Annotated in this window: 483 protein-coding genes, 1 tRNA gene, 14 pseudogenes, 6 riboswitches and 6 other annotated features (1 of these 510 cut by a window edge); of the genes and pseudogenes, 354 read left to right on the top strand and 144 right to left on the bottom strand. The window is 35.6% G+C overall.

The genetic code is table 11. The annotated features are described in order from the left end of the window. Positions 1 to 33: 33 nt before the first annotated feature. From MKX66_RS14805 to MKX66_RS14790, 4 genes are all read left to right on the top strand, one after another. The gene (locus MKX66_RS14805) at positions 34 to 348 is read left to right on the top strand and encodes a PadR family transcriptional regulator (protein ID WP_001078065.1); all 315 of its coding nucleotides are present in this window, start codon (positions 34 to 36) and stop codon (positions 346 to 348) included. Positions 349 to 364: 16 nt separating this feature from the next. Further along, a complete protein-coding gene (locus tag MKX66_RS14800; protein WP_341086514.1) occupies positions 365 to 976 on the top strand; it encodes a DUF2812 domain-containing protein in 612 nt (203 codons plus the stop codon). A 476-nt stretch (positions 977 to 1,452) separates the two neighbouring features. After that, complete coding sequence (locus MKX66_RS14795) at positions 1,453 to 2,361, top strand: alpha/beta fold hydrolase (protein ID WP_215590844.1); 909 nt, start codon at positions 1,453 to 1,455, stop codon at positions 2,359 to 2,361. A 377-nt stretch (positions 2,362 to 2,738) separates the two neighbouring features. Then, entirely contained in the window at positions 2,739 to 3,638 is a 900-nt protein-coding gene (locus MKX66_RS14790) for a collagen-like protein (RefSeq protein ID WP_341086513.1), read from the top strand. Between the two features lie 272 nt (positions 3,639 to 3,910). Here MKX66_RS14790 and MKX66_RS14785 read toward each other — a convergent pair whose 3' ends face one another. The 4 genes and pseudogenes from MKX66_RS14785 to MKX66_RS14770 form a co-directional block, all read right to left on the bottom strand. Continuing rightward, positions 3,911 to 4,135, bottom strand: a complete 225-nt coding sequence (locus MKX66_RS14785) for a hypothetical protein (protein WP_002035172.1) — start codon at positions 4,133 to 4,135, stop codon at positions 3,911 to 3,913. Between the two features lie 419 nt (positions 4,136 to 4,554). Beyond that, the gene (locus MKX66_RS14780) at positions 4,555 to 4,764 is read right to left on the bottom strand and encodes a glycine zipper domain-containing protein (protein WP_000764047.1); all 210 of its coding nucleotides are present in this window, start codon (positions 4,762 to 4,764) and stop codon (positions 4,555 to 4,557) included. 92 nt (positions 4,765 to 4,856) lie between these two features. Next, a pseudogene (locus MKX66_RS14775) lies at positions 4,857 to 5,090 on the bottom strand (DDE-type integrase/transposase/recombinase); the annotation flags it as partial. A gap of 114 nt (positions 5,091 to 5,204) precedes the next feature. After that, positions 5,205 to 5,405 carry a DUF1657 domain-containing protein gene (locus MKX66_RS14770; RefSeq protein WP_000218933.1) on the bottom strand — a complete coding sequence of 67 codons (201 nt, stop codon included), beginning with the start codon at positions 5,403 to 5,405 and terminating at the stop codon, positions 5,205 to 5,207. Between the two features lie 210 nt (positions 5,406 to 5,615). Between MKX66_RS14770 and MKX66_RS14765 the strand changes: the two genes are divergently transcribed. Together MKX66_RS14765 and MKX66_RS14760 are read left to right on the top strand one after the other, a co-directional pair. Continuing rightward, on the top strand, positions 5,616 to 6,842 hold the full coding sequence (locus MKX66_RS14765) for a phospholipase D-like domain-containing protein (RefSeq protein WP_341086511.1): 1,227 nt from the start codon (positions 5,616 to 5,618) through the stop codon (positions 6,840 to 6,842). A gap of 524 nt (positions 6,843 to 7,366) precedes the next feature. Next, the gene (locus MKX66_RS14760) at positions 7,367 to 7,567 is read left to right on the top strand and encodes a cold-shock protein (RefSeq protein ID WP_060750964.1); all 201 of its coding nucleotides are present in this window, start codon (positions 7,367 to 7,369) and stop codon (positions 7,565 to 7,567) included. Between the two features lie 845 nt (positions 7,568 to 8,412). On the opposite strand, the gene MKX66_RS14755 is transcribed toward MKX66_RS14760, so the two are convergent. After that, on the bottom strand, positions 8,413 to 8,955 hold the full coding sequence (locus MKX66_RS14755; RefSeq protein WP_215590847.1) for a uridine kinase: 543 nt from the start codon (positions 8,953 to 8,955) through the stop codon (positions 8,413 to 8,415). A gap of 353 nt (positions 8,956 to 9,308) precedes the next feature. Between MKX66_RS14755 and MKX66_RS14750 the strand changes: the two genes are divergently transcribed. The 5 genes from MKX66_RS14750 (at position 9,309) to MKX66_RS14730 (ending at position 16,079) form a co-directional block, all read left to right on the top strand. Next, positions 9,309 to 9,995 carry a response regulator transcription factor gene (locus tag MKX66_RS14750; RefSeq protein WP_215590848.1) on the top strand — a complete coding sequence of 229 codons (687 nt, stop codon included), beginning with the start codon at positions 9,309 to 9,311 and terminating at the stop codon, positions 9,993 to 9,995. Further along, positions 9,992 to 11,068 (top strand): sensor histidine kinase, encoded by a 1,077-nt coding sequence (locus MKX66_RS14745; RefSeq protein WP_341086510.1) that lies wholly within the window; start codon positions 9,992 to 9,994, stop codon positions 11,066 to 11,068. The genes MKX66_RS14750 and MKX66_RS14745 overlap by 4 nt, the downstream gene beginning before the upstream one ends. 283 nt (positions 11,069 to 11,351) lie before the next feature. Next, positions 11,352 to 12,113, top strand: coding sequence for an ABC transporter ATP-binding protein (locus tag MKX66_RS14740; RefSeq protein WP_097890028.1), 762 nt, complete (start codon positions 11,352 to 11,354; stop codon positions 12,111 to 12,113). Positions 12,114 to 12,129: 16 nt separating this feature from the next. Next, complete coding sequence (locus tag MKX66_RS14735) at positions 12,130 to 13,959, top strand: FtsX-like permease family protein (protein WP_215590850.1); 1,830 nt, start codon at positions 12,130 to 12,132, stop codon at positions 13,957 to 13,959. An 800-nt stretch (positions 13,960 to 14,759) separates the two neighbouring features. After that, entirely contained in the window at positions 14,760 to 16,079 is a 1,320-nt protein-coding gene (locus tag MKX66_RS14730; protein WP_341086506.1) for a peptidase G2 autoproteolytic cleavage domain-containing protein, read from the top strand. Positions 16,080 to 16,417: 338 nt separating this feature from the next. Here MKX66_RS14730 and MKX66_RS14725 read toward each other — a convergent pair whose 3' ends face one another. Beyond that, on the bottom strand, positions 16,418 to 16,888 hold the full coding sequence (locus MKX66_RS14725; RefSeq protein ID WP_215590852.1) for a hypothetical protein: 471 nt from the start codon (positions 16,886 to 16,888) through the stop codon (positions 16,418 to 16,420). A gap of 273 nt (positions 16,889 to 17,161) precedes the next feature. Between MKX66_RS14725 and MKX66_RS14720 the strand changes: the two genes are divergently transcribed. The 3 genes from MKX66_RS14720 to MKX66_RS14710 all read left to right on the top strand — a co-directional run bounded on the left by MKX66_RS14720 (position 17,162) and on the right by MKX66_RS14710 (position 18,129). Continuing rightward, entirely contained in the window at positions 17,162 to 17,551 is a 390-nt protein-coding gene (locus MKX66_RS14720) for a general stress protein (RefSeq protein WP_000448809.1), read from the top strand. 50 nt (positions 17,552 to 17,601) lie between these two features. Continuing rightward, positions 17,602 to 17,802: a CsbD family protein gene (locus MKX66_RS14715; protein WP_000004264.1), complete on the top strand. Its 201-nt coding sequence runs from the start codon at positions 17,602 to 17,604 to the stop codon at positions 17,800 to 17,802. Positions 17,803 to 17,877: 75 nt separating this feature from the next. Then, complete coding sequence (locus tag MKX66_RS14710; protein ID WP_000522906.1) at positions 17,878 to 18,129, top strand: GlsB/YeaQ/YmgE family stress response membrane protein; 252 nt, start codon at positions 17,878 to 17,880, stop codon at positions 18,127 to 18,129. A gap of 163 nt (positions 18,130 to 18,292) precedes the next feature. On the opposite strand, the gene MKX66_RS14705 is transcribed toward MKX66_RS14710, so the two are convergent. Further along, positions 18,293 to 18,493 (bottom strand): methyltransferase, encoded by a 201-nt coding sequence (locus tag MKX66_RS14705; RefSeq protein WP_002140674.1) that lies wholly within the window; start codon positions 18,491 to 18,493, stop codon positions 18,293 to 18,295. A 197-nt stretch (positions 18,494 to 18,690) separates the two neighbouring features. Here MKX66_RS14705 and rsbV point away from each other — a divergent pair, with 197 nt between their 5' ends. The 5 genes from rsbV (at position 18,691) to MKX66_RS14680 (ending at position 22,236) form a co-directional block, all read left to right on the top strand. Further along, positions 18,691 to 19,029, top strand: coding sequence for an anti sigma b factor antagonist RsbV (gene rsbV, locus MKX66_RS14700; RefSeq protein WP_002011067.1), 339 nt, complete (start codon positions 18,691 to 18,693; stop codon positions 19,027 to 19,029). A 6-nt stretch (positions 19,030 to 19,035) separates the two neighbouring features. Beyond that, a complete protein-coding gene (gene rsbW / locus MKX66_RS14695) occupies positions 19,036 to 19,518 on the top strand; it encodes an anti-sigma B factor RsbW (RefSeq protein WP_341086504.1) in 483 nt (160 codons plus the stop codon). Beyond that, positions 19,481 to 20,257, top strand: coding sequence for an RNA polymerase sigma factor SigB (sigB, locus tag MKX66_RS14690; RefSeq protein WP_215590853.1), 777 nt, complete (start codon positions 19,481 to 19,483; stop codon positions 20,255 to 20,257). The genes rsbW and sigB overlap by 38 nt, the downstream gene beginning before the upstream one ends. Before the next feature lie 70 nt (positions 20,258 to 20,327). Next, positions 20,328 to 20,768 carry a ferritin-like domain-containing protein gene (locus MKX66_RS14685; protein WP_000017756.1) on the top strand — a complete coding sequence of 147 codons (441 nt, stop codon included), beginning with the start codon at positions 20,328 to 20,330 and terminating at the stop codon, positions 20,766 to 20,768. A 325-nt stretch (positions 20,769 to 21,093) separates the two neighbouring features. Continuing rightward, positions 21,094 to 22,236 carry a fused response regulator/phosphatase gene (locus MKX66_RS14680; protein ID WP_137076248.1) on the top strand — a complete coding sequence of 381 codons (1,143 nt, stop codon included), beginning with the start codon at positions 21,094 to 21,096 and terminating at the stop codon, positions 22,234 to 22,236. Between the two features lie 39 nt (positions 22,237 to 22,275). Here the strand turns inward: MKX66_RS14680 and MKX66_RS14675 are convergent, their stop codons facing one another. The 3 genes from MKX66_RS14675 to MKX66_RS14665 all read right to left on the bottom strand — a co-directional run bounded on the left by MKX66_RS14675 (position 22,276) and on the right by MKX66_RS14665 (position 26,298). Then, entirely contained in the window at positions 22,276 to 23,133 is an 858-nt protein-coding gene (locus tag MKX66_RS14675; RefSeq protein ID WP_341086500.1) for a CheR family methyltransferase, read from the bottom strand. Positions 23,134 to 23,149: 16 nt separating this feature from the next. After that, a complete protein-coding gene (locus MKX66_RS14670; protein ID WP_341086499.1) occupies positions 23,150 to 25,840 on the bottom strand; it encodes a response regulator in 2,691 nt (896 codons plus the stop codon). A gap of 206 nt (positions 25,841 to 26,046) precedes the next feature. Beyond that, complete coding sequence (locus MKX66_RS14665; protein WP_002011075.1) at positions 26,047 to 26,298, bottom strand: hypothetical protein; 252 nt, start codon at positions 26,296 to 26,298, stop codon at positions 26,047 to 26,049. Positions 26,299 to 26,520: 222 nt separating this feature from the next. Here MKX66_RS14665 and MKX66_RS14660 point away from each other — a divergent pair, with 222 nt between their 5' ends. The 4 genes from MKX66_RS14660 to MKX66_RS14645 all read left to right on the top strand — a co-directional run bounded on the left by MKX66_RS14660 (position 26,521) and on the right by MKX66_RS14645 (position 28,049). Then, on the top strand, positions 26,521 to 26,661 hold the full coding sequence (locus MKX66_RS14660; protein ID WP_001004564.1) for a hypothetical protein: 141 nt from the start codon (positions 26,521 to 26,523) through the stop codon (positions 26,659 to 26,661). A 36-nt stretch (positions 26,662 to 26,697) separates the two neighbouring features. Beyond that, the gene (locus MKX66_RS14655; protein ID WP_215590855.1) at positions 26,698 to 27,228 is read left to right on the top strand and encodes a general stress protein; all 531 of its coding nucleotides are present in this window, start codon (positions 26,698 to 26,700) and stop codon (positions 27,226 to 27,228) included. A gap of 167 nt (positions 27,229 to 27,395) precedes the next feature. Then, positions 27,396 to 27,599, top strand: coding sequence for a DUF4028 family protein (locus MKX66_RS14650; protein WP_215590856.1), 204 nt, complete (start codon positions 27,396 to 27,398; stop codon positions 27,597 to 27,599). 138 nt (positions 27,600 to 27,737) lie between these two features. Further along, entirely contained in the window at positions 27,738 to 28,049 is a 312-nt protein-coding gene (locus tag MKX66_RS14645) for a YbjQ family protein (RefSeq protein ID WP_000637510.1), read from the top strand. 759 nt (positions 28,050 to 28,808) lie between these two features. On the opposite strand, the gene MKX66_RS14640 is transcribed toward MKX66_RS14645, so the two are convergent. From MKX66_RS14640 to MKX66_RS14625, 4 genes are all read right to left on the bottom strand, one after another. Beyond that, complete coding sequence (locus MKX66_RS14640; RefSeq protein WP_341086497.1) at positions 28,809 to 29,114, bottom strand: hypothetical protein; 306 nt, start codon at positions 29,112 to 29,114, stop codon at positions 28,809 to 28,811. A 55-nt stretch (positions 29,115 to 29,169) separates the two neighbouring features. Further along, positions 29,170 to 30,360, bottom strand: a complete 1,191-nt coding sequence (locus MKX66_RS14635) for an MFS transporter (RefSeq protein ID WP_215590858.1) — start codon at positions 30,358 to 30,360, stop codon at positions 29,170 to 29,172. Between the two features lie 70 nt (positions 30,361 to 30,430). Next, positions 30,431 to 31,111, bottom strand: a complete 681-nt coding sequence (locus MKX66_RS14630; RefSeq protein ID WP_215590859.1) for a FadR/GntR family transcriptional regulator — start codon at positions 31,109 to 31,111, stop codon at positions 30,431 to 30,433. A 164-nt stretch (positions 31,112 to 31,275) separates the two neighbouring features. Continuing rightward, positions 31,276 to 32,265, bottom strand: a complete 990-nt coding sequence (locus MKX66_RS14625) for a zinc-dependent alcohol dehydrogenase family protein (RefSeq protein ID WP_341086496.1) — start codon at positions 32,263 to 32,265, stop codon at positions 31,276 to 31,278. Positions 32,266 to 32,626: 361 nt separating this feature from the next. Here MKX66_RS14625 and MKX66_RS14620 point away from each other — a divergent pair, with 361 nt between their 5' ends. From MKX66_RS14620 to MKX66_RS14605, 4 genes are all read left to right on the top strand, one after another. Then, positions 32,627 to 33,844 carry a sensor histidine kinase gene (locus tag MKX66_RS14620; RefSeq protein ID WP_341086495.1) on the top strand — a complete coding sequence of 406 codons (1,218 nt, stop codon included), beginning with the start codon at positions 32,627 to 32,629 and terminating at the stop codon, positions 33,842 to 33,844. After that, positions 33,834 to 34,478: a response regulator gene (locus tag MKX66_RS14615; protein ID WP_002134771.1), complete on the top strand. Its 645-nt coding sequence runs from the start codon at positions 33,834 to 33,836 to the stop codon at positions 34,476 to 34,478. The genes MKX66_RS14620 and MKX66_RS14615 overlap by 11 nt, the downstream gene beginning before the upstream one ends. A 163-nt stretch (positions 34,479 to 34,641) precedes the next feature. Then, on the top strand, positions 34,642 to 35,076 hold the full coding sequence (locus MKX66_RS14610; protein WP_341086493.1) for a hypothetical protein: 435 nt from the start codon (positions 34,642 to 34,644) through the stop codon (positions 35,074 to 35,076). 122 nt (positions 35,077 to 35,198) lie between these two features. After that, positions 35,199 to 35,615 carry a hypothetical protein gene (locus tag MKX66_RS14605; protein WP_002140696.1) on the top strand — a complete coding sequence of 139 codons (417 nt, stop codon included), beginning with the start codon at positions 35,199 to 35,201 and terminating at the stop codon, positions 35,613 to 35,615. A gap of 40 nt (positions 35,616 to 35,655) precedes the next feature. Here MKX66_RS14605 and MKX66_RS14600 read toward each other — a convergent pair whose 3' ends face one another. Then, on the bottom strand, positions 35,656 to 35,796 hold the full coding sequence (locus tag MKX66_RS14600) for a YflJ family protein (RefSeq protein ID WP_000273535.1): 141 nt from the start codon (positions 35,794 to 35,796) through the stop codon (positions 35,656 to 35,658). Positions 35,797 to 35,948: 152 nt separating this feature from the next. Between MKX66_RS14600 and MKX66_RS14595 the strand changes: the two genes are divergently transcribed. Then, positions 35,949 to 36,311 carry a hypothetical protein gene (locus MKX66_RS14595; RefSeq protein ID WP_341086492.1) on the top strand — a complete coding sequence of 121 codons (363 nt, stop codon included), beginning with the start codon at positions 35,949 to 35,951 and terminating at the stop codon, positions 36,309 to 36,311. A gap of 26 nt (positions 36,312 to 36,337) precedes the next feature. Here MKX66_RS14595 and MKX66_RS14590 read toward each other — a convergent pair whose 3' ends face one another. Further along, positions 36,338 to 36,523: a YhzD family protein gene (locus MKX66_RS14590; protein WP_000539550.1), complete on the bottom strand. Its 186-nt coding sequence runs from the start codon at positions 36,521 to 36,523 to the stop codon at positions 36,338 to 36,340. A gap of 168 nt (positions 36,524 to 36,691) precedes the next feature. On the opposite strand from MKX66_RS14590, the gene MKX66_RS14585 reads away from it, so the two are divergent. From MKX66_RS14585 to MKX66_RS14445, 31 genes and pseudogenes are all read left to right on the top strand, one after another. Continuing rightward, complete coding sequence (locus tag MKX66_RS14585) at positions 36,692 to 37,933, top strand: metallophosphoesterase family protein (RefSeq protein WP_341087650.1); 1,242 nt, start codon at positions 36,692 to 36,694, stop codon at positions 37,931 to 37,933. Next, the gene (locus MKX66_RS14580; RefSeq protein WP_341086491.1) at positions 37,930 to 40,854 is read left to right on the top strand and encodes an ATP-binding protein; all 2,925 of its coding nucleotides are present in this window, start codon (positions 37,930 to 37,932) and stop codon (positions 40,852 to 40,854) included. Before MKX66_RS14585 ends, MKX66_RS14580 begins: the two co-directional genes overlap by 4 nt. Before the next feature lie 41 nt (positions 40,855 to 40,895). Further along, positions 40,896 to 41,840 (top strand): 3'-5' exoribonuclease YhaM, encoded by a 945-nt coding sequence (gene yhaM / locus MKX66_RS14575; RefSeq protein ID WP_002159025.1) that lies wholly within the window; start codon positions 40,896 to 40,898, stop codon positions 41,838 to 41,840. A 123-nt stretch (positions 41,841 to 41,963) separates the two neighbouring features. Next, positions 41,964 to 42,206, top strand: coding sequence for a hypothetical protein (locus tag MKX66_RS14570; protein ID WP_215590863.1), 243 nt, complete (start codon positions 41,964 to 41,966; stop codon positions 42,204 to 42,206). 136 nt (positions 42,207 to 42,342) lie between these two features. Continuing rightward, positions 42,343 to 42,450, top strand: a pseudogene (locus tag MKX66_RS30860) (WXG100 family type VII secretion target); the annotation flags it as partial. Next, positions 42,424 to 42,702, top strand: a complete 279-nt coding sequence (locus MKX66_RS14565; RefSeq protein WP_326998434.1) for a GH-E family nuclease — start codon at positions 42,424 to 42,426, stop codon at positions 42,700 to 42,702. The pseudogene MKX66_RS30860 and the gene MKX66_RS14565, both read left to right, overlap by 27 nt. Before the next feature lie 16 nt (positions 42,703 to 42,718). Next, the gene (locus MKX66_RS14560) at positions 42,719 to 43,246 is read left to right on the top strand and encodes an ankyrin repeat domain-containing protein (RefSeq protein ID WP_012260492.1); all 528 of its coding nucleotides are present in this window, start codon (positions 42,719 to 42,721) and stop codon (positions 43,244 to 43,246) included. 1 nt (position 43,247) lies between these two features. Then, entirely contained in the window at positions 43,248 to 43,592 is a 345-nt protein-coding gene (locus tag MKX66_RS14555) for a DUF2185 domain-containing protein (protein ID WP_012260493.1), read from the top strand. Positions 43,593 to 43,718: 126 nt separating this feature from the next. Beyond that, positions 43,719 to 43,997 (top strand): annotated as a pseudogene (locus MKX66_RS14550) (MerR family transcriptional regulator); the annotation flags it as partial. Further along, entirely contained in the window at positions 43,980 to 44,135 is a 156-nt protein-coding gene (locus tag MKX66_RS30855; protein ID WP_412097849.1) for a hypothetical protein, read from the top strand. The pseudogene MKX66_RS14550 and the gene MKX66_RS30855, both read left to right, overlap by 18 nt. Further along, positions 44,128 to 44,460, top strand: a complete 333-nt coding sequence (locus MKX66_RS14545) for a DUF2185 domain-containing protein (RefSeq protein WP_012260495.1) — start codon at positions 44,128 to 44,130, stop codon at positions 44,458 to 44,460. Before MKX66_RS30855 ends, MKX66_RS14545 begins: the two co-directional genes overlap by 8 nt. A gap of 373 nt (positions 44,461 to 44,833) precedes the next feature. Further along, entirely contained in the window at positions 44,834 to 45,022 is a 189-nt protein-coding gene (locus tag MKX66_RS14540) for a hypothetical protein (protein ID WP_012260497.1), read from the top strand. 300 nt (positions 45,023 to 45,322) lie between these two features. Then, positions 45,323 to 46,267, top strand: coding sequence for a ring-cleaving dioxygenase (locus MKX66_RS14535; protein ID WP_012260498.1), 945 nt, complete (start codon positions 45,323 to 45,325; stop codon positions 46,265 to 46,267). 44 nt (positions 46,268 to 46,311) lie between these two features. Then, entirely contained in the window at positions 46,312 to 47,289 is a 978-nt protein-coding gene (locus MKX66_RS14530; RefSeq protein WP_201051403.1) for a ring-cleaving dioxygenase, read from the top strand. A 256-nt stretch (positions 47,290 to 47,545) separates the two neighbouring features. Then, on the top strand, positions 47,546 to 48,640 hold the full coding sequence (locus MKX66_RS14525) for a response regulator aspartate phosphatase (protein ID WP_044444080.1): 1,095 nt from the start codon (positions 47,546 to 47,548) through the stop codon (positions 48,638 to 48,640). Continuing rightward, entirely contained in the window at positions 48,640 to 48,879 is a 240-nt protein-coding gene (locus MKX66_RS14520; RefSeq protein WP_044444079.1) for a Phr family secreted Rap phosphatase inhibitor, read from the top strand. Before MKX66_RS14525 ends, MKX66_RS14520 begins: the two co-directional genes overlap by 1 nt. A 239-nt stretch (positions 48,880 to 49,118) precedes the next feature. Continuing rightward, positions 49,119 to 49,991: an alpha/beta fold hydrolase gene (locus MKX66_RS14515; protein ID WP_113769064.1), complete on the top strand. Its 873-nt coding sequence runs from the start codon at positions 49,119 to 49,121 to the stop codon at positions 49,989 to 49,991. Between the two features lie 77 nt (positions 49,992 to 50,068). Then, on the top strand, positions 50,069 to 50,269 hold the full coding sequence (locus MKX66_RS14510) for a sporulation YhaL family protein (protein ID WP_002087191.1): 201 nt from the start codon (positions 50,069 to 50,071) through the stop codon (positions 50,267 to 50,269). Between the two features lie 213 nt (positions 50,270 to 50,482). Continuing rightward, positions 50,483 to 51,334 carry a DUF2935 domain-containing protein gene (locus MKX66_RS14505; RefSeq protein WP_113769065.1) on the top strand — a complete coding sequence of 284 codons (852 nt, stop codon included), beginning with the start codon at positions 50,483 to 50,485 and terminating at the stop codon, positions 51,332 to 51,334. 291 nt (positions 51,335 to 51,625) lie between these two features. Further along, positions 51,626 to 52,291, top strand: coding sequence for a DUF7018 domain-containing (lipo)protein (locus tag MKX66_RS14500; RefSeq protein ID WP_000644839.1), 666 nt, complete (start codon positions 51,626 to 51,628; stop codon positions 52,289 to 52,291). A 28-nt stretch (positions 52,292 to 52,319) separates the two neighbouring features. Further along, a complete protein-coding gene (locus MKX66_RS14495; RefSeq protein WP_215590867.1) occupies positions 52,320 to 53,393 on the top strand; it encodes a DUF3994 domain-containing protein in 1,074 nt (357 codons plus the stop codon). Positions 53,394 to 53,837: 444 nt separating this feature from the next. Beyond that, positions 53,838 to 54,286, top strand: a pseudogene (locus tag MKX66_RS14490) (helix-turn-helix domain-containing protein). 90 nt (positions 54,287 to 54,376) lie between these two features. Beyond that, complete coding sequence (gene glpP / locus MKX66_RS14485; RefSeq protein WP_000394293.1) at positions 54,377 to 54,937, top strand: glycerol uptake operon antiterminator GlpP; 561 nt, start codon at positions 54,377 to 54,379, stop codon at positions 54,935 to 54,937. A 228-nt stretch (positions 54,938 to 55,165) separates the two neighbouring features. Continuing rightward, a complete protein-coding gene (gene glpF, locus MKX66_RS14480) occupies positions 55,166 to 55,987 on the top strand; it encodes a glycerol uptake facilitator protein GlpF (RefSeq protein WP_002134791.1) in 822 nt (273 codons plus the stop codon). Positions 55,988 to 55,999: 12 nt separating this feature from the next. Further along, entirely contained in the window at positions 56,000 to 57,490 is a 1,491-nt protein-coding gene (gene glpK, locus MKX66_RS14475) for a glycerol kinase GlpK (RefSeq protein ID WP_002011107.1), read from the top strand. Between the two features lie 133 nt (positions 57,491 to 57,623). Then, on the top strand, positions 57,624 to 59,306 hold the full coding sequence (gene glpD / locus MKX66_RS14470; RefSeq protein ID WP_341086484.1) for an aerobic glycerol-3-phosphate dehydrogenase: 1,683 nt from the start codon (positions 57,624 to 57,626) through the stop codon (positions 59,304 to 59,306). Between the two features lie 255 nt (positions 59,307 to 59,561). Further along, positions 59,562 to 59,897: a nucleotidyltransferase domain-containing protein gene (locus tag MKX66_RS14465; RefSeq protein ID WP_002087180.1), complete on the top strand. Its 336-nt coding sequence runs from the start codon at positions 59,562 to 59,564 to the stop codon at positions 59,895 to 59,897. Further along, the gene (locus tag MKX66_RS14460) at positions 59,881 to 60,264 is read left to right on the top strand and encodes a HEPN domain-containing protein (protein ID WP_002188619.1); all 384 of its coding nucleotides are present in this window, start codon (positions 59,881 to 59,883) and stop codon (positions 60,262 to 60,264) included. Before MKX66_RS14465 ends, MKX66_RS14460 begins: the two co-directional genes overlap by 17 nt. A 105-nt stretch (positions 60,265 to 60,369) precedes the next feature. Beyond that, positions 60,370 to 60,903 (top strand): sigma-70 family RNA polymerase sigma factor, encoded by a 534-nt coding sequence (locus MKX66_RS14455; RefSeq protein WP_341086482.1) that lies wholly within the window; start codon positions 60,370 to 60,372, stop codon positions 60,901 to 60,903. Between the two features lie 4 nt (positions 60,904 to 60,907). Then, positions 60,908 to 61,315, top strand: coding sequence for a PadR family transcriptional regulator (locus MKX66_RS14450; RefSeq protein ID WP_341086479.1), 408 nt, complete (start codon positions 60,908 to 60,910; stop codon positions 61,313 to 61,315). A gap of 7 nt (positions 61,316 to 61,322) precedes the next feature. Further along, positions 61,323 to 62,594: an FtsW/RodA/SpoVE family cell cycle protein gene (locus MKX66_RS14445; protein ID WP_341086476.1), complete on the top strand. Its 1,272-nt coding sequence runs from the start codon at positions 61,323 to 61,325 to the stop codon at positions 62,592 to 62,594. Between the two features lie 6 nt (positions 62,595 to 62,600). Here the strand turns inward: MKX66_RS14445 and helD are convergent, their stop codons facing one another. The 3 genes from helD to MKX66_RS14430 form a co-directional block, all read right to left on the bottom strand. Beyond that, positions 62,601 to 64,937 carry an RNA polymerase recycling motor HelD gene (gene helD, locus MKX66_RS14440; protein ID WP_341086475.1) on the bottom strand — a complete coding sequence of 779 codons (2,337 nt, stop codon included), beginning with the start codon at positions 64,935 to 64,937 and terminating at the stop codon, positions 62,601 to 62,603. A 293-nt stretch (positions 64,938 to 65,230) separates the two neighbouring features. Beyond that, positions 65,231 to 66,100 (bottom strand): peptidylprolyl isomerase PrsA, encoded by an 870-nt coding sequence (prsA, locus tag MKX66_RS14435; RefSeq protein ID WP_061689386.1) that lies wholly within the window; start codon positions 66,098 to 66,100, stop codon positions 65,231 to 65,233. A gap of 447 nt (positions 66,101 to 66,547) precedes the next feature. After that, positions 66,548 to 66,742, bottom strand: a complete 195-nt coding sequence (locus MKX66_RS14430; RefSeq protein WP_000172693.1) for a hypothetical protein — start codon at positions 66,740 to 66,742, stop codon at positions 66,548 to 66,550. Positions 66,743 to 66,860: 118 nt separating this feature from the next. Between MKX66_RS14430 and MKX66_RS14425 the strand changes: the two genes are divergently transcribed. Next, positions 66,861 to 67,196: a DUF1878 family protein gene (locus MKX66_RS14425; protein ID WP_341086473.1), complete on the top strand. Its 336-nt coding sequence runs from the start codon at positions 66,861 to 66,863 to the stop codon at positions 67,194 to 67,196. A gap of 5 nt (positions 67,197 to 67,201) precedes the next feature. Here MKX66_RS14425 and MKX66_RS14420 read toward each other — a convergent pair whose 3' ends face one another. The 3 genes from MKX66_RS14420 to MKX66_RS14410 form a co-directional block, all read right to left on the bottom strand. Beyond that, the gene (locus tag MKX66_RS14420; RefSeq protein ID WP_002150075.1) at positions 67,202 to 67,759 is read right to left on the bottom strand and encodes an HTH-type transcriptional regulator Hpr; all 558 of its coding nucleotides are present in this window, start codon (positions 67,757 to 67,759) and stop codon (positions 67,202 to 67,204) included. Positions 67,760 to 68,058: 299 nt separating this feature from the next. Continuing rightward, on the bottom strand, positions 68,059 to 68,421 hold the full coding sequence (locus tag MKX66_RS14415; RefSeq protein ID WP_002011120.1) for a YtxH domain-containing protein: 363 nt from the start codon (positions 68,419 to 68,421) through the stop codon (positions 68,059 to 68,061). Positions 68,422 to 68,629: 208 nt separating this feature from the next. Next, the gene (locus MKX66_RS14410) at positions 68,630 to 69,064 is read right to left on the bottom strand and encodes an HIT family protein (RefSeq protein ID WP_001016832.1); all 435 of its coding nucleotides are present in this window, start codon (positions 69,062 to 69,064) and stop codon (positions 68,630 to 68,632) included. A gap of 582 nt (positions 69,065 to 69,646) precedes the next feature. Between MKX66_RS14410 and ecsA the strand changes: the two genes are divergently transcribed. From ecsA to MKX66_RS14380, 6 genes are all read left to right on the top strand, one after another. Beyond that, positions 69,647 to 70,390 carry an ABC transporter ATP-binding protein EcsA gene (ecsA, locus tag MKX66_RS14405; RefSeq protein WP_001292616.1) on the top strand — a complete coding sequence of 248 codons (744 nt, stop codon included), beginning with the start codon at positions 69,647 to 69,649 and terminating at the stop codon, positions 70,388 to 70,390. Then, positions 70,383 to 71,594: an ABC transporter permease gene (locus tag MKX66_RS14400; protein ID WP_033708868.1), complete on the top strand. Its 1,212-nt coding sequence runs from the start codon at positions 70,383 to 70,385 to the stop codon at positions 71,592 to 71,594. The genes ecsA and MKX66_RS14400 overlap by 8 nt, the downstream gene beginning before the upstream one ends. 13 nt (positions 71,595 to 71,607) lie before the next feature. Then, entirely contained in the window at positions 71,608 to 72,315 is a 708-nt protein-coding gene (gene ecsC, locus MKX66_RS14395; protein ID WP_002030211.1) for an ecs operon protein EcsC, read from the top strand. A gap of 137 nt (positions 72,316 to 72,452) precedes the next feature. Next, positions 72,453 to 73,190, top strand: coding sequence for a (Fe-S)-binding protein (locus MKX66_RS14390; protein WP_341086472.1), 738 nt, complete (start codon positions 72,453 to 72,455; stop codon positions 73,188 to 73,190). A 2-nt stretch (positions 73,191 to 73,192) separates the two neighbouring features. Beyond that, positions 73,193 to 74,623, top strand: a complete 1,431-nt coding sequence (locus tag MKX66_RS14385) for a LutB/LldF family L-lactate oxidation iron-sulfur protein (RefSeq protein WP_016119766.1) — start codon at positions 73,193 to 73,195, stop codon at positions 74,621 to 74,623. Next, entirely contained in the window at positions 74,604 to 75,305 is a 702-nt protein-coding gene (locus tag MKX66_RS14380) for a LutC/YkgG family protein (protein ID WP_341086470.1), read from the top strand. Before MKX66_RS14385 ends, MKX66_RS14380 begins: the two co-directional genes overlap by 20 nt. Before the next feature lie 193 nt (positions 75,306 to 75,498). Here the strand turns inward: MKX66_RS14380 and MKX66_RS14375 are convergent, their stop codons facing one another. Next, the gene (locus MKX66_RS14375; protein WP_100248471.1) at positions 75,499 to 75,642 is read right to left on the bottom strand and encodes a sporulation protein YjcZ; all 144 of its coding nucleotides are present in this window, start codon (positions 75,640 to 75,642) and stop codon (positions 75,499 to 75,501) included. 156 nt (positions 75,643 to 75,798) lie between these two features. On the opposite strand from MKX66_RS14375, the gene MKX66_RS14370 reads away from it, so the two are divergent. From MKX66_RS14370 to MKX66_RS14310, 13 genes are all read left to right on the top strand, one after another. Then, positions 75,799 to 76,383 (top strand): TetR/AcrR family transcriptional regulator, encoded by a 585-nt coding sequence (locus MKX66_RS14370; protein WP_341086468.1) that lies wholly within the window; start codon positions 75,799 to 75,801, stop codon positions 76,381 to 76,383. Between the two features lie 2 nt (positions 76,384 to 76,385). Further along, the gene (locus MKX66_RS14365) at positions 76,386 to 76,556 is read left to right on the top strand and encodes a hypothetical protein (protein ID WP_002188645.1); all 171 of its coding nucleotides are present in this window, start codon (positions 76,386 to 76,388) and stop codon (positions 76,554 to 76,556) included. 83 nt (positions 76,557 to 76,639) lie between these two features. Further along, on the top strand, positions 76,640 to 77,116 hold the full coding sequence (locus tag MKX66_RS14360) for a PH domain-containing protein (protein ID WP_215590876.1): 477 nt from the start codon (positions 76,640 to 76,642) through the stop codon (positions 77,114 to 77,116). Continuing rightward, complete coding sequence (locus MKX66_RS14355) at positions 77,109 to 78,548, top strand: PH domain-containing protein (protein ID WP_341086465.1); 1,440 nt, start codon at positions 77,109 to 77,111, stop codon at positions 78,546 to 78,548. The genes MKX66_RS14360 and MKX66_RS14355 overlap by 8 nt, the downstream gene beginning before the upstream one ends. 201 nt (positions 78,549 to 78,749) lie before the next feature. Continuing rightward, the gene (locus MKX66_RS14350; protein WP_002030230.1) at positions 78,750 to 79,403 is read left to right on the top strand and encodes a DUF975 family protein; all 654 of its coding nucleotides are present in this window, start codon (positions 78,750 to 78,752) and stop codon (positions 79,401 to 79,403) included. A gap of 218 nt (positions 79,404 to 79,621) precedes the next feature. Beyond that, positions 79,622 to 80,056: a hypothetical protein gene (locus MKX66_RS14345; protein WP_002087154.1), complete on the top strand. Its 435-nt coding sequence runs from the start codon at positions 79,622 to 79,624 to the stop codon at positions 80,054 to 80,056. Positions 80,057 to 80,065: 9 nt separating this feature from the next. After that, positions 80,066 to 80,329, top strand: a complete 264-nt coding sequence (locus MKX66_RS14340) for a CPCC family cysteine-rich protein (RefSeq protein ID WP_341086464.1) — start codon at positions 80,066 to 80,068, stop codon at positions 80,327 to 80,329. A gap of 417 nt (positions 80,330 to 80,746) precedes the next feature. Further along, the gene (locus MKX66_RS14335) at positions 80,747 to 81,283 is read left to right on the top strand and encodes a TetR/AcrR family transcriptional regulator (RefSeq protein ID WP_215590879.1); all 537 of its coding nucleotides are present in this window, start codon (positions 80,747 to 80,749) and stop codon (positions 81,281 to 81,283) included. 172 nt (positions 81,284 to 81,455) lie between these two features. Then, positions 81,456 to 81,546, top strand: a riboswitch (cyclic di-GMP riboswitch). A 60-nt stretch (positions 81,547 to 81,606) separates the two neighbouring features. Beyond that, positions 81,607 to 88,146: a SpaA isopeptide-forming pilin-related protein gene (locus MKX66_RS14330; protein WP_341086462.1), complete on the top strand. Its 6,540-nt coding sequence runs from the start codon at positions 81,607 to 81,609 to the stop codon at positions 88,144 to 88,146. A gap of 801 nt (positions 88,147 to 88,947) precedes the next feature. Then, positions 88,948 to 89,943 (top strand): hypothetical protein, encoded by a 996-nt coding sequence (locus MKX66_RS14325; protein ID WP_341086460.1) that lies wholly within the window; start codon positions 88,948 to 88,950, stop codon positions 89,941 to 89,943. Between the two features lie 247 nt (positions 89,944 to 90,190). After that, positions 90,191 to 90,487, top strand: a complete 297-nt coding sequence (locus MKX66_RS14320; protein WP_003187801.1) for a hypothetical protein — start codon at positions 90,191 to 90,193, stop codon at positions 90,485 to 90,487. A 74-nt stretch (positions 90,488 to 90,561) separates the two neighbouring features. Continuing rightward, complete coding sequence (locus MKX66_RS14315; protein WP_002168951.1) at positions 90,562 to 91,038, top strand: PH domain-containing protein; 477 nt, start codon at positions 90,562 to 90,564, stop codon at positions 91,036 to 91,038. Next, positions 91,031 to 92,446, top strand: a complete 1,416-nt coding sequence (locus MKX66_RS14310) for a PH domain-containing protein (RefSeq protein ID WP_341086459.1) — start codon at positions 91,031 to 91,033, stop codon at positions 92,444 to 92,446. The genes MKX66_RS14315 and MKX66_RS14310 overlap by 8 nt, the downstream gene beginning before the upstream one ends. A 99-nt stretch (positions 92,447 to 92,545) precedes the next feature. Here the strand turns inward: MKX66_RS14310 and hmoB are convergent, their stop codons facing one another. Beyond that, positions 92,546 to 93,049: a heme-degrading monooxygenase HmoB gene (gene hmoB / locus MKX66_RS14305; RefSeq protein ID WP_002011151.1), complete on the bottom strand. Its 504-nt coding sequence runs from the start codon at positions 93,047 to 93,049 to the stop codon at positions 92,546 to 92,548. A gap of 127 nt (positions 93,050 to 93,176) precedes the next feature. On the opposite strand from hmoB, the gene MKX66_RS14300 reads away from it, so the two are divergent. The 6 genes from MKX66_RS14300 to MKX66_RS14275 all read left to right on the top strand — a co-directional run bounded on the left by MKX66_RS14300 (position 93,177) and on the right by MKX66_RS14275 (position 101,917). Further along, positions 93,177 to 95,294 (top strand): transglycosylase domain-containing protein, encoded by a 2,118-nt coding sequence (locus tag MKX66_RS14300; RefSeq protein WP_341086458.1) that lies wholly within the window; start codon positions 93,177 to 93,179, stop codon positions 95,292 to 95,294. A 189-nt stretch (positions 95,295 to 95,483) separates the two neighbouring features. Further along, a complete protein-coding gene (gene hemE / locus MKX66_RS14295) occupies positions 95,484 to 96,530 on the top strand; it encodes a uroporphyrinogen decarboxylase (protein WP_002011155.1) in 1,047 nt (348 codons plus the stop codon). A 14-nt stretch (positions 96,531 to 96,544) separates the two neighbouring features. Further along, complete coding sequence (gene hemH / locus MKX66_RS14290; RefSeq protein ID WP_002030249.1) at positions 96,545 to 97,480, top strand: ferrochelatase; 936 nt, start codon at positions 96,545 to 96,547, stop codon at positions 97,478 to 97,480. Positions 97,481 to 97,499: 19 nt separating this feature from the next. Further along, a complete protein-coding gene (hemY, locus tag MKX66_RS14285) occupies positions 97,500 to 98,921 on the top strand; it encodes a protoporphyrinogen oxidase (protein WP_002166194.1) in 1,422 nt (473 codons plus the stop codon). A gap of 217 nt (positions 98,922 to 99,138) precedes the next feature. After that, positions 99,139 to 101,505: a DUF6359 domain-containing protein gene (locus MKX66_RS14280; protein ID WP_341086455.1), complete on the top strand. Its 2,367-nt coding sequence runs from the start codon at positions 99,139 to 99,141 to the stop codon at positions 101,503 to 101,505. A gap of 112 nt (positions 101,506 to 101,617) precedes the next feature. Then, positions 101,618 to 101,917 (top strand): hypothetical protein, encoded by a 300-nt coding sequence (locus MKX66_RS14275; RefSeq protein ID WP_033708875.1) that lies wholly within the window; start codon positions 101,618 to 101,620, stop codon positions 101,915 to 101,917. 113 nt (positions 101,918 to 102,030) lie between these two features. Here MKX66_RS14275 and MKX66_RS14270 read toward each other — a convergent pair whose 3' ends face one another. Beyond that, entirely contained in the window at positions 102,031 to 102,885 is an 855-nt protein-coding gene (locus MKX66_RS14270) for a hypothetical protein (protein WP_002125815.1), read from the bottom strand. Between the two features lie 326 nt (positions 102,886 to 103,211). On the opposite strand from MKX66_RS14270, the gene MKX66_RS14265 reads away from it, so the two are divergent. Then, complete coding sequence (locus tag MKX66_RS14265; protein WP_000963368.1) at positions 103,212 to 103,784, top strand: TetR/AcrR family transcriptional regulator; 573 nt, start codon at positions 103,212 to 103,214, stop codon at positions 103,782 to 103,784. 206 nt (positions 103,785 to 103,990) lie between these two features. Further along, positions 103,991 to 107,032 (top strand): YhgE/Pip family protein, encoded by a 3,042-nt coding sequence (locus MKX66_RS14260; RefSeq protein WP_341086454.1) that lies wholly within the window; start codon positions 103,991 to 103,993, stop codon positions 107,030 to 107,032. Between the two features lie 38 nt (positions 107,033 to 107,070). Here the strand turns inward: MKX66_RS14260 and MKX66_RS14255 are convergent, their stop codons facing one another. Next, a complete protein-coding gene (locus tag MKX66_RS14255; protein ID WP_341086451.1) occupies positions 107,071 to 107,793 on the bottom strand; it encodes a hypothetical protein in 723 nt (240 codons plus the stop codon). Positions 107,794 to 107,978: 185 nt separating this feature from the next. Between MKX66_RS14255 and MKX66_RS14250 the strand changes: the two genes are divergently transcribed. Genes MKX66_RS14250 through MKX66_RS14240 form a run of 3 tightly spaced genes read left to right on the top strand, consistent with a single transcriptional unit; the run spans position 107,979 to position 109,231 of the window. Next, positions 107,979 to 108,179, top strand: a complete 201-nt coding sequence (locus MKX66_RS14250) for a hypothetical protein (protein WP_002030238.1) — start codon at positions 107,979 to 107,981, stop codon at positions 108,177 to 108,179. Positions 108,180 to 108,226: 47 nt separating this feature from the next. Next, on the top strand, positions 108,227 to 108,529 hold the full coding sequence (locus MKX66_RS14245; RefSeq protein WP_033708874.1) for a DUF2087 domain-containing protein: 303 nt from the start codon (positions 108,227 to 108,229) through the stop codon (positions 108,527 to 108,529). A 24-nt stretch (positions 108,530 to 108,553) separates the two neighbouring features. After that, positions 108,554 to 109,231, top strand: coding sequence for a Yip1 family protein (locus MKX66_RS14240; protein ID WP_085309639.1), 678 nt, complete (start codon positions 108,554 to 108,556; stop codon positions 109,229 to 109,231). Positions 109,232 to 109,406: 175 nt separating this feature from the next. On the opposite strand, the gene MKX66_RS14235 is transcribed toward MKX66_RS14240, so the two are convergent. Then, positions 109,407 to 109,760 carry a PH domain-containing protein gene (locus tag MKX66_RS14235; RefSeq protein WP_445662207.1) on the bottom strand — a complete coding sequence of 118 codons (354 nt, stop codon included), beginning with the start codon at positions 109,758 to 109,760 and terminating at the stop codon, positions 109,407 to 109,409. Positions 109,761 to 109,900: 140 nt separating this feature from the next. Here MKX66_RS14235 and MKX66_RS14230 point away from each other — a divergent pair, with 140 nt between their 5' ends. Both MKX66_RS14230 and MKX66_RS14225 read left to right on the top strand, forming a co-directional pair. Next, positions 109,901 to 110,410: a GNAT family N-acetyltransferase gene (locus MKX66_RS14230; protein WP_002140756.1), complete on the top strand. Its 510-nt coding sequence runs from the start codon at positions 109,901 to 109,903 to the stop codon at positions 110,408 to 110,410. A 224-nt stretch (positions 110,411 to 110,634) separates the two neighbouring features. After that, positions 110,635 to 111,648: a LacI family DNA-binding transcriptional regulator gene (locus tag MKX66_RS14225; RefSeq protein ID WP_002087115.1), complete on the top strand. Its 1,014-nt coding sequence runs from the start codon at positions 110,635 to 110,637 to the stop codon at positions 111,646 to 111,648. Between the two features lie 39 nt (positions 111,649 to 111,687). Here MKX66_RS14225 and yhfH read toward each other — a convergent pair whose 3' ends face one another. After that, complete coding sequence (yhfH, locus tag MKX66_RS14220) at positions 111,688 to 111,816, bottom strand: protein YhfH (RefSeq protein WP_000567010.1); 129 nt, start codon at positions 111,814 to 111,816, stop codon at positions 111,688 to 111,690. A 203-nt stretch (positions 111,817 to 112,019) separates the two neighbouring features. On the opposite strand from yhfH, the gene MKX66_RS14215 reads away from it, so the two are divergent. The 13 genes and pseudogenes from MKX66_RS14215 (at position 112,020) to MKX66_RS14155 (ending at position 126,825) form a co-directional block, all read left to right on the top strand. Beyond that, positions 112,020 to 112,754: an MBL fold metallo-hydrolase gene (locus tag MKX66_RS14215; RefSeq protein WP_215590889.1), complete on the top strand. Its 735-nt coding sequence runs from the start codon at positions 112,020 to 112,022 to the stop codon at positions 112,752 to 112,754. A 9-nt stretch (positions 112,755 to 112,763) separates the two neighbouring features. Continuing rightward, positions 112,764 to 113,753: a lipoate--protein ligase gene (locus tag MKX66_RS14210; RefSeq protein WP_002030357.1), complete on the top strand. Its 990-nt coding sequence runs from the start codon at positions 112,764 to 112,766 to the stop codon at positions 113,751 to 113,753. Positions 113,754 to 113,899: 146 nt separating this feature from the next. After that, a complete protein-coding gene (locus MKX66_RS14205) occupies positions 113,900 to 114,325 on the top strand; it encodes a hypothetical protein (protein ID WP_149190227.1) in 426 nt (141 codons plus the stop codon). Positions 114,326 to 114,502: 177 nt separating this feature from the next. Further along, a complete protein-coding gene (locus tag MKX66_RS14200; protein WP_061688990.1) occupies positions 114,503 to 116,035 on the top strand; it encodes a fatty acid--CoA ligase family protein in 1,533 nt (510 codons plus the stop codon). Between the two features lie 185 nt (positions 116,036 to 116,220). Beyond that, positions 116,221 to 116,472, top strand: a complete 252-nt coding sequence (locus tag MKX66_RS14195) for a hypothetical protein (RefSeq protein WP_002064161.1) — start codon at positions 116,221 to 116,223, stop codon at positions 116,470 to 116,472. 485 nt (positions 116,473 to 116,957) lie between these two features. Next, positions 116,958 to 118,115, top strand: coding sequence for an RNA-guided endonuclease InsQ/TnpB family protein (locus MKX66_RS14190; protein WP_341086447.1), 1,158 nt, complete (start codon positions 116,958 to 116,960; stop codon positions 118,113 to 118,115). A 163-nt stretch (positions 118,116 to 118,278) separates the two neighbouring features. Next, on the top strand, positions 118,279 to 119,301 hold the full coding sequence (locus MKX66_RS14185) for an S-layer homology domain-containing protein (protein WP_133116653.1): 1,023 nt from the start codon (positions 118,279 to 118,281) through the stop codon (positions 119,299 to 119,301). Between the two features lie 233 nt (positions 119,302 to 119,534). Continuing rightward, positions 119,535 to 120,590, top strand: coding sequence for a sulfate ABC transporter substrate-binding protein (locus tag MKX66_RS14180; RefSeq protein ID WP_341086443.1), 1,056 nt, complete (start codon positions 119,535 to 119,537; stop codon positions 120,588 to 120,590). A 21-nt stretch (positions 120,591 to 120,611) separates the two neighbouring features. Beyond that, a complete protein-coding gene (gene cysT, locus MKX66_RS14175) occupies positions 120,612 to 121,439 on the top strand; it encodes a sulfate ABC transporter permease subunit CysT (protein WP_341086442.1) in 828 nt (275 codons plus the stop codon). 11 nt (positions 121,440 to 121,450) lie between these two features. Beyond that, positions 121,451 to 122,308 (top strand): sulfate ABC transporter permease subunit CysW, encoded by an 858-nt coding sequence (gene cysW, locus MKX66_RS14170; protein WP_341086441.1) that lies wholly within the window; start codon positions 121,451 to 121,453, stop codon positions 122,306 to 122,308. 12 nt (positions 122,309 to 122,320) lie between these two features. Beyond that, positions 122,321 to 123,394: a sulfate/molybdate ABC transporter ATP-binding protein gene (locus MKX66_RS14165; RefSeq protein ID WP_341086439.1), complete on the top strand. Its 1,074-nt coding sequence runs from the start codon at positions 122,321 to 122,323 to the stop codon at positions 123,392 to 123,394. 119 nt (positions 123,395 to 123,513) lie between these two features. Further along, positions 123,514 to 126,556 (top strand): annotated as a pseudogene (locus MKX66_RS14160) (RHS repeat domain-containing protein); the annotation flags it as partial. A gap of 23 nt (positions 126,557 to 126,579) precedes the next feature. Next, the gene (locus tag MKX66_RS14155; protein ID WP_098167239.1) at positions 126,580 to 126,825 is read left to right on the top strand and encodes a hypothetical protein; all 246 of its coding nucleotides are present in this window, start codon (positions 126,580 to 126,582) and stop codon (positions 126,823 to 126,825) included. A 17-nt stretch (positions 126,826 to 126,842) separates the two neighbouring features. Here the strand turns inward: MKX66_RS14155 and MKX66_RS14150 are convergent. After that, positions 126,843 to 126,974, bottom strand: a pseudogene (locus MKX66_RS14150) (IS6 family transposase); the annotation flags it as partial. A 102-nt stretch (positions 126,975 to 127,076) separates the two neighbouring features. On the opposite strand from MKX66_RS14150, the pseudogene MKX66_RS14145 reads away from it, so the two are divergent. From MKX66_RS14145 to MKX66_RS14105, 9 genes and pseudogenes are all read left to right on the top strand, one after another. Then, positions 127,077 to 127,634: pseudogene (locus tag MKX66_RS14145) on the top strand (RHS repeat-associated core domain-containing protein); the annotation flags it as partial. Positions 127,635 to 128,075: 441 nt separating this feature from the next. Beyond that, complete coding sequence (locus tag MKX66_RS14140) at positions 128,076 to 128,222, top strand: hypothetical protein (protein ID WP_207192694.1); 147 nt, start codon at positions 128,076 to 128,078, stop codon at positions 128,220 to 128,222. A gap of 94 nt (positions 128,223 to 128,316) precedes the next feature. Next, positions 128,317 to 128,781, top strand: a complete 465-nt coding sequence (locus MKX66_RS14135; RefSeq protein ID WP_326996816.1) for a DUF6882 domain-containing protein — start codon at positions 128,317 to 128,319, stop codon at positions 128,779 to 128,781. 111 nt (positions 128,782 to 128,892) lie between these two features. Then, a complete protein-coding gene (locus MKX66_RS14130) occupies positions 128,893 to 129,822 on the top strand; it encodes a hypothetical protein (protein WP_326996817.1) in 930 nt (309 codons plus the stop codon). Between the two features lie 600 nt (positions 129,823 to 130,422). Next, on the top strand, positions 130,423 to 131,271 hold the full coding sequence (locus tag MKX66_RS14125; RefSeq protein WP_215590894.1) for a hypothetical protein: 849 nt from the start codon (positions 130,423 to 130,425) through the stop codon (positions 131,269 to 131,271). A 7-nt stretch (positions 131,272 to 131,278) separates the two neighbouring features. Next, positions 131,279 to 131,446 (top strand): hypothetical protein, encoded by a 168-nt coding sequence (locus MKX66_RS14120; protein ID WP_252188907.1) that lies wholly within the window; start codon positions 131,279 to 131,281, stop codon positions 131,444 to 131,446. Between the two features lie 403 nt (positions 131,447 to 131,849). Further along, positions 131,850 to 132,956: a metallophosphoesterase gene (locus tag MKX66_RS14115; RefSeq protein ID WP_341086433.1), complete on the top strand. Its 1,107-nt coding sequence runs from the start codon at positions 131,850 to 131,852 to the stop codon at positions 132,954 to 132,956. A 133-nt stretch (positions 132,957 to 133,089) separates the two neighbouring features. Then, positions 133,090 to 134,067: an HD domain-containing protein gene (locus MKX66_RS14110; protein ID WP_326996818.1), complete on the top strand. Its 978-nt coding sequence runs from the start codon at positions 133,090 to 133,092 to the stop codon at positions 134,065 to 134,067. 484 nt (positions 134,068 to 134,551) lie between these two features. Further along, positions 134,552 to 135,163: a hypothetical protein gene (locus tag MKX66_RS14105; RefSeq protein WP_341086431.1), complete on the top strand. Its 612-nt coding sequence runs from the start codon at positions 134,552 to 134,554 to the stop codon at positions 135,161 to 135,163. A 67-nt stretch (positions 135,164 to 135,230) separates the two neighbouring features. Here the strand turns inward: MKX66_RS14105 and MKX66_RS14100 are convergent, their stop codons facing one another. After that, complete coding sequence (locus MKX66_RS14100) at positions 135,231 to 136,352, bottom strand: anti-sigma factor (protein ID WP_341086429.1); 1,122 nt, start codon at positions 136,350 to 136,352, stop codon at positions 135,231 to 135,233. 5 nt (positions 136,353 to 136,357) lie between these two features. After that, positions 136,358 to 136,843, bottom strand: a complete 486-nt coding sequence (locus MKX66_RS14095; protein ID WP_002125854.1) for an RNA polymerase sigma factor — start codon at positions 136,841 to 136,843, stop codon at positions 136,358 to 136,360. 136 nt (positions 136,844 to 136,979) lie between these two features. On the opposite strand from MKX66_RS14095, the gene MKX66_RS14090 reads away from it, so the two are divergent. After that, a complete protein-coding gene (locus tag MKX66_RS14090) occupies positions 136,980 to 137,882 on the top strand; it encodes an AraC family transcriptional regulator (protein ID WP_215590898.1) in 903 nt (300 codons plus the stop codon). 153 nt (positions 137,883 to 138,035) lie between these two features. Here the strand turns inward: MKX66_RS14090 and MKX66_RS14085 are convergent, their stop codons facing one another. After that, positions 138,036 to 139,778 (bottom strand): ATP-binding response regulator, encoded by a 1,743-nt coding sequence (locus MKX66_RS14085; RefSeq protein WP_341086427.1) that lies wholly within the window; start codon positions 139,776 to 139,778, stop codon positions 138,036 to 138,038. A 9-nt stretch (positions 139,779 to 139,787) separates the two neighbouring features. Then, positions 139,788 to 140,489, bottom strand: coding sequence for a response regulator transcription factor (locus MKX66_RS14080; RefSeq protein ID WP_002064182.1), 702 nt, complete (start codon positions 140,487 to 140,489; stop codon positions 139,788 to 139,790). Between the two features lie 139 nt (positions 140,490 to 140,628). Here MKX66_RS14080 and MKX66_RS14075 point away from each other — a divergent pair, with 139 nt between their 5' ends. The 10 genes from MKX66_RS14075 (at position 140,629) to aceA (ending at position 151,709) form a co-directional block, all read left to right on the top strand. Beyond that, on the top strand, positions 140,629 to 141,477 hold the full coding sequence (locus tag MKX66_RS14075) for a CPBP family intramembrane glutamic endopeptidase (RefSeq protein WP_002140783.1): 849 nt from the start codon (positions 140,629 to 140,631) through the stop codon (positions 141,475 to 141,477). Between the two features lie 34 nt (positions 141,478 to 141,511). Continuing rightward, positions 141,512 to 141,676, top strand: coding sequence for a hypothetical protein (locus MKX66_RS14070; RefSeq protein ID WP_445662206.1), 165 nt, complete (start codon positions 141,512 to 141,514; stop codon positions 141,674 to 141,676). 105 nt (positions 141,677 to 141,781) lie between these two features. Continuing rightward, on the top strand, positions 141,782 to 142,081 hold the full coding sequence (locus MKX66_RS14065) for a hypothetical protein (protein WP_215590899.1): 300 nt from the start codon (positions 141,782 to 141,784) through the stop codon (positions 142,079 to 142,081). A 222-nt stretch (positions 142,082 to 142,303) separates the two neighbouring features. Then, on the top strand, positions 142,304 to 143,572 hold the full coding sequence (locus tag MKX66_RS14060) for a M48 family metallopeptidase (protein ID WP_088038842.1): 1,269 nt from the start codon (positions 142,304 to 142,306) through the stop codon (positions 143,570 to 143,572). Positions 143,573 to 143,707: 135 nt separating this feature from the next. After that, on the top strand, positions 143,708 to 145,435 hold the full coding sequence (locus tag MKX66_RS14055) for a methyl-accepting chemotaxis protein (protein WP_215590900.1): 1,728 nt from the start codon (positions 143,708 to 143,710) through the stop codon (positions 145,433 to 145,435). A gap of 221 nt (positions 145,436 to 145,656) precedes the next feature. Next, positions 145,657 to 146,553 carry a DMT family transporter gene (locus tag MKX66_RS14050; RefSeq protein ID WP_078184071.1) on the top strand — a complete coding sequence of 299 codons (897 nt, stop codon included), beginning with the start codon at positions 145,657 to 145,659 and terminating at the stop codon, positions 146,551 to 146,553. A gap of 401 nt (positions 146,554 to 146,954) precedes the next feature. Then, entirely contained in the window at positions 146,955 to 147,611 is a 657-nt protein-coding gene (locus tag MKX66_RS14045) for an S-layer homology domain-containing protein (protein ID WP_215590901.1), read from the top strand. Positions 147,612 to 147,958: 347 nt separating this feature from the next. Continuing rightward, a complete protein-coding gene (locus MKX66_RS14040; RefSeq protein ID WP_088030985.1) occupies positions 147,959 to 148,636 on the top strand; it encodes an S-layer homology domain-containing protein in 678 nt (225 codons plus the stop codon). A 180-nt stretch (positions 148,637 to 148,816) separates the two neighbouring features. Beyond that, positions 148,817 to 150,406 carry a malate synthase A gene (gene aceB, locus MKX66_RS14035; RefSeq protein WP_012260535.1) on the top strand — a complete coding sequence of 530 codons (1,590 nt, stop codon included), beginning with the start codon at positions 148,817 to 148,819 and terminating at the stop codon, positions 150,404 to 150,406. A gap of 25 nt (positions 150,407 to 150,431) precedes the next feature. After that, the gene (gene aceA / locus MKX66_RS14030) at positions 150,432 to 151,709 is read left to right on the top strand and encodes an isocitrate lyase (protein ID WP_002125874.1); all 1,278 of its coding nucleotides are present in this window, start codon (positions 150,432 to 150,434) and stop codon (positions 151,707 to 151,709) included. 136 nt (positions 151,710 to 151,845) lie between these two features. On the opposite strand, the gene MKX66_RS14025 is transcribed toward aceA, so the two are convergent. Further along, positions 151,846 to 152,340 (bottom strand): DUF6584 family protein, encoded by a 495-nt coding sequence (locus MKX66_RS14025; protein ID WP_215590902.1) that lies wholly within the window; start codon positions 152,338 to 152,340, stop codon positions 151,846 to 151,848. A 275-nt stretch (positions 152,341 to 152,615) separates the two neighbouring features. Here MKX66_RS14025 and cspA point away from each other — a divergent pair, with 275 nt between their 5' ends. Both cspA and MKX66_RS14015 read left to right on the top strand, forming a co-directional pair. Next, positions 152,616 to 152,819, top strand: a complete 204-nt coding sequence (gene cspA / locus MKX66_RS14020) for an RNA chaperone/antiterminator CspA (protein WP_002011282.1) — start codon at positions 152,616 to 152,618, stop codon at positions 152,817 to 152,819. 26 nt (positions 152,820 to 152,845) lie between these two features. Further along, positions 152,846 to 153,107, top strand: a pseudogene (locus MKX66_RS14015) (hypothetical protein). Between the two features lie 50 nt (positions 153,108 to 153,157). Here MKX66_RS14015 and MKX66_RS14010 read toward each other — a convergent pair. Then, complete coding sequence (locus MKX66_RS14010) at positions 153,158 to 153,343, bottom strand: hypothetical protein (RefSeq protein WP_002011281.1); 186 nt, start codon at positions 153,341 to 153,343, stop codon at positions 153,158 to 153,160. 293 nt (positions 153,344 to 153,636) lie between these two features. Between MKX66_RS14010 and MKX66_RS30850 the strand changes: the two are divergent. The 8 genes and pseudogenes from MKX66_RS30850 to MKX66_RS13975 form a co-directional block, all read left to right on the top strand. Beyond that, positions 153,637 to 153,723: pseudogene (locus MKX66_RS30850) on the top strand (RNA-guided endonuclease TnpB family protein); the annotation flags it as partial. Positions 153,724 to 153,772: 49 nt separating this feature from the next. Further along, the gene (locus MKX66_RS14005; RefSeq protein ID WP_078177026.1) at positions 153,773 to 154,354 is read left to right on the top strand and encodes a competence protein ComK; all 582 of its coding nucleotides are present in this window, start codon (positions 153,773 to 153,775) and stop codon (positions 154,352 to 154,354) included. A 334-nt stretch (positions 154,355 to 154,688) separates the two neighbouring features. Continuing rightward, positions 154,689 to 155,282 carry a TVP38/TMEM64 family protein gene (locus MKX66_RS14000; protein WP_002011278.1) on the top strand — a complete coding sequence of 198 codons (594 nt, stop codon included), beginning with the start codon at positions 154,689 to 154,691 and terminating at the stop codon, positions 155,280 to 155,282. Between the two features lie 56 nt (positions 155,283 to 155,338). Further along, positions 155,339 to 155,902: a signal peptidase I gene (lepB, locus tag MKX66_RS13995; protein WP_341086423.1), complete on the top strand. Its 564-nt coding sequence runs from the start codon at positions 155,339 to 155,341 to the stop codon at positions 155,900 to 155,902. A 117-nt stretch (positions 155,903 to 156,019) separates the two neighbouring features. After that, positions 156,020 to 159,535, top strand: coding sequence for a helicase-exonuclease AddAB subunit AddB (gene addB, locus MKX66_RS13990; RefSeq protein ID WP_215590905.1), 3,516 nt, complete (start codon positions 156,020 to 156,022; stop codon positions 159,533 to 159,535). After that, complete coding sequence (gene addA, locus MKX66_RS13985; protein WP_326996820.1) at positions 159,532 to 163,257, top strand: helicase-exonuclease AddAB subunit AddA; 3,726 nt, start codon at positions 159,532 to 159,534, stop codon at positions 163,255 to 163,257. Before addB ends, addA begins: the two co-directional genes overlap by 4 nt. A 23-nt stretch (positions 163,258 to 163,280) precedes the next feature. Further along, positions 163,281 to 163,559, top strand: coding sequence for an RNA polymerase alpha subunit C-terminal domain-containing protein (locus MKX66_RS13980; protein WP_341086422.1), 279 nt, complete (start codon positions 163,281 to 163,283; stop codon positions 163,557 to 163,559). Positions 163,560 to 163,774: 215 nt separating this feature from the next. Further along, complete coding sequence (locus tag MKX66_RS13975; RefSeq protein WP_002030297.1) at positions 163,775 to 164,482, top strand: DNA alkylation repair protein; 708 nt, start codon at positions 163,775 to 163,777, stop codon at positions 164,480 to 164,482. Positions 164,483 to 164,532: 50 nt separating this feature from the next. Here MKX66_RS13975 and gerPF read toward each other — a convergent pair whose 3' ends face one another. From gerPF to MKX66_RS13940, 7 genes are all read right to left on the bottom strand, one after another. Further along, positions 164,533 to 164,748: a spore germination protein GerPF gene (gene gerPF, locus MKX66_RS13970; protein WP_001141570.1), complete on the bottom strand. Its 216-nt coding sequence runs from the start codon at positions 164,746 to 164,748 to the stop codon at positions 164,533 to 164,535. 42 nt (positions 164,749 to 164,790) lie between these two features. Beyond that, positions 164,791 to 165,177 (bottom strand): spore germination protein GerPE, encoded by a 387-nt coding sequence (locus MKX66_RS13965; RefSeq protein WP_002125894.1) that lies wholly within the window; start codon positions 165,175 to 165,177, stop codon positions 164,791 to 164,793. Positions 165,178 to 165,191: 14 nt separating this feature from the next. After that, positions 165,192 to 165,386 carry a spore germination protein GerPD gene (gene gerPD, locus MKX66_RS13960; RefSeq protein ID WP_001052805.1) on the bottom strand — a complete coding sequence of 65 codons (195 nt, stop codon included), beginning with the start codon at positions 165,384 to 165,386 and terminating at the stop codon, positions 165,192 to 165,194. Between the two features lie 6 nt (positions 165,387 to 165,392). Further along, positions 165,393 to 166,007 (bottom strand): spore germination protein GerPC, encoded by a 615-nt coding sequence (gerPC, locus tag MKX66_RS13955; protein WP_001070757.1) that lies wholly within the window; start codon positions 166,005 to 166,007, stop codon positions 165,393 to 165,395. 67 nt (positions 166,008 to 166,074) lie between these two features. Further along, the gene (gene gerPB / locus MKX66_RS13950) at positions 166,075 to 166,281 is read right to left on the bottom strand and encodes a spore germination protein GerPB (RefSeq protein WP_001012505.1); all 207 of its coding nucleotides are present in this window, start codon (positions 166,279 to 166,281) and stop codon (positions 166,075 to 166,077) included. A 14-nt stretch (positions 166,282 to 166,295) separates the two neighbouring features. Further along, complete coding sequence (gene gerPA / locus MKX66_RS13945) at positions 166,296 to 166,517, bottom strand: spore germination protein GerPA (RefSeq protein WP_001111190.1); 222 nt, start codon at positions 166,515 to 166,517, stop codon at positions 166,296 to 166,298. Between the two features lie 96 nt (positions 166,518 to 166,613). Further along, positions 166,614 to 166,793 carry an aspartyl-phosphate phosphatase Spo0E family protein gene (locus MKX66_RS13940; protein ID WP_002087032.1) on the bottom strand — a complete coding sequence of 60 codons (180 nt, stop codon included), beginning with the start codon at positions 166,791 to 166,793 and terminating at the stop codon, positions 166,614 to 166,616. A gap of 246 nt (positions 166,794 to 167,039) precedes the next feature. Here MKX66_RS13940 and MKX66_RS13935 point away from each other — a divergent pair, with 246 nt between their 5' ends. Continuing rightward, positions 167,040 to 167,939: a fumarylacetoacetate hydrolase family protein gene (locus MKX66_RS13935; protein WP_044438097.1), complete on the top strand. Its 900-nt coding sequence runs from the start codon at positions 167,040 to 167,042 to the stop codon at positions 167,937 to 167,939. Between the two features lie 34 nt (positions 167,940 to 167,973). Here the strand turns inward: MKX66_RS13935 and MKX66_RS13930 are convergent, their stop codons facing one another. Together MKX66_RS13930 and rocD are read right to left on the bottom strand one after the other, a co-directional pair. Next, positions 167,974 to 168,258 carry a hypothetical protein gene (locus tag MKX66_RS13930; RefSeq protein WP_193652771.1) on the bottom strand — a complete coding sequence of 95 codons (285 nt, stop codon included), beginning with the start codon at positions 168,256 to 168,258 and terminating at the stop codon, positions 167,974 to 167,976. Positions 168,259 to 168,364: 106 nt separating this feature from the next. Beyond that, complete coding sequence (rocD, locus tag MKX66_RS13925; protein WP_000616665.1) at positions 168,365 to 169,555, bottom strand: ornithine aminotransferase; 1,191 nt, start codon at positions 169,553 to 169,555, stop codon at positions 168,365 to 168,367. A 150-nt stretch (positions 169,556 to 169,705) separates the two neighbouring features. Here rocD and MKX66_RS13920 point away from each other — a divergent pair, with 150 nt between their 5' ends. Next, complete coding sequence (locus MKX66_RS13920; RefSeq protein ID WP_002186436.1) at positions 169,706 to 170,068, top strand: YisL family protein; 363 nt, start codon at positions 169,706 to 169,708, stop codon at positions 170,066 to 170,068. Between the two features lie 57 nt (positions 170,069 to 170,125). Here MKX66_RS13920 and MKX66_RS13915 read toward each other — a convergent pair whose 3' ends face one another. After that, on the bottom strand, positions 170,126 to 170,680 hold the full coding sequence (locus tag MKX66_RS13915; protein ID WP_341086417.1) for a DUF2777 domain-containing protein: 555 nt from the start codon (positions 170,678 to 170,680) through the stop codon (positions 170,126 to 170,128). A 242-nt stretch (positions 170,681 to 170,922) separates the two neighbouring features. Here MKX66_RS13915 and asnB point away from each other — a divergent pair, with 242 nt between their 5' ends. The 3 genes and pseudogenes from asnB (at position 170,923) to katB (ending at position 174,939) form a co-directional block, all read left to right on the top strand. Next, entirely contained in the window at positions 170,923 to 172,770 is a 1,848-nt protein-coding gene (asnB, locus tag MKX66_RS13910; RefSeq protein ID WP_061675293.1) for an asparagine synthase (glutamine-hydrolyzing), read from the top strand. Between the two features lie 189 nt (positions 172,771 to 172,959). Continuing rightward, a pseudogene (locus MKX66_RS13905) lies at positions 172,960 to 173,437 on the top strand (ferrochelatase). Between the two features lie 35 nt (positions 173,438 to 173,472). Then, positions 173,473 to 174,939: a catalase KatB gene (katB, locus tag MKX66_RS13900; protein WP_215590909.1), complete on the top strand. Its 1,467-nt coding sequence runs from the start codon at positions 173,473 to 173,475 to the stop codon at positions 174,937 to 174,939. A 181-nt stretch (positions 174,940 to 175,120) separates the two neighbouring features. Here the strand turns inward: katB and MKX66_RS13895 are convergent, their stop codons facing one another. Continuing rightward, a complete protein-coding gene (locus MKX66_RS13895) occupies positions 175,121 to 176,353 on the bottom strand; it encodes an ammonium transporter (RefSeq protein WP_002011245.1) in 1,233 nt (410 codons plus the stop codon). Positions 176,354 to 176,511: 158 nt separating this feature from the next. Here MKX66_RS13895 and MKX66_RS13890 point away from each other — a divergent pair, with 158 nt between their 5' ends. After that, the gene (locus MKX66_RS13890; protein WP_215552764.1) at positions 176,512 to 177,873 is read left to right on the top strand and encodes an alpha-amylase family glycosyl hydrolase; all 1,362 of its coding nucleotides are present in this window, start codon (positions 176,512 to 176,514) and stop codon (positions 177,871 to 177,873) included. Positions 177,874 to 177,891: 18 nt separating this feature from the next. Here the strand turns inward: MKX66_RS13890 and MKX66_RS13885 are convergent, their stop codons facing one another. Continuing rightward, complete coding sequence (locus MKX66_RS13885) at positions 177,892 to 178,383, bottom strand: YajQ family cyclic di-GMP-binding protein (protein WP_002011241.1); 492 nt, start codon at positions 178,381 to 178,383, stop codon at positions 177,892 to 177,894. A gap of 284 nt (positions 178,384 to 178,667) precedes the next feature. Here MKX66_RS13885 and MKX66_RS13880 point away from each other — a divergent pair, with 284 nt between their 5' ends. Further along, positions 178,668 to 179,522, top strand: a complete 855-nt coding sequence (locus tag MKX66_RS13880) for a CvfB family protein (RefSeq protein ID WP_002011240.1) — start codon at positions 178,668 to 178,670, stop codon at positions 179,520 to 179,522. A 266-nt stretch (positions 179,523 to 179,788) separates the two neighbouring features. On the opposite strand, the gene MKX66_RS13875 is transcribed toward MKX66_RS13880, so the two are convergent. Continuing rightward, positions 179,789 to 180,088, bottom strand: a complete 300-nt coding sequence (locus tag MKX66_RS13875; RefSeq protein ID WP_002030282.1) for a hypothetical protein — start codon at positions 180,086 to 180,088, stop codon at positions 179,789 to 179,791. A gap of 631 nt (positions 180,089 to 180,719) precedes the next feature. On the opposite strand from MKX66_RS13875, the gene MKX66_RS13870 reads away from it, so the two are divergent. The 5 genes and pseudogenes from MKX66_RS13870 to MKX66_RS13850 all read left to right on the top strand — a co-directional run bounded on the left by MKX66_RS13870 (position 180,720) and on the right by MKX66_RS13850 (position 183,798). Further along, positions 180,720 to 181,628, top strand: a complete 909-nt coding sequence (locus MKX66_RS13870) for an acyl-ACP desaturase (protein WP_215590911.1) — start codon at positions 180,720 to 180,722, stop codon at positions 181,626 to 181,628. 195 nt (positions 181,629 to 181,823) lie between these two features. Further along, positions 181,824 to 182,285, top strand: a complete 462-nt coding sequence (locus MKX66_RS13865; protein WP_002166152.1) for a CarD family transcriptional regulator — start codon at positions 181,824 to 181,826, stop codon at positions 182,283 to 182,285. A 545-nt stretch (positions 182,286 to 182,830) separates the two neighbouring features. Continuing rightward, positions 182,831 to 182,977 carry a BC1881 family protein gene (locus MKX66_RS13860; protein ID WP_002011296.1) on the top strand — a complete coding sequence of 49 codons (147 nt, stop codon included), beginning with the start codon at positions 182,831 to 182,833 and terminating at the stop codon, positions 182,975 to 182,977. A 297-nt stretch (positions 182,978 to 183,274) separates the two neighbouring features. Continuing rightward, a complete protein-coding gene (locus MKX66_RS13855) occupies positions 183,275 to 183,508 on the top strand; it encodes a hypothetical protein (RefSeq protein ID WP_044437760.1) in 234 nt (77 codons plus the stop codon). A 68-nt stretch (positions 183,509 to 183,576) separates the two neighbouring features. Beyond that, a pseudogene (locus MKX66_RS13850) lies at positions 183,577 to 183,798 on the top strand (DUF2642 domain-containing protein). 67 nt (positions 183,799 to 183,865) lie between these two features. Here MKX66_RS13850 and MKX66_RS13845 read toward each other — a convergent pair. Beyond that, positions 183,866 to 184,141 (bottom strand): hypothetical protein, encoded by a 276-nt coding sequence (locus tag MKX66_RS13845; RefSeq protein ID WP_002166150.1) that lies wholly within the window; start codon positions 184,139 to 184,141, stop codon positions 183,866 to 183,868. Between the two features lie 277 nt (positions 184,142 to 184,418). On the opposite strand from MKX66_RS13845, the gene MKX66_RS13840 reads away from it, so the two are divergent. Continuing rightward, on the top strand, positions 184,419 to 184,682 hold the full coding sequence (locus tag MKX66_RS13840) for a hypothetical protein (RefSeq protein WP_341086409.1): 264 nt from the start codon (positions 184,419 to 184,421) through the stop codon (positions 184,680 to 184,682). A 135-nt stretch (positions 184,683 to 184,817) separates the two neighbouring features. Here the strand turns inward: MKX66_RS13840 and prsA (MKX66_RS13835) are convergent, their stop codons facing one another. Beyond that, positions 184,818 to 185,675 (bottom strand): peptidylprolyl isomerase PrsA, encoded by an 858-nt coding sequence (gene prsA, locus MKX66_RS13835; protein WP_215590912.1) that lies wholly within the window; start codon positions 185,673 to 185,675, stop codon positions 184,818 to 184,820. A gap of 130 nt (positions 185,676 to 185,805) precedes the next feature. Continuing rightward, positions 185,806 to 185,937: a DUF3941 domain-containing protein gene (locus MKX66_RS13830; RefSeq protein WP_001120851.1), complete on the bottom strand. Its 132-nt coding sequence runs from the start codon at positions 185,935 to 185,937 to the stop codon at positions 185,806 to 185,808. Between the two features lie 100 nt (positions 185,938 to 186,037). On the opposite strand from MKX66_RS13830, the gene MKX66_RS13825 reads away from it, so the two are divergent. Next, the gene (locus MKX66_RS13825) at positions 186,038 to 186,895 is read left to right on the top strand and encodes a YitT family protein (RefSeq protein WP_341086408.1); all 858 of its coding nucleotides are present in this window, start codon (positions 186,038 to 186,040) and stop codon (positions 186,893 to 186,895) included. Between the two features lie 26 nt (positions 186,896 to 186,921). On the opposite strand, the gene MKX66_RS13820 is transcribed toward MKX66_RS13825, so the two are convergent. The 3 genes from MKX66_RS13820 to MKX66_RS13810 all read right to left on the bottom strand — a co-directional run bounded on the left by MKX66_RS13820 (position 186,922) and on the right by MKX66_RS13810 (position 188,175). Further along, positions 186,922 to 187,119 (bottom strand): DUF3813 domain-containing protein, encoded by a 198-nt coding sequence (locus MKX66_RS13820; protein WP_341086406.1) that lies wholly within the window; start codon positions 187,117 to 187,119, stop codon positions 186,922 to 186,924. Continuing rightward, on the bottom strand, positions 187,120 to 187,260 hold the full coding sequence (locus MKX66_RS13815) for a competence protein (protein ID WP_215590913.1): 141 nt from the start codon (positions 187,258 to 187,260) through the stop codon (positions 187,120 to 187,122). Between the two features lie 105 nt (positions 187,261 to 187,365). After that, positions 187,366 to 188,175, bottom strand: a complete 810-nt coding sequence (locus tag MKX66_RS13810; protein WP_002030271.1) for a Cof-type HAD-IIB family hydrolase — start codon at positions 188,173 to 188,175, stop codon at positions 187,366 to 187,368. Between the two features lie 491 nt (positions 188,176 to 188,666). On the opposite strand from MKX66_RS13810, the gene MKX66_RS13805 reads away from it, so the two are divergent. Both MKX66_RS13805 and clpB read left to right on the top strand, forming a co-directional pair. After that, positions 188,667 to 188,846, top strand: a complete 180-nt coding sequence (locus MKX66_RS13805) for a YjzC family protein (protein ID WP_002086997.1) — start codon at positions 188,667 to 188,669, stop codon at positions 188,844 to 188,846. Positions 188,847 to 189,019: 173 nt separating this feature from the next. Beyond that, positions 189,020 to 191,620, top strand: coding sequence for an ATP-dependent chaperone ClpB (gene clpB, locus MKX66_RS13800; RefSeq protein ID WP_341086402.1), 2,601 nt, complete (start codon positions 189,020 to 189,022; stop codon positions 191,618 to 191,620). Positions 191,621 to 191,653: 33 nt separating this feature from the next. Here the strand turns inward: clpB and MKX66_RS13795 are convergent, their stop codons facing one another. Then, positions 191,654 to 191,836 (bottom strand): YjzD family protein, encoded by a 183-nt coding sequence (locus MKX66_RS13795; protein ID WP_001211111.1) that lies wholly within the window; start codon positions 191,834 to 191,836, stop codon positions 191,654 to 191,656. Between the two features lie 155 nt (positions 191,837 to 191,991). Here MKX66_RS13795 and MKX66_RS13790 point away from each other — a divergent pair, with 155 nt between their 5' ends. From MKX66_RS13790 to MKX66_RS13760, 7 genes are all read left to right on the top strand, one after another. Next, a complete protein-coding gene (locus MKX66_RS13790; RefSeq protein WP_215590915.1) occupies positions 191,992 to 192,726 on the top strand; it encodes an alpha/beta hydrolase in 735 nt (244 codons plus the stop codon). A 29-nt stretch (positions 192,727 to 192,755) separates the two neighbouring features. Beyond that, positions 192,756 to 193,628: an NAD(P)-dependent oxidoreductase gene (locus MKX66_RS13785; protein WP_341086399.1), complete on the top strand. Its 873-nt coding sequence runs from the start codon at positions 192,756 to 192,758 to the stop codon at positions 193,626 to 193,628. Between the two features lie 64 nt (positions 193,629 to 193,692). Next, positions 193,693 to 193,869, top strand: coding sequence for a ComZ family protein (locus MKX66_RS13780; RefSeq protein ID WP_002011319.1), 177 nt, complete (start codon positions 193,693 to 193,695; stop codon positions 193,867 to 193,869). A 435-nt stretch (positions 193,870 to 194,304) separates the two neighbouring features. Continuing rightward, positions 194,305 to 195,237, top strand: a complete 933-nt coding sequence (gene fabH / locus MKX66_RS13775; protein ID WP_001100550.1) for a beta-ketoacyl-ACP synthase III — start codon at positions 194,305 to 194,307, stop codon at positions 195,235 to 195,237. A gap of 31 nt (positions 195,238 to 195,268) precedes the next feature. Continuing rightward, positions 195,269 to 196,510: a beta-ketoacyl-ACP synthase II gene (gene fabF, locus MKX66_RS13770; protein ID WP_341086397.1), complete on the top strand. Its 1,242-nt coding sequence runs from the start codon at positions 195,269 to 195,271 to the stop codon at positions 196,508 to 196,510. Positions 196,511 to 196,617: 107 nt separating this feature from the next. Beyond that, a complete protein-coding gene (locus MKX66_RS13765; RefSeq protein ID WP_002030365.1) occupies positions 196,618 to 197,409 on the top strand; it encodes a DUF2268 domain-containing protein in 792 nt (263 codons plus the stop codon). A gap of 140 nt (positions 197,410 to 197,549) precedes the next feature. Beyond that, the gene (locus MKX66_RS13760) at positions 197,550 to 198,296 is read left to right on the top strand and encodes a YjbA family protein (RefSeq protein WP_002030367.1); all 747 of its coding nucleotides are present in this window, start codon (positions 197,550 to 197,552) and stop codon (positions 198,294 to 198,296) included. 511 nt (positions 198,297 to 198,807) lie between these two features. Here the strand turns inward: MKX66_RS13760 and trpS are convergent. After that, entirely contained in the window at positions 198,808 to 199,797 is a 990-nt protein-coding gene (trpS, locus tag MKX66_RS13755) for a tryptophan--tRNA ligase (RefSeq protein ID WP_000110999.1), read from the bottom strand. 74 nt (positions 199,798 to 199,871) lie between these two features. After that, positions 199,872 to 200,089 (bottom strand) — a binding site (T-box leader). Between the two features lie 105 nt (positions 200,090 to 200,194). After that, entirely contained in the window at positions 200,195 to 200,575 is a 381-nt protein-coding gene (locus MKX66_RS13750; protein WP_033708890.1) for a DUF3899 domain-containing protein, read from the bottom strand. 319 nt (positions 200,576 to 200,894) lie between these two features. On the opposite strand from MKX66_RS13750, the gene MKX66_RS13745 reads away from it, so the two are divergent. The 5 genes from MKX66_RS13745 (at position 200,895) to MKX66_RS13725 (ending at position 206,610) form a co-directional block, all read left to right on the top strand. After that, a complete protein-coding gene (locus MKX66_RS13745) occupies positions 200,895 to 202,550 on the top strand; it encodes a peptide ABC transporter substrate-binding protein (protein WP_002064243.1) in 1,656 nt (551 codons plus the stop codon). Between the two features lie 127 nt (positions 202,551 to 202,677). Further along, positions 202,678 to 203,607 (top strand): oligopeptide ABC transporter permease, encoded by a 930-nt coding sequence (gene opp3b, locus MKX66_RS13740; protein WP_000534165.1) that lies wholly within the window; start codon positions 202,678 to 202,680, stop codon positions 203,605 to 203,607. Beyond that, positions 203,604 to 204,620, top strand: a complete 1,017-nt coding sequence (opp3C, locus tag MKX66_RS13735; protein WP_215590919.1) for an oligopeptide ABC transporter permease — start codon at positions 203,604 to 203,606, stop codon at positions 204,618 to 204,620. The genes opp3b and opp3C overlap by 4 nt, the downstream gene beginning before the upstream one ends. An 18-nt stretch (positions 204,621 to 204,638) precedes the next feature. Further along, positions 204,639 to 205,682, top strand: coding sequence for an ABC transporter ATP-binding protein (locus MKX66_RS13730; protein ID WP_002011337.1), 1,044 nt, complete (start codon positions 204,639 to 204,641; stop codon positions 205,680 to 205,682). Continuing rightward, on the top strand, positions 205,675 to 206,610 hold the full coding sequence (locus MKX66_RS13725) for an ABC transporter ATP-binding protein (protein WP_002086978.1): 936 nt from the start codon (positions 205,675 to 205,677) through the stop codon (positions 206,608 to 206,610). The genes MKX66_RS13730 and MKX66_RS13725 overlap by 8 nt, the downstream gene beginning before the upstream one ends. 190 nt (positions 206,611 to 206,800) lie before the next feature. Here MKX66_RS13725 and MKX66_RS13720 read toward each other — a convergent pair whose 3' ends face one another. Continuing rightward, positions 206,801 to 208,246 (bottom strand): MATE family efflux transporter, encoded by a 1,446-nt coding sequence (locus MKX66_RS13720; RefSeq protein ID WP_002166144.1) that lies wholly within the window; start codon positions 208,244 to 208,246, stop codon positions 206,801 to 206,803. A 354-nt stretch (positions 208,247 to 208,600) separates the two neighbouring features. Here MKX66_RS13720 and MKX66_RS13715 point away from each other — a divergent pair, with 354 nt between their 5' ends. Beyond that, positions 208,601 to 210,247, top strand: coding sequence for a peptide ABC transporter substrate-binding protein (locus tag MKX66_RS13715; protein WP_341086395.1), 1,647 nt, complete (start codon positions 208,601 to 208,603; stop codon positions 210,245 to 210,247). 29 nt (positions 210,248 to 210,276) lie between these two features. Here MKX66_RS13715 and MKX66_RS13710 read toward each other — a convergent pair whose 3' ends face one another. Further along, on the bottom strand, positions 210,277 to 210,480 hold the full coding sequence (locus MKX66_RS13710) for a hypothetical protein (RefSeq protein ID WP_000559981.1): 204 nt from the start codon (positions 210,478 to 210,480) through the stop codon (positions 210,277 to 210,279). A 580-nt stretch (positions 210,481 to 211,060) separates the two neighbouring features. Here MKX66_RS13710 and spx point away from each other — a divergent pair. Next, on the top strand, positions 211,061 to 211,456 hold the full coding sequence (gene spx / locus MKX66_RS13705) for a transcriptional regulator Spx (RefSeq protein WP_002011348.1): 396 nt from the start codon (positions 211,061 to 211,063) through the stop codon (positions 211,454 to 211,456). 50 nt (positions 211,457 to 211,506) lie between these two features. Here the strand turns inward: spx and MKX66_RS13700 are convergent, their stop codons facing one another. Further along, positions 211,507 to 212,181, bottom strand: a complete 675-nt coding sequence (locus MKX66_RS13700; protein ID WP_002030376.1) for a TerC family protein — start codon at positions 212,179 to 212,181, stop codon at positions 211,507 to 211,509. Positions 212,182 to 212,617: 436 nt separating this feature from the next. Here MKX66_RS13700 and mecA point away from each other — a divergent pair, with 436 nt between their 5' ends. From mecA to pepF, 4 genes are all read left to right on the top strand, one after another. Continuing rightward, entirely contained in the window at positions 212,618 to 213,301 is a 684-nt protein-coding gene (gene mecA / locus MKX66_RS13695) for an adaptor protein MecA (RefSeq protein ID WP_002030378.1), read from the top strand. 72 nt (positions 213,302 to 213,373) lie between these two features. Then, on the top strand, positions 213,374 to 214,918 hold the full coding sequence (locus MKX66_RS13690; protein ID WP_002064255.1) for a cardiolipin synthase: 1,545 nt from the start codon (positions 213,374 to 213,376) through the stop codon (positions 214,916 to 214,918). A 91-nt stretch (positions 214,919 to 215,009) separates the two neighbouring features. Then, positions 215,010 to 216,245: a competence protein CoiA gene (locus tag MKX66_RS13685; RefSeq protein ID WP_193652787.1), complete on the top strand. Its 1,236-nt coding sequence runs from the start codon at positions 215,010 to 215,012 to the stop codon at positions 216,243 to 216,245. A gap of 50 nt (positions 216,246 to 216,295) precedes the next feature. Beyond that, positions 216,296 to 218,122 (top strand): oligoendopeptidase F, encoded by a 1,827-nt coding sequence (gene pepF / locus MKX66_RS13680; protein ID WP_061674937.1) that lies wholly within the window; start codon positions 216,296 to 216,298, stop codon positions 218,120 to 218,122. Between the two features lie 132 nt (positions 218,123 to 218,254). Here the strand turns inward: pepF and MKX66_RS13675 are convergent, their stop codons facing one another. The 4 genes from MKX66_RS13675 to MKX66_RS13660 all read right to left on the bottom strand — a co-directional run bounded on the left by MKX66_RS13675 (position 218,255) and on the right by MKX66_RS13660 (position 220,714). Next, complete coding sequence (locus MKX66_RS13675; RefSeq protein ID WP_002086970.1) at positions 218,255 to 218,428, bottom strand: hypothetical protein; 174 nt, start codon at positions 218,426 to 218,428, stop codon at positions 218,255 to 218,257. 230 nt (positions 218,429 to 218,658) lie between these two features. Continuing rightward, entirely contained in the window at positions 218,659 to 219,552 is an 894-nt protein-coding gene (locus MKX66_RS13670) for a ClpXP adapter SpxH family protein (protein WP_002030386.1), read from the bottom strand. Continuing rightward, the gene (locus MKX66_RS13665; protein ID WP_000043388.1) at positions 219,552 to 219,950 is read right to left on the bottom strand and encodes a globin domain-containing protein; all 399 of its coding nucleotides are present in this window, start codon (positions 219,948 to 219,950) and stop codon (positions 219,552 to 219,554) included. The genes MKX66_RS13670 and MKX66_RS13665 overlap by 1 nt, the downstream gene beginning before the upstream one ends. 185 nt (positions 219,951 to 220,135) lie before the next feature. After that, positions 220,136 to 220,714, bottom strand: coding sequence for a CYTH domain-containing protein (locus tag MKX66_RS13660; protein WP_002030388.1), 579 nt, complete (start codon positions 220,712 to 220,714; stop codon positions 220,136 to 220,138). 144 nt (positions 220,715 to 220,858) lie between these two features. Here MKX66_RS13660 and MKX66_RS13655 point away from each other — a divergent pair, with 144 nt between their 5' ends. Genes MKX66_RS13655 through MKX66_RS13640 form a run of 4 tightly spaced genes read left to right on the top strand, consistent with a single transcriptional unit; the run spans position 220,859 to position 223,624 of the window. Further along, on the top strand, positions 220,859 to 221,230 hold the full coding sequence (locus tag MKX66_RS13655) for a UPF0738 family protein (RefSeq protein ID WP_002030390.1): 372 nt from the start codon (positions 220,859 to 220,861) through the stop codon (positions 221,228 to 221,230). A gap of 30 nt (positions 221,231 to 221,260) precedes the next feature. Beyond that, on the top strand, positions 221,261 to 221,899 hold the full coding sequence (locus MKX66_RS13650; protein ID WP_002125951.1) for a GTP pyrophosphokinase: 639 nt from the start codon (positions 221,261 to 221,263) through the stop codon (positions 221,897 to 221,899). Positions 221,900 to 221,917: 18 nt separating this feature from the next. After that, complete coding sequence (locus MKX66_RS13645; RefSeq protein ID WP_002011365.1) at positions 221,918 to 222,715, top strand: NAD kinase; 798 nt, start codon at positions 221,918 to 221,920, stop codon at positions 222,713 to 222,715. 15 nt (positions 222,716 to 222,730) lie between these two features. Continuing rightward, complete coding sequence (locus MKX66_RS13640) at positions 222,731 to 223,624, top strand: RluA family pseudouridine synthase (RefSeq protein WP_341086388.1); 894 nt, start codon at positions 222,731 to 222,733, stop codon at positions 223,622 to 223,624. Positions 223,625 to 223,669: 45 nt separating this feature from the next. Here MKX66_RS13640 and MKX66_RS13635 read toward each other — a convergent pair whose 3' ends face one another. The 7 genes from MKX66_RS13635 to MKX66_RS13605 form a co-directional block, all read right to left on the bottom strand. Further along, positions 223,670 to 225,064 (bottom strand): peptidase G2 autoproteolytic cleavage domain-containing protein, encoded by a 1,395-nt coding sequence (locus MKX66_RS13635; protein WP_113769129.1) that lies wholly within the window; start codon positions 225,062 to 225,064, stop codon positions 223,670 to 223,672. Between the two features lie 223 nt (positions 225,065 to 225,287). Beyond that, the gene (gene prpE / locus MKX66_RS13630) at positions 225,288 to 226,028 is read right to left on the bottom strand and encodes a bis(5'-nucleosyl)-tetraphosphatase PrpE (protein ID WP_002086958.1); all 741 of its coding nucleotides are present in this window, start codon (positions 226,026 to 226,028) and stop codon (positions 225,288 to 225,290) included. Positions 226,029 to 226,107: 79 nt separating this feature from the next. After that, the gene (locus tag MKX66_RS13625; protein ID WP_002030401.1) at positions 226,108 to 227,268 is read right to left on the bottom strand and encodes an FtsW/RodA/SpoVE family cell cycle protein; all 1,161 of its coding nucleotides are present in this window, start codon (positions 227,266 to 227,268) and stop codon (positions 226,108 to 226,110) included. Between the two features lie 130 nt (positions 227,269 to 227,398). After that, a complete protein-coding gene (locus MKX66_RS13620; RefSeq protein ID WP_326997642.1) occupies positions 227,399 to 228,325 on the bottom strand; it encodes a glycosyltransferase family 2 protein in 927 nt (308 codons plus the stop codon). 6 nt (positions 228,326 to 228,331) lie between these two features. Beyond that, the gene (locus MKX66_RS13615) at positions 228,332 to 229,090 is read right to left on the bottom strand and encodes a class I SAM-dependent methyltransferase (protein ID WP_002030399.1); all 759 of its coding nucleotides are present in this window, start codon (positions 229,088 to 229,090) and stop codon (positions 228,332 to 228,334) included. Between the two features lie 224 nt (positions 229,091 to 229,314). Then, on the bottom strand, positions 229,315 to 230,160 hold the full coding sequence (locus tag MKX66_RS13610) for a TylF/MycF family methyltransferase (RefSeq protein ID WP_002186420.1): 846 nt from the start codon (positions 230,158 to 230,160) through the stop codon (positions 229,315 to 229,317). A gap of 123 nt (positions 230,161 to 230,283) precedes the next feature. Further along, positions 230,284 to 231,207, bottom strand: a complete 924-nt coding sequence (locus MKX66_RS13605; protein ID WP_341086383.1) for a BclA C-terminal domain-containing protein — start codon at positions 231,205 to 231,207, stop codon at positions 230,284 to 230,286. A 165-nt stretch (positions 231,208 to 231,372) separates the two neighbouring features. Between MKX66_RS13605 and MKX66_RS13600 the strand changes: the two genes are divergently transcribed. The 10 genes from MKX66_RS13600 to MKX66_RS13555 all read left to right on the top strand — a co-directional run bounded on the left by MKX66_RS13600 (position 231,373) and on the right by MKX66_RS13555 (position 239,394). Then, on the top strand, positions 231,373 to 232,470 hold the full coding sequence (locus tag MKX66_RS13600; RefSeq protein ID WP_002030419.1) for a tetratricopeptide repeat-containing glycosyltransferase family 2 protein: 1,098 nt from the start codon (positions 231,373 to 231,375) through the stop codon (positions 232,468 to 232,470). Between the two features lie 155 nt (positions 232,471 to 232,625). Further along, positions 232,626 to 233,315, top strand: a complete 690-nt coding sequence (locus tag MKX66_RS13595; RefSeq protein WP_002125965.1) for a class I SAM-dependent methyltransferase — start codon at positions 232,626 to 232,628, stop codon at positions 233,313 to 233,315. Continuing rightward, positions 233,312 to 233,998 carry a glycosyltransferase family protein gene (locus MKX66_RS13590; RefSeq protein ID WP_002140852.1) on the top strand — a complete coding sequence of 229 codons (687 nt, stop codon included), beginning with the start codon at positions 233,312 to 233,314 and terminating at the stop codon, positions 233,996 to 233,998. The genes MKX66_RS13595 and MKX66_RS13590 overlap by 4 nt, the downstream gene beginning before the upstream one ends. Positions 233,999 to 234,009: 11 nt before the next feature. Beyond that, positions 234,010 to 234,690 carry a glycosyltransferase family protein gene (locus MKX66_RS13585; protein ID WP_002030417.1) on the top strand — a complete coding sequence of 227 codons (681 nt, stop codon included), beginning with the start codon at positions 234,010 to 234,012 and terminating at the stop codon, positions 234,688 to 234,690. A 14-nt stretch (positions 234,691 to 234,704) separates the two neighbouring features. After that, a complete protein-coding gene (locus MKX66_RS13580; protein WP_002086946.1) occupies positions 234,705 to 235,442 on the top strand; it encodes a sugar phosphate nucleotidyltransferase in 738 nt (245 codons plus the stop codon). Positions 235,443 to 235,450: 8 nt separating this feature from the next. After that, positions 235,451 to 235,996, top strand: coding sequence for a dTDP-4-dehydrorhamnose 3,5-epimerase (rfbC, locus tag MKX66_RS13575; protein ID WP_002011381.1), 546 nt, complete (start codon positions 235,451 to 235,453; stop codon positions 235,994 to 235,996). Positions 235,997 to 236,011: 15 nt separating this feature from the next. Next, positions 236,012 to 236,983 (top strand): dTDP-glucose 4,6-dehydratase, encoded by a 972-nt coding sequence (gene rfbB / locus MKX66_RS13570; protein ID WP_002030413.1) that lies wholly within the window; start codon positions 236,012 to 236,014, stop codon positions 236,981 to 236,983. A gap of 11 nt (positions 236,984 to 236,994) precedes the next feature. Beyond that, on the top strand, positions 236,995 to 237,849 hold the full coding sequence (gene rfbD, locus MKX66_RS13565; protein ID WP_012260557.1) for a dTDP-4-dehydrorhamnose reductase: 855 nt from the start codon (positions 236,995 to 236,997) through the stop codon (positions 237,847 to 237,849). Between the two features lie 108 nt (positions 237,850 to 237,957). Then, positions 237,958 to 238,728: an enoyl-ACP reductase FabI gene (gene fabI / locus MKX66_RS13560; RefSeq protein ID WP_002011384.1), complete on the top strand. Its 771-nt coding sequence runs from the start codon at positions 237,958 to 237,960 to the stop codon at positions 238,726 to 238,728. A gap of 147 nt (positions 238,729 to 238,875) precedes the next feature. Continuing rightward, complete coding sequence (locus MKX66_RS13555; RefSeq protein ID WP_002030408.1) at positions 238,876 to 239,394, top strand: CotO family spore coat protein; 519 nt, start codon at positions 238,876 to 238,878, stop codon at positions 239,392 to 239,394. Between the two features lie 48 nt (positions 239,395 to 239,442). Here the strand turns inward: MKX66_RS13555 and exsY are convergent, their stop codons facing one another. Then, positions 239,443 to 239,907 carry an exosporium assembly protein ExsY gene (gene exsY, locus MKX66_RS13550; RefSeq protein WP_002125979.1) on the bottom strand — a complete coding sequence of 155 codons (465 nt, stop codon included), beginning with the start codon at positions 239,905 to 239,907 and terminating at the stop codon, positions 239,443 to 239,445. A 124-nt stretch (positions 239,908 to 240,031) separates the two neighbouring features. Between exsY and MKX66_RS13545 the strand changes: the two genes are divergently transcribed. Further along, the gene (locus MKX66_RS13545) at positions 240,032 to 240,391 is read left to right on the top strand and encodes a DUF1360 domain-containing protein (protein WP_000899658.1); all 360 of its coding nucleotides are present in this window, start codon (positions 240,032 to 240,034) and stop codon (positions 240,389 to 240,391) included. Positions 240,392 to 240,555: 164 nt separating this feature from the next. Then, positions 240,556 to 240,741: a hypothetical protein gene (locus MKX66_RS13540; protein WP_033708144.1), complete on the top strand. Its 186-nt coding sequence runs from the start codon at positions 240,556 to 240,558 to the stop codon at positions 240,739 to 240,741. Between the two features lie 76 nt (positions 240,742 to 240,817). On the opposite strand, the gene exsF is transcribed toward MKX66_RS13540, so the two are convergent. From exsF to MKX66_RS13510, 6 genes are all read right to left on the bottom strand, one after another. Continuing rightward, positions 240,818 to 241,321: an exosporium protein ExsF gene (gene exsF / locus MKX66_RS13535; RefSeq protein ID WP_002011391.1), complete on the bottom strand. Its 504-nt coding sequence runs from the start codon at positions 241,319 to 241,321 to the stop codon at positions 240,818 to 240,820. A gap of 167 nt (positions 241,322 to 241,488) precedes the next feature. Continuing rightward, on the bottom strand, positions 241,489 to 241,959 hold the full coding sequence (gene cotY / locus MKX66_RS13530) for a spore coat protein CotY (RefSeq protein WP_002011392.1): 471 nt from the start codon (positions 241,957 to 241,959) through the stop codon (positions 241,489 to 241,491). Positions 241,960 to 242,102: 143 nt separating this feature from the next. Beyond that, positions 242,103 to 244,169, bottom strand: a complete 2,067-nt coding sequence (locus MKX66_RS13525; protein WP_002140859.1) for an ATP-dependent helicase — start codon at positions 244,167 to 244,169, stop codon at positions 242,103 to 242,105. Positions 244,170 to 244,268: 99 nt separating this feature from the next. Next, positions 244,269 to 244,691 (bottom strand): GNAT family N-acetyltransferase, encoded by a 423-nt coding sequence (locus MKX66_RS13520; RefSeq protein ID WP_193652805.1) that lies wholly within the window; start codon positions 244,689 to 244,691, stop codon positions 244,269 to 244,271. A 1-nt stretch (position 244,692) separates the two neighbouring features. After that, positions 244,693 to 245,211: a YjcG family protein gene (locus tag MKX66_RS13515; RefSeq protein ID WP_002011397.1), complete on the bottom strand. Its 519-nt coding sequence runs from the start codon at positions 245,209 to 245,211 to the stop codon at positions 244,693 to 244,695. 90 nt (positions 245,212 to 245,301) lie between these two features. Beyond that, the gene (locus MKX66_RS13510; protein WP_215590926.1) at positions 245,302 to 246,033 is read right to left on the bottom strand and encodes an alpha/beta hydrolase; all 732 of its coding nucleotides are present in this window, start codon (positions 246,031 to 246,033) and stop codon (positions 245,302 to 245,304) included. A gap of 203 nt (positions 246,034 to 246,236) precedes the next feature. Here MKX66_RS13510 and MKX66_RS13505 point away from each other — a divergent pair, with 203 nt between their 5' ends. Together MKX66_RS13505 and MKX66_RS13500 are read left to right on the top strand one after the other, a co-directional pair. After that, positions 246,237 to 247,148 carry a DMT family transporter gene (locus MKX66_RS13505; protein ID WP_088294060.1) on the top strand — a complete coding sequence of 304 codons (912 nt, stop codon included), beginning with the start codon at positions 246,237 to 246,239 and terminating at the stop codon, positions 247,146 to 247,148. A 181-nt stretch (positions 247,149 to 247,329) separates the two neighbouring features. Next, positions 247,330 to 247,905 (top strand): Crp/Fnr family transcriptional regulator, encoded by a 576-nt coding sequence (locus MKX66_RS13500; RefSeq protein ID WP_002030491.1) that lies wholly within the window; start codon positions 247,330 to 247,332, stop codon positions 247,903 to 247,905. Here MKX66_RS13500 and MKX66_RS13495 read toward each other — a convergent pair. After that, the gene (locus tag MKX66_RS13495; protein ID WP_016119823.1) at positions 247,895 to 248,566 is read right to left on the bottom strand and encodes a DUF4386 domain-containing protein; all 672 of its coding nucleotides are present in this window, start codon (positions 248,564 to 248,566) and stop codon (positions 247,895 to 247,897) included. The genes MKX66_RS13500 and MKX66_RS13495 overlap by 11 nt on opposite strands. An 87-nt stretch (positions 248,567 to 248,653) precedes the next feature. On the opposite strand from MKX66_RS13495, the gene MKX66_RS13490 reads away from it, so the two are divergent. Then, positions 248,654 to 249,049, top strand: a complete 396-nt coding sequence (locus tag MKX66_RS13490) for a PH domain-containing protein (protein ID WP_002140864.1) — start codon at positions 248,654 to 248,656, stop codon at positions 249,047 to 249,049. Positions 249,050 to 249,079: 30 nt separating this feature from the next. Here MKX66_RS13490 and MKX66_RS13485 read toward each other — a convergent pair whose 3' ends face one another. Together MKX66_RS13485 and putP are read right to left on the bottom strand one after the other, a co-directional pair. Next, positions 249,080 to 249,478 carry an Ig-like domain-containing protein gene (locus MKX66_RS13485; RefSeq protein ID WP_002011406.1) on the bottom strand — a complete coding sequence of 133 codons (399 nt, stop codon included), beginning with the start codon at positions 249,476 to 249,478 and terminating at the stop codon, positions 249,080 to 249,082. 163 nt (positions 249,479 to 249,641) lie between these two features. After that, positions 249,642 to 251,120, bottom strand: coding sequence for a sodium/proline symporter PutP (gene putP, locus MKX66_RS13480; RefSeq protein WP_341086376.1), 1,479 nt, complete (start codon positions 251,118 to 251,120; stop codon positions 249,642 to 249,644). Between the two features lie 307 nt (positions 251,121 to 251,427). Further along, positions 251,428 to 251,666, top strand: a binding site (T-box leader). A gap of 42 nt (positions 251,667 to 251,708) precedes the next feature. Continuing rightward, positions 251,709 to 251,953: a binding site (T-box leader), on the top strand. Between the two features lie 51 nt (positions 251,954 to 252,004). Between putP and trpE the strand changes: the two genes are divergently transcribed. The 12 genes from trpE to MKX66_RS13420 all read left to right on the top strand — a co-directional run bounded on the left by trpE (position 252,005) and on the right by MKX66_RS13420 (position 262,873). Next, entirely contained in the window at positions 252,005 to 253,423 is a 1,419-nt protein-coding gene (trpE, locus tag MKX66_RS13475; protein WP_078175503.1) for an anthranilate synthase component I, read from the top strand. Then, positions 253,420 to 254,007: an anthranilate synthase component II gene (locus tag MKX66_RS13470; RefSeq protein WP_201066440.1), complete on the top strand. Its 588-nt coding sequence runs from the start codon at positions 253,420 to 253,422 to the stop codon at positions 254,005 to 254,007. Before trpE ends, MKX66_RS13470 begins: the two co-directional genes overlap by 4 nt. Beyond that, positions 254,004 to 255,029: an anthranilate phosphoribosyltransferase gene (trpD, locus tag MKX66_RS13465; RefSeq protein ID WP_044437821.1), complete on the top strand. Its 1,026-nt coding sequence runs from the start codon at positions 254,004 to 254,006 to the stop codon at positions 255,027 to 255,029. The genes MKX66_RS13470 and trpD overlap by 4 nt, the downstream gene beginning before the upstream one ends. Before the next feature lies 1 nt (position 255,030). Further along, complete coding sequence (trpC, locus tag MKX66_RS13460; RefSeq protein WP_078175505.1) at positions 255,031 to 255,792, top strand: indole-3-glycerol phosphate synthase TrpC; 762 nt, start codon at positions 255,031 to 255,033, stop codon at positions 255,790 to 255,792. Then, positions 255,789 to 256,403 carry a phosphoribosylanthranilate isomerase gene (locus tag MKX66_RS13455; RefSeq protein ID WP_016119827.1) on the top strand — a complete coding sequence of 205 codons (615 nt, stop codon included), beginning with the start codon at positions 255,789 to 255,791 and terminating at the stop codon, positions 256,401 to 256,403. Before trpC ends, MKX66_RS13455 begins: the two co-directional genes overlap by 4 nt. Continuing rightward, positions 256,400 to 257,593 (top strand): tryptophan synthase subunit beta, encoded by a 1,194-nt coding sequence (gene trpB / locus MKX66_RS13450; protein WP_002086917.1) that lies wholly within the window; start codon positions 256,400 to 256,402, stop codon positions 257,591 to 257,593. Before MKX66_RS13455 ends, trpB begins: the two co-directional genes overlap by 4 nt. A 3-nt stretch (positions 257,594 to 257,596) precedes the next feature. Further along, positions 257,597 to 258,373, top strand: a complete 777-nt coding sequence (trpA, locus tag MKX66_RS13445) for a tryptophan synthase subunit alpha (RefSeq protein WP_341086371.1) — start codon at positions 257,597 to 257,599, stop codon at positions 258,371 to 258,373. Between the two features lie 74 nt (positions 258,374 to 258,447). Then, complete coding sequence (locus MKX66_RS13440; RefSeq protein WP_002149751.1) at positions 258,448 to 258,807, top strand: DUF4029 domain-containing protein; 360 nt, start codon at positions 258,448 to 258,450, stop codon at positions 258,805 to 258,807. Between the two features lie 115 nt (positions 258,808 to 258,922). After that, a complete protein-coding gene (locus MKX66_RS13435) occupies positions 258,923 to 260,422 on the top strand; it encodes an L-lactate permease (RefSeq protein WP_341086370.1) in 1,500 nt (499 codons plus the stop codon). 92 nt (positions 260,423 to 260,514) lie between these two features. Beyond that, a complete protein-coding gene (locus MKX66_RS13430; protein ID WP_341086369.1) occupies positions 260,515 to 261,198 on the top strand; it encodes a YukJ family protein in 684 nt (227 codons plus the stop codon). A gap of 159 nt (positions 261,199 to 261,357) precedes the next feature. Continuing rightward, positions 261,358 to 261,897 carry a sigma-70 family RNA polymerase sigma factor gene (locus MKX66_RS13425; protein WP_002158839.1) on the top strand — a complete coding sequence of 180 codons (540 nt, stop codon included), beginning with the start codon at positions 261,358 to 261,360 and terminating at the stop codon, positions 261,895 to 261,897. A 4-nt stretch (positions 261,898 to 261,901) separates the two neighbouring features. Next, entirely contained in the window at positions 261,902 to 262,873 is a 972-nt protein-coding gene (locus tag MKX66_RS13420) for a DUF4179 domain-containing protein (protein WP_088035060.1), read from the top strand. 45 nt (positions 262,874 to 262,918) lie between these two features. On the opposite strand, the gene MKX66_RS13415 is transcribed toward MKX66_RS13420, so the two are convergent. Then, positions 262,919 to 263,752, bottom strand: coding sequence for a hypothetical protein (locus MKX66_RS13415; protein WP_341087649.1), 834 nt, complete (start codon positions 263,750 to 263,752; stop codon positions 262,919 to 262,921). 200 nt (positions 263,753 to 263,952) lie between these two features. Here MKX66_RS13415 and MKX66_RS13410 point away from each other — a divergent pair, with 200 nt between their 5' ends. Beyond that, complete coding sequence (locus MKX66_RS13410) at positions 263,953 to 264,735, top strand: zinc ribbon domain-containing protein (RefSeq protein WP_002086912.1); 783 nt, start codon at positions 263,953 to 263,955, stop codon at positions 264,733 to 264,735. A 19-nt stretch (positions 264,736 to 264,754) separates the two neighbouring features. Further along, entirely contained in the window at positions 264,755 to 265,990 is a 1,236-nt protein-coding gene (locus tag MKX66_RS13405) for a TcaA 3rd/4th domain-containing protein (RefSeq protein ID WP_341086368.1), read from the top strand. A 43-nt stretch (positions 265,991 to 266,033) separates the two neighbouring features. Here MKX66_RS13405 and MKX66_RS13400 read toward each other — a convergent pair whose 3' ends face one another. Next, positions 266,034 to 266,456 carry a hypothetical protein gene (locus tag MKX66_RS13400; RefSeq protein WP_341087648.1) on the bottom strand — a complete coding sequence of 141 codons (423 nt, stop codon included), beginning with the start codon at positions 266,454 to 266,456 and terminating at the stop codon, positions 266,034 to 266,036. A 199-nt stretch (positions 266,457 to 266,655) separates the two neighbouring features. Here MKX66_RS13400 and MKX66_RS13395 point away from each other — a divergent pair, with 199 nt between their 5' ends. After that, on the top strand, positions 266,656 to 267,990 hold the full coding sequence (locus MKX66_RS13395; protein ID WP_341086366.1) for a CoA-disulfide reductase: 1,335 nt from the start codon (positions 266,656 to 266,658) through the stop codon (positions 267,988 to 267,990). Positions 267,991 to 268,148: 158 nt separating this feature from the next. Continuing rightward, the gene (locus tag MKX66_RS13390; protein ID WP_060751881.1) at positions 268,149 to 268,559 is read left to right on the top strand and encodes a DUF3908 family protein; all 411 of its coding nucleotides are present in this window, start codon (positions 268,149 to 268,151) and stop codon (positions 268,557 to 268,559) included. A 32-nt stretch (positions 268,560 to 268,591) separates the two neighbouring features. Here MKX66_RS13390 and MKX66_RS13385 read toward each other — a convergent pair. From MKX66_RS13385 to odhA, 6 genes and pseudogenes are all read right to left on the bottom strand, one after another. After that, positions 268,592 to 268,795, bottom strand: a pseudogene (locus MKX66_RS13385) (SAM-dependent methyltransferase); the annotation flags it as partial. A 74-nt stretch (positions 268,796 to 268,869) separates the two neighbouring features. Further along, positions 268,870 to 270,432, bottom strand: a complete 1,563-nt coding sequence (locus tag MKX66_RS13380; protein ID WP_341086365.1) for a SagB family peptide dehydrogenase — start codon at positions 270,430 to 270,432, stop codon at positions 268,870 to 268,872. A 22-nt stretch (positions 270,433 to 270,454) separates the two neighbouring features. Continuing rightward, a complete protein-coding gene (locus MKX66_RS13375; RefSeq protein WP_215590940.1) occupies positions 270,455 to 272,404 on the bottom strand; it encodes a TOMM precursor leader peptide-binding protein in 1,950 nt (649 codons plus the stop codon). Next, the gene (locus tag MKX66_RS13370) at positions 272,401 to 274,320 is read right to left on the bottom strand and encodes a putative thiazole-containing bacteriocin maturation protein (protein ID WP_341086362.1); all 1,920 of its coding nucleotides are present in this window, start codon (positions 274,318 to 274,320) and stop codon (positions 272,401 to 272,403) included. The genes MKX66_RS13375 and MKX66_RS13370 overlap by 4 nt, the downstream gene beginning before the upstream one ends. A 125-nt stretch (positions 274,321 to 274,445) precedes the next feature. Beyond that, entirely contained in the window at positions 274,446 to 275,702 is a 1,257-nt protein-coding gene (gene odhB / locus MKX66_RS13365) for a 2-oxoglutarate dehydrogenase complex dihydrolipoyllysine-residue succinyltransferase (protein WP_002030451.1), read from the bottom strand. Positions 275,703 to 275,831: 129 nt separating this feature from the next. Next, positions 275,832 to 278,699, bottom strand: a complete 2,868-nt coding sequence (gene odhA / locus MKX66_RS13360) for a 2-oxoglutarate dehydrogenase E1 component (protein ID WP_002011454.1) — start codon at positions 278,697 to 278,699, stop codon at positions 275,832 to 275,834. A gap of 826 nt (positions 278,700 to 279,525) precedes the next feature. Here odhA and MKX66_RS13355 point away from each other — a divergent pair. The 12 genes from MKX66_RS13355 (at position 279,526) to MKX66_RS13300 (ending at position 285,788) form a co-directional block, all read left to right on the top strand. Beyond that, positions 279,526 to 279,741: a helix-turn-helix transcriptional regulator gene (locus MKX66_RS13355; protein ID WP_002140896.1), complete on the top strand. Its 216-nt coding sequence runs from the start codon at positions 279,526 to 279,528 to the stop codon at positions 279,739 to 279,741. Further along, positions 279,738 to 280,115, top strand: a complete 378-nt coding sequence (locus MKX66_RS13350) for a hypothetical protein (RefSeq protein ID WP_002140897.1) — start codon at positions 279,738 to 279,740, stop codon at positions 280,113 to 280,115. The genes MKX66_RS13355 and MKX66_RS13350 overlap by 4 nt, the downstream gene beginning before the upstream one ends. Before the next feature lie 28 nt (positions 280,116 to 280,143). Then, positions 280,144 to 280,326 carry a DUF3976 domain-containing protein gene (locus tag MKX66_RS13345; protein ID WP_002011459.1) on the top strand — a complete coding sequence of 61 codons (183 nt, stop codon included), beginning with the start codon at positions 280,144 to 280,146 and terminating at the stop codon, positions 280,324 to 280,326. Between the two features lie 129 nt (positions 280,327 to 280,455). After that, positions 280,456 to 280,824 carry a hypothetical protein gene (locus MKX66_RS13340; RefSeq protein ID WP_341087647.1) on the top strand — a complete coding sequence of 123 codons (369 nt, stop codon included), beginning with the start codon at positions 280,456 to 280,458 and terminating at the stop codon, positions 280,822 to 280,824. A gap of 16 nt (positions 280,825 to 280,840) precedes the next feature. Next, on the top strand, positions 280,841 to 281,110 hold the full coding sequence (locus MKX66_RS13335) for a hypothetical protein (RefSeq protein ID WP_341086358.1): 270 nt from the start codon (positions 280,841 to 280,843) through the stop codon (positions 281,108 to 281,110). An 80-nt stretch (positions 281,111 to 281,190) separates the two neighbouring features. Beyond that, positions 281,191 to 281,736 carry a hypothetical protein gene (locus MKX66_RS13330; RefSeq protein WP_341086357.1) on the top strand — a complete coding sequence of 182 codons (546 nt, stop codon included), beginning with the start codon at positions 281,191 to 281,193 and terminating at the stop codon, positions 281,734 to 281,736. Positions 281,737 to 281,895: 159 nt separating this feature from the next. Beyond that, positions 281,896 to 282,492, top strand: coding sequence for a hypothetical protein (locus MKX66_RS13325; RefSeq protein ID WP_002126039.1), 597 nt, complete (start codon positions 281,896 to 281,898; stop codon positions 282,490 to 282,492). Between the two features lie 341 nt (positions 282,493 to 282,833). Beyond that, positions 282,834 to 283,145 carry a hypothetical protein gene (locus tag MKX66_RS13320; RefSeq protein WP_187770545.1) on the top strand — a complete coding sequence of 104 codons (312 nt, stop codon included), beginning with the start codon at positions 282,834 to 282,836 and terminating at the stop codon, positions 283,143 to 283,145. Between the two features lie 876 nt (positions 283,146 to 284,021). Further along, positions 284,022 to 284,918: a WXG100 family type VII secretion target gene (locus tag MKX66_RS13315; RefSeq protein WP_341086355.1), complete on the top strand. Its 897-nt coding sequence runs from the start codon at positions 284,022 to 284,024 to the stop codon at positions 284,916 to 284,918. A 1-nt stretch (position 284,919) separates the two neighbouring features. Further along, on the top strand, positions 284,920 to 285,111 hold the full coding sequence (locus tag MKX66_RS13310; protein ID WP_016512960.1) for a hypothetical protein: 192 nt from the start codon (positions 284,920 to 284,922) through the stop codon (positions 285,109 to 285,111). Positions 285,112 to 285,300: 189 nt separating this feature from the next. Further along, positions 285,301 to 285,549, top strand: a complete 249-nt coding sequence (locus tag MKX66_RS13305; protein WP_002158114.1) for a DUF4176 domain-containing protein — start codon at positions 285,301 to 285,303, stop codon at positions 285,547 to 285,549. Positions 285,550 to 285,599: 50 nt separating this feature from the next. Next, positions 285,600 to 285,788 carry a hypothetical protein gene (locus tag MKX66_RS13300; RefSeq protein ID WP_002158113.1) on the top strand — a complete coding sequence of 63 codons (189 nt, stop codon included), beginning with the start codon at positions 285,600 to 285,602 and terminating at the stop codon, positions 285,786 to 285,788. A 486-nt stretch (positions 285,789 to 286,274) separates the two neighbouring features. Here the strand turns inward: MKX66_RS13300 and MKX66_RS13295 are convergent, their stop codons facing one another. The 3 genes from MKX66_RS13295 to MKX66_RS13285 all read right to left on the bottom strand — a co-directional run bounded on the left by MKX66_RS13295 (position 286,275) and on the right by MKX66_RS13285 (position 287,848). Further along, positions 286,275 to 287,195, bottom strand: coding sequence for a tyrosine-type recombinase/integrase (locus MKX66_RS13295; protein ID WP_341086350.1), 921 nt, complete (start codon positions 287,193 to 287,195; stop codon positions 286,275 to 286,277). Positions 287,196 to 287,366: 171 nt separating this feature from the next. Continuing rightward, positions 287,367 to 287,439: transfer RNA gene (locus tag MKX66_RS13290), tRNA-Val, on the bottom strand. Between the two features lie 193 nt (positions 287,440 to 287,632). Then, the gene (locus MKX66_RS13285; protein ID WP_061689075.1) at positions 287,633 to 287,848 is read right to left on the bottom strand and encodes a hypothetical protein; all 216 of its coding nucleotides are present in this window, start codon (positions 287,846 to 287,848) and stop codon (positions 287,633 to 287,635) included. 283 nt (positions 287,849 to 288,131) lie between these two features. Here MKX66_RS13285 and MKX66_RS13280 point away from each other — a divergent pair, with 283 nt between their 5' ends. From MKX66_RS13280 to calY, 6 genes are all read left to right on the top strand, one after another. Then, positions 288,132 to 288,359 (top strand): hypothetical protein, encoded by a 228-nt coding sequence (locus tag MKX66_RS13280; RefSeq protein WP_000251865.1) that lies wholly within the window; start codon positions 288,132 to 288,134, stop codon positions 288,357 to 288,359. A 154-nt stretch (positions 288,360 to 288,513) separates the two neighbouring features. After that, positions 288,514 to 289,800 (top strand): D-alanyl-D-alanine carboxypeptidase family protein, encoded by a 1,287-nt coding sequence (locus tag MKX66_RS13275; protein WP_341086348.1) that lies wholly within the window; start codon positions 288,514 to 288,516, stop codon positions 289,798 to 289,800. A 197-nt stretch (positions 289,801 to 289,997) separates the two neighbouring features. Continuing rightward, on the top strand, positions 289,998 to 290,567 hold the full coding sequence (gene sipW, locus MKX66_RS13270; RefSeq protein WP_002064334.1) for a signal peptidase I SipW: 570 nt from the start codon (positions 289,998 to 290,000) through the stop codon (positions 290,565 to 290,567). A gap of 64 nt (positions 290,568 to 290,631) precedes the next feature. Next, on the top strand, positions 290,632 to 291,219 hold the full coding sequence (locus MKX66_RS13265) for a CalY family protein (RefSeq protein WP_193652820.1): 588 nt from the start codon (positions 290,632 to 290,634) through the stop codon (positions 291,217 to 291,219). A gap of 161 nt (positions 291,220 to 291,380) precedes the next feature. Further along, the gene (locus tag MKX66_RS13260; protein WP_341086346.1) at positions 291,381 to 292,250 is read left to right on the top strand and encodes a DUF4047 domain-containing protein; all 870 of its coding nucleotides are present in this window, start codon (positions 291,381 to 291,383) and stop codon (positions 292,248 to 292,250) included. Positions 292,251 to 292,691: 441 nt separating this feature from the next. Next, positions 292,692 to 293,285, top strand: coding sequence for a biofilm matrix protein CalY (gene calY / locus MKX66_RS13255; protein ID WP_002030430.1), 594 nt, complete (start codon positions 292,692 to 292,694; stop codon positions 293,283 to 293,285). A gap of 82 nt (positions 293,286 to 293,367) precedes the next feature. On the opposite strand, the gene MKX66_RS13250 is transcribed toward calY, so the two are convergent. Together MKX66_RS13250 and MKX66_RS13245 are read right to left on the bottom strand one after the other, a co-directional pair. Beyond that, positions 293,368 to 293,691 (bottom strand): helix-turn-helix domain-containing protein, encoded by a 324-nt coding sequence (locus MKX66_RS13250; RefSeq protein WP_002030429.1) that lies wholly within the window; start codon positions 293,689 to 293,691, stop codon positions 293,368 to 293,370. A 79-nt stretch (positions 293,692 to 293,770) separates the two neighbouring features. Continuing rightward, positions 293,771 to 293,905, bottom strand: a complete 135-nt coding sequence (locus MKX66_RS13245) for an anti-repressor SinI family protein (protein WP_002011474.1) — start codon at positions 293,903 to 293,905, stop codon at positions 293,771 to 293,773. A gap of 342 nt (positions 293,906 to 294,247) precedes the next feature. Between MKX66_RS13245 and inhA1 the strand changes: the two genes are divergently transcribed. The 11 genes from inhA1 to MKX66_RS13190 all read left to right on the top strand — a co-directional run bounded on the left by inhA1 (position 294,248) and on the right by MKX66_RS13190 (position 307,382). After that, complete coding sequence (inhA1, locus tag MKX66_RS13240) at positions 294,248 to 296,635, top strand: M6 family metalloprotease immune inhibitor InhA1 (protein ID WP_088292732.1); 2,388 nt, start codon at positions 294,248 to 294,250, stop codon at positions 296,633 to 296,635. A gap of 170 nt (positions 296,636 to 296,805) precedes the next feature. After that, positions 296,806 to 298,173, top strand: a complete 1,368-nt coding sequence (locus MKX66_RS13235; RefSeq protein ID WP_098635423.1) for an aldehyde dehydrogenase — start codon at positions 296,806 to 296,808, stop codon at positions 298,171 to 298,173. A gap of 237 nt (positions 298,174 to 298,410) precedes the next feature. Beyond that, a complete protein-coding gene (gene potA / locus MKX66_RS13230) occupies positions 298,411 to 299,394 on the top strand; it encodes a spermidine/putrescine ABC transporter ATP-binding protein PotA (RefSeq protein WP_002030425.1) in 984 nt (327 codons plus the stop codon). Then, entirely contained in the window at positions 299,391 to 300,239 is an 849-nt protein-coding gene (potB, locus tag MKX66_RS13225; protein ID WP_002126118.1) for a spermidine/putrescine ABC transporter permease PotB, read from the top strand. The genes potA and potB overlap by 4 nt, the downstream gene beginning before the upstream one ends. Before the next feature lie 6 nt (positions 300,240 to 300,245). After that, the gene (gene potC, locus MKX66_RS13220; RefSeq protein ID WP_002011483.1) at positions 300,246 to 301,046 is read left to right on the top strand and encodes a spermidine/putrescine ABC transporter permease PotC; all 801 of its coding nucleotides are present in this window, start codon (positions 300,246 to 300,248) and stop codon (positions 301,044 to 301,046) included. A 38-nt stretch (positions 301,047 to 301,084) separates the two neighbouring features. Continuing rightward, entirely contained in the window at positions 301,085 to 302,134 is a 1,050-nt protein-coding gene (gene potD / locus MKX66_RS13215; protein WP_002011485.1) for a spermidine/putrescine ABC transporter substrate-binding protein PotD, read from the top strand. 59 nt (positions 302,135 to 302,193) lie between these two features. Further along, on the top strand, positions 302,194 to 302,841 hold the full coding sequence (locus MKX66_RS13210) for a phosphatase PAP2 family protein (RefSeq protein WP_341086343.1): 648 nt from the start codon (positions 302,194 to 302,196) through the stop codon (positions 302,839 to 302,841). A 110-nt stretch (positions 302,842 to 302,951) separates the two neighbouring features. Beyond that, positions 302,952 to 305,144, top strand: a complete 2,193-nt coding sequence (locus tag MKX66_RS13205; protein WP_002166118.1) for an MMPL family transporter — start codon at positions 302,952 to 302,954, stop codon at positions 305,142 to 305,144. A 100-nt stretch (positions 305,145 to 305,244) separates the two neighbouring features. Beyond that, positions 305,245 to 305,661: a hypothetical protein gene (locus MKX66_RS13200; protein ID WP_012260583.1), complete on the top strand. Its 417-nt coding sequence runs from the start codon at positions 305,245 to 305,247 to the stop codon at positions 305,659 to 305,661. 100 nt (positions 305,662 to 305,761) lie between these two features. After that, the gene (locus tag MKX66_RS13195; RefSeq protein ID WP_088035023.1) at positions 305,762 to 306,685 is read left to right on the top strand and encodes an RluA family pseudouridine synthase; all 924 of its coding nucleotides are present in this window, start codon (positions 305,762 to 305,764) and stop codon (positions 306,683 to 306,685) included. Between the two features lie 91 nt (positions 306,686 to 306,776). Further along, a complete protein-coding gene (locus MKX66_RS13190; protein ID WP_002126129.1) occupies positions 306,777 to 307,382 on the top strand; it encodes a DUF1648 domain-containing protein in 606 nt (201 codons plus the stop codon). Between the two features lie 35 nt (positions 307,383 to 307,417). Here the strand turns inward: MKX66_RS13190 and MKX66_RS13185 are convergent, their stop codons facing one another. The 4 genes from MKX66_RS13185 to MKX66_RS13170 all read right to left on the bottom strand — a co-directional run bounded on the left by MKX66_RS13185 (position 307,418) and on the right by MKX66_RS13170 (position 312,684). After that, the gene (locus MKX66_RS13185) at positions 307,418 to 308,248 is read right to left on the bottom strand and encodes a CAP domain-containing protein (RefSeq protein ID WP_002030537.1); all 831 of its coding nucleotides are present in this window, start codon (positions 308,246 to 308,248) and stop codon (positions 307,418 to 307,420) included. A 465-nt stretch (positions 308,249 to 308,713) separates the two neighbouring features. Next, positions 308,714 to 310,042 (bottom strand): (Fe-S)-binding protein, encoded by a 1,329-nt coding sequence (locus tag MKX66_RS13180; protein ID WP_215590959.1) that lies wholly within the window; start codon positions 310,040 to 310,042, stop codon positions 308,714 to 308,716. Beyond that, positions 310,039 to 311,451, bottom strand: coding sequence for a glycolate oxidase subunit GlcD (gene glcD / locus MKX66_RS13175; protein WP_215590960.1), 1,413 nt, complete (start codon positions 311,449 to 311,451; stop codon positions 310,039 to 310,041). The genes MKX66_RS13180 and glcD overlap by 4 nt, the downstream gene beginning before the upstream one ends. Before the next feature lie 117 nt (positions 311,452 to 311,568). Next, the gene (locus tag MKX66_RS13170) at positions 311,569 to 312,684 is read right to left on the bottom strand and encodes a CdaR family transcriptional regulator (protein WP_002011596.1); all 1,116 of its coding nucleotides are present in this window, start codon (positions 312,682 to 312,684) and stop codon (positions 311,569 to 311,571) included. Positions 312,685 to 312,820: 136 nt separating this feature from the next. Between MKX66_RS13170 and MKX66_RS13165 the strand changes: the two genes are divergently transcribed. From MKX66_RS13165 to MKX66_RS13125, 9 genes are all read left to right on the top strand, one after another. Beyond that, positions 312,821 to 313,792: a YncE family protein gene (locus tag MKX66_RS13165; protein WP_341086340.1), complete on the top strand. Its 972-nt coding sequence runs from the start codon at positions 312,821 to 312,823 to the stop codon at positions 313,790 to 313,792. Further along, entirely contained in the window at positions 313,789 to 314,460 is a 672-nt protein-coding gene (locus tag MKX66_RS13160) for a response regulator transcription factor (RefSeq protein ID WP_326997658.1), read from the top strand. Before MKX66_RS13165 ends, MKX66_RS13160 begins: the two co-directional genes overlap by 4 nt. Positions 314,461 to 314,463: 3 nt before the next feature. Further along, positions 314,464 to 315,864 (top strand): sensor histidine kinase, encoded by a 1,401-nt coding sequence (locus MKX66_RS13155; protein WP_002011591.1) that lies wholly within the window; start codon positions 314,464 to 314,466, stop codon positions 315,862 to 315,864. Between the two features lie 229 nt (positions 315,865 to 316,093). Next, the gene (locus MKX66_RS13150; RefSeq protein ID WP_201053587.1) at positions 316,094 to 316,783 is read left to right on the top strand and encodes a FadR/GntR family transcriptional regulator; all 690 of its coding nucleotides are present in this window, start codon (positions 316,094 to 316,096) and stop codon (positions 316,781 to 316,783) included. 168 nt (positions 316,784 to 316,951) lie between these two features. Next, complete coding sequence (locus tag MKX66_RS13145) at positions 316,952 to 317,671, top strand: (Fe-S)-binding protein (RefSeq protein ID WP_002011587.1); 720 nt, start codon at positions 316,952 to 316,954, stop codon at positions 317,669 to 317,671. A gap of 16 nt (positions 317,672 to 317,687) precedes the next feature. Beyond that, on the top strand, positions 317,688 to 319,109 hold the full coding sequence (locus MKX66_RS13140) for a LutB/LldF family L-lactate oxidation iron-sulfur protein (RefSeq protein WP_002011586.1): 1,422 nt from the start codon (positions 317,688 to 317,690) through the stop codon (positions 319,107 to 319,109). Further along, the gene (locus MKX66_RS13135) at positions 319,109 to 319,819 is read left to right on the top strand and encodes a LutC/YkgG family protein (protein ID WP_002030525.1); all 711 of its coding nucleotides are present in this window, start codon (positions 319,109 to 319,111) and stop codon (positions 319,817 to 319,819) included. The genes MKX66_RS13140 and MKX66_RS13135 overlap by 1 nt, the downstream gene beginning before the upstream one ends. 112 nt (positions 319,820 to 319,931) lie before the next feature. Further along, positions 319,932 to 320,654 carry a prepilin peptidase gene (locus MKX66_RS13130; RefSeq protein WP_033708915.1) on the top strand — a complete coding sequence of 241 codons (723 nt, stop codon included), beginning with the start codon at positions 319,932 to 319,934 and terminating at the stop codon, positions 320,652 to 320,654. Between the two features lie 14 nt (positions 320,655 to 320,668). After that, positions 320,669 to 320,980 (top strand): cyclic-phosphate processing receiver domain-containing protein, encoded by a 312-nt coding sequence (locus MKX66_RS13125; protein ID WP_002140920.1) that lies wholly within the window; start codon positions 320,669 to 320,671, stop codon positions 320,978 to 320,980. Positions 320,981 to 321,007: 27 nt separating this feature from the next. Here MKX66_RS13125 and MKX66_RS13120 read toward each other — a convergent pair whose 3' ends face one another. The 7 genes from MKX66_RS13120 to phaQ all read right to left on the bottom strand — a co-directional run bounded on the left by MKX66_RS13120 (position 321,008) and on the right by phaQ (position 326,479). Next, complete coding sequence (locus MKX66_RS13120; protein ID WP_002011581.1) at positions 321,008 to 321,859, bottom strand: formate/nitrite transporter family protein; 852 nt, start codon at positions 321,857 to 321,859, stop codon at positions 321,008 to 321,010. Between the two features lie 209 nt (positions 321,860 to 322,068). Further along, positions 322,069 to 322,863 carry a TerC family protein gene (locus tag MKX66_RS13115; RefSeq protein ID WP_002011580.1) on the bottom strand — a complete coding sequence of 265 codons (795 nt, stop codon included), beginning with the start codon at positions 322,861 to 322,863 and terminating at the stop codon, positions 322,069 to 322,071. A 79-nt stretch (positions 322,864 to 322,942) separates the two neighbouring features. After that, positions 322,943 to 323,115, bottom strand: a riboswitch (yybP-ykoY riboswitch). A gap of 38 nt (positions 323,116 to 323,153) precedes the next feature. Beyond that, complete coding sequence (locus tag MKX66_RS13110) at positions 323,154 to 324,473, bottom strand: TrkH family potassium uptake protein (RefSeq protein ID WP_033708914.1); 1,320 nt, start codon at positions 324,471 to 324,473, stop codon at positions 323,154 to 323,156. Between the two features lie 113 nt (positions 324,474 to 324,586). Beyond that, positions 324,587 to 324,772 (bottom strand): alpha/beta-type small acid-soluble spore protein, encoded by a 186-nt coding sequence (locus tag MKX66_RS13105; protein ID WP_000241212.1) that lies wholly within the window; start codon positions 324,770 to 324,772, stop codon positions 324,587 to 324,589. A 142-nt stretch (positions 324,773 to 324,914) separates the two neighbouring features. After that, on the bottom strand, positions 324,915 to 325,358 hold the full coding sequence (locus MKX66_RS13100) for a MaoC family dehydratase (RefSeq protein ID WP_001067911.1): 444 nt from the start codon (positions 325,356 to 325,358) through the stop codon (positions 324,915 to 324,917). Between the two features lie 101 nt (positions 325,359 to 325,459). After that, entirely contained in the window at positions 325,460 to 325,984 is a 525-nt protein-coding gene (phaP, locus tag MKX66_RS13095; RefSeq protein ID WP_002011575.1) for a polyhydroxyalkanoic acid inclusion protein PhaP, read from the bottom strand. A gap of 42 nt (positions 325,985 to 326,026) precedes the next feature. Next, positions 326,027 to 326,479 (bottom strand): poly-beta-hydroxybutyrate-responsive repressor, encoded by a 453-nt coding sequence (gene phaQ / locus MKX66_RS13090; protein WP_000903018.1) that lies wholly within the window; start codon positions 326,477 to 326,479, stop codon positions 326,027 to 326,029. Positions 326,480 to 326,677: 198 nt separating this feature from the next. Here phaQ and phaR point away from each other — a divergent pair, with 198 nt between their 5' ends. The 5 genes from phaR to MKX66_RS13065 all read left to right on the top strand — a co-directional run bounded on the left by phaR (position 326,678) and on the right by MKX66_RS13065 (position 331,886). After that, complete coding sequence (phaR, locus tag MKX66_RS13085; RefSeq protein WP_000566956.1) at positions 326,678 to 327,160, top strand: polyhydroxyalkanoic acid synthase subunit PhaR; 483 nt, start codon at positions 326,678 to 326,680, stop codon at positions 327,158 to 327,160. 152 nt (positions 327,161 to 327,312) lie between these two features. Next, positions 327,313 to 328,056 carry an acetoacetyl-CoA reductase gene (locus tag MKX66_RS13080; protein WP_002030515.1) on the top strand — a complete coding sequence of 248 codons (744 nt, stop codon included), beginning with the start codon at positions 327,313 to 327,315 and terminating at the stop codon, positions 328,054 to 328,056. 83 nt (positions 328,057 to 328,139) lie between these two features. Next, positions 328,140 to 329,225 (top strand): class III poly(R)-hydroxyalkanoic acid synthase subunit PhaC, encoded by a 1,086-nt coding sequence (phaC, locus tag MKX66_RS13075; protein WP_000206840.1) that lies wholly within the window; start codon positions 328,140 to 328,142, stop codon positions 329,223 to 329,225. A gap of 94 nt (positions 329,226 to 329,319) precedes the next feature. Then, on the top strand, positions 329,320 to 330,513 hold the full coding sequence (locus MKX66_RS13070; protein WP_002030511.1) for an NAD(P)/FAD-dependent oxidoreductase: 1,194 nt from the start codon (positions 329,320 to 329,322) through the stop codon (positions 330,511 to 330,513). Between the two features lie 23 nt (positions 330,514 to 330,536). Then, entirely contained in the window at positions 330,537 to 331,886 is a 1,350-nt protein-coding gene (locus MKX66_RS13065) for a TrkH family potassium uptake protein (protein WP_002126155.1), read from the top strand. A gap of 38 nt (positions 331,887 to 331,924) precedes the next feature. Here MKX66_RS13065 and MKX66_RS13060 read toward each other — a convergent pair whose 3' ends face one another. Beyond that, positions 331,925 to 332,308 (bottom strand): DUF3905 domain-containing protein, encoded by a 384-nt coding sequence (locus MKX66_RS13060; protein WP_002011568.1) that lies wholly within the window; start codon positions 332,306 to 332,308, stop codon positions 331,925 to 331,927. 100 nt (positions 332,309 to 332,408) lie between these two features. Here MKX66_RS13060 and MKX66_RS13055 point away from each other — a divergent pair, with 100 nt between their 5' ends. The 11 genes from MKX66_RS13055 to cbpA all read left to right on the top strand — a co-directional run bounded on the left by MKX66_RS13055 (position 332,409) and on the right by cbpA (position 344,947). Beyond that, positions 332,409 to 332,561: a hypothetical protein gene (locus MKX66_RS13055; RefSeq protein WP_000240799.1), complete on the top strand. Its 153-nt coding sequence runs from the start codon at positions 332,409 to 332,411 to the stop codon at positions 332,559 to 332,561. Positions 332,562 to 332,789: 228 nt separating this feature from the next. Beyond that, complete coding sequence (locus tag MKX66_RS13050) at positions 332,790 to 333,866, top strand: putative 2-aminoethylphosphonate ABC transporter substrate-binding protein (protein WP_002030507.1); 1,077 nt, start codon at positions 332,790 to 332,792, stop codon at positions 333,864 to 333,866. A 19-nt stretch (positions 333,867 to 333,885) separates the two neighbouring features. Beyond that, positions 333,886 to 334,887 carry a putative 2-aminoethylphosphonate ABC transporter ATP-binding protein gene (locus MKX66_RS13045; RefSeq protein WP_212935314.1) on the top strand — a complete coding sequence of 334 codons (1,002 nt, stop codon included), beginning with the start codon at positions 333,886 to 333,888 and terminating at the stop codon, positions 334,885 to 334,887. Further along, positions 334,888 to 336,645 (top strand): putative 2-aminoethylphosphonate ABC transporter permease subunit, encoded by a 1,758-nt coding sequence (locus tag MKX66_RS13040; protein ID WP_341086333.1) that lies wholly within the window; start codon positions 334,888 to 334,890, stop codon positions 336,643 to 336,645. 21 nt (positions 336,646 to 336,666) lie between these two features. Next, complete coding sequence (phnX, locus tag MKX66_RS13035; protein WP_002140928.1) at positions 336,667 to 337,461, top strand: phosphonoacetaldehyde hydrolase; 795 nt, start codon at positions 336,667 to 336,669, stop codon at positions 337,459 to 337,461. Positions 337,462 to 337,477: 16 nt separating this feature from the next. Further along, positions 337,478 to 338,575, top strand: coding sequence for a 2-aminoethylphosphonate--pyruvate transaminase (gene phnW / locus MKX66_RS13030; RefSeq protein WP_341086330.1), 1,098 nt, complete (start codon positions 337,478 to 337,480; stop codon positions 338,573 to 338,575). Then, the gene (locus MKX66_RS13025) at positions 338,572 to 339,756 is read left to right on the top strand and encodes a saccharopine dehydrogenase family protein (protein ID WP_215588853.1); all 1,185 of its coding nucleotides are present in this window, start codon (positions 338,572 to 338,574) and stop codon (positions 339,754 to 339,756) included. Before phnW ends, MKX66_RS13025 begins: the two co-directional genes overlap by 4 nt. 40 nt (positions 339,757 to 339,796) lie before the next feature. Further along, positions 339,797 to 340,579, top strand: coding sequence for a DeoR/GlpR family DNA-binding transcription regulator (locus MKX66_RS13020; RefSeq protein ID WP_002030497.1), 783 nt, complete (start codon positions 339,797 to 339,799; stop codon positions 340,577 to 340,579). A 439-nt stretch (positions 340,580 to 341,018) separates the two neighbouring features. Then, a complete protein-coding gene (locus MKX66_RS13015; protein WP_341086328.1) occupies positions 341,019 to 343,319 on the top strand; it encodes an NEAT domain-containing leucine-rich repeat protein in 2,301 nt (766 codons plus the stop codon). A gap of 249 nt (positions 343,320 to 343,568) precedes the next feature. Beyond that, positions 343,569 to 344,198, top strand: a complete 630-nt coding sequence (locus MKX66_RS13010; protein WP_002011549.1) for a class II aldolase/adducin family protein — start codon at positions 343,569 to 343,571, stop codon at positions 344,196 to 344,198. A gap of 125 nt (positions 344,199 to 344,323) precedes the next feature. Next, the gene (gene cbpA / locus MKX66_RS13005; protein ID WP_002140932.1) at positions 344,324 to 344,947 is read left to right on the top strand and encodes a cyclic di-AMP binding protein CbpA; all 624 of its coding nucleotides are present in this window, start codon (positions 344,324 to 344,326) and stop codon (positions 344,945 to 344,947) included. Positions 344,948 to 345,014: 67 nt separating this feature from the next. On the opposite strand, the gene MKX66_RS13000 is transcribed toward cbpA, so the two are convergent. Next, complete coding sequence (locus tag MKX66_RS13000; RefSeq protein ID WP_002011545.1) at positions 345,015 to 345,785, bottom strand: divergent polysaccharide deacetylase family protein; 771 nt, start codon at positions 345,783 to 345,785, stop codon at positions 345,015 to 345,017. Positions 345,786 to 346,274: 489 nt separating this feature from the next. Here MKX66_RS13000 and MKX66_RS12995 point away from each other — a divergent pair, with 489 nt between their 5' ends. Continuing rightward, positions 346,275 to 346,556, top strand: coding sequence for an aspartyl-phosphate phosphatase Spo0E family protein (locus tag MKX66_RS12995; RefSeq protein WP_002030543.1), 282 nt, complete (start codon positions 346,275 to 346,277; stop codon positions 346,554 to 346,556). 29 nt (positions 346,557 to 346,585) lie between these two features. Here MKX66_RS12995 and MKX66_RS12990 read toward each other — a convergent pair whose 3' ends face one another. After that, positions 346,586 to 348,082, bottom strand: a complete 1,497-nt coding sequence (locus MKX66_RS12990; protein ID WP_341086326.1) for a DUF3149 domain-containing protein — start codon at positions 348,080 to 348,082, stop codon at positions 346,586 to 346,588. Positions 348,083 to 348,276: 194 nt separating this feature from the next. Between MKX66_RS12990 and MKX66_RS12985 the strand changes: the two genes are divergently transcribed. The 4 genes from MKX66_RS12985 to MKX66_RS12970 all read left to right on the top strand — a co-directional run bounded on the left by MKX66_RS12985 (position 348,277) and on the right by MKX66_RS12970 (position 351,472). Then, positions 348,277 to 348,723 carry a MarR family winged helix-turn-helix transcriptional regulator gene (locus tag MKX66_RS12985; RefSeq protein ID WP_002011538.1) on the top strand — a complete coding sequence of 149 codons (447 nt, stop codon included), beginning with the start codon at positions 348,277 to 348,279 and terminating at the stop codon, positions 348,721 to 348,723. Between the two features lie 160 nt (positions 348,724 to 348,883). After that, positions 348,884 to 350,578 carry a M3 family oligoendopeptidase gene (locus MKX66_RS12980; RefSeq protein ID WP_002011536.1) on the top strand — a complete coding sequence of 565 codons (1,695 nt, stop codon included), beginning with the start codon at positions 348,884 to 348,886 and terminating at the stop codon, positions 350,576 to 350,578. A 138-nt stretch (positions 350,579 to 350,716) separates the two neighbouring features. Further along, positions 350,717 to 351,250, top strand: a complete 534-nt coding sequence (locus tag MKX66_RS12975; RefSeq protein ID WP_002030551.1) for a DinB family protein — start codon at positions 350,717 to 350,719, stop codon at positions 351,248 to 351,250. 105 nt (positions 351,251 to 351,355) lie between these two features. Next, positions 351,356 to 351,472 carry a DUF6254 family protein gene (locus tag MKX66_RS12970; protein ID WP_000038354.1) on the top strand — a complete coding sequence of 39 codons (117 nt, stop codon included), beginning with the start codon at positions 351,356 to 351,358 and terminating at the stop codon, positions 351,470 to 351,472. A gap of 9 nt (positions 351,473 to 351,481) precedes the next feature. On the opposite strand, the gene MKX66_RS12965 is transcribed toward MKX66_RS12970, so the two are convergent. Beyond that, positions 351,482 to 352,690 (bottom strand): ATP-binding protein, encoded by a 1,209-nt coding sequence (locus MKX66_RS12965; protein ID WP_002140936.1) that lies wholly within the window; start codon positions 352,688 to 352,690, stop codon positions 351,482 to 351,484. 208 nt (positions 352,691 to 352,898) lie between these two features. Beyond that, positions 352,899 to 352,942, top strand: a riboswitch (PreQ1 riboswitch). 93 nt (positions 352,943 to 353,035) lie between these two features. Here MKX66_RS12965 and queC point away from each other — a divergent pair. Genes queC through queF form a run of 4 tightly spaced genes read left to right on the top strand, consistent with a single transcriptional unit; the run spans position 353,036 to position 355,414 of the window. Further along, positions 353,036 to 353,698, top strand: coding sequence for a 7-cyano-7-deazaguanine synthase QueC (queC, locus tag MKX66_RS12960; RefSeq protein WP_002086813.1), 663 nt, complete (start codon positions 353,036 to 353,038; stop codon positions 353,696 to 353,698). Further along, on the top strand, positions 353,698 to 354,189 hold the full coding sequence (gene queD / locus MKX66_RS12955) for a 6-carboxytetrahydropterin synthase QueD (protein ID WP_002011526.1): 492 nt from the start codon (positions 353,698 to 353,700) through the stop codon (positions 354,187 to 354,189). Before queC ends, queD begins: the two co-directional genes overlap by 1 nt. Next, the gene (queE, locus tag MKX66_RS12950) at positions 354,182 to 354,898 is read left to right on the top strand and encodes a 7-carboxy-7-deazaguanine synthase QueE (RefSeq protein ID WP_002086811.1); all 717 of its coding nucleotides are present in this window, start codon (positions 354,182 to 354,184) and stop codon (positions 354,896 to 354,898) included. The genes queD and queE overlap by 8 nt, the downstream gene beginning before the upstream one ends. Before the next feature lie 18 nt (positions 354,899 to 354,916). Next, positions 354,917 to 355,414, top strand: a complete 498-nt coding sequence (gene queF, locus MKX66_RS12945) for a preQ(1) synthase (protein ID WP_002140938.1) — start codon at positions 354,917 to 354,919, stop codon at positions 355,412 to 355,414. A 50-nt stretch (positions 355,415 to 355,464) separates the two neighbouring features. Here the strand turns inward: queF and MKX66_RS12940 are convergent, their stop codons facing one another. Beyond that, a complete protein-coding gene (locus MKX66_RS12940) occupies positions 355,465 to 355,650 on the bottom strand; it encodes a YkvS family protein (protein WP_002064385.1) in 186 nt (61 codons plus the stop codon). A gap of 256 nt (positions 355,651 to 355,906) precedes the next feature. On the opposite strand from MKX66_RS12940, the gene MKX66_RS12935 reads away from it, so the two are divergent. Together MKX66_RS12935 and MKX66_RS12930 are read left to right on the top strand one after the other, a co-directional pair. Continuing rightward, positions 355,907 to 356,062 (top strand): hypothetical protein, encoded by a 156-nt coding sequence (locus tag MKX66_RS12935; protein ID WP_162531637.1) that lies wholly within the window; start codon positions 355,907 to 355,909, stop codon positions 356,060 to 356,062. 80 nt (positions 356,063 to 356,142) lie between these two features. Then, positions 356,143 to 356,745, top strand: a complete 603-nt coding sequence (locus tag MKX66_RS12930; RefSeq protein WP_002188882.1) for a histidine phosphatase family protein — start codon at positions 356,143 to 356,145, stop codon at positions 356,743 to 356,745. Between the two features lie 60 nt (positions 356,746 to 356,805). Here MKX66_RS12930 and MKX66_RS12925 read toward each other — a convergent pair whose 3' ends face one another. Beyond that, entirely contained in the window at positions 356,806 to 357,384 is a 579-nt protein-coding gene (locus MKX66_RS12925; protein ID WP_341086322.1) for an N-acetyltransferase, read from the bottom strand. Between the two features lie 261 nt (positions 357,385 to 357,645). On the opposite strand from MKX66_RS12925, the gene MKX66_RS12920 reads away from it, so the two are divergent. The 20 genes and pseudogenes from MKX66_RS12920 to MKX66_RS12825 all read left to right on the top strand — a co-directional run bounded on the left by MKX66_RS12920 (position 357,646) and on the right by MKX66_RS12825 (position 376,988). Further along, a complete protein-coding gene (locus MKX66_RS12920; protein ID WP_002030563.1) occupies positions 357,646 to 357,840 on the top strand; it encodes a hypothetical protein in 195 nt (64 codons plus the stop codon). A gap of 25 nt (positions 357,841 to 357,865) precedes the next feature. Then, the gene (locus MKX66_RS12915; RefSeq protein WP_002030565.1) at positions 357,866 to 358,183 is read left to right on the top strand and encodes a hypothetical protein; all 318 of its coding nucleotides are present in this window, start codon (positions 357,866 to 357,868) and stop codon (positions 358,181 to 358,183) included. Between the two features lie 477 nt (positions 358,184 to 358,660). Beyond that, a complete protein-coding gene (nrdI, locus tag MKX66_RS12910; RefSeq protein ID WP_000959445.1) occupies positions 358,661 to 359,020 on the top strand; it encodes a class Ib ribonucleoside-diphosphate reductase assembly flavoprotein NrdI in 360 nt (119 codons plus the stop codon). Next, positions 359,007 to 359,705 (top strand): annotated as a pseudogene (locus MKX66_RS12905) (ribonucleotide reductase N-terminal alpha domain-containing protein); the annotation flags it as partial. The gene nrdI and the pseudogene MKX66_RS12905, both read left to right, overlap by 14 nt. Before the next feature lie 401 nt (positions 359,706 to 360,106). Further along, positions 360,107 to 361,492, top strand: a pseudogene (locus MKX66_RS12900) (ribonucleoside-diphosphate reductase subunit alpha); the annotation flags it as partial. A 94-nt stretch (positions 361,493 to 361,586) separates the two neighbouring features. Next, on the top strand, positions 361,587 to 362,555 hold the full coding sequence (gene nrdF, locus MKX66_RS12895) for a class 1b ribonucleoside-diphosphate reductase subunit beta (protein ID WP_002011508.1): 969 nt from the start codon (positions 361,587 to 361,589) through the stop codon (positions 362,553 to 362,555). Between the two features lie 422 nt (positions 362,556 to 362,977). Next, positions 362,978 to 364,327, top strand: a complete 1,350-nt coding sequence (locus tag MKX66_RS12890; RefSeq protein ID WP_002140942.1) for an APC family permease — start codon at positions 362,978 to 362,980, stop codon at positions 364,325 to 364,327. Between the two features lie 186 nt (positions 364,328 to 364,513). Continuing rightward, positions 364,514 to 365,794: a Glu/Leu/Phe/Val family dehydrogenase gene (locus tag MKX66_RS12885; RefSeq protein ID WP_002030573.1), complete on the top strand. Its 1,281-nt coding sequence runs from the start codon at positions 364,514 to 364,516 to the stop codon at positions 365,792 to 365,794. An 18-nt stretch (positions 365,795 to 365,812) separates the two neighbouring features. Beyond that, positions 365,813 to 366,103: an SAV0927 family protein gene (locus MKX66_RS12880; protein ID WP_000762559.1), complete on the top strand. Its 291-nt coding sequence runs from the start codon at positions 365,813 to 365,815 to the stop codon at positions 366,101 to 366,103. Between the two features lie 27 nt (positions 366,104 to 366,130). Further along, positions 366,131 to 366,379, top strand: a complete 249-nt coding sequence (locus MKX66_RS12875; protein ID WP_002011502.1) for a hypothetical protein — start codon at positions 366,131 to 366,133, stop codon at positions 366,377 to 366,379. A 144-nt stretch (positions 366,380 to 366,523) separates the two neighbouring features. Beyond that, positions 366,524 to 368,653, top strand: coding sequence for a sigma 54-interacting transcriptional regulator (locus MKX66_RS12870; protein WP_002030578.1), 2,130 nt, complete (start codon positions 366,524 to 366,526; stop codon positions 368,651 to 368,653). A gap of 117 nt (positions 368,654 to 368,770) precedes the next feature. Continuing rightward, positions 368,771 to 368,944: a hypothetical protein gene (locus MKX66_RS12865; RefSeq protein ID WP_002011500.1), complete on the top strand. Its 174-nt coding sequence runs from the start codon at positions 368,771 to 368,773 to the stop codon at positions 368,942 to 368,944. Between the two features lie 99 nt (positions 368,945 to 369,043). Next, the gene (locus MKX66_RS12860) at positions 369,044 to 370,537 is read left to right on the top strand and encodes an aldehyde dehydrogenase family protein (RefSeq protein ID WP_033708916.1); all 1,494 of its coding nucleotides are present in this window, start codon (positions 369,044 to 369,046) and stop codon (positions 370,535 to 370,537) included. Then, on the top strand, positions 370,538 to 371,911 hold the full coding sequence (locus MKX66_RS12855) for a putrescine aminotransferase (protein ID WP_341086320.1): 1,374 nt from the start codon (positions 370,538 to 370,540) through the stop codon (positions 371,909 to 371,911). A gap of 193 nt (positions 371,912 to 372,104) precedes the next feature. Beyond that, entirely contained in the window at positions 372,105 to 372,485 is a 381-nt protein-coding gene (locus MKX66_RS12850; protein WP_341086318.1) for a GntR family transcriptional regulator, read from the top strand. Continuing rightward, on the top strand, positions 372,482 to 373,180 hold the full coding sequence (locus MKX66_RS12845) for an ABC transporter ATP-binding protein (RefSeq protein WP_326997667.1): 699 nt from the start codon (positions 372,482 to 372,484) through the stop codon (positions 373,178 to 373,180). The genes MKX66_RS12850 and MKX66_RS12845 overlap by 4 nt, the downstream gene beginning before the upstream one ends. After that, on the top strand, positions 373,177 to 373,968 hold the full coding sequence (locus MKX66_RS12840) for an ABC transporter permease (protein ID WP_341086315.1): 792 nt from the start codon (positions 373,177 to 373,179) through the stop codon (positions 373,966 to 373,968). The genes MKX66_RS12845 and MKX66_RS12840 overlap by 4 nt, the downstream gene beginning before the upstream one ends. 14 nt (positions 373,969 to 373,982) lie before the next feature. Beyond that, on the top strand, positions 373,983 to 374,885 hold the full coding sequence (locus tag MKX66_RS12835; RefSeq protein ID WP_002030591.1) for an ABC transporter ATP-binding protein: 903 nt from the start codon (positions 373,983 to 373,985) through the stop codon (positions 374,883 to 374,885). Beyond that, a complete protein-coding gene (locus tag MKX66_RS12830; protein WP_193652736.1) occupies positions 374,885 to 375,661 on the top strand; it encodes an ABC transporter permease in 777 nt (258 codons plus the stop codon). The genes MKX66_RS12835 and MKX66_RS12830 overlap by 1 nt, the downstream gene beginning before the upstream one ends. Positions 375,662 to 375,974: 313 nt before the next feature. Beyond that, a complete protein-coding gene (locus MKX66_RS12825; RefSeq protein WP_002140948.1) occupies positions 375,975 to 376,988 on the top strand; it encodes a CPBP family intramembrane glutamic endopeptidase in 1,014 nt (337 codons plus the stop codon). A 29-nt stretch (positions 376,989 to 377,017) separates the two neighbouring features. Here MKX66_RS12825 and MKX66_RS12820 read toward each other — a convergent pair whose 3' ends face one another. Together MKX66_RS12820 and MKX66_RS12815 are read right to left on the bottom strand one after the other, a co-directional pair. Further along, positions 377,018 to 377,200: a DUF3913 family protein gene (locus tag MKX66_RS12820; RefSeq protein WP_000707108.1), complete on the bottom strand. Its 183-nt coding sequence runs from the start codon at positions 377,198 to 377,200 to the stop codon at positions 377,018 to 377,020. A gap of 100 nt (positions 377,201 to 377,300) precedes the next feature. Beyond that, entirely contained in the window at positions 377,301 to 377,753 is a 453-nt protein-coding gene (locus MKX66_RS12815; protein WP_002030598.1) for an Lrp/AsnC family transcriptional regulator, read from the bottom strand. 123 nt (positions 377,754 to 377,876) lie between these two features. Here MKX66_RS12815 and MKX66_RS12810 point away from each other — a divergent pair, with 123 nt between their 5' ends. From MKX66_RS12810 to MKX66_RS12800, 3 genes are all read left to right on the top strand, one after another. Next, positions 377,877 to 378,290 (top strand): carboxymuconolactone decarboxylase family protein, encoded by a 414-nt coding sequence (locus MKX66_RS12810; protein WP_170935223.1) that lies wholly within the window; start codon positions 377,877 to 377,879, stop codon positions 378,288 to 378,290. A gap of 13 nt (positions 378,291 to 378,303) precedes the next feature. After that, positions 378,304 to 378,858 (top strand): cysteine hydrolase family protein, encoded by a 555-nt coding sequence (locus tag MKX66_RS12805; RefSeq protein ID WP_016101497.1) that lies wholly within the window; start codon positions 378,304 to 378,306, stop codon positions 378,856 to 378,858. An 87-nt stretch (positions 378,859 to 378,945) separates the two neighbouring features. Then, positions 378,946 to 379,344: an SseB family protein gene (locus MKX66_RS12800; RefSeq protein WP_002011614.1), complete on the top strand. Its 399-nt coding sequence runs from the start codon at positions 378,946 to 378,948 to the stop codon at positions 379,342 to 379,344. A gap of 27 nt (positions 379,345 to 379,371) precedes the next feature. Here the strand turns inward: MKX66_RS12800 and MKX66_RS12795 are convergent, their stop codons facing one another. Continuing rightward, on the bottom strand, positions 379,372 to 380,292 hold the full coding sequence (locus MKX66_RS12795) for a S66 peptidase family protein (protein ID WP_002011617.1): 921 nt from the start codon (positions 380,290 to 380,292) through the stop codon (positions 379,372 to 379,374). 73 nt (positions 380,293 to 380,365) lie between these two features. Here MKX66_RS12795 and MKX66_RS12790 point away from each other — a divergent pair, with 73 nt between their 5' ends. Next, entirely contained in the window at positions 380,366 to 381,502 is a 1,137-nt protein-coding gene (locus MKX66_RS12790) for an NAD(P)H-dependent flavin oxidoreductase (RefSeq protein ID WP_193652738.1), read from the top strand. 17 nt (positions 381,503 to 381,519) lie between these two features. Here MKX66_RS12790 and dltD read toward each other — a convergent pair whose 3' ends face one another. The 5 genes from dltD to MKX66_RS12765 form a co-directional block, all read right to left on the bottom strand. Beyond that, on the bottom strand, positions 381,520 to 382,695 hold the full coding sequence (gene dltD / locus MKX66_RS12785; RefSeq protein ID WP_002126231.1) for a D-alanyl-lipoteichoic acid biosynthesis protein DltD: 1,176 nt from the start codon (positions 382,693 to 382,695) through the stop codon (positions 381,520 to 381,522). After that, positions 382,692 to 382,931 (bottom strand): D-alanine--poly(phosphoribitol) ligase subunit DltC, encoded by a 240-nt coding sequence (gene dltC / locus MKX66_RS12780; protein WP_002011622.1) that lies wholly within the window; start codon positions 382,929 to 382,931, stop codon positions 382,692 to 382,694. The genes dltD and dltC overlap by 4 nt, the downstream gene beginning before the upstream one ends. 68 nt (positions 382,932 to 382,999) lie before the next feature. Beyond that, positions 383,000 to 384,166 carry a D-alanyl-lipoteichoic acid biosynthesis protein DltB gene (gene dltB / locus MKX66_RS12775; protein WP_002126234.1) on the bottom strand — a complete coding sequence of 389 codons (1,167 nt, stop codon included), beginning with the start codon at positions 384,164 to 384,166 and terminating at the stop codon, positions 383,000 to 383,002. Continuing rightward, entirely contained in the window at positions 384,163 to 385,677 is a 1,515-nt protein-coding gene (dltA, locus tag MKX66_RS12770; RefSeq protein WP_002140951.1) for a D-alanine--poly(phosphoribitol) ligase subunit DltA, read from the bottom strand. Before dltA ends, dltB begins: the two co-directional genes overlap by 4 nt. 12 nt (positions 385,678 to 385,689) lie before the next feature. Beyond that, positions 385,690 to 385,836: a teichoic acid D-Ala incorporation-associated protein DltX gene (locus MKX66_RS12765; protein ID WP_002011626.1), complete on the bottom strand. Its 147-nt coding sequence runs from the start codon at positions 385,834 to 385,836 to the stop codon at positions 385,690 to 385,692. Between the two features lie 359 nt (positions 385,837 to 386,195). On the opposite strand from MKX66_RS12765, the gene MKX66_RS12760 reads away from it, so the two are divergent. The 5 genes from MKX66_RS12760 (at position 386,196) to MKX66_RS12740 (ending at position 389,258) form a co-directional block, all read left to right on the top strand. Further along, entirely contained in the window at positions 386,196 to 387,374 is a 1,179-nt protein-coding gene (locus tag MKX66_RS12760) for an amidohydrolase (RefSeq protein WP_002030615.1), read from the top strand. Between the two features lie 223 nt (positions 387,375 to 387,597). Beyond that, a complete protein-coding gene (locus MKX66_RS12755; RefSeq protein WP_002011628.1) occupies positions 387,598 to 387,762 on the top strand; it encodes a hypothetical protein in 165 nt (54 codons plus the stop codon). Further along, positions 387,755 to 388,201, top strand: a complete 447-nt coding sequence (locus MKX66_RS12750; protein ID WP_326997670.1) for a flavodoxin — start codon at positions 387,755 to 387,757, stop codon at positions 388,199 to 388,201. Before MKX66_RS12755 ends, MKX66_RS12750 begins: the two co-directional genes overlap by 8 nt. Positions 388,202 to 388,225: 24 nt before the next feature. After that, positions 388,226 to 388,999 carry a hypothetical protein gene (locus MKX66_RS12745; protein ID WP_215590975.1) on the top strand — a complete coding sequence of 258 codons (774 nt, stop codon included), beginning with the start codon at positions 388,226 to 388,228 and terminating at the stop codon, positions 388,997 to 388,999. A gap of 97 nt (positions 389,000 to 389,096) precedes the next feature. After that, positions 389,097 to 389,258, top strand: coding sequence for a hypothetical protein (locus tag MKX66_RS12740; protein ID WP_088034946.1), 162 nt, complete (start codon positions 389,097 to 389,099; stop codon positions 389,256 to 389,258). Here MKX66_RS12740 and MKX66_RS12735 read toward each other — a convergent pair. Next, complete coding sequence (locus tag MKX66_RS12735; RefSeq protein ID WP_002030620.1) at positions 389,255 to 390,163, bottom strand: aminoglycoside phosphotransferase family protein; 909 nt, start codon at positions 390,161 to 390,163, stop codon at positions 389,255 to 389,257. The two genes, MKX66_RS12740 and MKX66_RS12735, sit on opposite strands and share 4 nt — an antisense overlap. A 99-nt stretch (positions 390,164 to 390,262) precedes the next feature. On the opposite strand from MKX66_RS12735, the gene MKX66_RS12730 reads away from it, so the two are divergent. Continuing rightward, the gene (locus MKX66_RS12730) at positions 390,263 to 390,772 is read left to right on the top strand and encodes a biotin transporter BioY (protein ID WP_215590976.1); all 510 of its coding nucleotides are present in this window, start codon (positions 390,263 to 390,265) and stop codon (positions 390,770 to 390,772) included. Positions 390,773 to 390,797: 25 nt separating this feature from the next. On the opposite strand, the gene MKX66_RS12725 is transcribed toward MKX66_RS12730, so the two are convergent. The 3 genes from MKX66_RS12725 to MKX66_RS12715 all read right to left on the bottom strand — a co-directional run bounded on the left by MKX66_RS12725 (position 390,798) and on the right by MKX66_RS12715 (position 392,574). Next, positions 390,798 to 390,947, bottom strand: a complete 150-nt coding sequence (locus tag MKX66_RS12725) for a hypothetical protein (protein ID WP_000743737.1) — start codon at positions 390,945 to 390,947, stop codon at positions 390,798 to 390,800. Between the two features lie 18 nt (positions 390,948 to 390,965). Next, positions 390,966 to 391,139, bottom strand: a complete 174-nt coding sequence (locus tag MKX66_RS12720; RefSeq protein ID WP_000343684.1) for a hypothetical protein — start codon at positions 391,137 to 391,139, stop codon at positions 390,966 to 390,968. A gap of 76 nt (positions 391,140 to 391,215) precedes the next feature. Continuing rightward, on the bottom strand, positions 391,216 to 392,574 hold the full coding sequence (locus MKX66_RS12715; protein WP_002140955.1) for an MATE family efflux transporter: 1,359 nt from the start codon (positions 392,572 to 392,574) through the stop codon (positions 391,216 to 391,218). A gap of 182 nt (positions 392,575 to 392,756) precedes the next feature. Between MKX66_RS12715 and uppP the strand changes: the two genes are divergently transcribed. Then, the gene (gene uppP / locus MKX66_RS12710; RefSeq protein WP_088292763.1) at positions 392,757 to 393,548 is read left to right on the top strand and encodes a bacitracin resistance undecaprenyl-diphosphatase; all 792 of its coding nucleotides are present in this window, start codon (positions 392,757 to 392,759) and stop codon (positions 393,546 to 393,548) included. A gap of 30 nt (positions 393,549 to 393,578) precedes the next feature. Here uppP and MKX66_RS12705 read toward each other — a convergent pair whose 3' ends face one another. Then, a complete protein-coding gene (locus MKX66_RS12705; RefSeq protein WP_078175613.1) occupies positions 393,579 to 394,166 on the bottom strand; it encodes a thioredoxin family protein in 588 nt (195 codons plus the stop codon). A gap of 33 nt (positions 394,167 to 394,199) precedes the next feature. Continuing rightward, positions 394,200 to 394,631, bottom strand: a complete 432-nt coding sequence (locus MKX66_RS12700) for a regulatory YrvL family protein (protein WP_002140959.1) — start codon at positions 394,629 to 394,631, stop codon at positions 394,200 to 394,202. Positions 394,632 to 394,793: 162 nt separating this feature from the next. Here MKX66_RS12700 and MKX66_RS12695 point away from each other — a divergent pair, with 162 nt between their 5' ends. Beyond that, complete coding sequence (locus tag MKX66_RS12695; RefSeq protein ID WP_002064429.1) at positions 394,794 to 395,213, top strand: MarR family winged helix-turn-helix transcriptional regulator; 420 nt, start codon at positions 394,794 to 394,796, stop codon at positions 395,211 to 395,213. A 153-nt stretch (positions 395,214 to 395,366) separates the two neighbouring features. Next, entirely contained in the window at positions 395,367 to 395,522 is a 156-nt protein-coding gene (locus MKX66_RS12690; protein WP_002011733.1) for a hypothetical protein, read from the top strand. A 22-nt stretch (positions 395,523 to 395,544) separates the two neighbouring features. Here MKX66_RS12690 and MKX66_RS12685 read toward each other — a convergent pair whose 3' ends face one another. Then, positions 395,545 to 396,780 (bottom strand): dicarboxylate/amino acid:cation symporter, encoded by a 1,236-nt coding sequence (locus MKX66_RS12685; RefSeq protein ID WP_002030637.1) that lies wholly within the window; start codon positions 396,778 to 396,780, stop codon positions 395,545 to 395,547. 1,431 nt (positions 396,781 to 398,211) lie between these two features. On the opposite strand from MKX66_RS12685, the gene MKX66_RS12680 reads away from it, so the two are divergent. After that, positions 398,212 to 399,555, top strand: coding sequence for a TrkH family potassium uptake protein (locus MKX66_RS12680; protein ID WP_002140965.1), 1,344 nt, complete (start codon positions 398,212 to 398,214; stop codon positions 399,553 to 399,555). A 34-nt stretch (positions 399,556 to 399,589) separates the two neighbouring features. On the opposite strand, the gene MKX66_RS12675 is transcribed toward MKX66_RS12680, so the two are convergent. Further along, the gene (locus tag MKX66_RS12675) at positions 399,590 to 399,964 is read right to left on the bottom strand and encodes an imidazole glycerol phosphate synthase (protein WP_080118818.1); all 375 of its coding nucleotides are present in this window, start codon (positions 399,962 to 399,964) and stop codon (positions 399,590 to 399,592) included. Positions 399,965 to 400,136: 172 nt separating this feature from the next. On the opposite strand from MKX66_RS12675, the gene ytfJ reads away from it, so the two are divergent. Then, positions 400,137 to 400,544, top strand: coding sequence for a GerW family sporulation protein (gene ytfJ / locus MKX66_RS12670; RefSeq protein WP_044437940.1), 408 nt, complete (start codon positions 400,137 to 400,139; stop codon positions 400,542 to 400,544). 108 nt (positions 400,545 to 400,652) lie between these two features. Beyond that, positions 400,653 to 400,742, top strand: coding sequence for a hypothetical protein (locus MKX66_RS12665; protein WP_000608225.1), 90 nt, complete (start codon positions 400,653 to 400,655; stop codon positions 400,740 to 400,742). Between the two features lie 428 nt (positions 400,743 to 401,170). On the opposite strand, the gene MKX66_RS12660 is transcribed toward MKX66_RS12665, so the two are convergent. After that, complete coding sequence (locus tag MKX66_RS12660; RefSeq protein ID WP_002011725.1) at positions 401,171 to 401,410, bottom strand: YkuS family protein; 240 nt, start codon at positions 401,408 to 401,410, stop codon at positions 401,171 to 401,173. Positions 401,411 to 401,496: 86 nt separating this feature from the next. Further along, on the bottom strand, positions 401,497 to 401,736 hold the full coding sequence (locus MKX66_RS12655) for a DUF3911 family protein (RefSeq protein WP_016119885.1): 240 nt from the start codon (positions 401,734 to 401,736) through the stop codon (positions 401,497 to 401,499). Positions 401,737 to 401,795: 59 nt separating this feature from the next. Here MKX66_RS12655 and MKX66_RS12650 point away from each other — a divergent pair, with 59 nt between their 5' ends. The 21 genes from MKX66_RS12650 (at position 401,796) to MKX66_RS12550 (ending at position 420,388) form a co-directional block, all read left to right on the top strand. Continuing rightward, positions 401,796 to 402,011 (top strand): hypothetical protein, encoded by a 216-nt coding sequence (locus MKX66_RS12650; RefSeq protein ID WP_113770100.1) that lies wholly within the window; start codon positions 401,796 to 401,798, stop codon positions 402,009 to 402,011. A gap of 141 nt (positions 402,012 to 402,152) precedes the next feature. Further along, positions 402,153 to 403,049, top strand: coding sequence for a branched-chain-amino-acid transaminase (ilvE, locus tag MKX66_RS12645; protein ID WP_341086312.1), 897 nt, complete (start codon positions 402,153 to 402,155; stop codon positions 403,047 to 403,049). Between the two features lie 15 nt (positions 403,050 to 403,064). Next, positions 403,065 to 403,293: a binding site (T-box leader), on the top strand. A gap of 73 nt (positions 403,294 to 403,366) precedes the next feature. Beyond that, on the top strand, positions 403,367 to 405,067 hold the full coding sequence (gene ilvB / locus MKX66_RS12640) for an acetolactate synthase large subunit (RefSeq protein ID WP_341086310.1): 1,701 nt from the start codon (positions 403,367 to 403,369) through the stop codon (positions 405,065 to 405,067). After that, positions 405,064 to 405,573, top strand: coding sequence for an acetolactate synthase small subunit (gene ilvN / locus MKX66_RS12635; RefSeq protein ID WP_000822948.1), 510 nt, complete (start codon positions 405,064 to 405,066; stop codon positions 405,571 to 405,573). The genes ilvB and ilvN overlap by 4 nt, the downstream gene beginning before the upstream one ends. A gap of 21 nt (positions 405,574 to 405,594) precedes the next feature. Next, positions 405,595 to 406,611 (top strand): ketol-acid reductoisomerase, encoded by a 1,017-nt coding sequence (gene ilvC, locus MKX66_RS12630; RefSeq protein WP_003188179.1) that lies wholly within the window; start codon positions 405,595 to 405,597, stop codon positions 406,609 to 406,611. 1 nt (position 406,612) lies between these two features. After that, positions 406,613 to 408,133, top strand: coding sequence for a 2-isopropylmalate synthase (leuA, locus tag MKX66_RS12625; protein WP_002064438.1), 1,521 nt, complete (start codon positions 406,613 to 406,615; stop codon positions 408,131 to 408,133). Positions 408,134 to 408,211: 78 nt separating this feature from the next. After that, on the top strand, positions 408,212 to 409,276 hold the full coding sequence (gene leuB, locus MKX66_RS12620; RefSeq protein WP_002011718.1) for a 3-isopropylmalate dehydrogenase: 1,065 nt from the start codon (positions 408,212 to 408,214) through the stop codon (positions 409,274 to 409,276). Next, the gene (leuC, locus tag MKX66_RS12615; protein WP_002011716.1) at positions 409,276 to 410,670 is read left to right on the top strand and encodes a 3-isopropylmalate dehydratase large subunit; all 1,395 of its coding nucleotides are present in this window, start codon (positions 409,276 to 409,278) and stop codon (positions 410,668 to 410,670) included. Before leuB ends, leuC begins: the two co-directional genes overlap by 1 nt. After that, positions 410,648 to 411,229: a 3-isopropylmalate dehydratase small subunit gene (leuD, locus tag MKX66_RS12610; RefSeq protein WP_002126281.1), complete on the top strand. Its 582-nt coding sequence runs from the start codon at positions 410,648 to 410,650 to the stop codon at positions 411,227 to 411,229. Before leuC ends, leuD begins: the two co-directional genes overlap by 23 nt. A 309-nt stretch (positions 411,230 to 411,538) precedes the next feature. Further along, complete coding sequence (locus tag MKX66_RS12605) at positions 411,539 to 412,801, top strand: ATP phosphoribosyltransferase regulatory subunit (RefSeq protein WP_341086307.1); 1,263 nt, start codon at positions 411,539 to 411,541, stop codon at positions 412,799 to 412,801. Then, positions 412,777 to 413,412 (top strand): ATP phosphoribosyltransferase, encoded by a 636-nt coding sequence (gene hisG / locus MKX66_RS12600; protein ID WP_033708301.1) that lies wholly within the window; start codon positions 412,777 to 412,779, stop codon positions 413,410 to 413,412. The genes MKX66_RS12605 and hisG overlap by 25 nt, the downstream gene beginning before the upstream one ends. Positions 413,413 to 413,423: 11 nt before the next feature. Beyond that, positions 413,424 to 414,713 (top strand): histidinol dehydrogenase, encoded by a 1,290-nt coding sequence (hisD, locus tag MKX66_RS12595; protein WP_341086305.1) that lies wholly within the window; start codon positions 413,424 to 413,426, stop codon positions 414,711 to 414,713. Then, entirely contained in the window at positions 414,713 to 415,297 is a 585-nt protein-coding gene (hisB, locus tag MKX66_RS12590) for an imidazoleglycerol-phosphate dehydratase HisB (protein ID WP_002030662.1), read from the top strand. The genes hisD and hisB overlap by 1 nt, the downstream gene beginning before the upstream one ends. Next, entirely contained in the window at positions 415,298 to 415,927 is a 630-nt protein-coding gene (gene hisH / locus MKX66_RS12585; RefSeq protein ID WP_002011707.1) for an imidazole glycerol phosphate synthase subunit HisH, read from the top strand. It begins immediately after the preceding gene. After that, entirely contained in the window at positions 415,900 to 416,619 is a 720-nt protein-coding gene (gene hisA / locus MKX66_RS12580) for a 1-(5-phosphoribosyl)-5-[(5-phosphoribosylamino)methylideneamino]imidazole-4-carboxamide isomerase (protein ID WP_215590982.1), read from the top strand. Before hisH ends, hisA begins: the two co-directional genes overlap by 28 nt. Beyond that, positions 416,613 to 417,371: an imidazole glycerol phosphate synthase subunit HisF gene (gene hisF / locus MKX66_RS12575; RefSeq protein WP_215587512.1), complete on the top strand. Its 759-nt coding sequence runs from the start codon at positions 416,613 to 416,615 to the stop codon at positions 417,369 to 417,371. Before hisA ends, hisF begins: the two co-directional genes overlap by 7 nt. Continuing rightward, positions 417,368 to 417,673, top strand: coding sequence for a phosphoribosyl-AMP cyclohydrolase (gene hisI, locus MKX66_RS12570; RefSeq protein WP_002086731.1), 306 nt, complete (start codon positions 417,368 to 417,370; stop codon positions 417,671 to 417,673). Before hisF ends, hisI begins: the two co-directional genes overlap by 4 nt. A gap of 10 nt (positions 417,674 to 417,683) precedes the next feature. Further along, the gene (gene hisE / locus MKX66_RS12565) at positions 417,684 to 418,007 is read left to right on the top strand and encodes a phosphoribosyl-ATP diphosphatase (RefSeq protein ID WP_002011702.1); all 324 of its coding nucleotides are present in this window, start codon (positions 417,684 to 417,686) and stop codon (positions 418,005 to 418,007) included. A 12-nt stretch (positions 418,008 to 418,019) separates the two neighbouring features. Next, positions 418,020 to 419,039 carry a histidinol phosphate phosphatase domain-containing protein gene (locus MKX66_RS12560; protein WP_002011701.1) on the top strand — a complete coding sequence of 340 codons (1,020 nt, stop codon included), beginning with the start codon at positions 418,020 to 418,022 and terminating at the stop codon, positions 419,037 to 419,039. A gap of 68 nt (positions 419,040 to 419,107) precedes the next feature. Beyond that, positions 419,108 to 419,272: a YozQ family protein gene (locus tag MKX66_RS12555; protein WP_341086302.1), complete on the top strand. Its 165-nt coding sequence runs from the start codon at positions 419,108 to 419,110 to the stop codon at positions 419,270 to 419,272. A gap of 135 nt (positions 419,273 to 419,407) precedes the next feature. Then, positions 419,408 to 420,388 carry a 2-hydroxyacid dehydrogenase family protein gene (locus tag MKX66_RS12550; protein WP_080448125.1) on the top strand — a complete coding sequence of 327 codons (981 nt, stop codon included), beginning with the start codon at positions 419,408 to 419,410 and terminating at the stop codon, positions 420,386 to 420,388. Positions 420,389 to 420,420: 32 nt separating this feature from the next. On the opposite strand, the gene pssA is transcribed toward MKX66_RS12550, so the two are convergent. Then, positions 420,421 to 421,122 (bottom strand): CDP-diacylglycerol--serine O-phosphatidyltransferase, encoded by a 702-nt coding sequence (gene pssA, locus MKX66_RS12545; protein WP_002011698.1) that lies wholly within the window; start codon positions 421,120 to 421,122, stop codon positions 420,421 to 420,423. Positions 421,123 to 421,304: 182 nt separating this feature from the next. After that, positions 421,305 to 423,191 (bottom strand): LTA synthase family protein, encoded by a 1,887-nt coding sequence (locus tag MKX66_RS12540; protein ID WP_002086724.1) that lies wholly within the window; start codon positions 423,189 to 423,191, stop codon positions 421,305 to 421,307. Between the two features lie 253 nt (positions 423,192 to 423,444). Between MKX66_RS12540 and MKX66_RS12535 the strand changes: the two genes are divergently transcribed. The 12 genes from MKX66_RS12535 to MKX66_RS12480 all read left to right on the top strand — a co-directional run bounded on the left by MKX66_RS12535 (position 423,445) and on the right by MKX66_RS12480 (position 434,451). After that, on the top strand, positions 423,445 to 423,840 hold the full coding sequence (locus MKX66_RS12535; RefSeq protein WP_185949916.1) for a DUF3888 domain-containing protein: 396 nt from the start codon (positions 423,445 to 423,447) through the stop codon (positions 423,838 to 423,840). Positions 423,841 to 423,929: 89 nt separating this feature from the next. Continuing rightward, a riboswitch (Lysine riboswitch) is annotated at positions 423,930 to 424,111 on the top strand. A gap of 180 nt (positions 424,112 to 424,291) precedes the next feature. Then, a complete protein-coding gene (gene lysA, locus MKX66_RS12530; protein ID WP_002011695.1) occupies positions 424,292 to 425,608 on the top strand; it encodes a diaminopimelate decarboxylase in 1,317 nt (438 codons plus the stop codon). 117 nt (positions 425,609 to 425,725) lie between these two features. Next, a riboswitch (SAM riboswitch) is annotated at positions 425,726 to 425,834 on the top strand. Positions 425,835 to 425,906: 72 nt separating this feature from the next. After that, the gene (locus MKX66_RS12525; protein ID WP_000116159.1) at positions 425,907 to 426,050 is read left to right on the top strand and encodes a YezD family protein; all 144 of its coding nucleotides are present in this window, start codon (positions 425,907 to 425,909) and stop codon (positions 426,048 to 426,050) included. A gap of 87 nt (positions 426,051 to 426,137) precedes the next feature. Continuing rightward, the gene (locus MKX66_RS12520) at positions 426,138 to 426,842 is read left to right on the top strand and encodes a phosphoadenylyl-sulfate reductase (RefSeq protein WP_341086297.1); all 705 of its coding nucleotides are present in this window, start codon (positions 426,138 to 426,140) and stop codon (positions 426,840 to 426,842) included. A gap of 39 nt (positions 426,843 to 426,881) precedes the next feature. Beyond that, positions 426,882 to 428,018, top strand: coding sequence for a sulfate adenylyltransferase (sat, locus tag MKX66_RS12515; RefSeq protein ID WP_341086296.1), 1,137 nt, complete (start codon positions 426,882 to 426,884; stop codon positions 428,016 to 428,018). Between the two features lie 12 nt (positions 428,019 to 428,030). Next, entirely contained in the window at positions 428,031 to 428,624 is a 594-nt protein-coding gene (cysC, locus tag MKX66_RS12510) for an adenylyl-sulfate kinase (RefSeq protein ID WP_061675107.1), read from the top strand. 11 nt (positions 428,625 to 428,635) lie between these two features. Continuing rightward, positions 428,636 to 430,258: a nitrite/sulfite reductase gene (locus MKX66_RS12505; protein WP_341086295.1), complete on the top strand. Its 1,623-nt coding sequence runs from the start codon at positions 428,636 to 428,638 to the stop codon at positions 430,256 to 430,258. Positions 430,259 to 430,268: 10 nt separating this feature from the next. Further along, the gene (locus MKX66_RS12500; protein WP_000366913.1) at positions 430,269 to 430,469 is read left to right on the top strand and encodes a DUF3906 family protein; all 201 of its coding nucleotides are present in this window, start codon (positions 430,269 to 430,271) and stop codon (positions 430,467 to 430,469) included. A gap of 84 nt (positions 430,470 to 430,553) precedes the next feature. Next, positions 430,554 to 431,330: a uroporphyrinogen-III C-methyltransferase gene (gene cobA, locus MKX66_RS12495; RefSeq protein ID WP_002030683.1), complete on the top strand. Its 777-nt coding sequence runs from the start codon at positions 430,554 to 430,556 to the stop codon at positions 431,328 to 431,330. Position 431,331: 1 nt separating this feature from the next. After that, on the top strand, positions 431,332 to 432,084 hold the full coding sequence (locus MKX66_RS12490; protein WP_341086294.1) for a sirohydrochlorin chelatase: 753 nt from the start codon (positions 431,332 to 431,334) through the stop codon (positions 432,082 to 432,084). Further along, positions 432,059 to 432,676 (top strand): NAD(P)-binding protein, encoded by a 618-nt coding sequence (locus MKX66_RS12485; RefSeq protein WP_002166092.1) that lies wholly within the window; start codon positions 432,059 to 432,061, stop codon positions 432,674 to 432,676. The genes MKX66_RS12490 and MKX66_RS12485 overlap by 26 nt, the downstream gene beginning before the upstream one ends. Before the next feature lie 61 nt (positions 432,677 to 432,737). Further along, positions 432,738 to 432,984: a binding site (T-box leader), on the top strand. Positions 432,985 to 433,095: 111 nt separating this feature from the next. Then, positions 433,096 to 434,451 (top strand): sodium-dependent transporter, encoded by a 1,356-nt coding sequence (locus MKX66_RS12480; RefSeq protein WP_002140989.1) that lies wholly within the window; start codon positions 433,096 to 433,098, stop codon positions 434,449 to 434,451. A 32-nt stretch (positions 434,452 to 434,483) separates the two neighbouring features. Here the strand turns inward: MKX66_RS12480 and MKX66_RS12475 are convergent, their stop codons facing one another. Both MKX66_RS12475 and MKX66_RS12470 read right to left on the bottom strand, forming a co-directional pair. After that, a complete protein-coding gene (locus MKX66_RS12475; protein WP_003188170.1) occupies positions 434,484 to 434,648 on the bottom strand; it encodes a hypothetical protein in 165 nt (54 codons plus the stop codon). A gap of 98 nt (positions 434,649 to 434,746) precedes the next feature. Beyond that, on the bottom strand, positions 434,747 to 436,021 hold the full coding sequence (locus MKX66_RS12470; RefSeq protein WP_341086291.1) for a murein hydrolase activator EnvC family protein: 1,275 nt from the start codon (positions 436,019 to 436,021) through the stop codon (positions 434,747 to 434,749). 493 nt (positions 436,022 to 436,514) lie between these two features. Here MKX66_RS12470 and gltP point away from each other — a divergent pair, with 493 nt between their 5' ends. From gltP to MKX66_RS12455, 3 genes are all read left to right on the top strand, one after another. Further along, the gene (gene gltP, locus MKX66_RS12465; RefSeq protein WP_002030692.1) at positions 436,515 to 437,789 is read left to right on the top strand and encodes a glutamate/aspartate:proton symporter GltP; all 1,275 of its coding nucleotides are present in this window, start codon (positions 436,515 to 436,517) and stop codon (positions 437,787 to 437,789) included. 68 nt (positions 437,790 to 437,857) lie between these two features. Further along, on the top strand, positions 437,858 to 438,376 hold the full coding sequence (locus MKX66_RS12460) for a DUF402 domain-containing protein (RefSeq protein WP_341086290.1): 519 nt from the start codon (positions 437,858 to 437,860) through the stop codon (positions 438,374 to 438,376). Positions 438,377 to 438,496: 120 nt separating this feature from the next. After that, a riboswitch (SAM riboswitch) is annotated at positions 438,497 to 438,602 on the top strand. 94 nt (positions 438,603 to 438,696) lie between these two features. Further along, on the top strand, positions 438,697 to 440,013 hold the full coding sequence (locus MKX66_RS12455) for a Na+/H+ antiporter NhaC family protein (RefSeq protein WP_341086289.1): 1,317 nt from the start codon (positions 438,697 to 438,699) through the stop codon (positions 440,011 to 440,013). Positions 440,014 to 440,081: 68 nt separating this feature from the next. Here MKX66_RS12455 and MKX66_RS12450 read toward each other — a convergent pair whose 3' ends face one another. Next, positions 440,082 to 440,504, bottom strand: coding sequence for a GNAT family N-acetyltransferase (locus MKX66_RS12450; RefSeq protein ID WP_078175633.1), 423 nt, complete (start codon positions 440,502 to 440,504; stop codon positions 440,082 to 440,084). 310 nt (positions 440,505 to 440,814) lie between these two features. Between MKX66_RS12450 and MKX66_RS12445 the strand changes: the two genes are divergently transcribed. The 6 genes from MKX66_RS12445 (at position 440,815) to MKX66_RS12420 (ending at position 444,776) form a co-directional block, all read left to right on the top strand. Then, a complete protein-coding gene (locus MKX66_RS12445; RefSeq protein WP_002011676.1) occupies positions 440,815 to 441,171 on the top strand; it encodes a lmo0954 family membrane protein in 357 nt (118 codons plus the stop codon). A gap of 44 nt (positions 441,172 to 441,215) precedes the next feature. Continuing rightward, positions 441,216 to 441,878 carry a PspA/IM30 family protein gene (locus MKX66_RS12440; protein ID WP_326997680.1) on the top strand — a complete coding sequence of 221 codons (663 nt, stop codon included), beginning with the start codon at positions 441,216 to 441,218 and terminating at the stop codon, positions 441,876 to 441,878. 106 nt (positions 441,879 to 441,984) lie between these two features. Continuing rightward, positions 441,985 to 442,725, top strand: coding sequence for a cell wall-active antibiotics response protein LiaF (liaF, locus tag MKX66_RS12435; RefSeq protein WP_002126337.1), 741 nt, complete (start codon positions 441,985 to 441,987; stop codon positions 442,723 to 442,725). Further along, positions 442,725 to 443,780, top strand: a complete 1,056-nt coding sequence (locus MKX66_RS12430; RefSeq protein ID WP_002011673.1) for a sensor histidine kinase — start codon at positions 442,725 to 442,727, stop codon at positions 443,778 to 443,780. Before liaF ends, MKX66_RS12430 begins: the two co-directional genes overlap by 1 nt. Beyond that, positions 443,777 to 444,409, top strand: coding sequence for a response regulator (locus MKX66_RS12425; protein ID WP_000598709.1), 633 nt, complete (start codon positions 443,777 to 443,779; stop codon positions 444,407 to 444,409). The genes MKX66_RS12430 and MKX66_RS12425 overlap by 4 nt, the downstream gene beginning before the upstream one ends. 10 nt (positions 444,410 to 444,419) lie before the next feature. Then, complete coding sequence (locus MKX66_RS12420; protein ID WP_140152433.1) at positions 444,420 to 444,776, top strand: DUF3992 domain-containing protein; 357 nt, start codon at positions 444,420 to 444,422, stop codon at positions 444,774 to 444,776. Between the two features lie 24 nt (positions 444,777 to 444,800). Here MKX66_RS12420 and brnQ3 read toward each other — a convergent pair whose 3' ends face one another. Beyond that, the gene (gene brnQ3 / locus MKX66_RS12415; RefSeq protein WP_060750571.1) at positions 444,801 to 446,156 is read right to left on the bottom strand and encodes a branched-chain amino acid transport system II carrier protein BrnQ3; all 1,356 of its coding nucleotides are present in this window, start codon (positions 446,154 to 446,156) and stop codon (positions 444,801 to 444,803) included. Positions 446,157 to 446,215: 59 nt separating this feature from the next. After that, positions 446,216 to 446,474, bottom strand: a binding site (T-box leader). Positions 446,475 to 446,736: 262 nt separating this feature from the next. On the opposite strand from brnQ3, the gene MKX66_RS12410 reads away from it, so the two are divergent. Further along, the gene (locus MKX66_RS12410) at positions 446,737 to 446,946 is read left to right on the top strand and encodes a hypothetical protein (protein ID WP_000880630.1); all 210 of its coding nucleotides are present in this window, start codon (positions 446,737 to 446,739) and stop codon (positions 446,944 to 446,946) included. 39 nt (positions 446,947 to 446,985) lie between these two features. Here the strand turns inward: MKX66_RS12410 and MKX66_RS12405 are convergent, their stop codons facing one another. Beyond that, a complete protein-coding gene (locus tag MKX66_RS12405) occupies positions 446,986 to 447,762 on the bottom strand; it encodes a class I SAM-dependent methyltransferase (RefSeq protein ID WP_341086284.1) in 777 nt (258 codons plus the stop codon). Positions 447,763 to 447,870: 108 nt separating this feature from the next. Here MKX66_RS12405 and MKX66_RS12400 point away from each other — a divergent pair, with 108 nt between their 5' ends. Beyond that, complete coding sequence (locus MKX66_RS12400) at positions 447,871 to 448,722, top strand: hypothetical protein (RefSeq protein ID WP_002011668.1); 852 nt, start codon at positions 447,871 to 447,873, stop codon at positions 448,720 to 448,722. Between the two features lie 172 nt (positions 448,723 to 448,894). Here the strand turns inward: MKX66_RS12400 and MKX66_RS12395 are convergent, their stop codons facing one another. Next, the gene (locus MKX66_RS12395; protein WP_000776287.1) at positions 448,895 to 449,092 is read right to left on the bottom strand and encodes a hypothetical protein; all 198 of its coding nucleotides are present in this window, start codon (positions 449,090 to 449,092) and stop codon (positions 448,895 to 448,897) included. Between the two features lie 152 nt (positions 449,093 to 449,244). Between MKX66_RS12395 and MKX66_RS12390 the strand changes: the two genes are divergently transcribed. The 3 genes from MKX66_RS12390 to hmpA all read left to right on the top strand — a co-directional run bounded on the left by MKX66_RS12390 (position 449,245) and on the right by hmpA (position 452,375). Further along, complete coding sequence (locus MKX66_RS12390; RefSeq protein WP_341086280.1) at positions 449,245 to 450,342, top strand: site-2 protease family protein; 1,098 nt, start codon at positions 449,245 to 449,247, stop codon at positions 450,340 to 450,342. A gap of 114 nt (positions 450,343 to 450,456) precedes the next feature. Beyond that, positions 450,457 to 450,975, top strand: a complete 519-nt coding sequence (locus tag MKX66_RS12385) for a hypothetical protein (protein ID WP_341086279.1) — start codon at positions 450,457 to 450,459, stop codon at positions 450,973 to 450,975. A gap of 191 nt (positions 450,976 to 451,166) precedes the next feature. Beyond that, the gene (gene hmpA / locus MKX66_RS12380) at positions 451,167 to 452,375 is read left to right on the top strand and encodes an NO-inducible flavohemoprotein (protein ID WP_002193219.1); all 1,209 of its coding nucleotides are present in this window, start codon (positions 451,167 to 451,169) and stop codon (positions 452,373 to 452,375) included. Between the two features lie 29 nt (positions 452,376 to 452,404). Here hmpA and MKX66_RS12375 read toward each other — a convergent pair whose 3' ends face one another. Further along, on the bottom strand, positions 452,405 to 452,917 hold the full coding sequence (locus tag MKX66_RS12375; protein WP_002149445.1) for a Crp/Fnr family transcriptional regulator: 513 nt from the start codon (positions 452,915 to 452,917) through the stop codon (positions 452,405 to 452,407). A gap of 170 nt (positions 452,918 to 453,087) precedes the next feature. On the opposite strand from MKX66_RS12375, the gene MKX66_RS12370 reads away from it, so the two are divergent. After that, positions 453,088 to 453,315 carry a hypothetical protein gene (locus MKX66_RS12370; protein ID WP_000883004.1) on the top strand — a complete coding sequence of 76 codons (228 nt, stop codon included), beginning with the start codon at positions 453,088 to 453,090 and terminating at the stop codon, positions 453,313 to 453,315. 293 nt (positions 453,316 to 453,608) lie between these two features. Here the strand turns inward: MKX66_RS12370 and MKX66_RS12365 are convergent, their stop codons facing one another. The 3 genes from MKX66_RS12365 to MKX66_RS12355 all read right to left on the bottom strand — a co-directional run bounded on the left by MKX66_RS12365 (position 453,609) and on the right by MKX66_RS12355 (position 456,157). Then, on the bottom strand, positions 453,609 to 454,409 hold the full coding sequence (locus tag MKX66_RS12365) for a sulfite exporter TauE/SafE family protein (protein WP_326997683.1): 801 nt from the start codon (positions 454,407 to 454,409) through the stop codon (positions 453,609 to 453,611). Positions 454,410 to 454,526: 117 nt separating this feature from the next. Continuing rightward, the gene (locus MKX66_RS12360) at positions 454,527 to 455,525 is read right to left on the bottom strand and encodes an inorganic phosphate transporter (RefSeq protein ID WP_002126356.1); all 999 of its coding nucleotides are present in this window, start codon (positions 455,523 to 455,525) and stop codon (positions 454,527 to 454,529) included. An 11-nt stretch (positions 455,526 to 455,536) separates the two neighbouring features. Continuing rightward, on the bottom strand, positions 455,537 to 456,157 hold the full coding sequence (locus tag MKX66_RS12355; protein WP_002086688.1) for a DUF47 domain-containing protein: 621 nt from the start codon (positions 456,155 to 456,157) through the stop codon (positions 455,537 to 455,539). 311 nt (positions 456,158 to 456,468) lie between these two features. Between MKX66_RS12355 and MKX66_RS12350 the strand changes: the two genes are divergently transcribed. After that, positions 456,469 to 458,508 carry a transglycosylase domain-containing protein gene (locus MKX66_RS12350; RefSeq protein WP_002141000.1) on the top strand — a complete coding sequence of 680 codons (2,040 nt, stop codon included), beginning with the start codon at positions 456,469 to 456,471 and terminating at the stop codon, positions 458,506 to 458,508. Positions 458,509 to 458,686: 178 nt separating this feature from the next. Here MKX66_RS12350 and MKX66_RS12345 read toward each other — a convergent pair whose 3' ends face one another. The 3 genes from MKX66_RS12345 to MKX66_RS12335 form a co-directional block, all read right to left on the bottom strand. Next, positions 458,687 to 459,115, bottom strand: a complete 429-nt coding sequence (locus MKX66_RS12345; RefSeq protein ID WP_341086274.1) for a hypothetical protein — start codon at positions 459,113 to 459,115, stop codon at positions 458,687 to 458,689. A 219-nt stretch (positions 459,116 to 459,334) separates the two neighbouring features. Further along, positions 459,335 to 460,894, bottom strand: a complete 1,560-nt coding sequence (locus tag MKX66_RS12340) for a Gly-Xaa-Xaa repeat protein (RefSeq protein WP_341087645.1) — start codon at positions 460,892 to 460,894, stop codon at positions 459,335 to 459,337. A gap of 309 nt (positions 460,895 to 461,203) precedes the next feature. Next, positions 461,204 to 461,373, bottom strand: the final stretch of a protein-coding gene (locus MKX66_RS12335; protein ID WP_002030719.1) for an ATP-binding protein. Its footprint extends 1,081 nt past the window's final position; only the last 170 of its 1,251 coding nucleotides appear in the window; the start codon falls outside the window, past its right edge — the gene reads right to left on this strand; its stop codon occupies positions 461,204 to 461,206.

Genomic DNA, 461,373 nt, shown 5'->3' with positions numbered 1-461,373 from the left:
GACTATATATTTAACGTTACATTGGAGGTCTTTATGAATAGAGATAAAAATTTACCATTAACGGAAACAACGTATTACGTTCTTTTAGCTTTATTAGAGCCAGCACACGGATATTTAATTATGCAAAAGGTGGAGGAACTTAGTAATCATCAAGTGAAAATCGCAGCGGGTACATTGTATGGTGCGGTTGAAAATTTATTAAAACAAGGGTTAATAGAATCGGTAAAAAGTGAAGATAAACGAAGAAAAGTGTATGTCATTACTGAACGCGGGAAAGAAGTATTACATTTAGACTTTATGAGAATGCAGCACATTATTGAGGTTACAAAAGGTTTATTACACGTATAGTTAGGGGGAAACGATGATGTGGAGATTGAAATTCTTTTTAGACTTTGAGAAAGAGGAAAAATGGTTAGAAGAGATGGCTTGGAAAGGCTATCAACTAAAAAGTAATACATTCGGTTATAAATTTAAAATCGCAAAACCGGAAGATGCGACAATTAAAATAGATCATAGAATATTTAATAGAAGAAAAGATTTTATTAATTACTGTACATTATTTGAAGATAGTGGCTGGAAGCATATAGCCGGTAATTGGTGGTCAGGCACGCAATATTTTAAAAAGGTAGATGAGGAAAGTGAAGATGACATTTTTTCAGATCAAATGTCACGAGCAGGGAAGTACAAGCGTCTATCTAAGACATTTTTAGAATTGGCGATATGTTATTTGCCGCTGTTAATCCTATTTATGTTTAATAATACAATTGATCTAGGAGCGATTTTAAATCCGAAAGACTTATACTATACACCAGGATTATGGGATATGCACGGTGCAGCATTTGTAGGATCATTCTTATTTGAAACACCATTTGCATTAATGAGAGGCATTTCATGGTTGTTTATCCCAGCTGCGATTGGTATGTTTTTCTTTTTCTCATATAAAGCAAATCGATTGTATGAAGAGAGAAAATACTAAGAGGGCCCCCTTAAAGCTGATGCTTTGAGGGGGATTCTTTTGAATTTGTAAATGGTGTACTTGGTTGTGATTAACATTAATTCCCTTTATTGGTGTTTGAATGTGATGTGATTTTGATAATAATATTCCTTAGGAGGATGATTATCATTAATATACTTTTAGGTGTCATCACTGCTATTGTCCTCTTATTAATCGCTGCATGGACTACAAAAAGACCTAATACAGACGACCAGCATAAATAAACTATTGTATTTCTCAATGAACAAAACAACTTAACATGGTAAAATAATATTTGGATGGGAGTCCAATATATATTATTAAAATTAAGATGGTTCAAGTCAAAGAAAGGCACCTTAGGGTGCCTTTCTTTTTTCTAAATGAGAGTTTTGGTTTAAAGAAGATAAATTTTCAACGGATTATTGTCATGAATATATTGATAAAGTTCATCAATATATTTGTAGAAAGGAGGAATTCAAGTGAAGAGAGATGATAATAGGATTGGTCACTTTACATCTGAAAAAGGAAAGGAAGACTTTCAAATTACCTACGATGAATCAATGGCACTTCTTCCAAAACCTAACGATACGAAAGATATAAAAACTAAATACGGCACAATTCGTGCTTATTACTTTACTAAAGAGGAAAACAAACATAAGGAGCCAATACTCTTACTCCCTGGACGTGGTGCATCTACTCCAATGTGGGTACCCAATTTAGAAGGGCTAAGGGAGAAAAGGCCTGTTTACACGATAGATTTACTCGGTGAACCTGGAATGAGTGTGCAAACGAAGGTGATTGAAAACCAAAAACAACAAGCAGAATGGTTAAATGAAGTAATTGAAGGATTAAGTTTAGAAAAAGTGCATATCGTGGGTGTCTCCATTGGAGGTTGGACAACAATGAATTTGGCCAGATATAATCCAGAGCATATTGCTACGGCTAGTTTATTGGACCCAGTCTTTGTATTTGCGCAAATGCCCATAAAGATGATTCTTGCATCTATTCCAGCTGCCGTCCCTATTGTACCTAAGTTTATAAGACAAAAGATGTTAAGCTATGTATCTGGAGGAGCAGAAACAAATGACGATGAGCCTATCGCTAAGTTAATCGAGTCGGGTATGCGTAACTATAAACTTAAAACACCAGCACCGGATCTATTTAGTAAAGAAGACTTGAAAAATATCAATGTTCCAGTGCTTGCATTAATGGCTGAAAAAAGTACAATGCACAATTCCGTAAAAGCAGTTGAAACTGGGAAAAAATACGTTAAAGATATAGATATAGTTAACTGGAAAAATGCATCTCACGCAATCAATGGTGAGTTCTCTAACGAAGTTAATGCCAGAATCCTTGATTTTATAGAAAAACATTCTAATGATAACTAAGTTGAAAGTGGAAAATATGTTGTAATAACAACTTTATCTCTATATAGCTATTTAGGAGGATGTAGCTCATTTTTTGTTTTGGGGTATTTTAAAATCTTAGCTTGATGGCAATGTGGCGGTACCCAATTTAGAAGACTAGTATATGCTGCTAGTCTTTTTTTATTAATTTACAAAATGAAATAATAAAAAAGACACCCTAAGGTGCTTTCCTCCGACTTGATGAACACATTTTATGTAGTGAAGTATCATGTTAACTTTTTATGAATATGATGTACGTCCTGACTATTTATTGAATAAGTAGAGATAAACATACAAGAAAAGAAGCTCACTTTGCATTATATGTAATAAATATGATAAGTAAAAGGGGGTGGTTGTTTATGTCATCCAATTATAGAAAACACTTCAACCCTTGTAATATGCCTTGTGCATTTCCAGTTCCTATTCCAGGAGATCAAGGAATTACAGGACCAACGGGGGCAACTGGATTACAAGGGATCCCCGGAGCAACAGGAGCAACAGGAGCAACAGGAGCAACAGGAGCAACAGGAGCAACTGGGACAACAGGAGCAACTGGGACAACTGGGACAACAGGAGCAACTGGGACAACAGGGACAACAGGGACAACTGGGACAACTGGAGCAACAGGAGCAACAGGAGCAACAGGAGCAACAGGAGCAACTGGAGCAACAGGAGCAACAGGAGCAACTGGAGCAACTGGGACAACTGGAGCAACAGGAGCAACAGGAGCAACTGGGACAACAGGAGCAACAGGAGCAACTGGGACAACTGGAGCAACTGGGACAACTGGGGAAACAGGAGCAACAGGAGCAACTGGGGAAACAGGAGCAACTGGAACACTCTCAACTGCTAGTGCTAGTGCTAGTGTTATAACAATTACATCACAAACTCTTACTAATCTTGCTCTAGTCAATTTTAGCACTGGAGCTGTTATATTAAACAATGTTTTATTTGATGGAATTTCCACATTTACAATTCAAGTGCCTGGTATTTATTATTTTATTGGTGCACTAATGACTTCTGCAAATCAAGCAGGACCTGTTGGAGTAACTATATCTCTTAATAATCTTCCTCCAGGATTGGATGGAGTAAATTATGGAACTGCAGCAGGCCAAGAAGTTGTTGCTTTTGGATTTCTTCAAGTCGTTGCTGGGGATACAATTACTCTTAATAATGTTAGTGGGCAGTCAATTACGATAGGAGGTAATACAGGTAGTAATCAACCAGCCGCTCGATTGTCTTTTTTCAAAATCTCATAAGACTTAATTTTGTATAGGTTTAGAGATACATTGACTGCTGATAATGAGAATTATGTAAATGAGCTGTCCATATGGGCAGCTTATTTTATTTTTTGTTTAGCCTGGTTTTTTTCGGAAATGCTGGCGGTACCCCATTGCCATCAAGCTAAGATTTTAAAGTACCCCCTAAATGGAATTTTTTTATAGCACCGAAGTTCATTTTTATGATTTTTGGGGAAGAATGTGCTTCTTAACTTGATACCGCAAAAAAACAAACAGGAATGACTATTAAGTCATTCCTGTTCCTTAAAGAAACCTTCTATGGTACTAGTAACTTCCTTGAATGCTTCACCTTGGACACTAGAAATTGATAATCCTCCAATTATATTTTTCCACTGTGAATTTACACTATCCCAGTTATCATCCCAGTTTTCAGTAATATGCTTATAAGCTTTAAAAGGTTTATCACGACTTGGTGAAACATATTTTAAAGCATCTATCAACTCTACAAACTCCAAAACACTTCAGGCCCTTCTTTTAGAATTGGAGTTACCTCTTCGTTTCGAGATAAAACTTCCATTTAGGTGGTGCTATTAAATTTAAAAAGCTAAAACAAGCATAACCCCGTTCTAAATTTAGGACGGGGTTAAAATATAGTTGTTTAATTTCCGATATAAGATACTTCACTGTACTCAAAAATATAACAATAAAGTCGATTGATAATCTAAGGTTTATTCAGCAATAGCGCCCGATTGCGGAAGACCAAGAAAATGATTATGATTGCTGCTTATAGCTTGTTGAACTAACGCACACGTTACTTTAAGTGAATTGATTCACAATCTTACTGGGAATTTACCTAAAAAAGCTGAATTAACTTAATAAAAAAAAGGACTCCCTTTTGGGAATCCAATTCATTCAGTGTCACTTTGGTTAAAGTCTAATCTTCTCGGTTCGCAACACTGTCATTAGCCTCATCGGCACCTTCGCCGACTTTGTTACCCATCGCTCCTCCTGCAACAGCTCCTGCAACGGTACCAAGTGGACCAAGAACAGAACCCAAAGCAGCTCCAGCGACAGCACCGACACCAGTTCCTACCGCTTCGCCAGTATCATTATCAACACGGTTACGTTCGTTTTTATCAGCCATTCATCTCACTCCTTATTTAGAATAGGCAAGTGCATTCCAGCACAATACCTTACATATTTTGACCTATAAGGACAGATTTATGCGAAGTGTTAGAATCCTGAGGATTTAGCAAACCGGCGCTTTACATAGCGATGATCTTGTTCTATGTAATTATTGAAATGTTTGATTGTAGAATGAGTAGTACTTTTATAAAAGTCATTCACCTTTAATTTTTTGAGTGAACAAAGTAAAGAAAGGGCCTTATCTGTTGTCAGAACCGTTGGTTCTCCAAAAGTTTGAACGAGTCGTTTCATAAAAGCATACGCAGATTGTGTATTCCGTTTCTTAAGTTGATGGGCATATGGCGATATCCTTTAATCGTAATCAGCATTATGATAATCGTTATTTAAGCTGGGCACTCTTCCATGGGGACGATATTCTATGTGAAAGGTATTATGTTATTACTTGTACTGAGGCTCTTCATGTTCAATTTGTTGAAGACGAGGATTTAAAGATTCAATAATTTCTTGAGTTTGTTGTGCTGCACCTTTATATAATTGTTTTGCTTGCTTGTTATCAGTATCAAGAACAAATCCTTCTAGGCATGCTTGAGCACTCTTTAATCCAGCGATAGTTTGTTTAAGTTTAGTACTTACTGTCATGTAGTATTCCTCCTTGTAAATGTACTTCAAAATATAGAATGCCTATTTTGTTATCATAGTACGATTTCCAATTTTAGGGATATGTGAATGAGAAATTTTATAGTTAATCATTCAAAGGAGAATTTTTTAGCTAATAGATGTATGGAATAGTTTTGTCCCAATAACAAAAACTAACAGAAATAAAACGATAATATATAAAGGAGATTAAATATGCTGAAAAAGATAGGAAGAATTTTCCGAGTATTCCTCTTTTTATTTATCGGTGGATGTTTAGTTCTGTTTGTTTGGGGGGAAATTGACAGAACAATAGCCGAAAAAAATGGGATATTTAGCCAGAATTCTAGTCAATACCCTATGCGTCAAAGTGATATTACTATGTATACAGATGGGAAACAGTTAAACAATCAATTATTCTCAGATATAGAGAAAGCAAAGCATTACGTGCATATTAACTTTTTTTCTATTGCTGATGATAAAGTAAGTCATCAGTTTCTAGAGCTATTGCGGAAAAAAAGTCAGGAAGGTGTAGAAGTATACTATGCAGTGGACAGGTTAGGTGGAATTTTACTAAAGAAAAAGGAAAGAGAATTATTAGTTAAAAAAGGAGTTCATTTTACATATTACAATAAACCTGTTTTCCCTTATCTTTTTTCTTCTTTGGATCATCGGAATCATCGTCGTATTTCAGTTATTGATGGAAAGGTTGGTTACATTGGCGGATTCAACATCGGAAAGAAGTATTTGGGGGAAAAAGAAAAACTTGGTTATTGGAGAGATTATCATCTTCAAATACGAGGAGAAGGAGTTCAAGATTTAGAACACCAATTTGTATTAGACTGGAATAAAAACTCAGAGAAACCGATTCCGATACACAATGCGGTAAAGGAAAAGGGAGCAACCTCGCAACGATTTACTGCATATTATAGTGGAAAAAAACTTGGGCAAGATTATGCAATGTTGTTTCAACAAGCAAAAGAATCCATCATTATATTAACACCTTATTTTATACCAAAAGACAGAACTATTTGGAACGCATTAGTAGATGCAAGAAAGAGGGGAGTCCGTGTCAAAATTCTATTCTCACCTCATTCGGATGCACTATTAGTTAAAGAAGCAGCATATCCATATATCCGAAAAGCATTAAAACAGGGGATGGAAGTATATGGTTATAAAAATGGGGTGTTACACGGTAAAGTATTTTTGATTGATGAAAAAGTATTGATGGTTGGGACCGTGAATTTTGATTCACGCTCGTTTCATTTAAATGAAGAAATGAACTGTTATATTCATGACCCTATCTATATTTCGAGAATAAAACCAGTGATTAATGCAGACTTACAAAATTCAAAGCAAGTAACATCCTCTGATGTAAATCAATTATCTATAAAAGAAAAAATGAAAGAAAAGGTTGCAAAAATGTTTGAGTATTATTTGTAAAGACAAAGTATTTTTATATTAGGGATAGTTTCACATTGCCATCAAGATAAGAAATGCAAATACCCCATATCCATCAAGCTAACAAGGACGAGTTACTCCAAAACGATAAAAACGATCAACATGCATCAAAAAAACCACGCTAAGCAAAAATACAATAAGCTGTCCATATGGACAGCTCATTTACATAATTACCGTTATCAGAAGTAAAATTTAACTCGAAAATAGCTAATTTTATCAGTTGTTGAATGTCTGAAGAAAATCAAACCAATGATATTGTTGAGATCCTTTGGCAATTTCTTGCTGTGATGACTATCATGGTGACTTTTTCTCCAGCAACAACTATTAGTAGCTAATTACCATAAGGACTTATTTTTGAAATTTGCTATTTTTTAGAAAGTATGTTAATTTAAGAAAGACCTATTTTTGTTCGGTTTGAGATTAAGAATAAATTTTGTTTTTTGTCTAAGGTATTTGAGCAAGGGTAGTAACATATGTGTGGGTATCCACACTAGGAGGCAACAATTATGGAACAAGGTAAAGTAAAATGGTTTAATGCAGAAAAAGGTTTTGGATTCATCGAGCGTGAAGGTGGAGAAGACGTATTCGTACATTTCTCAGCTATCCAAATCGACGGTTTCAAATCTTTAGACGAAGGACAAAGTGTAACATTTGAAGTAGAAAAAGGACAACGTGGCCTACAAGCTACTAATGTTCAAAAAGCTTAATATTAGCTGATGAAAGACCCTCTTGCAGGGTCTTTTTTTTATTTTTTTTACAATATTCCGAATACAACTTTTTTAAGGGGATTTGGGGTGCTTAACTTTTAATGAAAAAGAAGATGTTAGAAATCATAGTTTTAGCATAATGGGCTTTTTCTTTTAGTTATCTTGCAATTATATTAGGAATACCAAAAAACGGATTATATATAGTCGTAGGATTTTCAATCTTATTTGTTGGTGGAATTTTGATTGTGCATCTATTTTAAAATAAGAATAAAAATGGAAAAAAATTTTGTTTGATTGTATATCTCATACACGTCTAGTTAACATAACGTCTCATTATCAGTAGCAAGAATAAGGAGGAACCCTAATCTCATAAGTAAATCTCCTTTTTTTGTTCTATGGATCTATGCATTTTTTTATACATTCCTATCCTGGCATGGTTTTTAGGTTACTGGATTAGCAGAAAAACTGTATAAAATCTTGCATACTCTTAGCCTGGTTTTTTTCCGAAATGCTGGCGGTACCCCATCGCTATCAAGCTAAAAAAATAGGTCACCCCCAAAACGCAAAAAACGAGCTGAATTCACATAAATAACTGTAGAGAGAGAAAAATTTCGTTATGGGGGTACTTTAAAATCTTAGCTTGATAGACATGCGATAAGACCCCCAATTAAATATAAAAAAGAGCACTGATTTTTAGTTCTCTTTTTGTAAGCATTAAATAATGAAATTTGAATACGCTTATTCTTTAGAATAGCGAATAATTATTAATTAGCCCCCTCTAGTTGTTGAACGTAATGAGCAAATTCTAAAGGCTGTTGCTTTTTTAAATAATAATCTTCTGCTACTCAATATCTATTTTGGTATTTCTTTAATCGCTCTTCCAAATCCCCTATGTATGTATCACGATGAAGTACACGCTCGTATCTTATATCCCTAGGACAATCTAAGAATACTGCGTAATCATGAAATGTTTTCCATTCTTCCCTCAAAAGAAAAATGCCTTCAATGATTACAATACTTTTAGGTGTTATCTTTATCGTTCTCTGTGTAAATGTATCTTTTTCCTTGTTGTAAAATGGCAAAGATAGATACTTTTCATTTTGATACAATTTGTCGTATAAGTGTTCTTTTAGATAATTAGTATCCCATTGTAACTGATAATATTCAAACCATTCATCGTGCCCTGTATTATACCTCTTAGCTTTCTCAACAATATGATCATCTATATGGATAATTACTATATTATCTAAGATATTTTTTAGTTGATGTACTAGTGTCGTTTTCCTAGCACCACTTAAACCATCTATCGCAAGAACAAAGGACCTATCTACATAATGCTTTTTATACTTTTCTTTTATTTGTTGCTTTAAACATTCCCATTTATCCATTCAATTCATTATCCTTTCTGCCTTTTTTAAACTAAGACAACTTAATTTCCCTTTCACCATATATTCTTATGACAAAATGCTATAGAAAGCTTAAGAATTCTTAAGAACTTTTTCCCCTTTTTCTTAAGATTTGGATGCTAGTGTATGATTATGAATTCAAACCTGTGAGGAGTTAAGTATGAAAATAGTTAACTTTCTTATTTCATGTATATAATGAACTAGAAATCAGTTGTTGCAGCCCTTTCAAATTCAAGGTTTATTGGAGACGAAATAATTGAAGAAAGTAAGATAGAAATGTCTCCCCTGCTTATGTCTTTAGTTGTTCAATACGAGAAAAAATATGGAGGAATAATATGGATTCAAGAATTCTTATTGTTGATGATGATAAAGAGATTAGAAATCTTATCTCTGTTTACTTGGAAAATGAAGGACTGAAAACTCAAAAGACAGAAGATGCTATGGAAGCTTTACAACTGTTAGAAGAAAAGGAGTTTGATCTTATTATTTTAGATATTATGATGCCAGATATGGATGGTATTGAAGCTTGCATGAAGATTAGAGAAGACCGCAATATGCCTATCATTATGCTATCTGCAAAATCAGAGGATATAGACAAAATTCAGGGTCTAGCCTCTGGTGCCGACGATTATTTATCAAAACCGTTTAACCCATTGGAATTAATCGCTAGGGTAAAATCCCAATTAAGAAGGTTTAAAAAATACAATACGTCAATAGATCATAATAAAAGTATCCTAGAAATTGGTGATTTAGCCGTGAATACAGATACACGTCAAGTATGGGTAAGGGGAAAGGAAACAAGGCTAACTCCAAAAGAGTTTGATATACTCGAACTACTTGCCCGTAACAAAGGGATTGTCCTGAGTGTAGCAAAAATATATGAAGCAGTTTGGAAAGATGCTTTTTATAAATCGGATAATACCGTCATGGTGCATATTACAAAAATAAGAGACAAAATTGAAGAGGATTCTAAACATCCTATTTATATTAAAACTGTTTGGGGAATTGGATATAAAATATGAAGAATGTTAGTTTTAGAAATAAGATCATTATAAAACTTCTTGGTGCTGTTGCAGTTAGTTTTTTTATTTCATTTGGTTTAACAATCCTCATTTTGGTATACGTCATAGATCCATTTTTTGTAAAATACGAAGAATTTGGTATGTTTGAATTCAATTTGGCATTGTTGTTCTTATTCGCGTTCGCAATCTTTAACTTTATAATAATTTTCTTGATATTGGTTCGAAAGAAAATAGTATATTTGAAGCTCATTTCGGATAATGTAAATGATATTGCAAATGGAAGACTAGGTTTGACAATTGGGATTAAGGGGAAGGACGAATTGACCCAACTTGCTCAAAATATCAACTATATGTCCAAGGAATTGGAAAATACATTTGAACAAGAAAGACGATTAGAACGTACAAAAAATGAACTTATAACCAATGTATCTCATGACTTACGCACACCGTTAACATCTATTATTGGCTATATAGATTTATTAAAAAGAGGGCAATACAACAGTAAAACACAATTACAGGAATACCTTGAAACCACTTATTCAAAGTCACAGAGACTGAAATGTTTAATTGATGAGCTGTTTGAATATACTCGTTTATCAGGCATAGATGCTAAGTTAAACTTTAATGAAGTTGATTTATCAGGTTTGTTGGAGCAAATAGTTGGAGAATACATTCCCATATTTGAAAAGGAAAGTTTAATCGTTCAAAAATCAATAACGGAAGAAACAATACCTATTTTCATGGATGTAGAAAAAATGGTACGTGTATATGAAAATCTGTTTATGAATGCGATAAAGTACAGCATGAAACCATCCGAATTATCCGTATGTCTTGAACTAATAGGTAACAAAGCAATTTTGAAAGTATCAAATAAAGTCGAGAAGCCGCCTGTTAGCGAACCAAATAAATTGTTTGAAAGATTTTTCAGGGGTGATAAGGCAAGAAAAGGTGATCAAGGAAATGGACTGGGACTTGCTATCTCAAAAAGAATTGTTGAACTTCATCAAGGTAATATATATGCAGAATATAAAGAAGGTTGGATATCCTTTATTGTTGAACATCCAATCAAATAGATTGGCTTATGGAATTACAGGTTCCATAAGCTTTTTTTTATAAAACTTAAGAATTCTTAAGGATTCTTCAGGGTGTTTCCTAATTTTTATAGTTTATCATGTATGTATTCAAAGCGATGAGGTGAGTGGAGAAATTAAAATAAAATTTTCTTTACAGCTTTCAATTGGATACATCGTGACAGCCTTATGGAAAAGGTAGATGCAACATGACTATTTTGTTAGTAGCAAATATGAATAGCAGCTTATTTTAAAGAAATGAAAAAACAAACATAGGAGGATATATATGATAAAACCAGTTGTAGATGTAAAAAACATTCAAAAATTGTACGGTAAAAAAGGTGAGAATCAATCGCATGCGTTAAAAGGTGTATCATTCTCAATTCAAGAGGGGGAGTTTGTCGGTATTATGGGGCCATCTGGTTCTGGTAAAACAACATTATTAAATGTAATTTCAACGTTAGATAAAGCGACAGGCGGCGTTGTTGAAATTGCAGGAACGGATATTACGAAAATGAAGCAAGGTGAGCTTTCTGATTTCCGTTCGCAAAAATTAGGATTCATTTTCCAAGACTTTAACTTATTAGAGAATTTATCTATTTACGAAAATATTGCACTTCCACTTTCACTTCAAGGTGTCCCATCACGAAATATTGGACAGAAAGTAGAAAAGGTAGCTGATATGTTAGGGATCTCAGCAATCCTTCAAAAGTATCCATCTGAAGTATCTGGTGGACAAAAGCAGCGTTCAGCAGCAGCTCGTGCGTTAGTGCATGAGCCAGCAATTATTTTAGGGGATGAGCCAACAGGAGCGCTTGATTCTAAAAATGCAACAAGTTTACTGGATGCGATGACAAACTTAAATAAAGAACAAGGTGTATCTATCATGATGGTTACGCATGATCCGTACAGTGCAAGTTACTGTCAGCGTATTTTATTCATTCAAGATGGTGAGCTATATAAAGAAATTTATCGCGGTGGTACACGTGAAGAGTTCTATAAAGAAATTTTAGACGTGCTTGCAAACATTGGCACACAAAAAGCGTAAGGAAGGAAGTTCAATCATGCTATTTAAGCTTTCCATGTCAGGCCTAAAAAGTAAGTTCCAAGATTACATTGTCTTACTTGTTGGCCTTATTGTCTCTATTTCAACTTTTTATATGTTTCAAACGCTAGCATCCAATAAAACGTTCCTTGAATCTAACTCTTCTATTAGGGATATTGTGTCTGTATTTAAAATTGGTTCCTTTTTGTTAGCGGTTATCACATTTTTCTATATTTTATATGCAAACTCTTTCTTATCAGCTCTTCGCCAAAAAGAATTTGGTATGTATATGATGTTAGGAGCAAAAAAGCATAAAGTTACCTTACTTATGTTTATCGAAACAATCATATTAGGTGCCACATCTCTTTTGATTGGAATTACAATTGGTGTAGGACTTGCAGAAGGTATCGGTCAGTTATTAATGAAACAACTCGAGTTTGCTGGTGAAGGTTATAAAGCATTTTATCTGCCATCTATGACTATTACTTGTGCCTTCTTCTTTGCACTATTTGTATTATCAGCAATTATGAATAGTATTAAATTATCGCGTATTTCTGTATTACAACTTGTACATGCAGATGCACAAACAGAACGTGTCGCCGTAAAAGGAAAAATGACAGTTGTAGTTGCATTCCTTGGTATTCTTTTATTAGGTATTGGTTATGCATCACTGATTTATATTTCTCATGCAAATTCGCTAATTGTTTTGGGATTAATGGCCCTTGGATTAATCACAGCAACCGTTGGTACTTACCTTATATTTGGATCACTTCTCCCAGTTATGATAAACAAGTTAAAGAGTAATAAAAAACGTAGTGAAAAGGGCCTCAATGCTTTTACTTTTGCACAATTAAATTTCCGCATTAATGGTCTAACAAATGTGCTTGCAACAGTAGCAATCTTAGTGGCTCTTGGTGCTGGTGGAATTGCTTGTGGTATGGCATTTAAAAACAACATCCTAAAAATGACAGATCAAATGCGAATTTACGATTCAGTCATTCATAATCCAACAGCGGAAGAAAAGAAAATTTTGGGTGGTATCTTATTTCAAGAAAAACTTGAATATCATTACAAAGTTGATGATAGGTATGTTTATTATCTTAAAGAAGATTTAGAAAAAAATCGCCCTTTCTTGCAAGGTATGAAAATAGAAAAAGTTTCAGAGAGATTACCCATTGGTGCATTTTCAATAAAATGGGTTAAAGGAGAGACCGACACAAAACAATGGATCCAGGCTTTCAGAACGATCCAGCCAAATTATTTATATCCTGATTATGAAATGAAAATTGTAGATCAAAACATATACGATGGGTTGAAGGGTAAAGAAAGTACTGTGTTTATGGGGAAAACAGATGATTTTGGATCATACATAAAAGAATGGAAAAAACTTGATGAATTACAGATATCAAAATATAAAAATGTGAAGGCGGAAGAATTGGATAGTAAGTATCAAGCGTATATTGTGAGTCATGATTTTTCCAGCGGACTAATGTTTATGGGTTTTTTCGTTGGGGTTGCATTTTTAGCAATGATGGCAAGCTGCTTAATGTTTAAAATTCTATCCGGTGCATCCAAAGATAGTACACGTTATCAAATGCTTCGTAAAATCGGTGTTCGCCGGGAGTTATTAATAAAATCGATTTATAAGGAGTTATTCTTTATATTTTTAGTCCCAGCAATTGTGGGTATTGTTCACGTATTAATTGGTATGAACATGTTCAGCGTTCTTTTGGCTGATCCGTACTTTCGTATTTGGCTACCAATTATTATTTTCGTAGTGATTTACTCGATTTACTATTTGATTACAGTTCAATTGTACAAAGGAATTGTACTTCCGAAAGAAAATTAATGTAATGATATTATTTATACGGAATATCAACATAATCTGCCCCCATTTATTGAACATTCTAAATGGATTTGGAAATAATAAATGGGGTACCACCACATGCCCATCAATCTAATATTTTGAAGTGCACCAAAAAAAATTCCATCTCACTTTTTTGTTTTATAGATGAGAGCTGTGTAGCAATGATTTAGGTATCTACAAATCAAGAGTTTTTAACTATTCTCTCTATAGCGATGTTTTGCCATAGTATAATAAGATTCAGGATTTTGAGAAATGACAGAAATAAAAATTTCTTATATAAAAATGTAAAAATCCACAATATTTAATTTAGTTGTTATGATAATTCATATATCCTCTTAGCACCCTTAACTTGCTGGCGATGGGGTACCGCCAGCATTTTGGAAAAAACCCACGCTAAGAGCATGCAAGGTTTTATACAGCTTTGCGGCTAATCCAGTAACAAATGAAAAACTTATAACCATGCCAGGATAGGAATATATATAATCAATAGAGTCATAGAAAAAGAAAAAGGAGTTTCCTTGTGAGAGTAGGGGATATCCTTTTTCTTTGCTACCGATAGTGGGACGTTATGTTAACTTCATATGAATAAAGTATACAAATCCCAAAATAGAAATATTTTTTATATTGTATAAAAAGCGATATAAAATATGAAATTAGTTTATTAAAGAAAAATTGTTTATATATATCATTCTTCATAAAAATGATTTAACGTATTTTTATTGATGTCATTTTTTCCCCTAATACATTTACTAATTATGATAAAAGTTTTTTAGGGGTGAAATATGTTAAATGAAAAAAAATGGAAAGATCTAATGCCGGATGATTTTTTGAGTGGTGCTGCATTAGATCCAAATTTAATTGGTCCTACATTACCACCAATTCCTTCTTTTACATTTCCAACAGGACCAACAGGATCAACAGGAGAAACGGGACCAACAGGAGAAACGGGGCCAACAGGATTAACAGGACCAATAGGAGCAACGGGACCAACAGGAGAAACAGGATTAACAGGATCAACAGGAGAAACGGGGCCAACAGGACCAACAGCAACAAGCTGTATTAGAACTGACTCCGATAACGGATGTTCTGTGGCAGAAGGAAATAGTACTGTTGCAAATGGATTTGCCTCCCATGCCGAAGGAAGTGGCACAACAGCAAGTGGAGATTTCTCCCATGCCGAAGGAAGTGGCACAATAGCAAGTGGAGATTTCTCCCATGCCGAAGGAGTTGGCACAACAGCAAGCGGAAGTGCCTCCCATGCCGAAGGAAGTGGCACAACAGCAAGCGGAAGTGCCTCCCATGCCGAAGGAAGTGGCACAATAGCAAGTGCAACTACCTCCCATGCCGAAGGATTTAGCACAACAGCAAATGGACTTTTTTCCCACGCTGAAGGTCTAAATACCATTGTAAATATAATTCATCCAGGTTCTCATATTATGGGACACGATGGAACTACACGATTCCCTTTTTCTTGGCATTTAGCAAATGGTGTTGGTATTGGACCATCATTAAATTCCGCTGTAATTGAAGGAGCAACAGGAAATCTTTACCTTAACGGTGTTGTATTATCTCCTGCTGCTGCGGATTATGCAGAAATGTTTGAAACCGTTGATGGAAACTCGATTGATGTTGGATACTTTGTAACTTTAGATGGAGATGGTGACAAAATACGAAAAGCGAATGCAAATGATGATTATATTCTAGGGGTAGTGAGTGCAACTCCAGCAATGATTGCAGATTCAAGTGATTTACGTTGGCATAATCTCTTCGTAAAAGATGAATGGGGAAGAACTCAATATCATGAAGTTATTGTACCAGAAAAAAAAGATGACGATGGAAAAGTGATTCACCCCTCCTTTACAAAACTCGAACCTATATTAAATCCTGAATGGGACTCCTCACAAGAGTATATCCCACGTTTGCAAAGACCTGAATGGGTACCTGTTGGTCTTGTTGGAAAACTTCTGGTTCGAGATGATGGAACATGTCAGCCAAAGAAATATTGTAAACCTAATAGTGAAGGTATCGCAACTGCGTCAAGTGAAGGATATCGAGTAATGAAGCGCACAGGACCAAATCAAATTATGATTTTAGTTCGCTAAAAGACAAACGACCATATAACATATTGAGTTCTAATGTAACCCAATCAACATTAGTGACATTAGAACAATGATAACTGGATTTGAATTGAGGCTTTTCACTTCCAATAATGATAATTATGTAAATGCGCTGTCCATATGGACAGCTTATTTTATTTTTTGTTTAGCACGGGGATTCTTTCATGAAGAAAAGACACCTTATAAGGTGTCTTCCTTCGATTTGAAACATTTCAAGTTTAATAATATACGGTCTCGCCACTGACCTATTAGGCTGGAATTTTATAGTGTTTCTGAACAAAATTTTGTGCTAATTTTGAATCCTTAAGTTGATGGGGATTCTTTTACCTTTTGTCATTTTTAAAGAAATCCTTCATCATTTTAGCGTCTTCAATGTTCAATGTCACACCTTCTACTTTATCTTTCTTCTCATCTTTAACAATCGTAATTTGTTCCTTATTATCAACCCACACAAGAAACTCTTCTTTTGAGTCATCTTTATATGTAACGGTTATAGTAGAATGCGCAGATTGTTTCTTTTTTTGATCTAGTTTGATTGTTTTAGGAGTGCCTTTTTGAACTGCTGAAACGATAGATTTTATCATTTCCTCGTTATCTGTTTGAGATTTGGAACTAGTATTACTTGTTGTTCTAAGCATCTCAATGTTGGTAATGTCTGCAGAGTTTAATTGAATGGTATTTTTCGTATTTTCTTGCTTAGTTGTTGGAGTATTATTTGTAGTAGAAGTGCTTGTACAACCTATTAAAGTGAAAGATAGAGCGGTTAGAGCGCATATAGATATGATTTTTTTCATAGTATCCCTCCTTACGTTTAATTATAACAATTTTCTGTTATTTTAGGTAGTTATTGTAAGGAGATCATTTTGTAAGTCGTAGGGAGACATGTTTACTAGTTTTAATGATGTTCGTATGAATAATATGAAGCGTATATATGAAAAATATGCGGTTCATTCTCTATCAAAATCAAAATTCACATAATTTTTTTCATATTTTATGTTTAACATTTCGAAAATGGGTGTATTACATATAATATAACAAATAATTCATTTTAGAGGAGGAAGTTAAAGATGGAAACGAAGTATAGTAAACCTTTTGTATATGAATTTATTACGGAGAAAGAGGTCATGAATGCGGCGAATGATCTAGTGAAGAAAGGAATCGACCAAAAAGATATTTACGTATTAACACATGAGAAAGAAAGGACAGATAGAATCGCAGACAATGCAGACGTGAATACAATTGGAATAAAAGAAGAGGGACTTGGGACAAGTATTATTAATGTCTTTCAAAAAACGGGAGATCAGTTAAGAAATAAGATGCAAGAGTTAGGACTTAATGAGGAAGAAGCTAACTTTTATGAAGAAAAACTGGATGAAGGGAAAATCTTATTATTCGTTAAGGATTTAGAAAGAGTCGGTGAATGGTTACAAGAAAGAAGATGCACGTATTCTATTTAAATTCATACTCTTTAAATCTACAAATCTATTACGAAAAGGAGATTGGAAATATGAGTGAGAGCGGGCTAAAAGAACAAATTACTGGTAAAGTTGAAAAGAAAAAGGGGCAAGTAAAAGAAGGAATTGGTGAAGTTACAGAAGATAGAGAGTTGAAAAATGAAGGGAAGTGGGAGAAGACGAAGGGAACTGTAAAAGAAAAAGTCGGAAAAGTGAAACAAAAGATAAGTGATGGATTGGATAACAAAGAGTAATACATGTTTATCAAGCTTTGGTTAAACGCCAAAGCTTGATAAATCCATTATAAAAATAATATAGGAGGTCTAATTGTGGGACTTATTATTACGTGTATTGTAGGTGGACTTATTGGTATGTTAGCTGGAATGATTACGGGAAAAGATTTTCCTTTAGGTATAGTTGGTAATGTTATTGCCGGATTAATCGGATCTTGGGTAGGTAGTGCGTTATTTGGTCACTGGGGCCCTGAATGGGGAGGCATCTTTATTCTTCCAGCTTTATTAGGTGCAATCGTCTTTATTTTAATCGTTACATTCTTTTCTAGAATGCTACGGAAAGCGTAAGTATGATAATGAATAGTAATCTTAAGTTTATTATATATAGCTATAAAGTTAAAAAACTAATAAATATACATAAAAAAGCATCCAATTAAAATGATTTGGATGCTTTTTTAATGTATTTTACATAGGAATCAGTGAGGATGGCCCCACTGATTGAGATTACATATTAAGCTATCGTTACTTTTTTACAATTATTTATTCTTACGACCTGCCTCGGTTCTATATGAGATAAGTCCTCGCTATTACCTATATCAACTACAATTGTATTCGTTAGTATGTTAATAATGGAACCAATTAATTTTGTAGCATGATCGTGTCGATAAGAAAATTGAACAAAATCTCCCTTTTTAAAGCTGTGCTCTTCCATAGATAGATCCCCCTAAAAATAATGTTTATACATTATACATACACAAATTTATAAGGTTTAAACATTTGGTAGTATTTTTTTTAGTGTTAAGCTGAGAAAGGTGTAGAAAATTTATTTATAATTAAAATGAAAAAATATGTTTAAAACTAATTTTTATGGGTAATTAAATAGTAGTAGTTTGAGATAAGGGGGCGGAAATGATGAATTTGGCAATAAATATTTTGCAAAATGATTTAGGTTATACAGTACAACTTAATGGTGAGATTGATGCGTATACGGCATCAGATTTAAAAAATAAGGTAATGCCTATTGCAAGTGAGAAAGAGGTTTATATAGTAGTAGATTTTAATAAGGTAGATTATATGGATAGTACAGGTTTAGGCGTTTTTATAGCGCTATTAAAAGCAATTAAGAAAAATGATGGGAAACTAGAGTTTATTGGTGTATCTAAAAGGTTAAAAAGATTATTCGATATTACAGGACTAACAGAAATATTAAATTTGAATTCAGATTTTGAAAAAGTAGAAAGAAGGTGACTAGGGATGATGGAGAAATTTGAAAAGATAGAAATGAAAATTCCTGCAAAAGCAGAATATGTGGCTATTATTCGTTTAACAATGGCTGGTGTTGCGAATCGAATGGGCTTTGCTTATGACGATATAGAAGATATGAAAATTGCTATTAGTGAAGCATGTACAAATATTGTACAACATGCATATAAAGAAGACGTTGGAGAAATTACAATTGTCTTTGGTCTATATGAAAATCGATTAGAAATTATGGTTGCGGATAATGGGGTTAGCTTTGATTTTAGCACCTTAAAAAGTAAAGTTGGTCCGTATGATATTAATAAACCAGTAGAACATTTGCCGGAAAATGGTTTAGGTTTATATTTAATAAATACGTTAATGGATGATATACAAATTATGCATGATGAGGGCATGACAGTTTTAATGACAAAATATATACAAAGAGAGCAGGTGGAGAATGATGGAAATTCAATCTCAACCTACAAATCTTACTAAAGAAGACGTTATTAAACTAATTGCAGAATTCCAACAAAACCAATGTGATGAAGCGCAGGAAAGGTTGGTTAATCACTATAAAAATCTCGTATATTCCATTGCATATCGTTATTCAAAAGGTGGGCCGATGCATGAAGATATTGTACAAGTAGGGATGTTAGGGCTCTTAGGCGCAATAAGAAGATATGATTATTCGATAGGGAATGCTTTTGAGCCGTTTGCAATACCTACGATAGTAGGGGAAATAAAGAAGTATTTACGTGATAAAACTTGGGGCGTTCATGTTCCAAGGCGAATTAAAGATTTAGGCGGGAAAATTAAACTTGCGATAGAGGAGCTAACAGATCACCTACAACGTTCACCGAAGATTATAGAGATTGCGAATCATTTAGGACTATCCGAAGAGGAAGTTCTAGAAATTATGGATGCTAAAAATAATTATCAAGTATCTTCCTTAGATGATGTAGTTGAAAATTCATCTGATGGAAGTTCGGTAGCGAGAATTGAATCTGTAGGTGAAGTAGAGCAAGGATATGAACAGACAGAAAGACGTCTCGTTTTAGATGATATTTTTAACGTATTAAATGATACGGAAAAGAGTGTTATTCATTATATATTTGGAGAAAATTTAAATCAAAAGGATACAGGAGAACGGTTAGGTATTTCACAAATGCACGTTTCTCGTATTAAAAGACAAGCGATAAGTAAATTGAAGCAAGCGGCGTTTTTAGATACATAAAAAATTTAAAATAATTATGTTTAAAACATGAGAAAAGGGGTAGTTATTAAGTATAGGAGGAGATATTAAAATGTCACACGATGTGAAAGAACTAATCGAAGGATTGAATGAAGATTTAGCAGGAGAATACTCGGCAATTATTATGTATAACCATAATGCAGCTACGGTTTCTGGTATATATAGACAAGTGTTAAAACCTTTCTTTGAATCTGAAATTAGTGATGAACAAGGACATGCCCTATATTTAGCGGAGAAAATTAAGACGCTAGGTGGTACACCTACTACGATCCCTTTACCAGTGAAACAAGTAGAAGATGTTAGAGAAATGTTAGAATACGCTAGACAATCAGAATATGAAACAATTAAGCGTTATGAAACGAGAAAAGAACAGGCAGCGAAATTAAATATGACAGAGTTAGTTGTAAAGTTAGAAGATATGATCGCAGATGAAACAAATCATATGGAAGAATTAGATCGCCTTTTAAATGACAAAGCAATGGTGTTAAATTAAAAGTGGAAATTTACCCCACTTTAATGGGCAGTAAGACCCCCACCTCAAAATGCAGCGAAAGCAAAGAATTTAGGTGGGGGATCAACTGCCCATAAAAGTCCGATTGGTTCAACTAATAATCAGTGGGGGATGAAGAAAACCCCCACTGATTAAAGTTTCACTTTATAGAGTGAAAGAACAAACTCTCATTTCTAGAGGGTTTGTTCTTTTGCTGTATAAATACGTATGAGTAGGAAATTTTTATTTTATAACTGAGTATGCAATACTAGAAAAATAGAGAATGATAATAGATTTACATTTTAAATAAGAAAAGGGGAAATAACTTGTGTCCATTTTAATTGTCGATGATAATCCGGTTAACATCTTTGTAATTGAAAAAATTTTAAAACAAGCCGGATATCAGGATCTTGTATCGCTTAATTCTGCACAAGAGCTTTTCGAATACACCCATTTTGGAAAAGATTCTTCCAGGCATAATGAAATTGATTTAATACTATTAGATATCATGATGCCTGAGATTGATGGACTTGAAGTTTGTAGGCGATTACAAAACGAGGAGAAGTTTAAAGATATTCCTATTATTTTTGTAACAGCTTTAGAAGATGCGAATAAACTAGCTGAAGCGCTTGATATAGGCGCAATGGATTATATTACGAAACCTATAAATAAAGTTGAATTGTTAGCTCGTATGCGTGTGGCATTACGCTTGAAATCGGAATTGAATTGGCATAAAGAACAAGAGGAAAATCTTCGTAATGAATTAGATTTAGCTACACAAGTACAAAGAAACTTATTAAGTAGCCCATTAAGAGAAGATCATATAAAAATTGAAGCAAGTTACTTACCTTCATTCAAACTAGCTGGAGATATGTATTATTGGTATAAAATCGATGAAAACCGCTACGGTATTATATTATTAGATGTGATGGGACATGGTGTATCTGCTTCATTAGTTTGTATGTTTATTTCGTCTGTATTACGTGAATCGATTAAATGTTTAATCGATCCGGAACTTGTCATTAAAGACTTAAATAAATATATGACTCTTTTACATAATGAGAATGACAATATTCCATATTATTTTACAGCGATATACTTAGTAGTTGATACAGAAAAGAGAACAATTGAATATGTAAATGCAGGACATCCTTCTGGATACGTTTTAGTTGATGAAGAGAATGTAGTGGAACTAAATCGCGGGAGTTGTGCGGTAGGATTTTTTGATGAAATAAAAGTCGAGAAGACAGTCATACCTTTTGAGAAGAACGCTCAAATTGTATTATTTACAGATGGTGTTCTTGAATCAATTGCAAATGATGAATTTGAGTCTGAAGAGAAGTTGCGTACTTTTACAGGAAGAAAATGGGGAGATTTAGAAGGAGAGATAGAAGGATTTTATAAGGAAGAACAGAAGAAAATACAATCAGATGATATGTGTCTAATTATGATACAAACGAATGCGAAATAAAAAGCGTATGAAATCCAAACATAGGATTTCATACGCTTTTTATTGTATTTTTTGATAGATTTGTTCGTTAGGATTAAATTGGATATAATGCGGCATTATATCAGAAAAACGAAGAGTTTCTTTATTTCCTAAACATAGGAATCCATTGTGGCCTAAACTTTCATAAAATAGTTGCTGTACTTGGTTTTGAAGTTTACTCGTAAAGTAAATTAAAACGTTACGGCCAAGTATAATATGAAATTCGTTAAAAGACTGATCAGTTACTAAATTATGTTGCGCAAAAATAATGTTTTGTAACAGGGATGGATTAAAATAAGCAAAACGACTATCTGTTGAATAATAGTTAGAAAATGCTTGTGTACCGCCAGCTTGTAAATAGTTTTTCGTATAAGTTTGCATTTTATTTAACGGAAGGATGCCTTGTTTTGCTTTTTCTAACACATTTGTATTCATATCTGTTGCGTAAATAACAGCTTTTTCACTTAATCCTTCTTCGTGAAGTAAGATGGACATTGATAACACTTCTTCACCAGTTGCGCATCCAGCATGCCAAATTCTAATTTCAGGATACTTTCTTAATTCAGGAATAACATGCTCTCTTAACGCTTTAAAAAAAGTAGGGTTACGGAACATTTCAGTTACATTAATGGAGAAATCATTTAATAACTGTTCTAAAAACCCTTCCTCATGAATTACTTTTTCAATTAATTTTGAAATGGTTGGGATATTAGAGAGCTGCATTCGATTACAAATTCTTCTATAAATAGATGTGCGAGCATATTGGCGAAAATCAAATCCTGACAGTTTAAATACCGCTTCCAATAGTAATTCAATTTCTAAGTTCGTACGCTTATCCATATCTACGGATGGATCAAAATTATAATACTTATTTTCCACTTAAACTAAACCTCACTTATTTTATTAACCATACACTCATTACCGAATAGAGTTGATGTAAATTTAATGGTTTACTTATATAATCTGAAGCGCCAGCAGATAAACATTTTTCTTTATCATTTGGCATTGCTTTAGCAGTTAATGCGATAATAGGTATTTCATGTAACCCTAAATTCATTCGGATATGTTCCATCGTTTCATAACCGTCCATATTCGGCATCATAATATCCATTAAAATAAGGTCAATATTTGTATTGCTTTTTAGTATTTCTAAACACTCTATGCCGTTTTGTGCAGTAATAATGTTGGCATGTTGTTTTTCTAATGCGTTTTGTAATGCAAATATATTTCGATGATCATCATCGACAATTAAAATAGTTTTCTCTTGGAAGACGTTATTTGTTTCTGGCGTCACGATAGTTTCCTCAATAACTTCAGCGGGAATAACATCTTCTATCGTTGCTGCGACTTCTAAATTGGATAACTGTATATCAGTTAACCCATTTGGAAGGTTAGGGATATATACTGTGAAAGTACTGCCTTCTCCTACATTACTCTCTAACGTAATCCAACCACCTAATAATCTAGCAAACTCTTTACAAATAGATAATCCTAAGCCTGTACCACCATATTTCCGAATCGTTGCTCCATCTGCCTGTTGAAAAGCTTCGAAAATAAGTTGATGCTGTTCTGTAGCGATACCAATACCAGTATCTTTTACTGAAATTGTAATCCAATCATTACTTATAGACTGCATTTCATTACTCAAATTGGTTGTTTCTATCGGATCGAAATGTAAAGAGACGGATCCTTTTTCCGTGAATTTAAATGCATTGGATAATAAATTTTTAATAATTTGCTCAATCCGCTTTGCATCTGTATAAAATAAATCAGGAATAATATCACTGTCTTCAATAGTAAATTCGACATTTTTTTGTGCAGCTATATGTAAAAAGTTTTGATGCATATTTGCTGCCATGTCACTTATGTTCGTTGCTTCAAAAATAACATCTAGTTTCCCAGCTTCTACTTTAGATAAATCTAGTATGTCATTAATTAAAGTAAGTAAATCTTTCCCTGATGAATGAATGACGGTTGCTAATTCAATTTCATCATCGGATAAATGATTATCATGATTTTCTCTTAACATTTCAGATAATAGTAAAATACTATTTAACGGTGTTCGTAATTCATGGGACATATTTGCTAGGAATTCTGATTTGTATTTTGAACTACGTAATATTTCGCTTGCTTTTTCTTCTAATTCTGATTTAGTAATTTCTAAATCAGTTGTCTTTTGTTCAGCCTCTTCAGTTCTAGACTCTAGTTGTTCATTCGTTGTTCGTAATTCTTCGGCTTGCATTTGTAGTTCTTCAGCTTGCGTTTGCAATTCTTCTGATTGAACTTGTAACTCCTCCGTCATTGCTTGTGATTCATGTAAAAGCGTTTGAATTCGCATACGTCCCATAATACTATGGATTGTTAGACCTAGGTTATCAACAGTTTGTTGAATTAAATCTTGATGTAAGTCTGAAATCTCAGTTACACTTACTAACTCCATTACTGCAATCACTTCATCTTCAAATAAGATAGGGATGACTAGTAGGTTTTGAGGGCGTATTTCTAATAAGCCACTAGTGACATAACGAAATTCTTCTGGTATTTCTCGAAGAATAAAGCTTTGTTTTTCTAAAGCACATTGCCCAATTAAACCTTCACCCATTTTAATGGATTGTTTTCCAATATCAGCACCTTGATCGGCGAAAGAAGCTTTCTTCACATAGTAGACAGTTTCTTCAATTTCTTCACGTACATAGAATGCACCGCAAGAGGTTTGCGTTTTTTGTATAACTCCACTAAGAATTTTTTTACCTAACATCTCAATAGAAGGTACACCTTGATACATTAAAATTAATTCTGCAAGCTCGGTTTGTAACCACTCTCTTTTAGATATTTCGTCTAGTAGGTGGTTCGTTGTATGAGCAAGATCTTTTATTTCATCCCGCGTGTTTACATGAATTCTTTCAGTAATTTTTTCTTTAGAAGAAATGGATTTAATAGCTTGAATTACGTTTTTAATCGTTTTTGTAATGGAATTCGAAATATAGAGTGAAATGATAATAGAAATACAAGAAAGTAAGAACAATAAACTGTATAACCAAATTTCTAATTTATTATTTTCAGTATCTAATTGTGCAGCTCTTTTTTTCGTTAGTTGCTCCTCTACACCACGGAAGTTAGTTATCTGCGATTGTAATGACTGAATTTGAGTCGTGTCGATTGCTTGTATGTTATTACTATTGTGATTTGTAATTAATGGGTGAATCTCTTTATTAATCCAACTATTGATGTTTTCATTAATCTGTTTTAATTTTTCTTGCTGAGAGGGGTTATCCTCTAATAGAGCAAAAAGATCTTGATAATGTTTTTCGTAATCCTTTTCCGCAGTGTTCAGGGATTGCACGTAATTTGCATTATTAGAAGTAATAAATCCTTTCGCTTTATTTTCAATTGTTAGCAATTCTTTCTCCACTTGATTCGTTAAATTAAGAACTTTAAAATCGTGATCAATAATAAAATTACGAGATTTTTGTAAATTGGAAATCTCATTGTTTAACATAATGAAAGAAATAAGTAAGAACAAAATCATAATTAAATAACCAGCCATAATTTTGTAGCGAATACTAAATTTTGCTTTCGATTTCATTAAAAATTCCTACCTTCAAGATTATTAAAAGTTTTCTATTGTAAAGAATGAAAAACGTAATATATATTATATCAGTTTTCATAAGGCCAAACTAGAAATCCCCCTATTGTATTAGGGGGTCTCGTTTTGAATAGAGGAAATCATTTTGAAATATAAAAACATATATGAAAAGTAACAATCGAGGGAATTGGGGGATAATAAAACTTTTAAGAAGGAAAGAGTGTGCTTAAAGCTTTTTTTGCATCTATTCCTTCAAAGATAAATAATACAAGCTCTCTCTTTTTTACAGTAAGGAAAAAGGATATTAATGTGCTTAAGCTTTTAATAGAAGTAAGTGTTCCGTGTTTACTTATAAATAGATTAGTTTGAAATGTTGTCATTAAAGCATAAAAATGATGAATCTGCGTTATTGTAGGTGTTTCATTATAAAGAATAGTAGTAGATTGGATTGCATTCATCGAAATATTCCTTTCCATATAGTAAGCATAACAATATAAACATACCCGTTTTAAAAAATGTTAAACATATAAATAAGAAAAAATATAATTATAGTTTTTTAGGTTTAGAAAGGGTTACGAAGGGTATACATATACTACAAAGAGATTGACTGAAGATGAATTATAAGATTTCTAGTCTATAAAAATATACTTTTACTTTAAATAAAAAGGAGTCTGGTATACATGAATGAAATGATGATTGATATTACATTTGATTTAATTTACTTGTTAAGTAGTTCGCTTGTAATCCTTTTATTATTCGCTTTTTTCGTAAATGGTTATGTTAATAAGAAGATTAGTGTATACAGAAATGAAGAAAGATAAAGATACATTATATAAAACTTTAGGAGGTTAATAGTTATGAATGCAGATAGAAAAATAGTAGGTATTTTTAGAACAATTGATGATGCGGCATTCGTTATTAATGAATTAAAAGATAAAGGATACTCGGCGGGTAACATTTCAGCTATTGCGAAGGATCAAAAGGAAATTGAACATCTGGAAGAAAAATCGGGTGAAAAAGTGAATAGTGAAACGGCACATAAAGCGGATATCTTTTCAGCGACAGGGCTTGTGGCAGGAGGAGTAGCAGGCGGACTCGGTGGTTTATTAACAGGTCTTGGTATACTTGCCGTTTCTGGAATGGGTCCAATCGTAGCAGCGGGACCTATCGCAGCAGCTATTGGAGGAGCCGGTATTGGCGGAGGAGCTGGAAGTTTAATAGGAGCATTTATCGGATTAGGAATTCCCGAAGAACATGCTAAAAAATATGAAGAATACATTTACGATGGAAATATATTAATTTTAGTAGATGCAAAATTAGATGATAAGTTAGAAATCTATAAAATATTTGATAAGCATAATGCCTATAACTCTGATTTCTTTAAATAATATTTACTTCACATATCAATTATGCAAAATGTAAACATAGTGAATATCGTTTTTTTGATCTTACAACTTTGGCGCGGCCGAGGAGTCGTATGACTATAAGAGAGGAAGGGCTTATAGTAAAAGATCAAGTTCTATTATGATATTAAAAAGGGAAGAGGTGTCTTTTCGTGATTGTAAAAATATTAAAGGATAGTAGTAATAGTTTTCTTTGTACGGTTCAAAATAAAAATGGGGAGAAGTATGTGAAGAAATGGTTTCGTAAACAGGAAAACAAGGAAGAGTTAGGGCGACCAACTTTTAAAGAAGTAGAAAAGGATTGGAAAGAAAATAGAGAATCGTTTATATATCCGAATGTTAAAGCGCTTTATTAAAAATAATAGGCGTTTCATTCTTACAAAATTGTCACATTCATGTAAGGTAATTCAATAGATTAGATACTTTTTCCATGTCATAATAAAGACATAAGAAAGCTAATCAAAAAACTATAAGTTATTAGGAGAGTGTCAGTCATGATTGTAACAACAACGTCTGGAATTCAAGGTAAAGAAATTATTGAGTATATTGATATTGTAAATGGTGAAGCTATTATGGGTGCAAATATTGTTCGTGATTTATTTGCGTCAGTTCGTGATGTTGTCGGTGGCCGTGCTGGTTCTTATGAAAGCAAGCTAAAAGAAGCTCGTGATATTGCAATGGATGAAATGAAAGAACTTGCAAAACAAAAAGGTGCGAACGCTATCGTTGGTATTGACGTAGATTATGAAGTTGTTCGTGATGGAATGTTAATGGTTGCTGTAAGTGGTACAGCTGTACGTATATAAGTAAGTGAAAATACAGGCTCACCCCTTGAAGCTTATGCTTTGAGGGGATTTTTTTGTTTCGTGATTAAAGTTAAAATGAAGAAGAGTGGACGGATTTTTATAAGTGGAAAAAATAAGATGAGGGCGGATGTACTAACTCGCTAAAATGATAAGTTGAAAAGTTATATTGTATATATGTTTAAAATGAGCAAAACGTTATTGTAAAAAATGCTAGGATTGCTCCTAGCATTTCGTGAGGGGGTATTGCACGGGAATTTAGATAATAAGCAGACGTACCCGCTTATTTCAAATGTAGTATATATTGTTTTCAAGGAGAAAAGTAAGAAATACAACAATCTTTATATATGTTTAACGAGAGTGTTAACTTTATGATAAATAATAAAATTGTTATTTGAGGTAAGGGGAGAAATAATGGTATGAATAACTTTAGAGAGTGTATAGTTTATAGAAATAAACGATTGAGCATGTAAGGCGTTGTATTACATAAAATTTATAAAGCATTGGAGGCAGTCACATTATGTTTTGGTTAGGATGTTTTTTAGGATATATTGTAGGTTCAGTTATTACATGTGCTCTACTTTACTATGGGTATAGATCCAATGAAAATAAAAAAGTAGATATACAAAAGAGGGAGGAGAGGAAAATCAATAAAAAAGGTGTATAGGATGTGGAAGGTAAGGTGATAACGTTGATGCAAAAATAAAGGACAGTACATATTTTATATGACGACTATGTACTGTCCCGCTTATTCTTTTTGGATTAGGAAAAGTTGTTTCCTGTCTTGCAATAAGTTTCATAGGCAAAAAAACCAAATAAATAGCCTATTCCAGATCCTAAACTAATGGAAAGCAGTGAGAAATCCGGAAAAAACATACCGGAAATCAAACCGATCATACAGCCAACAAGCATTCCCATAGGTATTAAACTATCTAATAACAGTTGAGCTTTTTGAGGTTTTTTCTTACCTAATTTTCCGTTCTTATATTTATGTTCCAATCTTTTAATTACAAATACTACAATTCCACCAACTATTACAACAGGCGCGATTGCCGAAATGAACCACATGTTAGAAGCTCCTTTCGTTTTTAATTAAATTATACCATATATTAACATTTTGAATTTAAGCGGAGACAAGATCTTCTGCATTTCTTTTCCTTTTCTTCATGACTAAAGTTAATAGGAATAAAATTAAGCTTAAAAGTGCCATTATAATAAAAACTTGCGTATAACTATTAAAATAGTCACGAGCGATTCCCGCTAGGACAGGAATGAATCCGCCCATAATGTATCCTCCGGACTGCATCATAGCAGTCCATGCACTCGCATCTTCTGAAGTTTTTGTTTCATATAGCGGTAGCATAAGAGCGAGTGGAAATACGCCGCCGAGCCCGATACCTAGTAAAATAGAAGGGATCCATGGTGTAGTTAGTGGATAAATCATAAGCGATAAACCTGCGAGTACGAAGCATATACTCCCTAATAACCAAAGTGCGCGGTTTTTATAAATATCCGCTAATGTTGGAATTAAAAAGCTGCATATCATTTGAATCACTGTAAAAACAGTTATAAGAGTACCCGCTTGTTCGCTACTCACACCCATACTTTGATTTGCCGGCGCAAGCCAAGTCGTAATGGAATAAAAGATTCCTGATTGTAGTCCGAAAAAGATTGTGAACAACCATGCTTTTTTATTTCTTAAAGGTAAACTATTATTCTTTTTATTTTGTGTACTCGTATTCTTTTTTCGTTTCATAACCGGATACCAAAACATAATAGCGATAATAGTAAGTACACCCCAAAAAGCGAGTGCCATATTCCAATCGTCTTTTAATACATGTTGTAAAGGAATCGTTAACCCTGCACTTAAAGAAGCGCCAGTTCCCATGCCTACTGAATATATTCCAATCATTAAGCCGATTTTCGTAGGGAATTTTTCTTTAATAAAACCTGATAGTAACGGACCTGCAAGTGCAATTCCAATGCCGATAAATAAAGAGCTCGCGAATAATGTGGAAATGGAAGAGGTAAAAGCCCTCATACATGTAGCAAAGCCAATTAAAATAAGACAAGCCATAATTGATTTTTCTGCCCCGTATTTCCTAATTACCTTCCCAGTCAGTAAGGCGAATGTCCCCATACAAAAAACAGGAATAGCTGTTAAAAAACTAACGGAAAAATTGCTTATATTTAAGTCTTGTCGGATTGTTTCTAATAAAGGTGAAATAGATGTAATTCCGATACGTAAATTAATGGAAACAAAAAATAGTGCTAGTATATACAAATAAGTTCGTCCTTGATGTTTCAATTTCATTTTCTCCTCTCATAAACATCAGACGTTATTGAGTATATCATCTGATGTTTAAGTGTAATATATAAGGAGCTTATTTCAGCTCCAAATTTTGAACGGCGTATGTTCGTGCCTCTTCGGCATTTTGTTTTAAAATAGCTTGGAATAATTTTTCATGAATTTCAGAGTTATCTTCATAGTTCACTGTATTTAATATTAATTGGCTTAAAATGTGGCGAAGGGCAGGTACGAAAGATTGATACAAATCAAGTAGAACTTCGTTTTTGCTCGCCTTTGCAATTGCTAGATGAAACTGAATGTCTGCATCTATGTATGCTACATAATTTCCTTCTTGAAGGGCATTTTTTCGTTTATTCAAATGTCCTTTTAAGTATAAAAGATCCTCTTCACTTCGGCGCTGTGCCGCTAACATAGCTACTTCTTTATCTAACATATTTCTTGCTTCATACACATGATTAATATTAGCTGCTTGCAATCGTTTTTCAAATGAATCTTGCGCTGTATTTAGTGAGACAATACGAGTACCTTGTCCTTGTCGAACTTCTAAGATGCCGGCATGTACTAATATCTTTATGCTTTCTCGCAGCGTCGAACGCCCTACACCTAACTCTTCCATTAATTGCGGCTCTGTAGGGAGGCGATCACCAACTTCATACTCGCCAGAAAAGATTTTTTCTTGTAGACGTTCCAACACTTCATCGACTAATTTCCGCCGAGAAACTTTTGAAAAAGATTTCTTTTCGTTTATATTCATCTGCTCATCTCCTGTTATGTTCGCTTTTATGATAACCAATTTAAGTTCTGTTGACAATGTTATTTTTTAGGTAGTTGAAGCCGGGATACTAAAATAGGGTTTATAAGACATAAAAAAATCTATTTTGAAAAAATCAATCAAAATAGATCTTTCAATAGCATTTACTAACTCGTCAAAAACACTTTCCCTTTCGTTTTCTCAGCAGATTGCACGACATCAACCGCTGTTTTCACATCCGCTAAGTCATATGTAGAATGTACCGTCATAAAACGTAATTGCTTGTTTTCCACTAAGCGAATTAAGTGACGAAACGTTTCTTGCCATTTATATGGTGATACTTCTTTATTCCAATGTCGTAAATGAAATATGTTCGCGTGCACTTTTGCTTTCGTGACAATCTCTGCCCAGTTAACTTGTATTCCTGATAGAAGGCCGATCGTTAAAAAGCGCCCGTTTGGACGTAAGGAGAAAGCTAATTCATTTCCATCCGGTCCTCCGATAGAATCAATCGCTGCATCTGCACCGATCCCGTTTGTTAATTCCATAACTGTTTCATAAAGCGGGGCAGTGGAAGTATCTATTACATATTCAGCACCGAGTCGAAGTAATTCTTCTGTATGTTTACTATTTCTCGTAACTGCAATTAATCGGAAGTTTAAAATTTGTGATAACTGAGCAAAAAGATGACCAATAGCGGATCCACAAGCATTTACTAATAAAATATCATTCTGTTTTAAGTTTAACGTTTCTGTACATGTAACCCATGCCGTAAGGGGATTAATATACATTTGTGCCGCTGTAAAATCATCAATGGAATCAGGAATAGGGACTACAAAATCAGCTGATGTCTTCACATATTCTTGCCAAGTACCTTCCCCGCGTAACGGTAAAACACGTTTACCGATAAGGTCTCTAGTAACGCCCGCGCCTACATCTTCTACAATGCCAACACCTTCATAACCAGGGATGTTAGGTAAAGGGATTCTATGTGCATATGCTCCGGTTACTGGAATTAAGTCAGATGGATTAATCGGCCTAACTAACATACGAACGAAAACTTCATTATCTATTAATGGTTCTATATTTTTATATTCAATTTGTAATACATCTTTTGGGTTACCAAACTCATGAAATTGAATGTGTTTTCCGTGCAAGATAGTTGTTCCCCCTTAGTTTGATTGGGTTAATTATAGCATTTTTGGTTTAAATGATTATTTCATTAGCACTAAATAAAAGGGAACAGAAAGTCGTCGTTTATACTTTGAGGAGATTTTGATTGTGCAAACTTTTAAAATATACATTAATTATGTAGCATTGTATGGATTGCTGAATAATAATCTTACATAAACATCAATGCATTTCGATATACAATATTTTATATTTGTATTTGGTAATGAGGATGAAGAGGAATCAGTGACTTATCCCGCTATTTGTGGGAGTCGGGCTGTATGTAAAAGCCTTCACTTTATCAAAATGTAAGTTGCATCTTGTATAATGTAATAGTGGAGGTCAGATATGAAAAAAATAAGTTTAAATATAGATTTGGATACAAATGTATTGGAAGTGGTATTTATTCCAAGAAGGTTTATTATTTTATGGATTACACTCGTATATATAGCTTCAGTACTTTTAGAATTTCGTAATAATATTTTCTCTATGGATAGTTTTTTCTTTACAATAGTCATTGTTATTCATACTATTTTTCATTGGTATGCGAGTTCATTAAAAAATAGGCAATTGTTGTACTTCTTTTTTGTACAACTTTTCATTGTGTTTTTGGCTGCGTTTATTGCAACAAATGCTTCGATAGCGATTTTTGTTGGATTAACTCCTATTTTAATCGCCCAAAGTTTATATGTTTATAACAATATATTTAAAGTAATGGCAGTTTTTACTCTTATGTATGCAATATTTTGTGCTGCAATTAGTATCAATTATGGTGTGAATAAATTAGCTATTCTTATCTCTATGTTTCTTTTAGTGTTAGCAATTATTATTCCTTTTTCTTACATTAATAAGCAGCAATTTGATGCGCGTAATCGTATACAGAGCTATATTCAAGAGTTAGAGTCTGCATATATGAGAGTGGAAGAATTGACATTAGCTAATGAAAGGCAGCGTATGGCAAGAGATTTACATGATACGTTAGCGCAAGGTTTAGCAAGCTTAATTATGCAATTGGAAGCAATAGATGCCCATATGCAAAAGGGGAATACAGGACGCTCTCAAGAGATTATGAAACAAACTATGATAAGAGCGAGACAAACTCTACATGATGCAAGGTTGGTTATTGATGATTTGCGTCATACTACTAATTCATTTAATGGAGCAGTAAAAGAAGAGGTTCAACGTTTTTCTGAAGCTACGTCTATACATGTGAGATTTACTATCCAAAGTCCACCGTATATTTCAAGCGTAGTAAAAGAGCACTGCTTATATGTAATTAGTGAATGTTTAACGAATATCGCAAAACATTCACAGGCAACAGATGTTCATTTAAAAGTTGAATATATCGATAACATTGAAAAACTTACTATAGAAGTTGAAGATAATGGAATTGGGTTTGACACTGGATATATCGGTAAGAATCCTGGACATTATGGTTTAATTGGCTTAAATGAGCGTGTTCGATTGATTAAGGGAGAAATAAATATATTGAGTGAAAAGATGAAAGGTACGAAAGTGTATATTCAAGTGCCTATAAATAAAGAAGGAGATAGCCATGAAGCATAACGTATTAATTGTAGATGATCATTTCGTTGTAAGAGAAGGTCTGAAATTAATAATAGAAACGAGTGATTCATTTCAAATTATAGGTGAGGCCGCAAATGGAGAAGAAGCCCTTTCTTTCATAGAGAAAAAGGAACCCGATGTCATTTTAATGGATTTAAATATGCCTAAAATGAGTGGTTTAGAAACAATTGAGGCTTTGAATAAAAAACAAAACCATACGCCGATTATTATATTAACTACTTATAACGAAGATGAATTAATGTTAAAGGGAATTGAGTTAGGGGCAAAAGGATATTTGCTAAAAGATACGGATCGTGAGAATTTGTTTCGAACATTGGAAGCGGCTATTCGAGGTGAGATTTTACTACAACCAAATATTATGGAAAAGATAGTGAAGTATAAAAGGAAAGAAGTACATGCTGATAAGGTTGCAGAAAATAACTTAACGGTTAAAGAATTGTTTGTGCTGAAAGCTATTGCGCGCGGATATAAGAATAAAGAAATTGCATTTGATATGGGAATAGCTGAGCGAACGGTAAAAGCATATTTAACAAATATATACAATAAATTAGGTGTTAATTCACGGTCAGAAGCAGTAGCTGTATCTATTGAAAGGAAGCTAATTCATTTTTAAAACATTATATATGCCCAATCGTACACTATAGGCTTGCCCTTTTGTACGATTTTTTTATTTCTTTCTCATGCTATGCTTCAGAGAGTATGAAAGATTTAAGAACAATCTAATTGCATTACAATTATAGACGTTTCTAATGTAGGAAAGGAAGAAGAATAATTAAATGGAAACTTTGCTTTTAATTCCTGTATTAATTTTCTTTATTTGGCTGCAAAGCAAACAAAGAAAATTAAACTGGATAGATATTATAACTTTTCTCATGATGATAGGGATTATTACTTATACGGCGCCGCAACAAATGACTAGGGATTTACAAGCAGAGTTACTGGCAGTTACGCTTATTTCTTTCGCTATTGGTGTTTGGCAAGGTGGGGGAATTACAGTCTGTTATGAGGATGAAATTTTATATATTACAAATGGAAAACAGTATTCCATTTCATGGATTCTCTTAATAATTGGCAACGTAATTATTATTAATATATTTGAAGGTGGATTTACATTTAATGGATCGTGGTTTCTTTTGTGTGGTGTTGTCATTACATCTGGGGTGAAAAACAGTATTCTATGTGTTCTGTACAAATTAACAGTGCGAAATTGAATGGAAAACCAAAGCTATTTTCTTTTACCCCAACATAAAACGTATTGCTGTAAGTTCATTAAAAGACCGTAGTTGATAAAAAATGAGATGGAAGTATTGGAAGAATGGGGGAGTTAACGTAGATGTTTCTACCTATTACTACATTTGATAGGTTTAGTTGGCTGGGGAATGTTGCTTTCTCTTCAGAAAAGACTAGTAGGAATCGAGCGCTATCGAGGGCTGAAGAAAGAGATGTTAATTTGTGTAATAAGAACTGTATAGGTTCAGTTAATAATATGCATCAAAAAATAACGATAGATTCTGTGGAATATGGTGATAATTGTGTATTGGGCCGTGCAGAACCTCATTCAACAATTGTCATAACGAGTGGCGATATGTATGTTGGAAGCGGACCGGTTAATAAGTATGGAGAATTTAAAATATATACAAATGATTATCTGGAAGAGTATTCGGTAATAGAGATTCAGTTGATAATGGGCGGTTTCTATCAAGGAAGTATAACGGTAAAGTTAAGGTATGATGATTTCCTTTTTATTTAGTAAATAAAAAGGAAGCAACCGTAGTCGCTTCCTACATCTATTAAGCCGAAGCTTTTTTCATTCTCTCAAGTAAACTAGATAAAATATGTGTACGATAAGATTCTAGTTTTTTACCTTCGTAAGTACGAATCCCTAATTTTTTAAGTTCTTTTACATACCAACCTTTGCTTCCGAAATACATGTGATCGCTCCCCTTCAACTTTGTTTATTTGTCCTGATTGTACTTGGAGGTACGGGTAATATAATGAAGGAAATGAATTTCGCGCGAAAATGGTTAACTTTGTTGCAAAAGACATATATACTAAGGGTAGTATATAACGAGGTGGGCAAGACGTGATTATAGAGAAGCACGAAATTCAAATTGACCAAATTACGAGCGGTAAAGTGAATATCTTTACTTTCTATAGAAATAGAAAGCAAGTTGATGATCATTTTTTACGATTGCAAGAACCATCGCTTACAGCAAACTACTTCTTCCATTTTCATTTTGATGCAGAGAGCTTGCATCTTCTGCAGGAAGAATTTCCAGGCGTATATCCGTACGACCGTAGTGACACGATTCACGACTGGACGGAAAAGATGAAAGTGGAATTGCAACATCAGATCCAAACAGGAAAATGGAATAAGCGCGTACGTATCGGTAATCGTATTCTAGATGTGGCGTTTACGTGGTGTGACGAAGATATAGTAGAGTGAAAAAGAAGCGGATGACGCTTCTTTTTTTAGCGCTGGAATAAAACGAGCTTACCTGCAGAAGATGTGCAGCGATGTGTTTTTTCATGCAATCCTTTTTCTTGTAAAATAGATTCACCTTTTGCTTTCGCTTCTTTTTCAGTTGCTGCCTCGAATGATTCGTCTAATGCTTTTGAGCCATCTTTTTCAAAGACTGTTAGAACGTATACTCCCATGAAAATTCCCTCCAATAATTAAAATCAGAATCTTATAACTATTTTATCATAAATCACTAGAATATGCAAAGAAATATATGACATTGCGTGGTAAAATAAAAGGAAAGTTTTATGAGCACTAGATTTACTATTCGTAGTAAAGTACGGAAAAGGAAAGGATCGTTATTTGTGAAACAAGTGAAGTTTATACATGCGGCTGATTTGCATTTGGATAGTCCGTTTAAAGGGATGGAGATGAATGTACCACAGTCTGTTTGGGAGAGAATGAAGCAAAGTACGTTTGAATCGTTCGAGCGTATTGTTGATAAAGCGATTCAAGAGCGCGTTGATTTCGTATTACTAGCCGGGGATTTGTATGATGCGGAGACGAGAAGTTTGAGAGCGCAAGTGTTTGTGCGTGAGCAAATGAAGAGACTTTCGCAGTACGATATTCCCGTTTTTATTATTCACGGTAACCACGATCATTTAGGGGGAAGCTGGGCAGCGATTGAGTTTCCGGAAAATGTTCACGTGTTTACGGAGCCTTATGTGGAAGAGAAGTCATTTTATAAAAATGGTGAGCTTGTAGCTTCTATTTACGGGTTTAGTTATTTGCAGCAAGCGGTAACGGATAATATGACAGCGCAGTATACGAAAATGAGTGATGCGCCTTTCCATATTGGAATGCTTCACGGAAGTGTGGAAGGGGATGCAGAGCATAATCGTTATGCACCGTTTCAAATTCGTGAGCTGAAGGAAAAGCAGTTTGATTATTGGGCTCTTGGCCATATACATAAACGTGAAATTTTAGCAGAAGAGCCGTACATTATTTATCCGGGTAATATACAAGGTCGTCATCGTAAGGAAACAGGGGAGAAAGGTGCGTACCTTATTGAACTTACGAAACAAGGAACGCATTGTTCATTTTTCCATACGGCGGATGTTGTGTGGGATGAGATTGAAGTTAGTATCGATGGACTTGAAACTGTTGATGATCTTATGACGAGCGCGTCAAGTGCGATGAATGAATGCAGAAGAGAAGAGGAAGGCACGCTTTTAACTGTCGTATTTACAGGGCAGGGGCCACTTTCTCCTTATTTGCGTGAAGACAAGCGCGTGGAAGAGATTTTTCATATTTTAGCAGCTGGCGAAGAGCGAAAAGACTTTGTGTATGCGATGAAGTGGAAAAATGAGACGGTTTCTTTTGCGGAAATTGAACGTTTGAAAGAAGAAAATCATTTCGTCGGTAGTGTGCTGAAAGAGTTAGAAGCTTTCACAAATATGGACGGAGTATTGCGCACCATTTGGACATCTCCTGTAGCACGTAATAGCATTGAAGCTTTTACGGAAGAAGAGAAGAAAGAGATTCAAAAGGAAGCGGAAAATATTATTTTAGAGCAATTATTCCAGCAAGAGAGGGATAAAAAATGAGAATTGAAAAACTCCATATTTATGGCTATGGAAAACTAGAAAATGTGGAAATGGATCTGTCAATGCTGACGGTGTTGTACGGTGAAAATGAAGCGGGAAAATCGACAATTCGCTCGTTTATGAAAAGTATTTTATTCGGTTTTCCGACGAGAGGACAGCGCCGTTATGAACCGAAAGAAGGCGGGAAGTATGGCGGAGCGGTCACTGTTCAAACAGAAAAGTACGGCCGTTTGAAAATTGAACGATTGCCAAAGACGGCAGTAGGCGCGGTGACCGTTTATTTTGAGGACGGGAAAACTGGCAGCGAAGATATTTTAAACGATATATTAAGCGGTGTGAATGAAAGCTTATTTGATTCTGTTTTTTCATTTGATATGCATGGTCTTCAAAATATTCATCAGCTCGGCGAAGCGGATATCGGCAATTATTTATTTTCGGCCAGCGCAGTCGGAAGTGATGCGTTATTGCAGTTAGATAAAAAATTAGAAAAAGAAATGAATCAGCGCTTTAAGCCGAGTGGTCGTAATCCTGAAATTAACGTGTCACTGCAAGAGATGAAGAAAATTGAGGAAAAGATGAAAGAGTGGCAAGGGAAGATTGGCACGTATGAAAAACAGGTCGAGCAGTTAAAAGAAAGTGAAGAGAAACTTGCTTCTGTTCGTGCGGAAAAAGAGTCAGCCGAAAGACGAAAGCAAGATTATGAAATATTAGCGGCGCTTGAGCCTCTCGTTATTGAAAAGAGTGCGCACGAGAAAGTGTTGAAAAGCGAGAACGGGCAGTTTCCTGTAAACGGAATGGCGCGCTATGAGGCGGTAAAGGCAAAGATAGAACCGCTGCAAGTACAAGTAGATTCGCTTCAAAAAAAGATAGAAACAGTGCAATCAGAAATTGATTCCACAGAAATAGATGAAGTATTTTTACAAAAAGAAAGTTACGTAGAAGAACTTCGTATGCAACATATGTCTTATGAAAATGCACGCCAAGAAATGCGTGATATGACGGGAAGTATTGCGAATATAAAAGAAGAAATCGCAGAACTACAGCAACAAATTGGCGCTACTTTTGAACAAGAGACTGTTCTTTCATTTGATATAAGTTTAGCGACGAAAGAATTAATTACACAAACGGTGCAAAAAGCGAGAGAGTTAGAAACGCAAAAAACGCAGCTTGATGAACGTTTCAAAACGGCTCAGGAGCAATTAGAAGAGCAAGAAGAAAATATAAGACAAATAAGTCAGCAAATGTTAGCTGATGAAAAACGAAATACGTTAGTTGAGAGAGAAAAATCATTTCAAGATGCGGCGTTTATCGGTATGGGCGCAGAGAGAATGAAGCGTAAGTATGAGGAAAAAACAGGGGCGGCTATGCAAAAGAAAAAACAGTGGCAAAGAATTTGTCTTCTGTTACTTCTTATTAACACGCTTGTTTTATTCACGAGTCTATTTATAGATAACCGCGCGCTATTATTTATTAGTGTCATTGTTTTTGTAGGGATTGTTTTAGCACTCGTTTTATATAAAGATCCTTCGGGTGGATTACAAGAAGAGCTCCTTACTCTTCAGCAAAGTGCTGGCGGGCGTCAAAGTGAAGAGGCGATGTCTGTGCGTTATCAGCTAGAAAAAGATGAAGAGATTCGTAAGCTATTTGAGCGTGAGTCATATAAGTTACAGCAAATGGAACGAGCTTATGATAAAGTCGTTTCATCGTATGAAGAATGGGAGAGAGAAACTTTTCAAATAGGAGAACAAGTAGATGCGTATAAAACGCGCTATATGTTCCCAGAATTTTATACGTATGCGCACATATTGCCGGCGTTTGAGCGTATTGAAAAAATGCGGCAATTATATCGTGATTTAGAGAAGCAAAGTAAGCGGAAATCTTCATTGTATGAAATGATTTCGCACTTTGAGCATAAACTAGAAACTGTTATCGGTAGCACGGAGTATAGCAATTTGCATGAGGCGCAAAGTCGTATGCAAAACGAGAAAGAGAAGCGCCAAACTTGTAAGCAGCTGAAAGAGAAGCTGGCGGAATGGCAAGAAGAATATGAGTTCATGCAAGAGCAATTAAAACAACTACTAGTAGAGCGAGATGGGTTATGGCATATCGCAGAATCTACAGATGAAGAGATGTTTTTAGAAGCTGGAAAATTGGCAGAGAAACGTGAAGACGCGGATAAGCAAGTGGGGCGTTTATTACCTCAAATTGATTTGTTAGAACAGCGCTTAACGAGTTTGTCATTAGCTGAGCATTATGAGGCTGACGGTTATGATGAAAAATTAAAGCAAGAAATTACAGCCGCGCAAAGCTGTCTGGCGCAAGAGAAAGAACTGACAGAGCGTATTGCGAAGCATCGAATAGAAATTGCGAATTTAGAAGAAGGCAGTACGTATGGTGATTTACTACATGAGTGGGAAATGAAAAAAGCGCAAGTGCGTGAACAAGTGAAGAAGTGGGCTGCATATGCGGCCGCAAAGACAGTATTAACGAAAACGAAGCAATATTATCATGAAGTGCATTTGCCGCGTATTTTACAAAAATCCGAAGAGTATTTCGTGTATTTAACAGGCGGGAGATATAGTAAAATATTCTCACCGTCAGAAGCGGAACCTTTCATTGTCGAACGTAACGATGGTATGCGTTTTTACAGTCATGAACTAAGCCAAGCGACAGCGGAGCAGTTATATTTATCGTTACGATTTGCGCTAGCGAAAACGTTTGAGCATGACTATCCATTTATTATTGATGATAGCTTCGTACATTTTGACGCGGTAAGGACGAATCGAACGATTGAACTTATAAAAGAAATTGCGAAAGATAGACAAGTTATCTTCTTTACATGCCATGCGCATTTATTAACGTATTTTACAGAAAATGAGATTATAAAATTAACACGTAAGCGTAAAGAAAATGAGTTGTAGTATGCTATACTAAAAGTAACTGATTTGGTGGAGGAATTCGAATGAAAAAGAAAATTGTAGAATATGAAGTTGGTGAACAAGTCGATGTTTTCTTGTTAATTAAAACAGCGACAAAAGGTCTCGCAAGCAATGGTAAGCCGTTTTTAACAGTAATCTTACAAGATCCAAGTGGAGATATTGAAGCAAAGCTATGGGACGTATCGCCAGAAGTTGAGAAACAATATGTAGCGGAAACAATCGTTAAAGTAGCTGGAGATATTCTAAACTATAAAGGACGTATTCAATTACGTGTGAAACAAATTCGTGTTGCGAATGAGAATGAAGTAACAGACATCTCAGACTTTGTAGAAAAAGCTCCAATAAAAAAAGAAGATATGGTTGAGAAAATTACGCAATACATATTTGAAATGAGAAACCCGAACATACAGCGTCTAACAAGACATTTGTTAAATAAGCATCAAAATGAATTTTTAGAATATCCAGCAGCGACAAAGAACCATCACGAGTTCGTATCTGGACTAGCTTATCATGTTGTATCAATGTTAGATTTAGCGAAAGCTATATCAGCTCTATACCCATCGTTAGATAAAGACTTACTATATGCGGGCGTTATTTTACACGACCTTGGTAAAGTATTCGAACTATCTGGCCCAATTTCCACAACGTATACGTTAGAAGGGAATTTACTTGGCCACATTTCAATTATGGTGAACGAAATTGGTAAAGCAGCAGACGAGCTGAACATCGATGCAGAAGAAGTATTAATCCTTCAGCACATCGTCCTTTCCCATCACGGAAAAGCAGAATGGGGTAGCCCAAAACCACCATTAGTGAAAGAAGCAGAAATTCTGCACTACATCGATAACTTAGATGCAAAAATGAACATGATGGACCGCGCATTAGGACGCACAAAACCAGGCGAATACACAGAACGTGTCTTTGCGCTTGATAATCGTTCGTTCTATAAGCCAACTTTCCATAATTAAGATTGTGAATAGAATGGCCTCATTAAGTGTTAAAAGCTTAGTGGGGCTGTTTTCTTTATTAAAAATGAAATAGTTAAAATGAAATAATTGAAGAAGAAGCATTGAAAAGGGTAGGTTCTAAAAATGCGAAAAAATGAGTTAGAACAGAAATTATTACAAGAAGAGGTGCCAAAGGATTTATATAGTTTAAAGGGTGGATTACCAAACGAATCGTATTGTTTTAATGAACAGAATGGAGTATGGAAAGTATATTATAGTGAGCGAGGAACAAAGAGTAACCTTAAGACATTTAATTCTGAGACAGAAGCATGTGAATATTTCTATACTAGTTTAATTGAGATGTTAAAAGGAATGGGTGTAATTTAAAACTGAAATAAAAGGGCATTTCCGTTTGGGGGTGCTCTTTTATTTTATATACACATTATTATACTAATCTAAAGTTTCTGTATTTACATTTTTTCTTTTTATCTCATAATTTTAATTGGGGAAAGGGAGGAAAGAAATGGTTCAAATCACAGTGACACCTGAAATGCTAGAAGAAGTTGCTAATCGTGCAAGTAATACCAGAATCGCATTAGAATCTATACATAATAATTTATGTATAGATGTTTTTGATAAACAGATAGACCCAGATGGGATTTTACGGGATCCTAATACTAGTGAGGTACTTGACTGGAAACCTGGACAGGCACGAAAAAATAAAGTAGATTTTGGTCATACAGAAGGAAATACTTATAAGAATATGTTTGAGAAATATAAAAATCGTGAGATTACTCTTAAAGAGTTAAAAGAATTTCAGTTTAATTCGGATAATTTCAGATTAGAAAAGCCCTCTGTAAATAGAAGTCATAAATATGAGTAGTTAGGAAGATGATGGAATGAAAATATTAAATGTTTTTGATGCAGTTAGAGAAGGAACTTTTGAAGATTTCAAAAAATTTTATGATGGTGATATTAATCAAATTGATAGTGATTTAGATATTAATTTATTGTGCATGGCTATGACTAATAATAAAAATTCTAGTGAAAAACTTAAAATTATAAAATTTTTACTAGAAGAGGGTATTGATATTAATTACACTACAGCTAAAGATAAAAGGAATGCATTGCATATGTTTTATTTTTGTGTTTTACGCCCAACAATAGAATATGAATTAGAGATAACAAGATTACTTATTGATAATGAAATTAATATAAATGCTTTGGATAAATATAATGCTATTCCTTTGAAGTATGCTATTACGATAAATAAATTGTCTACAGAAGACAATAAAGACATGTATAAATTACTTATTAAAAATGGTTCAAACTATAATTTGAAAGATCAATCTGGAAAATCATGTGTAGATTATGCTAAAGAGTATTCTTGGAGAAATGATTTATTAACTATTATTGAGGAGTGTTAATATGAAAGTAAATAATTCTGATTACGGGGGCTTTATTGTTTCTAAAAATGTTGTAGCTGGAAAATCAATACGTTATACATTTAGGGAAAAATCAGAAATTCCTCAATTAAATGGGTGGACTATTTATTCTTCGGAAGATGATGATGAATATGTAAATGATTCTAGTAATTTTCAAGTATTAGGAGCAAGCTCTATATTAGAAATAGCTCCAGTTATGTTAGAAATTTTTGATGCTCCTTATGGTACTGATTTATGTTGGCTGTATGAAGAAGATATTCATGTAGGATTTTATGATTTAATAAGTGAAAATGAGAAAGAGATTGATCAAATTTTAAAAGGAAATTGATATTATTTTTTAAGTTGAGAGGGCAATTCCGAAAGGGATATGCTCTTTTTGTTTTATCTAGATGTATAGAAGACATATAGGGTGTTTTATGAAGATTTATGTTTGAGAACAGGGGTGAAATGAAAATTGGAACTAAAATCGGAAATGTATACACCGAAAATTATTGCGGATCATTTAGGGGTGACTCTCGATTTGCTTAAAGTATGGTCAAACAGAGCGAAGTCAGGAAGGATATCCGAGATACTCGAAGGAAAATATAGAAGAATTAAAAGCTATAAGAGAAAAAATACAGGTGCAAAAATGGTCTTATGATCAAGTTCGAGATGGTGTAATAGAGAAATTGATTCGTTTCTTTCAAAAGAAGAAAAATCGCAAATAGAAAAGAAATTGGATGAAGTATTAGAAAAGTTATATAATTTGTGGTTTGCTCAACCAAACTTAGATTTAACTTCTAAAGATAGTACAGGATTTTCAGCTATTGAATACGCTAGAAAATTCCCATATGGAGCAAGTTTAATTGAAAGGATGGAAAAATATGAATAAAAAAGAGCCTATTGAATTTATTGAAAAAGCTGGGGCCTGTATTGTTTCAAAAAATATAATAAATGAAACAGGAAAATTGAAATGGATATTGAGAGAGCAATCAATAGATGCGGTAGATAATGGTTGGAGATTCTTTTCAGAAATTGATGATGATGATTATATTAATAATCCTGATAATTTAGTAGTATGTGATTTTAATACTGTAGCAAATATTGAACCGGCCATTCTGGGAATATACGAACTACCAATAGGTAGTGATTTACAATTAGTTTCTGAAAATGGAAAAATAAGATTTGTTGATAATTTAACTGGTAAAGAAGTTTGATGAGAATACGAAAATCTAAAGACAACAAGGTAAAATGGTTCGAGGAGATGTAAATTTACCAAGTGTGAATTCATTAAATATCTTCGAAAAGAATGTAAAATGTTATAGTAAGCGAGTAATAAAGAGTAATATTAAGATATTTAATTCTGAGACAGAAGCATGTGAATACTTCTATACTAGTTTAATTGATATGTTAAAAGAAATGGGTGTAATTTAAACCTGAAATAAAAGGGCATTTCCGTTTGGGGATGCTCTTTTATTTTACTAACTTTATTTCACATATAAATTGGCTTCATTTTCTGTTAGACAAGTTTTATTTTATATGTTTACATTTTTTATCTCATAATTTCAATTAGGAAAGGGAGGAAGAAACATGAAATATATGGCGTATGTAGAAAAAGCCAATAAGTTAATCGAAGAGGAAGTTACAATAAATATTAACGGTGTAGTGTTTACGGGATTCTCCACTGTTTGTTCATATAAAATTGAAGAAGGAAAAAGTTATCCTGCTATTCTCGACATTACAGTTTTCGATAATATTGAAGTTTCTTTTCTCCACTAATGTTTTTAATATTTACCAAACCATTCTCCAGTTCAAAATGTTATGCAATAAAAAAAAATCTCGAATTTGAGATAAATCACTTGCTTTTTAATCACTTGAGTTGTAAAGTGATAGTAACGAAAGCGATTGAGTCATATGAAAAACATACACTCACTTGCTTTCGATTAAAAAGCAAAGTAACTTATTCAGTAAAAACTAAGATGAATTTACAAAAATATAATGAGAATAAATTAAAAAGCTAAGAAGCATATTATTTTTTAGTTATCACTTGACTAGTAAAATGAAACGGAGGAATTATCAATGTATGAAATTAAAGGGCATCATCACATTTCAATGGTTACAAAAAACGGAAGTGAGAATAACCATTTTTATAAAAACGTGCTTGGTTTACGCCGTGTGAAAATGACGGTAAACCAAGATGATCCATCCATGTATCATTTATTTTACGGAGATAAAACAGGAAGTCCAGGTACTGAACTATCATTTTTTGAAATGCCTTTAGTAGGAAAAACGTACCGTGGTACGAATGCAATTACGCGAATCGGATTACTCGTTCCTTCAGAGGAAAGCTTACATTACTGGAAAGAACGATTTGAGAAATTTGATGTGAAACATAGTGAAATGACAACATATGCAAATCGTCCTGCTTTGCAATTTGAGGATGCGGAAGGTCTTCGTCTCGTGCTACTCGTTTCAAACGGAGAAAAAGTGGAGCACTGGGAAACTTGGGAGAAATCCGAAGTTCCAGCTGAACATCAAATTCAAGGAATGGGTTCTGTAGAAATGACAGTGCGTAGACTTGATAAACTGGCAAGTACACTAACAGATATATTTGGTTATAAAGAAGTTAGCCGAAGCGACGAAGAAGCGATTTTCCAGTCTATTAAAGGAGAAGCCTTCGGAGAAATCGTTGTGAAATATTTAGATGGTCCTACTGAAAAGCCAGGCCGCGGTAGCATTCACCATTTAGCGATTCGCGTGAAAAACAGTGAAGAGCTAGCTTATTGGGAAGAACAGGTGATACAAAAAGGTTTCCATTCTTCAGGCATTATCGACCGTTTCTACTTTAAAAGCTTATACTTCCGTGAATCAAATGGAATCCTATTTGAAATTGCGACAGATGGACCAGGATTTACAGTTGATGGAGATGTAGAGCATTTAGGAGAAAAACTTGATTTACCGCCGTTCTTAGAAGAACAGCGAGCAGAAATTGAAGCGAAATTAGCACCTATTGAAGAGAAATAATAGAAGAGAAAATATAAAATTTAAAACCATTGGAGGAATATAAAATGAACCAATTAAAAGGAATTCACCACGTTACAGCAATTACAAGTAGTGCAGAAAAGAACTATGAATTTTTCACTCACGTTTTAGGAATGCGTTTAGTTAAAAAAACAGTAAACCAAGATGATATTCAAACGTATCATTTATTCTTTGCAGATGATAAAGGTAGTGCAGGAACAGATATGACATTCTTTGACTTCCCAGGTGTTCCAAAAGGAGTACACGGTACAAATGAAATTTCAAAAACTTCATTCCGCGTTCCGACTGACGCAGCACTAGAGTATTGGGTGAAACGTTTTGACCGTCTTGAAGTAGAACATACAGAAATTAAAGAGCAATTCGGTAAGAAAACTCTTTCATTCGTTGACTTTGATGATCAACACTATCAATTGATATCAGATGAATTTGATAAAGGCGTGGAATCAGGTACACCTTGGCAAGACGGCCCAGTGCCATTAGAATATGCAATTACTGGCTTAGGACCTGTATTTGTCCGTATCGCGAATTTCAGTTATTTCAAAGAAGTACTAGAAAAAGTTCTATTATTTAAAGAGATTGCTCAAGAAGGAGAATTCTACTTATTTGAAGTAGGTGAAGGTGGAAACGGTGCATCTGTCATTGTAGAACATAATACGGTTCTTCCTGAAGCACAACAAGGTTTTGGTACAGTGCATCATGCAGCATTCCGCGTAGAGGATCGCGCTGTATTAGAAGAGTGGATTGAGCGACTAAGTCGAGTTGGACTCCCTTCATCTGGTTATGTAAATCGTCACTTCTTTGAGTCATTATACGCAAGAGTTGCGCCGCAAATTTTATTCGAGTTTGCAACAGACGGCCCAGGGTTTATGGGAGATGAGCCATACGAAACACTTGGAGAAAAATTATCTTTACCTCCATTCCTAGAGCCAAAACGTGAAGAAATCGAAAAATTAGTACGTCCAATTGATACAGTGAGAAGTACGAAGGAATTTATTAAAGAGTAAAAATAGAAATAATAAGTAGAAGAGCAAGTAGTTTTAGCGAATCGCTGGAATTGCTTGCTTTTTTATTTGGTCTATAAAATTTTCTGAAAAATGTTTCTCAAGTTTTTAAAATAGAAATATTTGGTATAATTAATTTAAATTATAAATTTTCTGACAATTATTTTTCAATACATAGAAAAGGGGTGATAATATACAATTTGAATAATTGTATAAATATCCTAATTTTGTAAGTTTGGAGAAAAGGGGATGCGAAGGTATGGGAACAGATGTAGTAACGAAGGAGCAAATGAAACATTCTTTAGATGATTGGTATCGTGTAATGTTGCAGCAACATATAGAGAAAGCTACGGAAATGAAAGAAGAGATTGATAGTAAGATTAGTGGTTTGGAAATGGATCAGGAATTATCTTTGTATTTTACATTATTAGATTTTAGATATAAGATGCTGACGGATTGGTTGAATATAAAAGAAAATAGTTTTGAGAGAATAGAATCTTTTGAAATCCCAACTGAAGGATTTTTAGCATATTATTATCATTTCTTTAAAGGGATATATTGTACTTCAATGTCTAAATATGGAGATGCAAAGGAAAATTATGAAAAGGCAAATGAATTACTGAAATATGTCTCGCACCCTTTAGAGAATGCTGAATTTGATTATCGTATGGGTAATTTTTACTATCAGACGTACCAACAAGTTAATGCAATTGAGTATTTGAGAAAAGCGAAAGAGGAATTTAAAAAACATATAGGTTGTGAAATAAATATAGCGCTAGATGAAAATGTTTTTGGCCTGTGTTGTGTAGATTTAAAAAATTACGAACTCGCTGAAGAAAGCTTTAATACTGCTATGGATATTTTCCAAAAAGTAAATTATGAAAAATATATTTTAATGGTGCGTCATAATTTAGCTTTTTTATATGCTAGCCAAGATTTATCGGAACTCGCAATTCGTCATGCATCCGAAGTTACAAAAAAACAGCCGAAATTTTTTAAAGCGCTATTTGTTGAAGCGGGTGAATATTATAAATTAGGACAATATCAATTGGCGGCAGATTTGATAGAAAAAGGTTTGGATATTTGTAAAGAATTAAATAAGGAAGAGTTTCAATACCGTTTTATGATTTTGAAAAGTGTAAACGAAAAATCACCTACATTAAGCTTAGAGGAAGTAGTTTTAGAAGGTATTTCTTATTTTGAGAAAGAAGAGTTATGGGAGTGTATACAAGAATACGCTGGAATGTTAGCTTTAAGGTTTTATGAAGAAGAGAATCACAATAAGGCAAGTCATTATTTTTACATGAGTCATAAAGCTCAAAAAAAATTATTGAAAAAAGGGGCGCTGAAATAATGAAAAAGATTCACTTTGGAATGTTGGGGATTGCGTTAGTAGGTGCGTTATCGATTGGAGCTAATAGTTTATTTACAAATCAAGCATTAAATATAGGAGAGACAGGAGGAGCACCAGCAAGACCAGACTACGTTAGTTTTAATAAAGGCGATGGTGGCGGAGCGCCAGCCAACTTCAATAAAGGCGATGGCGGAGCACCAGCAGATAATAGAGGCGACGGCGGAGTAAGCCAACTCTAATAACAAAGAAAGGGACTTCAACATGAAGTCCCTTTCTTTGTTATTAGGACATGTAGAGAAAAGAATTGACTTACTTTAAATGTGTAACTATAATAGTTACAAAGTAACCATCACTAATGGCAGTGAGTAATATTTTTTTAGTATAATTGTAACTGTCTTGGTTACAATTAAAAACAATCATAAAACAACCAAATAATGTAAAAACTTTAAATAGCAACAAGAGAAAGGAGACGGGAATTTTGAAACGGTTTAAATTTTATTTTATTAGCGGTATTGTTCTTGTTTTATTAATAGTATGTAACTTCGTTGATAAGCCGATTGCGAAGGTTGAAGAAGTGAAAGATACTGTGATGATGAGGCTGAATACGAAAGAGAGTATGGCGCAGATTGATGGGCAGACGATTTATTTTAAGCAAATTGGTGAGGGGAAACCGCCTTTACTTATGCTTCACGGGTTCGGTGGTTCTTCAGATGGGTTTAATGATATTTATCCGGAACTTGTAAAGGACCATACGATTATTGCGGTTGATATTTTAGGGTTTGGGCGTTCTTCTAAACCAATTGATTTTCAGTATTCGTTTCCCACGCAAGTGAATTTATATTATAAGTTAATGAAGAAACTCGGATACGATCAATTCGCAGTACTTGGTCATTCGATGGGCGGAGAGATGTCTCTAAATTTAGCGTATTTATATCCGGATGCAGTAACGCATCTCGTTTTAGCGGATTCTACAGGGATAGAGTCTTTCCAGCAAAAAGAAAGTTATGAAGTGCCGCCACTATCGACAGACTTACAAACTGTAACAGAGATTACGGATTATAATAAAAATGAAGTGAAAAATAGTCGCGATGATAAAGAGCATTATGATCAGCTTACGAAAATGAGAGAGCGCCGCATTGCGATGGAAGCAGATAAAATTAAGGTACCGACTTTAATTATATGGGGACGACACGATAAGAGTGTTTCTTGGAAAAATGGTGAACTGTATCATGAACTATTTGCAAATAGTACGTTCCATATCATTGAAAAAGGATACCACGCACCGTTTCGCCAGGAACCAATAGAGTTTATGGAATATGTACAAGCGTTCTTCGCGAAGAATCCACAATAAAATTTTAAGCATAAATCCACTTCTTTCCTCATAAAGTGAAACTAATAAGGCTTGTCTAAGGAAAGGGATGAACGAAAGTGGAAACTTTACCATGGTGGATTTATCTTGTAATCATTGGGATCGTATTGAGTGGCTACATGGTTTTATATACTTCGAAAAAAGAGCAAGAGATGGATAATGATTTTATCGAAAAAGAAGGCGAAGTATATATGAAGCGTTTAGAAGAAGAGCGAGAGAAACGGAATCAGGATAGTGATAAAGATTCGGTATTGCTTTAATAGAAATTTTGAAAGGCTACCAACTAGTAGAACTTTACATCTAGCTGGTAGCCTTTTTTGCTGGAGGAGCAGTATATGTTCATCAAGCTAAGCTTATACAAGTTGAATTTTACATGTATACAATATTCATCATGAACTTTTATTGATGGTATTTATATATATTTTTACTCATAAGAATGGAACTAGCGCAGTATTTACTGGGGGGGATTAACAATGCATAGGGATGAAACATCATTACATCCTGATACAGGTGTTACATCTGTAATGTTTGTTGAGCGTTCATTAAATGAAATTCGTTTTTGGTCTAGAATCATGAAGGAGCATTCTTTTTTTCTTCGCTTAGGGTTTAGATGTGAGGATACTCAACTAATTGAAGAGGCTAATCAATTTTATCGATTGTTTGAACATATCGAACAAATAGCGCATTCCTATACAAATGAAACAGATCCTGAGCAAATAAAAAGATTTAATTCAGAAGTACAACAAGCCGCAACTAATATTTGGGGATTTAAACGAAAAATTTTAGGATTAATTCTCACATGTAAATTGCCAGGACAAAATAACTTTCCGCTTTTAGTTGACCATACAAGTAGGGAAGCTGATTATTTTAGAAAACGTTTAATACAATTAAATGAAGGTAAATTAGATGCTCTTCCTGATGCAATTATTAAAGAAAATGTTTTCTTTTTAAGGATTATGGCAGACCATGCTAAATTTATTGGTCATCTTCTTGATCCATCGGAAAGAAAGCTTGTAGACACAGCACGGAATTTTAGCAATGATTTTGATGAATTGATGTATCAAGCAATTGACTTAGAATCTATGAAACCACAATCCCAAACAGTCCCTCTTTTAGATCAATTTTTAGATCAAAATCGTGTGTCGGTTACATCTCTTCGGGATTTTAAGAAAACAGCACGTGATTTAATTGAGCAATGTAAAATAAAGAGTATCATTCATCCGTTATTAGCAGACCATGTTTTCCGTGAAGCTGATAGATTTCTTGAAATAATTGATATGTTTGATGTTCATCTTACAAATATTAAATCCCAACCTAGATATTAGAAGATAAGGAAAGATAATATTTTACTTTCAGCTGAGAAGTTAACAATTTATTGTTAGCTTCTTTTCTTTGTGAATAAAATTTCTTTTCATTTAGTAAATTTCCCTTCAAAGACTACATAAATCCCTTTGACCAAATATGTAATTCTCTGTAAAATGATATATATGGAAAGATTATGAATATACAGGAAATCTATGGATAGTAGATTCTAATAAATTATTCGGGGGGATTTATTAGTTAAGTATATTAACTTGTTTGCACTGAATTTTACACATAAAGGGGTATTAGTAATCATGAAAGCAAAGAAATTAGTAAGTTTAGCGTTACCAGTTATGTTATTGAGTGGTTGTATTACAATTGAAACTGATGGTAAGAAAGCTGAACCAAAGAAAGAAGAAACGCAAAAGGTAGAGAAAGAGAGTAAGGCTGCTGAAAAAGAGAGTAAGTCAACGGATAGCAAGAAAGAGGATAGCTTATCTGTAGCGAAAGGTGAAGATACAAACAGTAGTTCATCAAGTAGTCAACAAAGTTCTTCTTCAAATAATTCTACTTCTTCTAATTCTTCAACTGGTAAGGTAACTGGTTCAGATGTTGAAAGGTACAAGGCAGATATTATAAACAGTGCCACTCAAATTGAAGATACAATGAAATTAATTGAAGGAATAGCAGATTCAGACGTAAAATCATACAAACAAAAGAAAAGTGAAGTACAACTGAGTTTAGGTGGAGCAAAGGCAACCGCAACGAAATTGAAGAATCTACAAGCACCTCCTGAGTTACAAGGAGAACAGGCGAAGATAAAGCAGTCGATGGAACTGTATGCGGATTGTTTTCAACTTCTCTTTGATGCATTAGACCAAGAAGACGAGAGTAAAATGCATCAATCATTAAGTAAAGCACAAGAAGGCTCAAAACTGTTTGAAGAAGCAGCGAAGAGTATCGGTAGCAAAACTAACTAAGAATAAATTACTTAAAGGGGTATGAGGTATGAAAGTGAAAAAACTAATAGCTGCTGCAGTTCCAGTTGCCATATTATTAAGTGGTTGTGTTACAGTAAAAGATTCGGAAAATAAAGAAGAAAAGACAGAAGAAACAAGTAAATCTAAGGCTGCTGAAACGAAAGAAAAATCAACTAATTCGAAAGAAGAAAGTAAAGATGTTCAAAAGGTTCGAGTTTTAGATGAAGATTATGCACAATATTTATTAGATATTGAACAGGATATGTTAAGACGATTTGATTACTATGATGCTTCTGTAAGAGATTTGAGAAATGGAAGTAAATCAAAAGCTGAGGTATTAGATAGTATTAAAGACATCTATAAAGTATTTGATAAGATAGAGAAGATTTACGCACCGCAAAAACATAAAGAAGAACAAAAAGAGATTGAAAAAGCGACAGGTAAACTAAGAGAAACATTCGGTGAAATAGAGAAGTTATTCAACGATAAAGGCTTCAGCTTAGAGACCGATAAGGAAATCTTAAATAAAGCAAATGCAAAACTAGAGGAAGCAAAACGTATTTGGAAACCTACATTCGATAAGTTAAGATCCGAAATAAAAGGTGATACAGCCACAGAAAAATCTACTAGTACAACAAGTAGTTCTATATCGACAAACCCAACTACTGATAGTCAGGCTCAAACAGATAAAAGCCAAGCTAAAACGGGGGTATTTGTAGGTACAGTTGGTACAAGTGAAGAGTTAGGAATTAGTTATGGAAACATGGAGAAGAACATCAAAGATGGGACTGAGATTATTGGTAACTGGGGTATTGATTACGGTAGTGGCATAAAAACTACGTTAGTACTAAAAGGTGATAAAACATTTGAGTCCTATGCGAACGGTTCTTATCCGAATAAAGATAACTACTTAACAGGAACATATGCGGTAGATGTTCCATCATTCCAGTTATCTTTAAAAGTAACAAAAGCAGTTAAAGACGGTCAAGAAGTAAAGCTAACAAATGATAGTATGATGTATAAATTACAAAACTATGATGGAAACACATTACAAATTTATCATATGGACGATAACGTTCGTATTCGTTATGCAAAACAATAAATAGTTGGCAAAAAACTCTGTAATAAATTTTACAGGGTTTTTTGTTAGTTCTAATTGTATTTCTTCATTAATTTCCCTGGCGCTATCCATATTAGTATAAGTTGAGAAATCAACAAAACGATTTTCTTTTTGGAGAATGATAAGGATTCGGTTTTATTATAATTAGGGGAGAGTGGATAACGTATTGTTATCCACTTTTTTTATTTCCTAAAATATATCAACGATTTTTTCAATATATCGACTTACTGACACAAAGCGACAATGTTAAGAAGCACGATTATTGTTCGGGAAATTATTATAGAAGAAAAGCATATGAAATCGACATGATGCATAGCGTCATTTTTAGATGTAACGCACAAGTTGCACAACCTATGCAACGATAACTAGCTTTACTCTTCATCATTTATTTGACCATACTAGACATAGAGAGGTGATAAACACAGTATGATTTTTAGTGAACGTTTAAAAGAAGAAAGGGAAAAAGAAATTGGTCGCAAAATGATTTGGCTGAAAAAATTCATGTAAGTAGGCAGTCTGTTTCGAAATGGGAGACGGGAAAGAACTATCCGAGCATTGAAATTATTATTCATTTAAGTGATCTGTTCGGTATTACAATTGATGAGTTATTGAGGAGTGATGAAGAGTTGACGCAGAAAGTAATTGAAGATAGTAAACAATTAGCGCATCCAAAATGGAAGGTGTTCTTTGATGGTCTATTCATGCTGGGTGTATTTTTGTTTATTACAAAAATCGTTGTATGGGCGTTAAATAAGTTTGCCGGAGCAAGCATTACAATTGTCGCAGATGCACCATATGTAATGAATTTTTTACCGCTCCTATTAATGATTATAGGTGGTACGGTTTCTGATAAGTTGAAGAAAATATATAGATAAGAGAAAGATTTGTAAGAAATCCCCTACACTAGCTGTTCTTTTCACCCAAATTGTGTACTATAAAGGATAGATAGGAAGGGGACGTTTAGAATGGAATTTCATGAGCAAAAGATTTTGCCGGCAGTGAGGCAAATTAAAGATTTGGAGAAGCTATTACATAGTTCGTATGAGTATATTGTTATTTTAGATATTCATGTCGGTCAATTGAAGAGTGTTGTGTCGCTCGCGAAGCAGCATAATAAAAAAGTATTTTTACATGTGGATTTGATCCATGGATTACAAAGTGATGGGCATGCGACGGAGTTTTTATGCCAAGAATATAAACCGTACGGGTTATTGTCGACAAAGGCGAGCGTAATTATGAAGGCGAAGCAAAAAGGTGTCGTCTCCATTCAACGCATCTTTTTAATTGATTCTAGCGCAATGGAAAAGAGCTGTAATTTGCTAGAAAAGACGAAGCCGGATTATATAGAGGTGCTTCCTGGTGCGTTAACGGGTGTCATTGCTGAGGTGAAAGAGCGTACAGGTGTACCAATTTTAGCAGGTGGTTTTATTCGAACGGTAGAAGACGTTGAAAGAGCGTTAAATGCTGGTGCGACAGCAATTACGACATCGAAAAAAGAACTATGGAAACATTACCAAAAAAAGTGACGAAAATGTGAAAAAATTCTGTTGACACCGCTTTCATTAAAGGTTAACATTATAGACAAGTTAATAAACGTGACGGAGAAAAGAAGAGATCCACATTTTATTGTTTCTATATATATTATATAGAAGCATGTAAGCTGTGGATCTTTTTCTTTTGAAAAAAAACGAATGGCCATTCATTTTACCTCTATCACTTTTCGAAAGCATTTAAATTGATTGTGGAGGGATTTTATGTCAGCATTTTTAGGGGAATTAATAGGGACTGCATTGTTAATCTTACTTGGTGGCGGCGTTTGCGCTGGTGTAAGTTTAAAGAAATCGTTTGCGAAAGATTCTGGTTGGATTGTAATTACAATGGGTTGGGGTCTAGCGGTTGCTATGGCAGCGTATGCAGTTGGATCAATTAGTGGGGCACATTTGAATCCGGCTTTAACGATAGGACTTGCGTTTAAGGGAGCGTTCCCATGGAGTGATGTACCTATGTATATCGCAGCACAAATGATTGGGGCAATTATCGGGGCAGTTCTTGTATATTTACATTACTTACCACACTGGAAAGAAACAGAAGATCCAGGAACAAAGTTAGGTGTATTTGCAACAGGTCCAGCAATTCCGAACACATTTACAAACCTTTTAAGTGAAATGATTGGAACATTCGTTTTAGTATTTGGTATATTAGCAATTGGAGCAAATAAATTTGCAGATGGTTTAAATCCATTTATCGTTGGTTTCTTAATTGTAAGTATTGGTTTATCATTAGGTGGAACAACAGGATACGCAATCAACCCAGCTCGTGATTTAGGTCCGCGTATTGCACACTTCTTCCTTCCGATTGCAGGAAAGGGCGGTTCAAACTGGAAGTATGCATGGATCCCAGTAGTTGGTCCAATTCTAGGTGGATCACTTGCAGGATTATTCCATCAAGTTGTATTTGAAGGAAAACAAAATTCAGCACTTATTTATGTGATTATTACAACTGTGATTGTACTAGCAATCTCTTATATGACAAGTAAAAAAAGTGAAGCTACTACAAATAGTAGAAAAGTAGCATAGGGGGAAACTGATATGAAAAAATATATTCTTTCATTAGACCAAGGAACAACAAGCTCACGCGCAATTCTTTTCAATAAAGAAGGAAAAATCGTTCATTCAGCTCAAAAAGAGTTTACACAACATTTTCCAAAGCCAGGCTGGGTTGAGCATAATGCACAAGAAATTTGGGGATCTATTTTAGCAGTTATCGCAACTTGCTTAAGCGAAGCAGATGTGAAGCCAGAACAAATCGCTGGTATCGGTATTACGAACCAACGTGAAACAGCGGTTGTATGGGATAAAACGACTGGAAAACCAATTTATAACGCAATCGTATGGCAATCTCGTCAAACAGTTGAAATTTGTGATGAGTTAAAAGAAAAAGGTTATAGCGAGATGGTTCGCGAAAAAACAGGTCTTTTAATTGATGCATACTTCTCTGGTACGAAAGTAAAATGGATTTTAGATAACGTTGAAGGTGCAAGAGAAAAAGCAGAAAACGGCGAGTTATTATTCGGAACAATTGATACATGGCTTGTATGGAAATTGTCTGGCGGTAAAGCGCACATAACAGATTACTCGAATGCATCACGTACATTAATGTTTAACATTCACGACTTACAGTGGGATGATGAGCTTCTAGACATGTTAACAGTACCAAAGAGCATGCTTCCAGAAGTACGTCAATCATCTGAAATATATGGAGAAACAATTGATTATCACTTCTTCGGTCAGAATGTACCGATCGCAGGTGTAGCTGGTGACCAGCAAGCAGCATTATTTGGACAAGCTTGTTTCGGTGAAGGTATGGCGAAGAACACTTACGGAACTGGTTGTTTCATGTTAATGAACACAGGCGAAAAAGCAGTAGCTTCTGAGCATGGCCTATTAACAACAATTGCATGGGGTTTAGATGGTAAAGTGAATTACGCATTAGAAGGAAGTATTTTCGTAGCTGGTTCTGCAATTCAGTGGTTACGTGACGGACTGCGTATGTTTAAAGATGCGAGCGAGAGCGAAGTGTACGCTAGCCGTGTTGAATCAACTGAAGGTGTATACATAGTACCGGCATTCGTAGGACTAGGTACACCGTATTGGGATAGTGAAGTACGCGGCGCTATGTTTGGTGTAACACGCGGTACGACGAAAGAGCATTTCATTCGTGCAACGCTAGAATCTTTAGCATACCAAACGAAAGATGTACTATGCGCAATGGAAGCAGATTCAGGTATTGAACTAAATACATTACGCGTTGATGGCGGAGCAGTTAAAAATAACTTCTTAATGAAGTTCCAAAGTGATATTTTAGACGTTCCTGTAGAGCGTCCAGTGATCAATGAAACGACAGCTTTAGGTGCAGCATACTTAGCTGGTCTTGCGGTTGGATACTGGAAAAACCAAGATGAAATTAAAGCACAGTGGCATATGGACAAACGCTTTGAACCAACGATGGAAGCGGAAACAAGCGAAGAGCTATATGCTGGATGGAAAAAAGCAATTGAAGCAACTAAAGCTTTCAAATAATCATAAACAGTGTTATAATGATGACAAGTTAATAATTCGGTAGGAGATTTGGAGAGACCACAACACGCTATAGAGGCGAAATCTATAGCGGAGCTTGTGGTCTCTTTTTTCGTTATCAAAGGGAGGAATTACCATGAAATTTTCAAGTAAACAACGTAAAGACGTATTAAACGGAGTAAATAAACAAGAGTTAGATGTGATCGTAATTGGTGGAGGTATTACTGGTTCTGGTATTGCATTAGATGGGGCAACACGCGGTTTATCAACAATTGTGTTTGAAATGCAGGACTTTGCAGCAGGTACATCAAGTCGTTCAACGAAACTTGTACACGGCGGTTTACGTTATTTAAAACAACTTGAAGTGAAAATGGTAGCAGAGGTGGGGAAAGAGCGTGCGATCGTATATGAGAACGGTCCCCATGTAACAACACCGGAGTGGATGTTACTTCCGTTCCATACAGGCGGCACGTTCGGGTCATTCAGTACATCAATTGGTCTTCGTGTATACGACTTCTTAGCAGGTGTAAAACGAAGCGAGCGCAGAAAGATGTTTAACCGTGAAGAAACGCTAAATAAAGAGCCTCTTGTAAAACAAGAAGGATTAAAAGGCGGCGGTTACTACGTAGAATATCGTACAGACGATGCGCGTCTTACAATTGAAGTAATGAAAGAAGCGATTGAACATGGTGCGAAAGCTGTTAACTACGCAAAAGTAGACAGTTTCTTATATAAAGATGGAAAAGTATGCGGTGTACGTGTAATCGATTTACTAGACGGAGAAGTGTACGAAGTTTACGGTAAGAAAATTGTAAACGCAGCTGGTCCTTGGGTAGATACACTTCGTGAAAAAGATAACTCTAAAAAAGGGAAAGTACTTCAGTTATCAAAAGGTGTGCATTTAGTAATTGACCAAAAACGTTTCCCATTAGGGCAAGCAATTTACTTTGATACACCAGATAAACGTATGGTGTTCGCGATTCCTCGTGAAGGAAAAACGTACGTAGGTACAACAGATACGTTCTATGATAAAGACGCAGCTGTACCGCACATGACAACAGAAGATCGCACGTATATCATTAATGCGATTAATTACATGTTCCCAAGCGTGAAAATTACAGAAAAAGATGTGGAATCAAGCTGGGCGGGTGTACGTCCGCTAATTTATGAAGAAGGTAAGAATGCATCTGAAATTTCTCGTAAAGATGAAATTTGGACTTCTGAATCTGGTTTAATTACAATCGCGGGCGGTAAATTAACAGGATACCGCAAAATGGCTGAAATGGTAGTAGACTACGTAACGAATCTATTACAAAAAGAAGGCCATAGCGCATATAAGAAGAGCGATACGAAACATATGCCAATCTCTGGTGGTCATGTAAGTGGTTCACACGGATTCCCGGCATTTGTTGCGAAAAAAGCAGGCGAAGGTACGAAATATGGTTTAACGACAGCACAAGCGGAAAAATTCGCGAAATTCTACGGCTCTAACGTTGACGTACTGTTTGACTTAGCGAAAAAACATAAAGACGAAGCGAAAGAATACAACATGCCGCTAGACGTTCTAATCCCGCTTGTATACGCAATGGATTACGAAATGACAGCGAAACCAGTTGACTTCTTCGTACGCCGCAGAGGCGCTGTATTCTTCAACATCCACTGGGTATACGAGTGGAAAGAAGCAGTAATCGACTACATGGCTGCGAAACTAGGCTGGAGCAAAGAAGAGCAAATGAAATACACAGCTGAATTAGAAAAAGCATTAACAGACGCTGTAATTCCTGTAGATCAACAAGAGCAGGCAGCTGCGTTAGCTTAAAAATAAACCGCGTGAGGGAGAGCCCTCGTGCGGTTTTTTGTTTTATTATATTTGTATAGAGTGTACTGAAATTAACTGAGTGTAGATTTTTGTTGCTTAACAGGATATGAATACGAAAGGTATAATAAGTATTATTATACCGTTTGAATAACTTAACAATTGTAGTAGTGTATTGGAGTTGAAATGAATCAATTTATTAATTTGCTTCTACAGTTAGGATTTATTGAGCAGGATTAATTTAAAGAGGTGAATGGAATGAATACTAATGTTCAAAAAGAGTTAAATCAATTAGTAGATAAAATGACTTCCTCTCTTTCTGATGTTAATAAAATTATTTTATTTGGGTCTCATGCTTACGGTATGCCTAATGAGGATAGTGATTTTGATTTGTGTGTAGTTGTTGATGGTATTGGTAAGAGGAAAAGAGAAGCCTTAAAGAAATTGAATTTAAGTATATTCGATGTAATGAAAACACCAGTCGATTTACTTGTTTACGGTTCTGAAGAATTTAATGAGCGTTCTGGTAATCCTGTAACAATGGAATACAAGATTGCTGAAGAAGGTAAGGTATTGTATGAAAAATTTCAGTGAGGCAAATTTATGGTTTGAAATTGCAGATTCAGATCTTAGAGCTTCTAATCATTTATTGTCTTTAATGCCTATTCCTTTTGCAATTATCTGTTATCATTGTCAACAGTGTGCTGAGAAATATCTAAAGGGGTATTTAACGTTTAAAGGAACTCATCCGCCTAAAACGCATAATTTATTGCTGTTAGTAAAGGGATGTGCTGAATTTAATATGGAGTTCAATGATTTAATAGATGATTGTGCAGAGTTAAATAGTTATGCGATTGAAGTCAGATATCCTTATTTTGAAGAACTTAATAAAACAGACGTATCGCAAGCTATAAAAAGTGCGGGGAATATTAAAAGTTTTGTTTTAGAAAAAATTAAATAGTAGAGGATGAGCAAAACGGTATGGACATTTCCAACCGTTTTTTTATGAATTTATAAAACTTTTCCATACAGTGCGTCGTCTAATAAATGGGAAGGAGGAAATGATGTGGATGAATTAACGGTAGAAGCGTTTGAAATAGAAGATAAGGAACTCCTTATCGATGAAATAATGAACAAGTATGGACAAGAAGTCTTACAGCTTGTGTATTCATATGTGAATAATAAAGAGGTCACTGAGGATTTAACGCAGGATATATTTGTGAAATGTTATAAATCTCTTCATACATACAAAGGGAAGTCGAATGTGAAAACGTGGTTGTGGAGAATTGCCATTAATCATTGTAAGGACTATATAAAAAGTTGGTATAACAAAAAGGTAATCGTGACAGAGGATGAAGCTGCTTATATTGGGGTTCCAAATGATAGTGTCGAACAAACTGTTATTCAAAATGCGAAGGACCGTGAATTGGCTTCTGCAGTAATGAATTTACCGATAAAATATCGAGAAGTCATTTATCTATTTTATTATGAAGAACTATCAATTAAAGAGATTGCTATTGTAATAGAAGTGAAAGAAAACACGATAAAAACGAGACTGAAAAAAGCGAAGGAGCTTTTGAAGAAAGGATTGGAGGAATAATCAAATGGAAGATCGATTAAAAGGCCTGCGAAAATCAATGAAGAATACAACGTTTAAACATTTGAGTTTTTCTGATCAACACCGAAAGCGGGTGCGCGAAAAAATCAATGCATCACACGAAAAGGAAGAGGACATCTCGTTAGCCATTTTACAACTCCTCAGTAATGAAAAAACAGGATACGAATTGTCACAGCTACTACGAGGGAGAGGGATTCAAAAATTCGAAGGAAATGAAGGGTTTTTATATACTGTATTACATCGTCTAGAACAGAATCGTTTTATCCAATCAAGTTGGGATCATTCAGGAGCTAAATATTATCAATTAAATGATAAGGGAAGAAAGATGCTGCGAAAGGCAGAAAAAGATTCTACGAAGGCACGGTTTATATTAAAAGGATTAGTACAGGAGTGAGATAAAATTGAACAAAAAAGGGGAGCGTTTTTTAAGTGAAGTTACCAATCATATTAAATCAAAAGAAGTAAAGAGCTTTGTAGCAACTGAACTAGATTTTCACTTAAAACAGGCGAAGAACACGTGGATAGAAAAAGGTTTAGGTGAGGAAATTGCTGAAAATAAAGCTGTGGAACAAATGGGAAGTCCAATTAAACTAGGGCAGGAACTTAACAAACTTCATAAGCCGAAGGTAGATTGGTTCTTAATTATTTTGTTAGTGGCTGCTATGGGGTTAGGGTTTTTGCCAGTTTTAGCTTTTGGATATACGAATGATGTAATAATGAATAAGTTGATATTTGTTATTCTCGGTGTTGTAGCAGCTCTTGGGATGATGCTGATTGATTATCGGAAGTTAGAAAGACTCGGATGGCTGTTTTATACAATCGGAGTACTTATCCTGTTAATGCTATACTGTTTTCCAAACGCTTCGATGGCTGGCGAACCGTTAATAAAAATTGGTCCCATTGCAATTGACTGTTTAATGGCAGTGCCGTTCTTTTTTCTAGCTTGGGCTTCCATTTTCAATGGTAGTAGGATAAAGGTTATGCATCTTGTGGTTTTATATTTATTTTCTTTGTGTTTATTCTTAACTGTAGCAACTCTTTCAACGGTTTTTATCTATATCACGATGGTATTCGTTATGCTTTGGTGGAGTAATTTAGGAAAGAAAAAGGCATTGATTATTACAATTGTACCGATTTGTTTATTGATTATAAGGGTATCCTTTTCCTGGTCCTCAGTAAAAGGATATCATTTGGATAGATTTTTAGGATATTTAAACCCAGAGCGTGATGCAGGGGGCGCAGGGTTTATGTATGTACGTTTAAAAGAGGTAATGTCGTCAGCAGGTTGGTTTGGTACATCTGGAGATACAAAGTTCATCCCTGCTCCAGATACTGATTTTGTGTTTGCAAGTTTGACTTACTATTACGGGTATTTCCTTGCCTTGGTCCTTGTTTTAATTCTTTCTCTTTTTGTAGCAAGATTAGTAATCATATCTTATAAAATAAATGATCGGTATGGTAAATTGCTTCTCGTTGGAGGAATGACTCTTTTTGTAGTTCAGTTTATTTATAACGTGGGCATGATCCTAGGCTTATTACCGATTGCTGCTATATCATTGCCTTTTATTAGTTATGGATTAACACCAACTTTATTTCATGCGCTTTTAATGGGGATCGTGTTAAGTGTATATCGACGTAAAGATATGTCGTTTAGAATGAAAAAAACACCTTGATAAAAATCAAGGTGTTTTCGTTATACATTCAAAACTCTCCGAAGCAGCCCCTGTTACAAAAGGACTAACCTCACCAACGCTATAAAGCTGCAATTCATGCATTGCGCGTGTACAAGCAGTGTAGAACAATCTACGTAGGCTTTCATCACTGTACACATCTTTAGAAGCATCGTAAATAATGACAGCATCAAATTCGATACCCTTCGCTAAATAAGCAGGGATAACGACGATGCCTTGCTCATACTCGGCTGAGTTACTTTTCACAAGTTTAATATTCTCGATATGACTGAGTGCCTCGTATGCAGCGGCACTTTCAGCCGCGGATTTACATATAATTGCGATCGTATTGTGCTGTTGTTTTTGTAGTTCAGCAACTTTGGAAGTGATACGCTCATGCAGCTCACTGTAATCCGAAACTTTAGTTACTGTAGGCTTTTCACCGTCACGTTCAAATGCATTAATGTTCTTTCCTTCAGGTACGAGGTCCCGTGTAAATTCAATTATCGGTTTTGTTGAACGATAGCTACGAGTTAGGTTAATGCCGTTCGTTTCATCTGGTCCGTATAAGCTAGTAAGTGTATTGAAATTCACTGCTTCACTCGCATGGGCAAATATTGCTTGGTTAAAGTCTCCGAGCACTGTCATTTTTGCGGCAGGGAAGAGACGTTTTAAAAACTCGAACTGAAACGGAGAATAATCTTGTGCTTCGTCTACGAGTACGTGTTTAATTGATCTGTTCGTTTGGAAGCCTTCAATTAATTCTTTTAAAAGTAAAAATGGAGTCGCATCCTCGTAATGTAGCTTTCCTTCATCAAGCATGTTCACAGTTAATGAGCAAATTTTGTCCCATTCTTTAGGCTTTTCTCCAGTAACCCATGATGCATCTGTGAAGAGTTGTTTATATATGCCTGTAAAATTGATAAAACGTAGTGTTTGAACGCCTTTACGTAACGGTTTTAATTTTTTACGGACAATCATACGACCGAGTACTTTCGTTTCTTTTTCATAATCATTAAAGGAGTTGTCATCAAACTCGCCTTTTTTCTGTAAGTATTTATAAGCTTTTTGATACTCATCTTTACTAAGTAGTTCAATTTCTTCTTCTACCCAAGGCTTTTTCAGTTCTGTTTTTTCAATTGTGTCTATTTGTTTGTTTAGCCAATCCGTTAACTTCTCAATTCGATTATGGAAGCGGAGGGAGGAATCAGTATTATAAAATTGCTCTGTAATTTCTTTAGCAGAGGCAATCAGTTTTCCTCTAAATTTCATTCCTCTAAATAGCATGCCTGAAGATTCAAGAGATTGTCTGTACGCTCTAATCATCTCGAAAAATTGAGTAGATGCTTTAAATCGAATGCTCGCATTTCGAGTTTTATAATTTGCGCTATTCGTTTCAGTTAGCATATATTCTAATTGCTCGTAAGGATCCTCAACGTCAAATGACTTACTTAGTCTATGGTTTAAATATTCTTGGAATGTAACTTGCTGCATATTCTCTTCACCGAGTTCTGGCAGTACGTTAGATACGTAGCTGTTGAACATGGAGTTAGGGGAGAAGAGAATGATTTGATCTGCTTTTAGCCATTCGCGATATTTATATAGTAAGTAGGCGATTCGCTGCAGGGCAGCTGACGTTTTACCGCTACCAGCAGCTCCTTGAACGATAAGTAGTCGCCCTTCATCGTGACGGATAATTTCATTTTGCTCGCGCTGAATAGTAGCAACGATACTTTGCATATGTTTGTTTGTTCCTTTTCCGAGCGCTTGTTGCAGAATTTCATCGCCAATTGTGAGGCTCGTATCGAACATTGAATCAATCTCGCCATTCTGAATTATATATTGTAATTTCTTCTCCACATTACCGCAGATTACGCCTCCTGGTGTGCTGTATTCAGCCGGTCCTGGTGGATAATCGTAGTAAACACTTGAAATTGGTGCGCGCCAATCGTATATAAGAAAGTTTTCTCCGCTTGCATCGGTAAGTGTAGCAACGCCGATATAAATTTGTTCTGCACCAATTTCTCCTTCTTCTTTGAAATCAATTCGTCCGAAGTAAGGTGCTTTATGCATACGGCGTAGTGCGGCAAGTCGATTAAAGGTGTGCTTATGGGTAATTTGTGTTACGGCTAGTGATTGAGCTTGTTGTCTTAAGTTGATAACTGTTTCAAGATAATCGTCAAAAGTATCAGTATTAACTTTTACATCATCCCAAAAGTGTTTACGAATGTTGATTACTTCTGCCCGGCGTCTGCCAGTTTCGCTTTCCAGTTTATCAATTTGCTCCGTAATCGTTTCTATTACGTTATCCAATCGTTTTTGCTCTTGATCAAGTTTTTTGTTCATACGTAAGCACTCCTTTAAAAGTGAAAAATAGAGGTTGACTGAAGATGTGTTTTGGTGTACAATTAAGATACGGATAAATACATTCTTTTATTTTTAGTGAATGCGTTTCTGTACTAATTTAACATAGTTTTTTAATTTAATCAATGATAATAAGATAAACCTTGGTTTCGTGCTGTACGAAATCAAGGTTTTTTTGTGTTGAATGGAGTAAGATGGGGGAGTATATCGATTTATCGGTAAAAAACTACTACAAAATAAAAAAGCTTGGGGCTACCCAAGCTTTTTTCACTTCATTATTTCTGTGCGTCTTTTTTAGCGTCAGCTTTTGGTTCTTCGAAAAGATCTTTCAAATCTTTGTCGTCAACTTTTACGTCAGCTTTTTTGATTTCTTTCATCATAAGATCGTTCATAAATTGAGCATCTTGTGTTTTTTCTTGAACTGCTTCTTTTTTGATGTCAGCTTTTGCTTTATCGAAAGTTGCGTCAGCATGAGTCTCAGTTACTTTAATGATATGGTAACCATGCTGTGTTTTTACTGGTTCACTTACTTCATCTTTTTTCAGCTTACGAGCAGCTTCATCGAATTCTTTTACCATTTTATCTGGTCCGAAGAATCCTAAGTCGCCACCTTTTTCTTTTGAACCTGGATCTTCAGAGTACTTTTTCGCTAACTCTTCGAAAGATTTACCTTGTGCAAGTTCTTCTTTCACTTTTTTAGCAGTCTCTTCATCTTTTACAAGAATATGGCTTGCTTTAATTTCTTGCTTATAGTCCTCAAATTTTGCTTTTAAGTCTTTATCAGTAATTGCTTTTTCAATCGCTTGTTCTTGAGCTAATGAAGCGCGAACGCCATTTTTAACTGTTTCTTCTTTAAGGCCTTGTTGTTTCATTAGTGTATCGAATTGGTCACCGACTTGCTTTTTCATTTCATCGAACTTTTTGTCTACTTCTTTTTCATCGACTTTGTAGTTTTTAATAAGTACTTTTTCCATAACCATGTTATTTAGTACTTGTTTACCAGCTTGTGTCTTCATTTGATTGTAGAACTCTTCTTTAGTGATGTCACCAGCTTTAGATGTAACAATTTTGTCTGATGATGATGTTCCACATGCTGATAATGCGATTACACTTGTTGCGGCTAAGGCAAGCATAGCTTTCTTCATTCAATAAACACTCCTACTATTATGTATTTTTAATTTATCCCATACGAATGAAGAAACGCCTTATGATAGGTTATTTTCGTTCATAAGAACCTGATTAAGTCTCACTGATGTCTTTGCTTTTTTTATATGTAAAAGCACGCTTAACAGGGCTTACCGAGGCTTTAGGATAAAGTTTAGATGCGTGTCGTTTATTTCATAGTATAAGCAATATGTACAAAATTTAATATATCATATTTCGACGGGTTTTCCTATTGATAAAGAAATTTTAACCAGTTTGTGTCAGATTTTGAAAGGGTACCATATTGGGCGCATGTCGCATATACAGAAAAGAGGAGGGGATGGGGGATGAATTCAAAACTTATTTTATTACTTGTACTGTTTATTTTATTAGTTATAGTAGGTATAATTTGCTTATAGAGGAAAAAAATGAGGAAGGGGCTTCCTTCCTCACTTTCCATGAAATATAATTTCTACATAACTAGAAATTAATAGAATGGTAATACATACATTAATAACTCGAAAGACACCGGGCTGGCGGCTCGCAGATATTTGTTTTCGCTCACACAGTGTATGTGTCATGAAATTCGTGTAAAATATAACAAGAAGTGCGAATGCAACAAAAACAACGGTTATAAGAGTCATGAGGCGAGACCTCCTTTTGGCTAAAATACATATACTTTATATATTGTATCATACGATATTTTGTTCGTGTTACAAAATTCAGAAATAGAAGACTTTGTGTTAGGAAGCGAGGGAGAAAATGGACGTTGTAAGAAGACTAGAACAAGCTGAATACTACGTAGACCTACTATTTAAAATGATTGATGAAGAAAAGTGTCCATTTTATTCTTTAATCATAAAGAAAAAAGCTCGTAAAAAAGACATTGAACGTATACTAAAACTTTGTGAAAAGCTGAACGAACAATATGTAGTGGAGAAAGCAGAAGGCCTTCTATTGTTTGGTGCGCTATTAGATCAATTTGAAAAAGCGCTTCCACATCAGCTCGAAGTACACGAAACTGCGGAAGCGCTAGCAAAACAAGGTTTATTTAAGCCACTTATGAATGAATTCTTAAGCATGATTGCGAAAAAATAAATAGATTATTTCTTAACTAACTTTTGATCGGATTCCGTAAAGTTCTCCTCGATATCTTCTAATGATTTCTCAAAAATATCGATGAAGTCTTGTCCGTAAATATTACGCAGGATTGCAATCAGTTCGATATTTTCTGGGAACTTACCGTAAAAATTACGAAGTTCAAGTGCCCCATTAAAAACAGAATTATTTTCAGGATCATACTCCTCCATTAAGCGAAGTAGTAATTCTTCCCCTTTGTCTGTAATTTCAATGTACGTATTTCGTTTATCATCTTCTTTTTTAGAGAATACAAGATAGCCGCGTTCTTCAAGCTTTTTAGAGAAGTTAAACGCCGTTGATACGTGCATAACTCCAAACTTAGCAATCTCAGAAATAGAAGCCCCTTTTAAATGATAAGCGATGGTTAAAATGTGATGCTCGTTAATGTTTAAATCGTAAGGTTTAATCCATTGTTGCCAATCTTTCTCTACGCATTTCCATAACGCTTTCGATAATTGAGCAATACGTTGGCTGAAAATCATCGCTTCTTTTACCGAGTAATTTTTTTCTCCACTTTTCATTTACTCACCCACTTTAACATTCTTTTTTCATTATTATCTATTATGCCAGTAAAATAAAAATTAATAAAGTCTTTTTGTGAGAATTGTGAAAATTTTTCGGAAAAATAACATTCTATACAAATCATGCATAACTATGGAAGCGTTTTATGAGTCGAGAATACATGTGTTGTCTTTACATGTTAAGGGATAACATATATTGTAAATGCATAAAAACACGGCATATCTATGTGATATGCCGTGTTAAGGTCAATTCGTATGAAAAATATTTGTTATATGCAAAAAACTAAGCAGGAATATGTTTACGCTTTTTCTGGAACGGCTTCTTGTAGTTTCTCAATTGACTTTTGAATGTCTAAAATTTCTTTTTCGATATGTCGTTTGTTTTGAGAAATATCTTGTTTCCAGTTAGAAAGCGTGTCATGCATATCGTCTTTTAGTTCTTGGAATACTTCTTTACCTTCTGAAGCAGTTTCAACGATTTGACGCTTTAATAACTTCGTATCAGCTGTAATATCAGCTAATGTTTTTTTAATATCAGTTCCTTTTTCTTTCAGCTTACCGCGCATAGCTTTACCAGAAGAAGGAGTTGAGAAAAGAACGGCTAGTCCAGCAACTGCTCCGCCGCAAAGTACACCTGTAATAAAGGATTTAGCTTTTGACATAAAAGGAAACCTCCTTATTTTTCGTTCGTATTCATGATGTATAAAAGTGTGCATATCTTTAAGACAAGGGGAAGAAAAGTGAGCTTTTCTCTCTTGTACATGCTATGCACAAAAAATCATACCCCCGGCATTTTTTGTGAAGAAAGAAGCCATACAATAAATGCCAGAGGAATCGGCTTATTATGTATTACTTCTTATTATAGTGGCACTATTTCACACTATTTGCAATTGTACTTGCGATGTTTTGTAAATTTTCCATTGTGTATTCATTTTGGTGTGATTTCCAAACAGCACCGAAACCATCGTTTTCACCGTAGCGTGGAATTAAATGAAGGTGGAAGTGGAATACAGTTTGTCCAGCTTTCTCGCCGTTATTGTTAAGTAGGTTGAAACCAACTGGATTAAATTCTGCTTTCATTGCATTTGCGATTTTTGGAACGACCGCAAAAATATGTGATGCGATTTCTGGCGTTAACGCAAAAATGTCTTGTTTGTGAACTTTCGGAATAACAAGAGTATGTCCTTTTGTTACTTGACTAATATCTAAAAATGCAAGTACATGTTCATCTTCGTATACTTTTGAGCAAGGGATTTGCCCGTCAATGATTTTACAAAAAATACAATTGTCCGCTGTATGATTCATCGATCTCATCCTTTCAAATAGTCTTAGCCGTATTTTACCATAATTACATAGGAGAACAAACACGAAAAACAGGAAGCTGACTCAGCTTCCTGTTTTCTGAAGAGGGATTGAAAAAGCATTTTTTATAATTTACGGTTCGCAGACACCTCATTTATTTAAGAAATGCACGGTAAATCGGCTAAAGTTTCTGCCGTAGACACCCCATTTTCAAGTGAAATGAATTGCAATCTTTTTTTAAAATGAAATTGTTTATTTTTTAAAACAGTATATGCTCTTTCGGAGACACCCCGTTTCGAAAATGAAACAAATTATCTGGTTATGTGTAAATTTCATTGTCCAACTTGGACACCCCATTTCATGATGACTTCACTATGTTGTTGTACTCATCAATTGGTGGTTGCTTTTTCAATGTGTTCCTTCTTCACTAATTATGATGTCCGCTTTCGTAAAAATATATGCCAAGAAATTTAAATTTTTTTTTTGAAGGCATCGATACTATGTAGTGCACCATGATTTTTGGTAAGATGAATATATACATTTCTTACAAAAGTGAATGAATATAAATGAAGAAAGTGGTGTCGTATGAGCGAGTTATTGCGTGTAGAAAATGTTACAGGAGGATATACGAAACGACCTGTACTGCAAAATGTTTCGTTCTCTGTTAATAAAGGCGAACTTGTTGGCTTGATCGGTTTAAATGGAGCCGGGAAAAGTACGACAATTAAACATATCATCGGTTTAATGGAGCCGAAAAAAGGAACTGTCACAATTAATGGGAAAACAATTCGTGATGATATGACAGCGTACCGTTCTAGTTTCTCCTTCATTCCAGAAACGCCAGTATTATATGATGAGTTAACGTTAGAAGAGCATTTGAAATTAACAGCGATGGCGTACGGTGTAGATGAAAAACAATATGAAGAACGCGTAGGACAACTATTACAAGAGTTTCGGATGAAAAATCGTTTGAAATGGTTTCCGTCTCATTTCTCAAAAGGGATGAAACAAAAAGTGATGATTATGAGTGCATTTTTAGTTGAACCATCACTTTACATTGTGGACGAACCTTTCGTTGGGCTTGATCCGTTAGCGATTCAATCACTTCTTCAAATGATGGATCAAATGAAAAAGAGTGGTGCGGGCATCTTAATGAGTACACATATTTTAGCGACAGCAGAGCGCTATTGTGATTCATTCATTATTTTGCATCAAGGTGAAGTGAGAGCGATGGGAACATTATCAGAACTTCAATCCGGGTTTAATATGCCTGGTGCAACGCTTGATGATATTTATATTGCGTTAACGAAGGAAGAAGATTATGAATAGCACAGCGTTATGGAAAGAACGATTTCGCCACTTTCTAAAAGAAGTTCGTACATATAGTAAATACGTATTTAATGATCATTTGAAATTTATTTTCGTATTTATCATCGGCGCAGGAGCGTATTATTACCAGCAATGGTTACAAACGTTAACACCTTCGTTTCCGACAGCGTTTGTTATGGCAGTCTTACTTGGCCTCGTATTAACAGCTGGGTCCATCCAAACGTTATTAAAAGAAGCGGATCTCGTGTATTTGCTTCCAGTTGAAGAAAAGTTAAAGCCTTACTTTACGAAGGCATTTCTCTTTACGTTTATGATTCAGTTATACATAATCGCAATGGTAGCAGCTGCGCTTGCCCCGTTATATTTCCAGCAAATGAAACAAACAGGTGCCAATTACATATGGATTGTAATCGCGTTTGTCATTGTAAAAGCGTGGAATTTATTCGTAGCGTGGGAAAAATCCTTTTTAACAGATCAAAGCATTCAAAAAGCAGATTGGTTCATTCGCTTTATCTTAAACGGCTTATTTGTGTACTTCCTTGTAGAACGTACTTCATTCATTTTTACCGGTGTAATTGTCTTTCTTATGGCACTATACCTTGCTGTTATGCATCAAAAGGTGAAAGGAAAGCCGCTAAACTGGGAGTATTTAATTTCTGAAGAAGGTAAAAAAATGATGCTGCTGTACCGCATTGCGAATATGTTCGTTGATGTACCAGCGTTAAAAGAGAGAGTATCACGTAGGAAATGGCTTGATTTCATTCTTTCGATGATCGGTGAGAAACGTACATATTTATACTTATATACGAGAACATTTTTAAGATCGGGTAACTATTTCGGATTATATATGCGTTTACTCGTTCTTGGGGGAATTATTCTTTACTTTATCCCATTTTTATATGGACGTTTTATCGTAAGCCTTGTTTTCTTATACTTAATCGGCTACCAGCTCTTAACCCTTTGGAAACATCACCGTATGAAAGTTTGGCTTGATTTATATCCGGTAGGGGGAGACGAGAAGAAGAGAGATTTCCTTACTTTATTAAATGCGATTCTTATTATCGGCAGCGTTGTATTTACAGTTATATTTGCACTTGCGACGAAAGATTTCATAATGACCGGCATTTTATTTGTAGTAAGCATATTATTTAGTATTGGTTTCGTTTATCAATACGGTGCAAAGCGCATTGAGCGTTTAAACTGAAAGGAATGAACCTATGATTACATATGAAGAGAAGGTTATAAAAGAATTGGAGCAGTGGAAAGCTACATTCATGAAAGATTCTTCTATGATGACACGGTTCTCTAAAAAAGTGCAGGTGAAAGTGCAACAACTAGTGCCCGCGAAAGTGCAAAAGGTACTAACAGAAACGATTCGGATGATGGTGCAAACAATTAGTGCTGGATCAAACTTCATAAAACCGAAGCTAAAAGAAACGAACTGGTCACTGCAAAGACGAGACGATGAAGTACGTAAAAAAATGGATGAGTACAAAAAAGTCGCAGCGGCAGAAGGGGCAGGAACAGGAGCAGGTGGTATTCTCCTTGGCCTTGCCGATTTCCCGTTATTACTTACTATTAAAATAAAATTTTTATTTGATGCAGCAACATTGTACGGATTTGATACGAGTAAAAAAGAAGAGCGCCTTTTTATTCTTCACGTTTTCCAACTTGCTTTTTCAAGTGACGATCACCGAAAAGAAGTATGGAAAGCGATTGAAACGTGGGATACAGAAGAAGAAAATCATATGGACTGGGAAAAGTTCCAAACAGAATACCGAGACTATATCGATTTAGCAAAAATGCTCCAGCTCGTCCCGATCATCGGTGCCCCGGTCGGCGCATATGCGAATTATCAATTATTGCAAAGGCTTGGGGAAGTGACGATGAATTGTTATCGTATGCGCTTGCTTAATAGAAATTAATTTGTTTTACAAAAAGTATCCTAAATTACACATTTAGGATACTTTTTTTTATTTTTATTCATATTTTTAATTTTTTTACCAATAATATACAGATAAAGTTACTTGAGCTTACTTTACTGTATTTAGGGGTGCAAAATATGAAAGTATCAATATTTATTACTTGTGTTGCAGATATTTTTTATCCAGAAGTAGGGAAAGATGTTGTGGAAATTCTTGAAGATTTAGAGTGTGAAGTTGATTTTCCAAAAACTCAAACTTGCTGCGGACAACCTGCTTATAATAGCGGGTATGTGAAAGAAACAAAAACAGCTGCAAAACATATGATTGAAGCCTTTGCCAGTTCAGAATATGTTGTGGCACCATCGGGGTCTTGCGCTATGATGGTTCACGAGTTTTCTAGCTTATTTTCTGAAAGCGAAGCAGATTGGAAGAAAAAAGCTACTGAACTTGGAAATAAAACATATGAATTCACACAATTTCTTGTGGAAGTATTAGGGAAAGAAGACTTAGGTGCAGAGCTTCATAAAAAAGCAACGGTTCATACATCTTGTCATATGAGCCGATTAATGGGGATTAAGGAACCACCGCAAAAACTATTAAAGTGTGTAAAGGGACTGGAGGTTGTTTCATTGCCGCATAATTATGATTGTTGCGGATTTGGAGGGACATTCTCGGTGAAAATGCCAGAAATCTCTGAGCAAATGGTTGAAGAAAAAGTAAAGCATATTATGGAAACCGGTGCGGAAGTGTTAATTGGGATGGATTGTAGCTGCTTAATGAATATAAAAGGACGTTTAACACGTAATGGTTATCCAATTGATGTAAAACATATTGCTCAAGTATTAAATGAAGATCGAAAACAAGGGGGGATATAGAGATGGGAATGAAAATTGGGAACGATCCCTTTCATAAGCGTACTGCAACAGGTATTGGGGATCAATTTATGCGACAGGCTGTCAGGAAAGCGCAAGATGGTCTGAGAGTCAAGAAATTAAAAGCTACTGAGAGTCTTGGGAACTGGGAAGAATGGCGAGCTTTAGGAGAAGAAATTCGAAAGCATACATTAGAAAACCTTGATTATTATTTATATGAGCTGAGTGAAAATATTGAGAAAAACGGTGGTTTCGTTTATTTCGCAAAGACTGCAGAAGACGCAAGGGAATATGTAAAAGAGATTGTAAAAAAGAAAAACGCGAAAAAAATTGTGAAATCAAAATCGATGGTAACGGAAGAGATTAGTTTAAATGAAGCGATTGAAGAAGCTGGAGCGGAAGTGTTAGAAACAGATCTTGCTGAATTTATTCTACAAGTGAACGACCACGATCCTCCATCACATATTGTTGTTCCGTGTCTTCACAAAGATAAAGAACACATTTGTGAAATATTTAAAACAAAGTTAAATTACACTGGAACATCTGATCCTACGGAAATGGCGAGGTTTGTAAGATCGTATTTACGTGATGATTTTTTTGCAGCGGATATAGGGGTGACTGGATGTAACTTTGCTGTTGCAGAGTCTGGGTCAATTTCTATCGTAGCAAACGAAGGAAATGCAAGACTTACTACGACACTTCCAAAAACGTTGATTACAGTTATGGGGATGGAACGTATTGTTCCAACATGGGAAGAGCTTGATGTTTTAGTAACACTTCTATGCCGAAGTTCTGTAGGACAAAAGTTAACAAGTTATATTACAGGGTTAACTGAGCCTGGCGGAACAGATGGACCTGAGGAATTTCATTTAGTCATTGTTGATAATGGCCGTTCCGATATTGTAGGAACAGAATTCCAAAGTGTCCTCCAGTGCATTCGTTGCGCGGCATGTATTAATGTGTGTCCTGTATACAGGCATATTGGTGGGCATGCATATGGCTCTATTTATCCAGGACCAATTGGAGCTGTGTTGACACCGCTTTTAGGGGGATATGATGAATATAAGGATTTACCTTACGCATCTAGCCTTTGTGGTGCTTGTACAGAAGCGTGTCCAGTGAAAATCCCGTTACACGACTTATTAATTAAACACCGCAGCCGCATTGTAGAAGAAAAACAATCACCCGTAGCTTGGAACGTGGCTATGAAAGGTTTTGAAAAAGCGGTTAAGAGTCCTAGACTATTTTCTTTTGCAGCGAAGAGCGCTCCGTATGCATTAAAACCTCTTGCAAAAGGGGATAAGATCGAGCGTGGAATTGGACCGTTAAAAGCTTGGACGGATGCGAGAGATTTTCCAGTTCCGAAAAAACAACCGTTTCGAGAGTGGTTTGAAAAACACGAAAAGGAGAACAATGATGGCCATCCAAAATCGTGAGGAATTTTTACTCCAGTTATCAGAAAAGCTTGGTAGGAAACGTCCAGAAGCAGTGAAAAAACCGAACTGGTCTTTTTCCCCGCAGTGGGATGTTTTTGACGGACTGGCGCAAGATGAACTTGTATTAAAGTTAATAGAGCACTGCGAAGTGATTCATACAGAAGTAAAGCGAACAACAAAGGAAAACCTTGTTGAAACATTGGGGTCTTTTATAACAGATTGGAATATCAAATCTGTTATATGTTCGAATGATGAGCGCTTTAATGAGTATGGTCTTACGCCATGTTTCAGCAATGAAGGAACAACACATTTTCGTACATGGGGATTAGATCATAAAGAAGAGGACGTAAAATTTGCGAAAGCTGCTGACCTTGGCATTACGTTCAGTGATATGACTTTGACAGAATCAGGAACCGTTGTGCTATTTAATGATGGGTTAAAAGGAAGACATGTGAGTCTTCTTCCAGAGTCATATATTGCAATCGTTCCTAAAAGTACGATTGTACCAAGATTAACCCAAGCTACAAAACTGATTCATGATCAAAGTAAAGCGGGAGAAAACTTGCCGGCTTGTGTGAACTTCGTTTCTGGTCCGTCAAATAGCGCGGATATTGAAATGAACCTTGTCGTAGGTGTGCATGGGCCAATTAGAACAGCGTATATTATTGTGGATGATCAATAATGATTTACGTGTGCGAGTTGGAAATATAGATGAAGCATTATAAGAATACTGAAAATAGAAAGCGCTGGCTGTTAAATATAACCGGGGCTTTCTATTTTGTGTGCCCTTACTGGTGAAGAAACCTTAAGAAGGAAAATTTTAATCTCTGTTTCAGTTTTCTACGCTACTATAACTAACTGAATTGTGTCTTTTCTTAGAAGCTAAACACACTATAACTAGCTCCAATTATAATGAATACGATAAAGAGCAGAATGAGTAATAAAAGCCCACTACTACCGCTCTTACCATCTTTGCCATCTTCACCGCCGCCGCTACCACCTTTACCGCCAGATCCCATATGAAAATCCTCCTTATCGTTATACATTGTTTTTACTTTATATTTTTCTAGGTTCATCAAGAAGTTCCTTTTAAAACTCTAATTAACTTGCAAATCATTCATTTTCATTTTACAATTTACTTACCGACCGGTAAGTAAAAATAAGTGAGGTACAGTATGACAAAGAATTTACAAACATCGCAAAACATTGTAGAGGCATCATTTAAACTCATGGCAGAGCATGGCATTGAGAAGATGAGTCTTTCAATGATTGCGAAAGAAGTAGGTATATCAAAGCCAGCTATTTATTATCATTTTCCGTCTAAAGAAGCGCTAGTTGATTTTTTATTTGAAGAGATTTTTTCTGGATATTATTTCGTGGGTTACTTCGATAAAGAACAATATACGAAAGAAAACTTTGCAGAAAAGTTAATCGCAGATGGTTTACATATGTTGTCTGAGTATAGAGGCCAAGAAGGCATATTACGCGTTATAAATGAATTCATCGTAACTGCGACGCGAAATGAAAAGTATCAGAAACGCTTATTTGAAATACAAGAAGATTTTTTAAATGGATTCCACGATTTATTAAAGAAAGGTGTGGAACTTGGTGTTGTGTCACAACATGCAACTGAAGAAAACGCGCATACGTTAGCGCTCGTTATTGATAATATGAGTAATTACATATTAATAGGATTCCAGTTAAAGTATAAAGAAATTTGGATTCAAAATGTGAAAAACGTAATGAAGGAGAGGGAATAAAAATGAAAATGCAGAAAAACTGGTGGCTCGGTTTTCTGGGGTTAATTGGAATTTATAAAATCCCAGGTATGATTGAAGCTTTTCAAGCGGATAAAGGTTGGTTTGCGTTAATTAGTTTAGTTTGGCTGCTTTGGTTCGGGTATTTTATTCCTGAGAAAAAAGAGGATAAATAATAAATTTTCAATTTTATGTAAAGTTATGTAAAATATAGATTGAGACAATTCGTATATTAGATTAATAGATTTGGAGTGGTTACATGGATCCATTGAAAAATGAAATTCATCCTGACATGGTCAAGGTGTGGAAAGTTCGTGCTGTAATTGAAGAAGGGATCGGTATTCTCGTCATTTTAACTTACCTGTTCCTTATGATAAAGTTTGATTGGTGGGCGTGGATTTTGTATGTGATGGTTGGGCTAACAGTTGCGCTAGCACCATTTTCGTACTTTGTATTCCCGAAACTGCGTCAGCGTTATTATAGCTACCAACTAAATGAAGAAGAACTTGAAATTCAGCACGGTCTTTTCGTTGTAAAGCGCGTATTAGTACCGATGATTCGTGTACAGCACGTTACAATTGAACAAGGACCAATTATGAGAAAATATGGATTAGCAGAATTACATATTTCAACAGCGGCAACTTCTCACAGCATTCCAGGCTTAACGATATATGAAGCAGAAATGTTAAAAACGAGAATCGCAGAATTAGCGAAAGTGAGTGATGAGGATGTATAAGAGGCAGCATCCCATTACGATGTTATTAGAATTAAAAATAACAGACTTTATACCATTATTTATTTTCATGTTTAGTTTAAATGGAAAGTTTCCATTTTGGTATTTAATTCCCGCTGGATTCGGTTTACTCACCGTCTTTTCAGCGTTTGAAAAATGGTATTACACAACATACTGGGTTGAAAATAACGTATTACATGTGAAACAAGGGCTCTTTGTGAAGAAGGAGAGCTACTTAAATAAAGAACGTGTTCAAACGATTAATACAAGTTCAAACGTGTTATATCAAATGCTCGGTTTAAAGAAAATTCAAATCGAAACAGCTGGCGGAGGCGATGATGCCGAAGTAAGCCTAGCTGGTATTACAGAAGATGAGGCGAAGGAGCTTATTTCCTTACTAAATGAGCCAACTCCAGAAGTAAAAGCAGAAGAAACATCAGAAGAAGTAGTAGAAAAAGAAGTTATGACAGAGGAAAAGCAAGCGACAGAGTACAAATTAACTTTGAAAGAAATTTTATTAGCATCTGTTACATCTGGTCAGTTTGGATTATTATTCTCATTAATCTTTTTCGTGTATCACCAAGTAGATGAGTACATTCCGAAATGGATAAAAAATAGCGTAGAGTCGTATGTAATGGATCATGATATATACGGCTGGATTTACATGGTAGCTATTTTACTCGTCCTTTCGTGGATTATATCTACAATTGGTTACGCGTTAAAACATGGTAATTTCACAGTAAATCGAAAAAACGATGAAGTGCGTATTTCTCAAGGATTACTTGAAAGGAAAGAACTAGTACTAAAGTTACACCGCATTCAAGGAATTACGATAAAAGAAGGTATTTTCCGTCAGATGTTCGGTTATTGTGCTGTGCAAGTCGAAGTCATTCAAAGTAAGGGATTGGGAGAAGAGAAAGACAAAGTTACGCTGCATCCGATTATTCGAAAAGATCGTGTGCAAGAGTTACTCGCTCATTTACAATTGCCATATGAACTGAATACAAATATTACTGCATTACCAAAAGCAGCCTTGCGCCGTTATTTAATTGATAGTTTCATTTTCTTCCCAATGCTAGCAGTCCCGCTTACTGGGATAAGTATATACTTTGAAAAGTATTTCATCATGTGGGCGTTGTTACCGCTAGCTATCCTCATCTTTACACTTGGATACGCAACATTTAAAACAAATGGTTACGGTGTAAATGGAGAACAAATTACGATTATAAATCGTAGTATTGGGAAACATACAGGACTTGTAAGAAGAAGACACGTCCAATCAATTGAAAAAACACAATCATATTTCCAGCGCCGAGCGGATTTATGTACGTATACGTTTTCTAGTGCATCATCGAATTATAAACTAGAGCATACGAGAGTAGAAGATGCGGAGAGAATGCAGGATTGGTATAAGAAGAGAATAAGTGAGAATTAATTTGAAAAGGCTTGCCTAGTATGAAAGGCAGGCTTTTTTGTTATGGAGAAATGAGTAATTTGATTCATATATGGGTGCAAATACAGCTCACATTTCTCAATGCGTATCAGAAAAAAGTAGTACCTTTCTATTTCAGGGAAATTCGTGAAATTTTTGATATAAATGGTATACTAATATAGAAATAATATTAGGAGGTTATATATGATAAGTCAGTTGAAAAGAGAAGCACTTGATGCATTAAAAGGAAAATGGGGATTAGCGGTAGGGGCAACCTTATTACTTGGAATCCTTATTGGAGCTGTTGAACTTCTAATTACAGGTGTTTTCTCGATGTTTTGGGGTTGGGAAGAAGCAAGTGATTCGCTTACAGTAAGTATTATTGCAATGCTTGTTATTGGTCCGTTAACAATAGGCGCCTACTATCTTGTTTTAAATGTAATCCGTGAGACTAGTGCTCGCATTGGTGATTTATTTAGATGGTTTAGCGATGGAAGTAAGCTTATGAAGTCGTTTTTAACATATTTACTAATGTATGTATACTTGATGCTATGGACATTACTTCTTATTATTCCGGGTATTATTAAATCATTTTCTTATTCTATGACGTATTTTATTTTGAATGATCGTCCAGAATACACAGCGAATCAAGCAATTACCGAAAGTCGCCGTATGATGAATGGACATAAAATGGATTACTTTTTACTATGCTTAAGTTTCCTTGGCTGGTTCATTTTAAGTATTCTTACTTTAGGAATCGGTTTCTTATGGTCTGCACCTTATTTCTACGCGACATCGGCAGCGTTTTATGAAGAGATTTCAAAAGAATATTATAAAAAAGAAGGTACTACCTTCTAATAAAACACCTAAACCACTTATCCCCTAAAGAATATAGGGAACAGACGGTTTAGGTGTTTTGATATGTGTTCTGTTTTCGGGTTCACTTCAGGATAAGGTATAGGTTTTTATATAGAAATTATTCCCTCTATGTTTTATCATAGAGGGTTATTTTTTTATGTAAAAATGATAGGAAATAGTGAATAATATATGTGAAGGGAAAAGTGAGGTGAGCATGATTGAGGAAATTTTTAATTCCGTATTCCCATTCTTTATTAAGCTTATTTATTTCAATGACGATAGTTCAAATATACGATGAGAAGGGGATTTTCGAAGGAGGGCTATTTTCTATTTTTACGAATCTTTTTATTGCTATGGCCAACATGTTGGCTGCTACTTTGATAATTGGAATCCCTGTTGTTTTAGTTGGCTGTCTTCTTGGGGAGATATTGTTTAGGTGTGTTATTTTACCTGTAAAGCTACATTTTATTCCATCCTTAATTTTATATATTCTCTTAGCTATAAGTATTGTTTTTGGTTATGAAGTTATATCTGACGGGTTCCCTACAATATATGAAAATACGCGTATTGTTGTAATGATGTACTTTATGGGACTAACTGTCATTTGCTCTATTACATTTTTAGTAAGCAGGACTACATATGAAGAGAAATAAGGTGATTATATGAAATACACTTGTCCATGCTGCAGATATAAAACGTTAGAAGAACCACCAGGTACATATGAAATCTGTAACATATGTTATTGGGAAGATGATTCTGTTCGGTTTAACGATCATGACTTTGAAGGCGGAGCAAATGAGCCCTCGTTAAGACAAGCGCAGAGAAATTTCATTGCGTTTGGTGCTTGCGAGGAATGCTTTGTTGAATCAGTTAGAAAGGCGACTAGTGAAGATGTGAGGGACGCTAGTTGGAGAGAAATTTGTTAAGTGGTTTATAGGTAGAAAATGTTATTACTTATAGAAAGAGAAGTAATAACATTTTTTATTTAGTGATTAAAGGATTGGCACCGTCTTATAAAATAAAACAATAAAGCTGATAGGGTGGTAGGAAGACCAGCGTCGAAAAATGCTTGAAAACTAAAGGATAGGAAATCGACTCGTTAAAATTGTATTTCACATTTATGGGGATATTAGGAATTTATATAAATGTATAGATGTATAGTCTGCGGAGTGTATTTAATGTTATCATATTGGATGATATGGAAATTTTTAATAGAAGAAGCAACTAACAATTCAAATGTAATGAAGCCTATATTGAATAAAAAATATCTAGTAGTATTCAACAATATTAAAAATAAAATACGTATTTAGATAGAATTAGTAGAAATGAGGGTTTAAAAAGGAATGAACACGAGCATAACACGGCAAAAAATTTTAGCCGCCGCTTCTCAAATTGTTCAATTTAAAGGAGTAGCTAAGTTAACTTTAGAAGCAGTAGCAAAAGAGGCAGGTGTAAGTAAAGGTGGGTTATTGTATCACTTTTCAAATAAAGAAGCTTTAATAGAAGGCATGATACTTAAAGGGACAGAGGAGTATCATGGTGCTATTCATAATAAGGTAACGGAAGACACAGAGAAGAAAGGAAGGTGGGTTCGTTCTTTTGTAGAGGAAAGATTAAGTAATGAGAAAAGAACAGAAGAGTTGTGTAGTAGTATGATGGCAGCATTAATGCTAAAACCGGAATTACTTGAGCCATTACAACAAGCATTTCAGCAATTGCAAACTAAAATAGAAAATGATGAAATGGATTCTGTTTGTGCCACAATTATTAGATTAGCAGCTGATGGATTATGGTATTCGGAATATTTAGGGATTGGAAGACTAAGTTCTGAATTAAGAGAAAAAGTGATTCAAGCTCTTATCAATGCTTCCTATAAATAGAATATACAAACTATAGAATAAAAAATAATTCCCCATTGGTTTATTTAATCCGATGGGGAATTATTTTTTTATTAGAATAATAGAACAATTTTGCAGGGTGTTGAATTATAACCGTCCAGACGGTATAGTAATATTTGGTTCAAAAGGAAAATGAAACAAAAAAAGAATAAAAAAATATTTTTAGCACACTATTCGAAAGGATAGGCCGCAAAGCTTAGAGTCTACGGTAATATATTGGTTACTAAGATCGTCTGGTTGCACATTTTTGATGCAACCGGACGGTCTTTTTTTGTTATATAAATATAAAAAATTAGGAGGAAATTATGCAAACGCAAAGTACTAAAAGGCACATTTCAATGGTTTCATTAGTTTTTCTAGTATTATTTTCAGTGCTGAATGTATGGGCTCCAGTTATTCAAGCCGCTGTGATAAAAAATCCAGTGGACGAGATTAATATTTCTCGTACTGATGGCACAACATCTGAACCATATCAGGCTTCAGATGGTATGAAAGTAGAAGTGAAGTGGTCAGCTAAAGAGCAAATAAAAAGTGGAGATCAATTCACAATTGATATGCCAAAAGAATTTAGAAAAGATCTTATGAATATGAGTTTTCCTTTAAAAGATGCTGAAGGCAAAACAGTTGGTACATGTGAGATGAAAAAGGGTCTATTAACGTGTACTATGGGTGATTATGTAGAAGGAAAGAATAACGTTAAAGGTTCTTTATTCGTAGAATTTTACTTTGGTCTAGAAGCATATGATGGTGTCCAAAAAATCCCATTAGAATTTAACGTTGATGGTCAAATCGTAAATAAAGAAGTAAGTGTAAGTAATACGACAGAGAGACCGAAGCCGCAGCCCAATACAGATAACCTATTGAAATGGGGTTCTTATAATCAAGAAGATCCGTCCATTGCTGATTGGCTTGTATATGTAAATGCAACTGGAACAGAAATGCAAGATCTTAAATTAACAGATACATTAGGACCTGGGCATGAGTTAATTACAGACAGTGTAGTATTAGAAGAGGCTGTATTTGAAGATGGTTATGCACCAACAAATATTAAGCCAGCAGATTTATCTAAAATTAAAATCAATGCAACGAAGACTGGATTTACAATTGAATTTCCAGACAGTTCAAAAGGTTATATTTTAAGATATAAAACAAAGATTACCAATCCCGCTGCAAAGCCTCATAAAAATACAGTGAAATTAGAAGGCAAAAATATTAAAACTGAAGAAAAAGTAGGAGAAGTATTCGTAAGTGGTGGGGGAGGAACCGGTTCAGGCGACGATAATCCACCTAGTATTGAAAAGAATATAGTTGATGAGAATGGTAAGCTTGTAGAGAATCAGCAGTTAGCGCAAATGGATCAACCTATTCAATATCAAGTTGGTACACATATACCAAACGATCCTCCTAAATACACATCTATGGTAATTAGTGATGATTTAGAAGATGTATTAGAAGTATTAGAGGCAAAAGTGTATGATCAAAATGGCCAAGATATTACTTCTAAAGGAACACTAAAGATAGATAAACAAAAAAGTGAAGTAATATTTACGTTCGGTGAGAGTTTTGACTATAAGTCATATGAGGACCAGATAATTAACTTGAATATTAAGGCGAAAATTAAAGCTGATGCAGACTTATCTTCTTACGTAGATAAGAAGATTCCTAATAAAGCAGAATTACATTTTGATGATAAGAAATTAACATCGAATGAAGTAACGGTTACGCCGCCGGAACTTCCAAAAGAAGGTACAGTAGCTATTCATAAAATAGATGCTGAGGATCCGAATAAAGAGTTAACAGGTGCCGAATTTGAAGTTCGAAATAGTGAGGATAAGGTTGTTGCAGTACTGAAAACAGGCGAAAAAGGTTTTTCAGCCCCTCAAACTTTAGCACCTGGAACGTATAAAATTTATGAAAAAGTAGCACCTGAAGGATATCAAAAATTAACAAGTCCGGTAGAGGTTACACTTCAAGCTGGAGAAACAAAAACAATTGAAATTAAAAATACCATGCAAAAGGGTCAAATTGAATTAAAGAAAATTGATTCGGAAAATGGTGGTAAAGCATTAGCAAATGCAGAGTTTGATATAGTAAAAGACGGTGTAGTAGTTGAGCATATTATTACAGATAAAGACGGTAAGGCAATTTCTAAACCGTTAGCACCAGGAAAATATATTTTAAAAGAAACGAAAGCGCCCGAAGGATACCAATTAAAAGAAAAAGAGTTCGAAGTAAATGTAACAGGGGACGGCATATTCCCAATAACAGTAGAAAATGCAATGGTAGACAAAGGTAATGTAGAAATTACAAAAGTGGACAAAGAAAGCGGCGCAGTATTAGCGGGTGTCGAATTTGAAGTCCAAGATGAGAAAGATAAAGTGGTAAGAAAAGTAGTAACAGATAAAGATGGAAAAGCAAACGTTTCAGATCTATCAGTAGGAAAGTACAAATTAGTAGAGACGAAAAGCTTACCAGGTTACAAGAAACTAACAGAATCAGTATCATTTGAAATTAAAAAAGGTATGACGACAGTCCTATCATTGAAAGTAGAAAATGAGCAGTTAGACAAAGGCTCATTAGAAATTACAAAAGTAGATAAAGACAGTCAAAAAGTATTAGAAGGCGTAGTCTTCGAAGTGCAAGATGAAAAAGGAAAAGTGGTAAAAAAAGTAACGACAGATAAAGATGGAAAAGCGAATGTCTCAGACTTATCAGTAGGAAAATACAAATTAGTAGAGACGGAAAGCTTACCAGGTTACAAAAAATTAACAGAGCCAGTATCATTCGAAATTAAAAAAGGTATGACAGAAGTCTTATCACTGAAAGTAGAAAATGAGCAGTTAGATAAAGGCTCAGTAGAAATTATAAAAGTAGATAAAGACAGCCAAAAAGCATTAGAAGGTGTAGTCTTCGAAGTGCAAGATGAAGCTGGAAAAGTAATAAAGAAAGTAACAACAGATAAAAATGGGAAAGCAAAAATTGCAGACCTATCAGTAGGGAAATACAAACTAGTAGAAGTTGAAAGTTTACCAGACTATAAGAAACTAACAGAGCCAGTATCATTTGAAATCAAAAAAGGCATGACCGAGGTACTATCATTAAAAGTAGAAAATGAAATGGTAGATACGGGAAACGTAGAGATAACGAAGATAGATAAAGATAATAAGGCGCCGTTAGCGGGAGTAACGTTTGTTGTCCAAGATGAGAAGGGCAATGAGGTGAAAAAAGTAACGACAGATAAAGATGGAAAAGCAAATGTTTCAGATTTACCTGTAGGAAAGTATGAATTAGTAGAGGTAGAAAGTTTACCTGGTTATAAAAAGTTAGAAAAACCAGTATCATTTGAAATTAAAAAAGGTATGACGAAGTCTTTAACATTTACTGTAGAAAACGAAATGGTGGATACGGGGAATGTTGAAATCACGAAAATAGACAAAGATAGTAAAGCACCATTAGAAGGTGTTGTGTTTGAAGTACGTGATTCAAAAGGTAAAGTAGTTACTAAAGTAACAACGGATAAAGATGGAAAAGCAAATGTTTCAGATTTATCTATTGGAAAGTATGAGTTGGTAGAAGTAGAAACACCAGCCGGATACAAACCACTAGAAAAACCAATTTCATTCGAAATTGAAAAAGGTAGAGTTACAGCATTACAATTAACTGTCGAAAATGAATTAGTGGATACAGGAAATGTAGAAATTACAAAAGTAGACAAAGAAAATAAAGATGCTTTAGCTGATGCCGTATTTGAGATTCAAGACGAAGCAGGACAAGTAGTCGCTAAAATAACGACAGATAAAAAAGGGCACGCACAGGTTACTAATTTATCAGTTGGAACATACAAGTTGGTAGAGGTAAATGCACCAAAAGGATATAAGCAATTAGTAGATCCTATTACTTTCCAAATTGAAAAAGGTATGACAAAATCTCTTGCTTTAACAGTAGAAAACGAAATGTTAGACAAGGGTAATGTAGAAATTACAAAAGTAGATAAAGAAGGCCAAAAAGCATTAGCGGGCGTAGTCTTTGAAGTACAAGATGAGCAAGGAAAAGTAGTAACAGAAGTAACGACAGATAAAGAAGGAAAAGCAAAAATCTCAGACTTATCTGTAGGCAAGTACAAATTAGTAGAAAAAGCAGGCTTACCGGGATACAAAAAACTAACAGAGCCAGTATCGTTCGAAATTAAAAAAGGTATGACGAAAGTTTTATCATTGAAAGTAGAGAACGAAAAGTTAGATAAAGGTTCAGTAGAAATTACAAAAGTAGATAAAGACAGTCAAAAAGTATTAGAAGGCGTAGTCTTCGAAGTACAAAATGAGCAAGGAAAAGTAGTAACAGAAGTAACGACAGATAAAGAAGGAAAAGCAAAAATCTCAGACTTATCTGTAGGCAAGTACAAATTAGTAGAAAAAGCAGGCTTACCAGGATACAAAAAATTAACAGAACCAGTATCATTCGAAATTAAAAAAGGTATGACGACAGTCCTATCAATGAAAGTAGAAAATGAGCAGTTAGATAAAGGCTCAGTAGAAATTACAAAAGTAGATAAAGACAGCCAAAAAGTATTAGCGGGCGTAGTCTTTGAAGTACAAGACGAAATTGGCAAAGTAGTAACAAAAGTAACAACAGATAAGGAAGGAAAAGCAAACGTTTCAGACTTATCTGTAGGCAAGTACAAATTAGTAGAGAAAGAAAGCTTACCAGGTTACAAAAAGTTAGCAGAACCAGTATCATTTGAAATTACAAAAGGTATGACAGAAGTTCTATCATTAAAAATAGAAAATGAAATGGTAGATACGGGAAATGTAGAGATAACGAAGATAGATAAAGATAATAAGGTATCGTTAGCAGGTGTAGTCTTCGAAGTTCAAGACGAAACTGGCAAAGTAGTAACAAGAGTAACAACAGATAAGGAAGGAAAAGCAAACGTTTCAGACTTATCTGTAGGAAAGTACAAGCTGGTAGAAGTAGAGAGCTTACCAGGATACAAAAAATTAGAAAAGCCGGTACCATTTGAAATTAAAAAAGGTATGACAAAATCTCTAGGGTTCACTGTAGAAAACGAAATGGTGGATACGGGGAATGTTGAAATCACAAAAATAGACAAAGATAGTAAAGCACCATTAGAAGGTATCGTATTTGAAGTACGTGATTCAAAAGGTAAAGTAGTTACTAAAGTAACAACGGATAAAGATGGAAAAGCAAATGTTTCAGATTTATCTATTGGAAAGTATGAGTTGGTAGAAGTAGAAACACCAGCAGGATACAAACCGCTAGAAAAACCAATTTCATTCGAAATTGAAAAAGGTAGAGTTACAGCATTACAATTAACTGTCGAAAATGAATTAGTGGATACAGGAAATGTAGAAATTACAAAAGTAGACAAAGAAAATAAAGATGCTTTAGCTGATGCCGTATTTGAGATTCAAGACGAAGCAGGACAAGTAGTCGCTAAAATAACGACAGATAAAAAAGGGCACGCACAGGTTACTAATTTATCAGTTGGAACATACAAGTTGGTAGAGGTAAATGCACCAAAAGGATATAAGCAATTAGTAGATCCTATTACTTTCCAAATTGAAAAAGGTATGACAAAATCTCTTACTTTAACAGTAGAAAACGAAATGTTAGACAAGGGAAATGTAGAAATTACAAAAGTAGATAAAGAGAGCCAAAAAGCATTAGCAGGCGTAGTTTTTGAAGTGCAAGATGAGCAAGGCAAAGTAGTAACAGAAGTAACGACAGATAAAGAAGGAAAAGCGACAATTTCAGATTTATCTGTAGGAAAGTACAAATTAGTAGAGAAAGAAAGCTTACCAGGTTACAAGAAGTTAACAGAACCAGTATCATTTGAAATTACAAAAGGTATGACAGAAGTCCTATCGTTGAAAGTGGAGAATGAGCAGTTAGATAAAGGTTCAGTAGAAATTACAAAAGTAGATAAAGACAGTCAAAAAGCATTAGTAGGCGTAGTCTTCGAAGTGCAAGATGAGCAAGGCAAAGTAGTAACAGAAGTAACGACAGATAAAGAAGGAAAAGCAACAATTTCAGATTTATCTGTAGGAAAGTACAAATTAGTAGAGAAGGAAAACTTACCAGGATACAAAAAATTAACAGAACCAGTATCATTCGAAATTACAAAAGGTATGACGAAAGTTTTATCATTGAAAGTAGAGAATGAACAGTTAGATAAAGGTTCAGTGGAAATTACAAAAATGGCTGCTGAAAGCAAGAATATATTATCAGGAGCTGTGTTTGAAGTTCATGATGAAAAAGGTAAAGTAGTAGCGAGAGTAACAACAGATAAAGAAGGAAAAGCAAAAGTCTCAGATCTATCTGTAGGTAACTATACACTTGTAGAAGTAGAAGCACCAAAAGGATATGAAAAATTAACTAATCCAATTCCATTTGAAATCACAAAAGGAATGATAAATTCAGTTCAATTAGAAGTATTAAACGAATTGAGTCATTTAGCACCACCAGGTCCAGAAAAACCAGATCCAGAGAAACCGGAAAAACCAGATCCAGAAAAACCGGAAACAACAGATCCAGAGAAGCCTGGAACAACAGATCCAGAAAAACCGGAAACAACAGATCCAGAGAAGCCTGGAACAACAGATCCAGAGAAACCTGGAACAACGAATCCAGAGAAGCCTGGAACAACGAACCCAGAGAAGCCTGGAACAACGAATCCAGAGAAACCTGGAACAACGAATCCAGAGAAACCTGAAAAAGAATTACCGAAGACAGGGCAGAAAATGCCTGTGGAACCATATATGGGAGCACTTCTTGTAATGATGAGTTTTGGATTACTCGTATTAGGTAGAAAACAGCAAAGATAATAAAAGTGAAAAGGTATCCTCAAAGTATTTGAGGATACCTTTTTTATCTTTATTTGGCATAAAAAAAGCATCTAGCAAAAGAATTAGCTGCAAATAAAAAACACAAGGGAAGATAAATGTCTTCCCGCTTCACGAATGTGCTTATTTCAAAAAAAGTATAAAAACTAGCTTTATTATATATATTTGATGTGTAAAGGTATGGAAGGAAAAGTTTATACGTTTTCGTAGTGTTTTGTTGAAAAAAGAGCAATCTATGTAATTAATTTTAATGATTTAGGAAATAAGTCCCGTTCTTAAAGCGTTTGAAGAGCGATAGTCCAATAGTAGGTGGGAGATGAAATTAGGGTTGGAATCTTATTGGATCTTAAAATGTAGAGGGGGAAAATAATGTGAAAAAAACTATTGTATGTTTAAAAACCTTATGTTACATTTGTGTTACAAGAGAGTTACGAATCGTGACTTTTGTTACGGTTTGTTTTCTGTTGCTTTTCGGTATGTTACAGATTATAGTTCGTATTCCAATTAGCTGAGAATGTTTAAAGCTGAAGAAATAGCAAACTATAAACGAAAAATGATTTTTCTATGTGTATAAGAGTGTGTGTAGTAAAGATTCTGAGTAAGGGCTTTATTAAAATTCCTTTCTGTCTTAAAAGAAGAAGAAAACCAACTACCAACTATTTAGGAGTTTTAAGTAATGATAGTAAATGAAATGTACAGTACATATTTACTTTCAGTCTAATTACTACACAGACTTTTATACATATGATGTTATTGTTTTAGTTATATATAGGGGGAGAGAAAATGAGAAAGTTATTAGCGGTAATTGGACTTACGTTTTTAATGCTAGCTGGATGTAGTAATGGGGATTTTGACAAAGCAATGGATGAAGGGAAGACCGCGTTAACGAATAAAGAATATAAAAATGCTTTATCATCATTTGAACGAGCACTAGATGAGAAAAAAGATGATTCAGATGCAAAAGTGCTTGTAGAACAAACGAAAGTAATGATTGAAGCAGTGAAGTTAAAAGAAGAAACAAAGGTAGAAGAATCGATCAAGTCATTTGAAAAAGTAGAGAGCGTGAAGAATGGAAGTAATGCGCTTATAAAACAAGCAAAGGAAGAACGAACAGCATTAGTAGCGATCTTAGAACAAAAAAAGAATTATAGCGAGCAACTGGCAAAAAGTGAAGAGTTAATAAGTAAGAAAAATTATACAGAAGCGAAAGAGATATTAAATAAGCTAGTTTCAGAAACAAAAGATAACAAGAACCTTGAAGAATATAATAAAAAGGCTTTAGGATTAATCACTAAAATTGGTGAAGAGGAAAAAACTGCAAAGAGTGTAACGACAGCAGCGAAGGCACAAAAAAATGATGCAGTAACGAGTCAAAAGGTAGCGACAGAAAAGAACCAAAAAGCAGAGACAGAAAAAAATCAAAAGGCAGTAACAGAAAAGAACCAAAAAACAGAGACAGAAAAAAATCAAAAGGTAGTAACAGAAAAGAACCAAAAAACAGAGACAGAAAAGAATCAGAAGGTAGTAACAGAAAAGAACCAAAAAGTAGAGACAGGGAAGAATCAAGATGCATTTACTTTTGAGAAAGCTAAAGAATATATCAAAAATGAATATAAAGAAGAATATAATTACACGCTAGAGGATACGCAAGTAGAAAATGGAAAGAAATATTATCAAATTAGAGTGCGTACGACATATAAAATAGAAGGTGCAGCTGGAGCAGGATTTACTGGAGTATTCAAGGTGTTCGAAGATGGTACAATTGTTGAAATGCACTAAATTGATGAAAAAGGTATCCTCAAAGTATTTGAGGGTACCTTTTTAGCATAAAAAAAAGCATCTAGCAAAAGTACTAGATGCAAATAAAAACACAAGGGAAGATAAATGTCTTCCCGTTTCCCGTAAGTAATTATATCAAAAAAATTATAAAAAACTAGCTTTATTTTTAATATAATGAATGTGTGAGGCTATGAAAGTAAAAGATTAAACTATTTTCATAGTGTTTTATTAAAAAGGAGTTGTATAAATGATTAATTTCAAGCCAGAAAATTTAAACCAACTATTAAAAGTGACGCTTATAAGTGCGAATAAGTCTTATGATGCGATTAAAGAGTATGAATTTACGGGAGAAGCAGTAGTATTCCGTGTAGACTTCGAATATATTGACGTTTCTCTAATGATTATAGATATGTTAGGAAGAACTGCTTCTAAATTTAACATTTTGCCATACGCTCGCCCTAATACGAATGAGATAGATTACATTCAGTTTCAGGTGTATTCCATTAATGAAGGGAATTTTAAAGAAATGCTCGACACAATGTAAGGAACTATAATTTTACAAAACTGTATATAACAACTAATATATAATTAATAAATTCATATAATTGGAGTGATGAGATGCAGCCGTTAGAGAGGGAGATTCATTCTAATATGCTAAAAGTGTGGAGAATTCATGCTTTAATTGGGGCGGCAGTTATACTAGCAGTCGTAATTGCGTATTTCTTTTTTATGATTAACTTTAACTGGTGGGGCTGGTTGTTTGGATTGTTAGTGACAGGAGCAGTTCTATACATACCACTCGACTATTTTGTATTTCCAAATTTACGTCAACGTTATTATAGTTACAGATTAAATGAAGAAGAGATTGAGATTCAAAAGGGAATGTTCGTTGTAAAACGCGTACTTATTCCGATGATCCGCGTGCAGCACGTAACGATTGAGCAAGGGCCAATTATGAGAAAGTATAATTTAGCAGAATTACATATTTCAACAGCGGCAACTTCTCATAGTATTCCAGGTTTAACGAAAGAAGAAGCAGAACAGTTGAAAAGACAAATTGGAGAGCTTGCGAAAGTGAGTGATGAGGGTGTATAAGAGGCAACATCCGATCACGATATTGTTAGGTATTCGAATTGCGACTTTGTTGCCTTTTATTTTTCTTGTTTTATTTCGTTCAGATGGTGAAGTAAAACCTTGGTATTTCTTACATCTTGTTCTTTTGGCCATATTATTTATTATGGCAATTTTCTCAGCTATAAAATGGTATTTCAAAGTGTACTGGGTTGAAAATAATATTGTACATATTAAACACGGTGTTTTTGTGAAGAAGGAAAGTTATTTAAATAAAGATCGTGTGCAAAACATTAGTACATCTTCTAATGTCATTTATCAAATGCTTGGGCTTACGAAATTAAATATAGAAGTAGCGGGCGGCGGTAGTGAGCCGGAAGTGATGTTAGCTGGTATTAAAGAAGATGAAGCGAAGGAACTGATTGCCTTATTAAATAAAAAAAGAAGCGCTGCGAGTGAAGAAGTACCCATAGCAGAAGAAAGTAAGACGATTTATCAGTTAACGATGAAAGAGATTTTAGTAGCTTCCATTACGTCTGGTAGATTTGGATTAGTGTTTTCTGGATTACTTCTTATTTACACAGAGTTTAATCAATTTCTTCCAGAATGGCTCATAAATAAAGTGGAAGCGTATGTGATGGATAACGGTGTATATGAATTAATCGTTATGGCCGCGATTTTAATGGCGGTTTCGTGGGTCGTTTCGACAGCTGGTTATGCGCTAAAATATGCGAACTTTAAAATAGAGCGAAACGGAAATGAAATTCGTATTGTGCAAGGGTTATTTGATAAGAAAGAGTTTGTCTTAAAGCTCCACCGCATTCAAGCAATTACTGTGAAAGAAGGAATTCTCCGCCAGCCTTTCGGTTATTGCTCTGTCGAAGTGGAAGTCATTCAAAGTATAGAAGCGGCAGGGAATGAAGTGATGTTACATCCTTTTATGAAGAAAAAAGATGTACAGCAGCTACTTGCCTATTTACAGTTGCCATATGAAATAGAAGAGGAAATCGTTCATTTACCGAAGGCTGCATTACGCCGTTACGTCGTAATGGGCTGGATTACAAGTGCTGTGCTCGCTGTGCCAATCGCTGGTGCGAGTATATATTTTAAACAACATACTGCGTTGTTCGTTCTTATACCGCTATTTATTGTATTTACAATACTTGCATACGCTAGATATAAAAGTGGTGGATATATGATACGAGACAATCAGTTAGTAATGGTGCACCGAGGTCTCGCGAAATATACAGGGATCATGCGAAGAAGGCATGTTCAAGTAGTAGGATATAATCAGTCGCATTTTCAAAAGAAAGATGAGTTATGTACAGCTGCTGTAGCGGTGGCGGGACATGGTTATGAAGTGAAGCATATGCGAAAAGAAGACGCGCTTCGCATATATAATTGGTACAAAGAAAAAGGAAACACCGTGTAATGGTGTTTCCTTTTTGTGTGTCGTCATTTGTCGATAAGTCGATATATTCGAAAAATCGCTAATATAATTTCATGTACCGAGGTCTCTAAACTCAGAAACTTAAACTAACACATCAAAAGTAGTCACGAACGACGGGCGCGAGAAAATGCTTTTTTGTTGTTCTGCATGTGGATGCGCCTGAGCCTGAGCTTGTCCCTCTGCTTGTGCAGGGCGTTTTTTATGAGCGTTTTCGAATGAACGTGATTCTGTCCAGTCTTTAAAGTTTTGCTCAGTTTCCCACATCGTTAAGATGACATATGTATCATTACTTAATGGGCGAAGAACACGGATTGCTTGGAAGCCAGGCTCATTTTCGATTAGACCAGCACGGTTTTTAAAACGGTTTTCAAATACAGGGCGACCTTCGTCTGTTACAGAAATGTTGTTACAAACGATGTAGCCAGATTGTCCTTTAAATTCTCCAACAGCGTCTAATACGTCATACTGAAGTGTCGATTCTACAGATTCTTCAGTATTTTCTTTATAAAACATATCTTTTTCGTTATTTTTTGCAGTGAAATGTGCTTGTTCTAGAGGTGTTTCGTATGAAATAATAGCCTTCATTTTAATGCCCCCTTTATGGTTTGTCTCTATTATATCAATTCTCTTAAAAAACTTCGAAGATTATATACATAAAGATACTTCTTTTTCAAATAATAAATGTACCATCATTTGGAAAGAAGGCCGATGTATGAAGAAAGCAAAGTGGACTTTATTAGGCGGGGTAGCAACGTTCGTAGTAGCGATTGTACTCTATAAACTTATTGTGTTAACTGGTGGCTATATGATGGATGAAAAGCAGCTTGTTTTCCACTCTTCATCACGTATCGTTGACCAGAAAGGAAAAGAAATTACGAAGTTATATGTAGAAAATAGAGAGCTCGTGCCGATTGAAGAAATTCCAAAGTACGTGCAGCAAGCATTTATTGCTGTGGAAGATTCTCGTTTTTATGAGCATCAAGGAATTGATTACCCTTCTATATTTCGGGCGCTTTATAAAGACGCGTTAGCTGGAGAGAAGGTAGAAGGCGGTAGTACGATTACGCAGCAACTAGCTAAAAATGTCTTTTTAACTCGCGAAAAAACATTTACGCGTAAATTGAAAGAGGTCGCAATTTCTCTTCAATTAGAGCAAAAATATACGAAGCAGCAAATTCTTGAAATGTATATGAACCATATTTATTTCGGTCATGGGGCATATGGTATTCAAGCGGCAGCAAAGTTGTATTTTAATAAAAATGTAGAAGATTTAACAGTGGAAGAGGGAGCTATGCTTGCAGGGCTTCCGAAAGCGCCAAATGGCTATTCACCGTACTTATCCCTAGAAAAGAGTAAAGGGCGCCGTGATCTTGTTTTGTCACTTATGCATAAACAAGGCTATTTAACAGCGGAAGATAGTGTTCGTTACCAAGGGAAAACAATCGCTCTTTATAAAAATCCAGATGAACGTGAACTCGCATATATGCCGTATATCGATATGGTTATAGATGAAGCGGCGCGTTTATATGGTTTATCGCATCAAGAAGTACTGCGCGGAGGATATACGTTTGTCGTACCGATGGATGAAAAAGTTCAAAAGGTAGCATATAACCAGTTTCAAGATGCGAGAAATTTCCCTGGTAAAGAAAGCGGGGCGCAAGGTGCATTTTTATTAATGGATAATCAGACTGGCGGAATTAAAGCCGCGATTGGCGGAAGAGAGTATGTTCCGAGAGGGCTTAATCGCGTTTTTGCAAAGCGGCAGCCTGGTTCTGTTTTAAAGCCGCTTATCGTATATGGACCTGCACTTGAGACGAAGAAATATAATCCATATTCTTTATTAACGAATGAAAAAAGTTCGTTTGAAGATTATGAACCTCGAAATTATAATCATGAGTATACGAAAGAGATGACGATGTACGATGCGGTATTAGAATCAGCAAATGTGCCAGCTGTATCTTTATTAAATGAATTAGGGGTAGATGAGGGAAAGCAATATTTAGAGAAAGGGAATGTTCATATTGCAGACTCAGGTTTAAGCACAGCACTTGGCGGGCTGAAAAATGGTGTGTCTCCATTTGATCTTGTCAAAATGTACCGATCTTTTTTAGCAAACGGGAATATTATCGAACCGCACGTTATCGATAAAGTATTAAATAGACACGGGGCGGTCATTGGAGAATCATCAAAAGCTGAAACGAAAGTCTTTTCGAAGCAAACGGCATGGTATATGACAAAGATGCTTGAAGGAGTTGTGAAAGAAGGTACGGCGAAAGCTGGCGTATATAATGGAGCTTTAGCTGGAAAAACAGGCACAACTTCATTGCCGAATGATGACAATGGTGCGCGTGATATGTGGTTCGTTGGATATACACCGAATTTAGTAGGTGCAGTTTGGATTGGCTATGACCGCACCGATAAAGAGCATCAATTACAAGATGGAAATGCATCTGCAACGATGTTATTTAAAAAGATTTTAACGAAAGCAAACATACAAGATAAAGCGAGTTTTCATAGGCCAAAAGGTGTTGAAACAATTGGACTGCCAATTCGTTTAGATAAGATTCAAAACGTGGAAGCAAAACTAGCATTTAGTCCTTTCGGTTTATTTGCAATGAAACTAAGCTGGACGCCGCTTCCTGATGAGCGAATTATGTATCGGATTTATAAAGTTGAAAAAGGAATTCATACTCACGTTGGAACGGCAAAAGGAACGGGGAAATATGAGGAGAAGTTTATTAATATATTCTCAAAACCAAGTTTTTACGTTGTACCATATAACACACAAACGAACCGTGAAGGAGAAAAGTCAAAAGTAGCTAAACCGTAGTTTTTCTCTGTGCTATAATAAGAATGTTGTGAAAATAGTAAACGTTTTTACGAACGTTTGTGTCAATTTAATGAACAACGTACATAATGTTATGCATTTTGTTTTTACAAGCTGTATAGTAAAAAAAGATAAATATCGGAATAGAGCATATTTAAAGAAAAAGCATTGGTAAGGAAGGGAGCTAGGGTCTTGGTAAGAACTATAAATGAGACATTTTTAAAAGCATGTAGGGGGGAACGTACAGAGTATGTACCAGCATGGTATATGCGTCAAGCAGGTCGTTCACAGCCGGAATATAGAAAGATAAAAGAGAAATATTCTTTATTTGAAATTACACATAATCCAGAGTTGTGCGCTTACGTTACAAAGTTGCCAGTTGATCAATATAACGTAGACGCAGCAATTCTTTATAAAGATATTATGTCACCACTACCTGCAATTGGTGTTGATGTGGAAATTAAATCTGGCATTGGTCCAGTTATCGATAGTCCAATCCGTTCTTTACAAGATGTAGAAAAATTAGGGGAAATCAATCCAGAAGATGACGTACCTTACATACTAGATACAATTCGTTTATTAACGACAGAAATGTTAGATGTACCGTTAATCGGTTTTTCAGGAGCTCCATTTACGTTAGCGAGCTATATGATTGAAGGCGGTCCTTCTCGTAACTATCATAATACGAAAGCGTTTATGTATGCAGAGCCGAAAGCTTGGTTCGCTTTAATGGATAAGCTTGCAGATATGGTTATTACATATTTAAAAGCGCAAATTAACGCAGGAGTAAAAGCGGTTCAAATTTTCGATTCTTGGGTTGGAGCAGTAAATGTAGCGGATTACCGTATATTTATTAAACCAGCGATGGAGCGTATTTTTGCAGAAGTTCGCCCGATGGGTGTTCCAATGATTATGCACGGCGTAGGTGCTGCACATTTAGTGAATGAATGGCACGACTTACCGCTTGATGTAGTAGGTTTAGATTGGCGCTTACCGATTGAAGAAGCACGCGCACGTGGTGTTCACAAGGCGGTACAAGGAAATATGGATCCTTCATTCTTATTAGCACCTTGGCCTGTTATTGAAGAACATGTAAAAGGTATTTTAGATCAAGGGATGAAGCAGCCAGGTTATATCTTTAACTTAGGTCACGGCGTATTCCCAGAAGTAAATCCAGATACATTAAAACGCTTAACTACATTTATTCATGAGTACTCTAAAGAACAGTTAGCGAAGTAAAGGAGATTGTCTGTATGAAAAAGAAAATTGGTTTGCTTGTAATGGCATACGGAACGCCATATAAAGAAGAAGATATTGAACGTTACTATACACATATTCGCAGAGGAAGAAAGCCAAGTCCTGAAATGCTAGAAGATTTAACAGAGCGTTACCGTGCAATTGGTGGTATTTCTCCTTTAGCTACTATTACATTAGAGCAAGCTAAAAAGTTAGAGACACGTTTAAATGAAATACAAGATGAAGTAGAGTACCACATGTATCTTGGTTTAAAACATATTGAACCGTTCATTGAAGATGCAGTACAAGCTATGCATAAAGATGGAATAGAAGATGCAATTGCACTCGTTCTTGCCCCTCACTATTCTACTTTTAGCGTGAAGTCTTATGTAGGACGAGCGCAAGAAGAAGCAGAAAAACTTGGAAACTTAACAATTCACGGCATCGATAGCTGGTATAAAGAACCGAAATTTATTCAGTATTGGGTCGATGCAGTGAAAGGTATATATAACGGTATGTCAGAAGCAGAACGTGAAAAAGCAGTGTTAATCGTATCTGCACATAGCTTACCAGAAAAAATTATCGCACTCGGCGATCCATACCCGGATCAATTAAACGAAACAGCTGACTATATTGCACGTGGTGCTGAAGTAGCAAATTATGCAGTTGGCTGGCAAAGTGCCGGAAATACACCAGATCCTTGGATTGGTCCAGATGTACAAGATTTAACGAGAGAATTAAATGAAAAGTACGGCTACAATTCATTCGTATATGCACCAGTTGGATTTGTTGCGGAACATTTAGAAGTTTTATATGACAATGACTTTGAGTGTAAAGTTGTAACGGATGAAATTGGCGCGAAATATTATCGTCCAGAAATGCCAAACGCATCGGACGCATTTATCGACTGTTTAGCAGATGTTGTATTAAAGAAAAAAGAATCTGTAATGTAAGTAGAAAGGGGGAGCTTACTTGAGGAAAAAAGTTGTGATCATCGGCGGTGGCATCACAGGATTGACAACAATGTATAACTTACAAAAAGAAATTCGTGAAAAAAACTTGCCGATAGATGCATTGCTTATAGAAGCGTCTGGTAAACTTGGCGGGAAAATTCAAACCGTTCAAAAAGATGGATTTACAATTGAACGCGGTCCTGATTCTTTCTTAGCAAGAAAAGAGAGCGCAGCTAAATTAGTGAAAGAATTAGGACTTGATGCTGAACTTGTAAATAATAAGGCTGGTCAATCGTTCGTTCTCGTAAACAATCGGTTACATAAAATGCCGAGCGGTTCAATGATGGGAATTCCAACGCAAATTACGCCGTTTCTATTTTCCGGATTGTTCTCCCCAATTGGTAAACTAAGAGCTGGTTTTGACTTATTAATGCCTAGATCAAAACCAGTTTCTGATCAATCACTCGGGCAGTTTTTCAGGCATCGCCTTGGAAATGAAGTCGTTGAAAATTTAATTGAGCCATTATTATCTGGTATTTATGCAGGGGATATTGATGAAATGAGTTTAATGTCAACATTCCCTCAAATTTATCAAATTGAACAGGAGCACCGTAGTATTTCACTCGGTATGCGTACGCTAGCTCCAAAGCAAGAGAAGGCTGAATTGAAAAAAGGAATATTTAAAACTGTGAAAACCGGTTTAGAATCTATAGTAGAATCTCTTGAAACGAAGATTCCTAATGATATGGTAATGAAGGGAACTCGTATCGAAAAGGTTGCAAAACTTGGTGATAGTTATACGATTACGCTTAGTAACGGAAAAGAAATGGAAGTAGACGCGATTGTAGTTGCGACGCCGCATAAAGTATTGCCATCTATGTTTGCGCAGTATAAGCAGTTTCGTTTCTTCCGTAACATTCCGTCTACATCAGTTGCAAACGTGGCACTTGCTTTCCCAAAGTCTGCAATTCAGCGTGATATTGATGGTACCGGATTTGTCGTATCAAGAAATAGTGATTATACAATTACAGCGTGTACGTGGACACATAAAAAATGGCCACATACAACGCCAGAAGGAAAAACGCTTCTTCGCTGTTACGTCGGACGCCCAGGTGATGAAGCGATTGTTGAACAAACTGACGAAGAAATTGTGCAGCTCGTACTCGAAGACTTACAAAAGACAATGGATATTACAGAGGATCCAGAGTTTACAATTGTAAGCCGCTGGAAAGAAGCGATGCCTCAATATACAGTAGGCCATAAAGAGCGAATGAAAAAGCTCACAACATTTATGGAGGAAGAATTGCCAGGTGTGTATTTGGCAGGTAGTTCTTACGCTGGTTCTGGTCTTCCAGCTTGTATTGAGCAAGGTGAGTTAGCGGCGAAACGTGTGTTATTTCATTTAGAGAAAGTAATGGAGACTAAATTAGTCGCACATTAAAATATTTCAAACAAAACGCCTTCAATTATATTGAAGGCGTTTTGTTTATTGGATAAAATACCTTTAGTCAATAAAGCTATATAAGTTATTTTGTATTATAGTTTGAAAACTTGTAAATTAAATAAATTTTGTGTAAAACTTGTCGAAATATAGTTCTATATAACGAATCATTTGATATGATAGAAATGTTGAGAAAATATGAAATAGGGAGAGGGAAATGGCTGTGAAGAAATTATTAAGTGTCTTTTTATCATTATTGCTATTGCTTTCATTTACTGGAACTTTAGCGCAGGCGGAAGAAACTACTTCTATGTCAGTAGAGAAAGCAATTCAAGTATTTAAGCAGCAAGGGAAAACGAAGGGGATAGTGGAAGGATATATCGTTGGGTATACGCAAAGTCCTTCTAAATACACGAAAGATCCGGCTAAGTTTGACGACACAAACGTGGCAATTGCCGATTCGCCAAACGAAACAAATCCAGACAAGATCATGCCTGTTCAATTGCCAAAAGGTGATGTGAGGACGGCTGTAAACGTGAAAGATCATCCTGAAAATATCGGGAAGAAAGTTAGGTTGACAGGGACGCTTGAGTTATATTTCGGTAGCCCAGGTTTAAAATCAGTAACAGCTCATAAGTTTCAAGGAGAAGAACAAAACCGCGTTAGCGATGTAGTGGCATCACCAAATGGTGGGGAAGTTGCAAAAGGAACAGCAGTAACATTAACAACGAATACAGAAGGAGCAACAATCTACTATACGTTAGATGGCTCTAATCCTACAAACAAGAGTGTTCGTTATAACAGACAAATTGTAGTGAATGAAAATAGTGTGATTAAAGCAATTGCAGAGAAAGAAGGGCTTACTTCTTCAGCGATTTCAACATTTTCATTTATTATCGTAAATAATGAACCAGTTCGTATTCATGATATTCAAGGGAAATCACATATTTCTCCTTACAATGGGAAGAAATTAAACAATGTGGAGGGCGTTGTCACAGCGCTTGATAAAAATGGTTTTTATATAGAAGATAATCAGTCGGATAATGATCCAGCTACTTCTGAAGGTATTTACGTATACAAAAAAGATGCGAATGTAGCAGTAGGAGATCTTGTCCAAGTTGATGGAGAAGTAGAAGAATATGTTGGACCTGGATATGCAGAGCGATTTGAAACAGACTTAACGACGACGGAAATTAAGGCGAGTCGCGTTGCTGTAATCGCAAAAGATCAACCTTTACCAGCGCCGATTGTATTAGGAGAAAACGGTGTGAAAATCCCTGATCAAATTATCGATAATGATGCATTCGGTCTATTTGATCCAAATGAAGATGCAATCGACTTTTATGAAAGTGTAGAAGGTATGCGCGTTACGATGCCAACACCAAAAATTATCGCTCCGCAGAAAAACGGTAATTTATATGTAACAGTAAAAAATGGCGGAGATAAAGTAGTAACGAAGTATGGTACACCTTTATTAGATAAAGAGCAATTAAATCCAGAGCGCCTTTCTGTAAAAGTACCTCGTGATTATGTCGCGAAAGTAGGCGATACGTTCACTGGAGATATAACAGGCGTAGTAGGATATGACTACGGTTCGTTCCGCATTTCGCCAGTAACGGAATTACCATCTGTAGTGGACGGCGGATTTAAGCAAGTAGGGGCAAATATTCAGCCGCGTCTTGATAAGTTAACAGTTGCTACATATAACATTGAAAACTTCTCAGCGAACAAAAAAGAAACAACAGATGAAAAAGTGAAAGCGTTAGCTTATTCTATTAAATATAATTTAAAAATGCCTGATATTATCGGTGTACAAGAGATGCAAGATAATAATGGAGCAATCAATGACGGTACGACTGATGCATCTTTAAGCGCAAAACGTATCATTGATGCTGTATTAGAAATTCGTGGACCGAAGTATGAGTATGTAGAAATTGCGCCGAACAACAATCAAGACGGCGGGGCACCTGGAGCGAATATTCGCGTCGGTTTCTTCTATAACCCATCTCGTGTGAAATTAGCGACAGTACCGAAGTTACTAGATAAAAATGTAGTTCGTATTGGAGACGAAAATCCTTTATTTGAAAGTACACGTAAACCGTTAGCGGCAGAATTTACATTCCAAGGACAAAACGTTGTTGTCATTTCAAATCACTTAAACTCAAAACTAGGAGATGCAACGCCATTTGGAAAAGTGCAGCCGCTCGTATTAAAGAGTGAAGAAAAACGAGTTCAATTAGCACAAGAAGTGAATCATTTCGTACAAGGTATTCAAGAAAAGAATACAAATGCACCAGTTGTTGTATTAGGTGATATGAATGACTTTGAATTCTCTAAACCTTTAGAAGCACTAGAGGGAACGATATTAAAAGATATGTTAAACACAGTGCCGAAAGAGAACCGCTACACGTACATTCATGAAGGTAACGCACAAGTGCTAGATCATATTTTAGTAACAAACAACATCGCACCGCACACAATTGTAGACCCTGTACACTTAAACTCAAACATTATGAAAGAACATGGACGTGTAAGTGACCACGATCCAGTACTTGTTCAAATTGATTTGAAGAAGGCTTCTTAAATAGTCGAGAAAGAACGCTTAGAAATATACTAAGCGTTCTTTTACATTATTAGGAATTCTTATGATAAAATAGATTGAATATTCATTCTTCAATACAGGGAGGTGTAGACATATGGTAGCCCGAATAAACGGGAAATTAATGAATCAGCTTGCAATTTTTTTTAGCATAATCGTCATGCTTCAATTTGTAGCCGATATAACAGGGCTTACACAGAATCTAGATAGTATGTATTACTTAATAAATACCGCAACTTCCTATATAACGTTTAGTTTGGCGGTTATTTTTACTTTAATCGGTGCAAGAAGAGAATTAAGTAAATATGCAATTATTTTATTATGTTCAGTTGTAGGTATTAAAGCGATTTATTTTGCGGCGATCGTTATTTTATGGGGATTGGCAGGTACGCCGTAAAGGGGAGAGGATTATATGAGTATTGAAAATATAAGATTGATAAATGTAAATGATAATAAGAGCGTAATTCTCTAAGCTAACTTAGGGAATTACGCTCTTATTCGTTCAATTATTTAGTCCGAAATTGCTTGAAACGCTTTTCTACACCGATCTCTTTTTTGCAGTCTTCTTCTATATTTTTTTCTATCCCGCTTTACTCCTTGTATATACATAAATAAGCTAACGAGAAGGAAGAAAGCACATTGCATCGTTAAAATGTACGGTGACATGCCTTGCAATGGTTGTTTCGGATCATATAAATGAATAGGTGCTCCGCCTATTGAAGGAAATATTGTATTTAGCAGGACGTAAGGAATGGAGGCAACTGCAAATGGAAAGAGAATTGCCATATAGTCCTTTTGTGACCATACAGATGCAGCAAGTCCTAAAAGAGCCATTAAACCTGCAAATAAAAAATTAATTCCGATATATACAGTAATGTAAGTGAGAGGCGCATCGAAATATAGGTTTGCGAACATTCCATCAGCATTTATGATGCCTGAACCAATCGTAGGTGTTCCGTCTGGAATGGTTAATTTGCAAAATAATAACGATAAGATGAATGGAAATGTATAAAGAAATCCTCCGCAAAAAAACGTAACGATATATTTCATTAATGAATAAGGAAATAAAGAAATCCCCTTACTCACAAACGGTTTAAAACCATCTGACTTATCCGAATTGTAACTTGTACTAAAGGGGAAACTCGCAATAACTGGCATTAATAATAAATAAACATCCATTTCATTGTCGCGAAATCCGATCCATTTTATATCTGTTGAAATAGGTCCACTCGCTGCGTCTCCTAAATAACGAATTACATAGTAATAGTGATAAATACAAATAAGAACGAATCCACTAAACATAATAATTAAAGAAATACGACTACAAAAAGCTTGCTTTATATTTAAACGAAGCGCACGCATCATGACTGAAAAAGCCTCCACTATTTTGATAAACTTGTCTATTTTCTATATTACTATTAAATGTAAAGATTTTCTTGTTTTTTTATTTGATTATTTGAAAAAAGGGAATTTTGTTGTCGTTAAGTAAGGTTTAATCATATATCTTAAGAACACCTTTTATTTTTCTCTTTTCTTCTGATACACTATGACAGTATTATATAACTTGACTGGAATTTTTTTATACTGGAAATAATAAAAAAGAGAACTTGTCTAGAATGTAAGCGTGTGGTAATATCAAAGATGTACTAATTGACTATATTATCCAATTGGTCATTTTTGGAGGTGAAGATGTGGCGATAGATCGAAAGCGTTCTATTATTGAAGCTGCAACAAAGTCTTTTTCAGCGTTCGGTTATAAAGCAACAACGATGGATCAAGTAGCGAAGTTAGCGAATGTAGGAAAAGGAACGATTTATACTTTTTTCAAAAATAAAGAAGAGCTATTTGGTGAAATTATTTCTAATTTAATTACAGAAATGAAGCAAGTTGCAGAAAATGCAATTCGTTCAGATATTTCATTTTTTGAAAATGTACATAGAGCATTATATAGCATATTAGAATTTAGAAAAGAACATCAGCTCATGATTAAATTAATTCAAGAAGAGCGCGATATGGGAACGAAAGAAGTACAAGAAGTGATGCAACAAGTAGATGTGGAAATCGTTTCTGTTATTCAATCGTATTTAGAAATTGCGATTGAAAAGGGTGAAATCAGCAAATGTGATCCAGAAATTACAGCGTTTATTATGCTTCGCCTATACGTATCGCTTATTTTTGATTGGGAAAAAAATCATGAACCGTTAGAAAAAGAAAAAATATCGGAATTATTCGAACTTTATTTACTAAAAGGATTGTCAAATTAAGATAATCCTTTTAATATTATAAAAAATGACTAATTGAACAAATTGGTCAATCGTATAAGGAGGATGGTTAAATATAATCATGTAGATGAAAATGTGCATAGTATAAATTCGGGGATAAGGCATATGTATGAACAGATATAGCCTTTTTATTTGGGTGAGAATGACTAAAAATACATTTTGGTCATTTTTGAAAAGGGGGATAAATTATGAAATGGCATAAGTTGCTTAGTAAAGAATTTGCAGAGATTATAAAAAGTAAAAAAATATTAATCCCAATCATTGCGGTTTTATTTGTACCGATTTTATATGCGGGTATGTTTTTATGGGCCTTTTGGGATCCGTATGAGCAGCTAGATGACTTGCCAGTTGCGGTAGTCAATTTAGATAAAGGTGCAGAACTTGATGGGAAACCAATTGAGGTCGGGAAAGGGCTCGTTGATAACTTAAAAGATAATAAAAGTTTTAAATGGGAATTTGTAAGTGAAAAAGAAGCGAAAGAGGGAATGGAAGGCAGAAAGTATTACATGTTAGTACGTATTCCAGATGACTTCTCAAGTAACGCTACAACGTTATTAAAAGACGATCCGAAACCATTAAACTTAGAATACATTCCAAATGAAAGTTTAAACTTCTTATCTTCACAAATTGGCGGAACAGCCATTGAAAAAATTAAAGGTGAAGTATCAAGTACGTTAACGAAAACATATGCAGAGAAAATGTTTGATTCCATTAAAGACGTCTCAAAAGGATTAGCAGATGGAGCGGAAGGAGCAAATAAGTTACATGATGGAGCTAGTGAGTTGCATGAAGGTTCCGGAAAAGTGACGGATGGCTTGTACACACTGCAAGGGAAATCTGGAGAGATGAAGGATGGGGTTCAGAAATTAGCAGATGGATCTAATAAATTACAAGATGGGTCCGGAAAAGTAACAGATGGTTTAAATACGTTAAATAGCAAAACAGGTGAAATGCAGACTGGTATAGGGAAATTACAAGATGGGTCTGGAAAAGTAACAGATGGTTTACATGTATTAAATAGCAATGCAGGTATCGGGAAATTGCAAGATGGATCAGGAAAAGTAACAGATGGTTTACATGTATTAAATAGCAATGCAGGTATCGGGAAATTGGTGGATGGATCAGGAAAAGTAACAGATGGTTTACATGCACTAAATAGCAATGCAGGTATAGGGAAATTATTAGATGGGTCCGGAAAAGTAACAGACGGTTTAAATACGCTAAATAGCAAAACGGGTGAAATGCAAAAAGGAATTGGCGAATTGCGTGATGGATCTGAGAAAGTAACCGATGGCTTGAACAAATTAGTAAGTAAATCCGGTGAATTAAAAACAGGAACAACTGATCTATCAAATGGTATGGAACAACTGTTTGGGGGACAAAGCCAATTAGAGGAAGTTTCTCAAAAAATTGAAAAGGGTTTGGAAGATTTAAATCGTACAGTGAAAAATTCTGCTGCAGGTTTAGAGGAAATGCAGTCGAAAGGCCCTTCTATATTGAATACAGTAAATGAGAAAATAGATGGAGCTGGGGCGAATGTAAATCAGTTAAATGAACTTACGCAATCAACAGCAGGAGATGCAAAAACTGCAGCACAAGATGTAGCGAATTTACAAAAGCAAATTGAGAGTTTACCGAAAGAATATCAAGAGCAGTTACAACCATTCATAACAAGTGCTGTAAAAAGTACAGCGACAGTTCAGCAAAAAGCTGCCGGAGTAGCAAGTGGAACAAATAAATTAAATGAAGAAGTAAAACAATTAAAAGGCGAAATAGATCAAAAAACAAGTGATGCGCAAAACAAACTACCGAATACAGCGAAATTGCACTCTTTAACAGATGGTATTGAGAAATTAGCCAGTGCACAAAAAGGATTTGTTGAAAATTTCCAAGGGTTTGGTAAGAATTTAAATGCAGCAAAAGAAGGCGCAAATAAATTTAAAAACGAATCCGGTCAATTAATTGATGCGATAAATCAATTAGCAGATGGCTCGGGTCAAGTAACAGGTGGCTTAGACACATTATCTGCAGGAGCAAATCAAATGGCAGGTGGAGTAACGAAATTAGCGGACGGATCAAGCCAAGTAACAGGCGGTTTAGGTACATTATCTGTAGGAGTATCCAAATTAGCAGATGGTTCGGGTAAAGTAACAGGCGGTTTAGGTACATTATCTGTAGGTATAACGAAATTAGCGGATGGATCAAACCAAGTAACAGGCGGTTTAGGCACATTATCTGTAGGAGTATCCAAATTAACAGACGGCTCAAGCCAAGTGACAGGCGGTTTAGGTACATTATCTGTAGGAACAAACCAAATGATAGGTGGCGTAAATCAATTAGCAGATGGCTCGGGTCAAGTAACAACTGGCTTAGGTACTCTAAATGGTGGTCTAAATAAAATGTCAACTGGCTCAACCCAGCTAATCGACGGAGTAAATAAACTAGCAGACGGATCCGGAAAAGTGACAGATGGGCTCGTAAAGGTAAATGATGGATCAGGTACACTGGCTGAGAAACTTGGTGAAGGTGCAGAAAAAACAGGAGAAGTAAAAGGAACGGATAAAACGTATGATATGTTTGCAAGCCCTGTAAAAGTGAAGACGGAGAAAATGGCGGAAGTTCCAAACTACGGAACAGGATTCACACCGTATTTCTTATCACTCGGTTTATTCGTTGGGGCATTACTATTATCTATCGTATACCCATTACGCGATACAGTCGGCGTTCCGAAATCAGGATTCAACTGGTTTATTAGTAAGTTTGGTGTTTTACTATCAGTCGGTATTATTCAAGCAATAGTAGCAGATGTCATATTACTGTTCTGGTTAGGTGTAGAAGTACAAAGTATTCCATACTTTATACTCTTTAGTATTGTTACGAGCTTAGCGTTTATTTCATTAATTCAATGTTTAGTAACAGCATTCGGTGATGCAGGGCGTTTCATCGCAATCATCACATTAATTATTCAGCTTACAACAAGTGCTGGAACATTCCCGCTAGAGTTGATTCCGAAGTATTTACAACCATTTAATGCTTGGTTACCGATGACATATTCTGTATCAGGATTGAAAGCAGTCGTATCAAGCGGAGACTTTAACTTCATGTGGCAAAATATTGGGATACTCATGATCTTTATCGTTGTATTATCACTTGGAACAATTGCTTCATTAACGTGGATGCACAAACGACAATTTAAAAATATTGCTGAAAATCAATCGATTGAAGCGTAAATAAGAAATATAAAAAAGGCACCGAAATGGTGCCTTTTTTATTGGTCTTGTTTTATTGGATGAGAAATTTTATTTGTTTTTCTATTTTTACGGAACAAGTATATAACAATACTTATAAGGATAATAGTAGTTACAATCCAAACAAATGGACCATATCTTTCAGCAAAAGTATATAGTTTCATGTTACTGGCAATGTCCTCTTTTGTTTTTCCTATTAGAATTTCTGAGCCACTATACCCTTCAAGTGTATCTCCTTTTTTTATACCAAAAATAAGAGTATCTGATTTGTTTTCTATTCCTGTATATCGGTATCCCTTACCTTTAATTGTTAATTGAGTATCATCCTTTTTTAGTGAGTAATCTTCGGTGGAAATATCTTTTCCTAACAGTGTAATTGGCTCCATTGAAAAACGGATTTCTTTTAATGCAGGAAGAGCCTCATTGTTTAGTAAGAGCTGCTTTGCAATATGCTGCTCGGTATCAATGTTTTTCCAATTTGCCTTTCGTCGTTTATATGTATTAATTTCAAGAAGTGCAAATTCTTTATTTTGAAGTTTTTCCTCTGTAATAGGTTGTGTAGTAGTTAATGTTCCTTTTAATAAAATCACACCGTCTTTTGCAGATTGAAATGAAGAGACTTCCTTCGTTTCTTTTAATGTATTGATAGCACCTCTATAATCTTCTTTTCCTAAAAGAACAGCTCCTGTATGTACAGTTAAAATAAGATATAGGATGCTTAATACTATAATAGCTTTTTTCACTATGTACCCTCCAAAGTATGTATAAATGGATTATAACATAATTTACCATATGAAATTGTTAATTTGAATAATAAGTTACAAATATAAGGGTGATAAATAAATTAAAAAAGTGTGGATGAGAGGAGTAAAAGTGAAAAGGAATTACAACAATTTGCAGAGAAACATAGAATAGAGGAGTTGATACGATGAAAGGAAATCTTACTTATTATTTTATCTTAAATCCGCTAATCATCTTTCTTGTTTACGCCCTTTCACCTATCTTGTTTCATAAAGAAAAATATATAAATATGAAAGATGCACTAGGAATACTTTTATTCTACTATGTGCTAATTAGCGGGTATTACCTTATGGATGTTATAAGTAAAAGAATGAAGAAGAATAGTTAAGACAAACGATAAATTTTATTGCATAAAAACCGATGGAGGACAACAAAATGACTGAAAGTGAAATGAAATTCAGGGATACGACGATTCGTAACTTTTTCGATAAAGAGGACCGCCTAAAATCGATTCCAGGTCAAAAGAAGAAAAAACTAGTATTGTTAGAGCATTTGATTAGCAAATTTAACGCTGAAAATCAGTATACGGAAAAAGAAATTAATACATTCATAAAACAATATCATGATGATTTTTGTACGATTAGACGAGAGTTTATCGTGCACGGATTTATGGATCGAGAGGATAATATGTACCATATAAATGGGAGAGAAGTATGGACGAAGTGGGAGGAGTTATAAATGTAATGAGGAAGGGGGATTCTCTTGCAAGTTAGTAGTCTTATGCATGAAGAACTTTCGGAAAAACCATCGATTTTTGGGATATTCACTTCGCCAACACTGCAATTCAAAAGGATGAAGAATCAAAGAAATATATTCTTTCCACTAGTCCTTTTAATTGTGCTTATTATAATTTCAAGTGCCTTAATGTCTTGGAATTCTTTAAATAATCCTGCACTCAGTATGTTTCATGATAAAACGGGATTTACTGTTCCGAAATACATAACTTTCTTTACTACATTTGGATTTTCAGCAGTCAGTGGAATCGTAGCTATACTTTTTGCACCTATATTCTATAAGAACATTATGATTTTCTTTGGAGTTGATATTAACTATAAAGAAACATTCCCGATAATCATTTATGCTTCGTTTGTATTAAGATTAGGGATGATTTTAAACGGATTAATTGCATTTTCTCTAAGTGGGTATGAGATATCTTATACAGGTTTAGGTGCAATAGCGACAGATAATATGATCTTGCATACAATTGCTCAAAGAATAGATATATTTAATATTTGGTATTACGTTTTATTAGGAATAGGTTTAAAAACGATAACGAATTTAAATAAAGACAAACTTATCCCTCTTATTATTGTACTTTTCGTTTTCACTAGTTTATTAGCGAGCATGGCTGGGTTTATGCAGGAAATATCTAAAGCGTAAGGATAGGTGGGAAGTATAATTATAAGCTTGTATGAAAAAGGTGGTTTGAATATGGACAAACCACCTTTTATCCCGCTATTTGCCGGGCAGTAAAACTCCCACCTCAAAATGCGGCTGGAGCAAAGAAGCTAGGTGGGAGATCAACAGCCCGTAAATGCCCGATTAGTAGCCCGCGCTAGTCTTGCATTTTTCTTTGTAGTAAGTCTATGAACTCTTCAATATTTGAACTTGTAATGTATCCCACCGTTATATATTCATCTTCATAATAAAATATTATTTTTTTGTCAAAAATTCTTCTCTTCGTTTCTATAGATAAAATTTTTTCATACTCAAATTCGGAAATTAATGTATTTTTATATTGGCTAAAAAAGAGAATTCTTCTATTAGTAGCAAGTAGCATGCCTGGATATGGGACTTTATGCGTATTTACATAGTTAGTAAGTGAACATTTTAAAGTAGATAAAATCTTTTCTTCTTTATGTAGTAGTAGTTGTTTTGCGGCTGTTAAAATTGGATTCATTGTATACATTCCTTTTATATAGATGTAAGGATATTGTATCAAAAGTGAAAAGATGCTCAATATGCAATGTTGCATATTGAGCGTTTTAGAGATTCTTAGTTTGATAGTTCCAATATTATTTTTAAAAGAAAAAGGTACGAGGTGATTCGGTGATACGATTAGCAAAAGAGGTTGATGCGGAATCAATTATGGATATTAGAAAAGAAATTATATTATCAGAAACTACTACAAAGTTTTTTATATCATCTCCAAATAAATTACCAAATGATATTGATTCAGAAAGAGAAAAGATACAGACAAGTAGTGAAAAAGGAAACCTTTATATAGTTTACGAGGTAGATAGTAAGGTGGTTGGCTTTCTGGTTTTTAAACGATATGAACTAGAACGGTTACGACATGCAGGCACAATGGGAATGGGGATTAGGGAGGCGTATTGTAATCAGGGCATTGGTACGAAGCTAATTGAATTTCTTATTAGCTGGGCTAAAGGGCAGAAAGGTTTAGAGAAAATTTGCTTAGGTGTAGTTTCTATTAATGATAGGGCAATTAAAGTGTATAAAAGAACTGGCTTTGTAGAAGAAGGAAGGCAAAGAAAGCAAATTAAATATGAAGATGGATCATATGGAGACGACGTATTGATGGGTTTTTATATTGAATAGAATTCTTGTTAATTAAGAAGGTGTATATGCGTTATGGTATGTACATCTTTTTTCATATACATATTGTGAAATTCTAAAAGTAGTGTGTAATTCCCTGCCATTAACAGACTTTTCCCTATGTATAATATTAATATAGTAAAATCATAAGAACCTATATTGCAGTTTCCAATAATATACTATATAATCAGGATAAGAAAACGTTTTCATGCAAAGGGGGAAATTTCGTGTCGACTATCGAGGACGTGGCGAAATTAGCGGGGTTATCAAGGACAACGGTTTCTAGGGTGATCAATAATCATCCATATGTTTCAGATGAGAAGAAGAAAAGGGTTCAATTAGCAATGAAGCATTTAGGCTTCGTTCCTAATTCTGCGGCGAGAAGGCTTCGTAAACAAAAAACAGAAACAATTGCGGTGCTTGTTCCAAGGATTACAAATCCTTTTTTTAGTAGATTTATTGAAGCAATCGAGATTGCTGCTTCTGAACATAAATATAAACTGATTATTTGTCAAACAAGATATTTACCGGAAAAAGAGATGGAGTATTTACAATTATTATCTACGAAACAAGTAGATGGGATTATTCTATGTTCACTAGAAAATCCATGGGAGAATGTGGAGCCATACTTGCAACATGGTCCAATCGTGTTATGTAATGAATATATTGAGGAAGCAAATGTTCCAACAGTGAAGTTCGATCATGCACAGGGTGCATACATAGCTGCCAATCATGTATTAGAACAAGGATATCGTAATCTGATATTTTGCCGTGGTAACGAAACGAAAGTAGTGAGCCAACAGCGAAAAATGGGCTTTTTACGCGCTATTACTGAAAAGAGTAGAGAAGTGGAAGCAATCGATTTTCTTGAAAACGCTTTCTCTTGGGATGATGGAAAACGAATATTCAATGAAGTATTAAAGGACAAAAAAAATCCTACCGCGATTTTGGCAGGAGGCGACGAGGTTGCAGCTGGAATTATCTCAGAGGCGAAACGCCATGGTTGGAGTATTCCAGAAGATCTCGCTGTGATCGGTTTTGATAATCAAATTTTGGCGCAGATTACAGAGCCAGGTATTACGACAATTGAACAACCAATCGACGAGATGGCCCGAAAAGTTGTCGACTTAATGATGGATAAAATCCATACGAAAAATTATCGACAAAAAGAATTGTATGAGTTTGAACTGGAGCTCTTGGTGAAAGGTTCAACGATGAAGGATACGATGTTATTAGCCTAGTAGACTATGTCTGCTAGGTTTTTTTATGTTTACAAACTACTATTCTTCGTGAACGCAATCGTCACATTTGTTATGGTATGCTTCGTGCTGCTCATCAATTTCCTTCCCGCAATGAGCACAAGTTTTCGTCGGTAAATTTCGGAAAAACTCCATTGGTTGATCGATCATGTCAATCCCTCCATTTCCATTTCTTACTATCATTGTATTAGTACAAAAAACAAAAGTCAACAACTGTTTTATAACAAAAGTGAAAATTAATGAAAAAGTTTAGGAAATGGATTATAGTTAACAATGTAGGATGTAAGTAAAAAACTTTCTCAAGTACGGAAAAAAACGGCATTCCTACGCGGTTTTAGAAAGGATGGATACATATGAAGATGACTGTTGTCGGCTTTTGGGGCGGCTTTCCAGAAGCGGGAGAAGCAACGTCGGGGTATTTGTTTGAACACGATGGTTTTCGTTTACTTGTAGACTGTGGCAGTGGTGTACTAGCACAGCTTCAAAAATATATAACACCATCTCATATAGATGCAGTTGTACTGTCGCACTATCATCATGATCATGTTGCAGACATTGGGGTGCTGCAATATGCAAGATTAATTACGAGTGTGACAAAAGGACAACTACCGGAGTTACCAATATACGGTCATTCGTTTGATGAGAATGGATTCCATTCTTTAACGCATGAACCGCATACGAAAGGAATCGCGTACAATCCAGAAGAAACACTTCAAATTGGACCGTTTTCGATTTCATTCTTAAAAACTGTTCATCCTGTTACATGTTTTGCGATGCGCATTACAGCTGGTAGTGACGCTGTAGTATATAGCGCAGATTCCAGTTATATTCCTGAATTTATTCCATTCACAAAAGATGCTGATCTTTTCATTTGTGAGTGTAATATGTATGCACATCAAGAGGCTGCAAAAGCAGGGCATATGAATAGTACAGAAGTAGCAAGTATTGCGAAAGATGCGCATGTAAAAGAACTTTTATTAACGCACTTACCGCATACAGGCAACCCATCTGATTTAGTAACAGAAGCAAAACAAATTTTCAGTGGCCATATTACGCTAGCGCATAGTGGCTACGTATGGAATTCATGAGGTGATACGATGTTATTTATTGATAATAAAGGGATTACAGATCCTAGAATAAACTTAGCGATTGAAGAATATTGTGTGAAGAATTTAGATATTAACGAAACATATTTACTGTTCTACATTAACAAACCTTCGATTATCATTGGTAAAAACCAAAACACAGTAGAAGAAATTAATGCAGATTACGTAAAAGAACAAGGAATTCATGTCGTTCGTCGTCTATCAGGCGGAGGCGCAGTATATCATGATTTAGGAAACTTAAACTTCAGCTTTATTACGAAAGATGATGGAGATAGTTTCAGCAACTTTAAAAAGTTCACAGAGCCTGTAACGAAAGCGCTTGGTAAATTAGGCGTAAATGCAGAACTAAGTGGTCGTAACGATATTTTAGCTGAAGGTAGAAAAATTTCAGGTAACGCGCAGTTCTCAACGAAAGGTCGTATGTTCAGTCATGGCACGTTACTATTTGACTCTGAAATCGATCACGTTGTATCGGCACTTAAAGTGAAAATGGATAAGATTCAATCAAAAGGCATTAAATCAATCCGTAGCCGCGTTGCGAATATTACAGAGTTCTTAAACGAAAAAATGACGACAGAAGAGTTTAGACAACTTCTTCTAGAAACAATTTTCGAAGGAGAAACAGAAATTCCAACGTATGAATTAACAGAAAATGATTGGAAAGAAATCCATAAACTTTCTGAAGAGCGCTACCAAAATTGGGATTGGAACTACGGAAAATCTCCGAAGTTCAACTTACAACATTCACACCGCTTCCCAGTTGGACAAGTTGACGTTCGTCTTGAAGTGAAAAAAGGGACAGTAACAGAATGTAAAATTTACGGTGACTTCTTCGGCTCACTAGATGTGCATGACATTGAAGAGCGTCTAACAGGTGTACAATTTGATAAAGATGCATTCACTGTAGCTTTAGAAGGCGTAGATATCGTACGCTATTTCGGTAATATTACAACAGAAGATTTCTTGCATTTATTCTTCTAAAAGAAGAAGCCATCCCAAAATACCTTTTGGGATGGCTTTTTTTATTATGAATTCATTTACCGTTAAAAGCGTCCCTAAAAACATCTACTAGCAGGACATTCTTTTATTATAAAGGAAGTATATATAATTAAAGGAGGATGATCGAAATGAAAAGGATAATACACTTTATATTATTGATCAGCTTCGTTATAGGGATGACAGCTTGTAACGATGAAACTTCCTCTAGTCGTACACTTTTATTTATTGGAAAGCCAGCGAAGGATAATGTCATATATTATACGCATACAAATAACAAACAAAAAATAAATGATATACAAACTATGTTTCAAAATAAGAAATGGAAAAGAAATGAAACGTTTAGTACCGTTGGTAAAACGCCAGATTTCGTCTTGTCGATAGATGAGGACAATAAAGGATTGCCGACATTATATGTTACAGTCTACTTGCACGAAAATGGAGCGGACGCTCTCAATTTGTATGGAGAGTATACGGCTTTAAATAAAGAGGAAGTTGAAAAACTTAGAGAGAAGATGAGTGCATATTATCCTACAATGATTTTAGCTATGGTTTAACTATATGTTTGTACCTGTTTTTTTTACATATAATTCTCGTATCTTACTAAAGTATTCTGGAAGAAAGTGGTTTATGTATATTCGATTAATAGAATATCACTTGCTACTTTAATTTTCTTTTAATATAATTAATTTAGAATTTTTAAATATTCTAAATTTTATAAAGGTGGGGTTTGTGTGAATCTCGTTCAATCTTTGGCTGAAACGGCAAAAAAGAAGGGGGATAAACCGGCGTACATATTTATGGATCAGTCGGTCTCTTATGACCAATTAAACAAAGTGGTCACTAGGTTTTCTAGTAATTTAGCAAAAATGGGCGTTGGAAAAGGGGACAATGTCGCATTAGCTGTAGGCAATTCACCACATTTTTTAGTAGGTTTATACGGAACGATGAAAGCCGGAGCAACTGTCATTCCGATTAATCCAATTTATACAGCAGACGAAATACATTACATATTACAAAATGGAGATGTAAAAACAATCATTGTACTCGACGTCCTTCTACCTGTTATACAATCTCTTACAACAAGACTTCCTTCACTTGAAAATATCATCATATGCGAAACCTCATCAGATTTTACTCATACAGAAACGGAAAAAATGAAAACGTTTACTAGTTTTATAGGAACTGGAGATATAACTTACGAAGGTCCTGAACTAGATGAAGAAGATGTAGCTGTTATTTTATACACTTCAGGTACAACTGGAAAGCCAAAAGGCGCTATGTTAACACATAAAAACCTATATAGTAATGCAAGCGATGTTGCGTCATATTTACAATATACTGCGGATGATCGCGTCGTTGCGGCATTGCCGATGTTCCATGTGTTCTGTTTAACAGTTGCGGTAAATGCGCCGATTGTGAACGGGGCAACGATTTTAATGGTACCGAGGTTTAGTCCGAAAGAAGTATTCCGTATTTGTCGTACGTATGAACCAACGATTTTTGCAGGTGTGCCGACGATGTACAATTACTTATATTTATTTGAAGAAGCAAGCGCAGAAGATGTAAAGACGCTTCGTCTCTGTATTTCAGGTGGTGCGTCAATGCCTGTTGCCCTTCTGCAAAACTTTGAAAAACGTTTTGATGTGATTGTTTCAGAAGGATACGGCTTATCAGAAGCATCACCAGTTACTTGTTTTAATCCGTTAGATCGTCCTCGTAAACCAGGTTCGATTGGTACAAATATTTGGCATGTAGAAAATAAAATTGTGAATGAACTTGGGGAAGAAGTACCTGTCGGTGCAGTTGGGGAGCTAATTGTTCGCGGACCTAACGTTATGAAGGGTTACTATAATGCGCCAGAAGATACAGCTGCGACACTTAAAGACGGCTGGCTATATACAGGTGACTTAGCGAAAATGGATGAAGAAGGTTACTTCTATATCGTCGATCGCAAAAAAGATATCGTCCTAGTTGGTGGTTATAACGTATACCCTCGTGAAGTAGAAGAAGTATTATATACTCACGAATCTGTGGCTGAAGTTGTCGTAATTGGTGTACCGGATGAAAACTTAGGAGAAGCAGTGCGAGCTTACGTCGTTCTGAAGCAAACGAACGTAACAGAAGAGGAGCTTACGCATTACTGCACGCTGCATTTAGCGAAATACAAAGTGCCAAAGAGCATTGAGTTTTTAACAGAATTGCCGAAGAATACAACTGGTAAGTTGTTACGAAGAGCTTTGAGAGAGAAGGCATTGCAAGTATAAAAATAAAGATATCCATCACTATGACTACATGTATAGAGATGGATATCTTTTTGTCCCAAAAAAGCTGGATTAGTTTGGATGGACAAAATTCCTACTCATTAAAGTTTCACGTTATTTTTTAGAATTGGTTAAGCTATAAGCCCATATATTTAAAACGTAATATTGCTAATAAGGAGGAGATATACGTGGAGCAGAAGGAATTACGCTTACGGAAAGTACAATATCTTATTTGTGACATTATGGATGAAATGAATATGGAGAATGAAAAGAAGAACTTAGAAACATTGCAAAAGGTAATAGATCACCTTTCAGGAGCGATTGGGGATTTAGTGGATCCATCGGGTACGTATTCATTGGACTATTTAGAGAGAAAAGTGCATACGGCTCATTATTTATTGTTTAAAAATGACCGGAAAGCATATTTATGTAATAAATAGGTAGTATTCGTTTAATTTTTCATTTGACATTGATAATCATTATCAATATGATAGTTATGTTGGGTATATTTATATAAAGTGAGTATTAAACAGTAATCGGAAAAGTAGAAAATCATAGACATGTGTATTGAAATATAATTATGAAATAATATAAGACGGAAGAATTTTCAGAAATTCTTAATGTTTATGATGTAATATTGCAATGATGCGATAACTAAGGATAGAAAGATGATTTGGAGAATCGGATTGAGTTTTTATAAACATTTACAAATGTATGGACAATAGTATGGAATGAAACATTTTAGCTATTATCATCGCACACAAAGATAGATTTGTTCGTTTTAGATAGGATTGATTTGAAAAATTTCTTCATAATGATTTCCATAAGAAGAGCTTGCTCGAGATTTGATATCTATCATTTATGTATGTAGTTGTAGGATATATGGATTGAGAACATACCAAAAAATATCGGAGGATAAAGAGGTATGAGAAGAGCCTATTTGATAGAGATGAAACCGACAAATGAACAAATAACCAAGATCAATCAAACGATTGGAGTGTGTAGGTATGTTTACAATCTGTATATCTCTAAAAACAAAGAGAGGTATGAATCCGAGGGGGAATTTTTGAGTGGATATGATTTTTCTAAATGGTTAAACAATGTTTATACAAAAGAATGTAGCCAATGGATTAAAGAGGTATCTAGTAAAGCTGTAAAACAGGCAATTATGAATGGAGATCAGGCTTTTAAAAGATTTTTTAAGGGCTTATCAGGCTTTCCACGTTACAAGAAAAAGAAGCATCAAGATGTGAAGTGCTATTTTCCTAAAAATAACAAAACGGATTGGACAATAGAAAGACATCGAGTGAAAGTCCCAACGATTGGTTGGATGAGAGTAAAAGAATATGGTTATATCCCTAAAAATGGGATTGTAAAAAGTGGAACTATATGTAAAAGAGCAGGGAGATATTTTGTATCTGTACTTTGTGAATTGGAAGAAACAGCACCAAAGCCAACACTCAATCAAACAGGTCTAGGTATTGATTTAGGGGTGAAGGATTTCGCAATACGTAGCGATGGTATTGTACATGAAAACATCAACAAAACAGGAAAAGTAAAAAAGATAGAAAAACGGTTAAAACGTGAGCAGCGCTCTTTATCGCGTAAATTTGAACATTTAAAAAAGAGAGGTGAAGAATCTGTTACTAACAAAAGAGCGAATATAGATAAAAATATTCTTAGGGTGCAAAAACTGCATGCTCGATTAGCCAATATTCGACTAGCGTGTGTAAAGTCTATTGTAAATAATGTGGTGAAAGCCAAGCCAACGTTTATTACAGTGGAAGATTTGAATGTGAAAGGTATGATGAAGAATAAGCATCTAGCTAAAGCAGTTGCTGGGCAATGTTTTTATACATTTAAAACATGGTTATTGACGAAATGTGAGGAGTATGGAATTGAACTACGTCAAGTAGACAGGTTCTATCCCTCATCAAAGTTATGTTCTAGTTGCGGTCAAAAGAAAGTAGATTTAAAGCTATCTGACCGAGTATATACATGTGAATGTGGACATGTAATGGATCGAGATTCGAACGCAGCGATAAACCTTTTACAAGCAAAAGAATATACAATACTAACGTAAATAGATTGTATAAATGTACGGTGGGCTACATCGGAATTTACGCCTGTGGAGTGTTATATCAAACTGTAGTAGCGAGTTAGTGGCGAGGCAGGACACATAGAAGCAGGAATACTCTAAGAATATACATTTGTCTATATTTTTAGTAGCAGATGTCGTATTGATAATGATTAAGAAAAAATATATTAATGCATTCGTTATAGCCGCAACTTTAGCAGTTCCACTAAGTGGTTTCAATGCGCCAATTGCAAAAGCAGATGTGATTGAGATGAAGGCAGCTAGTAAACTTGCAGATGGCACATATGACGTTATTTTAAAAACGTATAAAGATCAAACGAATGAAACATCTGTTGCTTCTACATATTTAAAAAATGCAAAAGTAACAATTCAAGGTGACAAAAAAATCGTTACGTTAACAGTGCAAGATAGTAGCTATTTCCAGTATCTTAAAGTAGAAGATACTAATAAATTAGGGACATTCCATGATGTGAAAGTGATCTCTGAAGATAAAACAAATAATGGTACGAAAGTTGTTCAATTTGAAATCGATGAGTTCTCGAAAAAATATAATATGCAAATGCATATATTAATTCCAGCAATTAAATATGATCATAAATATCAAGTGCAGTTTGAAATCGATGCGAGTGCAATTGAAAAGAAATCTAAGTTCTCAGATGTACCGACTTGGGCACAAGAGTCAGTTCAATATTTAGTAGACAAAGAGGCAGTACACGGTAAGCCAGATGGTACATTTGCACCAGCTGAAAATATCGATCGTGGTTCAGCAGCAAAAATATTAGCTACTGTTTTAGGGTTAGAAATTAATAAAGATGCGAAGCCATCATTCCGCGATGCTCAAAATCATTGGGCTACACCTTACATCGCAGCAGTTGAAAAAGCTGGCATTGTAAAAGGTGATGAGAAGGGTAACTTTAATCCGAGTGGGCTAATTAACCGTGCATCGATGGCTTCTATGCTTGTGAATGCATATAAATTAGAAAGAAATGAAAATATTAAACTACCAAAAGAATTTGCTGATTTAAAAGATCATTGGGGTACGAAGTATGCGAACATTTTAATCCAAGAAAATATTTCAGTTGGAACAGATAATGGATGGGCTCCAGATAAATCGGTAAGCCGCGCAGAAGCAGCTCAATTTATTGCGAAGACAGATAAGTTAAAGAAATAAATCGAAACTAAAATCAGTGGGATTCCATTCCCGCTGATTTTTAGCTTGTATGAAGTTTCTTATATAATAATTCTGAATTCCAAGTTGACACATGTGAATTACGGAATTAAAATGGAAAGAAATCAAACAGAATACAATAGAAGCTCATCAGAGAAACTGAAGGCGCACAACGTTCACTTTTGTGAATAGATTGTGTGCCTTTTTCTATTGTACAAACTAAGGGGGCTTTATATATGAAACAGTGGAGTAAGACAGCATTAATGAAAAGTACAGGTGTTTTATTATCAGCATTTGTCCTTTTGTCAGGGTGTGGTTCGGCAACATCCACTAACAATTCTGAAGGAAGTGCAGATAAGAAGACAGTCGAACTTTTAAATGTTTCATATGATCCAACGCGTGAGTTATATCAGGATTTCAATAAAGACTTTGCGAAGTATTGGAAAGAGAAGCATGGTCAAACAGTAAATGTAAAGCAATCACACGGGGGATCTGGAAGTCAGGCACGCTCCGTTATTGACGGCTTAGAAGCAGACGTTGTAACACTAGCGCTCGCTTATGATATTGACGCGATTAGTAAGAAGAAACAACTAGCAGAAGATTGGCAGAAGCGACTTGCGGATAATTCTACTCCGTATACATCAACGATTGTATTTCTTGTTAGAAAAGGAAACCCGAAAGGAATTAAAGATTGGGATGATTTAACGAAAAAAGGTGTGTCTGTCATTACACCAAACCCGAAAACATCTGGGGGAGCACGGTGGAACTATTTAGGGGCGTGGGGATATGCACTGAAGAAATATAACAATAGTGAAGATAAAGCGAAAGAGTTTGTCGGTCAAATTTATAAAAACGTGGAAGTACTAGATTCAGGGGCACGCGGGGCAACGACGACTTTCGTTGAAAAAGGAATTGGTGATGTGTTAATCGCTTGGGAAAATGAAGCGTTATTATCACAAAAAGAACTTGGAAAAGATAAATTTGAAATTGTAACACCTTCGATTAGTATACTTGCCGAGCCGCCAGTAGCAGTTGTAGACAAAGTCGTTGATAAAAAGGGAACGAAAAAAGTAGCAGAAGGATATCTTGAATATTTGTATTCAGAAAAGGGGCAAGAAATTGCGGCGAAAAACTTTTATCGCCCTCGTAATGAAAAAGTAGCAGAAAAGTACGTATCGCAATTTCCGAAAGTTCAATTATTTACAGTTGATGAACTATTTGGAGGATGGAAAAAAGCACAAGAAAAGCATTTTAATGATGGCGGCGTATTCGATCAAATGTATAAAAAATAAGGGGGGATGAGGTGACGTTATATGAGGAAGAAGCGTGTCTTACCAGGGTTTGGATTATCTCTTGGATTTACAATGCTATATATGAGTTTATTCGTACTTATACCACTTTCTATCGTATTTATTCAAACTTCGCAGCTAGGCTGGAAGAAATTTGCTGGGGTTATAACGAGTGAGCGCGCGTTGCATTCCTATCAAGTAAGTTTCACAACTTCACTTGCAGCGGCAATCGTAAATGCCATTTTCGGTTTATTAATTGCCTGGGTACTCGTTCGCTACACATTTCCAGGGAAGCGGTTATTAGATGGACTAATCGATTTACCATTCGCTCTTCCGACTGCTGTAGCTGGTATTACACTTACGACGCTTTATGCGGAAAATGGCTTTATTGGAAAAATATTTAGTGTGTTTCATATAAAAGTAGCTTTTACCCAGCTCGGCATTATTGTTGCACTTACGTTTATTGGCTTACCATTTGTCGTTCGAATGGTGCAACCAGTGCTGCAAAGTATTGATAAAGAAGTAGAAGAAGCAGCTTCTAGTTTAGGGGCATCACGCTTTCAAATATTTGTGAAAATCATTTTGCCAGAAATATTCCCGGCCTTGCTTGCTGGTTTTTCACTCGCCTTTGCTCGGGCGTTAGGGGAATATGGATCTGTCGTGTTCATTGCAGGTAATATGCCAATGAAAACAGAAATTGCACCGCTTATGATTATGACAAAACTCGAACAATATGATTATGCAGGTGCAACAGCTGTAGCGGCTGTGATGCTTATTATTTCTCTCCTTTTCCTACTATTTATTAATATGATTCAAACTTGGAGCAGAAGGCATGAACTGAAAAGTGAATAGGAGGGGAGAAAATGGAACCAACATTATTAGAAAAGAAAATAGTAAAAAGCGTATCAGTTACAAAAGAATCTAAGTTTGTACCCATTCTATTCATTACGATAACAATTTTATTTTTATCTCTCTTTCTATTACTGCCGCTCGTGACAATTTTTATGAAAGCGTTCGAACGAGGAATTGATGTATATATTGCCGCTGTAACAGATCAAGAAGCATTTTTGGCAATCAGGTTAACACTTCTCGTTGCATTAATTGTTGTACCGCTGAATACGATATTCGGAATAGCAGCAGCTTGGCTTATTACGAAGTTTCAGTTTAAAGGAAAGCAAGTATTATTATCTCTTATTGAACTGCAGTTTGCTGTATCACCAGTTATCGCAGGATTAGTATTCGTTTTACTTTTCACACCTCGTGCTGCTTTTGGCGGATGGTTAATGGAACACGGGATAAAGCTCATCTTCTCTGTCCCTGGCATTATCATTGCGACGATCTTTGTTACGTTTCCATTCGTTGCGCGTGAATTAATCCCAGTTATGCAGGCGCAAGGGAAAAGTGAAGAAGAAGCGGCGCTATCACTTGGCGCAAGCGGCTGGAAAATGTTTTGGCACGTCACATTACCTAATATAAAATGGGGCCTTTTATACGGCATGATTTTATGTAATGCCCGGGCCATTGGTGAATTCGGCGCCGTTTCCGTTGTATCTGGTCACGTGCGCGGCATGACAAATACAATGCCACTTCACATTGAAATTTTGTACAATGAATATCAATTTTCAGCAGCGTTCGCTGTGGCGACTTTAATGTCACTCATCGCAGTTTTTACGCTCGTTATAAAAAACTGGATTGAATGGAGAATGGAAAAACGACAATAAGGAGTGAGTGCGGTGAGTATTCAAATTCAAAATGTATCAAAACAATATGGTACATTTCAAGCGCTGACAGACATTCATTTGGATATTCCAAAAGGAGAACTTGTTGCCTTATTAGGCCCATCAGGTTCTGGGAAGACGACGTTATTACGAATTATTGCAGGACTAGAAGAAGCGGATGGAGGCTCCATTTCATTTGATGGAGAAGATTTAACTGATATTCACGTAAAAAACAGGCAAGTCGGTTTCGTCTTCCAGCACTATGCACTTTTTAAACATATGAATGTATTTGAAAATGTCGCTTTCGGTTTAAAAGTAAGAAAGAAAAACTTACGACCTTCAGCTGAAGTAATAAAAGAAAAAGTAACAGGACTATTGAAACTGGTAAAAATGGATGGTTTCGCAAAACGTTATCCAGCGCAATTATCTGGCGGACAACGCCAACGTATCGCACTAGCCCGGGCACTTGCAGTCGAACCGAAAATTTTATTGTTAGATGAACCGTTCGGTGCACTTGATGCAAAAGTACGGAAAGAATTGCGAAGATGGCTCCGGAAACTACATGACGAATTTCAAATTACGAGCGTATTCGTAACGCATGACCAAGAAGAAGCGTTAGACGTTGCGGACCGCATCGTTGTAATGAATGAAGGACGTATTGAACAAATGGGAACACCGGAAGAAGTATATGAAAAACCAGCAAGTCCGTTCGTATACGACTTTTTAGGAAACGTGAATTTATTTCACGGCCGCGTTCATAAAGGTAAACTAAATGTAGGATCGGTGGAACTAGAAGCACCAGAGCATAAGCACGTTTCAAACGTAGACGGAGTGGGATACGTAAGACCACATCACTTATCAATCGATCGTACGAAACAAAGTATAGATGCCATCCCGGCGAAAGTAACATACTCTCATGCAGTTGGCCCTGTCGTATATGTAGAATTGAAGCGCGACGGAACAGATGAGTATCTAGAAGCAGAAATTAGTAAAGAACAGTTTAGAAAGCTTAACATTCAAACAGGTGAGTTTGTATATGTACATCCGAGAGAAGTGAAGGTGTTTATTCCGGAGGATTTTGTGATTTAATAATAAGGTGCAGTCCCTATATGAGTACGTATAGGGGCTGCATTTTTTTGTTTTTGGGATAAGGATTTTTAGGGGGAAATTGATGCTGCTGATTGGAGAATAGGTAATAAAGAAAAGAGACTGGAGCGATTGTAAAAGATACAAGTCCAGCACCAGGTGGTCTTGGTGGAGATTCGTCATTAAAGATTACAACAAAAAGCAACGAATAATGATTGGGGTTTCATTGCAGCAACGCAAGAAGTGCTGTTAGAACCAAATACAACGTATACATTAAGTGGTATGGTGAAAACGGATTTATCCAATGGTGCAGCTTTCTTCAATGTACAGTCACTAAATGAACATGGTGCCGGTATAGATGGTGGTTGGCACGATACTCGTCATAATAAAGTGCAAGGGACGCGTGACTGGGTCAATCGTCAAGTTACTTTTAAAACGACAGAACAAACAAGAAAAGTAAAAATCTATTTACAAGTAGAAAATGGTGGTTCTTCTACAAGTGGTTCCGTATGGTTTGATAAATTACAGCTTGAAAAAGGAGAAGTTTCTTCTAGTTTCAATCCTATTACAAATAGTAGTGTAGAGAATGTAACGGAACAAGGATGTATTCCTGGATGGATTCGAGGAGACGGGACAAGTTGTGATCCGAAAGATGTTTCTCATCAGGAAAGTTTTACAGGAGGTTCGTCTATTTTATTAGAGCGTAGCCAATACGGTGGTTCAAATGTAGGATATGGTCAGCATATAGACTTAAATCAGAAAAAGGCAGAAACATTAACGCTAACAGGAATGTCTAAATCTGAAAATGTAGAAAATGATGCTCCAGATAAATTATCTAGAGACTACTCTGTTTGGGCAGATGTACATTATCAAGATGGCAGCGGTGAAAATTATCAAGCAAAATTCCCAAGTGGGACAAATGATTGGAACCGTAGTGCGGTTGTCATTCCAGCTAAGAAACCAATTAAGCAGATTCAAGTATATCTGTTATTTAGAAACAATAATAAAGGAAAAGTATGGTTTGATGATATTCATTTACTAGAAGGAAATGCTCTTATCAAAAACGAGTACGATAACGATGGAAATGTTGTTGCCACGTATGATGAAGAAGGTTAGAAAAACACCTTCACATACGATGCATCAGGAAATAAAAAGAGCGAAACAGATGAAAAAGGAAATACAAAACTATATGATTACAACAAAGATAATCTATTAACGAAGGTTACATTAAAGAATGGTACCTCTGTTAATTATCTGTATAATCATAATGGAAATACAACAGAGAAATCTGTCATGTTTGGTGGGAAAACGCAAACACACAAATATGAATATGATGTAGATAATAAAAATACAGTGTATATTGATGCGTTAAACCGTCGTATTGAAAATACGTACGATGAGAATGCAAACAAGATTCAGACAAAAATGCCAAATGGCTCGATTTTAGAATCTGTCTATGATTCAGCAGATCGCGCGATTGGTGAAAAGCGAAATGGAAAAGATTCTTTCACATTCGAACGTGATGAGAATGGACAAGTTACAAAAGTCAAAGACCATGTTAATGGTGTAGAACGCACGAAAACATACGATAAGGCTGACCGCGCTACAAGTGCAACGGATAGCCGTGGTGGGAAAATTGACTGGGCATATCATGATAAAGCAAACAGTAAGACAGAAAAACTAAAGGAACAAACAGTAACGCAAGGAGGATACACAAATAAAGTATCGTATGATTACAACACATTAGATCAAAACATTCGCGTGACAGATGGCTCGCAAACATATCGATTTGATTATGACGATCAAGGAAATGTTCGTACGTATACAGCTGGAAATGGTTCAGGCTCTGCCTTCAACTATGACCATGCGAACAAAATTAAAGATTTAGTAGTAGGTACGTCAAACAGCATTCTTCTTTCTGAACGATATGAATATGACCAAGCGGGTAACCGTACGAAGATTAAGCATGAAGGTGCGGGCGAAAAAGTAACCGAAACAAACTTTGTATATGACCCGATTAACCAATTATTAAACGAGGTATTACCAAACGGAACAAGTAAATCGTACACATATGATGGATTTGGAAACCGTACGAGTGTGAAAGTTGTAGAGAATGGAAAAGAAACAAAATCTATAGCGGCAACATTCAATGAAGGAAATCAACTTGTAAAATTCGGAAACGAATCGTTAACGTATGATGCGAATGGAAATCGTACATCTGATGGTAAGTATAAGTATACATGGAATGAAGACGATCAAATTGTAGCAATTACGAAACAAGGTGAAAGTAATGCCTTCGCAACATATAAGTATGATGATGATAATCGTCGTATTGAAAAAAGTGTAAATGGAAAAGTGACACGTTACTTCTATGACGGGGATAGTATTAATCCATTATATGAGACAGATGGTAGTGGGAATGTATTGCGTCAATATGTATATTCAGTAGATGGTGCACGTTTGGCTATGAAATCGAATGGGCAAACGGTATACTATCACTATAACCCTCGTGGTGATGTAGTTGCGATGACAGATCAAAATAAAGAAGTTGTAGCAACGTATGAATATGACTCGTGGGGTAACGTATTAAAGAGCGACGCAAAAGGTATCGCAGCAGAGAATCCATTTGGATATGCGGGATACATGTATGATAAAGAAATTGGCATGTATTATTTGATTGCTCGTTACTATAATCCGGAGCATGGTGTGTTCTTATCGGTGGATCCAGATCCGGGTGATAGTGATGATCCTGTGACGCAGAATGGGTATACGTATGCGGATAACAATCCAGTAATGAATGTGGATCCAGATGGGCATAAAGCATGGAAAAGTAAAGGGAAACAGATTTGGTATGCAACAAAATCTGGGGGGAAGGCTGTTTGGAAATCTTATGTTGGAAATCCAGCTACATTTATCCCACATGTTACTTCATTTGGCGCTGGGTATCGTTTAGGGGCAAGAAACTATAAGCTTGCAAATACACCTTCATTCAATAAAAAACAGTTAAAACAGGGAATGCGAAAAGCTGGAACGAAATTAGGATTAAAAACTTTAGGGTTTATAGGCTTTATTCCTGACGGTTACACATTTTATCAAGGGTTCAAATCGGGATATAAAGAATATGATAAGAAACACAATAAAAAAAGTAATAAAAAAAGAAGGTGAAATATAAGTATGGGGTCGAATGTATGTATATTTTTAAGATGGTTTTGGGAATAGGAATTTCCATATATTTAATGTATACATTGCTGAGAGAAAGGCATTACCTTTCAGCTTTGATTGCTGGCATGTTATTTGTTAGCGGGATTTTGGCAATAACTACAAGTATTCTAAATGATATTTCATTTTTCTTTCAATTAATAGTAGCTATTAGTTTAGGTTTGGGATTTGTATTAGCATATACGTATGAGTTAGCAAAGGAAGATAGAGAATAATTGGTTCTGAATAAATCTTATAATTCCTTGTACGTTGAAAAAGAGAAGTCTGGAATGTGACTTCTCTTTTGTTTGTATATAGCATGAATCGTTTCAATGCCTTTCAAGGTACGTGAAGCATGACGAATACTTTGAAATCCCGTGGGTTTGTATATAATAAGGATAATGGGATTATTAAAGAAATAGATAATGAAGGTCGTGAAGCGACTATTGCGTATAAAGCAGCTAACACAGAAGTATCTGAAACGAATCAAGCAGCAGACAATCCATTTGGATATGCGGGATACATGTACGATAAAGAAATTGGGATGTATTACTTGATTGCGAGATACTATAATCCAGAGCATGGTGTGTTCTTATCGGTGGATCCTGATCCGGGTGATGAAGATGATCCGATTACGATGAATGGGTATACTTATGCGGATAATAATCCAGTGATGATGGTGGATCCGGACGGACATTGGGCATGGATGGCAGCTGGTGCTGCTTTTGGTGGTGTATCAAGTTATTATTCTGCTAAAAAAAGCGGAGCTAGAGGTTGGAAACTGGCTGGGGCAGTAGCTGGTGGAGCAGCACTTGGTGCTATCGGTGGTGTAGGCGGTGGTTCTTATAGAGCCCTTAATGTAGCAAGAAAAGCATATAACAAAATGCCAGGTCTACCTTTTAAAAAGGGACAGGCTGCTCATAAGGCATGGGGGAAAGCAATGAAGAATGTAGTTCCGGGCGGAAAATACGAAAAGCAAATTAGAGGGGATAGAAGTACAAAAGCAACTAAGAAAATGATTTTTAATAATAAGAAAAGACGCTAGAAAATCATATAAGGTATATAAAATGTTCAAGGAGGATTAATGGCTAACATATTATATTTGAAGCCATAGACTAATGAATGTTTAGTTTTTTATTAGGATTAATTAGTGGGATTTTAGAATCTAGTGGATTAGATTCAGGTTTAAACACTAGAAAAATTGATAGAAATATAAAATGTCTTCAAAATTATGAATGGTTTCAGCAAATATATAATGATACTAAATATAGGAAGTTGTTTTTTTACCAATTACAAAGTACGTTCATATTTACAAAGCACGATTAGAGTTAAACTAATAATAAGGAATGAGAAAAATAGACAGAAGTTTTATGCTGTACTGGACAACCAAATAAAGAGAGATAAAAAGTAGTTAATGGGTTAAAGATATACTGTTGGGTGTTCATTCGAAGAAGGAGAGTTGATAGGGACTCTTCTTTCTTTATATATGGAACAGTGTGATGTCATTGCGATGACAGATCAAAATAAAGAAGTTGTAGCAGCGTATGAATATGATGCATGGGGTGTTCTTATCGGTGAATCCGGGTGGTCATTTTGCGCAGTTTATTCCTATTACAATAATAGGTGGATATAGAGTATACAAAGGATATAAAACTTATAAAAGGTAAAGTTTCCTTTGAACAAATCAATATTACTTGGGAATCTTGCAGTAAAGGAGCGTGTGATAATTGGCAATGACGGATGAACAATTCGAGAATTATCTTGTTATGTGTTATGACAAATTAGAAAGTAAACAGCAAAAATTCATTTCGGATTATAATATCTATAACTTTGATGAGTATTGGTATGATCAAGATCAATGTATATTACAGTTTAAAAATAATGGTCAAGTGTTACTTGAATTTAGTGTTGTTTTTATAGGTTCTTGGTCTGGAAAGAGTAACAGTTGGATGTGGTCTTGGGCTAATGAGAATGTGGCTGATTATGCAAGAAGTAAGTCTAACTGTTTGAAAGATTTACAAAAGATTACAGGAAGTGAGGTTTTTATAAATTCACTTTTTGAATGCGATCAAGAAATGGCGCATGAGCTAGCAGCCTTTTCCATTGAATATTTAGATGCAGAAGGAATATATATAACACCAGGTGAAAGAAGTGATTTGTTTATGGCTGTTATGTTACCGAATGGATTGTAAGTAGAGCCTACTAAAAATTATAGATAAGGTAAGCTCTTCCTATTATCTGGTGGAAGTGAGAGCATTCCGACTGAATTAGAGTATTATCAATTCATTGGAGGTCTGTTAGTTATGAAAAAACTAGTATTTAATAAGCGGATGGATTTTTCATGTGTAGAAGGGGAAATTCTCTGCATTACAACGGGAAATAAACAAGATATTATAATTTTAGTATTGGATAAAAAGGTTACAGAAACTTATTATTATAAAATTATACACTCGTTGAAATCTGGCGTTTTGAAACAATATACTATAGAAAATAATCAATATTTTAACTTCATTCAACCTTTAGGAGAAAATTGGATTTTGGTTAAAAGTTTCGTTGAGAAAAAGGAAGATACAACGGCTACAATTTTTGATAAAAAAGGAAACATCGTTGCTTCATATTACTTAGGAAATGGAATAAAATATTTTCAAGTTGATGAAGAAGAACATTTATTGGTTGGATATAGTGAAGAAGGTATATTTACTTCTGTAGAGGAATTGTTTATTTCAGATGAAGAGTTTGATTCGATAGATTGGGAAAATATATATGATATTAATAAATTTGAAAAGAGCGGATTAGCTATTTTTTCTAAGAATGGCGATTTAATTACTAATGAATTTAATAATTCAATAAAGAGATCTGTCTGTGATTGTACAGCAATACATATACAGAAGACAGGTGATATTTTAATGTCTTACTATAACGAGCAAGGAACGTATTCATTCACACAAATTAATAAAGAACGGTGCGAACAAGTTATTCTGTATGAAACAACATTGAATCATACATCACTATATTTAAAAGTGCAAAATAATATTATCTTTGGTGTAGATAACAATCAAATACATGCATATTCACTTGTAAATAAAAAATTAGAAACGCTGTTAACAGTAGATAGCGATGGAAATCCTATTCAATTTGAGTATATTTTTTCAAGGGATCAAACAATATATGCTGTTAAAGGGAAACGAATATTTTGTTGGGAGCAATATGGGATTTTAGAAGAGGGAGAATAAATAGAGAAGTGGTTGATAGAGAGAGAGAGAAAAGCTGATGTAGATTTTTCTCTCTTTTGTACACATTAATTTTTGTTGGCTATAAAAACATAAGGATAAACGCTATACTATCATTATAATTCTAAAGCAAAAAAAGGTTAGACACCTTCATTACCAATAAGAGATTAGATGAACTTATAAATATAAATTTTCCACAATTATACTTTAGATTAGTTATTTATTAGCCAAGCTGTTATACGTATTATAGGGGGGGATAAATAATGGAATGTTTTCATATAGACGAGCAGGATGATAATTTCATCAAGATTGTTATAACTGACTTCTCAGGTGAAGGAGATAGCACGCTAAGTTGTTATATATATGAATTCCATGAATATATACTTAGTATTAAAAGTCAGCTTTCTTCATTTTTAAATACTTTTAAATTCAATGGAAATGAGTCTTGAAGGTTTTTCTGCCGCACCAATCTGGGAGTGGGATTAGGAGAATGAAAGGGTAGTATTTAAAATAATAATTGAGAGCGAGCGTCAAACTTATTAAAAGTATAGAAGTTTGACGCTTATTTTTATGTTTAGAATCAATGAGAGGATTTTCATCTATATGAAAGATATTGTATGTAAAGAGTTAATAAGTTTTAAGTCTATTGTTGAAGCCTATCAGTTTAAAAAAATGAGTTTGGATTATAAACAAAATGTAATGTTACTAGTACAAAATAATACGGATCAGTCTTGTATTATTTATTTGGATAAAAATAATGTGAATATAAGTAAATTCAATTTAAACGTAGATATCGATGTTGAATCTGTGCGATGTATGCAACGAATCGGAGAGAAATGGTTACTTATATTTAATTATGAAGAGGATAATGCGGTTATTTATAATTCGGACGGAAGTGAACATTGTAAGTTTTATGCCGGAGAAGGGATTCAAGATTGTCAGGTTGATGTGAATGAAGATATATGGGTTAGTTATTGTGATGAAGGGGTTTTCGGAGAGTGCCCAATTGGAGTAAATGGTATAGTTGCTTTTGACTCTACAGGTCACTTGATTTTTAATAATTATGATCAATATGTAGAAAGGTTTAATGTACCTCCTATAGATGATTGTTATGCAATGAACGTTATAGATGGAGACGTTTGGCTCTATTATTATTCAGAATTTCCTTTAGTTCAAATGAAAGATAAAAAAATTCATATGTCTTGGAATGAAATAAATGTAATTAAGGAAATACGATCGGAAAGTTTTGCGGTTGCTCAAGATAAAGTTGTATTCAGTACACAAGATAAAAAGTTGGTTGTTTATGATTTAAATAATAATCATGTGCATGATATGAATCTTCGTAATGAACTAGGAGAACCGATTCAATTTGTTGCGTATTATAGCCGCGGATCTGTTATGTATTTTCAGACGGATGATACGCTGTATTATGTTGAGTTCCTTAATACATAAGGGGATAATGGAACGGATACAAGATGAAGATGATGACCCATCATATGAGATTTGTCTATGTTGCGGTTTTCAATTTGGTTATGATGATTGTGATCAAGGCTATACATTTATTGAGTATAGAAAAGAATGGTTGGAAAAAGGTGCAATTTGGTTTGATAGTGAAAAAAACAGCTAGATGGTCATTAGAAAAACAACTAAAAAACATCGGTTAATTTCATGAAATAAAGGGTTAAATAGAGAATCAATTGAAATTACGCTTATATGTAAAAGAGTTTGAAGTAATTCAAGCTCTTTTTTATCATTGAAATAGCCTCTTATTATTAATCAAAATATTTCACTATCTGTGATGTTAAATCAAAATAAAGAAGTTGTCGCAACATATTCAATATCATTATCAATTTCGTCTAATATGTAAGATTCTAAAATGCTAAAATGCTAAAATGCCCATTACAGCCGTTCCTGAAAATTTTAAAACGATATGCTTATCAATGTTTTTATTGTGAAGATTGATGTGCTTAATATTTACGTTAAACGTGCATAACAAGATATAATAGAAGAAATCAATAAGGAGGCTGGTTGTGAAGAATCTTCGTTATCTCAATATATTCACTATTTTAATTGTATACACACTACTCATGTTTTACATCGGCTGGAACGGATGGGTTTGGCTTCATGCGGTGTTCGGCTGGGAATCTTGGGGATATTACGCTTTCGTAGTTGGCTTCATTTCATATGCGTATATTCTCGTACAAGTGTTTAAATTCCTTCCTTTCCTGCGAACGGTCGGTTCAATTTGGTTTGCGGTTATACAATACGCGCTTATGTTATTGCCGTTAGCCGATATTACAGTTTTCCTTCTACAGTTTTCAGTGGAGAAAGAGACGGCAATTATTTGGACAGGGGCAGTCACTTTACTCGTATTTTTCTTTATCTTCGCATACGGGGTATTTAATGCGTATAGCCCGGTTGTAAGAAAGTATGATGTACATATACCGAAAAAAGTAGAAGGGCGTAAAAGTTTACGCATTGCGATGGCTTCTGATATGCACTTCGGTAAACTGTCTGGAGTTGCTCATTTAAAGAGACTCGTTCGTCATGTAAATGAAATGAAACCCGATATTATTTTACTGCCGGGTGATATTATCGATGATCATCCAGGTGTGTTCATTCAGAAAAATATGGGACCAATCATGAAACAGATGAAAGCTCCATTAGGCGTATATGGTGTGTTAGGAAACCATGAATATTACGGCCGAGCTGTTCCTGAGTTTTTACAAGAGATGGATAAGATTGATATTCGTATTCTTTTAGATGAAGTCATTACAATTGAAGATGATTTTTATCTCGTTGGAAGAAGGGATAAAACAGAGCGAGATCGTCAAAGCTTTGAAAATCTAATGAGTACGGTAGATAAATCGCTTCCTGTTATCGCAATGGATCACCAACCATTTGAATTAAAACAAGCAGCGGACGCCGGCGTTGATTTATTATTATCCGGTCACACGCATCGCGGACAAATGGCGCCGAACCATATTGTGACGAGAAGAATGTACGAACTAGACTGGGGATACGCACAAAAAGGTGCATTCCACGCAATTGTTTCTTCTGGATTTGGATTCTGGGGACCACCGCTTAGACTGGGAAGTAGATCTGAGATTGTGCAGGTTGAAGTTACATTTGAATAGGATTGTGAAATAGAGAGCTGAGTGCTCTCTATTTTTTAATTTAAAGGTACAAAATATTCGAGTGAAGTTCTTTATTTACTCTCTGAAAAAAGAGATACTATAAGAAGACTCTGCTTGAAAAGGGGGATTTTAAGTGATCATATTAGATGTCATATACGGTGAGTTTAAAGTAGATAAAGTGTTAGAAGAATTAATTTTAAGTAAACCTGTGCAAAGGCTGAAAGGGGTTCATCAAGCCGGAGCAAGTTACTTAATGAATGAGAAATGGAATGTAACGCGCTTTGATCATTCAGTTGGTGCTATGTTGTTAATTAAAAAACTTGGTGGTTCAGTAGAAGAACAGATTGCTGCTTTACTGCATGATGTATCGCATACTGTTTTTTCCCATGTGATCGATTACGTTTTTGATAACGAAAATGAAAGTTATCATGAAGAAATATTTAGTTCTGTCGTGAAAAACTCGGAAATCCCGGCGATTCTTTCAAAACATGGTTATAACTATGAAGATATTTTGTTAGATGATTCGAAGTGGACATTACTTGAAAAATCTGCGCCAGAATTATGTGCAGACCGAGTGGATTACACATTACGGGACATGTTTACATATGGATATATTTCTTTAGAAGAAGTTCATAGTTTTTTAGAGGATTTAATCGAAGTAGATGGGAAAATGGTTCTTCAAAATATTGAAATTGCAGAATGGTTTACGAAGACGTATTACAAAGAAGTAATTGATTTCTTTATGAAACCAATGAATATTTATGGAAACGATATGTTAGCTAAAACGTTAAAATTAGCTCTTCATAAAAAGATAATCCATCCAGATGATTTTCTTCTTGAAGATCATGAGCTTATTACGAAATTGCGGCTATGTAAAGATCAAGAAGTAGATGCTTTATTAAGAAAAGTTCATCCAAGTATAGAAGTAAAAGAAGATAGAAATGAGTATGATCTACATCAGAAAAATAAAGTGCGTCTTATTGATCCTCCATTACTTCGTGAAGGTGAAGTTGTTCGATCGTCTGTTGTATCGGAAAAAATAAGACAGATGAGCGATATCGCTTATGAAAAGGCGATAAGAGGGATGTATGTGAAAGTGATTTCTAATTAGTTTATTTGTAATAGGAAAAGGTGTCATCAATTATGATGACACCTTTTCGCTTTAAAGGGTTGTTCGTATGGAAATGTGTTACATTTTTACGAGACTATAATATTTTACCAGAGAAATACCTTTTATAGTAAAAAAAATTTTTTATAAAGTTTTCCATCAAAAATAATTTGTGAAAAAAGTACTAATTTTTAATGTGACAAAAATAATATATTTTTCAATAATCGCTTTAGAATCTTTCGTTCTTTATATATGGATTGTTATATTTTTTAAGGTGATTTAAAGGTTTTTGTCGTTTTTTGTTGTAATTTTCATATTATGATAAACATAATGTTCGGAATCAGCCATTATAACAGAAAAATTTTTAAAAAACAGAATTGAATCATATTGTTTATTTTAATATAATTTATTTGTTAATTAATAACATATTTAAGGTATGATTCTTTATTGCGGTGAGAATTCTTTTTAGCATAGGAGGATTTACAGAATGGTTAAAACGGCAAAACCTGAAATGATGAATGAATTAAAAGAAACAGTTTACAAATTCTTTCCGAAAAATATTGTGAAAGAAAAAGGATTGTACGAGGAGTCCAAAGAGCATAAAAAGTTTGTAGACTTGAAAGAGAGTTTTATAAAAAACGAAAGCTCTCAAAAGGAAATTTTGTCTTTAATCGAGTCAACATTTTGTGATTATCACGTGTCAGACTATACAGATTTAAACCTATATAATTGTCTAGAATATAATGTGTTACTAAATGGAAAAGAACCGATGTTAAATGATGATATTGATTGGATACGAAAATCAAGAGGCGAGCGCCTTGATTTAGGGGTTTTTGTTAGCTTACTTGATAAATATTATTATTACTACGTATTAAAAACAACATATGATGAAGATGTAAGGGAATGGACTTTTGAAACAATCGATGTAGAAATGTATACCATTTGTGAATTTGATAAACTAATGAATACAAAAGGATTTGTAAGAGTAGAACGAGAGGTTGCTAGAACTGCAATTCCTGATATAGAAACGGAATGTTTACGTATGGGGGAAGTTAACGTATTCCACGCTTTATTCACAGATTCTGTTAGTGAAATATAGGTTTTAAATTATTAAAAAGGTTGTGTAGAAAATAGCTGCTATTTTCTACACAACCTTTTCATTTTCACTAATCAAACCAATTCCAAACCTCAATATCTCCAAGAGTCGCATAACGTACGTGCGGGGAGTTTTGTAATTTTAATAATTCTTTCGACGGCCCCGTAATGACAATGCCGTATACTTTTACGCCGTTATCTTTTACATATTTATAACGTTTATCTAAGTTGAGTTCTTTCTCAGGAAGTGCTGCTATTTTACTTACCGTTTTTTTATGGATAGAAAGGACGCGCATCATTTCGATTACTTGATCTTCTGGCGTTTTGTACTTGTCTGCGTTACTATCTAGAAATCTTACATGTTCTGGAAATCCTATAGCTTCTCCGCCATGTAAGATATAGTCATCTACATTTTTTCTTTCTTGTCCTGTATCTAAAGCGTACCATACAGGAGTTGGAGGGAGTTCTTGTGCTTCGAATATGCTATATAAAAGCGGTTCTAATTCTTTTAAAGTGTAAGTTTTATCAAAAGAAATTGCTACTTCTGCAACGGTTCCATCATGTACTTTTGCAAGTGTATCCCATACTTTTTTTGAGGAATCCTTTAAATAATCACCCTGCTTTGTTTTGGGATGAACAAAGAAGAGTTTTGGTTGATAGAACGGATTCATCCAAGTTTGTTTCGTGACATCTACAGATGATAAGAAGCTTTTTGTTTCTACTGTACCGAGTGGCATTTCTTTTTTACCGACGGTTCTTACTAAATCGAAGCTGCTGTTCGTACGGAAAAAAGCTTCTACACTTGTTCCGCCCCCCATAACACGGCTATTTGGGATAGTTGCTTCAAGTGCAAGCGAAGGAACTTCTCTAATTTCTTCTAGTCTTTTATCATTATTAGTTTGAAAATAAAAGGCTGATAATACCCCACCGATTATATATATAACGATGCAAATGGATAATATAAAACCAAACGTTTGTAACCGATGTTTCCACTTAATTCTCCAAAAAGGAACTTTAAGATCTTTTGGCGGTAATTTTTTCTTTACGGGTTCACTCTTCGCAAGCAATTCATCTAAATGAGCTCCACATTCTGCACAAGTTTCTATATGACTTTCTAACTGTTCTTGTTCGTCATGTGTGAGCGTTCCTTTTTCGTATTTCGTCCACAGTTTTTTAAACTCTGCACAACCCATCTGTATCACTCCTTTATGCTTTTCGTTTCTTTTCGTCCTCGGTGTAATTCAATTTTTACTTTTGCTAACGAGAGACCAGTCATTTCTGCTATTTCCTTATAAGAGAATCCGTAGTAATCTCGTAGTAGTAACACATTTCGTCTTTCGAGCGGAAGAGAGGATATACTTTGTAACCAACTAGCAATCTCATGTTTTACGAAATAAGAGTGTTCTGTACTTGGCACGTTTGGTAAATGGAATTCTTCAATTTGCGTTGTTTTATACTTCTTTTCTTTTCGGTACCAATCGATAAAGGCGTTGTAGGCGATTGTAAATAACCACGGCCTAATTTCTTCTCCTTTATAATAGTCAATATGGACGAGCATTCGGTAAAATGTTTCTTGCATGAGATCTTCAGCACTATGAGAATCTCCGGTTAGGGAGAGAAGATAGCGAAATAAATCTTGCATATGCTCTGAGTAAATTTCTTCTAATGATTGTTTGCGTTTCACTACATTTCCCTCCCTTCATACATAACAACGAAATACATATAAAAAAGTTACAATTTTTACGAAATTATAGTAAAAAACGTCAAGAATTGGATAGGATTCTCTTTTATCATAATACATATAAGGCGGGTGAACAGAGATGGAAAGCTATGAAACACAAATTCAAAGGTCAATTGATTATATTGAGGAAGATGTAATGGAAAAACAAACGCTGCGTAATTTAGCACGTGTTGCAGGTTTTTCTGAGTCGCATTTTCATCGTGTATTCCAGGCGTTAGTAGGCGATACAGTAATGGAGTATGTTCGAAAGAGGAGGTTAGCCCGGGCAGCTTATCAACTTTCTCATACGGATGAAAAAGTTATTGATATCGCATTTGAGCATGGCTTTCAATCTCATGAAACGTTCACGAGAGCCTTTAAAAAATTATTTCAAATGACACCAAGTGAATATCGAAAACAAGAAATTGAAACACCAATGTATTATAGAGTGAATGTAAAGCAAAGAAAATTAAATCCATATTTAGGGGGCATACAAATGGAATATCGTATTGTAAATAAACCAGAATTTTTAATGGCGGGTTATGAGCTGAAGACGACAAGTAAAGAAGGAAAAAACCATCAAGACATTCCAGCATTTTGGCAAGAATATTTACAAAAAGATCTTGGAACGACGATTCCGAATCGTAAAGATACGAGCCAATGGGTAGAACTTGGATTATGTACTGATTTTAATTTAGAAACAGGGGACTTCACTTATATTATCGGAATGGAAGTTACAGACTTTGAAAATGTACCAAATGCAGTTGCAAAGCGTACATTCCCATCCGCAACGTATGCAGTATTTACAACGCCGAAAGTTTCTCATGAAGAAATGGTATCGTCTATTCACCAAACGTGGAATGCAGTATTCTCAGAATGGTTCCCGCATTCAGGATACGAACATTGCGGCGTTAATGAGTTTGAGCTATACGATGAACGTTCCCATGCAGATAAAAGTGAGTTCGCTCAAATTGAACTTTGGATACCGGTGAAGAAGAAATAATAGAAAGAAAGACCGTTCAAAAGGTATTTTTGGACGGTCTTCTTTTATTAATAGGTTGCTACTATTGTTGTATTTTATAGTTAAGTCGATATAATTTCATTTACTAGCGCGCTGCTCCGAAAAGAGAAAGGTGCTTTATAAAAGCACCTTTTTCTACGAACTAAATGGAAACACAAGTATAATCGTCGTTCCTTTTCCAACTTCACTATCAATGAAAATCGTTCCGTTATGGGCATGCACGAGCTGTTTTGTAATGGCGAGACCAAGTCCAGTTCCGATGTTGCTTTCTTCTGTATTCGTTCCTCTGTAATATCGCTCGAATAGAAGTTCTTTCGTTTTATCATCCATACCTTTTCCATTATCTGAAATAGATAGTGTAAATGAATTTGCATTTTGCGAAAGCTTTACGATTACGTTTGTCGTTTCATTATTATGTTTTACAGCGTTTGCTAATAAGTTTTCGATAATACGTTGGAACCATTTTTCTTCAATAAAATATTGGATTTTGCTTGAACTTGGCACGAATTCAATGTTTTGATTTTGTAGTGTCGGGTTATTAATAAATTGTAATAGTACTTTTCGGACGAACTGATTAATTTCAACATTTACGTGTTGCGCAGGAAGAGTATCATTTTTTAATTGATATGTTAAGCTTAAGTCGTCAATTAATGTAGTCATATATTGAGATTTTTCTTTCATTACATGGCCAAATTGTTGAATGTCTTGATCCGTCCAATTATATTGCTTCGATTCTAGTAATAATGCATAGCCGTATATAGAGCTAAGCGGTGTTTTTAGATCATGCGTCAGGCCGGTAATCCACTCTTCACGTGTTTGTTGCAGTACTTTTCTCATTGCATCGTTCTTTTTCAAAGTAATAGAAAGGTGCTCTAGTGAGTTTGTAACATCTTTAAATATGCGGAACGACCATTTTTCTTTACCGGAGCGCCGAAACCGAACAGGTTTGCCTTTTTTACTAACAGGTTCTTCATATTTTCCTCCGGCTATGTTTTTAAGCCAGCGCATCGTGTGTAATAAAGGCTTTCCAAACTTATTTCCATACCAAATTGAAAGAATGACTAAATAAGCAAACACAATAAGGAGGATTAAGCTGCATCCGATTAGAAGTTTCTTGGTAAATATATCATCTAATTCATCATCTGGATAATAATGAGCGTTTGGGGCGGATACAACGACGAGATGACCGCTATTTGAATCGTAAAAACCAGATGTATTTTCTTTATAATTCCACGGTTCTTTTTCATTAAGAGCTGTTTTTATAGCCGAAAATGTTTTTTTCTTCCCAGTTGGATAGGAAAAAACTTCTTCGCCATTGTTATTAAATATTTGCAGTGTTGCTTTTTCTTTAGAAAGTAATTGTTTTTCTTGTTCAGTTAATGCAAATTCATTTAATGATAAAGAAGGGTGTCCTTGTTGTATCGTTTTTAGTAATGCATTACTTTTTAGTTTGGCACCGTAAATAACGATCACTGGTTTCTTTTCTAATTTAATTTCCCAATAGTTAAATTTATAAATATTGTTGTTACTATTCTGTAAATACGTAAGTAAGGATGTCTTTGTGTAAGAGGTCGGAACATCGTTAGGCGTATTAAAGTTGTAAAGGACCTTTCCATCTTCATCTACAATTTGAAGCCAATCACTCTTTTCTGTTATTAAATCTTTTACCTCAGATTTTAAAGTAATGTTATTTTCTTCAGAAGAAATATATTCGGAGATTGTAAAGGTATCATAATCAGAAATATTAGGTTCATATAAAGTACTATTAAGAAGAAAAATTAAATAAGAAAAAGAAGCAATTACTGCGATAAGTAACGTAACTAAGACAAAAACGTGTTGTAAAATAAACTGGATTATAAGTCGTTTATTAAAATTCATATCTTTAACCTACTTTGTAATGAACTTATAGCCAAGTCCGCGAACTGTTTTTATGTATTCTGGTTTACTTGGATCTTGTTCAATTTTTTCACGTAGTTTTCGAATGTGAACCATAACAGTATTATCATCTCCATTATAGGCAGGTGCTCCCCAAACTTTTTCGTATAATTCTTCCTTCGAAAATACGTAGTTCGGATTCTCACAAAAGAATAGTAGTAGTTGAAAGAGTTGAGCGGAACATTCGACAACGTTTCCATCTACTGTTAGTTCCGCAGAATGTTGATCAATTTCAAATCTCCCAAAAGAAAAGGAGTATATTCTTTGTTCTTGTATGTTTTGTTTCATATGTCTTCGGAGTTGAGCTTTCATACGAGCGACTACTTCTAGTGGATTAAATGGTTTCGTAATGTAATCATCCGCACCGTATGAAAATCCGGAAATTTTATCTACATCAGATGTTTTTGCTGTTAGGAAGAAGATAGGGCAATCCGTTTTTTGGCGAATGATTGGACAAATGTCAAAACCGGATTGTCCAGGAAGCATTACATCTAAAATAATTAAATCGTAATTGTTTTGCTCGGTGAGAGATAAGGCTATTTCCGCAGATGTTGCAGTTGTAATATGAGAAAAACCTTCTTTTTCAAGAATGGTAGTTAGTAATTGTAAAATTGCTGTTTCATCATCAATGAGTAGAATATTTGCGTGATACATATGAATCCCTCCTAATTTCCTCGAATATCATATCATCTTTTTGTAACTTATGGAATTTTTAAGGAAATTTTAAGGTTTTCTTTCACAAAAAATTAAGATTCAAATGATATGATAAAAGTAACATGGGGAGGAGATGAATGTGAATCCGTTTCAAACGATGCGAGCTAGATATTTTTTAATTGTATTTGCATTACTAATTTTAATAGCACGAAGTAGTAATGAAGTGCTAGAAAATACATTTCATATACAGAATTCATCTTTTATAAATATGCTTATATTTTATATCCTTCCAATAATATGGCTTTTTTACGGATATAGAAAGCATCGTGTTTCATTTTCATTATTTATTAATAGAAACGAAACATTTAACCTAGTGCAAGTTTTGTACATCGCGATTATACTTTGTATGTTTAGTTACGGCTATCTTATTTTATATATGTACAGCTTTGCATGGATTACACCAGATTTTATTATGAATGCCTTGCATGAACCGATTATAGATAGTACCGGGGGATATGTATTTCAATTTATTAGGGTTGTATTTATCGCGCCTATTGTCGGAGAGTTTGTTTTTCGAGGGTTTTTACTGCAGCGTTTTGCGGCAAAATGGGGTACTAGTATAGCAATGGTCGTTGTAGCACTTTTATTTGCTTGCTTACATGTTGATTTCCTTGGTGCAGTTGTGTTTAGCATCGTACTATCAATTGTATATATTCGTACGAAAAGCTTACTCATGCCAATTGCTATTCATATGTTAAACAATGCGCTTGTGCTTAGTTCTTCTTTTTTAGTAAGTAGAGAAAAGATAATGAGTTTTGCCGATTTTTCGAACTATACGACATTCTTTCCAGGATTAATTATTTTTATGACAGGATTAAACTTAGTGCTCATCTTTTTATTTGTGAATCGCAAATATTGGAGTAAAGAAGTGCCTGTTATATATGCAGAGAGGGAGAAGAACTTTTCAAGTATAATAGGAGATAAATAAGGTAGAGAAGACGTTTGAGAAAATATTGAAGGAAATGATAGATTATTGTACTTCTATTAGATATAAGTACTTTGCCATCAATAATGATACAGGAAATATTATTTTTCTTTTTATCGTGTTAGGGACATTAATAATAGTCAGCTTTATTATAGAAGAAATGATGAAGCGCATCTTCAGACAATATGTAGAAATGAAGTGAATTATGTTAGGACCCATAAAATGTTGGAGAAAGTGATGGGGACTTTTATTTTATGAAAACTAAATCATCATTAATTCGAAATTTGAAAGGGATGTATAAAATTATATGAATGAAACAATATCATCAAATAAGTTTTTTTATTTGATTGTGCTTAGTATAGTGCTGATAACGACAGTCAATGTTATTCTTCGCTGGGAGGAAGCTTACTTTTTTATGTATTTAGCGCTCCATTTATTAGGGATTTTATGCATAACGGGCGGAGTAGTTGCTGAGAAAAAGCATGAAGAAAGTATTAATTATATGTGTGTGATGGGTCTTATATTACTTCTAACTGTACAAGGTATTATGAAATATAGTTCTTTTTCTTTGCAAGATTTTAGTTTGTTAATAGATGTACTTCCTTAAGAAGGATTTTAAGGACTATGAATATATACGATATGTAAAAGGCATTGGTTTGTAAGTACATTTCTTATACCAGATTATGAGCCGGTGAAACTCTTCTTGTAATAGAAGAGTTTTTTTATGTAAATTGAACGAGCTAGAACAATTATCACGATTAGCTTGTTCTAATTTTGAAAGTACGAACTTACAATAATAATAGACAGGCAGCATAGAGGAGGGAATAGCGTGAGGAAAGTTATTGGGTGGTCGCTTTTTTTATACGTTGGGTTTGCGTTACTTATATATTGGTATTTATTTGGATGGAATCATGAGCTCATTCCGGACATGTATAAAGGAACGAGTGCAGATCCAGAAACCTTTATGAATGCGAGGGAGCTTACGCTAAGTCAAGATTATTCGCGTGTGAAAAATTTACTGTTCTTTTTAGCGACGCCTCTTGAATGGATTATTTTATTATTTGTACTCGTGCTCGGTATTTCAAAAAAGTTTGAGAAATGGTCGAAGGAAACGACCAAAATAAATGTCTTACAAGTTGCGATTTATTTCTTTTATTTATCACTACTAACAACAGTTCTTGCATTACCGATGCAATGGATCGGGCGTAAAGTGTCCGTTGATTACGGAATATCTACGCAAAGCACACAAAGCTGGATAAAAGATCATGTCATCGATTTTTGGGTGAACTATGCGACTATGTTACTCATTGTTACGGTTTTGTTATGGCTCATCCGTAAATTCCCGAAGAGATGGTGGCTAGCAGGATGGGCGCTCTCTGTACCATTTACAATCTTTTTAACGTTCGTGCAACCTGTTGTAATTGATCCACTTTATAATGATTTCTCGACGCTAAAAAATAAGGAATTAGAAACGAAAATTTTAGCGATCGCAGATAAAGCTGATATTCCAGCTAAACACGTATATGAAGTAAATATGTCGGAAAAAACGAATTCGTTAAATGCGTACGTAACGGGAATTGGCCCTAACGCCCGTATTGTAATGTGGGATACAACACTTAAGCAATTAAAAGATAAAGAGATTTTATTTATTATGGCTCATGAAATAGGGCATTATGTTATGAAACATATATATTGGGGCGTTGCGAGCTATGTGTTGCTATCGTTTATAGGTATGTATTTAATTAGTCGTATTATAAATATGTGTATTCGAAAATGGGGAGATACACTGCAAATTCCAAAATTAGCATGTTTCTCAATTTTACCTTTATTTTTCTTAATTTCCTCTTTATTATCTTTTGCAGCACAACCAGCAACAAACTACGTTTCTCGTATAGAAGAACGAGCGGCAGATCAATACGCTTTAGATATGACGAAAGATGGAAATTCAGGTGTGAAAACTTTTCAATATTTATCAAAGACGAGCTTAAGCCAAGTGAATCCGCCTGCATTAGTGAAGTTTTTCTTATATACACATCCACCAATTTTCGAAAGAATTCATACGTTTGAACAATATGAAAAACAAAAAAACAAGAAGTAGCGATTATGCTACTTCTTTTTTATAGAAATATAAGTTTGGTATTGGGAATATTTACCATTGCTTTTTATTGTGATTTTGTAAATAATAAGCTATAAAATTCTAAAAATCTATATATAAAGGAATAAAGGTGGAAATATGTATTTTTTACAAAATTTAAAAGTGAAACATAAATTATTCTTACTTATCTCATTAGCAGTTTTGGGCATGGCAATTATGAGTTGTGTAGCAATTAATTCTATTAATAAGATTAAGCGCGATACAGAGGTTGTAGTAGATGATTATCAAAATTCTGCAGTTTTATTAGAAGGAATGCTTCGTACACAAAATTCACTAGAATATAACTTACTAGAATTAATTACAACGTCACAAAATGAGGGGACAAATAAAGAAGGGATTATTGGTAATGTTGAAAAGGATCTTAAAAAATATGATTCTTTATTAAAAGAATATGATGATGGCGTTAATTTAAGTAAGCAAGAGGATGAGCTGTTTCAGAAGATGAAGAAATCTTTGCCAAGTTATATGGAGACATATAAGAAGTTGTTTGACAAAGCAAAGGGAACAAATGAATCTCAAATGGTAAACGAATTTCAAAAGGACTTAAAACCGAAGGGAGTAGAGTTAGCTGCTTATGCTGTAGATTTAGAAGAGTATGTTTCAAATTTAGCTGACCAAGTATTTAAAGATTCTCAAAAAATGATAGATCGGTCCGTTATTACCTTTATCATTCTTGCAGTAGTTACTACAATCATTATATGTATAGTAAGTTATATTATTAGCAAACTTATAGTTGCTCCTTTACAAACGGTTAGTCGTATGATGGAAAGAGCAAAAGAGGGAGATTTAACTGTACATGGTGATTATAATGCTAAAGATGAATTAGGTATATTAGTAAGTGATTTTAACGAGATGATTGCAGGGCTAAGAACAAATATGCAAGAAGTAGAGAATAATATTCAGCTTTTATTCCAACATGCAGACGGAGTAGTATCTGCATCAGAAGTATCTAGCGGTGCAGCAAAGAAAATCACTATGGATATTGAAGAAGTTGCCAATGGCGCAGAGAGCCAAATGCAAGCAATGGAACAAACTGCGGGTGCGATGGAAGAGTTGACACAAGGAATGCAGAGCATAGTGAATACATCATCCTCTGTAAATGAATTGTCTGCTCAATCAGCATTAGATGCAGAGAGTGGTAACAAATTAATGAAACAAATGATTCAACAGATGGATACAATCCAAAATTCAGTACATAGCGGTGTGAAACAAGTAGAGACTATGAAAGAACAATCAGAAGAAATTGTTAAAATCATTGATGTTATGCAAGGTATTACCTCTCAGATTAACTTATTAGCATTAAATGCCGCAATTGAGGCTGCACGTGCTGGAGAAAGTGGTAGAGGATTTGCAATTGTGGCAGATGAAGTAAGAAAATTAGCAGAACAATCTAGTCATTCTGCAAAACAAATTGAGAAACTTATTATTCAAGTTATGGGAACAACGAACCATACGGTAGACATGATGGGGAAAGTAGATAATGAGGTACAGGCAGGTACACAAGTAGTGATGAATACAGAAAAAGTATTTGGAAAAATCACTGAAAAAGTGCAGCAAGTATCTAATCAAATTCAAACTGTATCTATGTCTACAGATGAAATTGCAGCGAGTAGTGAGGAGATTTCTGCTTCTGCAGAAGACATGGCTCAAATTTCCCAAAGATCATCTGATCGAACTGATAGGGTAAAAGAGTCTATTCATCAGCAAGAAAAATCAGTTCAAGAAATCTCAGTTTCAATTGAGCATCTGCATAGCGTAGCAGGAGGATTAAAGCAGATTGTTTCACAATTTACTCTTCAAAAATAGTATATTTAAGTTTATATATAGTGAAATTCCTCTGAATAAATAGCAAAAAAATCATCCTTTATAAGAAATAAAGGATGATTTTTTTATTATGAAAATTTGGTGTGAACTCTACTTTTTACATTCTATTTTTTTACAGTTTTTCAATTGTGATATATAATGATATATATAATGTTTTTAGAATTTTTAGTTTATAAAGAGATGATTGTAGGGGGAGGAGAAAATTGTTTCATTCAAAATCAATGCCGGCTATAAAAATGATCCTTTCGATGTCTATTTTCGGATCGATTGGATTTTTTTCTGTCCAAACGGGTTTACCATCTTTCGAATTAGTATTTATTCGTTGTATTTGTGCGACTTTATTTTTAACGCTATGTTGGTTTGCAACAGGACAATATAAAAATGAGAAATGGAATAAAAAAGAAATTGTACAAATATTAGCGTGTGGCGTATTTCTCGTTTTTAACTGGGTGTTTTTATTTAAAGCGTTTGAACTCATGTCGATTACAATTGCGATTTCAGTGTATCATCTCGCTCCAATTATCGTATTAATGATCGGTAGTATCGTATTTAAAGAGAGACTTACAGTATTTGCTGTTATGTCCATTGTTATTTGTTTTATCGGCACAGTGTTAGTAGCTGGAGTGGACGGTAGTATGTCGCTTGAGAAATTAATGTCATCTGGAATGGTATGGGCACTTCTTGCGGCTTTATTTTATGCTTTTACAACGTTGCTCGGAAAAGGAATTAAGCATACGAGTGCATATGCGATGACCTTTTTACAAACGTTTTTAGGTATATTTTTATTGCTACCATTCGTAGATTTCGGGAAGTTTCAAGGATTAACAGAGATGAACTGGATGATGATTACTGCGACAGGACTTATACATACTGGGTTTGTATATTACTTATTTTTTGACAGTTTAAGAGATTTACCGACGAGACTTATTTCTGTATTAGTGTTTTTAGATCCTGCTGTTGCAATTTTGTTAGATACGATCTTTACTGGATTCAGACCGACGAGTATGCAAATTGTAGGGATTGCCTTAATATTTGTAGGAATGGCATTTACTTTCTGGAAGCCGAGGGATGAAAGAGTGAAAGTGTACTCAGAAGCATAATATTTACCGGGATTAAAAGTAGCTACGTCATTAACGTTAATAGGTGGAATGTTTTTTAGTGCAAATGGACAATATTTGCACTTTTTTTGTCTGAAAAATGAAGTTTTTATAAGCAAAGGATTTAATGAAAATCTTATAGAATATGTTAGTGTACAACATTGTAAATCCTTTGAAACTGAAGAAGGATTTACAGAGTATACGTCATAATAATTTGTCTATGATTCGGTATACCAATTGAAATGAGGACGGATTTGCTTCCCTTTAGTAGTAATCTTCAAAATAATAGATGTTAAAAATGAATGTATTACATGAGATTTGCAAATACAGCATATGTAATATGGAAAAAGAATGTAGTCTATTATTTTCCATTTTAATAAAATGGAAATGAAGGAGAGAGGGCAATGAAGAAAAGAATGTTGCGTATAATGACGGTAGCGACTATTATGGGTGGTTTATTATTAAATGTAAATGTTCCTAATATAAAAGCAGAAGAGTATCCAGAAATGATTGTATTTGATGATGTTCCAGTAGGCTATTGGGCATATGAATATATTATAGAGGTTGCATATAATAAAGTTATGCTAGGTTATGGAAATGGGAAATTTGGTGTTGGCGATAATGTAACGCGAGAACAAGTGGCGGCAGTACTGTATCGCGCACTTAATATAAAAAATGAAGGACCGTTACATAATCCGTATAAAGATATTTCTGAAAGATCAACAATGTTTCCAAAGGAAATTTTAGCGTTAACAGAACATGGTATTTTTAAAGGTGATGAGAAGGGGAATTTCAGACCGGGGGAAACGATAACACGTGCAGAAGTAGCACAAGTCCTTACACGAGCATTTTCATTTGAAGTGAAGAAGAAACATACATTTGCAGATGTACCAAATAATTATTGGGCAAAAAATGCAATTAGTGCATTGCAATCTAATAATGTCATAATAGGAACAGGGAATGGGAAATTTGAACCAAATAAATTTGTAACACGTGAGCAATATGCAGCATTTTTATATAAGGCTATTATTAATTTTCATTTGAAAGATGAGAAGTATTAAGCGGAAATTCAAAAGTTGTTTAATAGAAAGGTGAAAATATTTTAATTATAGTAATATGTTATTTTGAAAAAAGTGCAAAAGTTTTGCGCTTTTTTTATTTAATTCATGTATATTTATTCACTTTAATACAAAACATGAATTTACCAAAAATGAAAAAAACAGGTGTGTTAAAGTGACAATTCATAAGAAAAAGATATTATTTAGTAACTTTATTATCAACGAAGTGTAAAGGAAAGTATGTGAAAAGATGTTCACAAAATAGACAAAACTTATATAAATAAGTATATTGATACTTTTTTATTAATTCTTTATAGTAGAAAAAAGTATGTTTTTAGGGGGAAAATGCGGTGAAGAAAAAGTTTTTAAAAATAGCAACGGCTTTAACAATTATGGGTGGAGTTGTATTAAGTGCAGAAGGTACTAAAGTAAATGCTGAAGTAGTTGTGAAGCAACAACAACAAGCAAATTCTGTTGTATTTAAAGATGTACCAAAAGGTCATTGGTCTTTTGAAGCTATTCACACTCTAGCAGGCTGGGGAATCATTAATGGTTATGGAGATGGGAAGTTTGGTTTTGGTGATGATGTAACACGTGAGCAAGTAGCGGCTTTAATTTATCGTACGATTGATTTTAGCGAAGTGTTTGAGGAAGGCGACGTACTTGAGAATCCATACAAAGATATTAATGAAAACTCAACAATGTTCATAGAAGAAATTTTAGTATTAACAGAAGTAGGTATCTTAAAAGGTGATGGAACTGGGAACTTTAGACCGAAGGATACGCTAACACGTGCGGAAATGGCACAGGTTCTTACGAATGCTTTTGAATTAGAAGCAAAGGGACCTCATACTTTTAATGATGTTCTAACAGATTCATGGGCAAACAATGCAATTAGCGCAATACAAACAAATAATATTACAATTGGAATAGGAGAAAATAAATTTGGTCCGTCTATGAGCGTAAAGCGCGAACAATACGCACAGTTTTTATATAGAGCCATTTCGAATGATATGGCACAGCAATAAAAAATAATACATAAAGGCCACTGTTGTATAGCAGTGGCCTTTTTTTGCGCGAAAGAAAGGCGGTTTGAAAAAAAAATGAAGTGAATTTTCAAAAAAAACTTCCTTTTCTGAAGATTTGTTATATAATATAAAACATAAAATTAAATCTGTTATAAGACAGTTTAAGAAGGGGATGCTAATATGTCGACGCAAACTTCACGGGTTACACTGGCCGGAGAAATGTTACCAGCGTACAACGAAATATTGACACCTGAGGCGCTTAGTTTTTTAAAGGAACTGCATGAAAATTTCAATGAACGCCGCACGGAACTTTTAAAAAAGCGTGTGGAGAAACAAAAAAGAATTGATGCAGGGGAGTTTCCTACGTTTTTAGAAGAAACCAAGCATATACGTGAAGGGGATTGGACAATTGCCCAGCTTCCGAAAGATTTAGAGGATCGCCGCGTGGAGATTACTGGGCCGGTGGATAGAAAGATGGTCATTAACGCTTTAAATTCAGGAGCACATCTTTTTATGGCAGACTTTGAAGATTCGAATGCACCAACTTGGAGAAATGCTGTCGAAGGTCAAATTAACTTACGAGATGCGAGTAAGGGAACGATTTCACATAAAAATGAAAACGGAAAAGAATATCGTTTAAATAGTAAAACAGCTGTATTAATTGTGCGTCCGAGAGGGTGGCATTTAGAAGAAAAACATATGCAAGTTGACGGCAAGAACATGTCTGGCAGTTTAGTAGATTTTGGTTTGTACTTTTTCCATAATGCGAAGACGCTTTTAGCAAAAGGAAGTGGCCCATACTTTTACTTACCGAAAATGGAAAGTTACTTAGAGGCAAGATTATGGAATGACGTTTTCGTATTCGCTCAAAAGTATATCGGTATTCCGAACGGAACGATTAAAGCGACTGTGTTAATAGAAACGATTCACGCTTCATTTGAAATGGATGAAATTTTGTATGAACTAAGAGATCATTCTGCTGGTTTAAACTGCGGACGATGGGATTATATATTTAGTTTCTTAAAGAGCTTCCGTAATCATAATGAATTTTTACTTCCGGATAGAGCGCAAGTCACGATGACAGCGCCGTTTATGCGCGCGTATTCTTTGAAAGTTATTCAAACGTGTCATCGTCGTAACGCGCCAGCAATCGGAGGGATGGCGGCGCAAATCCCAATTAAAAATGATCCAGAAGCAAATGAGGCAGCTTTCGAGAAAGTGCGTGCTGATAAGGAGCGCGAAGCTTTAGACGGTCATGATGGGACTTGGGTTGCCCACCCGGGACTTGTACCGGTTGCAATGGAAGTATTTAATCACATAATGAAAACGCCAAATCAAATTTTTAGAAAGCGTGAAGGAATACGTGTAACAGAAAAGGATTTATTAGAAGTACCGATGGGAACGATTACAGAAGGTGGTCTTCGTACGAATATTAACGTCGGTATTCAATATATTGCATCTTGGTTAAGCGGGCGGGGAGCAGCTCCAATTTATAACTTAATGGAAGATGCAGCAACAGCAGAAATATCAAGAGCACAAGTATGGCAGTGGATTCGTCATGAGGGTGGAAAGCTAAGTGATGGCCGTAATATCACTTTTAAATTAATGGAAGAATTGAAAGAAGAAGAACTAGCAAAAATAGAAAGAGAGATTGGTAAGGAAGCATTTAATAAGGGGAGATTTGAAGAAGCTACAAAACTGTTTACAAACCTTGTTCGTAATAACGAGTTCATGCCGTTTTTAACATTACCGGGTTATGAAATTTTATAAGAAACAAGAAAAGGGGATGGAACATATGAAAAACGAAAGAATTGATAAATTGCAGGAAAGCTGGGAATTAGATACGCGCTGGAAAGGGATAACACGTCCATATACAGCTGAAGATGTAATTCGTCTGCGCGGATCGATTGATATTGAACATACGTTAGCGCGCTGCGGTGCAGAGAAGCTTTGGAAATCACTTCATACAGAAGATTATATTAATGCACTTGGGGCATTAACAGGAAACCAAGCGATGCAACAAGTGAAGGCTGGATTAAAAGCAATTTATTTAAGCGGTTGGCAAGTAGCGGCAGATGCGAACCTTTCTGGACATATGTATCCTGACCAAAGCTTATACCCAGCGAACAGTGTGCCAGCTGTTGTAAAACGAATTAACCAAACACTTCAACGTGCTGATCAAATTCAGCATATGGAAGGTAGCGGTGATACGGATTATTTCGTTCCAATTGTGGCGGATGCTGAAGCTGGGTTTGGTGGACAGTTAAACGTATTTGAATTAATGAAAGGGATGATTGAAGCTGGTGCATCTGGCGTGCACTTTGAAGACCAATTATCTTCAGAGAAAAAATGCGGGCATTTAGGCGGAAAAGTATTATTACCGACGCAAACAGCGGTGCGTAATTTAATTTCGGCACGTCTTGCTGCGGATGTAATGGGTGTACCAACAATTATCGTCGCAAGAACAGATGCAGATGCGGCAGATTTAATTACGAGCGATATCGATCCAGTTGATCAAGAGTTTATTACAGGCGAAAGAACGCCAGAAGGGTTTTATCATACGAAAGCAGGTCTTGATCAAGCAATTGCACGTGGTTTAGCGTATGCGCCGTATGCAGATCTCGTTTGGTGTGAAACGTCGGAGCCAAATTTAGAAGATGCAAAACGCTTTGCGGACGCAATTCATAAGAAATATCCAGGGAAGCTACTTGCTTACAACTGTTCCCCTTCTTTTAACTGGAAACAAAAATTAGATGAAAAAACGATTGCAAGCTTCCAAAAAGAAATTGCATCGTACGGTTATAAATTCCAGTTCGTAACGCTTGCTGGATTCCATTCATTAAATTACGGCATGTTTGAATTAGCGCGTGGTTATAAAGAGCGCGGCATGGCAGCGTACTCTGAATTACAACAAGCAGAGTTCGCAGCAGAGAAATACGGTTACTCTGCAACGCGCCATCAACGCGAAGTAGGAACAGGATACTTTGATGAAGTAGCACAAGTGATTACAGGCGGTACTTCATCAACGACTGCTCTAAAAGGATCCACAGAAGAAGAACAGTTTACGAAATAAAGGTATAAGTAGGTGCCCCAAAAAATATTTTTGGGGCACTTTTCTTATTTATTATTACGTCGCTGACATTGTTAAACTTTGTCGGAAAGTTGATGTAATTTTATTTGTCGTCGTATTGTGGGACGTTCACTTCTATTTAAAATATCCAATCCAATATAGTGAATATACCAACGATAGCAGTAAAAAGAAGGAATACGAATAATGATAGACAGCCCCATGTAAATAGTTTGTCTTTCCATGTTTCTTCATAATCATCAATTAGTTCCTCTATCACTTTTTTCTGCAATGGCTGTAAGGGACGTTCGGTGTGTAGTCCTGTAATAATGTTACGATCTCCTTTGAATTTTAAAGCACGTACAATATGATAAGAGTCGTTTCCCATCGATTTTTCAAATTGTAGACATGCCGCGTGCATAACATCTGTTTTCTCTTTTTCAAGATACCAATACCGTCCAGCCATTTCTGGGTATTGTAATGTAAAGTAAATGTCACCGAGTTTTTTCCTAAGTGCTAATTCATTCGGATAAGTAGTGATTAATCCGTGTAATCTATCTCTTGCTTTTCCAAGGTTGTTATTTTCAATATCTTTTTCAATTCTCTTTAATGTTTTTTTAGGGATTATTTCTGTCATACACGCCTCCTTATTAGAATAGGTATGGTTATATTTTATAAGAAATACTAAAATTTAGAAATTTTATTTTTAAAAAGATTGTACATTCTATTTTAAGTGTGTTATGATAATACCAGTTGAATAATTAAATTAAGCAATCCATATATTATCAAATGCCGAAAACAAACGGGAAAAAGTATGTGAGAACTAGTTTATGTTTCGAATTTGATAATGTGTGGATTCTTTTTTTATACATGAAGACTAAATAAAATGTATTTTCGTAGGAGGAAATAATTATGACAGTTACAGGACAAGTAAAATGGTTTAACAACGAAAAAGGCTTCGGTTTCATCGAAGTTCCAGGCGAAAACGATGTATTCGTACATTTCTCTGCAATCGAAACTGATGGTTTCAAATCTTTAGAAGAAGGCCAAAAAGTTAGCTTCGAAATCGAAGATGGCAACCGTGGACCTCAAGCTAAAAACGTAATCAAACTATAATTTTATAGTTTATTATAGAAAAAAGGATGGCTTATGCCATCCTTTTTTTTGTTGTTGAGATATACGATATTTATATTAGTAATAAAGACAGCCTAAAAAGTACGATTGAAGAAATAAAGGCGTACTCGAAAACTTATGAAAATGATAAAGTGACGGTAATTGATTTGAGGAAGTCTCATTCTCGGTATTTAGATCAAGAACCATATATAATCATAGTACAGGTTGAAAGAGATACAGAGAATCTTGGAAGAAAAAATAGTAGGTTTTTTTGAGGATGAAGAAGAATGAAGGAAATGGCAATCGGTATGTAAAAAGGGCTTTCCGTAAAGGAAGGCCTTTTAGTGTTCTTTCACAGCTTTTTTCTTTTCACGTTTCTTGCATTCTGGACATTTAGATTTACGAAAAGGCTTCGCGAAGAACAGTAAAATAAAAAATAAACCGAATATAATACTCGCTGAATTTTTTACGATAACAATGCTACTATTTTTCATTTGAATTGTTGGATGATCTTGCTTTTCTTCCATGAGAGACCTCCGTATATTTGATTTATATTTTAATTATAGCAAAATTAATTGCTGTAATTATATGAAAAGGGGAATGTGTTAAATATATTACAAATGATATAAATTCTTTTTTCGTATATAGAATCCTCTTTTTATACAGATTATTCTTTTGATATCCATATATTTTTATTAACATATTTGTATTATATTTGATTTATTATAAGTATTTGTAAAGAATCGCAGAATGTAAACCATTTCCTTTTCGTAGGTGCTACTATAAAAGGGAAATGAAGAAGGGAAATTAAATAGCAATTGAAAATTTAAAAAAGAGAGGTGAAAAATCTGTTACTAACAAAAGAGCGAGTATAGATAAAAATATTCTTAGCGTGCAAAAACTACATACTCTAAGGATATACATTTGCCTATATTTGTAGTAGCAGACAGTAGACTATGGAAAGTAAAGTAGAACGTTATGTCGAAAACTATGTTGTAAGCAAAAATACAATGGCCTTACTTCCTGTTGTTCTAGGAGAAAAGAAAGTTGTTACGCGAATTGTAGAAATGGAAGATTCTTTTTTCGTATTTCAAAAGCCTCTTGATATTATAGAGAGAAGTTGCCGGAAGCATGGTTCCAGTTTCTTTGGAAGAAAAGAAGGAACGAAGGAGTTAACTCGTATTACACATAAAGCTCCTATCGCAATTAGCCCGACAGATCAACTTTATTTTTTCCCTACGTATTCTTATTCTCGAAAAGAGTGTGCGTGGTTATCTCATTTTCATATTGAAGATAATAAAGAATTAAAAGATGGAAATCTTATTATTAGATTTATAAATGGTTTCGCTGTGAAACTAGAAATATCAAAAAGTAGCTTTGAAAATCAGCAAAATCGTACAGCGAAATTACGGACAGAGTATGAAGATCGTAAGAAAAAACAAGGAAATCCTTGCTTTAAAGAGATTGATAAAAATGAAGAATCTAAATTAACACCAGCATATGAGAAAGTGTATTTTGTGAAGGAAGGCGAAGTGTGAAAGGGAGAGGATGGGGGGACTCATCCTTTTTATTTGTCTGTTTTTGTCGGAAAGTCGATGAAAATCAAATTGTGGTCGATGTATTCAGAAAATCACCAGTGTAATTTCATTTACCGAAAAAATCATCAAAAAATATTGTTCCTCAAACAACCAAACGTACAACAAACCTTGTCGAATATTGAAAGATTATCATAGCATAATAATGAAGGAATTCTAGCGAATGATATGGAAACTTTAATAAATACATCTCCATATGTCGTATCTACCATTTCCTCTTTCATTTAAGCGATGATACAGTAGAGGTAGTAATTAGAGTAAAGGGGTAAAGTGTAGAATGGATTTTCAAACGATCAAAGAGTATTTCTCACCAGAAAATATGGATCATATTGTTGAAAGTTATCGTGCGTTCGGACCGCTTCTCGGTATTGGCTTACCGATGATAGAGGCGCTTATTCCGGCATTGCCACTCATTGTGTTTGTGTTGGCGAATGCTGTTGCATTTGGTTTTTGGTTCGGTTTTCTTTATTCATGGATTGGGTCAGTAATTGGTGCAATGCTTGTATTTTTCATTATTCGTAGCTTTGGAAGAAGTCGTTTCTTTTCTTTTGTAAATAAGCATGAGAGAGTGCGAAAAGCGATGGGATGGATTGAAAGAAAAGGGTTCGCGCCAATCTTTGTTATATTTTGTTTTCCGTTCACACCATCTGCGCTTATAAATGTTGTAGCTGGTTTGTCTCGCATTAGCGTAAAACAGTTTGGACTAGCATTAGCATTTGGAAAGCTTGTTATGATCTTTATTTTAACGTATATCGGTCATGATTTAGTGTCATTTATTCATAAGCCGGTGAAATCGGTTATTGTGGGCGTTGTTATTTTCATTTTATGGTATGTCGGTAAAAAAATTGAAGTAAAGTTAGAACTACATTAGGAAAAGTCTTCTTTGTAAAGATAAGCTTCATCATTAAAGGGCGAGGGGAGAAGCGAATGAAGAAAACTTTGAAAAAAGAAGGGCTAGGGTGGGTAAGAACAATTTTAATTGGTGTACTATTAGCTGTATTTTTTCGAACGTTTTTCTTTTCAACGTACGTTGTAGAGGGGAAGTCAATGATGCCGACATTGCAAGATGGAAATATGCTCGTTGTGAATAAGGTGAGTTATCAAGTAGGGGACTTGAATCGATTTGATGTCGTCGTTTTTCATGCGAATAAAAAAGAGGACTATGTAAAGCGAATTATCGGTTTACCTGGGGATCATATCGAATATAAGCATGATAAATTATATATAAACGGACAATTCGTGGATGAACCTTATTTAGAGACGTATAAGAAAGAGACAAATGGACGGCAATTAACAGGCGATTTTAAACTAGAAGAGTTAACGAAAGAAAAGTTTGTACCACCCGGTTCTATTTTTGTAGTTGGTGACAACCGCCTTGGTAGCTGGGATAGTAGGCACTTCGGCTTTGTGAAAGCTGATACAGTTGTCGGTAAAGTTGATTTACGATATTGGCCGATTCAAGAGGTACAAACGAATTTCTCAAAAGGCTGATATAATAAAATGAAGTATAAGGAAAAGACAAACGAGTATGTTTGTCTTTTTTATCGTCCTATAATACAATTGTGATAGCAAACTAACGTTCGTTATGTAAGTGAAAGGTGGGGTTTCATGTCACTTCGATTTGTGATTGGTAGAGCTGGAAGTGGAAAAAGTACACTTTGTTTACACGAAGTGCAAGAAGAGTTAAAACAGCGCCCAAGAGGGAAAACAATATTATATCTTGTGCCAGAACAGATGACATTCCAAACGCAGCAGGCGTTAATTGGGAGTGAAGAGGTAAGAGGTTCTATTCGGGCACAAGTTTTTAGTTTCTCGCGATTAGCGTGGAAGGTGCTGCAAGAAGTTGGCGGAGCGAGTCGTCTTCATATTGATGAAGCTGGTGTACATATGTTGCTTCGTAAAATTGTAGAATCTCGTAAAGATGGATTATCGGTGTTTCAAAAAGCAGCGGAGCAAAACGGTTTCTTTGAACATCTTGGTAGTATGATTGCTGAGTTTAAACGTTACAATGTGACGCCGTCTAACGTATATGAAATGTGGCAACAATTAGACACGCATAGCAGTAGTGCAGAGCAAAAGCTACTAGCGAATAAAGTGTATGATTTACAGTTACTATATGATGATTTTGAACGTGCTTTAATCGGAAAGTATTTAGATTCAGAAGACTACTTACAATTATTAATTGAGAAGCTTTCAGACTCTGAGTATGTAAAAGGCGCGGAAATTTATATAGATGGATTCCATTCATTTTCTCCTCAAGAGCTAGAAATCGTTAGAGGGCTAATGAGATTAGGAACAAGAGTAACAATAACATTAACGATAGATGAAAAAACGTTAGCGCAGCCAGTGAATGAACTAGATTTATTTTATGAAACGACGTTAACGTATGAACGAATAAAACAAGTAGCGCGTGAAGAGAAAATAGAAATTGAAAAAACAATTCCACTTATGGAACAACCGCGTTTTCATTCTCCAGCATTAGCTCATTTAGAAACGCATTATGAAGCGCGTCCGAATGAAAAGTATCATGGTGAAGCGAGTGTAACAATTAGTACAGCAGCTAATTTACGAGCTGAAGTAGAAGGTGTAGCTCGTGAAATTAGAAGACTTGTGGCGGATGAAGACTATCGTTACCGAGATATCGCAGTCCTTCTTCGTAACGGAGAAAGTTATTACGACGTAATGCGAACGTTATTTACGGATTATAATATCCCGCATTTCATCGATGAAAAACGCCCAATGTCACATCATCCGCTAGTAGAATGTATTCGTTCTGCACTCGAGATTATTAGCGGGAATTGGCGTTATGATGCAGTATTTCGCTGCGTGAAAACAGAGCTTTTATATCCATTAGATGTAAGAAAAGAAGCGATGCGCGAAGAGATGGATGAGTTTGAAAACTACTGTTTAGCGTACGGTGTACAAGGGAAGAGATGGACTTCTGAAGATCCGTGGATGTATCGTCGTTATCGTTCTCTTGATGATGCGAGCGAAATGATAACAGACAGTGAGCGTGAAATGGAAGAGAGAATAAATCGACTTCGCGACGTTGTAAGAACGCCAGTTATTCGTATGCAAAAAAGACTGAAGCGTGCTGGAACAGTTATGCAAATGTGCGAAGCGGTATATTTATTTTTAGAGGAGCTTGACGTTCCGAAAAAACTAGAAGAATTACGTGTTCGTGCAGAAGAAAATGGAGATTTCTTATTTGCGACAGACCATGAGCAAGTATGGGAAGAAGTGATGAATCTTCTTGATACGTTCGTTGAGATGCTTGGCGAAGAGAAGATGTCCCTTTCAATGTTTACGGAGGTTATGTCGACAGGACTTGAGGCACTTCAATTTGCGAACATTCCGCCGTCACTAGATCAAGTGTTAGTTGCTAATATTGATCATTCTAGATTATCAGATATTAAAGCGACGTTCATTATTGGAGTAAATGAAGGAGTGATTCCAGCAGCGCCTATGGATGAAGGTATGCTTTCTGATGAGGAAAGAAATGTTCTCACCGCTGCAGGTATCGAATTAGCACCAACGACGAGACAAACTTTATTAGAAGAACAGTTCGTTATGTATCAAATGGTGACGAGAGCATCTGAGAAGTTATACATTTCCTGTCCGCTTGCGGATGAAGAAGGAAAGACGTTACTTGCTTCTAGTTTTATTAAAAAAATAAAAAGAATGTTCCCTGATGTGAAAGAATCGTTTATTACGAATGATGTAAATGACTTATCGCGTTCGGAACAAATCTCATATGTAGCAACGCCAGAAGTAACGTTGTCTTATGTCATGCAGCAACTGCAAACGTGGAAGCGATACGGATTTGAAGGCAATTTAGACTTTTGGTGGGACGTATATAACTTCTACGTTACTTCAGATGAATGGAAGCAAAAAAGTAGCCGTGTGTTATCAAGTTTATTCTACCGAAATCGTGCACAGAAACTAAGTACAGATGTAAGTAGGGATTTATATGGAGATACAATTAAGGGAAGCGTTTCTCGTATGGAACTATTTAATCGCTGTGCGTACGCTCATTTTGCCCAGCACGGTTTATCGCTAAGAGAGCGTGATATTTTCAAACTTGATGCGCCAGATATCGGTGAATTATTCCATGCAGCGCTGAAGAGAATTGCAGACAAGCTATTACGTGAAAATCGGACTTGGGCGGATTTATCAATAAAAGAGTGTGAACACCTTTCTGCTTTAGTAATAGAAGAAATTGCACCGTTATTACAAAGACAAATTTTATTAAGTTCGAACCGTCATTTCTATTTAAAGCAAAAACTACAACAAATCATTTTCCGTACGTCACTTATTCTTCGTGAACATGCGAAGTCGAGTGGATTTGTACCAGTTGATTTAGAAGTACCGTTCGGTATGGGCGGGACTGGATCTCTTCCGCCAATGGAATTTGCGTTGCCAAATGGTGTGAAGATGGAAGTGGTTGGCCGTATTGACCGTGTTGATAAGGCTGAAGATGAGAGTGGTACGTTCCTTCGTATTATTGATTATAAATCAAGTTCGAAAGCGTTAGATTTAACAGAAGTGTATTACGGACTCGCACTTCAAATGTTAACGTATTTAGATGTTGTTACTTCAAATGCACATACGTGGATGAAAAAGGGCAGTACTGCATCACCGGCGGGTGTATTGTATTTCCATATTCATAACCCGATTGTTGAGATGAAAGGCGATGCATCTGAAGAAGAAATTGAGAAAGAAATTTTAAAGAAATTTAAAATGAAAGGTCTCGTACTAGGAGATGCTGACGTTGTGCGTTTAATGGATAATAAACTTTCAACAGGAAGCTCTGATATTATTTCTGCTGGTCTGAAAAAAGATGGTAGTTTTAGTGCGCGTTCTAGCATTGCAAGTGAACAAGAGTTTAACGTACTTCAAAAATATGTACACCACTCGTTTGAAAATATCGGAAAAGACATTACAGAAGGTGTTATCGATATTGCTCCTTACAAAAAGGGGAATAAAGCGGCATGTACGTTCTGTAACTTCAAATCTGTTTGTCAATTTGATGAATCACTTGAAGATAACCAATTCCGTACGTTAAAAGATATGAAAGATAGTGAAGCGATGGAGAAAATTAGAGAGGAGGTTGGCGGAGAATGATAGAAAATTGGCCTCAGAAACCAGAAGGTAGTCAATGGACAGATGACCAGTGGAAAGCGGTTGTAGCGAACGGACGTGATATTTTAGTCGCAGCGGCAGCTGGATCAGGGAAAACAGCGGTATTAGTTGAACGTATTATTAAAAAGATTATAAGTGAGGAAAATCCAGTCGATGTCGACCGCCTGCTCGTTGTAACATTTACGAATGCAGCAGCGCAAGAAATGAAAAATCGAATTGGGGAAGCGTTAGAAAAAGTATTAATTGATGGGCCAGGTTCACAGCATATAAGAAAGCAGCTTAGCTTATTAAATAAAGCTTCCATTTCTACAATTCATTCATTTTGTTTACAAGTTATTAGAGGATATTATTACATGCTTGATGTCGATCCTCGTTTTCGTATTGCGAACCAAACAGAAAATGAGTTATTAAAAGAAGAAGTGCTAGATGACATATTAGAAGAAGAATATGGAATCGAAGATAATAGTATTTTCTTTGAACTAGTTGATCGTTATACGAGTGACCGTAGTGACGATGACTTACAACGAATGATTTTAGCGCTTCATACAGAATCAAGAGCGCATCCAAACCCGGAGAAGTGGCTTGATAAATTAGTAGAAGCATACGACGTTGAAGGAAAGACGATTGAAGATTTAGTGTACGCTTCTTACTTATTAGAAGATGTGAAGTTTCAGCTTGAAACAGCGGAAAAGCATATTCGTAAGGCGACTGAACTCGCAATGCTTCCTGATGGTCCAGCGCCTCGCGTTGAAACTTTACAAGCGGATTTAGCTTTACTTGGAACGTTATCCTCAGCAGCGAGTGGATCGTGGACAAGCGTTTATGAAGCGATGCAAAATGTATCGTGGCAAACGTTAAAGCGTATTAAAAAAAGTGATTACAACGAAGATGTTGTAAAACAAGTAGATTCTCTTCGTAATAAAGCGAAAGATGAAGTGAAGAAATTACAAGAAGAGCTATTTAGCCGCAGACCCGAAAGTTTCTTACGAGATTTTCAAGATATGCATCCTGTATTAGAAAAACTCGTGAAGCTTGTAAAAGTATTTACAGAGCGTTTCCAAGCGATTAAGCGAGATAAAGGAATGGTCGATTTCACAGATTTAGAGCATTTCTGTTTGCAAATTTTAAGCGAGCAAAGTGAAGGCGGTGAAATGAAGCCGTCAGCAGTAGCACTTCAATATCGTAATAAATTTGCTGAAGTACTAGTTGATGAATATCAAGATACGAACTTCGTACAGGAATCAATTATTAAATTCGTAACGAAAGATTCTGAGAGTGAAGGAAACTTGTTCATGGTTGGTGACGTAAAACAGTCAATCTATCGTTTCCGACTAGCAGAGCCTGGTTTATTCTTAGGAAAATATAAACGTTTCACACAAGAAGGATCGGGCGGCGGAATGAAGATTGACTTAGCGAAAAACTTCCGTAGCCGTCATGAAGTGCTAGCAGGTACGAACTTTATTTTCAAACAAATTATGGGCGAAGAAGTCGGCGAAATCGATTATGATGCTGACGCTGAATTAAAGCTAGGTGCTAGCTATCCAGAAGGTGAAGATGTAGCGGCAGAGCTATTATGTATTCAGCAAACTGAGGAAGAAGTGCAAGACGGTGAAGAAGGTGCCGAAGTAGAAAAAGCGCAGCTTGAAGCTCGTCTTATGGCGCAGCGTATTAAAGCAATGGTCGATTCAGGCTATGCAGTGTATGATCGTAAAACTGATAGTATGCGCCCAGTGCAATATCGTGATTTCGTTATTTTACTTCGCTCCATGCCATGGGCGCCGCAAATTATGGAAGAGTTAAAACTACAAGGAATTCCGGTATATGCTGACCTTGCGACTGGTTACTTTGAAGCGACAGAAGTAAATATTATGATGAACGTATTCCGCGTAATTGATAACCCGATGCAAGATATTCCGCTTGCAGCTGTACTTCGTTCACCGATCGTTGGACTAAATGACGAAGAACTTGCGACGCTTCGTGCTCATGGAAAGAAAGGCTCGTTTTATGAAGTGATGAGCTCATTCTTAAAGGGAGCGCCGCTTGAAGAAGAACAAGAACTGCATGATAAATTAGAGTGGTTTTATAACTTACTGCAAGGGTGGCGTGAATTTGCGCGACAACAATCACTTTCCGATTTAATTTGGAAAGTGTACGGTGAGACAGGCTATTACGACTTTGTCGGCGGTTTACCAGCCGGAAAGCAAAGGCAGGCAAACTTACGCGTACTATATGATCGTGCAAGACAATATGAAGCAACATCGTTTAGAGGATTATTCCGCTTCTTACGTTTTATTGAGCGTATTTTAGAACGCGGAGATGATATGGGAACGGCGAGAGCTCTTGGAGAACAAGAAGATGTTGTTCGCATTATGACGATTCATAAAAGTAAAGGGCTAGAGTTCCCAGTCGTATTTGTAGCTGGACTTGGTCGCCGTTTTAATACACAAGATTTAATGAAGCGTTTCTTACTTCATAAAGATTTCGGTTTCGGTTCACAATTTATCGATCCTCGTAAACGAATTAAATATACGACATTATCGCAACTAGCGATTAAGCGTAAAATGAAGATGGAATTAATTGCGGAAGAAATGCGCGTACTATACGTAGCATTAACACGTGCAAAAGAGAAGTTGATTTTAATTGGAACAGTTAAAGATGCAAATAAAGAAATGGAAAAATGGCTCGATGCAAGAGAGCATAGTGAATGGTTATTACCAGACCATATTCGTGCCGGAGCGTCTTGCTACTTAGACTGGATTGCACCTTCCTTATATAGACACCGTGATAGTGAAATGCTTCTTGAATTAGGACAAGGAAATATTCCAGGCGAAATTTATGAATATAGTGCTAGCTGGAAAGTAGAAGTTGTTGAAGGAAAAGATTTACTTGCACCAGAACCAGTTCAAGAAGAGAAACAAGAGTTATTAGAAGCGCTTCGCGATAAAAAAGCTGTTCCGTTAGAAAGTGAACGGAAAGAAGAAGTGTACGACAGATTGATGTGGGAATACGGGTATGCGGACGCGACATCTCACCGTGCGAAACAGTCTGTTACAGAAATAAAGAGAAATTATCAATCTGAAGAAGGTAGCGATAACGCCTTTATTAAAAAACTTCGTGCACCAATTAAAACACGTCCGCGCTTTATGGAGAAAAAAGGGCTAACATACGCAGAGCGAGGGACAGCAGTCCATGCCGTTATGCAGCATGTAGATTTGAAGAAACCAATTACGATTGAAGTTCTTCAAGAACAAATTGCAAGAATGGTAAATAAAGAACTATTAACATTTGAACAAGCTGAAGAAATAGCGATTGAAAAGGTAATTTCATTCTTTGACAGTGACTTAGGTAAAAGGGTATTAGCAGCAAAAAGTGTTGAGCGCGAAGTACCATTTACGATGATGCTTTCAGCAGAAGAAGCGTATCAAGATTGGCAAGGGAAGAAAGGCGAATCAATACTTGTCCAAGGGGTTATCGACTGCATGATCGAAGAGGAAGACGGAATTACTTTAATCGACTTTAAAACAGATACGATTGAAGGAAAGTTCCCAGGCGGATTTGATCAAGCGAAACCAATTTTAGAAGACCGATACAAAGTACAGCTTTCACTATATGCAAAAGCACTCGAGAAAAGCTTAAAACATCCTGTGAAAGAGAAATGTTTATATTTCTTTGATGGAAATCATGTTGTAAATATTGACGAATAGAGCTTAGAAAGGGGTTATGGATTATGGCGACGTTAAGAACTTGTGATCAAGGACACGAGTACTACAAAAATAGCGATTGTCCAACTTGCCCAACCTGTGAGAAAGAGAGAAAGCCAAAAGAAGGCTTTCTTTCTCTTCTTTCAGCACCAGCAAGGCGAGCGTTAGAGCACCATGGAATAACGACTGAAGCAGAACTTTCAAAGTATAGTGAAAAAGAAATTTTGAAACGGCACGGTATAGGGCCAGCATCTTTACCTAAATTGAGAGCGGCTTTAGAAGATAAGGGATTATCATTTAAATAAAAAAACTAATCATTAGCGGGGAGTAGCATCTTAACTAATGATTAGTTTTTATAATCGGTATTAATTAGCTAGATAAACGCGTATAACGAAATCCCATTTTGAAAATCGTAAATCGATGGACAAAACGCTTTAAAAGATGGAGTTATGAAGTATAGAGAACTTGATAAAGAAGATAAGCGAATTGATTATAATATTGAGGAAGGAAGTGCAACACGATGGATTTTGAAACAGTAATGCAAGAGCTTGAAACTCTCGGCAAGGAACGAACTAAAAAAATATACATATCCAATGGTGCAAAGGAGCCACTTTTTGGAGTAGCTACAGGTGCTATGAAACCAATCGCGAAGAAAATAAAAATCAATCAAAGTTTAGCTGAAGAGCTTTATGCTACAGGTAACTATGATGCGATGTACTTTGCAGGCATTATTGCAAATCCAAAAACTATGAACGAATCGGATTTTGATCGTTGGATGGATGGGGCGTACTTTTATATGCTGTCCGATTATGTGGTGGCAGTAACTTTATCAGAATCAGATTTTGCACAAGACGTTGCTGATAAATGGATTGCAAGTGGTGACGAACTAAGAATGTCAGCGGGATGGAGTTGCTACTGCTGGCTTTTAGGGAATCGAAAAGACCATGAATTTTCCGAAAGTAAGATTACCAATATGCTAGAAGTTGTGAAAAATACAATTCACGATGCGCCAGAACGAACGAAATCCGCTATGAATAATTTTCTAAACACTGTGGGGATTTCATATGTGCCGCTACATGAAAAGGCAGTTGAAACCGCAAAGGAAGTAGGCATAGTAGAACTAAAACGGGATAACAAGAAAAGTAGTTTTCTAAATGCTTACGAAAGTATTCATAAAGGACTTGATAGAGGAAGACTGGGGTTCAAACGTAAATATGTAAGGTGTTAAAAAACAGAAGGAAAAGCATTAGCTCTATACAAGAAGAGCTAATGCTTTTTTTACGCTGTTCCAATTTGATCTTGGTCTGCAACGTCCGAATCAAATGTATTTGTTGCGCTAACGCCGCTAAAAGTGTTGACGACAAATCCGACATTGGAAGCTCCAGAGCCGTTATAAGCTTTCGTATTTTCTTTCGGAGACACGTTATAAAAATCTCCTAAGTTGAAAGAGCCGTTACTGTTTTGAACGACAAGATTTCCTACAACCGAAGGCATACCATCCACCTACTTTACTAAGCTTTTTAATTACTATATGAATTATTTAGAGGAAGGTTCATCAGTAATAAATTGGCGGATTTGTAGCGTGCGAGAATTATTAAAAACATAGTCAACATTGCCGATTTGGAAGCACGCGGAATTTAAAAGGGTTCGCAAGTGAACATCATTTACTTCAATAAAAGGGCACTCATTTACAATATTTAGTTTTACATCTGTTGTTCGCTTTGGAATTGTAATGTACTCATCTGTAAAGATTTCAAACGCATCAAAACGACCTTCACCTTTTATATAACAAGGGATTTCTCGATGAACGATAAGTGCTCTATTTTTTAATTCTATTTGATTAGAATCCCCGGCCTGGAAGACAGCTGCAACCCCCATAGAAACGATAGAAACATTTTGTACAATTGAAGTATGACGGAGCATAATTTTTCCTCTCCTCAACCTGGAGTCGGAGGGACATCTGTTACTAATGGTACAAATGGTCCCTCTGTAACAGATTCGAATGGCGTATCAAGAATAGAAGAAAGGATGAGAAGGTTTGCATCTCCAATTAAAAATAATGCGGAAGAAGAAACCCCGTTCATTTTAATCTGGCCTACTTTTAACTCGCGGTTTACAACATTTAAATTCATGCATACTCACTCCTTTCGGAAATTGCCCGGTATGTGTTGAATAAAGGAAAGGAACGCCTTGTCAATATCTTGTTTCATCGCTTGAATAATGATGTCTCGTAAATAATCGGGATCTGTGGAAATACCCTCATACGATTGAACTTGTGATAAATAATATGGAAGTCTATGTTCCATCTGTTTTTTTATGTCATCCACCATCATTTGTCGATACATCTCATCAAGCGGCGTTCTCTCTTCTTGTTCAAAATGGAGAATTCGACTATATGCTTCTTCATCTAAATAGCGATGCATTTCTTGGAGGATACCTTGATAAAAGTCTGGATTTGTTTCTGTTTCAGGATTTACTTTTAATGTTTCTGTATCCACTTGAAAATCTTCAATTTGTTGCCCTTTTGTTGAAAATGGATTCAAGCCAATATTTAAAGTGCCGTTTAAATTTTCTACTTTTAATTGATCGAATTTATATTCCACTTTTCCTATAGAAGAGGAGGGACGACTTTTTAACTCATTAAGCTCTTCTTGTAGTAGGCGAACTTGCTCTTCAAGGTTTAGAATAGTTTGCTGCTGTATTTGGAGAGCTTGTTGAAGTTGGTGTAGGTAAGTATATATATCTTGATTCATTTGTGAAACCTCCTTTTCAATAGGGAGGGGAAATATATTCCTGCTATATATTTATGACAAGGATACCTTAAGAAGAACTAGTTGATGGTTTGATGGAAATAATTTGTCCTTTCGCATGTAAAGGGCGAAGCGGTTCTGTAAATCCGCCAGAATTTGAGAATTTAGAAAGAGCCTTAATACTACCTGCAGTTCCAATTTGAAAAACGGAAGAGGTCGTAATGCTATCGATTTTAATGCTGTTAATGATGATACTTTGGTTCACATAAAAATTCAATGCAATCGCCCCCTTTAGTTCGAACCAATTATTGCTTGATCAATTACATCTGAATCATTGACGGTCGTTGAGCTTTGATAATTGTAGACAGAGACGTTATCCCCAACATTAAATGAACCGGCTCCCGCAAAAGCGCGTGAATAACTAATAGGCCTAATCGCAAATACATCTCCAATATGAAAAATACCACTTGATCCAATGTTAACGATACGAATATGTCCGACCATAGCTGGCATACAAAACACCTTTCGTTTTTAAAATTTTCTTTTCTACTATTGTATGGGCGTTTTCAATAAAATGTGTATTTTTTCGAAATAAAAGAAACACATACGTTATTGCGTATGTGTTTCGAACATTTGAGTATGTGTGCAATCTGTATGTATAGGCCAAACAACATTTAAGAGCCTGTCCAATTCCTGGCTACAATCTACTGTTTTTTGAGAAGTCATTCCGTAGCGTTCAGCAAAATAGATCATTTTTTCGCGTTTTTTTTCGATAGCTTGCTCAAACATTGAAATCGGCTCCATCTCTCAATAAATTTTATGTATATATGTAGTACATATTATACAAAAATCCCATAAAAAAGAAACATCTTCGCTAAAAAAAGTATAATTTCTACATTTTATGTCAAATAACGGATGAGGAACAAATATAATAACGGTTGAATATTGTAAAAATTAGCGTGTATAAGAAGGTTTTTTTCTTAAGGATGCGAATACAATTAAAGGGTATGAGTTTTAGGATGGAGAGTGGAAGTATTGCGTTTTGTAACGGCTAAGAAAGAAGAAAAAGTATTTGTAGGTATTGTGGATGAAGAGGAAGAAAAGGTATTACATTTAAGAGAAGCGCAAAGACAAAAAGGGGAAAAGGTTACTATCCCAATTACCATGTTAGAGTGTATTGAAAGAGGAAGCGAATGTCTTGAGAAAGTGTACGATATTGTAAATTGGGCGAAGGAAAATGCGGGATCGGCGTATTATCCGTTAGCAGAGGTGAAAATATTAGCACCGATTCCAAGGCCGAGAAAAAATATTCTTTGTGTTGGAAAGAACTATCGTGAGCATGCGGTAGAAATGGGCGGAGTAGAGTCTATCCCTGAAAATATAATGATTTTTACAAAGGCGCCAACAACAGTGATTGGAATTGATGAGCAAATTAATGGTCACCCTCACGCGACGAATGAACTTGATTACGAAGGTGAACTAGCAATCGTTATCGGTAAGCGAGGGAAACAAATAAAAATAGAAAAAGCTCTTGATCATGTTTTTGGATATACAGTTATAAATGATGTAACTGCTCGGGATATTCAAAGAAAACATAAACAATTTTTCCTAGGGAAAAGTTTCGATACATTTTGTCCGATGGGACCGTATTTAATTCATAAATCGATGGTTAGAACGCCGAATGCATTACACATTGAAACAGTGGTAAATGGAGAAGTAAGGCAAACTTCAAATACGAGAGAAATGATTTTTTCAGTAGAAGAAATTATTTCAACTATAAGTAAAGGCATGACATTAGAGCCAGGAGATATCATTGCAACAGGGACACCAGCTGGTGTTGGTAAAGGTTTTACACCACCGAAGTTTTTACATGCTGGTGATGAAGTTGTTATTACAGTAGAGGGAATTGGTACGCTTAGAAATATTGTGAAATGAAAAAAGAGCTATCTTGTGAAAAGATAGCTCTTTTCTATGGGCGTGGATTAACGGAGTAATCTATGATGGCGAAAATATACAATCCGATTAATGCTAAAGTACAAATTCCAATTAGCATAACTGCAAGTGCGCTTCTCTCGCGGTCAAAACCGATAATTGTAAGGAAAACAGCAGCCCAAAATGATGTTTTGAGTAGTGTGAATGTATTAGGAGTTGAATAATGACTGAGTAAAGTTGTAGATAATATGAAGCCGATGAATGTCATAGAAATAAAAATTGTAGCTAAATTATTAATGTGTTTACCGTATTTCAATAGCATACAGTTACCCCCTTTTTAACGAAAAACAGAATATTCAATTTTATTTTACGATAAACTACTAAAAAAAGAAAGAGGTTGTCCTATATTTAGGACAACCTCACTATGATTAAGATAGTACAGCTTTAATTTTTTGGAACGCCCACTCTAAATCTTCTTCAGAGATTACTAGAGGTGGTGCAATACGAATTACGTTTTCGTGTGTTTCTTTACATAATAGACCAGCTGCTTTTAGTTGTTCACAGTAAGGACGAGCTGGCTCGTTTAATTCGATACCGATGAATAAACCTTTACCGCGAATGTCAGTAATCATTGGGTTATCAATTTCTTTTAATTGCCCAACTAGTTTTTCTCCTAATTGAAGAGAACGCTCTGTTAATTTTTCTTCTTCTAATACTTCAAGAGCTGCAATAGAAACAGCACATGCAAGTGGGTTACCACCGAATGTAGAACCGTGAGAACCTGGCTCGAATACACCTAAAATGTCGCTGTTTGCTGCAACACAAGAGATTGGGAATACGCCGCCGCCAAGTGCTTTACCAAGTATGTACATGTCAGGAGTTACATTGTCCCAGTCGCAAGCAAATACTTTACCCGTACGGCCTAAGCCTGTTTGGATTTCATCTGCTACGAATAAAACGTTTTCTTTTTTACATACTTCAAAAGCTTCTTGTAAGAAACCAGCTGGTGGAATGTTAATTCCTGCTTCACCTTGGATTGGCTCTAAAATGAATGCAGCTGTATTTGGTGTAATCGCAGCTTTTAACGCTTCTAAATCACCATAAGGAATTACAATAATGCCAGGAAGCATTGGACCGAAGCCGCGCTTGTACTCTTCGTTTGATGACATAGAAACAGCACCCATTGTACGTCCGTGGAAGTTATCTTCACAAACGATGATTTCTGCACGGTTTGCTTCTACCTTTTTCACATCATAAGCCCAGCGACGAGCTGTTTTAATTGCAGTTTCAACAGCCTCTGCACCTGTATTCATAGGAAGTACCATATTTTTATTTGTTAGTTTCGCAACTTTTTCGTACCAAGGACCTAATTGATCGCTATGGAAAGCACGAGAAGTTAACGTCACTCGATTAGCTTGGTCAATTAAAGCGTTAATGATTTTTGGATGACGATGACCTTGGTTTACTGCAGAATATGCACTTAATAAGTCCATATAGCGGTTTCCTTCAGGATCTTCTACCCAAACGCCTTCTGCTTTAGAAATAACGATTGGAAGTGGATGGTAGTTATTTGCCCCGTATGTGTCTGTAAGTTCGATAATATCCTTAGTTTGAATCATGATTGTTCCCCCTTTTGTTATTACAAGAAGTTTGTAAATACTCTAAATATTATAGCATTTAAATATAAAAAAGCGAAACATTTCCTGAAAATATATGAACATGTTATCATATAGAGTGAAAAAGTGTGAAAAAGAGGAGGCAGGGATACGATGGTACATATGCATATTACAGCATGGGCGTTAGGATTAATTTTATTCTTCGTTGCGTATTCACTTTATTCAGCAGGAAGAAAAGGTAAAGGTGTACATATGGGGCTTCGCCTTATGTATATCATCATTATTGTGACAGGCGTTTGGTTATACCTAGATCAAACTATAGTCGATAAGATCTATCACATGTGGTACGGTCTAAAAATGCTAGCTGGTATATTAGTAATCGCTGGAATGGAAATGGTTCTTGTGAAAATGAGCAAGAACAAAGCAACAGGGGCATTTTGGGGATTATTTATTGTTGCACTAGTAGCGGTATTTTACCTTGGACTGAAATTACCGATTGGTTGGCAAGTATTCTAATAAAAAATAAAACCACCTTATGATCTCAAATATTTGGGAGATAAGGTGGTTTTTATTTTATGTCGCATCAATATGCAACTCTTCTCCGTTTACTTTCGTAAATCGCAAAATATTTTTATTAGAGGAAGAGTGGCGTACAAAATGATGCTGCAATGTACAAATCATCTCTTCATTATCAAATAAAAGAATATTTACTCCTTCGCATGTTTCCTCTTTTGGCAAGAAGGATAAATAATTATGACAATACATGCAATCATATAAAGAGTAATTAAGTGATTGCAATGATTCGGTTAATAATGTAAAGACAGAGTCAGGTAATTCCTCAAGCCATTCATTATAGCTAAGAAGTAATTTTTTTCGAATTCGTATCATTTCCCCGTTTTGGAGAGAATGTTGTTCATTTGCAATTTGTAATATGTCTTGTTCATAAAAACGAGCTGGTAGCCAATTGTTGTTATATAAAATTTCAAAACCATCTTCAGCAATATCTTCTAATAGAAAAGCCTCATCATTTTCATCATCAAAGAATACCCATTCTTTGTTTATATATTCTACATTACCGACTGTATGAGCGCGCGGTTGGTTATACAAAATGTGTTTGCGTTGTATCATAGTTCATTTCTCCTTTTATAGAAATAGTTATTCTTGTTATGGACAGTTCGTACGTTCTTTATAACTAGACACACCTAAAGATAGATGGGCATACAATAAAACACGCTTTACACTGTGAAACTGCTATTCCATATGTGGATAGTTAGTTATCGTCAAGTTTGTTGTTTTTATGTATCCGCACTCATAGGGTGGGGATTACTGCACGTTCGGAAACAGATATTAGATTAGGAAGGATGATTCTTATGTGCGGGATTACAGGATGGGTGGATTATAAACGCTCATTAGAAGGGGAAAGGGACATCGTGACGAAGATGGCGGAAACGCTAGCGAAACGCGGTCCAGATGATAATAAAGTTTGGATTAAAGGGAACGTCGCATTTGGGCATAAACGGTTAATCGTTGTAGATCCTGAAGGTGGTAAACAACCCATGACTTGTTTAAAAGACGAAACGAGTTATGCGATTTGCTATAACGGAGAGCTCTACAATACAGAAGATATTCGCAAAGAGTTATTAAGAAGAGGTTATACATTTAAAGGGCATTCCGATACAGAAGTACTATTGGCATCTTATATTGAATGGAAAGAAGAATGTGTCGATCATTTAAACGGTATATATGCGTTTGCAGTATGGGATGAGAAAAATGAACGAGTCTTTATTGCTAGAGATAGATTAGGTGTAAAACCGCTTTTTTATAAATATGATAGCGGACGATTATTATTTGGTTCAGAGTTAAAAGCGATACTAGCGCATCCAGATGTGAAGGCGGAAGTAACGTTAGAAGGGTTGTCAGAAATATTTGGCCTCGGACCATCTAGAACGCCTGGTCACGGTGTATATGCTGGTATTCAAGAACTGCGTCCGGGTCATGCAATGACGTTCTCAAAAGACGGTTTATGTATATGGAGATATTGGAATGTAGAAAGTAAAAAACATGAAGATTCATTTGAAGAAACAGTAGAGAAAACTCGTTTTTTATTACAAGATGCGATTACGAGACAATTAGTTTCTGACGTACCACTATGCACTTTTTTATCAGGAGGTGTAGATTCAAGTGCTATCACAGCAATTGCCGCGAAAGAGTATGAAAGATCAGGGAAAGGTCAATTGCACACGTATTCTGTTGACTATGAAGATAACGACAAATATTTTAAAGCGAATGCGTTTCAGCCGAATTCAGATGCGCCATTTATTAATTTAATGACAGAGACATTTCAAACAATTCATCATCGCTGCGTCATTTCTAATGAACAACTAGCACAGTATTTAACAGAAGCAGTACTCGTTCGCGATTTGCCTGGTATGGCAGATATTGATTCTTCATTATTATGGTTTTGCCGTGAAATAAAACAAGATTTTGTCGTCGGTTTATCTGGAGAATGTGCAGATGAAATATTCGGCGGTTATCCGTGGTTTTATAGAGAAGATGATTTACAATCAAGTGCATTTCCGTGGATGCGTTCTACAGAAGCGCGTGAACAACTTCTGAAGAAAGAATGGAGAAATAAATTAAATTTACAACAATATGTACAACAACGCTATGAAGAATCCATTCAAGAAGTTCCTATTTTAGAGGGAGAAAGCCCATTAGAAGCGAAGAGACGACAATTATTTTATTTAAACATGGTATGGTTTATGACAACATTATTAGACAGAAAAGACCGTATGAGTATGGGGGCAAGCTTAGAAGTACGCGTTCCATTTGCGGACCACCGACTTGTCGAATATGCGTGGAATATTCCTTGGGAAATGAAAATGTATAAAAACCGCGAAAAAGGTCTATTGCGTAAGGCTTTAGAAGGATTACTTCCAAATGATATATTGTATAGAAAGAAAAGTCCGTATCCGAAAACGCATAACCCGCACTATACGAAAGCAGTCACAGTATGGCTCCAAGATTTATTAACGGATAAAGGCTCAATTTTGCATGAATTGTTCGATAAGGAGCAATTGAGCGGATTGATCCAGTCTGGCGGCAGTGCATTTCAAAAACCATGGTTTGGTCAATTAATGACTGGGCCGCAGCTTTTAGCTCATTTAGCGCAAATTCATGTTTGGTTTAAAGAGTATGGGGTAAATATTAAGGAATAGGGAAAGAGCGGCTTATATTTATGTGAGCCGCTCTTTTTCTTAAATAAATTGTCATATAAAATTCGAAATCATATTAGAAATAATACTTATTTAGAATTATTATTTTGACGTACTTATTATTGCTTGTTATAATTGGAAACAAATGTTCTTGAAAAAGATTCTCATTTCCAAAATTGAGGTGCTATATAGATTACGAAGAAGAAAATAGGTTTGCTTGTAATGGCATATGGAACACCGGAGTCATTAGATGATGTAGAAGCTTATTATACTCACATTCGTCATGGCCGTAAGCCATCTGAAGAAGCGCTCCAAAATTTAATCGGACGGTATAAAGCGATTGGTGGAATTTCACCGCTTGGGAAAATAATGAAAGAGCAGGCGCATAAATTAACAGATTCAATGAATAAAATGTTTACAGAGTATGAATTTGTTTGTTACTTAGGTTTAAAACACATTGCTCGATTTAGGAGTTTTATATGACACCGATTATGAATGTAAAGTTGTAACTGATGAATTAAATGCCGCATATTTTAGACTAAATATGCCCAATTCACAATCTGTATTTATTGATTGTTTAGCTGAAATTGTTTCCAAAAAAATGAAGGAAATAGTTGACAAGGATTTAATTTTGAATAATAATTATTTTATAATGATTTTAAATAAATAATAATTACTATGAAGGAAAGAGGAGGATCACCCTTGATGAATCCAAATAAGCGCTTAACAACAAACCAAGGTGCTCCAGTTGGAGATAACCAAAACTCTCGTACAGCTGGTCGCCGTGGACCGGTATTGTTAGAAGACTATCATTTAGTAGAAAAACTTGCTCACTTTGATCGTGAACGTATTCCTGAGCGTGTTGTGCATGCACGTGGTGCAGGTGCTCACGGTGTATTCGTAACGAAAAACAGCATGCAGCAATATACGAAAGCAGCGTTTTTACAAAATGAAGGAACTGAAACACCTGTATTCGTTCGTTTCTCAACGGTTATTCATGGTCAAGGTTCTCCAGAGACAGCTCGTGATCCGCGTGGGTTCGCTGTTAAATTTTATACAGAAGAAGGAAACTACGATATCGTAGGTAACCACTTACCAGTTTTCTTCATTCGTGACGCAATTAAATTCCCTGACATGGTGCATTCTTTAAAGCCAGCACCTGATACAAATGTTCAAACGCCAGATCGTTACTGGGATTTCATGACGTTAACTCCAGAATCTACACATATGATGACGTGGGTATTTTCTGATTATGGTACACCGGCAAACTACCGTGAAATGGAAGGATTCGGCGTACATTCATTTAAATGGATTAATGCAGAAGGTAAAATTGTTTACATTAAGTATCACTGGAAACCACAGCAAGGTGAACGTAACCTAAGTGCAAAAGAAGTCGAGCAAGTGCAAGGAAAAGACTTCAATCATGCAACTCGTGACTTGTTCGATGCAATCGAAAAAGGAAATTATCCGAAGTGGGATTTACACGTACAAGTAATGCAACTAGAAGAAACGGATTCTTTAGATTTCGATCCACTAGATCCGACGAAAGTATGGCCAGAAGATCGTTTCCCATTAATTGAAGTAGGGACGATGACGTTAAATCGTAACCCGAAAAACTTCTTTGCGGAAGTAGAACAAGTGGCGTTCTCTCCAAGTGCAACTGTAAATGGTATTGAACCATCTGAAGATAAATTATTACAAGGTCGTTTATTCTCTTACCCAGATACGCAGCGTTATCGCCTTGGTGCAAACTATTTACAAATTCCTGTAAACTGCCCATACGCAGCTGTTCGTAATCAACAACGTGATGGTGCGATGCAAGTGGATCAAAACCCATCTACAATAAACTACGAACCGAGCCGTCATACTGAAAATCCAGTTGAGGACCCAACTTACCGCGATTCAACTATGAAAGTAGAAGGCTACGTATCTCGTGAAAAAATTGACAAACCAAATGATTTCAAGCAAGCGGGTGAGCGTTACCGTTCATTCTCTAAAGAAGAGCAAGACAACTTAATTGCGAACTTAACAAACGACTTAAAAGGCGTAAATGAGCAAACGAAATTACTAGCTATTTGCAACTTCTTCCGCGCAGATCATGACTACGGAATGCGTTTAGCAGGGGCGTTAAATGTTGATATTACGCAGTATGTAGGGAATGTTCCGAAGTAAATAGGAAAAGACGACTGTTAAACGGTCGTCTTTTTTGTGTAAAATCATGCAGGGTATTTTGCGTTTTAGCTATGTCAGAATTCGTCGGTAAATCGATATATTTATGGGAATACAGGATGGGGTATGCTAATCAGTGCGAAAAAAGAGATGCAATCTACTATTAATAGATTGCATCTCTTTTTTAATTTACTCGCTCAGTATACTCATAAGCTTTCTCCCCGTGCATCGAAATATCAAGCCCCATTTGTTCTTCGTGCTCATCGACGCGAACAGGAAGGAAGAAGTTAATTGCCTTAATAATGGCGTACGTCATTATGATCGTGAATGCATATGTTGCTCCGATTGCTACAAGTTGTTTGAAAAGGAGAGTGGCGTTTCCGTAAAATAATCCGTTAGCGCCATCGCTATTTATAGTAGTAGTAGCAAATAGTCCAGTTGCAATACCGCCCCAAGTTCCTCCAATGCCGTGGCATCCAAATGCATCGAGTGTATCGTCGTATCCGAACTTGTTTTTTAAGAAGAAGACAGCTCCGAAGCATAATATACCGCCAATTGCTCCGATAAGAAGAGCGGAGAAAGGTGTAACGAATCCACAAGCCGGCGTAATTGCGACTAAACCAGAAACAACCCCGGAAGCAGCTCCCATCGCAGTCGGTTTTGATTGGAAGAACCATTCAGAAAGCATCCAAGTTAGAGCTGAGGCAGCGGCGGCTATATTTGTATTAATAAATGCAGTTAAAGCTACGTCATTTAAAGATAATGCACTACCGACGTTGAAACCGAACCAGCCGAACCAGAGTAAGCCTGCGCCTAACATTGTAAAAGGTAAATGATGAGGGGAGGTGCCGCTTATGTTTTTTCGTTTTCCAAGAAAAATAGCTAATACAAGACCAGCAACGCCAGATGTGATATGAACGACATTACCACCAGCGAAGTCTAACGCGCCGAGTTCTCTCAGCCATCCGCCAACGCCCCATACCCAATGAGCGACAGGATTGTAAACGATTGTTGTCCAAAGAAGGATAAAAATAAGAAAGGCAGAAAATCGCATTCTTTCGGCGAATGCCCCTGAAATTAAAGCGGGAGTTAAAATAGCGAACATGAGTTGGAACATCATAAATAAATTGTGAGGAATAGTAGATGAGTAGTCTGGGTTTGGTGCGTAGGTAACTCCGTTTAGACCGAACCAATCGAGATTGCCGATAAGTCCGTGCCAATCTGGCCCGAATGATAAAGAATAACCGATAACAATCCATTGAATCGAAACGATAGCCATTGCGCTATAACTGTGCATTGTCGTGCTGAGTACGTTTTTACTGCGAACCATACCCCCATAAAAAAGTGCCAATCCTGGTGTCATCAACATGACCATTACTGTCGTTACAAAAATAAAAACTGTATCTCCCGTATTCATTCTCTCTCCTCCTATGATGTTAGAAAAAATAACATCTATATGTTATGTTTCATATCATATTCGAAATAAAAAGAAAAATCAACTAAAAATTCAGAAAACTTTTTTAGATGATGTTAGAAAACCTAACATGATGTATTTTTGGAGGATAAAATCAACGTATGCGATTTGCTCTGAAAATTGGTATAATATTCTTACAATTGGAAGTTTGGGGGATGCGTGTGAAAAAAATATGGACTAAGGAACTATTCATTTGTTTTTGTTTAGCTGTTATTTTGTTTGTACCAGTACATACTTTTGCGGAAGAAAAAAGGGAATGGCGAGATGAAGTTATATATTCCATTATGATTGATCGCTTTAATAACGGAGAATCGAAAAATGACAAACAGTTAGACGTTGGTAATTTAGAAGGGTATCAGGGCGGAGATATACGTGGGATTATAAAAAGATTGGACTACATAAAAGAAATGGGATTTACTACTATTATGCTTTCGCCGCTTTTTGAAAGTGAAAAGTATGACGGATTAAGCGTTCGAAATTTTCAAAAAGTAAATGAACATTTCGGAACAGAAAATGATGTGAAAGAACTTGTAAATGAGGCTCACAAAAAAGGAATGAAAGTTGTCTTTCAATTTCCGTATGAAGAAAATGAACAACAATTAATAGACTCGATGAAATGGTGGATAAAAGAAGTCGATTTAGACGGAAGTTATGTGATACATAGTGAAAAAAAGCCGCGTGCTTTTTGGGATGAAGTGCAAAAGGATTTGCAAAAGGTAAAGAAAGATTTTCACATTATGACAAAGGAAGATAATGAGTACTATAAAAAAATAGTAGAGTCATTTTCAAAAGTAGATATGTCTGTGAAACCTTTATATGATGTGAGTGGAAAAGAAGAGGAATTCGCTACGTTTTTAGATAATCAAGAAACAAAGCGATTTGCACGTATTGCAAAAGAAAATATGTATTACCCACCGTCTCGTTTAAAACTAGCGATCACTTACTTGTTAACATCCCCGGGGATACCGAATTTTTATTACGGAACTGAAATCGCATTAGATGGGGGAGATGCTCCAGATAATAGACGATTAATGGATTTCAAATCTGATGAAAAGTTTATGCAGCACATAACGAAGCTAGGTGAACTTAGACAAGCGAGACCATCTTTACGACGTGGTACGTTTGAACTTCTATATGATAAAGATGGAATGAGTATATTAAAACGAAAGTATAAAGATGAAGTAACACTAGTAGCGATTAATAATACGAAAGAAACGCAAAAGGTCTCCTTACCTGTAAGTGCAATTGGTGAAAAACAAGAGTTAAGAGGATTGTTAGAAGACGAAATTATAAGAGAAGAAAACGGAAAGTTTTATCTTGTTTTAAAGCGCGAAGAGTCGAATGTGTATAAAGTTAGCGAAGAAACAGGTGTGAATTGGTTGTTTATCTCCTTAATAGTCGGTGTGAACGTATTATTTATTGCTTTTTTAATTGCGGTTAAAAAGAAAAGATCCTCTGTATAGATAGAGGATCTTTTTTTCTTAGCGGTAGTTAATGAACTGTACGTCGATTGGTAAGTCGACGCTGCGAACGGCTGCGATTACTGCTTGTAAGTCATCACGGCTTTTCGCTGTTACGCGTACTTGGTCATCTTGTACTTGCGTTTTTACTTTTAATTTCATTTCTTTAATGATGTTGTTAATTTTTTTCGCGTTATCTTTATCGATACCTTGTTGCAGAGTTGCACGTTGGCGAACAGTATTACCAGATGCAGTTTCAACTTTTCCGTAGTCCAAGTTTTTAATTGGAACGTTACGTTTTACAAGTTTAGAAATTAGAACGTCTTTTACTTGGTCTAATTTGAACTCGTCCTCAGAAGTTAAAACAAGTACTTCTTTTTCTAATTTAATATCACTTTTACTACCTTTAAAGTCATATCGGTTTTGGATTTCCTTTAATGCGATGTTAATTGCGTTTGTTACTTCAGGTAATTCTACTTTCGAAACGATGTCAAAAGAACTCTCTTTTGCCATAGTTAGCACCTCCAAATAAATTTCTATCTTTTCATGCACCTAAATAGGCTATGTAATATACATATTAAAGTATAGCGGAAAATACATCGATTAGATAGAGTGTTGCAACTTAAGTGTTTTGACGGATCATCCGTAGAGGAATATAGTCCTATAGATACAGTCTTTATTTAATTATAGTGAATTTTGGGCAGTTGGACAAATAAAGGGAAAATCGTGTTATAATTAACTTTTGTTTGGAATGATAAAAAAGATAACTTTATATATATAGAAGGGAATTAAAAAATATGTATTTGCAATTAGGATCGATTGAACAGGTAACTGTTTTACGCGAAACGGAAATCGGATATATGGTTGGAAACGAAGAGGAAGAAATCTTCCTACATAAAAACGAATTAGCTGGAGAAATTGCAGAAGGCGATACGATTGATGTATTCTTATACCTTGATCACCAAAATCGTATTTCAGCAACAATGAAGGAACCAATTATTACAACACATGATTGGAATTGGGTAAAGGTTGTAGAAGTTATTCCTAGTTTAGGTGTGTTTGTTGATATTGGTGTATCAAAAGATATACTAATTCCACTTGATGAGTTTCCAATTTATATGCCAGTATGGCCTCAGGAAGGCGACGAATTATATTGTACGTTAAAATTAACGAATCGTGATCGTTTAATTGCTCTTCCGGCAAGAGACAGTGATATGCAAGAAATTATCGTAGATGCAACGCCATCTATGCGTAATAAAAACGTAAATGGACGTGTGTATCGCTCACTTCAAGTTGGTTCATTCATACTAACTGACGAGCATTTCCGTGCTTTCTTACACCATACAGAAAGAAAAGAACAAGTCCGCATCGGTGAGCGCGTAACAGGTCGTATTATTGACGTGAAAGACGACGGTACAATTAACATTTCACTTCTTCCTCGTAAAGAAGAAGGAATGGAAGATGATGCAGCAGTACTTTATGCATATATGGAAGAACGAGGCGGAGCAATGCCGTTTTGGGATAAGAGCAACCCAGAAGACATTAAAGAACGTTTCAATATGAGTAAGGCTGCATTTAAGCGTGCACTTGGTAAACTGATGAAAGAAGAAAAGATTTACCAAGAAGAAGGCTGGACTTACTTTAAGAAATAAGATAAATGAAAAAGAACTATTTTTTCTCTTAATTTTTAAGAGAAGAGATAATTCTTTTTTTTATTATAAAGTACATAAAAAGTAAATAAGGTGTAATAAAATTCGCAAAATCTGAAGATATACAAACGACTAGAATACGTTATGGTTTTTATTATAACAAGAAAGAAGAGTATTTCGAATAAAAAGAATATTAAAATGAGTTTTTGGGCTTTTAGTTAACAAAGTTTCGAAAATACACACTTTATAAAGGTTTCCTTTAAATATGATTATTGTGTTTCGAGGGTTTCCTTATAAATCTTAGCTATATATTTTACAAAATCAATGATGGGATAGTGTATGAGCGAGCGGTGCTGCGTAAAACGAACTCCTGATTTTTCCATTTTTGAAATAATTTGTTCAATCTCCAACTCTTTTTGTTGTATCTTATTATAATTTTGATATACAATGTTTTTCCATTGATAGGAAGAACCATGAAAATAACTCTCTCCTTTTACCCTGTGATTAAATATTATTTCTATTTTTTCTCTACGTTGTCTTTCCTTCATATACGATTCCGTTGACTGCATGGTTATCGCCTCTTTCCTTTGTATTGTATACTGTTTCCGAAAATTCGGTCTAACTCATCATAGCCAATGTACAGTGATTTTGTTGGGAATTGTCGTTTAAGGCTATCTTATCAACTGTATATATTTTGCAATTTCTTAATCTAATATCTTATATCTAAATAAATTGTTAGTGTGTATAAAACGCCATTAATCTTTTAAGTTTTTGCTACCAATAACAAAATTAGAAAGTAGCGAAAACGGATGAAAGATAAATTCTTTATCAATCTTAATTATAAAACGATTCTTTATGGATATGCACCTTTTTATACTCACCAAGATTTACAATATGACGAGTATCTTCATCCATGAATGTTATCCTCTATTTGCTGAGGATAGTTTTTTTATTTAGGCTAAGCAACATATCGTATGCCTCAGAACCCTTTTTATAAAAAAGGACAATATATGTAACGGTTTCCCTTTTGATATGAAAAAAATCATATAGAAATAAAGCGTTCTTAAAGTGGTTTGTTAAAAATTTGTTGTATTTGACTTAAAAAAAGGAAAGTAATATTTATTTGTAGAAAATTTTTAAGGATACAAATGAATGTAAAAATAGAATGACTATCTACGATAAAAAAGGGGGCACTTATATATGCTAACAAATGATTTAGATTTTCGATTAGAACCACGTTTAAAAGAACTGTATGAACAACATAAAATAAGAGCGCAGAAGATAGACTGGGGTTATCATGAGTTTTTACCATGGGATAAGGGAATGGACTTTAAAAGAGTTCCTTGGGATGAAAGTCAAGTTACTCTTCCTTCTGGTGTAATTACGGCTATTGAGACAGCTTTATTAACAGAAGTGAATTTACCGTGGTTTACAACGTATTTATCGGCGACCTTTAAAGGATCCCTTTCTGTTATTACAGACTTTATTCATACTTGGACCTCAGAAGAGGATCAACATTCGAATTTATTGGAGACATATTTACTACTCACTCGAAGTGTGAACCCTAAACGAATACATGATTTAAGAAAGTCAGTCGTTGAGGGTGGATTTGAGCCTGATTTTCATACACCAATCGAAGCAATGACGTATACGACGCTACAAGAACTTGCAACGCTGGTGTTTTATAATAACGTAGCTAAGGTTTCAGGTAAGCATGATCCAGATCTTGCTACATTATTACGTCGTCTCGCCAAAGATGAGACTCTTCATTATGCGTTTTATCGAGACGTCATTCGAACACATTTGGAATTAGAACCTAATTATTGCTATCATATTGCCAATGTGATTAAGAATTTTAAAATGCCAGGTGCCGTCATGCCTGATTTTGAAAATAGAATGGCTGTGATTGCAAAAGAAGCGAATTATGGACCACTACAATATTTTGATCAAGTACTTGATGTAGTGGTTGATTATTGGGGGTTAAAAGACTTACGACCAATTGCACCTTTAGCTGAAAAAGCAAGAATTGAGATTTTGGAATACCACACAAGATTGAAAAAAATACGGGATCGATTTGGTCGTTTTCAAGGGAAAACTGATCTACGTTAATGAGTAGAGATTTCTGAATATAAGCGGGGAAATCTGACACACTCCCTATTGTTTTTGGGGTGTTTTTTACTTAATTTAATTTTTATCAAAAAAGTAGTTGACGATAAAAATGATTTTATGATATTATAAAATATTTGATAAAAAATCACATATATGTTAAGGTTGAGAAGGTTACCATATATGGAGGTGGATTATATGTTTCAAATTGGCGATAACATTGTTTATCCAATGCACGGAGCAGGTATAATTGAAGCCATAGAAGAAAAAGAATTCTCAGGAAAAAAACAACAGTATTATGTTATAAAAATGTCAATCAGTAATATGCAAGTCATGATTCCTATGGGGAAAATATTAAGTTCGAGTATACGCCCAGTTACTGATATACTTGCATTAAAACACATTATACAAATTTTTCAGCATGGAGAATCAGATAAATTATTGCCGTGGAAACAAAGGTATAAAGTGAACACGGACAAAATAAAAACGGGTGAAATACAAGAAGGTGCTGAAGTTGTACGTGATTTAATGCGTATGAAGAAAGAAAAGGCACTTAATACAAGCGAAAAAAAAATGTTGGATAACGCACATGAATTTTTGATTAGTGAACTAGGATTAATTAAAGGAATCACTGAAAATCAAATAAAAAGTTTCTGTTAAGATTCATTATAGATAATGTATTACATCCCCCGAAAATATCCTGAATTTTTCGGGAATATGATGATTATTAAAAGTAAATCATTTCAAAGACATTCAACTTCTTTAACTCACTTTTAGAGTAGGAACCTCTTTTGTTATTACTTCAATCTAATCCATTTTTATTTTTAAATTTCTTTTACGAACGTTCGAAGTTTCATCAAATAACTCAATTAAATAGTCACTTGATTTTGCAATCCTGATTCACACTGGCACGGACAAGGAGCCGTAAGGATGAAAGAGAGGTAGGGCTTTCATTGTTTTAGGTAATATACTATCTAAGTCATTATTTCTAGAAGAAAACACAATCAATCTCACCGCTATCTTTAAGAATTTCTTACATCTACTGAGACAGTGAATAGTAATTGTTTATCTTCTTTACGTAAAATTGATAAGCGAACTGGTAACACCATATGGTTAACTATAAAAAATGGTTTCCAGACCAGGAAACCACTTTTAATTTTATTTACATAACAATAGTAAATTAAGCAGTAAGAAGGAGTGCACACATGAAAAAAATGTTAACTAAAGAATTAAGTAAAGAATTAAAGAAGCGGGAAGGGGTCATTTCTATTACAGTTGAGCCTTATGAAAAAATCGAAGTTGGTGGAATTCGTGTAGATGGGCCAGCTGTTATTCTAATTAATCAAGAATAGCTAAAAATAGTTGAATGCACGAAGAAAAGGATCAGCCTTTAAGAGAAGGGAGGATCCTTTTTGTTTGCTGCAGCTAATATGGGATACACATAATTTTCATCTGATGTGTTGGGGTTAATAGGAAGGAGAGGGTCGGGATTATCATAGTGGAAAGCTTAACATTGGTAGGATTTCTTTTCATGTTATATACATTAGTTGCTAAAAAAACAAACTAATTATTTAAAACGATATATGGTTTCCTTTTTAAGGGCGAGATTTATTTGATAGTGAAATGGATAATGTAAAGGAGGAATTTAGATGGATGCAAGGAAAGAACGCATAAAATACGAAAAGATGTCAAAGAATTATGACCGTATTTATTCAGTTTCGTTTCTCCTATTAATTGTACTTGTTTGTAGTAGTGTGATTATCATAGGAGCTACAGGGGGAAAATATGGAGTGTTTTTATTGTTAGCAATTTTACTTACCGCACGTATTACGAAAGAATCTCAAAAAAAGTATGAGCAGTATTCTAATAAAGCGCGTATTTAAAATGATACATATCTTGAAAGGAACAACCTGGATGTACATTCAAAATATCCCCATATCATTTCCTATTAATGATTTTTTTTGCAGGAAATGACTTTAGTAAACACAATATGGTAAGTGTACCTAATCCCCGCGTATATCAGACATTACATTCAGCAATTGGTAAATATGTGGTTATTTAAACTGTAAGAGGTAAGTTAAAAAATGTGAAACCGAATTATTTGCTCATTGAAGATACGGTGCCGCATATTGTAGGTATTCAACAAATTGTATGGATTATGCCAAAACAATGATCAAATTACATCTAATTTGATTTATAACAGATTGGTGTCATAGACGATCAAATAAAAATACAGGGTTTTATCTCTGTGTTTCTTCAAATTTTCGTTTTTGAATATATGCTTGAGCATGAATGATTTCTTCCTGCAGTGCTTCTAATTCTTCCGTAGATCCTGATTCAATCCTCATATAAGTAGTAACTAAACTAATCATCATATCCATCTTCTCTACTATATTTTGAATGACCTGTTCAGATTGCTCTTTTTTAGGGTGTTGTATTGCTATTAATACATTTTCCATATAATTGTTCTTTCTTTGCTGGATATCATAAATAAACTGTTTTGTGTTTGAGTTCATTTGTTGTTCCTCCTTTTGGATATATTTTCATTCTATCATATTTGAATAGAAAATATTGGATTCCCCTAAATTCACACCTGTCTCGTATATCTCCACAAATATACAAACTAATTCCTTAACGTACAGGGAATAAATTGAAATACGTCAATTTAATGTCTAAATGTACAGTTTTCTTTTTTGGGTATGGTGCCCCCTAATAGCTTCAGTTGAATTTTGTATGCTTTTGTTACAAGAGATTAAGAAAGAATAGATGAGATATTGAAACGGAGGTACGGAAGTGCAAGATAATGTACTAGAACAATTAATAAACCGTCTTTTCGTAGTATGTCCTGAAAAAGAACGTGAAATATTAGCGGTGGATTTAAATGATATATATGAGAGTAGTGAAAGATTCGAAAAATTGCTTGAAAATATTATGAAATCTCAGCAAAATAAAGACGACTTAATAGATATATTAATTGAAGTAGAGATAGAACTAGATCACATCAATTGGCATTATAAAAGTCTGAAGAAAAAGCTGAAAGTATTAATGAAAGAATAAAAGAAGTAGGCTGCTCAAGTAGCCTACTTCTTTATGTTGTTAATTTTTGTCGGTAAATCGATATATTCGAAAAACCGCCGATACAATCCCATTTACCATCATGCATACTGTTCAAAAAGTTTGCACCCTCGTTTTTTATTTCTCTTTCCCAAAAAGATGAGAAAATGTATCTTCCAAGTCACTGTCGTTTATTTTAATATCTGCCTTTTTTAATTCATCTTGTAATAATTTTTGACCGAAGGAAGGGTCGGCAAGACGTTCTTCTTCTAAGTCTTTACGTATAGAGTCTTTCACTTTATCGTAAGGTTGTAAATCTTTTTTATCAGTTAGTTTAATAATGTGATAGCCGTTTGGTGATTTTACGGGATTGCTAATTTGGCCGGGCTTTAATTTGTAGGCAGCTTTTTCAAATTCAGGTGTCATTTTTCCTGCCCCGAAGTATCCGAGGTCTCCGCCATTATCTTTTGATGCTAAATCTTGAGATTCTTGTTTTGCTAATTCTTCAAATGAAGTGCCGGTATCTAATTTCTTCTTTATCTCTTTCGCTTCATTTTCGTTACTTACTAAAATGTGACTAGCTTTAATTTCTGGTTTATAGTGGTCTTTCACATCTTTTTCTGTAACGCTTTGTTTAATCGCTTCATTCAATGCAAGTTTGAATTTAATTTGATTTTTGAAATCTTCTTCATCTTTTAAACGATTATTTTCTAGTGTTGCTTTGAATTGTTCTCCATATTGATCTTTTGCTTTTTCTACTTCTTTATCTACTGCATCATCAGATACTTTATATTTTTTAGTAATAACATCTTGTGCTACCATTTCGTATAGCGTGTCTTTTCCGTATCGATCTTTCAATTGTTTTTCGAAATCGCTCTTTGTAATTGTTGAGTTTGTTGTTGTAGCGATTGTGGCCGAGTCATTTTTTTGTCCGCAAGCAGATAGCATTAATATACTTATTAGTGCAGTGATAATGAATGTACTTTTTCCTTTCATGCTAACACCTCATCCGAATATGTTATCGCTATTGTAGAATATAGAAGTGAACATGAAGTGAATTTTTAATGTTTTTTCCCTGTAAAATGTAAAAAAAGTACATCAACATTAACGTTGATGTACGATGTAATCAAAGGTGATCGGTTTTCTTAGAATATGCACGTTTTCCTTGCTGAATATTTTTTTGCTCTTGTTCATTTTTTTGAGTGCGCTTTGCATTATTGTCGCGTGCTTTTTTGTCGTTATCGCTAGTATGTGGCATATGTATCAACTCCATTTCTAAACGTTGTATGTTTATCATTTCCTTTTTCGTAAAGACTATGTATAGCGGTGCATTCATGAATACTAAAGGTGGATTAGAAATGGATTTGAAGCTGAATTATACTGAACTTATTAAGAAGTTAGTCGTTGTAATTATTGCGGGTTTATTAAATGCGATTGGGATGAATTTATTTTTAACACCAGCGAAAGTGTATGCGAGTGGTTTTGCTGGATTGTCTCAATTATTGTCACAAATATTAGGTGACTTTTTATCTATTCATATATCTACGGGGGTATTGTTTAGTTTGTTTAATATTCCTGTCGTTATTTTAGCGTGGAAAAAGGTTGGAAAGGACTTTACATTTTTTAGTTTTCTTTGCGTTGTATTTATGACTTTGTTTTTAGAAATTATCCCAGTTAGAGCGGTTTCGCACGATATTATATTGAATGCGATTTTTGGTGGGATTATTTCAGCGATTGGGGTAGGGGTTGCTTTAAAGTGGGGGGCTTCTACAGGTGGTCTAGATATTATTGCTATGATTTTATCAAAAATAAAAGATAAGCCTGTCGGCACGTATTTTTTCTTCTTTAATGCACTTATCATTATCGCTGCTGGCTACGTGTATGGATGGGAAAAGGCATTATATACTTTAGTCACTTTGTATGTATCAACGAGAATTATTGATGCGATTCATACCCGTCATGTGAAGATTACGGCATTAATTGTTACAAAGAACGGGGCAGATGTGCGAAAAGCGATTCACTCTCGCTTAGTGAGGGGGATTACAACTATACCAGCAACAGGTGCTTATACAAATGAAAATAAAGAAATGTTAATGATTGTTATTACTCGTTACGAGTTGTACGAATTAGAGAGGGTTATTAAACAAGTGGACCCAGGTGCATTTACAAATATACTGCAAACGGTCGGTGTGTTTGGATTGTTTAGAAAAGATTAAGGAGGACCAAAGCTGGTCCTCCTTTTTTAATGCGAATTCGTAATGTTTTGCAATTGCTCCTGCATTTCACGTAGCTGAACTTTTTCAGCAGTTGAAGAGTTTGCATAAGCAGAGTGCAAAGAGTTTTTTGCTCTATAAACGAGTTCCTGTTGTTCAGTGCCACTTGAACAAGAAACGGCACTTGAAACAGCGTCTCTAGCTTGTTGGAATAGTAAGTTCCCCATTTAAACCCCTCCAAATGAAGAGTTACTTCTCGCTTTTTCTGCCTCAGCTAATGTACCTCTGTACGGGAATCTTGCATCATGCTTCATAACAGCATCGGTTCCTTGCTGGATAAAACGTTTTGATTTGTTCTTTTTACCCATTCGAAAAACCCCCTTTATTTAGCTGAAAACAATTGACGCGCTGACTTTTGCGTCTAATAATAGTATGAGCGTTTAGCGAGAAACTATAAGCAGGGAATTTTTAGATTACAATCCAAGAACCTCTTCTAAATATAGAGCGATACCATCTTCTTCATTCGTTAATGTCGTATGATTTGCAAGTGATTTTAATTCAGGAATCGCATTACCCATTGCGATTCCATGACCAGCAAATTCGATCATTTCAAAGTCGTTATCCTCATCACCAAAAGCGATAATTCGCTCTTTAGGAATGTTATAATGGCCTGAAATTTTTTGTAATCCGACAGCTTTATTTAATCCGCTTTTTACAATTTCAATAATTGGCCAAGGTGCACCCCATTTTCTATGGTCGATGACTTCAGCATGCATATCTGTTAAATGTTGGCGAATTGCAGCAGAATGCTCGTCATGTGCATCGATTAATAAGCAAGTTGGATGGTCGTTTAAAATATTTAATAAATCTCCTGTGAAAATCTTTGGAGAACCGAATTCAAAAATATGTTTTTTATCTTCATCAATTTCACGGACATACACATCATCGATGACTTCAGCATAGACATTTTTCACGCCGAAATCAAAGCAAGCTCGGACGATTTCTTGCGCTGTTGAAAGTTCAAGAGGAGAGTGATGTGTTCCCCAACTTGAATCAAGAGGGTGATGCACGTAAGCTCCATTAAAGTTTACGATTGGTGTGTTAAGGCTAAGTTCTTTATAATAATCGTAACTAGCGCGGAATGGACGTCCTGTTGAAATAACGACAATATGTCCTTGTTCTTTTGCTTTTGCAATTGTGTTTTTCGTTCTTGGAGAAATTATTTTGTTGTCTGTTAATAAAGTTCCGTCTAAGTCTAATGCGATTAAATGTTGTTTGTTCATAATTTCACCTCTTATAATAAATTTTTTGATTCTATCTGTATTTCCGTTTTTAATATGCAGAAATAAGAGGTTAGACTGGGTGAAACTACTGTAGATGAAAGTTTCACTATATATCCATCTTACGTCGCGAAGCGCTGTGGTGTCTACTATTTCTCGTTGGAAATTAGGAAAAGTCAATATCTTTTTAGAAAGTTCAAATAATTTTTTTTTCATTATGTACAAATTGTGAAAAGGGTTACATTGCTCGTATGATGAGGCTTATAATGAACATGTAATCTTCTCGTATATGTTTGACTCTCCTTTGAAACTGGCCTAAACTTTGGTTGGTTTCTTTTTTTTCAACAAATATGCCAATAATTCCTGCTTAAGGTTGTGTAATTATATATATGTACATGGGTAAACGGTAGTACTTGTTTCCTAAACATGACAGAAAAGCTTTCTTTTAAAATGGATATACTAATGAGGCAAGACGTCATGGAAGGAGAATGGAAATGGGACAAAATCGCAGGTTTCGTTCAGGGCAAAAAGCGCCAAATGATGGCATTTACGTAGAAATTGGTGAAACGGGAAGTATGGTGAAAAATCCGCAAATGGTACAATTAACTGCCGGTGAAAAGTTTCCAGAGAACGCAAATCATAACCGTCAGTGGACATATAAAAGAAAACCGTAACAGAAGCCGCAATCGTTATTGCGGCTTTTTTGATTAGGAAAATGAATGTTACTTTTTTCTTTTTCCAATAATAAGTTTGAAAATACATAAGCAAAATTATTGTATAAAAAAGTCAGTTGGCGTATAATCAAATCAAAGGTCAAAGAAAGTCAAACATTTGGAGGACTGTAAAGATGGACTTAAATCAAATGACAACGAAAACACAGGAAGCGATTATGAGTGCTCAATCTTTAGCGGTATCTCATCATCATCAAGAAGTAGATACTGTTCATCTATTGCTTACGTTATTAGAGCAGCAAGACGGATTAACGGTACGTATTTTTCAAAAAATGAATGTCGATATAGAAGCGTTAAAGCAAGGCGCCGAAAGTTTAATTAAGAAAAAGCCTTCTGTAACTGGAAGCGGGGCAGAGGCAGGGAAATTATATGTAACAGGTGCTTTGCAACAACTGCTTGTAAGAGCAGGAAAAGAAGCGGAGAAATTGCAAGATGATTACATTTCAGTTGAACATGTATTGCTTGCTTTTTCAGAAGAAAAAGGCGATATAAATCAATTACTTACAAGATTTCACATTACGAAAGATAACTTATTACAGTCTTTAATGACAGTTCGGGGGAATCAAAGAGTGACTAGTCAAAATCCAGAAGCAACTTATGAAGCGTTAGAAAAATATGGTCGTGATTTAGTGGCGGAAGTGAGAGCGGGGAAAATTGATCCTGTTATCGGTCGCGATAGTGAAATTCGACGTGTAATCCGCATTCTTTCACGTAAAACGAAAAACAACCCGGTTTTAATTGGTGAACCCGGTGTTGGTAAAACAGCAATCGTTGAAGGATTAGCGCAGCGTATTGTGAAAAAAGATGTCCCAGAAGGATTAAAAGATAGAACAATTTTCGCTTTAGATATGAGTGCGCTTGTAGCTGGAGCGAAATTCCGTGGTGAGTTTGAAGAGCGTCTGCAAGCTGTATTAAATGAAATTAAAAAGAGTGAAGGTCGCATTTTATTATTCATTGATGAACTTCATACAATCGTCGGCGCTGGTAAAACAGAAGGAGCGATGGATGCGGGGAATATGTTAAAACCGATGTTAGCGCGTGGTGAACTGCATTGTATCGGGGCAACGACATTAGATGAATACCGTAAATATATTGAGAAAGATCCAGCGTTAGAAAGACGTTTCCAACAAGTGTTAGCAGAAGAGCCAACTGTTGAGGATACAATTTCCATTTTACGTGGTTTAAAAGAGCGTTTTGAAATTTATCACGGTGTAAATATTCATGACCGCGCGATTGTAGCAGCATCTGTTTTATCAGATCGATACATTTCGGATCGCTTCTTACCTGATAAAGCGATTGATCTAGTTGATGAAGCTTGTGCAACAATTCGAACAGAAATTGATTCTATGCCAACAGAACTAGATGAAGTAACGCGCCGCATTATGCAGCTGGAAATTGAAGAAGCTGCTCTTGGGAAAGAAAAGGACTTAGGTAGTCAAGAGCGCCTAAAAACATTGCAACGTGAATTATCGGATTTAAAAGAAGTTGCAAGTAGTATGAGAGCGAAATGGGAGAAAGAAAAAGAAGACATTCATAAAGTGCGTGACTTACGTGAGCATTTAGAGCGCTTGCGCCGTGAGTTAGAAGAAGCAGAAGGAAATTACGATTTAAATAAAGCAGCTGAGCTTCGCCACGGGAAAATTCCAGCTATCGAAAAAGAGTTAAAAGAAGCGGAAGAGATGGGTGCACATAATAAACAAGAGAATCGCTTATTACGCGAGGAAGTAAGTGAAGAAGAAATTGCAGACATTGTTTCAAGGTGGACTGGTATTCCTGTCGCAAAACTCGTTGAAGGTGAACGTGAGAAATTATTACGTCTTGAACAAATTTTATCAGAGCGTGTTATCGGTCAAGAGGAAGCGGTAAGCCTTGTATCAGACGCAGTACTTCGTGCTCGCGCTGGCATTAAAGATCCGAATCGTCCAATTGGTTCATTTATTTTCTTAGGCCCTACAGGTGTTGGTAAAACTGAGCTTGCAAAAACGTTAGCGCAAACACTATTTGACAGTGAAGAGCAAATGATTCGTATCGATATGTCTGAGTATATGGAGAAACACGCAGTGTCACGCTTAATTGGAGCGCCTCCTGGATATGTTGGATATGAAGAAGGTGGACAATTAACAGAAGCAGTAAGACGTAAACCATATTCTGTTATTTTGTTAGATGAAATCGAAAAAGCACATCCAGAAGTATTCAACATTTTATTACAAATGTTAGACGATGGTCGCATTACAGATTCACAAGGACGTACAGTAGACTTTAAAAATACGGTTATTATTATGACTTCAAATATTGGATCTGCTCACTTATTAGAAGGGCTAGAAGAAGATGGTTCTATTAAAGAAGAGTCAAGAGAACTTGTAATGGGACAATTAAGAGGACATTTCCGACCAGAATTCTTAAACCGTGTCGATGAAATTATTTTATTCAAACCTCTTACAAGGAATGAAATTAAAGGTATTGTTGATAAGATTGTACAAGAATTACAAGGGCGTTTAGCAGATCGCCACATATCATTAGAATTGACGGAATCTGCAAAAGAATTTGTTGTAGAAGCTGGATTCGATCCGCTGTACGGAGCTCGTCCGTTAAAACGATACGTACAGCGGCAAGTTGAGACGAAATTAGCGAGAGAATTAATTGCAGGAGCGATTACTGACAATAGTCACGTAGTGGTTGATGTAGAAAATAACGAATTAGTCGTGCGTGTGAAGTAAAAAAAGAGTTCGGATAAAATCCGGACTCTTTTTTTAGTGTTGTTCTACTGGCTCGTTTGGAATCGCAGCTGCAATCGCTAATACTAATACCGCAAGAACAACTGAGAAAATAGACGCTTGGTTAAAATCGTATGTACCGCCAGTCATAGAGCCGATTACATAGCTCATCATATGTACAAGTGCGAACGACCAAATTAATGCCCAAATGAAACGCATATTTTACACCTCTATTCGTTCAATCTGTCCTTATTGTAACACAATTGAAAAAAGAATATAGAAAAATATTTGTAGATTTTTCAACGCAAATTTGCATTCTGTTCATACATTATAAAGAGTACTTTTATACGTTTAGAAAATAAGGCGGGGGAAAAATGAGTATTACGGAACGTTTTTTTTACTTAGAAAAAGAACCATGTGTAATTTATTTACCGGAAAAGCCAAATGGATTTTCTGTTATGCTCCTAGGAGATTATAACTATTTTATTGAGAATGGTACAAGTTTATGGACACAGCATGCAGGGAGAGCTTATTTTTTACAGGGCCTTATTGAAAAAGGATATACGGTCTTTTCATCTAACTTATACGGAAGGCATTGGGGGAACGATCGAGCTGTTCGTCTTGCAAAACGTTTGTATGATGTCGTTCTAAGAAAAGAGACATTGAATGCGAAAATGCACATTATGGCAGATGGTATGGGAGCGCTTGTAGCACTGGAGATGATGAACAAATACCCTGAATGTATACGTTCTGTCGTTATGTTAAATCCGTGTTTAGATTTACCAGAATATGTGGATTTTGAGAAAGAGCATAAGTTTTTTTACAAAAGATTAGTGAAGGAATTAAGTTTGGCGTATGATTCCAAAGAAGAAGAATTAGAATCAAAAATAAATAAGAAATCATTTACGCTTCTGCCATCTTGTGTACCTGTTAAAGTTTTTGTCTCAACACAGGAAAAAAGAGGAAGAAAACAATTGTTACGTAAATACGAGAAAATGAGGCAATTCAATCAATGCGATACTTCTGTTTTATTCCATCTGCAAGATGTGAAATATAAAATGGTTAGACAAACGACTGATTTCTTTAAAAAATATGAAGAAGAATTGTGAAGCTCCCATATACATAAATGAGGAGCTATTTGTTTCAAGGGGAAAGGGTTGGTGGTATGAAACGCGTGCTGATTATAGGTGCACTTACGTTTGTAGGTTATCACCTTGTGAATAAAATGATTGCAGAAGAAGTAGAAGTATATGGTCTTGATTTTGATGAATTTGATAGTATGACAAAAATTAATGAAGAGAAATTATTGTTGATTGGGCGGAATGCGTTATTTACGTACTATTCTATAAGGGATGAAGGCGGATGGCGATCGGTAGAGGAAGAGAGTTTCGATACAGTTTATTTTTGCTTGTATGAGCCGAATCAGCAAAGTGGATTTCGGAATGAAAGGGTCATATTACAATATTTAAAACGAATCGTAAAGATGTGTGAAAAAAATAAAGTAAAGTTAAATCTAATTTCTTCTATTGAAATAGGAAGCACTGAAGAATCCGAAAACAAACATCTATTTTCGAAAGTGGAAGAAGGGTTGAAAAAAGGCGAATTACAATATAGTGCATATCGAGTTCCTACATTATATGGGCCATGGCAACCGTCGTTTATGATGTATCATCAGCTTATTTTATCAGAACTTGATGAAAAAGAGTGCCGTTGTATAAATGGAGAAAAAGGAAGTGATTTACTTTACGTTGAAGATGTATGTGAATATTTATGGGAAAATGGAATGAATGTCAAACACCTCGGTATATATAATTTACTTAGTGGAAAAGAAGAGTTATGGGAAAAAGGTATGAGTCTTTTACATGCAGATGATAAAGTAAATAACAAAAATGTGGAAGTAAGAGATGAAGCTGTAGAGGTTATTTCTATTCAAAAAAATACACCAGTAGAATTCGGTTTAAATAAACAATTGGCACATATGAAAAAATATAAAGAGTTATACGAAGGGTAGCATGCGTGTTACACTATTGTATGGATAATTGATTGAAAAGCTTTAATGGAGAGGAAGAGATTACATGAACGAAAAAAGTATGCAATTTTTACAAATCGCAATGAAGCATTTACCAGAAGCAAAGGCAATTTTAGATTCTAATGGAATTGCACTTGATATGGAGAAAGCACAGCCGGTGTTAGAGCTATTGATGAAAGTAATGGGCGAAGCATATGAGCTTGGGAAAGCAGATAAAGAATAAAACCAAACCCTTCTTTTTTGATGGAAGAGAGGCTCGAGCCGTGGATAGAAGCGGTTGGGGCCTTTTTTTGTTTCGAGTGGAGTGAAACCTGAGGGATGATGAGGCTAAAGGGGAAGGTTATGAGGAGAAGGTCTTAGTTTTGAAGGGAAAGCAGATAAAGAATAAAACCAAACCCTTCTTTTTTGATGGGAGAGAGGCTCGAGCTGTGGATAGAAGCGGAAAGGGCTTTTTTTGTTTCGAGCGGAGTAAGGTCAAAAGTATTGGGAAGTTTATCTTTTGAAAGGATAGGGATTTTTCTGTTTCTTTTAATGAAAAATAAAGTTAGTAATACGCTGTCTTATTTTTTTAGCTGAAATATATTCTAGACAAAAGTACATTTATGTTTTAAAATTAGTACCAAGTCATAACAATTGATATAAAACGGAGGGCTGCGATGTGAACGTGGGCATTTTAGGGATCGGAAGATATGTGCCAGAAAAAGTAGTCACAAATCACGATTTAGAGAAAATCGTAGATACATCTGATGAATGGATTCGTACGAGAACGGGAATTGCAGAAAGACGCATTGCCGATGATACAATAGATACTTCATATATGGCGGTAGAGGCTTCTAAAAAAGCACTTGAAGATGCCGGGATTAGCGGAGAGGATATCGATCTTATTTTAGTGGCAACAGTAACGCCAGATCGCGCATTCCCAGCAGTAGCTTGTGTAATCCAAGAAGCAATTGGCGCAAAACACGCAGCCGCAATGGATTTAAGTGCAGCGTGTGCTGGCTTTATGTACGGAATGATTACAGCGCAGCAATTTATTCAAACGGGAACTTATAAAAATGTATTAGTAGTTGGTAGTGACAAACTATCTAAAATTGTAGACTGGAACGATCGAAATACAGCAGTACTATTTGGGGACGGAGCAGGTGCTATCGTAATGGGAGCTGTTTCGGAAGGGAAAGGTGTACTTTCTTTTGAATTAGGAGCGGACGGAAGTGGCGGTAAGCATCTTTATCAAGACGAGTATGTTATGATGAACGGCAGAGAAGTCTTTAAATTTGCTGTTCGCCAACTTGGTGATTCCTGTCTTCGCGTGTTAGAAAAAGCGGGACTTACGAAAGAGGATGTGGACTTCTTAGTACCACATCAAGCGAATATTCGTATTATGGAATCTGCAAGAGAAAGATTAAATTTACCGAAAGAAAAAATGAGTATGACAATTGAAAAGTTCGGTAATACATCGGCTTCTTCAATTCCAATTGCAATGGTAGAGGAATTGCAAAATGGACGTATTCAAGATGGTGATTTAATTATACTAGTCGGTTTTGGCGGCGGGTTAACATGGGGAGCAGTAGCTCTTCGTTGGGGTAAATAAGGACTGAGAGAAAAAAAGGAGTGTATTTTGTATGGAAAAAAAGAGGGTCGTAATTACAGGGCTAGGAGCTGTTACACCGATCGGAACAGATGTTGAAACAGCTTGGGAAAACATTAAAAACGGTGTATCCGGAATCGGACGACTTACAAGAATAGATTCAGAACAAATTCCTGCAAAAGTAGCAGCAGAAATTAACGACTTTGAAGTCGAAAAATATATAGATAAAAAAGAAGCGCGCCGTATGGACCGCTTTACGCAATATGCAGTAGCAGCAGCGAAAATGGCAGTTGCAGATGCGAAGCTTGAAATTACAGAAGAAAATGCACCACGCATTGGTGTATGGGTTGGTTCTGGTATTGGTGGTATGGAAACATACGAAGAACAATTTAAGATTTTTACTGAAAAAGGTCCGCGCCGCGTGAGCCCATTCTTCGTACCAATGATGATTCCAGATATGGCAGCAGGTCAAGTGTCAATCGCTACAGGAGCGAAAGGAATTAATACTTGCTCTGTAACAGCTTGTGCATCTGGAGCAAACTCAATTGGTGATGCGTTTAAAGTAATCCAGCGCGGTGATGCTGATGCGATGATAACAGGCGGAGCAGAAGCGCCATTAACAAGTATGGCATTCGCTGGGTTTAGCTCAGCGAAAGCATTAACATTCAATGAAGATCCAGCAACGGCTTGCCGCCCATTCGATAAAAATCGTAGCGGTTTCGTAATGGGTGAAGGATCAGGAATTCTTATTCTTGAAGAATTAGAGCACGCATTAGCACGTGGTGCTCACATTTATGCGGAAATTGCAGGTTATGGTGCAACTGGTGATGCGTTCCATATTACAATGCCTGCTCCTGGCGGTGAAGGCGGAGTTCGTGCGATGCGTCAAGCTTTAGCTGATGCAGGTCTAGAGCCAAAAGATATTGATTACATTAATGCACATGGTACAAGTACAGATGCAAATGAAAAGTATGAAACGATGGCAATTAAAGAAACTTTCGGTGAGCATGCATATAAAGTAGCGATTAGCTCAACGAAATCAATGACAGGTCATTTATTAGGAGCAGCTGGTGCTGTTGAAGCGATCTTCTCTATTAAATCAATTACAGACGGAGTAATTCCTCCGACGATTAACTATGAAACACCAGATCCAGAATGTGATTTAGATTACGTACCAAATACAGCGAGGCATCAAGAAGTGCGAGCTGTATTAAGTAATTCATTAGGATTCGGTGGTCATAACGCAGTATTAGTATTTAAAGCATATAAAAAATAAATAAGGTGTCTTTTCGTAAAGTATTACGAAAAGACACCTTATTTATTTTTTATCACCTTTACGTTCTTTTCTTTTTTGCATATACATAAGAAAAGGAGGGATGAAGGTTGGGGGTTGTTGAAACGGCAGAATGGTTACATCTGTATTATGGACGTCCAGAGAAGCTTTGTGAGAAATTTACAAAGTATATTCCATTGCCAAAAGAGAGACTGTATCGCTTTTTAATCTCTAAAGGTATGTATCGCCCAGTAATGCGGGGGGAGCAGGAAATTAAAGAGTTAGAGAAGAAAGAAATTTGGAAAGAACTTAGCATGGAGTATGAAAAATTGAAAGGTTGGCTAAAAGGTCCAGATGTCCCTATCTTTATTTTATTATCAGATTCATACAATCGAACTGTACAAGAGGAATATAACGGGAAGGCTGGCTTATCTATGCGTCACGTTATTTTCTTATTCGTATGTGGACGTAATTCAGTAGAGGAACTAAAAGCTTTATTAACGCATGAATACCATCATATATGTAGGTTACATCAAATTGAGACGAAAGAAACAGAGTATACATTACTTGATACGATGATTATGGAAGGGTTAGCTGAGCAAGCTGTGTATGAAAGGTATACAGAAAAAAGATGTGCACCATGGACTACTTACATTTCAAAAGAAGATGCTATTTATTATTGGAGGAATTCAATACAAGAACGAATAGGCGTAAAGAGAGGTACGAGGGAGCATGATGTTTTATTAAATGGACTGCACTCGTATCCGAAAATGCTTGGCTATGCACTTGGATTTCATATTGTGAAAGATTGTGTAGCATTTGAAGGGGAAAATACACTTTCTTTATTATCTATAGATGCGAAAGAAATATTGAATAAAGCAAATACATTTCATGTTTCATGAAAAACAGGGGAGCTATCTCCTGTTTTTTTATATTATAGAAGAAAAAATAATAATTAGAATATATTTCCTCAAGTGGAATAAAGTTAAGCAAAAATGAACATAATGATTGGTACAAACAGTAGTGAAGTGAGGGGTAGTGAATGTTATATCTACATGATGTATGGGTAAATTGGTTTGAAGGTGAAGAGAATGGGTATAACGTTTGTCATTTTTACGAATGGCGGAAAGATGATACGATTGAGCTATTAGATCAAGTGCCATTATTAAAAGTAGATGCCACATTATATCATTACATCGAGAACGAATTATTAGAGCTTCCGCAAAAATTATTGGAAGACGTATATCATAAGGCTTATATTCGTAAAAATCACGAACGTTTGCAACAAGAATATTGTTTTGTAGTTACAGATGGAAAAGGAATTATTGCGATTGATTCAATCGGCTATAATGTGCCAATTAGAAAAAGTAGGCTTATACCGCGTCAAGAACAGATGGTATATGAGATGGTAGAGAATGTGCAAGCAGAAAAGTATGAGTTCCAAGTGGAAGAGATTGAAAAAGAACATCATATTTTATCGCCGTCGCCTTTCATTATGAACGGCCTAACTCGTAAAGAAAGACAGTTAAAACAATTATTATTTATGGCATTAGATCAATTACATACAACGAAAAATCCAGCTGAAATTCGCTATTGGTTCACAGAGTGGGATCCATCAGCGTACGGAATGGTCCAACATATGGAGTTTGAAGATGTTTGGGCTAAACTTTATGATGAAGCGAAAACTGGATGGTCTGAGAAGCACGAGCAATTATGTGAGCGCCTTGTAAAAGGACAGCCGTTTTTTGAAAAGTTATGGGAAATGGAAAATGAGCAGAAGGTAAATTAAAAAAACCGCCAATTGGCGGTTTTTTTTATGGAGGTGACAAGAATGTTCGGTGGCTTCGCGCCTTCCTGCGAGGCAAAACCCGCCTCTACGTCAGGAGCTCCATCCCCCTCAAGTTCTGAACGAGCCGCTTCCGCTTTTTATGAAATCCAGCTCCAGCGGCAAGAATGTTCGGTGGCTTCGCGCCTTCCTGCGAGGCAAAAAGCGCCTCTACGTCAGGAGCTCCATCCCCCTCACATTCTGAGCGAGCCGCTTCCGCTTTTTATGAAATCCAGCTCCAGCGGCAAGAATGTTCGGTGGCTTCGCGCCTTCCTGCGAGGCAAAAAGCGCCTCTACGTCAGGAGCTCCATCCCCCTCACATTCTGAGCGAGCCGCTTCCGCTTTTTGTAGTAATCCAGCTCTGGCAGCAAGCTCTTCGTGTCTAAGAACCTTCCGCATAAGAAGACAAAAAGCGTCTTCTATGCGAAAGAACCTTAGCCAGTCAGAGCTGAACGAGCTGCCTCCGCTTTATAAGTTACCTACGTTTTCTACTTAATCCCATTGCGTTTTCTACTTTGCGTAGTTGTTTGAATGCAACGCGGTTCGCTTTTTCGGCACCTTTGTCTAGAATTTCGTCTAGTTCTGGTGAGTTGATTAGTTCGTTATATTTGTCTTGGATTGGACGAATTGCTTCTACGACTACTTGTGCTAGGTCGCCTTTGAAATCGCCGTATCCTTTTCCTTCGTACATTGCTTCTATTTCTTCAACTGTTTTTCCAGAGAATGAAGAGTAGATTGTTAATAAGTTAGAGATTCCAGGTTTGTTTTCTTTATCAAATTTCACGATACCTTCTGAATCAGTTACAGCACTTTTAATTTTCTTTTCAATTGTTTTTGGTTCATCAAGCATACTGATCATTGCTTTTGGATTCGGATCAGATTTACTCATTTTTTTCGTAGGTTCTGTTAATGACATAACGCGAGCTCCTACTTTTGGAATACGAATTTCAGGAACAGTGAACACTTCACGGAAGCGTTTGTTGAAACGCTCTGCTAGGTCGCGTGTTAATTCCATATGTTGTTTTTGATCATCACCAACAGGTACGATTTCAGTGTTGTAAAGTAAAATATCAGCAGCCATTAATGGTGGATACGTTAGTAATCCAGCTGGAACTGAATCTCTACCAGAAGATTTATCTTTATATTGCGTCATACGCTCTAATTCTCCAACGTAAGCAACTGATTGCATAATCCATCCTAGTTGAGCGTGTGCTGGTACTTCTGATTGTACAAATAAAGTAGCTTTTTCAGGATCGATGCCGCATGCTACATAAAGTGCAGCAAGACTGCGAATGTTTTTACGAAGTTGTACGGGATCTTGAGGTACTGTAATCGCATGTTGGTTTACAATACAGAAATAACAGTCGTGTTCGTTTTGAAGCTCCGTAAATTGCTTCATAGCTCCTAAATAGTTTCCAAGTGTAATTGTTCCACTCGGCTGAATACCAGAAAAGATAACTGACATAAATAATTCCTCCTAAAATTGAATGTGCGATGGGGAAGAGAAGGCATACAAAAAAGCCCATTCATCCCAAATTACATAGGGACGAATGGACCGCGGTACCACCCTAATTATTTCACAGCTGTGAAATCTCTCAAGATCCATAATAACGTCTGGATATAACGCCAAAGCCTACTACTTTCGGTTCGGTTTGGTGCTCAAAAGCCCATTCCATACTGCGCAATTACTTGTTCACACCAGCCACAAGCTCTCTGAAATTGCCTCAATATGTACTCTTCTTTATCATCGCATACATATAAATTTATTTATTGTTACCTAAGCTCTTTTAATATGAAAGAACTAAAGTTTTATAAAAAAATGTTTTGCTGATTATTATATCATATGGGATAGTGTTTGCAAACTACATCAAAATAGTAAAGCTAATGAGGATCGAGAACAACCCAAGTACGATACCGGTAATACAAATCGGATACGTCCATTTGAATGAATATGTTTTATAAATACGTTCTTTCTTATCGATAGGTTCCTCTGCTTCTTCAATTAAAGAGTCAATTTTTTTATTCGTACCAAATACTCTTTGGAATGCGTAAATTGTTACGTTAAAAAATCCGTTTTGAAATATGAATAAAAAACCACCTATAAGAATAAAAACCAATGCAATATAGAATGAGATGTTGACAAAATTCAACAAAAAATGAGATGAAACGAGGAATGCGCCCACACTAGAAGCGATTATCGCAACCAAAAATAGTATACAAGTATGAAAAAAAACTTTATTCAAAATATTCCCCTCCGTCAAAATATTACTAGAATTATTATACTATAAAAGTTATAATAAGTAATATAAATAATTTTTTGAAAATTATACGCAATTGAGGTTCTAATTTCAAGATGATGGTAGCAATGTTAACGTATCCCTTTACAAAAAATTTAAAATATAAACATTTTATTAAAAATTTTAACAAAAAAACAAAAAACTATATTCACAATCGTCATATTATATGTATAATGAAAATTGTAGAAACTTGGAGATTATTCTTTCAATTCTACTTTTCTACAAGTGAGGGTACAGTAAGTGCAATTAGGGGAGGCAACACAACATGAAGAAAAAGATACCGTTATTACTTGCATCAACTTTAACTGCAAGTATGTTGCTTGGCGCGTGTAGCTACCAGAAAGAGGACGCTAAAGCAAAAGGAAAAGAAAACACTACTAGTAGTAGTAACGGAAAACAGATTCTTAATTTAACAGAGTTATCTGAAATTCCATCAATGGATGCATCGTTAGCATCAGATTCTGCATCTTCAACAGCATTAAATAATACGATGGAAGGTTTATATCGTACTGGCAAAGATCAAAAGAGAATGCCTGGGATTGCTGAAGATGTCCAAAAGCTAGATGATGGGAAGAAATACATATTTAAGTTAAGAAAAGATGCGAAATGGTCGAATGGGGAACCTGTAACAGCGAAAGACTTTGTGTATTCATGGAAAAGAGCAGTAAATCCAGATACAAAAGCGACGTATTCATACATTATGTTCGATATTAAAAATGCAGAAAAAATTCATAAAAAAGAATTACCTGCTGACCAATTAGGTGTAAAGGCGATTGATGATTATACATTAGAAGTGGAATTAGACAATCCCGTTCCTTACTTTATTGATTTAACGGTTTATCCGGTGTTCTACCCACTAAATGAGAACTTTGTGAAATCACAAGGTGATAAGTTTGGTTTAGAGGCAAATACAACATTATATAACGGGCCATTCGTTATGAGTGATTGGAAACATGAACAAAGTTTCCAATTTAAGAAGAACCCATCATATTGGGATAACAAGACGGTTAAAATCGAAGAAATAAATTTCAATATTGTGAAAAATACATCGACTGATGTAAATTTATATGAGACAAATTCGATTGATCGTGCGGCTCTAACATCAGAATTTGTTGATAAATTTAGACAAACTCCAGAGTTCCAAACACGAAAAGAAGCTGGAGTTGCCTACTTAAGATTTAATCAAAATAATAAGTATTTGAGTAATAAAAACTTAAGAAAAGCAATTTCAATGTCCTTTGACCGTGATAACATTGCAAAAGTTATTTTAAACAACGGCGCAATCGGTGCTTACGGATTTGTTGGAAAAGATTTCGCTGAAGGTCCGAATAAAAAAGACTTCCGTGCTGAAAATGGAAATCTAGTTGAAACGGATTCAAAAGAAGCGAAAAAACTTTGGGAAACAGCAAAGAAAGAGCTTGGCACTGATAAAATTGAACTAGAATTCTTAAGCTTCGATAATGAAGATGCGAAAAAAATTGGCGAATTCTTAAAAGGTGAGATGGAAAAGAACTTACCTGGTTTAACGATCAAAATTAAACAGCAGCCATTCGCACAAAAAAATAAGTTAGAAGACTCTCAAGAATATGATATGGCGTTTGGTATTTGGGGTCCAGACTTCCCAGATCCAGTCTCATATTTAGATATGTTTGTTACGAATGGTTCACAAAATAAAACAGGATATTCTAATCCGAAATATGATGAGCTAATTCTAAAAGCAAAAACAGATACAAAAGATTTACAAGCTCGCTGGAACAACCTTTTAGAAGTAGAGAAAATATTAATTAAAGAGGATGCAGTTATTGCTCCGATCTTCCAAAAAGGTTCAGCATATGTGGTAAAAGGTGCCGTAAAAGATATTATCCCAATTAACTATGGTGGTAAATTAACTTACAAATGGGCATCTGTTGAACAAAAATAATCTTTTTTTCCATCGTTTACAAGGGTATATGCCTATGATGGGCATATGCTCTTATTTTAAAAAAATAAAAGTAAGAATATTTTAAACTATCTTATTGCTTTTGAGAAAAACGGGGAGGTGCTTGACTATGGGACGTTATGTATTAAAACGTTTCGTGTACATGGCTTTGACATTATTTTTAATTACTACACTGACTTTCTTTTTGATGAAATTACTACCGGGTTCTCCGCTTAAAAACCAGGAGAAGCTATCACCGGCACAAAAAGAAATCATTCTTGAAAAATATGGTTTAAATGATCCGGTACCAGTTCAATATGCACGTTACTTAGGTAACTTAGCAAAAGGTGATTTAGGGGTATCATTCCAATATGATAACCGCCCAGTAACAGATATGATTGTGGATCGTATTGGACCATCAGCACAACTTGGTTTACAAGCGATTATATTAGGAACATTTATCGGGTTAATTTTAGGAATCGTTGCGGCGCTTCGTAACAATACGTGGGTCGATTATGGGGCGACAATTATTTCCGTACTCGGGATGTCGGTACCCTCATTCGTATTCGCCGCATTACTACAATATTTCGTAGGGGTAAAACTTGGTTGGTTCCCAGTAGCATTCTGGAAAGGACCGGAGTTTACAGTAATGCCTACAATTGCCTTATCGATGGCAGTTATCGCAACAATCGCACGTTTCGCTCGTGCAGAGTTAATTGAGGTTATGCAAGCAGACTACATTTTAACAGCGAAAGCGAAAGGAATTAGCCAAGGCGTTATCATTATCAAGCACGCACTGCGTAACGCATTAATTCCAGTTGTAACAATTTTAGGACCAATGGTTGCAGGATTAATTACAGGGACACTAGTTATTGAGCAAATTTACGCTGTACCTGGACTTGGGGAACAATTCGTTAAATCGATTACAGTGAATGACTATACAGTTATTATGGGAACTACAATTTTCTATAGTGCGATCTTCATCTTAGTTATTTTCATTGTCGATATTTTATACGGAATTATTGATCCTCGTATTCGTTTAGCGGGAGGGAAAAAATGATGAAAGATGTACAAAAATTATCTCCAGATTTATTTCAACAAGCCAATCAGAGTAATGTTGATAATGAAGTCATTGCCCGTCCAAGCTTAACGTTTTGGCAAGATGTAAGAAGACGTTTGTTCCAACATAAAGGTGCAATGTTTGGTTTCGTATTATTAATGCTTATTGTACTACTAGCAATTTTAGGACCGATGGTAAGTAAGCATTCTTATAAAGAGCAGGATTTAGGTCGTGCGAAAATGCCACCGAAAATTCCAGTGATTGAAAATGTTCATTGGCTACCATTTGACGGTACAGATCAATATGGTGTTGACCAATATGAAAAACGTGATATTAAAGAGTACTTCTGGTTTGGTACAGATGATCTTGGCCGTGATTTATGGACAAGAACATGGGAAGGTACACGAGTATCATTATATATCGCTCTTTTAGCAGCAGCGATTGACTTAGTAATTGGGGTTGCATATGGAGGTATTTCAGCCTTCTATGGCGGCAGAGTAGATAATATTATGCAACGTATTATGGAGATCATTAACGGTATTCCATACTTAATCATCGTTATTTTAATGGTAATCATTATGGGATCAGGTATTTGGTCAATTACACTTGCGATGGCAATTACAGGTTGGATAGGGATGTCGCGTATCGTTCGTGGACAGATCCTAAAATTAAAAAACCAAGAATATGTATTAGCATCTCGTACATTAGGGGCAACGAATACACAGTTAATTGTGAAGCACTTAATTCCGAACGTAATGGGACCAATTATCGTAATGACAATGTTTACAATTCCAACAGCGGTATTTGGTGAAGCATTCTTAAGCTTCATCGGACTAGGTATTCAGCCACCATTCGCATCACTTGGTTCTCTTGTAAATGATGGTTATAAATCAATTCAAACGTATCCACATATGATGTTCATCCCAGCGGTTGTCATCAGTATGTTAATCTTAGCATTCAACTTAATTGCAGACGGATTACGCGACGCGTTAGATCCAAAAATGCGTAAGTAAAAGAGGGGAGAAGTAAAAATGAAAACATTGCTAGAGGTAAAAGATTTGCAAGTCTCCTTTGATACACATGCAGGTGAAGTACAAGCTGTACGCGGTGTTACTTTTGATTTGAAAAAAGGAGAGACATTAGCGATTGTAGGAGAATCTGGTTCTGGTAAATCAGTTACTTCTAAAGCGTTAATGGGATTAATTCCGAATCCTCCAGGACGTATTAAAAACGGTGAAATCGTATTTGAAGGTCGTGACTTAACGAAACTAACAGAAAAAGAAATGCAGCAAGTACGCGGTAAAGATATTGCGATGATTTTCCAAGATCCAATGACATCATTAAATCCAACGATGACAATTGGAAATCAAATTATGGAAGGCCTTATTAAACACCAAGGGATGAGTAAAGCAGATGCACGTAAAGTTGCGTTAGAATTAATCGACCTTGTAGGTATTCCAAATCCAGAAGCACGCTTAAAACAATATCCTCACCAATTCTCAGGTGGTATGAGACAACGTGTAGTTATTGCGATGGCGTTAGCTTGTAATCCGAAATTATTAATTGCCGATGAGCCGACAACAGCGCTAGACGTTACAATTCAGGCGCAAATTTTAGAACTTATGAAGGACATTCAGCAAAAAACAGAAGCAGCAATCATTTTCATTACGCATGACTTAGGTGTAGTGGCAAACGTTGCAGACCGAGTTGCGGTTATGTACGCTGGTAAAGTTGTTGAAATTGGTACTGTTGATGAAATTTTCTACAATCCAAAACATCCATACACATGGGGCTTAATCGCATCTATGCCAAGCTTAGATGGTGCAGAGGACGAGCTATATGCGATTCCAGGAACGCCTCCAGACTTATTAAAACCGCCAAAGGGTGATGCTTTTGCACCACGTAACCCGCAGGCATTGAAAATTGATTTTGAAATGGACCCACCTTTATTTAAAGTAAGTGATACACATTATGCGGCAACTTGGTTACTTCACGAGCAAGCTCCAGAAGTAAAACCACCGGCAGTCGTTGAAAAACGCATTCTTCAAATGAAAGCAGGTGAACAACATGACTAAACAACGTGAGAAATTAATTGAAGTAAAAAATGTAAAGCAGCACTTCGACGTGAGTGGTGGTGTTGTCAAAGCGGTTAATGATATTTCATTTGATATTTACCGAGGAGAAACATTTGGTCTTGTAGGAGAATCAGGTTGTGGTAAATCGACAACTGGAAGAACGATTATTCGTTTATATGATGCAACTGCTGGTGAAGTGTTGTTCGATGGTGAAAATGTACATGGTAAAAAATCACGTGCAGAGCTGAAGAAGTTCAACCGTAAAATGCAAATGATTTTCCAAGATCCATATGCATCATTAAATCCTCGTATGACAGTAGGGGATATTATCGCAGAAGGTATTGATATTCACGGACTAGCAAAAGGCAAAAAAGAGCGTATGGACCGTGTTCATGAATTATTAAATACAGTTGGTTTAAATAAAGAGCACGCAAACCGTTTCCCGCATGAATTCTCAGGCGGACAACGTCAACGTATCGGTATCGCTCGTGCGCTAGCTGTAGAACCTGAATTTATCATTGCTGATGAACCAATCTCAGCACTTGACGTATCGATTCAGGCGCAAGTTGTAAACTTACTGAAACAGTTACAAAGAGAAAAAGGTTTAACATACTTATTCATCGCCCATGATTTATCAATGGTAAAATACATTAGTGATCGCATTGGTGTAATGTACCGTGGTCAAATCGTTGAGTTGACAACAAGTGAAGAGTTATATGCGAATCCAATGCATCCATATACAAAATCACTACTATCTGCAATTCCGCTTCCAGATCCAGATTATGAGCGCAATCGTAAACGTATCGTATACGATCCATCTCAACATCAATATGGTGAGGAAGCACCAACAATGCGTGAAATTCGCCCAGGACATTTTGTATTATGTTCTGAAGCAGAGTATAAGAAATATAAAGAAATCTATCAATAATAAAGTAGAGCCATTCTTCTATTACAGAAGGATGGCTCTATTTTTTATACTAATTAAACTTAATTTAGTATAAAGAGATTTTATCCAAGTTCTTTTTCTGTTTAAAGACAGCAAATTAAGAGTTTCCAAGAATGAAGAAAAGGCGACTGAAATCCAGCCGACTTTTTCTTCATTTAGAAACACTTTTATTTTACTGCGCCTGAACAGAAACACTCTCATCTTGCTCATTTGGTTTAACAAGTGCATAATTTTCCCACGATCTACTTCTCCAGCGGAAGAACATAATAATTGCTCGCGTCCATTCGTCGATAGCAATCGCTAGCCAAATACCAACGAGCCCCATGTCTAAATGGAAGGCGAAAAAGTAACCGAGTGGTAAGCTCATTAACACCATGGAGAATGCGCCGATTAAAACAGGATATTTTGCATCGCCAGCTGCACGAAGTGAATTAATGATGACGATGTTCATCGTCCGTCCTGTTTCAAGTAGTACACTTAGTAAAAGAACGCTTGCCCCTAGAGCGATAATATGAGGATTATCCGTAAATAGTCCCATTAATTGTGTGCGGAATGTAACAACGAGCATGACCATAAATAAAGTTACGCCAATCGCCCATTGTACACTTTTCCATACGCGTGTGTAAGCTTCATCCTTTTCATTTCCGCCAACTAGGCGTCCAACGATAATAGCTGTTCCCATACCGATAGCAATGGCGAATAAATAAGTGAACATGGAAATGTTAGTAGCGTATTGTCTTGCAGCTAACGATTCGGTACCTAAGTATGTTGCGTAATATAAGAAGACAATTTGACAAGCTTGATACATGACTTGTTCGAATGCAGATGGAATGCCGATCTTTAAAATTTTGCCAACGTATTCTTTTGATAAAGTGAAGTAATATTGTAATTTCACACGGTATTCCATAACGCGGTACAGTAACCAGAAGAAAACGATAAGTGCGATTAACCGGCTGACAGCGGAAGAAATCGCGGCTCCTTGCACACCAAGTTCAGGGAAACCGAATTTCCCGAAAATAAGTACGTAGTTTCCGGCGATATGAATAATATTCATTCCAAGCGAAACAAACATTGCTTGCTTTGTAAAGCCGTGAACGCGGATAATTGCGGCTAATGAGTTAATAATAGCTTGAAGGAAAATAGCTCCTCCGACGATGGATAGATAGCTTTGTGCATACGTTAGTACATCGCCTTGTAAATTCATTGCCATCATCATATGTTTTGAAAATAAAAGAAAACCAGCGCTTATAATGAGTCCGACCACTAAATTTAATGTGACGGCTAATGCTGATATTTTTGATGCTTCCATAAAGCGTTTAGAACCGAGGTATTGGGATACAACGATAGCTGCACCATTCCCTATGACTTCTAGTACTAAAATCGCGATATGAAGGTATTGATTCGCTGCACCAACCCCAGATACAGCATCGTCTGATAATGCACTTAACATGAAAGTATCAGCGATCCCCATCAGCATAAAAAGAAAAACTTCTAGAAAAATAGGCCATGTTAATAAGAATAAACTTAATTTCTCTGTTGGCCCGTTTTTTGAGCGAATTGCTGTCATGTCCGTCCCCTCTTTACCGATATCTATTTTTAGCAAAGTGTATCGTAACACACTTTCATATCCTTTGCACTTATTTTAGCCTACATATTTTCAATATGAATAAACCTTCATTTTATGACAAAAAAGGAGGAATAATTATGCGTAAGATATTATAGAATATAAAATTTATTTTTCTCTGATAATTTAGAAAAGTATAAAAATGGTCATTTTTAACACTTTAGTTCAATAAAAACGCAGTGTGAAACGTTTACAAAGGCACGTGGTGTTAACAGAAAATTTTAATAAAATAGAAATATAAATATACAAAGAATATATTTATGTGTATAATATGAATTATTAGAACATATATATATTTCTTTCTGTTTGAAAATAAAAGGGCTAACATTTTTTTTGGAGGGTGGAAGTATGAAAAAAAAGATACCAGTTTTTGTAGCATCAACAGTAGCAATGAGCATGATTTTAGGGGCATGTGGCTACCAAAAAGATGAACCGCAAGCGAACGCAAAAGGGGATAGCGGGAAAAGCGGTGCGAAGCAAGTTATTAACTTAATTGAAACACAAGAAATTCCAACGATGGACCCAGCGTTATCAGCTGATGCAGTTTCTTCAAAAGTAATGAACAATACGATGGAAGGCCTATACCGCCTTGGGAAAGACGATAAATTAGTTCCAGGTGTAGCGAAGGAATTCCAAAAGTCAGAAGATGGTAAAAAGTATACATTTAAATTACGTGAAGATGCAAAATGGTCAAATGGTGAACCTGTAACGGCGAAAGATTTCGTGTATGCATGGCAAAGAGCAATTAATCCAGATACAGCTGCGAAATCGGCGTACATTATGTACGATATAAAAAATGCTGAGAAAATTAATAAAAAAGAGATGAGTCCAGACCAATTAGGTGTAAAAGCGATTGATGATCATACGCTAGAAGTAGAATTAGATAATTCTATTCCATATCTTGTTGATTTAATGGTCTATCCGATCTTCTATCCTGTTAATGAAAAGTATGTGAAAGAGCAAGGGACGAAGTTTGGTTTAGAAGCAAATACAACACTTTATAACGGACCATTTACATTAAGTGATTGGCAACATGAACGTAGCTTCAAAATGACAAAGAGCTCATCATATTGGGACAATAAAGAAGTGAAGCTTGAGGAAGTGAACTTTAATATTGTAAAAGATACGTCTACGCCAATTAATTTATATGAAACAAACGCAGTCGATCGAGCGACGTTATTAGCAGAGTTCATCGATAAATATAAAGGAAAACCAGATTTCAAAACGGTAGAAGATACATCTGTATTCTTCCTTCGCTTAAATCAAAAAGACCCAGCTTTAGCAAATAAAAATATTCGTAAAGCAATTTCTCTTGGTTTTGACCGTAAACCATTCGTTGATACATTATTAAATAACGGTTCTAAGCCAGCGACGGGATTAATTCCTGACAATTTCATTAAAGGACCGGATAAAAAAGATTTCCGTGTTGAAAATGGAGATATTGTAAAACCAAATGTAAAAGAAGCGAAAAAGTATTGGGAAGCTGGTAAAAAAGAGCTTGGTAAAACCGAAATTGAATTAGAGCTATTAAATGAAGACGTTGAATTATCGAAGAAAACTGGTGAATATTTAAAAGGTGAGTTAGAAAAGAATTTACCAGGTTTAACAGTGAAAATTAAACAACAACCATTCGCGCAAAAACTAAAATTAGAAGATGCGGGCGACTTTGTAATGTCATTCTCTGGATGGAGTGCAGACTTCCCAGATCCAGTTACATATCTTGATATGTTCGTAACTGATGGGGCACAAAATAAAATGAAGTATTCTAATCCGAAGTACGATGAGATTATTATGAAAGCGAAGAAAGATGGAAGCGACGTAAATGCTCGTTGGAAAAACTTACTTGAAGCAGAAAAAATGTTACTTGATGACGCTGCGATTGTTCCAGTATATCAACGTGGTAGAGCATATTTACAAAGAGAAACAATTAAAGATATGTACAACCATAAGTATGGCGGGGAAGTAAGCTTCAAATGGGCATCAGTAGGAAAATAACAAAAAAAGCAGGTGATTACCTGCTTTTTTTAGTACGTACGTTTTTTATAAATGCCTTTTCCGCCAACTTGGTTCCAGCCAGATTGTACATCTAAACTTTTATTAACAAACTTCATTTTTTCTTTCCCACCAAAGAGTTTTTCACCGATGCTATTTGTAATGACACCAATCAATGCTGTTATTCCGATGATGAGGGTAGCAACAATGATAAAATCAGTAAAAAAAGCGATCATATGCAAATTCCCCCTTTGTCTGTCTGTATTTTTATTGTATGAGATAAATGGTAAAAAAGAAAGAAATGTCAGAAAAATATTCGATTTACTTTAGAAAGCATATAGACATGAGCGGAGAGATTTGTTAAAATAAGAACAAATGTTCCTTTTTATTTCTAACCTTTAGAGTCTTACATTTCTCAATTGTTTTGTCGGGAAAAGGTAAGAAAACGCTCTCTTTTTAATGGGGAAGATTATGAAACTGTAATTGTATATCAAGTGAAGATTATTGTAGAAAGTAAGTATCAAAAGGGTTGAGGACCGTTGTTAAAGGACAGTTTTACTGAGTATAATCATGTTGCATAGCAGTGGAGTACACGGAGGAATTTTCTCAACTAGCAGTAAATTCACTGTATATTTCTTGCAAAAACTATTGTATAATGATTATAGAAGTTACTTATTAAAAGTAATTATTGTTGCTTACATGAATTGCGATTTTTTACTTTGCTATAAGACAAGTTATCGCGAAAAATTGCGGAAGTTAGAAATTTAAACTGTAATTAGTACAGAATTTGTACTCTTTAAGGAGAGTGAGCTTTGTATGGTAACATTATATAGTTCTCCAAGCTGTACGTCTTGTAGAAAGGCGAAATTATGGCTAGAGGAAAATCATATTCCTTATACAGAACGTAATATTTTCTCAGATCCATTAACGATTGATGAGATTAAAGAGATTTTACGTATGACAGAAAGCGGAACGGATGAGATTATTTCTACTCGTTCAAAAGTTTTCCAAGAATTGAATGTGAACTTAGAGTCTTTACCACTTCAAGATTTATATAAGATGATTCGTGACTATCCAGGTATTTTACGTCGTCCAATTATGATTGACGAAAAACGCCTTCAAGTAGGTTACAACGAAGATGAAATCCGTCGTTTCTTACCACGTACAGTAAGAACGTTCCAATTACGTGAAGCACAGCGTCTTGTAAATTAATTATAATAATATGAAAACCTTCTACCTATTATAGAGTAGAAGGTTTTTTTTTACTGTTTAACATTACGTAATCGCACTTGTTGAACGATAAAGCCTATGCATAAAATGGTGAAAATGAACAAATAAGGGATACTTGTGGCAAAACTAGGATTATGATGAAAAAACGTTGCAAGTCTGTCTTCATGTGTAATCATTTTTCCTGCTGTATAGGCGAGAACTGCTGCTCCGCAATAAATGAGAAATGGAAAGCGTTCCATGAGTATTAAAATAAGTTTGCTTCCCCAAATGATAATCGGGATAGAAATGAATAAACCGATAATTACGAGTGAAAGTCTTCCGTGAGCTGCTCCTGCAATGGCAATAACATTGTCAAACCCCATAACGAGATCCGCGAATACAATTGTACGCACAGCTTGGAATAAAGTCGTTTTTCCTTTGATAGAAGAAAGGTCGTTGTTATTATCAGTGAGTAAATTGACCGCAATTAATGTAAGTAAAATTCCGCCGGTGAGTTGTAAAAATGGGATATCAAGTAAATAGACAGCTAGTATCGTGAGGAGAATTCGTAGCACAATTGCTAACATAGTACCAATCAAAATGGCTTTATTTCGTTTTGCTTCAGGTAAATTTCGGCTAGCTAGTGCGATGACAATTGCGTTATCGCCACCTAGTACAACATCGATACCGACAATCAGTAGTACAGATGTTAAAAACTCTAAGTCCATTCGTCTGCCTCCATTTATGATGTTTTAATAAGCGAAATATATGTATGTGGTGAAGAAAGTTTGTCTAGTTTTGATCCCGCACTCCCAGGGACAAAATAATCACCTCTAATAGAAGTTTCACTTTATTACAGTGTACGAGGGAATATGGGAATGTATGTCCAAATTTTTTGCGAGCAGTGAATTGGTATAATGGTATATTTATTCCGATTGGTGCGAGCTAATAATCAGTGGAGGATGAAAAAAATACTGATTATTGTTTCACTTTATGTAAAAAGTCGAATACAGATAGGTATATAACTATTTTTGTAAAATAAATCGATTTTATTTCCCTTCTGGAGAATCTTATCATAAAATGAGAGTACAAGAATCTATTGTTTTGTCATATGAGTGGGGAATCCCTTCATAACAATTCTAAGCAGGAAGGGAGCGTTGTATTTTGGATATTGAAAGAATTAATGACCATACGATGAAATTTTTTATTACGTACATTGATATAGAGGACAGAGGGTTTAATCGTGAAGAAATTTGGTATGATCGCGAACGAAGTGAAGAGCTCTTTTGGGAGATGATGGACGAAGCTCGTGATCATGATGATTTCTTTATCGATGGGCCGTTATGGATCCAAGTGCAAGCAGTCGATAAAGGGATTGAAGTACTTGTAACGAAAGCGGAGCTTTCAAAGGATGGACAAAAGCTGGAACTACCAATAGGTGTAGACAAAATTATAGACATTCCTCTAGATGAAGGCATCGAATCATTATTCCAGCAAGAATTAGTGGAAGAGGTAGAAGAACAAATAGGAACAAACTTTAATGAAGATGGTACGTTTGGCTTTTTAATTAAGTTTAATGATTTTGAAGATGTTATTTCATTAAGTCATCGTCTTATCTTTGAAGATATAAAAGATGAATTACATTCATTTGAGGACCGATATTATGTATATGTGGAATTCGATGAAGTGCTACATGATGAAGAAGAAATTGATCGTATTTTAAGTATTGTTTTAGAATATGGAGAAGAATCTACTTTAACGATTCACCGTGTAAGTGAGTATGGGAAACAGGTTGTGAAAGAGCGTGCGCTTGAGACAATTCGCAACAATTTCCCTCCTAAAATGTAGGCCGATTTCTATAGTATGAAATCGGCTTTTTTTATGAAGAATAGGAAGGCTTTCTTAGTAAGGAGGTAAGAGATGAAAAACACGTTAAAACTACTTTTCTTTTTTCTACTATTGTTCGCATTATTTGTTTCATTACGCATGTTTATTGATGTAGCATTTTATTCGGATGTCATTGGGATAAAGGATGTTTCTATTTTAGGTATTATTAGTATTTTATTTACGGTTTCCGCATTTTTAATTGGATGTGTTATTTTCTTAGAAAACCGCCATCCGTCTAAAACACTTACGTGGTTAATCGTACTAGGTATTTTTCCGGTGTTCGGTTTCTTTGCTTATCTTTTATTTGGACAAAATTTTCGTAGAAAAAGAATGTTCCAAAAGAAGGCATTACTCGATGAACAGGCGTTTTTACAATATAAGGGACACGAAGATTACGAAGAACGGATTTTACGAAATCATAAGCATCAAGAATTGTTATTTCGTTTAGCAGATCGACTAGGTGCTTTAAATATTTCATTTCAAACTGAAACGAGGACATTAACAAATGGAGACGAAACGTTTCAGGCAATTTTAGATGGGTTAAATCGAGCGAAACACCACATTCATATGGAGTATTACATTGTGCGTGATGACAAGCTCGGTACAGAAATTAAAGATATTTTAATAAAAAAATCAAAAGAAGGCGTTGTCGTTCGTTTTTTATACGACGCGGTTGGAAGCTTTAAATTATCAAATTCGTATATTGAAGAATTGAATGATGCAGGAGTAGAAATGATTCCATTTTTCCCTGTGCGCTTTCCAATTTTAAACGATAAAATTAATTATCGAAACCACCGAAAAATCGTTATTATAGATGGAAATGAAGGGTTTGTAGGTGGATTAAATATTGGTGATGAGTATTTAGGGAAGGATAAATATTTCGGTTTTTGGCGAGACACGCATTTATATTTACGCGGTGAAGCAGTTCAAAGTTTACAGCTAATTTTCCTTCAAGACTGGTTTTATATGACTGGTGAGGCGGTATTAGCACCTGAATATTTACAAGCGGAAGCAGTTGAGGGTGATCATTGGGGCGGAGTCCAACTTGTTGGAGGTGGACCGGATAATAAATGGGAAACAATTAAACATTTATATTTTGCAATGATTGCTTCAGCTAGGAAATCGATTTGGATTGCAACACCATACTTTATCCCAGATGATGATATTTTATCTGCATTAAAAGTAGCTGCACTTGCTGGTATTGATGTTCGTTTGTTAATGCCAAGTAAGCCAGATAAGCGGACTGTCTTTTATGCATCAAGATCGTACTTTCCGGAGTTATTAGATGCAGGAGTAAAAATATATGAATATGAAAAAGGTTTTCTTCATAGTAAAGTTGTCATCGTGGATTCTGATCTCGCATCAATTGGGACAGCTAATATGGATATGAGAAGTTTTCATTTAAACTTTGAAGTAAATGCCTTTTTATATGATACAGGTAGCATTCGAAAGCTCGTTCAAGATTTTAAAGACGATTTAGAAGAATCCAGTGAAATTCATGTTGACCGATTTCATAAGAGACGTCTTCATAGGCGGATTGTTGAATCGACGTATCGGTTATTATCACCTTTATTATAGAAAGAGATGTCCTAATTTAGGACATCTCTTTTTTTGAGAGGAATTTGTAGTGAATTGTAGAATACAAGAAGTTGAAAGGGTGTGATGGTGGATGTTTATTGCAAGGAGAGAAAACGGAGAGAAAATTCATCTATTATATAACCGGGATGAAGAACGTTTACGCGAAATGCGTAAACGAGAAAAATTCTTTTGTACAGCTTGCGGAAAAGAAGTGCAAATGAAATTAGGAACACAAAAGAGCTGGCATTTTGCTCATAAGAAAGTGGATTCATGTCTTACCTTTTATGAAGCAGAATCTATGTATCATATGCACGGTAAAGAATTGTTATATAGATGGTTGAAACGTCAAAATTTTCATGTGGATATAGAGCATTACCTTCCAAAAATCCAGCAAAGACCAGATGTTTTCGTAGAGAGAGCAGGTAGGGAAATTGCGATTGAATATCAATGCGCCAATCTCTCCATAGAACAGCTTTCTAAACGAACATACTCGTATTGGCAAGCTGGTATACAGGTCATCTGGATCATTGGTGGAAATCAATTAAAAAAGCAATCTGCATATTGGATGAAATTTTCCTCACTTCTGGCTTTCTCCTTACAATCTTATCCTCAGCCATTTCTTATTTTCTTCTGTCCGAAACAAAAATCGTTTATGAAATGCGCATTTATCACTCCGTTTTCTACAAATGTCTCTTTCTCACATACTATTTATTTACCAACTGATACGACTACTGTTGACATGCTCTTTTCCTCTGTTCCTTTCCAAAAAGAGGTATTAGGACAAGAATGGAAGAGAAAAAAGAACCATTTTCGGCAAAACGCTCTATCTATCTGGAATTATAATCATAAGTCACTACTCCGCCTCTTATATCAATATAAATGTACCCCAGCGAGCTTTCCTTCTGAAATCGGTGTTCCGCTCCCATCCGCGTTTGCTTTTCAAACAAATCCATTTATATGGCAAGCTTCTCTTTATTTGAAGTGTATAGGTATGCTTAAGGTAGGGGAGTATATTTCTCTGCAATACGTATGTAACTATGTAGCAAAATATACGAAGAGGCGTCTACTTCCGTATTTTGCACAACATATATGGAAGGTAGCAGTTGCGGAGTATATGACATTTTTATGTTATGCAGGTGTATTAATAAAAATAGGTATTAATAAGTATCGAAAAATAAGAGATGTTGTGTTGGTAAAAACAGAGGGAGAAATTATGAAATATGATGAAATTTGCTTAGCGCACGCACTATCTCTATTTGAGACAAAGTTCAACATGAGAGAAGAAAAAGGGGATATAATAAAGAATGAACGTGAAGGAATTACATAAGAAAAACAGAATTGTACTTAAGTAGAGATATTTAAAGGAGGGCTTACAGAATGTCTGAACAAAATAAAGCAAAATCATTACCAAATCGCAATGAGATTGAAGAAGCAAGCACATGGCGATTAGAAGATATTTTCCAAACAGATGCAGAATGGGAAAAAGAATTCCAAGCTATTAAAGAGCTATTGCCAAAGTTAACTGAATTTAAAGGGAAGCTTGGCGACTCTGCAGACAATTTGCTTGAGGCATTGCAATATGAAGATGAAATTTCAATGCGATTAGGTAAGCTATATACATATGCACATATGCGTTACGATCAAGATACAACAAACTCTGTGTATCAAGCACTGAATGATCGCGCAACAAATTTATACTCACAAGTATCTAGTAGCACAGCGTATATCGTACCTGAAATTTTATCTATTTCAGAAGATACATTGCAAACATTCTTACAAGAAAATCGAGAACTAAGTGTATATGAGCATGCATTAGAAGAAATTACACGTCAACGCCCGCACGTATTATCTGAGGCAGAGGAAGCGTTATTAGCAGAAGCATCTGAAGTGATGAGTGCATCAAGTAATACATTCGGTATGTTGAATAATGCGGATTTGAAATTCCCATCTATTAAAGGTGAGGATGGAGAAGAGGTAGAAATAACACATGGCCGTTACATTCAGTTTTTAGAAAGTGATGATCGTCGTGTTCGCGAAGATGCATTCAAAGCTGTATTTGAAACGTATGGGAAATTTAAGAACACATTTGCAAGTACGTTAAGCGGGGCAGTGAAACGTAATAATTTCAATGCACGTATTCGTAAATATGACTCAGCTCGCCAAGCAGCATTAAGCAATAATAATATTCCTGAAGCAGTATACGATCAACTCGTTGAAACGGTAAATGACAACTTACATTTATTACACCGTTACATTGATATTCGTAAGCGTGCACTAGGACTTGATGAGCTTCATATGTACGATTTATATACACCACTTGTACAAGAAGTGAAAATGAATGTGAAGTATGAAGAAGCGCAAGACCTGTTATTAAAATCTTTAAACGTACTTGGTGATGAATATGTTGAAATTTTAAAAGAAGCATATGAAAATCGCTGGGTAGATGTGTACGAGAATAAAGGCAAACGAAGCGGAGCATATTCATCTGGTGCATACGGAACAAATCCGTATATTTTAATGAACTGGCATGATAATGTAAATAATTTATATACACTTGCTCATGAGTTTGGTCATTCGGTGCATAGTTATTACACAAGAAAGACACAGCCACACGTATACGGTGATTATTCAATCTTCGTTGCAGAGGTAGCATCAACGTGTAATGAAGCGCTTCTAAATGATTATTTATTAAAAACGACAGAAGATAAAAAAGAGCGTCTATATTTATTAAATCATTATTTAGAAGGATTCCGTGGTACTGTATTCCGTCAAACAATGTTTGCAGAGTTCGAGCATATCATTCATAAAAAAGTACAAGAAGGACATGCGGTTACGCCAGATATGTTAACGGAGATCTACTACGATTTAAATAAGAAATATTTCGGGGATGCTTTAGTAATCGATAAAGAAATCGGTTTAGAATGGTCTCGTATTCCGCACTTCTATTACAACTATTACGTATATCAATACGCAACAGGATTTAGTGCAGCGACTGCGTTATCTAAACAAATTTTAGAAGAAGGGCAACCAGCAGTAGAACGTTACATTAACGAATTCTTAAAAGCGGGAAGCTCCGATTATCCAATTGAAGTGTTGAAAAAAGCAGGAGTTGATATGGCATCTCCTGAACCAGTGAAAGAGGCACTTCAAGTATTTGAAGAGAAATTAAATGAATTAGAAGCGTTATTATTTGAAGAAAAGTAATGAGAAAAGACGAGGGATTTTATCCTCGTCTTTTTTGTTTGAAAATGTTTTTGTCGATATTTGTCGAAAAAATAAGGAGGATTTCCTTACTTTTTCTAAATTAGAAGGCAGTTTTACAGTTGATTTTTGTAATTAAAATCCTTTAAATCGTTTTCTATAGTTGAAATAAGAGACAGCGATGACGATAACTCCGAATAAAAGAGGGAAGGCAATAATTTTAGGAAAAGCTTGTAGTAGAGAAAGGATGTACAAGAAAAAAGAAACAATGAAAGCTAGAAAAATTAGAGCGATATGAGACTTTTTCATTAATAAAACCTCCTAAATGTTCTTTTTTATAGCTTATTCAAAAATGAAAACGTTTAGAATGTGACAAAAATGTGAAATTCGACAAAAGGGGTTGTCATCTGACGTCGAATCTTGTAATATAATAAGCGTGAACGAATTCACATACAAACATATACCCCTTTGTTTGAACGTGAAAATTTCTCCCATCCCCTTTAATATTTTTATAAGCCGTAAAGAAAAAGACCTGGTGTTTACACCAGGTCTTTTTCTTTTGCTATCCATTTCCAATAACGCTCGCACTTCACTTCAATCATTTGTACTTTTCGTTTTAGTTGTAATTTTTTTAGTTCACGCTCTATTTCTTGCTGAGGGCAGTCATATATAAATGAGATTTCCTTTGAAGAAATAAATTGTGTTGCTTCTAGTAATACTTCTAAAGGAGGTAATGGTTCTGGCTCAATTTCGCATTTTACCAGTTCTTTTAATAGCTGTACGTATACATCATAGGAATAAATCCCTGTGATTTTAATACCTTCCTCATCTGAATTTGCATGAAAAAATAGGAGGGAAGGTATTTCTGTAATATGCATCTCATTTGTGAATTTTAGGTCGCATTGGAAAGCTTTTTTTGCGCTAACTGAGTGTAGGTCTTTTTTAAATTCCTCTACATCAATGCCACTATCTTTAGCACATGTAAGCAATAATTCACAGTCAGGGTGTGATACATTTTCAAGAAAAATGTATTCTTGGAGTTTTCGCAAAAACTTCGAACCTGCTTTTCGGCCTTGCAACTCCGCCGCCTTAATTGCCATCGAAACTAAATACGGTGTTGACGACGCCTCTTGCATATGTACTTTTCCATCACATGAAAAACCTTGTAAACTTGTTGTCTTTTCCCACACAAATCGAATATTAGCAGGTTTATTCCATTTGTGTGAGGAAGCGTTCGCCCCGTCCACTTTTCCTGTTACTATATGACGAATAGAGAAGTATTTCCCATACTCAAGCCATAGTTTAATAATAAATGGCTCGATATCCCAGCAATCTTTACAAAGTGGATCAATAAATAAATATGCTTCTACAGATTTATGCTCGCATGTGGAAGGAGAAGGCATATTTATATGCTTTGCTTCCTGCTTATCCATTACACTTCACCTGTTTCATTTGGAGTATTGACCATATGTTGAGCAGTTAATGCTAAACGTTCAAAAACAAACTCTCTTATATGACCGTGCACTCCTGTATCATCCATTGCTTGCTCCATACATGACAGCCAAGCTTCTGCGCGTTTTGGAGTAATCTCAAACGGAAGATGGCGTGCTCTTAGCATAGGATGCCCATGTTCTTCAGTGTATAAATTAGGACCACCTAAATATTGTGTTAAAAATTGTTTCTGCTTCCTAGCAGTTTCTGTTAAATCATCCGGGAAGATCGGAGATAAGTCAGGGTGTTCACTGACATAGGAATAAAATGTATCCACTAATGTTGCAATGCATTGTTCACCGCCGATTGCTTCAAATGGTGTCATCGGTTGCTTGCTCATCCTTTATAAACCCCTTTTTCCATGAAATGTATATCTATTGTAGCAATGGAATGTTATGAAGAGCAACTAAACAGCCTTCATAACATTCTTTGCTTATTCTATATGTTGCTAATAAATCTTTTGCTTTTCAAAAAGGTGAAATGTAGCCGTAAGTACAGCTCTTCTTCACTGATGGAAATTTTACTTTAGCGCTCTTCGTTTTGTTTGGCAAGGAAAAAGCGTTTTACTTTGTTGTTTGTATGACGAACTGGTACGTTATGTTGCTTTAATAACCTTATAAATGCTGCTTTACCGGTCTTTTCATCTTGCACTTCGTATTCAATTTCATAATCATCGTGATTGTAATAGAAACTATGATCAAAGACAAGCGTTCCGCCTTCAAATAATATTTCAGCTCTTTCTGTTGTTAAACTACCCATATAAGTTAAAGCGGAAACGGGAATTTGTAATTTGTGTAGCTGATCCATTACAGTTCCTTGAATGATTGTGTTTGTTTCCATCATAAGTTGTGCTTCTTTTTCTGTTACAGACTGATGAGTTTCTAATAAACCAATTTCAGCAGGTTGTTTTAATGTTAATGTATAAGTTCCATCTTTATGACGAATACGAAGTGCAGAGCCCGTATCTTTTAAAGAGAAGTGAGGCGTTTCAAAGTAGTGATTTACTTGTTTTGTAAATGCTTCAATAGAAAAAGATTTGCATAATGTTTGGAATTCTTCCTCTGTAACCATATTTTTAAATTCAATTTCAATTTCTTGTGTCATTGTATGCGCTCCTTTTGAAAAATAATTCTTTCCACATTATCGCTTTTTCGCAAATTTGGTTCAATGTTTTATTTGTTTGCGTCCATGTTATGATACAATAATACTGTTAAGTAAGACAGGAAGTTGAGATGGAGGAGTTCGAGTATGCAAAATAAAATTCAAGTTAAGAGCGTAGAAACGAGAGAGAATGCGCTTATTTTTTGTGCAGAAAATACTGAAATAGAGGTAAAGGAGTTAAGTGCGCGTAATCACGTACTTGTAGACTCAGACAATTTATCATTTTTATATATCTTAGAAAATGAATCATCTTTCATTTATGTAAGTATTCCGCATACATGCTGGGAAGCAGTGCATGAAGCGATGAATAAAGATACAGCGATGTTTATTCGCGTGAATGATGTTGAAATAGAATTAGAAGGATTAAAAGAAGAAGTAGAGTATTTAGTTGAAAATATTGAAGGTAATGCAAATTACGGAGAAGAACTAGTAACTGCTGTAGAAAAAGTGTTTCTATAAGCAAATGGATTGATTTTGGTGGTGGTTGAAATGAATCGTAATTGGGAAGAATTTTTAGCACCGTATCACCAAGCGGTGGCGGAGCTGAAAGTGAAACTAAAAGGAATGCGTACTCAATTTGCAATGTTAACGGAGCATTCTCCAATTGAGTTTGTAACAGGAAGGGTAAAGTCGGTTGCAAGTATTATTGATAAAGCGGAGAAGAGAAATGTACCGCTAGACCGAATTAGAGAAGATATGCAGGACATCGCGGGCCTTCGAATGATGTGTCAATTCGTAGATGAGATTAAGCCTGTTGTAGAATATCTTCGAAAACGAAATGATTTTGACATTGTAGAAGAACGTGATTATGTAACGCAAAAGAAAGATAGCGGCTATCGCTCTTACCACGTTGTCATTAGTTATCCTGTTCAAACGATACAGGGGGAGAAAAAAGTGTTAGTTGAAATTCAAATTCGCACGTTAGCAATGAATTTTTGGGCAACGATTGAGCATTCTTTAAATTACAAATATAGTGGACGTTTTCCTGAAGATATTAAAATACGCTTACAACGTGCAGCGGAAGCGGCGTTTTTATTAGATGAAGAAATGTCTTCCATTCGTCTTGAAATTCAAGAAGCGCAAAAGGTCTTTTCACGAAAGCAGGAAACGAAAGATTCTGAATCATAAACTAAAGGGTGTTGGGCGATGAAATTTACAATTATGTCAAAGGGAGATCAATCATCAGATACACTAGCAAGTACGATGAAAGAATACTTGTTAGATTTTGGGTTTACAATGGATGAAAAGGAACCTGATATTGTAATTTCTGTTGGGGGAGATGGAACGCTTTTATATGCATTCCATCGTTACTATAATCGATTAGATGAAACCGCATTTGTTGGTGTACATACAGGGCATTTAGGTTTCTATGCAGATTGGTTACCGACGGAAGTAGAGAAGTTGGTGATTGCAATCGCTAAAACACCGTTCCAAGTGGTTGAATATCCACTTTTAGAAGTGATTATTCGCTATGTGAATGGTAGTAAAGAGTCGCAGTATTTGGCGATGAATGAAGCGACTGTGAAAAGTGCAGAAGGTACATTAGTAACAGAAGTGGAAATACGCGGAGAGTATTTCGAAACGTTTCGCGGAGATGGTCTTTGTATTTCGACTCCTTCAGGAAGTACCGCGTATAATAAGGCGCTTGGCGGAGCAATTATTCACCCTTCTATTGAAGCGATTCAAATTGCAGAAATGGCATCTATCAACAATCGTGTATTTCGTACGGTAGGTTCGCCGCTCGTACTGCCGAAGCATCATACATGCGTTTTAAAGCCGGCTGCAGGAATGAACATGCAAATTACCGTGGATCATTTGACGATGGTTCATCAAGATGTGAAATCAATTCAGTATCGCGTTGCAAACGAGAAAGTACGATTTGTTCGTTTCCGTCCGTTCCCATTCTGGAAACGTGTTCGTGACTCGTTTGTTGCAGATAAATAGAGAGGGTTTATATATTTGAACAGATTTACATTGAAATGGGATATAGGGCTGGCTGAAGAGGGAACTTTAGTTAGAGAATTTTTGAAAACAAAAGGGATTTCGAAAGCTGCTTTAACGGATATAAAGTTCCGCGGGGGAGCAATTGAAGTAAACGGTCAACACACAAGTGTTCGTCACAAGTTACAAGCTGGTGAAGAGTTACAAATCTTTTTTCCAGTGGAGGAAAGAAGTGAAGGGATGGAAGTGGAAGAGATCCCTTTATGTATCATATATGAAGATGATGCGGTTCTTGTTATAAATAAAGAAGCAAATATGTCGACGATCCCGTCTAGGGAGCACCCGTCAGGAAGTATTGCAAACGCTCTTTTATATCATTATGATAAACAAAATCTTGCAAGTACGGTGCACATTGTGACGAGGTTAGATCGTGATACTTCAGGGCTTATGCTAATTGCGAAAAATAGATTCGTTCACCAACTTTTATCGAAGCAGCATCAACAAAAAGGGGTGAAACGAACGTATGAGGCAATCGTTCATGGGACTATTTTAGAAGAAGTAGGAACGATTGACGCGCCAATCGGACGAAAAGCGGATAGTATTATCGAGCGAACTGTCTGTGAAGATGGTCAAAGAGCTGTTACTCATTTTAGAGTGATGGAGAGTTCTTCCGATAAGACGCATGTAGCGCTTGAGCTCGAGACGGGAAGAACACATCAAATTCGTGTACATATGGCATATATAGGACATCCGCTACTTGGGGATGATCTATACGGTGGCCGAAGAGATGTGATAAAACGTCAAGCGCTGCATAGTACATCTTTGACGTTTTATCATCCTATTTTAGAAAAGGGAATGACTTTTACCGTAAGTATCCCAGAGGATATGCAATACGCTTTACATAACAATTAAAAGGGAACAAAATTCTTATCATAAAAAGAATTTTGTTCCCTTTTTTTAGCGGAATAATATTAAAATTTGATTTTCACCAGTACGTTTTATAACGAAAAAGCCACTTTCAGCTTTCGTGGCAATGCCGTCATCATTCGGACGACAATATCCGTGTGTTTCGCAAGTGCCGTCATCACGTACTAACATTTGTCCAATTAATCCGACAGGAAGCCACTCAGTACGGTCTCTTCTTGATATATACTTACAAGCTGGATCCCATTCTGTATTTAAAAGAGGTCGTATTTCTTGCGTATCCGTACGCGTATATTGACGTTTTCCGAAGCTGTCTGTTTTATAGCGTTTTTGCCAACTTAAAGCACCGCTATTTCCTATGAGAGCGGGGGTAGCGCTAGATATTCCTAATATGAATGAATCATTTGAAGTAGCTTTTCGAATTTTTTCTTCGCTACTAAATGTAATGAAATAGCCGATATCAATAGGGCTATGATCTGCTGCCTCAAACATTTGTGCAAAATCAGTACCACCTGCATTGTAAGAAGCACCATCGATATACATTTCTCCGTTATGGGCAAGCCATTTGGCACCTATATTATAATCAGTGTCATTTGTCCCATTTGCGATAAACCAGGAATAAGCTTCTTCTGCTGTACCAAATTTACCCATAATATGGCTGCCTGCAAAATTAGCTGTTGATGTATGATTTCCTTCCGCATGAGATGAGAATCCGTTAGCGATAGTTGCGGTTCCTTCTGCATGTGCTGCTTCGCCCAAAGCAATTGCATGTTTTCCTTCTGCATGAGAATAAGAGCCGCCTGCTGTCGTTTCACTTCCTTCGCTATGCGAACTATGTCCAGTTGCCTTTGTTTTTGTCCCTTCTGCATGAGAAAAGGGACCCGTTGCATGTGTAAGAAGCCCTTCTGCATGTGAAGCGATTCCATCAGCTTTAGAGTGAAGTCCTTCTTTATATGCGTGACGAGCTCCTTTGTTATTTTCTTTTTTTATAGGTGTAGGTACAGGAGCCTGAATAGGGGCGGATCTTTCTATTTGTACATCGTTGCCCGAGATTAATGCTTCTTTTATTTTTTTTACTTGATTTATAATAGTAGCTGGAATTTCTGGTTGTACTTTTTCCTTTATTGCTGCAGGAATGTTTTCTTCTATATTTTCTTGTATCTTTTCCGAATTAAGCACAGGTTCATCATTATTAGAAGCGAGCTTCTTTTTTTGTTTTGCTTTTATTTTCCTGCTATCTATAATTCGCCTCATAACAGCATTTTCTAAAGAGACATATGTTTCTCTCGGTTTGCTTTTTTTTGATGACTCTTGTTCTTCTATTGCTTCTATAGCTGCAGCTCGAATACTGCACCAGTTGTTAATTCCATACATGGGATGGTATAAAGGGTGGAATTTTCTTTTTTGTTTAGAAGATTTTTTCTTCATTCCGTCACCTCCTGCGACAGTATATGCCGTGCAATTAAAAAAAGATGCACTTTATTGCATCTTTTTTTAATTGCTTTATCTAGTTTTAGTGTGGAATATGTCTAGAAAACACCATGATCCTCTGCAAATCGTGAATTGTATTAAGTAGAGGTATTTATCCCGATTGGTGCGGGCTAATAATCAGTGGCGGATGAACAAAACCCCCACTGATTAAAGTTTCACTTTATGAAATTGGGCGGAACTTTTCAGGGACAAAAGGTAGGGAAGAAGGGACAGAAACGGTCTCCAACTCAGGGTAACGTAGTCCAGTTAGTTTACCACCAAATACAGCACCAGTATCAATATTGACTGTATGATTCACAAAGCGAGGTTCATTGACAGGTGTATGTCCATAAACAATCCATGTTTCACCCTTATACTCTTTCGCCCAATCTTGGCGGACAGGTGAGCCGTCAGGGTGTTTTTCGCCTGTAATATCACCATATAATACAAAGGTTTGTACTTTTTTATCTTGTCTTCCTATGTAATCTTGCCGAATACCAGCGTGACAGACGGTTAAATTTTTTTCATCCAGTATGTGATATAGCGGTGATTGTTCGTAAAGAGTAATGAATTTTTCTTTTATTATTTGTTGCTTATTAGAAGGCAATGCTTCATATTCTGCAACAGTTGTTTCGAGCCCATGAGCGATTGTAACATTACGTCCAAGGAAGAAACGATACAGTTTATTACAGTGATTCCCTGGAGCATAATAAGCATCTTTTCTATTTATTACGAGCTCCCATACAATTTCAATCATCCGTAATGAATGAGGACCTCGGTCTGTAATATCACCAACGAATGCAAGCCTTCGTTTTGCGTTATGAATTGGGATACCACTATCCCAGCTATACCCTAGTTTCGTTGTTAAATCTTGAAACTCTTGGAAGCATCCGTGAATATCACCTATAATGTCATATTTCATATTTAAACCTCCAGCTCATTTTTTCATTAGTATATCTAAAATGGACATAGAAAAAAACCATACCGTTTTTCGATATGGTTCATTTAAACATAAAGATTTTAGTTCTTGAGCGTACGTTTAAAATAAATCCAATAGCAACCATATATGTGAGCAGTGAACTCCCGCCGTAGCTCATAAGCGGTAACGTTATTCCTGTAATAGGGAGTAAACCAATTGTCATCCCAATATTTTGGAATACTTGGAACGTAAACATTCCAATTGTACCAGCGCAAATATAACTACCGAAAGGTTCATTGCTTTCTAAAGCGATATGGATCATTCGGTAAATGAGTAAGAAAAAAAATGAAATAATAACACTTGCTCCTAAAAAACCGAATTGTTCAGCGATATTTGTAAAAATAAAATCTGTATGTGGCTCTGGAAAATATACTTGTCTATTTTCCCATCCTTTTCCTTGCATCTCTCCTGATCCAGTAGCTAAAAATGCTTGTCTTAATTGGTATCCTTGTGCGTCATATTCATAAGGTGCAAGCCAACCATAGAAGCGATTTAATTGATATTCTTTTAGAATGTGCTCTTTAAAGAACTCTGTATGCGTGAAATAAATATATGTTAAGGTAGAGCCTATGGCGAAAATACCGGAGGTTAATCCGAGGATAAAGCGCCAACGTATACCAGAAACTAAAACCATTGTTGCAAGCATCGCTGAAATGACCATTGTGTTTCCTAAATCAGGTTCTTTTGCGATTAGAAGTAGTGGAGGTAAACTAGCTGCAAATATTTTTAAAAGTAAAATGAAATCTTCACGAGTTGTCCGAAAAAGGTATTTTTCATTATGATTCGCTATAATTCGCCCAACGACGATAATCAAAAATAATTTCATAATTTCAGAAGGCTGAAAGTTTCCGATGCCTGGAAGTCTGTACCACGCGGTAGCCCCTTTAATTGTAACGGCGCCAGGAACTTGAAGTTCTAGGCCAATTAGAAGTATGAGTGCAAAGCTATATAAATACCAAGCAATTTGTTTATAGCGATCGAAATCAATAACCATAATAACACCAATGGCGATAAATCCAATGGCATACCATTGGATTTGTTTTAATACAAAATTTACGTTTTGTAAAAATGGTGGTAAAGAAGCTTGTGCACTTGCGATAGCAAAGCAGCTAACAATCCCAATGGCAAATAAAATGAATATTAATATGTAGTCTATTTGATATTGAGTGTTCGGATCTTTCACTGTATGAATTCCTTTCTACTGCTCTCTATATTAGTGGGTTTTAGTTGGTGCATCACATAGTTTAAAAAGAATGTATGAACTATACGCATTATTCACGTAAAGCTCACACATTTTATTTTCGCAGAATAGACTAATGATGTAGCTCTTTTATAATTATGTCCAAACAATGGGAAAGACGTACATGTGCATCTGGAATGAGGTTTGGTAGCTGGCTATAATATTCTAAGGAACCTTTACACCATTTATAAGCGCTAATTAGACCTAGTCTATAATCTGTATTATCTTGTAAAAATCCGTATTTTTTTGAAGTTATAACGAGGTGCGTAAAATCCTCAGATCCTTCAAGGAGTTTGCTGTGTATTTGTTGCCCAGTATGGTAGCGAAATTGGCTTAAAGGTTCGGATATGTATACTGCGTCTCCTTTAGAAAGTAAGGAAATCCATGATGCCATATCGACACTACAAGAATAGTGCCTTCCTTTTAGCGTGCCGAAAGGTTCAGTGAGTAACTGTTTTCTAAACAGAATAGTTGTAGGCTCACCGATAATGTTATGTCCACCTTTTAACATCCAGTCGCCTAAAAATATTCCGTTTAATTGAATGTCTTCGCTATATAATCTTTGTGTTGGATGAGCATCTCCAATTAAATTCCCGTGATCATCAATACGTACTCGATAAGAAGTTATAAGAGCGAGATTTTTATTTGTGTCTTGCTCAAAATAAGCCATCATTTTTTGTATTTTATGATTATAAAACACATCATCGTCCATTAAAAAATTTATATACTCCCCATTAGATTTCTCTAAGAGCATAAGATCGTTATGAAATTGTCCTAAAGTAGTGGTATTTCGAATGTATGTTATGTTTTTATAATTAGGTAAATACTGTTCATTTATTAAGATTTCTGTTTCATCATTTGTACTATCGTCTCCTATAATAATTTCAATGTTTGGATAAGTTTGTGCTAATGCACTTTCTAGAGCAATTTTGAAATAATGTGGTCGATTATAAGTGGGAATAAGGATGGAAACGAGAGGTAACTTTTTTTTATTATTCATACGAAACTACCTTTCAGAAGCTTTTTTTGTAAGAACGATATCTTGATAACTTGTATACTCATTTCTGCCGCACCATAAACCATAATGCGGTTTATTAATTACCTCTAAGCCATGTTTATTTAATAAGGTGCGGATATCTTCTTCAGGATAGGCAACTGCGAAATTAGGAATATCTTTATTCACAACATAACAATTTTCAATTTGATGATAAAAACCTAATGTACTTAGCCCAGAATTTAAGTAATAGGATGATTCAGGGTTAATGAGAAAGAAGGTAATAAAACATCTCCCATCTTTTTTTAGAACACGTACAATCTCAGATACGTAATGTTCTAATTCTTTCGGAAGGAGATGGGTAAATACAGAAGTTAAAAAAATAAAATCGAATGAATCGTCTTCATATGGAAATTTGTATTGAGAAGCATCTTCTTTTCCTTCTGGGTTGTAGAATTGATTATATATATCAACGTGTTCAAAATGGAAATTGCTACGGGCAGTTGAAATATTATTTTTGCACCATGTAATGCCATCTTTAAATAAATCAAATCCATAATAAGCTCCATCATCACCTAAGTAATTCATTAATGGAACCGCCATTCGACCGACACCACAACCTACATCTAACACTGTTTCATTGGATTTTAAACTGCCAATTTGAATAAAATGCTTTATGAATTCTTTTCCAACCTTTTGAAAGTCGCCACCTACATATTGGACGAGTTCGGGAGGTGGGATTAATGCGATTTTTTTTTCAAGCTCGCTCATAATTTCACTCCTTCCTTGTAGTAAATAGGGAACCAACATTTTTAATATGCAGCTAACATTTTATAGTGGGAGGGGAAACGATATTAGAACTGTTGCGATATGTAAAAAGCTCCCTAGAACAACTGGAAATAGTAATGGGAGCTTTTGTTTTTATTTATCATGCTATTGGCGAAGGCTAATAATTAGTGTGAGATGGAGAAACCCTAACTGAATAAAGTTTCGCCCTATTCTTTTCGCCAATAAACCCCGAATACATCAATTTTAGTAATAGGAGCTTTTAAGTTTCTTTGATTTCTAAAGTCTGTCACGGCCTCTGCACAAGCTGGTAGTCCATAGTCATCAATAATAATATAGCCGCCCTTAGAAACTTTATCGTATAAGTTCACGAGACCATCCATTGTGGATTCGTACATATCACCGTCAAGGCGTGCAATTGCGATTTTTTCTATTGGTGCTGTTGGTAAAGTATCTTTAAACCAGCCTTTTAAAAATTTTACTTGATCATTTAATAAATCATATTTTCTAAAATTCTCTTGTACTTGTTCTAAAGAAACGCGTAAGTAATCGAAAGAGTGTAAATAATCTCCGTAATCTTTCGGATAGTGTTCTAAATTCGGTGTTGGCAAACCTTCAAATGAATCTGCAACCCACACATTACGATCAGTAATGTTATTTGCCTGTAAAAAACCATTCATAAAAATGCACGATCCCCCGCGCCACACACCTGTTTCAATAAAATCACCTTCTATATTTTCACGGACAACTGTTTCTAGTGCTTCATGTAATTGATTCATACGTTCCCGGCCGATCATACTGTGTGCTGCTCTTGGCCAATCCATCCCATCTTGACGTTCACTTTTTAAAACATCTGGTTTCACAATTTTCAAGTTATGGTTTTCAGCATATTGCTTAATGAATAAAGGAAGTGGTACGGTAACTGGTTCATATGGAAGTTCCTTAGAAATATGTAATGAAGCAGGTAAATATGGCTCATACTCTAGCCATATTTCAAATAAAATTGTTTTCTTTAACAACTCGAGATAAAGCTGAACAGCAAATTTATTTTCCATATTTGTGCCTCCTGCAAAATGTCATACAACAATATGATTATGTAGATAGTGAAAGTTTCATGCTTGAATTCATAATTGAAAAAGCAGTAAAACTGATATCAGTTTTACTGCTAAGTAAAAAAATTAAGCGATTTTTTCAATAATAATGGATGCACTTGTACCAAGAGCTAATGATAATCCAATTCCAGTAACAATTGCTTCAACCATTGATGGAGTTATTGTAATTTGTGTAATTGCCTGGATAACGATAGGTGCTCCAAGTGAGATTAAGCTTGTGCCTGCACCTGGTACATTAACTCCATTAACTTGAATTGCAAGGCTACCTAATAAACTTACTGCTGCAGTATATGCGATAACAGTAATTTTATAGAATCCAGTTTCACTTATGATGAAAGTATCAGCGTCTAATTGAGAAATTGCTGTACCAAACTGAGATCCAACCGTGTTAAACGGTACAGGATCATTAATTCCAAGAGCTAAAGAAACTGTAGCAGAGTTAAATGCATACAATCCTGCTGGAAGTCCTAATCCAGATGGCCCGGTCGGCCCGGTCGGCCCGGTCGGCCCAGTCGGCCCAGTCGGTCCAGTTGCACCAGTTGCACCAGTTGCACCAGTGTCTCCAGTCGGCCCAGTTGCGCCAGTGTCTCCAGTCGGCCCGGTAGGTCCAGTTGCGCCAGTGTCTCCAGTCGGCCCAGTAGGTCCAGTTGCACCAGTGTCTCCAGTCGGCCCAGTCGGTCCAGTTGCACCAGTGTCTCCAGTCGGCCCAGTCGGTCCAGTTGCGCCAGTGTCTCCAGTCGCGCCAGTTGTACCAGTGTCTCCAGTCGGCCCAGTCGGCCCAGTAGGTCCAGTAGGTCCAGTAGGACCAGTTGGCCCAGTAGGTACGGTAGGACCAGTCGGCCCGGTCGGCCCAGTAGGACCAGTTGGCCCGGTTGGAAGTGTAAACGGTGGTATTGGTGGTAAAGTTGGACCTACAAGATTAGGATCAAATGCACTAGCTGATAAGAATTCATCAGGATTTAAGCCATCTGAATAATTATTATTTGACATAAATTCACCTCCATAAAGCTTTCATTATATAGTAGATGCAAAATCACAAGAAAATGACACGGACATTTGAATTATTAAAAAGAAATCTTAAATAGCTTGAACAAGTTAAAAAAATGGAAAGTTTATTGTATGTATAACATATGATTGAGTTGGAAGAGGGTGATTATGTTGAACAAGCAAGGAATTACAATTAGTCTATGTATGATTGTTCGCGATGAGGAAAATACAATAGATCGATGTTTGGACGCGGTAGAAAAAATTGTTGATGAAATTATTGTAGTTGATACAGGATCCACTGATCGAACGAAGGAAATTGTAGCAAAATACACTTCTAACATACACGATTTTCCGTGGGTTGATGATTTTGCGGCAGCTAGAAATTTTGCGTTTTCAAAAGCAACGCAAGAATATATATTATGGTTAGATGCTGATGATGTGTTATTAGAGGAAGCTCAAGAATCACTGAAAACATTAAAACGAGAGTTAGATTGTAAAGTTGACGCTGTTTCTATGCCTTATTATCTTGTAATGGATTCTAATGGGAAACCTTTATATTGCACAAGAAGATATCGACTTGTAAAGCGTGAAAAACAATTTCAATGGTTTGGAAAGGTGCATGAGTATTTAGCTGTTTCTGGTGAGATTTACAATAGTAATGTCGCCATTACACATAAGAAAGAAAAAGAAATAACGAATCGTAATTTGAAAATTTTTCAAAATGCTGTAGCAGCTGGAGAAGAATTAAGCCCGAGAGATTTATTTTATTACGGTAATGAATCTATGGATAATCAAAAATACGACGATGCGGTTCTTCTGTATGAAACATTTCTTAATCAAGAGGAAGGATGGCATGAAGAGAAAATTTATGCATGTGGTAAGTTAGGAGATTGTTATGCGAAGTTAGGAGACTGGGAGAAGGCAGTTGAAACTTGTACGAAGTCGTTTCGTTATGGTATTCCTAGAGGAGAGAATTGTACAAGAATAGGATATATATATATGGAACAACAAAAGTATAATGAAGCGATATTTTGGTTTAAGCTAGCAACTGAAGTGCCGCTAGCAGAGGATAGTCCTTTTCACAGTCCGGCTAGTTATACGTGGATTCCATATTTACAAATGTGTATTTGTTATAGCAGATTAGGAGATCAAGATAAAGCTTATTATTATAATGAATTGGCAGCTTCTTATGTTCCGAATAATGCTGCGATTGAATATAACCGTAAATATTTTAGAGGCATCTATGATAAACAATATAAAATGTAATTTGTTCTATTTTTAGGAAATGACTTGTCGCTATTCTAATGATAGTAGAATGGCTATATATTAGATTATCGGTAATGCAACCAATAGAGATGGCATCCTTTGTAGAATATCTTTTGTTTATATTTCAAATTCAATTTGCATAAGGAGTGTGTGAAATGAATCGGGAGAAAAGTTCTTTATACGAAGAAAAATCTGAACATTATTATAATGCGATAAATCCTAATTTATTCAAGCATATAAAAAAGGAATGGCAAGAAGTTCTTGATATTGGTTGCTCGAGCGGTGCATTAGGAGCGGCTATAAAAGAAAATGGAGCACGTGTATCAGGAATTGAGGCGTTCCCAGAGGCTGCCGAAAAAGCGAAAGAAAAACTAGATCATGTTATTTTAGGTGATATAGAAACAATGGATCTTCCTTATGAGAAGGAACAATTTGATTGTGTCATATTCGGGGATGTATTAGAGCATTTATTTGATCCGTGGGCTGTCATAAAGAAAGTAAAGCCATATATAAAAGAAAATGGTGTGATTTTAGCTAGCATACCAAACGTTGCGCACATTTCAGTATTAGCTCCCTTACTCGCTGGAAATTGGACGTATACAGAATATGGATTATTAGATAAAACGCATATTCGTTTCTTTACTTTTAATGAAATGCTAAGAATGTTTTTAAAAGCAGGATATTCTATTAGTAAAGTAGATCGTGTATATGTTGATCATAAAATATATGAGCCACTTATTGAAGAGTTATATGGAATTTGTAAAAAGTATCGTCTTGGAAGTGGCTTCATGGCTGAGACAGTTGTATTTCAATATATTATTGAAGCAGAAAAATCACAATTATGAGTGCTGCAGAAAAAACAATACTATTTGTTACATGTATAAATGATCGGAAATTGTATGCACAATGTGCGCGACATATATTGAAATTGGCAGTACCTCCTGGGTATACTATACAATTTATGCCGATTCGAAATGCAAAAAGTATGACGAGCGGATACAATCAAGCCATTTCACATCCAGCGAAGTATAAAGTGTATTTACACCAAGATGTCTTTATTATAAATGGAGCCTTTCTATACGGATTAATTCAATTATTTGAGGAGCATGAACATCTTGGGATGATTGGGATGGTTGGATCCCAATATGTTCCTCCAAATGGTGTATGGAACGAAGGGCGTGGGATTGTCGGGAAAGTCATTGGTTATATGAACGATTTGTTTTATATGGCAAGTTTAGAGCAACCATTTCATGAATCGAAAACATTTATTCCTGTGGAATGTATTGACGGTTTATTGATGGCAACACAATATGATATTCCATGGCGAGAGGACTTATTTGATGGGTTTGATTTTTATGATGTATCCCAATCTTTTGAATTTAAAAAAGCTGGGTATACAGTCGGTGTCCCTGTGCAGCGTGATGCTTGGTGTATTCATTATCATTTCGATGTAAATATGACGAACTATGAAAAGTATAGAAAAGTATTTGTAGAGAACTATATGTCAGATGTGAATAAGGAAGAATAGAGGGCTACAAAATGAAAGATCACACAATATTAGTCGTTGTTTGTGTAAATAATGAAGAGCTTTTCGAGCAATGCGAAAGGCAAATAAGAAACATTGTTGTTCCCCCTGGCTATGTAGTGCAAATTTTTCCGATACGAGATGCGAAAAGTATGGCAAGTGCGTACAATCGAGCACTTTCATATCCGGCGAAATATAAAGTATATATACATCAAGATACTTACCTTATTAATCGTGATATGTTTTGTACCCTCATTTCGCTTTTTAAAGAAAATGAAAAGCTTGGTTTAATTGGAGTAGCTGGTGCTCAGTTTTTACCGAGTAACGGGATATGGTGGGAAGGAAAAAATTTAGTAGGGAAAGTGATTGAGTACAGAAGACAGAATTATCAATTATTAAATTTAGATCAGGGGTTTTATGGAAATCAATCTTTTATGTCAGTGCAAGCAATCGATGGTTTACTCATGGCAACGCAGTATGATATTCCGTGGCGAGAGGATTTGTTTCAAGGATTCCATTTCTATGATGTGTCACAGTCTTTAGAATTTCAAAAGGCTGGATATTTAATTGGTATCCCTAATCAAGCAAATCTATGGTGTATTCATTACAACGGAGATGAGTTTGATGCGGATACATATGAGAAATACCGGGGGATTTTTGTGGAACATTATAAAGAGGTGCTATCTCCATCATAAGGGAGAGATGAAGGATGAAAGGGATTATTTTAGCAGGCGGGACAGGATCGAGATTATATCCAATAACGAAAGTAACGAATAAACATTTACTTCCCGTTGGGCGGTATCCGATGATTTATCATGCGGTATATAAGCTGAAGCGATGTGAAATTACAGATATTATGATTATTACCGGTAAAGAGCATATGGGAGATGTTGTGAGCTTTCTAGGAAGTGGTCAAGAGTTTGGTGTATCCTTTACGTATCGTGTGCAAGATAAGGCGGGTGGGATTGCGCAGGCGCTAGGACTTTGTGAAGATTTCGTAGGAAATGATCGGATGGTAGTTATATTAGGAGATAATATCTTTTCAGATGATATTTGCCCGTATGTTGAAGAGTTTACAAGTCAAAAAGAAGGGGCTAAAGTGCTGCTTCAATCTGTAGAAGATCCCGAGCGATTTGGTGTAGCGCATATTCAAGGCCGAAAAATAATTGAAATTGAAGAAAAGCCGAATGAGCCGAAAAGTTCTTATGCTGTTACGGGAATTTATTTGTATGATTCGAAAGTCTTTTCTTATATAAAAGAATTAAAACCTTCCGCAAGAGGGGAACTTGAAATTACAGATATAAATAATTGGTATTTAAAACGAGGAGTACTTACTTATAATGAAATGAGTGGCTGGTGGACTGATGCGGGAACGCATGCTTCTCTTCAAAGAGCGAATACGTTAGCGCGGGATATAAACTTTGGGAAACAGTTTAATGGAGAATAGGTGAAAATATGAAAGTTGTAGAAACAAATTTTACCGATGCGAAATTGTTAGAACCGAGATTGTTTGAAGACGAGCGAGGTTTTTTTACTGAAAGTTATAATAAGAAGATGCTAGAATCGTTAGGGATTACGCATTCATTTCTGCAAGATAACGTATCTTATTCAGCGCATTCGGGGACGATTCGAGGGCTACACTTTCAAAAAAATCCGAAAGCACAAACGAAACTCATTCAAGTTATGCAAGGTGCAATATATGATGTTATCGTTGATTTGCGAAAAGATTCACCTACATTTAAAAAGTGGAGAGGTTATATTTTAAGTGCGGATAATCATAGGCAATTATTAGTGCCGAAAGGATTTGCTCATGGTTTTTGTACACTTGTACCTCATACAATTGTTATGTATAAAGTAGATGAGTATTATAGTGCTGATCACGATTCCGGTTTGCTTTGGGAAGATAAAGAATTATCAATTCCATGGCCGGTAACAAATCCTATCTTGTCCGATAAGGATCGAATATTACCATTACTTCAGGAATATGAAGATAGTTTTTAAGTAGGAGAGTTGTTTATGAATATATTAGTTACAGGTGGAGCTGGATTTATTGGAAGTAATTTCATTCACTATATGTTAAAAAACTATGAAACATATAAAATCATTAATTACGATGCATTAACATATAGCGGGAATTTAAATAATGTAAAGTCTATTCAAGAAAATCCTAACTACTCATTTGTAAAAGGGAAAATCCAAAATGGAGAGCTGCTGGAACATGTTGTTAAGGAACGTGACGTGCAAGTAATTGTAAATTTCGCAGCTGAATCACATGTGGATCGTAGTATTGAAAACCCAATTCCTTTTTATGATACGAATGTAATAGGTACAGTCACGCTGTTGGAGTTAGTGAAAAAATATTCACATATTAAACTCGTGCAAGTATCAACAGATGAAGTATACGGTTCTTTAGGGAAAACAGGAAAGTTTACCGAGGAAACCCCGCTAGCTCCTAATAGTCCATATTCTTCAAGTAAAGCGAGTAGCGACATGATAGCCTTATCTTATTATGAAACGTATCAATTACCAGTTGTTGTAACACGTTGTTCTAATAACTATGGACCGTACCAATATCCTGAGAAATTAATTCCTTTAATGGTTACGAATGCGCTTGAAGGAAAGAAACTACCATTATATGGTGATGGATTGAATGTAAGGGATTGGCTGCATGTAACGGATCATTGTAGTGCAATTGACACCGTTTTGCATAAGGGATGTGTAGGAGAGGTGTATAATATCGGCGGAAATAACGAAAAAACAAATGTAGATGTTGTGGAACAAATTATAAAACTTTTAGGAAAAACGAAAAAAGATATTGAATTTGTAACAGACCGTTTAGGTCACGACCGTCGTTATGCGATTGATGCACAAAAAATGAAGAATGAGTTTGAATGGGAACCGAAGTATACGTTCGAACAAGGATTAAAAGAAACGGTGGAATGGTATAAAAACAATGTGGACTGGTGGAAACCACTAAAAGAAAAGTAAGGGGCATGTAGATGAAAGAACGGATTATCATAACGGGAGCGAACGGTCAGCTAGGGAAGCAACTACAAGAAGAGTTGAATTCTGAGGAATATGACATATATCCATTTGATAAAAAGTTATTAGATGTAACAAATATATCCCGAATTAAGCAAGTGGTACAAGAAATAAAGCCACATACAATTGTTCATTGTGCAGCGTATACGAAGGTAGATGGTGCTGAGAAAGAACAGGATCTTGCTTACTTAATAAATGCGATTGGAGCTCGAAATGTAGCGGTTGCTTCACAATTAGTAGGGGCTAAGTTAGTGTATGTCAGTACCGATTATGTATTTCCAGGTGACAAACCGGATGGCTATCATGAATTTCATAATCCAGCACCGATAAATATATATGGAGCTTCTAAATTTGCAGGAGAGCAGTTCGTAAAAGAGTTACATAATAAATATTTTATAGTTCGTACATCGTGGTTGTATGGTAAGTATGGAAATAATTTTGTGAAAACGATGCTACGATTAGGAAAAGAGAGAGAAAACATATCTGTTGTAGCTGATCAAGTTGGTTCTCCTACGTACGTGGCGGATTTAATTACTGTGATTAATAAGCTCATTCATACATCCTTATACGGTACGTATCACGTATCAAATCGCGGTTCATGTTCTTGGTTTGAATTTGCTCAAAAAATATTTTCGCATACAAAAATAAGAGTGAATGTGTTACCTGTGTCGACTGAGGAATTTGGATCGGCGGCAGTGAGACCGAAATATTCGATCTTTCAGCATAAAATGCTACAATTAAATGGTTTTTTACAAATGCCTACTTGGGAAGAAGGATTAGAAAGGTTTTTTATAGAAACAAAAAGTCATTAACAAATTTATGTTAGTGACTTTTTTGTTTGCCTTTAAGAGGTTTTATGGTACTATAATTATAGTATCAGGTACTAATAACAAGTATAAGTATTTCTGGGAGGATATATCATGGAACTATTACAAGGGAAAACATTTGTTGTTATGGGCGTTGCGAACCAAAGAAGTATTGCATGGGGAATTGCTCGCTCTTTGCATAATGCAGGTGCAAAATTAATATTCACATATGCAGGAGAGCGTTTAGAAAGAAATGTTCGTGAACTAGCGGAAACATTAGAAGGACAAGAATCACTTGTATTACCTTGTGATGTAACGAATGATGAAGAACTTACAGCTTGCTTTGAAACTATTAAGCAAGAAGTTGGTACAATTCACGGTGTTGCACACTGTATTGCTTTTGCAAATCGTGATGATTTAAAAGGCGAATTTGTAGATACTTCTCGCGATGGATTTTTACTTGCACAAAATATTAGTGCATTCTCTTTAACAGCTGTAGCAAGAGAAGCGAAGAAAGTGATGACAGAAGGCGGAAATATTTTAACTTTAACATACCTTGGCGGCGAGCGCGTTGTGAAAAACTATAACGTTATGGGTGTTGCGAAAGCTTCGTTAGAAGCTAGCGTGAAATATTTAGCGAACGATTTAGGACAACATGGCATTCGCGTTAACGCTATTTCTGCAGGACCAATTCGTACGTTATCTGCGAAAGGTGTAGGCGACTTTAACTCAATCTTAAAAGAAATTGAGGAACGCGCACCACTTCGTCGTGCGACGACTCCAGAAGAAGTTGGAGATACAGCAGTATTCTTATTCAGTGATTTAGCACGCGGAGTAACAGGTGAAAACATTCATGTTGATTCAGGATATCATATTTTAGGATAAATATAATAGGAATTAAAGTTTAAAAAGGACAGTCTCTAAACGTTGAGACTGTCCTTTTTAATTGTTCCCAGAAAGAACGATTTTTAACGAAAGTTCTAGCCACGTTATGAATATAACTATAATAGTACACGATTTATCCAGCTACGTATGGAAGTGGGAGGGACGAGTGTGAAGAATAAAAATAAAAGTTCAACAGTTGGAAAACCGTTGTTATATATTGCACAAGTAAATTTAGAACTCGCTGCACCGAAAATAAAAAGAATTATTTTAACGAATTTCGAAGATGAGGATCAAAAAGAGCAAAGTAATAGAAATGAAAGTATTGTAAGTAGTGCTGTGGAAGAAGTGGTAGAACAAGAGAAACAAGAACCACGAGAGGAGCCTCAAGTGGAGGTGGAAGAAAAAGTAGAGGAAGAGCAAGTGAGAACGGTCCCTTACAATAAATCCTTTAAGGATATGAATAATGAAGAAAAAATTCATTTTTTATTAAATCGTCCTCATTACATTCCAAAAATAAGATGTAGAATAAGAACGACGACCGTCTCATATATAGGATCGATTATATCTTACCGTAATGGCATTGTATCCATTATGCCACCAAATAGTATGAGAGATATTCGATTATCTATAGAAGACATCAAATCGATTGATATGGCCGGCTTTTAAATATGTAAAGGTGGTAGAAAGCTTCTACCACCCCAATAGTTTTTTAGTTTACTTAACTATAGAAACGTCGCGTAAGCACTGAATAGCACAGAAGCAGCTTAAATCAACAGTAATGCAAGTAGATGTCGAGATTAATCTTGCATTTGGTATAGCTAAAAACGTACAAATTGGATCGTCGCCAGGTGGTACAGGAGACCCATCACCTAATACTACAGTTAACACACGTAGGACAGCACAGCTATCGTCATCTACGCTTTCTACACGGAAAATTGGAGATTGGCAGCTAGTAAGGCTTGAAGATGGTGCAAATGCTTCAAATGGCGTTCCAGCTTTTGTGTATAAAATAAAAGGGCGTGTATTTGCTACTGCTGCTGTATTGTGTGCTCCTAAAAATGGAATTTCACAACCAGAACCACATGTTGAACTAGAGCAATCTTGTAGTTCATTGATGAATTTTACGACGTCAACTACGCAGTGAGAAGAGCTATGGTGTTTATTTTCGTTACAACTCATTAATGTCACTCCTTATCTTCTTGTTTGTATTTACATTAATAAGATATTGGAGTGGGGGAGATTTGGTCACAATCTTAAGACCTTTTTTTTTAAATAGGCTAAAGAGGATAGGGAAGGTGGAATTATGTTATTTACAAGCTGGCTTTTATTTTTTATTTTTGCGCTAGCTGCATTTAGGTTAACTCGTCTTATTGTTTATGATAAAATTACAGCCTTTTTGCGGAGACCGTTTATTGATGAGTTAGAGATTACAGAGCCTGATGGAAGTGTATCGACTTTTACAAAGGTGAAAGGGAAAGGATTAAGAAAGTGGATTGGAGAATTATTAAGCTGCTATTGGTGTACAGGTGTGTGGGTTAGTGCTTTTTTATTAGTTTTATATAAATGGATTCCTATTGTTGCAGAGCCTGTACTAGCATTATTAGCCATTGCAGGTGCAGCAGCGATCATTGAAACAATTACAGGATATTTTATGGGAGAATAATAAAGTGAAAATTTAATCAGTGTGGGGCATCCCCCGCTAATTATCAGCCCGCACCAATCGGGATAAATCTTCATGATGTTAGAAAAAGCGGAGTTTAAGAGGATGCGGGAACGGAAATAAAGAGTTGTTCATATAGTAAATAGACAGAATTGACAGTAGAGGAGATGTTTGCTGTGAGCAATAATCCAAGGCAAAATTCATATGATCTACAGCAGTGGTATAACATACAGCAACAGCAACAAGCACACCAACAGGCATATCAAGAACAGTTACAGCAACAAGGATTTGTGAAAAAAAAGGGATGCAACTGTGGGAAAAAGAAGAATACAATAAAACAATATGAAGAATGAAACACTCATGTTACGGTGAGTGTTTTTTATTGTAAAAATAAAAAGCGGTATTTCAATTAAGAAATACCGCTTTTTACTAGCTAATTTGTGCAACTGTTAATGCTGCAGCACGGATGTCTACAGTTCCAAGCAGTTCAACTGGTACAATTTGAATTAAGTCACCAGGGTTTAAGTTAATAAGAATAACACCACTGGATACGTCTACTTCACCAGTACCAATAACGTTAGAGCGAACCGCTGTACCTGATCCAGGAATAATGTTAGCTGGTGTACCTAATGATAAGAAGAAACGACCAGCTTCTGGTGCAGTAGGAACGTTATCAAGACTGATCGTTAATGTATAACTGATTTGATAAATACCAGCTACTTGAATTCGAATACCGTCTCCGACACTTACTGTATTATTTATTACAGGAACAGTAATATTTGGGTTTGGACTTACGCTAGGTAATAGTAGTGGTGTGAATAGTGAAGCGAACTGAGGTGCAGAAGCGTTGAAAGCAAAACCGAAGGCAGGTAGTGTACTAGCTGGTTTCGCCTCACAATCAATGTTATTAAATTCGCAATCAGAAGAGAACATGTTTTTCACTCCTTTATCTGTTTCTACTTTTAGTTAATGAAAAGGACAGGTTCTATGTTCTAGACAAGTTCCCAATTTTATAAAAAATACATAATAATACCTTTTAAGCATGGATTGGGTGGCAGAATCATCTGCCACCCAATCCATGCTTAAATTAGTATTCAGTTTTATATAGAAACATCGCGTAAGCATTGAATAGCGCAGAAGCAACTTAAATCAACAGTAATACAAGAGGAGGTTGATACTAATCTTGCATTTGGTACAGCTAAAAATGTACAGATTGGATCATCACCAGGTGGTACAGAGGTACCATCACCTAAAACTACAGTTAATACACGCAATACAGCACAGTCATCATCATCTATACTCTCTACACGGAAAATTGGAGATTGGCAGCTAGTAAGGCTTGCAGATGGTGCAAATGCTTCAAAAGGTGTTCCAGCTTTTGTGTATAAAATAAAAGGACGTGTATTCGCTACTGATGCAGTGTTATGTGCTCCTAAAAATGGAACTTCGCAACCAGATCCACATGTTGTGGTTGCACATTCTTGTAGTTCATGTATAAAACGAACGACATTAGATACACAGTTGAAATCACAATCATGGTGTTGATGATCTTCATTACAATTGCAGCTCATTATGTTCACTCCTTATCGTGAGTTCTGACATACACTATTACAATATGAACGGGATATGGTTGATATTACGTTAATTCTCAGGATAGAAACAGGGAATTTATATAGAGGGGATGTACATATCGTGATATGGAAAAAGACACCCATTATTTAATGGATGTCTTTTCAGGTAAATCTTTTTGCGCAGTATATAGAAAACGAGATATATCTAGTTTCTTTCCTCTGAAAAATTGCGGGGAGGAAATGTAAAGTTCTTCTTTTGCGCGTGTAATGGCGACATAGAGTAATCGTCGTTCTTCTTCTAATGCTTCAGAAGTCTCCGTCACACGGTCATTTGCATCTTTTAAAGAAGAAGTATGCGGCAATATACCATCGCTTGCTCCGAGTAAAAAGACGCATGGAAACTCAAGGCCTTTCGCGTTATGAATTGACATAAGCGATACAGCATCTTTTTGCGGCATTGTTTTTAATGCTTCCATTTCTTTTTGACCTTGAATGGCCTCGTTAATAAATTGTAAGTAAGCTGGAATATCCGTAAAGCGAGTTGCTGATTCCATTAATTCTTCTAACATTTCTTCTTGTATGTCCTTATGCATCGTAAAGGAAGAACGATCATTACTTTGTAAGTACTCTAAATACTTTCCTTTACCATGAATAATTTCTTTCAATGCTTTTTTCGGTTCAAGTTCTTTTATAAACTTAATAAAATCGATTCGCTCATTTACTTTTTTAACTTGAAAAGGTTTCAAGCTTGGGTTTAGTAATAGAAAATGAAGAAGAGAAGGGAAACGGCCCTCACCATATTTCCATTGTTCACGTTCAATAAATGAAATGCACTCATCACGGCCAATATACATTGTTGGTAATATATTTGAAAGTGATTCGAGGCGGAACGGTTCAAGCACGAGTCGTAAGTGATCTAATACGGGCCTAATTAAAGAATGTTCGTAGAACGATTGGCTCGCTCCATGTTTAATAAATGGAATCTTATGAATTGTAAGCTGATCAAGTAAAGAACGGCTTACAGAATGTGTACGATATAATAAACAAAAATCTTTATAATTTCGTTCACCACTATCTACTTTTTCCTGAATGAGTTGCAAAATTTGATTTGCTTCATCAAGAGTTGTCACAGGTCGTGCATAAAACGGCTGTATGCCATCGTTACGAACAGAATATAGCTCTTTATCAAAACGTTCTTGATTGAGCTTAATAACTTCATTTCCAAGTCCTACGATAAATGGATTAGATCGATAATTCGTATTAAGTGCGATAATCGTAGTATTATCAAATTCCTTTGGAAAAGATAAAATAATTTGGTGACTTGCCCCTCGCCAGCCGTAAATCGCTTGATCGTCATCACCTGCGATAAATAAATTATTTCTCGGTGTGGCTAACAATTTTACAATTTCATATTGTGCATACGACGTATCTTGAAACTCATCTACTTCAATGTAATGAAAACGCTCTTGTAATTGAGTAAGCAGGGGAGCGTTATTTTCTAACATATAATACATTTCTAATAAGATGTCGTCAAAATCGATATAATTGTGTCGTTGTTTTACCTCTTCGAAACGTTCGTATACTTCTTTGAACTCTTGTTCAACCGGTGTTTTCGCTTTTACATCTTTCGGACGATTCAAGTTGTTTTTCTCAAGTGAAATCATAGCGAGTATCGTTTCGGCATCATAATCGTCTTTTAAGCGCAATTCTTTCAAAATTTTCTTTATCATAATTTGTTTATGTTTTTCATTTGCTAAAATTTGCTGATTATATCCTTGACTACGAAGCAATTTTAAAAAGACAGAGTGGAATGTACCAGCAACGACATAGCTACTTGCGGCATGATTCATACCAGGTAAATTCGCTACACGGCTTCGAATTTCTTCAGCTGCTTTTTGTGTAAACGTCAGCAGTAAAATATTTCGCGGATGGACATGTTTTACATTAACTAAATAACCAACGCGAGTTGTTAAAACAGATGTTTTACCACTTCCAGCACCAGCTAGTGTAAGGACAGGTCCTTCTGTCGTTTGCACTGCTTCTAACTGTTTTTCATTTAAATAAACACCTTGCTGTTCTAAAGCGCGGAAATACGCCGCATCTGCATCTTCTTCCATAATTAAATGGGTAGATGTTTTCGGAATATGATACGCCGCTTGCGGAATGCCAGCGTGTGTTAACGGTTTTTGTGAAAATTTTTCTTGTGTCATATATTCACCTTCAAAACTATAGCATCAACATTTAACTTTAGCGGAAGAAAAAGAAAATAGCAATGTAAAAAACAGGAGGGGCTACCTCCTGCTACAAAATTATAATTCTTTTATCATTACGATGTGTGGGATATTTGCTTCCATAAACACATCAGAAGCCGTCACGTATCCTAGCTTTTTATAGAAAAATTCAGCATGTGTTTGAGCATGGAGTTTCAATTTCGGTAGAGACTCTTCCTTCGCATACGCTTCAAGTGCATCCATAATGATTTTACCAATGCCTTTTTTACGATGTGAAGCTAGTACGCAAATGCGCTCCATTTTTCCTATTCCATCAACGATGCGGAAGCGACCAGCACCAACTGGAACATCATTATCATATATAACAACGTGTGTTGAAATCTCTTCAAACTCATCATACTCTTCTTCTGCAGAAACACGTTGCTCATTTACAAATACTTGCTTACGTACAGAGAATGCATCTCTTAGTTGTTCGTCCGTTTGTACGATTTGTGCGTGCAAATTAGTTGTTCTCCTTTCCAAGGTGGAATGTTTCATGTACAGTCCACGTTCCATTTTCTAATTGGTATAGAAGGTGGAAACGATCGATTGGTTGCTCATAATAGAAATCTTTCATACGTAATCGACCTAATACATCAGCGTGCTCTGCGTCTGATAAGTCTTGACCGATTGTTAAATGAGGTACGAAAGAGTACTCGCGCTCTTGTGTAAAGAAACCATTATGCATTTCTTCATTTAAGAAAGTAAGTTCAGGTGTTTTTTCTACTTTAAAATAAAGAACATTATTAACAGGTGCGAATGAACCGACTTTCCCAACATGAAGGGTGAAAGGGTTCGTTTTATTTGCGATTGTATGTAACTCATTCACAATCGATTCTAATTGTTCATCTTGCGTCTCAAAGGGTGTTTTCAATGTAATATGTGGCGGAACTAATGCGTAATGCGGATCATAACGTTTACGTAATCCGTTAGCTTTATCTTGAATCATTTTTGATGGGAAAATTACAATTCCTAATTTCATGTTCCAATTCCTCCCTTTGCAAGTCTAGTTAGATTTTGAGAATAAATCTCTTTATCTATTATATCAAATTATTCTGAATACCGCTCTCTATTATTTCATTGATAGAATATGAGAAAATGCTTTTGGTAAATCTGCTTGCCAATATTTCCATGTGTGATTCCCTTCAAACTCTTCATAATGCGTGATGAAATTTCTATCTGTAAGTAGTTTATTTAACTCGCGATTTGGTTCTACGAAATCAGATACTTGTCCGTCTGTACGCTTGACAGCTGTTTCTTCGGTCCCAATTACGTGATAAAGATCTAGCGCCCCCGGATTTTTGAAATCTTTTGCTAAGTTCATGACTGTTTCATCAACAAATGGTGATTGCATAACGACCTTACCAAATGTATGCGGATACATAAGTGCGGTCATGAAGGAAACTGTACCGCCGAGAGAATCTCCAATTAAAACGCGTCCTTTACCCATTTGATACGTTGGATAATTTGCATCAATATATGGAGCAAGCTCGTGAGCAAGGAAGCGAATGTAAGCAGCATTCTTTACATCATTTGGGAAATATTTTTCCTTACGATCGTGTACATTTTTATATGGAATACCGACAATAATTGTGCGGTCGATTTCTTCAGTTTCACGAAGACGCTCAATTACACGGTGCGCTTTACCAAGCTGAAAATAATCTCTACCATCTTGTGCAATAACAACCGTATGCTTATGGAGAGGTGTGTAATTTACTGGTAAATAAACAAGAAGTGTAAGCTCCTCTTGAAGTGATGTACTAAAAAATGAAATTTCTTCAATTTTCCCTATTGTTTGATTCATGTATATCCCCCTAAATAAAAATTTACTGTAATGATTGTAAGAGCAACGCTTGTAGTGAAAAGGAAAGAAATAATCACTAATAGGTGCCTTAATTTCTATTTTACCATAATGGTACGAAGAATCTAAAAAATTAGTATTTAAGTTGTGAAAGAAAACGGATATAATGAAGTGGGATTTTTTACAGGTGAGAGGGGAGACAGGATTTGAAACAAGAAAGATCAATCGCACTACCACTAGCAATTTCCATTATAGCAATTTCATTCGCAGCTGTTTTTGCAAAGATGTCCTCAGCACCATCTTCCGTTTTAAGTATGTATCGATTATGGATTATCGTACTTATTATGCTGCCGATCGTTTGGAAAAAACGGGAAGAGTTTAGTAGGATTCAAATAAAAGATTGGGGATTTTTAATTGGATCTGGTTTCTTTTTAGCTCTTCATTTTCTTCTATGGTTTGAATCCTTAAAGCATACGACAGTTGCTAGTTCGACGATTATTTTAGCACTTCAACCGATCGTATCTTTAGTGGGAGGTTTTTTCTTATTTAAAGAAAGAACAACCTATCCAGCAATTGCGACGATGGGAATTGCGATACTAGGCGTAATGTGTATTGGCTGGGGAGATTTAGGGCTAAGTGAGCAAGCAATTTATGGGGATATATTATCCTTTTTAAGTGTAATTGCAGTTGTCGGTTATTTATTTATCGGACAAACGACAGTAAAGAAAGTATCTCATTGGATTTATAGTTTCACTGTATTTGCCTTCGCTGGTATATTTATAGCGATTTATAACGTTATACTTCAAGTGCCATTTACAGGCTATACGAAGTGGGATTGGAGTATTTTTCTTTTACTTGCGATTGTACCGACAGTGTCACACGTCATTAATAATTGGTTATTAAATTACGTAAATGCAACAACGATTTCAATGAGTATTTTAGGAGAACCAGTTGGGGCATCTATACTAGCGTTCTTCTTACTTGGAGAGAAATTAAACGCAATGCAAATTATCGGTAGCATGCTCGTATTGTTTGGTGTATCTGTTTTCTTACTACAGCAACAAAAGCGAACAGCAAAAAATGTGGTGAACGAACCGGCTTATACACAGGAATTATAACGAGTTTATTCTAATATACGAAAAGAGAAGTTATTGGTAACTTCTCTTTTTTTTGTTCCATGCAGAAAATAAAACAGATTAATAGGGGGAATTCCCGCCATGTAGCATGAAAAAAGATAATATATAGTGGAGTTACATCATACGTTTCTCATACAAATATAGAGGGGGAAGGAGAGACCAAATGAAAGAGATTTTAATGAAATACATGACAAATCTTACAACATTAAGTGAAGAGCAGCAGCGCATGATCGTAGAAGAATTACAAATTGAAGAGTATAAAAAAGGAACAGTGCTCCTAGGGCAAGGAGATGTTCCGTCTAAATGTTATTTTGTATTAAAAGGATGCGTGAGGCAACATTGTATAGATGAATCTGGAAAAGAAGTTACATCAAATTTTTATACAGAAGAACAAGCAATCGCAAATTTCAATCATCATAAACAAGATAAATTATCCCCACATACGTTAACGTGCCTAGAAGATTGTCTAGTTGTAGTTGGCGATCTGTATAGTGAAAAGGACATGTATAAGAAATATTCACAGTTAGAAGAAATGACGCGCCAAATGATTGAATACAATTTTGGTGAAGTACAAGAAGAACTTACATTATTTATTACATCGACACCAGAAGAGCGCTACAAATCATTATTACAAAAACGACCGCATTTAATCAATCGTGTTCCTCAATATCAATTGGCAAGTTATCTAGGTATTACGCCAGAATCATTAAGCAGAATTAAGAAACGACTCAAACAGTAGAGTTTTTTCCACCTCTAAGCAATAGCCATATACTAAATCCTAGTTCACCTGTGATCATCGGTAGTTGAAAGACAACGTTAAGAATGGAAATAATCGCATCATATTGTGAAAATATCGTATTCATTACGTTAATGATGATATAGCCGATTGCAGCAATGAGCAGTAATATACTAATAGTCTTCGGTATGTTTTTAGATTGAAAGGTTACGTACCCTAAGGTGAGAAGATGTAAGCCGAAAATGATTAATCCTACAGACCAAATGTATTCAAAAGCTTCTAGAAATAACATTGTATATGCTTCTGAATTAGCAACTGTGCTTTTTGAAAGAAGTAATACAAATGTTAAATTGAATATAGCAATACCAAGTATAGCTGTATACATAAGACGAAGACAGGTAGCTAGCAATGAGAGGCTAGTATGGATAGGTTTTAGAAAGAAATAAAGAGCCCACGAGGCGATAATATCCGTAATAAAAATGATAATCCATCCGAAAATTTCTGCTTTGAAAAGTGAACTTGAAGTTTGAATATTATGGAGTGTCGTGCTCGCATTACTTGGTACAACGAGATTTCCGTGAACAAAACCGTAAGAAAAAAATGCAGTGAATGCCATCATAAGAAGAGAAGTGCCTGCAAATAAGGCAAAATTTCGCTCAGTCATAATACGTCCTCCTATTCTAATGTTGTTTTCATTGTAATAGGGAAGAGGAGGAGATTCATTGACTTAAATCAAGGGAGAGGAAGTTTAGTGGAATTTCTATCAAAAAAAGATGTATGGTTATATCCGATTTTTTTCGTTGTCATTGGAGCGTGTTTTGCTCCCATATTTGCAGGGAGAGAATATTTTCTCTTATTTTTTACAATTCCGTTGGCTATACTGTTTAGTTGGAGTTGGTTTTCAACAAAATATATCGTTAAGGAAGAAATAATTATAATTACATCAGGTCCCGTTAAAAAACGTATATTTATACGAGACATAAAACGAATTTCCAATACAAAAAATCCAATCGCAGCTCATGCACTATCATTCGATCGATTAGAAATTGTTTACGGATCATATGAAACAGAACTTATTTCTCCAAGAAATAAAGAAGAATTTATTTTGTTGTTAAAAAGAAAAAATCCTGGGATTGAAATAAAGTAAGAGAGTGGATTCATATCTACTCTCTTTATGTCACTTTGGATTTGTCATATAAGGTTGCACGTGAACGACACATAAGTCGCGGAATTTTCCTTCAGCAGTTGTGACAATTACTACTGCTCTTCCTGCACTTTTTCCAGTAATCGTTACTGTCTCACCTTTCGGATAGATGGTGATGACGTCGGAGTTCATATTTGTCCAAATAAGCTCTTGATTTTTTGCCTGCATTGGCAAAACGGAAGCTGATAAATCGGCACTTTGTCCGGTTTTTATTTTAAGCTTATTTTTCTGTATGTGAATACCAATTACAGATATAACAGAAGGAGCAATTGAAATTTTGGATGGATTAGGTTGTATGTTTAAAAGAGAAGTAGAAGTGTTTGTGATAGGTGAAAATTTTCTTATATGTTGTTGCTGTAAAGATGCTAACATTGTGGAGTCCCCTTTCTGTATAGGTGTCGATACTAATAATATAAAGGAAGAATGTTATAGTAAATTTAACGAAACATAAAGAAATTGTTAAATTCGAGAAGAATATTGTCGAAATGCGGTTAAAAGAAAGCTCTGCTGTTATCGTAACAGCAGAGCTTTCTTTTTATAGATTATGAATATGTTGTTTTTCAAAATTCTCAAATTGCTCTTCAACTTCTTTTGAAGGTTTAGTTAGTAAACTAACAATTATGATCACTATTAAACTAATAGCGAAACCAGGGATCATTTCATATAAGAAATCTTTTAGGAACTTAAACTGTGTCCAAATAATTACTGTGGCTGCACCTGAAATCATACCAGCAAGCGCGCCCCATTTCGTCATACGTTTCCAATATAAGCTTAATAAAATAGCAGGTCCAAATGAAGAACCAAATCCAGCCCAAGCATATCCAACAAGAGCTAAAATCGTATCATTTTGTTTAAGCGCTAATGCACACCCAATTAAAGCAACACCAAGAACAGCCATACGACCGACAAACACAAGTTCTTTATCAGAAGCAGAACGCTTAAAGAATGTTCTATATAAGTCTTCTGTTACTGCACTTGAGGTAACGAGAAGCTGAGAAGAAATTGTGCTCATAATAGCTGCTAAAATAGCGGCTAATAAAAATCCAGTAATAAGTGGATGGAATAAAATTTTTCCAAGTTCAAGGAAAATTGTCTCTGGGTTAGATAATGTCAAACCTTGTTGTGAATAGTAAGCAATACCGATAAGACCAGTAAACATAGCTCCGACAACAGAGAAAATCATCCAGCTCATACCAATTCTTCGCGCGCTTTTAATTTCTTTTACAGACGAAATAGCCATAAAGCGTACGATAATATGAGGTTGTCCAACATAACCAAGGCCCCATGCGAATAAAGAAATCATTCCTAAAGTAGAGGTACCTTTAAAAATATCTAGACGTGTTGGATCTACAGATCGAATTGTATCAAATGCAGGTCCAAGTCCGTTTGTATTCATAATTGTTACGATAGGAACAAGAATAAGGGCAACTACCATAATGATTCCTTGCACGAAGTCTGTCCAACTTACTGCTAAGAAACCACCAAATAATGTGTAAGCTACAACAACGCCGGCTACAATGAGTAATCCAACATGATAGTTTATACCAAATGAATTTTCAAATAATACAGCGCCTGAAACTAATCCTGAAGCTACATAGAAAGTAAAGAAAATCATAATAACAAGTCCGGATACTAAGCGTAGCATATGAGATTTGTCGTGGAAACGGTGTTCCAAAAATTCTGGAATAGTAATAGAGTTGTTTGCAATTTCAGAGTAGGTACGTAAGCGAGGAGCGACATAAAGCCAGTTTGCGTATGCGCCTAGTGTTAGGCCGATCGCAATCCAACTACTACTTAATCCAACGCTAAACATTGCACCGGGTAATCCCATTAAAAGCCAACCACTCATATCAGATGCTCCAGCACTTAATGCTGTTACTGCGGGGCCTAGTGTACGCCCGCCAAGCATATAATCTGTTAAGTTGGACGTTCGTTTGTAGGCGAAATAGCCGATTACTAACATCCCGAGCATGTAAATAGAGATAGAAGTTAAAGTTAACATCTGCGTACTCATGTAGTTCCCCTTCCTTTTGTCATGTCTTTTGATGCATTTTGCATATTTATAATCTATCATGATTATTCTGAAAAATCCATACGGAAATACGAATTTTCAGAAATGTAAGCGTTTTTTGACATCATTTTACTTTTTAAATATATAAATTTCAGACAAAAAAACCTTAATTTTAATAGAGTATTTATTATATTTACATAAAAACACGTTGTTTTGTCAATATAATATTGAAAGAAGGGAGAAATATTTTTTTGAAAAAAGTATTGACTTGTGAAAAAAGTTAGGTCTATAATGAGTGCAACTTAAAAAAATGCAAGCGTTGATGAAGAAGAGTACACATGATGAACATGTCAGAGAGCTGATGGTTGGTGCGAATCAGTATGGGATTGATGTGGAATGGGCTTCGGAGCTTCCAAACCGAAACGAAAGAAGTAGGCTTTGGCGACATGATCTCATCGATACAAGAGACACGTATTATTTTTTGATACGGCAAAGTGCGTTACATTCGTAACGAATTAAGGTGGCACCACGGGAGTACCCGTCCTTTCTATAGGATGAGTACTCCCTTTTTGTGTACAAAAAATTAAATATGTTAAATCGTTTAAGTAAGAAGAGTACGTATATTGGAGACGTTTCAGAGAGCCGGGGACAGGTGGGAGCCCGGTGCGGTGCCATATACGGAATGGGCTTACGAGAGGTATGCTGAACAATTATTTTCAGTAGGCAACCCGGGTTCCGCCGTTACAAGGATAAGGTATATATGTTGTACCTGAATAAAGCGGGATGCTTTTGCGTCCAACCTGAGGTGGTACCACGGTAAATTTATCGTCCTCTACATATTTCGATATGTAGGGGACTTTTTTATTTTTCAGAGTGAGGTGAAAGGCATGATGACAAAAGAGGAATTTATGAAGCAAAAAGAACAAAGAAACACATTTTTAGTAATTGCTGAAGAAGAAGGAGATAGCATTACGCCAATTTCTTTATATAGACGTATGAAGGGAAAGAAAAAGTTTTTATTAGAAAGTTCGCAGCTTCATCAAGATAAAGGGCGCTATTCTTACTTAGGGTGTAATCCTTATGGAGAAGTGAAAAGCGTTGGTATAGAAGTAGAGCGAATGATGTATGGGAAAAAAGAAAAGCTGCAGGGTAATGTACTGCAAATGCTAGAAGAGGTAATCGCACCAGCGCAAGTAGACAGTCCATTTCCGTTTTGCGGGGGAGCAGTTGGATATATTGGCTATGACGTCATTCGGCAGTATGAAAACATTGGAGCAGATTTACACGATCCATTAAATATTCCAGAAGTACACCTTTTACTATATCGTGAGTTTACCGTTTACGATCATTTACGCCAAAAGTTGTCATTTGTATATGTATGCAGGGAAGACGATTCAGCTTCTTATGAAGAAGTATACGAAAGATTGCAAGTATACAAAGAGGAAGTGCTAAAGGGAGAAGAAGCGGAAGTAAGTGAAATACAATCAATATTATCATTCACTTCTTCAATAACTGAAAAAGAATTTTGTGAAATGGTAGAAACAGCGAAAGAATACATTCGGGCCGGAGATATTTTCCAAGTTGTATTATCCCAGCGTTTGCAAAGTGAATGTATTGGAGATCCATTTGCATTATACCGGAAACTTCGAATTGCAAATCCATCACCATATATGTTCTATATCGATTTTCAAGATTATGTTGTACTTGGCTCTTCGCCGGAAAGTTTGTTATCAGTAAGAGAGGATAAAGTGATGACAAACCCAATTGCTGGTACGAGGCCGAGAGGGAAAACGAAGCAGGAAGATGAGGAAATCGAAAAAGAACTGTTAGGAAATGAGAAAGAGCGAGCAGAGCATATGATGCTTGTGGACCTAGGACGAAATGATATTGGCAGAGTAAGTGAAATTGGCTCTGTGACGATAGATAAATATATGAAAGTAGAAAAATACTCTCACGTTATGCACATTGTATCTGAAGTTTACGGAACATTGCGAAAACAAACGAGTGGATTTGATGCATTAGCGTATTGTTTACCAGCTGGTACAGTATCAGGTGCTCCGAAAATAAGGGCGATGGAAATTATTAATACGTTAGAGCATGAAAAAAGAAATGTATATGCCGGAGCGGTTGGATATATTTCATTCTCAGGAAACCTTGATATGGCGCTAGCAATTCGAACGATGGTTGTAAAAGACGAGAAAGCGTACGTTCAGGCAGGAGCGGGTATCGTCTACGATTCAGACCCGGTTGCTGAATATGAAGAAACATTAAATAAAGCGAGAGCGCTTTTGGAGGTTATGAAATGATTGTACTTATCGATAATTATGATTCGTTCACATATAACTTGTATCAACTATTAGGCGAGTACGAGAAAGAAATTGTTGTCGTAAGAAATGATCAAATAACAATTGAACAATTAGAGGAGATGAAGCCGAAAGGAATTGTGCTCTCGCCAGGACCTGGGAAACCAGAAGATGCTGGAATTTGTATCGATGTTATTCGTCATTTTTATAAGAACGTTCCCATCTTAGGGATTTGCCTTGGCCATCAAGCGATCATATCCGCATTTGGAGGAGAAATTGTTAGAGCAGAGCGCATTAAACACGGAAAAACATCGCGTGTGAAACATAACGGAACGTCAATCTTTTCGTACGTAACGCAGCCGCTAACAGCAATGCGTTACCATTCACTCGTCGCAATGCAAAATAGTTTGCCGCAGTGTTTTGACATACTTGCGACAGCGATGGATGACGGAGAAATCATGGCAGTTCGTCACAACTATTATCCGCTCTTCGGATTACAGTTTCACCCAGAATCAATTGCAACAGAAGAAGGCGGAAAGTTAATACGTGCCTTTTTAGCAGAAGTGAAAGAGGAGGAGAGAGTATGAACAGTTATCTTCGAAAATTAGTAGAGGGACAACATTTAACAGAAGAAGAAATGTATGAAGCGGGACTTCTTTTATTAAGTGACAACATATTGGAAAGTGAAGTTGCAGCTTTTTTAGTATTGCTGAAAGCGAAAGGCGAAACAGCAGAAGAAATATACGGTCTCGTTCGTGCTCTTCGCGAAAAGGCATTACCGTTTTCAAATCATATAAAAGGCGCGATGGACAATTGCGGAACGGGTGGTGACGGTGCGCAAACATTCAATATTAGTACAACATCGGCATTTGTACTTGCCGGAGCTGGTGTAAAGGTTGCGAAACATGGAAACCGCGCTGTTTCTAGTAAAACAGGAAGTGCTGATTTATTAGAAGAACTCGGTGTAAACATAAGCTGTACGCCGGGTGAGATTGACTATTTATTAGAGAATGTAGGTATTGCCTTCTTATTCGCACCAGCGATGCATCCAGCATTAAGACGCATTATGAAAATAAGAAAAGAATTAAACGTTCCGACGATCTTTAACTTAATTGGACCGTTGACGAATCCGGTTAATTTAGAAACACAATTTGTCGGTATTTATAAGCGAGATATGTTATTGCCGGTAGCGGAAGTATTGCAGAAACTTGGCAGAAAACAAGCGCTCGTCGTAAACGGAAGTGGCTTTTTAGATGAAGCATCATTACAGGGAGAAAATCATGTCGTCGTTTTAAAAGATAATGAAATAGTAGAAATGAGTATTGATCCAGAAAAGTATGGTTTTTCAAGAGTGAAAAATGAAGAAATTAGAGGTGGGAATTCAAAAGAAAATGCAAAGATTACGCTCGGAGTATTAAGCGGAGAAAAGAGTGTCTATCGCGATACTGTTTTATTAAATGCAGGTCTAGCCCTTTTCGCAAATGGAAGAGCAGAAACGATTGAAGAAGGAATTACACTAGCGGCACATAGCATTGACTCTGGAAAAGCATTAGCCAAACTAAACTTATTAATTGCAGCAAGCCATGAAAAATTAGAAAGGGTGAATTAAAATGGGGACGATTTTAGACAAAATTGTAGAGCAAAAGAAAGTAGAAGTTGCGGAGTTATATGAAACATATTCACCAGTGAAAGAAAAAAGGAAAACACACTCACTTGTAAAAGCTTTAGAGCGGTTTACTGTAATAGCAGAGGTAAAGCGAGCGTCTCCATCAAAAGGCGATATTAATTTACACGTTGATGTGCCAAAACAAGTGAAAACATATGAAGAATGCGGTGCTGGAGCAGTTTCGGTTTTAACAGACGGTCAATTTTTTAAAGGGTCGTTTCACGACTTACAAACGGCAAGAGCAGAAAGTAACATTCCGCTTTTATGTAAAGATTTTATAATCGATAAAATCCAAATTGATAGAGCGTATGAAGCTGGTGCAGATCTTATTTTATTAATTGTTGCAGCATTGTCAAAAGAGAAATTAAACGAGCTTTATAACTACGTGCTAGAAAAAGGATTAGAAGCGATTGTTGAAGTTCATGATGAACAGGAATTAGAAATTGCAATCCGATTAAATCCGCACGTCATCGGTATTAACAACCGTAATTTAAAAACATTTGAAGTAGATTTAAGCCAAACTGAAAAGCTCGGAAAACGACTGAATGAGGAAAACCTACTTTGGATTAGTGAAAGCGGCATTCATTCAAAAGAAGATATTATTCGCGTCAAACGAGCTGGTGCAAAAGGTGTATTAGTTGGAGAAGCACTTATGACATCATCTTCTATAAGTAACTTTTTCGAAGACTGTAAGGTGAACATATGAAAGTGAAAATTTGCGGCATCACTGATGTTGAAACAGCAAAACATGCTTGCGAATACGGAGCAGATGCAATTGGATTTGTTTTTGCAGAAAGTAAGCGGAAAATCACTCCAGGACAAGCGAAAGAAATTATTGGGGAAATTCCAGCCCACGTTTTCAAGGTAGGTGTTTTCGTAAATGAATCAGTCGAAGTGATCCAGAAAATTGCAGAGGAGTGCGGGTTAACGCATGTGCAACTACATGGGGATGAAGACAATCATCAAATTAGGAGATTGAATATTCCGTCTATAAAAGCGGTAGGAGTAGCTTTAGAGAAAGATATTGAATATGCGAAAAAATACGATACAGATTATCTGTTATTTGATAGCCCGAAAGAAAAGTTCCACGGAGGAAACGGAAAGACATTCTCATGGGAGTTACTCGCACATATGCCAAACGAGTTGCGAGAGAAAACGATATTAGCTGGCGGATTAAACATCCTTAATATAGAAGAAGCAATTCGAACCGTTCAGCCATATATGATCGATGTGAGCAGCGGAGTAGAGACAGAAGGAAAGAAAGATCTAAAGAAAATAAAACAATTTATTAAAAAAGCGAAGGAGTGTTCAAAATGAACTACGCATATCCAGATGAAAAAGGTCATTACGGTATATACGGAGGACGATACGTTCCAGAAACGTTAATGCAATCCGTATTAGAACTAGAAGAAGCATATAAAGAAGCGATGCAAGATGAAGCGTTTCAAAAGGAATTAGATCATTATTTACAAACGTATGTTGGAAGAGAAACACCGCTTTATTTTGCGGAAAATATGACGAAGTATTGCGGCGGAGCAAAGATTTATTTAAAGCGTGAAGATTTGAATCATACGGGAGCTCATAAAATTAACAATACAATTGGTCAGGCACTTCTTGCGGTAAGAATGGGTAAGAAAAAAGTTGTCGCTGAAACAGGAGCAGGACAACACGGAGTTGCAACAGCTACTGTATGTGCACTTTTCGGTTTAGAATGCGTCATCTTCATGGGAGAAGAAGATGTGAGACGACAAAAATTAAACGTGTTCCGAATGGAATTACTCGGAGCGAAAGTAGAAAGCGTTGCGGCAGGTAGCGGCACATTAAAAGATGCAGTAAACGAGGCGCTTCGTTACTGGGTTTCACATGTACACGATACGCACTACATTATGGGATCAGTTCTCGGGCCACATCCATTCCCGCAAATTGTTCGTGATTTCCAAAGTGTAATTGGGAAAGAAACGAAAAAGCAATACGAAGCGTTAGAAGGAAAATTACCAGAAGCAGTCGTTGCTTGTATTGGCGGTGGTAGTAATGCAATGGGAATGTTTTATCCGTTCGTACACGATGAAGAAGTTGCTCTTTACGGTGTTGAAGCAGCTGGAAAAGGTGTTCACACAGAAAAGCACGCAGCCACTTTAACGAAAGGAAGTGTCGGTGTTTTACACGGATCGATGATGTACCTTCTGCAAAATGAAGAAGGGCAAATTCAAGAAGCGCACTCTATTTCGGCAGGGCTGGATTACCCAGGTGTTGGGCCAGAACATAGCTTGCTAAAAGATATTGGCCGCGTTTCTTATCATTCCATTACAGATGAAGAAGCGTTAGAAGCATTTCAATTATTAACGAAAAAAGAAGGGATTATCCCGGCATTAGAAAGTTCACATGCTGTTGCATACGCTTTAAAACTAGCGCCGCAAATGAAGAAAGACGAAGGACTTGTCATTTGTTTATCCGGCCGCGGTGATAAAGATGTAGAGAGTATAAAACGTTATATGGAAGAGGTGTAAAAAATGGGAGTAGAAAAAATTATAGCAGCGTTTGAAAATGGCAAGAAAGCATTTATTCCGTATGTAATGGGCGGAGATGGTGGACTTGAAAAGTTAAAAGAAAGAATTCGTTTTCTTGATGAAGCAGGAGCAAGCATCGTTGAAATCGGCATTCCGTTTTCAGATCCAGTCGCAGACGGTCCAACGATTCAAAGAGCAGGGAAACGAGCGCTAGATAGCGGTGTAACAGTAAAAGGTATTTTTCAAGCATTAATAGAGGTAAGGAAAGAAGTACAAATTCCGTTTGTACTCATGACATATTTAAATCCGGTACTCGCATTCGGAAAGGAACGTTTCATTGAGAGCTGTCTTGAAGCAGGGGTGGACGGTATTATCGTTCCAGACTTACCGTATGAAGAACAAGACATTATTGCACCGCTCCTTCGCGTGGCGAATATCGCTTTAATTCCACTCGTTACCGTAACGAGCCCTATTGAACGAATCGAAAAAATTACGAGTGAATCACAAGGATTCGTCTACGCCGTTACAGTAGCGGGCGTAACGGGAGTACGTCAAAACTTTAAAGATGAGATTCGTAGTTACTTAGAAAAAGTAAAAGCACACGTCCACTTACCAGTAGTCGCAGGATTCGGTATTTCAACACGAGAGCAAATTGAAGAAATGATTACAATATGTGATGGAGTAGTCGTTGGAAGTAAAGTCATTGAGCTGTTAGAAAATGAAAAGCGAGAAGAAATTTGTGAGTTAATACATGCAGTAAAAGAAACAGAAGAGGCTTAAGTCTCTTCTGTTTCTTTTGTGTAATAAATGTTAAAATATACAGAAAATACTTATAAATTAAAGGGTGAGAAGGCATGCTAAGACGTAAACTATTATATCTTCTTTTAACTGTACCATTATACGCTTGGCTCATTAGCATGACGAAAATAGAGTTGATGGCTCTATTTCTAGGGTATTTATTCATCTTTTCCAACTTAAACAGGATTCAAGAGCAATCTATTTTCGAAGTATGTATATTTTCGGTTAGTATAGAACTATTTAGTATCGTCTCGATTGTATTATTAAGTGAATTATTCCAATGGATCCATTCATTTGAATTAATAAAACTTGGGAATATTGTATTGCAAGTAATATGTGCTTATATTGTGTTTGTTGTACTAGAAAAAATGATTGGACAGCAGACGGTTTTTCAGGATAAAAGAAAATGGGAGTGATTCAAAAAGGAGCCAAAAGGCTCCTTTTTTGAATCTGTTGTAAAAACAATTGAAAAATATGACATCTGTTATATAATAGTTAAAAATTGTATTTTTAATGAAAAGAGATGATAGCATGGCCATATTGTTGGCGCTTATCCCGATTATGATGATTTTTATTTGTTTGTTTTTGTTTAAACAAACGTCATTAAGAGCCTCATTAATCTCTTATGCCGTTTCTGTCGGAATCGTTTTAATCTCGCCAACGTTTCAATTAGGGATAAGTGAAACTGTACACGCAACAATTAAAGGGTGGTTAATTTGTTTTATTGTCGGATACGTTTTATTTTTCGGTATTTTTTTATTTCACCTCATGAACAAAATGGGATACATCGATCAAGTAGCACGATTTCTAGAACAAGTCACGCGCGATCGATTATTGCAAATGCTTCTTATGTGTTTTGGTATTTGTCCACTTATTGAATCAGTGAGTGGATTCGGAATTGGTTTTATGGTCGCAGCACCTATTTTTCTTTCGCTCGGTTATAAACCGTTTCAAGCTGTGCTACTATCGTTTATCGGTTTACTTGCAAGTTCATGGGGCGCAATGGCAACGGGTACGATTATCGGTTCTCAGCTTATTAACATGCCGCTCACAACTCTTGGTACAAATACAGCATTATTAAGCATCCCGATTTTTGCATATTTTATCTTCCTTTCTTTATACGTTGTAGGTGGCTTTCAGGCAGTTATAGAAAAGTGGAAGGAAGGGATAGGATTCTTTCTATTATTTTCTCTTGGAATCTATCTTTCTAACGCATACGTAAGTGTTGAACTAGCGGGGATATTAAGTTCTATCGTTACCATTACATTTGGCTTTCTTATCATTAAATTAAAAGGGAAAAGTGAGCAAAATCTTATAACAGAACATGCGGCGGCAATGGAGAGGGAAGTATCTATTATAAAAATTATTAGCCCTTATATATTCTTAACTGTTTGTATTTTACTTTCTCGCCTCGTTCCAGCATTACACGATCTGCTCAGGTCATATGCAGTTCTCGATTTAAAATCATATTCTTACAAACTAGAGCTACTATATTCACCAGGATTTTGGCTCGCTATGACTTGTTTATTTACAATTATTTTCTTCCGCATTCCATCAAATATTATTAAACAATCACTCTCACAAACGATAAAACAATGGATTCCTTTCGCTATTACAACGACAATGTTTATCGCAATTTCAGAACTAATGGGTGCATCTGGTATGCATTCATTACTCGCAAAAACAGCTGGTGAAACATTTGGGACATTTTTCGTTTTCGTTGCTCCTTTCATAGGCGGAATTGGCGGCTTTTTAACAGGTAGTAACGCAGGATCAAATGCGATGTTTATAAAGCTACAAATGCAAACAGCGCAAAACGTAGCACTCCCGTGGCAATACGTCACAACGCTCCAAAACACCGCATCATCAGTAGCCACAATCGCTTGTCCATCACGGATTACACTAGGCGCGTATTTATGTAATATCCCTTATCGTGAAAATGAACTATTAAAGAAGACGACGTTAATGATTTTTGGTGCGGTGTTGCTTGTAGTGGTGGAGGTTATTGTTTGGTATATGTTGAGAAAATAAGAAAATCCTCCTGGGAAAGGAGGATTTTCTTTTTATATGGATAATGCCTAAAGTATGAAAAGCTTCTACTAAATGAATAGGAGATGAAATGTATGCCCCTAAAAAACTACGGCGTGTTAAAAGGTACAGTTATACAGTCAAAGATTGGAAAAGGGAACACACCTCATTATCAAGTTCATTTACAAGGCGAAGCAGAAGTAGATTATCGTATTGCAATTAACGTAAAGTCGCAAAGTTATCCGTCAGAAGTTTTATATTTTGCAAGCGAACATATTGATTCAGAAGCTATTCACATTTTACCGACATTACCATTCGGTTTTACAGAAATAAAAAACAATGAACCGAAAGTAGCTTTAGACTACGTAAGAGGTAATGTATTTGATTCAAAACAAATGATTCCTTTACCTGCTGAAAAAGCAGGAATTGATAATGATTTAAATGAAAAAATAGAACGTTATATAAAACGAGCAATAGATGAGAAAGCAATTATTTATGCGTTTGGTGAAAGGTGGGGACCAGAAGAAAAGGTTCCGGATTCGTATTTTCATTTTACACCTGGAAACGGTATACACGATATTCATATGAATCAAGGGAATGTAGAGAAATGGCAAGGTGATGATGGCAAATGGCAAGACGGTGGGATATTGATTCACTTTGAGAAGAAGGAAGAGTGGATTGGTATTTTTCTTGCCTTTCAGTCACAGTCATGGTGTACCGATGAAGAAGGGCATGCTCGTGTGCCGGTTGAGCATTGTGATTATAAGAGAAATAACTGATGAGAAGAGCTAGTTCAAAATGGACTAGCTCTTCTCATTGTATACAAGATATATAGTGATGAAATTATGTTTGTAATATTAAAAAATGGTGATAGGGTTATTGATTTTTATTCGTATTAGAAAGTAGGTACCCAATTAGCAGGACAAGGAGGTCTACCTTTGAAGATAACGGAAGAAAATGTTGTGCAACAAATTAAAAAGCGTAATGAGAAAAGCGTTACGTTTATTATTCAAACATACGGCGGTTTACTAAGCGTGATTATTAAAAGATATGTACAGAGTAATCAGCAAGATTATGAAGAATGCTTAGATGATGTATTATTAGCCATTTGGTTTCATATCGATTCATTTGATTCAAGTAAAAATACGTTTAAACAATGGATAGCAGCCATTGCTAAATATCGGGCAATTGATTATCAGCGGAAAAATGCGAGAAATCAGCAACAAACTGTCTGTACAGAGATTAATGATCGTCTGTATCAAGAACAAAGAAAACAAAATGACTTCTTAGACGTACAGGAATTGCTTAGTGAGTTGTCAGCAACAGAGCGGAACATTTTTGAAAAGTATTATTTAGAAGGTGTACCGTCTCGTGAAATTGCTTCCTATCTTAACGTGAAAGAATCATGGATTCATAACAAACTGTCACGCGGACGAAAAAAGCTCAAACAGATTTTTATTTTTAAAAATGGAGTGTGAGGGCATGTCTATTTATAAAGAGTTAAATGATATTCAGCTAGATATCACAGAGTTTGAGGAGACTCCCTTAACCAAAATAGAGGAAAAGCAGTGGGAAAAACGTGTGAAAAATAAGCTACGCAAAAATAAAAAAACAAAAAAATGGTTCGGGGTCGCAGCAGCTTGCATGTTAATTGTCAGTATTACAGTGCCACTTGGACAAACATCTTTAGCAAATATGCCATTTATTGCGGGATTGATTGAAAAATATATTGATAAACAGCAACCACTTGACTATTCTCCCTATAAAACGGCTATTGGGAAAACTGCTGAAAATAAATACGGTAAACTGACGTTAAATGAGGTATTAGTGGATGACAATAAATTATTCATCAGTTCAACATTTGAGCCAGCGAAGGGTGTGAAATTTGATTATCAAACATATTTAATTCCACAGGTACGAATAAATGGGCGTGACTTTTCTAATACAAAGGATGCACAATCAATTGAAGTAAATGATTCTATGTTTACAATTTACGGTGGTATCGAGTTAAGTGAAATGCCACAAACTGATGAACTTCAAATCGAAATTACTTATGATACATTCAACAGGGATACTGTAATTGAGCAACCATGGATATTTGCTATTGAAGTATCACAAGCTCAGTTGATGAAAGAGAAGCGGACGTTTGATTTAAATGAAACAATTGCTTTATACGATGGCAATAAAGTAACTGTTAACAAAGTAGTTTCTACGCCGATTTCCACAACGATTTATTATGATGTGCCACAAAGTACAAATGAAGATATTTATTTTAAAATCGAATCAGAATCTGGGGAAGCACATACATTTAAAGAGGTGGTTATATCGAATGAAGATGGCGGTATTTCTTTTAGTAGATTTGATGGAATAAATGTAGCGGTGGGAAAATATTCACTTGTACCGTATTCGGGGAAAGAAAACAAAAAAATTGGACCACCTATTCCGATTCAATAACTTATTAAAGCTGATAAATAATTATTTAAGGAGAGAAGAGGACGTTCACAATGAACGCCCTCTTCTCATTTTATAAAACCCAAAACTAACAAGTGTAGAAATACAAGAGAAAAGAAGCGCTACACTAGAAAACGCGATGAGATACATATTATATTTCATCATTTTACCGATTAGTTGGTTACTATCGTACTGAAACAGTCCCGCTATTATATTGAATAAAAATAATAAGATAAACATGACGATGACACCGTCTATTGATCCTTTAATGTCTGGTTTACTTAAAGCGATATGTGCGGAAATACAAATAGCGATAAATAAAAATAACCAAAAAGAAGGGGTCAATAAATTGTTCATTGTAAACAAGCTTTTTAATAAAAAGAATGTTGATAAAAACATGTTTTGGATCATGTCTAAGTTAATAGAAGTCGATGCAACAGTTTTTTCCAGATTCGTATTAAATAAATAATATGACTCTGGTACGAAATAGCGCATTAAAAGTATTAAGGCAGTAATACCAGAAATAATAGGACCGATGCCGATAAAGAAATTACCGATTCGTTGATATATACTTTTTTGATTGTATTGATGTTGTACGTAACCTAAAGCTCCCTGACTTGTATCTGTTGGGAAAAACTGCGTTGCTACAATTTTATGACGAAATAATAGACACATAATTGCATGTCCAAGCTCATGAACGGGAACACCAATCCACGCGGTTAAAAGAAAACCTTTCCTACCAAAAGCTCTCGACCAATACGTTCGTGTGAGAGATTCTAAATAACCTAATATAAATCCAATTACAATGATGACACCAATTAAAGAAAATAATTGGATCACACTTGTAAGGAGTGTTTGAAAAATCGAGTTTACAAATTCCACTGTCTTCATCCAATCTGTTTAAAGTTTCACTTTATTTGCTCTGTTTCATAATAACATTATTTTTCTATATTACTAGCACACATAGTTTCGTTTAAAAGAAGGATTTCATATTCTTTTTCTTGTAGTCATGTTTTATGTACAAAGTCATATATTGAATTTGTAACACCCTATAAGGTATATGCTTAAGGAGGGATGAGAGAATGAAATGTCCGGCATGTAATACTGAAAATGCAGCGGAAGCAAGATTTTGCGGGAATTGTGGACATTCGTTAACGGAAGAAGTGGTAGCGAGTGGTGGGCAGGAAGAAGGGCAGCTATCGCGCCCGGCACGAGTAAAGGAAACTCGTCCGAATGAAACGGTAGAGCAAGTGAAACAATTTGCAAGTGGCTATTTTCAGTTCTTTAAAAATGCTTTTAAATCACCATCGGCCATTATGGAAAGTGGAAATATTGAAGTGCGAAATGGAATTGTAAGTCTTGTGCTTATTTGCTTTTTAGGAGCATGTATTTTTTATAGAATGATGAGCGCAGCGGCGACTGTTACGAGGACATTAGTGCCAGATATAGCTACTCCTACTTTCTTTGGAGAATCTGTAATGGTCTTTTTCTTTTTATTAATTTTAACTTTATTTGTCGGATTTATTATTTTTGTAAGTGGTAAGATGATGAAATCATCTTTTTCTTTTCTTGAAGCATTCGGTATATGGGGGACGATAGCGACGCCAGCTATTGCTATACTAGTTCTTTCTTTTCTATTTAGTTTCCTATTGATCTTTTTTTTACCAATCTTATTAGGGCTGGCTACAACGTATATGGGAATTAGTATAATTGTAGCTATATTAAAACTAGACAACGGCGGAGTAGATCCTGTTTACACACTTATTATCGCAAATGTTTTAATCGGAATTGCAACGTTTATCGTGTTTTGGTCTTACATTAAAACGATAATCCAAACCTTTATCGGGGGATTAACAGGCTTCTAACGAAAAGGTGGTTGAATGGATGAATGTATGTACAAAATGCGGAGCTCAGTATGAAGATGGAGTGCAATTTTGCCAAAACTGCGGGATGAAGAGGGAAAGTCTTGTAGTAAAGAAGAAAATGAGCGGCGGTACAAAAGTTGGCATTACACTCTTAACATTACTTGTTATAGTAATTGTTGGATTGTATTTGTATGGATCATCGTATTATAAGCAGACGGCACAAGTAGACCAAATGATTACTATTTTACAAGAGAGGGACGGGGAGAAATTAGCTGAGATCATCAAGGCAGATGATCCAGCCGTTATTGTAACGAGAGAGAGTTTAACGCCTCTATTTTCATATATAAAAGAAAATCCATCATACGTGAATGAATTGAAAGAATATTTGAGGCAAGGTGAAAAACAAGGGGATGGAATAGAAAGAGCAGATTTTTCTTTAACGAAAGATGGGAAACATTTCTTTTTATTTGATCGGTATAAATTGAAAGCGAAGACGTATTATACGACTCTGCTTACAAATGAAAAAGGTACATCTTTAAAATTGAACGGAAAAGAAATTGATAAGACAAATGACAAAAAGTTTGAGAAGCAATATGGACCGTTTCTTCCTGGAACTCAAGTATTTCAATCTGAATATAAAAATGACTATGTAAAACTATCACGTGAGGAAAAGGTTGTACTTATGAAACAAAGTCAAAATAATGTAACGGTAGATTTAACGTTGCAAGGGAAATATATTACAGTTCAAACGAATGCGTCTGGTGCAACATTGTACGTGAATCAAAAGCCAGTTACTGCGTTGACCGGAGAAGAAATTACGTGGGGACCGATAGCGACTGATGGAAGTGCGGCGATTTATTTAGAACGAAATGGAGAAAACGGAAGGGAAACGACAAAGGTAGAAACGGTAACGGCACTTTCGGCTTATAATCTTCCATTTCAAAAGAAAAGTGTAGAAAAAACAGTTGTTTACAATGTTACTCCACCGCCTACGACTCATTATGTATATAATGGTTTCATCTTCCCTGATAGTGATATTCGAAAATTAACGAGTACGGACTTAACATATTTATCGAAAGAACAATTGAAAATAGCAAGAAACGAAATATACGCAAGACATGGACATATGTTTCAAACGAAAGATATGCAAGCGTATTTTTCAAAACAGTCTTGGTATAGAGAAAATCCGTATTTTACAGGAAAGCTAACAGATATTGAAACTTATAATGTTGAATTGATCAAATCAAGAGAATAAACACGTGAAAAAGGTACAGTGCATAGCTGTACCTTTTCTATGGTTATTTAGCTGGACCAGGATCCCTTGAGAAAAAGATATGAAAGAGGAATGTGACTTTGCTTGCTCCTCCTGATGTACTTGCTTGCACATCAGATAATGCACTAGATGTTAAAACACCTTCAGAACGAGGGGGTACGACTATTTTGAGAGTATCATCTTTATCTGATGATGCGGTAACTGTTATTGTATCATCAGATAAGTTCAAAATTTTAACAGTACCGATTGGTAAGATGGACTTGCCAGCGTGTGATGCTGAAGCGAAGCGAGAGCCTTTCCAAATCGTTTGTGCGAAAGTCTCATCATTAGATAACCAAGCACGAGCGCTGTATAATGTTACGTTAATAGAAAATTCTTGATCAAGTGGCATGGCGGCTTTCGGTTCTTGCGGTTCCTCTGGAGTTTGAGCGAGAAGGCCGGCGCACATGTATGTTTCACCTACTTTCAATAGTTACTGTTATAGCATATTAAACATCTTGTTTATAAGACACGACGGATACCTATTCATGCATAGGTTTGTGCACCAAATTTGTAGATAGAATTCTATTTCTTTACAATGGAAGTAGGTGTTATTTCTATAAAATATGGAAATCGTAAAGAGTATGTAAAAAAGAAGGAGTGGTAAAGTGAACTATGTCATTATTGGCGGAGATGCAGCAGGTATGAGTGCAGCAATGCAAATTGTTAGAAACGATGAAACTGCAAATGTTGTAACGTTAGAAAAAGGTGAAATCTATTCATACGCTCAGTGCGGATTACCGTATGTGATTAGTGGTGTTATTGCTTCTACTGAAAAGTTAATTGCACGCGATGTAAAGACGTTTCGTGATAAATATGGAATTGATGCGAAAGTACGTCATGAAGTAACGAAAGTAGATATGGAAAAGAAAATGGTGTATGCAGAGCATACGGAGACGAAAGATGTTTTTGAATTTCCGTATGACCGTTTATTAATTGCGACTGGAGTGCGTCCTGTTATGCCAGAATGGGAAGGGCGAGATTTGCAAGGCATTCATCTTTTAAAAACAATTCCGGATGCTGAGCGCATATTAAAAACGCTAGAAACGAATAAAGTTGAGGATGTAACTATTATTGGCGGCGGTGCAATTGGACTAGAGATGGCAGAAACATTCGTCGAACTTGGTAAGAAAGTAAGAATGATTGAGCGAAATGATCATATCGGTACGATTTATGATGCAGATATGGCTGAATATATACATAAAGAAGCAGATAAACACAATATTGAAATTTTAACGAATGAAAATGTGAAAGCATTTAAAGGAAAAGAAAGAGTGGAACAAATTGAAACAGATAAAGGTACGTATAAAACAGATCTCGTTTTAGTATCTGTCGGTGTACAGCCAAATACTGATTTTCTTGAAGGGACAAATATACGTAAAACTCATAAAGGTGCAATTGAAGTAAATGCTTATATGCAAACAAATGTGAAAGACGTATACGCTGCTGGTGATTGTGCAACACATTACCATGTTATAAAGGAAATGCATGATCATATCCCGCTTGGAACGACTGCGAATAAACAAGGGCGACTTGCCGGACTCAATATGGTTGATAAACGAAGGGCATTTAAAGGTACGTTAGGTACGGGCATTATTAAATTTATGGATCTGACGCTCGCAAGAACAGGCTTAAATGAAAAAGAAGCGAAAGGGCTAAACATCCCGTATAAGACGGTCAAAGTAGATTCAACAAATATGGCGGGCTATTACCCGAGTGCTTCGCCACTTCACTTGAAATTACTATATCACGCCGATACGAAACAATTGTTAGGCGGACAAGTAATTGGAGAAGAGGGTGTAGATAAACGTATTGATGTTATCGCAATGGCACTTTTCAATAAAATGAGTATTCACGATTTAGAAGATGTCGACTTAAGTTACGCACCACCATATAACAGCGTTTGGGATCCAATTCAACAAGCAGCAAGGAGAGCGGAATAGCACTTTTTTAAGTGCTATTTTTTTGTTAAAGGGGAATAAATAAAGTTTCACTTTATTTTGAATATACCGTTCACCCTTGAAAACATAGTACGTATCGCTTATATTGTCATATAGTATTTATTTTTTAATAAAGCAATGAACGAACCAGGGGGCACAGTATGGCAATTAACATGAATACAATCGAAGAATGGATTGCTGAGTCAAATGCAAGAAACGAAGAAGACTTAGGAAACGTTGTTGAAGAGATGAAAGAAGTATGTGTCGGACTTGATAACGCGACATTAATTTATACGAAAAACGTATTTTGTTTCGGTAAGAAAGTAGAAGTATTGTTCTTCTTCCAAGATCACGTCGTTATCGGAGAAGAGAAGGAAGAGTATATTGAGATTGAAAAATTAAAGTATGATGACATTACAAATAGCAACTTAAAAACAAATGACAAAAATACAACGTTAGAACTAAAGTTTTCTAACGGGAAAGCTATTAATTTAGATAGTCTAAATGATAACTACGGTACGAAAAACTGGTTATTTGCAAGACAAATTAAGAGTATTTTTAAAGTAATCTAGTAAAAAAGGCAGACCTTGAAAGGTCTGCTTTTTTACTTATTTCCTATTAAACAAAGGCACCCTCTTTCTTCATAACATTTCACGCTTGTAAATCCCGTCTCATAAAAAAGGTTTACTAATTCTTCGGTCGTCTTAAATTTATCCATATGATATTGGATTGTGAAAGTTTCAGCGACTAGTAAAAAGGATCCATTCGGTTTTAAGACGCAAAATACTTCTTTTATATCATTTTTTATATAAGAATATGTATTTATTTCGCTTTTAATAATTTAACTCCTTTAAAAAAAGCACGCCATTAATCGGCGTGCTTCTAATTATGCAAGGACCCTTTTAGCCAATTTCGTGCTCGATACGCCCCAACCGGAATTTGAATGAGTGAAATTTCATTTCCGGCATCAATCTCGTACAATTGATCGCATGAATTTGTATCAAAACTTAGTAACGGATGCCCGCCCATCCCCATAGCGGTCGCAGCTAAAACGAGTTTATGAACGAGCATGCCAGCTTCCATTTGATGAATTCGATATCCTCTATAACCTAATTTATTTTTATAGTAATCTTTATTTCCGATTACATGTAGACAAAGTGGTACTTGAAAAAGGTTTACGTTATCCATCGTCATACTAGATTGCAGAGAATAACGAAGGTCTCCGTACCGAAGTGGCTGTATGGAATGTGTTCTACTGTTATAAGCGTAAGCGCCGTTTTCTATGTCTTTTACGTTATAAAAACATCCATATAGTGAGACTCGTGCGTTTTCATTTACATACTTGCCATCAAGGTCGTTGTAATAAGGGAAGGAGAGGCTCGCTTCTTGTAGTAAAGTAGCGAGCTCGGCTGCATCCCATTTCGTTAAAATGAAGTCAGAATCAGGTGAATATCGTTTTTTACAAAGTTGTAAAAAATCATATGATAAACGTTCCACTTTAGGTAGCTGCATAGCGTGTGCACTATATTGTTGTCGTTCTTCACAGGTAAATGTTTGGAAGTGTTCTGTTGATTCAATCATAGAAGCCGCGTTTATTTTTTTTATCATCGGATATTCATCTACATATTTTGAGCGAACGAAATGCTCATGTGTTAACGGCGGGATTTGCTGCAACAAGTCATGAGAAGTAACGGTTTTATTTTTACGATGATCATCATGAAACCAATCTGTATTCGGTTCTGTACTTAAAGGAATAACAGCATACACACTTTCTTCACCTTCTGACAGTCCAAGTAAATGATTCATTGCCCGATCTAGAAACTGAAAATATACACCATTTGTATAACCAAATTGTTTTGCGCATTCAAGTAATTGACCGATTAGAACACCGCTATCTAATCCTTGAAGACGATACGAAAAGTTATTGTATTTAAAGAAGTTTTTCCAAAACATAGTGGATACAAATGCAGCACCAAAACAAGAATGTATGTTACAACGATTGCCGAGTGCTTCTGTAAGATAAGAATCGAAATTTCCTTCGCGAAGTAAGATAAGACGGTGATGCGCGGCGTCGTAATGGTAAATGCCGTCTGGATAATGATCAATTTTTAAATACATATATAATTCATTCGGATATAAAGCACCCCCAGAAGGGATGAATCTTCGAAATAGAGTCGTTGTTTTATTATTTTCTAGGTTAGTAGTAGGCTGACATAATTGTGTTAAACCAAATGAGTACCAAAGATAATGACCGATTTCCTCTAAGTTAGGTTTAGTAAAAGAATTCCGCAAAGTTAATGGGATTTCTAAAGAGAGAGGGATTACTGGTAAATTTCGATATAATTTATAAGGAAGTGGTGCGTCTTCCCAGTCAATCTCTTTATCGGACGACATAATTTCATTAATAGAAAAATGGAGATGATGTAAAAAAGTATCAGGTTGCATCAAATTTCCCCCTCACTATGAATTATGGAAACGGATGCGGATGTGGATTTAAACTTTCATTCGTTAAAGGCTCAGCCCAATATCCAAGTGTCATCGGTACGGTATACACTCTATCCAGTCCTGTAACCCGAGTGAGATGGTGACCGAACGTCATCGGTAACATGCCTGGAATAATTACTTTTACACAATGTAAGCCGTTCTTTTCTATAAGGGGGACCGTTTGATCTACAACAATTACTTCAAGTCCAGATTGATGTAACCTGTTTAAAAGTTGATGAAGATCAGATGTTAAATCCATATCAAATGATTGTAATGCATTCATTTCTTGGAACGTTTGCACTGGAGCATCATCACGTAAAAGGAAGTGAAGACGTTCTTCCGCTTCTTTCAATCCGTACAGCATACTATGATCTTCCATTTGCGAAACAAGATATGGATCTTGTAAACAGTGTTCATATTTCTCTCTTTTTTGTTCAAGCTCTTCATCTGTTATAAGTAACATGCCTGCTATTTCGTGAATTGCATTTTTTACAGCTCGAATTGGTTCCATATGTGCGCCGCCAGCACAGACGAGATTCATACCATCTTGCCTTGTATTTTTCGCAATGACCCATATGCTCGGAATACCATGTTCCATCGTCGCGTTGAAAACGTATAATTCATATCCAGTAATTGTGCGTAAGCGTTCCAACATTAGTTGCAATTCAGTATCATTGGCTGAACTAAGATCGAGACGGGGAAGAGGTAATTCGGCATACCAAGTGAGCAAAAAGGCGTCACGCTCTACAATTTCTAAAATGCCGTGAAAAATTGCTTCTTCTAAACTACCACCAATTGCACATCCATTTGATGTTTCATACACGAAAGCATCTCTATGACCAAGGCTATAATAAGCGATTGATTCTGGAACTAGAAGTGGTCGGTTTTGTAATAAAGAATATCCCCATACCCAGTTTTGCTCATAATCAGGATCAAACGGCTTAAATGGAAAACTATCACGATTGTAATGTTCATTTGTATGCACACCAAGTGTGAGGGGATTCAGTGCAATATCTTCTAGCTCACGAAAACTGCCATGTACATTTGTTTTTTTTCCACGAGGCGACATACCGCAATAGCGTTCTAAACCTTCTAAAATAGCGGTTGCTTCACTAAGTGAAAATGAATGAGTCCGGCCCGCGACACCTTCATTTCCAAACAGTAACGGCATGTTTATAATGACATCAGCAAACGGTAATAGAGAATGTTGCATTTTACCGTTTAAAATACCAGTCCGGTAATCTAAATAGTCTCTCGTTAAAAATGTGTTTAGCTCATGAATGGAACGACAGCGATACGTTTCAGTACTCGTTTTCAAACTTGGTTGTAAAGAAATTTGCGCTGCATCTGCTGTATCGTCAGGCAAATTGCTGCATACCGGACAGAGAGGGTCTGGAAGAAACGAATTCCGGGTACATTGTAACGTTTGTAAGTCCAGTAAAATGAGTTCGCTTTCTAAAGAAGAATATCCATGAGCTAATATTTTCTCTGTTTCAGCATGAATGAGCTGGCACATTTGTAACATTCCATTTTGGGTGGCGCGTACATCACGCCTCGTCACGTTCTCTGCTTTTAATGCATATTTTCGTTGTAGTTCCCACATTTCTTTTTGATCAAAGCCAGCTATAAACCGGCGTCCATCAGCGCAGTGGGAACATCCAGTTGTAAGAGGCTTCACGTAAGGACCGATAATACCTTCACCAAACGAAGTAAACGCGCGAAGCCACGGAATATTATTTGAGCGAAAGATAAGCTCAGCATCACGATGTACGGAAGAAGGAGACCCGTCATGTAAAACGAGAGCAAGATGAATGTTTTCAGGGAGAGCTTCTGTAATTGTATGCTGGCGGATGAGTGAATATTGCTTACACAATTGTTCATGTACATAGTCTGTGAGTAGGCCATCTCCTATAAGTAGTATGTTTTGAGTCATTGGTCATCCTCCTTTGCAATTAATACCCCATATACACCGTCTAAGTTGTCTCTTATAAATGACTCAATAGCTAAATCAAAAACGAATGGATACAAGTTGTTTTCCGTTAAATTTTGCAAAGCAACTTGTAAAGACTGTACGCCTGGAATTTCTTCCTCTTCTTGTATTGCTACTCTAACAGGATCCGTACTATATAAAACAATGGATGATTCCGGTAACATATTAGCTTTATAAGGAATCTCTTCATTTTGAATATGAAGGAGTGCTTGTTGCAGAGCATTTCTTAATGCGAGTGTTATATTAATATTTGCCGCACCATACCATCTATCATTAATACCGATCCAAACGACAGGAAAACCAAGTAACTCCTCACTCATTCCTACTTTAGGTATTTCATGAATTGTAGAGAGAGCATCGTAGTAAAACCTACAATGTTTATCATGAATTTCGGTTAAATAAAGCTCTGTAATCTCTTCTAGCATATGTGATTGGCGTTCATATAACTTATTATTTAAATGTTTTTGGAGTGCTCGGTATACACCTTCTGTCATCGTTTCCCCAGCACCAATACCGATATCAGTATGTTCGGGGATAAGACGATGAATCATTTCAGCTACATATGTTTCAACTCCTGTTAAACCAGCTTCGCGGCGTGCTTCATTATGAGTTAATCCACCGCAAGTTATAGTAGGAAGGGGAGAGGTAGGTCCGTCTGATAATGGATTTGCAACTTGAATATTGCACTGTGATAAAGGCAATTGGTGTAAATCTTGTTCATCCCACATGTGGAATATACCAGCTTCTTTAGAAGTTAACGTATCAAAAAAACGAAAAAGTTCAGTTGAAGTATATTGTCCGGAACGTTGGGCAAGGTTTTCTTGAAGATTTTGCACCGTATCAATTGTAAAGATTTCATCGGTTGCGAGAAGATGTTTTATGAAAGGGTGCCACTTTCCTTCAAGTGTTTCCAAGTTTAATAAAAAGAATTGAGGATTATGCTGCCTATGTGAGCCTTCAGCGACATGTTTAAATAACTCAAAAACGATAACATTTGCTAACATTGCAGATGCAATTGGTGAGAAAAGTTCAGGTGGATTTTCACTTTGTAAAGTAGTTTCGTGTAGACGATGCCAAGCTGATTCCCAGCATTCTTCACGGTCTGCGGTTACGACGGGTCCAGCTAAACCAATTCTTGATAAGCAAATAGCTGGTATGAAATTTTTCTTAAACTCTCTACAAATAGTATGGATTGCTCTTAAACTTTCAATATCTCCATTTTGGGAAACGTATAAAATCCAGTCGAAAGGCTCGAATACTTCATGTAAAGGGCGATCAATTGTAATATCTATTTCTTGAATAAGTACATTGTCATCATTTGCATATGCACGTTCGCTTAGTTCGTGAATTCGATCGTAGTTTGTTTCAGCACGATCTGTAACAAGATAATGGAATGTAGGTAAACCAGATTCTAATAAAGAAGAAACTAGGGAAGTAAGCATATCGCCAGAACCAATTATAAGCACATTTGCTGCGCGGTACGTTTCGAATTTTAAAGCGCCTGAATGGGAATCAGCTTCTAAAAACTCAATTTGCGAAGCGTATCTGTCGAGTAATGCACTGTTTAATTCGTGGGGAGCATCTTGGCTTACATCACGAATGAAACCATTTTCATATAAAATCTCTCCAATTTCAAATACACGATTTTGATAGGGGAGAGGGAGACCATCGGTTATTTCTGTCAAAGAATGATTACCGTTAAACATAGGCATTAATTTCTCAATCCAGTCATAAATTCCATCACCATCCATACGGAATGAACTGGAGTTATTTCGAAAGTAAACACCCCCGTTTGAATCGGGGAGGAAGAAAGTATCCTTATTTGCTTTAAGTTTTGCATGAACTGGAAGGTTATTCATGTTTATCCCCCTTACGTTTTAGGCATACATTATTAGTCTATGTATTGTGATTTGTCCCGTATGAACATAATAAAAAAAGGCTGTAGAATGATTCATTCTACAGCCTTTAATAGATTAATAATCTATTAACCTTCTAATAATAATGATTTTGGATCTTCAAGCATATCTTTAACAGCAACAAGGAAGCTAACTGCTTCTTTACCATCAACAATACGGTGATCGTAAGATAGTGCAAGGTACATCATTGGACGGTTTTCCATACGCTCTGCATCAATTGCAACTGGACGTACTTGGATTTTATGCATCCCTAGAATACCTACTTGTGGACTATTTAGGATTGGTGTCGACATTAGAGAACCGAACACACCACCATTTGTAATTGTAAATGTACCACCTTGTAGCTCTTTTAATGAAAGTTTATTATCGCGTGCTTTCAGACCTAAATTACGAATCTCGCTTTCAATTTCAGCGAAGTTCAATTGGTTAGCATCGCGTACAACTGGAACAACTAATCCATCTGGAGCTGCTACTGCAATACCGATATCATAGAATTTTTTAATGATAAGCTCATCGCCTTGAATTTCAGCATTTAATAATGGGAACTGTTTTAATGCTGCAACAACTGCTTTTGTGAAGAATGACATAAAGCCAAGACGTACATCATGTTTTTTCTCGAAAGCATCTTTGCGTTCTTTACGTAATTCCATGATTGCACTCATATCAACTTCGTTAAATGTAGTTAACATTGCAGATGTTTGTTGAACTTCTACAAGACGTTTTGCAATTGTTTGACGGCGGCGGGACATTTTCACACGCTCAACTGGTTTTTCAAATTCAGTTTTTGCAACTGGAGCCGGACTTTGTTTTGGAGCAGCTGGTGCTTCTTTTGGCGCTGCAGCGTGAGCTTGTACATCATGTGGTCTCACACGTCCAAGTGGATCTGTGCTACGTACTTCGTTTAAATCGATTCCTAATTCACGAGCCATTTTGCGAGCAGCTGGTGATGCGATAGGACGATTTGTATTTGGTAAACCTTGCAATGCTTTATTTTGTTCAGCACTTGGAGCTGCTGCTTTCGGTGCTTCAGTAGTTTCTTGTTTTGGTTGCTCAGCCAATGGAGCAGGTGTGCTTACTTCAACCGCTGCGCCGTTTGCATCTAAAATTGCGATAGTAGCGCCAACTTCAACTGTATCTCCAGGTTCACCTAGTAACTTCGATACAATACCTGAATCCTCTGCAATGATTTCTACATTGACTTTGTCAGTCTCAAGCTCAACAACGCTGCCACCTTTCTCAACTTTGTCGCCTACGTTGATAAGCCATTGTGAAATAGTTCCTTCTGAAATAGATTCTGCAAGCTCAGGTACTTTAATTTCGATCATTTTAAATGTCCTCCCCTTATTTGCCTAACGGTGTGTTTTATCTTCTTTAATCTTCGGTAATCTCCATTTGTTAGCTTGGCTGTGGCAGACTATCTGCCACAGCCAAGCCTGAAAAACTCATTGTTACTTTCAGTTGCTGAAAACTTCAATTTCTTGTTTATCTTGACGGAAGTTGTACTTCACATCTAAAGCGTGTGCAACGATTAATTCTTGCTCAGCTTTGTGAGCGAATGGATCGCCACCAGATGGGCTAGAACGATCCGGGCGTCCAATGTAACCTGTTTTCACTTTATCCCCAGCTAGTTCGAACAGAATTGGAGCCATGTAATGCCATGCGCCCATATTACGAGGTTCTTCTTGAACCCAAATGATTTCTTCTAAGTTTTTAAAGCGTTTAATAATAGATTGAACTTTTTCAGCAGGGAATGGGTACAACTGCTCGATACGAACCATATGAACTTCATCTAGGCTGTACTCATGCTTACCACTTTCGATTTCTGCTGCTAAGTCAATTGCCATTTTACCTGTACTTAAAACAAGACGTTTTACTTTGTTTGGTTTCGCACCAAGGTTTTCTTGTTCTAAAGCAGGTTGGAAACGTCCTTCGCTTAACTGACTAGCAGTTGAAAGCGTAAGTGGATGACGTAATAAACTCTTTGGCGTCATAAGCACTAACGGTCGAACAGCTTCTGTTCCTAAGATAGATGCTTGACGACGTAAAATATGGAAGTATTGTGCCGCGCTCGTTAAGTTTGCAACTGTCCAGTTGTTCTCAGCAGCTAATTGTAAGAAACGCTCTGGACGTGCACTAGAGTGTTCTGGCCCTTGACCTTCATAACCGTGTGGTAATAGAAGAACTAAACCAGATTTTTGACCCCATTTTGCTCTTCCTGCTGAAACATATTGATCAAATAATGCTTGCGCAGTATTTGAGAAGTCACCGTATTGAGCTTCCCACATCACAAGAGTTTCTGGAGCAAATACGTTGTAACCATATTCGTAACCAACAACAGCAGCTTCTGATAACGGACTGTTATGAACAGAGAATGATGCGTTAATGTTCGGTAAACGGTGTAATGGTGAATATGTTTCGTTTGTATCAGTATCGTGTAATACGATATGACGGTGCGCGAATGTACCACGCTGTGAATCTTGACCAGTTAAACGAATTGGCGTACCTTCTTGCAAAATAGAAGCGAATGCTAACGATTCAGCAAGTGCCCATTCAATTTTACCGTTCTCTTCAAGAGCATCTTTACGGCGCTCAAGAATTTTCTTCACTTTTGGATATACGTTAAAGCCTTCAGGCCAAGATAATAGTCCTTCATTAATTGCACGAAGTGATTCAATTGAAACACCAGTGTCAATCGGCTGGATTCCTTTTGCAACAACCTCTGGAACTTTAACGTGAATTGTTGCAGCACTCGTATCAGCTGGTGGCACTTGTGCGTATTCAGCCTTTAATTCCTCTTGTATAAACTGAGTAATTGTTTCAACCTCATCTGCATTCAGAACGCCAGCAGATTGTAATTGATCTGCATAAATTGCTCTTACAGTTGGGTGATTTTTAATTTTTTTGTACACTTGTGGTTGCGTAACTGCTGGATCATCCATTTCGTTATGACCATATCGGCGGTAACCGATTAAATCGATTAAGAAGTCCTTTTTGAACAGCGTACGATATTGGATCGCAAGGTTTGCAGCAGCAAGACAAGCCTCCGGATCATCAGCATTTACGTGAACAATCGGAATATCGAAACCTTTTGCAAGGTCGCTTGAATATTTAGTAGAACGAGAATCATAGCTATCAGTCGTAAAGCCTACTGCATTATTTGCGATAACATGGATCGTTCCGCCAGTTTGGTATGCATTCAATCTACTTAAGTTGAGTGTCTCAGACACAACACCTTGACCAGGGAATGCAGCATCACCATGAACTAAAATTACGAATGATTTTGTAGTATCTTGTTCTGGAAGACCAGATTTTTTACGATTCTCTTGAGCTGCGCGTGCGAAACCTTCAACAACAGGGTTAACGAACTCAAGATGACTCGGGTTATTTGCTAATGTAACACGAGTGCTAACTTCTTCATTACCAACGACTTGTTCTCTACCTAAATGGTATTTCACGTCGCCAGTCCAGCCAGCATTTGCCACTGCACCTTCTATTTTTGCATGTTTGAATTCTGCAAACATGTGATTATATGGCTTTTCTAATACGTGAGCGAGTACGCTTAGACGACCACGGTGAGCCATACCAATCATGACATCTTCAACGCCGCCTTTAGCACCTTCTGAAACAATTTCATCTAGTACAGGTACAAGCATATCAACGCCCTCTATTGAGAAACGTTTTTGACCAACGAATGTTTTATGCAAGAATTGCTCGAAACCTTCAACAGCAGTTAAACGTTTTAAAAGAGCAGTTCGTTTTTTATTTGATAATGGTTGACGCAATGAATTTGATTCCACCATTTGATGCAACCACGCGCGTTCTTCACTATCTTGTATATGTGAGAATTCATAAGCTAAAGATTTTGTATAAACGTCTTTTAATCTATGAATTACATCAAGTGCAGTGTGAATACCCTCTGGTGCATCTTGCCATACTGTTTTTGCTGGAATCGCTTTCAAGTCAGCATCGCTCAGTTCGTTCATTGTTTTCTCTATAAGAGATTGTCCGTTTGCAGCATCTTCCATCGGATTAATGTGAGCCAATGTATGCCCGAAAGAACGGATCTGTTCAACAAGTTGAACGACTTTAAGAATCTTTTCAATGTTCCCTGTGTTTTGAGGAGAAAAATGTGTTGCTGTGTTGTCCCCTGTTACGACATCATCTTGAAACGAAGGAGCTCCAAAAATTTCAAAAAGCTCTTGTAATTCCGGATCAACAGAACCTGCTCCAGTTACGTAAAGATCATACTGCTCAATAACATAACCAAGGTTCGGACCATGGAACTTGGCCCAAGGGTTTGTCGTTGTATTCTTCCTCGTCATTTGTTTAAACCTCCCAATGCATATAATCCTTTTTCCATACAAAAAGGTGCATTTTGCTCTTTTCAATAATTGATGAACCAATAATCAATGTAAATGTTTTTCTTTACTCTTATGTTATTACAATAATTTACATAATACCAAACACTATTACTTATCTGTTTTGTAAAAAAACATTCACAATAACTTATCACCCAAGTTAATCTTTCATGTTATAAAGTAATTTCACGGGAAAACGGGGTGGATATATTTGGTATACCTACATTAATAACTATAATTGTTGCATTTAAATATAAGTATAACTATCAGAATGTTTCGATAAAGTTTAGTTCGAATTATGTATATTGGAATAATAAGCGCTTTCATTGATATTATACAACAATATAACGGAATATAGTATAAAAAATAAAAAATTATGAATTTACCATAAACTTTATATCGATAGTGTTAAATATCGAAAGGAAAATGAAGGATTTCTACAAAAAAAGTGGCTAAACATAAAAAATGCTTCATAAATCGTTAGTTTCTATAAATATGGCGAAAAACAACGTAAAAACAATAGCGCATTTCACCCGATAAAGAGCAGAATGAAACATTTTAAAAGGATAAAACAAATATGGAGATATTAAATTTTCATAAAAACGGAGAGGAGATATAGTAACGGCTATATACATTGTTCCATGTTTCATTTCAAAATAGACGTGCTGAATTTGAAAAAGTTTCTTCTATATAAATAGAATGAAAAATAGACGAAATAAATGTAAAGGAAACTTGACGTAAAGTTTCCTTTACATATATACTCGGTATAAGGAAGGAGGGAGAAATTTCCTTGGAAAATAAAATGGTTGAATACCGAAAAAAATTTGGACTATCTCAAGAAAAATTGGCTGAGAAACTTGGAGTTTCCAGACAAACCATCATTTCAATTGAAAAAGGAAAATATGATCCATCACTTCCGTTAGCATTTGAAATTGCAAAAGCATTTCAGACAACGATAGAACATGTATTTATTTATGAAGGAAAAGAAGAGGGGGAGAAAGGATGAATTATTCACAAAAGTACTTCGTTATTATGGGAATTATTTTTCTATTTATGAGTGGATTTATGATATTAACAGGTATAATGACGCATTCTGCACCACCGGCTCCAACGTATACATTGCTTGCGATGATGATTATGTGTTTTTGCTTAAGTTACTTACACCCGCAATTTAAAGAAAAAGATGAGCGAATGAAACTTATTCGTTATAAAGGAATGTTCTTCAGCTTTTTTGCATTAACCGCATATTATCTTCTTTTCTCTTTCGGCTTAAACTTAAAAATAATTACACTATCTGCTACTGAACTATTGAACATACTTATGGCACTTACGATGAGTACAGTTTTTATATCGTTTGTTGTTTTATCGAAAAGATATTAAGATGTAAAAGAGAAAGGAAGATTAACATATGCAAATGATGTATGCTTTTGGCATGGGGCTTGTATTATTTTTAGCCGTATTCTTATTTATTCGTAAAGACGTTCAGGGCGGAACGTTAACGAAACGAGGATTTTATAAAATGATCGGCTGTTTAGTTGTTATGTTTATAGCGATTATCGTAATGATCGTTTTAATTAATAAAACATTATAGAACTTAAAAACGGAACCTTACTTTATAGTAAGGTTTTTCTATTTGATATTAATACTAAAAAATACCATGAAAACTATTTAGTGACTATATTTCCTATTATATAATCCAATAAAATGATAGATAAGGAGAATAGTATATGAAAAAAAGGCTATCTTCTTTATAGCCATATGTCTACTACTTATAGCTAGTATTACTTATATAATATGTAACAAACGAGAACAAGTGCCACCTATGTTAGTAGGGGAGGGCCAAGAATACTACGTTACGAATGAGCCTGTCAAAGCAGAAGAAATCGGACAAAGAATTGGTGAAGTAACAAAGAAAATTGAAACAAGCAAAAAGCCTACTAAAGATAGTGGATCCAACATATTACAAGAAAAAACAGAAGTATTTGAGATGATTTTAGAAGAAGAGGATAAAAGGCTGCCCATATTCGTAAAAGAGCCTAATAGTGAAGAATGTAGAGTAGTAAGGCCGATGTTAAAACAAGTACTATAATGAAAAGGAGACTCATATGCAGACAGTAACTTCATATCCATGGTCGTTAAGAAAAATATTTGTCTTTTTCCTTTGCTTTATTCTGCCTCCTATCGGTGCCATTTACATTTTGATGAATAGAGAGGCGCTACAAAAGAGAGACTACATTTTATATTTATTATTTGCTGCTATTAATATATCGCTTTGGTTATCATTGATGATTTTTGATAGGAGTATGTGGATGGTAGCGGGGCATGATGTGCTTGGTGTAATTGTTATTATTTTTTCGAATATGAATAAGAGCTAACCCAGCAATCTTAAAGTTGCTGGGTTTTATTTTGCTATTTATAATGAAGAAACAAATTTTTAATAGAGAGTAGTGATGTTATGAGATGGAAAGCAGGAACGTTTGAAAAAATAGAAACGAATGACTCATCTGTTGAGAAAATTATAAACACGTTTAAGGAACAAAACTTAAATGGTGGCGCAATAATAAGCTGTTTTAAAGTACACAATGAAAATTTTTTCAAAGAAATACCACATTCGAAAGATGGATACGAGCACTTCTTTAGAAGAATCTTCAACTCTTTAGATATAATACATAACTTAGAAGAGTTAAAAATACATACATCAGAAAAATATAAATTTCATTTTAAAGAACATGTGGTAGTCATGCTTGATGGTAGCATTGCCGCTCAAATTTTGTGGGGCGGAGCATATGAAGAATTTAAGGAACGACCAGTTATCGCAAAACAATTAGCGGTCAATGTATGTCAATATATGTTCCAAGATCGATACGAAGATATTAAAGTGTTCGAAAGCTATCGCCCTTGGACAGATTGGTTTTACGATGTTGCGTGGGATGCTACTTGGATGGTGTTAGATAGTAAGGAGCATAAAATGTGGTTAGTTTGTGCTACGGATACGGATTGATAGAAGAGGGGGCTTTGTAGAAATGCTACAAGGCCCTTTATCTTTTGGGAATGAATAGAAAACGAATCATATAAATGCTATACTAAAAAATGTTTGTAATGTCAGTTTCATACTATTGTATAATGCTGACTTACTAGAAAAGATAAGAGGAGAATGAACGTGAAAAAGATACAGAAATTATTGCTGTTAATGATGGTAGTAGGATTAACAGTAGGTGTTTTAGCAGGGTGTGCAAATCCGAAAGATACTACAGAAGAATTTTTAACAGCGATACAAAAAGGTGATGTAGAAAAGGCTCGTACATTTGTTGAGAGTGACAAGGAATTTAATAAACTAAATGAAAAAACAGATGATGCTGAGGCAAAAGCAATGCTGAGTGCAATCACGAAAAACTTTAAATTTGAAAAGCCAGAAGAAGTGTCGAAAAAGGATGACAAAGCAGAAGTGAAAGTGAAAATTACATCTGCTGATCTATCCGTTGCTGTAACAAAAGCAGTGGGAGAAGTTATGCCAATGGCCTTCGCTAGTGCTTTTAGTGAAGACAAAGAACAATCTGAAAAAGCAATCGAAAAAACAATGACATCAACTATCGTCAAAAACTTAGCGGATAAAGATGCAGCAATGGCAACTCGCGAAGTTACATTGAACTTAAAGAAAAACAAAGATGGCGACTATAAAATCGTTGCTGATGATAACTTGAAAGAAGTATTATTTGCCAATGCGAAGTCTTTGGAGAAGATGTTTGGTGGGAAGTGATTTAGTTCTTGTAAAAGAATGATGTTCACAACATGTTAGAGTGCGAATTTGAACGTAGTAAAAAAGATGTCAGCATTTGCTCGCATCTTTTTTTATGCAATCTATAAAAATATGCTTATAACGAGCAATTATTAGTTGGTTATTTGCTTGTATATACTATGTTCCAATATTTATATTAACTATATGATGTTAATAACCAGACAAAGCAAAAATTTTTAGTATAGAGGGATAGGGGCTTACTACATGGAGGGTATGAGGAGAAGGATCTATTTACAAAGGTTTACAAAACGGAATTAAAAGGGATTGCTAAAAAAATTACCTTCTCAGAGTTAGGGCTATTAATGCAACTTTTAAATCATGTTCACTTTCAGTATCACATCTTAGTAGATAATCCCCACGAGACAGACCCTAGTAAGTTGCAAATTTGGTCTAGAAAACATATTGCTAACGAGTTAGGGATATCAATTGATTTTATCAAATGTGCAATTCCGAAGTTAAGAAGGGTGCAGGCTATCGTGGAGGTAAAGGCGACTAAGACAGCTATCACGATGAGTCCAAACTTAGCTTGTAAAAAAGCTGTTAAGCCTACTTATGATGAAGTCATTTCTGCAATTAATGGAGCTGGCTTTTCTAAAGGGAACTTTAAGAAGTAAGTCTGTATAATTCTCGATTTAATTGAATTACAGGAGTCGTTGAGAAGGAAAGTTCCTCAAAAATTAATTTACTCAGTCCCTCTTATAGGATGAAAGGGAAATAAAACTAAAAGGGAGATGGATGAGATGAATAGTTTACAAGTTTAAAGCTGAGGGGGAAATATACAAACAGGCACACTATAGAGAGGTAACTCCTGAGGAAGATATCCAGCGAGTTAAAATTGATGTATTACACATGTTTAGCGAGCTATTTGATAAGCTAACCTACCTTGTTGATATAAGTGTTACAGAAGTATCGCAAATGGAGTACCAAGCAGGTAGAGTAGAGGAGGATGCTGAATTGAGATTCCTGCAGCAGATCGCACTGGATGATTGTGTCTCGTGAGTAGAACGATTAAGTCAACCTTACTCATATGGCTAATGAATTAGGTTTGGGGGGTTATTATATGGTATTTATTCGTGAGGTAGCAATCCCGAGCTACCTCTTTAGTTTTGCCTAGAAAGATAAGGTGGGGGAGGTGTGCGCATTCAGTAGTTAATATATTTAGGAAGTATAATTACGTAGAATCGGACTAGGTGGGTATTTACTCGAGGGAGAAAAAATAATCACCTCACCATGTTTCCTTTAAGAGGAGGCTATCTCGGTGTATCTATATACTCAAAAGGTATGACCAGAGGGATTGTGCTAAGTGGGGAGCAAGTTCAAGAGTTATCTTATTGTTTTTATTGAGTACACAATCTATAATTTCAATTACTGTAATGGTAACCCTGAGAAGGGAAAGATTTCGGAGTTTTAAGAGTATAAAAAATATTATTCTGTAAAATTAATTTCCTGTGGTAAAATATTCTATATAAATATTTAAAAGGGGAATGGCTATGGGTTTAATAAAAATTACTCCAGAACGTTTGGAGCAGTCAGCTAAGTTGGTACAAGATGTAAAACAAACTTTAGACAATATGCACAAAGACCTCTATAACCAAACAGAATACATAGCGTCTCAGTGGACAGGTGCAACCAGTCAGAATTTCTATCAAATGTTTAACGAAGCTAAACCGAAGATTTTTAATGTTAATAATCTACTGGATAAAATTTCAGAAGAACTTAAACATTCAGCCAAAAAATTCCGCGAAGTGGATGAGTTAGATTATCTTAGGGCTCAAACGAAGATTCTGGAAAACAACAAAGATAAAGTTGATATCCTTAAAGGTAATGCATCCTTAAAGGAAGGAGACCGTCTTGGGGCATCTGCAGAAGGTTCTGTAGTTGATGGAAAGAAACCTATTATTAATGATGGTGAATGGAGAATGAAGGCATTATCTGGAAAGATAGATTTGAATCTGCCATATTCATTTGATGCTGTCAAAGAGGACTTGATGGCTGGGAATATTATAGGAGCAAAAATAGAAGGAACGGCTTTAGAGAACTCTTTTCAAACGAAAGTTCCAATACTTTTTCCTTGGGGTATATCTGAGCGTGAAGTAACTATTACTCAGAAAGTTGGTGAAGGAAACTTCGCAGTAGGTGTGGAAGAGTATTCAGCCAAACTTGCAACAGAAGTTACGACTAACAAGTATGAAGCGGAAGTGAATATTTTACATATTCCAGATTTCATTCCATTTATAGGAGACCATGATGTGATAGCAAAGGGGGAAGTAGGACTAGGTACAGCTGGTTTTAAAGTGCAATTAGGTGCAGAGACAGGCGCGTACTTTGGAGAAGCATTTGGACTTGGAGGATTTATAAAAGTCGAAAAAACAAAGGAGGAAAGTTGAGATGGATCCAATTAAAGCGGGGAAATATATTACATATGTTGCAGTTGTGATACTTCTTATATTTTCTATGTTATTGCCATATAGCCTACCTAAAAAGATTGCTCTTATTATTTTTGTTTTAATTTTAGGAGCCATTTCCTTGGGAGCGAATAAAGTGGTAGGACGAATATATAAAAAATTTAAACAAAAATAAAGTTTGATATAAGGTAGGAGTAGTCCAATAACGGAATTTACTTGAAGTTTCTTTACAAGAAAAAATTTTTTAACTATTCAATTATTCATAGGGTTTACTTCAAATGCTGTTTTAGAATCTAAATTCAGATTTTTAAAGAAAAAGGATTAAAATTATTACAAGATGCTTAAAAAAAGGGAGAACAAATAAATGAAACTTTTACCAATTGGAACAGTCGTTAAAATAGAAGATATAGAACAAATTGTAATGATTATTGGAAGAATGGTCATATCAGCAGATAAACGTGATTTTGATTATGTGGGTGTTCCTTACCCGATTGGCTATCTAGGGGATGAAAAAGTACTGTGTTTTAATCATGATAAGATTGTCGAGGAAATGCATAGAGGGTATATGACTGAGAGTGAACTAGTTCTACGTGAGAAATTATTAGAATTGTAGATTAGTTGAAAAATACATATAGATTTTAAAAATACGATAGGGGAAAATAAATGGGAAAGATAATGAGAGCTCTTGTAATCATAGGCATACTTATCCCTCCGGTACTGCTGTGGAGTGTTCCTGATACTCCTCTAAATGATAAACTGTTGTTTACAGGTTTACAACTAACAGTAGGATTCATCGCAGTAGTAGTGTTAGAGGTTATATTTAGAAATCGAAAAAAGAAGAGGGCAAAATAGATATAAATTGTATAGAATGGCAGATAAGAATATTGGTGGTTAATCTTCTCAATAAAAGAAACTAACAGAAGCAGGGAGAAATCCTTGCTTTATTTTTTGTATAGAATTACTAAGTAGAGCATCATTAAATTAGGATATCCGGGGGGATTACTGTAGATAAAACTGGGGATCTGAGTTAAATAAACAGTAGTCCCAAGAGTTATCTCACTGGTTTCAACGAGTGTACAAACTATAATTTCAATTACTGTAAGGGTAAACTGAGTAGGATAATACCTACCGAGCCGACTCAGGGAGCCAGCTCGGTAGGTATTATCTATTAAATGTATCGTCAATTACCTCTAGGTTTAACTCCTCCGTTAATTCATCTAGATTAAAACTAAGAGTTTTAGAGACTTTATAGCAAACAAGAAAGCTCCTTCGAGTTTTCCTTCAAGAGAGAGCCCTGTCCGGTCGCCAAACTAGAGCAGGGTTCTCTTTTTATTTGTCTTAAATCTCAAGTGAATTAAGTGGATTAAACTTATCGTTTTGCTCTTTCAAGGCTGTTCCCCAAAGAGCAAGATACCTCTCAGTCATTCTTAAATTGCTATGTCTCAGCATCCTTTGGAGAGTGAAAACATCCATGCCAGCCATTAAGCAACGATGAGCAAAAGTGTGACGGAAAGTATGAGCCGATAAGCGAACATCAGTAAAGTTCATTACCGCTTTGAGTCGTTTAAATATGAGTTTGATACCATTAGGTGTAAGCTGAGTACCTTCCCGAGTAGTAAAGACGTACTCAGGGGTTTTACCTAGCTCGCGTTCTGTAAACACCTTGTACTCACAAAGCTCTTTTACAAGCTTGTCCGTGAGAGGGACAGTCTGCTGCTTACGAGCTTTACCGAATAAGGTTACTGTTTGGTTTGCCAAATCCAATTCACTCCAGCGTATATTGATAAGCTCTCCTAACCTTGAGCCAGTTCCTAAAAGGAAAACAATAATAGTGTGATCTCGATAAGCGTAGAAGCTTTTATTTCTTGCTTTCAACCTCCTATAGTAGCGAAGCATTTGTTTGATATGTTCATCTTGAAAGACCTCAATTTTTATTTCCTCTTTAGCCAGCTTCATTTTACGAATAGGGTTTTCTTTCTCAGCGATAATCTCCTCATGTTGTAAATAGTTAAAGAAAATCTTGAGATGGTGAAGCTTGGTATTTCTAGTTACTACGTTGTTACCTCTTGTCTTTTGGCAATACATGAGGTAACTCTTAACAGTTGCTTCTCTAATATCTTGTGTATCTATCAGTTCTCTCTCGGAGCAGAAGTTCTGGAACTCATGCATGGTAGCCATATAAGATTGAATTGTACGAGGAGACAGATTAGCGAACTCTTTTTCCTCTTTGAAATCCTTCATAGCAAACTTAAGTAGCATTTTATTTTCAGTCCTTTCTCGGTTTTATGGAAACAAAAAAGAGGACTACCCCTGAGCCAGCTGATTAGCTGACTAGAAGTAGTCCTCTTTTAACTTGTGGTGTCTGATGGAGACCTCCACAGTTTTAGCTTTTGAGAATGTCCTCTCAAGCCTTGATGCTATTAGGTTTTATGACCCCGGAGAGGCTCGAACTCACGACCTCCACCCTGTCAAGGTGGCGCTCTCCCTGCTGAGCTACGGGATCTTCAAAAATGCTTATATAATAGCATCTTTAATCATTATGCTAAAGCAATTATATATAATTAACTGAAATTTTACAATATTTTTATAGTAAGTTTTTAAAGAGGGAGCATGTGCAAGTATATTAGTAGTGAATAAAGGGAGAATTAATAAGGAGAGAACTGAATAGAAAGTAGGTTTTGAATGTAGCGGTTATATTATTTTCGATATTTATCTAAAGGATTTTCGTCACTTAGATCAACAAGTAAAGGACATAAGAATAGCAAAGGTAAAGCGGCGTTAGCATGATGAAAGGTATCATTAGACATATATTGTCTTCCGAAACAATACGGACAATCTTTTTCAAATGTTACGAGTATCGACCATACATCTTTTACTTTCCACTTCGTTTTACAATATGTACAACGCGCCATGGAGTTCCTCCTCATTTTAAGGTGTTTTCTAATATATTCCATTTAATTGTACTAAAGTCAAGTGTATTTAGTGTGATAGAATATAAGTTGGTTTGTTTTTTTATATGGATGTATTCCGTAATTTATGACTAAATGAATGTAGTGTGAGGGTTATATAATAAGAGATTTTCATTTTTAATATGCAAATTGGCCAATATATCCTTTTTACAATTTTCAAGAAATCATGTATAAAAGAAGTACAAGATATTTATAAATATTCAGAAGTAGAGGGAGAATTATTGTAATGGTAAGAAAAACGTTCAAGATGCGCGTATCTAGAAATAGAACGATTTCGATTAATGGCTCAATTCTTGATGTGGATGTTACACATGATGAGTTTTTACAAGAGTTTGTTGAGTGGGTCGATTCTAAAGGTTGGTCGTTTATGGGGATGACAGATGAGATTACACCTGAGGAAGCTAGTCAAAATTTAATAGACTCATTGATTGATGAGAAGGATAAGAAAGAGTAATTCCTTCTTATTTTTTGTTGTATATTTATGTTCCTAATCGTAAAAGTGTGATAAAGTAAAAAAAGTGAATATTCTTCCAAATTAATACAAATTACATATAGGTTGGTAGAGGTATTTTATAGAATGTGAAAGTAAAGGGAAAAGGGAGAGTCATATGGTAAATTTTAAGAAAATTTCGGTTTTTGTTATGGTTATTTGTTTATTCTTTTTGACACCTATGACGTTATATGCTGAGACGAATATTGGAGTAAATCCGGAGCAAGTGGCACCTCCACCTGCGGAAGGGCCGAATGTTTTTAGTCAGTTTGCGACTACTATTGATGCGAAAACAGGAGATATGTTGTACGACAAAAATGCACATCATCGTGCGTTCCCTGCTAGTATGACGAAAGTGTTAACGGCGATTTTACTGATGGAGCATACGAAGCCAGAGGATCAATTTACGTTTTCACAATTAGCATTAGATCAAGAGAAGAGTAATTATCAAATTGAGTTTCACCCTGGTGAGACTATTAATAGAAATACTGCACTTATGATTTTAATGGTGCTGAGTGCGAATGATGTGTCGTATGCGATTGCGGAGCGTATTGGAGGAAGTGTTGAAAACTTCGCCAATATGATGAATGAAAGGGCGAAGCAATTAGGGGCTAAAGATAGTCATTTTGTAACGCCAAATGGATTGCATGATCCAAATCATTATACGACGCCATATGATATGGCCATGATTACGAGAGGTGTGCAAAAGTATCCTGAAATTTTACAAGCGATGAATACGAAAAGAACGACGGTTACGACATCTACGCAAACAGTTTCTATTTTTAATAAGTCTACTTATTTTGAAAATCCATATAGTATGGGTGGTAAGACAGGATTTACGAATGAAGCACGCAATACGCTCGTTTTATTAAATGAGAAGGATGGTAATCGTATTATAAATGTAGTAATGGCTTCTCAAAGACCTGAAATTTATGAAGATTTGAAGCAGATGGCGGAATATTCTTTTGGGCAATTTACGAAGCAAACTGTACTAGATAAACATAGTTGGCACCAAAAGGCAAAGTATTTAAATAAAGATATTGATTCTGAGCTGGAAAAAAGTGCAGAGCTTATGCTAAAGAAAGATGAAGGGAAAAATATAAAAACGGCTTTTCGGGTTAATACAGTGGATAAAGAATCTTTGTATCAAAAAGGAATTCATCGCGGTGAAGTAGTTGGTGCGGTAGATATTATAAAGAATAATCAAACGATTGAGACTATAAATGTTCTTTCAAAAGAAGATGTTACTTTTGCGATGCCTAAAAAAGATACAGTTGCACCTGAAGTAAAGGAATCGAATGTGAAAGTGATAAGTGTTGGAATAGGAGCGATTTTATTATTTGGAGCGATTTTATATGTAGTGCTGCGCCGAAATAACCAAGGGATGAAATCAGAAGAAAAATAAATTGCTAGTAGACCGTGATGAGATTTTGTCACGGTCTTTTTTGTATGCATTTCAAAAAAGATTTAACTAATAATTGTAAATTTTCTTATTGCATTTCCAAATCGTTCGTTATATTATTTACTTGTGTTCTTGTTAGAGAACTTAAATGGATATTGTATACTTCAAATAACATAAAACAACGGAGAGGGAGAGAGACGATGAAATTAATTTGGAAGGTGATTAGCAACGTTATCTCATTTGTTTTATTTGCGGTAATGGTTTGTTTAGCTTTTGTAGTTATTTCTTCAAAAGCGAGTGGCGGGGATCCAACAGTGATGGGATATCAATTTAAGAGCGTTCTTTCAGGATCGATGGAACCAACATTTTTAACAGGATCAATCATTGCGATAGAGCCAACGAAAGATGGTTCTAAATATAAAAAAGGTGATGTTATTACGTTTAAAGAGAAAGATGACAAAATTATTACTCACCGTATTATCGGTGTGAAAGATACAAATGGAAAAGTAATGTATGAAACAAAAGGGGATAACAACAACGGACCAGATTTAGCACCAGTACTTGCAGAGAATGTAATTGGAAAGTATGCAGATATTACAGTTCCATACGTTGGTTATGGACTGAATTATGCGAGTTCAAAAGCGGGAGCAGCATTACTTCTCATTATTCCTGGAGTCTTTTTACTTGGCTATTCCGCAATTTCTATTTTTGGCGCTATTCGTAGCATTGACGGAGAAAAGAAAGATAAAAAAGTAGAACAATCCGTCTAGTTCGTTTGGTTATACTTTCCGTTTAGGAAGTTAACAAATATATATATATTAAGGGGATATGGACATGACTTTAAAGAAAAAATTAGGAATGGGTATCGCATCAGCAGTATTAGGAGCAGCATTAGTTGGTGGAGGAACATTTGCATACTTTAGCGATAAAGAAGTGTCAAATAATACATTTGCGGCTGGTACACTTGATTTATCATTAAATCCATCAACAGTTGTTAATGTATCGAATTTAAAACCTGGTGATACAATTGAAAAAGAATTTAAACTAGAAAATAAAGGCTCTTTAGATATTAAAAAGGTTCTATTAAAAACAGACTATAATGTAGAAGATACGAAGAAAGATAATAAAGATGATTTTGGTAAACATATTAAAGTAACATTCTTAAAAAATGTAGATAAGCATGAGACGATTGTGAAAGAAACTACATTAGATAAATTGAAGGGTGATACACTTACAGCAGTAAATAATGATTTAGCTGCTTGGTTCTGGGATGAAAAAGGTATTTCTGCAGGTAAATCTGATAAATTTAAAGTGAAATTTGAATTCGTTGATAATAAAAAAGATCAAAATGAATTCCAAGGCGATAAGTTACAATTAACTTGGACGTTTGATGCACAGCAAGGCGATGGTGAAACGAAATAATAATGACAACAAAAAGAGACTATCAAAAGTGGTAGTCTCTTTTTGTGTTAAAAGAGAAATGTAAAAAGAAACATAAATTTTATATCATTTTGTAATTCGCTTTATTATAATAAGGTTATAGTTCTTGATAAAGAACAAGATGTTCGATAGGAGAGATTAAAATGCTGAAGACACCTCGCAAATTCAAAAAGATGCTTATATTGCCATGTTTGTGCTCTATTACTTTTTATTTAGGCTCTCAAATGATGACTTATACAGAGGCAACTTTCATTCATGAGACGAAAGTGCAGGCTACTATTTCGACAGCAAGTATTTTTCCAAAAACAGTTGATCAGTTGACAGAACAAGCTAAGCAACATAAGGAAGTTATTTTGCATGAGTCTGAAGAGATGAAATTGAAAGTAACTTTCACTTCCACTCAAGAGTTAGAACAGGTGCTTGTTACGTGGAAGCAAGGGCGTGAGAAAATAGCTGCTGAGAGAGAGTTGTTACAAAAAGTATATGAATCAATAGAAAATCCCTATAACAAAGTGAAAGAAGAGTTAACTGGAGATAAAAGTGAATCTAATAAGCAAGTATTCTCGTATGTGAATGCTGGTTTTCATACAGTTAAAGAATACTGCGAGTATGTGGATAAAGAGGTTAATTTACAGGAGATTGATAAACAAATTCAAGCTTTTGAAAAATTATTAGTAGATGAAACAGCAAAGCAAGTGAGTGAGGCTGAGAAGCAAAAGAAATTAGAAGAGAGTAAGAAGCAAGAAGAAGCGAAAAAACTAGAAGAGAGCAAGAAACAAGAAGAGGCGAAAAAGCTAGAAGAGAGTAAGAAGCAAGAAGAAGCGAAAAAGTTAGAAGAGAGTAAGAAGCAAGAAGAAGCGAAAAAGCTAGAAGAGAGTAAGAAGCAAGAAGAAGCGAAAAAGCTAGAAGAGAGCAAGAAACAAGAAGAGGCGAAAAAGCTAGAAGAGAGTAAGAAGCAGGAAGAGGCGAAAAAACTAGAAGAGAGTAAGAAGCAAGAAGAAAAGAAGGAATAGTAAGTAAAATACAGCAGCATATCGGAAGGAATAAATACAATGATAAGACAAATAGGTGAGAGAGCCCTACGACTCACCTATTTGCTTTGTTTTTCTTATTTCACTATTCGTGGATATAAGGTCTTCACCTGAAAATTTAACGAATGCGAGGAAGTTAGTTGGCAGCACCGCTTGGTGAAGGTTAATGATCAGTGGGGATGGACAGAAAAACACTGATTAAGGTTTCACTTTATTTCTCAATACTTTTCTGAAAAAAAGGAAAAAATGTTGAGAAATAAAAATAATCAAAATATATATTGTATTTATATAGTCTTGTTCGTTATAATGAACTTAAGGTTTTAAAAAAAGAACAAATATTAGCTAAGCTAATATAGTTTTAGTTACACCTCTTATTTTGAAATAAGAGATAAAAATACAAAAAACAGCTAGGGGGAATTGATTGTGAGTCTGAAAAAGAAATTAGGTATGGGAGTTGCATCAGCAGCATTGGGGTTATCTTTAATTGGTGGAGGAACATTCGCTTACTTTAGCGATAAAGAAGTATCAAACAATACATTTGCAGCTGGGACGTTAGATCTTACATTAAACCCTAAAACGCTTGTAGATATTAAAGATTTAAAACCAGGGGATTCTGTTAAGAAAGAGTTCTTATTAAAGAACGACGGTACTTTAGCAATTAAAGATGTTAAATTAGCGACAAAGTATACTGTGAAAGATGCAAAAGGTGATAATGCTGGTGAAGACTTCGGTAAGCATATTAAAGTGAAATTCCTTTGGAACTGGGATAAACAAAGCGAGCCTGTATATGAAACAACTTTAGCTGATTTACAAAATGCTGATCCAGATCTTTTAGCTAAAGACATCTTTGCTCCTGAGTGGGGAGAAAAAGGTGGCTTAGAAGCTGGTACAGAGGACTATCTATGGGTACAATTTGTATTCGAAGAGAATGGTCAAGATCAAAACAAATTCCAAGGCGATTCATTGAACTTAGAATGGACATTCAATGCTAACCAAACAGATGGAGAAGAAAAATAATAAATAAAAAAAGCGGGGGATTCCCCGCTTTTTTTTATAAAGAAAAAAAGAAGTGCCCGTTTTAAGCACTCTTTTATATGTATTATTGTTGATTTTTCTTCCATTGTGTAAATTCGAGAAATTCACGAAACTGTTCTTTTGAGACACCAGAGCTCATCGCATCTTTAACGAGCTGTGTCCATTCGGAGTCTAGGTGACCCTCCGTTGTTGTTTCATCGTGAAGTAAAGTATCAACTGGAATTTGTAGAACAGCTGCAATTTTTTCAAGAAACTGAATAGAAGGGTTTTTTTGTAAATTCCGTTCTATAGAACTAATGTAAGATTTAGCTACACCAGCTTTTTCGGCGAGTTCTGTTAATGAAATGCCTTTTTGTAAACGAAGGCGTTTTATACGTTCTCCTATCATATTTGCGCACCTTTCTATCAATATGTAGTCGTCTTATGATGTGATTATTATAACATAAACTTCGTTAAAAAGAACGAAGCTATTGAGCCTGGCTCGTATGCTTCATACGTTGAAAAAAGTGTTCAATATCTTGCAGGGCAATGCCAGCATCTAGAGCTTCAAGTATTAAATCAATCCATTCTTGATCTAGTGAGTCAGCCTTATCTTTGTACAAATGTAATTCCTCCCTAATTAGTGGTCATAATTGCTGCTACAGAATATATGATAATACAATCGGATTTTGTATTTTATATAGTGAATTATCAAATATTTTGTAGATGAAACAAAGATAAAATCCCCATTAAATTCCCTCTATGGCGATTATAAAGTTTCTGACAAATATTTTCAATATTTTCTGAAAACATTGTTGAATTGTGATATATTCGTATACTAACTATGAAATTTTTACAAATATATTAAAAAAATTACATAATATAACTAAATATTGAAAATATATTGAATTTTTAATAATATAAAGTATGTAATACATATTTTATATTAGGGGAGGCAATAAGGGATGAAAAAGAAACCATTTAAAGTGTTATCATCAATTGCTTTGACAGCTGTTCTAGGCTTGTCGTTTGGTGCTGGAAGCCAGTCTGTATATGCGGAAACGCCGGGGAACAAGACAGCTACAAGTCCAGTTGATGATCACTTAATCCCAGAAGAGAGATTAGCAAATGCGCTAAAAAATCGTGGGGTAATTGATTCGTCAGCTTCAGAGACAGAAACAAAGAAAGCTGTCGAAAAGTATGTAGAGAAGAAGAAGGGTGAAAATCCTGGGAAAGAAGCGACAAATGGGGACCAACTTACGAAAGATGCATCTGACTTTTTAAAGAAAGTGAAAGATGCAAAGGCAGATACGAAAGAAAAATCAGAGCAGCCAGCAAACGGGACTACAGCAGGAACAGGTCCAGTTAGAGGAGGCTTAAATGGGAAAGTACCAACTTCACCTGCTAAGCAAAAAGAGTATAACGGTGAAGTTCGTAAAGATAAAGTACTCGTTTTACTTGTAGAGTATGCTGATTTCAAGCATAACAATATTGATAAAGAACCTGGCTACATGTATTCTAACGATTTTAACAAAGAACACTATGAAAAAATGTTATTCGGTGATGAGCCATTCGCGTTAGATGATGGAAGCAAAATCGAAACGTTTAAACAATATTACGAAGAGCAATCAGGTGGTAGTTACACAGTGGACGGAACAGTCACAAAATGGTTAACAGTTCCAGGTAAAGCTGCTGATTACGGTGCAGATGCTGGTACAGGTCATGATAATAAAGGACCAAAAGGACCACGTGATCTAGTAAAAGATGCATTAAAAGCGGCTGTAGATAGCGGACTTGATTTATCACAGTTTGATCAGTTCGATCAATATGATGTAAATGGTGATGGGAATCAAAATCAACCGGACGGTTTAATCGATCACTTAATGATTATTCATGCGGGTGTTGGACAAGAAGCTGGCGGTGGTAAATTAGGTGATGATGCAATTTGGTCACATCGCTGGACAGTTGGACCAAAACCATTCGCAATTGAAGGTACACAAGCGAAAGTTCCATATTGGGGCGGAAATATGGCAGCATTCGACTACACAATTGAACCAGAAGATGGCGCGGTTGGTGTATTCGCACATGAATATGGCCATGATTTAGGTCTTCCAGATGAGTATGATACACAGTATAGCGGTGATGGTGAACCGGTTGAAGCTTGGTCTATTATGAGTGGCGGAAGCTGGGCTGGTAAAATCGCAGGAACAACGCCAACGAGTTTATCACCACAAAATAAAGAGTTTTTCCAAAAAACAATCGGTGGTAACTGGGCGAATATCGTAGAAGTAGATTACGAGAAATTAAATAAAGGTATCGGTCTTGCAACATACTTAGACCAAAGTGTTACGAAGTCAGATCGTCCAGGTCTGATTCGTGTTAACTTACCAGATAAAGATGTAAAAGGAATTCAGCCTGCATTTGGTAAACAGTATTACTACAGCACAAAAGGTGATGACCTTCATACAACGATGGAAACGCCACTATTCGATTTAACGAAAGCAACGACTGCAAAATTCGATTATAAGTCATTGTATGAAATCGAAGCAGAGTACGATTTCCTTGAAGTACACGCTGTAACAGAAGATGGACAAAAAACGTTGATTGAAAGAATTGGTGAGAAAGCAAATAGTGGAAATGCAGCTACGACAAATGGAAAATGGGTTGATAAATCATATGATTTAAGTCAATTCAAAGGTAAGAAAGTGAAACTAGTATTTGAATATATTACAGACGGTGGATTGGCGTTAAATGGATTTACACTTGATAATGCGTCACTAACTGTAGATGGAAATGTTGCATTCTCTGATGATGCAGAAGGTACACCACAATTCAAATTGGACGGTTTCGTTGCATCTAACGGAATGGATAAGAAAAAGCATAACTACTATGTAGAGTGGAGAAACTATGCGGGTTCAGATAACGCATTGAAATTTGCTCGCGGTCCAGTATATAACACTGGTATGGTTGTATGGTATGCGGATTCAGCTTACACAGATAACTGGGTTGGCATACATCCAGGACATGGTTTCCTTGGTGTAGTTGACTCTCATCCAGAAGCAATTGCAGGAACTTTAAATGGCAAACCAACATTTACAAGCAGTACGCGATTCCAAATTGCTGATGCGGCGTTCTCATTCGACAAAACGCCAGCTTGGAAAGTTGTATCTCCAACGCGTGGAACATTCGTATACGATGGATTACCAGGGGTACCGAAGTTCGATGACTCTAAAAAGTATATTAATGAGCAGATTCCAGATGCAGGACGTATTTTACCGAAGCTTGGTCTGAAGTTTGAAGTAGTAGGACAAGCTGATGATAATTCTGCAGGTGCTGTTCGTTTATACCGTTAATACAGTAAAACTACCGGGAGATTTTCTTTCGGTAGTTTTTTGTGAGCAATGAATTTTATATAAAGGGAAAAGTTATATATAATGTAACTTTAAGAATAGAAATTTGTTACATATGAAGTCTATATAAATAATGAAAGAATTGGATAAAAATAGTGGGAGAAGGTGAGTGCATGAGTATTTCCTCTATTGTAAATAAACAAAAGGAATATTTTTACAAAGGACATACAAGAAGTCTAGAGACGAGAAAGAATAATTTGAAGAAGCTTTATGAAGGAATTCAGCGTTTTGAGGATGAGATTTTTCAAGCGTTGAAATTAGATTTGAATAAATCAGTTCACGAATCATTTACAACAGAAATTGGATATGTACTAAAAGAGATTTCTTTTCAAATGAAGCATATTTCATCTTGGAGTAAACCAAAGCGTGTTCGCACAGCTCTTACTCATTTTGGATCGAAGGGGAAAGTGGTGCCAGAACCGTATGGTGTGACGCTTATTATCGCACCCTGGAACTATCCGTTTCAATTAGCAATTGCACCACTCGTAGGAGCATTGGCAGCTGGCAATACAGTCGTTTTAAAGCCGTCAGAGTTAACGCCAAACGTTTCAAAAGTGCTTACGAGAATGTTAGGTGAATTATTCCCAGAAGAGCTTGTATCGGTAGTAGAAGGCGGTGCTCAGGAAAGCACTGCACTTTTAAAGGAACCGTTTGACTATATTTTCTTTACAGGTAGTGTTGGTGTCGGAAAAGTTGTGATGGAAGCAGCGGCGAAAAAATTAACGCCTCTTACGTTAGAGCTTGGCGGGAAAAGCCCATGTATTGTACATAAAGATGCAAAGCTAGATGTAACCGCAAGACGTATCGTTTGGGGGAAGTTTTTGAATGCTGGGCAGACGTGTGTAGCGCCTGATTATATGTACGTTCATTCTTCAGTGAAAGAGCAGTTAATCGAGGCATTAAGACATGAAATCGCAGAGCAATATGGAAAAGATGCTTTGCAAAATGACAATTATGTGCGAATTGTGAGTGAGCGTCATTTTGAACGTCTATGTACATTTTTACAAGACGGTAAACCTGTGATTGGCGGGAATTATACGAAAGAAACATTACACATCGAGCCGACAGTGTTAACGAATGTTACATGGCAAAGTGCTGTTATGGAAGATGAAATTTTTGGGCCGATTTTACCAATTATAGAATATGAAAAAATAGAAGAGGTAATTGAAACGATTCAGCACCATCCAAAGCCGTTAGCACTATATGTATTTTCTGAAGATAGAAAAGTGCAAGAGAAAGTGACGAGTAATATTTCATATGGCGGAGGATGTATAAATGATGTCGTATATCATCTTGCAACGCCATATTTACCTTTTGGGGGCGTTGGAAGTAGTGGATTAGGCAGCTATCATGGTGAACAAAGTTTTCGGACTTTTTCCCATTATAAAAGCATTTTGTCCCAATCTACAGCATTCGACATGAAAATTCGTTACTCTTCTACAAAAAGTGCTTTAAAATTCATACGAAAGTTGTTAAAATGATGATGGTGTTTATCAGTAGGCGTAGCCGTATGATAAAAACCCCTTCGCAACTGAAGGGGTTTTTCTGTTCGACATATGTATCATGCGAAAATGAATCAAACATACTACATAAAGAATAGAAGAGAACGCTGCTAAACAACCATTTTTGTTTGGATCGAAACAAAAAAATAGTCTATAGAACATAAATATTTATTCATGAATATAAAAATTAAAATTTAAGGTAGATAGGACGGGAAAATGAAAAAGATTATTAAAGTTGAAGCAGTAGAAAAACATTTTGGAAATCAAGTGATTATCCCCCCTCTTTCTTTAGATATTAAAGAAGGAGAATTTTTAACAATTTTAGGACCGAGTGGTTGCGGGAAAACGACTTTACTTCGTATGATCGCAGGATTTGAAACCCCAACTAAAGGAAATCTTTTATTAGATGATGAAAAGATTAACGATTTGCCGCCATACAAGCGTCATATGAATTTAGTGTTCCAACATTACGCACTATTCCCACATATGAATGTTGAAAAAAATATTTGTTTCGGTATGAAAATGCAAAAAGTATCAGCAGCAGAACAGAAAGAACGTGCGGAAGAGGCAATGCGTTTAACGCAGTTACTTGAGTTCCGTAATCGTAAACCTTCGAAGCTTTCTGGTGGACAGCAGCAGCGTGTAGCAATTGCAAGAGCCATTGTAAACAACCCACGTGTATTACTATTAGATGAGCCACTTGGAGCGCTTGACTTTAAGTTAAGAAAAGATTTGCAACGTGAATTGAAAAACTTACAACGTAATTTAGGAATTACGTTCATATATGTAACGCACGATCAAGAAGAAGCGATGAGTATGAGTGATCGTATTGTCGTTATGAATAAAGGGCATATCGAACAAGTCGGCACGCCTAAGGAAATTTACAATAAGCCGAAAACATTGTTTGTTGCAACGTTCATCGGTGAAAATAATATCGTGAAAAATGGGGAAAACTACGTAGCAGTTCGCCCTGAAAATGTAAAAGTTCGCTCGGTTGAAGAGCCAATTTTAAAAGAATACCATCTTGGACATATTGAAGATATTGAATTTGTTGGAAATATGGAAAAGCTATATGTACGTGAGGAGAAAACAGCGGAATTACTAATGGCATATCAAACTGCTGAAGAAGCAACGCAGTGGAGCATTGGAGATAATGTATATGTAGGCTGGGAGCAAGAGGACGAGGTGACCTTAAATTGAAGAAAGGGAAATTACTCGCATTACCTACAGTCGTATGGCTGTTACTCTTCTTCCTAATTCCACTTCTGTTCGTATTAGCATTTGCCTTCATGCAGCGCGGAGCATACGGGACAGTGGAAATGAAATTTACATTAGATAACATAGCACGTGTGTTTGACCCATTATATATGGGGACGTTATGGGAAACAGTGAAGATAGCTGTTATTACGACAGTACTATGTTTATTAATCGGTTATCCATTCGCCTATACAATTACAATTGTTGATCGTAAATATCGTTCTATCCTTCTATTATTGGCAACGATTCCGTTCTGGATTAACTTTCTTGTTCGTTCATACGCATGGATTGTTATTTTACGTTCACAAGGACTTGTAAACACATTGCTATTGAAACTAGGTATTATTAGTGAACCTTTAAATCTGCTATATAATACGCCTTCTGTAATACTCGGAATGGTATATTCTTTATTACCATTTATGATTTTACCAGTGTATGCAGCAATTGAGCAGCTTGATAAGCGTAAGCTAGAGGCGGCTTATGATTTAGGAGCAACACCAGTAAAGGCATTTTGGAATGTAACAGTACCGATGACGATGTCAGGGATTACTACTGGTTCTATTTTAGTATTCGTTTCTTCTATCGGAATGTTTGTTGTATCAGACGTTATGGGTGGATCGAAAGTAGCATTAATCGGAAACGTAATTCAAAACCAATTCTTAGGTTCACGTGACTGGCCGTTTGGTTCCGCGTTATCTATGATTGTTGTTCTATTCTCTGTTCTGTTAATTTACTTATATTATCGTGCAACGAAAGTATATAAATATGATGGAAACGGAGGGGAATAGGCAAAAATGAAGAAGTTTTTAGTTTCTTATTCTTGGTTAATCTTATTGTTTTTGTATTTTCCAATGATGGTTTTAATGGTATATTCCTTCAACGATTCTCGCATTAATGCGGAATGGGAGGGCTTTACACTCCATTGGTATACAGATTTATTTCAAAAACAAGATGTTATTGATGCGTTTGTAAATAGTATGACGATTGCTGTTATAACGACAATTGTGACGACAGTTCTTGGTGTGATTTTTGCTATTGCATTACACCGTTACAAATATCGTTTTGAAGGGGCCATTAACGGTCTTGTATATTTACCAATTTTAATTCCTGATATTTTAATGGGATTATCTTTACTTATCCTATTTAGTCAATTAGGTATGGAACTTGGAAAAACAACAATTATTATTGCACACATTACATTCAGTATTTCATTTGTTGTTGTTATTTTAGCGGCACGTCTTTCTGGTATGGGACGTGATTTAGAAGAAGCTGCAAACGATTTAGGAGCAACGCCGTGGCAAACGTTTCGTTATGTAACGTTTCCAGCAATTGCACCAGGAGTTATTTCAGCCGCATTATTAACATTCACATTATCGATTGATGATTTTGTAATTAGTTTCTTCGTATCAGGACCAGGATCAACAACATTGCCATTATACATTTATAGTATGGTTAAGCGTGGAGTATCACCTGAAATTAATGCTCTTTCTACAATATTAATTGTTGTAATTGTAGGATTAATGGTGCTATCGGAAATTTTCCGTAATAAAGGTGCAGACGGTGAAGAGAACTCTGGAGGACACCTTCCTTTATAATACGAATGATATAGAAAGAACGAGGAGGTAATAAACCGATGAAATTAGTGAAGAGATTAGCTGGTATAGCAATTAGCTTCAGTCTTGCTGCAGGTGTACTTGCTGGTTGTGGTGAGAAAAAAGAAGAATTAAACATTTATAGCTGGGCTGACAATTTTGATGAGCAAGTTTTAAAAGATTTTGAAAAGAAATATAACGTGAAAATTAACTACGATAAATATGCAAGTAATGAAGAAATGCTTGCGAAATTACAAGCTGGTGGCGCGACATATGATTTAATTCAGCCATCTGATTACATGGTGAAAACGATGGCGAAGATGGACTTATTAGCGCCTTTAGATAAGAAGAATATCCCGAACATCGAGAACCTTGTTTCTAACTTTAAAACACCTGCGTTTGATCCAGAGAATAAGTATTCTCTAGTATATACTTGGGGTGTAACAGGAATTGCATACAATAAAAAGTATGTGAAAGAAACACCTACAAGCTGGAATGATTTATGGAACGAGAAATATAAAGGACATGTTACTTTATTAAACGATTCTCGTGAAGTATTAGGAATGGGACTTAAGAAAAACGGTTTCTCTAATAGCACGAAAGAGGATGCACAGTTAAAGACAGCATCTGCTGATTTGCAGAAGCTACTTCCAAACTTATTAGCATTCGATACAGATAATATTAAACAAAAATTCATTACAGAAGATGCTTGGATCGGGACAGTTTGGTCTGGAGACGCAGCATTCATTGCGAAAGACAATAAAGATGTAGGATACGTTGTACCAAAAGAAGGTGGCACAATTTGGGCTGATACGTTAGCAATTCCAAAAGGTGCGAAAAATAAAGAACTTGCAGAGAAGTTTATGAACTACTTATTAGATGAAAAAGTAAGTGTGAAAAACTACGAGTCAATTGGTTACAGTAATCCAAATGAAAAAGCTCATCCTCTTCATAGTAAAGAATATCGTGATAATCACATGATCTTCTTAACAAAAGAAGAATTAGATCGTACAGAGTGGCTTGTTGATGTAGACGATAAGTTAAAAGACTACGATCGCTACTGGACAGAGCTGAAAACAAAAGGTAAATAAGTAAGAAAATGCGGTTTCTAAAGTAGAAATCGCATTTTTTCATAGTAGGAGGAAATCGATTGAAGAAAAAGTTACATCAGTATGAGTTAATGTGTATCATTTTATTGTTTATTCTATTTAGCATCATCGCTTGGAGGGTACATGTAGGTGGTGTTACAATGATGGATACATACGTACGTGATATGGTAAAAGGATTACAAACGGAAAGCTCACTTACATTCTTCTCATACTTTACAAAGCTAGGATCTGCAATTGGAGTTATAACGACACTAATTATAAGCTTGCTCGTTTTTTGGAAAAAGCGTTATTATGCTGCTATGATTGTGTATCCAATGGCTATATTAACGACACACCTTGTTAATAAGGGAATAAAAGAAATTGCAAAAAGAGACCGCCCATCATTAAATGAGGCACTTGACGCACTTGGGTATAGCTTCCCAAGCGGACATGCAATGCTATCTATTATAACATTCGGTTTTCTTGCCTATATCATTGCTGCCAATTTGAAGAGTGTAGCTGGAAAATGTGGTATTACGATTTCGATGGGCATATTAATTATATTGATTGGATTAAGTAGAGTTATTTTAAATGTTCATTACCCGACTGATATTTTGGCTGGTTACTGTGCAGGTGGCATTTTGTTAATCATCGCAATTTATTGTCATCGTTTACTTACCGAGAGATTGGGACTTAATAACGAGAGATAAAAAAACGTCTAGAAAAACTAGTATTATAGTTTTTCTAGACGTTTTTTGTTTATGGGGAGATGTGATAAAGTATAAATGACAAGTGAATTATATAAAGTAGGTGAAAATGTGTGAAGACAAATGTACATAAAATTGATAAGTGGGGGAAGTTAGGAACTTTTTTGTATCAATTTCGTTATACAGTAATTGTAGCATTACTACTACTTGCGATAGTGCTCGGTATTTTTGCTCCAAAACTTCCAGGAGTACTGGGCGGTGATGGTTTCCAAACAGAAGGGGATTATCAAAAGACGAAAGAAATTTTAGATAAAGATTTTAAGCAGTCTCAAGATACACTTTTACTCGTTTTTGAGAAGGAAAAGGATACTTCGCATGAGGAGTTCCAAAAGCGTATAGAGGGGATAATAAATCAAATTGAAGAGAAAGAAAAATACGAATCTTTCCATCATCCAATGCAAAATAAAGAGATGTTACAAGATGATATCGGTTATGCGACGATTTTATTTTCCGGGAAAACAAATAAAGAACGAATGGAAAAGACATTACAATTTGCCGGGAAAATCGAGAAGGAAAGTAATAGCGTATTAAAAGTAACACCGACAGGATATCCGAAAATTAATCAAGAGATTAATGAAAGAACGCAAAATGATTTAAAAGTAGCAGAGATGATTGGATTACCTATTGCTTTTCTCGTACTATTATTCTCATTTGGTAGTCTGATTGCGTCTATTTTACCGATTGTAAATGGCGCGCTTAGTGTCATTAGTACGATGGGGATTTTATATTTTATAGGTAGTGATAAAGAGCTATCTATTTTCGTGTTAAATGTTGCACCGATGATTGGACTCGCATTATCAATTGATTTCGCACTGTTATTTGTAAATCGTTTTCGAGAGGAAGTTGCGAAGAGAACAGTGAAAGAAGCGATAGCGATTACGTATCAAACGGCAGGGCGTGCTATCGTATTTTCAGGGTTATGTGTATTCGTCGGTTTATCAGGCTTATTTTTCTTTAAGATAGATTATATTCAGTCTGTTGCTATTAGCGGGATGATTGTCGTTATTATGAGCATTTTGTTTTCGCTCACACTTCTTCCGGCGCTATTATCTTTAATTGGTAAAAGGATATTAAAAAAGAATCAGGCGGCGCCTACGCCATCAAATGTATGGCGTAAATTTGCACAGTTTGTAATGAAACATCCAATCGTCATGATTATTGTTGTTACAACATTTATTGTTATTTGTTTATTACCGCTACGTACAGCTAACTTGCAGTTTCCTGGTGTTGAAGCGTTACCTGAAAAGAGTGATACGAGAGTTGCATTTGAGAAGTATGAAGAAGCCTTTAATAAAACTGTCCAAACACACGCTGATGTGACATTAGTAGTAGAGACGAAGAAAGATATAACAGAAAAAGAAAGTTTACAAAAGATAGAAGCTGTTGTTCAAAAGTTAAAAGACGATAAGCAAGTATATAAGGTGAAAAGTGTATATGACGGGCTAAATGGAATGAAAGCAGATCAAGTTGCTGGAATGTTACAGTCGCCAGAGGCTGCGAAAATAGCTCCTGTATTTGAAGCGTATACGAAAGGGAATAAAACAACAATGGAAGTCTTTTTGGATACGAAGCCAAGTACAGAAACCGCAAAACAATGGGTTCGTGATTTCAAAAAGAATTATAAAGAAAATGATGTTACTTATTATTTGGGTGGTATGACGACGTTCCAGCAAGAGTTAGAAGATGAAATTAAAGATAAAGTTGCAATTGGTATGTCTGTTATATTTGGATCAACCTTTGTCATTTTATTATTCGCATTCCGCTCTATACTCATTCCAATTAAAGCTATTATTATGAACGTACTTAGTTTAAGTGCAACAATTGGAATTGTAATTTGGTTATTTGAAGGTGGTCATTTCGGATTAGAAGAGAGTTCAGTTTTATTTGTATTACCAATCTTTATTTTCGGCCTCGTATTTGGGCTTAGCATGGATTATGAAGTATTTCTTATTTCACGTATTCATGAGCTTTATGAAGAAACAGGAGATAACGATCAAGCAACGTTAGAAGGGCTTGTTTCGACAAGTAGGATTATTACGTCCGCCGCTTTAATTATGATTGTTGTTACCGGTGCGTTCGCCTTTACTGATATTTTACCAGTAAAGCAGATGGGGCTTGGGGTTGCATTAGCAATATTTCTTGATGCAACAATTATCCGTCTTATGCTCGTACCAAGTTTAATGAAATTGTTTGGGGATTGGAACTGGTGGCTACCATTTCGAAAGAAAAGAGAAAAATCATCGTAAAAAAAACTCATCTATAAGATGAGTTTTTTTTATGAATAGCAGGGCCCATATTTTGCGCATAGTATGTGATAAGAACATTACATACAAGTAGGTGAAGGCAATGTTTCGTTATTTTAAGTTTAAGCTAAATGATACAGTACAGTTTGCTGAAAACGATGGGCATATGTATCGCATTGTCGGTTATCGGTTGGAAAAAGGGTTTTACCCAAAAGATGAATGGACTCATATTATTTATGAACTGCTTAGAGACTTTGACGGGTATACGATGGATGCGGAAGAAGAGGAAATTGTAAAAGTTATTCAAGTAGAGGATGAGTATTACAAAATACAAGAAGTATCGGGGTATCGTTATCCAGTAAAAATGAAGCAAAAGCAACAAGTTATGAAAGGAGAGAAAATAGACGACTTATTAGATACGTACAACGACTATAAACGATTGGCGGATTTCTTTAAAGATTTATTGTATGAACAAAAAGCTGAAGAAGTGTTGCAGGAAATGAAAAGGCTTAGAGCGTGAGGGGACAGTCGATTATAAGGCTGTCCTCTATTTTTGACGGTGCATCAAATTATGTTTTCCGTTACAATGAGAGAATCAATAGAAATAAGGTGATTATAGTATGGAAACAAAGAAAAAGGGCGAATGGTGCGAAATTACGGTTCCAGCGACGTGGAATGGTATAAGTATTGAGTCGTTGTTAAAAGTAGAATGGGAAGTACCAAAAAAGTTATTACATCAGCTTCGTATGGAAAAAGGTGTTACGGTTAACGGAGAACAAAGGAGATGGAATGAACTTTTAAAAGAAGGAGATAAGTTACAAGTTCATATGTTTATGGAGGAGGAGTACGGCGTAGAGCCGGAATATGGTGAATTAAATGTAGTGTTTGAAGACGATCACGTACTCATTGTAAATAAGCAGGGGCAAATGGATACACATCCTTCTGAAAAAAATGGGACGGGAACACTTGCCAATCTTGTTGCTTTTCATTTTCAAATGCAAGGTTTAGAGACGAAGGTTCGGCATATCCATAGATTAGATAAAGATACGACAGGTGGTGTTGTATTCGCAAAACATAGAATTGCGGGTGCAATTATGGATCGTTTATTAATGGAACGGAAAATTAAAAGAACGTATGCGGCACTTGTTGAAGGAAAAGTAAAAAAGAAGCAAGGGACAATTGACGCGGCCATCGGAAGAGATCGACATCATGCTACAAGGCGCCGTGTTTCTCCAAAGGGAGACAAAGCTATAACGTATTATAAAGTAGAGAAATATTTTAAAAAACAAAATGCGACGCTCGTAACGTTACAGTTAGAAACCGGTAGAACACATCAAATTCGCGTTCATATGAGCTATAATGGAAATCCATTAGTTGGGGATGTATTATATGGTGGGCAAACAACATATATGTCCGGGCAAGCGTTACATGCGATGAAGATTAATTTTTTGCATCCGATTACGAAAGAAGAGATCGTTGTTGACGTACCTTTCCCTACAAATTTAAACGATACAATGAAAAAATTTGAAAGAGAAAATAGGTAAAGTGTAAGTTTAAAGTTGAAAAAGGTAGATTTTTGCAGGGATTTCTCTGAAAGAGGCGAAGCCGTTAAGAGAAAAGAGAGGTGAGAATTACTTGATCAAATATAAATATATGCTAGGGATATTTTTCGCTTGTCTCTTACTTACTCTATGTATTTATCCATATTTACCAACTCGTATGGCAGTGCATTGGAACGAGAATGGTGGAGCGAACGAGTTTATGAGTAAACAAGTTGTCGTATTATTTATCCCTGTCCTTATTATTATTTTACATGGATTAGTATATGTTATTTTACATAATATATATAAGTTTAATGAAGGGGAGTATTTCATTATAAATGGATTTATAAAGAGTATTACTTTATTTATGATGTTTGTCCATATACTAATTCTCTTTATTAATTTGGGAAGTATTATATCCTTTCAGACAGGACTAACGATTGGAATTAGTATGTTTCTTTTTATGTTTAGTAAAGTGTTTAAAAAGGTGAAGGATAGAGAGAAAGAACCGATCAAATTACAAAAAATCCGTTTAGTTAGTAGGCGAATCTTTCAAGTGATGGCATGTAGCATATTATTTTCGTTGCTTTTGAGCCTGAAGTGGGGATTTTACTTGTTAATTAGTGTAATAAGCTGCGGGTCTATTTTGTTTATGTTCTACATTTTATACGCATACATATTAGAAAGCTATGAAACATAAAAAAAGAGTCTTCTCCTAGAAGACTCTCTTTTTATTTACTTCGTAATAAATTGTTGTGTCCAGTAGTTGCCGCTTTCTACATAGCCAACACCGATATGAGTGAAGCCACTATTTAAGATGTTTGCACGGTGTCCAGCACTGTTCATCCAAGCTTGTACAACTTCTTCTGGAGTACGTTGTCCTTGGGCGATGTTTTCACCTGCAGATTTATAAGAAATACCAAATTTCTTCATCATGTCAAACGGAGACCCGTATGTAGGGCTGTTATGATCAAAGTAGTTGTTTTTTTGCATATCTTCAGACTTAATGCGTGCTACTTTGCTTAATTCAGTATCGATTTGTAATGCTGATAAGCCTTGTTTTGTACGCTCTGCGTTTGTTAATTCAACAACGCGTTGTTCGAATTCGCTTAAAGATTTTGCTTCTTCAGCAGGCTTTTGCTCAGCAGGTTTTTGTGTTTCGTTTTGAGTATTGTTGTTTTCAGCTGGTTTTTGAGCTTCTGGTTTAGCAACTTCTTCAGCAGGCTTTTGTTCAGCTGGTTTTTGAGTTTCCTCAGCAGGCTTTTGAGCTTCTGGCTTAGCTGTTGGTTGTTCAGTAACAACATTTTCAGTAGGCTGTTGACCAGGAATGAAGCAATCTTGTTGGAATTGTCCTTGGTTCCATTGTGCTAATGATTCAACTCCCATAGATTGTAAGAATGCTTGTAATTCTTGTTGGCTCATTTGCTTCATCATCATTTTTGAATGCTGAATATTTTGAACCTTTATGTTAGATGGTTGTACTGTTGCAGCTTGTGCATCTAAAGAAGATACTCCTAAAGTAAGAGCTGTTGCAGCAGCTACAGATAATAAAACACGCTTTTTCATGATGTGTGTCCCCCTATATAAAGTTTTAATTTGTTTTCACACGATTTGTTTTTGACAGCCTGTCTGACTGACCAATTCATCGTAGCATACAATTTGCGAGAAAAAAGATGGAAAAAAATTCATAGACTTAAAATTTTCCTAATTTATCCTAAGAGGAGGAAAGGGATGAAATAAGAGAAACATAGAGTATAAAAGGAATTTTCAGCATTTTTATACTTGGTTTTAAGAGGGGGTTTTTGGATAAATGTACCTATATTAAAAATGAAGAATCCTATTGTATCAATGATTTTAGCATTTTTTTGAGGAATATACTGGATGTATTTTTACAAAACTGTAATGTTTCTGTTGTTCTTTTTTATAATAAAGTAACATATTTTTAATGTTGTAGCGGACAAAAAAGCGGCTATCTCTTTACATAGACGAAGGAGATAGCCGTTTTCCTATTATTACGTATGTTACGAGTTATTACGAGTTGGTTTCAATTGCTTCTAATAATAGATCAACAATGTGAATTCCTCTCATTTTATGAGAAAGACCTTCACGTTCAATACCTAGTTTCATTTGTAATAGACATCCAGGGTTTGCAGTAACAATTGTCGCTGCATCTGTTTCATGTACACGATCCATTTTGTAATCTAGAAATTCCATTGATAACTCCGAATGGACAATATTATAAATACCAGCAGAACCACAGCAACGGTCCGCATCTTTCATTTCGCGGTATGTTGCGCCTTGAATGGCCTCTAGTAACATACGAGGTTCCGAAGATGTTCGCATAACATTACGTAAATGACAAGAGTCTTGATACGTAATGATTTGCGGCGTGAGTCGTAAGTCATTACGTTTATGGAAATCTAGTTCTACTAGTATAGCAGTAATATCTTTAATTTTAGAAACAAATTGCTTTGCGCGTTCAGCCCATTTTGGATCATCTTTTAACAGATAATCATAGTCTACGAGGTAAGCTCCGCAACCACCTGCATTCGTAATAATATAGTCGATGTTTAAATCTTCGAATGCTTCTATATTTCGTTTTGCTAATTCTTTTGCTCCACTCTTTTCACCAGCATGCCCATGTAATGCCCCGCAGCAACTTTGTGTTTTCGGAATAACGATATCACAACCAGCAAGTTGAAGAAGTTTCATCGTTGCGTTATTTGTTTCTAAAAACATCGTATCCATTAAACAGCCTGTGAAGAATGCAACTTGTTTCTTTTTCGCCACCTCAGCAGGTAAAAATTCAGGACGATCTTTCATTGCTTTCATTTTAGGGACTTTTGGCAAAACGAGGTCCATCGTTGCAAGTGTTTCAGGGAATAACTTCATAATACCTGTTTTATGTGTTAGCGTTTGTAAACCAGAACGCTGGTAAAATCCGATTAGTCCTGTTAATGTTCGCATTCGGTTTTGATGCGGGAATAGTCCTTCAAAAACAACTTTACGAACAGCTCTCACGGGCATGGAGAACTTTTTATTTTGATTAATAATATCACGAGCTTCTTCTAATAAATGTCCATAATTCACACCAGATGGACAAACAGGTTCACAAGCGCGGCAGCCAAGGCAAACATTTAATGTATTTTCAACATCTTCATCTGGCTCAATTAAACCATCAACGACGGCTTTCATTAAGGCGATACGTCCGCGTGGTGAATGTGATTCTTTATACCCAGATTGAATGTAAGTAGGGCAAGTTGGTAAACAAAAGCCGCATCGCATACAATTTAATAGTTCATCTTCACTTAATCGTTCTTTAAATTCCTTTTGAATGTTTTCTTTATTTAATGTGGTCATCGTTCAACCACCACTCTTTTACGAGAGTCTTTCGCGAACATTTTACCTGGATTCATAATGTTATTTGGATCGAAGGCTTGTTTAATTCCTTGCATAGCAGCAATACCTTCTTTACCTAATTTCATTTCTAAATACGGAGCTTTCATCGCGCCAACACCATGTTCGCCGGTAATCGTACCACCAAGCTCAATCGCTTTCGCAAATATTTCAGCAAAAGCCTGTTCAGCACGGTGCATTTCGTCTTCATTACGGGCATCTGTCATACAAGTCGGATGCAAATTACCATCACCAGCATGACCAAAAGTACAAATAGGAATATTATATTTCTTTGCAATTGCATTAATTGCTTCAACCATTGGAGCGATTTGTGAACGTGGTACAGTTGCATCTTCTAATATTGTTGTCGGTTTTAGTCTTGCAAGTGCTGATAGTGCACTACGGCGTGCTGTACGAAGCGCATCTGCTTCGGCTTCATCTTTTGCAACGCGAACATCGACCGCATTCATAGCACGGCAAACGTTAGCCATTCTTTCGATATCTCGATTGACAACCTCGGGCGGGCCGTCTTGTTCAATTAATAAAATTGCTTTGACGTCAGTTGGTAAACCGATTTGTGCAAACTCTTCTACAACTTCAATTGTTGGTTGATCTAAAAACTCAAGTGTCGCCGGAATAATTTTATTTGCAATAATAGCAGAAACAGCTCGAGCAGCTTCGTTAATATCTTCATATAGCGCAAGCATCGTTTTCTTCGTTTCAGGCATAGGGACAAGTTTTAATATAGCTTCCGTAACAACACCAAGTGTTCCTTCAGAACCAATAAATAAACGAGTTAAATCATAACCAGCTACATCTTTTGCTAATTTACCGCCAGTACGAATGATATCGCCGTTCGGTAAAACAATTTCAAGCCCCATTACATAATCACGTGTTACGCCATATTTTAAACCACGTAATCCGCCGGAGTTTTCATTAATGTTACCGCCGATTGTAGAAATTTTCATAGAGCTTGGATCTGGTGGATAAAATAAACCTTTTTCTTCTACTGCTTTAATAATATCAAGTGTAATAACACCAGCTTGTACAGTAATTGTTAAATTCTCTTCGTCAATTTCTAAAATATTGTTCATATGGCGGAAAATAAGGACGATACCACCTTCAAGTGGACACGTTCCAGCGCAAAGATTTGTTCCAGACCCGCGAACGTATACGGGGATTTTATGAGTGTTACACACTTTTAACACGTCTGCTATTTCATTTGTATTACGAGGAGCAATGACTGCATCAGGCATCGCTTGGAAGTTTGGAGTGGCATCATAACTATAAGTTAAACGCCCCATATTGGATGTATCTACATTATCTTCGCCAACAATAGATACGAATGAATCAATAATTTGCTTTTCTAACATTGGAAATCCCCCTCAAACTGTTAACGTATTTCGTCATAATAAAAAACGTTGTAACAGTGCTTTCATTATAATGATAAAAAAGTTGGAGGATTCTTTCTATGTGCAATCACCTAAATATTAATCTGTTTTATCGTTATTTTTTGTATGATTATCTAATAAGAGGAGTGCGAAGTATAAAATATTTAAATCTTTGAATTGTTTCGGATCAAGTCCTGTATGTTCTTCAATCTTTTTTAGCCTGTAATGCAATGTGTTAATGTGTATATGTAATTGCTCAGCTGTCTGCTTATAAGATTGGTTATAATCGATAAATAAACGTAAAGTGTGCATAAGCTCAGGAGATGATACTAAGTTTTCAATGGTACGCTCTAGAAACTGTTCTCGAGTTTCAGTAGAAATATCTTGTAAGCACATTTCTAAACGTAAATCTTCATTAAATACAATTTTTTTCGTTTCAAGTGATACTGAAAGGGCGCGTAATGCTTGTTCGTACGATAAGTTCATATTGCTTGGCGTAACTGTTTGTCCAATCCCGATATATAAAGTAATAGAAAATAAAGTTTCACAGTCTTGTTTTAACCGTTTTAAAAATTGAAAGGTTTGCTCTTTGGATTGGATTGTTGTAAACAAAATAAACCGATCATTTCCCCAGCGAACAAATAAATTTTCTTTTGCTAAAATGTTGCGCATATGTTGCCAAATTTTACGCTGGAGCATCGTATTATCTTGGGCGATTGATAATAAAATAAGTTGTTTCTTCTTATATAAATCAATGCCAAGCGTTTTTGCACGATCGAGAAAACTTGGAGACCAGTCTGTATTTTGAAGCCAATCAAAGACAAATGCTTCATAAGAACGGTGCTCAAGTTCTAGTTGTTCTAAAAAGTAGTTTTCATGAATTAATAATTCGGTCATCTTACGTAATATTTCTCCGTATTGTGAAATATTTTCAGGTTCTCCTGTAATTCCAATCACGCCGATTACTTCGTCATGGAATAGTAAAGGAAGGTTCATCCCAGCTTTTACACCTTGCAGTCGTCGTTCATCGTCTTTTGTAATAATGACAGTTTTCTTTTGTTTCGCACAGCGGAGTGCACCTTCATGAAATTGACCGATTCTTTCCGCATCTGTACTGGCGATAATAACGCCTTGTATATTAATAATAATAATGTTTTCAGTAATTAATCTGCGTACTTCACGTACAATTTTATTCGCTAAATCAGGAAAAAGCATAATTTACACACCTCAAATTCTATTTGTTGTACATTATATATGTAAGTTTATTAATAAAGGAAGATTTCACATTTTCCACACATTTATTTGTTATTTTACAATTATAACGAAATCATCCGAAGATGGAGGGAATCTTTTGAGAAAGTATGTTTTTCTTCTCTGTTTTTTATTTCTATTAGTAGGGTGTCAAGGAAGTTCGTATACACCGATTGCTAAAGATAAAAGTGTTATTATAACAACGAATATAAAGGAGGGTAGTATTAGTTTTATTGATAAAAAAACAAAGAAGCTATTAACAACATGGGAATTAAATGAGCCGATTGCGGGGGTTACGCTACTTCCAAATGGCGAGGAAATACTTGTTTATGGTAAGCAATTAGAATATATGTATGTATATTCACTAGCAGAAGGAAGACAAGTGGACAAATATAAGATTGGAAAAGGAATTGCTAATGTTATCTCATCAGATGATGGAACACAATTATTTGCTGCCGATCAAAATGAACAAAAGGTAAGGTTCTTTACGATAAAAGGAAAAGAGACAGGGAGTGTTTCAACAGGAAAAGGGCCGATAACGATGGTAGAGCATCATAACCAGTTATCTGTACTCAACTTTTATGATACGAAACTAACGACCATTGATACAAAGAAAAAAGAAGTGATACAGTCCTTTATGATTCCACCAGCATCAACAGGAGCAACGGTTAGCGCTGATGGGAAAGAAATATGGATTGGTGGACATGGTGATGGAAGTCAAGTGAATGAGAAAGTATTAGTGTATTCTTTACAGAGCGGAGAGATGATGCGTTCTTTACATGCTCCGTTTATGCCTGTGAATATAACAAAGGATGATAAGTATGTATATGCGCTAAGTCACGGTTCAAATACGCTTAGAAAGTTTGATGCAAGTACGTATCAAGAGGTAGGATTTGCAGAAGTAGGATCTAATCCATTTGCATTTTTGAAAAGCGGTGCAGAAGGATATGTAGCTAGTTATGATAGCGATGAAGTATGCGTAATGGATATGAAGAATATGAAAATAAAACAAACAATTAAAGTCGGAAAAGGACCGTTTCAACTCATAGAGAGAGAAGGGGAAGGACAATGAGTAAATATAACGTGCTAGTCGTAGATGACGAAAGTGATATGAGGCAACTTGTCGGAATGTACTTAGATAACTTCGGATACGAGTGGGGAGAAGCTGAAAATGGAAAAGAGGCACTTCGAAAATTAGAGACGGATCATTATGATTTCGTTGTACTAGATATTATGATGCCTGAGATGGATGGGCTTTCAGTTTGTAAAGAGATTCGAAAAACGTCGGATGTACCTATTATATTTTTAACAGCAAAAGGTGAAGAGTGGAATAGGGTGAACGGCTTACGTATGGGAGCAGATGATTATATTGTAAAGCCATTTAGTCCTGGGGAACTAATTGCTCGTATGGAAGCTGTTTTAAGACGATATACAAAGCAAGAACAGCAAGAAAAGATTCAATTTGGACCGATTCTTATTAATGAAAAAAGTAGGAGGGTCGAGACGAATGGTGAGACGATTCCTCTTACGGTAAAAGAGTTCGATTTACTATATTTTCTTTGCCAACATAATGGACAAGTATTTAGCCGGGAACAATTGCTTGAAAAGGTGTGGGGATATGATTATGCAGGAAGTACAAGAACGGTAGATACGCATGTGAAAACGATGCGTCTAAAGCTAGGAGAAAGTGGAAACTACATTCAAACCGTTTGGGGTGTAGGTTATAAATTTGAGGTGTAACGTATGTTTACGATGGTACAAAAGCTTTGGCTTACAGTAGTATGTGCAGTATGTGTAACAGTTTCCTTTCTTTATTTTGTATCTTTATACTCATATGAAAAGTTATACGTTGATAATTTAAAAGATTCATTAGTAATGGAAGGGAAACGTCTTGCCACGCAATATGATAAACGTGAAGGAGTATCCACTTTTGAAGAGAAAGTAAGGGCATATGATCAAATATCTAGTTCAGATGTCCTTTTCGTATACAATCCGCGTGATTTAAGCGCATGTTTGCCTTTTGATGTTCACCATCATTCTCTTATAAGTGAAGGGGATAGACAGGCGCTATTAGATGGGAAAACTGTGACAAAGATAGGGTATGAAGAACATTTTGATCGTAATATTATGGGTGTTGTCATCCCTGTTTTAGATAATAAAAAATTAGTTGGTATTGTATACTCTTATATTCCTTTAAAAAGTATAAAAGACTTAATATTTGATATGGGCCTTATTTTAGCGCCGTTAGCACTTGCAATGATTTTAATTACAATATGGATTGGTAGAAAAATTATTATCGCCATTACGAGACCGCTTTCGCAAATGGAACGAGTTGCAAATCATTTGGCTACTGGAGATTTCTCAGAGCGGATTACAATTTCTTCAGAAGATGAAATTGGACGATTGGGAAAAGCCTTTAATAAAATGGCAAATTCCTTAGAAACAGAAGATGTAAAGCGTAAGGAATTTTTAGCTAATGTTTCGCATGAACTTAGAACACCGCTTAGTTATATTAAAGGATATAGTGAAGCTATTTTAGACGGTGTAGCGAAGGGGCCGCAGCAGGAAAAAGTAACGCAACTTATTCATAAAGAAGCAGGTCGCATGCAGCGCCTCGTTCATGATTTATTAGATCTAGCGCAGCTAGAAGGTGAACACTTTCCCTTAAAGAAACAACCTATCGTTTTTTCACAGCTTATTGAAGATGTACTAAATACGTACGAGTTACAGTTTGTAGAAAAAAACCTTCGTATTTCAACGAATTTAAATCCTGAAATTATCGTAATGATTGATGAGGATCGTATGCAACAAGTACTTCATAATGTATTAGATAATGCGATACGTTATACAAATCAAAACGGGGATATCATAATAACATTAAAGCAAATCGATGATTATTGTGAATTGCACATAAAAGATACAGGAATAGGTATTGATAGAGAGCATTTAGAAAATCTGGGGGAACGCTTTTACCGAGTAGATAAAGCGAGAAGTCGTCAACACGGTGGAACAGGTTTAGGTCTTGCAATTGTAAGGCAAATTGTTCATATACATGACGGTGAGTGGAGAATAGAAAGTGAAAAAGGTAAGGGCACGACAGTTAGTATTAAATTAAAAGCACAAGATGAGGAGAGCATATTCTAACTTTTGGAATATGCTCTTCATATTGAAGGTAAATAGTTACGCGTAAATGTATTAATTAATATCAAACAAATATCAAAAATTTGACTATTTTATGAACAAAACATTTGTACTTCTTACTAATTCGTTCTAAAATAGTTATGGATGCTAAGTTCTTATAAAACGTTACAATTGTTGTTTGGAAGATACTGAGGTGATTTAACTGGAGTACAAATCTATTAAACCGAAAAAAATTTACGAAGAAGTATCTGAAGCTATTTTAACAATGATTAAAAATGGTACGTTAAAACCTGGTGACAAACTACTTCCTGTTCATCAATTAGCTGAGCAGTTTCAAGTTGGCAGATCTGCTGTTCGTGAAGCGCTAAGTGCGCTAAGAGCAATGGGCTTAATTGAAATGAAACAAGGAGAAGGTACATATGTAAGGAATTTCGATCCTTCTTCATTAACAAAATCACTAAATAACAAGTTATTAATGAAGAAAGAGGATATTTTGAATTTATTAGAAGTACGGAAGGTGCTCGAAGTGGGGGCAGTTCGAGCGGCAGCGGCAAAACGTACGGAAGCTAATTTGCAAAATATGAAGCAGTGGTTAGATGAAATGGCAAAGAGCATTGGAGATGAGAAGGCTGGCGAAAAAGCAGACTTTCATTTTCACATGGGAATTGCAGAATCTTCGCATAATAACATCTTGCTTGAGCTCATGAATCATGTTTCAGAGATGATTGCTGAAACGATTGGTGAATCAAGACGCATTATTTTATATGGTGAACAAACAACATCAGAACGACTTTTAGAAGAGCATCAATCTATATATGATGCGGTGTTAAAGCAAGATGTGGAATTAGCGCAGCAAGCGATGCTAGATCATTTAACAAATGTAGAACATATTGTCACAGGTAAAAGCGATATAAATTCGTAATTTAATCTTTTAAAAATCTAATTTTCTGATAAAATAGAGAGAGATTAAGTAAGCGTTTTCTTTAGAAGAGGGAGAGGATAGGCCATGGTTGAGCCTACTTCTTCTAATCTTAGTCATCTGATGACCATATGATTTTTGGCGGAGTTGTAATGAGGGGGAATTATAGTTATGAAAGTTACTTTATTTGTTACTTGTTTAGTCGATATGTTTGAAACAAACGTCGGTAAAGCAACAGTTGAAGTATTGGAGCGTTTAGGTTGTGAAATTGAATTTCCAGAAGCACAAGTTTGTTGTGGTCAGCCTGCTTATAATAGCGGCCATGTAGAAGCAGCAAAAGAAGCGATGAAACATATGATTGAAACTTTCGAAGATGCAGAATATATCGTTACGCCATCTGGATCTTGTGCGACAATGTTTCATGAGTATCCGCATGTTTTTAAAGATGATCCGAAGTGGGCTAAACGTGCACAAAAGGTTGCTGATAAAACATATGAATTTACACAATTTATTGTAGATGTTTTAAAAGTTACAGATGTTGGTGCAAGTTTACCAGGGATAGCTACTATTCATAAATCTTGTCATATGACACGCCTGCTTGGAGTAAAAGAGGCACCAGGAATTTTATTATCAAGCGTAAAAGGATTAATTGTGAGAGAACTGCCGAACGTGCAAAATTGTTGTGGGTTTGGGGGAACGTTTTCAGTTAAGATGACTCCAATTTCTGAGCAAATGGTAGATGAAAAAGTAGATAGTGTAATGGAAACAGGTGCTGATTATTTAATCGGTGCAGATTGTGGGTGTTTGTTAAACATTGGCGGACGTATTGAGCGTTTAGGAAAAGAAGTAAAAGTAATGCATATTGCTGAGGTCTTGAATAGTCGCTCATGAAGGGGGAACATAAGCTATGTCTATGAAAATCAGTGAGAAAAAATTTAATGATCGCGTTGGCGATGGAATTCAAGATTCGTTTATGCGCGGAGCGGTATCTTCTGCACAAACGCGTTTATATACAAATCGATTAAAAGCAGCTGACGAGTTGGGAAACTGGGAAGAGTGGCGTGAACTAGGTGAACAAATTCGTCAACATACGTTAGAAAATCTTGATTATTATTTAATGCAGTTAAGTGAAAATGTATCAAAAAGAGGCGGTCACGTTTACTTTGCGAAAACGAAAGAGGATGCAGCAAAGTATATTCAAGACGTTGCAAAAAAGAAACAAGCGAAGAAAGTTGTAAAATCAAAATCAATGGTAACTGAAGAAATTAGTATGAATCATGCCCTTGAAGAGATTGGTTGTGAAGTGTTAGAGAGTGACTTAGGAGAGTATATCTTGCAAGTAGATAACGATCCACCATCACATATTATTGCGCCTGCACTTCATAAAAACAGAACGCAAATTCGTGATGTATTTAAAGAAAAACTTGGATATGAAAATTCTGATGATCCATACGAAATGACAAAGTTTGTTCGTAAACAACTTCGTGAGAAATTTATGGATGCAGAAATTGGTGTGACAGGTTGTAACTTCGCTGTTGCAAATACTGGCTCTCTTTGTTTAGTGACGAACGAAGGTAATGCCGATCTTGTCATGTCGATTCCGAAAACACAAATTGCAGTAATGGGTATGGAACGTATGGTTCCGACAATGGAAGAATTAGATGTTTTAGTTGGTTTACTATGTCGTAGTGCGGTAGGTCAAAAATTAACAAGTTATGTAACAGTAGCAGGACCAATTCAAGAGGAAGAGGTAGATGGACCAGAAGAGTTTCATTTAGTCGTTGTTGATAATGGCCGCTCTCAAATTCTTGGATCGGAATTCCGTTCAATATTGCAATGTATTCGTTGTGCCGCTTGTGTTAACGTATGTCCCGTATATCGTCACGTTGGTGGACATTCGTATGGATCTATTTATTCAGGACCAATCGGTGCGGTATTAACACCACTTTTAGGTGGGTATGACGATTACAAAGAGCTTCCTTATGCATCTAGTTTATGCGGAGCATGTACAGAAGCTTGTCCAGTAAAAATTCCATTACATGATTTATTATTAAAACATCGTCAAGTCATCGTTGAGCAAGAAGGTCGTGCCCCACTTGCAGAAAAATTAGCAATGAAAATGTTTAGTATGGGTGCTTCTTCAGCAGCTTTATATAAAATGGGATCGAAAATGGCACCGGCAGCAATGAGTCCATTTACATCTGGTAACCGTGTATCAAAAGGTGTTGGACCACTTAAAAACTGGACGGATATTCGTGAATTCCCAGCTCCAAGTAAAGAACGATTCCGTGATTGGTATAAAGATCATAAGAAAGGCGGGGACAAATAATGACAGGATTAATTCAAAACCGTGAGTCCTTTCTAGATAATATCGCAAAAGAACTTGGGCGCGCGCGTAAAACAGAAGGCGTAGAACGTCCAGCATGGAAAAGTAATGTGAATGTAGAAACGTTAAAAGATTATTCACAAGAAGAATTGTTAGAAGTATTTAAAAAGCAATGTACAAACATTCATACAACTGTTGTGGAAACGACAAACGACCGCTTACGTGAAGATATTCAAAAAGTAATCGTTGAAAACGGCGGAGGACCTATTATATTATCAGCAGATGAACGTTTTGATTCCTATGGATTGACTTCTTTATTTAAAGAAGAGCTTCCAAAGCAAAATGTTGAGGTAAATGTATGGGATCCTGAGAAAAAAGAAGAGAATATGCGTATAGCGGAAAAAGCGAATATCGGTATTGCATTTAGTGATTATACTTTAGCTGAATCTGGTACGATTGTTGTACAAAGTCATAAAGGACAAGGGCGTTCTTTACACTTTTTACCGACTGTATACTTTGCTATTATTCCACGTGAAACACTTGTACCTCGTATTACGCAAGCAGTTCAGGATATGAACTCACGTGTGGAAAAAGGTGAAGCAGTCGCATCTTGTATTAACTTTATTACAGGACCAAGTAACTCTGCGGATATTGAAATGAATCTTGTTGTCGGAGTACATGGGCCGTTAAAAGCAGTATATTTCATCGTATAAAATAGGGGAAAGCAGGCCGGAAAACGGCCTGCTTTTTTAATAGAATAAAGATAATATGAAGTAGAAGTTCTCTCCTTTTTTTGTTATGTTCTTTTGGAAAGGAGAGGAAGGGATGTTCACTTATTTATATGCATTGTTAATAGGTATGGTGTTTGGTTCTTTTTTTATGGTGATTGCGATGAGAGTTCCAGTAGGGGAATCTATTATTACACCGCGTTCGTACTGTCATTACTGCAAGTATACGTTACAGCCGAAAGAACTTATTCCAATCATTTCATTTTGTATACAAAAAGGGCGTTGTACGAATTGTAAGAGCAAAATCTCAAGTTTGTACATAGTATTTGAATTTGTTACAGGCAGTTTATTTTTTCTTACTGTATATGTAATTGGAATGGAAAGAGAGCTCATCATCATTTTATCGCTTTTTTCGTTACTTCTAATTATTTCAGTTACAGATTTAGTATATATGCTAATACCTAATCGTATTTTAATTTGGTTTGCGCTTTTGCTTATTTTAGAATGTATTTTTGTACCGTTAGTCACTTGGACAGATAGTATAGTTGGTAGTGGCGTTATATTCATTTTGTTATATTGCATGCAAAAGATATATCCAGAAGGGCTTGGTGGAGGGGATATAAAATTACTTTCGCTGCTTGGATTTATAGTGGGACTGAAAGGGATTTTTATGATTTTATTTTTAGCATCTTGCTTTAGTCTTTGTTTCTTTGGAGCTGGTATAGTATTAAAACGTATGAAAATGAGGAGCCAAATTCCGTTTGGTCCTTTTATTAGTCTTGGAGCAATATGTTACATGCTGGTCACGTATACAAAATAGAGAGGGGATAGAACATGAATGTATATATGGATGATCAAAGAAGTTGTCCATACGGGTATGTACTCGCCACTACAGTAGAATGTGCTTTGCAAATGGTTCGGGATTATGATGTAAATATTCTTTCCCTTGATTTTAATATGGGATGGGGAGAAAAAAGTGGGTTAGATTTCGTAGAAGCTTTCTGCAACGAAGGTTTATATGTTAATGAAATTCACCTTCATACAAATGATGTCATCGGTATGCATCAGATGAAAAAGAGCATAGAGAGAGGGAAGGAAAACGGGGAAATTAATCCTTATATTGCCTTGAAATATGTAGGGAGCTAAAAACTCCAAAGTAAAACTTTGGAGTTTTTAATGTTTCATATGTGCTTGTAAAGGAATAATTTCCTCCGTTTGAGCTCCAACTAATTGAGTTTTTTCTTGTTCAACAACAGGTGCTTTCTTTGTTAAGTAATGATATACCATACCGACAAATACGGATCCGCCAATAATGTTACCGATTGTAACTGGAATTAAGTTATGAATAGCGCCCGCAAAAGAAATTGTCTCAGGATGTGGTGATACTAAAGATAAAGCAAACAGTGATAAGTTTGCAATGCTATGCTCATAACCAGATAAAAAGAAAGTGAAAACGAGCATCATCATCATTAATATTTTTGCTGTGTCACCTTTCACTTGAGAAGGTAAGAAGCAGGCAAGACATACGAGCCAGTTACATAAAATCGCTTTAAAGAATAATTGCATTGTAGGTGTATTCATCTTTCCTTCAACAACTTTATTCATTAAATGACTGTGATCAATTGCTTCGAAAATTCCAGTTGCGTAAAATAGTAAGGCAAAGAATAAAGCACCAGCTAAGTTACCTGCATAACAAGCAACCCAGTTACGAAGTGTATCAGAAATCGTTGTTTCTTTTCTTAAAGTTGCCACTGTGAAGTACATCGTATTGCCAGTAAATAATTCAGCGCCGCCATATATAATAAGTACGAGAGCAATTCCGAAAAACATGGAGGAAGCTAAATATGTTGCTGGTGAATCTGCAATATGAAAAAAGTTACCTAATTTAAAACATAGTACAATAATAAAACCGATATAAATGCCCGCAAGTGCAGCACGAATGAAATATTGCATTGGATTTATATCTAGCATTTGTTTTTTGCTCTTAGCCAGTTTTACAACGTAATCTAATCCTTGTTCTAGCATGAGTAATACGCTCCTTTAATACATCGTCTATAAATACTCCTTATATGAATAAGGTACATGGATTTGTTCATAGTTTCAATAAGTTTGTGCAATGTTTCACAAAAAGGACATACATCTATAAAGGAAGCGTTTACAAAAGGTAGTATAATGGAATTTTTTCTAAAAATAGAGAGGGGAATTGAAACGAGAAAAAAGAAAAAGCGCTGTAATTACAGCGCTTTTTCGTCTAAATTCTTTTCTACTTTTACTTCTACTTCTTTCGAGAAGAACCAACCGCAAACTGCGATTCCAACTAATACAATCCAGAATGTAAGCTTCCACGGAGTGGATTCTGGGAATGAATGCGGAAGGACATTTAAAGCAGGGTGTGCTAACGTATAAACTGTTAATTTCACACCAACCCAACCTACAATTAAAAATGCTGCAGTTTCAAGTCCTGGTTTACGTTTTAATATTTGTACGAAAGCAGTTGCTGCAAATCGCATTATAACTAATCCGATAAGTCCACCTGTAAAGATAACGATAAATTGACCTGTATCAAGACTACCAATCGTACCTAATCCTGTTTTCGGTAAAGTCACTGCTAATGCAACAGCAGCTAAAATTGAATCAACTGCGAAGGCGATATCAGCAACTTCGACTTTAAATACAGTCCACCAAAAGTTCTCTTGTTTTTTCTTTGCTTCTTTTTCTTCTGTTTCTTCATGTGTATTCTTTTTAACATACGTTTTAAATAAGTGATTCCCCGCGATAAACATAAGATAAATCGCACCAATTGCTTGCACTTGCCATACATCTACTAGGAACGAAATCATAAATAGTGATCCGAAGCGGAAAACGAACGCTCCTGCTAATCCATAAAATAGTGCTTTCTTTCGTTTTTCTTCTGGTAAATGTTTTACCATAATTGCGAGAACGAGAGCGTTATCAGCCGCTAAAATCCCCTCTAGTGCAATTAGGATGAGTAATACCCAACCATACTCCAATAATAATGATACATCCATGTACATTCTCCTCTCATTTCTATAAAGACTAAACAAGTGAAGAAGTTCCCCACTGTTTAGTTTCCCCATACTCCTGCGTATCAACGGTGGAAGGAATTTGAAAACAAAAAAGACCTCTGCCGTTGATAGGCAAAGGTCTTGCTAGACATATGTAATGAAAATGCCAACAAAGCCGGAAGAACTAAGTTCTACGTAATGACGACTTTGTTTCCAAGAAATAGTTCTTGGACGCTACTCCCCTTTGGAGATATGCTATTGTACTCTCATTATATGGATAATTTATACGGTTGTCAACCTGTTAAAATATCTTCGTTGGGATATTTTATTTTTCTTTGTTTTTTACGTGCAAATGAAAAGGCTAATGTTAAAGGCCCCATCTTTCCAAAAAACATCATAAAGATAATAATTGTTTTGCCGATAATTGTTAAGTGTGGCGTCAAATTCATGCTAAGGCCGACAGTTCCAAATGCTGAAAATACTTCAAAAGCACTCATTAATAAAGGAACCTTCTCAGTGATGCTTAAAATTAAAATGGAAAGAAAAATAAACGAAATTGAAATAATAGTAATCGTTAATGATTTGACAATGAGCGTATCTTTAATGGATTTTTTAAACACGACAATATCATCTTGTTCTTGCAAAAATTTAAATACGCCGAAAAACATAATCAAAAAAGTCGTTAATTTAATCCCACCACCAGTTGAAGCACTGCCAGCACCAATAAACATAAGAAGCATCATTAATAAAAGTGAAGGTTTTGATAATGCAGAGATATCAACAGTATTAAACCCGGCAGTACGTGTTGAAACCGCTTGAAAATAAGCAGCCATACCTTCTTCAAATGGTGTAAAACCTCTCATGGAAATTGAATTATGGAACTCAAATATAAAGATAAAAGCTGTAGCAATAATATTGACGATTAGAGTAGAAGAGAGCATAAGCTTTGAGTGCAAAGTAAGGTTTTTAAAGTTTTTCTTTCTTTTTATATCTACGATAACCGTAAAACCAATCCCACCTAAAATAATGAGGGAAGAAATAACGAGATTGACGAGAATGCTATGGGAGTGCGACATTAAATTATCGCTCCACACAGAAAACCCAGCATTGTTAAAGGCTGAGATAGAATGAAAAAAGCTATAATATATACCTTTGGCAACCCCGTATTTTGGTACCCATTCAAAAGAGAGAAGTAAAGTAGCGATACATTCTACAGTAAAAGAAAATAAAAATAATGCTTTTGCAAGACGAATGATTCCGCCGACATTTGTTTGATTTAATGCTTGTTGTAATAAAATCCGGTTTTGAAGGCCGATTTTTCTACCGAGCATAATTGCGATTAAAACAGCAAAGCTCATAATGCCAAGCCCGCCAACTTGTATAAGTGTTAAAATGACACATTGGCCAAATAAGGTAAATACTTTACCAGTGTCCACAACACCAAGCCCTGTAACCGTACAAGCAGAAACCGTTGTAAATAAAGCATCGAGCCATGAAATAGACGTTGTTGTAGCAATTGGCAATTTCAATAGGCATGTACCGATAATTGATAGCATAATAAAAGATACAGTAAGAACACGGGGAGGACTCATGCTAATGTTAATCCGTTTCATTTCACATATCGTTCCTTTCGATTTGCTCTTACTAGTATGTGAAGAAGCACTATTATGTATGTTAAAAAAGAAAGAGGCAGAGAATATCTGCCTCTAAGCCATAGGTTATATAGTTATCCGCGTAATTGTTGTTGAGCTAAAGCAACAAGACGTTTCGTTACTTCACCGCCAACTGATCCGTTAGAACGAGATGCTGTATTAGATCCTAAGCTTACACCGAATTCTTGTGCGATTTCATATTTGAATTGTTCAAGTGCTTGCTCTGCACCCGGAACTAGTAATTTGTTTGTTTTCACCATGTTGATACACATCCTTAAAGAGTAATCCAGTTTAGCTAAGTGCTATCTGGTAATGTTATTTTATGTGTAAACGACGTACTCATACACGGAAGTAAACGGTGTGATTAGAAGTTCTTGGATAGAAAAAAGAGTAGCAAATTTGCTACTCTTTTTTCAGTATTGTCGCTGTACCTTCTACGACAATATCATCAGATTGATTATATATGTTTGTTTGCAATGTGATAATTTTTTTATCGTCCCGTTTTTTAATAACTTCTGCCACAACGCGAAGTGTATCACCGATTTTGACAGGAGCACGGAATGAAACGTTTTGTGATAAATAAATCGTATTTTTGCCAGGAAGTTTCGTTCCAAGAATGGTAGAAATAAAACTTGAAACGAGCATGCCATGGGCAATACGTTCTTTGAACATTGTCGTTTTTGCAAAAGAGTCTAGAATGTGAATAGGATTTACATCTCCAGTCAATTTTGCAAAATTGATAACGTCCTCATCCGTAATTTTTTTTGTAAGTGATGCTTGATCACCGACTTGAATCTCATCGTAACGAAGCTCCGGAACAGTTTGTGCTTCTTGAAATGGATTCATTTTGTCCTCCTTCTTTTCCATATCGAAAAATGTAAGCCATCTTGATGTAGTAGGAGGAAGAAAGAGTTTTGTTTGTGCTGCAGTTAGTTGCCACATTTTTCTTACTTGATGGAAGTAAATAGATTTTTTGAGTTTTCCTCGAACTGCTTTGCGAGTTCTAGTTGTTTGGACTTGAACTCTCCCAAAAAAACTTCTAACTGTTTTTGAACCTCTTCACGTTGCGACTGTTGTTGTTCGATAAAGTGTTTTGTTGTTTCTTCAAATTGGCCGCTAGTTTGAGTAAGAATAGACAAAGATGTTTTCGTAGGCGAAACAGTAAGTTGGTGCATTTGATTAGAAAGCTCATTCCACTTTTCTTGCCACTCGTTAATTTGATCATTTAAGGAGTTTCCAGTTAATTGCTTCACATAGTCTGTATATTGGTTATTGAACTGAGCAGTGAATTGGTGTAGTTCTTTTTCTAGTTCATCTACTCCTGATGTTAATTTATGCAAAGCGTCTTGTTGTTGTTTTAACGTTTCTAAAGTAAGTTGCTCTAATTGTTTCCCAGCTGAAGAGAAGAGGGAAAGAGATTGAGACCAGTTTTTCCAAAATGCATCGACTAATTCGTATGGCTTAGTTTCCATTGTTTGACCTCCAAATGTTTTTTTGCATATTGTGAACGCAGATTACTCTGCTGTACCACCAGGTGAAGATGAAGAATCCTTTTCATCCTTTTCTGGAGAAGTAGAAAATGGAAAGAATGCATTGGTGTATAACGTGAAAAACGTCCGCAACATATTTTGATAATGTTCAAAAGAAGTCGCACATGTTGTTAAATATTGCTCTCCATATTCTGTTAAAGAATAAATTCGTTTCGCTGGCCCGCCTTCGCTTGTATCCCAAGTAGAAGAAATAAGATTTTCTTTTTCTAATTTGCGTAGTGTCCTATACACATTACCTTGGTCAACAGAAGAAAAGCCGATGTCCATTAGCATTTGAATAAGTTTGTAACCATGAAGACTCCAGTCTTTTAGACAGAGAAGTAAGAAAGGAACTAAGAAGTTTTTTGGCATGGAGTTTGGTTGTTTCGCTTGGTTTTTTTCCAAACTTTCTGGGTGTTCTGGTTCATTATGTAGCATGATTGTACATCACCTCATGAATCAGTTAGATGGAATTTTTTGCTTATAAGTGCAATTTACACCTATCTGTTTTTAATGTCAATACATTTGTTAGAAAATAAAGAAAAATAAAATATATACTTGAAGTTTTATTCGGAATATTAGAAAATAGTGAATAGGTTGAATTGTTTCAAAAACGAAAAAGGGAGTGTAGTCGAAGTGATTGATCAAAAATTCGATCCATTGCAAGCATGGAAAAATGCTTATGAACAAACCGAAACATTTTGGGGAAAAGCGCTCAATGAAACAATTAAAACAGAAGAATATTCTGCTTGGATGGGCAGCGTTCTAGATTTGAATTTGTTTTATCAAAAAGCATTAAATGATACGACAAAAAATTATTTAGAACAGGTGAATGTGCCGACGAGAGAGGATATCGCTAGAGTAGCTACGCTTGTTATTAACTTAGAAAATAAAGTTGATAACATCGAGGAAATTCTAGAAGAGAAAGTGGATTCATTAGGACAAGCTCCTACATTAAAGCGTGATGTTACGAAAGTAAAACAAGATATGCGCACGTTAGAAACGAAAGTTGATCAAATTTTAGAATTGCTAGAAAAGCAAAATGCAGTACTAGCTAAACTACAAGTACCTGTAAAAGAAGAAGTAAAGCCTGTAAATAAGCCAGAAAATAAAAAATGATAATGGCGTTTGTTTATAACGTGTAAAAGAGGGAGGGAGAATCTCTTTTCATGTATAAACAACGAAACATAATTAATATATGGACTCAATTAGTATGAGTACCAAAATGATTCATAACAATCGTTCACAAATTCATTTAAGGGGGAAAAGAAATGGTTCAATTAAATGGCAAAGTAGCAATCGTAACAGGTGGGGCAAAAGGAATTGGAAAAGCAATCACAGTAGCATTAGCACAAGAGGGAGCAAAAGTAGTTATTAACTATAACAGCAGTAAAGAAGCAGCTGAAAACTTAGTAAATGAATTAGGAAAAGAAGGACATGACGTTTATGCAGTTCAAGCGGATGTTTCTAAAGTAGAAGATGCAAACAGACTTGTAGAAGAAGCTGTGAATCATTTTGGTCAAGTTGATATTCTTGTTAATAATGCTGGTATTACAAGAGATCGTACATTCAAGAAGTTAAATCGTGAAGATTGGGAGCGCGTAATTGACGTGAACTTAAGCAGTGTATTTAATACGACAAGCGCGGTACTTCCATACATATCGGAAGCAGAAGAAGGAAGAATCATTAGTATTTCTTCTATTATTGGCCAAGCTGGTGGATTTGGACAAACAAACTACTCAGCAGCAAAAGCAGGTATGCTAGGATTTACAAAATCATTAGCGTTAGAACTTGCAAGAACAAATGTAACTGTAAACGCAATTTGCCCAGGATTTATTGATACTGAAATGGTAGCAGAAGTACCAGAAGAAGTGCGTCAAAAAATCGTTGCGAAAATCCCGAAAAAACGTTTTGGTCAAGCTGATGAAATTGCAAAAGGTGTAGTATATCTATGCCGTGACGGTGCGTATATCACAGGTCAGCAATTAAACATTAACGGCGGATTATACATGTAATGAAGTAAGAAAAAAGTGCATATCCATAGCAGGAATGCACTTCTTTTTTTAGAAAGAAATTGACCAAAAAGGAGATAGGAAAAATGACTACATTCGTAACGGAATGGGAAAAGCAATTGGAGTTGTACCCAGAAGAATATCGTAAAGCATATCGCCGTGTGAAAAGAGCGAGCGAAGTTTTATTACGCGAACCAGAACCACAAGTTGGTTTAACACCGAAAGAGGTTATTTGGACGAAGAATAAAACGAAGCTGTATCGTTACATTCCAAAACAAGAAAAAACACAGAGAGTTCCAATCTTATTAATATACGCTCTTATTAATAAACCGTATATTATGGATTTAACTCCAGGAAATAGTTTAGTGGAATATTTAGTAGATCGTGGTTTTGATGTGTATATGCTTGATTGGGGCACATTCGGTTTAGAAGATAGTCATTTGAAGTTTGATGATTTCGTGTTCGATTATATTGCAAAAGCAGTGAAAAAAGTAATGAGAACTGCAAAATCGGACGAGATTTCTTTACTTGGTTATTGCATGGGTGGAACGTTAACATCTATTTATGCAGCGCTTCATCCGGACATGCCAATTCGTAACTTGATTTTTATGACAAGTCCTTTTGATTTCTCTGAAACAGGATTATACGGTCCTTTATTAGATGAGAAATATTTCAATTTAGATAAAGCGGTTGATACATTCGGAAATATTCCGCCAGAAATGATTGATTTCGGAAATAAGATGTTAAAACCAATTACAAACTTTGTCGGTCCATATGTTGCTTTAGTCGATCGTTCAGAAAATGAGCGCTTCGTCGAAAGTTGGAAATTAGTTCAAAAGTGGGTAGGCGATGGTATTCCGTTCCCAGGTGAATCGTATAGACAATGGATTCGTGATTTTTATCAAAATAATAAATTAGTGAAGGGTGAACTCGTTATTCGCGGACAAAAGGTAGACCTTGCAAATATTAAGGCGAATGTCTTAAATATTTCTGCGAAACGTGATCACATTGCTCTGCCATGTCAAGTAGAAGCTTTACTTGATCATATTTCTAGCACAGATAAACAGTATGTATGTTTACCGACAGGACATATGTCTATCGTGTATGGTGGAACGGCTGTAAAGCAAACATATCCGACGGTTGGAAATTGGCTGGAAGAGCGTTCTAATTAAAGAGAAGAAATCCAACTAGCGTATGTTAGTTGGATTTTTTTATGGAAAATGACGAAACATAGAAAGGAGAAAATTACATTGTAGGAGTATAATTATGAAGCTTATGACTGGTAAGTTGTTTTGGAATGCTGGAGTTTCTGTACCTTGTTATCCAACGTTAGAAAATGATATGATATGTGATGTACTAGTAATTGGAAGTGGAGAAGCAGGTGCTCATATAGCGTATTCGTTAGCTAAAATTGGAATGCGTGTTATGCTCATTGAAAAAAGAGCAATTGCATGTGGTAGCACAGCTGCAAATACAGGATTATTACAATTTGTTCATGATAAATCGTTAACCTCTCTTATTCATACATTTGGTGAAGAGAAAGGGGTACGAGCATATAGACTTTGTTATGAAGCGCTGCAAACAATGGAGAAGGTTGTGCCAACTCTCGATATTGATCCCCATTTTATTCCGCGAAATAGTTTGTATTATGCAAGTAGAGATGAGGATGTTTCATTTTTACAAGAAGAATATAATACGTTACGCCATTATGGATTTCCGGTTGAATATTTTACAGAGTCTGATATTAAGAAACGTTATTCATTTGCAAAACAAGCAGCGTTATATACAAGCGGTGATGCAGAAGTGAATCCGTATTTATTAGCGCATAGTCTTTTGCATAAAGCGAAACAAATGGGCGCTACTATATACGAACATACAGAGGCATTACATATTAAACAAATCCAAAATGATTTAATTTGTTACACGAATACAGGAAATAAAATAGTAGCAAAGAATATTATTATGGCGACAGGTTATGAAGCAATTTTTGGAAAGAAAGAAAAAAATACAACAGTAGAAACGTCTTATGCCGTTGTGACAAATAAGATAGATTATTTTGAAGGCTGGCATGAGCAATCGTTAATTTGGGAAACAGCACGTCCGTATTTGTATAGTCGAACGTATCAAAACCGCATTGTTATAGGCGGATTAGATGAGGCGCTGAAAATTCAAAAAATCGGCGATACGAAATTATTGCATAAGCGTGATCTTCTTATTAACATTGTAAAAGAAATGTTCCCGCAGTATAAAAATATACGGGCAGAGTACTATTGGGCAGCAGCATTTGGTGGCAGTCATGACGGTCTTCCTATTTTAAAAGAAGATAAAAAAATACATAATTTATATTACGCACTGCCGTATGGGGGAAATGGAACTGTATACGGAATGGTATTTGCGAAACTATTTCAGCAGTTATTTACAAATGAAGAAAGTGATGATTTTTCTTTATTTAATCGATAGAAAAAAGGTAGCGAAGTGATGGAATGAGAGATATAAAAAAGTTTTTACAAAAGTTACGTCCCGTACAACTTATCGTTGTATTTTATTTACTAGCAGTAGTCGTATCGGTAATTTTGCTTAGTTTACCATTTGTTACGAAGCCTGAAGTGAAATGGACATTTATCGATGCACTATTTACATCTGTTAGTGCGGTAAGTGTTACGGGACTGTCTGTTGTTACGATTTCAGATACGTTTACAACGGCAGGAATTATTGTTTTAGCCCTTATTTTACAATTAGGCGGATTAGGAATTATGGCGCTTGGTACATTCGTCTGGATTATAACGGGGAAAAAGATTGGTTTGCAAAGAAGAAGATTAATTATGGCAGACCATAACCAAGGGAATTTATCAGGCCTTGTAGAATTGATGCGTTCTATTTTAATTGTAATTATTTCGATAGAACTCATTGGAGCAATACTGTTAGGTACAAGGTTCTTACTATATTTCCCGACTTGGCAAGAAGCTTATTTTCACGGTTTCTTTGCCGCTGTGAGCGCAACAACGAACGGAGGATTTGATTTAACAGGACAATCACTTATTCCGTACAAAAAAGATTATATTGTTCAAATGATTCATATGTTGCTTATTATTTTAGGAGCTATCGGTTTCCCGGTGTTAATGGAAGTAAAACAATTCCTTAGTAAAAGACGACAACAACTATTTCGCTTTTCGTTATTTACAAAATTGACGACAACGACATTTTTTGTACTCGTTATTGTTGGAACAATTATGATTTTTCTATTGGAACGAAATCATTTTTTAGTAGGAAAGTCATGGCATGAAACTGTATTTTATACATTATTCCAATCTGTGACGACGCGAAGTGGAGGACTGGCTACAATGGACATACGTGAATTATCACAACCAACGCTTTTATTTATGAGTATATTAATGTTCATTGGGGCATCTCCAAGTTCAGTTGGGGGCGGAATACGTACAACAACATTTGCAGTTAGTATATTATCGTTATATACATTTGCAAGAGGCGGGAGAACAGTCCGAGTTTTCAAACGTCAGCTACATGAAGAGGACGTGTTGAAAGCATCTGTCGTTATGACGATGGGGATTTTATTATGTGCCTCAGCGCTATTCATTTTATCTATTACGGAAAATGTACCGCTTATGAGCTTAATCGTTGAAGTTTGTTCTGCTTTCGGGACGACGGGACTATCAACAGGTGTTACTCCTGATTTAACAACTGTTGGTAAACTTGTACTTATTGTACTTATGTTTATCGGACGCGTCGGTATTTTAACATTTATTTTAGCTAGTGGCGGAAGAGAGCAACCGCCTCGCTATAAATATCCGAAAGAGAGAATTATTATTGGATAGTATGAAACCATTCTACCTGCGTTAGGTAGAATGGTTTTTTAGTCGTTAATTCCGAATTGGGGATGCATAAAAGCATCATTTTTATTATCAACTTCGTTTTTAAGTAATTCTTGATTTTCTTCTGCAATCCATCCGATATCATTTGTAGGATGGATCCATTCTTCCCCAGCCATAATAGCAGGATCTACCTCATCACTCCAATTATTAAGAGGACTGTTAGTGGAATCGTATTTACTGTCTCCAATTACAACATCATATTGATTTATAAAAGGTTGTTGCATCTTTTTGCCTGTGCCTTTAAAAGAAGGAAAGTTCATTTGATGAGGGAGCGTCTCGTCTAAAATTGGCGATTGTATCGTTTCTTTTTCTTTCAAAGTAATCGCTCCTTTTTGTAATGGCTTGTTCGTATGTAGTATTTCCATCTATAAGCTCTTATGTACTTGTTAACACTTCCCAGTAATAATTACTGTAAGTTGTTTCAAACTAGAATAGAAAGTTATTTCGTGAGAGCAGGTGAATATGTTGGTAAAAAGAAAAGTAAAACAAAATGCAGCAATTAATAATAATAAAACTCCGAAAGAAAGCTTACCAGATGCAGAATTTGCATTAGAGTATGAAGGAGAAAATAGTGCGAAGTATGCAAATCGTAATTCAAAAAAAGGTAAACAAAAATGAGGCGTTTTTTACAAACGCCTCATTTTTTTGTGGGATTATAAAGGTTTTTTTAATTATTTGTAAATTTCACGTTTGATATTAGCAGAAAAATGCGAAAAAACATAGAAGTAGCAACGTATTACACAAAAACAAACAACAAACAAAAGATTAATGTTGGTTTAATACTGCTTTTACACTAGTTGTTTATATTAGAGTTGTACATAAGATTTGTAAAAGGAGAGAGAGACAGTGAAAAAAACAATCTTTAAAGCTGTAGCAACTGGAATGGTATTTTCGTTATTAATGGGGTGTGGTGCAAAGAAAGAAGAAAGTGCTGGAGCAAAAGTAAAAGATGATAAATTATCTGGATCATTAACTGTTTACACAGCGATTGAAGAAGAGCTTGTACCGATTTATCTTGATTCTTTTAAACAGAAGTACCCAGACGTGAAGTTGAACATTGTTCGTGATTCAACAGGAGTTATTACAGCGAAATTGCTAGCTGAAGGAAAAAATACACAAGCAGATGTTGTATGGGGAACTGCAGCGTCTAGTCTATTAGCTTTAGAGAAAAAAGATATGTTAAAAGGATACTCTCCAAAAGGAGCAGATCGTGTCCTTTCGCAATTTAAAGACGATAAGAAACCAGAAAAATGGGTAGGAAATACTGCATTTATGACGGGGATTGCTGTAAATAAAGAAGAATTGAAGAAGAAAAATTTACCGATGCCAGAATCATATGAAGATTTAACGAAACCAGAATATAAAGGAACGCTAGTTATGCCGCATCCGGCTTCTTCTGGAACAGGATTTTTAACAGTTTCTGCATGGCTACAAATTATGGGAGAAGATAAGGGCTGGGATTACATGAAGAAACTTCATGATAATATGGCAACTTATACTCATTCAGGTTCAAAACCAGCGAAATTAGCAGGCGCAGGTGAATATCCAGTTGGTGTATCAATGGTTTATAGTGCTTTGAAAGAGAAACAAAAAGGTGCACCAGTTGAAGTTGTACTGCCGAAAGAAGGATTAGGCTGGGAAGTAGAAGCGAACGCACTTATTAAAAAAGATAATGCTAAAAATGATAAATTAGCGCAAGCATTTTTAGATTGGGCAATTACAGATGATGTAATGAAGTTATACTTCGAGAAAAATGGATTTGCGACAATTAAAAATGATTATAAACTTCCAGATGGATTCCCTAAAGATGTGACAGAAAAGTTATATAAAAAGAATGACTTTAAATGGGCAGCAGAAAATCGTGACAAAATTTTAGAAAAATGGGAAAAAGAGTTTGGCCAAAAAGCAGAACCGAAAAAGTAAGTGAGTGGGAGAGAGAAAAATGAGCGAATATTTATCAATTCAACACATCCAAAAACAGTTTGATGCATTTACAGCGTTAAAGGATATTTCTTTTACTGTGAAAAAAAATGAGTTTGTTTGTTTATTAGGCCCAAGTGGTTGTGGGAAAACGACATTGCTCCGAATTTTAGCGGGGCTAGAAGAGGCAACAACAGGTAGTATTGCTGTGAATGGAAAAGATATTACAGCATTACCACCTGGAAAGAGGAACTTCGGAATGGTTTTTCAATCGTATGCATTATTTCCGAATTTAACTGCACTTGAAAACATTGAATATGGCTTAAAAACAAAAAAATATGGAAAAGCAGAAGTAAAAGAAAAAGCGCTATTGGCGTTAGAACTTGTTGATTTGCTGAATGTAAAAGATAAATATCCTGCTCAAATGTCTGGTGGACAACAGCAGCGAGTAGCACTTGCACGTGCGCTCGCTCTGTCTCCCGATATTTTGTTACTTGATGAGCCGTTATCTGCTTTAGATGCAAAAGTGCGTGAAAAGTTGCGCAGAGAAATGCGTGATTTGCAAGAAAAAGTGGGAGTAACAACTATTATGGTAACGCATGATCAAGAAGAGGCATTAACGATGGCTGATAAAATTGTTGTAATGAATCATGCGGAAATTATGCAGATTGGAACACCAGAGGAGATTTATCAAAGACCAGCCAATCCGTTTGTGGCAGATTTTATTGGTTCTATTAATTTCTTTTCGAAAAATAACGAAGAACATGCGATTCGTCCTGAACATGTAACAGTTGTACAAAATAATGGTATTAAAACAGTTGTAGAAAGCATGGAATTTCGCGGTTCTGTATACCGGACGGAAGTGCGGGTCATAGAAGAGAAAACACACCTTTATAATGAGAAAATTGTAGTGGATATATTGGCATCAGAAGTAGAGGAAACTGCTATTAGAAAAGGAAAGCCAATTCAAATCTCTTTCTCAGAAAATCATATGTTGTCATATGGAAAGAAGGTCATTGTATAGATGGAGATGTTAGAAAACTTTAAGGCAGAAAGTACAAAAAAAAAGATTAAGAGACGTATCGGTAAAGAAGAGTGGATACAAAGACTATTAATTATTGGTATGCTTCTCGCGTTTTTTATCATGCTTGTATTGCCTTTATTACAACTGTTTACACAAGCCTTTTATGATAAAGATGGAGCTTTTGTTGGTGTTGCGAATTTCAGTAAATATTTCACAACACCAACGCTAGTTCAATCACTACAAAATACGATATGGATTTCGGGCGCTACAACAATTATTTCGGTTACACTCGCTTTCGCTTACGCATATGCGATCGCTCGTACAAATGTTTTTGGAAAGCGCGTATTTCAATACATAGCATTATTACCATTATTCGCACCAACGATGATGCACGGTATTGCGCTTACATATTTATTTGGTAATCAAGGGTTAATAACAAAAGGAATGTTTGGTTTATTTGAAGGAATACAAATACCGTTATACGGACCAGTAGGAATTGTAATGGCTGAAGTTATGTATACATTTCCGCAAGCATTCCTTATTTTATTAATTGCTCTCCAAGGTTCTGATTATCGTTTATATGAAGCTTCTAATATGTTGGGTGCAAGTAAAGTGAAACAGTTTTTTACGGTTACTTTACCTAGTGTGAAATACGGATTAATTAGTGCGATGTTCGTTGTATTTACACTTAGTTTCACTGATTTTGGGGCACCTAAAATTGTTGGAGGACAATATAACGTACTTGCTACTGACGTATATAAGCAAGTAATTGGACAGCAAAATATGTCCATGGGCGCAACTGTCGGAATGATTTTATTGATCCCAGCTATTTTCGCATTTGCAGTTGATCGTATTACGCAAAGAAAACAGGCGAATCTCTTATCTTCAAAAGCAGTACCTTACAGAATAATAAATAATAAGAAAAGAGATGTTATTTCATTCGTATATTGTAGCATAGTCACGTTTATGATCATTCTTTTATTTGTGGCAGTTGGTATTGCTGCAAGTGTGAAAGTATGGCCATATAATATGAGTTTTACACTTGAGCATTTTAATTTTTCAAGTTTGACAGGAGACGGAATTGAAGCATTTAAAAATAGTGTAATTGTCTCAGCTATTACGGCAGTTATCGGGGCGATTTTAACATTTGTGTTCGCTTATGCGATTGAAAAAATAGAACAGCTACAGTTTTTCAGAAAAGTAGGCTACTTTTTCTCTATTGTACCGTTAGCGATTCCTGGATTAGTACTTGGATTAGGATATGTCTTTTTCTTTAGTCAACCAACAATTCAAATTCTAGGACTTTCAGTAACAAATCCGTTTCATTCCTTATATGGCACAATTGCTGTTTTAGTATTAGTAAATATCATTCATTTTTACTCTGTAACGTTTGTTACCGCAACGACTGCTTTAAAGAAACTAGACCGAGAGTTTGAACTTGTTTCACAGTCGATGAGCGTACCGTTTTATAAAACTTTCTTTCGAGTAACAATACCGATGTGTTTACCAGCTATTTTAGAAATGGTTATGTACTATTTCGTAAATTCAATGGTGACTGTATCGGCAGTAGTGTTCTTATATGCGGCTGATTTTAAACTAGCTGCTGTATCAATTGTAAATATGGACGATGCAGGAAATGTAGCACCAGCAGCTGCAATGAGTGTACTTATTGTTGTTACAAATATTGTAGTGAGGGTTGTATATGAATGGGGAACGAAAGCACTTCGTAACCGAACGTCACAATGGCAAAAAAGATAAGTAAGAAAGGTGATGGATAGAATGAAAATTGAAGCAGTTATTTTTGATTGGGCAGGTACGACAGTTGATTACGGATGTTTTGCACCATTAGAAGTATTCATGAAGATTTTTCATAAACGCGGTGTTGAAATTACAGCAGAAGAAGCTCGCAAACCAATGGGGTTATTGAAGATTGATCATATTAGGGTATTAACGGAAATGCCCCGTATTTCGAATGAGTGGAAGCATGTCTTCGGACAATTACCAACAGAAGAAGATATTCATGAGATGTATGAAGAGTTTGAAGAAATTCTCTTTGCTATTTTACCGTACTATGCCACGCCAATTGATGGGGTAAAAGAAGTGGTTTCTTCACTACGTGAAAGAGGTATTAAAATTGGATCAACAACTGGTTATACGAGAGAAATGATGGACATTGTTGCAAAAGAAGCAGAAATACAAGGGTATAAACCTGATTTTCTTGTGACGCCAAATGATGTTCCAGCAGGTCGTCCATATCCGTGGATGTGTTATAAAAATGCGATGGAACTCTGTGTATACCCAATGAATCATATGATAAAAATTGGAGACACCGTGTCAGATATGAAAGAGGGAAGAAATGCTGGAATGTGGACAGTTGGTGTAATCCTCGGTAGTAGTGAGCTCGGTTTAACGGAAGAGGAAGTTGAGAATATGGATCCGTTAGAGCTTCGTGAAAAAATAGAAGTAGTTCGTAATCGTTTCATTGAAAATGGGGCTCATTTTACAATTGAAACGATGCAGGAGCTCGAAAACGTAATTGAACATATCGAGAAACAAGAACTTATTATTTCATAAAGGGGGGCACACGATCATGAATGAAAATCACTATTTATTATTAACACCAGGACCATTAACGACAACAAAAACTGTAAAAGAAGTTATGTTATACGATTGGTGTACGTGGGATGTTGAATATAACACGATGGTGCAAGATGTAAGAAATAGGCTTGTATCGTTAGCGACAAAGGAAGAAGAAAAGTACACAACAGTTTTAATGCAAGGAAGCGGTACGTTTTCGGTTGAAGCAGTAATTGGTTCTGTTATTCCTAGAAAAGGAAAGCTGCTAGTTTGTACAAATGGTGCGTATGGTAAGCGTATTGTACAAATGGCAGAGATGTTACATATAGATGTGGTGGTCAGTCAAACAGAAGAGTGGGAGCCTACTAATATTGCAGAAGTAGAACAGTTATTACAACAAGATAAAGAGATTACGCATATTGTAGTTGTTCATTTTGAAACAACTACAGGTATTATTAATCCAATTGTAGACGTATGTAAATTGGGAAAACAATATGGAAAAGTTACACTGGTTGACGCAATGAGTAGTTTCGGTGGTATTGAAATAGATATCGCTGAGTTGCAAATTGACTTTCTAATTAGTAGTGCGAATAAATGTATTCAAGGTGTTCCCGGATTCGGTTTTGTCATCGCAAATCGTGATGAACTATTGAAATGTAAAGGGCAAGCTCGTTCTTTATCATTAGATTTATATGATCAGTGGGAAACGATGGAAGAGCAAAATGGGAAATGGCGCTTTACTTCACCTACACATGTTGTACATGCTTTTTATCAGGCATTGCTTGAATTAGAAGAAGAAGGCGGGGTAAGAGCCCGTTACAATCGATATTATAGCAATCAAAAACTGCTAGTGCACAAAATGAAAGAAATAGGCTTTAAGCCATTAGTAGATGAAAAATATCAATCTCCTATTATTACATCTTTCATTTATCCAGAAGCAGGATTTGAATTTTTGCAGCTATATAATGAATTAAAGCGATATGGATTTGTTATTTATCCAGGTAAAATTTCGAAAGTAGATACGTTCCGCATTGGAAATATCGGTGATGTACATGAAGACGATATTAATCGCTTAGTTGATAGTATTGCTAAAGGGGTTGTTATAGGGTGAAAGTATTTTGCTTAGGTGGAGCAGGTAAAATTTGTCGTGAAGCAATTTTAGATTTAGTTCAATTTTCATCTTTTGAGACGATTACGGTAGCCGATTTTAATGAAGAGGAAGGCCGAAAAGTAGTAGAGTGGTTAAATGATCCTCGTGTTGATTTTGTGAAAGTCGATGTGACAAATCATGAGGATACGGTCGCAAAAATGAAGGGCTATAACATTGTAATGGATGGTACGACGATAAAGTTAAATGGATTGTCTACTCGCTGTATCGCAGATGCCGGTTGTCACGGTGTGAACTTAAATGGATTTGGTGAAGAAAATGAATCCCACTCTAAATTTGTCCAACATGGAACAACATGTTTACCTGGATTTGGTATGACACCAGGTGTAACGCAAATGATGGCCATGTATGCAGCAAATCAGTTAGATACTGTAGAGTCAGTTCGAGTAAGTCATGGCTCGTATCGTCCAATTGCTTTTTCTGCATCAATTACAGAGACAACGACATATGAATATGATCCACATTTGCCGACGCGTACAGTGTATGAGGAAGATGAATTTAAGCAAGTACCTCCGTTTGCGCGCCCGAGAGAAATTGAATTACCAGCGCCTTACGGAAAAACAATGCAGTATATAATCCCGCATTCAGAAACGATTACGTTAGCGAAGGCACTGGAAGATAAAGGTGTACAGCTTATTGAAACAAGAGGAACTTGGCCAGAGCAAAATATGCAGCTCGTTCGTGCTTTATATGATTATGGTATATTGCGTAATGATCAAATTGAAATAAACGGTAAAGAAATTGGTATTATGGATTGTATTTCGAAGTATCTATTAAAATCGAAAGAAGGACAAGCAACAGAGCTTTATGGTTATGCACTTCATGTAGAAGTAGTAGGTATGAAAAATAATCAAAAACAAAGGCATGTGTTATACCATACGCATCCGCTATCTGACGGTTCTGTAGTAGGTTGGGAGAAATTAAGGGCCTATACAAGAAATGTTGGTATCCCATTTGGAATCGCTACAGAGTTAATTGCAAAAGGAGTAGTTAATAAAGTCGGTGTTATTACTCCTGAAGAAGCTTTCGAAAATCCACAAATTATTTTTGACGAACTAGAAAAGCGCGGTATTTATATTCATGAAGAGATTTCTACTTACAAAGAAAATTATAACTTTGTATAAGTAAGACAGTTTATGAGGTAGATATAAATGGGGTGAGGCTATGTCTGTAGTAGGTGAAGAGAGAAAGAGGACAATTCTTGAGAAGGTAGAGTTTAAAGGAAAAGTAAAAGTTTCAGAATTAGCGAGAGAGTTCGCAGTATCAACAGAGACGATTCGTCGGTATTTAGAAGAATTAGATCGTGAAAAAAAATTGAAGAAAGTGTACGGTGGAGCCGTTCAACTTCCGGGAGCTGGGATAGAGGCACCGATGTTAGAACGAGAGATGCTGCATATAGAAGAGAAGAAAAGAATTGGGTATAAAGCAGCAACGTTTGTGGAAGATGGAGATGTTATTGCGATTGATGATGGAAGTACACCACTTCAAATGGTGCCATATCTTGTTCATCGTAAAAATTTAACGATTGTAACAAGTTCATTTCCAGTAGCAACACAATTAATTTCTTCTATTAATAAAAAGATGTTTCACGGTGAAGTTTTATTTATAGGCGGGAAAGTATCTCCAAAACATTCACGTGTGTCGGGGTCTATTTCACAGCAAGTAATTCATCAATTTCATTTTCATAAAGCATTCGTTTCGATTGATGGGTTGTTGCAAGGTTTTGGGGTTTCTAGCTTTGAATTAGAAAAGGCGAAACTGTCAGAAGCGATGATGAAATTAGCTGAGAAAACGTATATTTTATGCGATCATACAAAGGTAGGCGTAAAAGGGAACTACCGAATAGCAGGATTTTCTCGTATTCAACATATTATTTGTGATAAGAAAATGCCCTATAGTTTTGAAGAAGAAGTCAAAAAGCATAATATTCAATGGACAGTTTGCTAAATGAATTGAATACGTTAAAACTCCCACCTAATTTTTAGGTGGGAGTTTTACTATCAGCAAGTAAAAAAATAAAAGCTTTGTATTTATGCAAAAAGTGGACACATTTTCTCATCTCGTTCATATAATTTACCAATACAAAAAAAGTTGGTCGAAGGAAAGAAGGGAAAGTATGTCGGAACGGATATATAATAAACTTGTATTGTATGCAAACATTTTGCAAAAAATTGGTATTATTAATGAAAAAGAAAAAAGTGAAATCCTTCATACGATAGGCAAAAAAGCCCTTTGAGTAAAGGGTTTTTTATTTTTTTATCTATGGAAATATAAACTTAATGTAATATTCTCGTTGACAATGATAATGATATTCATTATCATTTATTATGTTAGCAATTGATGGTAATTATCAATTGGAATATATATAAGATAAGGGGATATTATTTTGAAAAAAAGTTATATTAAAGCTCTAGTAGTAGCAACAACATTAGCTATTCCATTTGCTGCGTATTCTACTCCAGCGTTAGCAGCAATAAAAATTGAAGCAAACCAGTCGGTAGCAGCAGCCAGTGATCGCACGTATGATACTGAGATTAAAATATATAAGGATCAAAAAGATGAGCCATCTATGGTTTCTCAGTACATAAAAAATCCTAAAGTAGCAATTGAAGATGGGAAAAAAATCGTTACTGTAACAATACAAGATAGCGATTATTTTCAATATCTTAGAATAGAAGATAGAAATCAACCTGGTGTATTTCATGATGTGAAAGTTCTGTCAGAAGATAAAAGAAAAAATGGAACGAAAGTAGTCCAATTTGAAATTGGCGAATTTGAGCAGAAGCACAATATGCAAATGCATATATTTATTCCGGCTATTGGATATGATCACAAATATCAAGTTCAATTTGAAATTAAAGATCCAACTGTAGGTGAAAAAGAAACAGAGAAACCAGATGATAACTCTAATTCAGGCAATACGGAAACAGATAATCCAGTTGATAATCAAAATATGATAATAGATAACAAATTAAGAGAACTTGTTAATAAAAAAGTATTTAATAGAAAAGATTTAAATACACCAATTACGAAAGAAGAGTTATTACAAGTAAAGGACTTGTTTTTAAACACGAATGAGATTCTGGATTATAGTGCATTAAAATATATGCCAAATTTAAAATCTTTAACAGTTGCGAATGCGAAGATAACAGATCCGTCGTTCTTTGCGAATTTAAAGCAATTAAATCATTTAGCTTTGCGTGGTAATGAATTTTCAGATGTAACACCACTTGTTAAGATGGAAAATTTAGAATCTATTGATTTGAGTAATAATAAAATTACAAACGTTGCACCACTAATTGAAATGAAAAATGTAAAAAGTTTATATCTATCAGGCAACCAAATAGAAGATGTAACAGCATTAGCGAAAATGGAACAACTAGATTACTTGAATTTAGCAAATAATAAAATTACGGATGTTGCTCCATTAAGCGCATTGAAAAATGTAACATACTTAACTTTAGCAGGTAATCAAATTGAAGATATTAAACCGTTATATTCATTACCTTTAAAGGACTTAGTATTAACGCGTAATAAGGTTAAAGATTTATCGGGTATTGATCAAATGAATCAATTAAATAAATTATTTATCGGTAAAAATCAAATTGAAGATGTGACACCACTTGCTAAAATGACTCAGCTTACAGAATTAGATTTACCTAATAATGAGTTAAAGGATATTACTCCATTATCAAATCTAGTAAACTTACAAAAACTTGATTTAGAAGCAAATTATATTTCAGACTTATCGCCAGTTAGTAAGTTGAATAAGTTAGTATATTTAAGTTTTGTTGCAAATGAAATCCGCGATGTTAGACCAGTAATAGAACTAAGTAAGAAAGCTTATATTAATGTCCAAAACCAAAAAGTCTTTTTAGAGGATACAGAAGTAAATAAAGAAGTAAAAGTACCTATATACGAAAAAGACGGCGAGGTATCTACAAAAATCCGTCTGAAGAGTGATGGTGGTACGTATAGTAATGGTGTAGTGAAATGGAGTACACCAGGTGAGAAAGTATATGAATTTGGAGTGAAAGATCCATTTGCGGATACAGGAATCTTCTTTACAGGATCTGTAATTCAAAATGTAGTAGAAAGTAAAGGGGACAACAATTCTAAAGAAGACAATACTTCTAAAGAAGATGAGAAAGTAGAGGTAGTAGAATTTAAAGATGTACCAAAAGGACATTGGTCAGAAGAAGCAATTCATTATTTAGCGAAAGAAAATATTTTCAAGGGATATGGAAATGGACAATTTGGATTTGGGGATAGTATTACTCGTGGACAAGTTGCGTCTTTAGTACAAAGGTACTTGAAATTAGAAAATAAAGTAGAGCAGAAAGAGATGTTTACTGATACGAAAGGGCATATGTTTGAGCAAGATATTGCTACAGTTGCACAAGCAGGAATTATGCAAGGAGATGGTACAGGTAAGTTTCGTCCAGAAGGAGTATTAACTAGGTACGAGATGTCAGTAGTATTACAAAAAGTATTTCAGTTAAATGAAAATGAAAATAATTTGGAGAACTTTACAGACGTACCAACAGGTCATTGGGCAGAAGGATATGTGAAAGCATTAGTGGATAATAATATATCAAAAGGTGACGGGAATGGGAACTTTTTAGGGGATGATTTCGTAACACGTGAGCAATATGCGCAATTTCTGTATAGGGCAATAAAAAAATAATAAATGAGAAAAATACGTTATTCTTTAATAAGAAGAATAACGTATTTTTTATATGTACAAAATCAAATGCTAAATAGACAGGAGTGTTTACATGTGATAGGCCTATTTTTCCGATAGGTGCTGAAACCATATTGACAAAAAGGCATTCTCGTGTGATAATTCAATTAAATTTTTAGAATAATCAAAAAACATTCCTTTTATATAGAAAGGATTTGAATAGTATATTAATATTACGCCGGGGGTGACGAAATGTTATTTTTTCTGAAAAAATGGAACGAATTAAAAGATGTGAAAGCAGAATTGGCACTTCGCGATTGGTTTTATGGTACGAAAATTAGTTTATCGATGTGTACGTCAAAAGAGCCATTAACATTTTTAGTGAATGTAGAGGGAAGAGATAAAGGGGTATTTTCTGAAGAAGATTTTATTGTCGTAAATTGCATGTGTGAGCCAGTATTTGAAAACGAAGAAAAACCAGCTATAGAGTCATTTATGCATGCGGATATTTATAAAAAAAGTAGTGCAGAATGCATTTTACAAGTCCAGACTGTAGATAGTCATTTAATGTCAGAGCTATATGGGAAAGAAGGAGAAGTAACATTCGAAAAACGTAGTGTGGAACGTGTTTTTGGAAAAGACGGTATTACAGAAATGACAATTCCAATTGTAGAAGATGAAAAGAAATTCGCTAATTTATTAGAAAATAATGTTCCGAATTTTATTGAAGGTGGAGGAGTAGTCCTTGTTCATAATTACGGAATGATCGTGTGGGGGAAAACTCCAGAAGAAGCGAAAAAATGGTTGGAAGGTATAGAGTATTTAATGAACTATCACGTAAAGCTTTTAATGATAAAAGGGGCAAAAAGTTCTGTTATATAAAGATGTATTCACAGAGATTACCATCCCTTAAAAATGAAAGCGTTTTAAAAAGAGATTTTACTCATAAAATATAGGTCTCCTTATTATATATAGATTACATGTTGACATGTAAGGAGGAACATATTTTGCGAGTTAAATATCATTTTCTGCCAAAACAGCAGGTGACATTTTGCAAAACGAATGATTCTGGTGAAAAGGCGCTACAAATTATGAATGAAACGGGATTTCGCGCAATTCCTGTATTAGCAGAAAATGAGAAGGAATTCACGGGGATTATTTATAAAGTAGATCTTTTAGAAAAGAAGTGTAATAGCAGATTAGAGGATGTAAGTACAGAAGATGTACTGGAAAATCCAAATTCGTTTATTTTTGAAAAGGATTCTTTTTTTAGAGCTTTTTACGTTATCCGTCGTCTCCCGTTTTTAGCGGTTTTAAATGAGTATAATGAATTTGTCGGCATTTTAACACATTCTAATGTATTTGATGTTATTGAGGATTCGTTCGGTATGCGGACGGGTGGTTATATATTAACAATTGCAACACAAGATTGTAAGGGAACAATTAAAGAGCTTGGGACATTATTAAAAGCATATAATATCGGTGGACTGTTTACGCTTGATAACGGTGATCAATATATTCGCCGTGTTATCGTAAATATATCGGATGAGTTAAATGAAAAAAAATTAAAGCAATTAATTGAAAAGATAGAGAAAAAGGGATTTAGGGTGAGTCATGTAGATTATATTTAAGTTGAAAAGGAAAGGTACCTATCTGCTATGTGTAGATAGGTATCTTTTTTAGTACGAGAAATGAATTTTATTTTGAAACAGAAGGTGGAGATAATGCTAAATCAGATAAAAAAATAAAGTCTGCATGCTCACGAATTTTAGGAATAGAAGTTTCGATAATACGTGATGTAATTTCACCTGGAGCCCCAACGTGTCCGATAGCTACCATAATGGGTTTGTCTTGGATTTTTTTTATGAGTAATTGTGCTTGTTTTGAAATGTGACTTACCGTATATACATCATCAAAAAATAATTGGTTTTCAATAATAGGAACGCCTAATTCTTTACCGATTTTTGGGACAACACTATTAGGGTTTGTTTTACTATCTAAATAAAATAAACCGTGCTTTTTACAGGCAGAAAGTATAAGACGTACAATCCTTTCATCAGCGGTTACTTTTGATCCCATATGATTGTTCATTCCTATTGCATGAGGTATTTCTTGAATTGCTTGTTCGAGTCGGTTGTTTATTTCTTCATCGCTTAAATCTGTTGTAATCGCTTTTGGTCCAAGCCACTCTTTTTTTCCTCTAATTGGTTCCATTGGCATATGTATAATAACTTCATGCCCTTTTTTATGGGCAGCTATTGCATCTTGTTTAGTAGAAGGAAGAAATGGCATAACAGCAACAGTGAGTGGAATAGGAAGTGATAACATCTTATCTGTGCCTTTCATATTATTGCCGAAATCATCGATGACAATAGCAACTTTATTCGTATGAGCGTTTGCTTGAATAGGAAAGAGGAAGAATGGTATGAACAGGGTGAAGATGAGAACTGTAATAGTATATTTGCGCATATAAATATTTCCTTTCTATTTTATCCCGCTATTTGCGGGCAGTAAGACTCCCACCTCAAAATTTGGCTGGAGTAAAGAAGTTAGGTGGAAAATCCACTGCCCGTAAACGCCCGATTGGTGAAGGCTAATAATTAGTGGGGGATGGACAAAACCCCCACTGATTAAAGTTCACTTTATCAATCATCATTATGTTTTGCGTTTTTACATAAATTAAACAAAAAATGTCGAAGAAAAGTAAATTGAAAATAGAGAATCCACTGTTTACTGAGTATTTACAAAAAAGAAGATGAAAAAAATGTCTATTATTGCGAATGTATTTACAAAGATAGAATAATTTGTAATAATTCTCAAAGTGAGGGTAAAGATTTGTAAATTACAGGGGAAAAATGTTAAATTTTCTGATTCTTCAATTTTAAATAGAATTAAGTGTTTAAAGGGCTAAAGTAGATGAGGCGTTGAGAGTATGGAAGAAAAATAAGGGGGATATGGATGTTTACTGTAAAAAGGAAGTACACATTAGAAAAGCTTTCGCATGATATTCATATGAAACGTGAAGAAATGATTCATTTAGGATTAACAAGTGGGTTAAATAGTATGGAGACAATTCAAGTTAGTCAAGAATTGGACAAGCTTATCGTACAGTATCAGCGTTACAAAGAAAAACAAACACCGAAATGGTTTTCAATTATAAAGGTTCCTATTTTTCAAATTGAGTATGAAGGGAAATCAAACAATTTTTGGAGAATGTTTGTAGCTGGTTTTATGAAATAAGTATAATTACCCTTTTAGGATAAGGATAATTATACCATGTGTAATGGAATCTCTATATGAACTGTCGTTCCTTTGTTTTCTTTACTATCAATAAATATATGCCCATTGTACATCTCTACAATTCGTTTACATATAACAAGCCCAAGACCTGTTCCAGTATCTTTATTAGTAAAGAACGGATGAAAGAGGTGTTTTTGAATATGTTTAGGAATCCCTTTTCCAGTATCAATAATTTGCAAGTGTGCGTGTTTTTCGTTGTTTGTTACTACAATGGTTAATGTATCACCAGAAGCCATGGCTTCAATTGCATTTTTTGTAATGTTTAAAACCACTTGTTTCATATGGTCTTTTGAGCAACGTATATGAACAGGGTGGTCTGGCAAATGTAAATGAAATACAATGTTATGTAGATTCGATTCAGATTGGATAATTAATGCTACCTCATTAAGAATCGTTCTTACATCATATGTTTGTTCAATGATGGCAGTTGGTTTTCCAAGAATAAGAAATTCGCTTACAATTTCATTAATCCGCTCTATTTCTTGCTCGATTACGGAAAAGTAGAACTGATCCTGTTCATCTTTATATTTCTCTTTTAACAGAGCAACGAGTCCTTTAATTCCAGTAAGAGGGTTACGGATTTCATGAGCTGTACTAGCTGCAAAAGTTCCAACCAATTCAATTTTTTGTAGTTCATTTTGTTGTCTTTCTAGTTTTGTTTGACGTTTTAATAACATATATTGAGCAAGTAAAAATAAAATAGACATTAAAAATAAAGTAGCTATACACTCTATTGAAACTAACTGGTATAAAGTTTGTTGATGAATAGGTAACGGAGAAACAGAGACTTTCCAATTTAATCTTTGGAGTGGGGTAGTAAGCATGTTAGAATGCCCATCGCTTGTTTCGTTATTATCATCGGTTAGAAAAACTACATCATGTTTATCAGTCACTTCGAAATGATATTGTGGTTTAATAGCATTTAAAGAGGCTGAAATGTAGTCAAAGCGTAAACTTGCTAATAATAAGCCTGAGAGTTCCTTTTGTCTATTAAATATTGGAGACGCAATCATAATAGCTTGATGTCCAAGAACGCGATCTGTAATAACTGATGATACAGTTGTTTTCTTAGATTGCAACGCATCTTGGATGTATTGGCGGTCAGAAACGTCAATAGGCGGCGAATCGCCTTGGGATGCGAGTGTAATCATCCCATCTGTCGTAGCGTAATATAGACCGGAAAAACGTTCATCATTTCCATCGGTATCATGTACAATCTGTTTAATCCCATTGATGTTTCCAGTTTCGGTCCCTACGACTTTTGCGAGCATTTCTAAGGCAGATATAGCTTCACCAAGGTGATGGTCTAAATAGTCTCTATATAAAAAGAGAACAGTGTGAGCAGATAGTTTGTTTGCCTGTTTCATTTGATAAGTGTGATATGAAAAAAATGTGGCACCAATCCCTATCGTTGGCAGTATAACAAGCAGTATGTAAAAAACTATGCTTTGTAATTTGACTTTCAAATTTGGTACTCCTTCTTTTTTTATTATCATTATATATAAACTATGTTAAAATTGTCATGTTTTTATTCAAGAATCATTTGCATTACATTAGGGAAAGGAAAAGGAATGAGTGAATATTCATTCGGAAGTTGTAATGAAGTGCTACGTTGCTTTTCTTTTTGTTGCGGAGAATTTAAGTGAAGGGTTGAAATGGTATGACATCAAATAATGAGCGAGAAGACATTTCTCAATCTTTAAAAGTATTTATTGCATTATCCCGTGTACATCGTTCTGTTATGGATACTACAAATAAATCCATACAAAGTAACGGATTAAATCCAACTGAGTTTGCTGTATTAGAATTACTATATCATAAAGGAGGCCAACCACTTCAGCAAATCGGTGAGCGTATTTTAATAGCTAGTGGCAGCATTACATACGTTGTAGATAAGCTAGAGAAAAAAGGGCTTGTAAAACGAATTCCATGTCCAAATGATAGGCGTGTTATTTATGCACAATTAACGGAGTCTGGAGAGAGCTTTATTGCTTCTATTTTTCCAGGTCATGAGCAAGTTATATATCAGTCTTTTGAAATGTTAACGAAGGATGAGAAGGATGAATTACTCGAGCTATTGAAAAAAATTGGAAAGTATGAAAAATGATGATATGTTCCAAAGGAGCTTTGGATAAAGAAATCCAAGGCTTTTTTGTGTGCATGTATTTATGACATCATCTACCGCATTTTGCTGAAGAATAAGAGGAGATTTGTAAGTAAGAATTGAATTATAATAATGATGCATATAATGGAGAGGGGGCTCGTTCATGTCATTTAAAGACTATGAATATAAACGGCCAAATATTGAAGAGTTAAAAGGGAAATTTACTGTTGCTTTAGAGAAGTTTGATAACGCAAAAACTGTAGAAGAACAAAAACAAGTTATCAATTCAATTAACGAAATTCGTAATGACTTTGGTACAATGGGGAACCTTTGTTACATTCGTCATTCTGTTGATACGACAGATGCCTTTTATAAGGATGAGCAGGATTTCTTTGATGAATTCTCTCCAGTTGTACAAGGGTATGGTACAAAGTATTATAATGCGTTAATTCATTCTCCATTCCGCGAAGAATTAGAAGCGTATTATGGAAAGCAATTATTTGCTCTAGCTGAATGTGATTTAAAAACATATTCAGATGAAGTAGTGAAAGATTTACAATTAGAGAATAAATTGTCTTCGCAATATACACAGTTATTAGCATCTGCAAAGATTGACTTTGCAGGAGAAGAAAGAACGTTATCGCAACTTATTCCGTTTATGCAAGGAAAAGAAAGAAGTGAACGCAAAGCAGCAAGTGAAGCATACTACGGATTTTTAGCTGAGAACGAGGAAGAGTTAGATCGTATTTATGATGAGCTTGTTAAAGTGAGAACGAAAATCGCAAAAACACTTGGTTTTAAAAACTTTGTTGAATTAGGATATGCAAGAATGTATCGTACAGATTATAATGCTGAAATGGTAGCGAACTATCGTCAGCAAGTATTAGATTATATCGTTCCAGTTGCAACCGAGTTAAGAAATAGACAAAAAGCACGCATTGGTGTAGAAAAGCTCGCTTATTATGATGAAAACTTTGAGTTTGCTACAGGTAATCCAACTCCAAAAGGCGATGCCGATTGGATTATTAATCACGGGAAAACGATGTATAAAGAATTATCAGCTGAAACAGATGAGTTTTTTAATTTCATGCTCGATAATGATTTATTAGATTTAGTTGCGAAAAAAGGAAAAGCTGGTGGTGGATATTGTACATATATCGAGAATTATAAAGCGCCATTCATCTTCTCAAACTTTAATGGAACGTCTGGGGACATTGATGTATTAACACATGAAGCTGGTCATGCTTTCCAAGTATATGAAAGTCGTAAGTATGAAATTCCAGAATATAATTGGCCAACATATGAAGCATGTGAAATCCATTCAATGAGTATGGAATTCTTTACATGGCCATGGATGAAGTTATTCTTTGAAGAAGATGCGGATAAATATTATTTCTCACACTTAAGTTCAGCACTTCTATTTTTACCGTACGGTGTATCTGTAGATGAATATCAACATTATGTATATGAAAATCCAGAAGCATCGCCAGCAGAACGTAAGTCAGCATGGCGTAACATAGAGAAGAAGTATTTACCACATCGTGATTATGAAGATAATGATTATTTAGAGCGTGGTGGTTTCTGGCAACGTCAAGGTCATATTTATAGCTCACCTTTCTATTATATTGACTACACGTTAGCTCAAATTTGTGCACTGCAATTTTGGAAACGTGCAAGAGATAATAGACAAGAGGCTTGGGAAGATTATGTGAATCTTTGTCAACAAGGTGGAAGTAAATCATTCTTAGAATTAGTAGAAGTTGCAAATTTAACATCACCATTCGCTGAAGGGTGTGTAAAAAGTGTAATTACAGAAATTGAAGCGTGGTTACGTGCTGTTGACGACACAAAATTGTAAAAAACATGCACTTTTTTCCTATGTTTAACATCGACATAATAGAAAAATGATGAGATAATAAAAGAAAATTCAGAATTATTTTAGGGGTGTTTCTAATGGGGAGCGCCCCTTTTCACCAACAAAAGGGGGGAAAGCACTATGCTTCAATCTAATATGGATGTTAGTTTAGAAACTTTAGTCCACTCATTACAGTCTACACGAAGCACACTGTTATCAGAAATTGAAATGTTAAATGATACGGAGGTGAATGTAAAGCCACGCCGTGATAAATGGAGTATTATTCAAATTTTGCATCATTTGCATTTAGTTGAACAGTCTGTCACATCTGCCCTTGTATATGCTTTGCAAAAAAAAGAAAGAAAACTTGCTCCATTTAAAGACCTCCAACTTACGCTTGATCGCACACATAAAAGGGAAGCTCCTCAACAAATGAAACCAACAGAAACATTAATGAAAAAACTGCAAGGAATTCAATTACTAGAACATTCACGACAAGAATTATTACATGCCCTTCATAGTGTAATAGATGAAAAAGAATTATTTGAAAATGGATTAAAACATCCTATTTTTAATGATTTGAATTTATATCAATGGGTTCAATTTCTAGATTTACACGAACAAAGACATCTTACACAGCTAAAAGAAGCGAAACATGCAATTTTACAGCGTTAAAATGAAAGAAGTGGGGAACCGCTTCTTTTCTTTTTTACTCATGCATAGTTTTCTTTCTCATTTTGGAATACTACATGGAGAAAAGAAAAGAAGGAGTTGAAAAGCATGTCAAAGAAAAAGAGAGAAGAAGAGCGCGCCTGGAAAGCTCGGAAAGAAAATCAAAAGCCGCATGGGAAAGTGAAAGCTTTTGCAGAATTAGTTGAAGGAACAGAAAAAACGTGATGAAGTTCATCACGTTTTTTGTATGAGTGGGAAAGTTAATAAGAAAGTTGTACCTGTACCTTTTTCGCTCATAATATCAATCTTTCCATCCATTGCTTGAATGACGCTGAAGACGACCATCATTCCGAGTCCGGTACCTTTTTCTTTCGTTGAGTAGAAAGGTGATCCAAGGCGTTTTATTTGTTCTTGATCCATACCAACTCCTGTATCTTTTATATATAATTGTATATGTTTATGGTCTGGAACTAATGTAAGAATAAGGTCGCCACCTGTAGGCATAGCCTCAATACAATTTTTAAAAATATTTAATAAACATTGGTTCAGTTTTTGCTTTTCGCCAGCGATAAAGAAAGATGTACTTTGTTTTATATAATTTATACGAACATTTGCTAAATTGGCGAGAGGTGTGATCAAAGACAACGCATGAAGTAATTCTTCCTCTACTTGTAATTTTTGTTCTTTTTCAATACTCGGTTTTGCAAAAGTTAAGTAGTCTGTAAGAACGTGATTTGCTTGTTCGATACCATTAATGGCTATGTCGATATATAATTTTCGTTCTTTCTCAGAACATGCATCTGACTGTAAAAGTTGTAAAAAACCTTTCGTTGCAGTTAAAGGATTACGAATTTCATGAGAGATAGAAGCTGCCATTTCGCCGATTAAATGAAATTTCTCAGCGTTCATAAGTTCATTTTGGAGACGAACTTGCATTTGTAATATGTGTAGTAAATATAAAATAAGGATCGTACCAATCATCGTACATAGTTCGTACACAATGATATGTGGTATATAATCTGCCTCATTTGTAACACTTGCAAGGAAAAATGGTATCCAACCAAATCCATAAGTAAGACTGTAAAAAATAGCAAGTGTTATTTTTATATGATTAGAACTTCGATTAAAAAATTTGTATGTTAATAGTAGAACAATAAATAGGAGAATAGAAGCGATAAAGGATGGAAACGCACCTATTCCTCCCAATAAAAAGCGATAAATGTTTAATACAGCTAAAATAGAACCACCAGCAATAGGCCCTCCCGTTAACGTGCCGACAATTAATACGATATGTCGCATGTCGAACTGAAAACCATTATTTGTTTTTGCTGCGAAAGTGATACATAGTATGGTAGCGAGGCAACACAATACAATAAATATGGCTGAATTTAATTTAGGAGATCGTTTCCCTTTCTGATTCCAAAATAAATGATATACGAGCATTGTAACGAGAATAGATAATATATTTAAAAAGAGGTAAATAATAAAGAGTTCCAGTGGGATGCCTCCTCTCTTTTAACATTAAATTAATCATACTATAAAATGAAATAAATGAAATGCGAAATAGCGGAAAAAATCAGAAATTTTTTCTGGTAGTATACAATATGTTACAATAATCTTTGTCAATGAAAGAAGAAATTCCGTGCACTGCATGGGAGAGGTTCGCGAACTCCCTCTATAAAAAACTATGGAAACAACAATATCATTAGGTATTGTTTTGTTTTTTTATTGTGACAGTTCAAGAACGTTCTTTCTTCTTATTCGTAGTAGAGAAGGAGAATGAGTGAAATGAAAAAAGAAAAAGCAGTTGTTGTTTTTAGTGGTGGACAAGATAGTACAACATGTTTATTTTGGGCGATACAGCAGTTTGAAGAAGTGGAAGCTGTAACATTTAACTACAATCAACGTCATAAATTAGAAATTGATTGTGCAGCGGAAATTGCGAAAGAGCTAGGAATTAAACATACGATACTAGATATGAGCCTATTAAATCAACTTGCTCCAAATGCGTTAACGAGAACGGATATGGAGATTACACATGAAGAAGGTGAATTGCCATCAACATTTGTAGATGGACGAAATTTACTATTTTTATCATTTGCGGCTGTATTAGCAAAACAAGTTGGAGCACGTCATATTGTAACGGGTGTATGTGAAACTGATTTCAGTGGTTATCCAGATTGTCGTGACGTGTTTGTGAAATCATTAAACGTTACATTAAATTTATCTATGGATTATCCGTTTGTTATTCATACACCACTTATGTGGATTGATAAAGCAGAGACATGGAAATTATCTGATGAACTTGGAGCATTTGAGTTTGTTAGAGAAAAAACATTAACATGTTATAACGGAATCATTGGTGATGGTTGCGGTGAATGTCCAGCATGTCAACTTCGTAAAGCGGGATTAGATACGTATCTACAAGAACGCGAAGGAGCGAGCAACTAATGGATAACTTTTTTGGATTTCGCATCGTAGAAAATTTGCAAAAAATGGACAAGGATATTCAGCGTGAACAACTCAAATATCATAATAAAAGAGTAATGGTCAGCAAGGAATTTACATTTGACGCAGCGCACCATTTACACTGCTATGAAGGGAAATGTAAAAATTTACATGGACACACATATAAAGTCGTATTTGGAATTAGCGGATATGTAAATGAAATAGGCCTTGCAATTGACTTTGGAGATATAAAAGAGATTTGGAAAAATGAAATAGAAATTTATTTAGATCATCGTTATTTAAACGAAACATTGCCAGAAATGAATACGACTGCTGAAAATATGGTCGTTTGGATTTATGAAAAGATGGCAGAAGCATTAACGAAAGATAATCGTGCGAACGAATATAAGGGAGCTCGTGTTGAATTTGTTCGTCTTTTTGAGACGCCGACTAGTTATGCGGAAGTAAGACGGGAGTGGATGCTCGATGAGTAAAATCCCCGTCTTAGAAATATTTGGTCCAACCATTCAAGGAGAAGGGATGGTTGTAGGACAAAAGACAATGTTTATCCGTACAGCGGGCTGTGATTATAGCTGTGCTTGGTGTGATTCTGCTTTTACATGGGATGGATCGGCCAAAGATCAAATTAAACAAATGACACCGGAAGACATTTGGAATGAGCTTGTAGAAATTGGTGGAGAAAATTTTTCTCATGTTACGATTTCGGGTGGAAATCCTGTTTTGCTGAAAAATATGCAATTTCTTCTTTCTATATTAAAGGAGAATGGAATGCGAACAGCGGTAGAAACGCAAGGGAGTAAATGGCAAGATTGGTTGCTTCAAATTGATGAGGTAACGATTTCTCCAAAACCACCAAGTTCAACTATGAAAACAGATTTTCAGATGTTAGATTCTGTTATTCATAAACTAGCAGGGAAAGATTTTAGTTTAAAAGTAGTAGTATTCGATGATCAAGATTTTGAATATGCAGTTAAGATGCACGAGCGTTATCCGAATGTACCATTTTTCTTACAAGTAGGGAATGATGATACGAAAACAGTGGATGATGCGGTGCTTATAAAAAAACTATTAGAAAAATATGAGTGGCTTATTGAAAAAGCTGTGAATTGTAAAGAAATGAATGATGCGAAAGTACTGCCTCAGCTTCATGCGTTAGTATGGGGAAATAAACGAGGGGTATAATGAGAAGGGATGTTTAAAATGGCAGGAAGATTAGATGAAGATTTAAAAGATGTAACATTATTAGGAAATCAAAATACAAAATATGTATTTGAATATAGCCCGGAAATTTTAGAGGTATTTGATAATAACCATCCAAACCGTGATTACTTTGTAAAATTCAATTGTCCTGAATTTACAAGTTTATGTCCGAAAACAGGACAACCAGATTTTGCAACAATTTATATTAGCTACATTCCAGAACAAAGAATGGTAGAGAGTAAATCTTTAAAGCTATATTTATTTAGCTTCCGAAATCATGGTGACTTCCACGAAGATTGCATGAACGTTATTATGAATGATTTAATTAAATTAATGGATCCACGCTATATTGAGGTATGGGGGAAATTTACACCACGTGGTGGTATTTCAATCGATCCTTACTGTAACTACGGCCGCCCAGGAACTAAGTATGAGAAAATGGCAGACTACCGCATGATGAATCACGATTTATATCCAGAAAAGATCGATAATCGTTAATATAGAAAGAAAGGATCTGTATGATATACAGATCCTTTCTTTCTATTATATTATGCATGTTGATTAATGACAGTATAGTTTTTATGGCTTACAACTGTAAGAGGTTCCATATCTAGTTCTCTAAAATTCTCCATAATTGTTATATCAACAATAACGGAGTTTTGATTTACCTTTTGAACACGGCCTTGCATTCCACCTTTAAATTCAATGATATCTCCAGTTTCTGCGATCTGCATAAGCAACTCTCCTTGTTCCAGTTTTCCCAAAAAAAGAATAATTTGGGCTTTTTTATTTCTTCTTATTTTGAACTATATTTACTACTTTGTAAATGTTTCCAAAGTAAAAATTCGAAAAATATTCACTTTTTGTAAGGAAATATGTAAAAAATATTGTTTAGGAGAGGAATGATGAAAATGCATACATCTTTATACGGGAGTATAATAAAAGATACAATGACCTACTAAAGTGGGGGAAATTAGGGGCTGGAAAATGATGTTTGAAATTGTGGGGAGCTTTATAGCGATTTTATTATTTTTATTTTCATATATACAGTTGAAGAAAGTGCGTCATCATGAAACAACTACATATTTTGATGGACTGGATGGTGTGCACACTTCGATAACACATGATAGTGGTGGGGATATATAACTTTCTTTTTATGCATGGTATGATGGCAATAAAAAAAGTACGTAATATAGTTCGTAAGTGATGAATGGGGAGTGGAAAGAATGCGAATTTCTTTTATTCGTCATGGTCGTTTGGACAGTACTATAGAGCCAATGACAATTATTTCATTTCGTGAATGGATGAAGCAATATGATTTAGGGACTACAGTAAAAGAAACTCCTATACCAATTGAAACAATTGAGGCGATTGAATCAGCGAAACTGGTTGTAACGAGTGATCAAAGGCGCGCTGTACAGTCAGCGGCTGAGTTATTGGATTCCCTATCTTTTGTGCAAAATCCTCTTTTTAGGGAAGCTGAAGTTCCAACGAGTTTTTATGCTCCAAAATGGTTGAAATGTAAACCGAATGTATGGATGTTTATTGGACGTACACGATGGATAGTTGGTTATAGCAAAGAGGTTGAGTCTTATAAGGAAGTACGAGAAAGAGCAAGGCAAGCCGCTAATATGTTGCACCGCTATGCGCTCGTACATGGACATATTGCCCTTGTAGGTCATAGTTATTTTAATGCGATGATTGGGACTGAACTGAGGGCAATGGGGTGGTCTGGTTCGCCTATTTTCCATAGGAAGCCATGGGGATGTACAACGTATACATTTCATGAGGCGATGGATGGAAATGTATTAAATACAAAATTAATTTAAAAGAGGCTGTCCCTTTGGCAGCCTCTTTCTCTGCATAACAAGTAAAAAAAAATTGTCCTTTTAAGATATAGAAACCAATGACCGTAATGGTTTTATTAGATGGGCATACGGTTCACCGACGAGCATAACGGTTTTATCTTCTTTGAAACCAAGTTTTTCATATAGTGAAAAAGCGCGTTTGTTTTCTAAATTAACAAGTAAGGCGATTTTTTCATGCCCTTTTTCAGTTGCATGAAGTTCAGCTGCATCGATTAATTTAGAGCCAATACCACGTCCACTGCACATACTTGAAACTGACAACGTGTCAATATAATACTCATCAAGTTCAGCTTCTTTTTCTAACGTAATGGATTCGTCTTCATGTAGTTCTCTTAAGTAGTGTAGGATTGGTGCATCAAGTTGTTCAGCGTCACTACCGTGATAAACGACAATAACCCCAACTACCTTTCCACCTTGTTCAGCCACTAAACAGTTTTCATAGCTCAATCGATTATTTTCTTTTACGAACCATGTTTCAAGTCCTAGTATTACTTTTGCTTCAACTGTGCTACCTGTGATTTTTTCAGCAATTTCGTGCAGAGCGTTATACAATAAAGGTGCTACTTCTACCGCATCTGTCTTTTTTGCTTTCCGAATCATAGTATCCCTCCTAGTTCTAAATGTATATTGTAGCATAAAATAAAATATCAAACAGTGATTTGGAACTTTGTTATACAGGGCATCAAAAAGTTTGATATAGAGAAGTAGCTATGTTAGTATATGATATTTAGTGCGAATATAATAAAGTGATATAGATATAAAAATAATGAAAGTGAATTACATAATAGTAACGGGATAATTTTACCGTTGTGGACCTATAGAAGATGCGATAGAATAAAATATTGCAGAGAGGTGAAATACATGGATAAACAATTAGCAAATACAATTTTGGATCAGCTGAAAAATGATGAAATAAAGGAGTATGTTGCGAAGAAAGATGTATTTTATACGTTCAGAGAAGTTGTTGTGAATCGAGAAGATTTTAAACATATTATCGGGAACGCACAGCGCGGTGGACAGGTAATTTATACATATTCAGAAACACCACGTTCATAAATAGAAGATAAAGGAGAGGAGAATTATGGGGGATTTTAAACAAGGTATATTGCCACATTGGGATTATATGTGGAAAGATAGAGCTGGGAATAGGTTTATGGGAATGGTTATGTATCCAGAGAAACGAAAATGTTCAGCAAAAATGCTTCAGAAAATAAAAAGGGCGTATGAACAAGCAGTAGAAATTAAAGTAACGGTACAAGTTCAACATACATATCAGTACGTAGAAGGAATGATCGTATACTTTGATGAAGAAGCTCCTATATGTACAATGCTCGATAAAGATGAGAATCCACATCATATATTTGTAAGAGATATCTTGCGTATTGAGCACCCTGAATAATTTTTTTCATAAATAAATTGAAGTTCCATAATAATAATCTTTTTCTATAATAGTTATCTTTTAGTATGTAACGAGGAACGAAAGAATATGTATAATATTTAATAAAGTAAAATTGATAAATGTAATCGTTTGTTAGAACAGATTATCGTTTAATATCTGTTCTTTTTTGCGTGATGCTGGAGAAATATATTACTCCAGCATTTACTGTTTTATGACAAAAAATATTGGTAACTTTTTTAAAAATAAGGTTAAATTCGTTGACAACTTTTTCGAAAAGCACTTTATTGACATGAGTTTTAGAATGTTGTTTCATAGTCTTTGTATTGAAAAAAATCGACGGTCATGTCGAAAAGTAAAATTTAAAAAAAGAAAGAATTTATACATATATCTTGTGTCTTATTTTGAAACGTAATACAATATATAGAGAAATCAAGAAACGACATACAGAGAATATAGATTGGAGAGGGAGGGTCGGAAATGTTAGTTGCATATGATTCTATGACAGGAAACGTGAAGCGTTTCATTCACAAATTAAATATGCCGGCCGTTCAAATTGATGAAGCTCTAGTATTAGATGAAGACTTTATTCTTATTACGTATACAACAGGTTTTGGAAATGTACCGGAACGTGTTTTAGACTTTTTAGAACGCAATAATGAAAAATTAAAAGGCGTATCTGCAAGTGGCAATCGTAATTGGGGAGACATGTTTGGTGCAAGTGCTGACAAAATCTCTACTAAATATGAAGTGCCTATTGTATCAAAATTTGAGTTATCTGGAACAAATAATGATGTAGAATATTTTAAAGAAAGGGTGCGGGAGATTGCGACACATTGAACTGAATAATGAAATCACGCAAATGCAGGACGGTTTTTATCAGCTTCATAAAGATAAAGAGGCATTAGAAGTCTTTATGGAAGAAGCTAGAGAGAATACCGTTCATTTTAATAGCGTGGCAGAGCGAATGGAGTATATGAAAGAACATGATTACTATTACAACGTTCTGGACGAGTATAGCTTGGAGGAAGTAGAAGGAGTTTATAACATCGCTTATGGTGAAAACTTCGAGTTCCAATCTTATATGGCAGCATCTAAGTTCTATAAAGATTATGCGTTAAAAACGAATGATCAAAAACAATACTTAGAAAGCTATGAAGATCGTGTAGCAATTGTGTCATTATACTTAGGACGCGGTGATGTTGCGAAGGCAAAACACTTCGCAAGCATGATTGTAAAACAAAACTACCAACCAGCGACACCAACCTTTTTAAATGCGGGACGAAGCAGAAGAGGAGAAATGGTGTCTTGTTTCTTGTTAGAGATGGATGATAGCTTAAATTCAATCGGCTTTAACATTAATACTGCAATGCAATTATCGAAAATCGGTGGTGGAGTAGCTTTAAACTTATCTAAGCTACGTGCACGTGGTGAGCAAATTAAAGGTATTGATAACGCCGCAAGTGGTGTAGTACCTGTTATGAAATTACTTGAAGATTCGTTTTCGTATGCGAATCAGTTGGGTTAACTTTATGGCTCAACTATAAAACCAGGTCAATTGCTGGAACGCCTGAGTATATCAAGGTAGGATACTACGAAGAAATTACGTAGCGAACCCTGAAAATCCAAGATTGCAGGAAATCAGCAGCCGAGCTCCTAAATTTATTAGATAAGGAGAAGGTTCAACGACCAAGTGGCTATGTAGGTGACTAAGTAGCTCGAACCTGGCTTCTCAAAACAACCAAATTCAAAGGGTGTATACATTTATTATAGTTTATGCCATATTCATGTGCATCAAACATATGATAAATGGTTAAATGAAGAATTTGGCGAGAAGAAGATATGGTCTGAACTCTATAGCGATATAGAGAGGATAGCAGAAATGACTATCCCCCATACGTTTTGACGATATGGAGTAACAATATGCAACGAAAAGGTGCAGGTGCAGTATACTTAAACATTTTCCATTGGGATATTATTGAATTCCTTGATACCAAAAAAATAAATGCCGATGAGAAGAGCCGTATTCAGTCTCTATCAATCGGAATTATCGTTCCAAGTAAGTTCTTTGAGCTTGCTGAGAAAAACGAACCTTTCCATGTTTTCGCGCCTTATACAGTATTTAAAGAGTACGGAAAACATTTAGATGATATAGATATCGACGAAATGTACGATGAATTAATGAGCAATCCGAAAGTGAAGAAGAAGCCACTAGATATTAGTGCGCGTGATATGCTTATTAAAATTGCTATGATTCAGCTTGAGTCTGGTTACCCATACTTAATGTTTAAATCAAATGCAAATAACCAGCATCCACTGAAGGATATTGGAACTGTGAAGATGTCGAACTTATGTACAGAAATCTTCCAGCTACAAGAAACTTCTGAAATAAATGATTACGGTACAGAAGACATTATCCGCCGTGATATTAACTGTAACTTAGGATCGTTAAATATCGTAAACGTAATGGAAAATAAAGAAATTCGTGAAGCAGTTCATGCGGGAATGGAAGCTTTAACAGCTGTTTCTGATATGACGATCATTCCGAATGCCCCAACTGTGAAAAAAGCAAATGATGAGCTTCATTCAGTTGGACTTGGAGCAATGAACTTACATGGATATTTAGCAAAAAATAAAATCGCTTATGAAAGTGCTGAAGCGAAAGAATTCGCTCGTACATTCTTTATGATGTTAAATTACTACTCGATTGAGAAAAGTATGGAGATCGCTAAAGAAAAAGGCGAAACATTTAAAGACTTCGATAAGTCTGATTATGCAAACGGCACATACTTTGAAAAGTATGAAACGACAGATTACAGCCCAGTAACTGAAAAAATTCAGCAATTATTTGAAGGAATTCATATTCCAACAAAAGAAGATTGGACAAGTTTAAAAGAGCAAGTACAGAAGAATGGTTTATACAACTCATATCGTCTTGCAATCGCTCCGACACAATCGATCAGTTACGTTCAAAATGCAACTTCAAGCGTAATGCCAATCGTAAGTCAAATTGAATCAAGAACGTATGCGAATGCGACAACATATTATCCAATGCCGTATTTATCAAAAGATACGTTCTGGTACTATAAATCTTCTTATGATATGAATCAGTTTAAATTAATTGATTTAATCGCAGAAGTTCAAGAACATATTGACCAAGGAATTAGTACAATTCTTTATGTTAATAGTGATATTTCAACACGTGAGTTAGCACGTTACTACATTTATGCACATAAAAAAGGCTTGAAGAGTCTTTATTATACGAGAACACGTAAATTAAGCGTGGAAGAGTGCGTGGCTTGTACCGTTTAATATAAAAAGTGAGACATTATGAGCAGGGTTTTTCTGAACCCTGCTCATGCTTAGTTATCAATTTTTTATGTTTATTTAGAGAAGGGGCGATTTAATGCGTGCGGTAAACTGGAACAAAAAAGAAGATGATTTTAGTTTAATGTTTTGGAAGCAAAACATCGCTCAGTTTTGGACAGAAGAAGAAATCGCAGTGTCTTCTGACAAAAATACTTGGGCACAATTATCAAAAGAAGAGCAAATTGCTTATAAGCGTGTATTAGGTGGTTTAACACTTTTAGATACGAAACAAGGTGGCGAAGGGATGCCACTTGTACTTGTTCATCTTGAAAATTTACAAGCGAAAAGTGTATTAGCTTTCATGGGCGCTATGGAAGAAGTACATGCGAAGAGTTACAGCCATATTTTCACAACGTTAGCTACTGAAGAAGAAATTGATGATATTTTTGAATGGGTAGATAACCATCCATTACTTGAGAAAAAAGCTGGTATTGTTACTAGTTACTATCGTCGCTTATTAAAGCCTGAAGTAACGAAAAAAGAGTTATACATGGCAATGGTAGCAAGTGTGTTCTTAGAAAGTTACTTATTCTATAGTGGATTCTTCTATCCACTTTACTTAGCGGGTCAAGGTAAATTGACGGCAAGTGGTGAGATTATTAACTTAATAATTCGTGACGAGTCAATTCACGGCGTATTCGTTGGTATTTTAGCACAACAAATCTTCACAGAACTTTCTGCAGAAGAGCAACAAGAAGTACAAACGGAAACGCAAGAGTTATTAATGGAACTGTATGAAATTGAATTGGCATATACAGAAGAAATTTACACTTCTATCGGTCTTGTAGAGGATGTAAATCGTTTCGTTCGTTACAATGCGAATAAAGGACTTATGAACTTAGGACTTGAGCCGAAGTTTGAGGAAGAAGAAATTAACCCAATCGTTTTAAATGGTTTACGTACAGATACGAAAAACCATGACTTCTTCTCTGTAAAAGGAAATGGTTACGTAAAAGCAACGAATGTTGAAAAGTTAGCAGACGATGACTTCGTATTCAATTTTTAATATAGTGTTATAGAAAAAGCTGTCTTTATAGAAAAGACAGCTTTTTTGCTATGAATAGTTTACATAATGTTATTATTTCATGGGAATATTTTAATCTTGTAAAAGCCCAATTTTTGAGGAAGTGGGAATGAAAAAACAAGGATTAAAGTTGTATTTTTCATATTTAGTCGTATGAGAGATTGAATAACTTATGTCAAAATGAATAAAAAATGAGAAGAAATGAGGACCAACTCCACCTATACGTTCTTTCTAGTATTGAATTTTCAAATGCTAGAAATTTTGGCTTGAAAATTGCATGAATATTTAAAAAGTAACAAAAAGGGAGGTAATACTCGGTGTGATATATAGTTATTTGAAAACGCTTCCTTTTGATTGTCGATTTTTAAATGGAAATTAGATAGAGAACGTAGGAGGAATGATAGGTGGGGAAAGTAGTTGGTTTAAAACGTTCATTAGGGCTTTGGTCAATTGTTATGCTAGGGGTCGGGTATATGACACCGATGGTTGGGTTTGATACATTTGGAATCGTTTCTGAAAAAACGGGTGGTCATGTTCCAGGAGCTTATCTTATTGCATTAGCGGGGATGTTGTTTACCGCTGCAAGCTACGGCAAAATGGTAAAGGCTTTTCCTACCGCAGGATCTGCTTATACGTATACACAGAAGACAATTAGTGCAAGGCTTGGGTTTCTTGTTGGATGGTCCGCGTTATTGGATTATTTGTTTCTACCAATGGTGAACGCACTATTAACGAGAATTTATATGTCAGCATTTTTCCCAAGTGTTCCTAGTTGGGTATGGGTCATTGGCTTTGTTCTCCTGGTTACATTAATAAATATGATTAGCGTAAATGTTACTGCTAATTTCAATACGTTCTTAGTAATATTTCAAGTGTTAGTAATGGCCGTATTTGTTTTTCTAGTTATAAAAGGCTTATTAGCGGGAGAGGGAACAGGAGAAGTTTTTTCCATTCAGCCGTTTTTTCAATCAGATATACAAATATCACCGTTAGTTGCAGGTGCGACAATTCTTTGTTTCTCGTTTTTAGGTTTTGATGCAGTAACTACATTTTCAGAAGAGACACCAAACGCGAAGAAAACAATTCCTCGAGCTATTTTTCTTACTGCTTTAATCGGCGGAGTTTTATTCATTACTACAACGTATTTTACACAATCTATGTTTCCAGATACATCTGTATTTAAAAATCAAGAATCAGCATCTCCAGAAATTGCACTATATGTTGGCGGGAAATTATTTCAAGCTTTCTTTTTAGTAGGAACCCTTATGGGGACACTTGCGTCCGGTTTAGCTTCTCATACAAGTGTATCTCGATTATTATACGTAATGGGGCGAGATAATGTAATTCCGAAGAAAATATTCGGATACATCCATCCTCGCTGGAGAACCCCAGTATATAATATTATTTTTGTAGGAATTATTTCGCTCTTCGCTATATTCATTGATTTAGAAACAGCAGCATCTCTTATTAACTTTGGAGCGCTTATTGCATTTACATTTGTTAATTTGTCTGTAATTTCTTACTATATAATCAAGCAAAAAAGATATAAGACGATAAAAGATTTCTTAAATTACTTAGTTATGCCTATTTTGGGTGCTGCTACTGTAGCCGTACTATGGTTTAATCTCAATATCCATTCACTTATTTTGGGACTTTGCTGGGCTGCTATTGGAATTGGGTACCTTCTATATGTTACAAATATGTTCCGTTCAGCTCCTCCGCAAATGCATTTTGAAGAAGCACAGGAAATATAAAAAGAAAAAGGCATCGGATAAGTTCCGATGTCTTTTTCTTTTTATATTTGATAATCATGCAGCATTGCATAAGTCACTCAAAGATTCATAAGTAAAGGGGATGACACGATATGATTAACGTAGTATTTTCACTTGGCACGATTATTGCTTTGTACAATTAGTAAAAGTATAAAGAGGGGTGTTATCGTGCCGATTCAATCAGAAAAACATACAAATACAGTTGAAGTTGAAAATCCTTTAGAGGAATTTCAAGCTATATTAAAAGAGGCGCTTCATTTTTTAAGTTATCCAGAAGAAGTATTCGAATTTCTGAAAAAACCAATGCGTTTTTTAGAAGTAAGCATTCCTGTTCGAATGGATGATGGAACAACAAAGGTATTTCAAGGGTATCGCGCTCAGCATAACGACGCAGCAGGGCCAACAAAAGGTGGTATTAGATTTCATCCAGATGTTACGGCAGAAGAAGTAAAAGCACTTGCTGGCTGGATGAGCTTGAAATGTGGAGTGACAGGACTGCCATATGGAGGCGCAAAGGGCGGGATTATTTGTAATCCACAGGAGTTGAGTTTTAGAGAACTAGAGTTACTGAGTCGTGGGTATGTAAGAGCAGTAAGTCAAATTGTGGGGCCGACGAAAGATATTCCAGCACCTGATATGTATACAAATGCGCAAATTATGGCTTGGATGCTAGATGAATATGACCATATCAGGGAGTTTGACTCTCCAGGATTTATAACCGGGAAGCCATTAATGCTAGGAGGATCACAAGGGCGGGAAACAGCAACGTCTAAAGGTGTATTGTATACACTTCAGTTAGTAAGTGAGTTAAAACAAATTCCGCTACAAAATATGGGAGTTATTATTCAAGGATTTGGGAATGTTGGAGGTTATTTGGCAAAATATTTATATGATATTGGTGTGAAAATAGTCGGGGTATCAGATGCTATAGGAGGAATTTATAATCCAGACGGTCTAGATGTTCCTTATTTACTAGAAAACAGAGATTCTTTCGGTGTAGTATCGAATCTCTTTAGTAAAACAATTTCTAATCAGGAGTTGTTAGAAAAAGAATGTGATGTACTCATTCCGGCGGCAATTGGAGGAGTCATTACAAAACATAATGCAGGAAAGCTTGGATGTAAGATTATCATTGAGGCTGCAAATGGACCAACAACAAAAGAGGCGATAACCATGTTAGAAGAAAAGGGAATTTTGGTTGTTCCAGATATTTTAGCAAACTCTGGTGGCGTGATTGTTTCATATTTTGAATGGTGTCAAAATAACCAAGGATATTACTGGACGGAGCAATATGTTGATCAATGTTTAAAGGAGAAAATTACATCTAGTTTTTCTAACGTACTTGATACTTCTAAACGCTATGGAGTAAATATGAAAATTGCTGCCTATATGGAAGGGGTTCGCAAGATTGTAGAAGCATCGCGCCTAAGAGGTTGGTTGCATTTTTAACCTAAAGGGAGGGCTAAAATGAAACTGGATATTTTATTAGAAGAAGTGGAGAGACAACAAATCGGTTATTACTGTATTGTGTCGAATAGTCATCGTTACGATATAGCTGTTACGTATTCGCAACAGTTTCTTGGAAAAGCAATGGTTACCTCAATTCAAAATGGGAGAATGGTTTTATTAAGCCAAGAAGATATTGGAGAGGAACAATATTGGGCAACAAGGCTAGGCATTGAGGTAGAGGACATAGAAGAGTTTCAAAGCTTTTTCTATATGATTCTTCAGTCACAAAGGTTAGAAGAACAATATTAATAGAATAAAAGAAAGGGATGATTGATTATGTATTATGATATTATTACGAGTCCGTGTTATGGAATAATTGAAAAAGTGTCTATCGATAAGGATTCTCGAATTTATGAATGGGAGCCATTATTCGCTATTAAAGATATGAATGGTAAACTGGAAGTAATTAAGATGGGATGTAGTGGAGAAGTTCAATCTTTAGAAGTAGAAGCGGGAGATAAAGTAATTCCAGGTATGGTATTAGCTTATATTCAAGAAGATCTTTTCGTTAGTGGTAGTGATTAATGATAGAACTATGAGGAAGATGGAGGCACTCATCTTCCTTTTTTTATTAAATAAAGAAAGAAATGTTTTATTTTCAGATTAATTAAAAAAATCTGTATTTAATGATACAATACAAATTAAATAGTTCAAAGGAGGAATAGCAGAATGTTTTCCATCGCTCATACAAAAATTAGACCCATAGTTTCTCTACCTATCGATCAATCTGAAAAGGAATGGAATATAGATGTTAAAAATATAAAAGAATCGTTTCTATTTTTAAAAAGAGGAGAGAGATTATTTGCATACGTTCATGTGAAGGATCTGCTATCAAATAGTAAGGAATTAACTTCTAAGCTATTACTTTCAAATGCTGTTTCACTAGATACAATATGTCATCTTAGTAAAGATATTTCTTTAACAGCTCTTTTTCAAATTATTGGAGCGCCGATTGCCATAGTAAAAAATGAAGTGGATGAGCTAACAGGATATATAAGAAGAGAGGATGTTTTTGCAGAACTATTTAAACAAGAAAATCAGAGTGTTGATATATTGAAAATTATTTTAACGTCTATTCCAATGGGGATTTTTGTAGTAGATCGAGAAAAGAAAATTGTAAATTGTAATGAATCTGGTTTGAAGATGATTAAATCGACTCCTGAAAAAGTTATGAATGTACCAGCAGAACTGATTTTTAATGGAGAACACATTAATAACGTATTTACAAAGGGAAAAACGATCTTGAATCAATTACAAATCACAAATGAGATGGGTGTATTAGTTGACTATAGTCCGATTCCAAACTTTGATCAAAGTATTGAAGGAATGGTTATTATTGTGCAAGATTTGCCGATGGTCGAGGACATGGCGATGGAAATTGAATATATAAAGGATTTAAATAAAGATTTACATGCAATTTTGTCTAGCATTTATGATGAAATATTAGTTGTTAATCATAAAGGGGAATTAATTCGTTATAGTGAAACTGTTATCAATGATTTTTGGGGGAGTAATTTGAAGGACTTGTTAGGAAAAAATCTTTTAGACCTAGAAAAGAAAGGATTATTTAGTCCATCGGTTACGCGATTAGTGTTGGAAAAACAAAAAAAGGTATCAGTTGTACAAGAAACAAAAAGCGGAAGAAAAATATTAGCAGTTGGAAACCCTGTATTTAATGAAAACGGAGAGCTTCATCGTATTATTATTGCCTCCAGGGATATTACCGAAGCAACGAGATTGAAGACGGAATTACATGAAATAAAGAAGATATCAGAGCAATATAAGAAAGAGTTAGATGACTTTAAAAATAAAGATCGTTTTCTTAAGAAGCTTATTTACTGTAGTCCGAAAATGGAGCAAATTATTAACCAAGCTAAAAAAATAGCAGATTTTTCTTCCAATGTTCTTATTTCTGGAGAATCTGGCGTCGGAAAAGAAGTAATTGCTCAGGCAATTCATCAACTTGGAAACCGATCTTCAAAGCCATTTTTAAAATTAAATTGTGGTGCAATTCCAGAAACTTTGCTAGAAAGTGAACTATTTGGTTATACGAAAGGTGCTTTTACAGGAGCCGATAAAAATGGAAAAGAAGGATATTTTAAGCGAGCTGATCAAGGTATTTTATTTTTAGATGAAATTGGAGAAATGCCTTTACATTTGCAAGTAAAATTGCTTAGAGTCCTGCAGGAACAAGAAGTAATTCCTATTGGAAGTACAACACCTATGAAAATAAATGTACAAATTATTGCTGCCACAAATAAGAGCCTTGAAAAGATGGTCGAATCTGGAACATTCCGTGAAGATTTATTTTATCGCCTCAATGTAATTCCACTGCGAGTTCCTTCTTTACGAGAGCGAATGGAAGATGTTCCGGTACTTGCCTTTCATTTCTTACAACAGTTAAATGAAAAATATAATAAAAATTATCATTTAACTCCAGATGCACTTAATTTACTAGAGTTCTATTCATGGCCAGGAAATGTCCGTGAATTACAAAATATGATTGAACGTTTAGTAGTATCAGCAGACGATCCAGTAATTGAAGCGGAGTTTGTTAGTAAGTTTTTAACACCCGGTTATGACTTTAATAAATCAAAACCAGTTATTACAAGAGTATTACCATTACAAGAAGCACTACATTCTGTAGAAGAACAATTGATTTTGCTTGCAATGAAGCAGTATAAAACAACGACTAAGGCTGCAAAAGCTCTTGGAATCAGCCAATCTTCAGTGAGTCGTAAATATCAAAAGATTGTTAGTGAAAAAGAGATAGCGGCTGATATCATCTCATATTCCTAAAAAAGGAGAAGGTCACATAGACTTCTCCTTTTTGTGTGCGCTCAGCATGTACATATTCTCTGGGATTCAAGTCCCGAGTGGTGAAGGCGGTAGCGGAAATGATTAAAGTTTCACTTTATGCAAAATGGAATAGTGTATGCGGAAATGCATAAAATGTTTGTTGTTTTTAAGAAAATAGTCAGTTTATCCCGATATTTGTGGGCAGTAAAACTCCCACCTCAAAATTCAGGTGGAGCAAAGAAGTTAGGTGGAAGCCCTGCTGTTCGTAAACGCCCGATTGGTGAGGGCTAATTAAAGTTTCACTTTATGTATGATTCTTTTGAATTTTAAATATTGGCATGGAAATTGCTTATAAATATATAAACGATCGATAAAGGAGGATTCAATATAGTGCTAGATTTAAAAATGTATGTAAACGGTGAATGGAGAGACTCTAGTGATCAAGAAAAAAGAACGATTATTAACCCTGCGAATGGCAAGGGTATAGCATATGCACCTGAGGGGACGATTGAGGATGCAAAATACGCGATAGAAGTGGCAAGAACGGCTTTTGATAGCGGAATTTGGTCAGAGACATCGACTGCTGAAAGGGCATCATATTTATTTAAAATAGCAGATGAAATTGATAAAAATATGGAAGAATTAGTATACCTTGAAACAATGGATAATGGAAAAACGTACCGTGAGGCAGAAGGAGATATTGGAGATGCAGCGGCTTGTTTTCGCTATTATGCCGGATTGATTACAAAGCCAGATGGTCAAACATATCATGTAGCCGATCCGATGCAAGCGATGGTTGTAAGAGAGCCAGTCGGTGTTTGTGGATTAATTGTTCCATGGAATTATCCGCTATTGATGAGTGTATGGAAAATTGCACCTGCTTTAGCAGCTGGAAATACAATTGTGTTTAAACCTTCTGAAGTGACACCAATCACTGCAACAAAGCTATTCGAAATCCTTGAAAAAGTAGGGATACCAAAAGGTGTTGCCAATATGGTAATGGGGGCCGGTCCAATAGTAGGAAATGAAATTGCAGCGAGTAATAAAGTGGATATGATTTCCTTTACAGGTGGAACAAAAACAGGTAAGCACATTATGAGAACAGCGGCAGATAATATGAAAAAGATTTCGTTAGAACTTGGAGGGAAATCTCCAAATATTATTTTTGCAGATGCAGATTTTGAGACCGCTATTGATTATGCTCTATTCGGTATTTATGCAGGTAGCGGACAAGTATGTTCAGCAGGATCAAGAATCCTTGTCGAAGAAAAGATTTATGATAAATTTGTTAATAGTTTTGTAGAGCGAGCACAGCAAATTAACGTTGGACCTGGTGATAATCCAGAATCAGAAATGGGGCCACTTGTAAGTCAAGAACATATGGAAAAAGTATTACGCTATATTGAAATTGGGAAAGACGAAGGTGCAAACGTTGCTTGCGGAGGTAGACGAATAATGGAGGATGGAAAAGGTGATGGTTTCTTTATTGAACCAACAGTCTTTGTCAATGTAAAACCTGATATGCGCATTGTCCAGGAAGAAATCTTCGGTCCTGTTGTAGTAATTCAAAAGTTTAAAGACGAACAGGAAGCAATTGAGTTGGCAAATGGTACAGACTATGGTTTGGCTGGAGGAGTATTTACAGTCGATGGTGCAAAAGCAATGCGTGTGATTCGCAAACTTCGCGCAGGAATTACGTGGATTAATAGCTATCATCCAACATACAATGAGGCGCCTTGGGGCGGATATAAGCAAAGTGGTATAGGTCGTAGTCTAGGAACGTTTGGTTTAGAAGAATTTCAAGAGATTAAGCAGATTAATATAAATCTAGAAGTAGAACCTATTGGTTGGTTTGCAAATAAAAAAAATGTAGAGGTGAATTAGATGGAAACGAACGTGAAAAATAAATTGAATGAGAAAGAATCAAATGTAAATGAGTATATTACGAAAGTACTACAGTTAATTGAAAAAGAAAAGGTTACTGAAGAAGAGGCAAACTGGATTCAAAAAGAAACAGTAGATGGATTTAGAGAGCATGTAAACCCTGGTTTTCTTGCTTATAGAAAAACAGTAACAAAAGATGGACAATTTGCAGCAGTAGAATGGTCAGATGAAGGATCTTGCTTCATGGATATTAATGGTAAAAAGTATATTGACTGTTTAGGTGGATTTGGAATTTATAATGTTGGTCACCGTAATCCGAAAGTGGTAAAAGCTGTAACGGATCAATTAAAGCGTCAAGCATTGCACAGTCAGGACTTACTAGATCCACTTCGAGCAATGCTTGCAAAGATTTTAGCGGATATTACACCTGGTGATTTGAAATATGCCTTCTTCACAAATAGTGGAACAGAAAGCGTAGAGGCAGCATTAAAACTAGCAAAAATGTATAGTGAACGAACAACTTTCATTGCTACAACGCGTGCTTTCCATGGTAAGAGCCTTGGTGCTTTATCTGGGACGGCAAAAGGAATGTTCCGTAAGCCATTTTTACCATTAATTCCGGGTTTCCGTCATGTTCCGTTTGGCGATATTGATATGATGAGAAAAACATTTGAGACATGTGCATTAGTGGGAGAAGATGTTGCAGCAGTTATTTTAGAACCAATTCAAGGAGAGGGCGGTATTATTTTACCTCCAGAAAATTATTTGAAACAAGTACGAGAGCTTTGTGATGAGTTTGGATCACTCCTTATCTTTGATGAAGTACAAACTGGAATGGGACGTACAGGGAAAATGTTTGCTGCAGAATTATATGATGTCGTGCCGGATATTATTTGTCTTGCGAAGGCGTTTGGTGGAGGTGTAATGCCAGCGGGAGCTATTGTTGCGAAAGAAACAGTATTCAAAAGTTGGTTTGAAAATCCATTTATGCACACAACAACATTTGGAGGAAATCCACTTGCATGTGCTGCTGCAATTGCAACAATCCATGTTTTATTGGAAGAGAAATTACCGGAACGAGCTATGGAAGTTGGGGAGTATTTCTTAAATGGATTGAAACAAGCTGCAGAAGGGCACGAAGATAAAATCTTTGAAATTCGTGGTCAAGGTTTAATGATTGGGATTGAATTCAATAAAGACGAGATTGGTTATGAAGTGTCAAAGGCGATGTTTGATCAAGGTATTCTTGTTGCGGGAACATTAATTAACTCAAAAACAATTCGTATTGAACCATCCCTTACAATTAGTTATGAAGAAGTAGATACAGTTATTAATACGTTTAAATCTGTGCTAGCTCAAGTAAAAGTAAAATAAATTTCGCATAAGGTTATATGTGAATTCAAACGATTGAAACTATAATTAGAATAGATTTACCTGTATTTTATTACAGGAAGGCAGTGTAACGAAAAGTTACACTGCCTTTTTATTACATTTTTTGTTGTAAGTATTTACATGTAATTTGTCTTAGTGTACTATTTAACTAACACACTAAGACAGGAGGGGAGAAATGAAAATTGAGTTTTCTCCAAATACACCAATTTACATTCAGGTAATGGAATACATAAAGAAAGAAATTGTAACGGGTCATTTATTGCCTGGTGATAAAATTCCCTCCGTACGTGAATTAGCGAGTGATTTACAAGTAAATCCAAATACGATTCAACGCACATTTCAAGAACTAGAACGGGATGGAGTTGTTGTAACACGTAGAGGAATGGGGCGATATGTAACGAATGAAGGGGAGAAAATTATGGAGCTGCGAAAAGATATGGCGAAAGAATTACTTCATTCTTTCATAAATGGAATGGACAATTTAGGTTTTTCAGAAGAAGAAATTTTTACAATCCTTCGTTCTTCATTACATGAGAAAAGGGAGGAGAGCGAATGACAGAGTTATTAAAAATAGAAAATCTATGGAAGCGGTACGGATTAAAAGCAGTGATCCGTGAGTTAAACATAGAGATTACAGAAGGAAAAATCGTTGGGCTTGTTGGAGATAACGGAAGCGGGAAAACGACGTTATTAAAAATGATTGCAGGATTGCAGCATCCTTCTGAAGGCAGCATAGTAATTAACGGTAAAAAAGTAGGGTTAGAGACGAAAGAAATCGTTTCATTTATGTCTGATAAGCCAGTCTTTGATGATTGGATGACGGTAAAAGATTCTTTATTTTTCTATCGAGATTTTTATAAAGACTTCGATATTCAAAAAGCGGTAGATACGATTACGGAATTTAAAATACCGTTAGAAGAAAAAATTAAAGCATTGTCAAAAGGGATGATTGAGAAGCTGCAAATCATTTTAACATTTTCTCGAAAAGCGAAGTTATACGTACTGGATGAACCGCTTGGCGGGATTGATCTCGTTTCTAGGGAGCATGTACTTGAGCTAATCCTTAAATTTTATCATGAAGATTGTACGCTGCTTATATCAACTCATTTAATAAGAGAAATCGAAAATATATTTGATGAAGTAATCTTTTTGAAAGATGGAGAAATAATATTGCATGAAAATGTGGAAGAACTAAGATTTCAAAAGGGGAAAGCAGTACATGAGCTGTTTAAGGAGGCCTATGAGAAATGAGTCAGCTTTTTCTTTATCTGTATAATTGTAATAAGAGAAAAATAGCCATTATTTACTTCGGATTTATTACAGTTTCATTAATTCTTTTATTTAATATGAAAGGAGTTTCAGGAGCTAGAATTTCAGGTAGGCAAGATATAATCATTATTATATTTTTTATCGTACTAGGTATAAATGGATTCGCAATTCTTCTAACAGGTATATCGTCTTTTCGAAAAATGCTAAAAAACTCTATGCTACGTTGTACTTCTATTTCAGCACAAAAGTATATATGTGCAAATGTTTTATTTTGTGTACTACTCTTTATGATTTTGCTAGGAATAGGAATCATTTTTCTATACTATTTTTCTTTAAATATTTACAATGGAAAAACAGATTTAGGTGTTCAGCAAGCAATCCATAGTTTATATGATTATGGAATATTACATCATATGTTATCTATTTTCTTATGGGGACTAGATTTTGTTAATATGCTAGTTTCTATTTATTTAATTATAGTAATTACGAAGCTACTCAATGTGAAATCATCGATGAGTAAGATTGTTTGCGTAATCTTATTCGTTGTTTTTATCGCATTTAATGGGGGAATAACATATATCTTTCAGCAAATAGAAAAGTATGTGTTTGCCATAAATAATATTGGATTTATAGATCAAAACGGCTTTTTAAATACATCATTTTATTCTGGTACAGATATTACAGTTTTAAATCTATGTTTTAACTGTTTATTAACAATTATATTATTAGTAGTTACAGGGCGCATCATCGACAAAAAACTAGAAGTTTAAAGGAGGAATCATCATTGGGAAATGTAGTAGTGAAATTAGAAAATGTCCGAAAAAAAATCGGTAGAACAGAAATTATTCGGGGCTTATCATTTGAGGTTCGAGAAGGAGAGGTATACGGATTCCTTGGCCCGAACGGTAGCGGTAAGACAACGACAATTCGTATGATGACAGGTCTTATTTCTATGACAGAAGGCGATATTACAATTTGTGGTCATAGTATTCGCACAGAGCGTGAAAAGGCGCTAGAGCAAATTGGAGCGATTGTAGAAAATCCCGAGCTATATGATTATATGACTGGAATGCAAAATTTAAAGCATTTTGCGAACATGGCGATTACCCCAATTAGTAAAGAGCGCATCGCTGAAATTGTAAAGCTTGTTGAATTAGAGCATGCGATTCATAAAAAGGTGAAAACATACTCACTTGGTATGAAACAGCGTTTAGGAATTGCGCAGGCGTTACTTCATCAGCCGAAAATCTTAATTTTAGATGAACCGACAAATGGATTAGATCCAGCTGGTATTCGCCAAATTCGTGATTATTTACAACGATTAGCGAAAGAAGAAAATATTGCAGTCATTGTATCAAGTCATTTATTAAGTGAAATTGAATTAATGTGTGATCGTGTAGTTATTATAAAGCAAGGTGAGTTTGTACAAGAGTATAACTTACATGAACAAGCGAAGCATGATGAAACAGTTGTAGTTGCATTTGAAGTAGATCAAGTTCAAAAAGCGAACGAAATTATTAAAGGTAAAGTACAAGGAAATGTAGCTGTGGCATCTGTAATGAAAGAAGAGATTCCGCAAATTGTAAAACAGTTAGTGAATGCTGATGTACTCGTATATGGTGTTACTGTTCAAAATAAAACGTTAGAGGATGAGTTCTTAGCGATTACAGGGGGAGTGAAAGCGTAATGTTTAAATTAATTCAAAATGAATTTTTAAAGTTACATGCGAAAAAAGGTATGTACATTTTAATAGGTGTAATTGCAGCATTGGAGATTTTGGGAGTTTTAGCGATGCTGAAATGGGGAGGAGGAAATGAGTTTAAAGGATCATATTTAGATTTTGTAAGTTCAGAGATTGGTTTAATTACCTTATTTGCAACAATTTTTGGAATTACGATTGCGTCTCGTACAATTACTGATGAGTTCCAAAAAGGTACAATTAAGCAGTTATTAATCCGTCCGAGAAAACGAATTACAGTTTTGTTCTCTAAATATATTACAGTGTTACTTACTATATTATTTATCATATTTGCTAGCACGTTAATCTCAATGATTATTGGCGGGATTGTAATGGATGGTAGTAAAACAGGAGTAACGTTAGGAATCGTAATGAAGTCCATTGTATATCAAGTACTTTCACCGTTCTTCTTTGCAACTCTTTCATTTTGCTTAGCTAATGTATTTAGAAATTCTGTATTACCATTAATTATTTCGTTGTTCTTATTCTTCTTACAAAGTGCAATTACAATGGTGCTTATGATGTTTGCTAAAGGTGTTGCAAAGTTTGTTGTATTCTCGCATTTAAATTTAAGTGTGTACGACAGCAATAAATTAGTAAGTGGCGGAGTAGAACCACCATTTACAGAATTTACGTTTACAACTTCATTATTACTTGTAGTTGCATACTTTGCTGTATTACTTGTAGCATCAAGTGTATTATTCCAAAAACGTGACGTATTATAATCGAAAAAATCCCCGTGTTAACGGGGATTTTTATTAACCAGCTTTTTTGATTTATGTAGCTTTTAAGTGTGGCAGATACATATTTACTTAGGAACATAATTGTAACTAAGTTGAAGAACATTGATATGGTATATCAAATAGGATCGTTATTATATAATTTAATACGTATATTATTCGGAATAAAGTGAGAAAAATAGGAAGATTTTCAACTATATTCATATTATAATTTAGTTATCCGGCCATTTGTGGAGAAGGGCTACCCATAAAATACTGAATAAAGTTTCACTTTATATCATCTCTGGAGGTGTTCCATATGCAACATGCATTTTCACGTATAAGGCTACGTAGTTTTTTTGGATGGATGATTATAGGGATGTTCCTGACGATGATTCCATTAAGGTTATCAGGTGCTTCTGACAATACGATAGAGTTACTGTCACAAATATCAATATTTTTTGCATTTCCACTATTGTGGCTATATTTAAAAACAAGTAAAAATAATGTTGTTTTTAAAAGCTTTTTTGATAAGCCTGGACGTTTACATTGGGGGTTAATTGTATTAGCAACGATCATGGGAATGATTTTTGCAGTCGGTATATCCCAAATTCAATTTTATATTTTAGCACATACTTTACCTAATTTCTTAGTTACCATGTTAGAAGATGGAAATGTAATTAATACGAGTAACATATACATGACGATATTTACTTTCATTTCAGCATGTGTATTAGCCCCAATAATGGAAGAGGTTATTTTTAGAGGTTTTTTCTTGCAGCGAATGGCGTACAAATGGGGGATTAAACGAGCGGTTATTATATCCTCTCTTATTTTTGGACTAGGACATTTTGATGTTATCGGTGCTTTCATGTTCGGTGTTATTATGTGCCTTCTATACATAAAGACAAAAAATATATGGACGAATATTGCTGTGCATGCTCTAAATAATTTGATTGCAACGAGTATGCAATTTGTAGGTGGAGATGGAAGTGACGCAATCTCGATTACTGAATTACAAGCACAAAGTAATTTATGGATCGGCATTGGTCTTGTGATTATCGGTTTATTATGGTTCATTCCTTTTACTTGGAACCAATGGCGTACAGTAAAAGAAGTTGGTGTGCCACCGATTCGTTTCATAAATGAAGAAAAAGTAGTGAATACATCAGAAGAAAATGAAATATATAGCCAAGTGATAGTAACAGATAGATTGATGGCTGTAGAACTACCTGATGAAGCTGTAAATAAGCTTCGGTTAGAAGAAAATGATTATGTAACAGTTTCTGTAGAAGAAGATAAAATTGTTATAAAGAAAGCGCATAATAGATAATTAAAAAGTAGCTCCTAAAGAGCTACTTTTTAATTTGTAATAATCTCTACACGAAAATTATTACCGTTCTTTACATATTTAATATCTGTAACGATCCGAACGGTTTTTAGAAGTTCAACTTTTTCACCAATTCGAGGGATGGTCGGAACATTGTCCCAAATACCAAGCAAGTCATCTAATTGTGCCGTTTTTTCATAAAACCAGATTTTCAATGTAAAGCCCCTTTCTCGAACTTTATGTATTTTAATACATGATATATCATTTTTATTCTTAATGTAAGGGGTTTTTACTCTTTTTGTGAATAAAGATGAATTAAACTTCTGGGAATATATGTTCAATGTCCGGAGTAAGAGCTACTTCTGATAATACGATATGAGAAACTGTCGTTGCATATGAAGAAACATCATTGATAAATTCTTCAAGTTCAACGAGTGAAGGAACAGAGATTTTTACAATGTAGCATAAGCTTCCTGTTACTCGGTAACAAAAACTTGCAGATGGATAAGACTGAATAAACTGTTGCATACGTGTTGTATCACCATTTTTTAAAGTGATTTCTAAAATACAATCTAAAACAAGTCCTGCTTTTTTATAATTGATATCGATTGTGTATTTTTGAATAATCCCCTCACTTTCAAGTTTACGTACACGTTCTGTAGTAGACGGAGCCGATAAGTTTACTCGTTTTGCTAATTCACGCATCGAAAGGCGGCTATCATTATATAATTCATTTAAAATTTTTCGATCAACACGGTCTAATTGCATTTGTAAATATACCTCCAGTAAAATGATAATTTTTGTAAAGCAAAATTTAAAATTAAGATTCATATGAAATGTAAAGTGAACTTTATTTATTTTACAATAAAAAAGAAGGAAATAGGAGGGGAAATGATGGAGAGAATTACATTATCAAATGTAGGAGATACAAAGTTTCAAAAATTATTAGGTCATAATCCAGATATATTAAATTCGTGGAGTACGTTAGAGAATACACTGTATAGTACAGGGGCCCTTTCCGTAGAGTTAAAGGAGCAAGTAAGAAGAACATTAGCGTTTGGGAATGAATGTCCGTACTGTATGGCAAAGGGAAAGCCGGATGATATACAAAAAATAGAAGAAATTAGCGTAGCCGTTACTTTTGCGCATGCATTTGTTCATGACCAAAAGGCGATAGATGATAATATGTTTCATATATTAAAACAATATTGGACTGAAAAAGAAATTGTAGAGCTTTGTGCCTATATTTGTTTTATTACTGCTTCGCAGCAACTTGGTTTTCTGTTTCAATTACAGCCCAATTAATTAGGAGGATATTATGCTTAATCAAGCAGCACTTATAATCATTGATGTACAGGAAGCATTCAACTTACCATACTGGGGCGTGAGGAATAACCTTTTGGCGGAAGAAAATATGAAAAGTTTGTTAGAAGAATGGAGAAAAAGAAAACTACCAGTTTTTCATATTCAACATGTAAATAAAGAAAATGTTCAATCGATGTTTTATCAACATGTGGAAACGGTAAACTTTAAAGAAGAAGTGCAACCGATGCCAGATGAAATAATTATCCAGAAATCCGTTAATAGCGCGTTCATTGGGACAAATTTGGAAGAACAATTAAGAGAACAAAATTGTAATACGGTAGTGATTGTAGGATTAACAACAAATCATTGTGTGGAGACTACAACACGGATGGCAGGTAATTTAGGGCTTACAACGTATTTAGTGAGCGATGCGACGGCTACATTCAATCGTAAAGGTCTGGACGGGACAGAGTATAGTGCAGAGGACATTCACAATATGACACTTGTAAACTTACATGATGAATTTGCCAAAATCGTTACGACTGAAGGTGTTTTAAAATTATTTTAAGAAAATAATTGTGGAATTATGTAGAAAAAAATAAGAATATTTCGTATAATCTAAGTATAATCATTTTGAAAATAGGGGTGGCATCATATGGAGCAAATTCCAGTAAAGAAAATAGAAGAAGTACTCGTTTTAGCAGGAGATGATAAACAAAAGCAAAAGGAATTTTATGAATTGCTCTTAACAACGGAGTTTTATGTTGCTGGTTCACTTGAAGCAGAAGACGGGGCAACGGAAGGAACACTTCGTTTGCGTCATTTCCAAGGAGAGGGTAGATGGATCGTTCCGTTCTTTACACAATTGAAATTTGTAAAAGATGTGTTGCCAGAAGGTACACCCCTTATTACGATACGTGGAAAAGAATTATTGGGTAGCATCGAGAAAGATGCGACAGCTGTATTAAATGTTGGAACAGATATGAGTAAAACATTTATTCCAGAAGAAATTGCAGAGATAGCATCAGGACGAATCTTTAATTATTATAAGTAAAAGGAAAAGCTTAGCAGCTTTTCCTTTTTAATTTGAACATGGAGTGGCTATACCAGAAGAAATAGAAACAGTTTTGTTAGTTGTATTTATTGTTGCTGTAGCTCCGAGGGGAATACCGATATTTGGACTTATATGTCCAATCGGTAAACCGAATAACACAGGTATATTATATGGCGTGAAATATTCATATAATATTGTTTGCAATGATTGAGATGGCTTAGAAGGGTTGCAGTCGTGACAACTTGTAAAAATAACGCCGCTGCATTCATTAAACTGTCCAGATAAAAGTAGTTGATTTAACATCCGGTCAATGCGGTACGGTTCTTCACCAATATCTTCAAGCAATAAAAGTTTATTTGACGTATTTATCTCATAGGGCGAGCCAATTATACTTGTTAACACAGTTAAATTCCCTCCAACTAATGTGCCTGTAACTGTACATGGAGAGGTAGGTACGATACATTCTGATGCATATAAGATAGATGAATACGGATGGAATAGTTGATTGAAAGAAGATAAGGAGAGAGAATCTATACCTTTTCCTAATTCTTCAATCATTGGACCATGAAAAGTAACCAGCTCCGCATAACGTGAAAAGGCAGTATGTAAAGCCGTAATATCGCTATATCCCCAAAAAATCTTTGGATTCCGTTGAATGATTTCATATTGAATGTAAGGGAGGAGACGAGCGCTGCCGTAACCACCTCGTGCACAAAAGACTGCTTTGACCTCAGTATTTGTAAATGCTTCATGTATATCATCAAGACGAACTTGATCACTTCCAGCTAAATATCCATATTTTTCATAAACACTCTTTCCAATTATTACGGATAATCCCATCTCTTGTAATACGTTCACACCTTTTAATATATTCTCAAGTGTTGGTGGACCAGACGGTGCAATAACCATTACTGTATCACCTTTTTGCAACGCATTTGGATAAATCATTGTTCTCAGCCTCCTTCTCTTTCAATATATTCGCTTGAGCGAAAGTTCAATCCTTGTAAAAGAAGGGGAAAGCATGTCATATAAAGAAGGTATAGGGAAAGTAGGAGGGAAAATGATGTTTACAAGTCGAGTAATAGATATATTACAAATTAAGTATCCGATCATTCAAGCAGGTATGGCAGGAGCGATTACAACGTCAGAACTTGTTGCAGCTGTGAGTAATAGCGGAGGATTAGGTACGCTTGGAGCAGGGTATATGAGCCCAGAACAAATCCGTGAAGCGATTTATAAAATAAGGGAACTAACAAATAAGCCTTTCGGTGTTAATTTACTTTTAACGAAAGAGATACAGATAGAAGAAGAGAAGGTAAACGAGGCGAAAGTATTACTTAGTGGAGTGAATAGAGAATTAGGTATAGAGGAAGAAAAGGCTTTAAAACTTCCAAAAAGCTATAAAGAACAATTACAAGTATTATTAGAGGAAAAGGTACCAGTCGTTAGTTTTGCATTTCAAACGTTAGAAAAAGAAGAAATAGATGATTTGAAAAAGGAAGGGATAAAAGTTATCGGAACAGCTACCCATGTAGCGGAAGCGAAAGCACTTGCTAAGTTAGGGGTAGATATTATTGTCGGGCAAGGTAGCGAGGCAGGAGGGCATAGAGGAACGTTTATTGGGAAAGAACAAGATGCGATGATTGGTACATTTGCATTAATCCCGCAATTAGTAGCGGAAGTACCTCATATCCCGATTGTTGCAGCAGGTGGTGTAATGAATGGGCAAGGGCTTGTTGCGGCATTTGCGTTAGGGGCAGAAGCTGTTCAAATGGGATCAGCCTTTTTAACGAGTGAAGAAAGTATTACGCATGACGTGTATAAAGAGGCGATTTTACATAGTACAGATACGAGTACAACGGTAACCCGTGCGTTTTCCGGGAAATATGCACGGGGTATTCGTAATGAATTTATAGAGAAACATGAAGGAAGAGAAGAGAATTTACCAATGTATCCAGTGCAAAACGTATTAACTTCAAAAATACGTCAAGAAGCAGCGAAGCAAAATAAGGAAGAGTATATGTCGCTTTGGGCGGGACAAGCATCATCATTAGCGCGAACGGAATCAGCTCAGCACGTAGTGAAACGTGTCATGAAAGAAGCAGAGAACGTAATTGAACAATTACAAGATGTATATAAAAAAAGACCACTTGAATAATTCAAGCGGTCTTTTCGTTAGTTTGCTTTATAAAATTGTTGGATAGCTTCGTCGATGTAAACCCAGCCTTTCCAACCTAAGTGCATATGATCTTTTAAGAAGTACTTATCATATTCATGATTTGAGAAATCAGCAATTGGATAGCCAGCTTGCTTAATTTGCTCATGAACTTTATTGTAGTATAATTCGCGTTTTTCTTTCGGGAAGCCAGCGTAATCATACCAAGGACCTTTTACAGGAACAGAAATGAAGAGCGGTTTTGCGCCAGATTGTTTTAATAAATCAAGTACAATTTGTAAATCTTCATATTCTGGTGATTGGTCATAAGCATCATTTTTTAAGTAACCTTCACGTTGTTTTAATTTCTTCTTAATTTTGCTATTGAAGTAATCATCTTCGATACCATATTCGTTGGAGCTTGATTCTACTGCACCTGTTTGATCAGCATGCTTACGAGCTTCTTCCCAGTTCATTTGTTTCAATGATGGATCAAGCTGTTCTTTATGCGGCTTAATATTAAACATAACTGTAAATAAATCTTTACGATCTAGAATGTTACGATAAATATAAGCGAAAGGTTTAGCAGCAAGTGCTTTTACTTTATACTTTGTATCATCGTAGGCGATACCTTCAAGCGAAATTTTTAATAAAGTTTCTTTTTTAACAATCTCAAAGTTTAATAAGCGTTTTGCAATTTGTTTTTTCATTTCAGGTTTTAAATCATCGTTGAAAATGAAGTGGTAACCTTGTTGTTTTGAAAAGTTAGGTGCAAAGTGTGTCTCATCAATACCTTGTGGTACAAACCATTGCGGAGAAAGAACGAATATCATTTTCTTATCTTTCAATTGATCCATTGTAGATGTGAAGTTTAATACATGTACAAGGTCTTGTGTTCCACCGCGCCCAAGTAGGAATGGTGTGAATCCTTCAGGCTTTACTTTGAAATAATTCGATGGATGGAAAGCATCCATACGTGCGAATTCCGATGAACCGTACATCGGAAGATATTTCGGGTCTGCTAACATCTTTTGCTGTAAAATCATACTTTGAATCTTTTCTTCTTTTAAAGAAGTCGCAGCTTGTTCTACTTTCTCATCACTTAAAAGTGGGAGTAGGAAGCGCGTAGGAATAAGTAAGAATACAGCAAAAAGGGCCAATGCTAAAAGCATCGGACCAAATTTCACTTTGTTCATCGGATTTCTTCTAACTTTTTAATAACCATATTTGGTGTAGCCCACTCATCGCGGTCAAAATCAGAAATAGAAACTTCAATCTCTAAACGCTCTTGGAATTCTACTAATAAAGATACTACAGCGAAAGAATCAAGAATACCTTCTTCAAATAATTGAACATCTAAGTTTTCTTTCACAATATCGTTTTCACATACTTCTTCTAAAATATCTAATACTTGCTCTTTGAATTCTGCCATTTTTAAAATCTCCTTTATATCCGAAATATATTATATGTGCAACTTCTTAATAGTATAAGAAGGGTGCATTAAAAGTATCTGTTAAGGTGTCCAGAGAAGATCAGGAAACCGAAACATACAACGTGGAACGTAATTACAATCGCAAGGACGTGTGTAAATTTATTGTTTGGCCAAAACTTATGCTTCTTGTTTTTTCGTTCGAAAATATCGAATAAAATAAACAGTGCGGCATGATATAGACCATAAATAACATATTGCGCAACAGCGCTTCCTTGGATGTGCCAAATTCCCATAATGAAAAAGTTTAAAAATGCACCGATATACGAAATTGTGTAACGGTTCTTAATTAACTTTTTCTTCGTTGCAAAAAAGACGAAACGCATGTAAATAAAATCACGGAACCAGAATGATAAACTCATATGCCAGCGGTTCCAGAAGTCTTTAATGTTACGACTAAGGAATGGCTTATTAAAGTTTTCTGGAGTTTTAATTCCCATCATGTAACTGATACCAATTACGAATGCACTATAACCTGCAAAGTCAAAGAATAACTGCATGCTAGTAGCGTACATAAAAATCACATTAGATAAAAGTGTATCTTGATTGGCGAATACTGCCTTTACAAGATATGTTGTTATCAAGTGCGCGATTATAAATTTATACAGAAAACCTTGGAAAATACGGTTAATCCCTGTATATAGTAACTTTTGATATTCCTCAGCACTAGGCGGCTTTTGAATATCTTTTTGGAATCTACGGTAACGATCGATAGGTCCACTTGAAATCGCAGGGAAGAATAAAACGAATTCCCAGAAATTAAAGAAGGAAAGTTCTTTAATTAAATTATCACGAACTTCAAAGACCATCTGTACAGCTCTAAATGTTACGTAAGACATACCTGCGAAAACAATAAAATGCAATTCAGGTACAAACGGTGCGATTTTTGCCAAAATAAGCGGTAAAATCGATAAAATAACAGCTATACAAAACGTGAATGTACTATTATTTTGTTTTCTTAAAATTAAATAGCCTTTAATAAGGGCATATTGCCAAATAATAAATGCGGCTAACATGATTGCTTGCTTCGGTTTATCAGAGAAGATAATAACGAGCATTACTAATGTTAAAACGGCATTATATTTACGCAACATTTTACCTTTTAATCCAGCTATGATAGTAGGTATTAATAAAATGCCTACTATAGCGAAAAAATAAAATGATCCATATGCGGTCATGCTGTAACCTCACTCAATAATTTTTTGCGATCTACCTTTCCATTTGGTGTCATTGGAATAGAAGAGTGATACATGAATTTACGTGGAATCATGTAATTTGGTAATCGCTCATTGAGTTCTTTTTTGATTGCAGATGTTAATTTGAATTCTTTTTCAAACGAATGCTCTCCAGGAACAACAACCGCTAATAAGTAATCATATTTTTCACCTTTTTTAATTGGAACAACAACTGCACCTTCTACGTAAGAACACGCGCGAAGATGATGTTCGATTTCTTCTAATTCCATTCGATAACCATGAAGCTTAATTTGGAAATCAAGACGACCATTATAGAATAGAAGACCATTTTCTACATAGCCAGCATCACCTGTTTTATAGGCACGCTCACCATCAATCATGGTAAATACTTTTTCTGTTAATTCAGGGCTTCCTAAATAGCCAACGCTTACGCTTGGACCGACAATTACGATTTCACCTTTTTCACCGTCAGGTGCAATTGTACCATCTTCTTTCATAATAAGAAGGCGACAGTCTGATTTACAGTAGCCAACTGGAAGTGATTTGTATTGATCAAGCACTTCTTCTGTAACGTGAATGCCTGTTACAGCAACAGTAGCTTCTGTTGGACCGTACGTATTCATAATTGCTGCTTTCGGGAAACGCTCAATTAATTTTCTAGCTACTTCATTTGGTAACACTTCACCGCAGAATAAGAATGTTTTCATGTTTGGTAGCATACTTTCAGAGAAAGAGGCTTCCATTAAACACATTTCTGCGAAAGATGGTGTCGAAGTCCATACTTGTATATCCGATTGCTCTAAAGAAGCAAACAAGTCTTTTGGACGTGCAATCATATCTTTATCGATTGCCCAAAGTGTACCACCTGTTACTAACGATGGGTAAATATCCATTACAGATAAATCGAATGAGAAAGGTGCTTGATTTAAGAATACTTGCCCTGTTTGTAAGTTGAAATCTTCTACAGCCCATTTTGTAAAGCTAACAAGACAGTTATAAGTAATCTGAACCCCTTTCGGATTACCTGTACTTCCTGATGTGTAAATAATGTAGAAGTTCTCATCACCTTTTACCGCATGTTCAGGATTTGGAATGTTCCCTTTATGAGTAAAGAAAATATCTTTTAAGTTGTCTTCACTTACAATGCGAACTGGTAAATCAGTTACAGTTACTTCAGTTCCTGATAAAAGTAATTTCGCACCAGAATTTTCAGCGATACGTTGTACGCGATCAGCTGGGATAGATAAATCTACAGGAATGTAAGCATGTCCAGCTTTTACACAACCTAAAAAGTTAATAATCATTTCAGGTTGCATATGGCCATAAACCATAATTGGTGAACGATCATCTGGATACTCAGAAGAAATCCAATGTGCTAACGCATCAGAATCTTCCTTTAATTGTTTGTACGTAATTTTCGCATCTCGCCAAACAAAAGCGGTTTGATCAGGCGTTTCTACAGCCCACTTTTCAATTTGTTCTAATAACTTCATAACGTTCCCACCCTAAAATTCGTTGTAAATAAATGTACTTGTGTTTGTATCATGGAATCCATACAACCAAAGCAATGCAAATAAAATTGCAAGGTAATAAACCGTCTTTGCAACCCATTGTGTGAGTGGTTGAGACCATATCTCTTTTAATCTTTCCATGTCTTTCCCTCGCTTAATGAAATAATAGCTCTTTGTAGGTATCATGTCCTACATTATTGTGAAAAAAACAAAATCCCACATTTTAGGTAAAAATAAGTCAAAAGGCTCTTTTCTGATATTAGCACTAAATACTAAAAAAGAAAATCCCTAACTTAGCAATTATATTACATTCAGCATGAATTTGTAATGGGTTTGACATGTAAATAGGAAGTGGATTGTGTGAATGTATAAAAGTGGATTGTGAGAAGGCGGGAAAATATAATATTTGTTTTGTTATTCCTGAATTGGAGTGGGTTAATAATCACTGGGTACTTAGTACATTTTCAAGGTATAGAGCCTTTTAAAAGGAGGTAATTATTATGAAAAGAGAGTGGAGGAGTTTTATTTCAGAGGAAAATATCATTAAATGGAGACGGCATTTCCATAAGTATCCGGAATTATCGTTTCATGAAAAAGAAACTTCGCAATTTATATATGAAACATTATGCTCATTTTCTTCTTTTGAAGTAACGAGACCAACGCAGTACAGTGTGCTAGCAATTAAAAGAGGAAGGCAACAAGGAAAAGTAGTTGCGATTCGAGCTGATATAGATGCTTTACCAATCCAAGAGGAGACAAGGAAACCTTATACGTCTGTGCATAAAGGAATAATGCATGCATGCGGGCATGATGCTCACGCAGCTATTTTATTAAGTACAGCAGAGACGATAGCAAATATGAAGGAAGATTTTGCAGGCGAAATCCGCCTGTTCTTTCAGCACGCAGAGGAAGTGTATCCCGGTGGTGGACAAGAAATGGTGGAGGCCGGTGTTATGGACGGCGTCGATTATGTAGTAGGTTTGCACGTTATGTCTGGATTAGAAAGTGGAAAGATAGGAATTGTATATGGCCCTATGATGGCAGCACCAGACGTATTTACAATTGAAATTTTAGGAAAGGGTGGTCACGCGGCACGACCAGAAGAAACGATAGATCCTATTGCTATCGGAGCACAAATTATTACAAATTTACAACATATCGTATCAAGAAATACAAGTGCTTTTATGCATAGAGTAGTGTCAGTTACACAATTTCATGGGGGGATGGCCGATAATATCATTCCTAGTGCAGCAGCTTTAATGGGAACTGTTCGATCTTTTAATCAAACATTAAGAGAGGAAGCAAAAGAGAAAATTGAGCAAATTGTAAAAGGAATTACAGAAGCACATGGGGGAGATTATACATATACGTATCGTTACGGATATGATCCAGTTGTTAATAATGAGTACATTACGAAAATAGTAGAAAAAAGTGCGATAAAATTGTTCGGAAATCAGCGTATTGTGCATCTTGAACCTTCTATGGGAGGAGAAGATTTTTCAGCGTATTTAAGAAAAGCACCTGGTTGTTTCATTAAATTAGGAACAGGGAATAAAAATATTGATACTTGTTATCCACATCATCATCCGAAATTTGATGTGGATGAATCGGCTTTAATTAATGGAGTGGAACTATTTTTAGAGACAACTATAAGACTACTAGAAACTGATAAAGCATAAAAAAAGGCAACTGCACTCTATTGCAGTTGCTTTTATTTCTTCCGTCAGAGAGGGCTGAGAAAGAACTATGCTCATTTATAGTATATGAATAGCTAACGGACAAGCTTGTACATTTTAACTATTTTTTAAAAAATAGTTATTGACTTTGATAATCGATTTCAATTAATCTAATGATATAATTGAAATTGATAATTATTATCAATGAAACAGATGAGGAACCTTAATGAGAAAAACATTTCACCTTTTACGAAGGGGATTAAAAAATAAAGATGTTGATAAGCATATTGAATGGCAACGAAATGTAATTCGTTCTGAATATGTAGATGAGAAGAGTACGCTTCAAACAGAAAAAGAGATACAAGGTAAAAGGAGAGGTTCAGTTGAGTAAGTTAGTAATGATTTTTGCAAGTATGAGTGGAAATACAGAGGAAATGGCTGACCATATTGCGGGTGCGATTCGTGAAACAGAAAATGAGATTGAAGTAATTGATATTATGGATACACCAGAAGCTTCTATATTAGAGCAATATGACGGGATTATTTTAGGCGCTTATACTTGGGGAGATGGTGATCTTCCTGATGATTTTTTAGATTTTTATGATGCAATGAATTCTATTAACTTAACTGGTAAAAAAGCAGCTGCATTCGGTTCTTGTGATTCGGCTTATCCGAAATACGGGGTAGCGGTTGATATTTTAATAGAAAAGCTGCAGGAGCGCGGGGCAGCAGTTGTGTTAGAAGGATTGAAAGTAGAATTAACGCCAGAAGATGAAGATGTAGAAAAATGTTTACAGTTTGGAGCTGAATTCGTAAAACACCTTTCTTAATGGCAGAAGGGAGATGAAGAGCAATTGCATGAGAAAATCTCAATCAAAACGATGACAGATTACCATTTGTATGATTTTATGCGTTGTCCGCATAAATTTTATTTCCGTCATATAAAAAGAAGAGAACCTTCTTCATTTGAATGGCAACAAATAGCGCAAATGATTGTGAATCAAATTATTAATGAATATTACACGCTACCTGCGGGCCAACAAACGAAAATTGTACTTTTAATATTAATAGAAAAGTATTGGAAAAAAGTAAGGAACAATATGTTTGCTTCAAAGGCGGAGTACTATATTGTTTTAGCGAAGCTAACTGATCACTTATTACAGTTTGTTGAAAGGGATGATAGTCAGGCACCGCCGTTATTTTTATATGAGAAGTTTCAAACATATATGGAAGAGTTAGGTGTCCACATGTCATTGACATTTGAAGTTGGTGAGTGGAGTGCTGAATCGTTTGTAATTAAAAAGTATGTTGTCGATGCGGATGAGGAAATGCTTGCTCTTTGTCAGAAGCTAATGACAGTATTCAGTTATAAAGCTTTCGGTATTCTTCCGGGGAAAATTGAAGTTATTAATTTAATAGAAGGGACTAAGTATGAGTACATTCCAAAGCAGGAAGATATTATAACTGGAATGGATGATTTATTTAGAATGAAAGAAATGTTGCAGCAACCTGAGCACTATACAGAGCGTCATTTTCGTTCTGAGTGTATGAGTTGTGCGTTTCGTAGTGAATGCCAAAGGGAAGAAGTAAAGAAAGAAGCGAAGCAGAAGAGAAATATAGTACATTAAAGGATGCAATTTTGCATCCTTTTTATTATTGACATGAAAAGCTTTTCATCATTTACGGTATATGAGTAGCAGATTTTAATAAGAGGAGGAATAATCAATGAAAGATGAAACGGCAGTATTTCAATGGTTAAAAGAACAGAATGCTCCTTTTGGAATTCAACTGCAAATTTTACAGGCGTTTCAATTGTATAAAGTTATTGTTGAAATTGATAAAAAGTTAATGATGTATGAGGAGAGAGAGTATAGGGAGAGAATTTAATCTCGTCCCTGTAGTATTGCTTTAAGCTGTTCTTCATTCTTCTTTAATATTATTTCGTTGTTTGTTTCAATGTTATAAATAAGGTTATGTAGTAAAGGGCTGTATTGATAAAAGGTAGTGATGCGGTGAATGAGTAATGGATCGCGGTGAGAAATAAGTGCACTGTATTGTTCATATACAGATGTAGTAAACTCACGACCGAAATCATAATATAGCCCAGCAAAATCAAAAGCGGGATCGCCAATTTGAGCATCTCCAAAATCGATAACACCTGAAATGTTTTTGTGCAGGTTGTTAAATAAAATGTGATGATGTGTAAAGTCAGCATGAATGATTGCATTTTGAAAGGTAGATTTAGTTATACAGGTAAAGAAATTTTCGAATAAACGATTTAAGGCTGATTTCTGTAATGAAGTAAGACTGTTAGTAAAATATTGATTTAATTTTGTTTGTAGTTCTTTCCAGTAGGTAAGTGTTTTTTCGATAGGGAACCCTAGCGTTTCAGTACGTTTTAAAGGAATACTATGTAAAGTCGCAAGGAAAGTGGCTAATTGTGTAATAATTACTTCAAGTTCTTTTTTCTCTAGCTTTGCAACTAGTTCACTTGTTAACGGTTCACCATGAATGAGAGGATAATAGCTGCAAAATGGAACAGTATTACAATCATTCTTATACAATAAATGATACTTAGGAATCTCGATTTCTTGTAATGAATGAGAAAGAATTGTGCACAGTTCTTTTTCTAACGGAATTCGGTTTGCATATTCAAGTTTTCGTGGGAAACGAAATAGTAGTTCATCATTTATAATAACCGTTATATTATCCCACCCTTCTTCATTTTGCATATATGAATGTATAGAAAGATCTGGTAGAGCTTCTTTTATATATTGTTTGTAAGAGTCCATAATTGTTCCTCGTTTCTAAGTTAAAGGTAGGTTATTCCACTTTATGATATCAGAATTTTCTTTCTATATGTTAAAATATAACTATCATTATGGAGGAGGGTGGGGTGCATTACGAAGAAAAGAATATTAATCATTTCTCTATGTATCGCTTTTGGATTGTTTTGGCCATATAAAGAGGAGGTTTTTGCTACCTTTAAACCGATAGATCGCTACGAGTTAAATAAGGAATTAAAGAACAAAAGTATAGAAACTTTAACTGATAAAGAAATGAAAATGATAGGAGAACACTTTGTGACAGTGCAATTATCAGTGTTTGAGTTTAATAATAAAGAAGATGTGAAACGAAAAGGTGAAGAAATATTTGTAAATAGAGGGTATGAACAGTTAATAGAAAATTATTACCCAAACCGTTTTCGGGATTTAGAGTATAAATTTACAAACGAAGAGATACGTGAAGAGACAGATGAGAGTTTTCGCTATCATACTGTAGCGTACGTTACTGGTATTGAAAATGGCAAGAGAAGTGAAATGAAATTAAATTATGACATGAAAATTGTAAAGGTTAATAATTTATTCATGGTGTTAGAACAAAAACAATATGTACAATAAAAAACCCTCTAGAAGCAGAGGGACTTTAAAGATTTTCATTTTGTTGACCAAGTTCTTTTTGAGCAATGTATAAATTTCCTTGCTCAACTTGTTTCAGTGTATGAACAGAATCTCCTGCATATCCTTTTTCTGTTTTAACAGTTCTTTTTGAACGATTTGAATCTTGTTTCTTCATATAATAGACCACCCTTCCTTAAAAATAGACGAAAATGATGAGCACGAGTAATACAGCTGCGAAAATGGTAATGCCCATTAAAAAAGAAGTGTTTTTATATTTAGGTGGCTTATGTACATCTTGCCGATATCCAGGTGAAATTTCAGGGGCGAATTCTTCATCGAATGATTGTTTCTTTTGTTTTTCGTCCATATGTATCCACCTTTCTTTTTCATTATGTTACACGTTACAAGAAAAAATATGCATGAAGAAAACAGCCGCTATATCATTAGCGGCTGCTTTGCGTTGTATATTTTCTTTGTACTTGAAAGAGACGGATAAGCAGGAAGATTGCTCCAAATGCTAGACCGATAATAAGACCGATCCAATAACCTTTTGCTGCCCAGTCAGTATAAGTTGCTAACATGTAGCCAAGAGGTAGACCTATTACCCAATAAGCTATTAATGTCATAATTAAGGCAACATTTACGTCTTTATAACCACGAAGTGCTCCTTGTACTGGAGTTGCAATCGCATCTGAAATTTGAAATAAAATCGCGAATATAAGAAATTCTTTAGCTAAATGATGGACATTTGCATTTGTCGTATAAATAGAAGCAATTTCATCATCAAAGAAATAGAGAAGGATTGAATATAAAAGAGCGAAAGCAAGGGCTAACCCAATTCCGATAAATCCATATTGTTTCGCATTATTGTATCGTTTTGCTCCAACTTCAAATCCGACTGCTATCGTCATTGCCATTGCTAAACTTAAAGGAGTCATATATAACAAGGAAGCAAAGTTCATAGCTGCTTGATGTGCTGCTATTGTTGTCGTACTAAAATTACTCATCATAAGTGTTACCGCAGCGAAAATACTCGTCTCAAAAAAGATAGCAAATCCGATAGGGACGCCAAGTTTCAGGAATTCCTTCCAGATTGTAAAGGAAGGGCGGTATAACTGTTTAAAGATATTGAAAGAAGCAAAAGGCTCTTTCGTACGAATAATAATAACCGTAATAATTAAAATACACCAATAGGTTGCTGCAGAAGCGATTGCCGCACCAACACCACCAAGTTTTGGAAAGCCAAAGTGACCAAAAATTAATAAGTAATTTAATACTACATTAATTGGTAATGATAGTAATGTAATAATCATCGTTGTTCGAGTTTTCCCTAATGCATCAATAAATCCACGTAAAACGGTGTAAGTAAATAAAGGGATAATTCCAATCGCGATAATAATTAAAAATTGTGCTGCAATACGTTCCACGGGTTCTTCTAATTGCATGCCATTTAAAATAGGTGAAACAGCGAAGAATCCGATAAGGATAACAACGAAACTAGCACAAATTGCTAAATATACTGCTTGTATGACAATGTGGGGAACGTCCTCCTTTTTCTTTGATCCAACGAGCTGTGCAACAATAGGAGTAGTAGCCATTAAAATTCCTGTTAAGCCGGTACTAACGGGAAGCCATATACTTGTTCCGATAGCAACACCCGCTAAATCAATAGGACTCGCATGTCCTGACATTGTCGTATCAAAAAAGCTCATCGCAAATAATGACATTTGCGTTACAAAAATCGGGAAAAAGAGTAATAAAAATTGCTTTAACTTTTGTGAGAATGAAGTAGTTTCTTTCATAAAATCCCCTTTCAACGTAAAAAACAAACTCTTATTATCATACAATTTAATCAAAAAATAGAAAAGAAATAAGCGTATACAACAAGTGAAATCAATAAAAAAAGGATGCACTTTGAAAAGGGATAAGGTATTATGATAAGGTGTGAAAAAATTACATATTCGTTATTAAGGAGGCACTACTTGTGGCTGATTGGTTAATTGGATTAATCATGGGTGCTGTTGAAGGTTTAACAGAGTTTTTACCAGTATCATCAACAGGACATATGATTTTAACAGGACACTTAATTGGATTTGAAGACGATAGAGCGAAAGTTTTCGAAGTTGTTATTCAGTTGGGATCGATTTTAGCAGTTGTTGTTATATTTTGGAAACGTTTATGGTCATTAGTTGGAATAGGGAAAGTAACTGATGGACCATCTTTAAATTTATTACATATTATTATCGGGATGATTCCTGCCGGCATACTCGGCGTACTATTCCATAGCGCAATTAAAGAAGTTTTATTCGGTCCAGGACCGGTTGTTATTAGTTTAGTAGCTGGTGGTATTTTAATGATTGTTGCTGAGAAGTTTTCAAAACCAAGTACAGCAAGAACGTTAGATGAAATCACATATAAGCAAGCATTTACAATTGGGATGTTCCAATGTTTAGCGCTTTGGCCAGGATTTTCTCGTTCTGGTTCTACAATAAGTGGTGGTTTATTAGCTCGCGTGTCACATACAGCGGCGGCTGAATATACATTTATTTTAGCAGTACCAATGATGGTAGCTGCAAGTGGCTTAGATTTAATTAAAAGCTGGGATATATTAAGCTCGGCTGATATAACGTTATTTGCAACTGGATTTATTACAGCATTCGTTGTTGCGTTGCTTGCAATCGTTTCATTCTTAAAATTATTAGCTCGTGTAAAACTAACACCGTTCGCTTACTATCGTTTCATTTTAGCTGCGGTATTCTATTTCTTCATTATGTAATAAAAAAACCTGCCGAAATCGGCAGGTTTTTTATTTTACTACTTTCTCAATCATGCTTTCCATTACATGTTCCCAAAGAGAAGTATCATCAGCTAATGTAGCACGGAAATTAGCATACATTTCTTTTTGTTTCTCTTCGAATGTTGGATCTTCTTTTTCAGGTAATGTAGCGCGCATTGAAGTTACTAATTCTTGTACTTTTGGAGCTCGTGGTCCAAAGACGGCTTGTTCATTTCCGTCTTTATCAATGAAAATAAAGATTGGAATCGCACGTGCTGTTCCGTTTGTTAAGTATTGATCCATTAACTCTAAGTTTTCATCGCGAATTAATAAACGCATATCAATATTTGCAACTTCAGAAATTCGTTTCATAACAGGTACACATAAAAGAGCGTCGCCGCACCAGTCAGCTGTTAATACGATAACGCGCCAGCCATCATTTTGACGTTCTTCTAAAACTGGAAGTAATTCATTTGGAATTAAAAAGTTATTGTAAATGTGTAGTAGCTCGTATTGGTTTACTTTCATTTCATTCACATATGTATCAAAGGACATGCCTTTATCAGCCCATTGTAGTAAGTTCATAAGTAACACCTCTTTAGTATGATTTATTTTTATTGTACCAATTTTTATATAGAAAAGCTTGTATTCTTACTCTTTCTTATCACTAAATAATTTATTTAGTGTGTAAAGGAATAGTGCGACACATAATTCAGCTATGTTGGGCATTTGTACACTCTCTATCCAGTCATCGGCGGTATGTATGACAAACCAATCTAACGTAATTTCAATTATAGAGAGCAGAGCAATTGAGAGCCAATTGGGCATACTTGTCATCATTGGATGTAGGAGCACTTTAAAGAAAATGAATATAAAATATGTAATACCGTCTAATAAAAGAATGAGTAAAAAAAAGAGTAGTAGAGCTGTTCTTGATGAATATTCTATACCTGTAATATGAAAGATTCCTACATATACAAAAAATATAAATGCAAAGAATATAATGAGAATAAGAATAACAACACTAATAATAATAGTCTTATCTTTTAGACTGAGACTAGAAAGTTTGTCTTCTTCACTCATTGCCCCAACTCCTTTTTCTGGAAAATCAATTTCATTGTACCATGAAATATCTATTAAAAAACTACGAATTATGGGGAAATAAGGTGACAAAAAGTAAGATTTCGTGTAAAATTATTAATAAGGTTTTTATTTAACTAAATTAAATAAAAGGGGCTGTCAAAGTTGTCTCAAAATCGAGAACAATTAATGGAAGAACTATCGACAAATGTTTTTGCAATGTTTCGCACGTTGCGTAATGATATTGGAAAAATATTTGGTGGTTACATACCGTGGAATGAGTTCATTGTCCTTAGAATATTGAACCGTACGAATAAAGAAATGGTCTCACGTGTAGCTAATGAGTTAAATGTGTCGAATAGTCATATTACAGCTGTTACAGAAAAATTAATTAATAAAGGCTTTGTAACTCGTTCACGTTCTACATCAGATCGCCGAGTTGTATATTTAGAGATTACAGAACAAGGGAAAGAGTTAGTTGCGAAAATGGAAGGTGAGAAAAAGAAATATTTACAAGAAAGATTTTCCGCACTTTCAGAAGATGAAATGGATATAATGATATCTATTTCTAAAAAACTTATTTAAATAATTACAAATAAGAAAACGCTTACCTAATTAAAAAGAAGACCTTCCTCATATATGGAAGGTCTTCTTCTGTGTGTAATAGATGATAAAAAATAAAATGTGTATGAAAAAAGATAGAGCGCCATACTACTAATAAAGGAAGGAGGGAGAAATATGACGAATCGTAATGGTAGTCAAGGAAGTGGAAATCAAGGTTCACCAAAATCAGGGCAATTCCAGCAGGAGTTTAGTACTGAATTTGAAACGGGAAATGATAATAAAGGAAAAGAATATCGTTCGAAAAAAGGAAGTAAATCAAAAAAGGAGTGAAATGATTCACTCCTTTTTTGATTTAAGATGCTGCAGATTGATCCGTATTATATTTTTCTTCTGATTTTGCAACAATCATTGCACAAATTGCATCACCGGAAATATTTACAGCAGTTCTAGACATATCTAGAATGCGGTCAATACCGATAATTAAAGCAATGCCTTCTACTGGTAGATTTACTTGATTTAAAACCATCGTAAGCATTACTAGTCCAACACCTGGTACACCTGCAGTACCGATACTAGCTAGTACAGCAGTTAATACGACCATAGCTAATTGTGGTAATGTAAGTTCAACGCCGTATACTTGAGCGATAAATACAGTTGCTACCCCTTGCATAATAGCAGTACCATCCATATTAATCGTTGCACCTAGTGGTTGTACAAAAGAGCTTATCGCTTTTGGAACTCCAAGTTTTTCTTGGGCGGTTTTCATGGCAAATGGAAGGGACGCATTAGAGCTAGATGTACTAAACCCAATTGCCATTACCGGACCGAAATGTTTAAAGAAACGAATAATACTTTCTTTGGCTAGTACCTTTAATAAGCCGCCGTATACGAAGACACCGTGAATAATGAGTACCAACATAACGACAATCATATACTTGAACATCGCAGCGACGCCTGCAAGACCCATTTTACCAACGGACGAAGCGAGCAACCCGAATGTTCCGATTGGAGCTAATTTCATGACGAGATTAACAAGATACATCATTAATTCGTTGCCCTGTTCAAGTAATGAATGGACACCTTGAACTCGTTTTCCTAAAACAGCTAAACCGAGTCCGATCAATGCGGCAAAGGCAATAATTTGTAGCATGTTCCCATCAGCCATCGCTTTTGCTGGATTATCTGGCACAATATTCAGCAATGTATCAACGAAAGATGTTTCAGTTTTTGCACCTTCATACTTAAGCCCGTCTGTTTTAAAGTTACCGCCAGCTCCTGGTTTTATGATAAGTGCAAATGTAACTGCAATAGAGATAGCGACAGCTGTTGTTACGAGAAAGAATGAAATTGATTTTAAACCAATTCTTCCAAGTTGTTTCGGATCTCCAAGACCAGCAGCCCCAAGTACGATAGAAATGAACACAACAGGAACAACTAGCATTTTAATAAGTCGAATAAACAGTTGACCAAGTGGATTGAACGCATATTGATTCAATGGCTCAAAAATAGATGGAGCAGCTAAATTTAAAGTGAGTCCGACAACTAGACCGAGAAATAATGCAATTAAGATTGCCTTTGTTTGTTTCAATAAAAACCCCCCCTTTGTTTTTGTAAAATTGCTTTCTAAATTAATTATACCGAAAAAATACCTATTTTGACAATATTTTCTGAATATTTAGTATAAAACTGTCTGTTTCAATGTATATAGTCCAGTTTTGCTGAAATATGTGGAAAGAATACATTTATGTATTTGGAAAAAAAATAGACCATCACATGATGGCCTAGGGAAGGGGACAATTTATATCAATTTAATTAGGGATGGAAGCTATTCAAAGACACTGGGGAATGTCTTATAAATTAGGGAGGAACAGCTTCGATACATATACTATAAAAGATAGATGTGAACATAGAGTGAAATAGAGAGGGAGTTTTAAGTAAGAAGAAAGAGAGAATAAAAAAATAAGACCATCACATATAGGATGGTCAAAGGAAGGGGACAATTTATGTCAATTTAATTAGGGATGGAAAGCTGTTCAAGACACTGGGGAATGTCTTATAAATTAGGGAGGAACAGCTCCGATACGTATACTATAAAAGGTAGATGTGATTCTCGTGTGAACATGGAGTGAAAGAGAGAGGGAGTTTCAAATAAAAGATAGAAAGAATAAAAAAATAAGACCATCACATATAGGATGGTCAAGGGAAGGGGACAATTTATGTCAATTTAATTAGGGATGGAAGCTATTCAAAGACACTGGGGAATGTCTTATAAATTAGGGAGGAACAGCTTCGATACATATACTATAAAAGGTAGATGTGATCCTCGTGTGAACATGGAGTGAAAGAGAGAGGGAGTTTCAAATAAAAGATAGAAAGAATAAAAAAATAAGACCATCACATATAGGATGGTCAAGGGAAGGGGACAATTTATGTCAATTTAATTAGGGATGGAAGCTATTCAAAGACACTGGGGAATGTCTTATAAATTAGGGAGGAATAGCTTCGATACGTATACTATAAAAGGTGGATGTGATCCTCGTGTGAACATGGAGTGAAAGAGAGAGGGAGTTTCAAATAAAAGATAGAAAGAATAAAAAAATAAGACCATCACATATAGGATGGTCAAGGGAAGGGGACAATTTATGTCAATTTAATTAGGGATGGAAAGCTGTTCAAGACACTGGGGAATGTCTTATAAATTAGGGAGGAACAGCTCCGATACGTATACTATAAAAGGTAGATGTGACCCTCGTGTGAACTTGGAGTGAAAGATATGGGGATTTGAAAAGGGATAAAATAGTTGTTGTAAGAGTTATAGTATAAGTGGAGATATAATAGAAAATATTCTTTTGTAAAACGATAGGAGTCTGAATATAAATAAAAGTTGAAATCTATGAAAAAAAGGATTATGCTCAACTATATTATAAGAATATAAGGTTTATCCCGCTACTTGTAGGCTCTTAAAGAGTCTTTATTTATGAGGGGATAAAAGCTTCACTTGATAAAGGGAGTTAGTGATATGGAAGTAGCAAAAAAACAAGGGTTGTATAATCGCTTTATACGATTGAATCCACCACAAATTTTAGCATTAGGCTTTTTTTGTTTAATTGTGGTCGGAGGATTGTTATTAAAGTTACCGTTTGCAACGAAAGTACATATTAGTTGGGTAGATGCTTTCTTTACAGCTACGTCGGCAGCGACTGTAACCGGTTTAGGTGTTGTAGATACTGCGAGTACGTTTACGATGTTTGGTGAAATTGTTATTATGTTTTTAATTCAAACGGGTGGTCTCGGTCTTATGACGATAGCCATTTTAATTGTTTGGGTATTAGGGAAAAAAATTGGTTTACGCCACCGATTATTAATTGGAGAAGCATTTAATCAAACAAATATTGGTGGTCTTGTGAAATTAGTAAAACGTGTTTTTATTTTTTCTATTTGTATTGAGCTAATTGGAGTTATCTTTTTATCGATTCGCTTTATTCCAGAGTTTGGTTTTGGAAAAGGTTTATACTATAGTATTTTTCACGTTATTGCGTCATATAATAATGCCGGCTTTGCGCTTTGGCCAGATAATTTAACAAGATATGTAGGAGATCCTATTATTAATATTGGGATTTGTTCTTTAATTGTAATAGGAGGGTTAGGGTTTACGGTATTAATTGATATATGGTATAGCCGTAGTTTCCGAAAATTATCACTGCACTCCAAAATCATGATTGTTGGAACTATAGCACTTAATGTTATTGCGATGATTGTGATTTTTGTATTGGAATATAATAATGTGAAGACTTTGGGGCACTTATCTTTAAATGAAAAATTATGGGCTTCGTTCTTCCAAGGAATTACACCTCGTACAGCTGGTTTTAACACGGTAGATTATGGGGGGATGGAAGAGTCATCGATACTATTTACAATGGTATTAATGTTTATTGGTGCGGGAAGTGTATCGACAGGCGGTGGAATTAAGTTAACGACATTCGTTATTTTAATTACATCAGTTCTTTCTTTCTTTAGAAAGAAAGAGGATTTTGTTTTGTTTCAGCGTACGATTAAAATGTCGACAGTAACGAGAGCGTTAGCAATTGTCGTTGCTAGTCAAATACTTATTTTTACAGCGGTATTTGTATTAATGCTTACAGAAGACTTCAGTTTTATTCAGTTATTATTTGAGACAATTTCAGCGTTTGGTACAGTAGGGTTAACAATGGGGATTACTGCGAAGCTATCGGCGTTTGGAAAATGTATTATTATGTTTGTTATGTTTTGTGGATTAATCGGACCGTTAACACTTGTGTTCTCTTTGGCACGACCAGCAAAACAAAAAATTAAATATCCATCAGAAGATGTATTTACAGGATAAGGTATCCCGCATAAAGCGAGATACCTTTTTCTTTTTAAAAAAGAGAGAACAATAAACCAATAAGCGCCACTCGGAATAAAATCGCAATGAGTGCAGCGATACCACCCACAATGGCAGCGGTACCGCCAGTTACAGTAGCCCCGCGATTATAAGCGTAAATACCAAGTAGAACAGACACAAGACCAAATAGTGTTGGGAATGTGAATAATGATAATATTGCTAAGGCAAGAGCAATGAAACCAGCAGTCGATCCAGCTGCAGACGATCTTACCTCAGCGTTATCTTTATCATCATAATCGATATGCTGTGGTGCAACTTCAGCTGCGTATTCTTCTTTATAATCACTATCTATTCGATCTCTTTTTTTATATTCATCAAATTTCTCAGTCAAAGTAAGGACTCCTTTCATAACAAGGTTCAATAGTAGTATGTATCTCTTTTCCCTTTTTATCCGAGCATGTACAGGGAGTAATATCCAATTGGAAAGTGGAAAATGTTTTTTCAAAATAGGAAAACTTAGTATGACTTCCTCTATTTTGGAAAGTATAAAAAAGAATAATGAGGAAAGGGTGTAGTACATAATGGAACATCCAATTGAAAATTTAATGAAAACAGCAATGACAAATTTAAAAGAGATGGTAGATGTAAATACGATTGTTGGAAGTCCGGTTTCAACAGCTGACGGAAATGTAGTATTAACAGTATCTCAAGTGGCTTTTGGTTTTGGAGCTGGTGGAAGTGACTTTAAAGGGGATTTTATTTCTGAAAAACATAACGGCGGACAAGGGCAGCATAAAGAGAACAGGCAAAGTCATCCATTCGGAGGCGGAAGCGGGGCTGGGGTTTCTATTAGCCCAGTTGCTTTTTTAGTAGTTGGTTCTAACGGTGTGCAAGTGTTGCATCTCAATAGTGGTACACATTTAATTGAAAAAGCGTTAAATACTGTGCCAAGCACTGTGGATAAATTTGTGAATGGTCGCCAAAAGTGAACTTGCATTTTTTAGGAATTATGATATATTAGAAAAAGTGCGCTTTATGACGATCGGAATAATTGAACTGTAAATATATATGATGTGTGGAATAAGGGAGAGGAATTTATGATTAATATCAAAAACTTAGTAGTTGGCTTATGTATGTTAGTAAGCGGTTTTGTTGTATATGTAATAAAAGAAAAAGCTCCATTCTAAAACAGACAAACCGTTAATGTCTGTTTTTAATTTGTAAAAAATGTTGACAAGTTATTGTATTGGTGTTAGAATTTTAATTCGTGTCTCGGTTAAAGCTAGTGTAAAGTAAATAAATCTTATGAATATAATACGAAAAGTTTGCGAAAGATCGGGTAGTCTTACCAACAACTTTTGTGAACAAACCCTATAAATTGTATATGTAAGCTTTATATGTATACTAGTGAATCAAGGAGCGGTCAGTGGAACCGTAATGATGAGAGAGAGGTAGGGCTTTCATCCAGTATATGTTACTTTCCCGTTAGGTGAATATAAAAAAGAGGGCTCCTTTTGAAAAGGAGCCCTCTTTCTATAAATAAATTGAAACTATAATCAGTGGGACCATTCTATTTCCTTTACATGTTAGCTCACAAATAATGTGATAAAAATGATTAAGTGCGGTTTTCAACTTGCTGACAAATTTCATCTGTTGTTAAACCATGTGCTTTAATTACAGATCCTTTTATCGATGTATCTGCAATGCCCATCATATTAGAATCTTGCCCGGTTACAACGCAACAATCACACCCATGTGCATCATTTTCAGAGTTAAGTGAAACGACTTCATGTCCTTGTTGCTGAAGAGCTTGTTGAACATCTGTTAAAGAGTTCTCAACACCAATTCTAGCCATAATTTTCACCTCCTACCATCTAGTTGCTAGTATGCTCAAGTTCATAGCATATATTTATGAAAAGATGGTAGGAAGAGAATATTTGTTTAGTCGTTATATACACCAGTAAGCATTTGACTTACGAATTGATCGTTTAATGTATCTTGTGCTGAACTGTTATTAGACTGAATATCGATTGAAGCTGTGTAGTTGTTATGTTTTTTGCTATGTGGTTCTACTTCAACGTAATTATCGAATTTACAAAAACCTTTCGTATCCATTAAATCAAATAATTGAAGCATTTCTACTACCTCTTGTCTCGTTCCTTTAATTTGTACACACGCCATTGTTATTTCCTCCTTCAATTTGACAAATTGTTTTTTAAAAATAGGATTATGATTACTAAATGAAAAATATGAATGTTATTTTTAGACAGCGTTATTTTTGTTATTTTCCCCCTTTTTCACCAAAAGTCGTTGTATATTACCGGATTTATAAAATCGGACGTCCGTTTATTGAATACAATAGATTCGTATCAATTGGCGAAAACCCTTCTTTTAAACAAATATTTTTTTTAGTAGAATTTGACGAAAAAAAAATTTTGACTTTTTGTAAACGTTAACAATGTTATTAAATCAATATAAACAAAGATGTACGTACGATTAAAAATTAAAAATTTTCTAAAAATTCACTTGATTTATTTGAAAAGGAGAGTAGACTAGGAAACAATAAAAAACTCATAGAACATAGGGGGCGCTTTCAAGTGAACGAGCAGTGGATTTTCTTAAATGGAGAATTTGTTCCAAAAGACGAAGCAAAGGTTTCAGTATATGATCATGGCTATTTATATGGCGATGGAGTGTTCGAAGGAATTAGGGTATATAGCGGTAATGTTTTCCGTTTGAGAGAGCATCTTGTCCGGTTATATGAATCAGCGAAATCCATCATGTTAGAAATTCCATATACGTTAGAAGAAGCAACGAAAATCGTTGTTGAAACGATTCGACAAAACAAAATATCTAATGGATATATCCGCCTCGTTGTATCAAGAGGACCTGGGAACTTGGGATTAGATCCCGATTCTTGTACGAAACCAAATGTAGTAGTAATTGCAGAGCAATTATCTTTATTTCCACAAGAATATTATGAAAAAGGGATTCCGATTATAACAGTTGCAACGCGTCGCAATCGCCCGGATGTTTTATCGCCTCAAGTAAAATCTTTAAATTACTTAAATAATATTTTAGTTCGCATTGAGGCGAAATTAGCTGGAGTACAAGAAGCACTTATGTTAAATGACCAAGGATATGTAGCTGAAGGCTCTGGAGATAATGTATTTATTGTGAAGGGAAATAAATTAATTACACCACCAAGTTTTGCTGGAGCGTTAGAAGGTATTACACGAAACGCGATTTTAGAAATCGGCGAAAAACTTGGATATGACGTAAGAGAAGAATTATTTACAAGGCATGATGTATATGTAGCTGATGAAGTGTTTTTAACAGGAACAGCTGCTGAAGTAATTGCTGTTACGACAGTAGATGGAAGAACGATTGGTTTAGGTAGAACAGGGCCACATACGAATCGTTTATTAGAAGAATTCCGTAAATTAGTTGTAGAAGATGGAGAGAAAATTTACGAAGAAAATAAAGTTGGATAATAGCTCTTATGACATGATAAAGCGTTGATAGGGAGGAGTAGTTGACTGTGAAGCCTCACAGAGAGTCGGTGGTTGCTGGAAACCGATGGTTCACGTCGACGAACATCACCCTTGAGTGCTAAGCTGAAACGTTTGTTTAGGCTTAGACGGTAGCTCCGTTATTAGCTAGACTCATATCCCGAGTCACTGAGGCAAGAGTAATCTTGCAAAGAAGGGTGGTACCGCGAAATCTTTCGTCCCTTCAGCACATAGCTGGAGTGTGGACGTAGGATTTTTTTATTTTATAAATGTTTTAAAAAAGGGGGCTTATAAGAAAAATGTCTTCAAAAACGGAAGAGAAACTGGCAACTGGTGCACAGCTATTGTTAGAAGCGCTAGAAAAGGAAGGAGTAGAGGTGATTTTTGGTTATCCAGGTGGTGCGGTTTTACCTCTATATGATGCGCTTTATGATTGTGAAATTCCGCATATTTTAACGAGGCATGAGCAAGGTGCAATTCATGCTGCTGAAGGATATGCAAGAATTACAGGCAATCCAGGAGTGGTAATTGCAACAAGTGGACCGGGTGCTACAAATGTTATTACTGGTCTAGCTGACGCGATGATTGATTCATTGCCACTTGTTGTATTTACAGGGCAAGTAGCAACAACGTTAATCGGGAGTGATGCTTTCCAAGAAGCTGATATTATGGGGCTTACGATGCCGGTGACAAAACATAATTATCAAGTACGAAAAGCATCGGATTTACCCCGAATTATTAAAGAAGCATTTCATATCGCTAGAACAGGAAGACCAGGCCCAGTCGTAATTGACCTTCCGAAAGATATGGTAGTAGAGAAAGGTGAGCGATGTAGTGATGTACAAATGGATTTACCAGGATACCAGCCTAATTACGAACCGAATCTACTACAAATAAACAAATTATTACAAGCGATTGCGACTTCAAAAAAACCGTTAATTTTAGCAGGAGCAGGTGTATTGCATGCAAAGGCATCGAAAGAATTAACAAGCTTTGCTCGTAAATATGAAATTCCTGTTGTTCATACATTACTTGGTCTTGGTGGTTTTCCGCCAGATGATAAATTATTTCTTGGGATGGGAGGAATGCACGGTTCTTACACGGCTAATATGGCGTTATATGAATGTGATCTACTTATAAATATAGGAGCAAGATTTGACGATCGTCTTACTGGAAATTTAGCTTATTTTGCTAAAGAAGCGATTGTCGCACATATAGATATTGATCCAGCGGAAATCGGAAAAAATGTGCCGACTGAAATTCCAATTGTTGCGAGTGCGAAGCAAGCATTAGAAGCTCTACTCAACTTTAAGGAAGGGGAAGTAAATCACAATGATTGGCTCTCATTATTGAATAGTAGAAAAGAAAAATACCCTCTTTCTTACAAAGAGCATTCGGAATGTATTAAGCCTCAATATGCAATTGATATGCTATACGAAATTACGAAAGGAGAAGCGATTGTAACGACAGATGTTGGGCAACATCAAATGTGGGCAGCTCAATATTACCCGCTGAAAAACCCAGATAGATGGGTAACCTCTGGGGGGTTGGGAACAATGGGCTTCGGGTTTCCAGCAGCAATAGGTGCACAAATCGCAAAGCCTGAAGAACTAGTTATTGCAATTGTCGGTGATGCTGGATTTCAAATGACACTGCAAGAACTAAGTGTGTTAAAAGAGCATTCTTTACCAGTTAAAGTTTTTATTTTAAATAATGAAGCTTTAGGGATGGTAAGACAATGGCAAGAGGAATTTTATAATGGGCGATATTCGCACTCCTTACTTTCATGCCAACCAGATTTTGTTGCGCTTGCCAATGCTTATGGCATAAAAGGTGTTCGTATTGAAGACCCACTTCTTGCAAAGCAACAATTACAGTATGCAATTGAGTTAAGAGAGCCTGTTGTAATTGATTGCCGCGTACTTCAATCCGAAAAGGTAATGCCGATGGTTGCCCCAGGAAAAGGCGTTCATCAAATGGAGGGAGTGGAGAAAAGGTGAAGAGAATTGTAACAGCGACAGTTCGAAATCAAAGCGGTGTGTTAAATCGAATTACAGGTGTTATGACACGTAGACATTTTAATATTGAAAGTATTTCAGTAGGTCATACGGAATCATCGGATATTTCGAGAATGACGATTGTTGTACACGTTGAAAATGAACAGCAAGTTGAGCAGTTAATTAAACAACTTCATAAGCAAATCGATGTACTGAAAGTATCAGATATTACAGAAGAAGCGATGATCGCTAGAGAACTTGCACTTATTAAAGTAGCAACATCTGTAGCAAGAGCAGAATTATATAGTTTAATTGAACCGTTCCGAGCCGCTGTAATAGACGTTGGGAAGGATTCCATAGTGGTGCAAGTAACAGGTACCCAGGAGAAAGTAGAAGCGTTAATTGAATTACTTCGTCCATATGGTTTGAAAGAAATTGCTAGAACAGGTGTAACAGCATTTACACGTAGTATGAAAAAACAAGATAAACAAGTTATGTTAATTCAATAATTATTTAAAAAATAGGGGGAAATGAAAATGGCGAAAGTTTATTATGAAAAAGACGTAACGGTAAATGTATTAAAGGAAAAGAAAGTAGCAATCATCGGATATGGATCGCAAGGCCATGCGCATGCGCAAAACTTACGTGATAACGGATTTGATGTGGTAGTAGGACTGAGGAAAGGGAAGTCATGGGATAAGGCGAAAGAAGACGGTTTTTCTGTATATACAGTAGCGGAAGCAGCAGAAAAAGCAGATGTAGTAATGATTCTACTACCTGATGAATTACAGCCGGAAGTATATGAAGCTGAAATTGCACCAAACTTACAAGGCGGCAATTCTCTCGTTTTCGCGCATGGATTTAATGTTCACTTTGATCAAGTAAAACCGCCAGCTAATGTAGATGTATTTCTAGTAGCACCGAAAGGTCCAGGACATCTAGTACGTCGTACGTTTGCGGAAGGGGGAGCTGTTCCTGCATTATTTGCAGTATATCAAGATGCAACAGGAGTTGCGACTGAAAAGGCACTTTCATATGCAGATGGAATTGGGGCGACGAGAGCAGGTGTATTAGAAACAACGTTTAAAGAAGAAACAGAAACAGATTTATTTGGAGAGCAAGCTGTACTTTGCGGCGGAGTAACTGCACTAGTAAAAGCTGGGTTTGAAACGTTAGTTGATGCTGGTTATCAACCGGAAGTTGCATATTTTGAATGTTTACATGAACTAAAACTAATCGTTGACCTTATGTATGAAGGCGGACTTGAAAATATGAGATATTCAGTTTCAGATACAGCGCAGTGGGGCGACTTCGTATCAGGACCACGCGTTGTAACGGAAGATACGAAGAAAGCGATGGGTGCAGTGCTAGCAGAAATTCAAGATGGTACATTTGCAAGAGGCTGGATTGCAGAGCATAAAGCAGGAAAACCAAATTTCCATGCGACAAATGAGAAAGAGAATGAACACGAAATTGAAGTAGTTGGACGTAAATTACGTGAAATGATGCCGTTTGTACAGCCGCGAGTAAAGGCAGGGGTCAAATAATATGAAGCAAATTTTGTTCATGGATACGACGCTACGTGATGGCGAACAATCACCAGGAGTTAATTTAAATGAACAAGAGAAATTACAGATTGCGAGGCAACTAGAGAGACTTGGTATTAATGTAATGGAAGCTGGATTCGCAGCAGCTTCTGAAGGTGATTTTCAATCGGTAAAACGTATCGCAAATACCATTCAAAATGCTACGGTTATGAGTTTAGCTAGAGCGAAAGAAAGTGATATTCGAAGAGCCTATGAAGCTGTGAAAGGCGCTGTCTCTCCTCGTTTACACGTATTTTTAGCTACGAGTGACATTCATATGAAATATAAGCTTTGTATGTCAAAAGAAGATGTATTAGATAGCATACATCGCTCGGTTACGCTCGGGAAATCACTATTTCCAACAGTTCAATTTTCAGCAGAAGATGCAACAAGAACATCGAGAGCATTTTTAGCTGAAGCAGTAGAAGTCGCGATTCGCGCAGGAGCGAATGTAATCAATATTCCTGATACAGTTGGATATACGAATCCAGAAGAATATTATTCTCTTTTTAAATACTTACAAGAATCCGTTCCGTCGTATGAAAAAGCAATTTTCTCTTGTCATTGTCACGATGATCTTGGGATGGCAGTAGCGAATTCGTTAGCTGCGGTTGAAGGCGGAGCGTTACAAGTAGAAGGAACGATTAATGGAATTGGAGAAAGAGCGGGGAATGCGGCGCTAGAAGAAGTCGCGGTTGCTCTCCATATTAGAAAAGATTTCTATGAAGCAGAATCCTCTATGACATTAAAAGAAATTAAAGCGACGAGTACGTTAGTAAGTCGGTTAACGGGTATGGTTGTACCGAAAAATAAGGCGATTGTTGGAGCAAATGCTTTTGCTCACGAATCAGGTATTCATCAAGACGGTGTATTAAAAGAAGTAACGACGTATGAAATTATTGAACCATCACTGATTGGAGAGTCACAAAATTTATTTGTATTAGGAAAGCATTCCGGGCGCCATGCGTTTACTGAAAAAATGAAAGAACTTGGTTATGAGTTTACAAAAGAAGAACGGGATGTGGTGTTTGAAGCATTTAAAAACTTGGCTGACCGTAAAAAAGAAATTACAGAAGAAGATTTACGTGCGCTTATGCTTGGTGAAGCAGCATTTGCGGCCCAGCAATATAGCATTACTCAATTGCAAGTACATTTCGTATCAAATAGTACACAGTGTGCAACGGTTGTACTAAAAGACGAGGAAGGAAATATGTACGAAGATGCAGCAACTGGTTCTGGAAGTATTGAAGCGATCTATAATGCAATTCAAAGAATTTTAGGATTAGAATGTGACTTAGCGGATTATCGCATACAATCTATAACGCAAGGTCAAGATGCACTTGCACATGTTCATGTTGAATTAAAAGAAGGAACTCATCAAGTATCAGGTTTTGGTGTTGCGCAAGACGTATTAGAAGCATCGGCGAGAGCGTATGTTCATGCGGCCGGAAAATTAAAATCTTTTATTACTCTTGTGAAGTGACTGTTTGATAAGTGAGGGGATCGTCCCTTACTTATCAAAATATATTTCTGAAAATTCAGATAAAAAGGAGTGTTTTAATTGGAAAAACGTATCGTTTGTTTAGCGGGTGATGGTGTTGGTCCGGAAATTATGGAAAGCGCGAAGGAAGTATTGCATATGGTAGAGAGGCTATATGGACATCACTTTCATTTACAAGATGAGTACTTTGGCGGAGCGGCTATCGATTTAAATGGGCAACCATTACCACAGCGAACACTTGCCGCTTGTTTAGCGAGTGATGCGGTTTTACTTGGAGCGGTTGGTGGACCGCGTTGGGATGATGCGAAAGAAAGGCCAGAGAAAGGATTATTAGCTTTAAGAAAAGGACTTGGTGTATTTGCGAACGTTCGTCCTGTAACAGTAGAAAGCGCAACTGCACATTTATCGCCATTAAAAAACGCAGATGAAATTGACTTCGTTGTCGTTCGTGAACTAACAGGCGGTATTTATTTCTCTTATCCGAAAGAAAGAACGGAAGAATCGGCAACTGATACACTTACGTACCATCGTCATGAAATTGAACGTATCGTGTCGTATGCTTTTCAATTAGCGAGTAAGAGAGAGAAAAAAGTAACCTCTATTGATAAAGCGAATGTTTTAGAATCTAGTAAATTGTGGAGAGCTGTTACGGAAGAAGTAGCTCTTCGTTATCCTAATGTTGAATTAGAGCACATTTTAGTAGATGCAGCTGCTATGGAGTTAATTCGAAACCCAAGGAGATTTGACGTTATCGTAACAGAAAATTTATTTGGTGATATTTTGAGCGACGAGGCTTCTGTATTAGCAGGGTCATTAGGAATGCTTCCATCAGCGAGCCATGCGGAAAACGGTCCGTCTTTATATGAGCCTATTCACGGATCAGCGCCAGATATTGCAGGTAAAAATAAAGCGAATCCAATTGCGATGATGCGTTCAGTAGCGATGATGCTTGGGCAATCATTTGGATTAACGAGAGAAGGGTATGCGATTGAAGAGGCAATTTCTGCAGTTCTTCAATCTGGGAAATGTACAGCTGATATTGGGGGGAATGAGACGACAACTTCATTTACGAGGGCAGTTATTCAAGAAATGGAAGAGCAGGCACTAGTAGGGAGAGGAAGATAATGGGGAAAAGGTTACTAGATAAGCTTTGGGAAAGACATGTAGTTGTAACGAATGAAAATGGATTGGATTTATTATATATCGATCTTCATCTCGTTCATGAAGTAACGTCACCGCAAGCCTTTGAAGGCTTGCGGCTTGCAAATCGAACTGTTCGGAGACCGGAATTAACGTTTGCAACGATGGATCATAATATTCCAACGAAAGATGTTTGGAATATTACCGATCGCATTGCGAAGCAGCAATTGGATACACTTCGTGACAATTGTAAACAATTTAAGGTGCGATTAGCCGATATTGGTGATGAAGAGCAAGGAATCGTTCACGTTATAGGACCAGAACTTGGGCTCACACAACCGGGGAAAACGATTGTATGCGGTGATAGCCATACAGCAACCCACGGTGCTTTCGGTGCTTTAGCGTTTGGTATTGGTACGAGTGAAGTAGAACATGTATTAGCAACTCAAACGTTGTGGCAACGAAAACCGAAAGCGATGGGGATTGAATTAAAAGGAAAGTTACCGAAAGGAGTTTATGCAAAGGATATTATTTTGCATCTTCTCTCAAAGTACGGTGTAGCGGTTGGAACGGGGCATGTAATGGAATTCTACGGAGAGACGATTCGTGATATGGGTATGGAAGAGAGAATGACACTTTGCAATATGGCAATTGAAGGGGGAGCGAAAGCTGGCATCATTGCACCAGATGAGAAAACATTTTCTTATGTAAAAGGGCGTGAATATGCACCGAAAGACTATGAAACGTTTACGGGAAAATGGTCGGAGCTTTATACAGATTCAGATGCAATTTATGATTTACATATTTCGGTAGATGTTACGGATTTAGCACCGTATGTCACTTGGGGAACAAATCCTAGTATGGGTGTTCCTATTGATGAAAAATTACCAGAGAAGCATAACGAAAATGATGAAAGAGCATTTTCATATATGGGATTGAGCCCTGGGCAAAGTACGTTTGAAATTCCTGTTAAGCATGTCTTCATTGGTTCTTGTACAAATTCACGTTTATCTGACTTAGAAATTGCTGCATCTGTTGTAAAAGGGAAAAAGGTAAAAGAAGGTGTGCGAGCACTCGTTGTACCAGGATCAAAAAGTGTGAGAGAGCGGGCGATGCAAAAAGGCTTACATCGCATATTTGAAGAAGCGGGATTTGAATGGAGAGAGCCTGGATGTTCAATGTGTCTTGGGATGAATCCAGATCAAGTACCTGAAGGAGAACATTGTGCTTCTACTTCAAATCGTAATTTTGAAGGAAGGCAAGGGAAAGGAGCACGAACACATTTAGTAAGTCCAGCTATGGCTGCAGCAGCTGCGTTATATGGTCATTTTGTTGATATTAGAAAGGAGAGTTACGATGGAACCATTTCATATTCATAAAGGTACTGCCGCAGTACTTATGAATGATAACATTGATACAGATCAAATTATTCCGAAGCAATATTTGAAGAGAATTGAAAGGACGGGATTTGGAAAATATTTATTTGATGAGTGGCGTTACGATAATGAGCGCCATGAAAATCCTAATTTCCCCCTTAATGCACAAGAACGAAAAGGAGCAAGTATATTAATTACAGGTGATAATTTTGGATGTGGTTCTTCAAGAGAACATGCTCCGTGGGCGCTTGCGGATTATGGTTTCCGCGTTATTATCGCCGGAGGATTTGCAGATATTTTTTATATGAATTGTATGAAGAATGGTATGTTACCGATTGTAATGGATAAAGAGATGCGTGAACAACTTGCCAAAACGAATGCGAGAGATCAAATGGAAGTTGATTTAGAGAATGAAGTAATTATTACGAATACGCACAGGTTTCATTTTACAATCGAGAAAATGTGGAAAGAAAAATTATTAAATGGTCTAGATGAAATCAGCATTACAATGCAATATGAACAAGAAATTGAAGAGTATGAAAGAAAAGTAGCTTCACATTAACTAAAAGTAGAATATTCGAAATGTATTTACATTCAGAATTAACTGTTATATAATATGTAAAAAATCAGAGGAGAAAGGGAGTAAGTATTATGAATATCGTGCAATCTATTAAAATGCTTACAAAACTACATCATCATACATGAAACCCTTGAACCTAACGTGAAAACGTGTAGGCACAAGGGTTATTCCCGTTGTACCTACACTCTACTAAAGAGCCTTGTAGGTATTTTGTCTACAAGGCTCTTTTTATTTTCGGTTTGGGTGGATGGAATGGGCATAAATTAAAGAGGGAAGGGTGTGTGAATTCAGATGACAAAGTGGAAACGGGCAAATCCGAATGGAACGAGAGATTACTTATTCGAAGAATGTACGTTAATTGAAGAAGTGGAACAAAAATTAAGACGGACCTTTTTAGAGAGAGGTTATGAAGAAATAAGGACACCTACAATTGAATTTTATGATGTTTTTGCATTTCAAAACAGGCCGATAGATGAAGAAAAGATGTATAAATTTTTCGATGAAAAAGGACGGATTATCGTTTTACGCCCAGATATGACAATTCCTTTAGCAAGAGTAATTGGAACACAGAGAGGGGATATTCCTCTTAAAGTAACTTATAGCGGGAATGTATTTCGGGCGAATGAGTCCCTTACTGGGAAATATAATGAAATAGTACAAAGTGGTATTGAAATTATCGGGATTGAAAATGTAAGGGCTGAAATTGAATGTGTGATAAGCGTAATTCAAGCACTTCAAAAATTAAAGGTGCAATCTTTCACAATTGAGATTGGGCAAGTACAGTTATATAAATGTATCGTAAAAAAGCTCCCCATTAATGATGAAGAAGAGAAGTTACTTAGAACGTATATTGAAAGTAAAAATTATGCCGGACTCTCACACTTTATAGAAGAAAAGAAATTAAATCGGTGTGATGAAACAGTAAGGTTACTTGAGAAACTACCAAGGTTATTCGGGAGTTTAGATGTTGTTGAGGAAGCAGAAAAACTCGCCTCAAGTAATGAAATGAAAATGGCCATTGCGAGAGTGAAAGAAATATATGAAACAATTGAACAGTTAGGATATGGCTCTTACATATCAATTGATTTAGGTATGGTTCAACATTTGGATTATTATACGGGTGTTATTTTCAAAGGGTATATATATGAAATTGGAGAAGAGATTGTTAGTGGCGGAAGATATGATGAGTTAATTGGAAATTTTGGAGAGATGATGCCAGCGGTTGGGCTCGCGGTGCAAGTAAATCAAATAGTTAAGGCACTTCAAGAGCAGCAAGAACCATATAAACGAAAGAGCATAGATATTATGATTCATTATGAGTTAAATAGATTAGCAGAAGCGGAAAGGTTACGAAATTTACTTCAAAAGGACGGGAAGAATGCCCAGTTATCTTTATTCTCTGATTTAAACGATACTTTTCAATTTGCAAACAAGAATAAAATAATGACAGTCGTTGAGGCGAAGAGTGAGTCACTAGTGGAATATGTATGGAGAGAGAAATGGATCATCCAGAAAGAAGGGAAGGCTTCATGCGTAACATTCAAATTGCGTTAACGAAAGGAAGATTAGAAAAGCATGTTATTCCACTGTTTGAAAAAATTGGAATTGATTGTTCGGAGCTCAAAGATAAAGGAAGAAAACTTGTGTTTAAAAGTAAAAACACAAACATTTCATTTATTTTAGTGAAAGCGGTAGATGTTGCTACTTATGTAGAACATGGCGTAGCTGATATTGGAGTCGTTGGAAAAGATATATTAATGGAATTTGAGAAAGATATATATGAGATGGTCGATTTAGGAGTGGGCGTGTGTAAATTTTGTGTCGCTTCTATTCCTACGTATAATCCGAAGAGTTATCGGAAAAAACGAATTGCTACGAAATATCCGCACATTACTTCTACATATTTTCATGATAAAGGGGAGGATGTAGAAATTATTAAAATAGAAGGATCTGTAGAGATTGCTCCACTTCTAGGTTTGGCAGATGCAATTGTTGATATTGTTGAAACAGGAAAAACATTACAAGAAAACGGGTTAATTGTATTTGAGGAAATGTGCTCTATATCAGCTCGAATGATTGTGAATAAGGCTGCATTGAAAACTAAAAAAGACGAAATATTCTGTATTATAAATATGATGGAACAAGAAATTTTGTCAGGGAAATAGGGGGATTTTAAATGGAGATAGTTTTTGAAGATTTCCAAGAGGCTTTATCGAAAATAAAATCGCTACGAGAAAGCGCTAATATAATAGAAGAAACTGTTCAAAGAAGTGTAAGTGAAATTGTTCAAAACGTAAGGGAGAGTAAAGATGAGGCTTTATCGTTCTATACAAAAAAGTTTGATGGTGTAGAGACAAAAGATTTTCGTGTAAGTGAGGAAGAAATAAAACAAGCAAGTAAGTTTGTAGAACAAGCTTTTTTAGAAGCGTTAAAAGAGGCGCAGAAAAATATTATCTCGTATCACGAAAAGCAAAAAAGACAATCTATGTTTGATTGCGTGAGTGAAGGGGTAATTAGAGGGCAGCTTATTCGTCCGTTAGAAAATGTAGGTGTATATGTGCCGGGCGGGACTGCTTCGTATCCTTCATCAGTATTAATGAATGTATTGCCAGCAAAACTCGCAGGAGTGAAAAAAATTGTAATGGTAACACCGCCGAAGCAAGGAGGAATTGATCCGCATATTTTAGCTGCTGCAAGTCTTGCAGGTGTAGATGAAATATATATGGCCGGTGGTGCTCAAGTAATTGCTGCTCTAGCATATGGAACGGAATCGATTCCTAAAGTAGATAAAATAGTTGGACCAGGGAATTTATATGTCGCGCTAGCGAAGCGAGAAGTATATGGGATAGTCAATATCGATATGATTGCTGGACCATCAGAAATTGTAGTTATCGCAGATGAAACAGGAAATGCCGAATATATTGCTGCTGATTTATTATCACAGGCAGAACATGACGAGAGGGCAACAGCTATTTGTATTACAACAAATATAAAGCTTGCTAAAGAAGTAGAAAGAGAAATAGAAAGACAGCTAGAGACGTTGCCTAGAAGTGAAATCGCTCGTGAATCCATAAAAAGAAATGGAGCAATTTTTATTGTCCCTTCTTTAGAAGAGGCGTTTCATTTATCAAATGAAATCGCTCCAGAACATTTAGAGTTACACATAAAAGAGCCAATGAATGCTCTAGCTTATGTAAAGCATGCGGGATCAATTTTTCTTGGGCCATATGCACCTGAACCGCTCGGAGATTATTTGGCGGGGCCGAATCACGTATTACCGACAAGTGGAACGGCAAGATTTTTTTCTCCGTTATCCGTCGATGATTTCGTAAAAAAATCAAGCTTCGTTTCGTATACGGAAGAAGCGTTAAGAAGTGTACAGCATCATATTGTAGAACTTGCAAATAAAGAAGGTTTACATGCACACGCAAGAGCAATCCAAATTAGGTTTAAGGAGGAAGAATAATGCGCGAGTCTAGTCAAGTACGTGAGACGACGGAAACAAAAATTAAATTAAGTTTGCAACTTGATGAAAGTACGAATGTTTCTGTGCAAACAGGAGTTGGATTTTTTGATCATATGCTAACTTTATTTGCTAGACACGGAAGATTTGGTTTGCAAATTGAAGCTGAAGGTGATGTATTCGTTGATGCTCATCATACGGTTGAAGATGTTGGAATTGTACTCGGAACTTGCTTGAAAGAATCATTGCAAAATAAAGAAGGGATTAACCGTTACGGCTCAGCGTATGTACCGATGGATGAATCTTTAGGATTTGTCGCGATTGATATAAGCGGGCGCTCATATATTGTATTTCAAGGTGAATTAACAAATCCGAAGCTAGGGGATTTTGACACAGAATTAACGGAAGAATTTTTTAGAGCAGTGGCTCATGCTGCAAATATTACGTTACATGCTCGCATTTTATACGGAAGCAATACACATCACAAAATTGAAGCTTTATTTAAAGCGTTCGGTCGAGCGCTTAGAGAGGCAGTCGATAAAAATGCCAATATTAATGGTGTAAATTCAACGAAAGGGATGTTGTAATTGATTGCAATTATAGATTATGGAATGGGAAATATTCGTAGTGTGGAACAAGCATTAAAATATATTGGAACAGAGTACATCATAACGGATGATAAAAAAGAAATATTGAGAAGTGATGGAGTTATTTTACCAGGAGTAGGCACATTTCCGAAAGCGATGGGCGTTTTAGAAGAAAAAGATTTAGTATGTGTGCTAAAAGAAGTTGGGAGCTTAGGAAAACCGCTTCTGGGTATTTGCTTAGGAATGCAGCTTTTATTTGAAAAAAGTGAGGAACTACAAAATTGTAACGGATTAAATTTATTGCCAGGTGTTATTCGAAAGTTAAAAGTTCCTTATAAAATTCCACATATGGGGTGGAATGAATTAAAAAAAGAAGGAGAAATATCGCTTTGGAATGGAGTAGAGGACGGTTCTTTCGTATATTATGTCCACTCTTATTATGCAGATTGTCCGAATGAAATTGTGTATGGGGCAAGTGAATATGGTGTGAAAGTACCTGGTTTTGTAGCAAAAGGAAATATATTTGGCGCACAGTTTCATCCTGAAAAAAGTGGGGAAATTGGGATGCGAATGTTAAAAAATTTCAAAGGGGTGGTAGAAGCATGGAAATCTTCCCAGCTATCGATTTAAAAGAAGGACGATGCGTCAGGCTTTATCAAGGAGAGTTTAGTAAAGAAACGGTGATGAATGAAGATCCAGTCGCACAAGCAATCATATTTGAAAAACTTGGAGCGAAAATACTACACGTTGTTGATTTAGATGGAGCAATTGTTGGGGAGTCAGTAAATTTACCTGTCATTGAAAAAATATGCAAGGCGGTACGTATTCCGGTGCAAATTGGAGGAGGAGTTCGGTCACTCGCGGCAGTGGAGAAGTTGTTGTCAGTAGGTGTAGAAAAAGTGATATTAGGAACGGCTGCCCTTTACGATAAATCATTTTTAGAAGAAGCGGTTCGTCTATATAAGGAGCAAATCATAGTTGGAATTGATGCGAAAAAAGGTTTCGTAGCAACGAGGGGCTGGTTAGATGTGTCTGAAATTTCGTACATCGATTTAGCGAAGCAAATGGAAAGTGTAGGTGTTCAAACGATTGTGTTTACGGACATTTCAAAAGATGGGACACTTGCAGGACCAAATTTTGAGCAATTAGAGTTACTGCAAAAAAGCGTGGGTATTCGTGTGATTGCATCTGGAGGTGTCGCATCTATTCAAGATGTGAAAAGATTAAATGATATGAACATATATGGCGTCATTATTGGGAAGGCACTTTACGAGAAAACGATTGATTTAGAAAAAGTGTTACAGGTAACAAAACTATGTTAGCAAAACGAATTATTCCATGTCTAGATGTGAAAGAAGGGCGGGTAGTAAAGGGTGTGAATTTTATAGGGTTACAAGACGTCGGTAATCCTGTTGAAATAGCCGCATTATATAATGATGCGGGAGCAGATGAAATCGTATTTTTAGACATCACTGCGACGCATGAAGGGCGAAAAACGATTATAGATGTTGTAGAACAAACAGCCTCAAAGGTGTTTATTCCTCTTACAGTTGGCGGGGGGATTTCAAGTGTTAAAGATATGTACAATTTACTAAGAGCTGGAGCAGATAAAGTTTCAATAAACTCAGCGGCAGTGAGAAATCCGAAGTTAATCCAGGAAGGTGCGGAACATTTTGGCTCACAATGTATTGTCGTAGCAATTGATGCTAGAAAAGTAGAGGAAGATAAATGGAATGTATACGTGAACGGCGGAAGAGTCGATACAGGGATGGATGCAATCGAATGGGCGAAGCGCGTTGCCCAGCTCGGGGCAGGAGAAATTTTGTTGACGAGTATGGATGCAGATGGAACGAAAAACGGATATGATCTTCGTTTAACAGGAGCAATTTCAAACAGCGTTTCTGTTCCAGTAATCGCATCAGGTGGATGTGGTCATGTGGATCACATTATAGAAGTATTTCAAAAGACAACAGTTGATGCAGCATTAGCGGCATCAATCTTTCATTATGGTGAAGCGACTGTACAAGATGTAAAGAGAAAATTAAGAGAAGCAAACGTTGAGGTGCGGTTATGAAACCTAATTTTGCAAAAGGATTGATACCAGCTGTTGTTATCGAGGAAGATACGAAAGAAGTTTTAATGTTAGCTTATATGAATGAAGAAGCGTATGACAAGACGCTGGAAACGAAAAGAACATGGTTTTATTCCCGTTCGAGACAATCGTTATGGAATAAAGGAGGTACATCGGGAAATGTCCAATATGTGCAATCACTTTATTTAGACTGTGATCAAGATGCAATCGTTGTTGTCGTAAAGCAAGTAGGGCCTGCTTGCCATACGGGAGAAAAAACGTGTTTTCACTACAAAATTATATAGGGGGATACATATGGAAGATATCCTTAAGTTATTATTTGAAACAATTGAAGAACGAAAGAAAAATCCACTCTCTGAATCATATACGAATTATTTATTTTCAAAAGGTGAAGATAAAATTTTAAAGAAAATTGGTGAGGAGTGCACCGAAGTAATTATTGCGTCTAAAAATAATGATAAAGAAGAAATAGTAAAAGAAATGGTTGATGTGTTCTATCACTGTTTTGTTCTATTAGCCGAAAAAAATATTCCATTAGAAGATGTCATGCAAGAAGTGAAAGAAAGAAATGGAAAGCTTTCGCGAGTAGGGGACAGAAGAGAAATAGATACATTATAAGGGGGAATATGGATGAAAGTGGACTATCACATTCATTTAGAAGAAGGACCATATTCAATAGGGTGGCTAGCTAAAATAAATGATGCGCTACAATATTTTGAACCGCTTAAAGAAGAAAAACATTCTATGGAATGGCTTATGAAAACACAAGAACGCCTGCAAAGACGTGTGAAGGAAGGTCCATTTACAGCGAAATGGATTGATTTATATTTAGAAGAAGCTGTGCGAAAAGGTATAAAAGAAGTTGGTATTGTCGATCATTTATATCGTTTTCATGAAGCGAAAGGATATTATGAAAAGTATGTAGATATTAGTGATTCTAGGCTTGGTCGCCTGCAAAAAGAATGGTTAGATCAAGTAAGAGTAACGTCTATTTATGATTTTACAAAGGCGATTGAAGAGGCAAAAGAGCGATGGAGTAAACGAGGGATAACGCTCAAACTTGGAATTGAAGCGGATTATTTTATCGGGGGTGAACAAGAGTTAAAAGGTTTACTAGCATTAGGAGACTTTGATTATGTAATCGGTTCGGTCCATTTTATAGATGGATGGGGATTTGATAATCCAGATACGAAAGAGTATTTTGGTACGCATGAGTTACATACTTTATATCACACGTTTTTCGCTACAGTTGAAAGTGCTGTTCGTTCCGAGCTTTTTGATATTATAGCTCACCTCGATAACATAAAAGTATTTAATTACCGGTTAGATGAGAATGAACAGCTTTCTTATTATAAGGAAATTGCTCGTGCGTTAGTGGAAACAAATACAGCAACAGAAATAAATGCGGGATTGTACTATCGATATCCTGTGCGCGAAATGTGCCCAAGTCCGCTTTATTTACAAGTATTAGCTAAGCATGGAGTTCCGATTACTCTATCCTCAGATGCCCATTATCCGAATGATTTAGGAAAGTATGTGGAAGAGAATATAAAGACATTACGCAATCATGATATTTCTCACATAGCTACATTTACGAAACGAGTAAGAACGATGAGATTGCTTGAAGAAGAAGTAATAATTTCAAAATGAAACACGATTTTTTGATGAAAATCACCCTTTTTGTTCAAAATAAGAAAGAATGAAAAGGAGGATGAAAAATGGTGAAACAACAAAATAAACAAAACGTACAAGCGGCAGATCAAGCCTATACTTCTGAAACAAATAATACTGCTAACTCAATTATTGAGGAACAAATTAGCGATACAGTTGCAGAAGGAACAATCGATGCGAAGCTTGGGAAAGAATCGCAAGAAAAAGCGTAAAAAGAGGGGAGAGTTGCATCTCCTCTTTTTTTATGGAAAAGTGTCGATTTTCAAAACTATAATCAAATTTCTTGGTTTTTATATGTAGATTTCTTACAATGAAATATAAGAAATATCATATTTTGTATAGAAGAGGTGTTAGTAGTGGCGAAAATATTAGTAGCAGGGAAAATTCCAGAAATCGGATTAAAATTATTGAAAAATCATGATGTAGAAATGTACAATAAAGAAGAATTAATTAGTGTAGAAGAGTTAGCAGAACGTGTAAAAGATAAAGATGCACTTTTAAGCTTACTTTCTACGAAGGTATCGAAAGAGGTTATTGACGCAGCACCAAACTTGAAAATTATCGCAAATTATGGTGCTGGTTACGATAATATTGATTACACATATGCAGGAGAAAAAGGAATTGCGGTAACGAATACACCGAAAGTATCAACTGAAGCGACAGCAGAATTAACATTTGCACTTCTTTTAGCAGCTGCACGTAGAATTCCTGAAGGTGATACGTTATGTCGTACAACTGGATTTAACGGATGGGCACCGTTATTCTTCTTGGGCCGCGAAGTACACGGTAAGACAATCGGAATTATTGGCCTTGGAGAAATCGGGAAGGCAGTTGCAAAGCGTGCGAGAGCATTTGGAATGAATGTTTTATATACAGGACCAAATCGAAAGCCTGAAGCTGAAAGTGAACTGGAAGCGACATACGTAACGTTGGAAGAATTATTACAAACAGCGGACTTTATTACAATTAACTGTGCTTATAATCCGAAATTACATCATATGATTGATGAAGAACAGTTTAAAATGATGAAGAAAACAGCATATATTATAAATGCTTCACGTGGACCAATTATGAATGAATCAGCACTTGCTCATGCACTAAAAACGAATGAAATTGAAGGTGCAGCTCTTGACGTATTTGAATTTGAACCGAAAATTACAGAAGAGCTAAAAGGATTAAAGAATGTAGTACTTGCTCCTCACGTAGGAAATGCAACATTCGAAACACGTGATGCAATGGCTGAAATGGCAGTAAGAAATATTTTAGCTGTATTAAATGGTGAAGAACCTGTAACACCTGTAAATCAAAAAGTATTAGTTACAAAATAAAAAAGAAACCTTCCGAAATACGGAAGGTTTTTTTATTTTTCTTTATTCGCTTTTTTAGAAGGTCTTTGTCTAATAAATTGAGATAACATATACAAAATGTATAGTGGAATGGCAATGAATAAGAAAACAGAAATGTTGCCAAAACTTGTTTGGTACATTGTGATAATAATTCCAACTAAAAATAGTGTAATAATTATGCTATATCGTGGAATTGGTACATCTTTTAAACTTGGGATACGAACACGGCTCACCATTAAAAATGCGAACGTTACAAATACGGTAATGAGAACAATTTTTGGAATGGTATGTGAAAATAATGTTAAGAAAGCAACAAGCCCTCCTGCTGCAGTAATCGGAACTCCAGTGAAATATTTCATAGAAGTAGAAGATGGTGTTACATTAAATCGTGCTAAGCGATATGCTCCGAACAGAGGGAATAATCCCGCTATGTATAGTCCAATGATTCCATAGTTGGAAAAAGATGTGTAATACATTAAAACAGCAGGTGCTGCGCCAAATGTTACAACATCCGCGAGTGAATCAAGCTCTTTTCCCATTTGTGAATCAACGCGTAATAAACGAGCGACACGACCATCAAGACTATCTAACATCATCCCGATCAGTACTAAAATAGCAGCTGATTTATAATATCCTAAAGATGCATAGCCGATTGACAAAAATCCGCTATATAAATTCCCGAGCGTAAATAAGTTTGGAATAGCTGCTCTATACAAAATCTGATCCCTTGCTTTCTGTTATAAATTCTTAATTAGTGTATGAAAGTTTACTTATTTTATCATACCATAAATTTCTTTCTCAGACGAAAAAAATTCCCAATTTGTGAAAGATTGTATAGAAGAGAAATTTGAAAAATAAGTAAAAAAAGGAAGCAACTTTTGTAAAGTTGCTTCCTACACTATTCAAATTTCGTTGTCATCGTTCCGGTTTTATATCGATTGTTAGGATCAAAGCGTAATAAATCTCCATAAATGAGTTTGTCGGATAATTTTAATTCTGTTTTTGCTTTTTCAATATAAGGCTGACATAGTGTTAAATCAGCTTCTTCACCTGTGCTTCTTTTATAGCACATATTTTTTGTATAAACATAATCTTCCGAAACAAAACTGCCGTCCCGCATTACCATAAGAGGGTCTTTTTCTTTCGTAAATAAGTCTGTTCCAAATTCTACGGATTGATTTGTTTTAATACCAAGTAAATGAAGTAACGTTGGTTTAATATCAATTTGACCAGATACTTTAGAGATGACTTTTCCTTCTTGGCCAGGCACATGAATAATGAGAGGGACGCGTTGTAATTGCATAGAATCAAACGGTGTAATAGCGTCTTTCCCAAGGAACTGAGCCATAGCTGCATTATGGTTTTCAGAAATGCCGTAATGATCACCATAAATGACAATAACGGAATTATCATATAGTCCTTCGTCTTTCAATTGTTTAATAAATAATTTAAGAGCTTCATCCGTGTAACGAACGGTTGGGAAGTAGCGATTTAAAACACCACTTTCGGAATTAAATTCATCAACATATTGATCTTCTGGATTTAGAAGAAATGGAAAATGGTTTGTTAACGTAATAAATTTTGTATAGAACGGTTGTGGTAAAGATTTTAACTTTGGAATAGATTGCTCAAAGAACTCTTTATCTTTTAATCCCCAACCGACAGACATTTGTTCCGTTCCTACGTAATCATTTAAATTAAAGTAACGATCATATCCAAGCGCAGGATACATTACGTCACGATTCCAAAACGTTTTATCGTTTGAATGGAAGACAGCAGAAGAATATCCGTATTTCTTTAATTGTTCTGGTGTGGCAGTGTATTCATTTGTTGCATGAGTAAAGAATACAGAACCACGGTCTAACGGATAAAGGGAATTTTCAACGATAAATTCAGCATCAGAAGTTTTACCTTGTCCCGTTTGATGATAGAAGTTATCGAAATAAAAACTATCTTTAATAAACTCATTTAAAAATGGAGTAATCTCTTTTCCATTTATTTTTTTATTAATAACAAAACTTTGTGTAGATTCCATTGAAATTAAAATTACATTTTTACCCTTTGCAGCTCCAAATAAGTTTTTATCAACTTGTTTATCTTTTGAGTCTGTATAGTTTTTAATTTCAGAGAACCCGTCTCCACTTGCAAATACACGCTCAGCTGAAGACTTAGATTGAAGTGTAATATCAAATAGATGATATGTGTATAACCCTAAATTTTTCACGACAGTTTGACGATCAAATGAGCGTGAGAACATTTGTGGTTTATATATAACTGAAACAACAATTTGTAGTGCTAATAATACTGTTACGCCGCTAAAGAAAGTTCGCTTCTCAGAGCGAGAAAGGGGTGTTTTATCACCAAATGATGGGAATTTACGCGAAATAAACATTAAAATAATTGCGTCTGCAAATAAAAGTAATGTTTTATACGTAAAGAGTTCTTTTATACTCGTCCCTAAGTCAGCCATATTATTTGTTTGGAATAAAACAGGGAAAGTAACAAAATCGTTATAGAACCCGTAAAACATTGCATTTCCAAATAAAATAAATGACAGTATAAAACTAATTACAATAATAATTCGGTTTCGGTACTTAGATGCAAGTAAAGCGAAACCAAAAAATAAAAGTAACGAAGCTAGTGGGTTAATAAAAAGCATAAACTCTTCAAAGAAGTTATCAATTCTAATATCAAATGCTAGCTTGTACACAATATATGTTTTTATCCATAATAAAACGACTGCAACTAGTGCAAATCGCAGTTTTGGAAACAGATTTTGTAGCATAATATACTCCTCTCCTAAAAGCATGACGGTTCTTGTGAGCCGGTTTGATTAGCGCCTCATTTTATATATACGAACAGTCCTTTGTTATTATGTTTATTATACTATGAGTATCATTATACGAAAATAAAAGAGAGTTGTGGGCTTTTTTATAATAATTGAGTAGAAAAAGGGCAGTGGGAGACAATAAAACGGAGTTTCTATGTATGATAATTATCGTGCGCAAAAAGAATCGAGTAATAAAACGGAGGTTATAATGCGAAAATTATTATATTTTATAGTATGCAGTAGTGTTATACTTTTTGCTTTACCGAGTGTGTCGGTAGCACAATATGATGCACCCCTTATGGAAGATGCCCTTTATTCTGTTTTATTTCCAAAAATAAATAAGGCAATTGAAAAACAATATGGGAGCTTGAAGCCTTATCAATGTCCTAAAATTATTAGTTTAAAAAAAGTGTATAGTGGTACATATTTATTTCAAGCGAGTATTGAAGTAACGAAGTATGAACAGGTTGGTGGGAAAATTGTTCCACCATTTGAGAAGGTAACGATTACATTTAATAACGAAGAGGGCGAATGGGAAGTGACAAAGGTTTCAGTAAAGCGCTTACCAAATGATACAAAATTAAACTGTAAAAAAACAATATAAAAAATTGTTTGACAAATAAAATGGTCCTTTGGTATTGTTAATAGCAACAATTAGATGTTTGAAAATTAAATAGACTTACCTCATCTACTCTCAAAGGTAGAGGCCGCGATAGGAAAGAGTAAGCTATGGGAGATTTAATGGAATCTGTGATCATAGGTTGAAAGGGACTATTGCCGAAATATAAGAATAACCATCTTATTCATATATTGGGACTGCATTGAATAAATGTAGTACTGTCATAAGATTTATTTTATGAAGAGCTATTTGGAGATGTTGATGCGGTTTCTTATTTTGAGGAGATAACAACTCGTTTATTTTTTCAATATATATTTTTCCTAATAAGAAACGCGTGTGAACATTGTTCCGCGCGTTTTTTGTCTATCTAAAAGCGTGCTGCAATGAATAGAAGATTGGGGTTATGAGTTTTAGAGGAAATAAGGGAGGAATTTAAATGTATTTACACGGCACAAGCCGAATCAATGGGCAAGGACACTTAGAAATTGGTGGGTGCGATACGACGCAGCTAGCAAAACAATACGGAACACCACTTTATGTATACGATGAAGAGTCTATTCGAGGAAAGTGCCGCGCGTTTCATCGTGCTTTTAAAGAAAGTGGTTTCTCTTATCAAGTAGCATATGCAAGCAAGGCGTTCTTGTGCATGGAGATGTGCCGAGTAGCTCGTGAAGAGAATATGTCTTTAGATGTTGTTTCTGGAGGAGAATTATATACTGCGCTCCAAGCTGGTTTTCCGGCATCGCGTATTCATTTTCACGGAAATAATAAAACAGAAGAAGAAATGATTATGGCTCTTCAGGCGAATATCGGTTGTTTTGTAGTAGATAATTTCTTAGAATTAGAAATCTTACATGATTTAGCAATGCAACATGGGAAATTTGTGAACATATTAATCCGTGTAACGCCTGGAGTAGAGGCACATACACACGAATATATAACAACAGGTCAAGAGGATTCGAAATTTGGATTTGGTGTTTCAAATGGTCAAGCGATGCAAGCAATTGAGCTTGCCTTGCAAAAATCAAATTATAATGTGCTAGGAATTCACTCGCACATCGGATCACAAATATTTGAAACGGCTGGATTTGTTCGAGCAATTGAAGTACTCCGCCAATTTTTAGAAGAAGTGAGAGAGCGAACACATTATGTGATGAAAGTATTAAATGTGGGCGGAGGTTTCGGTATACGTTATACGGATTCAGATACACCGTTAACACTTGAAACGTATGTGCACGCTGTAACAAGTACGATAAGAGAGCAGTTTACATTATGTGAATATCCGCTTCCAGAAATATGGATTGAACCAGGTCGTAGTATCGTAGGTGATGCTGGAACAACACTTTATACAGTCGGAGCGGTGAAAGAGATTCCTGGCATTCGGAAATATGTTTCAGTCGATGGTGGAATGACAGATAATTTAAGACCAGCTCTATACGGAGCCCGTTATGAGGCGATGTTGGCGAATCGAGGGAATGATAAGAATGAGGAACTCGTTTCGATTGCTGGGAAATGCTGTGAAAGTGGAGATATGCTGATTTGGGATATTAACTTACCGCAAGTTGCTTCTTCTGATTTACTAGCAATTTCTTGCACGGGGGCATATGGGTACTCGATGGCGAATAATTATAATCGTATTCGTAGACCAGCTGTCGTCTTTGCAAAGGGCGGGACGTCACAAATTGTCGTAGAACGTGAAACATATGAAAATATCATTGGGAACGATCGCATACGTATTAAAGAGCTGGTGTGAATGAGAAAGAAGGAGTTGTCTAGTAAAGGCAACTCCTTTTAAAAAAAGAAAAATAATTAAATATATCGGAAAACTAGGATTGAAAAAAATCAGAATTGTGATAAAATACAAATACAAAGCTTATCAAGAGAAGCTGAGGGAACTGGCCCTACGAAGCTCGGCAACCTGCTTATAGAAAGCAAGGTGCTAAATCCAGCAAAATGGAATCCATTTTGAAAGATAAGGTAAAATATATTACCGAACAGTCTTTTCGAAATGGGAAAGATTTTTTTTATGAATAAAAAGGGGGGCTGTTTGCGTGAGCGTACGGGAGCATTTTGATGAAGTATCTGAGAAAATTCAAGCGATGCTTGCTGATATGAAATATGGTTCCATTACAATTGTTGTGCAAGATGGAAAAGTGATTCAATTAGAAAAAAGTGAAAAGGTTCGTTTAAAGTAAAAAGCGCTGACTAGAAAAACTAGAGGCGGTTTTAATCTATTTTTAATAGGTTAAAGCCGTCTTTTTGCTTTTACAGGGGGAAAAAACATGTTGACGTACGAAACGTGGAAAGAAAATAGTGTTTCATTTTCTGAAGAAGATGAAACGAAAGGCGCGCTATCGGTATTAAGTTGGGCTTATTACGAATATAAAGATGAAATTGTATATGCATGTAGCTTTGGGGTGGAGGGAATGGTTTTATTGCATCTTATAAACCAAGTAAATCCATCTGCTAAAGTTGTATTTTTGGATACAAATGTTCATTTTCAAGAAACGTACGAATTAATTAAGAAGGTACGCGAGAGATTTCCTTCATTAAATATTATAGAAAAACAGCCAGAACTTACACTCGATGAACAAGCGAAGCTTCATGGAGAGAAGTTATGGGAAAGTAATCCGAATCTTTGCTGTAGTATTAGAAAAATTTTACCGTTAGAAAAATCATTAGCAGCGGAAAAAGCGTGGATATCAGGCTTAAGAAGGGAACAATCAGAAACGCGTAAGCATACACAGTTTATAAATCAAGATCGTCGTTTTCAATCTATTAAAGTTTGTCCGCTCATTCATTGGACTTGGAAAGAAGTTTGGCGATATGTATATAAACATAGTTTGCCGTATAACCCATTGCATGATGTTGGCTATCCGAGTATTGGGTGTGAGAAATGTACATTACCTGTAGGTGATGGTGGCAACTCAAGAGATGGAAGATGGGCTGGGAAAATGAAGACGGAATGTGGCCTTCACTTTCAATGAGATAGATTTTGAAATAAAGCTAAGAAGGGATATAAGAAGATGAGTACAACAAATGAATTAGTAAACCGCATTGATGAAACATATGAAATATCGAACATTGTAAAGGAAATCGAGATAGACAAAATTGCACTTAGTGATTTAGAACTTTTGGCGACAGGAGGATATAGCCCTCTTACAGGATTTTTAGGGAAGAGAGATTATGATTCAGTAGTAGAAACGCTTCGTTTAGCAAATGGTAGCGTATGGAGTATACCGATTACACTACCGGTAACAGAAGAAGTAGCCGAGAAACTGCAGGCTGGAGAGGAAGTAAAACTTGTCAACGCAGGAAATGTATATGGTGTTATTCAAATAGAAGATATTTTTGTACCAGATAAAGAAAAAGAAGCGTTACTTGTATATAAAACGACGGATGAAGCACATCCAGGTGTGAAAAAATTATATGAACGACCAAACGTTTACGTTGGAGGAGCTATTATTCTTACAAAACGCTTTGGAAATAATCCGTTTCCTTCTTATCATTTAGAGCCAATTGAAACGAGAGAAGAATTTAAAAAACGCGGTTGGAAAACAGTAGTTGGATTTCAAACGAGAAACCCAGTACATCGTGCCCATGAGTATATTCAAAAATCTGCCCTTGAAATTGTAGATGGTCTCTTTTTAAATCCGCTCGTTGGGGAAACGAAGTCAGATGATATTCCTGCTGATGTAAGGATGGAAAGCTATGAAGTATTACTTCAAAACTATTATCCGAAAGATCGTGTCTTTTTAGGTGTATTTCCTGCAGCAATGCGTTACGCAGGACCAAGGGAAGCGATATTTCATGCACTAGTAAGAAAGAACTTTGGTTGTACCCACTTTATTGTAGGGCGTGATCATGCTGGGGTAGGGGACTATTACGGAACATATGAAGCGCAGGAAATCTTTACGAATTTTACAGTAGAAGAGTTAGGGATTACGCCGTTATTTTTTGAACATAGTTTTTACTGCACGAAATGTGAAGCAATGGCTTCAACGAAAACATGTCCGCATGGAAAAGAAGACCGTGTCATTTTATCGGGTACGAAAGTACGAGAAATGTTAAGGAATGGTGAGATTCCGCCAAGTGCATTTAGTCGTAAAGAAGTAGTGGAAGTGCTAATTAAAGGTTTGAAAAAAGAAGTAGTAACAGAATAGGGAGAGAATGAGATGGATACGAATATTACTTGGCATACAGCTTCTGTTTCAAAAGATGAGAGAAGAGTGAAGAATGGGCATCACAGTTTTGTAGTTTGGTTTACTGGTTTATCAGCTTCGGGCAAATCTACAGTAGCGAATGCGGTTGCTCGTAAACTATTTGAAAAGAATATAGGAAATTATGTGCTAGATGGGGATAACATTCGGCACGGTTTAAATAAAGACTTAGGTTTTTCTGAAAGTGATCGTATAGAAAATATAAGACGTATTGGCGAAGTGGCGAAGCTATTTGTAGATCAAGGTACTGTTGTCCTTACAGCGTTTATTTCACCATTTCAAGTAGATCGAAAACAAGTTAGGGATTTATTAGCGGCAGATGAGTTTATAGAAGTGTTTGTAAAATGTCCAATTGAAGAGTGTGAAAAACGTGATCCAAAAGGGTTATACAAAAAAGCGAGACAAGGTGATATTAAAGAGTTTACTGGTGTTGATTCACCGTATGAGGAACCAAAACAAGCAGAATTAATTGTAGAAACGCACAAGTATTCTATTGAAGAATGTGCAGAACAAATCGTGAAATACTTACAAGAGCGTAGTTTTATATAGGGGGATTAAAAATGACTTATGAAAAAGTATGGGCAAATAATGAAAAATTGAATCCGTCCGAGAAAAAGAAATTAGAAAAAGATGGATTAGAAATTTTTAATGATATTCCTTACTATGCGGAGAATGGATTTGAATCTATTCCGAAAGAAGAGTGGGACGCTTTTAAATGGGCAGGATTGTATTTGCAAAGACCAAAAGAAGCGGGCTATTTTATGATGCGTGTCAACATTCCTTCTGGAATTATTACAAATGCGCAGGCAGAGGTGCTGGCTTCCATTGCTGAAGATTATGGGCGTGATGTGTTAGATATTACGACAAGACAGGCGATTCAGTTTCATTGGTTAGAAATTGGGCAAATTCCGGATATTTTTAAGAGGTTAGCTAGAGTTGGTTTATCTTCAGCGGGGGCATGCGGTGATATTACGCGTAATATCACAGGAAATCCACTTGCTGGAATTGATGCGAATGAACTATTTGATACAACATCGATTGTTAAAGAAACATACGATTACTTCCAACATAATGAAGAGTTTTCTAATCTACCACGTAAATTCAAAATGTCTATTAGTTCTAACATTTATAATTCAGCAAATGCAGAGATTAACTGTGTGGCGTTTACACCTGCTACGAAAGAAATAAATGGTGAGGAAAAGGTTGGGTTTCATATAAAAATAGGCGGAGGATTATCAGCTCGTCCGTACTTAGCGGAAGAATTAGATGTATTCGTTTTACCAGAAGAAGTGAAGGCAGTGTCGATTGCAATTGCTACTATATTCCGTGATTTTGGATATCGTGAAAAACGCCACTTAGCACGTTTGAAATTTCTTGTCGCTGACTGGGGCGCTGAGAAATTTAAAGAGAAACTAGTAGAATACACAGGCCCATTGCAAAGTAAAGGGGAAAGTGCTCTCAAAGGCTGGAATGCAGGATACTTTTATGGCGTTCAAGATCAAAAACAAGCAGGATTAAAGTATGTCGGCTTTAATGTACCAGTAGGGCGTTTACACGCAGAGGAAATGTTTGAGATTGCAAGAATTGCAAAGAAATATGGAAACGGGCAAATTCGAACTTGTAACTCTCAAAACTTCATTATTCCGAATATTCCGCCAGAAAATGTTGCAGGATTATTAAGTGAACCGTTGTTTGAAGCAATTTCAGCAAATCCGAAATCGTTTATCGGTCATGCGGTTTCATGTACTGGCATTGAGTATTGCAATCTTGCGTTAGTAGAAACGAAAGAAAGATTACGCAAAATCGCAGAGTACTTAGATACACAAATTGCACTCGATGTTCCAGTTCGAATTCATATGGTAGGATGCCCGAACTCATGTGGTCAACGTCAAATTGCTGATATTGGTTTGCAAGGGATAAAACTGAAAACGAAGGAAAAGGGAATCGTTGAGGCGTTTGAAATATATGTGGGCGGAACACTATTAGACGGAGGAGCATATAACGAAAAGTTAAAAGGGAAAATAGATGGAGAAGATTTGCCGGATGTTCTCGTGTCCTTTTTAAGTTATTTCCAAAAGAATAAATTACTAGCCGAAACGTTTTATGATTTCGTAGGACGTGTTGGAGTGGAAGAATTACAAATTGTACTAAATCGTGTATTAGAAGAAGTAATAGCATCTTAGGAGGGGCAATATGGACTTATATCGATTTGAAGCTGTATTAGTAAATAGTATTGTTCCAATTGTTGTCGTTGCTCAGAGTGAAGAACAGGCATTTAAGCTTGCGGAAATTGAGCTTGAAAAACATTTTTTACCGTTACCAGAAGTGAAAGAGATTTCTTTGTTTGAAAAAAAGAAGATTCGAAAAGGGGCGGCATTTGTTATTCATGAGTAGAGAACATGTAATACGAAATAATAGTAACTTCCATTCGTGATGAAGAGTGGAAGTTTCATTTTATAGTAGAAATGAGGAGAGATTATGGGGAAGGTTTATATCGTCGGGGCGGGTCCTGGTGATCCGGATTTAATTACTGTTAAAGGGTTGAGATGCATCGAGAAGGCTGATGTTATATTGTACGACCGTCTCGTAAATAAAGAATTGCTTTCTCATGCAAAGCCTGAAGCGGATTTAATTTATTGCGGGAAACTCCCAAATTATCACACGATGAAGCAAGAGACAATTAACACATTTCTTATTAAATATGCGAAAAAAGGAAAAGTTGTAACGAGACTTAAGGGCGGAGATCCATTTGTATTTGGAAGAGGTGGAGAAGAAGCTGAAGCGTTAGCGAAGCAAAGTATCCCATTTGAAATTATTCCTGGTATTTCAGCTGGTATAGCTGCTCCTGCTTATGCTGGAATTCCAGTAACGCATCGCGATGCAAGTGCAAGTTTTGCTGTTGTGACAGGGCACCGGAAAGAAGGGGCTGAAGAGGAAGTGAAGTGGGAAAGTTTAGCGAAAGGTGTAGATACATTAGCGGTCTATATGGGGGTTAGTAATTTACCTTACATATGTGAACAACTAATAAAACATGGAAAAGATCAAAGTACACCTGCCGCTATCATTGAGTGGGGAACGACATCTATGCAGCGTACTGTTACAGCGACGTTAGGAACAATTGTAGATGTTGCCAAAAAAGAACGAATTCAAAATCCGAGTATGATTGTTATTGGAGAAGTTGTCCGTTTTAGAGAAAAGATACATTGGTTTGAGAAACAAACGGAAAATGCATATCAAGTAAGCGGAGTATTGTAAAATGAAGGCTGTTATATATATATGTCATGGAAGCCGTTTGAAAGCAGCAAAAGAAGAAGCGGTTGCATTTATTACGTCATGTATGAACCGTGTAGAGGCAAATATTCAAGAAATTTGTTTTTTAGAGCTAGCGAATCCTTCTATTGAAGAAGGATTTCGTACATGTGTGAAGCGTGGTGCTACAGAGATTGTCGCTATTCCTGTTTTTTTATTAGCGGCAGGACATGTAAAGAAAGATATTCCGCTTGAATTACGAAAGTTAAACGAGGAATATCCGGATATCAAAATAGTGTATGGTAATCCATTTGGTGTATCAGAAGTGCTTGTAAAAGCGGTATATAACGGAAGTGGTATTAAAGACTATAAGGAAGAAGTAACACTTTTGCTCGTTGCAAGAGGGAGTAGTGATCCGGAAACTTTACAAGACATAAAGTGGATTTCTTCTTTATTTCAAAAAGAAGAGAACATTAAAGAGGTGGAAGTTTGTTATTTAGCAGCCGCAGAGCCGAAGTTTGATGAGAGGTTGAAAGAAATTGTAGAACAAAAAGAACGGAACATTGTTGTGTTACCTTACTTATTATTTACAGGCTTACTCATGAAACATGTTGAGAAAGAAGTGCGTCAATATGAGTCGGAAGAGATAAAAATAAGTCCCTATTTAGGAAAGAATGTAGCGTTTCGAGAGATGTTAATTCAGAATACAGAGGAAATATTGAAGGGAGATCAATATGTATCCACTTACAGTGCGAGTTGATAAGAAACGTGTTGTTGTCATTGGTGGAGGGAAAGTAGCGGGGTTTAAAATTATTCCTTTACTAAAACAAGGTGCGGATATTGTTGTAGTAAGTACAGAATTAGATGCAAATTTAGTGAAGCTTGTAGAAGAAAAGCAAATTCGTTGGTATCAAAGAGAGTATGAGAAAAGTGATATTAAAGATGCTTTTTTAGTAGTTGCAGCGACTAGTGATTCGGTACTAAATGAACAAATTGCTGAAGATGCCGCAGTGAATCAATTGGTAAATGTTATTACGAATCCGGAAAGTGGAAATGTTCATTTTCCGGCGGCAATTCATCGTGGACTACTTAATGTAGCTGTTTCTACTGGAGGGGCAAGTCCGAAACTTGCAAAAAAGATTCGTGATGATATCGCAAATAAATATGATGAGAAGTATGAATCGTATCTTGATTTTTTATATGAAGTTAGACTAAAAGTGAAAGAATTACAAGTAGAGAAAAGGCAAAAAAATATATTGTTACAAGAAGTATTAAAGTCGATATATGTTCAAAGTGAACAAAAAAGAGAGCTTTTTTTACAAGAATTAGAGAGGGGAATTTATATAGGATAGTGAGTGAATTGTGCTTTACAAATATAAAAATATAATTTATAATCACAAGTAACTTCAAAAGATGAAATCGATGAGCAAGAAGAGTACGTATATTTGATGCGTTTAGAGAGCTGGGGTAAGGTGTGAGCCCGGTACGATAAAATATACAGAATGGGCTTGCGAGAGGTATGCTGAACATTGCAGTAGGCAACCCGGGTTCCGCCGTTAAAAGGATAGGGTATCGGAATTTTCCTGTACCTGAACAAGTGGGATTTATTGATCCAATTGAGGTGGTACCACGGTATTCTATTACATATATCGTCCTCTACATGCATATTTGCGTGTAGGGGACTTTTTTATTTTCTAAAGGAGGTGTGCGAGTATGAAATGAAAGTGTATAATTAATAAAAGTTATAATATTCAGAAAAGGAGAATTTATGATGAAAGAAACACAGCAATGGACGTCGAAAATTGGCTTTGTACTCGCAGCAGCCGGAGCCGCAGTAGGTCTTGGTGCAATATGGAAGTTTCCATATGTTGCAGGTAATGGTGGAGGAGGCGCATTCTTCCTTGTATTCTTACTATTAACTTTATTTATTGGTATGCCTCTTCTTTTAGCTGAATTTGTTATTGGCCGTAGTACTCAAAAAGAGGCCGTTACAGCTTATAAAGTATTAGTACCGAATAGCAAGTTATATCCTTGGATTGGTCGTATGGGGGTTGTTACTTGTTTTAGCGTACTATCTTTTTATAGTGTTGTAGGTGGATGGATTTTACTTTATTTATACTATAGTGTCACAGGTAGTTTCTGGAACGGAGTAGTCGATTATGGACAATTGTTTGCTGAAACAATTTCAAATCCAGTAAGTGCGATTGGGGCGCAATTCATCTTTATGCTTTGTACCATTTTTGTTGTTAGTAAAGGTGTGGAAAAAGGCATAGAAAAAGCAAGTAAGTACATGATGCCGTTATTATTCATTTTATTTATTGCTATCATTATTCGTGCGTTAACACTTGATGGTGCTATGGCTGGGGTAGAGTTCTTCTTAAAACCAGATTTTTCAAAGCTTACAGCAGATACGATTTTATATGCGATGGGACAATCTTTCTTCTCACTAACGGTAGGTGCCTCGGTAATGGTAACGTATAGTTCGTATTTAAAGAAAGAAGAGCATTTAGCTAAATCAGCAACATCTATTGTAAGTTTAACTGTATTTATTACAGTACTTGCAGGATTAGCGATTTTTCCAGCGATTTTCGCATTAGGAGTTAAACCGACAGAAGGACCAGGACTACTGTTTATCGTTCTTCCTGCTGTCTTTGCAAAAATTCCATTTGGACAATTTTTCTTCATTATGTTTTTAGTTTTATTCTTCTTTGCGACTTTAACATCTGCGATTTCAATGCTTGAAATTGTAGTAGCATCTGTTGCGAAAGATAATGAGAAGAAGCGTCCATCGGCTTCGTTATTAATTGGTATTCTTATTTTTGCAGTTGGAATTCCATCAGCGTTATCGTTTGGAATTATGAGTGATGTAAAAATATTTGGTAAGACATTCTTTGATTTCGTCGATTTTTCGGTAAGTAATGTATTACTGCCACTCGGAGTACTAGCCATTTCGCTATTCGTACCAAATAAAATGAGTAAAGAGCTATTAATGAAAGAATTAGAAGTTACGGAAACGAAAGGGAAAACATTGTTTAATATTTGGTTCTTCTTGCTTCGTTATGTTATTCCGGTAACTGTAATTATCGTATTTTTAAATGCGATAGGTGTATTTAAAATGTTTGCATAATAAAAAGACGGAGATGTGGATTCTCCGTCTTTTTATTGTGTTGTAGAAGTATTTAATAAGCGATTATATGCTTTATAAGCTGTGACAACTGCGATAAATGATCCAATTAAAAATAACGCTGAGCCGCCGAATGTAAATAGCCGGCCAATGTATGTTTCTCTAGCTTCTTCTATTTCTTCTTGTAATTGTGTATTCATATTTATCCCCCCGCAAAATATAGGCATTTAGTTGTAGTTTATGTAAAACGCCTAAAAAGTGTGAAGTAGTAAAAAAAACTCGGTATGCACCGAGTTTTTTATAATCCGATATAAGGAGATGGATCAACTGCGTTTGTCTTACCGACATTCCATTCCCCAAGGTGAAGTTCGAAGTGTAAATGTTGTCCGTATGATTGGCCAGTGTTCCCCATAAATCCAAGTTGAGTGCCTTGTTTTACAGTTTGTCCATTAGATACAGAACGGCTACTCATATGTGCATATACAGTTGTATATGTTTTTCCGTTTATACGGTGAGATAAGTATACAACATTTCCGTAACTAGATGATAATTCTGAACGGATAACGACGCCATCTGCAGCAGCTACGATTGGCACTGTTCCTGAAGCTGCGATATCGATTCCTTTATGGTTATCTAAAGAACGTGTACCAAATCCTGAAGTTTTCGATCCAGCGGCAGGTTTAATAAATCCACCTTTGTTCGTATCTTGCGGTGTTGGTGCGGATTGTGTGCTTTCTTTAGCAGAAGCGGCTACCTGTTTTTTTGCTTCCTCAGCCTTACGTGCCTCTTCAGCTTTACGCGCTTCTTCTGCACGTTTTTCTTCTTCAATTGCTTTTTGAACAGCTTGACGCTGGTTTTCTAAAATGCCTTTTGATTCTTCTAACCCTTCAATCTCTGAATCTACTTTTGCTACTTTCGTATGTAGATCGTTAATAAAAGTTTGTTGCTGTTGTTGGTTACTTTGTAATTCTTGCTGTTTTTGTTCTAATTTTTGCTCAGATGCTTTCAGTTGTTGCTCTTTTTTCTCAACAGCCTCTTTTTCTGTCGTCACAGCATTTTGATCGCTTGTTTGTTTTTTCACAATATCTGTATCGTTATTTAAAATTAAACTTACAGAATACATATTATCAACAAGATCGGCAATATTTGCAGATCTTGTTATTACTTCTGTAATGATACTCGTACGAGGCTTTTCTTGCATAGATTGTAGTCGTTGTTTAATAACTTCCTGCCGTGTATCTATGTTCGTTTGTAATTGCTCTATATGTTTCTTTTTTTCAGTAATAACTTGCTGTGTGTTGCTAATTTCTTTTTTTGTATCGTTTAATTCAGCTTCGTTTTTATTAATAGAAGTAGTTAATTCGTCGATTTTCTTTTGTAATTCCTGGATTTCTTTTTCTATTTGTTCTTTCTCAGCTGATTTATTTTGTAAGTCATTTTGTTTGCCTTCTAATTCGGATTGAATATTAGATAATTTATTCTCATTCGTTTCAGCGTATACGGGTGAAAGTAACGGGGAAACGAAAATCGTTCCAGCTGCTAAAACACTAAATGCTGCAAATTTCTTTTTCATGGTTGTCTTGCTCCTTTCCCTATGAATGTTATATATCATAAGAAGAAGAGTGTCTATCGTTGTAATCATAATGTAAAGAAAATTTTATAATTTTGCTAAGTTTTGTCGGAATTTAGTATCTTTTCGTAGTGTTTGTCATAAATTTAAAATTCTTGAATGTATAGAAAAAGATATCAATTTCTATATTTTTTTTAAAAAAACATGGAAAATAATGGGATTATCCGTAATGAAACAGTATTTTAAAAACCTATCAATCACTAGTAAGGAATCGATTTCATGTGAGGTTTTCTGACATGAAGTTTGTTTTTGTCAAGAAAATTATTTGCATTCGTGCAAACTTATTTTGTTGTCAGATTTTAAATTTTGATTTATGATTTTCAACAGGGACAAAATGTAGTGAATTGTCGAATAATATGTAATACTCTTAATTTCAAGTTTTATAGAGATAGAATGAGAGATAGAGTGACACATCGAAGAGGGGGTTACCACAAGTATGAAAAGAATAGGACTTGCATGGCAAATTTTAATAGGACTTGCGCTTGGTATTGCAGTTGGGGCGATTTTCTTTGGCAATCAGGAAGTGGTGAAGTACTTACAACCAATTGGTGATATTTTCATCCGATTAATTAAGATGATTGTTGTACCGATTGTTGTAGCGAGTATTGTTGTTGGGGTTGCTGGTGTTGGCGATATTAAAAAGTTAGGTCGACTAGGCGGAAAAACAATTATTTACTTTGAAATTATTACAACGATTGCAATTGCTGTCGGTCTATTAATAGCAAACATTTTCCAACCTGGAAAAGGCGTTGATATGGATAAGTTAACAAAAACAGATATTTCTAAATATACACATACGACAGAGCAAGTACAAAGTCATTCGTTCGCAGATACGTTTGTAAATATTGTTCCGACGAACATTATGAAATCATTAGCTGAAGGTGATATGCTTGCTATTATCTTCTTCTCAGTATTATTTGGTTTAGGTGTAGCAGCAATTGGTGAGCGTGGCAAACCAGTTCTACAATTTTTCCAAGGTGTAGCAGATGCAATGTTTTATGTAACGAACCAAGTTATGAAGTTTGCACCATTTGGTGTATTCGCATTAATTGGTGTTACAGTTTCTACATTCGGATTAGCTTCATTAATTCCATTAGGAAAATTACTCATTGTAGTATACGGAGCAATGATCTTCTTCGTTGTAGTTGTATTAGGACTTACAGCGAAAATATTCGGTATTAACATTTTCCAATTCTTTAAAATTTTAAAAGACGAGCTGATCTTAGCGTACTCTACAGCAAGTTCAGAAACGGTTTTACCGAAAATTATGGAGAAAATGGAGAAATTCGGTTGTCCGAAAGCAATTACATCTTTCGTTATTCCAACGGGTTATTCATTTAACTTAGATGGATCAACTTTATATCAAGCAATTGCGGCAATTTTCTTAGCGCAAATGTACGGTATTGAATTATCCATTACACAACAAATTACGTTATTACTTGTATTAATGGTTACATCAAAAGGTATCGCGGGTGTACCGGGCGTATCATTCGTTGTATTATTAGCAACACTTGGTACAGTAGGTATTCCAGCTGAAGGTTTAGCGTTTATTGCAGGTATTGACCGTATTCTTGATATGGCTCGTACAGCAGTTAACGTTGTAGGTAACTCTTTAGCGGCTGTAGTTATGTCTAAGTGGGAAGGTCAATATGACGCTGAAAAAGGACAAGCCTATTTAAAAGAGATATCTGAAAAGGGTCAAGCAGCTTAATTATAATATGAACAAGCTCTCACATAATATGTGGGGGCTTTTCTATATATAGAAGAGGAGCGGACGTAATGAAACGTAAATATGGTGACGGTTCTTCGTGGAAGCGACTAATAGAGAAGGATTATAGGGTTAAGCAAGTAGAGGATGGAATGTTAGGAATACTGGACATAAAAAAAGTGAGAGAATCTAGTTATAAAGAATACAATGGTAAACAGCTTTGCATTGCAGGTGATGGGTATACATGGATGCAATATTTTATAAACGGGGAAAACTTTGCAATTACAGCTATGTTAGACAATCAAAAACAATTAGTACAATATTATATCGACGTGACGAAAGAATATAAAATAGACGAGCGTGGTTTACCTTATTTTGATGATTTATATTTAGATGTAGTATTGTTACCGAACGGTGAGATCTATGTACTGGATGAAGACGAGTTAGAGGATGCCTATAAAATTGGTGATGTTACAAAAGAAGAATATGAGTTAGCATGGAATACAACAAAATGGATTATCGCGACGATAAAAAATAGAAAATTTTATTGGATCTCAATATTGGATAAAGAAATCGAAAAGTTAAAATGATTGGTTTATTCATATTTTTGCATAATTACCAAAAAAATCTATACAAAAAATAATTGACTTTTGTTTTGTAAGCGAGTAAAGTTAGGAAAGAAATTATTATTAAAAAATAAATATGAAACCTTCTTATAAAGAGAGGCGGAGGGACTGGCCCTACGATGCCTCGGCAGCGGACTCGATTTCAGAGTGCTGTGCCAAATCCAGCAAGCGTGTGCTTGAAAAATGAGAAGAGTGTTTCTTATAGATGTATAAGACCTCTTCTCGTCGGAAGAGGTCTTTTGTTGTTAATTAGAAAAGGTTGAAAACTAGGGAGAGATGATACTTTGAAAGAAACGAGAGGAAATGGTTTAGCTTTATTACCACTTGGAATATTTTTGGCGCTATTTATTGGTTCTGGGATTATTACAGGTGATTTCTATAAATTGCCGATACTCGTAGCGATTATGATTGCTGTAGGAATTGCTTTAGTGATGAATCGTAAGGAAAACTTTAATGTGAAAGTAGAACGATTTGCTAAAGGTGCAGGAAACCCTGATATTATGATCATGGTTCTGATTTTTGTACTTGCAGGGGCGTTTTCTGAAACAGCAAAAGGAATGGGCGGAGTTGATTCCACTGTTAACTTAGCGTTATCTATTTTACCCCAAGGATTTATCGTTGCTGGAATTTTTGTTATAGGGGCATTTATTTCATTAGCGATGGGAACTTCAATGGGAACAATTGCTGCATTAGCACCGATTGCTGTAGGTATTAGTGGGCAAACAGATATCTCAATTGCACTTACGATGGCTACTGTTGTGGGCGGAGCGATGTTTGGCGATAATTTATCATTTATTTCTGATACGACAATTGCTGCTGTTCGTTCGCAAGGAACAGAAATGAAAGATAAGTTTAAAACGAATTTTTTAATTGTATTGCCAGCTGCAATCATTACAATTGTACTATTAGTAATGATTACTTTAGGTAATGATACAGAAATTAAAGCTCATACATTTGATTGGGTGAAGATTTTACCATATGCAGGTGTACTTGTTACAGCACTACTTGGCTGGAATGTACTTATTGTATTAACTGGTGGAACTGTACTATCTGGTGTTATCGGTCTTATAGATGGAAGTTATACGTTAGAGAGTTTCTTTAAAAGTGTAACGACTGGAATGGGCGGTATGATGGAGTTAGTGTTACTTGCCATTTTAATCGGTGGTATGGTTGAACTTATCCAGTATAATGGTGGCATTCAATATTTAATGAATCTTTTAACACGTAATATTCGTTCGAAAAAAGGAGCGGAGTTTGGTATTGCTGGCTTAGTGAGTATGACGAATGTGTGTACAGCAAACAATACAATCTCTATCATTTTTACAGGTCCGCTTGCGAAAAAAATTGCGGATCAGTATGAAATTGATCCCCGTAAATCAGCGAGTGTACTGGATCTTTTCTCTTGCTGTGTACAGGGGTTAATCCCATATGGTGCTCAAATGTTAACAGCGGCAGGATTTGCTGCGTTATCTCCGGTCGAATTGTTACCATATGCATTTTATCCAATTTTAGTTGGAGTATGTGGAATCATTTCTATATTAATTGGTTTCCCGAGATTTTCTAAAGTGGCGGAAAAAAAAGAGTATCATAAAACTGCATAACATAAAGAGACATTTATTATTAGCAGTTGAAAACGCTCGGAGAACATTCTCTGAGCGTTTTTTATTATTTATAAATCCTTTTTCAAATAGTAGTGTTTATAATCTCTTCCTACATTATCGAGGATACCATACTCTTTATAACCATATTTTTTATAGAAATCTAATGCTTGAAAGCTTAAAGTGTCAACTTTTATAAAATCACAATTTCTTTCTGAAGCGATTTTTTCTACTTCTAATAACAGTTTAGTTCCATACCCTAATGCACGTATATCTTCATCGATGATAAAAGAGTGAATCTCTAACCAATTCCAACAGACTTCACCTAATATTCCCCCGCATATTTTACCATTTTCATCTTTAAGAAATAAATGAATCTCTAAGTATCTGTCTCTTAAATCAGATGGAAAGTGCTTTAAATTATATTCATAAAGCTGATTGTTTATATAGTTTTTAGCGGCGGTATTGATTTCTTTCGTAATGTGTAAATTCATGATATATCCCCTTTAATTTAAATGTAGCCTTCTGATTTATTTTAACATAATTTTCTTAATAATATATTTAATGTAATTTAATAAACGTTTGTATGTATTGCTAATTTTTTGGACGAGCAAGTTGAGATTTGCATCCGTTATTGAATAAGAATTTTTCTGTATCTATACGCATCGCATCCATGTTCGTTTTGCAAAAGGCTGAATTTAACTCAGTCTTAAGTCTGAGTTAAAAACGGTTCTTAAGCTCGTTATGAAAAAATGAAAAAATAGTTAAGATAAGAGTATCAAATCGAAGGGAGGCAAGCACAAGATGAAACAATTTCTAGCGTTTATCGCAGCCGGTATTTTGGCTTTAATTGCTCTTGGTAGTCTTGCTGGTATTGTAGGATTCGCCATTGGAGCAGGAGTTGTGTACTGGAGCTATAAATCATTTGTGCGAGCTAAATCATTCTTTGGAAAGTTAGCTTGGGGTATTGTTGGTTTAATCGGTTTGTCCATTGCACTTTCTCATTCCCCAGCATTAATCGGTATCGCAGCATTAGTAGTTTTATACTACGGATACCGTGAGTGGAAAAAAGGAAAAAATGTAGTTGTTGATTCTGCTCCAGAAAGTGCTAAACCATATAGCAACTTTGAAGATGAGTGGAACAAGTTAATGAAAAACTAATATAAAATAAATCAAATTATAAAGTAGAAGAGAGGAAGATTATAATGAAACAATCTTTATTCGGACGTGTACGCGATGCAATTTTAGCTGATTTTCATAATGTGTTAGATGAGAAAGAAAGAAAAAATCCAATTGCTATGTTAAACCAATATTTACGAGATAGTGAGCGTGAAATAACAAAAATTGAGAAGTTAATTCAGCGTCATAAAACATTAAAATCTAACTTCGCTCGTGAGCTTGAGCAAGCACGTTATTTCGTTAATAAAAGATCAAAGCAAGCTATCATCGCACAAGAAGCAGGCGAATTGCAATTGCATGAACGTGCATTAGAAGAAGTAGCGTATTATGAAGGGCAAGTAACTCGCTTAGAAGAAATGTATGCTGGTGTTGTAGAGCAAATTGATGAGTTAGAGCGTCGTCTTTCAGAAATGAAAAATAAATTAAAAGAAATGAACGCAAAGCGTATGGAATTAATGGCACGTGAAAATATGGCGCATGCAAACCGCCGTATGAATACTGCTATGCATAAAATGGATGAAAATAATCCGTTCTTACGATTCGAAGAAATTGAGGATCACATTCGTGACATAGAGCTTCGTATAAATGAAGAGCATGAGCGTGATACATTTGATATGAAAATTGCAAAACTAGAGAGTGAAATAAAAGAGAAAAATGAAGTATCGTTAACGAAAGAAGTAACAAAATAATTGTAGTATATAATAAAACAGGCTTATGATATAGTGATAGGAGAAAAGGTGTTGGAAAGCAATGCCTTTTCTTCTATGTATATGTGACAAGGAGGGGGGAGCTGAAATGAAGAAGCAATTTTCAAAAACACAATTTATGGGGATGCTCCTCATCATATTTGGATTCGGTCTTTTTCTTGATATGATACTTGGACATTTTGAACCAGGTGGTCTAATATTTGCATTTATTATGATTATGTTTGGAAGACATTATCGAAAGAAGAACCGTTATGTAAGAGGGAATGTATTTTTATTTGTCGGTGGTATTGTCTTCTTATTCTTCTTATTTTCATCAGCGGCATTCGTACTTGTTGTGTTTGCTTGTTTAGCTTTAATTGGTTATCAACTTATTCAACAAGGACATCGGCAAAAAGCAATGAAAGTTGAAATTAAAGAAAAGGGATATATAAATGAAGAAAAACAAATATATCGTACAGAACCGTATATAAAAAATATGTTTGTAGGTAATGTACGAATGATGGATCATATTTATGAAATAGAGGATATTAACGTCCAATATGGTGCTTGTGACGTCGAGATTGATTTAACAACTGCTATGATTCCAGAGGGAGAAACGGTTATTGTGATTCGGGGCGTCATTGGTAATATTCGCTTATATGTACCATATGATATTGAATTGTCTTTAAATCATTCTGTTATTGTTGGGCGAGTGCTCCTGCCAGGACACGAAGAAACTGGATTTAACCGTAATGTTACGTTTAGAACAGAACAGTATAAAGAAGCCCCTCGTCGTATTAAAATTATTTCTTCGCTTGTCGTAGGCGATACGGAAGTGAGGAAAGTATAATGAAAAAACAAAGGAATATTTCGTGGATGTATATTCGTTATTCTATGTTGTCCTCTGTGAGTATCGCACTTATTTGTACAATTGTATATGTATGGAAAAGCGAGCAACAAGTTTATGATTTACTCTGGAAAGAATCCATTGCTTCTGTTCCAATTGGCTTGTTTATTATGAGTACGAGTCTTCTTATCGGAGGAATTGTAGGATATGCAATCGGTTATTATATAGAACAGCGTATACAAGGATTAAATACTTTTCTATTTGAAGTAGAGCGAGGGAATTTTCCGAGTGATGTTTCATTTACTGCGGACGATGAATTTCATGAAGTGGAACGAAAAGTAATTGGTCTTGCTCGTCGCTTAGAGGAGCAAGCTGGGCTATTTCAAAAAGTAACGAATGAACGAGCCCATTGGAATGAAGAGATGAGACAAGAAGCGATTTCTCAAGAAAGGCATCGATTAGCGAGAGAGCTACATGATTCTGTAAGTCAGCAGCTTTTTGCAATGTCGATGATGATGTCAGCCATTAATGAGCAAGCAGCTGAAATTCCAGACACGACGAAAAAACAGTTGCAGCTTGTTGAGAATATGGTTGTAAATGCACAATCAGAAATGAGAGCATTGCTCCTTCATTTACGCCCAGTGCAGTTAGAAGGTAAGAAACTAACAGAGGGTATAGAAGAATTATTAACAGAACTGTCTAGAAAGCAACATATGAAAATTGAATGGTTAATTGAACCGATTCAATTAAAAAAAGGTGTAGAGGATCATTTATTCCGTATTGTACAAGAGGCGTTGTCTAATACTTTACGGCATGCGAAGGCAAAGAAAACCGAAGTACGCCTTCGGAAAATTGATCAATATGCGATTTTGAAAATTATTGATGACGGTGTTGGGTTTAAAGTTGGTGTTAATAAGGCTGGTTCATACGGTTTAAGGTCAATGCAAGAGCGAGTTCATGAAATTGGTGGTACATTAAAAGTTCTTAGTTTTCCGAATAAAGGTACGCAAATAGAAGTGAAAGTACCTATTATGATTGAGAGAGGGGGAGAATCATGATAAAAGTATTACTAGTTGATGATCATGAAATGGTTCGAATGGGTGTATCAGCATATTTATCAACGCAGCCAGATATTGAAGTAGTTGGAGAAGCTGAAAATGGAAGAAAAGGTTCAGAGTTAGCTTTGCAATTAAGACCGGATATTATTTTAATGGACCTTGTTATGGATGAGATGGATGGGGTTGAAGCGACACGTGCTATTATTCAAGAATGGCCAGAAGCGAAAATTGTAGTTGTCACGAGCTTTTTAGATGATGAAAAGTTATATCCTGTTATTGAGGCGGGGGCGACAAGTTATTTATTAAAAACATCAAGAGCGAGTGATATTGCAGATGCTGTAAGAGCTACTTATGATGGGGAAACGGTATTAGAGCCGAAAGTTACTGGAAAAATGATGTCTCGTATGCGTCAGAAGAAAGAACAACCTTTGCATGAGGAGTTAACAGAAAGAGAGTCTGAAATTTTGTTATTAATTGCAGAGGGGAAAAGTAATCAAGAGATTGCAGATGAGTTGTTTATTGCCCTTAAAACAGTAAAGACACATGTGAGTAATATATTAAATAAGCTAAATGTAAGTGACCGGACACAGGCGGTTATTTATGCGTTTAGACACCAATTGACGAAATAAGAAGGAAGCTTTGACTATATATGGTCAAAGCTTTTTATTGACGGTTATTTATGTAAGCGTTATCATTAAGGTGTTAACAGTACATACAAAGGGGAGAGAGTGTATGTTAGTTCAAACGATATTTGGAATGGATGAAACGAAAAAATTAGGTAACTATGTGAATGCGTTGCAAGCACTTTGTGAACAATATGATATTGAAACAAATCGTATTGCAATTATTGAGGCGACAGAAGAATATTATTTATTTCTAGTGAAGCAAGAAGATTGCTATGATGTTGTAAAAGTAGAAACAGTGGATACGAATATTGATTACTATACGAAGGCTTATAAAGTAAGTAGCTTTAATCATACTTCTTATCAAATGTAAAAAACTCCCGAAATGGGAGTTTTTTTATGATACTTTCGATTCAGGTGAATGATCCGTTAATGGTACTGCTTTGGCGCCACTTAATTTTGCGATAGCAAAACCGATAATAGCCCCAACTAATGCTGGTACTAACCAGCCAATTCCTTCATTATATAATGGAATAAACTCGAAATAAGATGTGATAGATGAAACAGGAATATTCCCTTGTTTTAATCCATCAAATACGCTCACAACTGCAGATCCAATTAACGCACCTACATAAACAGAACGATATCCACCGAAATATTTATGAAGTAATGATAGTAATACGAGTACAATCGCAATTGGATATACAACAAGTAAAATAGGAACAGAGATTGCGATAATTTTTGTTAAACCTAAGTTGGCAACTAATAATCCTAATGTGCAAATGACACTTGCTAACGTTGTGTATGAAAATTTCGTTAATAATGTTGAGAAGTATTGACTGCATGCAGATACAAGTCCAATACATGTTGTTAAGCAAGCGAGTGTAACGATAAGAGATAATAGAATTAGACCATATGGACCGAGTAATTGTTGTACGATAACGGTAAGTAGCTGTCCGCCGTTTGTTGCGTATCCGAGAGAGACACTAGTTGTACCGAGCCAGCCAAGTGCACCATATACAAGTACGAGACCAGTAGCGGCAATAAGTCCTGCTTTTGCTGTTGCGATGGCAATTGATTTACGATCACTCACACCTTTTGAGCGAATTGCATTTACAACGATAATCCCAAATGCAAGTGCTGAAATGGTATCCATCGTTAAGTATCCTTCCATAAAACCTTTGAAAATTGGAGAAGTTTGATACTCTTGCATTGCTGGTCCAGATTGCCCGAGGGGTGTAAATACACTCTTAACGAATAATAAAAAAATAGAGAGTAATAAAATAGGTGTTAATACACTTCCGATACGATCGACGAGCTTAGAAGGGTTTAAACTAAGCCAAAATACGATAGCAAAGAAGATGACTGTGTATAAAAATAGCACTAGGCTGCTAGAGCGAATAGTTTCTGGTAAGAAAGAACTAATTCCCATTTCATAAGCGACATTAGCAACACGTGGGATGCCCATAGATGGACCGATTGCAATGTATACAACTACCGTAAAGAATATTCCGAATAATGGGTGTACATGACTTGCAAGTTGTTGCATTCCATTTCCTGATAGAGAAATAGCGATAACAGTAAGTAGTGGTAAGCCGACTCCTGTTAGTAAAAAACCAATCATTGCTGGCCAAAAGTTTTCACCAGCATTTTGTCCAAGCATTGGAGGGAAAATTAAATTTCCTGCTCCAAAAAATAAAGAAAATAGCATAAGACCTGTGAAAAAAACATGTTTTTTTGATACAGTGTTCATTGTTTTTTTTCTCCTTTTTTGTAAATTAATTGTAAGAACACAAAAAACTCGCCCCTTAAGAAAGGGACGAGTTATATTTACCCGCGATACCACCCTAATTTATACATGTAGAAATATATCTATATGTATACGGCTTTACAACGTACAACATGATACGTGTTCCTTGTAACGGGGGACGACCGGTAAGAACTTACTTTAGCATTCGGTTCTACTTCTCGGAGATGATTTTCGGTTACGAACTGAGCGTTGGCTTTCAGCAAAATACCAACTCTCTGGGGAACAGCTCTATAACATACTCGTTCTCGTCAATGAATTTTTATTCAAGTATTCTGACAACATTTTTACATGTTTTTTTTAGAAAGTCAACATATTTTTTGAGAAATACATTTTCCTGTAGAAATATAGCTGAGAATATAAGGGTTAATACTATTTGTAAAAATGCTGTAAAACATTATAGAGAATTGTAAAGTTTATGGAGAAAATCGATATTTATAGGAGTAAGGAAGGAATTGTTTGAATTTGCAGAGAATAATACAACAATCCACTTGCTGGAAAGAACAAACCAAAAGAGGTGACTGAAATGCTTGCGATGGGAGTATTATTTGGCATTATTGCTATAATTGGTTTTATGTGGTTATATTATTCGCGTTCGTTTAAACAAGCAGAAGTTTTACTCTTTCAAAAAGGTAGTTTGTTGACAAATCAGTCTAGATATTTAGTATGTCCGAAGTGTGGAAGTGCACAGGCCAGGAGTGGAGGATATCAAGAGTGTTGCAAAATTAGATTATGAAAGAAGGAAGCCTCACATTATTTTGTGAGGCTTCCTTCCTTACAATTTTTTCGCGCTCCAAATTGTCCAACGATCTCTTTCGATGATAGGAGAGACGTTTTGTAATGCCGTTTGGATATGATGTAGAAGTTGAGAAATTTCATTATCTGTTAGTTCATATAGAATGGATCGGCCTGTTCGAGGAGATAAATCTTGTAGCAAAGCCTCTACAGAATCATGTACTTTTCGTACTTCCCATTGTGTTTGAATGGGGAGCGCTTGAAGAGGATATTTTTGTAATAATTGCTGTATAGTAGTGGTTTTTGGTCTTCTTTGCGCTTCTGTTTCAATGAGTTTTGGAAAGACCGAGAAAAAATATCCACGAAGGTGTTCAGGACTTCCTGGGATTATACAATCTTCAATGGTCCGGTCTTGTAAAATAAGTAGACCGTCTTTTTTTAATATACGAGAAGCCTCTCGTATAAATGTGGGAATATCATGCAAATGATGAATGACTGCACGAGAAATGACAAGGTCGAATGTTTCATTAGGGAATGAGATATTATGTGCATCACCGTGAATGAATGAAATGTTTGGGAAGGCATTACAATTTTCTTTTGCAGCTTGTAATATTTCTTTTGAAAAATCAAGCCCAACAACACTTTTGGCTCCCATAAGAGCAAGTTCTTTCGTGTAAATGCCGCCACCACAACCTATATCAATTACTTGTTTATTTTGCACATCTACAATATTGTTTATTGTTTCCTGCCATGAAATATGTGCGTTACGATTTGCATACGTATACTTATTATTTGCATCATGAAAATTAATGGACATTGTAAAATCCTCCCTTCAGTTTATAGTATAGCTCATTTTATATAATGTAACGTTTTTGTTTTATGCATGAGGATTATAAGAATTTCTTATAGGAAAAGGAGAATCGATTTGAAAGGGAAATATTTAATGTTTTTATGTGTTATTTTACTCGCGTCGTGTGGTCAATCCGAGCAAAAGAAAGAACCGAAACAAGTAGAGGAGACAGTGAATGAAATGAGAGAACCATTACAAGTAACTGTTATGCAAAAAGGTAAAGAAGAAAAAAATTTAAAGAAAATGGATGCGGAGTTGGTGGTGGATATTATAAACAAAGCGGAAAAACAAGAAGTAACGGGTAGTTTTGGTGAACCGGAATATGAAATACAAATTAGTAGTGATGGAAAAAAAGAAACATATTATGCATGGTTAAGAGGAGAAGATCGCCGAGGATGGATTCAATATAAGAAAGATATGTATATGCTTAACGAAAAAGATACGGAAAAGCTTTTGGCTATCTTTCCAAAGATTCCAGAACAAAAAGAAGATGAGATGCAGGTAGGTACTTTAACGGAAGTAACAAAAAAAGACATGCAGATTACTGCGTTTCATATTAAAGCAGGTGATCAAAAAATGAATTATACAGTACGTTATACGATTTCACAATCACTATATAATAAGTTAGCAAAGGAACAAGAATATTATTTGCAATTAATTTTCCCAGAAAAGGTCCAAAAATTAATTGGCGCAAAAGAGAGTGAAATAATTTCAGCTGAAAAAGTAAAGGAAGGGTATAAACAGTATGAGTTGAATGTTACTGTTCCGATAAAAGATGCTTCAGAATCACAATTAAAATCACTAGAAACCTATTATGATAATCACGATTTACAAATATTAAATAGTAAGAAAGAAAAAGTAGGAGCATTTCAAAACATTATTCAAATTGTTAAAGAGTATGGTGAAAAAATGAATTTACAAAGATAAAGTGAAATTTTAATCAGTGGGGGCATCCCCCGCTGATTATTAGCACGACTCCTACCTAAATTCTTTGCTCCAGCCAAATTTTGAGGTGGGATTCTTACTGCTCGTAAATAGCGGGCAGTAAGGATCATAAAGTCTATATGGAAATGATAATAGAGGGGAAAGATCCCCTCTATTATTTTGCTTTTGCAGATGGCTCATTCATTGATTTTCGTGTGATTAGAAAGGAAATCATAAGAGCAGAAAGAATAATAAGGGCTATAAATAAGTGATTTGGCAACCAATCTAATAATAATACGTAGCTGACGGTATAAAAAATAAGAGTTGAAGCTAAAAACGATAGAGCGCCTATCATAAGAGATTGTAATTTCATTTGTATTTACCTCCTTTTATTTTTATTTTTGGCTAAAAATGGATGGAATAAACATTATTTCTAACAATAGAAAAAAATATGTCATAATGGAGAAAAAGAATAAGTTTTGATGAGTGTATATTGCTCAATAAAGCGAGATAAAGGAGAGGAATATGAAAAATAATAAAAAAGGATTATGGGGAGTTATCGTTGCAATAGGGTTATTTTTACTATCTAAGTTAAAATGGGTATTTGCAATTTTTAAGTTAGCAAAATTTTCAACAGTATTTAGTATGTTTTTATCGCTTGGTGCATACGCAGTCATATATGGTTGGAAGTTTGGGATAGCACTCGTATATTTATTGTTTGTACATGAGATGGGGCATTTATGGGCAGCGAGAAAGAAAGGGATACCAACATCGCCAGCAATCTTCATACCATTTATGGGAGCTCTTATTGGGATGAAAGAGATGCCGAAAAATGCAAAAGATGAAGCTTACATTGCATATATGGGACCTCTTTTCGGGTTGCTTTCATTTTTACCCGCGATCCCACTGTATATAATCACGAAAGAGCCGTTTTGGGCGCTTATTATTTTACTTGGAAGTATGATTAATTTCTTTAACTTAATTCCAGTTTCTCCATTAGATGGTGGACGAATAATTTCAGTTGTAAGCACGAAAATTTGGGGAGCAGGGCTAGTTTTACTACTCGGCTATTCTATTTACTTCAAAAGTATTTTAGGAGGATTTATTTTTATTATCGGCTGTATGGAACTATATAGAGTAATAAAGAGAGATGAGCCGATTAAGGAATTAGGATATAAAATCGATGGAATGAAAGAATATGCTGCTAGGCTTGAAGAGGAATTAAAAGAAACTGGTGCGGTGCATCGAACGATTTATATGATTCACCATGAAATGAATGTATTAAGACAAAGAGAACGTGAAAAAGAATTAAAAACAGGAGAACTTCAAAAGATTGAAGTGCTAGAGTACCTTTTACCAAAATTTGAGCCACTTGATTATATCCCATATGAAGATGAAAAAGAAATGCATACAATTCATATAAGAGAAGCATTTGAAATGTCAGAAAGAAAATTAAATGAATGGGAAACAGAAAAGGAACAACAAGAAAATTATTATAAAGTCGATACGAAAACGAAATGGACAGTATTTGCTTGTTATATCGGATTAATGGCTATACTCGGTTATACAGCTTATGAAGGTTATGTTGTTTTACAAGAGCATTTACCAAGGAGAAGTTTGTAGAAAAATAGTGTCGAAATGAAAAGGAGGATTTAAACAGGAATTACATTTCTACGAGAGAATGTTACAAGTGTAACAGTACATTGTAATATTCATAGTAGAAAAGGGGTTCTGTATATGAAGAAATTGTTAAGTGTATTGGTAACTATTACTGTGATGGCAATAGCGAGCTATAGTCTTATGAAAGTACTATTATATTATGCGAATCACTCTGCTGGAGTAAATACAGTAGCACAAATAGAAGAGGTGCAAGAGAAGAAGAAGACACTCGATTTTGTTCGTACGACACATGAAAGTTATAATAATTTCTTGAATTATGGCAAGGCAGAGAAATATACAGATGGGGATTGGAAACATTTTAAACAATGGTTTCAAGAGCAAGAAGCCTCTTTAAAAAATATACATAAAGAAATAAAAAATGAAAAAATAAAACGCGATGTGAATAGAAGTTATGAAATTGTAAAAAAAGGTGTGGAGCTTCAGAATATGGAGTATGTAATCTATGCTCATCGCGTATATCATGACTTGGATATACTTGTAAATAAATATAAAGGTGAGACGAATGTATGGGGGTATACCGAGTTTGGAGATGGGCAGAATATAAGAGTAATTGAACAAGCAATACAAACGAAGTAGTAGGCTAGCTAGAATTCTAGTTAGCTTTTTTTTGAGCACTATTAATGATGGCTAATTAAAATTCACTTAATATGTGCATTGTTCATATATTTTTCACAAAAACACCATGTTAATAGTGATTAAAATCACAATATGTATTATACAATTCAGTTAAACTAAAAACAGTTAAGGAAATAGAGGAGTGGGATACAATGTTAAGTGCAAAAACAATTGAAATCGTAAAGTCAACAGTACCGTTATTACAAGAAAAAGGCGTTGAGATTACAACGAGATTTTATCAAATTTTATTTTCGGAGCATCCGGAGTTATTGAATATTTTCAACCATACGAACCAGAAAAAAGGAAGACAACAACAAGCATTAGCAAATGCTGTTTATGCAGCTGCAATGTACATTGATAATTTAGAAGCTATTATTCCAGTTGTAAAACAAATCGGTCATAAGCATAGAAGTTTAGGTATTAAAGCAGAGCATTACCCAATAGTAGGTACATGCTTACTACGAGCGATTAAAGAGGTCGCAGGCGCACCTGATGAAGTTTTAAATGCATGGGGAGAAGCGTATGGCGTCATTGCTGATGCATTCATTAGCATTGAAGCGGGTATGTATGAAGAAGCTGCACATAAAGAAGGTGGATGGAAAGATTTCCGCAACTTTGTGATTGTTAAAAAAGTGAAGGAAAGCGACGTTGTTACATCATTTTATTTAAAGCCTGAAGATGGCGGGAAAGTTTCTTCATTCATCCCAGGACAATATGTAACGATTCAAATAAATATTAAAGGTGAGACATATACACATAATCGTCAATATAGCTTGTCTGATGCTCCAGGAAAAGAATATTATCGTATTAGTGTAAAGAAAGAAAAAGGTGTAGATACACCAGATGGTAAAGTATCTAATTACTTACATGATCATGTAGGGGAAGGGGATGTCTTACCAGTAAGTGCACCAGCGGGAGATTTCGTATTAAATATGGAGTCAACATTACCTGTTGTACTAATTAGTGGTGGAGTAGGTATTACACCGATGATGAGTATGTTAAATACGTTAATTGAACAAGAATCAAAGCGTAATGTATGCTTTGTTCATGCGGCGATAAATAGTAATACACATGCGATGAAAGAGCATGTTGAGACAGTAGAAAAAGAGTATGAACAAGTTAAAGCATATACTTGCTATTCTTCACCGACAGAGCAAGATGTGGAAATGAAGAATTTTGATCAAGAAGGATTCATTGAACGTGAATGGTTACAAACTATTATTCCAACAACTGAAGCAGAATTTTATTTTTGCGGTCCAGTACCATTTATGAAACATATAAATGCTGCATTAATTGATTTGGGTGTTAAACAAGAGAACATTCATTATGAATTTTTCGGTCCCGCAGCAAGCTTACAATAGATTAATGTTGCCAAGCAAAAAACGAGGTATTATTTTACCTCGTTTTTTGCTTGTTCTCTTAATAAGCGATTAACTGTTTCGCGGCGTACACCTATGAGCTGACCAATTTCAGTTTGTGTTAATATTTCATAAATAGGGATGTCACCTAAATATAAGGTGAACCACTCTTGTAAACGATGAAGGCGCTCTTTAGGAGAGACAGTTGTCAATTGATCGATACGCTGTTGCATCATTCTTAACTTCGATTGTAATTGTATAGCGATATTTTCATATGATGCAGGATTTGCCTGAAGTTTGTCGTACCATTCATTGCTAATTATAGGCTCGACTTCTGTTTTCATTAAAGCGATAGCTGTACCGTGATATTCCTTCGGTGAAATTAAAGAATGGTGAGGTATCGTTTCACCAGGAACGATAATATTAAATAAAAATGGTGTTCCGTCTTCTTCTAACCGAATCACTTTTAATAAACCTGTTTTTATAAAATATAATGGACCGTCCTCACCTTGACGGAATAATACATCTCCCTTATGTAGAATCAATGTTAGCCCCCCATTAAAACATTTCTATTTCTTATATTTTAGCGTATATGTATAAAGACAATATGCTTTTTAAACAGCAATTTCATTGACGAAATGTATGCTATTACAGTAGTATACTATTTAGTGTGTAATAGTACTAGCAATGAATACGCTGTAGGGGGTTTAGTATATTGTTAGATGCGATGAAGATGACGGATATGAGAATTCCGGCGAATGCTATCATTCATGTGGAAGAGATGAAAGGTGGAGTCGTTTTATCCGTTGAAATAGACGGCCAAATTATTTATACGATGGCTTATGATGAAGAAACAGATAGTTATGCTGAATTATATGATCGAAACGATAAGAGGGCGTGCCAAGTACATGAAGACTTTATGGGATGGTCACTTCTTCACTAAAAAGATGTCAATATGACATCTTTTTTTATTGAATCGATAGATTGTACAAAGAAATGAAATATAAGGATAAAATTTGTAATAAATGATTTTGCATTGTTAGCGCTTTGTAACTGTAAGATAACTGTTTTTTCGCTATCATAAAGATAACAGTCATAGCTATAGGAGTGATCAACTTGAAGAAATTACATATTTCAAATTTTATGCTATTAAGTGTTTGTTTAGTTTTATTTGTTCTCCTAGGAGCCTTTTTATATTCATGTGTATAAGAAAAAACGCATTCTAGAAAGAACGCGTTATAAAAATGAAGTAATGATTAATCTAGTTCCAAGAATAATTAATGTGATACGTAATAAATTAATTACTGCATTACCGCTTAATTTTGTGTTAATATAAGCCCCGATTTTTCCGCCAATCCATGCACCAGGAATAAGAATTAATGCATAAGCCCAGCTGACATTTCCTAGAGAGATGTGAGTTAAAGAGCTTACAATTGCTGAGAGAAATACGATAAACATTGAAGTTGCTACAGCAATGTGTGCTGGGAACGCAAAAAGGAGCATCATCGCTGGCACAAGTAAGGCACCACCACCGATTCCAAATAATCCGGATATAAATCCAACTATAAAGGCAATAAAGATAGCGTGAAATGGTGGAAATTGATAGTCTACAGTATTTCCTTTGTTATCTGTAAAAGATCGCTTAATTACAGTCATATTTGATAGGGAAAGAGGTTTCAATTTGTCTCGTAGTATAAGAAGAATGGAGACGAATATAAGAAAAATCCCAAAGTATAAAGAAAATGTATCTTGGTTTAAAAATTTGTTTGCCCATGATCCGATAATACCACCAGGGCCACTCCCGATAAATAAAATAAGTCCACTTTTATAATCTACCCGTTTATGTTTCATATAAGTAAGGGTAGAAGCCAGCCCTGTAAAAACGACTGTTACCATAGAAGTTCCTACTGCGAGTTGTGGTGATAAACTGTGTAAACCAATTAATAACGGAACGATAATAATTCCGCCTCCAAGTCCGACTAGGCTCCCGACTGTCCCGGCGATTAATCCGATGAAAAGTAACATGATGTATTCCAAAATTGCCAACTCCTCTATATAACTTATCCATCAATCATTATACACGCTTTTTAATAAGAAATAGGCTTGTTCACAAAAAAGTCGTCTTCCTAGAAAAATAAGGAAGACGACTTTTGATTAAAAGATTAAGTGTAATAAGTAGTAAAATAATGCAGCTAAAGAAGCTGAAATAGGAAGTGTAATAACCCATGTAATTAACATGCGTTTTGCAGTTCCCCATTTTACACCTTTCACGCGATGTGAAGCACCAACCCCTAAAATAGAAGAAGAGATAACGTGCGTCGTACTAACCGGTAAGTGAATAAATGTTGCGCCGAAAATAACAAGTGATGATGATAAATCGGCAGCTACACCATTTACAGGACGAATTTTCATAATTTGTCCACCGACAGTTTTAATAATTTTCCAACCACCGACAGAAGTACCAAGACCCATTGCGATTGCACAAGATAATTGTACCCAGAAAGGGATATCGCCAGAAGTATGATAGTTATTGGCCATAAGAGCCATCGTAATGATTCCCATTGCTTTTTGTGCATCATTCGTACCGTGCGTATAAGCTTGTAATGCAGCGGTGAAAATCTGGAATATACGGAAGTTCTTGTTCGTTTTCGTTAAGTTAAAGTTTTTAAATACCACTTTAAAAATACTATATACGATGTAACCAATAACAAAAGCGATGATCGGTGAAATGATTAAAGCTTCAAGAATTTTTATAAACCCTTTATAGTTTAATGAGCTAATACCAGCAGCAGCAATTGCTGCACCAGCGATTGCGCCAATGATTGCATGCGAAGAACTACTTGGAATGCCATAGTACCAAGTGATCAAATTCCAGACTATTGCCGCAAGCAAAGCAGCTAAAATTACAAGAGAACCATTTTGCAAAGCAAACGGGTCAACAATATCTTTTGTAATCGTTTTTGCTACACCTGTAAATGTCATCGCACCTAAAAAGTTCATAATAGCTGCCATAACAATTGCATGTCTAGGCTTTAGAGCTTTCGTTGAAACAGCCGTTGCAATAGCGTTTGCTGTATCGTGAAATCCATTGATAAAGTCAAAAGCTAAAGCGCAAATGACTACTAAAACGGTCAGTATCAAGAGTGTATCCATGATCAAACTCCTTACGCGTTCTTCATAATGATTGTTTCTAATACGTTTGCAACGCTTTGACAGCTATCAGCTACTTCTTCAAGCTCTTCGTAAATCTCTTTAAATTGAATAATCTTAATCGGATCTTTCTCACGAGAGAATAAGTGCTTAATCGCATGACGGCGAATATCATCACATTGTGACTCGTAATCCTTAATCTTGATCGCATTTGTACGAATATCGACTAATTTCTTTTTAGAAAGTAGTTCAACAGAATTTGCAATCTCAATCGCACATTGATTAATTGCTTCAACGAATTTAATCATGTATTCATCAGCTTCTGTAATAGAATACATTTCGAATAGACTAGCACTGTGATCTAATCCGTCTAATACATCATCCATACTCATTGCAAGTTGTAGGATGTCTTCACGTTCAATAGGAGTAATAAACGCTTTGTTTAGCTCCATAATGATTTCGTGAATGAATGAGTCACCTTTTGACTCATACTCTTTCATGCGCATAGAAAATTCTTTTAAATCGCTAGCATTTTTAATTTTATACTCCACGAAAAACTGCGCGCCTTCTTTTAAATTTTCGGAAACGTTCATAAGCATTTCAGAAAATTTATCTTTTTTTGATTTAAAGACCATTATTGTTACCCCCACAAAAGTAATATATGTAAAATATATTGGCTAATCAATTCTAACAAAAAACTGTCGTTTTTTAAAACATTTTATCGAAAAGTTTACAAAAACTTAACATAACTCTCATTGTTGTATTAATAATATTAATACTCAACAATGAATATCTTACTTGTAGAATGTCCTTTTCTTGCAAAAAGTATGAATGTGAAAGAAAAGCTTTACACTATAGGAACGACTACGTTATTATAATAAATTTAAAAGGAGGTATATTCTTCCTTTTAAAAAGAAGAGTGTAAACAAATGAAGGAAGTGAACCAATGAAATTGAAGAACACTCACTTAAAAAAAACGCTTGAGTGGTTCAATAAGAGGAAGAAACTACGCAATTCATTAATTGTATTGGGAAGTTTACTTGCTACTCTATTTATTGTTGTAAATATAATAATTTCCATTCAAGATATATCTGAATTAAAACAAGCTGTTCCACAACCGACTTTAATTTATGATGCAAATAATGAAGTTGCGACTAAATTAGCTTCTTCTAAAACAGAAGGGGTCAAAAGGAAAGATATTCCTGATATTATGGTTCAAGCAATTGTTGCAGTAGAAGATAAGGAATTTTTTAGTCATCATGGTATTTACTATAGTGGAATTATAAGTGCTGTATTTAAGAACATTACAGCTGGAGAAGTTGTGGCAGGTGGTAGTACAATTACACAACAACTTGCGAAAAATGTATTTTTAACGCAAGACCGTACATTCTCTCGTAAAATAAAGGAATACTTTCTAACGAAAAAAATAGAACGTACTTATACGAAAGATGAAATTGTTGAAATGTATATGAATCAAATTTATTTTGGTGAAGGTGCTTGGGGGATAAAAAGAGCAGCTAAATCTTATTTTGATAAAGAAGTAAAAGACTTAACGATTTCAGAAGCTGCAACGATTGCAGGATTAATTAAAGCGCCATCTGCGTATTCGCCGTATAAAAACTTTAATAAATCAATTGAAAGACGTAATGTCGTATTAGGTTTAATGAAGGAGCAAGGATATATTTCTGAAGAACAATTTAACCAGGAGAAAGAATCAGGTCTTGTATTACGACGTGGTGTTGACGATAAATATAAGGGAAAATATTCTCAATACGTAGATTATATTGTTAGAGAAGCGATGGACAAGTATGAATTAACACAAAATGAAATTTTAGCAGGTGGCTATCGTATTTATACGGAACTTGACTCGAAAAAACAACAAGCGGTTGAAGATGTTGTGAATAATGATAGTTATTTTAAAGATAGTGGCTCAGATCAGCTTATGCAAACTGGAGTGGTCCTTATGAATCCAAAAACTGGCGGTGTTCCGGCTTTAGTTGGAGGCAGAGGTCCTTATCAATTTTTACAGTTTAATCATGCAACACAATTAAAAAGACAGCCAGGTTCAACGTTAAAGCCTCTTGCAGTGTATGTACCAGCGTTAGAACAAGGATATGAAGTATACGATGTCTTAAAAGATGAACCGTTTAATATTAAAGAATATGCACCACAAAATAGTGATCATACGTTCCATGGTAATGTGACGATGTATGAAGCGGTGGCAAAGTCATATAATGTTTCAGCAGTTTGGCTATTAGAGAAAATTGGATTAGATAAAGGATTGAAATCTTTAGAGCGGTTTGGTATTCCATTAGAGCCTGAAGACCATACGTATCCGATTGCTTTAGGAGGTATGCATGTAGGGACTTCACCATTTGTAATGGCTCAAGCGTATAGCGCACTTGCAAATGATGGTGTCCAAGTAGAAGCTCATGCCATTAGAGAAATCCAAAATGCTGAAGGGGAAACAATTGGAAAATGGTATAAGAAAGAAACTCGTGTGACGAACGAGAAAGTTGCCCAAAAGATGACATACTTATTAAAAGGTGTTATTGAAAGGGGAACAGGTGAAAAAGCGAAAGTTAATAATATCGATACCGCAGGCAAGACAGGGACTACCCAGCTTGTAAATGGACCAAGCACTGGTGCGAAGGATTCGTGGTTTGTTGGATACACACCGGATTTAGTAGGTGCGATTTGGGTAGGGTATGATAAAACGGATAGTGAGCATTATGTGCCAGGAGGCAGCCAAATTACAACGACAATGTTCCGGGATATTATGAAGAAAGCGAATGGAAATCCAACTCAAAAGGCATTTCAGTTATCACTAATACCTGAGGCGGATTATACAAAACAATTAAAAACGATTGAGGAAGAAAAACGAAGGAAAGAAGAAGAGAAAAAACGAAAAGAAGAGGAACAACAAAGAAAAGAACAGCAAAATGAATGGATAGATAAAGTGAAAGAGTGGATTCCATTTTGGTAAAAAAAGAGGCGAATAACGAGTTCGCCTCTTTTTTATGAGAAATGAGCGGTTTTATCTCGGTTCAAAATGTGGCAACAGAAAAGAAGTTAGGTGAGAATCGAGCTGCCTATAAAAATTTGATGGGTTTAACTTAATAATCCGTGGGGATGGGAAAAGCGCCACGGATTAAAGCTTCAGTTTATTTATTTAGCGTAACATTGGTCCTACCGAAGGATTGAGAATCATACGTGACGGTTATTATTCCTTTACTAATAGGTTCATATGGCAATTCCTCTTCGAAATTTCCAGTATTTTCATTATGGATAGAGAGTGTCATTTCATCAACGTCTTTATTTTTATATTGATCTTTAATCGTTTCAGCGATTTGAAGTAGGTTTTCATAACTAGAAGCTTCTGTAATAAGCATTCCTTTTATAACTTTTTTTTCATTTTGTGTGGAAGAGGAATACGGGATGTTGTTTTGTTTTGTATACAGAAGTTCGTATGGAATTGTTTTTCTTTCTGCTTTTGAAACATTTGAATAGTTTAGAGTTAAAAGAAACCCTATACATAAAATTATGCATACCATAAGAACAAACCAAAAACGTGTCAGTGATATAATTCGCATTGTCATCCCTCTTTCATGTCTTTGTCTTCACTATTCATCATACAAAAAGAGGATTAAGCTAGAGTAAATTTGAAGTAAAGAAACGTAAAGAAGGAGCACTTATCCTCCAAAATAAGTGCTCCTTTTTATTAAAAGAAAGATTTAACATGCAATCAAAATAATACAAATTACTATAAATCAAACATTCTTGGTCGTTCAAAAATAAAATGAAAACTAAAATTAGTAAATTCGGAAGACTGATAGTGTAGCTGTTGTGTCACCAGTGTTAGGGATGGAAATAGTATTTACTGTAGGTTGTACAGAGATTGTTGTACCAGCTGTTAAAGTAACAATTGTGGAGAAAGAAACCGCACTACCGATAACGTTAGTTGAAAAATTACGAGTAGGTGGTTGACCGTTGAATGAAATACCGAATCCAAATGGTGAAGAACCCGGGAAGGTTGTAGATGCTGAGAAACTAATATCGTATACTCCTGTTTCTAAAATAGTTAAAGTATCTGAAGTGTCATTAAAAATGAGATTATTTAGTTCGAAAACTTGATTAAATTGGATATTCGTTCCAGGTGATATAGTTTGTGGATTAGAATTTCCTATTGCTGCTATAGTTACAGGGAGTGGTTTGCCCGATGGTCCAGTAGCCCCACGAAGTCCTTGAGGTCCAGTAGCGCCGGTAGCGCCAGTAACGCCACGAAGTCCTTGAGGTCCAGTAGCGCCGGTAGCGCCAGTAACGCCACGAAGTCCTTGAGGTCCAGTAGCGCCGGTAGCACCAGTAGCCCCACGAAGTCCTTGAGGTCCAGTAGCGCCGGTAGCACCAGTAGCCCCACGAAGTCCTTGAGGTCCAGTAGCGCCGGTAGCGCCAGTAACGCCACGAAGTCCTTGAGGTCCAGTAGCGCCGGTAGCACCAGTAACGCCACGAAGTCCTTGAGGTCCAGTAGCGCCGGTAGCGCCAGTAGCCCCACGAAGTCCTTGAGGTCCAGTAGCGCCGGTAGCACCAGTAGCCCCACGAAGTCCTTGAGGTCCAGTAGCGCCGGTAGCACCAGTAGCCCCACGAAGTCCTTGAGGTCCAGTAGCGCCGGTAGCGCCAGTAACGCCACGAAGTCCTTGAGGTCCAGTAGCGCCGGTAGCACCAGTAACGCCACGAAGTCCTTGAGGTCCAGTAGCGCCGGTAGCGCCAGTAGCCCCACGAAGTCCTTGAGGTCCAGTAGCGCCGGTAGCACCAGTAACGCCACGAAGTCCTTGAGGTCCAGTAGCGCCGGTAGCGCCAGTAACGCCACGAAGTCCTTGAGGTCCAGTAGCGCCGGTAGCACCAGTAGCACCTCCACCAAGGCAACCAGAGCCATATTTAACTAAAATGGTTTGGATTTCTATAATCAGCTTAATAAGTTTGTCTATAGTACAGCAATTAACTTTAAATAACTTAGCGATATACAGTAAAAAATTAAGCAGGCTTTGCAGTTCAACGTATAATGCTCCGCACGAGAAAGGTTTTGTTTTTAGAATAGTTAATAGGTGAGTAATAATAGAAGTTCCGATTTTTTCTTGTGCAGGTGATAAGTCTAAACATTTGAGGGATTTTTGTAGATTATCTAGGGTAGCTATAAGTTTATCAATATTACTTTGAGAAGGATTTTGGAATATATCTTTAATATTTTGTCCAAGAGCTTGAAGGATTTTAATAAATTCTTTAAGTTCAGATTTAGAGATGTTAATAAAACTACAAGCCCGGACTTCGCAACAATCGTTACCGAAGAATACTTTCCCTCTATTTTTATTGTTCATCTTTTCATTCCTTTCTTTTATAGAATAAATAGTCTCAATATAATAAAATGAAAATAAAACTAAATTCGTGATGGACAAACTACTATTTCAAAAAAAATAAGGGTTTTACCTACTTAGTAAGGGGAATTAAAGAGATTGAAAGATTTCTATCTAGCAAAAGGCTGATTAGTTAGGGTTAATAAGCAGTAGGAGATGCAAAAAACGCTGATTAAAGTTTCATTTTGTATAGTTTTTTAGGAAAATGATGAGATAAACAAAAACAGTGGGGGCAGTTAAAAACTGCCCCCACTGTTTTTGTTTATCGACACTTTAACTATCTCTTTTGGGCAACGATGGGATAGATATTGTAAAAGTTGTCCCACTGTGATTACTAGTAACTTTTAATGTACCGTTATGATTTTGAATAATTTTCTTCGTTACTGACAAGCCCAGTCCTGTTCCTGAATCTTTTGTTGAGAAGAATGGATCAAAGATATATT

This window comes from Bacillus sp. FSL R9-9530 (assembly GCF_038008145.1).
GTDB classification, from domain to species: Bacteria; Bacillota; Bacilli; order Bacillales; family Bacillaceae_G; genus Bacillus_A; species Bacillus_A mycoides.
This window is presented reverse-complemented; position numbering and strand designations above follow the sequence as displayed.

Coding starts and splice junctions, on each gene's coding strand:
- MKX66_RS14205 (WP_149190227.1), top strand. CDS start 113,900: ATGAAAAGGATAATACACTTTATATTATTGATCAGCTTCGTTATAGGG.
- MKX66_RS12765 (WP_002011626.1), bottom strand. CDS start 385,836: ATGGAAAGATTAAAAGAGATATGGTCTCAACCACTCACACAATGGGTT.
- MKX66_RS12460 (WP_341086290.1), top strand. CDS start 437,858: ATGAAACGTAAATATGGTGACGGTTCTTCGTGGAAGCGACTAATAGAG.
- rfbC (WP_002011381.1), top strand. CDS start 235,451: ATGAAAGTTGTAGAAACAAATTTTACCGATGCGAAATTGTTAGAACCG.
- rfbB (WP_002030413.1), top strand. CDS start 236,012: ATGAATATATTAGTTACAGGTGGAGCTGGATTTATTGGAAGTAATTTC.
- dltC (WP_002011622.1), bottom strand. CDS start 382,931: ATGGCAGAATTCAAAGAGCAAGTATTAGATATTTTAGAAGAAGTATGT.
- MKX66_RS14210 (WP_002030357.1), top strand. CDS start 112,764: ATGTTATTTATTGATAATAAAGGGATTACAGATCCTAGAATAAACTTA.
- MKX66_RS12410 (WP_000880630.1), top strand. CDS start 446,737: ATGCTTGCGATGGGAGTATTATTTGGCATTATTGCTATAATTGGTTTT.
- MKX66_RS13845 (WP_002166150.1), bottom strand. CDS start 184,141: ATGAACTCAAACACAAAACAGTTTATTTATGATATCCAGCAAAGAAAG.
- MKX66_RS13380 (WP_341086365.1), bottom strand. CDS start 270,432: ATGCAACCTGATACTTTTTTACATCATCTCCATTTTTCTATTAATGAA.
- MKX66_RS12815 (WP_002030598.1), bottom strand. CDS start 377,753: ATGCAATTAGACCGTGTTGATCGAAAAATTTTAAATGAATTATATAAT.
- MKX66_RS13285 (WP_061689075.1), bottom strand. CDS start 287,848: ATGGCGCGTTGTACATATTGTAAAACGAAGTGGAAAGTAAAAGATGTA.
- MKX66_RS14065 (WP_215590899.1), top strand. CDS start 141,782: ATGAATGAAACAATATCATCAAATAAGTTTTTTTATTTGATTGTGCTT.
- ecsA (WP_001292616.1), top strand. CDS start 69,647: ATGAGCGAGTTATTGCGTGTAGAAAATGTTACAGGAGGATATACGAAA.
- MKX66_RS14645 (WP_000637510.1), top strand. CDS start 27,738: ATGATTGTAACAACAACGTCTGGAATTCAAGGTAAAGAAATTATTGAG.
- MKX66_RS14525 (WP_044444080.1), top strand. CDS start 47,546: ATGGGAACAGATGTAGTAACGAAGGAGCAAATGAAACATTCTTTAGAT.
- MKX66_RS14350 (WP_002030230.1), top strand. CDS start 78,750: ATGATAAGTCAGTTGAAAAGAGAAGCACTTGATGCATTAAAAGGAAAA.
- MKX66_RS12850 (WP_341086318.1), top strand. CDS start 372,105: ATGAAAATTGAGTTTTCTCCAAATACACCAATTTACATTCAGGTAATG.
- exsF (WP_002011391.1), bottom strand. CDS start 241,321: ATGTTCTCTTCTGATTGCGAATTTAATAACATTGATTGTGAGGCGAAA.
- MKX66_RS12725 (WP_000743737.1), bottom strand. CDS start 390,947: ATGAAGAAACAAGATTCAAATCGTTCAAAAAGAACTGTTAAAACAGAA.
- MKX66_RS14000 (WP_002011278.1), top strand. CDS start 154,689: ATGGATTTTCAAACGATCAAAGAGTATTTCTCACCAGAAAATATGGAT.
- prsA (WP_061689386.1), bottom strand. CDS start 66,100: ATGAAGAAAGCTATGCTTGCCTTAGCCGCAACAAGTGTAATCGCATTA.
- MKX66_RS12735 (WP_002030620.1), bottom strand. CDS start 390,163: ATGGACTCTTACAAACAATATATAAAAGAAGCTCTACCAGATCTTTCT.
- potC (WP_002011483.1), top strand. CDS start 300,246: ATGAAGAAGTTTTTAGTTTCTTATTCTTGGTTAATCTTATTGTTTTTG.
- MKX66_RS13125 (WP_002140920.1), top strand. CDS start 320,669: ATGAATGTATATATGGATGATCAAAGAAGTTGTCCATACGGGTATGTA.
- MKX66_RS13590 (WP_002140852.1), top strand. CDS start 233,312: ATGAGTGCTGCAGAAAAAACAATACTATTTGTTACATGTATAAATGAT.
- MKX66_RS12655 (WP_016119885.1), bottom strand. CDS start 401,736: ATGGCGTGTGTACAAATTAAAGGAACGAGACAAGAGGTAGTAGAAATG.
- MKX66_RS14600 (WP_000273535.1), bottom strand. CDS start 35,796: ATGTATTTCGGAAGCAAAGGTTGGTATGTAAAAGAACTTAAAAAATTA.
- lysA (WP_002011695.1), top strand. CDS start 424,292: ATGTATTTACACGGCACAAGCCGAATCAATGGGCAAGGACACTTAGAA.
- hisA (WP_215590982.1), top strand. CDS start 415,900: ATGGAAATCTTCCCAGCTATCGATTTAAAAGAAGGACGATGCGTCAGG.
- MKX66_RS13870 (WP_215590911.1), top strand. CDS start 180,720: ATGCTAACAAATGATTTAGATTTTCGATTAGAACCACGTTTAAAAGAA.
- MKX66_RS14590 (WP_000539550.1), bottom strand. CDS start 36,523: ATGGGAGTATACGTTCTAACAGTCTTTGAAAAAGATGGCTCAAAAGCA.
- yhfH (WP_000567010.1), bottom strand. CDS start 111,816: ATGATCGATCAACCAATGGAGTTTTTCCGAAATTTACCGACGAAAACT.
- MKX66_RS13780 (WP_002011319.1), top strand. CDS start 193,693: ATGAACGAAAAAAGTATGCAATTTTTACAAATCGCAATGAAGCATTTA.
- MKX66_RS14460 (WP_002188619.1), top strand. CDS start 59,881: ATGAAAAATTTCAGTGAGGCAAATTTATGGTTTGAAATTGCAGATTCA.
- hisF (WP_215587512.1), top strand. CDS start 416,613: ATGTTAGCAAAACGAATTATTCCATGTCTAGATGTGAAAGAAGGGCGG.
- MKX66_RS12855 (WP_341086320.1), top strand. CDS start 370,538: ATGGAAACGAACGTGAAAAATAAATTGAATGAGAAAGAATCAAATGTA.
- MKX66_RS13110 (WP_033708914.1), bottom strand. CDS start 324,473: ATGAAACGGATTAACATTAGCATGAGTCCTCCCCGTGTTCTTACTGTA.
- MKX66_RS12385 (WP_341086279.1), top strand. CDS start 450,457: ATGAAGAAATTGTTAAGTGTATTGGTAACTATTACTGTGATGGCAATA.
- MKX66_RS13420 (WP_088035060.1), top strand. CDS start 261,902: ATGTCTATTTATAAAGAGTTAAATGATATTCAGCTAGATATCACAGAG.
- MKX66_RS13300 (WP_002158113.1), top strand. CDS start 285,600: ATGGGAAAGATAATGAGAGCTCTTGTAATCATAGGCATACTTATCCCT.
- MKX66_RS14125 (WP_215590894.1), top strand. CDS start 130,423: ATGAAAGATATTGTATGTAAAGAGTTAATAAGTTTTAAGTCTATTGTT.
- MKX66_RS12350 (WP_002141000.1), top strand. CDS start 456,469: ATGAAATTGAAGAACACTCACTTAAAAAAAACGCTTGAGTGGTTCAAT.
- MKX66_RS12755 (WP_002011628.1), top strand. CDS start 387,598: ATGAGAAAAACATTTCACCTTTTACGAAGGGGATTAAAAAATAAAGAT.
- fabI (WP_002011384.1), top strand. CDS start 237,958: ATGGAACTATTACAAGGGAAAACATTTGTTGTTATGGGCGTTGCGAAC.
- MKX66_RS14090 (WP_215590898.1), top strand. CDS start 136,980: ATGGAAAGCTATGAAACACAAATTCAAAGGTCAATTGATTATATTGAG.
- MKX66_RS12790 (WP_193652738.1), top strand. CDS start 380,366: ATGTCATATAAAGAAGGTATAGGGAAAGTAGGAGGGAAAATGATGTTT.
- MKX66_RS12445 (WP_002011676.1), top strand. CDS start 440,815: ATGAAACAATTTCTAGCGTTTATCGCAGCCGGTATTTTGGCTTTAATT.
- MKX66_RS14005 (WP_078177026.1), top strand. CDS start 153,773: ATGGAAAGTAAAGTAGAACGTTATGTCGAAAACTATGTTGTAAGCAAA.
- MKX66_RS13500 (WP_002030491.1), top strand. CDS start 247,330: ATGAAAGAGATTTTAATGAAATACATGACAAATCTTACAACATTAAGT.
- MKX66_RS14660 (WP_001004564.1), top strand. CDS start 26,521: ATGAATGAAATGATGATTGATATTACATTTGATTTAATTTACTTGTTA.
- MKX66_RS12690 (WP_002011733.1), top strand. CDS start 395,367: ATGACGAATCGTAATGGTAGTCAAGGAAGTGGAAATCAAGGTTCACCA.
- MKX66_RS12865 (WP_002011500.1), top strand. CDS start 368,771: ATGCAAAATGGAATAGTGTATGCGGAAATGCATAAAATGTTTGTTGTT.
- leuA (WP_002064438.1), top strand. CDS start 406,613: ATGAAGCAAATTTTGTTCATGGATACGACGCTACGTGATGGCGAACAA.
- MKX66_RS14300 (WP_341086458.1), top strand. CDS start 93,177: ATGAAGAAAGCAAAGTGGACTTTATTAGGCGGGGTAGCAACGTTCGTA.
- MKX66_RS13170 (WP_002011596.1), bottom strand. CDS start 312,684: ATGCTTTTTCCTGATTTAGCGAATAAAATTGTACGTGAAGTACGCAGA.
- MKX66_RS12715 (WP_002140955.1), bottom strand. CDS start 392,574: ATGAAAGAAACTACTTCATTCTCACAAAAGTTAAAGCAATTTTTATTA.
- MKX66_RS14635 (WP_215590858.1), bottom strand. CDS start 30,360: ATGAAATTGAAACATCAAGGACGAACTTATTTGTATATACTAGCACTA.
- MKX66_RS14080 (WP_002064182.1), bottom strand. CDS start 140,489: ATGTATCACGCAAATATTCTACTCATTGATGATGAAACAGCAATTTTA.
- cysT (WP_341086442.1), top strand. CDS start 120,612: ATGAGGAAGAAGCGTGTCTTACCAGGGTTTGGATTATCTCTTGGATTT.
- MKX66_RS14010 (WP_002011281.1), bottom strand. CDS start 153,343: ATGGAAGAAAAGCAAGATCATCCAACAATTCAAATGAAAAATAGTAGC.
- MKX66_RS13805 (WP_002086997.1), top strand. CDS start 188,667: ATGGGACAAAATCGCAGGTTTCGTTCAGGGCAAAAAGCGCCAAATGAT.
- MKX66_RS13605 (WP_341086383.1), bottom strand. CDS start 231,207: ATGTCAAATAATAATTATTCAGATGGCTTAAATCCTGATGAATTCTTA.
- dltD (WP_002126231.1), bottom strand. CDS start 382,695: ATGAACAAAGTGAAATTTGGTCCGATGCTTTTAGCATTGGCCCTTTTT.
- MKX66_RS14415 (WP_002011120.1), bottom strand. CDS start 68,421: ATGTCAAAAGCTAAATCCTTTATTACAGGTGTACTTTGCGGCGGAGCA.
- MKX66_RS13510 (WP_215590926.1), bottom strand. CDS start 246,033: ATGAATCAAACAATAGGGAAAATTGAAGAAATTTCATTTTTTAGTACA.
- MKX66_RS12345 (WP_341086274.1), bottom strand. CDS start 459,115: ATGCGAATTATATCACTGACACGTTTTTGGTTTGTTCTTATGGTATGC.
- MKX66_RS13920 (WP_002186436.1), top strand. CDS start 169,706: ATGGTACATATGCATATTACAGCATGGGCGTTAGGATTAATTTTATTC.
- MKX66_RS14735 (WP_215590850.1), top strand. CDS start 12,130: ATGCTATTTAAGCTTTCCATGTCAGGCCTAAAAAGTAAGTTCCAAGAT.
- MKX66_RS14670 (WP_341086499.1), bottom strand. CDS start 25,840: ATGAAATCGAAAGCAAAATTTAGTATTCGCTACAAAATTATGGCTGGT.
- MKX66_RS14715 (WP_000004264.1), top strand. CDS start 17,602: ATGAGTGAGAGCGGGCTAAAAGAACAAATTACTGGTAAAGTTGAAAAG.
- aceB (WP_012260535.1), top strand. CDS start 148,817: ATGTCGACGCAAACTTCACGGGTTACACTGGCCGGAGAAATGTTACCA.
- MKX66_RS14190 (WP_341086447.1), top strand. CDS start 116,958: ATGAGAAGAGCCTATTTGATAGAGATGAAACCGACAAATGAACAAATA.
- MKX66_RS14465 (WP_002087180.1), top strand. CDS start 59,562: ATGAATACTAATGTTCAAAAAGAGTTAAATCAATTAGTAGATAAAATG.
- MKX66_RS14780 (WP_000764047.1), bottom strand. CDS start 4,764: ATGGCTGATAAAAACGAACGTAACCGTGTTGATAATGATACTGGCGAA.
- trpC (WP_078175505.1), top strand. CDS start 255,031: ATGGGGACGATTTTAGACAAAATTGTAGAGCAAAAGAAAGTAGAAGTT.
- MKX66_RS13890 (WP_215552764.1), top strand. CDS start 176,512: ATGCGATTTGCTCTGAAAATTGGTATAATATTCTTACAATTGGAAGTT.
- pepF (WP_061674937.1), top strand. CDS start 216,296: ATGTCTGAACAAAATAAAGCAAAATCATTACCAAATCGCAATGAGATT.
- gerPA (WP_001111190.1), bottom strand. CDS start 166,517: ATGCCAGCTATGGTCGGACATATTCGTATCGTTAACATTGGATCAAGT.
- MKX66_RS13080 (WP_002030515.1), top strand. CDS start 327,313: ATGGTTCAATTAAATGGCAAAGTAGCAATCGTAACAGGTGGGGCAAAA.
- asnB (WP_061675293.1), top strand. CDS start 170,923: ATGTGCGGGATTACAGGATGGGTGGATTATAAACGCTCATTAGAAGGG.
- MKX66_RS14685 (WP_000017756.1), top strand. CDS start 20,328: ATGTCACACGATGTGAAAGAACTAATCGAAGGATTGAATGAAGATTTA.
- MKX66_RS12440 (WP_326997680.1), top strand. CDS start 441,216: ATGAAACAATCTTTATTCGGACGTGTACGCGATGCAATTTTAGCTGAT.
- MKX66_RS13045 (WP_212935314.1), top strand. CDS start 333,886: ATGAGCGAATATTTATCAATTCAACACATCCAAAAACAGTTTGATGCA.
- MKX66_RS14385 (WP_016119766.1), top strand. CDS start 73,193: ATGGGAATGAAAATTGGGAACGATCCCTTTCATAAGCGTACTGCAACA.
- sipW (WP_002064334.1), top strand. CDS start 289,998: ATGAAATTAATTTGGAAGGTGATTAGCAACGTTATCTCATTTGTTTTA.
- gerPD (WP_001052805.1), bottom strand. CDS start 165,386: ATGAATTTAAATGTTGTAAACCGCGAGTTAAAAGTAGGCCAGATTAAA.
- MKX66_RS12650 (WP_113770100.1), top strand. CDS start 401,796: ATGAAAAATATGAATGTTATTTTTAGACAGCGTTATTTTTGTTATTTT.
- MKX66_RS12660 (WP_002011725.1), bottom strand. CDS start 401,410: ATGGCTAGAATTGGTGTTGAGAACTCTTTAACAGATGTTCAACAAGCT.
- clpB (WP_341086402.1), top strand. CDS start 189,020: ATGGACTTAAATCAAATGACAACGAAAACACAGGAAGCGATTATGAGT.
- MKX66_RS13965 (WP_002125894.1), bottom strand. CDS start 165,177: ATGCTCCGTCATACTTCAATTGTACAAAATGTTTCTATCGTTTCTATG.
- MKX66_RS13185 (WP_002030537.1), bottom strand. CDS start 308,248: ATGAAAAAGCGTGTTTTATTATCTGTAGCTGCTGCAACAGCTCTTACT.
- gltP (WP_002030692.1), top strand. CDS start 436,515: ATGAAAAGAATAGGACTTGCATGGCAAATTTTAATAGGACTTGCGCTT.
- trpD (WP_044437821.1), top strand. CDS start 254,004: ATGAACAGTTATCTTCGAAAATTAGTAGAGGGACAACATTTAACAGAA.
- MKX66_RS13315 (WP_341086355.1), top strand. CDS start 284,022: ATGGGTTTAATAAAAATTACTCCAGAACGTTTGGAGCAGTCAGCTAAG.
- glcD (WP_215590960.1), bottom strand. CDS start 311,451: ATGTTAGAAAAGCAAATTATTGATTCATTCGTATCTATTGTTGGCGAA.
- MKX66_RS12930 (WP_002188882.1), top strand. CDS start 356,143: ATGCGAATTTCTTTTATTCGTCATGGTCGTTTGGACAGTACTATAGAG.
- MKX66_RS13305 (WP_002158114.1), top strand. CDS start 285,301: ATGAAACTTTTACCAATTGGAACAGTCGTTAAAATAGAAGATATAGAA.
- MKX66_RS13865 (WP_002166152.1), top strand. CDS start 181,824: ATGTTTCAAATTGGCGATAACATTGTTTATCCAATGCACGGAGCAGGT.
- MKX66_RS13940 (WP_002087032.1), bottom strand. CDS start 166,793: ATGTTTGAGCAAGCTATCGAAAAAAAACGCGAAAAAATGATCTATTTT.
- MKX66_RS14250 (WP_002030238.1), top strand. CDS start 107,979: ATGAAAGGAAATCTTACTTATTATTTTATCTTAAATCCGCTAATCATC.
- MKX66_RS13610 (WP_002186420.1), bottom strand. CDS start 230,160: ATGGAAAATAAATTTGCTGTTCAGCTTTATCTCGAGTTGTTAAAGAAA.
- rfbD (WP_012260557.1), top strand. CDS start 236,995: ATGAAAGAACGGATTATCATAACGGGAGCGAACGGTCAGCTAGGGAAG.
- MKX66_RS13715 (WP_341086395.1), top strand. CDS start 208,601: ATGAAAAAAAAGATACCAGTTTTTGTAGCATCAACAGTAGCAATGAGC.
- MKX66_RS14790 (WP_341086513.1), top strand. CDS start 2,739: ATGTCATCCAATTATAGAAAACACTTCAACCCTTGTAATATGCCTTGT.
- MKX66_RS14340 (WP_341086464.1), top strand. CDS start 80,066: ATGAAATACACTTGTCCATGCTGCAGATATAAAACGTTAGAAGAACCA.
- addA (WP_326996820.1), top strand. CDS start 159,532: ATGATAGAAAATTGGCCTCAGAAACCAGAAGGTAGTCAATGGACAGAT.
- MKX66_RS14500 (WP_000644839.1), top strand. CDS start 51,626: ATGAAAGCAAAGAAATTAGTAAGTTTAGCGTTACCAGTTATGTTATTG.
- MKX66_RS12520 (WP_341086297.1), top strand. CDS start 426,138: ATGTTGACGTACGAAACGTGGAAAGAAAATAGTGTTTCATTTTCTGAA.
- MKX66_RS14545 (WP_012260495.1), top strand. CDS start 44,128: ATGAATAAAAAAGAGCCTATTGAATTTATTGAAAAAGCTGGGGCCTGT.
- MKX66_RS13595 (WP_002125965.1), top strand. CDS start 232,626: ATGAATCGGGAGAAAAGTTCTTTATACGAAGAAAAATCTGAACATTAT.
- hisD (WP_341086305.1), top strand. CDS start 413,424: ATGGAGATAGTTTTTGAAGATTTCCAAGAGGCTTTATCGAAAATAAAA.
- MKX66_RS14425 (WP_341086473.1), top strand. CDS start 66,861: ATGGACGTTGTAAGAAGACTAGAACAAGCTGAATACTACGTAGACCTA.
- MKX66_RS14130 (WP_326996817.1), top strand. CDS start 128,893: ATGAAAAAACTAGTATTTAATAAGCGGATGGATTTTTCATGTGTAGAA.
- MKX66_RS13515 (WP_002011397.1), bottom strand. CDS start 245,211: ATGAAATTAGGAATTGTAATTTTCCCATCAAAAATGATTCAAGATAAA.
- MKX66_RS13620 (WP_326997642.1), bottom strand. CDS start 228,325: ATGAATAATAAAAAAAAGTTACCTCTCGTTTCCATCCTTATTCCCACT.
- MKX66_RS13105 (WP_000241212.1), bottom strand. CDS start 324,772: ATGGTGAAAACAAACAAATTACTAGTTCCGGGTGCAGAGCAAGCACTT.
- MKX66_RS12360 (WP_002126356.1), bottom strand. CDS start 455,525: ATGGATACACTCTTGATACTGACCGTTTTAGTAGTCATTTGCGCTTTA.
- MKX66_RS14185 (WP_133116653.1), top strand. CDS start 118,279: ATGATTAAGAAAAAATATATTAATGCATTCGTTATAGCCGCAACTTTA.
- MKX66_RS13675 (WP_002086970.1), bottom strand. CDS start 218,428: ATGAAAAAGTCTCATATCGCTCTAATTTTTCTAGCTTTCATTGTTTCT.
- cspA (WP_002011282.1), top strand. CDS start 152,616: ATGACAGTTACAGGACAAGTAAAATGGTTTAACAACGAAAAAGGCTTC.
- MKX66_RS12480 (WP_002140989.1), top strand. CDS start 433,096: ATGAAAGAAACACAGCAATGGACGTCGAAAATTGGCTTTGTACTCGCA.
- ilvC (WP_003188179.1), top strand. CDS start 405,595: ATGAAAATGGCGAAAGTTTATTATGAAAAAGACGTAACGGTAAATGTA.
- brnQ3 (WP_060750571.1), bottom strand. CDS start 446,156: ATGAACACTGTATCAAAAAAACATGTTTTTTTCACAGGTCTTATGCTA.
- potD (WP_002011485.1), top strand. CDS start 301,085: ATGAAATTAGTGAAGAGATTAGCTGGTATAGCAATTAGCTTCAGTCTT.
- MKX66_RS13370 (WP_341086362.1), bottom strand. CDS start 274,320: ATGAATAACCTTCCAGTTCATGCAAAACTTAAAGCAAATAAGGATACT.
- MKX66_RS14745 (WP_341086510.1), top strand. CDS start 9,992: ATGAAGAATGTTAGTTTTAGAAATAAGATCATTATAAAACTTCTTGGT.
- MKX66_RS14380 (WP_341086470.1), top strand. CDS start 74,604: ATGGCCATCCAAAATCGTGAGGAATTTTTACTCCAGTTATCAGAAAAG.
- MKX66_RS13540 (WP_033708144.1), top strand. CDS start 240,556: ATGTTTGCTGTGAGCAATAATCCAAGGCAAAATTCATATGATCTACAG.
- MKX66_RS13000 (WP_002011545.1), bottom strand. CDS start 345,785: ATGCGCAAATATACTATTACAGTTCTCATCTTCACCCTGTTCATACCA.
- MKX66_RS14360 (WP_215590876.1), top strand. CDS start 76,640: ATGGATCCATTGAAAAATGAAATTCATCCTGACATGGTCAAGGTGTGG.
- MKX66_RS13135 (WP_002030525.1), top strand. CDS start 319,109: ATGACAGGATTAATTCAAAACCGTGAGTCCTTTCTAGATAATATCGCA.
- dltA (WP_002140951.1), bottom strand. CDS start 385,677: ATGAAGTTATTAGAACAAATTGAAAAGTGGGCTGTAGAAACGCCTGAT.
- MKX66_RS14025 (WP_215590902.1), bottom strand. CDS start 152,340: ATGACAGAAATAATCCCTAAAAAAACATTAAAGAGAATTGAAAAAGAT.
- hmoB (WP_002011151.1), bottom strand. CDS start 93,049: ATGAAGGCTATTATTTCATACGAAACACCTCTAGAACAAGCACATTTC.
- MKX66_RS12995 (WP_002030543.1), top strand. CDS start 346,275: ATGTTTACTGTAAAAAGGAAGTACACATTAGAAAAGCTTTCGCATGAT.
- yhaM (WP_002159025.1), top strand. CDS start 40,896: ATGAAAAAGAAAATTGTAGAATATGAAGTTGGTGAACAAGTCGATGTT.
- trpS (WP_000110999.1), bottom strand. CDS start 199,797: ATGTCAGTTATCTTTTCTGGTATTCAGCCGAGTGGAACAATTACACTT.
- MKX66_RS12880 (WP_000762559.1), top strand. CDS start 365,813: ATGAAACTGGATATTTTATTAGAAGAAGTGGAGAGACAACAAATCGGT.
- ilvB (WP_341086310.1), top strand. CDS start 403,367: ATGTCTTCAAAAACGGAAGAGAAACTGGCAACTGGTGCACAGCTATTG.
- MKX66_RS14560 (WP_012260492.1), top strand. CDS start 42,719: ATGAAAATATTAAATGTTTTTGATGCAGTTAGAGAAGGAACTTTTGAA.
- MKX66_RS12940 (WP_002064385.1), bottom strand. CDS start 355,650: ATGCAGATCGCAGAAACTGGAGATATCATTGAATTTAAAGGTGGAATG.
- MKX66_RS13665 (WP_000043388.1), bottom strand. CDS start 219,950: ATGAGCAAGCAACCGATGACACCATTTGAAGCAATCGGCGGTGAACAA.
- MKX66_RS13980 (WP_341086422.1), top strand. CDS start 163,281: ATGGCGACGTTAAGAACTTGTGATCAAGGACACGAGTACTACAAAAAT.
- MKX66_RS12405 (WP_341086284.1), bottom strand. CDS start 447,762: ATGTCCATTAATTTTCATGATGCAAATAATAAGTATACGTATGCAAAT.
- exsY (WP_002125979.1), bottom strand. CDS start 239,907: ATGAGTTGTAACGAAAATAAACACCATAGCTCTTCTCACTGCGTAGTT.
- MKX66_RS12805 (WP_016101497.1), top strand. CDS start 378,304: ATGCTTAATCAAGCAGCACTTATAATCATTGATGTACAGGAAGCATTC.
- MKX66_RS14750 (WP_215590848.1), top strand. CDS start 9,309: ATGGATTCAAGAATTCTTATTGTTGATGATGATAAAGAGATTAGAAAT.
- MKX66_RS13855 (WP_044437760.1), top strand. CDS start 183,275: ATGGATGCAAGGAAAGAACGCATAAAATACGAAAAGATGTCAAAGAAT.
- MKX66_RS13645 (WP_002011365.1), top strand. CDS start 221,918: ATGAAATTTACAATTATGTCAAAGGGAGATCAATCATCAGATACACTA.
- MKX66_RS14555 (WP_012260493.1), top strand. CDS start 43,248: ATGAAAGTAAATAATTCTGATTACGGGGGCTTTATTGTTTCTAAAAAT.
- MKX66_RS13350 (WP_002140897.1), top strand. CDS start 279,738: ATGAATTATTCACAAAAGTACTTCGTTATTATGGGAATTATTTTTCTA.
- MKX66_RS14325 (WP_341086460.1), top strand. CDS start 88,948: ATGAGAAAGTTATTAGCGGTAATTGGACTTACGTTTTTAATGCTAGCT.
- odhA (WP_002011454.1), bottom strand. CDS start 278,699: ATGACGAGGAAGAATACAACGACAAACCCTTGGGCCAAGTTCCATGGT.
- MKX66_RS12700 (WP_002140959.1), bottom strand. CDS start 394,631: ATGAGTGAAGAAGACAAACTTTCTAGTCTCAGTCTAAAAGATAAGACT.
- MKX66_RS13660 (WP_002030388.1), bottom strand. CDS start 220,714: ATGACACAAGAAATTGAAATTGAATTTAAAAATATGGTTACAGAGGAA.
- sigB (WP_215590853.1), top strand. CDS start 19,481: ATGATGGAAATTCAATCTCAACCTACAAATCTTACTAAAGAAGACGTT.
- MKX66_RS14270 (WP_002125815.1), bottom strand. CDS start 102,885: ATGATGCGTGCGCTTCGTTTAAATATAAAGCAAGCTTTTTGTAGTCGT.
- MKX66_RS13235 (WP_098635423.1), top strand. CDS start 296,806: ATGAGTATTTCCTCTATTGTAAATAAACAAAAGGAATATTTTTACAAA.
- MKX66_RS13810 (WP_002030271.1), bottom strand. CDS start 188,175: ATGAACAAACAACATTTAATCGCATTAGACTTAGACGGAACTTTATTA.
- glpP (WP_000394293.1), top strand. CDS start 54,377: ATGGAATTTCATGAGCAAAAGATTTTGCCGGCAGTGAGGCAAATTAAA.
- helD (WP_341086475.1), bottom strand. CDS start 64,937: ATGAACAAAAAACTTGATCAAGAGCAAAAACGATTGGATAACGTAATA.
- glpK (WP_002011107.1), top strand. CDS start 56,000: ATGAAAAAATATATTCTTTCATTAGACCAAGGAACAACAAGCTCACGC.
- MKX66_RS14800 (WP_341086514.1), top strand. CDS start 365: ATGTGGAGATTGAAATTCTTTTTAGACTTTGAGAAAGAGGAAAAATGG.
- MKX66_RS14235 (WP_445662207.1), bottom strand. CDS start 109,760: ATGTATACAATGAATCCAATTTTAACAGCCGCAAAACAACTACTACTA.
- phaQ (WP_000903018.1), bottom strand. CDS start 326,479: ATGCTACATAATGAACCAGAACACCCAGAAAGTTTGGAAAAAAACCAA.
- glpF (WP_002134791.1), top strand. CDS start 55,166: ATGTCAGCATTTTTAGGGGAATTAATAGGGACTGCATTGTTAATCTTA.
- MKX66_RS12675 (WP_080118818.1), bottom strand. CDS start 399,964: ATGAAAGGAGTCCTTACTTTGACTGAGAAATTTGATGAATATAAAAAA.
- MKX66_RS12470 (WP_341086291.1), bottom strand. CDS start 436,021: ATGAAAAAGAAATTTGCAGCATTTAGTGTTTTAGCAGCTGGAACGATT.
- MKX66_RS14365 (WP_002188645.1), top strand. CDS start 76,386: ATGAAAATGCAGAAAAACTGGTGGCTCGGTTTTCTGGGGTTAATTGGA.
- MKX66_RS14630 (WP_215590859.1), bottom strand. CDS start 31,111: ATGAATATAAACGAAAAGAAATCTTTTTCAAAAGTTTCTCGGCGGAAA.
- MKX66_RS13335 (WP_341086358.1), top strand. CDS start 280,841: ATGCAGACAGTAACTTCATATCCATGGTCGTTAAGAAAAATATTTGTC.
- MKX66_RS13555 (WP_002030408.1), top strand. CDS start 238,876: ATGGAAGTGGGAGGGACGAGTGTGAAGAATAAAAATAAAAGTTCAACA.
- MKX66_RS12915 (WP_002030565.1), top strand. CDS start 357,866: ATGGGGGATTTTAAACAAGGTATATTGCCACATTGGGATTATATGTGG.
- MKX66_RS13700 (WP_002030376.1), bottom strand. CDS start 212,181: ATGGACTTAGAGTTTTTAACATCTGTACTACTGATTGTCGGTATCGAT.
- MKX66_RS13065 (WP_002126155.1), top strand. CDS start 330,537: ATGAGAGATATAAAAAAGTTTTTACAAAAGTTACGTCCCGTACAACTT.
- MKX66_RS13040 (WP_341086333.1), top strand. CDS start 334,888: ATGGAGATGTTAGAAAACTTTAAGGCAGAAAGTACAAAAAAAAAGATT.
- MKX66_RS14520 (WP_044444079.1), top strand. CDS start 48,640: ATGAAAAAGATTCACTTTGGAATGTTGGGGATTGCGTTAGTAGGTGCG.
- MKX66_RS12605 (WP_341086307.1), top strand. CDS start 411,539: ATGACAAAGTGGAAACGGGCAAATCCGAATGGAACGAGAGATTACTTA.
- fabF (WP_341086397.1), top strand. CDS start 195,269: ATGGAAAAAAAGAGGGTCGTAATTACAGGGCTAGGAGCTGTTACACCG.
- MKX66_RS13585 (WP_002030417.1), top strand. CDS start 234,010: ATGAAAGATCACACAATATTAGTCGTTGTTTGTGTAAATAATGAAGAG.
- MKX66_RS14260 (WP_341086454.1), top strand. CDS start 103,991: ATGAAATGGCATAAGTTGCTTAGTAAAGAATTTGCAGAGATTATAAAA.
- hisG (WP_033708301.1), top strand. CDS start 412,777: ATGCGTAACATTCAAATTGCGTTAACGAAAGGAAGATTAGAAAAGCAT.
- MKX66_RS12830 (WP_193652736.1), top strand. CDS start 374,885: ATGTTTAAATTAATTCAAAATGAATTTTTAAAGTTACATGCGAAAAAA.
- prpE (WP_002086958.1), bottom strand. CDS start 226,028: ATGAAATATGACATTATAGGTGATATTCACGGATGCTTCCAAGAGTTT.
- MKX66_RS13615 (WP_002030399.1), bottom strand. CDS start 229,090: ATGAGCGAGCTTGAAAAAAAAATCGCATTAATCCCACCTCCCGAACTC.
- MKX66_RS14530 (WP_201051403.1), top strand. CDS start 46,312: ATGAACCAATTAAAAGGAATTCACCACGTTACAGCAATTACAAGTAGT.
- MKX66_RS13260 (WP_341086346.1), top strand. CDS start 291,381: ATGCTGAAGACACCTCGCAAATTCAAAAAGATGCTTATATTGCCATGT.
- MKX66_RS13405 (WP_341086368.1), top strand. CDS start 264,755: ATGAATGTATGTACAAAATGCGGAGCTCAGTATGAAGATGGAGTGCAA.
- MKX66_RS13280 (WP_000251865.1), top strand. CDS start 288,132: ATGGTAAGAAAAACGTTCAAGATGCGCGTATCTAGAAATAGAACGATT.
- queE (WP_002086811.1), top strand. CDS start 354,182: ATGAGTAAAATCCCCGTCTTAGAAATATTTGGTCCAACCATTCAAGGA.
- MKX66_RS13320 (WP_187770545.1), top strand. CDS start 282,834: ATGCAACTTTTAAATCATGTTCACTTTCAGTATCACATCTTAGTAGAT.
- MKX66_RS13390 (WP_060751881.1), top strand. CDS start 268,149: ATGGCAATTAACATGAATACAATCGAAGAATGGATTGCTGAGTCAAAT.
- MKX66_RS12540 (WP_002086724.1), bottom strand. CDS start 423,191: ATGCTACAAAATCTGTTTCCAAAACTGCGATTTGCACTAGTTGCAGTC.
- MKX66_RS13725 (WP_002086978.1), top strand. CDS start 205,675: ATGACTAAACAACGTGAGAAATTAATTGAAGTAAAAAATGTAAAGCAG.
- MKX66_RS14215 (WP_215590889.1), top strand. CDS start 112,020: ATGAAGATGACTGTTGTCGGCTTTTGGGGCGGCTTTCCAGAAGCGGGA.
- queF (WP_002140938.1), top strand. CDS start 354,917: ATGGCAGGAAGATTAGATGAAGATTTAAAAGATGTAACATTATTAGGA.
- MKX66_RS12395 (WP_000776287.1), bottom strand. CDS start 449,092: ATGAAATTACAATCTCTTATGATAGGCGCTCTATCGTTTTTAGCTTCA.
- hmpA (WP_002193219.1), top strand. CDS start 451,167: ATGTTAAGTGCAAAAACAATTGAAATCGTAAAGTCAACAGTACCGTTA.
- MKX66_RS14370 (WP_341086468.1), top strand. CDS start 75,799: ATGACAAAGAATTTACAAACATCGCAAAACATTGTAGAGGCATCATTT.
- MKX66_RS13975 (WP_002030297.1), top strand. CDS start 163,775: ATGGATTTTGAAACAGTAATGCAAGAGCTTGAAACTCTCGGCAAGGAA.
- MKX66_RS12680 (WP_002140965.1), top strand. CDS start 398,212: ATGGAAGTAGCAAAAAAACAAGGGTTGTATAATCGCTTTATACGATTG.
- MKX66_RS13100 (WP_001067911.1), bottom strand. CDS start 325,358: ATGAATCCATTTCAAGAAGCACAAACTGTTCCGGAGCTTCGTTACGAT.
- MKX66_RS13295 (WP_341086350.1), bottom strand. CDS start 287,195: ATGCTACTTAAGTTTGCTATGAAGGATTTCAAAGAGGAAAAAGAGTTC.
- MKX66_RS12720 (WP_000343684.1), bottom strand. CDS start 391,139: ATGGACGAAAAACAAAAGAAACAATCATTCGATGAAGAATTCGCCCCT.
- MKX66_RS14280 (WP_341086455.1), top strand. CDS start 99,139: ATGGCTGTGAAGAAATTATTAAGTGTCTTTTTATCATTATTGCTATTG.
- MKX66_RS12665 (WP_000608225.1), top strand. CDS start 400,653: ATGATTAATATCAAAAACTTAGTAGTTGGCTTATGTATGTTAGTAAGC.
- MKX66_RS14665 (WP_002011075.1), bottom strand. CDS start 26,298: ATGAATGCAATCCAATCTACTACTATTCTTTATAATGAAACACCTACA.
- MKX66_RS12925 (WP_341086322.1), bottom strand. CDS start 357,384: ATGATTCGGAAAGCAAAAAAGACAGATGCGGTAGAAGTAGCACCTTTA.
- MKX66_RS14400 (WP_033708868.1), top strand. CDS start 70,383: ATGAATAGCACAGCGTTATGGAAAGAACGATTTCGCCACTTTCTAAAA.
- MKX66_RS12490 (WP_341086294.1), top strand. CDS start 431,332: ATGAAGGCTGTTATATATATATGTCATGGAAGCCGTTTGAAAGCAGCA.
- odhB (WP_002030451.1), bottom strand. CDS start 275,702: ATGATCGAAATTAAAGTACCTGAGCTTGCAGAATCTATTTCAGAAGGA.
- MKX66_RS12500 (WP_000366913.1), top strand. CDS start 430,269: ATGGACTTATATCGATTTGAAGCTGTATTAGTAAATAGTATTGTTCCA.
- MKX66_RS14705 (WP_002140674.1), bottom strand. CDS start 18,493: ATGGAAGAGCACAGCTTTAAAAAGGGAGATTTTGTTCAATTTTCTTAT.
- MKX66_RS14740 (WP_097890028.1), top strand. CDS start 11,352: ATGATAAAACCAGTTGTAGATGTAAAAAACATTCAAAAATTGTACGGT.
- trpB (WP_002086917.1), top strand. CDS start 256,400: ATGAACTACGCATATCCAGATGAAAAAGGTCATTACGGTATATACGGA.
- rocD (WP_000616665.1), bottom strand. CDS start 169,555: ATGATTCAAACTAAGGATATTATCGAACTTACAGACACATACGGGGCA.
- MKX66_RS13485 (WP_002011406.1), bottom strand. CDS start 249,478: ATGTTAGCATCTTTACAGCAACAACATATAAGAAAATTTTCACCTATC.
- trpE (WP_078175503.1), top strand. CDS start 252,005: ATGATGACAAAAGAGGAATTTATGAAGCAAAAAGAACAAAGAAACACA.
- MKX66_RS14615 (WP_002134771.1), top strand. CDS start 33,834: ATGAAGCATAACGTATTAATTGTAGATGATCATTTCGTTGTAAGAGAA.
- MKX66_RS14390 (WP_341086472.1), top strand. CDS start 72,453: ATGAAAGTATCAATATTTATTACTTGTGTTGCAGATATTTTTTATCCA.
- MKX66_RS13330 (WP_341086357.1), top strand. CDS start 281,191: ATGAGATGGAAAGCAGGAACGTTTGAAAAAATAGAAACGAATGACTCA.
- lepB (WP_341086423.1), top strand. CDS start 155,339: ATGAAGAAAACTTTGAAAAAAGAAGGGCTAGGGTGGGTAAGAACAATT.
- ecsC (WP_002030211.1), top strand. CDS start 71,608: ATGATTACATATGAAGAGAAGGTTATAAAAGAATTGGAGCAGTGGAAA.
- MKX66_RS12390 (WP_341086280.1), top strand. CDS start 449,245: ATGAAAAATAATAAAAAAGGATTATGGGGAGTTATCGTTGCAATAGGG.
- glpD (WP_341086484.1), top strand. CDS start 57,624: ATGAAATTTTCAAGTAAACAACGTAAAGACGTATTAAACGGAGTAAAT.
- MKX66_RS13690 (WP_002064255.1), top strand. CDS start 213,374: ATGAAAAACACGTTAAAACTACTTTTCTTTTTTCTACTATTGTTCGCA.
- MKX66_RS14495 (WP_215590867.1), top strand. CDS start 52,320: ATGAAAGTGAAAAAACTAATAGCTGCTGCAGTTCCAGTTGCCATATTA.
- cysC (WP_061675107.1), top strand. CDS start 428,031: ATGGATACGAATATTACTTGGCATACAGCTTCTGTTTCAAAAGATGAG.
- MKX66_RS13400 (WP_341087648.1), bottom strand. CDS start 266,456: ATGTGCGCCGGCCTTCTCGCTCAAACTCCAGAGGAACCGCAAGAACCG.
- MKX66_RS14120 (WP_252188907.1), top strand. CDS start 131,279: ATGGAACGGATACAAGATGAAGATGATGACCCATCATATGAGATTTGT.
- phaC (WP_000206840.1), top strand. CDS start 328,140: ATGACTACATTCGTAACGGAATGGGAAAAGCAATTGGAGTTGTACCCA.
- katB (WP_215590909.1), top strand. CDS start 173,473: ATGAATCCAAATAAGCGCTTAACAACAAACCAAGGTGCTCCAGTTGGA.
- hisE (WP_002011702.1), top strand. CDS start 417,684: ATGGAAGATATCCTTAAGTTATTATTTGAAACAATTGAAGAACGAAAG.
- MKX66_RS12825 (WP_002140948.1), top strand. CDS start 375,975: ATGCAACATGCATTTTCACGTATAAGGCTACGTAGTTTTTTTGGATGG.
- MKX66_RS14580 (WP_341086491.1), top strand. CDS start 37,930: ATGAGAATTGAAAAACTCCATATTTATGGCTATGGAAAACTAGAAAAT.
- MKX66_RS13180 (WP_215590959.1), bottom strand. CDS start 310,042: ATGACCACATTAAATAAAGAAAACATTCAAAAGGAATTTAAAGAACGA.
- MKX66_RS13310 (WP_016512960.1), top strand. CDS start 284,920: ATGGATCCAATTAAAGCGGGGAAATATATTACATATGTTGCAGTTGTG.
- MKX66_RS13155 (WP_002011591.1), top strand. CDS start 314,464: ATGTTTACGATGGTACAAAAGCTTTGGCTTACAGTAGTATGTGCAGTA.
- MKX66_RS12810 (WP_170935223.1), top strand. CDS start 377,877: ATGATGGAGAGAATTACATTATCAAATGTAGGAGATACAAAGTTTCAA.
- MKX66_RS13345 (WP_002011459.1), top strand. CDS start 280,144: ATGCAAATGATGTATGCTTTTGGCATGGGGCTTGTATTATTTTTAGCC.
- gerPC (WP_001070757.1), bottom strand. CDS start 166,007: ATGAATCAAGATATATATACTTACCTACACCAACTTCAACAAGCTCTC.
- rsbW (WP_341086504.1), top strand. CDS start 19,036: ATGATGGAGAAATTTGAAAAGATAGAAATGAAAATTCCTGCAAAAGCA.
- MKX66_RS13115 (WP_002011580.1), bottom strand. CDS start 322,863: ATGGATGTATCATTATTATTGGAGTATGGTTGGGTATTACTCATCCTA.
- MKX66_RS14760 (WP_060750964.1), top strand. CDS start 7,367: ATGGAACAAGGTAAAGTAAAATGGTTTAATGCAGAAAAAGGTTTTGGA.
- MKX66_RS14315 (WP_002168951.1), top strand. CDS start 90,562: ATGCAGCCGTTAGAGAGGGAGATTCATTCTAATATGCTAAAAGTGTGG.
- putP (WP_341086376.1), bottom strand. CDS start 251,120: ATGAGTACGCAGATGTTAACTTTAACTTCTATCTCTATTTACATGCTC.
- spx (WP_002011348.1), top strand. CDS start 211,061: ATGGTAACATTATATAGTTCTCCAAGCTGTACGTCTTGTAGAAAGGCG.
- MKX66_RS14180 (WP_341086443.1), top strand. CDS start 119,535: ATGAAACAGTGGAGTAAGACAGCATTAATGAAAAGTACAGGTGTTTTA.
- MKX66_RS14505 (WP_113769065.1), top strand. CDS start 50,483: ATGCATAGGGATGAAACATCATTACATCCTGATACAGGTGTTACATCT.
- MKX66_RS14045 (WP_215590901.1), top strand. CDS start 146,955: ATGAAGAAAAGAATGTTGCGTATAATGACGGTAGCGACTATTATGGGT.
- MKX66_RS13875 (WP_002030282.1), bottom strand. CDS start 180,088: ATGCAGTCAACGGAATCGTATATGAAGGAAAGACAACGTAGAGAAAAA.
- MKX66_RS12560 (WP_002011701.1), top strand. CDS start 418,020: ATGAAAGTGGACTATCACATTCATTTAGAAGAAGGACCATATTCAATA.
- MKX66_RS14640 (WP_341086497.1), bottom strand. CDS start 29,114: ATGTGGTTCATTTCGGCAATCGCGCCTGTTGTAATAGTTGGTGGAATT.
- prsA (WP_215590912.1), bottom strand. CDS start 185,675: ATGAAAGGAAAAAGTACATTCATTATCACTGCACTAATAAGTATATTA.
- MKX66_RS13160 (WP_326997658.1), top strand. CDS start 313,789: ATGAGTAAATATAACGTGCTAGTCGTAGATGACGAAAGTGATATGAGG.
- MKX66_RS13860 (WP_002011296.1), top strand. CDS start 182,831: ATGAAAAAAATGTTAACTAAAGAATTAAGTAAAGAATTAAAGAAGCGG.
- MKX66_RS13820 (WP_341086406.1), bottom strand. CDS start 187,119: ATGGGGAACTTACTATTCCAACAAGCTAGAGACGCTGTTTCAAGTGCC.
- MKX66_RS14755 (WP_215590847.1), bottom strand. CDS start 8,955: ATGGATAAATGGGAATGTTTAAAGCAACAAATAAAAGAAAAGTATAAA.
- cysW (WP_341086441.1), top strand. CDS start 121,451: ATGGAACCAACATTATTAGAAAAGAAAATAGTAAAAAGCGTATCAGTT.
- MKX66_RS12450 (WP_078175633.1), bottom strand. CDS start 440,504: ATGAATTTACACATTACGAAAGAAATCAATACCGCCGCTAAAAACTAT.
- MKX66_RS12425 (WP_000598709.1), top strand. CDS start 443,777: ATGATAAAAGTATTACTAGTTGATGATCATGAAATGGTTCGAATGGGT.
- MKX66_RS13250 (WP_002030429.1), bottom strand. CDS start 293,691: ATGATAGGAGAACGTATAAAACGCCTTCGTTTACAAAAAGGCATTTCA.
- MKX66_RS14725 (WP_215590852.1), bottom strand. CDS start 16,888: ATGAAAAAAATCATATCTATATGCGCTCTAACCGCTCTATCTTTCACT.
- MKX66_RS14085 (WP_341086427.1), bottom strand. CDS start 139,778: ATGAATTTTAATAAACGACTTATAATCCAGTTTATTTTACAACACGTT.
- MKX66_RS14730 (WP_341086506.1), top strand. CDS start 14,760: ATGTTAAATGAAAAAAAATGGAAAGATCTAATGCCGGATGATTTTTTG.
- rsbV (WP_002011067.1), top strand. CDS start 18,691: ATGATGAATTTGGCAATAAATATTTTGCAAAATGATTTAGGTTATACA.
- MKX66_RS14330 (WP_341086462.1), top strand. CDS start 81,607: ATGCAAACGCAAAGTACTAAAAGGCACATTTCAATGGTTTCATTAGTT.
- MKX66_RS13470 (WP_201066440.1), top strand. CDS start 253,420: ATGATTGTACTTATCGATAATTATGATTCGTTCACATATAACTTGTAT.
- MKX66_RS12935 (WP_162531637.1), top strand. CDS start 355,907: ATGTTTGAAATTGTGGGGAGCTTTATAGCGATTTTATTATTTTTATTT.
- MKX66_RS14620 (WP_341086495.1), top strand. CDS start 32,627: ATGAAAAAAATAAGTTTAAATATAGATTTGGATACAAATGTATTGGAA.
- MKX66_RS13650 (WP_002125951.1), top strand. CDS start 221,261: ATGAATCGTAATTGGGAAGAATTTTTAGCACCGTATCACCAAGCGGTG.
- MKX66_RS13060 (WP_002011568.1), bottom strand. CDS start 332,308: ATGGAAATACTACATACGAACAAGCCATTACAAAAAGGAGCGATTACT.
- MKX66_RS13670 (WP_002030386.1), bottom strand. CDS start 219,552: ATGGATAAGCAGGAAGCAAAGCATATAAATATGCCTTCTCCTTCCACA.
- MKX66_RS14105 (WP_341086431.1), top strand. CDS start 134,552: ATGGTTAAAACGGCAAAACCTGAAATGATGAATGAATTAAAAGAAACA.
- MKX66_RS14335 (WP_215590879.1), top strand. CDS start 80,747: ATGAACACGAGCATAACACGGCAAAAAATTTTAGCCGCCGCTTCTCAA.
- MKX66_RS13825 (WP_341086408.1), top strand. CDS start 186,038: ATGGATTTGAAGCTGAATTATACTGAACTTATTAAGAAGTTAGTCGTT.
- MKX66_RS12505 (WP_341086295.1), top strand. CDS start 428,636: ATGACTTATGAAAAAGTATGGGCAAATAATGAAAAATTGAATCCGTCC.
- MKX66_RS13795 (WP_001211111.1), bottom strand. CDS start 191,836: ATGCGTTTCATTTGGGCATTAATTTGGTCGTTCGCACTTGTACATATG.
- MKX66_RS12840 (WP_341086315.1), top strand. CDS start 373,177: ATGAGTCAGCTTTTTCTTTATCTGTATAATTGTAATAAGAGAAAAATA.
- hemH (WP_002030249.1), top strand. CDS start 96,545: ATGAAAAAGAAAATTGGTTTGCTTGTAATGGCATACGGAACGCCATAT.
- MKX66_RS13430 (WP_341086369.1), top strand. CDS start 260,515: ATGCCCCTAAAAAACTACGGCGTGTTAAAAGGTACAGTTATACAGTCA.
- MKX66_RS13145 (WP_002011587.1), top strand. CDS start 316,952: ATGAAAGTTACTTTATTTGTTACTTGTTTAGTCGATATGTTTGAAACA.
- MKX66_RS12760 (WP_002030615.1), top strand. CDS start 386,196: ATGAAAAGAGAGTGGAGGAGTTTTATTTCAGAGGAAAATATCATTAAA.
- MKX66_RS13895 (WP_002011245.1), bottom strand. CDS start 176,353: ATGAATACGGGAGATACAGTTTTTATTTTTGTAACGACAGTAATGGTC.
- MKX66_RS12535 (WP_185949916.1), top strand. CDS start 423,445: ATGCGAAAATTATTATATTTTATAGTATGCAGTAGTGTTATACTTTTT.
- ytfJ (WP_044437940.1), top strand. CDS start 400,137: ATGGAACATCCAATTGAAAATTTAATGAAAACAGCAATGACAAATTTA.
- MKX66_RS13915 (WP_341086417.1), bottom strand. CDS start 170,680: ATGATACAACGCAAACACATTTTGTATAACCAACCGCGCGCTCATACA.
- MKX66_RS12980 (WP_002011536.1), top strand. CDS start 348,884: ATGTCATTTAAAGACTATGAATATAAACGGCCAAATATTGAAGAGTTA.
- MKX66_RS12870 (WP_002030578.1), top strand. CDS start 366,524: ATGTTTTCCATCGCTCATACAAAAATTAGACCCATAGTTTCTCTACCT.
- MKX66_RS14770 (WP_000218933.1), bottom strand. CDS start 5,405: ATGACAGTAAGTACTAAACTTAAACAAACTATCGCTGGATTAAAGAGT.
- dltB (WP_002126234.1), bottom strand. CDS start 384,166: ATGACCGCATATGGATCATTTTATTTTTTCGCTATAGTAGGCATTTTA.
- MKX66_RS12340 (WP_341087645.1), bottom strand. CDS start 460,894: ATGAACAATAAAAATAGAGGGAAAGTATTCTTCGGTAACGATTGTTGC.
- MKX66_RS12795 (WP_002011617.1), bottom strand. CDS start 380,292: ATGATTTATCCAAATGCGTTGCAAAAAGGTGATACAGTAATGGTTATT.
- MKX66_RS12485 (WP_002166092.1), top strand. CDS start 432,059: ATGTATCCACTTACAGTGCGAGTTGATAAGAAACGTGTTGTTGTCATT.
- MKX66_RS13655 (WP_002030390.1), top strand. CDS start 220,859: ATGCAAAATAAAATTCAAGTTAAGAGCGTAGAAACGAGAGAGAATGCG.
- cotY (WP_002011392.1), bottom strand. CDS start 241,959: ATGAGCTGCAATTGTAATGAAGATCATCAACACCATGATTGTGATTTC.
- MKX66_RS13410 (WP_002086912.1), top strand. CDS start 263,953: ATGAAATGTCCGGCATGTAATACTGAAAATGCAGCGGAAGCAAGATTT.
- phaP (WP_002011575.1), bottom strand. CDS start 325,984: ATGGAAACTAAGCCATACGAATTAGTCGATGCATTTTGGAAAAACTGG.
- MKX66_RS14055 (WP_215590900.1), top strand. CDS start 143,708: ATGTATTTTTTACAAAATTTAAAAGTGAAACATAAATTATTCTTACTT.
- MKX66_RS14420 (WP_002150075.1), bottom strand. CDS start 67,759: ATGAAAAGTGGAGAAAAAAATTACTCGGTAAAAGAAGCGATGATTTTC.
- MKX66_RS12475 (WP_003188170.1), bottom strand. CDS start 434,648: ATGAATACACAATTACAAGAAGAAATAGAAGAAGCTAGAGAAACATAC.
- MKX66_RS13375 (WP_215590940.1), bottom strand. CDS start 272,404: ATGACTCAAAACATACTACTTATAGGAGATGGCCTACTCACAGACTAT.
- MKX66_RS13070 (WP_002030511.1), top strand. CDS start 329,320: ATGAAGCTTATGACTGGTAAGTTGTTTTGGAATGCTGGAGTTTCTGTA.
- MKX66_RS14245 (WP_033708874.1), top strand. CDS start 108,227: ATGACTGAAAGTGAAATGAAATTCAGGGATACGACGATTCGTAACTTT.
- MKX66_RS13730 (WP_002011337.1), top strand. CDS start 204,639: ATGAAAACATTGCTAGAGGTAAAAGATTTGCAAGTCTCCTTTGATACA.
- inhA1 (WP_088292732.1), top strand. CDS start 294,248: ATGAAAAAGAAACCATTTAAAGTGTTATCATCAATTGCTTTGACAGCT.
- MKX66_RS13440 (WP_002149751.1), top strand. CDS start 258,448: ATGCTAAGACGTAAACTATTATATCTTCTTTTAACTGTACCATTATAC.
- MKX66_RS12430 (WP_002011673.1), top strand. CDS start 442,725: ATGAAAAAACAAAGGAATATTTCGTGGATGTATATTCGTTATTCTATG.
- MKX66_RS12985 (WP_002011538.1), top strand. CDS start 348,277: ATGACATCAAATAATGAGCGAGAAGACATTTCTCAATCTTTAAAAGTA.
- MKX66_RS13885 (WP_002011241.1), bottom strand. CDS start 178,383: ATGGCAAAAGAGAGTTCTTTTGACATCGTTTCGAAAGTAGAATTACCT.
- aceA (WP_002125874.1), top strand. CDS start 150,432: ATGAAAAACGAAAGAATTGATAAATTGCAGGAAAGCTGGGAATTAGAT.
- MKX66_RS13275 (WP_341086348.1), top strand. CDS start 288,514: ATGGTAAATTTTAAGAAAATTTCGGTTTTTGTTATGGTTATTTGTTTA.
- MKX66_RS13830 (WP_001120851.1), bottom strand. CDS start 185,937: ATGCCACATACTAGCGATAACGACAAAAAAGCACGCGACAATAATGCA.
- MKX66_RS14355 (WP_341086465.1), top strand. CDS start 77,109: ATGTATAAGAGGCAGCATCCCATTACGATGTTATTAGAATTAAAAATA.
- nrdF (WP_002011508.1), top strand. CDS start 361,587: ATGCGTGCGGTAAACTGGAACAAAAAAGAAGATGATTTTAGTTTAATG.
- MKX66_RS14655 (WP_215590855.1), top strand. CDS start 26,698: ATGAATGCAGATAGAAAAATAGTAGGTATTTTTAGAACAATTGATGAT.
- MKX66_RS14450 (WP_341086479.1), top strand. CDS start 60,908: ATGGAAGATCGATTAAAAGGCCTGCGAAAATCAATGAAGAATACAACG.
- MKX66_RS14605 (WP_002140696.1), top strand. CDS start 35,199: ATGTTTCTACCTATTACTACATTTGATAGGTTTAGTTGGCTGGGGAAT.
- sat (WP_341086296.1), top strand. CDS start 426,882: ATGAGTACAACAAATGAATTAGTAAACCGCATTGATGAAACATATGAA.
- MKX66_RS13010 (WP_002011549.1), top strand. CDS start 343,569: ATGTTATTTTTTCTGAAAAAATGGAACGAATTAAAAGATGTGAAAGCA.
- MKX66_RS14540 (WP_012260497.1), top strand. CDS start 44,834: ATGAAATATATGGCGTATGTAGAAAAAGCCAATAAGTTAATCGAAGAG.
- MKX66_RS13600 (WP_002030419.1), top strand. CDS start 231,373: ATGTTGAACAAGCAAGGAATTACAATTAGTCTATGTATGATTGTTCGC.
- MKX66_RS14570 (WP_215590863.1), top strand. CDS start 41,964: ATGCGAAAAAATGAGTTAGAACAGAAATTATTACAAGAAGAGGTGCCA.
- MKX66_RS13635 (WP_113769129.1), bottom strand. CDS start 225,064: ATGAAGAAAAAATCTTCTAAACAAAAAAGAAAATTCCACCCTTTATAC.
- MKX66_RS13685 (WP_193652787.1), top strand. CDS start 215,010: ATGTTTATTGCAAGGAGAGAAAACGGAGAGAAAATTCATCTATTATAT.
- MKX66_RS14765 (WP_341086511.1), top strand. CDS start 5,616: ATGCTGAAAAAGATAGGAAGAATTTTCCGAGTATTCCTCTTTTTATTT.
- phnX (WP_002140928.1), top strand. CDS start 336,667: ATGAAAATTGAAGCAGTTATTTTTGATTGGGCAGGTACGACAGTTGAT.
- MKX66_RS13760 (WP_002030367.1), top strand. CDS start 197,550: ATGTTATATCTACATGATGTATGGGTAAATTGGTTTGAAGGTGAAGAG.
- MKX66_RS14375 (WP_100248471.1), bottom strand. CDS start 75,642: ATGGGATCTGGCGGTAAAGGTGGTAGCGGCGGCGGTGAAGATGGCAAA.
- MKX66_RS13790 (WP_215590915.1), top strand. CDS start 191,992: ATGAGTATTACGGAACGTTTTTTTTACTTAGAAAAAGAACCATGTGTA.
- MKX66_RS12970 (WP_000038354.1), top strand. CDS start 351,356: ATGTCAAAGAAAAAGAGAGAAGAAGAGCGCGCCTGGAAAGCTCGGAAA.
- MKX66_RS13495 (WP_016119823.1), bottom strand. CDS start 248,566: ATGACTGAGCGAAATTTTGCCTTATTTGCAGGCACTTCTCTTCTTATG.
- MKX66_RS13130 (WP_033708915.1), top strand. CDS start 319,932: ATGTTCACTTATTTATATGCATTGTTAATAGGTATGGTGTTTGGTTCT.
- MKX66_RS14535 (WP_012260498.1), top strand. CDS start 45,323: ATGTATGAAATTAAAGGGCATCATCACATTTCAATGGTTACAAAAAAC.
- MKX66_RS14805 (WP_001078065.1), top strand. CDS start 34: ATGAATAGAGATAAAAATTTACCATTAACGGAAACAACGTATTACGTT.
- MKX66_RS14430 (WP_000172693.1), bottom strand. CDS start 66,742: ATGACTCTTATAACCGTTGTTTTTGTTGCATTCGCACTTCTTGTTATA.
- MKX66_RS12740 (WP_088034946.1), top strand. CDS start 389,097: ATGAAAGATGAAACGGCAGTATTTCAATGGTTAAAAGAACAGAATGCT.
- MKX66_RS13455 (WP_016119827.1), top strand. CDS start 255,789: ATGAAAGTGAAAATTTGCGGCATCACTGATGTTGAAACAGCAAAACAT.
- addB (WP_215590905.1), top strand. CDS start 156,020: ATGTCACTTCGATTTGTGATTGGTAGAGCTGGAAGTGGAAAAAGTACA.
- MKX66_RS14410 (WP_001016832.1), bottom strand. CDS start 69,064: ATGAATCATACAGCGGACAATTGTATTTTTTGTAAAATCATTGACGGG.
- MKX66_RS13745 (WP_002064243.1), top strand. CDS start 200,895: ATGAAGAAAAAGATACCGTTATTACTTGCATCAACTTTAACTGCAAGT.
- trpA (WP_341086371.1), top strand. CDS start 257,597: ATGGGAGTAGAAAAAATTATAGCAGCGTTTGAAAATGGCAAGAAAGCA.
- hisB (WP_002030662.1), top strand. CDS start 414,713: ATGCGCGAGTCTAGTCAAGTACGTGAGACGACGGAAACAAAAATTAAA.
- MKX66_RS13200 (WP_012260583.1), top strand. CDS start 305,245: ATGTTTCGTTATTTTAAGTTTAAGCTAAATGATACAGTACAGTTTGCT.
- MKX66_RS12800 (WP_002011614.1), top strand. CDS start 378,946: ATGGAGCAAATTCCAGTAAAGAAAATAGAAGAAGTACTCGTTTTAGCA.
- opp3b (WP_000534165.1), top strand. CDS start 202,678: ATGGGACGTTATGTATTAAAACGTTTCGTGTACATGGCTTTGACATTA.
- MKX66_RS13580 (WP_002086946.1), top strand. CDS start 234,705: ATGAAAGGGATTATTTTAGCAGGCGGGACAGGATCGAGATTATATCCA.
- cobA (WP_002030683.1), top strand. CDS start 430,554: ATGGGGAAGGTTTATATCGTCGGGGCGGGTCCTGGTGATCCGGATTTA.
- MKX66_RS12975 (WP_002030551.1), top strand. CDS start 350,717: ATGCTTCAATCTAATATGGATGTTAGTTTAGAAACTTTAGTCCACTCA.
- MKX66_RS12555 (WP_341086302.1), top strand. CDS start 419,108: ATGGTGAAACAACAAAATAAACAAAACGTACAAGCGGCAGATCAAGCC.
- queD (WP_002011526.1), top strand. CDS start 353,698: ATGGATAACTTTTTTGGATTTCGCATCGTAGAAAATTTGCAAAAAATG.
- liaF (WP_002126337.1), top strand. CDS start 441,985: ATGAAGAAGCAATTTTCAAAAACACAATTTATGGGGATGCTCCTCATC.
- phnW (WP_341086330.1), top strand. CDS start 337,478: ATGAATGAAAATCACTATTTATTATTAACACCAGGACCATTAACGACA.
- MKX66_RS12965 (WP_002140936.1), bottom strand. CDS start 352,690: ATGCTCGTATATCATTTATTTTGGAATCAGAAAGGGAAACGATCTCCT.
- MKX66_RS14610 (WP_341086493.1), top strand. CDS start 34,642: ATGGAAACTTTGCTTTTAATTCCTGTATTAATTTTCTTTATTTGGCTG.
- MKX66_RS12875 (WP_002011502.1), top strand. CDS start 366,131: ATGTATTATGATATTATTACGAGTCCGTGTTATGGAATAATTGAAAAA.
- MKX66_RS14140 (WP_207192694.1), top strand. CDS start 128,076: ATGGAACAGTGTGATGTCATTGCGATGACAGATCAAAATAAAGAAGTT.
- leuD (WP_002126281.1), top strand. CDS start 410,648: ATGGAACCATTTCATATTCATAAAGGTACTGCCGCAGTACTTATGAAT.
- MKX66_RS13545 (WP_000899658.1), top strand. CDS start 240,032: ATGTTATTTACAAGCTGGCTTTTATTTTTTATTTTTGCGCTAGCTGCA.
- MKX66_RS13120 (WP_002011581.1), bottom strand. CDS start 321,859: ATGCTAGAACAAGGATTAGATTACGTTGTAAAACTGGCTAAGAGCAAA.
- MKX66_RS13020 (WP_002030497.1), top strand. CDS start 339,797: ATGTCTGTAGTAGGTGAAGAGAGAAAGAGGACAATTCTTGAGAAGGTA.
- MKX66_RS13265 (WP_193652820.1), top strand. CDS start 290,632: ATGACTTTAAAGAAAAAATTAGGAATGGGTATCGCATCAGCAGTATTA.
- MKX66_RS14275 (WP_033708875.1), top strand. CDS start 101,618: ATGGTAGCCCGAATAAACGGGAAATTAATGAATCAGCTTGCAATTTTT.
- MKX66_RS13195 (WP_088035023.1), top strand. CDS start 305,762: ATGGAAACAAAGAAAAAGGGCGAATGGTGCGAAATTACGGTTCCAGCG.
- MKX66_RS13435 (WP_341086370.1), top strand. CDS start 258,923: ATGGCCATATTGTTGGCGCTTATCCCGATTATGATGATTTTTATTTGT.
- MKX66_RS14070 (WP_445662206.1), top strand. CDS start 141,512: ATGATAGATTATTGTACTTCTATTAGATATAAGTACTTTGCCATCAAT.
- gerPF (WP_001141570.1), bottom strand. CDS start 164,748: ATGCCTTCGGTTGTAGGAAATCTTGTCGTTCAAAACAGTAACGGCTCT.
- MKX66_RS13930 (WP_193652771.1), bottom strand. CDS start 168,258: ATGCTATTGAAATACGGTAAACACATTAATAATTTAGCTACAATTTTT.
- MKX66_RS14155 (WP_098167239.1), top strand. CDS start 126,580: ATGTATATTTTTAAGATGGTTTTGGGAATAGGAATTTCCATATATTTA.
- leuC (WP_002011716.1), top strand. CDS start 409,276: ATGGGGAAAAGGTTACTAGATAAGCTTTGGGAAAGACATGTAGTTGTA.
- MKX66_RS12355 (WP_002086688.1), bottom strand. CDS start 456,157: ATGGTCTTTAAATCAAAAAAAGATAAATTTTCTGAAATGCTTATGAAC.
- MKX66_RS14720 (WP_000448809.1), top strand. CDS start 17,162: ATGGAAACGAAGTATAGTAAACCTTTTGTATATGAATTTATTACGGAG.
- MKX66_RS12845 (WP_326997667.1), top strand. CDS start 372,482: ATGACAGAGTTATTAAAAATAGAAAATCTATGGAAGCGGTACGGATTA.
- potA (WP_002030425.1), top strand. CDS start 298,411: ATGAAAAAGATTATTAAAGTTGAAGCAGTAGAAAAACATTTTGGAAAT.
- MKX66_RS12920 (WP_002030563.1), top strand. CDS start 357,646: ATGGATAAACAATTAGCAAATACAATTTTGGATCAGCTGAAAAATGAT.
- MKX66_RS13710 (WP_000559981.1), bottom strand. CDS start 210,480: ATGATCGCTTTTTTTACTGATTTTATCATTGTTGCTACCCTCATCATC.
- MKX66_RS13815 (WP_215590913.1), bottom strand. CDS start 187,260: ATGGGTAAAAAGAACAAATCAAAACGTTTTATCCAGCAAGGAACCGAT.
- queC (WP_002086813.1), top strand. CDS start 353,036: ATGAAAAAAGAAAAAGCAGTTGTTGTTTTTAGTGGTGGACAAGATAGT.
- hisI (WP_002086731.1), top strand. CDS start 417,368: ATGAAACCTAATTTTGCAAAAGGATTGATACCAGCTGTTGTTATCGAG.
- MKX66_RS13140 (WP_002011586.1), top strand. CDS start 317,688: ATGTCTATGAAAATCAGTGAGAAAAAATTTAATGATCGCGTTGGCGAT.
- MKX66_RS13525 (WP_002140859.1), bottom strand. CDS start 244,169: ATGACACAAGAAAAATTTTCACAAAAACCGTTAACACACGCTGGCATT.
- MKX66_RS14100 (WP_341086429.1), bottom strand. CDS start 136,352: ATGGGTTGTGCAGAGTTTAAAAAACTGTGGACGAAATACGAAAAAGGA.
- MKX66_RS14320 (WP_003187801.1), top strand. CDS start 90,191: ATGATTAATTTCAAGCCAGAAAATTTAAACCAACTATTAAAAGTGACG.
- opp3C (WP_215590919.1), top strand. CDS start 203,604: ATGATGAAAGATGTACAAAAATTATCTCCAGATTTATTTCAACAAGCC.
- nrdI (WP_000959445.1), top strand. CDS start 358,661: ATGTTAGTTGCATATGATTCTATGACAGGAAACGTGAAGCGTTTCATT.
- MKX66_RS13880 (WP_002011240.1), top strand. CDS start 178,668: ATGTATTTGCAATTAGGATCGATTGAACAGGTAACTGTTTTACGCGAA.